Genomic DNA, 333,102 nt, shown 5'->3' with positions numbered 1-333,102 from the left:
GCCTCAAAGAGGCCGCCGATTCTGTTAAAAATAATATTAATATGAAGTTATAAAATTACAGTCTGTATAGAATGGGCAGGCGCATTCAGCTTGGCAGCCATTCCTTCTATCCACAGATTTGTTTCGATATCGTTGTCCGAATCATTCATAATTACGGTTACCAGTTGTCCGTTTTGGTTCATGAAAGCAGTAGAAGTCAGGGCTGCTCTGTTAGAAGAACTTCCGATTCTCTGGGCATTTGGTTTAATAAATTTTGATACATGTCCTACGTAGTAATATTCATAGGTATAATGTACCTCTCCTGTTTTGGTATCTGCAATAATGGGGGCAAAACAGAAGTTCCCTTTATGATTGGGGCCTCCTGTTTCATCCAGCAGGATATTCCAATCAGTCCACAATGCATTTCCTTTGTTGAAGTCGTTAAGCATATTTTTCCCGTACAGCTCACCTAAGCTTACATCATAGATCTGGTCCATTTTGAACTGTTCTTTACAGCCTTCTGTAAACGCCAGAAATTTATCTGGAAAAGCTCTGTGGGTTTCTGCTAAATTATCAAAAAGCTGGGTTTTATTATTCCATGTTTCATACCAGTGATATCCTATTCCATGGGCATATTTTGAAGTTTCAGGGTCACTCAGGGTGGTGGTTGCTCTTTGATAAATCAGGTCTCTGTTATGATCCCAGATCATTACTTTTTTATCTTTATATCCATTTTTCCAAAGTGTAGGCCCCAGATTGTTTTTCAGAAACTCACCTTCCTCCTCTGCAGTATAGATGCATGATTCCCAGCTTTGTGTTGCCATAGGCTCGTTCTGAACGGTTAATCCCCACACATTAATCCCTCTTTTTTCATATTCTCTGATGAATTGGATATAGTAATCTGCCCAGGTTTGGTAATATTGGTTTTCCAGCCTTCCGCCTTTGTATAAACTCTTATTAGACTTCATCCAGGCGGGTGGACTCCAGGGGGAAAAATAAAACGTAAAGTTATTTCCTATTGCATTTTTTGCTTCTTTAATCATAGGAATCTTATACTTTTCGTCGTGGGCGATATTGAAAGATTTCAGAGAAATATCATTATCCGCCACATAGGTATAAGAGTCGCTGGAAAAGTCACAGGAGTTCATATTGGTACGAACCACGGTATACCCCAGCCCATCTTTACCAAAATAAGCGTCTAAAATTTCTTTCTGCTTATTTTTAGGCATTTTATAGAAAGTTTCAGCCGAAGCATCGGTGATGGCCCCACCTATTCCTATTAATTTTTGGTATTTAAAGCCGGGAGCCACAAAAATACAGGCTTCTGTTTCCTTAGGCTGGCCAAATTTTTCAAACTTTACAGATCCTTTATCGGTCATTTTTTCATTGACCTTAGAATTGGTAAGAATTACTTTAGCTGTTTTTCCTTCATTTTTCTTCCAATAGTTTTGCGCATGAGCATTGAAAACAACACCTACAACAAAACAGCTTACAATTAGTTTTCTCATATTTTTTTCTGTTTTTGGACCTATCGTCCTCTTTTTCATTATTTATTTTGATAGACTCTTACATAGTCTATATAATACTTCTGTGGAAAAACAAGATCATCAATTCCCTCTTTTCCACCCCACATTCCTCCTACTGCAAGATTTAAAATGATGAAGTAAGGCTGGTCAAATGGCCATGCTCTATAGTTTTTTTCTTTATTCTCGTAGGTGAAAAATTTTTGTTCATCTATATAAACATCTATTTTTTCCGGCGTCCAGTCTGCTTTATAGACATGGAAGGCATCGCTTACATCCTTTATAAACAGGGTATCTGTTTTCTGTGTTCCCTGAATATGGTTGTACTTTTTAGTGTGAACAGAAGCATGTACATACCCCTGATTAAAACCCACGTGCTCCATGATATCCAGTTCGCCATCATCCGGCCATTTCTTCATATTTTCGCTCATCATCCAGATGGCAGGCCATGTTCCGCGGCCCTTGGGAAGTTTTGCCCTGACTTCTATTGTTCCATACTGAAAAGCAAATTTCCCTTTGGTTAAAAGTCTTGCAGAAGTATATTTATTGTTTTCCCAATTTTCTTTTTTAGCTTCAATGATGAGATTGCCTTTTTCCATTCTGGCATTCTCAAGTCTGTTTTTAGTATAAAACTGAGCTTCCTCATTTCCAAAACCGCCGCCTCCGGTATCGTAATTCCATTGTAATGAATCCGGAAGTCCTTTACCATTAAATTCATCATTCCATATGAGGTTTCTGCCAGAATCCGGTCTGTTTGAAGCACAATTGAGGACAGAAAGGAAGAAAGCTCCTCCTGCACATATTTTGATGATACTTTTAGCTTTGAGATTCATATGGGTTAGGTTTGTTTCGGTTAAAGCCATTTTCTGTCCTCTTAAACAGGCTAATGTTCACTTTTAGTGGGTTGAACTTATTTCACCCAATTAATTCTTTTTGTCTGAACATTTTGAGAATTGGTTCCGATCATGATATCAAATTCTCCACTTTCCCAGTCAAATTTCAGGTCTTCATCAAAAAACTTCAGCTCTTCGGGTGTCAGTTGAAAATCTACTTTTTTACTTTCTCCTTTTTTGATAAATATTTTTTGGAAGCCTTTCAGTTCCTTCACTGGCCTTACTACTTTTCCGAAAAGATCCCTGATGTAAAGCTGTACCACTTCTTCACCGTCATATTTCCCTGTATTGGAAACGGTAATGCTGATGTTCAGTGTCTGATTTCCTGTAAGGTTTGCTGAACTTAAAGCCATATCAGAGTATTTAAAATCGGTATAGCTCAGGCCATATCCAAACGGATATTTTGGGTCATTATCAAGATCTATATAAGCGGAGACATAGTTTCTGTCTGTATTATTTTTTGCGGGTCTTCCCGTATTAAAATGATTGTAGTACACAGGAATCTGACCTTCTGTTCTCGGAAAGCTCATCGGCAGTTTTCCTCCAGGATTTACAGTGCCAAACAGAACATCTGCAATAGAGTTTCCTGCTTCCGTTCCCAGCCACCATGTGTACATAATCGCTGGAATATTGTCTGATGCCCAGTTGAAAATCAGAGGTCTTCCGGCATTAATCATCAAGATGATAGGTTTTCCCGTTTTGGCAATTTCTTTCAATAGCTCTTCCTGAACGCCAGTAAACCCGATATTGCTTCTGCTTTTTGCTTCGCCGCTCATCGCATGGCCTTCCCCCAATGTCATAATCACAACATCAGATTTTTTTGCCGTTTCTACTGCTTCCGAAAACTGACTTTTATCCTGATCATCAACATTACAGCCTTTTGCATAGACTAAAGTGGAGTTTTTATCGAGTTGACTTTTAATTCCATCAAATTGTGAAACAATTCTTTGGTTATCATCTTTGAAAGCAATAGACCAAAATCCGTGATTGGCAACAGTCTCTTTAGCAAAAGGACCAATCAGAGCAACTGTTTTTACTGTTTTTGAAAGTGGAAGAATATTCCCCTTATTTTTAAGAAGAACAATACTCTTTGAACCAAATTCTCTTCCGAATTTTCTGTTCTCCTGATTATCGGTTTGTTCTTTCTGTCTCTTTTCATTGCTGAACCGGAAAGGATCATCGAAAAGGCCCATTTCAAATTTTTTAGTTAAAATTCTCCCTGTCGCATCATCTACCAGTTTTGGATCTACTTTTCCTTCTTTAACCAATTTTGGAAGTTCTGCCATGTATACACGGCTTTCCATATCCATATCACTTCCTCCCTGTATAGCTTTTTCTGCGGCTTCGTCAGTATCTCTGGCATAGCCGTGAGGAACCATCTCCCCGATACTTCCCCAATCTGAAACCACAAAACCTTTATAATTCCATTTTCCCTTTAAAAGGTCTCTCTGTATATATTTGTTAGCTGTAGCCGGAATTCCGTTAATGTCATTAAAGGAATTCATGAAAGTAGCTACTCCTGCTTCTGCAGCAGCTTTGAATGGTGGAAGATACGTTTCATTCAGCTGTCTGAGGCTCATATCTACGGAATTATAATCTCTCCCACCTACAGCTGCTCCGTATGCTGCGAAATGTTTTGCACAGGCCATCACTGCATCAAGACTTCCCAAACCTCTGCCCTGAAATCCTTTTATCCTTGCTAATCCTATTTTTGTCCCCAGGTAAGTATCTTCACCGGAACCTTCCATTACCCTTCCCCATCTCGGATCTCTGGCGATATCCACCATTGGCGCAAACGTCCAGTGAATACCATAAGCAGCCGCTTCCGTAGCAGCTATTCTTTCTGATTTTTCTATCATCCCCAGGTCCCAGCTTGCCGCCTGTCCCAGATTCACAGGAAAAGTAGTACGGTATCCATGGATAACGTCCTGCCCGAATAGTAAAGGAATTTTCAGTCTCGACTGCATCGCCAGTTTCTGAAATGCCCTGGTTTCTTCTGATCCTGCCACATTCAGCATAGAACCGACTTTACCTTTTTTAATTTCCTCTAAAACAGCTGCAGAATTAGACTGCTGAGGTCCTGTAGCATATTCAAAACCACTATACTGAACCATCTGCCCCACTTTTTCTTCAAGGGTCATTTTAGACAGCAGCTCTGCTACTTTCTGATCAATTGTTTTCTGCCCGTAAGTGCTCATACCCAATGTGGAAAATGCCAGTAAGAAATAAACTCTTTTCATGATATCAAAAATTAAAAAACAAAGGTTGCTGTAGAACGTCCTGAAATTGTTGCAGCAGCGGTTTTCCCGGCAAATTTAATATTAAAATTTTCATCTGCTTGGTTATCGTTCTGAACAATTAAAACTATTTTCCCAAATTGAGTCTTAAAAGCTACTGTGGAAAGTTTATCGGTCTGTGTGGAAGCGATACGCTGAGAACCTGCAGGAACAAATTTCGAAGCATGTGCAATAATATAGTAGGAAACATTTCTTGTAAAATTTTCACTGTCAGAAACGGTAATTGCTCCTTTACATTCTGTACATCCGCCATCTGTGTGAGGCTTATATTGAGGATCGTTTGCCAGGTTCCATTCCAAAGCTATTTTACTCCAGTTTCTCATAGAACCGATGATCACATTTTTTGTGTGCCAGTTCAGGTCTTCATTAAAAGTTCCTTTTGAACCTGTCCACTGTTCGGTAAAGTATAAGTTTTTGTCAGGAAAAGCATCGTGCACAGTACTTAAAGCAGAGATCTCCCCTTCATATAAATGAAAAGCAGACCCGTCAATATACTGATAAGCATCAGGATCTTTCAGAATATCAATAGCATACTCTGGTTTATTACAGTTGTGGTCGTACACTACAATTTTAGTATGGATTTGATTGGTTTTAAATTCCGGACCTAAATGATTTTTGATAAAATCTCTTTGCTGTTCGGAAGGCATATATAAACTGGGATTATTTCCCGGATGCAGAGGTTCATTTTGAGGTGTAACCGCATCAATATAAATCCCCTCTTTCTTCATTTCCTGAATATACTTTACAAAATACCGGGCATAAACACCATAGAATTCAGGCTTTAAGCTTCCTCCTTTTGATTTTCCATTATCCTTCATCCAAACCGGTGGAGACCATGGCGCTGCAATAATCTTAATTTTAGGATTAATTGCTAAAATTTCTTTCAACATGGTAATCAGAGCTTTATCCTTTGCCAGACTGAATTTCGAAAGACTAGCATCTGTCTGCCCTTCCGGAAGGTCATCGTAAGAAAATACTTCTCCATCAAGATCTGAAGCCCCTATGCTTAACCTTAAATAGCTTACAGAAATTGAATTTTTACCGTTTCCAAAAAGCTCATTGAGTAGAGCTTTTCTTTTTGAAGGTGACAGCCGGTTGATTACTTCCACACTTCCCCCGGTTAATGTGTATCCAAATCCATCAACATATTGAAACTTTTGAGAACTATCAATTTCAATATTCTGATCTTTATTGGAACCATTTCCAAATTTGAGAGGAGTCTGCAGCTGTAATTTTACACTTTCATCACCTTTTGTGAGCCAATACTGGACCTCATCGCCTTTACCCCCAGCAACCGATGTGCATGATAAAGGAAAAAGTACCACACCACAAAGTAGTGCGGTACCTCTAAAGAAACTATATAAGTTGTGAAACTTCATGTTTAGTAACCTGGGTTTTGCTTAATCAATGTGTTAAGAAGCTCGTTATAAGGAATAGGTAAAAGCTCATTCCTGTTAGCCTTGAAACCTCTTGATGCTAATTTGGACGGCGCATCACCCCATCTTACAAGATCAAACCACCGGTGTCCTTCCCCGGCAAGTTCTCTTCTCCGCTCATCTTTAACAGCCTGCAGAGAAACCGGAACTGATGGGAGCCCAACTCTGGTTCTTACAGCATCCAGCAACGCCTGGGCTCTTGCTCCTGAACCATTGAGCGCTTCTGCTTCCATAAGATAAGTGTCTGCAAGTCTTATTACGATGTAATTTCTGCTGTAATTAAGCTCCGGTGCTCCCGGAAGGTTAGATACTTCGTCTCTTGTAGGAAGATATTTATTCAGAAAATACCCGGTGTCATTATGAGCCGGCGAATATTTGATTTCACCATTAGCTGCCAGCTGTTTGGCATTTAATATCGTGGATTTTAGCCTTGGATCACCAGCCATAAAGTTGTAAAGGTCTTCTGTGGCAGTGTTAAATGCCCAGCCGGAAACAATATCCGGTGCTGAAGTTTTCAGCCTGTCATAACCTCTTGGCCCAATCATAATACAGATAGAGTTTCCCTCATCTTTTCCCTGCCCCCAGAAAGGCCAGTCGGAATTCCCTTTATTGGTGTGCATGACTTCAAGAATTGATTCTGTGGTAAATTTATTCCCAGCCTTCCACAGATCATCGTAGTTGGCTACTAATTTATACCCATATTGACTGGCCTGTCCCGGTGTTCCGTTTACTTCTGCAAATTGAGCGGCGGCCTGTGCTTTTTTATTGTTATACAGATATATCTTACCTAAAATAGCCCGCGCTGTTCCCTGGCTGATTCTTCCCACCTCAGCTTTGTTGGTAGGGGCTATGGATAACGGAAGGTCATTAAGAGAAGCCTCAATATCGGATTCAATTTGGGTGTAAACAGCCTGAGGATCTGCCTGAGGAATATTATAAAAATCGTCTGTAGCTGTGATAGGTTTTAGAATCAAAGGTATATTTCCGAACATCTTCAGAAGTTCAAAATAATACAATGCTCTTAGTGTTTTAGCTTCAGCAATGAACCTGTTTCTGGTCTGATCATTCATTTTAGCATCAGGGATACGCTGAATCAAAAGATTGGCTCTGGCAATTCCCTGGTAAAAATCATTCCAGTAGGTTTTAGGAACCGAAATCTGATCAATGGAAAAATTAGAAAAACTTTGTATCCCGGCCCCATCTGTAGGACTTCCGCCTCCGGAGTAAAAATCATCAGAACCTGCATTAAAGAAGGTTACTGTATTTTCAAAACCTCCGGAATATTTTCTGAGAAGATCATATACCGATACCAAAGCACTGAAAGACTGCTCTTCGTTCTGGAAATAGTTATTGGAGTCAAAGGCTCCTTTATTCTGTACATCCTCGATGAATTCATCACCACATGAAACGGAGCTGAATCCGATCCCTGATGTAAGAACGACTAATAATATTGTTTTATAGAATCTGTTTTTCATGTTGTTTTTTTTAGAATTGAATATTGGCTCCAAATAAGAATGTTCTGGCTTGCGGATAGTAAGCTCTATCGATACCGTAAGAATCATTTACTGCAATCTCAGGGTCATATCCTGTATACTTTGTAAATGTGAACAGGTTTTCCCCTGTTACGTAAAATCTGATTTTATTGGCTCCGAAGCGTTTGGAAACATCTCCCGGCAAGGTATATCCCAACTGTACCAGCTTAATCCTCATAAATCCTCCATCCTGAAGATAATAATCAGACATTTTAGTATAGTTTTTATTATCATCGTTGGCATCCAGTCTTGCCACAGTATTCGAAGTACCCGGGCCTGTCCATCTGTCAAGAATTGTAGTCTGATAATTGCTGTAGAAAAGATCCAGTCTTCTTAATCCCTGGAAAATTTTATTTCCTCCCTGTCCCTGGGCAAATATCATCAGGTCAACATTTTTATAGTTAAGATTCACGGTAAGCCCATATGTAAATTTGGGTACGGAACTTCCTAAATATTCATAGTCTTCATCACTGATTTTACCATCACCATTCACATCCGTTCTTCTAAAATCACCAGGTTTGGCACCTGGCTGGATAAGATCTCCATTGGCATTTCTATAGGAATCAATCTCTGCCTGAGTCTGGAAGATACCTGCATTTTTGTATCCAAAGAAAGAACCGTACGGCGATCCCACCTGGAATCTTGTAACAGGACCCATAGACTGGAATGAAGCAAAGTTTTCATAAATTTTATCATCTTCAAGCCTGGTTACCTCATTCTTTAAATAGGAGAAATTCCCATTAACAGAAATTCCGAAATCATTCCAGTTCTTTTTATATCCTAAAGCGATCTCTACCCCGTTGTTATCCATATCTCCAACATTCCTCCATGGTCTGTCCGGAGCTCCTACATATCCAGGAATGTCTACCTGACGAAGAATATCTGTTGTTTTCTTTTTAAACCAGTCTACAGTTAAAGTAAAGTCCTGTAATAATTTCAGATCTGCAGCAATATTCAGCTGTGAAGTTTCTTCCCAGCGAAGATCCGGGTTTTCTAATGTTGTCGGAGCATATCCGATCACGATATTATTGTCGCCATAGGTATAGTTACTTCCGGATTTAAGGAAGTTGGCAAATCTGAAGTTCTCAATAGCATCATTCCCTAAAACCCCATAGCCTCCTCTGAATTTTAACGTGTTTACGATTTTATTTTCAGGCCAGAAATTCTCATTAGAAACATTCCATCCTACTGAAAATGCAGGGAAATTTCCCCAATGCTGTCCTTTCGCAAATTTAGAAGAACCATCTCTACGGATTGTTCCCGTAAAAAGGTATTTGTCTTCGTAATCATAGATCACCCTTGCAAAATAAGATGCTTTATGCGTCTGAACTCCGTCATTGGCAACGGTAGAACGGTTCTCCTGAGGAACATCAAAGTTAAATGATGCATCTTCCCAGCTATTAACAGGAAGATTAATATAAGTGGTATTGTTTCCTGAGCCTATATTATAATAATACGCGCCCTGTCCTATCAATACACTTAAGTTATGTGTTCCCCATTTATTCTGATAGGTCAAAGTATTTTCAGTATTCCACTCCAGCTTTCTGTTACTTTCTCTTAAAAAGCTGTTAAAAACAGTATTTCTGGAGTTTGTATTCAGATAGTATTTTGGGGTGAACTGTTCTTTGCCCCAATAGGAAAGCTTTCCGTTTAAAGTTGTTTTGAATGTAAAATGATCCAGAAACTTCAGTTCTGCAAACACATTGGCTACAAAATCATCCGACCAGTTGTACTTTCCTAACTGGGTTTGTTTGAAGGCCAGCGGGTTGGTCATTTCATTTTCCACGATAGTAGATACACCGTATGGGTTTCCGAAAGCATCCCTGATCAGGTAAGGAGAAAGACTGGCATTGTTATACGGGCTTGTATTCAACAAAGCAGGATCTGTCACCACTACCGGCGTTATAGGATCCAGGTTGATTACGGAGCTCAAAGGACCTCCAAATTCATCATTGGCATTAATACCTTTGGTTTTTTGATGGGTATAAGATAAAGTCTGCCCAATGGTAAGGAAATCGAAAACCTTATGGGTAGAATTTAACCTTACATTCATTCTTTTATAGTTGGAAATATCTCTCAGGACAATTCCATCCTGCTCATAATACCCAAATGAGGAATAAAAAGTTGACTTATCATTTCCTCCGCTGATACTGAATTCATGAGACATTCTTTCAGCTGTATTAAAGGCTACATCCTGCCAGTCTGTTCCTGTTCCAAAAGATTGAGGGTTGGTAAAACGTGGATCCTTTCCAGCATTCGTCAGGGCTTCGTTGATGATGGTTCCATATTGGCTGGCGTTCAGAAGATCAAGCTTCTTGGCCGCTGATCCTACCCCATAAAAACCATTATAACTTAAGTTCATCTTACCCTTTCTTCCTTTTTTAGTAGTTACCAGGATAACTCCTTTCGCCGCAGAAACTCCATAGATCGCAGAGGATGCTCCATCTTTCAGAATTTCTATATTCTCTATATCCGACTGGTTAAGCCATGCAATATTATCTACCACGATACCATCCACTACCCATAAAGGATCATTACTTCCGGCTCCAAAGCTGGTAACACCACGAACTCTTACCGTAGCAGCAGATCCCGGCTGTCCGGAATTGGTAACTACAGAAACCCCGGCTGCCCTTCCCTGAAGAACCTGTTCAGGCTTACCCGAAGGAATATCTTCAATATCCTTGGCCCTAACACTGGATATGGCTCCTGTCACATTACTTTTCTTCTGGCTACCGTAACCAATCATTACAATCTCGTCTATTTTGTTTTCTTTAGAAAGCGTGTCCTTCACCTTAGTCTGGGCACTGAAGTTGGCCGTAAAATAGAGGACGGCAACCAATCCTAAGCTTCTTGATATTCTTACATTCATATACAGTTATTATTTTAATTCTCAAATTGAGACAATAAAAATATATTTTTTTTTTATTAATTAACATTACATTAATAAATATTTTAATTTTTCGTTTATTTTTAAGGGTTAGAAGCGTTATCTTCGCACTAATATTTCATAAAAAGCAATAAGAATCCAATAAAATCGGTCCCCAAAATGAACGTCAAGCTTTCCAATATTTCTCTTCCGTTAAAATTGACTTTTCTTATTTTTTCGATGGTATTGAACTGTATGGGGCTTATTATTCTTCAGCTTTCTGAGGCTAAAATTACCTATAGTGAACTGGGGCTTCTGGAGTCATTCAAGGACTTACCTATTGCATTTATTTCTCTGTTTGCTGTAAGTTTCATTAATAAAACAGGAACAAAAAAGGCGTTAATCCTGGCTTTGAGTATTGTAGGCGTATGTTCCTGCCTTCTTCCGTTCATTGAAGTATTCTGGTTTTATAAATTATGGTTTGCCATCATCGGGGCCTGTTTTGCCATTGGTAAAATTTGTGTTTTCGGAATTATCCGTAATAATATTTCTGATGAAAAATCACTGGCTAAAACCATGAATAATGTGGAGGCTTTTTTTATGATCGGAATATTTGTGGTCAATACAGGCTTTGGCTGGCTGATCTCAAGCTCCTATTCCCAATACTGGAAATTTGGTTTCTTACTTATAGCGTTAGCCTGTATCATCACCATTATTCTATTTGCAAAAGCCGATATTTCAGAAGCTAAGCAGCTGGAAAACAAAAGCATTGTCTCCGAATTATCGGGGCTGGCCACACCACAGGTTCTGCTGTTTCTGGGAGTGGTCTTCTTTATTGTATTTGTGGAACAGGGATTCAACTCATGGCTTCCGTCATTTTACAAAAACCACCTAAAGGTCAATTCATTTTTTGCCCTTCAGGCCACCTCTTTCCTGGCTCTTTTCTCTTATGCCGGAAGAACGGTAACCGCCAATATCATCAGAAGGTTTTCATTACCCGGTTATTATATTTCATGTATATTTTTAATCCTTGCCATTCTTATAGCCATTGTAGCCATACAGTATTTTGATGCGGAAAATTCAAAGGTACTATTGTTTTTGTTTCCGGTTATCGGGTTATTTTTATCACCCCTCTACCCTGTTATCAATTCTAAAATGATAGCCCAGACTGATAAGGAAAAAGTAAATCTCTTTACTTCACTTATTGTCATATTCTCTTCTTTGGGTAGCTCCGTCAGTTCAATTATTATGGCTGTCCTGTTTGGAAAACAACTCTTAAGCTTCTATCCTTTATACATATTATGCTCTGTAATTGTGCTTTTTACAATTAGTTTGTTTTATTTTAAAGTATCTAAAAAGAAAATATAGAAAATAATTTTATTTTTACTGTCATGAAAATCAAAGACACAAAAAATAAAGAAACCCTGCGGGAACTTATTGACACAAAAGATTTTGTAGCTCATATATCAGTAGACTGTACCATATTCGGATTTCATAATAATATTCTGAAAGTACTGCTCCTGAAATATCATGATCTTGATTTGTGGTCACTGCCTGGTGGTTTTGTATTCAATGATGAAGATCTTAGGGAAGCTGCCGAAAGAGTACTGTATGAAAGAACGCATTTAAAAGGGCTGTTCTTAAAGCAGTTTCATACTTTTGGTAGAATTGACCGTACAGAAAATAATGTCCATCAGATCCTGCTTCGGAATAAAGGAATTGAAGTACCCAAAGACCACTGGATTTTTCAAAGGTTTATTACGGTAGGATATTGCAGTCTTATTGATTTCTCAGTAGCCAATACTTTTCCGGATGCATTTAATGAAAGTTGTGAATGGTTTGAAGTCAGTAAATTACCGAAAATGGCTTTCGATCACGACAGGGTGATAGAAACCGGATTGGAATACCTCCGAATGAATATCAATACAGAAGCTGCTGCAAGTAATCTCCTTCCCGAAAAATTTACCATGAAAGATCTTCAGGCGCTCTATGAGACTATTTTAGGTCAGAAATTCAGAAGAAATAATTTCCAGCGGAAGATTTTAAGCTTAAATATTCTTGACAGGCTGGAGAAACTTTATGATGGCTCTGCTAATAAGGCTCCGTACCTGTATAAATTCAAAAATGAAGTCCACAATTCTACCAATCAGTATCCTATATCTAATGATGAGGAGGAATAAAAAGGTAAAATTATTTTATAAAATCAAAAAAGTAACACTATATCACTGAAAATCAGCATTAATCTAAGTTTTTAAAAAAATTTTTTTAACCACCCGAAAAATGCTATTTTTAACAAAATCAAAAAAATCATGTCATATTATCCTCTTACAAGCATTCCTGATTACTATGGAATTGATGCTTTACTTACTGAAGAACATAAACTGATCCGCCAATCTGTAAGAGACTGGGTTGAGAGTTATGTAATGCCGCAGATTGACCAGGCAGCTCAAAACCATACAGATCTTCCCGGCCTTATGAGGGAATTGGGGAAAATTGGTGCTTTAGGTCCTTATATCCCTGTTGAGTATGGCGGTTCAGGATTAGATCAGATTTCTTATGGTCTTATTATGCAGGAATTGGAAAGAGGAGATTCAGCGGTACGTTCTGCTGCTTCAGTACAGAGTTCCCTGGTGATGTTTCCAATAAACGAATTCGGTTCTGAGGAACAAAAAATGAAATATCTTCCAAAGCTTGCTTCCGGAGAAATGATAGGATCTTTCGGACTTACTGAGCCTAATCATGGTTCTGATCCAAGCTCTATGGAGACCTATTTTAAAGATATGGGAGACCACTACCTTTTAAATGGTGCTAAAATGTGGATCACCAATTCTCCTCTATGCGACATCGCAGTAGTATGGGGAAAAAATGAGGAAGGAAAAATACAGGGATTAATCGTTGAAAGAGGAATGGAAGGCTTCACGACTCCGGAGACTCATAATAAATGGAGCTTAAGGGCTTCAAAAACAGGTGAACTGGTATTTAATGATGTAAAAGTTCCGAAAGAAAACCTGCTTCCGGGAGTTACAGGATTAAAAGGACCTCTGTCTTGTCTTAATTCTGCAAGATATGGAATTTCATGGGGTGTCATTGGTGCTGCTATCGACTGTCACTGTACAGCAGTTCAGTATTCTAAAGAAAGAAAACAGTTTGGGAAACCCATTGGATCTTATCAGCTTCAACAGAAGAAATTAGCTGAATTCTTAACTGAGATTACAAAGGCACAGTTATTATGTCTTCAGTTAGGAAATCTTAAAAACGAACATAAAGCGACTCCTGCACAGATCTCTATGGCTAAACGTAACAACGTAAAAATGGCTATTGATATCGCAAGAGAATCAAGACAAATCCTTGGAGGGATGGGGATCATGGGTGAATTCCCAATGATGAGACACGCCGCCAATCTGGAATCTGTCATTACCTATGAAGGAACCCACGACGTTCATTTGTTAATCACCGGTTTAGATATTACGGGAATTAACGCTTTTTAAATAAAGGGCAAAATATAATCTGAGAGCCTGGCCAATTGGCCAGGCTCTTTGTATTACTCACTTTCAAGAGAAGTTATATTCAGTGAATAGTTATTGATGTCGTAATATTCTAATCGATTCTTTAAAAATATTACCTTAATACCCTAATAAATACATCAATATGAAAAAAATCACAACTCTTTTATTGGCGCTTACTGCTCCATTTTATTTTTCTCAGCAAAGAGGAGATCTTGTAAGTGCAGAAAAAAAACTGGATCTTACTCCACAGGGAGTTGCCAATTTTATTGCCAATAATCTTGGTGAGCAGAATGCCCCGGATTTTGTCAGCTATCTCAATGGCTTCAACGTGGGGGTAAAAGGATATAAAATAACCTATTATACAAAAAACGAAAAAGATGTCCTTGTAAAAGCAACAGGTCTTCTTATGTACCCGAATGTTAATTTCAAGCTTTCAACCGTTGTTTCTGAACATGGGACTACGGACAGCAGAAATAATGTTCCTTCTAATTTTAAAGGGGCCTTAACGGCAGGATTTGTTGTGGAACTCTCCTACGTCCTCAATGGCTATATTCTAATGGCCCCTGATTATGTAGGTATGGGAAGTGGAGACGGCGTACATCCTTATGTAGATTACCCTACTGAAGCAGGGGCAACCATAGATTTTATTACAGCTGCCAACAAAGTCCTTGCTCAGCTTGGCCTCAAACGTTATGATGAATATTTTCTGACAGGCTATTCTCAGGGAGCTCACGCAGCTATGTCGACATTAAAAAGCTTAAGTATTTCGAATCCGGGAAATATAAAATTTAAATATGCTTTTATGGGGGACGGGCCGTATGATATGTCCGGAACAACTTTACAAAAAGGGATTATAGAAAAGGATATTTATCCGTTCACAGCATTCATAGCCAATGTTGTCAATAGCTGTAACAATACCGGATATAAAATATATACGAACAATATTTCAGAAGTAATTTCTGCAGAGTATCTAGATAAATACAATTACCATGTTGTTCAGGATAACGGAGGCTTACTTTGGGGCCCTGTCATATGGAGAAAACTCTTCACTGATAGCTTTGTCAATAGTGCCACCAATGATCCCAACCATGTCCTGAGACAGTGCTTAAAGCCTAAAGATGTGTATGACTGGTACAATAAAACACCGATGACATTAGGCCACTCCACCATAGACCTCGCTATTCCACCGGAAAACACGTCAAAAACTATTGAAGTACAGAGAGGTTATTACCCATGGTGGGATCTGAACAAGTATAAACTGGATGCTATATATTGGGGACCTTTGGGACATGTAGGAGGAATAATTCCGTTCACGTTGGCTTCCAATGTAAAATTTAACACACTTAGAAGTGGCGGAGTTCTCAATGAATGGGCTTTCCTGACTTCAAAACAGGCCGGACCTTCTTCTTCCGGAAATCCTGCATTCTATTCATCACAGATAAAACCGGATCTTGGAAACAAACAATTGGTTGAAATTACAGATTTCAATAAGGAAAAGACAGCAGGCAGATCTGCTTCAGAAAAAAGCCTGACGACCTTAAAAGATGGCGTTTATTTATTGAAGGTATTGGAAAATAATGAGAATAAAATGATTCCGTTTGTCAAAAATACTCCTGCCATAATTGCAGAGAATGAGATTGTAAAGTCAGAAAACAATGCTGTTTTACAATTAAAAGTTGATCAGGAAGAACTTTCTGCTATCAATATTTTTGATGACAAAAAAAATCTGATTAAAACAATTTCTCAGGAACAATACCGTGAAGATGGTGGAATCAGTCTTCAGAACCTGGATCATCAAAACTATACCTTTGAAGTAGTAACTCCGTTTTATAATCTGCAGTTCAGCAAAGCAGTTGGAGAACGTCCATCAGAAAGCACTGCCGAGTTATTTACACAAAACCGCCAGATTATGGCAAGATCCCGGAACGACATTAAGATGATCAGCATATATTCTGTTTCCGGAGCATTAATTCTTCAGCAGGAAGTGAATAAGCCGCAGTTTGAATCGGCAAGTTTAGATCCGGGAATGTATGTAGTTCAACTCACTCTATCTAACGGAAAAATGATTAATAAAAAAATCAAATTATAACACACTTTAATCTATTTTATATCATTTCAAGTTAATTTTGTGCACTTCATTTTACGATGGATGAAGTGCATTTTTTATTGATTCTCTAAAATTTAAATCCGATGCTAAAATAGATCCTTGAAAAATCAAGCTGATTATTTCGGGAAATATTAATATTAATGGGACCTATAAGAGATTCATAACCTAAATTCAAAGCATATCCGAACATATCAAAGCTGTTAGTAAAAGGAGAAAGCTCATCACTGATCTTACCATAAGTAAAAGAAGGGGCAATATAAAACTTCTTCATTACTCTGTATTGTAGTGACAATCCTCCTTTAACTACAGAGTTGGTAGGTAATTCTTTCTGCCGGAGTCCATTGAATTCAGGATTCATCAGCTCAGTGTTATATTCACTACCTCCCAAATTGTATTTTTCATTAAGAAAAAGATAAGGAATCTGTTCTTCTCTTACAGAACCCAGGCTTGCTCCAAGAAAGAAATTGGCTTTCAGCGCCAGTCTTCTTGTAATAGGATAAGCAAAATTTTCATTCAGAGTAAATGAAACAAAGTTCTTAGGTTTAAAATAATATTCTGCTTCAGGATTTAATATGGCATACAGTGTAGGCTGTACACTGCTTAAATCATATAGCTTATAGCTGTCTCCATAATATAATCGGGCACTTACCTGAAGATGATTTCCTCTGGTAAAATAATATTTCTTATTAAGATTATTCTGTTCGAATTTCAAAAAAGTATTGAAATTGCTGTGGTTGTACAGTTTTTTGTTATAATTATCCGTTTTTGTCTGATCTACTTTATCCAGTAACGTATACATTCTTTCCAGATTGAATTCCGTTCCTAAAGAAAGAAAAGCATTGGGAGAAACATTATAATTCAGTGATATTTTCCCGGTGATATTTCTATACATATGGTTGGGAAAACTGGCATTGGCATCTTCATCAAACACATTAAGAAGTCTGAAGGTCAAGTCATTACTTTTAAGATGAACAATTTTTGCTTCTACATCAAACCACCATCGGTCTTTCTTACCTAGAAACTGCTGATAAGCCAGTTTTGCTTTAAAACGTTCTGAAACATCTACCGTTGCCAAAAATCTCGATCTGTTCATCAGGATATTTCTATAGGTATAATTAACAATAATCCCCACCGACTGTTCATTATCGTAGTGAAGAGCCAGCTTGAAAGCTCCTTTTTTGGCTTTCTTTACAAAAATATTCATTACAAGGCCGTCACCTTCTTTGGTATAAGTGTAATAAACCTTCACGTATTGCCGCATTCCAAATACCCTGTCTATGGCTTCATTAACCGTTTTTACATCATAATACTTCCCTTCTTCCAGGTTCATTTGGTTTTTAATAACCTCAATTTCAGTGGCGTCTGTAAGTGATGTTCCATCTTCCTCATTAAACGTGAATTTTGTAGTAGGAAGTTTTACTTCTTCAATCAGGGTATGTTCATATTTTATTCCAGCTTTTCGCTGAGCCTCGGCCAATGCTACAAACTCCGGAAGATGCTTTTTAGCTTCAATTTCACCAATCTTGATGATCCTTCTGAATTTGGCAAAATCTTTTGTGGTAATATCTCCTAAAGGGTCCACAAAATCTACCAGGATATTGGATAATGCTTTCTGATGTTTAAAATCTTCTACAGACCGGATTGCGTGGGTCTGATAAATCATCTTCATCGGATTCTCTATCTCTTTTTTGGTAAAGAGCCTGAATCCGGTATACCCTCCCATTACAAAATCAGCGCCCATCTCCCGAACTTCATTCGCAGGATAATTCCTGTCCAGACCGCCATCCACTAAAAGCTTCCCATCAATATACACCGGTGCAAAAGCTGCAGGGATTGCCAACGTAGCACGGATTGCCAATGGCAGGGATCCCTTTTTCTGCATAACCAAACCTCCATTTTCTATGTCTGAAGAAGTAAGCTGTACAGGAATCTGTAATTGACTGAAATCATTGATATGCTTTGCATTGAATGTAAGCGTATTAAGAACTTCTCCCATATATTGTCCTTCGATATAGGAACTGGGTAACGTGGGAAATCCTTTTACAACAGGAAATTCAAGGATGTATTTATCATACTCATCCTTTTCACTGATATTCACTTTATGGTATGGAATTTTATTGCTGAGAATTCTGTTCCAGTCAACTCTGTGAACGGTAGACTTTAGCTGATCTGCATTATACCCCATTGCATACAAACCTCCTAAAATACCTCCCATACTGGTACCCGTGATATAATCCACCTTAATTCCCAGTGAATCTACCATTTTAAGAATCCCGATATGAGCAAATCCTTTAGCCCCGCCGCCACTAAGAGCCAAACCAAACTTAGTATCCTTGGTGATGTGCTGTAGTGCAATACTCAGAGAGTCATTTTTTTGCTGGGACCTGGCTGTTAAGAAAAGAAATGTGCTTAAAAATATCAGGCTCTTTTTCATGTGTGCTCTTTATTTTTTCAGGTTAAATCAAATTAATCAGTTTATAAAAATATTTAGTTTAACCGAGCCGTAAATATACAACAAAAAAGCATTTTTCTTTATCTGCATCTGCGCAGTAAATAATAATTTTACTAAAAAACAACCTGATTTACAATAAGAAATAAGATTCTAATAAGCCTTTATACTTTCCACAAAAGGAATTTCCGGGTTTAGAATTTCAAGGATAAGGCTTTTAACAGATTTCATGGCATCATCAATATTCCCTTTCTCAAACTGTAAGGAAACAACCCCTTTTTTAGCTTCGGAAAAACTCCATATTCCTGTTTCTATCGGGAAACCCCAGAACTCCGGTAAATGCTGCACTACATAATGATAAATACAAAGCTGTAAAGCCTGTTTTCTTTCACTGTTGTGAAAATAGCCCTCTACATTCTCGCCGTCAATTTTTACAATGAGATTTTTAATCTTGGCTGTTTTGTAATCGATGATTCTTAAAGTTCCATTCAGCTTATCTATCCGGTCAATGAATCCCAAAAAGGAAATTTTATCGTTTCCTTCGAGATAAAAATCTATGTTTTCAAACCTTCTTTCTATATCGATAATTTCCAGTTTATCCCCTTGTTTTACCAGCTCAAGATCATGCCTCAGAATATTTTCAATCACTTTTTTAGCAATTGCCTTATGAATATAATTCATTCCTTTTTCATAGAATTCCGGCTGATGTTTAAGCTTTTCAATGGCGATATCTATATATTTATCAATAGCTTTAATTGAATTTTCTAAATCACTTTCTTTTAACACCTTACCCTTTATCTCTTCATATATTTCCTGAAGTGAATAATGCACAAGATTTCCATAATTTTTCACAGACAGTTCTTCTTCAATTTCATCTGTTTCCGAAGTATTTAAAATCTTTGATAAGTAGAAATCTATAGGATTATAAAGGTAGCTGGTAAGATGGGAAGCAGATACTTTTTCCTTCCATTTCTGAAGTCTCTCCTGAACAATCTCAGTCTTAGGAATTTCTATAGGTTTGGTGAGGATAGGTTCTGAAGAGTTTTCAATAATCAGATGTTCAATATGATGGGAGCTCTCCATTTCTATCTGCGTAATAAACCTGCTTTTTTCACCAGTATTCACTCCGGAGCTCAACGCATTGTACAGCAGATGTACATTGGTAGAATACTGAATCAAACGGTAAAAGTGATAGGCATAAATACTGTCATTTTCAAGGAACGTATGCAGGTCAAAGAATTTTCTGATATCAAAAGGAATATAAGTATTCTGCGAGTTTCCCAGAGGGAGTTTTCCTTCATTAACGGAAAGCATAATAACATTTTCAAAATTCAGGAGACGGGTCTCCAGCAGTCCCATAATCTGAAGCCCTCTTAAAGGTTCTCCCTGGAAATCGATACTTTCCGAGTTGATATACTGGTTGATCAGGATCTCCAGCGTATCCATTTTGATACTGATATTATAGGGAGTCAGCTGGTTTTTGATAATCCGGAAGGCATTTTCAAAATGAGAGACATTTTCATATTGAATATCATCAATTTCCAGCCATTTTACCTGCTGACAAAATGCAATAAGGATATCCAAGTATGTATTGGTATTCTCTGCCTTTTGAAGCAGTTCAAAATAAGAAAGCCCATTCAGAAGCTCCTGCAGGAGTTTTCTGGAAATATAAACAATATTCCTTTCTTCTATTTTTGCTTTAAAATCATTGATGATCTGCTCATCTTCTGCAGATTTTGGAAGCTCTTCCAAAATAGGAAAAACATCCCTGTAATAATAAGAAGATTTGTTTTTCTCCAATTGTTTCTGGAGATAGAAAAGACGTTTTACAGCATTGGAAAAAGACAGGTTTTTCAATGGGAAACCCATGGTAATATTTAAAGTCTCTATCCCATGCATCACATCAAGACTCGCCGGAAGAAGATTTTCATCAAGCAATACTACAGCTGTATTGGAATAGGTTTTATTATTGATCTCCTTGAATATTTCCGGTAATACTTTCGTCTGGGTAACATTTCCTGAAACTTCGTATACTTTGATGTTTTTAGGCTGATTAAAGTCATCTTCAATCCACTGAAAAGCACGGTTGTCATCAAACTCTTTCCATGTTTTATGGTTTCTGAGAAATTTTCCGGCTTCCTGTCTTTCATCATCAAAATAATAGCAGTCGGCCTGAAAGAAACACTGGGCTTTATTCCATTGCAGCAAGCTCCTCACCAGTTTCTCTTCCACCGGTGTGAAGGCATTAAAGCCACAAAAGACAAAATGTTCCGAAGTATTTTTAGCAAAAGAAACAATTTCAGCTTTAGCTGTTTCATGAATCATCCCGGAAGTTGCCCAATTTCTTTCTTTAAGCCTTTCCTTTAATGCCGGAAGAAATATGTTCATATTCTGCCAGAAGTTCAGGAATTTTTTTCTTGGCACGTCATCATCTTCTCCAAGATTCTGAGCCCATTCTTTAATCCTTTCCTCATCAAACATATATTCCAATACAGCCTGATCACTATCTGAAAATTTCAAAACATCATCCCAGTCCTTCTGCAACGTAGGAAACCATTTTAAAAATTCTGAAAAATCATCATTCGGAATAAGGTTCAGACTTCTGTAGACATCAAATGAAAAAAGCCAGAGCGGTATTCCCTGGATAGGCTGCTTATCTGCAATGGTATTGATCAGCTCTTCCACTGTAAAGAAATTGGGAAGAAATCCTGAGTAATTGCGCTCTTCTAAGATCTGCCTGATAAATACAATGGGACGCTTTCCGGGCAGAATAATATTAAACGCCGAAAGGTCCGGGCTTTGTGCCAGCAGTTCGTGAATGATCTTATTGAGGAATTTCAAGGGGCTTTATAGCTTTTTAAATGTTCTAATTCTTCAGCAATGACAGTATTATATTCTGCCTGCTTTTCTTTATTCATCCCATGACTGGTATCTTTATCATAGGAGATCTGAAAGTTTTTATAGTCGTTGGATATGCCTTTATAAATTGATGCAAACCATTGATCATAATCAGCAGAAGTATTGATTTTTTCAGCAACCATTTTTCGCATTCTTCTTACAAATAACTCTGCAATATCAAAATGTTTCTGCTCATGGACTAAGATATAATCATTAATCTTTTTCACATCCTTCCATGATTTATCTTCATTGAAAATCGTTTTAATCTCTATGGTAACAGGAGATTTAGGATTGGTAGATTTGATCACTGAGTATTCCCAGCCACAATGGGTATAGGCGGCTACATCCGGATTATTTCTTCTGTTGGCATTGCTTTTAAAATTATCCCAGTCCAGCTTTTGATCTTCCTTCCAGATGATCTTTTGTCCAAATGCAAGGTTTACAGCTAAAAAGAGGGATAAAACAATCAGCTTCATGCTTATTTCGCTACAATTGTTTTTGTAATCCAGTTCTTTCCGCCATTCCAGAATCTAAAAGTATAGGTTCCCTTTTGCTGTGGGCTAAATTTAATCTGATTGATTCCTACGTAAACGCTTTGTTCACAGGGGCCATTCGTCCTATATTTATAAGCAGTTACCGTTCTTTCCAGATCATCTTCATAAATATAATCATATCCGTAAAAACCATCACAATGAGAAGGGTAAGTAGAATACGTTTTTATATTCTGTATGCTAAATACATCCATTGTGTCTTTCATCACCTTTACACTGTCTATTTTGATCTTAGCAATAGATTCAACCGTCTGGTAATCATCATCATTACATGAGACTACAGCTAACCCCAGTAATAATGTCGAAAATCCAATGTTTAAAAACTTTTTCATAACCTTCAATTTTCTGATTATCAATAAATATTTAGCAAAAATTATTCCTTAATTATACAAATTTAGGAATTAAAGTTACCTTTTGATACATAAACTACTTTTTTTGTATCAAAAAATTCTTCATCAAAATAGTTTTTAAGATTATAGATCTCAGATTTAATCCCGGCAAGCTCCTCAGCGAGGTCTCCGCCCTTTAAATATAAAATTCCGTTATGCTTGGGATTTAACTGTTCTTTTTCAAATTTCCCTTTCAGCCATCTTAAAAATTCAGGCATCTGGGTTACCGCTCTGCTGACTACAAAATGGTATTTTTCTTTCAGCTTTTCCGCTCTTCCATGAATAGCCTTCACATTTTTCAAACCAACACCTTCTGCTACAGCATTGACAACGCTGATTTTCTTTCCGATAGAATCTATTAAAGTAAACTCTGCTTCAGGAAACATAATAGCTAAAGGAATTCCCGGAAAACCACCTCCGGTTCCAATATCCAATACTCTTGTTCCCGGTGCAAATTCCATTACTTTAGCAATTCCCAGCGAATGAAGGATATGTTTTTCATACAGCGATTCCATATCTTTTCTGGAAATTACATTGATCTTTTCATTCCACTCATTATAAAGCTCCTCCAATTGGGCAAACTGTTTTAACTGGGTTTCTGTAAGATCCGGGAAATATTTTAATAGTAACGTTGTAGACATGTGAATTATTATAATCTGCAAAAATAAGGTTTTATTATTTTTATTCAAACTTTAGCAGCATCTATATCAAAAAATAAAACGGTATGAATATGCTAAAGGAATTACTCTGCGAAAAACATCAATTCAAAATAGTTTGAAGCTCCCAAAACCTGATAAAAATCTTTAAACTGGGCCTGTTTTTATTTCCCGACAAAACCTTTTTATTATATATTTGTTAAAATTGAAAAAAAATATGGATAAACTTTCAGATAGAGTAAAAAGACTAGGATACTCACAGACTTTTGTAATGTCTAACAAAGCCAGAGAAATGAAGGCAAGCGGAGTTGATGTGATCAGCTTAACTCTTGGCGAGCCGGATTTCGATGTTCCGGACAATATAAAACAGGCTGCTTTTGATGCCATTAATGAGAACTACAGTCACTACTCTCCTGTTCCCGGATTCCTGGAATTACGTGAAGCAATTGCATATAAATTAAAAAGGGATAATCATTTAGAATATAAATCTACTCAAATCTGTGTCTCCAATGGTGCTAAACAGGCCATCATCAATGTTTTGGCAGCTATTATCAATGATGGGGATGAAGTACTGCTTCCTGCTCCTTATTGGGTAAGCTATGATGAGATGGTAAAAATGATGGGTGGAAATTCCGTAATGCTTCCAACTTCTTATGTAACAGACTTTAAAATTACGGCAGAACAGCTGGAAGAAGCCATCACAGAAAAAACAAAAGCTGTACTTTTCAGCTCGCCATGTAACCCCTCAGGAGGATATTATACGTATGACGAACTGAAGTCATTAGCAAAAGTGATCGCCAAATATCCTCAGATCACGGTCATCTCGGATGAAATCTATGAATACATCAATTATGAGACAAAAACCACTTCTATAGCCCAGTTTTCTGAAATATATGAACAAACTGCCGTTATCAACGGAATGTCTAAAGCATTTGCAATGACAGGATGGAGAATAGGATATTCTGCATGTCCTGAATGGCTGGCAAAAGCTTGTGAAAAGGTTCAGGGTCAAATGACCAGTGGAGCAAATACAGTAGCTCAGAGGGCTTCCATTACGGCATTAAAGACGGACCCATCCGAATACAGATACATGATCGATGCTTTCAAGCAGAGAAGAGATCTTATGTTTGATCTCATCAAGGAAATTCCAGGATTCAAAGTATTGCTGCCAAAAGCAGCATTCTATTTCTTCCCGGATATCTCTCATTATATTGGCAAAACATTAAACGGAACTGAAATTAAAAATTCAGATGATTTTGCCATGTTCCTTTTAGAAAATGCTCATGTAGGCTGTGTAGGTGGACTTTCTTTCGGAAGCCCGGAATGTATCAGATTTTCATACGCCGCTTCTGAAGAAGAACTTAGAGAAGCTATGAAGCGGATCAAGAATTTACTGGCTCCTTTCAATTAATAACCCAATTCCAATATATCAAATGAATCTGTTCAAAAAACTGACAATTGCCACAAGTATTGCTGCTGCAAGTTTCGCAGGCTACGCTTATGGGCAGGATTTCCAATGGAAAGAAGCAAAATCCAACGGCTACTCTTACAGGTATGTTACCAATGATCCTACTTCAGCAAGGTATTACACTTTGAAAAATGGCTTAACGGTCATTCTGAGTCCTACCCATAAAGATCCGAGGATTCAGACTTATATTGCCACGAAAGCAGGAAGTAAAACCGATCCTGCAGACCATACCGGACTGGCACACTATCTGGAGCATATGCTTTTCAAAGGAACTGATCAGTTTGGCTCTAAAGACTGGGCTAAAGAAAAACCTCTTTTGGATCAGATTGATGCTCTTTACGAGAAATACAACACTACAAAAGACGAAGCTAAAAGAAAAGAGATCTATAAAGAAATCGACAGGATTTCCGGAGAAGCCGCCAAATATGCCATTGCCAATGAATACGACAAAATGCTGGCTGGTATGGGAGCTGATGGAACGAATGCCTTTACTTCTTTTGAACAGACGGTGTACACTGAAGATATCCCGGCGAATGTTATTGATAAATTTCTGGCTGTACAGGCTGAAAGATTCAGGGAGCCGGTATTGAGGCTTTTTCATACAGAATTGGAAGCAGTTTACGAAGAGAAAAACAGATCGCTTGATGATGACGGAGACAAGGTTTTTGATACCATGTTTGCCAACCTTTTTCCTAATAACAATTATGGAAAGCAGACGACAATAGGAACTATTGAACATTTAAAAAACCCATCCCTTCAGGCCATCAGAGATTATTACAATAATTATTATGTTCCCAACAATATGGGGATTATCATGTCAGGAGACTTTAATCCGGATGAAGTCATTGCAAAAATAGACAAAGCCTTCTCCTACATGAAAACCAAAACAGTTCCTGAATATAAGATAGGACAGGAAAAACCAATTACAACCCCTGTTATCAAAGAAGTTGTGGGACCCAATCCTGAAAACGTAATGCTTGGTTTCAGATTTCCGGGAGCTTCTACCAAAGATGCCAGATTACTGAACCTTGTAGGAAATATGCTTACCAATGGCCAGGCAGGATTAATTGATCTTAATTTGGTAAAAAAACAAAGATTACTGGGTGCAGATGCTTTTCCTTATGCCTTAAAAGATTATTCTGTTCTATTGATACAAGGAAAACCTACGGAAGGACAGTCTTTGGACGAAGTAAAAAACTTGTTGCTTCAGGAAATAGACAAATTAAAAAAGGGAGAATTCTCTGATGACTTAATTCAGTCTATCGTTAACAATGAAAAGAAAAATATCATCCAGAAAGATGAAAAATACTCGTCGAGAGCAGGGATCCTGATGGATGAATTCACTTCTGATATAGATCATAAAGTTTCATTGGAATATGTAGATGAAATCTCCCATCTTACCAAAAAGGACATTATGGATTTCGCCTCCAAATATCTTCAAAACAATAATTATGTAGCTGTTTACAAGAAAAAAGGAGAAGATAAAACGATTGTAAAAGTTGATAAACCAACCATCACTCCTGTGTCAGTAAACAGAGAAGATCAGTCTCCTTTCCTTAAGAAGATTGATGAGATGCCGGAAAATGCGATTTCTCCGATATGGTTGAATTATGATAAAGATATCGCTAAAAATAAACTGGGAGCTATAGACGTTCTTTCTGTAAAAAATACAGATAACGCCCTTTTCAGGATGTATTATCATTTTGATTCCGGAAAATGGAACAACAAGATACTTCCCTTGGCAGCAGAATATCTTCAGTATTTAGGAACAAAAAATAAATCTTCTGAAGCCATCAGTAAAGAGTTTTATAAACTGGCTTCGAGTTTTGAGGTAACTGCCGGAAATGAGGAGACCTCTGTATCTCTGGAAGGTTTAAATGAAAACTTTGATCAAACCATTGCTTTATTTGAAGACCTGATCAACAATAGCCAGGCTGACCAGGAGGCTTTAGATGCCTATAAAATAAGACTTAAAAAAGCAAGGGCTAATGCTAAACAGAATAAAGCCACTATTATGAGCGGACTTAGAAGTTACGCCCAGTATGGTGCACAAAATCCTTTTAATAACGTTTTAACGGATGCAGAACTTGATGCCCTGAAAGCGGAAGACCTGATCAATGTACTTCACGACTTATTCAATTTTAAACATAAAGTACTTTATTATGGTCCAAAATCAGGGAATGAAGTAGTAGCATCCCTAGCTCCTGTTCACAAACTTCCTGCAACACTGAAAGAACTTCCTACATCCAAAACTTTCGTTCAGATCCCTACAGACAAGAATAAGGTATTGTTTGCCCATTATGACATGGTTCAGGCTGAAGTTTTCTGGATTAGAAACTCAGATCAGTACAATCCAACCATCACTCCAACCGTAAGTTTATTCAACACCTATTTTGGAGGCGGGATGGGTTCCATTGTATTTCAGACCATCAGAGAATCTAAGGCATTGGCCTACTCTACTTATTCTTATTTTGCACTTCCGGGTAAGAAAACAGATAAAGATATGATTATGGCTTATGTGGGAACTCAGGCTGACAAATTCAATGATTCCACCACTGCAATGAACGAGCTGCTTACCACACTGCCAAAATCCGGGCAATTGTTTGAAACGGCTAAAAGCGGATTGAAAAAATCTATTGCATCAGAAAGAATTACACAGGATGGTATTATTTTTTCTTATTTAAAATCTCAAAAGCTTGGAAACAAATTTGATATGAGAAAAAATGTTTACGAACAGGCTCCAAAACTGTCTTTTACAGATATCAATGCCTTTCATGATAAGGAAATGAAAAATAAAAACTACACTTACTGTCTTGTCGCTTCTCAAGATAAAGTAAATGAAGCCGATATGCAGAAATTAGGTGAGGTAAAGAAGCTTAATTTAACTGAAATATTTGGATATTAAAATAAACAAAAGTCCTGTTTTCAGGGCTTTTTTATTTAGGATGAATCAAAAACAATTATAGATTTTATTTATCGATAATAACTTGTTCGATAGATGAATCTTTTATATCTTTGCATAGAAATTAAATATAAAAACAGAAAATTATGTCTTTAGTAGGAAAAAAATTCCCAAATTTAACAATCGACGCAATGTCAGAAATGGGTGACGATCTTAGAATCAACATCCTTGATGAAGCAGTAAACAACCAACAGAAAGTTCTTTTATTCTGGTACCCGAAAGATTTCACTTTCGTTTGTCCTACAGAACTTCACGCTTTCCAGGAAGCTTTAGGTGAGTTCGAAAAAAGAAACACTAAAGTAATCGGAGCATCTTGTGATACTAACGAAGTACATTTCGCTTGGTTAAACACTCCAAAAGATAACGGAGGTATCGAAGGGGTTACTTACCCACTTTTAGCTGATACCCACAGACAATTAGCAAACACGTTAGGAATCGTAGATCAGGATTTCGAATATAACGAAGAAGGAGAAGAAGTTTTCACAGGTTCTAACGTAACATACAGAGCAACTTACCTTATCGACGAAACTGGAAAAATTTTCCACGAAGCGGTAAACGACATGCCTCTGGGAAGAAACGTAAAAGAATTCTTAAGATTAATTGACGCTTATACTCACGTTCAAAAACATGGTGAAGTATGTCCTGCAAACTGGGAAGAAGGTAAAGATGCTATGAAAGCAGACAGAACTTCTACAGCAGAATACTTAGCAAAAAATTAATATCTTAATTTAATATAACAATGTAACAGTCTAACAGTTATAACGATTTAAAAGTCATCTTTTTGAATGGTTAGATTGGTAAATTTTTAGATTGTTACATTGTTTATTTTTAAAAAATAAACTTATGTACACAGAATTAACCGAAGATACATTACAGAATATAGTGAATGACAACGAAAAAGTAGTTGTTCAATATGGCGCAACATGGTGCGGAAACTGCAGAATCATGAAGCCGAAATTCAAAAAATTAGCTTCCGAAAACGACAGTATTCCTTTCCTATATGTAGATGCTGAAAAACTTCCTGAGAGCAGAAAATTAGCAAAAGTGGATAACTTACCTACTTTCGCCATCTTTAAAAACGGTGAGTTGGTAAACCAGGTACAGTCTAACCAGGCAGAAAGTTTAATTAACCTTTTTAACGAATTATCATAATGAAATTACCCGTAATCAGACAGTTTTATCAGAATCAGACTCCTGAAAATCTTGAAAAAACATTGGAAGTTCTGGAAAGTTTCTGTGAATTCAGAGGAACAAGTGAAGAAGATCTAAATGTTGCCGGAGAGCTTATTACAAACATCTGTGGAGCTTTAGAAGTTCACTCTAATGTACAGAATGGAATGAGCGAAAAAGATGCTTTAAATTCTTTTGCACAAAAGGTTTTAGGATCTATCGACAAATAGTTCTTTAATAATTAAAAATTATAAAGACACCATATACCTGGGGGATTCCCATTACTATATTTTTTCCCTATTCTTTAATAACTACTTTATTTTTACTGGAATAATACTTCAAAAGGCCATCTGGTCACTCTGAAGCCAGAAGTTATATCCGTATCTGTTAAAGAATATCCAATTAAAATCCCGATGAAATGTCATCAGGATTTTTGTGTTCAAAGCTTTAGATATTCATATTACCTGTAAATAAACACTAACCTCACTTATATCTTTACACTAATACCACAAATACAAACTACATTAATAGTATCATCCGTGAAAATATCAGTGTTATTTGTGGTTAAAAATGGCTAATACTTCCATTCTATTATACATAAGCTCATCAGATTAATTTCAATTAATCAATCCTTTGCAACCTTATTTATCAAGCTTCTAATTTTTTTCTTTGCGTTAAAAAAATATTACTTTACTATCTAAAGACAAAGAGAATTGTAAACGGTTATATAAACATCTGCATAATCAGCACAATCTGCGAGATAAAATTTAAATAGGTTTTGGCTAAAAGCCAATGGATACAACCTAAAAAGCAAGCGGGCTAAAGCCCACTCCTATTGAATACCAAATGTTATCTATGATAAATATTAATTTTGACAGAAATAAAAAATCCTGATGAAAATATCACCAGGATTATATATAAATGATAAGCACAAAGCTTACCATTATTGAATTAGTTTCTTTTGCTCATTAGGATGCTTAAGATATACCAAAACAGAAGCATAATAGAAGCAAAAAGCTGTAATGCAGCTCCTACATACTGATTGGTTCCGTATGAATCTTTTAATTTACTGGTTTGGTATAAAATTGTTGCTGAGGCCAAAATAACCATTCCCACTGAGAACCATAATCCTAAGTTAAAACCGAATAGCATTCCGCCAACAATCAATCCGATTGAAATGAATCCTCCGATAACGATAATATTTCTTAAAAAAGAAAAATCTCTCTTAGAAGTAAATGCCACGGCAGAAATACCGGCAAACATGGCAATAGTTAAAGTAGCCGCCTGAAAGATCACATTCACTCCACCTGTCATATTCGTAGCAATATAAAGCATAGGCATAAAGATTACCGCTTCTAATAGGATATAAAACCCTAAACCGAGATATTGGGTAGACTTACTTTGTGAAAGTGACCATTTAGAAGCTAAAATTGAAGCCAGCCAAAAAACACCGATAATCAATAACCAGGCATATCTTTGTCCGAACATCATGGCAATAATTTCTACCGGCACCGTCTTCAACAAGATCGTTTCAACTCCAATAAACGCAAGAATTGATAAAGCAACATGCAAATAGGTTTTCTTGTAAAAACTCGCTTTCTCTACATCTGAGGAATGAGCGACTAAAACATCTGTCATCATAGTTAATATTTTTTTAATTAATCGAAAATAACTTTATTTATCTTTCTTTTCTGGCATAATTCCCAGAATTTTTCCATCCTCTTCAAATATGGCACTCACCACTTCTTTTGAAGATGAATCTCCTGTGTACTTGTATTTGATGTTAGGATGATTAGCACCATCCATCGTTACATAATACCCTACTTTTGAGACTTCAAGTTTTTTGTTAGAATCTATACCTTCTTTTACTTTTTTAAGAACATCGTCCGTCACAATTTCTTTTACTTTATCAGAAAGCAAGCCGTCAATAGTCTTATGATCAGAGGCTTGTAAAGCAGTCATAAACTTCAGGAAGTTATCATTATAGAGATTTACTTTCTCCTTACTTATGGTAGCCGGCTGTTCTTTCTTTTGATTGTTCTCAACTTCCAGTCCTACAACTTTTTGTGCAAATATCAGCTGTCCTCCAATGATGGCAAGTCCTAAAAATAATTTTTTCATATGATCCGTTTTGTTATTTTGGTGAAATAAGTGATGGAAGATACGAAAATCAGACCATTTCCAAAAATTTCATCGTGTCTACATTATCCGCATACGTATCAAGACCCGGATTCTGGGCCTCTCCGAAATGAATAGAGTCTAATCCTAATTCATCTTTAGCTACTATACATTGAATATTCTCTTCGTTTTCAGCTATAAAATTTTTAACATCCTCCAATGAACTGTATCTGCTGAAATTGATCACAGAAAGCGGGCTGAATAGTTTATCATCCTCTTTCAGCATCACAAAATTATTGTCCCAGAACTTATCCTGGTTCAGCAAGTATACAGCCCTGTTGTAATCATAATTATTGGCATATTTATGATGATTGATAATATCCTGAAACCCTACGAAACTCTCAAATAATCTGTCGATTACATAGTCCTGCGGGATAAAAAGCCGGGTTACATTCCTGCATCCCAGACCAAAATACTGGAAAATATCATTGGCTAAAAGCTGTAATTCCTCTTCAGTTTCATCACCTTTTAAAACAGCAACCGATGTTCTGTTTTTACGGATAATGCTCATATGATTTTTAAAATAATACTCCAGATATCTTGCGGTATTATTACTTCCGGTAGCAATGACCGCATCAAAATTCTCTAATCTTTCTACAAATTCAAACTGAACCTGATCTCCGGAAAATTCTTTCCATTTTTTTAACAGGAACGGAATCATATACTTATCTTTTGAAGACAGCTTAATTACAGGAATATGATTGCTTAGAACTACAGAAATTACATCATGAAATCCCACTAAAGGAATATTTCCGGCCAAAATTAAGCCTACTCTCTTTGAAATTTTAGAGATAGAATAGTTTTTTAGCCAACCTCTGATACTTTCTGCGGTAAGCAAATCTGCCCACTGCTGTAAAGCAAATTTCTGATTCTCAAGGGTAAACCATTGGTTCTCTATTTTTGTTTTCTGTAACAATAATTCAATATCTACATCATCCTGATTGTAGTCTTCTGTTTTTTTCGATAAAAACGCTTTTATATAATCACTTAATTTAATAAGTCCTAAAACTTGATTTTCGCTATTCATAATTACTGTAAAATTGGGGAATATTTTGTAATTTTGTGCAAATTTAAAAAAAATTAGCGATGGCTATTAAAATAACTGATGAATGCATTAACTGTGGGGCTTGTGAACCTGAATGCCCGAACAATGCAATATATGAAGGAGCTGTAGACTGGAAAGCTTCTGATGGTACTGCCCTGAATGGGACAATTACACTGCCATCAGGACTTACTGTAGATGCTGACGCGGCACAGGAACCTGTAAGTGATGATGTATATTTCATTGTAACAGATAAATGTACGGAATGTAAAGGCTTCCATGAAGAACCACAGTGTGCGGCTGTATGTCCGGTAGACTGTTGTGTTCCCGATGAAGATCATGTAGAATCTGAGGAAACCCTTCTTACTAAAAAAGCATTTTTACACGGCGAATAAAAAATTCCGTCTCATCATCTGTGAGGCGGTTTTTTTAACCATAAATTCAAAATCTAGTAAAAAAGAAAAAAATAAATCGCAGGGAGCCAGCTCCCTGTTACAACCAAAAAGTAAAAAAATATGAACAAAAAGCACAACTTCAGCGCAGGACCATGCATTTTACCTCAGGAAGTATTTGAAAAATCAGCTCAGGCTATTTTAGATTTTAATGGTATCGGGTTATCACTTCTTGAAATTTCACACAGAAGCAAGGATTTCGTAGCCGTAATGGACGAAGCACGTGCGATTGTAAAAAGGTTGATGAATCTTGGTGATGATTATGAAGTACTTTATTTGGGTGGTGGTGCCAGCTTGCAGTTTGCAATGGTTCCTTATAACCTTATGAAAGTAGGTGGCAAAGCCGCATACCTGGATACGGGTACCTGGGCTGCCGGAGCGATCAAAGAAGCAAAGAAATTAGGAAGTGTAGATGTTGTAGGCTCTTCAAAAGAAGAAAACTACTCTTTCATTCCTAAAAATTATACGGTAGGTTCAGATTACGATTATTTTCACTGTACTTCCAACAATACAATTTATGGAACTCAAATGAAATCTTTTCCTGAGGTAGACACGCTGATGGTATGTGATATGAGTTCTGATATTTTCTCAAGACAGCTTGATTTCTCAAAATTTGACTTAATCTATGCGGGAGCTCAGAAGAATATGGGACCTGCCGGAGTTACTTTAGTGGTTATAAAAAAAGAAATTCTTGGTAAAACAGGAAGAGAGAATATGTTGTCTATACTGGATTATTCCCAGCATATCAGCAAAGAATCTATGTACAATACACCTCCTGTATTCCCTGTATATGCGTCTTTATTGACTCTTCAACACCTTGAAAATAATGGCGGAATTGCTGCTGCAGAGCAAAGAAACGAGGCCAAAGCTAAGCTTTTATATAATGAAATTGACAGCAATCCACTGTTCAAAACATTCTGTGTAGAAGAAGACCGCTCATTAATGAATGTTTCTTTTAACATTACAGACGAAAGCAAAAAAGAAGAATTTGATAACGCATGGAAAGCTGCCGGTATCAGTGGACTTAACGGACACAGAAGCTTAGGCGGATACAGAGCAAGCTTGTACAATGCTTTGACAATTGAAAGCGTGCAGGTTTTAGTGGATGTAATGAAGTCGATAAAATAGCTTATATTAGGCGACCGAAAATAAAAAAATAATAGATGACTGATTTCAGAGGTTAGACCCTAAAAATCTCACTTCTTATTTCTCAAATTTAACATCTATAATAAAATAACGCATGAAAGTTTTAGCAAACGATGGAATTTCAAAATCAGGAGAACAGGCTTTAAAAGAAGCCGGAATTGAGATCCTGGACAATAGAGTGGCTCAAGATCACGTTATTAAATTTATCAATGATAATAACGTGGATGTCCTTTTGGTAAGAAGTGCAACAAAAGTAAGACAAGAACTGATTGATGCATGCCCCGGTCTTCAGATTATAGGAAGAGGCGGAATTGGGATGGATAACATTGATGTTGACTATGCTAAAAGTAAAGGAATTAAAATTATCAATACTCCTACAGCATCTTCAAAGTCTGTAGCAGAACTGGTTTTCGGACACTTTTTTTCATTAGCGAGATTTCTTCATGAATCCAACAGGCTGATGCCTCTGGAAGGAGACACTCACTTTAATGCCATGAAAAAATCATTCAGTAATGCCTATGAACTTTCAGGAAAGACATTAGGAGTTATTGGCTTTGGAAGTATTGGCCAGGAAGTGGTAAAAATGGGGATTGCATTAGGAATGAAAGTTCAGGTTCTTACAAAAAACCCGAGAACGGAAGTTCTTACCCTGAATTTCTTTGATGGGCAGGTTGTTCATTTTGAAATCACGTCTACCAATGATATGGATGCATTTCTTAAAGATGCAGACTTTATCAGTATCAATACTCCAAAAACAAATAAGTATATTATAGATACCCCTCAATTTGAAAAAATGAAAGACGGTGTTTATATTGTAAATACAGCAAGGGGCGGTGTTATCAATGAAGTGACATTAATAGACTTCATTGAGTCAGGTAAAGTGGCGGGAGCGGCATTGGATGTTTTTGAAAATGAACCCAGCCCGGAACTGCCATTGTTGATGAACCCATCATTATCCCTGTCTCCTCATGTAGGAGGTAATACAGTGGATGCGCAAGAGAAAATCGGAGTCGAACTTGCGGAACAAATTATTAAGTTACAAAAAGAAACTATAAGATAAATATGCCTGTTTTTAAACCTTTCCGTGGAATAAGACCTCATAAAGACTTGGAGAGTACTTTCCCTACACATCCACTGGATAATTTCACCCAGGAAGAGATTGCAGAGAAGGCTCAAGTTGAAAATACTTACATCAATATGATCAAACCTTATGTTGTAAGTAAATCCAAAGATATTGACCGGAACCTGAGGAAGATCCGTTCTACATTTGAAGAGCTTCTGGACGAAAAAAAATTAGTCCAGGACAGTTCAGCCTATTATCTTTATGAGCAGATATACCCCAATAAACAGGTTTTCAGAGGACTTTTGGGACTGGCCAGCATTGAAGATTTCTGGAATGGAAAAATCAAAAGACATGAAAGTACCATTCCTCAGAAAAAAGAAAAACTGGCACACTATCTTGAAAAAGTAAGCCTGCAGGCCGAGCCAGTACTGCTCACCTACCCTGCCAACTCTAAAATTGAGCTGTTGATGAACCATGAGGAAAAAAATGTTCCTATTTTTAATCATACTGATAACCTGGGTATAAGACATAAAATCTGGAGAATAGATAACCGTCTGAAACTTCAGCAGTTCAAAGAAGTAATAGATCAGATTGATTCATTTTATATTGCCGACGGACACCATAGAATTGGCTCTACAGCCATCAATGCAAAGCGTCACAAAGAGAAAAATAAAAGACATAACGGAACTGAGCTTTACAATTTTGTATACAGCTTTATCGTTTCCAACCAGTCTATTAAAATTCATGATTACAACAGAATTTTACATGATATGAACGGTCTCTCCAATGAGCAGTTTTTAAAAGAACTTGAGACTTATTTTCTTATTCATGAAAAAGGAGAAGCCTCGTATTTCCCGTCTCAGAAATTCCATATTTCAATGTATCTTGGTGGAAAGTTTTATTCCCTTCACGTAAAACACGACCTTCGTTCCAAAGAAATGTCTCTGGATAACCTTGACCACCATCTTTTAGATAAATATATTTTCAAAGATATCCTGAAAATTGAAGATCCTGACAGCTCAGATAAAATATCATATGTAAAAGGAACTTCTAATATTAACGGTATCAATATCTTAAAAGAAAAGATAGACAGTGGTGAAGGTGTAGTAGGCTTCGGAATCTACCCTGTAAGTTTTAACGATATGATTAAAATTTCAGACTTAAGATTAAGTATGCCTCCAAAATGTACATTCATTGAACCCAAATTGGTTACTGCTTTATTAATGTACGACATGAAATCTTAATAAATTCCCATTTTTTTCCTACTTTTAACATCGGAAAAGAAAGGTCAATAAAAAAATGAAAAAAATATTCATCATACTTCCACTCTTTTTGAGTGGATTTTTATTTTCTCAGAAAAAGCCGCAAAAACATCCGGCAAAAAAAGGCACCGTAGCCAAATTCAATTATCATGATGAATTTAAAAAGATATCAGACGAAATCTTAACCAATGGTGAAGCTTACTCTAATCTTGGAGAGCTTACAAAAGGCATCGGACCTCGCTTCAGCGCCACTCCGGGTTATGCAAAAGCATCGGAATGGGCTGAGAAAAAACTGAAAGATGCCGGTATACAAAATATATGGAAACAGGATGTAAAAGTTCCTGTTTGGATCAGGGGTAAAGAATATCTACAGATAAAATCAGGAAACGGAGAATGGAAAAACATCAGAATGCTCTCCTTTGGAAACTCTGAAGGAACAGGCGGAAAAGATCTTACAGCGGAGCTTTTACTGGTAAATGACATGGCGGAACTGAACGCTTTAACCTCTGTACAATTAAAAGATAAAATAGTTTTCGTCAATTCTCCTTTAGACCAGAAAGTAGTCAATACCGTTGACGCTTATCTTATCACGGCCAAATCTAAGCTGCTCTCAGCCTCTGTCATTGGCAAAAGAGGCGCTAAAGGTTTAATTATACGGTCACTCACTACAGCTTCGGACGATACCCCTCATGCTAAAATGATTTATTATGAACCAGATGACAGGGTGAGGATTCCTGCAATAACCATCGGAGTAAAATCGGCTGATGAACTTGAAAAATTATTGAAAAAGCAAAAAGTAACTGCTAAACTGAACCTGTCTGCCGAAACTAAAGGAGAAGCTGTTAACCAGAATATTATCGGCGAAATTCCAGGAAATAAAGACGCAAAAGTGATTGTTCTAGGAGCACAGCTTGATTCATGGGACTTTGCAGAAGGAGCCCACGATGACGGTTCCGGAGTTGTACAGTGTATTGAGGTTCTAAGAACGCTTAAAGCACTTGGCTTTACCAATAATCATACGATAAGAGTTGTATTGTACGCCAATAGTGAAAATGGCGGCCAGGGACGGGATATGTATGCCTCGTATGTAAAAAAGAAAGATGAGAAACATATTTTCGCTTTAGGAACAGATTCCGGAGGCTATTCGCCAAGAGGATTTTCTTTAGATATGCCTCCTCAGAGAAGAAGACAGATTTTTGAATGGAAAAACTACTTCCTTCCCTACGGAATTTATGATTTTGATCAAACGTATGCAATACAGGATATTGCCCCCTTAAAAAAACTGGATATCCCGCTGGCAGAACTGGTAGTAGACACACAACGTTATTTTGACTACCATCATTCCGTAGAAGATACTTTCGACAAGGTAAATAAAAGAGAGCTTCTCCTGGGAGCTGTTGCTATGACTCAACTTATTTTCATGATTGATAAAAACTGGTAACGTGAAAAAAATTATAAATCTATCATTATTCATTCTCGGCGTGGCTTTTTTATCTGCCCAGACCAAAGAGGATTCTATACAGTTTAACAGGATTTCCACAGAAATTCTGAATAATGGAAAAGGCTATAATGAATTGAGGGAGCTCACCAAAAATATCGGTAACCGTTTAAGCGGTTCTGAAGCTTATGAAGAATCTGTAAAATGGGCGGCACAAAAACTTAAAGAGGCCGGAGCTGATAAAGTTTGGCTTCAGGAAGTAATGATTCCTGTCTGGGAAAGAGGTAAAGAATCATTACACATCAAAACTTCAAATGGCAACTGGAAAAGCCTTAAAATGCTTTCTCTGGGTAACTCTGAGGGTACAGGAGGAAAAGATGTCTCAGGAGAAATTATCATGGTAAAGTCATTGGAAGAATATGACAAACTACCGGCTGAAAAAGTGAAAGATAAAATTGTTTTCTTTAATTATCCCTTCAATCAGGGGCATGTACAAACCTTTATTGCTTATCGGGAAGCAGGAGCTTACAGAAGGACAGCAGCCTCCTTAACCGCTAAAAAAGGCGGAAAATTTGCTGTTATACGTTCTCTTTCTTCAGCTTTTGATGATATTCCACACACCGGAAATATGCGTTATGATGATAGTATATCTAAAGTTCCTGCACTGACGATTGGAAATACCAGCGCAGACGAACTGGAAGTTTTATTAAAAAGTCAAAAGGTAACAGCAAAACTTAACTCGAACTGTGGAATGAAAGGTGAGAAACTCTCCCACTCCGTTATTGGTGAAATTACAGGAAAAAAAGATAAAAATGTTATTGTTGTTGGCGGACACCTGGATTCATGGGACGTAGGCGAAGGAGCCCATGATGACGGAGCAGGAATCGTTCAGAGTATAGAAGTGTTAAGAACCTTCAAAAAGTTAGGATTACAAAATAACCATACCATCAGAGCCGTTTGCTTCGCCAATGAAGAAAATGGGACAAAAGGCGGCAAACAATACGGAAAAAACGCTAAAGATCACAATGAAAAACACCTTTTCGCTATTGAATCTGATGCAGGAGGCTATTCTCCACGAGGTATTTCATTAGAAATGGATGATATCAAAAGAAACCAGGTCAAAAGCTGGGTAAACCTATTTTTGCCTTATGGAGTTTATAACTTTGAAGGAAAATATTCAGGTTCAGATATTGCTCCGCTTCATGAAATGGGCGTTCCCACTGCAGAATTAGTTCCTGATCCACAACGTTATTTCGATATCCATCACACTTCAGAAGATACTTTTGAAAAAGTAAACCGCAGAGAACTTCTTCTCGGTTCCACGGTGATGACACAACTTATTTATATGATTGATAAAAATTGGTAACTATGAAAAAGATATTAGGTACAACATTATTAGTTTTGGGAGTAGCTGTTTTTGGCCAAACCAAAGAAGACTCTATACAGTTTAACAAGATCTCTACTGAAATCTTAAACCATGGAAAAGGCTATAACGAATTGAGGGAACTCACCAAAAATATTGGCCATCGTTTAAGCGGTTCCGAAGCTTATGAAAAGTCTGTAAAATGGGCAGCACAAAAACTTAAAGATGCCGGAGCGGATAAAGTATGGCTTCAGGAAGTAATGATCCCTGTCTGGGAGAGAGGTAAAGAATCATTACAGATTAAAACTTCAAATGGCAACTGGAAAAATCTTAAAATGCTTTCTTTAGGAAATTCCGAAGGAACAGGAGGAAAAGATGTTTCAGGAGAAATCATCATGGTAAAATCCATTGAAGAATATAACAAATTGCCGGCAGAAAAAGTAAAGGATAAGATTGTTTTCTTCAACTATCCTTTCAGTCAGTCATTTATAGAAACATTCAAAGGATATAGTGATGCTGCCAAGTATAGGGTCACTGCTGCTGCATTAACCGCTAAAAAAGGCGGAAAATTTGCTATTATACGCTCTCTTTCTTCAGCCTTCGATGATGTTCCTCATACCGGAGCAATGCGCTATGAAGATAATGTTTCCAAAGTACCCGCTGTAGCTGTTGGAAATACAACGGCAGATGAGCTGGAAACTCTCCTGAAAAGCCAGAATATCACCGCTAAACTTAATTCCAACTGTGGGATGAAAGGTGAGAAACTCTCCCACTCTGTTATTGGTGAAATTACAGGTAAAAAAGACCAAAGCGTTATTGTCGTTGGCGGACACCTGGATTCTTGGGATGTAGGTGAAGGAGCACATGATGACGGAGCCGGAATTGTTCAGAGTATAGAAGTGTTGAGGACCTTCAAAAAACTGGGAATACAAAACAACCATACCATCAGAGTAGTATGTTTCGCCAATGAAGAAAACGGCGTAAAAGGAGGTGTTCAGTATGGTAAAGCAGTAAAGGAAAACAATGAAAAACATCTTTTTGCTATTGAATCTGATGCCGGTGGTTTTGCCCCAAGAGGAATTGCCCTGGACATGGATGATGCCAGAAGAAATCAAATCAAAAACTGGTCAAAACTCTTCCTTCCATACGGAGTCTATAACTTTAATGAAAGATTTTCCGGAACAGATTTATACCCTCTTCACGACATGGGAATCCCTGCTGCTGAGCTGATGCCTGATTCACAAAGATATTTCGATATCCATCATACAGAAGAAGATACCTTTGAAAAGGTGAACCGCAGAGAACTCCTGCTGGGAGCTACAGCCATGACACAGATGATCTACATGATCGATAGAAACTGGTAGTAAAAAAATTATAGCTAAACATAAAAGTTCATAGAAGCCTGAGAGATTAGGGCTTTTATGAACTTTTTTGTCTATCATCAATAGAAATAGACTTTAGCCTGTTTATCTTATAAAAATTCACCCAATGGTTCCAGCCAAAACATAATTCATATTCTATCTGTAAATTGTTATTTTGACCATATTAAATAACTATATTACACCATCTTACATTGGAATAATAGAATATTATATGGAAATAAGCAGATTCAAATCAGAAAAAATACATCAGAAATTTCTTATATTTTATAATGAAGCCATGAAGAAACTTCCTGTACCACAGAATATCTTCGATATCAATACTTCTTATGGAACAGTAAGGGTTTATCGGTTTGGAAACCGCGGAGGAATACCTATTCTTCTTTTTCCGGGGAGAGCAGCCTCAACGCCCATGTGGGAACCTAATATCGCAGGGCTACTCAAGACTTATGATGTTTATTCTATGGATCTTCTGGGTGAACCAGGTTTAAGTACTCAGACAAAACCTATTAAAGATAATAAACAACAGGCTATTTGGGTAGAAGACGTATTAATGGAATTAAAATTAACGAAAGTACATCTGCTGGGTGTTTCTTTTGGAGGGTGGTCCGTAGTAAATTATGCAGTCCATTATCAAAAATATATTGCATCAATCATCTTGTTGGACCCCGCGTTGGTTTTTGCTCCATTTTCTCTGAAAATTATTCTGTTTTCATTGATTACTATTCTTCCCTTTGTTCCTGAATCCTGGCGTAAGAAATCAATGAGCTGGATTTCCGGAGGAGCCGAGGTTGACCCGCAAAATTCTACCTCTCTCCTCATTTCGATCGGATTAAAAGACTTTATTATCAAAACGCCACCGCCTAAACAGTTTACTTCTGAACAGTTAAATTCTATTCAGGCGTCCATACTAGTCATTTTTGCAGGTAAAAGTATTGTACACGATTCAGCTAAAGCCTTAATCTATGCAAAAAGTCTTTCGAACCCTATTGAAGCTGAAATTTGGCCAGCAGCTTCACATGCAATTAATGGAGAGTTTCCCAATGAAATTAATGAACGGATTGGTAAATTTCTTTCAGGAATTTCATTTTAATCTTTAATTTATGTAGAAAAGTGTTCCAGAAATATCTTAATCTTCCTGATGATTCCCAGTTAATATCATATTGTACACCTTTTTTCGCAAGGAATGGCAGTGAAAATTTAGCATGAAACATTGGTTGGTTATTCTTAATTTTAGTACAATAGTCAGCTTCAAAATTTGACTTTCTATAATATTGTATTTCTATGATTGTCTCTTTTTTTAATGCCTTGAAAATATACAAATTGACGCCATACAGGTCATCATATTCATTATTTAAAACCTGTATTGCAGCATCTAATGTGAGTGGTATTTTTAAATTATTAAGTTTATTTCTATGAATTCTCAGTTCAGAAGAATTACTTCCCTTAAATTCATTAAAATCTGACAGAATAAAAATAATATTGGGAGAAATTTTATTCCAACAATGTATTTCTACCAATCGTAGCAGATTATCAAAAGAATGTTGAATATTATTTTTTAAATTATTTTGATGCATTTTCTTTCAATTTCTATCAAAAATCTAAAACTTGCTAAACCCCTTAGAACTTTGAGAGTATATTTAATTTTCTCACTACCATAAAATTCTTGCATAAAAATACATCATAATTCTACAATTATTCTCATCACTTCCACTGAATTTGCAATCAGGGGCAGCTTCATTTTTTATACTAAAAATTCTTAATTCAAAACAATTTCTCCTTGTTTAAGGAATTAAGCAGTGAAAATCACTGTAAAACAAACATATACAGCCCTAAAAAATAAAATGTTGGCAACTAAATATTCACTTTGGCATGAAATTAGCATGTCTTAAAACGAAAAAAAAATAAAAACACTGGATGAAAAAGGTCTTCTGTGGATATTCAGTTTTCCACCGATTCAAAATGTGACCCTTTTTTTTCTGCGATACCCTAAATGATATGGAAAATGTGATTGATTAACCTTGGTTCATTTTTCACAACACTATAATCCGTATCAGACTGGTATCATAACCCATGAATCATTAATGATTCAAAAATTTACTGATCAACCCTAAGCTATACGCTCCGGGCTCAGTCGTATAAATAAATGGCACGTCTTCATGAACCTTAGCCCAGTAAGAGAATGTATTCTTTTTACCATGTAAGACAGCTGCTTATCCATATAAATTAATGTATAACCCTTAAAATGGTAATAATGATGAGAGATTTTTTTGAAATGATTTTTAAGAGAAATGAAGATGCTGCAAAAATGCATATCTGGAGCTTGCTTTTGGTATTAAGTTTTGCCATCTTTTCTGTATTGGTATACACCTTAAAACCAAGCTTTAACAGCTTAATAATATATCTGACTGCATTCGCCGCTTACATCGGCTTTGGTCTTGTATTCATCAGTTCCCTGGCGGGGACAGGTATGAAAAAAAGATCCAGCAGAAACATATAATTTTTAATTCTTTTTTTTACTGAAAAACCGTCCTTTGGGACGGTTTTTGTTTTACAATCACTGATTAGTTATTCAATACCTTTCATCATCTCGGTAAGGATCTTTATTGTTTCTTCCTCAATCATTTTTTCAGATTTTGCAACCAGCTCTATCCTGAAAGGCTCACAACAGGCCTTTATTCCAAAGCCATCATCTGTTTTCACAAATTCAGGATGCAAACCATGTTCTTTACACACTTCTGCTTCAATTTCTTTTCGGATTAAAGCATAATCTAGATTAATCATATCTTTTTATTTTGTTTCATTGGTGATGGATAAAGATAGGAATAAATTGCTTGTATAGAAATCCGGATTTCTACGGTACTTTTACAAAAAATCAACTGGAAGAGCGGGGTGGTTTCTGTTTAAAATACTAACCCTTATTCGATTTAGCAATAATTACAAAAAGCCGCCCCTTGCGGAACGGCTTTCATATCTTAAAAATATTTCAATTATTTCACTTTTACAAGCTCTACATCGAAGACTAACCAAGCGTTTGGCGGAATAACTCCTCCTGCTCCTCTTTCTCCGTAAGCCATTGCCGGCGGGATCAATAAAGTAGCAGTTTCACCTTCTTTTAATAACAGGATACCTTCATCCCATCCTTTGATTACTCTTCCCATTCCAATTGGAATATCAATAGGCTCATTTCTTTTGAATGAAGAATCAAATTCTGTTCCGTCTACTAACTTCCCAGCATAGTGTACAGATACGTTATCACCAGATTTCGGAGCTTTACCGTCTGTTGTTTTTGTGATTTTGTAATAAAGACCAGATTCAGTTTTTTGCATACCTGCTTTCAGGTTTTCAATCATTTTCTCCTGGTTAGCTTTAAACTCTTCTTCCTTTTTCTTTCTTTCAGCTTCCTCCTTAGCGATAAAAGCTTTATTATTTTCTGCAATTTTAGCCTTCCCTTCGCTGAAAGTCTTAGCTGCATCGTAGTTTTTGTACTCATCACCTTTACCGAAAACAGAAACTTTTTCTAAAACGATATCTGTTTTAGGCTTATCCTGAGCTCCTTTTTCAACGTTAGCGATAGCATCAATTACGTCATTTCCTTTTACTACTTTACCGAAAATAGTATGTTTTCCGTCTAACCATGGTGTAGCCACTTCAGTAATGAAAAACTGAGAACCATTGGTATTAGGTCCTGAGTTTGCCATAGAAAGAATACCTTTCCCGGTATGTTTAAGGTCGTTTCTCTCATCCTCGAATTTATATCCAGGATCTCCCATTCCTGTTCCCTGAGCATCACCTCCCTGAATCATGAAATCTTTGATCACTCTGTGGAAAATTGTTCCATCATAATAAGGAACTCCTTTAGCCTTAGCCTTGTTATCGATTTTCCCTTCTGCAAGACCGATAAAGTTGGCCACAGTTACTGGTGCTTTCTTGTCTTCAAACTTTACAATCAGATTCCCTTTTGTAGTTTGAATGTTTGCATAAAGTCCGTCATTAAGACCTTCGTAAGTTTCTTTGTCTACGTTCATTTTTTTATAAATTGGAGTACAACTCATCAGCGAAATACTTGCCGCTGCCAGAATTATATTTTTGTTAAACAATTTCATGTATTATAAAGCTTTTAATTTTATGATTAATGGGATGTCGTTATCTATTTTTTTTTCGTCTCCAAATGTTCCATAAGCCAGTGAAGATGGTACCAGAAGCGTTACCTCTTCTCCATCATGTATAAACCGTAAAGCATTTTCCACAGCTTTCAGCTCATCAAAATGCCCAAATTTAGCATCTCTTCTTTCAAAAGACTGATCATAAATCTTGGTCTCATCAAAATCATACAGATCATAGGAATAAGAGATCATGGTATTATCTGCTCTCCTTTCTCTCTGATCATACCCTTCCGCTGTTACCCAATAATTAAGCTGTGTAGGATAATATTTTACCGGCTGGCTATTGGCCCACTGCTGGATGTGTCCTCTTTCTACAGTATTCAGATTTTTCATCCTTTCTTTAGAAACATCCAGATCTTTTTGGCTTAAAACACCACCTACCGGAGGGTGCGCGGGCTGTGCATTCCTATTGCAGCTCAACAGACTGATTAATGATATGAAGACTAATTTTCTCATAAACTTTTGCGAAAATACACATTTCGCGAATCAATTACAAAACTTATATCAGATTTCCGGGAACAATTTAAGGAACATAAAATACAATATTTTACTGTAACAAAAAATTGTTTCAAACTACTGGTTTTTAAGAATACTGAGAAAAACTTTATTCAAGGCTCTTTTATATTAAAAGTGACTGAATTTTTCTTACTGGTTACAAGCATCCTGGGGCTGAAGTCAATAAAAAAAGCCGGAAATATTCCGGCTCCTATATATTTTATATTCAGTTTAGATTAAACTGTTTCTAAAGCGTGGTCCACCACAACTCTCCATCCGAATGGATCTTCAGAAAGATTGTTCTGCAGATCTACCAAATCCTTCTTAAGAATAGCCGCAAAGCTTTCCTCATCAGATAATCTTGGAAGCTCAAGTTTTTCTCCCTGATATCCTAAAGCCTGGAATACTGTAGTTACTACAGCAGTTCCTACTCCCCATACTTCTTTTAAAGTACCGTTTTTCTGTGCTTCAACTACAGTTTTTACCGGAATTGGTTCAACTTTCACCTCAATACCTCTTTTCTTAGCCAATTGAAGGAAGCTGTCTCTTGTAACTCCGTCAAGAATTTTCTCTGAAGTCGGAGGCGTATAAATAGTATCGTTAATTCTTACAAACACATTCATAGTACCACTCTCTTCAAAATATTCGTGAGTAGCGTCATCCGTCCAGATGATTTGCTCATAGCCTTCTTCAATAGCCAGCTGAGTTGGGTAAAAAGAAGCGGCATAGTTTCCTGCTGCCTTCGCAGAACCCACACCACCGTTTGCTGCTCTTGAATAATGATCAGAGATCTTTACAGAAACAGGCTCTGAATAATAGCTCTTCGCTGGTGTTGCAACAATAGCGAACATATATTTGTTAGAAACTCTTGCTTTCAAAGCTTCTTCAGTAGCAAAAATCAACGGTCTGATATATAATGACATTCCTTCTCCTTGTGGAATCCATTCTCTATCGATATCTACCAATGCTTTTAAACCGTCTAAAAACATTTCCTCAGTCACTTCAGGCATAGCAAGACGCTTCGCTGACTTGTTGATACGTTCAAAATTCTTTTCTGGCCTGAAAAGGAAAACCTGCCCATCTTTGTCTTTATAAGCTTTCATGCCTTCAAAACAAGCTTGCCCATAGTTTACTCCCATCATAGCAGGCGTAAATGGTATCGGACCGTAAGGAACTAATTTCACATCACCCCATTTTCCATCTTCATACTCACATATAATCATATGATCAATGAAAGTACCACCAAATGAAAAATTATTTGGGTCAAATGTAGAAATTCTAGAGTTTTCAGTTTTTTGAATTATCATTTTTAAAATTTTTTACGATGTTCTACAAATTTAATATAATTTTCTAAATATAAAAATTTTAGAGTAAATTTGACAAAAAAATAGCTTGAAAAGAGAAATAAAGACCACTAACGATGGAAGCAAAACATTGTTTATCAACGACTTAAATGAAAACTATCATTCTCATCATGGCGCGTTGCAAGAAGCAGAACATGTGTTTATCAAAAATGGACTAAATTTAGTTAATGATTGCGAAATTAATATTTTAGAACTCGGTTTTGGAACAGGTTTGAATGTTTTAGTTACAATTAATGAATATTTAAAAACTGACAAAAATCATGTCATTAATTATTTTTCGCTTGAAAAATACCCCGTAAATGAATCTGAAGTTAACGATTTGGCATATTTTGAGCTTTTTGATAATCCTGAGTTCAAAAATATTTACCAGAAAATTCATCTGGCAGATTGGGAAAAGTCAGTTGAAATCATTAGTGGTTTCAACTTAAAAAAGATAGAATGTGACTTTTTTGACCTCAAGGACATAGAATTGCCAAAAATTAACCTGGTCTACTTCGACTGTTTCGGAGCAAGAGTACAGCCTGATCTTTGGGAAAAACCGTTATTTGAAATGGTTTCTGACAAAATGGCCATTAATGGATTATTAACAACCTACTCTTCTAAAGGAAGTGTAAGAAGAATTCTTCAAGAACTGAACTTTAAAGTAGAAAAAAAACAAGGCCCTCCTGGAAAAAGGGAGATGATTAATGCCATAAAGCTTTAATAGTTTAAAAGACATAATACGCCTTTGCTTTTCCTGATTTCACCATTCCTTCATGAAAATTTCTTACATTAGCTTTACAAAATATTATACCTATTATATATGATAGACAAGATCAACATTAGAGTGTATGGCTGTGCAGTAAAAGACAAGAAAGTTTTGACCTTATTTGAAGAATATGCAGGAGAATCTTTAGTGAAATTTCCGGGAGGAGGATTGGAATACGGTGAAGGGGTACTGGAATGTCTGCACCGTGAATTTGATGAAGAGCTTAATGTAAAAATAGATATTGCAGAACATTTCTACACACAGGAAAATTTCCTGGTTTCCCGCTTCAGAGAAAACGAACAGCTTCTTACCTTATATTATATCGTTAATATCACCAATGAAGAAGACTTCCTGATCATGGATCCATGCATCGAAAAAACAGAATGGATAGCTATCGACAGGCCCGACAATCCATTTCCACTTCCAATAGATAAAATTGTATTCGATAAATTAAAAGAAAAATTCCTGTAAGCTTTTACAGGAATTTACTTTTATATTGTTATTTTTTGACCTTAAACTGATTGGCTCCCGGATAAGGCTTTAAATAGCCGGAGTTCCAGTTGGACTGCAGTAATGACTCTATGAATTCATCACTCCTGTTTTTGTGAGGATCATACTGTTCTTTTAAATCAATATCAGCCATCTTTCCTTTTACATTCCACCAAAAGGCACTCCATCCTCCTCTAAGCTCTTTTATAATTTCATAAACATTTTTACCGGTAGCTCTGTTCATTAATTTTGCAAAAACCTGGCCTTCGGTTGTCGTAAGATCTCTTAATTGTTTTTCATATTGGTCAGCAAGCATATTCTGCCTTTCTCTTATAAATTTTCTTTTAGCCTTGCTATCCATATTATCCATATCTGCCTGCATATCCCGATACTGCTGCAAAGCAGTCACAAATAACGGATATACCCTGTATAGCTTTTTATTTAGAAAATAATAGTAATTTTTATCGAGCTGATTGTTGAATCGGGGTTTGTTTACCAGAACAAGTTCGTCCATCACTACTACAGGCTCTCCATTAATCTCGTAGATTTTAACCTTTTGTTGCTCGTCGTAATAATACTTATTACCGAATTCATCCACTTTCAGAGATTCAGCAGGGTATTGGTTAAGAGGTTTTGCCACAATAGAATCCGTCTGACCAAAAACACTGACTCCAAAAAAGAAAATAAAAAGGCAGATAATCTTCCTAAAATTCATTATTTTTACACTTATAAGAATAAAAATTAAACGCAAAAATCATTCCTTTTTATGAAATTTGAAAAGAAATCTTTAAAATTTTTAGAAAAATATTTAAATACTTCATCACCAACAGGTTATGAACACAAGGGACAGGAGGTCTGGATGGACTATATCAGACCGTATGTAGATAAAATTGAAGTGGATCATTATGGAACCTGCTATGGTATCATTAATCCTGAAGCTGATTTTAAAGTAGTAATTGAAGCCCACGCTGATGAGATTTCCTGGTACGTAAACTATATTACTGACGACGGATTGATCTACGTCATCCGAAACGGAGGCTCGGATCAGACTATTGCCCCTTCCAAAGTGGTTCATATCCACGGAGAAAACGGAATTGTAAAAGGAGTTTTCGGATGGCCGGCTATCCATACCAGAACTAATCAAAATGAACCTACGCCAAAAATTGAAAACATTTTCATCGATTGCGGAGCCACTTCCAAAAAAGAAGTGGAGGAAATGGGAATCTATGTAGGATGCATGATCACTTATCCGGATGAGTTCTTTGAAATGAATGACAGGTATTTTGTCTGCAGAGCTTTGGACAACAGAATCGGAGGTTTTATGATTGCTGAAGTGGCAAGGCTTTTAAAAGAGAATAAAAAATCAATTTCTTTTGGGCTGTATATCACCAATTCTGTTCAGGAAGAAGTAGGACTATACGGAGCTGATATGATTGCCGATACGATTAAGCCTAATATTGCGATTGTAACCGATGTTACCCATGATACAACCACTCCTATGATCGAAAAGAAAAAAGAAGGTGATCAGAAATGTGGTGACGGACCTGTAGTATTTTTCGCGCCAAGTGTTCACCATACGATCAGAGAATTAATTATTGATACGGCAAAAACAAAGAAAATACCTTTCCAGAGAGCTGCGGCAAGCAGAGCAACAGGAACAGATACAGATGCCTTTGCCCACTCTAACGGTGGGGTACCAAGTGCTTTAATTTCCCTACCTTTGCGTTATATGCATACCACGGTGGAAATGGTATCCAAAGAAGATGTAGGTAATGTAATCAAACTGATCTACGAAACCATTCTGAAGATTAAGCCGGAAATGAAACTAAAGTATCATTAATAGAATCAAGATGAAAGATACAAGATTCAAGACATTCAAAATATGAATAAAAAAGATATTCTCGTACATCTTAACCATTTATATCTCGACTCTTGATTCTTGACTCCAAATATCTAATTAAAAAGTAAAAATGAAAACGAAGCTTATTGCTCCTTCCCTTTTATCTGCAGACTTTGGGAATCTGCAAAGAGACATTGAAATGCTGAACGCCTCTCAGGCTGACTGGTTCCATATTGATGTCATGGATGGTAGATTTGTACCTAATATTTCATTCGGTTTTCCGGTAATGAAAACGGTTCAGCAGCATGCTAAAAAATTCGTGGATGTACATTTAATGATTGTAGAGCCCGAAAAATATGTTGATGAATTTATCAATCATGGTGCTGATCTGGTTTCTGTACATTACGAAGCGTGTACACACCTTCACAGAACGATTCATCATATTCAAAGTAAAGGGGCGAAAGCCGGGGTTGTTTTAAACCCTTCCACTCCTGTTCTAATGCTTGAAGATATTATTGCTGATGTAGATCTTGTTTTATTAATGAGTGTAAATCCCGGATTTGGAGGACAAAAATTCATTGAAAACACGTATAAAAAAATTGCAGAAACAAAAGATCTTATCTTAAGCAATAACTCTACAGCACTTATTGAAATAGACGGTGGCGTTAATCTTGATAATGCCTCTAAGCTTTTTGAAGCAGGAGCTGATGTGCTGGTAGCCGGAAATGCGGTATTCTCTGCGGAAAGCCCGGAAAGAACCATAGAGCTTTTAAAAATTTAAATTGTATTTTTAACCATACAGAAAAAGGCAGTTCTCAGGGACTGCCTTTCCTCATTTTTGGAACTTTGAGTAGATGTGGTTATTAGCTATTTTGAGTTTTCATCTTTACTTCTTCTTGATAACAACACAAATTTCTCAATAAAGATCCACACTTTCATCAGTAGAAATACTGAATTTTAACGTAAGCATTTCTACCTAATCCCATTGTTTTTTACACTTCTTTATTCCAAATACACGCACAAACTACCAAAGCAATACTGATTACCGAGAAAACAGTTCTTACGTTATTTAAGAGATTCCATCTGTTCTCAAAACTTTCCCGCATTTGCTTAATGGCACCGGTGGTAGCTCCCGAAATATCAAATTTATCAAGCATATCATTCATCGGAACATTTCCTGCTACTGTAACGCCAAAAACACCTATCAGATAAGCTAATGTTGCCAGCAAAAGGAAAATAAAAGCAGGCTGCTGCCCACGAAATACAAATGCAGATACAGGAAGAAGAACCGCTGTTCCCATAAAGCTCATAAAAAATACAGGATTAAGAATTTCCCGATTGATATTCTGCATTGCTTTCAGATATTCTCCATCAGATAATTTCCCCAGTCCCAATACTACAGAACAGGAATAGGCGTAGAAAAGTCCGGCAATTAAAGCCGTAAGCACAGCAGTAACAATTAATAATAGGGTTGCCATTTTCATATATTTTGATTTGTGGTTACTAGTCGGTATATTTTAATAGGGATTCCATTTTTTAATAATGTTCTGGGTAGTCAGAATCATTTCAAGGTCCCAGTTTTTCGTTTTAAAATAATGAAAATTCTGATTTTTAATCAACGTAGGATCAGCATGATCAAATAACAGCTTTGTAAGCCGGATCTGTTCCTCGTATAAAATGGAATTTTCCACAGGTTCTGAAAGGAGTCTCTCTCTTTTTACCCACTTTTCGTTTTTCCTCTTCATTCCACCAGAATCATTAAGAATTTTTTTAACCCTCATAAAATCATTAAAAAAACACTGCTTCTCCTCTTCTGTATGAATGGTATGTCCAAGTCTTTCAATGATAATATATTCCAGGTTATGACATTGTGACAGCACTGAAGGAAGCACCGCAAAGATCTCTTCCGGAATTACATCATCATGTGTATCTCTGCGGATCATTTTTTTTCCATAAACACTATCCTGCCAGCTTCCCCCTGAAAGATGAATCTCTTTGACTTTCTCCAAAGGATACAAACCCACAATATCCTGCATACTCACTTCAAAGTTGCAAGACTGACAATATATATTATGAAGATCAAGGATTAAAAAACCATCAATATCATCTATTAACTTATCAAGAAAAACACCCTGCTCTCTGACATCGTTAACGGAAAAAGAAAATGCCAGATTTTCTACTCCAATAGGAATATCTACAGCGTCCTGCAGTCTGTAAAGCCTGTCTTTTCCAATCTCAAGTGTTTTCGGATGCAAAGAAAGGGGCAATGGTACACCCTGATGATAATTTTCGGTGTTCATAAAACCGAAATGCTCTGTAATATGATTATAATTTCTCTTTTGAACTTCCTGCTTCAGTTTTTGAAGCCACATTTCCTGTCGCTCCGTCCACCTTGCATCGAATAAGGAGTAATAAACGCCATGCCCAAGCAAACGGTCATTTCCGGCGTAAAAGTCTAAAAGATCTTTAAGCCATGACGGCTCCTCAGCTTCAAAGAAGGTATCAAATGACCACTCAATCACATCTACAGCATTGTTCTGTAGCAAAGGTAAAATAGCAGAAACAAAATCTGCCTCTGCCATCATTGATAATCCTAATAGTGGTTTTTCCATATCCTATCCCATTCCACAGGCAGGACAACCATGAGGTAAACGAACCACAGTATCTTTCTTCGCAATAACTTTAGGTGTTCCCGGCTTTGGCTTTTCCGGAGTTTCTTTAATTACTGCTTTTTTAACTTTCTTTACAGGCTTTTTAGTGTTCGTAACAGACTTCGTTGTCTGTGCCGAAACTCCTACTGCTAATAAACTAGCCATTAATAGGGTTGGAATTTTCATTTTTTTCTTTTTAAGGAAGTTTACAATAAGTGTTCCATTTATTTTGCTTTAAAAATACAACAATTTATCATTGAATATTTTATTTTTTTCAGACAGCATCTCTTCTATTAAACGAATATTTGAAATGAATATTTGAGAAATAGATATTCTTTATTTATATTTATCATTAAAAATAAAAAATGAGAAACACGCTTATAAAAGCTGTTTTCCTTGGATTGGCAGTATCAGCACACAGCATCAATGCACAAATACAGTCCGTTGACAACAATAAGAAAATGGAATGGTTCAAGAATGCTAAACTGGGTGTTTTCATTCACTGGGGAGTTTATTCGGTTAACGGAATTTCTGAATCATGGTCATTCTTCAATAATTACATCAATTATGAGAATTATATGAAGCAGCTGGATGGGTTTTCAGCTTCAAAATACCAGCCGGAACAATGGGCTGAGCTTATCAAAGAATCGGGGGCAAAATATGCCGTGATTACGACAAAGCATCACGATGGAATAGCACTTTGGAATTCTAAGGCTGAAAAAGCGATCACTATTCCCGGTAATTCTTCAGCCCAAAAAGATGTTTTGAGCCCTTTCGTGGCCAGTCTTAAAAATTCAGGATTAAAAACAGGTCTTTATTTTTCACTTCCGGACTGGAGCCATCCGTATTATGACGTCAATACCCGGATTAAAAAACGATATGATATAAAAAATGATCCTAAGCGCTGGCAGAACTTCACCAAGTATTATCAGACCCAGCTTACTGAGCTTTCTTCACAATATAAACCTGATCTTTTATGGTTTGACGGAGATTGGGAGCATACCTCTGAAGAATGGAAAGCTCCCCAGACACTCGGGATTCTGAAACAGTACAATCCGGATATCATCATCAATTCAAGGCTTAATAATCATGGCGATTATGACACTCCGGAACAGGGAATTCCTGTTATTGCTCCACAAAATCCTTATTGGGAACTCTGTTATACGATGAATGATTCCTGGGGATATCAGCCTTATGACAATAACTACAAAACCCCCAATATGATTGTCCGTAGCCTGGCAGACGTCATCAGCATGGGAGGTAATCTATTGCTTGACATGGGCCCTAAAGCTGATGGAACAATCCCTGAGAAACAGGTGGAAATCTTAAAAAATCTTGGAAGATGGGTTTCTAAAAATAAAAAGGCCATTTACGAAACCCAACGGGGAATTCCTTTTGAAAATTATAAAGGAAAGTCTTCTCTGTCTGCTTCTAAAAAGTCTTTATTCCTCTATCTGGAAGAAGATAAAAACATGACTAAGATTTATGGTTTGGCAACAAAGCCCGCTTCTGCAAAAATTATAGGAGATAGTAAGGCTGTAGTGGAAATGAGCTATGATGACAAAAACACAGTAAGCCTTCACTTTTCAAATATGAAATTTGATAAAGACATTAGCGTTGTAGAACTCGTTTTTGATAATCCTCCTGTATTTCTTAAAGACTTTAAGAAAGAAAAGCAACCGCTCTCCCAACTTATTGACCAAAAAGACACTCAGTCGGCTATTTATGATATCACTGATGCTCTTCATGATGGTGATCATCTGTTCACCAATTCCGGACTGACCGGCGACGGGCTTGATATGCAGCTTGGCCAAAACACTCATACAAACCCTGAAACACTTCAATGGATCAGTAAGCATGCAGAAGCTCTTTTCGACACTGAAAAAGGATTGCCGGAAGGTCATTATCCGGGCATGAGCATCCTGTCTAAAGATAAACAGACCCTTTATCTTTTTGTAGAAGGTAAGCCAACCGGCCCTATTGCTTTAAAAGGAATAAAAAACAACATTGCCAGAATCAGAATTGTTGGAGAAGGCACTTTACTTGATCACAGTATTTACAACAAGCTTTACTGGAGTGACAGACCAGGTATTGTATATATTGATATTCCAAAGGAAAGGCTTGATAAAAACATGACCGTCATTGCGGTTTTACTTGACAAACCTATTGAGCTCTACAGAGAAAAGATTGGAGCAATTGAAAATAATCTTTAACCTTAATTTCAAAAAATTGGAATAGATTAAAAAAACAAAATCCGGAGAAAAAATTCTCCGGATTTTTTATTTTGTAAGGTAGTTTCTTAGAAAATCTCTCTTCCTGAAAAATGGAATTGAGCTTCGATAAGAGCGTTCTCGTCAGAATCTGATCCGTGAACAGCGTTTTCACCAATGCTTCTTGCAAACATTTTTCTGATTGTACCTTCTGCAGCTTCTGCTGGGTTTGTAGCACCAATCAATGTTCTGAAGTCTTCAACAGCGTTGTCTTTTTCTAAAACTGCAGCCACGATAGGACCTGAACTCATGAATTCTACCAATTCTCCATAAAATGGCCTTTCAGCATGTACTTCGTAGAATTTTTTAGCATCAGCTACTGTAAGCTGAGTTAATTTTAAAGCTTTGATTTTAAAACCTCCTTCTGCAATCTTACCTAATATAGCACCGATATGTCCGTCAGCAACTGCATCAGGCTTAATCATAGTGAATGTAATGTTAGACATAAATGTATATTTTTTTAATGCCGCAAAATTACAAAAAATATCTTTGATTTTTATTTTAATTTTTTTTTAACATAAAAATAACTTTTATTAAGAAATTGTGAACTAAACTTTGGCACAGTAATTGTTTATTCTATTGCGATTCTCATGTTTAATTTGAGTTTTCATGGTTATTAGTTTTTACCCAGCTTCGGCTGGGTTTTTTATTTGTAAAAAATCAACACTTTTATTGCTAATTTGATAAAATTAAAAACCATATAAAATCATATTAATACGTTATTGCTTCTATTTCAATCAATGAAATAATGATTTTTTTTTATTTTTTTTTAAATGACTCATTTTGGTGGCACAAATATTTCAAAAATATGACATTACGCCGGACATTTTGAATGTCAAAAAGTGGAGTTATTGTAAAAGTATTTATTTCCAGGACGGAAAAAATCGGCCGGATTATCTTTTTCGGAAAAAATTTTAATCAAAAATAAGACACCCGATACTATAAGATATTTTTTAATGTGATCCCCCTGAACTGTTTTTTCTATGTTCATAAACTATTTGCGAGTCAATTTATATAGATCCGATAGTATTGTAAAGATGAAACCAGGTGATTATTTTTGAGAAGCTTCTTCTGCCTCATCCATAAGCTTAATGTAGGTAGAATAACGGGAGTGTTGAATTTCTCCAGTCTCCAAAGCATCCAGAACTGCACATTTGGGCTCATTGATATGAAGGCAGTTATGGAATTTACATTCTTCTCTTTTCTTAAAGATTTCAGGAAAATAATGCTGTACTTCATCTTTTTCGATATCAATCATGGCAAACTCACGAACACCGGGTGTATCAATTACATTACCTCCAAAATCCCAAAAATGCATCTGGGCGAAGGTTGTCGTATGTTTTCCTTTGAGGTGAGTATCGGAAATTTCGGAAGTTTTCAAATTAAGCCCGGGCTGCAGTGCATTTACCAAAGTAGATTTTCCGCATCCTGAATGGCCGAAGAATACTGAGGTCTTATCTTTAAGGAGCTCCTGAAGCTGATCCAGGTTCAAACGGGAATAAGAAGAGATTTCTAATGTATCATACCCTATTTCCTGATAAAGAAATTCAATATCTTTTACAATTTCAATTTCCTCTTCATGCAGGACATCAATCTTATTGAATAAAAGTAAAGGGGTAATATTATAAGCTTCACAGCATGCTAAAAAACGATCCAAGAAACCAAGTGATGTTTCAGGGTGTTTCAAGGTAAAAATAAAACACGCCATATCAATATTGGAAGCGATGATATGAGCCTCTTTTGAAAGGTTTACTGATTTCCTGATCAGGTAATTTCTGCGGGGTTCTATTTTGGTAATCCACGCGATATCATCCTGCTCTAACTGAAATTCAACAAAATCTCCTACTGCAAGCGGATTGGTAAGCCTAGTTTTTATTAATTTAAACTTTCCCCGGATTCTGGCCTCGAAAATTTTATTTGTTTCCAGTTCCAAAACCTGGTACCAACTTCCTGTAGATTTAATGATTTTTCCTTTCATAGATAATGCTAGATGCAAATATAAGAAATTAAGAGATAGAAATTAGGGCTTAGAGTTTAGGAAATAATTTAAAACAAATGTTTCTACAGCTATCCCTAAGCTCTAAGCCCTTTATTTATGATCGTCAGAACTTATTTCACAGAGTTTATGAACTTTTCAGCTCAAATTACTCCATCTTAAGCCTTGTCATGTTAGGCTCTATCGATCATGATATTATTCTGTACCTCAATAGATTCTTCATGAATGGCCTTGAATACCTTTTCAATAAATTCATTAGACATTCCTGTTTCTTTAGCTTTTTGATTGGCGTATTCAGTAATTACTTTCCAACGCTCAGGCTGGAAGATTGCAATATCATTTTCCTTTTTAAGTTTTCCGATTTTTTCTGAGATTTTCATTCTTTGAGAAAGAAGTTCTATTAACTGGAAGTCAAGATCAGAAATTAAAGTTCTGTGTCTTCCCATTTCACCTTCAAATCCTGCCAGATTTGAGCTCCTTACTTTTAAGTTTCCGATAAGCTCTGCCAATACTTCAGGGGTAATCTGTTGCGCTGCATCACTCCATGCTTCATCAGGATTACAGTGGCTCTCAATGATAGCTCCCTGGTATCCTACGTTAAGCGCTTCCTGGGTGATATCAGCTAATCCTGTTCTGTTTCCACAGATATGGGAAGGGTCAATCAGCATTGGAATATCCGGGAACTGACTTTTGAAATCCAAAGCAATCTGCCAATTCGGGTTATTTCTGTATTTTGTTTTCTGGTATGTGGAAAATCCTCTGTGAATGACTCCAAGATTTTTAATATCCTGGCCTAAAAGTCTTTCTAAAGCGCCAATCCATAAAGCTAAATCAGGATTCACCGGATTTTTAACGAATACAGGTTTGTCTGTACCTCTTAAGGCCATCGCAATTTCCTGCACGGTAAAAGGGTTTACTGTAGAGCGTGCCCCAATCCAAAGAACATCTACATCTGCTTCTAAAGCGGCAAACACGTGATGTGCATTCGCAACTTCCGTAGCAGTTTTAAAACCGTATTCTTCTTTTACTTTTTTTAGCCAGTTTAAACCAATTACTCCTACCCCTTCAAAACCATTGGGTTTGGTACGGGGCTTCCAGATTCCTGCACGGAAAACAGATACCTGAGCATTTGATTCTTTAATTCTTTTAGCCGTTTCAAGCATTTGAGCTTCACTTTCTGCGCTACACGGTCCTGCAATCATTAGAGGCTGTGTAAGCCCACTGATCCACTCGCTTTTTAAATCTTTTAGGTTCATATTCTAAATTTATTGTTTTGTTATTTATTCTAAAGTTCACAGCACGGCCCTTTCATTATAAATTTACTTTATAATTCTTTTCAAAAAATGCCGTTCAAATTTTTTTTAAAGGAATCAGGAGAATAAAAGGGCTTCACTCCTCCTGTATTTTTTGGAAAGAAATTCAGTTAGTAGTACCAGTAAAATCGGTAATAGGTTCTGAAATTTCTATAATAAGAAGAAGAAAAGCTAAAATAACCGCTAAAATAATTAGCGGGTGTAAAATAAGACAGATATGTTGTCAATAAATTTTCCATTTTTGTTCTGGAAATGTCTTGTTTTATCGTTTCTTGTTAGTATTTGCTTTTGTCAAAAAATTATTTTTCACAAAATTATTTCACAAATATATAAAAATTATGTCAAATCAAACTTCATTAAATCATCAAGATCTTTTAAAAGCGGATTTTTTTCTATAAATTTTTCAAATATTTTTCTTTTGGTGACCACCTCAATCTTCAGATTTTCAACGTCCCGCTGGTATTCTATGACAATAGAATGATTGTGAACTTTGCTTCTGAAATGATTGAAAAATTCTCCACTTATTTTATCAAATTCCACTTTAGCAGAATCTGAAGGGTATAAAACTTTGATTTTATTTTCTTCTTCCTTGACCAGTTTAAAGGTTTTTACGGCATTAAAGATAAAACCGTCTTTTCTCTGCAGCTGTTTGAGCATAAGGGTCCATTCTGCTTGCAGGTCTGTCTCGGTAAAATGATTTTGCGGAAGTTTTTCAGTTTTCACGATTACGGTTTCTTCCACCACTTCTTTCTCTTCTTTATTCAGAAAAGAATTGATACTGAAGCCTGAAGAACCTCCTGGTCTCGATAAAGGTTTATTGGTTTTCTGAATAACAGTTTCCTGAACAGCATCAAGGTGTGGAACTGCGGGCTGTACGGGTAATTCTTTTTTCTCAGGAACCTTTACAGGTATTTTTACTTCCTGCTTCTCACTGAGAAATGGTGCCAGTATTAAGAACTTTTTTTTTTAGTATCACCTAAATTAGCTGTCAGAGAAGCCAGCTGCATTAATGCAATTTCAACCGTAAGTCTTGGGTTTTTAGAATTTTTATAATTGATATCTGCGTGGTTACAAATCTCAACAGCGTCAATCAATTGCTGGGCGTTCCATTTCTGGCTCTGTTCTACAAACTTGATCTTGGTCTTCTCTCCTACTTCAATGAGTTCTAAAGTGGCCGTATTCTGGGCCATCATAAGATCTCTGAAATGGTTTCCTAAGCCTGCAATAAAAATATGAGGATCAAAACCTTTTTTTACTATCTCATTAAAGGCGAATAGCGCTTCCGGGATTTTATTCTCTTTGGCCAGATCCGCGATATTCAGATACTGGTCATAATCTAAGATATTGAGAACTTCAGCAGCCTTGGCCAATGTAATATTCTTCTGAGAGAATGTGGAGAGCCTGTCAAAAATAGATAATGCATCTCTTAAAGCACCATCGGCCTTCTGGGCAATCATATAAAGAGCATCTTCCTCATACTGGATATTTTCTTTCTGAGCAATATTTCTTAGATGATTCTGGATATCTTCAATAACAATTCTCTTGAAGTCATAAATCTGACACCGCGATAAAATGGTAGGAATTATCTTGTGCTTTTCGGTAGTTGCCAAAATAAAAATAGCATGCGCCGGCGGTTCTTCAAGTGTTTTAAGGAAAGCATTAAAAGCAGCAGAAGACAGCATGTGTACCTCGTCAATGATATACACTTTATATTTTCCTACCTGAGGGGCAAAACGTACCTGATCAATAAGTTCTCTGATATCATCTACAGAGTTGTTGGATGCAGCATCCAGCTCATAGATATTGTAGGCAAAGCCATCTTCTGAGACTGAGCCGTCTTTTTCATTGATCTTTCTCGCCAGAATTCTGGCACAAGTAGTTTTACCCACACCACGAGGTCCACAAAAAAGTAGAGCCTGGGCCAACTGGCTCTCTTCAATTGCATGTTCTAAAGTATCCGTAATATGAGATTGCCCAACAACTGTATCAAACTCTTGGGGGCGATATTTTCTTGCAGATACTATAAAATTTTCCATTGGTCAAAAATAAGGAATATAGTTTTAATTTGAAAATTAAAAGTTTTCAAATTATCTACAAAATTTTATTTCTGATCAAATTGGAAAACTTTTAGTCATCATTTTTTGATTTTGTAAAAATGATCGATAATCTCAACAATCACTTTTTCAACTTCTCCTCTTCCTTCTTCAGTCCTCATATCAATACCGCAGAATTCGGTTCCGTTATAGGCAGGAAATAGGTTTAGGTAATAAACTCCTGCTACCACTAAAGCCAGCATTGCTCTTATGCTTGTTGCATTTTCTCCAAAATATGGGTCTGTTACATTTTCAAATAAATTAGCCCCTACTTCTTCTCTTTGCTTTAAGATATTTTTAAGGATAGGTTTACTTTCAGAAAGCTCCCAAAGAATAATCTTTTGAAGTTCCTTATTTTTCTTAAGGCTTTCAAACTGCGTAAGAATTCCCTGAGTTAAAGCTTCTTTACCTTTTCCAATCTGTACTTCTTCTTCTATATTCGGGCTAAACTTAGTCCAGTAATCCTGAGATTTTATATACTCGTCAATAAGCTTATCGGTACTTCCAAAGTACTCATAGATAAGTTTTTTATCAAATCCGGCTACTGCTGCAATTTTACTTACTTTCAGACCTGAATAGCCTTTTACTCTCAAAATTTTCCCAACTGCTGCAAGCAGTTTTTGTTTTGTTTTTTCTTTGTCCCTAATGGGGCCTTGCACTACTTTTCTAGGCATAACTTATTATTTTTTCGCAATATGCAATTTTTTATTAATATTATCAAAGACATTCAATGTTTTGTCAAGATGCTCTTTTTCGTGTCGCGCCGTTACAGTCATTCTGATACGGGCATCTTTTCTGGCTACAGCAGGATACATAATAGGGTTTGTATACACTCCTTCTTCAAGCAATATTCTGCCAATATCCCACATTTTACTCTGATCCCCTATTTTTACCGGAATAATGGCTGAGCAGGTGATTCCTGTATCCAACCCCAGATCATTAAGTCCATTTTTAAAATAATTAATATTATTCCACAGTTTATCCTTCCAGAATGGTTCTTCATCAATTAAATCAATTGCTTTCAAAATTCCGAAGGAAGAAGGGGGTGCTGTTACGGAGAAAATGTGCTGACGAGACTGGAACTTAAGGAATGATGTTATTTTTTTATTCGCAATAACATACCCTCCCAGGTTACCAAACGTTTTACTCGATGTTCCTGTTATAAAATCTACCTTATCCAATAAACCGTCATCTTCAAGGGCTCCTCTTCCGGTTTTTCCCATAACTCCGACACCATGTGCGTCATCTACCATGAGATAGGCATTATATTTTTTCACAAGATCATATATTTCTTTAGCACGTGAAGTATCTCCTTCCTGAGAGTATACTCCATCCACTATAACAAGCTTTGTACGGTACGTATTTTCAGATATCTTCAAAATATGTTCCAAAGCTTCTAAATTATTGTGGGGAAATGTTTTTTTATTTGTAAAAGCACATCCTTCATGCACACTGGCGTGTACACCCATATCTAAAATAGCAATATCTTCTTTCTGCATTAAAATCTGCAAAGTAGCACTGTTAGCAGCATAGCCTGTAGTAAACAATATTACTTCTTCTTCACTTCTTCCAAAAAAGCCGGCAATTTTTTTTTCTATAGCATTATGATAATCAAAATGTCCACCGATAAGGGGTGATGCTCCTGTTCCGGTTCCATATTTCTCAATTCCTTCAATAGCAGCCTGTTTTACTTTTGGATGCTGCGTAAATCCTAAATAATCACTGGAAACGAAACTTACATATTCCTTATTGTGATCTGCAATATCAATATTCAATGTTGCATTGGTTCCTGAGGTATTTTTCAGCCTGTAGTTCATATGCCCTCTGGATTTCATATGGTCCAGGAATTCGTAAAAATATTCCGCTCTTTGAGCAATATCGTAATCCGGAATATTTTCAAAATCTTTAAAAGTTGCCGTTGTAAAATCAATACTCATCCTTAATGTTGTTTGTGTGTTTGTGTTTGTGACTTAAAGAAGCAAATATATAATTATATAAGATTACACAGCTTCTGTATGGTATTAAAATATTATTAATACAGAGCAGTTTATTCTTATTTTCATAGAGGCAAAATTGCTTCTGTTTTCATGACACTTAGCATATTTTGTTCTAAATTAATTCAATAAATTTTTCTAATCTAAATTTAACAAAAAAAAGAGAATGATAAAGCAATATCAATAAATAAATAGCAAAAAAGATAGTTGTTATTTGCAACTATCTCATTTATACAACATTATTTTTTTATGTGATCTTCTGAGTATTTATTAAAATGTTATTTGTTATATAATTCCAATATATTTAACTCACATTATAGAGAAGTTAAGATACAAAAACACTTAAAAAACGGACCCTGTATTCAAACAAACTATTCTTTTTTATTAAATTCTCTAAAATTACCGGGGGTTTCACCTGTCATCTTTTTAAAGAATTTAGAAAAATTGGAGGGGTCATAAGTAAAAATACGGGCAATCTCTGCGACAGACTTCTTTGAGGTAGTCAACATAAGCTTGGCCTCATCAATAATTTTTTCATCATAAAAATAGCATGGATGTTTCCCTGTTTCTTTTTTAAGAGTATCCGTAAGGTGTGTATGTGAAATAGCAAGTTTTCCTGCAATTTTATTCAGCTCCATAAATTCAGGAACATTGCCGGAAATTACATCCCTGACATGTTTATCTAAAAAGTCAAAATACTGACTCGTAATTTCTTCACTTCTTTTCATCATTTGTTATTTTTAAATTAATTAAGATTATAAATTTAAAAATAAGAAATAAAACAATATGGTGAACTTTTCGGATTTTAAGAATATATATTTAATAAAAGCTGTCTTTAAAAGCTTGGGTAGAATTATTCACTTTTAGCTTTTCAAGGATATTCTGACGATGTCTGCTGACTGTATTTACACTAATGGAAAGTAAATCTGCAATTTGTTTACTGCCATATCCTTCTCCCACATATTTTAAAACTTCCAGTTCCCTGTGAGTCAGTATATTTTTATAATCCAGTTTGTCTTTTACAAGAATTTCCCCTTTTACAGTATTAACAATCATAAATTCAGGAATTAAAGACTGTTTCAAAGCAATATTATAAAGGCAAAGCGCAAATCTTAATTTCCCATTATCCGGTGAATATATATAAAACATACGGTGTTTTACGGCTTTGTATTTTTCATTTTTATCTTTCATTCTGATGTTTGACAAAACAGCATAGTCCGAACGAAATCCGGGTTCCATTGAATCAAGAAAATTAAAAAACCGAAGCTCATGGATATATTTTTTAAGCCTGTCATCAGGATGTATCTTCTTCAGCATCTCTTCTTCCCAAATGGAATCGATTTCCACAGACTCCGTAGTAAAATTTATTCCCAATTCTAAAGCGGCTTTTGATTTATAAATATAACTTTTATCAGCCTGCATATCGCTTAGCACCCCTATTGCGCCTTCCATCTGCGAATACATTTGTGTTCTTTGCTTATAGATCTCAATGTCCAGCAAACATTTCTTTGAGGTCTTATCCAGCAGCTTATCACTTAATTGTTCCCGGATCTTCATATGGTTATTTTTCAGTATTGATATGAAACTTCTTTACTTATACTTTTGCTAAAATAATAATTTACCCTTAGAACTTATCAAAAAGAAAATGAAGAGATTGATATTAGGTTTATGTGCGTTATTTCTGATCCAAAAGATTTCGGCTCAGACCTTAGAGAAAATGACCTGGTTTAATGAACCCGAAAAATGGGAGATCAAAAACAACAGCATATCTATGTTTGTTACGCCGCAAAGTGATTATTGGAGGGTTTCACATTATGGGTTTACAGTAGATGATGCTCCATTTTACTATAGCCTTTATGGAGGTGAATTTGAAGCCAAAGTAAAAATAACAGGTAATTATAAAGCAAGATTTGATCAAATGGGTCTTATGCTGCGGACCGATAAAGATCATTACATCAAAGCCGGTGTAGAGTTTGTGGACGGAAAATACAATCTAAGTACTGTTGTCACCCATGATAAAAGTGACTGGAGTGTCATTACTTTAGACAACATTCCTTCAGCAATTTGGATAAAAGCTGTAAGAAGACTGGATGCCGTTGAAATATTTTATTCTTTTGATGACAAAAACTATAGTATGATGCGGAATGCGCCACTTCAGGATAACACGCCTGTAATGGTAGGTTTAATGGCCGCCTGCCCCGATGGGGAGGGATTTACGGCTACATTTGAAAATTTCAGGGTCAAGCATCTGCCGGATCAACGGAGGCTGAAATGGCTTGAAAACAATAAATAACCGATTGAATTACACTTCAATATACAGTCAATTTTTGCCTCCCATTTTTGGGGGGCTTTTTTAAGTTTATATTTATCTCTGATGATTGTATCCAATGATAAAAAATTTAAACATTTTATATACAATAAAAGGGATAAACAGAAAACTGTTTATCCCTTTAGACATATTTATCAAGAGAATTTTTATCCTCCGAATTTTTCTGCATAATCAGCCTGAGAAGCTTTGATTACTTTTCTTGCATGTTCAACACCATATACTTCCTGGATTCTGCATTTTGCAGGCTCATCCGGTAAGTTCTTATATGTTAAAAAGTAGTGCATCAATCTTTTAACTTCAGCTTCCGGTAATTCAGAAATGTCTCTGAAGTGTCCGAATGCATGGTCATTAATCATTACAGCGACAATTTTATCATCTGCTTCTCCTCCATCGATCATTTTGAAACCACCGATTGGAATAGCTTCCATCAATAAACCTCCTGCATGGATATTATGAGAACTTAATACACAAATATCAAGTGGATCATGATCTCCCATTGTTACATCATCAGCTCCTGCTTCAATAGCAAGTTTCATTACCTCATTGTGGCAGTATGTTCTTGGTACAAAACCATACAATGCCGGAATAATATTAGAAAACTTCTGTGGTCTGTCTACTTTCAGGTATCCTGTTTCTTTATCTACTTCATATTTAATTGTATCTGAAGGAACAATTTCCACAAATACATTAACAACATTAGGTGCATCCTCTCCTGCAGAAATTCCGTGCCATGGATGTGCTTTAAAATTTGGAATCATTATTTATCTCTTATTTTTTAAGTTATTATTAAAATTTCTTTTCTCAAGTCTTCTATTGTAGCTGCAATATAGTCATTGTCCTCCATATAGTTCATGATAAAAATAGTCTTGAACTCATCAAGATCAGCATTTCCGTTCAATCCTTCATATGTTTTATGAAGCAGCTCTATTACGGCATTTTTAGAATCTACAATATTCTTCCACGAATTTTTCGAAAGATACAGCTGCTGTGAAGAATTGTATTCAAACTCTTCATTGATCGTTTTCTCTGTAAGGAAAAGGAATTCGTGAACAGCAAGCTCTTTATCAAATTTCTGAATAAGGTTGGAAGGTTTCAGTCTTTCAAGAAATAAGGTCATCCTTTCATAAGAATGTGTTTTATTTTCTGTATTCAATTTCACCGAAAGCAACTTGATCTCCTGATTTTTAAGGGTAATATACGAATGTACAAACTGTCTGAGCAATACCAGGAAAGGAATCGCAATAATCAATGCAAATGCATACGGTAGATATTCTGAAAAATTAGCCATAATTTTAGGTGGCAAAATTACTAATATTTTCTGAAATTATAGCTCAAATAAAGCAGGCCTTTGTGTAACTTCATGATAACACACACTGTTTTCATCAAAAAAATGATAAACAAGGCTTTTTCTGGTTCTGTTTTTATCCAAATGAGGTTAGCCGTATAGCTTTTTTTTCTTATTTTGAAAGCAGTTTTAACTTTTAGGGAAAAATGTACTGTTTTTTCTATCCTATTAAAAGAGCTTACCGTTTAATAGAAAATACACAAATTTCTTCAAAAGGTCTTTTTTTGAATTTTCAATGATTGCGTAAGGTTTTAATTCCGGTCGGAACCCTCTGAAAAACTCTTCAATATTAGGTAATTCCCCGCCTTCAAAATCAAATATATGAATTTCAATAGTTTCCCTGATTATGGTATCAATCAGCACTGAAGCCCCGGATATTTTTACATAATCTTTATCATTAAAAGTGCCTAAAAGTGCCACCATACTGCAATCAGAATACGTTGCGATCATATTGATTATTTTATGATGATAAAAAAAAGCTGAAAACTTCAGATAATTCAAATGATAGAAAGCTTCAAAAATCCTCATGAAATCCGGAAGATCATTTTCTTTACACAGCCCAATCATATTATTCTCTATAAAAAGCTTAGCCTCATCATAGCTAATTGTTTTTATTTCTGAATTCTTTACCACTTCATCATCCAATCTTAGTTTTCTTTTTCTTTTTGGGGAGTACCGTGCGTATACTTTTTCGTAAGAGTCCGGATAAAGTAAAAAATTCTTTCTCAATCTAAGCTTTCTTTGAATTTGATTGAAATCGTTCAACGGATATGCTCCTATTAAATAATTTTTCTCCAGATAATTCAAAAAAGCTTCGTTAAGCTGTACATCATCTTTGGCAGAAAAAACACCTAGCTGCTGACAAAGCTTAGGGTTAAGAACAATTTTAATTCCATATTTTTTCACAAAAGGAATAGGCATTACTGCCTCATAGTCATTATAGACTAAGATTTCCCATTGTTTTTCCGACGTGGTATCTAAAAAATCTTTTGTCGCAGAGTACTTCTTCTGTTCAGAATTTTCTAAACATCGGGAATATTTTACAAAATCAATTTCATTGTATCTTAATCTTCTAATCATAATAATCCTGTGTCCGAAAAACTAAAATATGAATCCTGAGTAATGATAACATGATCTAAAAGCTGAATACTTAAAGTCTTTCCAGCCTCTTTTATTTTTTGTGTGATATTCATATCTTCCCTACTTGGTTTTAGACTTCCTGAGGGATGGTTGTGTGCTATAATAATACCTGTAGAAAAATGATCCAGCGCTTTTTTAAAAAGAATTCTTACATCTACAATAGACTGGCTGATTCCTCCCTGTGTCATCTGGGATATATGAAGTACTTTATTACTGTTGTTCAGGAAAATAGCCCAAAATTCTTCAGTTCTCAGATCGGATAACTGATTTTTAAGCAATAAATAAGCATCATTGCTATTTCCGATAGTTGATCTTTCCGGAATTTCCTGCCCGGCTCTTCTTCTTCCTATTTCTAATGCTGTTGCTATAGAAATGGCTTTAGCTTCTCCTATTCCTTTAAATTTCATTAAATCCTTAATGGAAAGCAGACTTAGCTGATGCCAGTTATTATCTACCGAAGCTAAAATTTTTCTTCCTAATTCTACAGCACTTTCTTCTTTATTTCCACTTCCCATTATGATTGCCAGTAACTCTGAATCAGAAAGTGAGTTTTTACCTTTATGTAAAAACTTTTCTCTCGGTCTGTCATCTTCAGCAAGAAATTTTATAGGCATGGGAGGTAATTTTTATGGGTTATGATTTATAAATGATACACTAGTAAAATGCATATAAAATAATGGGCTGTTTTGATTGGTCAATATATTTTGCACTTTCATTAAAAGCATTTACAGAAAGCATGGGACATCCCAGACTTAAACATGCCGGATTCTGAGATTCTCTATCCGGCACACATCCGTAAGAATGGAGTACAATTGCCCTTTGCATGGCATTACTATTGGTTGTATCCAAACCTTTTAAACGGTATGCTTTTCCAAATTTCCCGACATAGCTCTCCCGAATTTCATATTTTCCTAATGAAGACTGGTAAGATCCCTCGGTATTACTGAACTGTAAAGCGCTCGAATGGGAAATAGCAGAACCTGAACCATGCGACACAATAGCTTTTTGTACTACCTTATCTTTTTTTAAATCATAGATAAAGTAACGATATTTTCCGGAATGTATTTTAAAATTGATAAAAACAGCCAGTTCCTGATTATAATTTTTTCCTTTGAGATAGCTTTTAATCTCAGAAATTTTAGACTGAGGAACTCCGGATATATTCAACTGCTGCGATTCAGCTTTTGAACAGGAGATCAATAGTATAAAAAGAAATATAAAGTGTTTCATCATTTGGCTGGCATCTGCTATTCTATAATCATTCCGTCTTTCATAACAAGTTTACGGTCTGTTATTTCAGCAAGATTCGGGTTATGGGTTACAATAACAAATGTCTGGTTATATTTATCTCTCAAATCAAAAAACAGCCTGTGAAGGTCATCTGCATTTTTTGAATCCAGGTTACCTGTTGGCTCATCTGCAAAAATAATTTTGGGTGAATTGATCAATGCTCTGGCCACAGCTACCCTTTGAGCTTCACCACCGGAAAGCTGATTGGGCTTGTGGTGCAGCCTCTGTTCTATCTTTAGGTCTTCAAATAAAGCATGCGCCTTATCAAGAGCTTCTTTTTCGTTAGCTCCGGCAATTTTGGTAGGAAGCAAAACATTTTCCAAAGCCGTAAACTCAGGAAGGAGCTGATGAAACTGAAATACAAAGCCAATATTCTGGTTTCTGAATTTAGAAAGCTGCTTATCATTCATATTGATAAATGATTCTCCTGCTATGGCAATTTCAGTATCATATTTAGATGAAGCAGTAGGATGATCCAACGTTCCTAAAATCTGCAACAATGTAGATTTACCGGCACCCGATTCCCCAACAATAGAGACTACTTCTCCCATTTTGATGTGAATATCAACTCCTTTCAACACTTCTAAATTCCCATAAGACTTATGGATATTTCTTGCTTTAATCATGATTCAAAAATAGTAACATATTGTTGATTTTACAACAAATTGTTACAACATTATTGGTAGTAAAACAAAAAAACCTCCAAAGCGGGAGGTTTTTGTATATACAGTTTAGAAATTACAGTAACAATGTTAATGGATTTTCTAAATATGTTCTTAATGTCTGTAAGAATTGAGCACCTGTAGCCCCATCCACTACTCTATGGTCACATGCCAATGATAGCTTCATTGTGTTTCCTACTACAATCTGACCGTCCTTAACAATTGGTTTTTCAATAATTGCGCCTACGGATAGAATAGCAGAGTTGGGTTGGTTGATAATACTTGTAAATGTTTCGATTCCGAACATTCCCAGGTTGGAAATAGAGAATGTAGATCCTTCCATTTCGTTCGCTTTAAGACCTTTATTCTTAGCTCTTGAAGCCATATCTTTTACAGATGCAGAAATCTGAGTATAGCTCATCTGATCTGTATTTTTCAATACAGGAACCACTAATCCGTCAGGAATCGCTACGGCTACCCCCACATTGATATTTCCTCTGTGGATGATCTTATCACCTGCCCAGCTTGAATTTACCTGAGGGTGTTTTCTTAAAGCAATCGCTGTTGCTTTAATGATCATATCATTGAATGAAATTTTAGTATCCGGTAAAGAATTGATCTCCTGTCTAGCTACAATAGCTTTATCCATATTGATCTCAACCATCAGATAATAATGAGGTGCAGAGAATTTACTTTCAGAAAGACGTTTCGCAATGATATTTCTTACCTGTGAGTTTGGAGTCTCCGTATCTTCTCCCTGAACGAAGTTTACTGCCACTTGAGCAGCAGCACTTGCAGCCGGAGCTGAAGCAGCTGGCTTCGCCTGAGATGGCTGATAGCTTTCAATATCTTTTTTAACGATTCTTCCATTTTCTCCAGAACCCTGAACGCTGTTGATATCAACACCTTTGTCCTGAGCCATTTTTTTAGCTAATGGAGAAATTGCAACTCTGTCGGAAGATGAAGAATCTGCAGCCGGAGCAGCTTTTTCTTCTGTTTTAGTTTCCGCTTTTTGTTCAGCAGGTTTTTCTGATGACTGAGCAGCAGCTTTTGGAGCTCCTACAGCTGAAACATCTGTTCCTGCAGGGCCAATCATTACTAATACGGAATCTACCGGAGCGGCACCACCTTCTTCTACACCCTGCTTCAATAATACTCCATTGAATTCAGATTCGAAATCCTGAACCGCTTTATCTGTTTCAATTTCAGCAAGAAGATCTCCTTCTTTTACTGTATCTCCTACATTTTTGTGCCACTTAGCTACTTTACCTTCTGTCATAGTATCAGAAAGTCTTGGCATTGTAATAATCTCTACTCCTGCCGGAACTTCTGCAGCAGGTTCAGCAGCAACCGGAGCTTCTGACTTAGGCTGTTCTTCTGATTTTTTTTCTTCAGAACCTGCACTGGAAGCAGCTGCTCCATCTGTTAATCCTGAAATATCTTCTCCTTCATTACCGATAATCGCCAAAACAGAGTCTACAGCAGCAGCATCTCCTTCTTGTACACCCACGTATAAAAGAGTTCCTTCTATTTCAGATTCGAAATCCTGAACTGCTTTATCAGTTTCAATTTCGGCTAAAATATCGCCTTCTTTTACTTTGTCGCCTACTTTTTTATGCCATTTTGCCACTTTACCTTCCGTCATAGTATCAGAAAGGCGGGGCATCGTAATTACTTCTGCCATAATTTTTTTATAATTTGAAAATTTAGCAATCTGAAAATTTGATTGGAGCCATGAGGATCTCTACTGTTTTTCAAATCTTCAGATTAACCTATTATCTTTTAGTTTTCTAATTTATCTAAGAACGGGTAATTCTCCTGAGCATATACATACTCATAGATTTTGTCTGCATCCGGATATGGAGAGTTTTCCATGAACTCAATACATTCGTCCACAAAATCTCTTGATTTGTTATCCATCACTTCCAATTCTTCTTCCGTAGCCCATCCGTTTGATAAAATTCTGTGTTTTACCAATTCGATAGGGTCATCATTTTTGTGTACAGCCACCTCTTCTTTTGATCTGTAAGGCTCCGCATCAGACATAGAGTGTCCTCTGTAACGGTAAGTTCTTGCTTCAATGAATGTTGGTCCGTCTCCTCTTCTTGCTCTTTCAATTGCTTCATAAGCAGCTTCAGCTACTTTTTCAGGATCCATTGCATCTACAGCAAGACAAGGCATTTCATATCCTAATCCTAGCTTGTAGATATCTTCGTGGTTGGCAGTTCTTTTTACAGAAGTTCCCATTGCATACTGGTTGTTTTCCACAACAAATACTACAGGAAGTTTCCAGTTCATTGCCATGTTAAATGTTTCATGTAATGAGCCTTGTCTTGCTGCCCCATCTCCAAAGAAACAGATATTTACAGCTTTTCTGTCAAAATATTTATCTGCAAAAGCAATACCAGCTCCTAAAGGAATCTGTCCTCCTACAATACCATGACCTCCATAGAAACGGTGTTCTTTACTGAAAATGTGCATAGAACCACCCATACCTCCGGAAGTACCTGTTGCTTTACCGCAAAGTTCCGCCATGATTCTCTTAGGATCTACTCCCATCGCCATTGGATGGATATGGCATCTGTAAGCAGTAATCATACTGTCTTTCGTTAAATCCATTGCATGCGTGAATCCGGCAGGGATTGCTTCCTGACCGTTGTACAAATGTAAAAAGCCTCTGATCTTTTGTTTTAGATAAAGAGAACGGCATTTGTCTTCAAACCTTCTCCACATTGTCATATCTTCATACCACTTCAGGTATACCTCTTTAGAAAATTCTTTCATGTGTTAGCTCTTGCTTTTTTATGATGAAATAGTTGAGCAAAATTATGAAAAAAACTTTGTTTTTATTGTATACATATCAATTGTTTTTTTGGTTATAGTATTATATTTGAATTTTAAACTTAAACATGGAAGAAAAGAACTCTTCATTGACGCACAAAATCTCAAAGATCATCTCTGATTTTTTCAATCCTTTGGTCTCACTTTTTATCTTTTTCATCTATATGAGTGTACAGTCATATACACTAAAAGATTCCTTATTATACTTCGTGCCTATCTTATTGATGATTATGCTACCTGTCATTATCTGGCTGGTATGGAATGTAAAAACGGGAAGGTACACCAATATGGATGTTTCGAACCGGGTACAGAGAAAAACATTATATATATTTATTGCGGTCTGCGTACTTGTCTATCTTCTTTTTAATTATCTCAGAAACGGATATATTGACTTCATCATGCTGTTTATCCTTATTCTTCTTTTCGCTTTGCAGATCAGTAACCTTTATATTAAAAGTTCCATGCATACAGCTTTCAATGTATTTGTAGCAGCTTTGTTTTTCTCATTAAACTGGAAGCTGGGGATTCTGTGGCTGGGGATTGCTGCTTTGGTGGGAATTACAAGAATCATTCTAAAAAGGCACACCATTAAAGAAGTATTTATGGGCGCAGGAATAGCATTTTTAATATCTTTTATCTATCTTTATTGCAATATACAATTTCAACATTAGAAGAATATATGAAAATAAATCATCTTACTGCCGCGGAGGAAAACTTTATGAAGCTGTTTTGGAAGTTGAATTCCTTTTATCTTAAGGATGTTATGGAACAGCATCCGGAACCCAAACCACACCAGAACACCGTTTCTACTTATTTAAAAATATTAGTTGAAAAAGGCTATTTGTCTACTGTAAAGGAAGGCAGGATTTTTAAATATTCAGTACTTGTTCCTTTTGAAGAATATAAAAAATTTCTGTTGAAAGAACTTTCCCATCACTTTTTTAATGATTCCGGAAAAGAGATTCTGGAATTTTTAATGAATGAAAAGCTAATCTCCCAGAATGATCTGAAAGGGTATTTCGATCTTAAAATTGAAATAAAACCTACCAAAGTAGAAGAGCCGAAATTTGAGGTCGCTGATGAAATTTTAAGTCCTAAAAAAGAGAAAAAAACAAAAGTAAAAGAAAAGGATAAAGAAAAAGACAAAAAGAAAAAGAAGAAAAAAATATAAATACTATGGCCTATGAAAACAAAATTTCTTGAGATAACAGGAAAAGCCAAAGAAGTTATATTGCGTTATCCGATGGTTCTCTTCATGGCTCTGTTAACTTCTGTTGGTGCTATTTATTTATATGAGACCACAAGGTCAAGAAATGATTCTTTCACATGCTATATGTTCACTATTTGTTCCGGTCTGGGAATATCATTGATGTTTGCATTGAAAATACTTTCCCAACGGATAGGAAAACGTTATCTACTAGAATTAGCAGGAGTTATTGGTCTGATAGGATTATTTTTTATACTACCTGGTAACAAGAAAGATTTTACTGAAGTCTATGGATACATCATTGCTGTAGCATTCATTCTTTCTCACCTGCTGGTTTCTTTTGTAGCCTTTTTAAATAAGGATAGGGAGCTTAATTTCTGGCAGTATAACAAAAACCTATTTGTTAATATCGTACTTACGGCTATATTCACAGGAGTCCTTACCGCCGGAGTAGAACTGGCTATTTTAGCCATTGACAAACTCTTTGATTTTCAGTTTAATGATAGAGTTTACTTTGATGTATTCTTTTTTCTGGCTATTGCCGGAAGCTGTCTCATTTTTCTGATTTTTAATGAAAGAGGTTTACCCGACCTTGAAAAAGACAGCAAATATCCTGTTGTTTTAAAATTCTTCACCCAGTTTATTCTGATTCCGCTTCTTTGTATCTATGCCGTTATTCTTTATTTTTATTCACTTAAAATACTGATCAACGGGGAGCTTCCAAGAGGTTGGGTTTCTTATCTGATTCTGGCTTACAGTATTGTAGGAATTCTTGCTTTACTGCTTGTACATCCATTAAAAGAAGATCATATAAGATCTTGGGTTAAGGTATTTTCAAGATTATTTTATTATACTGTTATCCCTCTGGTAATTCTGCTTTTTGTTGCTATTTTCACCAGACTTCTAGAATATGGGTATACAGAGCCAAGGTATTTTGTTTTACTCCTGGCTGTATGGCTGACAAGTTTAATTGTTTATTTCATTGTCATCAAAAAGCCGAGCATAAAATTTATTCCTGTAAGCTTATTTATATTTGGAGCCTTTTCACTGGTATTTCCTTATCTAAATGCTTTTAGCGTCGCAAAAAGAAGCCAGAAAAGTGAACTCATGAAGCTTTTAAATGAAAATAACTTACTCACAAATAATACAATAGATTTCAATAAAAAGATATCAGATGCTGTGATTGATAAAATGGCATCACAGTTTGAGTTTTTAATACAAAGAAAACAGGAAGGTTTTTTACTTAATCTTGTTGATCCTACAATGCGGGGCAAATTGTTGAAAGATTTTGAAGAACCTTATTACTGGGCAATCAATAACAGCCTGAGAAATTCTTTTACTTATGCCGACAAACATGCCACAGCACTTGCCTATGAGCAATTGACACTGGAGTCAGAAACAGAGGTAGTGAACATTGAAACCTATCGGTATTTAATAAAATTCCAAAGCTATGGCCAGGAATCAAAAGAAATCAGCGGAGATCTGTTTCTTATTGATAACAAGACTGAAAAGATCAAAGTAATCCTGAACTCAAAAGAAGAAGTAGATTTTACTCCGGCTATTGATAAGCTATTTAAAGATAATATCCGTACAGGTGAAACTATAAAATTAAAAGAAGTGGCTGTAGAAAGTGATCTGGGTAAATATCATGTTAAGATTATTTTCCCTACTGTCACAAAACAAAAAAGTGCGAGAAATATTTACTATAATGATGCTGTATTGCTGATCAAAGAAAAATAAAGACATAAAAAAAGCGGCTTAAAAGCCGCTTCATATTTTTTACCAACGTTTTCCACCGCCGTTTCCTCCGCGATCACCTCCGCCACGGTTATTTCCGTAGCTTCCGCTTCCACCACCTCTGTTGTTTCCATAACCACCACCTCTGTTGTTATCGAAACTTCTTCTTGGCTTCTCTTCTCTAGGTTTAGCTTCAGATACGTTAAGCTCTTTTCCGTTGAATTCTTTCTGATTAAGAGCTTCGATAGCCTGCTGTCCTTCTTCATCACCCATCTCTACAAAACCGAAACCTCTTGAACGACCAGTTTCTCTGTCTGTAACGATTTTAGCTGATGATACATCACCAAATTCTGCGAATAGATCATGCAACTCATACTCTTTAGTTGCGTAATTGATGTTTGAAACAAAAATGTTCATTTTAAATAAAATTAAAAAATTAATAAAAATTTGGTATATAAAAGAAAAGCAACATAAATTAATGAACAAATATTGATTCCAAATATAAACGAATGCAAGATACAATAAAAAATCTAAAATCAAAATATTTTTTACCTGCCTTCTTTTTTCAAATATCTTTTATAATTTATTTTAATTGAAAAGCAATAAATTATTATCGTTTTACGATATTTATTTATAAAAATACAAATATAAGTTAAAATTAGTTAACATAATAATTGATGCCAATAGGATTCATTTTTTGAGGGAATTAATTTTCATTTTCACTTAAATAAAACCATCTTCTCCGGCTAATTAGAGCAATAATAATCAATCTGAACATAATAATAGTAAAAACTAATATGTCATAACCCTATTTTCCAAGAACCAAAGTCTTTTTATATGTTAAAAATTATGAAAAATAAAGGCTATTAAGGATATTCTCAGCCTCAAAAATAAAAATGATTGAGAAAATGAATGGTCTTCTTTCGATCAATAAATATCATTCTTTTGAAAAGCCCGGTTTTAAACATTAAATTTGCAAAACAAATTATTAGAATTATGAACTACCATACCAGAAAATGGGTAAAACCTGAAGATTTGAATCCCAATCATTCTCTTTTCGGAGGAAGACTTTTACAGTGGATTGATGAAGAAGCTGCCTTATATGCAATTATTCAGTTGGAAAACACAAAAGTAGTCACAAAATTCATCTCCGAAATTAATTTTGTAAGCTCTGCAAAACAGGGAGATATCATAGAAATAGGCATAGAAGCTATCCACTTCGGTTCTTCTTCTGTCACTCTTAAATGTGATGTCCGAAACAAGATGACCCATCAAACAATTATTACGGTTGATAAAATTGTAATGGTGAATCTTGATCAGGATGGAAACCCTGCTCCTCACGGTAAAACTCAGATTGAATTTGTAAAAGACAGATTAAACAGCAGTTTATGATCATTTTCATAAAAAACATGGTCTGCAACAGATGTATTTCTGCGGTTGAAGATATCTTCAGCAAGGCTGATGTGAAAATAAGCTCCGTTATATTGGGCGAAGTGGAAACTGAAACTGAAATACCAGCTGACAAAATGAAGACCATTGAAAAAGAGCTGCTTGAAACCGGTTTTGAGAGAATTATGGATTCAGCTCATCAACTGATTGAAAAAATCAAAAATCTTATCATTGTAAAGGTCAGTGAACTTGACATTGCTGATAATTTTTTGCTTTCCGAATTTTTAAGTTCAAAGCTCCATAAAGATTACAGTGCTCTTTCCAAAACGTTTTCACAAAACGAAAACATTACCCTGGAGCAATTCTTTATTCTCCAAAAAATTGAAAAAGTAAAAGAACTCCTTTTATATAATGAATTCAATCTTACCGAGATTGCGGGAAAATTGGGCTATAAAAGCGTTCAGCACCTCTCTACCCAATTTCGGAACAGCACTGGTTTTACCCCCACTGAATTTAAAAAACTGAAAGATCATCACAGAAAACCTCTGGATAGTCTTTAGTAAGTTTGAGTGTGAGTGCTGGAAGGTTTTAGCATCATAAGAATATAAGCAGTATTCGAATAATTACATTTCATATTTATATGGATAAAGTTTTCCTATTTGTCTTTTTATAAGAAAACACATCCTTCCTCTTACTCTAATACTCTCTCACCCTAATTCTCTCCCACTCTAAAACCCTCTAACCAAATTTTATAACTATTATCCTTAAATTTATAACAGCATTATTCTTCCTTTTTGGAAATTTGTAATATAAATTTAAGAATCATGGAACAACAGTATAAAATACTCGGAATGACCTGTTCAGGCTGCCAGAAAAAGATTTCCAATCAACTGAACAGCATAGAGGGTGTGAAAGCCGATGTAAACCTGGAGAACAATACAGCAACAATCTCCTCTGATCACAGCGTTGAACTGTCTGTTTTGAATAATGCTTTAGCCGAAATAGGAAAATATAAACTTGAAGATCCAAATAATCCGGACAAGGCTTTTGTAAAGCCCCAGGATCGCATATCTCCATCTTCAGTATATTATTGCCCGATGGAATGTGAAGGCGATAAAGTATATTTCAAACAGGGGGAAAGGTGTCCTGTATGCAAGATGTATTTAGTTCCTATTGAAGAAAAACTGGCAAAAGATCCCAATCACAAGCCAACCTACTCCTCCACTCACCTTCCGGACAATTTCAAAACCAGCATTGGAAAACATTATTGTCCGATGTTCTGCGAAGGCGACAAAGTATATGATGAAAAAGGCGATTGTCCGGTATGCCATATGCATTTAGAAGAAATCACTGAGGATCTTGTAAAAAATGCAGATACCCACAGCCATCATCACTCCCACACTCATGATCACAGCGATCACCATGCAGCTCCTGCAGTGACGGATGAAATGGCAGGAAAATACTATTGCCCCATGTATTGTGAAGGTGATAAAACTTATGATTCTAACGTAGGTTGCCCTGTATGTGGAATGGATCTGGTAAAATATCCTGAGAAGAAAACAGCTAAATATACCTGTCCTATGCATCCTGAAATCATTCGTGATGAACCCGGAGACTGCCCTATTTGCGGAATGGACCTGGTAAGAATGCCAGACAGCGGAGATGATGAGGAAGATGAAACCTATACTCTGTTAAAAAGGAAATTTATTACTTCATTGGCATTTACCATCCCTGTTTTCATCCTTTCAATGGGTGGAATGTTTATTAATTTTCCTTTTTCCCATCAGGTTCAGGGATTTATTGAACTGGCTTTGACACTTCCCGTTATGTTTTATTCCGGGTGGTTCTTGCTGAAAAGAGGCTGGGTTTCTTTCAAAACATGGAACCTCAATATGTTCAGTCTTATTGCACTGGGAGTGGCAGCAGCATTTATATTCAGTATTACAGCATTAGCTTTCCCAGATATCATCCCGCATGAAATCCGTGGACATAATCATGAAATCCCATTATATTTCGAAGCTGTCTGTGTCATTTTAACATTGGTTATTTTAGGACAGTTGATGGAAGCAGCAGCTCATAAGAAAACAGGAAATGCCATTAAAGAATTAATGAACCTGTCACCGGATGAAGCTAACCTTATCATCAATGGTGAAGAGAAAAAAGTCTTGCTTTCTCAGGTAAAAATCGGAGACTTGCTAAAAGTAAAACCCGGCGAAAAAATTCCGGTTGACGGAAAAATTACAGAAGGGAGCTCTATTGTAGATGAAAGCATGATTACGGGAGAGCCTGTTCCTGTGGAAAAAAGTGTTGATGATAAAGTTTCTTCGGGAACCATCAATGGAAATCAGGTATTCATTATGAAAGCTGAAAAAGTGGGTGACGAAACTCTTCTTTCACAAATCATTAAAATGGTAAATGAAGCCAGCAGAAGCAAAGCACCTATCCAGAAGCTTACTGATAAAGTTTCAAAAGTATTTGTTCCTGTAGTGATTCTTATTGCTGTACTTACCTTTTTTCTATGGCAGTTTTTTGGTCCGGAAGGAAAAAGAAGTCTATTTGCTTTCGTAAATGCTGTGGCCGTTCTAATTGTAGCTTGTCCGTGTGCTCTTGGACTGGCAACCCCTATGTCTCTGATGGTAGGAATAGGGAAAGGAGCTAAGAGTGGCATCCTGATCAAAAATGCAGAAGCACTGGAACAAATGAATAAGGTAAATGTTCTGATCACTGATAAAACAGGAACTTTAACGGAAGGAAAACCTTCTTTGGAACATATTGAGACCGTAAACAGCGAAGACAAAAATCAAATCTTACAGTTGGCATTTTCGCTCAACCAAAATTCTGAACACCCTTTATCCAATGCGGTTATAAAAAGAGCAAAAGAAGAAAATATTGCTGCTGAAAAAGTAGATCAGTTTGAAAATATTTCGGGAAAAGGAGTGAAAGGGAATATCAATGGGAAGACAGCTTACCTTGGAAACGAGAACCTTCTCGCTTCACACCAGATTATGATTCCTGATAGTTTAAAACAAAAAGCAATAGAAGTACAGTCAAAAGCACATACCATTTCTTATATTGCACAGGATCAAAAAGTATTGGGCTTTATAAGCTTTACAGATAAAATAAAACTAAGCTCCAAAAAAGCAGTTGAAAGACTGATGAGTGAAGGAATTGATGTTATGATGATGACCGGAGATAATGAGCACACAGCCAAGGCAGTGGCTGATGAGCTGGGAATCAAACATTTTAAGGCCAACTGTCTTCCTGAGGATAAGCTGAATGAAGTAAAAAAACTGCAGCAAGAGGGAAAAATCGTTGCCATGACCGGTGACGGAATTAATGACTCTCCTGCCCTTGCCCAATCCAATGTAGGAATTGCTATGGGAACAGGAACGGACGTCGCTATAGAAAGTGCAGAAATTACACTGCTCAAAGGAGACATCCTGGGCGTAGCAAAAGCTAAGCTGCTAAGCGAAAAGCTCCTTAAAAACATTAAAGAAAATTTATTCTTTGCATTTATCTATAATGTATTGGGAGTTCCGGTAGCGGCAGGATTATTGTATCCATTCTTTGGAATTCTGTTATCACCTATGATTGCAGCTGCGGCCATGAGCATCAGTTCCTTATCTGTGATTCTGAATTCATTGAGGCTAAACTCCGTAGATCTGGATATAAAATAATATCATGAAAAAAGAAAATCTTTACATTGGATGCTCAGGATTTTATAATAACGACTGGAAAGGGTCGCTGTATCCTGAAAATGCACCAAGTAAAGATTTTCTTTCTTTATATGCCGGGGCTTTTAATGCTGTAGAGATCAACTCCACATTTTATAGGATTCCAACGGCTAAAACTCTTTTAAAATGGTATGAGGACGCCCCTGATCTGTTTAGGTTCTTTATTAAGATACCAAAAGCCATCACCCATCAGAAACGGCTTACAGAATCAAAAGAGGATATTGTCAACTTCTGTACTCATATTCAAAACAGCCTAAAGGATAAGCTTTCCGGTTTTTTATACCAGTTTCCTCCTTCTTTTAAAAATACCCCGGAAAATCTCGACCTGATCGTTAATAATCTTGATTTTAATTTCTTAAATGTTATTGAGTTTCGTCACGAATCATGGTGGCAGAAAGAAATATTTGATTTCTTACAAAATATCAATATTGTATTTTCAGGAGTAAGCTTCCCCGGAAATCTTCCTGAAGAGGTCATCATTAATCATCCTGAAATAATCTATTACAGATTACACGGAAAACCTGTTCTTTATAAGTCTGAGTACAGCAATGACTTTCTTGATCATCTTGCCGCCAGACTTAAGACGGCAAAACAAACAGCCTTTATATTCTTCAACAATACCTGGGGAACTTCCGCTATTAAAAATGCAATGTATTTAAAAGAGATTTTATAACAATACTTTTTAATTTTTTCACCGGTATAACGATATCAATTTGTTAAAGTTAAATAATTCCCCATAACAGGAAGAATTATTTAACTTCAATGAAAATAGAGAAACTCTATCGTTTTCGTATTTATAAATTTTAAAAACAAATAAAACAAAATCATAAACTTACAATCAATGGATTAATGGAAATATGCTTTAAAATAAAGTTCTTAAAATAACCTTAAAAAGAAAAAACACCTTGAATAATGGCATATAATTTGTTAACTTTTCAGTGTTATTTTTAACGATTTTTAACAATTTAATTTCCATTACCTTTATGAGAAAAATTTTTGCGGGAAAGTCAAAAAACACGACTTTTCTCGGGATGCTTGCATTGATGAGTGCAACTTCGTTTTTATTGAACAGCTGTAACTTCAAGAATGATGTGAATGAAAAGCTCAATTCACAAGAACATCCTACCGCGGAAATAGTCCCCACAATAGACGATGAAGATGTAGATTCTGATAAAAGAATTATCTACCTTACCTTTGATGACGGCCCGAACCAGGGCACAGAAAATCTCTTAAAAATCCTGAATAAAAGAAATGTATGTGCTACAGCTTTTCTTGTAGGAAAACATGCCTATGGAAGTAAAAAGCAAAAGGACGATTTTGAACTTTTAAAGCAAAATCCTCTGGTAGAGCTTGCCAATCACAGCTTCAGCCATGCCCACAACAAATACACAGATTTTTACAAGAATACACAGGCAGTGGTACATGATTTCGATATCGCCAAGGATAGCCTTAAACTTCAGGATAAAATTGCCAGAACTCCCGGGAGGAATATCTGGAGACTCAACAATATTAACGTAACTGATATTAAAAGTTCTACTCTAGCTGCAAACGGGCTTAAAAATGCCGGCTATAAAGTTATCGGATGGGACCTGGAATGGAGACCTTCTCAAAAAATGACTTTAAAAGGGAGCCATGAAGCCATGCTAAAAAAAGTAGACAGCATCTTCCTTAATGATCTTGAAAAAACTTCAAGACACCTTGTTTTTCTCACTCACGATCAATACCTTAGAGATACTGATTCTATCAACGAATTAGATCTGTTTATTGAAAAACTGCAGAAAAGCAACAAATTCGTTTTCAGAAAGATTTCACAATATCCGAAGATCAATGAAGTATTGAATTAATGTTTTTTACAGAAAGTATCATCTAAAATTAATCTATAGGCAGCAACTGTCAAGTAAATTTCGGAAATTTGCATTTATGAGCATTAAAGAAAATTATCAGATTATAAAAGACCGGCTTCCGGAAGGTGTACAGCTGGTTGCTGTTTCCAAAACACATCCTGTTTCAGCCATACAGGATGTTTATGATTTGGGGCAAAAAGTATTTGGAGAAAATAAAGTTCAGGAACTGATGGAAAAATCCCCTTTACTTCCTGATGATATTCAGTGGCATCTGATTGGGCATTTACAGACCAATAAAGTAAAATATATCGCTTCTTTTATAGACACTATACAAAGCGTGGATTCTGAAAAATTATTAGCCGAAATTGATAAAGAAGCCAGAAAAAATAACAGAATAATCAAAATTTTGCTGCAGGTAAAAATTGCCGCTGAAGACAGCAAATTCGGACTTGAAATTCATGAGGCTGAAAACCTGTTTAAAAAGTATATTGATGGCCATTTTTCTCATATTGAAATTACCGGTTTAATGGGTATGGCAACTTTTACTGATGATGAACAACAGGTGAGAAAAGAATTTTTAATCCTAAAGGGCCTTTTTGATGAATTAAATAAACTAAAAACATTAAAAACCTTATCAATGGGTATGAGTGATGATTTCCCGGTAGCTATTGAATGTGGTGCCAATTCAGTGAGGGTTGGATCGGCTATTTTTGGGAGAAGAGATTATTCAAAATAGAATTTTTAGGTACAGTTTTTGCTAATAATTGAAACAAAAAATTTAAATTTGCAACTATGCAAAAAATCCTTATAGTAGAAGACGAAAAAGCAATCTCGGGAGTACTTCACAGTATTCTTTCTGATGAACTTACCGAATACGAATTTGTTATCGCTGAAGATGGCCTTGAAGGCTACAAGCAGGTAGAAAAAGAAGATTTCGCTTTAGTGATTTCTGATATTAAGATGCCTAAGCTTTCAGGAACCGAACTTTTGAAACAGAGTCTCGCCTTAAAGCCTGAAACTACTTTTATCATGATCTCAGGTCACGCAGATATTGATTCTGCTGTTTCCTGCCTTAGAGAGGGTGCATACGACTTCATTTCCAAACCTATTGACATCAACAGACTGATCACCAGTGTAAAAAATGCGTTGGTAAAGGAAACCCTGAAGAAAGAAAATAAAAATCTTCAGACGGAGAACAAGACATTAAAGAGAAAAGTAAATAAAAAGTATCAGATGATCGGAACCTCTCCTGCTTTGCAGAAGATTCAGGATATGATCGAAAAAGTAGCCGTTTCTGATGCCAGAGTACTTATTACCGGACCTAATGGTGCCGGAAAAGAACTGGTAGCCCACGCTATTCACAACCAAAGTGAGCGTGCAAGAGGTCCAATGATTGAGGTAAACTGTGCTGCTATTCCTTCTGAGCTTATTGAATCTGAACTTTTCGGACACGTAAAAGGATCTTTTACCGGTGCTATTAAGGATAAGCAGGGAAAATTTGAACAGGCTAACGGAGGTACTATCTTTTTGGATGAGATTGGCGATATGAGCCTTATTGCTCAGGCGAAAGTACTGAGAGCTCTTCAGGAAAGCAAAGTTTCTCCTGTAGGAAGTGATAAGGAAATAAAAGTTGACGTAAGAGTAATTGCGGCAACCAATAAAAACATGCAGAAAGAAATTGAGGAAGGAAAGTTCAGAGAAGACCTTTACCACAGACTTTCTGTTATTGAAATTTACGTTCCACCATTGGACGAAAGAAAAGAAGACATCAAATTATTAGTTGATCATTTCTCCGGTATGATTGCCGATGAACACGGTACTGCTGTGAAAAAATTTGATGACAAAGCTGTTGAAGCGTTAAAAGCGCTTTCATGGACTGGAAATATCAGAGAGCTAAGGAATGTGGTGGAGAGGTTAATTATTCTTGGTGGAAACACTGTTTCTGAAAGTGACGTTGCAAGTTTTGTAAGGAAATAATTGAATTATTATTTACAATATATAAAAATTTGCAGTATCGGTACTGCAAATTTTTTTTTGACTTGAATATAAACTATATGAATCTTAAAATATTATGAATTTTTTAAACAAAAAATATACGAAAGAATGCCTGACTCTGGCTCTTCCTGTCATGCTGACCCAGGTAGGGCAAGTCTCAGTAAATTTATTTGACAATATCATTGTCGGACAACTTTTGGGAGCGGATGCACTAGCCTCTGTTTCATTAGGAAATGCCGTATTTTTCTCAATCTTTGTACTGGCACTTGGATTTTCATTTGCTATACCTCCATTGGTATCGGAAGCACATTCAAAACAGGATCATGCAACCATTAATTCTGTTTTCAGTCATGGATTTGTGATCAATATGTCCGTAGGAATTATCCTGATGGTGGTCTTACTTCTGGCAATGCCACTACTCTATCATTCCGGGCAGCCTGCAAAGATCATCCCAGATACTGTAGACTTCTTAAGTATTATGGTCATCAGTATGATCCCATTTATGGCTTTCCAGACTCTTCGTGAGGTTTCTGAAGGGCTGTCCTATACAATTGGGGTTACCAAGGCTACCATCATTGCCAATATCATCAATATTGCTTTGAACTATGTATTTATCAAGGGACTTTGGGGACTTCCTCCAATGGGCGTAAAAGGATCTGCTCTGGCAACACTGATTTCCAGAATCTTTATGGTTGTGTTTCTTTATTTTGTATTGGTTAAAGAAGAAAGAACCAGACGTTATATCAAAGATTTTTCTTTAAAAATCCAGGATTTCTCAAAGAAAATGTTCGATAAAATGATAAAACTAGGCTTGCCAACTGCTTTACAGATGTTCTTTGAAGTAACGGCTTTTGCCGGGGCAGCTTTCATCTGTGGACTTATTTCTGCTCATGATATTGCTTCACACCAGATTGCACTCAGCATGGCTTCATTTACCTTCAACTTATGTGTAGGTTTCAGTGTTGCTTCTACGGTAATGATCGGACGAAAACTTGGTGAACAGAACTTTGTGGAATTAAGAAAAGTGGGAATTAATAATTTAAAGATCGCTTTTATTTTTATGTGCATCTGCGGACTGGTCTTTATTTTAGGAAGAAATATACTGCCTACTTTCTTTACTAAAAAAGAAGAAGTGGAAGTGATTACCCTGGCCTCAAAGCTAATGATCATTGCCGCTTTATTCCAGCTTTCTGATGGAATACAGGTAACGGCACTGGGAATGCTGAGAGGGTTACAAGACGTTAAAATACCTTCTATTTACACCTTTATAGCGTATTGGGTCATTACTATTCCTTTAGGGTATTTCTTTTGTGTAACGTTAGAAATGGGAGCTTTCGGAATGTGGATTGCTCTGGGATTAGGCTTAACGGTATCTGCCGTCTTCCTAGTCAAACGATTTTTAAATATGTCTGCGAAAAGAGTTAAGCAGAATACCTAAATAAAACGTATTAATACATCAACGCAGGGCTTAAAGCTCTGCGTTTTTATTAGATTTTATTACATTTGCCTCCTAATTAATTATCATGAAAAAAATAGTATTCCTGCTTGCTTTATCCGCAGGATCTTTTTACCAGGGGCAAACCAATAGATTCACCTATGAACTTCAGTACCGGAAAGATGCTTCAGAAGAATACAGAAAAAATATGATGAATCTGGATATCAATCCAAAATCTGTTACATTTTATGATAAAACCTTTGCCGATTATGACTCTATAAATAAACAGGCTCATGAAGCCATTTCCCGCTACAGTACAAAAACCGACCAGGTCATCGAAAGAAAACCCGATTCTTTCAAAAACAAATGGTACAGAGACTTTTTTGATTATTTTGTTGTAGAAACAAATGATGAAATGAAATGGAAGCTGCTGCAGGAAACCCAGCAATACAACGGCTATACACTTCAGAAAGCTACCACAGATTTTGGAGGCAGAACCTGGAACGCCTGGTTCTCCAATGATGTGAATATCAAGGAGGGTCCTTATAAATTCCGTGGACTTCCGGGGTTGATCTTTATCCTGGAAGATACCGACAAAAATTTTGTATACAAGCTGATCAACAATAAGAAACTTGATACAGATTATGACACCAGAGAATTTGTGGAAACCCATTATGGAAAGCCTGCTATTCCTATAACGAACGAAAAGTTCAATACATATATTGCAGATATTTACCAAAATCCTACGAGAATGTTTTCAGAAAATATAAAAAACGGTCAGAAAGCAACCTTTAAAAATGAAAGTATAGAATCTATTGAAGAACTTAATAAGAAAAAAGAGATGCTTCAGAAAGGCATCAAAGGACGATATATCTATATTGAAAAGGATAAAGAACCGGTATTCAAAAGTAAATAATACTTTATCTAAAGAAGTAACTCCATTATAAAACAAAATCAGTTGTTTCTTACTAAAAAAAACAACTGATTTTACTTGATATACTTAAGGATTGTTTTCTCAAAGATTTTTGACTATTGTCAATATTTATCCAATCTTTTTCCCAAGAATCTTTAAACTTCTTTCGATTCCATCCAGAACGGCTACGTTGGGAAGGGTTCCCCAATCTTCAAATCCGAAGTGCCGGAATAGCTTTAGACTGGGTTCGTTATGAAGGAATATAAGCGCCACCAGATTATGAACTCCGAATTTTCCGGCATTATCAATACAATACTGAAGGATTGTTTTTCCATAGCCTTTCCCTCTGCAGCTTTCATCCAGATAAATGCTTACCTCTACCGTTCCGCTGTACGCAGCTCTTTCATGGAATGAACTGAAACTTACCCATCCTATGACCTGGTCTTCAGAATCTTCAACGATCCAAAGTGGTCTTGTTTCAGGGTTATGCTCCTCAAACCATTCTTGCTTACTTTCCACAGATACTTTTTCCATATCTGCAGTTACCATTTTTGAAGCAATTGTTGAATTGTAGATGGCTACAATTTTATTTAAATCAGCCCTCTCAGCATTTCTGAACTTTAATTTTTCCATGGATATCGATTCAACTTTTTCAACACAAAAATAATAAATTTTAAAAACACCCCTTAACAAATAGAGCATTTTTTATAAATTTTATGTTTAAATAGAACAAGCCCCTACTATTCAACATGGACCTCAAAATAATAAGCCTGTTTAAACTAATTAAAAATTGAGTCACAAAGCTGAGTGAAACGTTATAAACACTTTAGTTTATTTTAAGTGTAAACTGATTGAAAATAAAAAGTACACTTAAGCAAAAAATCTTTGATTTTTTTAAAACTTACGTGAGCATTAATGAGATTGTTTTCAAAACTTTATTAAGCTTAAGTGTCAAGAAACTTTGTGACTTTTGACTACGTTGAATCTTCGATTTGTGGTTAAAATAAAACGTGTAAACAAGTACAATATTTTTCAATAATAGAAATCCGTGAAAAAATCAAATATTTTCAGCCAGAATCTACCTATACAGCTTTAGGTTGTTTTATTTCAAATCTTTTAAAATCCTGTTTAAACTTCTCACCGTTATTCCCAGATAAGCTGCCGTGTCTTCTTTAGAAATTTGAATACCTTGTTTCTCCTGCATTTCCATGAGCTGGGTTAAAGTATGTTCTGTGGTATACAGCTGCTGATAAGACGCTCTGCTGGAAGTATTAATAATCCGTTCTGCGAAGGATTCCAACAGTAGGTTATTCAGACGGAGATCATTTTTAATCAAGGACCTGAAAAAAGGAATACCCACTGCATAAACCTCTACTTCTGATAGGGCTTCAACACTGCATAAACAATTGTTATTTTTGATCACCTCTACTTCCCCGATAATTTCTCCGCTTCCCAAAAATTCAACAATATACTCTTTCCCGTTTTCTTCCATTAAAAAACACTTGGCAACTCCTTTTTTAATCAGGATAACGCTGGAGAGCGACTCACCCTGTACCGTTATTTTTTTGCCTCTGGAAAAAGATTTTACGGCAATATGTTCCTTATTCTCCTGTTTTGTGTAAAGATCTTCGAGATAGTTTAAAAATGTATGATTCGTTCTTAACATGCTGATCCGGGACAAATGTCCTTGGTTGATTTATTTTTTATGTTGAATTTTGTCGACAGAAAATTACGAAACTAAAATGAATAATCATATAACAACCATTGCCTTTGATGCCGATGACACCCTATGGATCAATGAACCTTATTTTCAGGAAGCAGAAAAAGAATTCTGTATACTTCTTGAGGACTATTTGCCGCAGCATTCCGTATCTCAGGAACTGTTTAAAACCGAAATGCAAAACCTGCATTTATATGGATATGGGGTAAAGGGATTTATGCTGTGTATGATTGAAACGATAGGCAGAGTTTCAAACAACACCGCTTCCCTGCAATTAGTAAATAAGGCCATTGAGCTGGGTCAGGACCTTTTGCAAAAACCTATTGAACTTTTGGATGGAGTAACGGAAACTCTTGAAAGCTTAAAAGGAAAATACAGACTGGTTGTGGCTACAAAAGGAGATCTTTTGGATCAGGAGCGTAAACTGAAAAATTCAGGATTACAGGAGTTTTTTCATCATATTGAAATCATGAGTGACAAGAAAGAGAATGATTATAAAAAATTACTGAAGCACCTTGACTGCCAGCCGAAGAACTTTTTAATGCTTGGAAATTCTGTAAAATCAGATATTTTACCGGTACTTGAAATTGGAGGATCGGCAGCTCATATTCCTTACCATGTTACCTGGAGCCATGAACAGCATGATCTTCAGCTGGAGCATGAGCATTTTATGGAATTGAAAAGCATTGATGAAATACTTACATACCTGTAGAAAGGTAATCTTCAATCATTATAATGCTTAGTATACATACAAGAAGGCTGTTTTTCAACAGCCTTCTTTTTTTATTATTTCTTCAAACACTTTTCAAGGAACTGATCCTGCTCCCATAAAAGATGTAGGATATTTTCTTTCGCCTGGTATCCATGTGATTCTTTTGGAAGAAGAACCATTTTCACCGGTGCACCCAGATTTTTCAGAGCCTGGAAATATCTTTCTGTCTGTAATGTGAAAGTTCCAGGGTTATTGTCTGCGTCACCATGCACCAAAAGAAGGGGTGTTTTCATTTTATCTGCATTCATAAACGGAGACATGGTATTATAGATCTCCGGAATATCCCAGTAATTTCTCTGCTCACTCTGGAATCCGAAAGGGGTCAGCGTTCTGTTATACGCTCCACTTCTGGCAATACCACAGGCAAAGAGATTGGAATGTGTCAACAGGTTTGCCGTCATGAAAGCGCCATAAGAATGTCCTCCAACAGCCACTTTCTTTTTGTCGATATATCCCAACTGATCTACAACATTGATGGCCGCATCGGCATTGGCTACCAGCTGAGGAATGAAGGTATCATTAGGCTCGGTTTTTCCTTCACCAATGATTGGAAAAGCAGCATCATCCAAAACAGCATATCCTTTTGTTGTCCAGTATACGAAAGAACCGTAATACGGGAATGTAAATTCATTTGGATTCTGGGTATTTTGTCCTGCTGTATTTTTATCTTTATATTCTGTAGGATAAGCCCAAATTAACAGAGGGAGCTTTTCTTTCTTCGCTTTTCTATCGTAGTTTGCCGGTAAATAAAGTGTTCCAGTCAGAGTAACGCCATCATTTCTTTTGTAGGTAATTACTTCTTTATAAACATCTTTAATACTCTCAAAAGGATTGGCAAAATGAGTTACCGTTTCTGTTTTATTGGACTTAATATTCTTTTTAAAATAGTTCGGATAAAGACTTGGCGATTCCTGAGTGGTTAAAATCTCTCCTTTTGAAGGATTAAGAATATCAATAATACTCTCTTTCGCATTTTTAAGGTTGGAGGTATACAGTCTTTTTTTCTTCAGTGATTTCACATCCATTTCATCAATAAACGGATGTTGGCCATCTTTTGTAAATCCGTCACCAATAAGATAAGCTTTACCTCCTTTCAGATCAATAACAGATTTTCCATATTGGTTTTTTACTCTATTAAATTTCCCCGGATCACTGTAGACATCCTGATAATTTCTGTCTTCAATTATTTTGGATTCGTTATTATTAAAATCAACAAGGAAAGATTTTGTATTTCTGGTATCATACCAGCCTTCAGAAACTACGGCATAATGATCATTGGTCCAGTCTACATCTTCATACCTCTGTTTTGTTTTGAAGAATGATTTCGGAGCGGCAGTAAACGGAGCCTCCCACATAAAGATTTCATCTCTGTATTCCGAAGCTTTAGATTGGTCTCCTCCATCAAGTGCCTCAGCAAATACCAATGTCGAAGGGGCATCGCTTCTCCATGACAGGTCTCTTTTTCCTGTTCTTACTGATGAAAAGCCTTTCGGCATAATCTCATTCAGGGGAACTTCATTTACCACTTTTACAGCGCCTCCTTTTATATCGTAAACCGTTGTCGTTATAGGAAATCTGCTTAAAGGAACAATATATGAGAATGGTTTCTTAAGAACTGTTGCCATTAAATAATTTCCATCGGGAGAAAAGCTTAAGCCGGTATACATATCCTGATCTTTTACTTTTTTAAGGCCTCCGTTCAGATCAACACTGTATACTTCAGACGCTGTAAGAACCTCAAAATTCTTTTCATCCTGTGGATTCTTCAAAAGGTCCTGGTATGTTCTGTTCTGAGATACTTTTCCATCGGCTGTAGAAACAATAGGTCCTGTTGGAAGGTCTTTGCCTGAATCAATTAACACAGGCCTGTTTTGAGGAAGGGTTTTGATTAATAAGTTCTGTGAATCATTGTACCATACGTACGGTGATCCTAAGTTGGCATTCAAAATATCTCCGGTAATTTTCTTTGCAGTAGCCGTTTCCATGTCTACAATCCAAAGTTCCACTCCTTTAGCAGTTGTATTGGTAAAAGCCAGTTTTTTTTCATCCGGAGAGAATGAAGTATATGTAATTTTAGCATCTGCCGGTAAATTCTTTACCTGAACCTCATTCTTATCATTAATCTTCCTGATTTTAAGGTTATTCAGGTAATTGGCAGTGCTTGCAATATTGGTAACCGGATTAATCCTTAGTCCGCCCAGTTTCATTTCCTGCTGGCTAAGATCGCTTAGTGTCTTATACGTAGGACGGTACATAAAAACAACCCAGTCTTTTTTGCTGTTCATCAGAACACCGGGTGGCCTATCATAGTCTGCAAGCTTAAGAATTTCTGCAGAGGGTTTTTGATAGGTAATATTTTCCTGTGCATCATAAAAATTGAGAAATGCCAGAAGGCAAATAGTCAGTTTTATCTTCATAAAATCATTTTTTACGAATTTAGTGATTTTAAATAAATTTTTAAACACGAAGTCACAAGATCCTCCATAAATCCCATTATATCGGTACTGGACATAAAAAAAGAGCATTAAACAATGCTCTTTTATATCTTTTTTGAAACCGGCTTACCAATCTGAAGCTCGTTTTCTTTTTTCTATCATATGATCTACTGAAAACTTTCCTGCACCAAATGCTGCTAACAGAAGATACACAGAAAGATAAACAAGACTCAGCTCTCTCTTTTCAAAAGGATCTGCGCCATGAATAAAAAAGCCAGCAACAGCCATTGTAAAGATTAGAAATCCTAAAGAGACTCTTGTGAAAAGCCCTAATATCAGTAATATTGAACAAACAAATTCCGCAAATACCGTAAGAATCAGGGAAATCTGAGGCCCTAATCCTATAAAATCAAAAAACTCAATTTTACCGCCTTCCAATAACATCTGAAGCTTTGGAAATCCATGAGAAAGCATTGCAAAACCTACAAAAACTCTCACTGCAAATAAAACAATATCTTTAAGTATTGAGCTGAAATTTGAATTAGTATAGTTCATTTACTAAAAAATTTAGACTAAGGTAATAAAAATCTTTTAATACAACGGGATTACAGCGTTTTTTAGTCTATCTGTAACCAAAGTTTTTTAAATCTCTGTCATTCTTTCGCCAATCTTTTTTCACTTTTACGAATAAATTAAGGTGAATTTTCTTAGAAAAGAATTTTTCAAGGTCTAATCTTGCTTCAGTCCCCACTTTTTTAATAGCCTCACCTTTATGCCCAATAATAATTCCTTTTTGGGTATCCCTTTCTACATAAATAATAGAATCTATAAAAATAATTCCTTCTTTTTCCTTAAACTGTTCTGTAACCACTTCTACAGAGTAAGGAATTTCTTTATCATAATTCAAAAGAATTTTCTCACGAATAGCCTCATTTACGAAAAACCTTTCCGGCTTATCCGTATACTGGTCTTTATCATAATAAGGTGGATTTTCAGGTAGTAAAGACTTTAATTTAGGTAAAATAATCTCTGTATTGAAAGCATTCAGTGCAGAAATAGGTAGAATCTCCGCTTTCGGAATTTTATTGTGCCAGTCTTCTACTAATTTTTCAAGCCCTTCCTGTGTAGTCTGATCAACTTTATTCAGTAAAAGAAGGACAGGAACAGGAATTTTATTCAGTTTATCTATTAAAAACTCCGAAGGTTCTGCTTTATCGGTAACATCTACAATAAATAGGAAAACATCAGCATCCTGTAAAGAATCCTTTACAAAATCCATCATTTTTTCCTGAAGACCATATTTTGGATCCAATACTCCCGGAGTATCAGAAAATACAATCTGTAGATCCTCTTCATTATAAATCCCAAAAATTCGGTGACGCGTTGTCTGGGCTTTCTGCGTTACAATCGCTAACTTCTCCCCCATCAACTGGTTAAGAAGAGTCGATTTTCCGGCATTGGGCTTTCCAACTATATTTACAAATCCTGCTTTGTGCATAAAAATATTATTACGAACTGCAAAGTTAGTAAAAACAAAATTGGTCTTGGTGTGAATCTCTATATTTAAAAAGAAAAAAGAGAGTTATTGAGCGTTATACTGCATTACAAAAAAGAAATTTTAAAGGGAACCTGATAGGAAAGATTAAACGTTTATACTTACCTAAGTCTACGATCAATCATTAGAGCAGCCCATAGTATATAATTCAAAGGATAATACATCAAGAATTTTATCAACTTTTATCTTCTTTAAACCTAAAAAAATTATAAGATTATTTTGCATTACATTACTTAAAACCGATACTTTTGAATATTAGAATTCATATGTATGAATATAGACCAGATTCTTGATCAGATTTATCTCCTTCCTGAAGCCTCAAAAAAAAGTTTAAAAGAACATATTACCGAAGTTTCTCATCCTAAAGGTTTTTGCCTGATGGAGGCTGATAAAGTAATCCCTTACCTTTATTTTATCCGCAAAGGTATTGCCCGTGCCTATGCCAGTACTTCAGAAAATGACATTACCTTTTGGTTTGGAAGTGAAGGCCAGTGTATTCTTTCCATGAAAAGTTATGTAGAGGATAAGCCCGGTTATGAGAGTATTGAACTGCTGGAAGACTGCGAATTGTACCAGCTGGAAACGAAAAACCTAAAGAAACTGTTCAATGAGGATATTCATATTGCCAACTGGGGAAGAAAATTAGCGGAGGCCGAAATGATCAAATCTGAGGAACTGATCATCTCAAGACAGTTTAAAACATCTCTGGAACGTTATAAGGATCTTATGTTTTATCAGTCTGATTTGCTGAAAAGAGTTCAGCTGGGCTATATTGCATCTTACCTCGGAATCACCCAGGTGAGCCTGAGCCGGATACGGGCAGAGATTAAGTAGTTTGAACCGGATTATATAATTCCTTCTATTCCCAATCGCATTTTTTAACAATTGTAAAATTTTGTCTGCTTTAAAATTCTGAAATTTGCAGTAGAAAAATTAACAAAAATGAATTGGATCATATTGGTTATCGCAGGATTATTTGAAGTTGCTTTCGCTTCATGTTTAGGAAAGGCAAAAGAAACATCAGGAACGGAAATGTACCTTTGGTATACCGGCTTTCTGATCACGATGACTATAAGCATGCTTTTGCTGATCAAAGCAACTCAGACACTGCCTATAGGGACAGCGTATGCCGTGTGGACAGGAATTGGCGCTGTAGGAACAGCTTTAATGGGAATTTTCTTCTTTAAGGATCCTGTAAGCTTCTGGAGAGTGTTTTTTATCGTAACGCTTATCGGTTCTGTTGTAGGCCTGAAAGCTGTTTCTTCTTCACACTAAGATTCGACCTTAAAAAAGCATATAAACTTCTATCTATATTTAAAATGGAACCGTCTTCTGTATGAGGGCGGTTTCGCTTTTCTTACCCAAATTTTTTCAGTATTTTCTGCTTTCATTACTTTTGGTTTATCCTTAAAAAAAACCTGCCAAAAATAGGCAGGTCTTATTTATTTTTTGAAAACCAACGGTAAGATTTCGTTCTCTCTTAGTCCGTATTTTTTGATTTCTTCCTGTGGAAATTTCTGAGAATAAAAATTCACTTCTGTTTCGAAACCTGCTTTTTTCAAACGGTCAAAATAATCCATCCCATACCAGCGGACATGGTCATATTGTCCAAAATGTTTCTGACGTTCTTTCGGATCTTTAATGCTAAAATCTTCATAGGTTTTTTCCAATGAGTTTTTCATCGGGACCTGAAGTATTCCCCATCCCCCGGGTTTCATCACCCTGTACAGTTCACTCATTGCCTTGGCATCATCTTCAATATGTTCCAAAACATGATTACAGAAGATAATATCAAAACTTTCATCCTCAAAAGGTAAATCCAGGATATCTGCCTTTACATCTACAATCGGGGAATACAAATCTGCTGAGATATAATTCAGATTGCTCATTCTCTTAAATTTCCTCAGGAATTCCTGTTCAGGAGCAATATGCAGAACTTTATAGCTTTTAATAAAAAAATCAGTCTCATTCTGAAGATATAGCCACATCTGGCGGTGTCTTTCCAAACTCAGTGTTCCCGGAGAAAGGGCATTCTCTCTCTGCTTTCCATATCCGTAGGGCAGAAATTTCCGATAAGACCTTCCATCTATAGGATCAAAAAACTGATCTCCTTTAAAAAACTGATAAATAAGCGGCCTTGCCCAGATGCTCATTTTGATAAGCATCGGACGCGGAATTTTATTCAGTAAAAGTTTCGTTATTTTTTTCATTAAAAATCCAGCTGAAACTGCTTTTCTTCGTCGCTTTGAATTCCTAAAGCTTCGTAAATATATTGGAATGTAGAAAGCAACACAGGTTTACCGTTGATTACAGCCACATCATGTTCAAAGTGAGCAGATGGCAGATTATCTAAAGTAGTTACCGTCCATCCGTCATTATGGAATTTCACTTTTTCAGTTCCAAGGTTAATCATCGGCTCAATAGCAATAGCCAGTCCATCTTTAATCACTTTTCCGCTTCCCTGTCTTCCATAGTTTGGTACTTGTGGATCTTCATGCATTTTTCTCCCTAACCCATGCCCTACAAGCTCTTTTACCACTCCATATCCTTCTTTTTCACAATGAGCCTGAATAGCATGGGAAATATCACCGATTCTTTTTCCCCTTACACACTGTTCAATTCCTTTATAAAGAGATTCTTTACTCACCTGCAGTAGTTTTTTCACTTCAGGTTTTACTTCGCCAATTTCAAAGGTATAAGCATGGTCTCCTACAAAACCGTTCAGGATTGCTCCACAGTCTACGGAAAGTACATCGCCTTCTTTTACAATATCCTTGTTGGGGAAACCGTGAACTACCTGATCATTCGGAGAAATACACAGTGAGTTCGGAAAGCCTCCATATCCTAAAAACGCAGGCTCTCCTCCATGATCCTTAATAAAATCATGAGCCAGTTTATCCAAATATAAAGTATTTATTCCGGGTTTAATTTCTTTAGCCAACATTCCCAATGTTTTAGAAACCAATCGGGCGCTCTCCTTCATAAGACGCAGTTCGTCTATCGTTTTTAATTGAATCATTGTATTAATTTACCAATGTATTAATGTATCAGTGTAACAATATTGATTGATAAAGGTACACTGTTAAATTGTTATATTTTTATGTTACCAGAAAAGTCCTTTTTTCTTTTCTTTTTTTAGTTTTGAATAGGCAAGAACTTCTCTTCCTTCTACACGGAATTCTATTCTTTCCTGAATAATATTGTAAATTTCACCCCATCCAGGAAATCCCCCTAAATTCCGGTCATCAATAAACCAGTCTGCATCCAGTTTTCTGGATTGATTTTCAGAATCGAAAACTTCTCCTTCAAAGCTTGAATTTACGGCATAAAATTCTACGCCGTTTTTTTTGCAGAATTCTACTGCTTCATCTAATGTTTTTCCGTGTCTGTATGTCCAAAGGATAAGTCTGTATCCTTCTGCCTGAAGTTTTTTTAAGGTTTCAAAAGCAAAAATTTTTGCTTTTCCAATTGCCGGATATGCATCATCTACAATCGTTCCGTCAAAGTCAACGGCAATCTTTTTATTATTTAACATTTTGTTCTTTTTTTAGCTTGGCAAAGATAAGAAATAAAAAAGAGTGCCAAAAAGAAAGGCACTCAATACTTTTATAATTTAAAAAAATCTATACAGTTTAGCTCTTCACCCAGTTAAACTGAAACTGAAGATCCGGTGTAGAAACTCTGTCTGTGATCTTCTGAAGTCTTGCAGGAAGTTTCATTAAATATTCCTGAGCTTTTTCCGCTTTTTCTGTAAGCCCTTTTACGTGCTCAATTTTCCATTCATCCAACAGATCTTTCATGATATTGATATAATCATTACCTGTATATACCATACATCTTTGTGCAGCATCTGAAAAATGTCCCCAAAGTTCTCCTGCTTTCTGCCCTGACTGTCTCATCAGGTGAGCTGGCATTACAATTTTCTTACGCATCATATCTTCAAAGGCAAGAATCATTTCTGAAGGGTCTATTTCAAGGATTTTAGCTACGAAATGTTTGTATGCTTTAGCGTGTCTTGCTTCATCTGCAGCAATTACACCACACATTTTAGCCAGCTTTCCGTTTCCGGATTGTTTCGCCAAAGTACCTACTCTTCGGTGAGAAATATTAGTTGCTGTTTCCTGAAAACTTGTATAAATGAAGTTTCTGTATGGATCCATGCTCGTTCCTAAATCAAACCCGTCATTGATTAAATACTGAGTGGTAATTTCTACTTCTCTCATATTCACTCTGCCACACAGGTATAGGTATTTATTCAGTAAATCGCCGTGTCTGTTTTCTTCTGCTGTCCAGGCTCTCACCCAGTTCGCCCAGCCCAATTTTTTTTCCTGATCTACTCCATCTACACCCATTAACCAGGACTCATAAGAAGGAAGAGCCTCTTCCGTAATACAGTCTCCAATTAGAGTTACAAATAAGTCGTAAGGCATCTCACGGGCAAAAGTCTGAATTTCCTCTAAATCATGTTTAAAGTCATCGCTTGACGGATCTGGCAGGTAATCGGAAGGCTGCCAAATTTTTTCAATTGGCGTTAAAAATTTATCCAGAAAAGAACCTACTTCCTTTTCCAATATTCCCATTACTTCTTTCCTAACAAGCTTTTGATACATTTTACTATTCAGTTTTTAATTAACAAAGATATGATTTATTTATTATTTATGGCATAATAAAGTATGCAAGTCATACCTTATCTGATATATATCATAAAAAATGCCACTATATGATTATAACGGCATTTTTTTATGAATATTATTGAATTTTAACTAACTAAAATCTCTCCTGTCATAGCAGCCGGTATTTCCACGCCCATTATATTAAGGATGGTAGGCGCTACATCACCCAGTTTCCCAGGTTTTAAATTCCAGGTTTTATCTTTATCCATTAGGATGAAAGGAACGAGGTTGGTTGAATGCTGTGTGTTTGGAGTTCCATCCGGATTAATCATTACATCTGAGTTTCCGTGGTCAGCCAGTATAAAAACAGCATATCCGTTCTCATAAGCAGCTGTAGCCACTTTTTCAATGCACTGATCTACTACCTCAGCCGCTTTTACAGCCGCTTCAAAAACTCCTGTATGACCTACCATATCTGTATTGGCAAAATTCAGGCAGACGAAATCAGCCGTTCCATTTTCTAATTCCGGTACAATAGCACTGGTAATATCATAAGCTGACATCTCCGGCTTTAAATCATAGGTAGGAACATCTTTCGGGCTTGGACAAAGTAATCTTCTTTCTTCCTTAAACTCTTCCTCCCGTCCTCCCGAGAAGAAAAAGGTAACGTGAGGATATTTTTCCGTTTCGGCAATTCTGATCTGGGATTTTCCGTTTTTCTCAAGTATTTCCCCCATGGTTTCTGTTAACACATTTTCGTCAAAAACAACCTGAACATTCTGGAACGTTTTATCGTAATTCGTCAACGTAATATAATAAAGGTTGAGTTTACGCATAGAAAAATCCGGGAATTTTTTTTGTGAAAGAACTTCTGTAATTTCTCTTCCCCTGTCTGTACGGAAATTGAAACAGATCACCACATCATTATCTATAATCTTCGCTACCGGCACTACATTTCCTGTAGCGGTAGTATTCATGAGAATAATTGGTTTAAGGAACTCATCGGTTACATTATGATCATAAGAATCCTTAATAGCAGCCAGAGCATCTGTAGTCTGTAAGCCTATTCCTGCCACAAGAGCATCATACGCTAATTTTACACGCTCCCATCTCTTATCTCTATCCATGGCAAAATATCTTCCTACTACCGTTGCCAATTTTCCTGTAGTGGCTTCCATATGCTTCTGAAGCTCATCTATAAATCCTAGTCCTGAATGTGGATCACAGTCCCTACCGTCTGTAAAGGCATGAACAAAAACATTTTCGTTCAATCCGAATTCTTTGGCAGCAGATAATAATCCTTTTAAATGATTGATATGGGAGTGTACTCCTCCATTGGATACCAATCCCATAAAGTGTACTTTTTTATTTTCTCTTTTTGCATATTCAAAAGCATCCTGGATCACTTTTTCCTGTCCCAAGGTCCCGTTTTCAACGGCCATATTGAGTTTTACCAGGTTTTGATACACTACTCTTCCGGCACCCAGATTCATGTGGCCTACTTCAGAGTTTCCCATTTGTCCTGCAGGAAGTCCCACTGCTAAACCACTTGCTTCAAGTGTGGTGTGTGGAAATTTTTGGTAACAGCTGTCTATAAATGGTGTATTTGCTTTATCTATGGCAGAAACATTTGGGTTTGTTCCCAATCCCCATCCGTCAAGGATTGCCAGTATTGCTTTTTTCGACATTTCGTATAACTTTTGTACTACAAATTTACCTAATTTCCGATGAATAGAAGAATTTGAAGGCTCGAATTTTATTGATTATTGATCATCAGGATGATATCGCAGGTAATACGGAAATGATCAGATGAATTTCTATCGAATGAAAAAAGATCATTTTTATCATAAAATTTCAGCTTCAATTCCCTTCATAAATCAGTAAATCTTTTTAATTTTGCTTTATGGATTTACGAGATCAATTGAAGAACCTTTTTCCTGATCATGATGAGCAGGATTTTGAAATGCCTGAAGAACAGTTCAAGCAGAAAGAACCTTTGGTATGCAAATTTGAAAAAAAGGGAAGAAACGGAAAGCCTGTAACGATAGTTGAGGGTTGGGAAGGCAGCGAAGAAGACCTGAAGAAAATTTCAAAGAAAATAAAAACCACCTTAGGAATAGGCGGTTCTGAAAAGGATGGGACAATTATCATTCAGGGTGATAACCGTGATAAAATCATGAGTATCCTTAAAGATATGGGCTATAAAACCAAACGTGTTGGCGGATAGGTTTAGAAATAAACCTGAGCTTCCGGCAATAAAGTTTTTAATTTTTCAATTTTAGATTTCTCAATAGGATTTCCTATAAGAATTAATGTTTTAAGATTTTTTAAGTGTTGAATTTCTACAGGAATATCTTTCAGGTTATTGTTGGCCAGGTTCATGCTGACTATATTTTTTAATCCTTTTACTTTGGATGAAATTTCGGTAATATGATTATCACTTACATTCAGAAATTCGAGATTATGAGATTTATATAGATTTTCCGGTAGTTTTACAATGGCATTCTGCTGAAGTTCAAGGTATTTTATATTTTTAGGAAAAGACAGGTTTCCAAGATCATTGATCTGGTTGTCAGAAAGGTTTAAAAATTTCAGGTTTTTAATCTGGTCCAGACGGTCTCTAATAAAACTAATCTGATTCCCCTGGAGATTAATTTCTTCTAAAGTCGGAATTTCCATCAATGCTTCGGGAAAAACATTCAGGTTATTGGCATCCAGATGAATGGCTTTTAACTTTTGAAGTTTGGCTACATTAGGATTAATGCTTGTCAGGCTATTCAAATTTATAGAAAATGTAGTAAGCTTTGTAAGCTTCCCTATTTCGTCCGGAATATATTTAATACTGTTTTCATTAACATTTAAGATCTCCAGTTCTTTGAGCTCAAACAGCTCCTGATCCATTTTTTCAAATTTATTACCCATTATATTCAGAAAAAATATTGAATTCAGTCTGGTGATCTGGGGAGGCAGATTAAATAAGCCTTTTTCTCTGAAGCTCATACTGTAAACAGTTTTTTTGCTGTTTAAAGCATCTTCAATATTCGTGAAGGTAGGATATTTAACGGGGTCGATCTGGGCTTTTGCCAGAACAAGAGAGAAAATAGAAATAAACAGTATCGATTTTTTCATAGATAAAAATGTCCGCCGGCAATACTACCGGCAGACAAAAGTTTAATAATTTATTTCTTTAAAAGTTTTACTGTCTTCTGGAATCCTCCTTCTGCTTCAATATTTAAAATTAAAACACGGGATGCTTCCAGCTGTGATGTAAAGTCTAGATCCAATACTTTGCTTAAACCGTTAAACTTCTTTGTATAAACAATTTTTCCGTCCATACTGTAAGCGGTCACAACAATATCTTTCAATCCTTTTTCAGAGTTTATTTTAACAACTCCTGAAGTAGGGTTTGGAGCTACGTTTACTGTAGTTTCTGCAGTTTTATTCTCTATAGTTCCCAAAGACCCTTCTATTCCTAAGTTTTCTTTAAGTGCAATTACGATTGTTGCAGATTTTCCTTTATAGTTGATTGTATTTCCAGTCGCGTCAATATCTGTAGAAATAGTAGAATCCGGATGCTGGATAGAGAAGAATCCAAATTTGTGATCAGGCGTGAATGTAAGCCCTGTAGGTTCTGAACCAGACGGCATAGAAGCAAAGAGTTTTACTTTAGGATTAGCCTGCGTATGGTCAGGAGCAATAACCCAGATATAATTTTTCCCACCATCCTGAAGAACCCAAAGGTTTCCAAGCTCATCAAAGGTAAGGTTATCATTTCCGTCTCCCCACGCTTCAGACATTGTTCCCTGAGCTGTAGTGAAAGAATATGATGTAGAAGCTCCTCCCACAAATGTTTCCACCTGGGAAGCGGTAGCTCCATTATCCTGTAAACGGTATACTTTGTCTAATCCTTTTGCTGTAAAGTAGATCTTACCGTCTAATGGGCTGATATCTACATCTTCCACTCCATTGAACTTTGTTCCTCCATATGTTTGGGCAAGACTATTGGTATTGTTCTGGTCAGCCTTAGCTTTGTTTGGGATCTGAACCCATGTTGCTGTAGTGCCCACCGGGTCTCCCGATGTACTAAGTCCCTGATCTAGTTTCAATACGTAAAGATTTCCTGAAGCCAGATTATTCGGAGTATCCATTACATATTTGTATACCATGTGCGTTCCTCCATCTTCTCCGTAATAAGCAACAGTTCCGGCGGTATTGATCACAACATTTTCATGGTTCATGATTCCCATCTGCCAAAGTTTACCTTTAGTTCCGTCCTGATTTTTAGAAATCACCTGAGCTGTGGCAGGATCAATTTCAACAAGCCATCCGTAATCTTTATATCCGTCATTGTTCACATCACTGGAAGTAACAGATTCTTCAGCTGTAATCACTGTTCCCCATGGAGTAATTCCTCCTGAGCAGTTCCTGATTGTCTGTACCAGGCTAGGATCTGAAAAACTTACAGCTCTGGATTTTGTCAGCTGCCAAAGTTTGGTAGAGGCATTATAGTTGATTTCAGCCATGGTAACTCCTCCCGGATTGGTTTCATGGTTTACTGAAAGATATCCGTTTGTGCTGCTTCCGGTTTTCGGGACATAGGCCGTAAAGTCGTTCTGCCCTCCTACGAATCCTCCTCCTTCTGTATAATTATCTCCTTCTTTCAGGATAAGCTGGTACTTATGCGCTGTAGGAATAATAAGCTTGTTGGTCTGTGCTGTAGGAACAATAGAGGTAAAACAGCTGATATGGGTTCCATTACAAGTGGTAGCAGCAGGTATTGTCTTTAAATAAGCATCAATTCTAAGATCAGAACTTCCTGTACTTCTATTGTGTACCTCAACAGAAATTCTGTTCACTCCATTTACAAATTTCGACTTTGGAATAGAGAAAACATTGTATACACTTTCTGCAGCACCATCAACGGTTGTACTTGAAAGTGTATTAAAAGTAATCGCACCAGAAGGCATATTATCTCTTACGACTTCTTCACCATTAAGATATACTACAATCCCGTCATCTCTCATTATCCCCAGTTCCATATTATCTGAAAGTGTAGATAAATCAACCGTGAAATCCTTTGCAAAATAAGCTGTAATAAGTCCTGTAGCACCATTATGTATGGTAGTGGTTACAGGATCACCATACCCCAAGGGTCCATTTCCTGTGGCCCATGAAGAAATATCATATGTTTTAGTTTTCCACGCATCCGGCTGAGCCTGATCCAGGTCTTTGTAATTCCATGACGAATTTTTATTAAAAATAAAAGTCTGCGCCTGAATAGAGGTACCGGCAAGTAAAGCCAAGGCTCCGAGTGTGAGTAATTTTCTCTTCATTTTAATTTGATTTATTAGACCTTGCAAAACTATTTTTTTAGAGCTATCCTTCTGTTAATAGGACTTTAAATATAGATCAGGAAATATTAATTAATTTAGAACCTAATGTTAAGGGGATTAAATTATTGTTAATACTTACAGCTTTACGGACAAACTATGAGGGCTTATAAAGCTTAAACAGGTTAGTTCTGAACCTCTCATTGATTGGAATAAATATTTTATAAAGTATTTAAAATTCTTTCGTAATTTGCCGATAAACTATTCATAATTAAATATTTATATTAAAATTTAATTAAAAAACTATGAAATAACAAAAAAAATAATTTATTGTATTAATAATTTACAAATAGTTTAAAACATTCATTAAAACAACAAAACACAATGAAAAAAAAAATTATATTATTTTTAGCTTTATTCTCAATTGCAATTCTTCATGCGCAAACTAAATTATATATTTCTGTTAGTGGTAACGATACTCATTCCGGAACTTTAAAAAATCCATTCAGAACTCCTGAGCATGCCATACAAGAGGCCGGAAAAATGACAGGAAAAGAGGTTATCATTTATATGAGAGGAGGTATTTATTATTTACAAAAATCCCTCGTTTTACAGGATGGAAATTTGAAAACAAAGTCACTTCTTATCACCGCATATCCTGGTGAGCAAGCTGTTATAAGTGCCGGAAAATTGATAAAACCTGATTGGAAACCCTATAACGATAACATCTATGTTACCCAGGTACCCCAAAACAATACTTTTGAACGGTTGTTTATCAATGGACAGCTTCAGGTACTGGCCCGTTATCCCGATTATGATAGCACAGCCAGGGTTTTCAACGGAACCTCAGCCGATGCCATAGCTCCTGAACGTATCAGACAGTGGAAAAATCCGACAGGAGGTTATGTTCACGGGCTCCATGCCGGAGAATGGGGAGGTTTCCACTATCAAATAACAGGAACTGATGAAAAAGGGGAACTTAAACTAGAAGGAGGCTGGCAGAATAATCGTCCATCTGCATTGCACAAACAATTTCGCTTTGTGGAAAATATTTTTGAAGAACTCAATGCTCCGGGAGAATGGTTTCTCGATAAAGAAAGAAGCCTGCTTTATTACTTTCCAGCAAAAGGAACAGACCTGTCCAAAGCACAGGTAGAAGTTTCTCACTTAAAAAACAGCATTGAAATAAAAGGCACTGCAGGAGCTCCCCTATCCAACATAGAAATAAAAAACATAAGCTTTATGCATAATGAGCGAAGCTTTATGGATACTAAAGAACCTCTTTTAAGAAGTGACTGGACTATTTATAGAGGTGGGGCTGTTCTTCTTGAGAATACTCAGAAAATAAAAATAACAGATTGTACATTTACCGAGGTAGGAGGCAATGCCATTATGATAAGTGGGTACAATAGAAATAATCTGATCAGCGGAAACCTTATTTATGGTGCGGGAGCCAGTGGAATTGCGTTTGTAGGAAATTCCAGCGCGGTTCGCTCTCCCTCTTTCAGATATGAAGATTATATTCCTTATGAACAACTGGATAAGACTCCCGGACCAAAATCAAATCTTTATCCTCAACAATGTATTGCTGAAAACAATCTCATCCATGACATAGGAAGGATTGAAAAACAGTCTGCAGGTATCCAGATAGATATCGCTTCCAATATTACAGTAAAGCACAACACCATATACAATACACCAAGAGCTGGTATTAATATTGGTGATGGTGCTTTCGGAGGACATATTATAGAATTTAATGATGTATTCAATACCGTGCTGGAAACTGGCGATCATGGAGCTTTCAATTCATGGGGAAGAGACCGGTATTGGAGTCCTTCCAGAAAATATATGGACAGCATTGCCACCGCACACCCTGAATTAATCTTACTGGATGCTGAACAGACTACGATTATCAGAAACAACAGATTCCGTTGTGATCACGGATGGGATATTGATTTGGACGATGGCTCTTCCAATTACCACATCTATAATAATGTACTTTTGAATGGTGGACTTAAGCTGCGTGAGGGATTCAAACGAAAAGCAGAAAATAACATTATGATCAACAATAGTTTTCATCCGCATGTATGGTTTAAAGATAGTGGCGATACCTTCTCCCACAACATTGTAATGATTCCTTATGCTCCTATAGGGATTGATGGCTGGGGCAACAATATTGACTATAATCTTTTTTTTAATTCTTCTGCCATGCTAGCCGCTCAAAAGAGAAATACAGACCAACACAGTATTGCCGGAGATGCAAATTTTATCAATCCTCAAGCCGGAGATTACAGAGTCAATAAAAATTCACCGGCATTGCATATCGGGTTTAAAAATTTTCCAATGGATGAATTTGGGGTGCAGCTTCCCAGACTCAAAAAAATTGCTGCTAAACCACCATTTCCTATATTAACATACCATACTGATAACGAAAAAAATGCAGCATCAATCAGCTTTCTGAATGCATTAATAAAATCAGTAGAAAGTCATGAAGAGCGATCAGCCTATGGACTGCCCGATGAAAATGGTGGTATTATTATGAAACTTGAAACCAACAGCCCTTTGAAAAAAGCCGGCCTGCAGGAAAAAGATGTCATCAGAACTATGGATGGTACAGAAATCAAAAAAGCAGCTGATCTGCCTAATATCTATCAGCTTTCCCAATGGAAGGGAGAAGTAAAAGTAGAGGCTATTCGCAATCAACAGCCTATACAGGTAAAATTGCTGCTAAAATAAAAAAGAATAACAAAATTTTCGGCAGTTATATTGTATTTGACCTGAATTCAGGATAATTTGTTTCCGAAAGACTTTTGTACATCGATCTTTTTGTTAAACCTTATAGGTTTTTGAAACCTATAAGGTTGTGGGCTGGAGCTTATTTTTCCAAAGCCCATATTATTTCGCTTTACTCACGTCAGTAAGAGCATTCAGGAAAGCGATAATCTGCTTGATTTCTGTTGGGCTAAGATTCAGTTTATCGGGAGCTAATGTTTGATTTTTCATTTTTAACCCTAAGCCTTCTCCTCCACCTTCGTTATAAAAATCGAGAACTTCTTCCATTGTATTGAAAGCTCCATTATGGAAATAAGGTTTGGTAAGGGCAATATTTCTTACTGTAACAGTTTTGAATGAGTAATCATAAATCCATGATTTTTCTTTTTTCACCGGGCTTTTTCCTCTTCCAAGATCGGAATCGAGCTCTACAGGAAGCTGACTGACAGGTTTTGTTGTGATTCCTAATACTTCAGATTCATTTTCATTGAAAAGCGGTGGTACTAAACCTGAAAAATGAGGGGCAAAATGACAGGTCGCACAATTGGCTTTTCCCATAAATAAATTAAAGCCTTTTTTAACGTCTTCGGAAACCTCTTTTTCGTTTCTCATAAAACGGTCAAAGTCACTGTCAAAAGAATACAACGAAGCTACATAAGAGCTTAAGGCTTTTGAGAAGTTTTCCTTATTGATTTTACCGTCTTTAAAAGCATTACGGAATTTATTTTTATATTCAGGATCTGTTTTTAATTTGCTGATGATATTTTCATAGCTGGTATTAAACTCTTCTTCATTATAAATGACATGCTCAGCCTGCTGTTCAAGATAAAAAGCCCGAAGATCGTAGAAAAATCTTTTCGCAAAAACAGCATTATAAAGAGACGGTGAATTTCTTAAGACTGTTTTTCCTTCTATATTGCTTGGAGATTTTGCTGTAAGGTCTGTAAAAGCGTTTTCCTGAAGATGGCAGGTTGCACAGCTCATTTTCCCGTTACCACTAAGATTCTGATCGTAGAAAATGGATTTTCCGAGGTTTCTAAGAGAAGGGCTGTCTTCTGAAGATTTTAATAAAGTATAGAAATATGGATCTAAGAAATCACTGCTGAAAAGGTTTTTGTTATCTACATTCCAGCCTGAGAATTCTTTCAAATCGTCAGGTCTGCCGTCCCATCTTCCCAATTCTTCATATAATGGCTGTATATATTTTTTATAAAATTCTATCCTGTCAAAAGTTTCAAAATCTTTATGGGAAGACAGATAGCGGATTCCTTCAGTCAGAATCTGATTGGCTTTTCCAATATTGTAGTTTTTAAAATAAAGATCGTCACTGATATATTTTTTTATTCCCAGAAATGCAGAACGGGCTTCTTCAGACGTATTCAGAGAACCCGGAGTATCAAATCCTGTCACTCCCAAGGTGTAAATTCTGATCAGCTCTATACGTAAAGGCAACGTTTTATTATTTCCTCTGCTTAGTCCATTTTTTACGGTGCTCAGATAGAAATTTGAATAGCTCTTATATAAAAAATCAGTAATGGTTTTAATCTTTTCTTTTTCATTCGTGGCATCTTCGGAGAATATAAGTTCATCCAAAACCTGCAACCCTTCCGGTGGAAGTGTATAAGCTGATGTTCCGGCTGCTTCTATATGGAATAAAGGAGCTGCATTAAGGTGAGTTTTTGTAAATTCAGGATAATGATAGGCAATATAAAATTCTATTTCCTTGAATGAATTTCTGGTACTGCTAAGGGATTTTTGCAATTCTTCAAGGGAAATCTTATCTTCAGAAAACCGGTAAACATCTGATTTCAGCTGTTCCAGCTTACCCTTAAAGTCTGTTAATCCTTTATTGATAAATGTATTTTCGTTTTCCTTTCCTTTGTAAACCGGGTTAAAAGACATTACTGCAAATCCTATTAAAAGGATCACAACAAGCAATGGGTAAGATCTCATTAATTTTTAACGGCAAATCTATTAATCAAATATTATCTTAACTTTAATAGGAGATTAAAAAATGTTTATATTTATAGGTAACAGATTTTTTACTAATTTTAAACCCCGAAATCAAATTCATTATTCTAAGGAGAACGGTTCTTTCGAAAAAAACCGGTGAAAAATAATGGTGAAGGTTACTGGGAGAGGATTTTTTAATATAATTCAACAAATCAAAACTAAAAATAGTAATATGAAAACAAAGTTATTGTTTGCTTGCATGGCCAGCCTGCTTTCTCTTTCTGCTTTTTCGCAAAAGAAAAAACAACAGGAAATGGCTGTTTATGCAGAGAAGAAAGGTAACGACTATTACCTGGTCCGTTTAGAGCAGGGCAAAGATATTCCCAATGTCTATGTATACTCAAATGGAGTTACAAAGCCTTATAAAAATTATACTGAACTAAAAGATGTTGTAATGGAATTTCCCGGAATGATGGAAACCAACAACTCAACTAAGGAAGAGCTTGTTTCTGTTCTCAAAAAGGATAATCATTTCTATGAGATTACCTCACAACGGAAAGATCCTAAAAACTTTGAAAAAACAATTATTACGGTCTACGAAGTCGTTCAGGGACAAAAAAGAATCGTTGAAGAATACGATACGATCTTTGAACTTGCCGGATCTCCTTATAAAGACGCAATTTTCATTAATTAAAATACAAAAATATACATTATGCTCAATAAACTTGCTGCCTCAGAACTTGTTCTGAATGAAGACGGAAGTGTATACCACTTGAATCTTTTACCCGAAGATATCGCTGATAAAATTATCCTTGTGGGTGATCCTGACAGAGTGGCAAAGGTTTCAAAATATTTTGATACGGTAGAAATCAAAAAAAATAAAAGAGAATTTTATACGCATACAGGAACTCTTCGCGGAGAGAGGATCACAGTAATGTCCACAGGTATCGGAACTGAAAACATCGATATCGTAATGAACGAACTGGATGCTTTGGTGAACATCGATCTTAAAAATAAAGAGTTTAAAACTGAACATAAGGCCCTTGAATTATTCCGTATGGGAACTTGCGGAAGTGTAAACCCTGATGTACAGGTTGATAATATGCTGGTTACCCAAAATGTAGTGGGACTAGACGGATTGATGCATTTCTACCAGGATTACAATTTTGAGAACGAATTTTCAAAAAGCTTTCTGGAGAAATTCCCTTACGAAAAAATCAAACCGATGCTTTATTTCTCAGATTGGGCAGAAGAAATGGGAGACTATTATAAAGATGCCAAATACCACGGAAATACGGCTACATTCCCAGGGTTCTATGCTCCACAGGGAAGACAGCTTCGTTTAAAAGCAGTAGATGATCAATTCCTGGAAACTTTAAATGATCTTGGGATCACAAATTTCGAAATGGAAACTTCTGCTATCTATGCTCTTTCAAAATTATTAGGACATAAAGCCATTACTGTGAATAACGTAATTGCCAACAGAAGACGTGGAGAATTCTCTGCAGATCACCATGCTTCTGAGAAAAACCTGATTGAATGGGTATTGGAAAGAATCATTAAATAAGTAGTGCTTCCATTATAATAATTACATACAAAAAGCTATTCTCATTGAGGATAGCTTTTTTGTTTTTATCAGGTTTTGGCTAAAACCGATTGGGATTTATTGTTTTTTAAAAACCCATTTCTATTGAGTATACAGATACTCCTTATCTTAACATTAAGGCATTAAGAAAGTTTGTTTATTATGTACATTAAGAAATCAATAAATTTTTAATTAAGCAATGTTAAGTAGGGCTTCTAAAAAATCTTAGTTCATCTTCTTCAGGATTTTTTCAAAAGTATTGGTATTCCTGCTTGTAAACCGGTCTTTAAGGCTTTTCTTCCCTAAAATTTTCCCAAATGTAGAATCTAAGGTATTTCCTTTTGGAACCTGCCAGTAAAATAAACTGTTGATAATTTCTGCCTTTTCATTTTCCGCCTGGGAAGCTTTTTGAAATTCCTCCATCAAAATATCCTCAATTCCTGGAACTCCCACAAAGGCATAAATATGGAGATCATCACTCTTTTCGAAAGGGATACCATTCCAGAATAATTCTACTTCCTCTTTGGATTTAACAAATAAAAAAGCTTCATAAGAAAAATGCCCGGACATTGCTTTTTCCAGAACTATCTTTAATTCTTCAGCAGTTTTATCTGAAGAAAAAACGATATTTCCGGAAGCGAGTATGGAACTTACATCTTCCATTCCGGCCTCTTTAAAAACCTGGCATACGTCAGCCATTTTCATGTTTGTTCCTTTTACGTTGACACCACGGAGAAAAGCACAGTATTTCATAGGTTGGGTTTGAAGGTTTGAGAGTCGGAGGGTTTGAGAGTTTGGGAGTTTGAGTCCGTCTACCCTTTCAACTTCTTTATTCTATTTTAATGTATAGATTATAATCTGTTCCGGAAGGCTTCAGCTGATAGATTTTTTCCAGTATTTTGTGGTCGCTTTTCAGGTGATCTTTCACTCTGAATTCTTTCAGAAGCCTGTAATGGGTCTGATAATAAACAGCATTAGCATCATTGCCTTCATACAGATTTTTATAGGAAAGAAGATATTTTGGCTTTCTTGTTTTTACTGTATTGATCCAATAATTCGCTTTATCCTTTTTGATTTCTTCCTGAATCTGTTTATCTACCAGCCCTACTTCATCAATTGTTTTTAACTCCGAAAAGTAAGGAACATATCCCGCCGGTTCCAGCAAGATCCATTGATTTTTATCTTTTTCATATTGGTTTAAAAATACCCCTATTGTTCTGCGGTAATTCCATTCTCCATTTCCTGTCGCAATAGAATGAATAGTCTGAAAGGCAAGCATGGGAACAATATAAAATATAATCAATAAAGACAGCCACAGGTTTCTTTTCTCTTTCTGTTCTAAGATAAAAATAAGAACAGGCACGAAAAGCAGAAGCTGTGGAACCCAGTAATACCAATCGAATAAGCTTTTTTGAGAGATAAAAATAATCTGTTTTATCCATCCGAAAATAAAAATCATCCACAGGAAATAATTCCTGTTATTTCTTTGTCTGACCAGGTAAATGAAGCACAGAAGCTCAAAAATCAATACAACAACTGTTACAGGATTAAAATTCCCAGGTACTTTCAGCATTCCCCAGAAATTTCCAAAACTCGCAAAGAAATAATTAATGTGCTGCTGCAGTGTAAAACTTTGCTCATACAGTAATTTCTTTGCTGTGATGGTATTATTGACAAGCTCACCAAAGTAAAACCAGTTGAAGGCTACGGTAAATAAAACACCCCAAATCCCACCAAAGACATAAATCCATCTGATTTTTTTGTTCCAGAAAAGGTCAACCAAAAAAACAATTCCCAGGAAGATTACCGTGTCTATTCTTGTGAACATGATCAGAACCGGAAGTAAGGCCAGCACCCATTTTTTTCCTTTGTAAAAGCCATAATACAGCAATGACATCTCCAGAAAAAATAATAGTCCATATTCCATTCCAAGGATTGAAATTTTAATGGAAGGAGGAAGAATACCTATTAAAAAGATGAAAATAGCTTTATGCAAAGGATTTTTAAGAACCAAATGAGAAAGAAACAATGTCCCTATTGTAAAAAGAAGAGAATTGAAAATCAAAAGAGGTTCAATAAAGTTTTCTTTTCCAAAAACAAAGTTGAAAATATAGGATACAAAAACATACAGATGAGTGGTAGAAGCCGAGATTTTAGTATCTCCATTGAAACCGATCACTCCGTAATCCAGTAAATTCTGAGCGACCCTCCAGGTAATAAATGCATCTTCCTGGATATAGTGCGTTAATAAAAAAAGGAGTTTAAAAAGTACTGTAAAAATTACAGCATAGATGGGGAACCTGCTATTCTTTGTTTCGGACATTCTGTATTTTTAGTTTCACAAATATAGCCTTAAAATTCAGGATTCCCAATAATAAAAAAACGGAACCGAAGTTCCGTTTTTAAAGTATTTTATTGTGTTACCTTGATAATTGCAGTAGTAATCTGATTTTCTTTTTCTTTTGAATACGTAGAATCAAAAGGTTCCATGATATCAAATAAATACTGATAGAATGGTGTGATCTGCTGAACATTTTCAGATTCCTTCATTGCTTTGTCTTTACCCATCTGCTGAAGTTCTTTTACAAAAACATTGAATTTCTTATCAATCGGTTCAATGGATTTTACCAGATAAGCATATGCTTTTTCTTTCTGACCTATTCTTGTATAAGCATCTGTAACTGCAGAAACAATAAGAGAATATTCCATAGGTTTTGTTCTCATCTGTCTTCTCAGATAACTCTGATCCGCTTTAGAAAGGCTTAAATAATAATCATATTCTTCAAAGATTCCTTTCTTAAGTACTTCTGCCAGCTGAAGACCTTTCTGCTCCTGACCTGCAATAATGTATCCTGATACAATTGAACTTAATGAACGGGGATCATTATATTTCTCTGCAGGAATTTCTTTGGCTGCAAGATCCAGAATTTCCAATGCTTTTGCTTTCTGATTATTCAATGCAAGTGCTGAAGCGGCTCTGCTTGCTGACATTCTGTAGCTGATAATATTGGATGTAGCTGTCTCATCAAAGTGGGTATTTAAATTTTTGAAATTCCCCCATCTGAAGTTTTTCACTACATTATACAATGAGTTGGCATCTACTCTTCCCATATCTCCATCCGGAGTTTGAGGCGTATGAATTGGTATTAGCCTGTAGCTGAATCCGTCAAACTGAAGATATTCATTTAGGTAGAAAATATTTTCGCTGTCATAGATTCCTCCTGAGGAGAAATTGATCGGACGTTTCCAGTCGAAGTTTGCCAACAGGTCCAGCAGAATCAGGTTGTTCTTATAAAGCGTGTTTCCTTTGTAAGTGATCATAATCTGATTCGCTACATTCGGAAGATCTTCCGTGTTGATGATTCCTGCTTTCAAAGCATTTTCTTTATTGACAGGAAGGATAAATTTATTAACCGGAAGAATATTATATTTTTCATATTTCTCTTCTCCGAAATACATTTTTAAAAGCTGATCTTTTTCAGGAGACTTGAATTTAATGAACTCAATAGCCTGCTTCAATGTTAAAGAATCCTGAGTAAGATATTTTTTGAATGACTGGAATTCCGTTTCAGGAGCGCCCTGTTCTTTCAACATAGAGAAAACCCCTTCCCAATCTTCTTTCTTCATCATATAGATCTGGTCATTGACACCGTCTCTGTAATCATCATGTGTTAACTGACTTGGGATACCCATTGCATTATACGTTCTTCTTTTCACCTGATCTAAGTTCCATGGTGTTGAAGCAAGGGTAAAGTTAACTACTTTTACATCATCTCTGAATCTTTCAGTTTCCTGAATAGCCCAAACCGGGTAAGTATCATTATCTCCATATACGAACAGGATATCGTTCTTAGGCAGTGATTTTAATACAGAATAAGCATAGTCATACGCTGTATATCTATTGCTTCTGTCGTGAACATTATAGTTCTGGAAGCCCATCATAAATGGTACTCCCAATAAAACAACTCCTAAAGCAATATTAGCACCGTTAGATTTTATTTTGGATTGTAAGAACCAAAGAATAGCACCTGCTCCCAATCCTATCCAGATCGCGAAAGCATAGAAAGAACCTACCATGGCATAATCTCTTTCTCTAGGCTCAAAAGGTTTTACTCCTGTATAGAAAACAATTCCTACACTGGTTAAAATAAATAAAGATAATAAGGCATAAAATCTTCCGAAATCACGGTTCAGTTGGAAAAAGAATCCAATCAAACCTAAAATCAATGGAAGGAAGAAAAATGCTACGGTACTTTCATTTTTAAACTTAGCAGGCATTTTATCCTGATTTCCTACTAATGCATTATCGATAAAAGGAATACCTGAAATCCAGTTTCCTTTTGTACTTTCCATGTTTCCTTCAAGATCATTTTGTCTTCCTACAAAGTTCCACATCAGGTATCTTACAAAGTAATATCCGTTCTGGAAAGAAATGAAATAATCCATATTCTGGAGTAATGAAGGCTTTTGAACATTGATCAGGTTATATGGTTTTACTTTCAGATAATCTGCCGCAGTAATTGATTTATCTTCATATTTCGTTCTCATCTCATCGAAGATCTGCTTAGCCTGTGGGTTATCTGCAACATCTTCATTGCCATAATTGAATGTAAAATCAGGAGCTCCATACATGGCAATATAATTCGCCATTACATCTTTATCTTCACTGAACATTCTTGGCATTAAGCTTATCTGAGACTTATTGAATACATAATTGAAACGATCTCCGGTTTTTCTATACGTTCCGGTTTTTTCATCTTTTTCGTAGATTTCCCCGGTTTTCGTTGTTTTAAAACTTCCGTCTTCATTTTTCTCGATTCCGTTAGCATCAAGAAATGCCGTATAGTTTTGTCCGTAGATCGTTGGCCAGTCACCATACTGTTCTCTGTTGTAATAATCCAACATACCAATAGCTGTATCAGGATCATTAAGGTTCATAGGTGGATTGGCATTTGCTCTGATTGGGATAACCATCCAGCAAGAAAATCCTATCATCATGAAAACCACAGATAAAGCTGCCGTCTGGTATACATTTTTCTTGGCTCTTCTGGCATATTTAATAATAAAATAGCAGATCGCTACCATTAGGATAAATGCAACAATAGTTCCTGAGTGGAAAGGAAGTCCCAGCCCGTTTACGAAGAAAATCTCCAGTCTTCCGAACATGGTCATAATTAAAGGGAAAATAATTTTGAAGACAATAATCAAAATTCCCAGGGTAATAAGGTTTGCCCAGATAAAGTTTTTCCAGGTAAACTTATAATTTCTTGCATAGTATACAAGGCATACTGCAGGGATAGCCAGCATACACATCATGTGTACCCCAACAGAAAGACCTAAAATAAAGAAAATAAGGATGATCCATCTCTCACTGTCAGCAGCTTTATACTCATTCTCCCATTTTGTGATCAACCAGACCAAAAGTGCGATAAACATGGAAGCCATTGAGTATACTTCTCCTTCTACTGCAGAAAACCAAAAGGTATCTGAGAACGTAAAGCAGAGTGCTCCTATTGCTCCAGCAAATAAAATAGAGATTTCCTGATGTTTGGTAATCTCTTCAAAGTCTTTGTTTAAGAGTCTTCTTACAAAATGTGTAATGGTCCAAAACAAAAATAAAATAGTCAGTGCACTGAACAATGCAGACATCGCATTAATTACGATAGAATAATTTTCGCCTTTTCCTAATGCAAAAATGGCTGCCACGGCACCCACAATCTGGAATAAAGCTGCTCCCGGAGCATGCGTTACTTCAAGTTTTACTGCTGAAGAAATGTACTCTCCACAATCCCAAAAACTGAAATTGGGTTCTATCGTGGACAAGTACGTAAAAAACGCAATGACGAAAATCACCCATCCTAAAGCGGTGTTCCATTGCCTAAAAGTCCAATTTTTCATAGTATTAAATCAATTATGCGAAAATAAGGCTTTTATATTATTTTATATTGTTTTTAACAAAATTTAAAAATTTGGCGTAGAATTTGCGATCATACACCTGCTAAAACTGTAAATGAGAAAATAAGTTTTCTAAAATTGACTTCTAGAAATCAAACAAAAGTTTAGTAATTATTTATTTTTTTGTATTTTTGCAGTCAGATTTTTATTGAAAATAACAAGTAATGAGTAATGTTTACGATAATATTCTTGGCCTGATAGGACATACTCCTATGGTGAAGCTAAATACCGTCACAAAAGATATTCCAGCAACCGTTTATGCCAAGTTAGAATCATATAATCCTGGACATTCCACCAAAGATAGAATTGCACTACATATTATAGAAAATGCAGAGCAGAGAGGTTTATTAAAAGAAGATTCTGTAGTTGTAGAAACTACTTCCGGAAATACCGGATTTTCTATTGCAATGGTATGTATCATCAAAGGATATAAATGTATTCTCGCAGTAAGCGACAAAACGAAACCTGAAAAGATTGCTTATCTAAAAGCATTAGGAGCAACTGTATATATATGTCCGGCTAATGTAGCAGCGGATGATCCGAGATCATACTATGAAGTAGCTAAGAGAATCGCTCAGGAAACCCCTAATTCTATTTATATCAATCAGTACTTTAATGAACTGAATATTGATGCCCACTATCAGACTACGGGTCCTGAAATTTGGGAACAGACAGAAGGTAAGGTCACTCACCTTTTTGCATGTACAGGAACAGGTGGTACCCTGTCAGGTTCCGCTAAATTTTTGAAAGAGAAGAATCCGGATATTAAAATTATTGGGGTGGATGCAGATGGATCTATATTAAAAAGCTATCATGAGACGGGAGAAATCCATAAGGAAGATGTTCATCCTTATCAAATTGAAGGTATGGGAAAAAATTTAATTCCTTCTGCCCTTCTTTTTGATAAAGTAGATGAGTTTGTAAGAGTAAATGATGAAATGGCTGCATACAGAACCCGCGAAATTGCTTTAAAAGAGGCCATCATGGGAGGTTATACTACCGGAGCCGTAACGCAGGGGTTAATACAATATGCCCAATCTCACGAACTAACGAAGGATGATATCATTGTCTTGATTTATCCTGATCACGGTTCAAGATATATTACAAAGGTGTACAATGATAAATGGATGGCTGAGCAGGGATTTGTTAATAATTGTGTTCACAATTACGATGAAGTCTTCAAGACAGAGTTTATCAAATAATAATATATAATCACAATATAAATCAAGCCTTTTGCGTGTTCTACAACAAAGGCTTTTTTACTTAAAAATCACGATATAATGTTGGATATTTTTGAAAGAATAAAAGAAAATCCAGGACCTCTTGGACAATTTGCAGATTATGGTGAAGGCTATTTTATTTTCCCAAGATTGGAGGGCCCCATTGGTCCGAGAATGCAATTTCAGGGTAGAGAAGTAATTTTCTGGAGTGCCAATGACTATTTAGGTCTTTGTAACCATCCTGAAGTGAAGGAAGCGGATGCCAATGCAGCTGCAGAATATGGAATGTTTTATCCTATGGGAGCAAGGGCGATGTCCGGAGAGACAGATCAGCACCTTCAGCTGGAAAGAGAATTGGCAGATTTTGTACAAAAAGAATCAGCATATTTATTAAACTTCGGTTACCAGGGAATGGTATCTACCATTGATGCTTTGGTAAGCAGAAATGATGTCATTGTTTATGATATGGATTCTCATGCGTGCATCGTGGATGGAGTAAGACTTCATTCAGGTAAAAGATTTACCTACAGACATAACGATATAGAGAGCCTTGAAAAAAACCTTCAAAGAGCTACTAAAGTTGCTGAAGAAACCGGAGGTGGTATTTTAGTAATTACTGAAGGAGTTTTCGGGATGAGAGGACAGCAAGGAAAAATCAAAGAGATTTGTGATCTTAAATCAAAATATAAGTTCAGACTTTTAGTAGATGATGCCCACGGATTTGGAACGCTTGGTAAAACAGGTGCAGGAGTAGGCGAAGAGCAGGACTGTAATGATCAGATCGATGTATACTTCTCTACGTTCGCAAAATCAATGGCAGGTTTCGGAGCATTCCTTGCGGGTGATAAAGAAATCATCAGATATCTGAAATTTAACTTAAGGTCTCAAATTTTCGCTAAATCTCTTACCATGCCAATGGTAATCGGAGGTTTAAAAAGATTGGAACTATTGAGATCAAGACCAGAGATCAAAGCAAAACTTTGGGAGAATGTTGAAAAATTGCAGAGTGGTCTTAAAGAAAGAGGGTTTAATATCGGTGATACCAATACATGTGTAACTCCGGTTATGATGCAGGGAACTCCGGTAGAAGCAACTCTATTGGTTAAAGACTTAAGAGAAAATTACGGTATTTTTACATCTGTTGTTGTATATCCTGTAATTCCAAAAGGAATGATTCTTTTAAGATTAATTCCTACAGCATCTCATACCGATGCAGAGATTAATGAAACTCTCGCAGCGTTTGAAGCTATTCATGATAAATTAGTAAGTGGTTACTATAAAGAGCAGGAACAGCTCTTACTGCAGGAACAGGGATTAAGTTTTAAGCCGATTTAATCATAAACATACAAAAACCACTGATTGATTCAGTGGTTTTTTATTTAAAAACTATAAAAGCTATACAAACGAAATGAAGCTCAGAGGATATATGTTGGGAACGCTGTCTGCTGTTTCCTATGGATTGATTCCTATTTTTATTCTGCCCATCAAGCAGGCGCATTTTTCAGTAGATGTAACCTTATTTTACAGGTTTTTCTTTTCTGCTTTACTGGTAGGTGGATATCTCCTCTATTCTAAAGAGAGTTTCAAAATCAATAAGAAAGAATTGTTGATATTAGCTGTTCTGGGAATCTGCTATGCTTTGTCTTCGGAGTTTTTATTTTTAGGCTACGACTTTCTCACCCCAGGTATCGCTTCTACTGTTTTATTTATTTATCCTGTTATTGTAGCTTTGATTATGTTCTTTTTCTATAAGGAAAAGCTCAACAGGCTGTCTATAGTATCATTGCTATTTGCTTTTGCAGGCGTTATTGTTTTATGTTTAAAAGGAAACGGACTGGACATCAACTTTACAGGATTGGGAGTTGTCATGCTGAGTTCTCTTTTTTATGCATTATATATGGTTATTGTCAATAAATCAGATCTCAAGGTTTCCGGATTTAAGCTGTCTTTTTATTCCATGCTTATCACATCTCTGTTTTTTATGACAAAGACAGGTTTGGAGGGAGGATCTTTAACGATACCTTCCCTATCTCTATTTTTTAATTTTCTCATTTTTGCTTTTCTGACTACCGTTATTTCCAGCTTATGCCTGGTATACGCCATTAAATACATAGGATCCACTCCCACGGCAATACTTGGCGCTTTGGAACCTGTAGTTGCCGTAATGGTAAGTGTACTGATATTTCATGAAAAGTTCACAACTAATCTGTTCATCGGTATTACGCTGATTCTTTTAGCAGTTACCCTTAATGTGATTGCCGGCAACAGGAAGTCGAAAATTAATCAATGCACGGCCTAAAGTGGCTTGCTGATAATTACTTATGTCATTACAAAATTTTTATATTATATTTACTCAACAATTGATGGGTAATAACTATGCAAATTATTCAAAAGATCATTTTTTCTTTTATTACTAGAATATTCTTATGTTTAGTTTTATTTTTTTCGGAGCCGGTATCGTTGCAGTTTAGATTTCTATGTGTGATCATTTTCTGTATTCCCTGGATCAGGTTTTTTATGAATGACACAGATAGGAAAAATATCGATCAGTCAATTTATTATAAACTTCTATTTCTTACCACACCTGTTTTATATATTTTTATAGCCTGGAAAATCTTTGAACTGTATCATTTCAGTTTAATAACCCAGCTAGTTTTATTCTCTTTACCGGTAATAGCAGGGCTTTATATAAAATCGAAAGATAAAGATATGTCAAAGAACTCTCAAAGTATCTTACAGACTATGAGTTTCTATTCTATCCTCTTTTTCTTAGCACTTAATGTATCCTTTGACTTTTCCAAACCATTATCGAAAGTATACTTAATTACTGATAAAGCCATTTCTACAGAAGAAAAAACAGATTCGGATGGTTATTCTGAAATTACAAACTATCAGTTTATGACGATTCCGAAAGAAAAAATGAATCCGGTTCCATTTTGGAAAGATGTATCAGCAACGGAACATACAGACATTTATCCAACAACTGATCATCATAATCCCACCAAAACATTCCTCATTATTCAAAATATGAAATATGAAATTCTTGACAAAAAATTTAAAATTATCAGGGATAAAAATAGTGATGGATATTTGCGTTCCTACTATCTAAAAGAATATACAAAGCCTGATGTAATCAATGTAAGGCGCAAAACTTATAATCAATTTGGAAAAGGAGATTATCTCGATATTGAAACATATCCCGGATTATTTGGTATAGGATGGACCTATTATCACTGGAAACATAATCATTACTATCAATAAGGCTTTTGAAAACACTTTTATAATTTTCGTTAAATATCAGTAAAAATCTTTGCTCTTTTAGATTTAAAACTTATAACTTTGCAAAAATTTTCTGTTGAAAGATCTGCTTCTTATCACCCCACCTTTTACCCAACTCAATACTCCTTATCCCGCAACAGCTTATATCAAAGGATTTTTGAACACCAAAGATATTTCCAGCTATCAGCTTGATCTGGGTATTGATGTTATTTTAGAATTGTTCTCTAGAGATGGGCTTAAAAAGGTTTTTGATAAAAATATTGATCTTCAGATTTCTACTGAAAATACACAGAGAATATTTGCTTTAAGAGAAGAGTATTTAAAAACCATTGACCAAGTAATTTCTTTTTTACAGGGTAAAAATCCAACATTAGCCAGACAGATCTGCAGCATGAATTTTCTGCCCGAAGCTTCCCGCTTCAACCAACTGGATGATATGGATTTTGCTTTCGGAAATATGGGTTTACAGGATAAAGCCAAACATTTGGCCACCTTATACCTGGAAGATATCTCAGACTATATCATTGAAAATAATGATCCTGATTTCGGATTCAGCAGATATGCAGAACGCCTTGGGAAAAGTGCCAATTCTTTTGACGAGCTGTATTCAAAATTAGCCGGTCCACAAACATTTATTGATGATTTTACATTGAAAATTCTCCAGGATGAAATAGAAAATATACAGCCTAAACTGGTTTGTTTTTCAATTCCTTTTCCCGGAAATTTGTACTCGGCTTTTAAGTGTGCTCAGTTTATTAAAAAGAACTTTCCTCACATTAAAATAGCTATGGGAGGAGGTTTTCCCAATACAGAATTAAGAGAGGTTAAAGATCAGAGAGTTTTTGAATTCTTTGATTTTATCACCTTGGATGACGGTGAACTTCCTATTGAATTACTTTGTCAAAACGTATTGCATCCTGTAGAAGAATTTGAATATAAAAGAACTTTTTTAATTGAAAATCAGGAAGTTGCCTATAAAAACAATTCCAAAAGACACGATTATAAGCAGGCTGAAATTGGTACTCCGGACTATACAGATTTAAAATTAGACCAGTATATTTCCGTTATTGAAATTGCCAATCCCATGCACAGCTTATGGAGTGACGGCAGATGGAACAAACTGACCATGGCTCATGGATGTTATTGGGGTAAATGTACCTTCTGTGATATTTCCTTAGATTATATTAAAATCTATGAACCTATCTCTGCCAAAATTTTGGTAGACAGAATGGAAGAACTCATCAAAACAACCGGTGAAACAGGTTTTCATTTTGTAGATGAAGCAGCACCTCCAGCTTTGATGAGAGAAGTTGCACTGGAAATTCTCAGAAGAAATCTTGTCGTAACATGGTGGACCAATATCCGTTTTGAAAAAAGCTTTACCAGTGATTTATGCTATCTTTTAAAATTATCTGGATGCGTTGCCGTTTCAGGAGGTCTTGAAGTAGCCAGTGACCGGTTATTAAAATTAATTGATAAAGGAGTTTCTGTGGAGCAGGTGGCCAAAGTAACGAAAAATTTTACTGAAGCTGGAATTATGGTTCATGCCTATCTGATGTATGGCTACCCTACCCAAACTGTTCAGGAAACAATAGACTCACTGGAGATGATTCGTCAAATGTTTGAAATGGGAATTCTTCAAAGTGGATTCTGGCATCAGTTTGCCATGACTGCCCATTCACCTGTAGGAATCAATCCCGAAGATTTCGGAGTTATTCCGGTAAAACAGGAAATTCTATTCGCAAACAATGACATCGACTTTAAAGATAAAACAGGAATCGATCATAATAAATTCAGCTTTGGATTAAAAAAATCCCTCTTCAATTATATGCATGGAATTAATTTTGAAATTCCCCTTCAGGAATGGTTCGATTTTAAAATTCCAAGAACAACAATTCATCCTGATCATATTCATGACTGTCTTTTAGAAGATGATTCATTTGCTTTTAAAGGAAACTCAAAAATTGTGTTTTTAACTAAAAATGTAATCGCTGAGAATCGCGTAAAAACAAAAAAGAAACATTCTGGTACGTACACATTAATTACATTCCACTTAAAAACCAATATCGTGAAGATCGAGCTGGAGCAAGAGAAAGCTGATTGGTTACTGAATGTATTGCAGGAGAACTCTATAGAAAGTTCGAAAAAGATTACAGCTCAACAACTTAAGAATCAGTTTGAAGAAAATTTTGAGGATTTTGAGCTTTTCTGGTTCTCAAAACCAATGCAGCAATTAAAAGAAAACGGGGTCATTTTGAGTTTATAAAATTTCAGTTTTTTCTCAGGGATTTTGAAAAATTCCATAGATTTTTCAATTTAAGGTATAAAAATGATTTTTTTTAAAAGTGAAAACGGTACGGAAAAGTCTGCACCATTCTTTTATGCATTTATAGAATACTTCTCTATTAGGTTTTGGCTAAAGCCAATTAATTTTTAAAATTATTGATGAACGAATGGGCTAAAGCCCATTCCTATTGAATACAACTTTTGTAGATTTTGCAGATTTTTTTATTATATGATAAAAACATTTAGTTTGTCATTCCGGAGGAATCCAGATTGTATTTCTATATTAATAACGTTGAGATTCCTGCGGAATGACAAAGGTTGTGGTAGATTTTGGATGAAGTTTAATTTTTATTGAAGACAATACGCGCAGGCTTTGCGGATCAAGCAAATCCTTTTTTATTATATAAAAGCGCTCAGTTTGTCATTCCGGAGGAATCCAGATTGTATTTCTATATTAACAACGTTGAGATTCCTGCGGAATGACAAAGACTGTGGTAGATTTTGGATGAAGTTTAATTTTTATTGAAAGATCATATGCTCGCAGGCTTTGCGGATCAAGCAAATCCTTTTTATTATATGATAAAAGCGCTCAGTTTGTCATTCCGGAGGAATCCAGATTGTATTTTTATATTAACAACGTTGAGATTCCTGCGGAATGACAAAGACTGTGGTAGATTTTGGATGAAGTTTAATTTTTATTGAAGGCAATACGCTCGCAGGCTTTGCGGATCAAGCAAAGCTTTTTTATTATACGATAAAAGCGCTCAGTTTGTCATTCCGGAGGAATCCAGATTGTATTTTTATATTAACAACGTTGAGATTCCTGCGGAATGACAATGATTGTGGTAGATTTTGGATGAAGTTTAATTTTTATTGAAGACAATACGCGCGCAGGCTTTGCGGATCAATCAAATCCTTTATACGATAAAAGCGCTCAGTTTGTCATTCCGGAGGAATCCAGATTGTATTTCTATATTAACAACGTTGAGATTCCTGCGGAATGACAAAGACTGTGGTAGATTTTGGATGAAGTTTAATTTTTATTGAAGGTAATACGCTCACGGATTTTGCAAACCAAGCCTATCTTACGATAAGAACCTTTTCCATTGAAAGTTTTTAATTAGCTGTATCTTTTACAACAGGGCCAACGGATACTTTTTCCTGAGTTTTAATAAAATTGGGATCCATAATAGCCATGCGTTCTGCAAGTGCCTTATAAGTTGGAAATTTTAAGATAGAAGCTCTGCCCGACATTTCCTTATAAATTGTAAAAGACTTACCGCCAGCACTTTTCAATTGTTTTGTGGTTGTAATATACCGTCCGATATATTTACTTTTAGCATCATAAATCTCAATATCTATAAAAGTTTTATCCATGATCGTATCGTCTGAACCAAAACTTACAGGTAAATTGGTAAAATATCCCACCGGAACACCATTGCTTAGGATTTCGCCTACTTTATTGACCTCAATATTCAGTTTATCAATCTTTTTCCTGATGGTATAAGCTTCTTTTGTTTTACTGTCCAGCTTTCTTTTAGGCATGTTCGAAAACAGTTCATCAAGATTTTTTACATTGATTCCTTTATTATCAATTATTTTAAGCCCCTTCACAGAGGTGTAGACGGCAGATTTTTCTTCCCCGGAAAATGCCGACGGTGAAATATAATCCAGTTCTATTACTTTATCCCTGTTATACACCCTATTAATTTCTATGTAGCTGTCTCTCACCGAGTCAACGATACTTTTATCAATAAATTTTATCGTATATAGCGGTGTTTCCTTTAAATCCATAAAGGTATAATTATTGGATTTATTGGAGAGTTTTGCTACCGGAATTCCGTCTAAGTTAATAATTCCTCTTTTGGTTTTAATATTCTGGGCATTGAGGAAAACTCCCAGAAGCGTAAAGAATATAATGATACTTTTCTTCATAGAACCAGCCTTTTACATAAAATAAAAAAAGTGTAACACAAAGTTACACTTTCTTGAAAATATATTTAGCTTTTCATTTAATTATTCACAAAGGATAATTCCTTTATTATGATTAAATTCTACAACACCGCTTTTGATAGAATAAGAAAAAACAGAGTCTTTCTCATTTTCTTTAGTAAAGTTTTTAGCAAAAGCTTCATCAATTGAATTAGCAAAAAGCTTCACTTTACCACCGATTAAAGAAGAAACAATTCCTGCGTGGTTTTGCATGATGTGAAATTCACCATTTTTTCCAGGCAACAATACTGAGTTTACTTCTCCTTCAAAAACTACGTATTCTGGTGTTAAAATTTTTATATTCATTTAATTTAGATTAAAAGATTAAAAGATTGAAGATTAAAAGATTTTTGACAAACATTATATGTCTCTCATCTCATGTCTAAAAATCTTATGTCTAATTATTAAGCGTTTTCAGCTAACATTTTTTGTCCTGCTTCGATAGCTTCTTCGATGGTTCCTTTCAAGTTGAAAGCAGCTTCTGGTAAGTGATCTAATTCACCATCCATAATCATGTTGAAACCTTTGATTGTATCTTTGATATCTACCAATGATCCAGGAATACCTGTAAACTGTTCTGCTACGTGGAAAGGCTGAGATAGGAATCTCTGAACTTTTCTTGCACGGTAAACTACAGATTTATCTTCTTCAGAAAGTTCTTCCATACCAAGGATAGCAATGATATCCTGAAGCGCTTTGTATCTTTGAAGAATTTCTTTTACTCTTTGAGCACAGTCATAATGTTCGTGACCAATAACTTCCGGAGAAAGGATTCTTGAAGTAGAAGCTAGAGGATCTACCGCTGGGTAAATACCTAATGAAGCAATCTTTCTGTCAAGTACCGTTGTTGCATCCAAGTGAGCAAACGTAGTTGCAGGAGCCGGGTCAGTTAAGTCATCCGCAGGTACGTATACCGCCTGTACTGAAGTAATTGAACCATTTTTAGTGGAAGTAATTCTTTCCTGCATCGCTCCCATTTCAGAAGCAAGAGTTGGTTGGTAACCTACCGCTGATGGCATACGACCAAGAAGTGCAGATACCTCAGAACCAGCTTGTGTAAAACGGAAGATGTTATCTACGAAGAAAAGTACATCTCTACCTTGTCCGCTTTCTCCACCATCTCTATAATACTCAGCCAATGTAAGACCAGAAAGTGCTACTCTAGCTCTTGCACCTGGTGGCTCGTTCATTTGTCCGAAAACGAATGCCGCTTTAGATTCTTTCATAGCTTCTAAGTCTACTTTAGAAAGATCCCAACCTCCATTTTCCATAGAGTGCATGAAATCATCACCATACTTGATAATTCCTGATTCCAGCATCTCTCTTAAAAGGTCATTTCCTTCTCTCGTTCTTTCACCTACTCCGGCAAAAACTGAAAGACCTCCGTGTCCTTTTGCAATATTGTTAATCAACTCCTGGATCAATACTGTTTTACCTACACCGGCACCACCGAACAAACCAATTTTACCTCCTTTTGCGTAAGGCTCCACTAAGTCGATTACTTTAATACCTGTAAATAAAACTTCTGCAGAAGTTGAAAGTTGATCAAATTTTGGAGCTTCTCTGTGAATTGGAAGTCCTCCCTCTTTAGAAATATTCTGAAGTCCGTCGATAGCATCACCAACAACGTTGAATAGTCTTCCGTTTACAGCCTCTCCGATTGGCATAGTAATAGGATTTCCGTATCCAATTACTTCTTGCCCTCTCTTAAGACCATCAGTAGCGTCCATTGCGATACATCTTACTGTATCTTCGCCAATATGTTGTTCTACCTCTAAAACTACTTTTTCACCGTTTTCTTTTGTAATTTCTAACGCGTCATAGATGCTAGGAACAGATTCCACATCTGTGAAGACAACGTCGATTACCGGACCAATAATTTGAGAAATTTTACCTTTAATTTGGTTTGCCATTGCTAAATTTTTTCTTGGTGCAAATATAGTGATTCTTCATAAACCCACAATTGGTAAAAAAAAGATTTTTATCATGCTTTTTCAGTAATGTAGCAAGATAATATTTTCCCAATGCAACAATATTTATCATTGAAATAATTGATACACTGTTATATTGATACATTGGCACATTATTTCTATATTTGCAGTCAAAATTTTTCCGTTTTGAAAGTTTTCAAAAATTTTACAGATTATTCTTCTCAAAAGCCTTTAGCATTGTCTTTAGGTATGTTTGACGGGGTACATCTTGGGCATAAAAGCATTATTGATGAGTTGATAACAATAGGTACAGAAAACAATCTGGAGACAGCAATTCTTACTTTTTGGCCACATCCCAGGTTTATTTTTAACCCCAATGAAGATTTAAAACTTCTGAATACTTTGGAAGAAAAGAAGCAGCTTATTGAAAAATATGGTATTGCCCATTTATTTCTGAAAGAATTTGATGAAGAGTTCAGAAACCTAACAGGTGAAGAGTTTGTGCGTCAGATTTTAATTGATAAGCTCAATGTAAAGTACCTGATTATAGGCTATGACCATTCTTTTGGGAAGAATAAAAGCGGAAATTTTGAATTGCTTCAAAAACTATCCAAAGAACTGGATTTTGAGGTTGAGCAAATGGAAGCGATCAATATTCACGAAAATAATATCAGTTCAACTAAAGTACGTAATGCTCTTTTAACCGGAAATATTAAAGAAGCCAATGAAATGCTGGGATACTCCTACTCTGTTTCCGGAACTGTAGTTCATGGGAAAAAGATCGGAAGAACCATTGGTTATCCAACAGCCAATATCGATACAGAATCAATTAAGCTATTACCTAAAAAAGGAGCTTATATTGTTGAAGTTGAAGTAAAAGGAAATCAATATAAAGGGATGTTGAGCATTGGAACCAATCCTACAGTAAACGGAGACAAACTAACCGTTGAAGTATACATTCTCAATTTTGATGATGATATTTACGGTGAGAAAATTACCGTCAGATTCAGAGATTTCCTTCATGATGAGATCAAGTTTGAAGGACTGGAAAAACTTATTGAAAGACTGGATGAGGATAAAAGATTAACAGAAGAATTTAATTTTTAAATAAAAACTGTTTCACACATTATGCATGAAACAGCTCGTCAATAGATTTTATTTTAGTATTTTTAAATAGACCTTTTGTAGTTCACCATTCAATTTTACATTGGGGAATTCTTTATCATGGTCTATATAGATATCTCTTTTTTCACCTGCTTTGCCATTTCCGTCAGAATCCCATTCTATTGAGACATAATATTTCATACTTCCTGCAGCTTTGGGATCAATGCGGCTTGCAGCATCTTTAGGTACGGGCAGATCAATCGTAAAAGGAACTGATGTTTGCTCGTATTCTTTTTCTGTAATTAATGTAGCCGGAGCATCAGCTAACAGCGGATCATGACCATATAAACTCACCTTCAATTTTGGGTTTTTAATAGTAAAATTATCCGTACCTGTAAATTCTAGTTTTAAATTTTCCTGATTATCAGATGGATTTGATTCTTCAGATTTTGCCTCAGTATTCTCAGAAAGAGGTTTTTTATCACTCTTATTACAACTGAATAGTGTAACGGATAATACTCCTGCAGTCATTAGTAATGTAAGATTTTTTCTCATTTAAATTTATTTTGTGAATTATTTTTAACTATAGGAAACAGGCAACAAAACGCATGCCTTAAAAGCGCATAAAACACCCTATTTTTCATCTCATAAAGACTCATTAATTACATTCTGAGCCTTCTTTGTTAAAGATTTAAATACCAGTTCATAAGACTGATCGATCAGTTTCAGTATAAGATCTCTCTTTAATCCATCTACTAAAACAGAATTCCAGTGAGTTTTATTCATATGATAAGCCCCTGTAATCTGAGGATATTGCTCACGAAGCTCTGCACTCCATTCAGGATCTGTTTTTACATTAATGGACAACGGCTGTCTTTCGAGGCCCATCAGCAGAAACATTTTAGTATCTACTTTTAGCACAAGGGTTTCATTATCAAATGGAAAGCTTTCCGTAACAGCTTTTTTAGCAAGGCAATAATCTAAAATTTCGTTGGCATTCATGGGAGTTATAGGTATTGGATGTCGATGTCTAGCAAAGATCTTTTAATCTTTTAATCTTTTAATCTTTTAATCTTTTAATCTTTTAATCTTTTAATCTTTTAATCTTTTAATCTTTAATTCAAATTTAGTAAATTTAAGAAAGAAAATATCACTACATCAAACCCCATTGTTATGAAAGCTTTAGTAATCGGTGCTACAGGCGCTACAGGAAAGGATTTAGTCAATCAGTTACTTAATGATAAAGATTTTGAGGAAGTGGATATTTTTGTAAGAAAACCTGTTGATATTCAGAATGAGCGGCTAAAAGTTCATGTTGTTAACTTTGAAAAGCCTGAAGAGTGGCAGGATATGGTAAAAGGTGATGTAGCATTTTCCTGTCTGGGAACTACTTTAAAAGATGCCGGAAGCAAGGAAGCGCAGAAGAAAGTTGATTTTGATTATCAGTATAATTTTGCAAAAATAGCTAAAGCAAATGAAGTGGAAGATTATATTCTGGTCTCTGCTTATGGTGCCAGTCCAACATCTAAAATTTTCTATTCCAAAATGAAAGGTGAGCTTGAAGAAGCTGTAAAACAACTGCATTTCAATAAAATAACTATTTTTAAACCCGGTATGCTTGAAAGAAAAGATTCTGAAAGAACGGGAGAAGTTTTAGGAAGCCGTATTATCAAGTTCGCGAATAAACTTGGATTATTGGAAAGCCAGAAGCCCTTACCTACAAATATTTTAGCAAAAGCAATGATTAATTCTTCCAAAATAAAAAGCAACGGCTACTCCAGCATAAAGCTTGGGAATATTTTCTGCTTTGCAGAAAAGGTGGTAGAAAGTTAGCGGTTGATAACTGAGAGGTAAGGTTTATTTTAAAACATCCATTAAAAAAATTTGCCATACACCATCACAAGTTTGCAGGATCTGTTAGCTTATTATTAATAAATAAAAAAGTGGATCCCAACATCCACTTTTTTCAATATACAATTTATTTTTTTTTATTTCAGATACTTTGTAATAGCATCATCCGTAGGTTTTGTAGTACTTACAAAAGTGTCTATCAACTTTCCATTTTCATCAACTAAGAATTTTGTAAAGTTCCAAAGAATGCTTGTATTTTTCACTCCGTTTAATTCTTTCTCTGTTAAATATTTAAAGATAGGCGCCGTATCATCTCCTTTTACAGAAACTTTTGCTGCCAATGGGAAAGTTACTCCATAATTTTTCTGACAGAAAGCTCCTATTTCCGTATTAGTACCCGGCTCCTGACCTCCAAAATTATTGGCAGGAAAACCTACTATTACCAATTTATCTTTGTACTGCTCATATACTTTTTCCAGATCTGCATACTGTGGAGTAAAGCCACATTCTGAGGCTGTATTGACAATAAGGATTTTCTTGCCTTTAAAATCTGCAAAGTTGATTTCTTTGCCATCAAGGCTTTCTACTTTGAAGTCATATATTGTTTTTCCCATAAGTTCTTTGGTTTTAGCTTGAGACAGTTCGCTTTTTTGATTCGTGCAGCTTTGCAGAAATGCTATAAAAGAAAGCATTAGTAAAAAAATATTTTTCATTTTTTATAGATTTTTTTGCAGCTAAACTGCGTTAATTTAAAACTTAAAAATATTGGCAGGAAAGACTTTGTTGATATCAATTTTATTAAGTAACATCACATAATCTCCGTCTTTTTTAGAACTTGAAGATTCTATTCTGAATGGCATTGTAAGGTTTCCTACTCTTTTATAATCGGAATATACCATTGTTTCATCTTTTTTTACTTCTTTTAAAAGCATATAAGTTTTTGCATCAAAATAGTACATATTCTTATTGACATTCTTTGTAAGCTCAACTTTATGACAGTAGATCTCTCCTACTTTTTCTTTCCCCAGGTATTTAGCATCGAAACCTTTGCTTTCCCAATCAATGAAATCATTATCAAAACTTTCAGAAACATATTCAGGATATTCCTGAAGTTTATTGGTAGCATAGTTCATTGCATACCCTTTATTTCCGTCAAACCCTTCAATGGCAGTATCTTTTCCATTAATGGTAATCACTGTTTTGGTAAGGTTTGGGCGTTGTTGATAAATTTTTATCGCATATTCATCTTTAATTCCCAAAACTACTTTTCCCTGAAGCAACACTGAGTTTAAAAGTTTCCAATTGGTTAATCCTCCGGACAATTCAATGTTTTTATCTATAATTTCTTTTGCGGTCTGTGCAAAAGAAAAATGCGAGAATATCAGGGCAAATACAAAAAGTAATTTCTTCATTAATTTTATTTATAAATTCAAATATAAGGGGATTTGGCCGAAAAAACAAGAAGCCTAATAAAGCAGAGAAAGTGAATCAGCTCAGTGGTAATTCACTAACCTACCGGTTTTGTTTATTCATTTTCAAATGGCTCGATTCTCAAATTTTAAATTAATTTTCTCGCTTTTTCCAGATCTTCAGGAGTATCAATGCCTACTCCAATGAAGTTGGTTTCTATCATCTTGATCTTCATTCCGTATTCAAGATAACGGATACATTCAATTTTTTCTGATATTTCAAGAGGCTTCATCTCCAGTTTTGAAAACTGCAGCAACGCTTCTTTCCGAAATGCATACACTCCGATATGTTTAAAATAATCTACGTGATAAGAAATTTCTCTGTGAAAAGGAATTACAGAGCGGCTGAAATACAAAGCAAAACCCTTATTATCAGTAATTACTTTTACATTATTGGGATTTTCAATTTCCTCTTTTTCCAGTAATTTTATTTTTAAGGATGCTAATGAGATTTCATGTTGATTATCATTTTTAAAGACCTCGATCAATTGTTGTAAAGGTTCCAGTTTTAGGAAAGGTTCATCACCCTGGACATTGATTACAATATCGCAATCAATATTCTGTACTGCTTCTGCAATACGGTCACTTCCCGTCTCATGTGGCCCTGTCATCACAGCTTTTCCTCCATTTGTTACAATTTCATCAAGGATAGTTTCAGAATCCGTAGCAACAAATACCTCATCAAACAGACCTGTCTCCACAACATTCTGATAGGTTGTTGTAATAACGGTTTTCTCTCCTAAATTCTGCATTAATTTTCCCGGAAAGCGGCTTGCTTCATATCGGGCAGGAATGACAGCGATTATTTTCATTAAGTAAACAATTAAGTATTAGTAAGAAGTTACGATCTCCCTTCTCAAGGAGGAAGAATAATAGTTTATATTCTGATCAAAAATAATAAAAAACTTTCTTATGGCACTATTTTTATGCAATAACTCAGCTTTATTGAATCAAAAAGAAACTTTCACTCCTACTATATTATATTCCCATTGGCGGGATGCAAGAAAATCGAGTTTATATCTGGTCTGTTTAGCATGAGGGTCTGAAACAGTGAACCTGCTTCTTGAAATCGTTTTTCCTATGAAATACCCCATCAATAAGGCTAAAGGATAGTCTGAAGCCCAGTGAACCTTACTCTGCATCATTTGAAAACATAATGCTCCTGCTAATGTATAACCTACAGGCTTTATCCATTTTGCATCGGGATAATTGTCCGCAATAACCGTTAACCCGGCCATAAATGTCGTTAAATGCCCGGATGGCATTGCATCATAGCTTGAAGTATTTTTTCCAAATGCTGAAAAGCTTGGAAAAGGATTCCAGGCACCTCCTTTATTGCCATTTGCTTCTGCTATAAAGGGGCTTTCTCTTCCGGTAACTCTTTTGATCGTTTGGGTAAAGACTCCTGAGAGAATTAAACTTTCCATTAACCCGCTTGCCGTAGCCTGAGCCCGGTAATCATTTTTGATTACACCATAGACTCCAAAACCAATCCCGGCTAATACTACCGTAGACCCATTTCCTATCAGGTATAAGGTAGATCCAATATCTTTAGGAATTTTAAAAACACCCCCTACTTTGCTGTAGGTATTATCTTCACTCATCCCCCATTTCCCGGCAATTTCTCTCGAATTATCCGTTAATTTCTGATCCACAGGTATCAGAATCAGGGTTGCTGCAAGTGCCCCCCTAAATAATAGGCATGATCTTTTGCGACAAAGTCTTTATTGGTATTGATAAAGTTTCGGGGTAATTTGGTTACAAAATCCAGCAGTTTAGGCTTTGGATAGGTTCTGACAGAACCGTCTTTTAAAGTATACGTTTGAACTTTTAGCTGTTCTTCAGGTAATTCCTGAATTTTTAAAGTATCAACCTCTTGTGAGCACACCCATATTGACGCTGGTAATAGCAGAAATCTCAGTTTTTTCATCCTTGTTTTTTTCAGGCCTATTTTATTCTTATAAAGCCCCTCAAAGGTAATTCCAAGTTCATTCCATTCAACATGTTTATTCAATTTTTAATATTTATTTAATTTTTTTGCATAAAAATAATAATCGTTATTAGTTCATGTATTTAATCAAATAAATAATTCCGTACATCCAAAAGACGTACAGAAAAGAGTAGAAAAAACCGAATCCAAAACTTTTTAATATATCCCCTTTACATTTCCCTGAGTTCTTAAATACCTGACGTAAAGCACGAAAGAAAATCCAATATAACATAGCCGTAAAAAAAAGCAATGCAGACCAAAAGAAGAGTCCAACAAAATAGGAAAGAAATACAAGGACAATGGAAAATACAATCCATAAGACAATAGAAAGTATAGCTCCTCCTATTCCATCACCTACAGAAGGCGGATCAAATTCAAAACCGTCAAATGTCGGAGTCTTATCAGAGTATCGTTTTAATCTTTCTTTGTTTAAGATACTTCCAACATTGTCTTTTAATTTCAACCCATAATACAGCCCCAAGCTGATAAACAGGAAAAATGATCCTGCCAAAATTGAAGTTGAGAGTATAGAGTTTTGAAACAAAGAACGGTGAGAACTTTTTCCCGAAAACCAAACACATGCAATTACCAGACTGATAATAGTCAGTGTTGAATAAAACAAAATCTTACTTTCAAGAAAAGTTTTTCTGGGAAGCTTCATAGTAACTGCGTTGGTAAAAAAAACTTCAACTCTGCGCAGTGTGACATTGCTAATACTTAATACTAATTTTAACTATGCTACACTGACAGAGTCGAAGGAATTATTTTTTGAGTTATGAGTTATGAATTTTTACTTTTTGTTGTCAATATAATACTTCGTATTATTTTTAAAATTTCTGAAGCCTGGTTTCTTACATCTTCAAATTCTTCTTTAGAAATATACTCTGTAGTAAATAAGAGCTCCAGCCAATATATTGTTTCATCACATTCCTTTTGAGAAATGGAGAGTTTGTGAACAAAATCTCTTTTACTCTAACCATTCAAGGCCTCTCTGACATTTGCTCCGACAGAAGTTCCTGAGCGTAATATTTGTTTAGAAAGAACAAATTCTTTTTTATCCGCAACAAGCTTTTTATAAACTGCAATAATATTTACAGCCAGATCAAAGCTCTTTTTCCCAACAATACTTTCACTCATAACTCATAACTCATAACTCATAACTTAAAACTTATTTTAAAGCATTCAAAGCAGCCTCCAGTTTCGGAAGCATCACTTTAATTTCATCAATGGCAAGTCCTCCTACAGAAGCACGGAACCAAGGTTCAGATTTTTCTTCTCCGAAGGCTGAGAATGGCACCAAAGCAACTCCTGCATCATTGATTAAGTAGAATACAAGATCAGAAGAGTTTTCAATAACTTCTCCATCCGGTTTTGTTTTTCCGATATAATCTAATTTAATGGTAAGATAAAGTGCTCCCATCGGCTCAATACTGTCTACAGCCAGTCCTTTTCCTTTTAAATCCTGGATTCCCCCATGAAGAACTTTTAAGCTGTTTTCAAGCTTCCCTTTGAAATCTTCCACAAAAACATTTACATTTTCCGGGTTTTCATAGAATTTAGCGGTCGCTTCCTGTTCTGGTTTTGGTGCCCAGGCTCCCACGTGCGTAAGAAGCGCTTTCATTTTATCAATAATATGAGCTGGCCCAAATCCCCATCCCACACGTACTCCTGTTGCAGCCAGGCATTTGGAGATACCATCAATATAGATTGTATATTCTTTCAGTTCCGGGAAAAGAGAAACCGGATCTACGTGCTCAGCTCCAAAAGTAAGGTTAGAATAGATTTGGTCATACATCAGGTATAACGGTTTTTCATCTGCTCCTCTCTTTTTGTTTTCAGCAATCACCAATTCACAGATTTCTGAAAGCTGCTCTTTTGTAAACATCGTTCCTGTAGGGTTTAATGGCGAGCAAAGTGCCAGTAAAACGGCTCCATCCAAATGAGGTTTTAAATCCTCTGCAGTAGGCAGGAAATTGGTCTCAGGTTTTGTTTTCACTTCCACAGCATTGGCTGAAGTAAGGTATGCGTAATGGTTGTTGTTCCATGATGGAGTTGGATATACAATTTTATCACCTTCATCTACAATGGTTTTGTAAACAGCATAGATCAAAGGTCTTGAACCTGCTGTGATCAAAATATCATTGGGTGCATAATCCAGATTCCATCTTGTTTTTAAATCTTTGGATACTTCTTTTCTTAAAGATAAAAGTCCGTTTGCAGGTGGATAATTTGTCAGATTATTCTGATAGGCTTTCTGAATTTCTTCCTTCAGCAATGCTGGAATAGGATAGATATTAGAATTCAGGTCACCAATAGTAAGATTGGCAATTTCTGCTCCCTTTGCTTTTAGATCATTTACTTCGTTACCAATTTTTACAATTTCAGAACCGATCAGGTTCGCTGCTAATTTTGAAACTTTCACTTTATATTTATTTAAAATTTACTAATATTATCTTCTCAGATTAATTTTCTCTCCTATTTGATCCACAGGTATATGGGCATCAAAAGCGGCTATTAGTTCTTTAGTTTTTTTTGCGGTATTGGAATTTGGATATTTTTTGATAAGTGCATTATATGCTTCTCTTTTATCATCATAAATTTTTCCTTCCTCGCTATCATATATCCGGTCACTGTCCATTCCCAGAAGATAATCCAGCAAGTAGTTGTGATAATTATCTTTTGCTTTCTTTATCAGTGGGCTTTGGGAATATTTATTTATAAAATTCTCCCACTCGATCAATCGGCCTCCCAATTCTTCCCAGGTAATCAAAAGTCCACCGTTCACGGCATAATTTTCCTTATTATCTTTTGCCATCTGTGAGATGTAGGCGGCATAATCAGGTGTTACCTTATTCTTGAAAACAGACTCATAATATCCGGGCAATGAATGAATTTCCGTAAGTCCTTCTCCCATTTCCCTAAATTCAAGGCCTACCTTACTAAATTCGGCAGCCATTTTCTTTATATTATCCGGCAGATTATAGGTATCCGGTCCTGTATGATAATCAATATACTTGTCGAGTATCTCAGTTTGAGAATCATTAAAACATTCCGTGTATTTGTCTCTGATTTTCACATAATCTTCATACACTTTATTGTTCTGCTCCGGACTGTTTCCTGCAATTTCTTTGTCTATTTTAGTACGATACCATTGCAAAGCTGTAATATAATCCTCAGTCTTATTTTCTGAAGAACATGCTGTATCAATTGGTTTATACTGATCTTCCGGGGTTTCTTTTTTTGCAATTGAATCGTTTACCGGCTTTATGTCAGAAACTGCAGTCTCTTTTTTACAGGAAACTACAGCTGCCGACACTAAGCAAACTGCTATAATTTTTCTTATCATTTGCTGTCAATGGGATATTAATCCAGTTTTAAATCTGTTTTAACAGCTCCAATTTTGGCTTCTAATGATGTTAATTTGTCTCTGAAATCTGCTTCAGAAGTAACAGAATCTTTTACTGAAACATAAAACTTGATCTTCGGTTCTGTACCTGAAGGTCTTACGCAGACTTTTGTTCCATCCTGTGTGTAATAGATCAGTACATTAGACTTCGGAATATCATTCATAACCGTTTTTTCGTTCTTTAAAACATTAAAACTGGTCTGCTCCTTAAAGTCTTTTACCTCTTCCACTAATGAACCTGCCAATTCTTTTGGAGGGTTTTCACGGAAGTTTTTCATCATATTCTGAATCTCTTCAGCTCCTTCTTTTCCTTTTCTTACAATGTTTACCAACCCTTCATAGTACATTCCAAGATCCTGATAGATCTCAATCATATATTGGTACATTGTTTTTCCATTCGCTTTACACCATGCAGCAATTTCACAAGCCACAAGGATACTTCCGCAAGAGTCTTTATCACGTACAAAGTCTCCCGTCATAAAGCCAAAGCTTTCTTCCCCTCCGCATACAAATTTTTGTATTCCTTCAGCTTCACGGATCATTTTTCCAATCCATTTGAATCCTGTAAGGCCTGCTTTGCATTCTACACCAAACTTCTGAGCGATGTCAAAGAAGATATCTGAAGTCACAATGGTAGATCCAATGAACTCTTTTCCGGTAATTCTTCCCTGTTTTCTCCATTCATTTAAGATATAGTAAGTAAGGATCGTATTGGTTTGATTTCCGTTCAGTAACTGCATTTCACCGTCAAGGTTTCTAACGGCAATTCCAAGTCTGTCACCATCAGGGTCTGTTCCAATCACAATATCAGCGTTGGTAATTCTTGCAAGATCCATAGCCATTTCCAACGCAGCCGGCTCTTCCGGGTTTGGAGAATCCACTGTTGGGAAATTGGGGCTTGGGATCATCTGCTCTTTAACAAGATCTATTTTTTTAAATCCTGCTTTTTCCAAAGCTTTAGGAACCGTTGTATAAGTTGTTCCGTGGATAGAAGTGAAAACAATATTTAAATTTTCTTTTCCCACGTTCTGATAGGTAGAGTTTTCAATACATGCATCGATATACACATCATCCTGCTCCTCTCCGATCCATTCGATCAGATCATCATTTCCGTTGAATTTAATCTCTTCAAATTTTACAGAGTATACTTCATTGATAATAGCTTCGTCATGTGGCGGAACAATCTGTGCTCCGTCATTCCAGTATACTTTATACCCATTATATTCTGGTGGGTTATGAGATGCTGTCAACACAATTCCCCCATTACATTTTTTATCACGAACAGTAAAAGATAATTCCGGAGTAGGCCTGTGGTCTTTAAAAAGCAGGACTTTAATTCCATTGGCAGTCAAAACATCAGCAACCAGTTTTCCGAACTCTTTTGAATTGTGACGAACATCATAAGCAATCGCCACTTTAATTTCCTCTCCCTTGAACTGCTTCAGCATATAGTTGGCAAGCCCTTGTGTAGCCTGTCCCAATGTATATTTATTTAAGCGGTTGGTTCCTACTCCCATGATGCCACGCATCCCTCCTGTTCCAAATTCCAGCTCTCTGTAAAAAGAATCTTCAAGATCAGGCGAATTGCCTTCAATCAGTAATTGTACCGCATCTCTTGTTTCTTTGTCGAACGTATCATTTAACCAAAGTTGTGCTTTTTCTACTGTTGTCATATTTATGTCTAATTTTTTTAAGCTGGAAGTAGGAAGCTGGAGGCAGGAAGTTATATTGTGCCTCGCTTCAAAATTCTGGCTTTGTTTTTATTTATTTTATTTTTTATTCTTAAAACTTGGAAGAAAATGTTCAATTTGTAAAATATGGATTATGAAAACTAATATAACTCCTATCCTCTAAGCTTCCAACCTATTCTATTCTTTTATCTGATTCCTAAAAGCCACAATCTGATTCATCAAATTATAACTTTCATGATATAATTTATTAAATTCTTCTTCTGTAATATATTCTCTATTTTTTGCTTTATATAAACAGGTGACTGTTTCTGCTAAAGATCGAATTGAGTATCCTAAAAATTTTTTAAACTCTAATTTTGATTGCAAAATACTTCCCTCTGAAATATTCAGTGCAATCGAATCGGAAGCTCGTCTTATTTGTGAAGTTAAATTAAACATTTCATCCTTTGGAAATCTTTGAGAAATTTTAAAAATAAACTCTCCAAAATCCATAGATTTCTGCCAAATTATTAACTTTTCAAATTTAAAACTCATATTCCATTTAAAGCTGGAAGAGGGAAGCTGGAGGCAGGAAGTTATATTGTGCCTCGCTTCAAAATTCTGGCTTTGTTTTTATTTATTTTATTTTTTATGTCTGAAGGAAAAATTTTCAATTCGGAAAACAAGAAGTTAAAAAAAACATCATTACTCCCATCTTCCAGCTTCTGCCCTCCAGCTACAATTACTCTAATTTTTTATTCTCAACTTTTGTTGTCTTATCAATTTTAAAAGCTCTGATCGGATCATTGTAATAGACCAATTTTGCTGTATTCTGCACATGTCCTTTTAAAGAATCTTTTACATTTACTTCAGCATAATTTCCATTTTTAGAATCAATATTCAGATTGGTAATTTTCCAGTAAGGGGCAATTAAACTTGCTGTATCTGAAATTTTAATCACCGCTTCTTTGGTTAATCCTAAAAAGTTGGCTCTGCTTCTGTTATGCATTTCCACTTCAGCCCTTCTTGTATTAACAGATCCCATAAAGGAAGCATTGTTTTTCATGCTAAGTCTGAAATTATCCGTTTTTATTTCACTTGAAATATTCATTTCTACAGAGTCTGAAACAGCTACTTTTTCAAGATTGTATTTTGAATAAATGGTTACATTATAAAAATCTACGCCTTTTGTTCCTCTTTTCTCTTTGATACTAAGTGTTTTGTCGTTTACATCCACATCAAGATTATTGGCCACATTGGGATAGGTTTCTATTTCCACAAAATTTTTCGGGCCTCTGGCATAAAACACCCTGAATTTTCCTTCCAAATCCAGATTTACAAACTCTGAAACCTCCACATCTTTCTTCTCAATATTTCCTTTTGGAGAAACTTTCCCACAGGAAACCACTGCTACCAGCATCAATGTGTACAATACTTTCTTCATATTTATTTTTAAAATATTCTATATATTAATGGTAATGATCAGGCACGATCATTTCTTACTGAATTTCCTGAGGCTATTTTTCATACCGGTTCAGGAACTCGCAATAATATTATGTAACAAAAATAGGATTAAAATTTTTAAAAAACTTTGTCATTTGACAATAAAATACCTGATAATTTTCAATTTTTCCGACTTTTTTGGAGCCAACCTATTCTTTATACCTTTTTGTATTCAGTTTTTTATAAAACCAGGTTTTAGGATTTTTAGTCATTGAGAACAAAAGCAGATAATCACGGCTTATATAAGTAATCTTCATCTGCACTGTATCTTTTAAGTCATTATATTTCATTTTCAATATATTATTCTCCTTTTGATAGATTCCGCTATCATCCATTGAAGAAAAAGACCTGTCTTTGTGAAAAGTAAGAACCGCTGTTTTGTATTGGGAAATTTTTCCTTTTTGAATCAATGTACTTATCTGTTGTTTTTCTCCATCATATACATCAGCAAATTGCCATGAACCAATGAGTTGGTTAGACGAACAGGAAAATAGGAGAAAGAAAACGGAAAGAAGTCTCAACTTTGTCATTGTGATTATTAATTTCTGCAAAAATAAAAATACCTCAGAAAATTTCTAAGGTATTGTTTTGTTTATATTCAGATTATACTTAGCCTCCCCAGATTTCAACGATCTTCACTTTTTCCAGCTGAATCTTTTCACCATCACATTCCGCATAAAGCTTAATATCCTTATACATAAAGGTGGGTACCAAGACAATATCTATAGGCTTACCTGGATGTTTTTCTTTGAAATTTTCAAATATTCTCATCAGCTCTGTATCATCAAATCCAATTTCTGCACTATATTTCTGCATCATAAAAGTAACATTGTAAGGAATGGCATCTTTTTTATAAATCTCGGCTGCTTTTGCCCCTATTAAATATTCTGATTCGCCATTATAATTCAGGCGGTAGACCTGATCAAAAGTATCTTTTCCATCATATGGATGAAGCCTGAAACGGTAATTGTACTTCTCCCTGTATTTGTCCCATAAACCATACGGGATTCCGTTTTTTGCAATTTCAGTTTTCATGCTGTCAGGAACATTTATTGAATATTTCTTTTCAAAAAATTGTTCTTGAGTTTCATCATATTGTGGATGGGGTCTAAATTTATTTTTATCTACAGTGATTTCCTTAGCCTGCAAACGACAAACCTCTCTGCGGTGATGGTTCCCTGACAGCCACACGATCACAACACCACCAGGAGCTGCTCCAATCGTAATTCCGTCATAGGTACTCTCTTCCCAAGGAAAGTCACCATTGCCATCCGGATTTCCCTGTATCATAAAACCTTCCCTAAACAATTGAAGCATCTTCTCTTTGGGTAAATCAGCATCTACCCGCCAAAACTTTTTCTCTGCATAACTTACATAGGTAAGATCCATATGTGATGGAATTGTACTGCCTCCCTGACCTGCTTCAGCCCCATCATACTGCCAGCTCCCTGTCGTAACTCCTGCTTTAGGAACACCACAAATCAGCTCCTTTTTATCATCTGTTAATGTTCCGATATGTACCTCCACAGGATATTCCTTCGGTGCGGTCATCGTTACCCTATAAGAAAACTTTTCTTGTTGGCTGTTTTTCATGTTTAGCATATCATTTTTTTTGCATGCCTGCAGTAGGAATATACTGCAAAACATACAGAGCATATATATTTTCATTTATTTAATTTTCTTCCATTTTTTTTTCTTAACCCTGAGCTTATCTGATCATTCCTGAAATAAGAAAATTCATTAATATACCGTCCGCTTTCGTTTGCCATTTACAATATTAGGATAATTTTTCTGGGTAACAAGATCAGATCCCGACTGCCCATAAGTAGCATTCCAATGAAGGTAATGATTTCTCAGGAACTTGATTTCCCTGTTCTTTTTATCCGCTTCCGCATCATTACACTTTTGACCTTCCAGCTGGCGCTGCTGCCATTCCATAACCGCTCTTCTGTCACCTGTGGCATGTACAACCGGAGGCTCTTTATACGCTTCCGGCTCTATAAATACTAAGGGAGGCCCTCCGTTAAAGGTATAATTTTTCAGCTTCTCCTTAATCCCTTCTAAAAATGCAGTATTACCGGGAATCCAATTGTTTTGAAATCTATAATCATCAGTTACTCCATCTTCTTTAATAGGTATACGCTTTTTGGTGCAAAATTCCGTCATCAGATGCAATGGAATAAAGCTGTACTGGTTGCTGAGCTTTCTCTCCCCTTCCAGCCTGTAATTGTTAACATTAAGCCTGTAAAAAGGATCTTTCTTAATACTGAGCTCCCCCGGCAGAAACCACCCCTGCCTGATAAGTTCTTCAGAAAGAGGATATAGAGATTCCTTCACAATAGTTGCATCAATTCTCTTCGGATTATCTGTCCACCCTTCCACATAAGCACCCCCTACATCGCAATGCACCCCGGGATAATGCAGCTCAATTCCTCCTTTTTTACTGCTGTCAGGTGGCGTTTTGGCTACAGAAGAAATATCGACCAGGCTGAAATTAGCCCGGTGCTCATCTGCCGCGACCATATGTACTACATAATCTGCCCTGTTGACATCATTCAGCCCAAGATCTCCAGAGTCATTCGACTGGAATAATCCGTGATGGGGTACCGTATCATAAATCCCTACAAACCGGATCTGTACTTTTGCCTGTTCGTCCATCAATCCCGCTTCAGTGAGCAATTGTCCCAGATACCCAAAGGCAGGCATCATTCTATTGGCGTAAGAGTCTGCTACATTGTATCCAAATTTATCCTTAACAATAAAGCCCTCCTTCCAGGCTGTGGTATGTGCTCCGTAACTCCCCTGTGTCACTACATGTACAAAGTGCCTGGCTGCCGCAGCTCCCCGGCTAAAGCCAAAAACATCAAATGTCACAGTCCCTATCACCTGATTGTTTTTATTAATATTCTTTAAGATTGTTGTGGCAACGTCTCCGATCGATTTTCTTACCCGATCCATAATTCCGGCAGATCCCATTCCAAAAGCAGGTCCCATCATCAGGTCATCTCCTCTATAATCACCTATACCTAATACATCTCCATAGTGTTTAGGAGCTGTATTGGTTCCCATCCCTTCAGTATAAATTTTAAAAATGGTTTTTGAATCTATAATATAGTTCTTAAATATGATCGCAGGATTAGAAAGGTCATTTTCGAAACTGGTCTCTCCTTTGGATGGATCATCATCCACAGCTCCTCCTTTTTTCTTATAGATTTTTTTGGCTTCAATATCGCTTATTCCGGATGCTTCTGCTTTCTTTACTTCTTCCTCCGTTACCTTTTGCCTTAGCTCCGTATTGTACATATTATTCAATGTACCATCCAGAAAAACTCCAAATGTATAGTTAACAGCTCTTTTTTTAGTTTTTACTTTAACTTCATTTTTACCTACCACTACAGGATTATTCGTAGGTTTTGGCTGATCAATATGTGTTTTCAGTTCGTTTTCTACCACCAGCTGTGTTTTCTCTTCCGCCTGGTCTATATGGTTTTTATATTCTATTTTTATATAGTATTCATGTTCACTTTCGTTTACCCAATCAGAATCATTCAGCTTTTTTTGGTATAAACTCAGCTGGTTAAAATATAAATAGGCATATCCCCTTTCGTTTATGGCGCTGCTTGTATAAGTATCCATGGCACGGTCTCCGGTAGAATCATCTTCATAAACAGAAATTTTGAGGGTATCCCTTTTAGGAATATTGGCTGTTTTTATGCTAAGTTTTATTTTATCCAGATAACCTACTTTCCGTTTTCCAATGGCTCTTCCATTAAAATCCTGCCATTCTACAGATACTATTTTAGGGCGGTCTGCAAGAATGGTAAGATCAATAGAATAGGCATTCGGCCTGCCATTTTGTATAGCTACCGCAGTAAGCTTTACAGTTTTTCCAGCCAGGCTGATATTGAACTTAAAAACTCCGTTGGTATTTGTTGCCAACACTTTGCCACCATATTCTATTCTCCACTCTTTTGCATTTATTTTCTTGCCTTCTGAAGATAGCGAATAGGAGCAGCCTGTACCGGCAATTGGACGTGTATCTCCTGTAATAACCATAGTAATCCAGTTTTAATTAGTTTTCATCTTTGTTTTTATTTCTTGTTGAATACAATATACGTAAACAATGAACTTGTTCATCATTTACCTCTATTCTATACAATTATTTTTGATTCCTCACAGAATAAGCATCTTCATAAGAATTCACGGAGGTATTATCTTTCACAGAAGTAATTATTTTTTTAATTTTTTTATTGTCGTAATAATAGTTTCTTTTATAATTAAAAGCAGCATCCTCATACTTCCCCTGCACTTCAATTTCTTCTAATCCGTCTTTGCCTTTTTTTATTTTGGCTGATGTTATTGTTGAGCTTTCAGGTAAATAGGGAAGTCCATTATTTTTTGGGAAAATAAAATCACAGCCACTATATCCTTCTTTTGTTGATTTGCAATTTTCTTTAATTATACTTTCAATTTCCAAGTCTTTCTTTGTAAAATTAAAATTACTTACAGGAACTTCATCCATTGATAACAGATTTCCTGATACAATAATATCTGAAAGACTCGTATAGTAATTAATGTATCTAATGCTTCCTCCAGCTACTCTTTTTTTCTGTTTTTCATCATAGTTAAATTCTTTTACAATCAAATCGTCTTTATTACGGTTAAATATTATGGAATCATTCTTAAAAGAACTACCATACACTCTTGCATATTCAATGTGATCAGGATGAAAATAATACGTTGACAGGATCTCATTATTGCTTAAATGAATTACTCTATAATCATGTTTTTGAGATTTACAGCCGAGGTAAAAAAAGAACACGATAAAAAAATACAGACTATTTCTTTTTTTCATTAGGTTTCTTTTTTCTGTTTTTTAATTCTTTCCAAAAAATAGTTCCTAAATACACTGCTCTTGATTCCAGAGCAATAGTATCCTCAGTAGCGTATTTATTATTAGGATTTTTGCCCGGAGTATATTTTTCCTTGGGGGCATTAAAGGTAGCGCCTAATCTTTCTACACGCGTTTGCCATTTGGTATGATGTTCATCTGAGATTATCCATCCCATTGTATTCATATGAATTTCAAATTTTCCTGTTGAATATCTATCATCATCTGCTGAAAAAGCAGCCTGTTCTGCACCATCCCACATCGTAGCCCCATTACTGGGATCTTCATTTGTTGTCAATGAGCGGATGATTGCTGCCACCGCCAGCTGCATTTTTGTTTCATTTCTTTTTTCAATTTTTGTATTTCTGAATAAAACAGCCTGCTTACTATTTATTCCATAAGCAACCTTATTGATTTTATGCACAGAGGCTATTGCAAGCATTTCTGAAGCAAGCTCATCTTCAATACCAATATTACCTCTGTATGCTGAACTTTCGCCATATATAGTGGATGCTTTCTCTACAAACTTTTCATTTGAAATAAATGTCTCTTTCTCTTTTAATAAATTGGTTCCAACATTAATTCCTGACCATTTTTTATCTGCCTCCACCTTATCATATTCCTTCTGAGTAGTTAAATATATTTTAGTACTCTTTTCTAATCCGCCCAGGTACAGCCCTTCTTTAGTATAATAGATATATTCTGTATTATCCTCTTCCAAAGGCAGCAGCTGCGCTGCCACTTCCGGTCGTACATTATCTACATTTTGCTGATTGGGTTCTGCAGTTTGTCCATGAAATATAATTTCTATGCTGGGAGTTCCACTTACAGCGCAGGTAGCTTTACTGTCCTCAAGGAGAGCTTTTCCGCCATTATCTTCTATTGTGATATTTTCATAGTAGCCATCCCATTTTGTAACAGAAGGGGTGCAGGGATTATTATTCATTTTGGCACAGCTTCCGAAAGTATTTTTCTCAAAAGTTGCTCCAATGTCTACGTGGGTGGCCATTAATTTATCACTGCCGTCTTTATCGTTAATGTAGCGTTTACTCTGGGTTTTTACCATAAGCTTATCCGGGGCTGTTCCGAACTGGCACTTACAGATTGCTCCCTGGCAAACCAAATGTTTTTCACTCATCATTTTTTGTGTTTTAATGTTTTTTGTTCTGCTGTCTCTTTAATGCAGGGAAATATTAGCTTTATGAGGGATTTTTCTACCTTAATTTCTTTCACTATACTGCAAAGAATTCATTTTCAAAAACGGATTATTTTCTGTAAAAGTAATGTCTGACCAGCCAGCTGATTCAGATTTATGGTAGAATAGATTAAGCCTGCCAAAGGCTTCAGGGGACGAAAAGTGCCTGCATATTAATATTTTTTATGAGTTGGTAAATCAAAGATAAGCTTCCTGACGATATATTTCAATATAAATTTTAATTTCTTGATTATCATAGAATGTTGATAATGTTCCCGTTACCGAAAACACATTCCGGGATTCTTTATCCAGTTGGTAGTCAAGCTCTATTTTTCCTTTATCTTCATCCAGACTTATTTCGTCATAGCATTGATCTCCTTTAACCTGAATAACAATTCTTCCGCTGTCTGAAAAAGTTCTTTGCAATGAAAAAACAGTATCATAATAAACCATTTCCCCAAAAGAAGGAAAATAAAAATTCAAGCGTTCTTCTTTCTGATAATCAGGATATGAATCATAAAGAGGAATAAAGAATATGGGATAAAATACATTACGCTGTAAACTTCCCACCCCGTTCTCAATATTTTCGTAAAAATAGTCATATGTTGTAATAAGCCCTTCTGCTGTTTCCCCCACATAATACTGTTGAATTCTTGGACGGTATATTTCATTCCATCGGGTTTGTATATCTTCAGCATTTTCAATCCGATCTGGTTTTCCTTTCTTGTTCAAAGACATATGTATCGGGTATAATGCTTTTCCAGCAGTTTCCATGATTTTCTCAACCATCAGATCCACTTCGTTATTATTTACCTGTAATTTCTGCCGGAAAATGGAAACCTTACGATCGCCAAACCTTTGAATATCAATAAGATAATCTATATTTAATTCTTGTGATTGTTGTGTGATCAGAACGCCATATTTAAGCATTTCAGATGCCTCGGGAACATCAATACGGGAAACCGGGAGTTGTTTTTCCTTCCATTTCTTGTATTTTTCTTTGGGAATATAAATACTGTTAATGTACTTGGGAAGTCTTTCCGGAAGCAGCTCATGCAGTGCACAGTTCCGGTTGTGAAATGAGATCAGTTCATTTTTAGAAATATCATATTCTTTTGAGAGAGAGTCAATATCTACCAAGTCCCTGATCTCTATTTTAATGCCGTCCATTGTTTTTATAATTTTTTCATCATTACGAATATCAGAAAATAAATTAATGAAATCAAAAAAAATACTCCTGAAAAGCATATTGCTCTTCAGGAGTATTAATATATTGGTCGTTCTTGTTGAAATATTTTAAATCACATCATCAATATTATAATTCTTATGCTCACGGTTGGTTCTGATAATCATTTCTCCTAAGAACCCTGCAACAAACAGCAATGTTCCCATGATCATCATCGTTAACGCAATATAGAACCACGGATTATTGGTAATTAAATGCCCATAAATTCCTCTGGCCACATCAATAAGTTTTGAAACTCCCAGCCACAATGCTGAAAGAAAACCGAAAATGAACATTACCGTTCCTACGGCGCCAAAGAAATGCATAGGTCTTCCTCCAAAACGGCTTACAAACCAAAGGGTTACCAGATCCAGGAAACCTCTGATAAATCTTTCTGTACCAAATTTGGAAGTTCCGTAAGGTCTTGCCTGATGTTTTACTTCTTTTTCTGTAATTCTCCGGAATCCTGCATTGGCAGCCAATACCGGAATATAACGGTGCATATCTCCATATACGTCGATAGATTTTACCACCTGTCTTTTGTAGGCTTTCAAACCACAATTGAAATCATGAAGTTCAACTCCGGAAACTTTTCTTGCTGCTGCATTAAACAGTTTCGATGGGATATTTTTTGTCATCACATTATCAAAACGCTTCTTCTTCCACCCGGAAACAATGTCATAATTATCATTAATTATCATATTGTAGAGTTCCGGAATTTCTTCGGGAAAGTCCTGTAAATCTGCATCCATGGTGATCACCACATCTCCGTTTGTTCTTTCAAAGGCAGCATGAAGCGCCTGTGATTTTCCGTAATTTCTGGAAAATTTAATAGCGTGGATCTGAGGATACTGTACTTTTAAATTCTCAATAATGCTCCACGATAAATCCGTACTTCCATCATCTACAAACCAGATCTCATAAGATAGATTACCGGTTGTGCAGACCTTATCAATTCTTGAAAAAAGCTCTTCCAGAGAGTCTTCTTCGTTCAGTAACGGAATAACTATAGATAAATTCATTTAATTTTTAATAAAATTAGGCTTGATTTGTTTCTTCTGGCTGAATTGTTTTTGTTCTGAAAAACGCCCCGAAAAACACCGACAAAACTACGTAAAATATAAGAATTGCTGCAAAATATCCTGAAAAATGACTTGCGGTAAGCATATCTTTTCCTTTTACAGCCTCCGGGGTGAAGCTTTGTGACCTCTCTTTGTATTTCTGATCCAGCTCATCAATGTCCTTTTGATGTTTTAAAATCTTTCTCGCAGAAGTATATTCTGTATCCAATTCTGATTTTTGTCTTTGAACATATTGGTAATTTAACAGCTTTTTAGCATCCGTATCTGCAAAATTTAAGAAAGCATAAATACTGAAAATAGAAAGAATTCCTCCGATAAACATCGGAACAAATGCTCTCTTAAAAGCTTCTCTAAAACCCAGTTTATGGTTGTTCCAGTATGATTTTACAGACCAGAATGCTGTAGCAGCATAGATAACAGGCAACACGAAAGCATTGACTTTCAGTGAAGTATCAAAATAATTGATGCCTGAGAAAAATGAATACACTACAAAGAAAATGATCATTGTAGCAATAAAAAGTATAATTCCTAATGTTGATGGACTTTTCGTCATATTTAATTTTTTAAGAAAAAAGTTGAAAAATTATTCTCCTAGATTTCAGCTGTTTAGCGCTATCACTGCATTTTTTCAACAAATTTTCTTTGATAAAGTTTTGAAGTTTATAAATTATTCCTACCTTTGCAACGGCAAGTCCTAAACAACCAGCTCCTGAGAATCCTCCAGGGTGGGAACGCAGCAAAGGTAATTGGTCGTAGCGGTGTGATTTAGGTAGCTTGCCATTTTTTTTTGGTTTAAGTTGAGAGAGGTAATTTGATAATTATCTTTTTTTGTTTTTAATACCTTACGCATCATTTTCTAATTTCAGATTACCCTTATTTTTTAAAATTCGAACTCCTCTCCCAGTTTTGGTAAAACAAGTTCTACATTTCTGTCTGCAAAATGCTTTAATGCACTTTCATGATTAATTTCAATTGCAGGGAAAGTATCAAAGTGGCAACCGATTACTTTTGGTGTCTTTAATAATTCTGCTGCTGCAAAAGAAGCTTTTCTCGGACACATCGTGTAGTGGCTCCCAACAGGAAGGATAGAAAGATCAATATTTCCGTATAACCTTGGGAACAGCTCCATATCAGCCATTACTCCTGTATCACCAGCCAAATAAATGTTTTTACCTTCAGGAAGTCTGAAGATATATCCTACAGGCACGCCTCCATAGCTTCCATCCGGAAAAGAACTCGTATGATGAGCCGGAACCATGGAAATTTTAAGATCGTCGATTTTTGCCGACCCTCCTAAGTTGACATCGTCTGTATTTTTTGCTGATTTAAAGTACCCACATACTTCAGGAACTCCAATTATGGTAGCTTCCGGATAATGCTGCAACACTTCACCCACATCAGCAATATGATCACCATGAGCATGCGTCAACAGAATATAGTCGATTTTTTTGGCGGTAATGTCAAATCCTGACTCCGTTTTTTTGTAATTGTAAAAAGGGTCACTCAAAATTGTCTTATCCTTATAGGTGAACAAGAAGCAATTTTGCCCTAAGAATTGTATTTTCATTTTCAATTTAATTTTTAATTATTATTAAACATAAATGACTCAAATGATTTCACAAATAACTAATATAAATTTAGTGACATTTGTGAAAAGCATTCGTGCCATCTGTGTTCTTTAAATGTAAGAGCGATCTTCTTTATAAGATTTTCGCTTATTTTGACGGGAATTTATCTTCAATCAGCCTCAAGTTGATTCCATGCTCCAGATAAGCTTTACAGCCATCTAAAACCGTTGTAAAACCTCCAGTATTATCATTGATTATTTTTAAGAGATCTTCGCCGGTCTGGCTGAATCCATAACTTTTAATGACAACAAGGGTTCCTTTTTCCATTGCTCTGAATTCATAATCTACATGCGTTGAAGGCTCTCCCCACTCCGTTTTAATCAGTTGGTTGGGAATAATCTGATGAACTTTCACTTCGGATTTTACGCCGTACATTTCCCATTCCCAGGCTACGGTTTTACCTTCCTCTAATTTTCCGGTAGATTTTGTAAACCAAAAATGAGTGGTTACTTCAGGATTGATGAATGCTTCAAAAACATCTTCAATCGGCTTTCTGATAAGCATTTGTGCTTCAACAAAAATTGTAGAACTCATGATAATATATTTTTAGATTTAGTGAAATAAATTAAGTCCTGCTGCTGTAAGAATTGCCATAATAAACGTCATAATACCCACCTGCTTCAGATACTGATCTAATTCTTTAGGTTCTTTTACCGACATGATACTTCTCCTTAATTTCGCAAGTGGAAATAACAGGATCATTACAATAAATACGTAATAGTTCTGAGCCTGTATAAACCCGTTAACTCCTAAAAATATAAGAATCAATACTAAAGGAAGCTGTAACAGGACCATTTCATAGATCATTGCATTTTTAAACCCTATCCTTAAGGCAAAGCTATTTTTCCCTGATAGCTTATCACTTTCAATATCCCTCATATTGTTAAGGTTCAAAACAGCCATGCTCATCATCCCTACTGCCGTTCCCGGCAACAGCATATCCCAGCTGAAGGTTTTGGTAAACAGAAAATAGCTTCCGCATACAGAAACCAGTCCAAAAAAGATGAATACGAAGATGTCTCCCAACCCCATGTATCCGTAAGGTTTTTTACCTACTGTATATCCAATGGCAGCTAGAATACTTGCGACTCCCAATCCTATGAAGATATAGAATTCGTTCATATAGTCTGGGATGAAAGCTACATACAGCAAAGCGATTGTAGCAATGAAAGACAATGCTGCAAAAAGGATGACCGCATTTTTCATCTGCTTGGCCGTAATTTTCCCTGAGGCAACAGCTCTTGACTCTGCTTCATTGATTCTCCTGGCATCTGTTCCTTTTACTCCATCGCCATAATCATTGGCATAATTTGACAAAATCTGATATAAAAGTGTTACCAAAAGTGCCAGTGCAAAAATTTTCCAGTCCCAGATTCCTCCTTCTCTGTAAAGCCTCCATTTTGCAATAAAAGCTCCCATAATAATTCCGCTTAAAGAAAGCGGCAGTGTTCTTAGCCTTGCGGCTTTTATCCAATCAGTCATAATTTGTATAATGTAAAATGTATGATGTACAAAGTAAAAGTCTAATGTGTTGAATCATTAATACATTTTACGTTGTACTTTTTACAGTTTATGATATCCATTGATCTTCTCCGAAGTTCGGTTTTCTTTTTTCAAGGAAGGCATTTCTTCCTTCTTTGGCTTCTTCCGTCATATAGGCAAGACGCGTAGCTTCACCGGCAAAAACCTGCTGCCCCACCATACCATCGTCCGTAAGGTTCATTGCAAATTTCAGCATTCTGATAGAGGTTGGAGATTTTTCTAATATTTCCTGTGCCCATTCATAGGCAGTATCTTCTAATTCCGCATGGGGAACCACTTTATTGACCATTCCCATTTCAAGAGCTTCCTGAGCAGAGTAATTTCTTCCTAAGAAGAAGATTTCACGGGCTTTCTTCTGTCCAACCATTTTAGCAAGGTAAGCTGATCCGTACCCACCGTCAAAACTTGTTACGTCAGCATCTGTCTGCTTAAAAATAGCATGCTCTTCACTTGCTAAAGTTAAGTCGCATACTACATGAAGAGAGTGTCCTCCGCCAACAGCCCATCCCGGAACAACCGCGATAACTACTTTCGGCATAAAACGGATCAAACGCTGAACTTCAAGAATATTCAAACGGTGTCTTCCGTCTTCTCCCACATACCCCTGGTGTCCTCTTGCTTTTTGGTCTCCACCACTACAAAAAGCCCAGCCTCCATCTTTCGGACTTGGTCCTTCTCCTGAAAGCAATACCACCCCTATAGAAGGATCTTCATAGACATCATAAAAAGCATCGTATAATTCTGAAGTTGTTTTGGGTCTGAAAGCGTTACGTACTTCCGGTCTGTTAAAAGCAATCCTTGCTACTCCATTACATTTTTTATAGGTAATATCTTCGTATTCTTTGACGGTTTTCCACTCAATCATCTTGTAAAAATTTTTCCCAAAGATACGGAATTACAGAGAATTTTTGGAGTGAAATTTAGGGGTCTCTGCTACAAAAATAAGGATTCTTCAATCCCGGAAAAAAACAAAACCGGAACATTTCTGCTCCGGTTTTATTATTATTTTCTTAAAGCTATTATTTTGTTTTAGCACTAAGCTCAGTTTCTTTAGCTTTCATTTCTTTTACTTTATCTATATTTTTAGTTACAACATAGATTTCTTTAAGTGCAGAAACGGCATCCAGACTTTGAGGTGCAGCTTTGTACCATGCTTCAGCATAAGGTAAAGCTTTAGCAAATCTCTCTTTTCTTGCATCGATCAGTTTGGTAGCTTCATCCGGCTTGTCTTTTCTCAAAGCATTGATCTCTGTTACAATCTTAGAGTCGTCCCCAATAGTTGTATACACAAGATTTTGGTGTGCTTCTGCCATGGTAGGCTTAAGCTCTACTGCTTTTTTGAATGATTCAATAGCATCTGCTGTTGTGGCTGGATTTTTAGACTGCATTACTCCAAGGTTATACCAGTTTGTTGCATCAGTAGGGTTTTTAGCCAACTGTTCTTTTAGAGTTCCCATAAACTTTTCCGTGTTTCCAGACTGGAAATAAGCGGAGCTTTGAGATTCTTTAAGCTTAGCATTATTAGGGAATTTAGCCAATCCTTTTTCTATAATAACAAGAGCTTCATCAGTTTTCTTTGCATTAAGAAGCAATGAAGTTAAAGTTTCATACAGATCCGGTTCTATACTTTTAGACTGTTCAGTTTTAAAATCTGAATAATCAGTATTTTTTTTCATAAGCTCCCAGGTAGCCTTATCTAAATTAACAACCTGTCCGGATTTCTTATCTTTTGCAGTATAAGTAGTCTCCACTCCGGTAAATCCGGAATTGATAAGATCAGTATATATTTTAATTGCAGGATCTGTATTATTTGCCAATGCATGACTAAGCCCTGCATAATACATGTAGATCTTATTATCCTGACCATTAGCCTTCAATAAGTCATAAACTTCTACAAACTTAGGGGCTGCAACTGCATAATTTTTTGCATTATAGGCCTCCATAGCAGCTGTATTAGCTGCCTGAAGCTGAGCGTTTACATCTTTTTTCTGTCCAAAAGCAAAAGAAGATGCTACGATAGCTATACCTAAAATAAGTTTCTTCATAATAACTATTTTATATTAATTGTACAATTTATTCTTCAGAATCAGAATTCCCATTTTCCTCTGCCGGAGTTTCATTTTCAGCCTGAGGTACTTCATCATTTTCCTGGTTATCAGTTACAATTTCTACTCCTTCTGCTCCTTCTTCAATTTCTTCTTCTACATCTTTATCCATTTCTACTTTTGCAATTGCTGCAATTTCGTCATTCTTCTTAAGGTTAATTACTTTCACTCCCTGAGTATTTCTACCCATTATTCTCATTTCATCCATTCCCATTCTGATAGCAACTCCGGATTTATTGATGATCATCAATCCATCTTCATCTGTTACATTCTGAATAGCAATCAGGTGTCCTGTTTTTTCGGTAATGTTTAGGGTAATAACTCCTTTTCCTCCTCTGTTTGTAATTCTGTAGTCTTCTACTGCAGTTCTTTTTCCGTATCCTTTTTCAGATACTACAAGTACTGTTTCGTTCTCCACATCATTCACAACAATCATACCAATTGCCTCGTCTCCTTCTTCAAGAGCAATTCCTCTTACCCCAATGGATCCTCTACCCACTTCTCTTACTTTTTCTTCAGGGAAACGGATACACTTACCGTTTTTAGTAGCGATCATAATCTGGGAGGTACCATTTGTAAGGTAAGCTCCTAATAGCTGGTCATTATCTCTGATCTCAATAGCATTCACCCCATTTACCCTTGGTCTTGAATAGGCTTCAAGTGATGTTTTCTTAATGGTACCATTTTTAGTTACCATCACAACGCTCATTTGGTTTACATATTCAGAATCTTTAAGGTTATTGGTTCTGATATATGCTTTGATTTTATCATCCGGTTCAATGTTGATAAGGTTTTGTACCGCTCTTCCTTTTGAAGTTTTAGAACCTTCAGGAATTTCAAATACTCTTAACCAATAACATCTTCCTTTTTCTGTAAAGAATAGCATATACTGGTGGTTGGTAGCAGAAACAATATACTCCAGGAAGTCTTCATCCCTTGTAGTTGCCGCTCTGTTTCCTACACCTCCTCTACTTTGAATTTTATATTCTGAAAGTGAAGTTCTCTTAATATATCCTGCGTGAGAGATTGTAAGAACTACAGACTCATTTGGAATAATATCTTCAATAGACATTTCTCCTCCTGAATAATCAATCTCCGTTCTTCTTTCGTCACCATATTTTTCTTTGATTTCAAGCAATTCTTCTTTGATAATTTCGAATCTTCTTGGCTCATTCGCTAAGATATCTTCCAAATTCTGAATTTCTTTCATAATGGCATCATACTCATCACGGATTTTATCAAGCTCCATTCCTGTTAAACGGGCTAATCTAAGATCCAGAATTGCCTGAGCCTGAATTTCTGAAAGCTCAAATGCTTCGATCAAGCCTTCTTTTGCTCCCTGAGGATTGGCACTATGACGGATGATAGCAATTGCTCTGTCTAAGGAATCCTGAGTTCCTATCACCTTCATGAATCCTTCTAAGATATGAGCTCTTTCCTTCGCTTTTTTAAGCTCATACTGAGTTCTTCTTACAATTACTTCATGTCTGTGTTCCACGAAGTGATGGATGATATCTTTAAGATTCAGCTGTTCCGGTCTTCCGTGTACCAAGGCAATATTGTTAACACTGAAAGAAGTCTGAAGTGCTGTATATTTATACAATAAGTTCAGGACAACATTTGGAATAGCATCATTTTTCAATTCATAAACAACACGAAGTCCGTTTCTGTCTGATTCATCTCTGATCTCGTAGATCCCAGGGATTTTATCATCTTTAACAAGTTCTGCAGTTCTGGCAATCATTTCCGCCTTGTTCACCTGATAAGGAATCTCAGTTACAATAATTGCATTTCTGTTTCCAATTTCATCAAAGCTTACTTTAGCTCTCAAAACAACTCTACCTCTTCCTGTATGGAAAGCATCTCTTACCCCGTCATAACCATAGATAATTCCACCTGTAGGAAAATCCGGAGCAATGATATGCTGCATCAGCTCATCAATTGTTATTTCTCTGTTATCAATATAGGCACAGATGGCATCTATAGATTCTGATAAGTTATGAGGCGCCATATTGGTGGCCATACCTACTGCAATCCCTGAAGTTCCGTTTACCAAAAGGTTGGGAACTTTAGTTGGCATTACTGTTGGCTCCTGTAGACTGTCGTCAAAGTTATTCTGAAAATCAACTGTTTCTTTATCAAGGTCTGAAAGAATCTCATCAGAGATCTTCTTTAATCTTGCCTCAGTATAACGCATTGCTGCCGGTGGGTCACCATCCATTGAACCGAAGTTACCCTGCCCGTCCACTTGTGGATAACGCAAGCTCCAGTTCTGAGCCATTCTCACCATTGCATCGTACACAGAGGAGTCTCCGTGTGGGTGATATTTACCTAAAACATCCCCAACAATTCTTGCAGATTTTAAATATTTTCTATTAGAAAAAACCCCTAATCCATACATACCGTAAAGTACTCTTCTATGAACGGGTTTCAAACCGTCTCTTACATCCGGTAACGCTCTTGAGACGATAACAGACATCGAATAATCGATATAAGACGATTTCATTTCATCAACGATGTTGATAGGAATCAGTCTTTCTCCTTCTTTTTGCATAAACAAATTTTATTATAATGATAGCCAGACCTTTAGCTGTATGTCTGAAAATTATTTATTTCGAATTTTTATTAACGGGCTAATTTACGAAAAAATTGCCGATTTTTGTGGTAGAATTTATCCAAAAAATCTTAAAAATTCATAAAATATGAGCATATTAAGTATAACTTTCCACTGTACGAAAAATAATCTCGAGGAATGGGAAAATTATATTGATGAAACACTGGTGGTAATGACTGAAAACTTGATGGATGTGAACAAATATATCCTTTCTGAAGTACACAGTGATTATATTGAAGACGGGAAAAATTACAACCTTCTTTTGATCTTTGATAATGATGAACTCCGAAATGATTTTATTGAAAGTGAATTAAAAAATATAGCTGAGCGCGTTGAAACAAAATTCGGTCAGGAAGTTATCATCTTCAATACTTTTTTAAATCCTAAAAAATCCAGATTTTAATATCAATCAATAGAAAAGGACTATACTTATTTGTAGTCTGAACATAAAAAAAAGAGGTTATTATTTTAACCTCTTTTTCTTCACTATCTATGATGGCCATGACCGCGGCCTTTATGATGGTGACCTCGACCTCTATCTTCATAAATATATACTTTTTTTACCTGGCCGGGAGCATAATATCTTGCACTCCCTCCATACACTTTTTTCGCCTGCCCTGGTGGAAGCCTTCTTCCGTGATGCTCATGAACCACACAAGATGTTAGCATCAGCATAACCGCACCTGCTCCCATCACTTTAAACATACTTTTCATTATTTTCACTTTTTCAAACTTAGTTGCCAAAAGATAACAAGGTTAATGCCAAATTGTTCGAAATTCCAGATTCCGGATATAAAGTGTAAACCCTAAAATAGATAAAACGTTTTTATAGGTGCTCGTATTTCATTAAATTATTTCACTCCTTTTCTCAAACATGATCAAATCTTTCCATTCCCCGTTGAGTTTTCCTATCTTTTTACGAACCCCCACTATTCTGAAGCCATTTTTCTGATGGAATTTAATAGACATTTCATTTTCAGGGAAGATGTTGGTCTGTAAAGTCCAGAATCCGTGATCCTCGCTATCCAAAATCATCTTTTTAAGCAGTACTGATCCCAATCCTTTCCCCTGATAGTCTGTATCGAAATAAATACTCACTTCTGCAACTCCTTTGTAACATTCTCTTTTACTCACCAGCTTCAAGGCACACCATCCTACTATTTCATTATTCTCATTTTCCAATACCCAGCGACAGGCATTAAAGTATTCCATATCCCAGGCTTCCACAGTAGGAATTGCTGTTTCAAAAGTGGCTATACCACTGTCAACTCCCTGTCTGAAAATCTCAAGTACCCGGGCCCCATCATTGGGAAGCATCTCTCTTAGTTCGTAATTCATTCTGTTTAATGGTATTTTCTTTTATTTCTTCTTTTGATTCTTGTATAATGAGTCTGCTTGCTTTTCTCATCCTCAGAAACCACACTTATGTTTCCGTCAACTTCCAAGACAGACAGTTTTACCTTTTTTATTTGGTCAATGCCATGTTCCCTGATTGCTTCTTCCAGTTCACTTTCGGTAATTTTCACTCTATTTAAGGCTATATGATCTACAATCCCATCTTTGATAAGTACTACCGGATCATCTTCCATAAATGTTTCAAAGGAGCGGTTGGAAAACATAAGTCTTTTTAGCAAAAAATTAGCCACAAACAAAACCAGGGCTGCAATAAGTCCACCCTGAAGTGAAGTATCCGGTCCCACCATTGCATTCTGAACGGCATTGGAGATCAGCAGCAATAAAACAATATCCCCTGCATTAAGCTGAGATAATTGATTTTTCCCAAATAAACGGATGGCGATCACCATGAAAAGGTAAACGCAGAGAGAACGGACTACGACATTAAGAATAGGATCCACAGCTATTTTTTATCTATTCAAATGTATTAATTTTTATCATCCCTTATTATAATTGAATTGATTTTTTCTACCCTTAAAGAATAACGATCAGATTTCCATTTTTTTTAATGATGAATTATTTTAACCTATCTAAATGTTTTGATTCTAAAAAATAAGCCATTATAAGCAGTAAAAACATCGCACCATCTAATATGAACTGTACAGGCCACTGCCCATGATAAGAAAACTCCGGATCAAACAGGGCTGTTCCCGGAAATAAAATAGACATTGCCTGCGTTATCCAATAAAGACTGGCAAAGATGATTGAGAGTCTAAAAACGACCCATCTATCACCTTTCTGGACCCAAAGAAACCACAATGACAAGAGTCCAAGTACTGCACCGAAGAGCATAGTCTGTGCATTATGAAATTTTGCATGGGGAGGCCAGCGTGGATTGAAAATATGGGTATGATTCCAATCAGCAATATATGCTCCAAAAAGAGTGACTAAGGCAACCAATGTTACGAATACCTTCCCTGTTGTTATTGATTTCATTTTTAGTAAATTATTTTTGTGAGAGTTAAGCTATAAGATCTTTTTATTTGAAAAAAAGGCTGTTTGATAATTCACTTCAGCTTTTCATATGATAAAGTTACTTACTTTTGTATATGCTTTATGAGCTGATTACCAAAAGGTAATCTAAATAATAACTCAACTACAAAATCATGGAGTGATGAACAGTAAAAAAGAAACCCATAGGGATTGTGAAGCAGGAATGCTTTATTTACAGGATACACTGGAAGTAATCCATGGAAAATGGAAAACATTGGTCTTATTTTCTATCATGAATGGTAATAAACGTTTCAAAGAAATAAAAAACAGCATTCCTAAAATCAGTGGGAAAGTTTTGGCAAAGGAGCTAAGAGACCTGGAACAAAATAAACTTATCAACAGAACTATTCAGGATGATTTACTTACGGTCATTGAGTACATCCCTACCCGGCATACCACTACATTAAGATCTGTATTTATGTCGATGATCGATTGGGGGAAAATCCACAGAAAGAAAATCATTGAAGATTGGTAAGCTCTATTATTATCTTGCTGAGCAGCAATCTCAATCCATAAGATTAATAGAAAAACCGCTTATAAAAGCGGTTTTGATTTTTTTATGGACACTGAACGATTGGGATTTCACTGCAGAAAACTTTATCTGCCCATTCGCAATAGGTGCAATATTGTTTAGGTTCTCCTCCATACACTGATTTTAAATCTAATTTAGTCAGTTTCTTTAAATTTTTCATATCGTTTTAATTTTATGGTTAAACAAAATTAAACGAATCCTATTAATTATTATTATAATTTAATATTCAAAATTTTCATTATTTACACTTTTTAGATAAAATCCGTATAAGGATCTACTTCGCTTTATTTACAATAATAGACTCTTAAGACTATCTGTTATTGATTTCTACGGTTACAGGCATTACATAGGTATAGGCAACCATATTGTCACTTATTTTTTTGCGGTCTACTCTATAATCAAGTTCGCTTAAAACAGACTCGATTTCTTTGCTTACGCTTTTGCAATCGCCACTGGAATGGACATTTACAATTTTTCCGTTTTTAGCAATATCAAATTTCACTACTGAATTGACGGTTCCCTGTCTGTATTCAGGCTTGGTAAGATCAAAATTGGCGATCAGTTGAGACCTGATGTCATTAAAAGTTTCACTTTTATTCAATTGAATTTCCTGGATTGTATTATGATCTGTAGTTTGTGCCTGAGCAATATTCATTACCGCAGAAAATGCAACAACAAAAAGTAAAGCGGTCAATATTTGAATTTTATTTCTCATAACTATTTGGTTTTAAGATTATATTTGGATTTATTCTCTATCTCTTACTCAAAGTTATTAAAAATAATTCATATTAATTTTACATTCAGTTAACATTGAGTTAACATTAAAACATAAGTATCTGATTAACAATTGTATAAATTTATAAAATACGTGAAAATTTAATATTGGAAGGTAGATTACAATACTAAATCTTTACTATTTCACCTGTTTTTTAATCCGATCGGGTGCTTCAACTTGAAAATACCTGTATTTAAATAAAAAAAAGAATCTGCTTTCGCAAATTCTTTCCTATACTTATATTGATGTTCTGATTATTCCAGTTCCCTTTTCAAAAATTTTCCTGTCAGACTTTTCTTAGATTTTACAATTTCTTCAGGAGTTCCCTGGGCTACGATCTGTCCTCCATACTTTCCTCCTTCAGGGCCTACATCAATAATATGGTCTGCCAATTTAATTACATCCATATTATGTTCGATGATGATAAATGAGTTTCCTAATTCCACTAATTTATTAATGGCTTCCATCAGGATTTTCACGTCTTCAAAATGCAGTCCGGTAGTAGGTTCATCCAGGATATAAAGGGTATTTCCAGTTTGTCTTTTTGCCAGTTCCGTTGCCAACTTGATACGCTGTGCTTCTCCTCCGGAAAGGGTTGTTGACTGTTGTCCCAGAGTAATATATCCTAAACCTACATCCTGTAATGTTTTTACTTTTGCAAAAATCTTAGGAATAGGCTGGAAGAAATCTACCGCTTCATCAATCGTCATATCCAGTACATCGGAAATGGATTTTCCCTTGTAGCGGACTTCCAGCGTTTCTCTGTTGAAACGCTTTCCGTTACAGGTTTCACAGTGAACGTATACATCCGGAAGGAAGTTCATTTCAATGACTTTCAATCCTCCCCCCTGGCAGGTTTCACATCTTCCGCCTTTTACATTGAAAGAGAATCTTCCCGGCTTATATCCACGGATTTTACTCTCAGGTAATTCTGCAAAAAGATTTCTGATGTCTGTAAACATTCCTGTGTAGGTTGCAGGATTAGAACGTGGCGTTCTTCCAATGGGAGTCTGGTCTACATCCACAATTTTGTCAATATTATCCAGACCTTCAATTTTTTTATAAGGTAAAGGCTCCTGAACTGCTCTGTAGAAATGTTTATTAAGGATTGGGTATAATGTTCCGTTGATCAGTGAAGATTTTCCGCTTCCTGAAATTCCGGTTACCACAACCAGTTTTCCCAGAGGAATATCCAGTGTTACATTTTTAAGATTGTTTCCTGTAGCTCCTTTTAATAATATATTTTTTCCGCTTCCTGCTCTTCTTTCCTCAGGAATGGCAATTTTTCTTTTTCCATTGATATACTGAGCGGTTATGGTATCCGCTTTCAATAAATCTTTAGGTTTTCCCTGCCAAAGGATCTCTCCTCCGAATTTTCCGGCTCTGGGACCAATATCCAGCACCTCATCGGCTTCAAGAATCATATCTTTATCATGCTCAACCACCAATACAGAGTTTCCGATATCTCTAAGGTTCTTTAATGAGTGAATAAGCCTTTCATTATCTCTCTGGTGGAGACCGATACTTGGCTCATCCAGAATATACAACACATTAACCAATTGAGACCCAATCTGTGTTGCCAGACGTATTCTTTGAGATTCCCCTCCGGAAAGGGTTTTGGAACTTCTGCTCAAACTTAGATAATCCAAACCAACATCCAGCAGAAACTGAAGCCTGGTTTCAATTTCCTTTAAAATTTCGTGAGCGATAATTTTATTTTTTTCAGAGAATTTATCTTTAACGTCAATTAACCAATCTTTTAAATCAGCTAAACTTAACCCATTGACCTCAGCAATATTTTTACCATCTATTTTAAAGCTTAAGCTTGAAGGCTGAAGGCGGCTTCCATTACATTCAGGACAGGTTTCTTCTGTAGTAAAATGCCTTTCCAGCAAAATGGCCTCATAAGATTCTCTTTCCTCAATAATTTCCTCCATAAAAGGAATAAGACCATCAAAACTGATCTTTATTTTTTTGGTAATTCCTGCGTATTTAAGATCTTTATTAAATTCTTTGTGACAGCCGTTGTAAATATAATTCAAAGCTTCTTCTGGAATGTCCTGTAAAGGCGTTGTCAATCCCAGTCCGAAGATCTCAAGGATATTTTTAATCTGCGCCAGTATCCATTTGTTTGATTTGATATCTTCCAGAGGTAATAATGCACCCTGATTGATTGACAGTTTTGGATTTTCTGTAAAATAATCGGTGTTGATCTTTTTGATCATCCCAAGTCCTTTACAGTTTGGGCAGCTTCCTTTTGGGGAGTTGAATGAAAAAGTATTAGGCTCCGGCAATGCTAAGGAATGTCCTGTTTCAGCATCCATTAAATTTTTGGAAAAGTATTCAATAGCTGTACTTCCCAGCTTCTGGATTCCGATGATGCCCTCGCCCATTTCCATTGCGGTACGCAACGATTTTTCCATTCTGCTTTCTGAAGCACTTTCCCCGATGATCCAACGGTCGATAACGATATCAATATCATGGGTTTTATAACGGTCAAGCTTTAAATCATACTCAATATCCTGTAATTCTCCATCAATTCTAGCCTGTCCATAGCCCTTTTTTGCCATCTGTACGAAAAGTTCATGGTAATGTCCTTTTCTGGACCGTACTACGGGTGCCAGCAACATTATTTTCTCTCCTTTATAGTTTTCCTTGATGGTCTCAAGAATTTGATCTTCCGTATAGCTTACCAGCTTTTGCCCGGTAGACAAAGAGTAAGCATCAGAAACCCTTGCATATAAAAGACGTAGAAAATCATACAACTCTGTAACGGTTCCTACGGTAGAACGTGGGTTTTTATTGGTTGTTTTCTGCTCAATAGCAATGACAGGTGAAAGTCCTTCTATTTTATCTACATCCGGACGCTCCAACCCGCCTAAAAACTGACGTGCATAGGCAGAGAATGTCTCAATATAGCGACGCTGGCCTTCTGCAAAGATGGTATCAAAAGCCAGTGAAGATTTTCCACTCCCCGAAAGACCGGTAATTACTACCAGTTCATTTCTAGGAATTTTAACGTTAATATTCTTTAGATTGTGCTCACGTGCTCCGTAAACTTCTATATATTCTGTTGATTTGCTCATAATTCAGAGTGACTTTGCCTGAAAATCACAACGTGCAAAATTACGGAATTTTATGGAAATTTATTAACCGTAAAAGGTATAAAAGTTTAATCTTTATTAAATTGAGTGATACAGAAGTACTCAGAGAAATCTATAAAAGGTTTTGCTGATTTTTCAGAAAAATAAAAAAGACCAATACAGATTATATTGGTCCTTTATTGTGTATAGGGTATATTATTATTTTACAAATGAATTGTATGAACTTAATACCGATTCATACGATGAGTCGATCTGCTGAATGTTATTATCAGGAATTTTTCCGGCTTCCTTAGCATCCCTGATCAGTTTTCTGTAGGTATCTAAAAAGCTGGAAGCATTCTTGTTAAAAATTTCAAACTGAGATTTTTTATAAGCATACTGTGGATCTTTCACATCGAATACCAATTTTGAATTGGCTTCCACAGCTTTGGCGAATTCATTATACTTTTTCTGTGCCTCTGCTTCATTAAATTTTTCTGTATATTGTTTACCAAGCAGTTCCACCACAGAATCTAAAGAATTCATTACATTTTTGGAAGATAAGATATAGTTTTTCAACGGATGATCTTTAAGGATTACTTCTTCAGCGGCATCTGTTGCAGGCTTAATCTTCATTATAATATTCTCCCCAGCTAAATAGAGTGCATCGGCTTCAGTTTCAAGCTCTTTTCTTAAATTCTCCGCTTTGGCACCTTTATCATCTTTATAATCTTCAGAGTTCATATAAGATTTAAGCTCTTCAAATTTCTTCTCTATTTTTTCTTTTTTGGTTTTGTAAATATTAAAATCGGATTCAATTCCGGCTTTATCTTTTTCAAATCCGGAGGGAACCCCTTTAATTTTTGAAAAGCTGTAATCCATTGAATTTATTACAGGCATCATCATTACATTCCCGCCTTTTGATCTTACGACTGCTTCATCAGCATATTTTAAGATTCTCTCAACATGTTTCGAAGTGTTTTTATAAGAATCAATAAAATTATTGTTAAAATCAATAATAGTGTTTGCTTCCTGTTCTCCTCCCAAATTCAGAACTGCGTTCCCCAGTTTATCAGCTCCTTTTTTACAGCTTATATTCACTACTGCCAGGGACAAGGCCATAGCCATTATCATAATCTTTCTCATATTTTTGGTATTGTTTTAATTTTACATATCCTGAAATTCAACATCTTCATTGGTTATTTTCACCAGATATTCAATACCGTCTATTGCTTTGGCAATAATCTGATTTCTAAGAATATTGGACATATTTTCCCAATACGCTCTTCCATAGAAGGAATAGTTTTGGGGAACAATCTCCACTTCTACCGTTCTTACAAAACCTTCTTTAGGTCTGTTGCTTACCATGGTTCCCCTTCTTACTCTTACATCTCTCATTTCATCTTTCAGAATCATCCTGCAGTAATTCTTAACGTCTTCAAGTGAAATGATCTTATCTCTTGTTGTTAATGCATATTTATAAGCCTGGATGCTGTCTGTTCCTTTTTGCTCCTCTGCTCCTCCCAGGGTTTCAGCAAGCAAAACAATGGTCTGAGATTTCAGCTGGTTAGACAGCTCTGTTCCCGGACGCATATGATTGGCTAAAGTACAGTGGGTTACCCAGAAAGAAGCATATGTATGGTCTGTTTTCTCTACAGGCTCCATAATGACATAATTCAGTTCCTGTCTGATATTTCTCTTGGCATTATTCACTTTCTGTACCATAGATTTCATTTTGTCAGACATTTCGCTCAATACCCCTTTTACATTATCTCTGTTCAGAAGGGAAAAAGCAGCAATCTCATCCCGGGTCAGCTCCAGAACATTGGCAATCATATCCACAGCATTTCTACTGGTAAAACGTTCCATTCCTCCTTTCCTAACGGTATACAAACCTTTTTTAAGGTCATCAGCCGGTGTGAAAGGGATTTCTGTATATTTCCTTCCGTCTCCGTCCTGAACATCATCCACATATAGAAAATGTTCTCCTTCGTCAGTAACCAAAGGAATATTATTCCCCATGATATCTAAACTGTATTCTGTTTTCTTCCAACCTCTATTGTAGATAGGAAATGCATTTAATACAAATGAAAAGTTATCCAGGATTTCAGCAGAAAACTGGGGTGGAAATTCAAAAGTTAGCCATAGGAACTTTTTATTGTCCATATATTTCACAATCTCCTCTTTTCCGTGAAGGAATTCAAGATTTTGCGGAAGTTTTCCCGGCTCTGAAAATAAACTGTTGGAAATTCCTGTTACCTCAATAAATTTATGACGGTAAATACTTTTAATATCTTCAATCACTTTATTCCGGATAGACTGCTCTCTGAACATCTGTTCGTAACCGTCCGGCTGGTTTTCTGTAAGGTAGCTTAATCCCTCTCTTACAAATAGTGGATTTCCATTACTGGTAACGGTAATATAAGGTAATAATTTATAAACAAAATCCAAATGCTCAAAAGCAGGATTGGAGCAAAAGATACTTAAATATTTAGGGAAATTTTCGTTGGTATATTTACTGACATCAACTCCTACTGTAATTTTTCTATAATCTTCGGGTTTTCCCGGAAACCTAGCAATAGGAATTTTATTGAACCGGTCATCTATACTGTAGCAAGTATTGCCTACAAACATGATGGAAGTATGAACTTTATTGATCCTTACATTTCCTACGGGAGTGAAAGGAATATTCAACTGTTTGTCGGACTCTGATTTTATGGTGGAAGTCATCTGCTTACGGAAGAAAAACTCCGTATGCTCCAATAAAACTTCGGAAGACTCATAAGGCTGTGTAAAAGCTACAGAGTGAGCGGGAATAGGATGGGTATAAATAGATGGCGTAAGAAGTTTTGCCAGTTTTTCTAAAATACGGGCATTGACCGTCTGAATTTCGTTATTAGCCTTAAAGACCTCTGTACTGAATGCATCTATCAGTAGTTTTACAAAAGGATCTAAAGATTGCGGGCTCTTGAGTCCCCAAACTTTAGTGGCATTCTGAAGCATTCTGGCTTTTACAGATTCTTTGGAATATATATTCTGATCTAAATTCATAAATTTTTGGTGCTGTTAAAAAAAATATTTAATCAATAGACATCGGGCTTAGAAACAATTCTGTTGAAAAACTGAAACGTTCTCCCGTAGCTTCCATTTTTGCATTGACCGCAATTCTTACTTTCTTTTTGATTTCTGTGTGCTCTTTGGTATCGTAGCTGTGTTCTACAAACTGTATATTGGCATCAATCTGTGGCTGTACAATGCGGGGTTCGTATTCCTGAATCTGTCTTTTAAGACTTTTAACAAAAACATTTTCCCAGATCGCGCTGGTGACTCCGTTATCGAATTCCAGGTTCCAAACGTCGTTGCCATAATTTTCATCATATCTGTTCTCCCCTTTTTTAGTGGTAATCAGTAACATGATATTGTGGGCAATACTTTCCCCCATATCGCAGGTATCAATGCTTCCGCCTTCAGTCATTAAAGTTGAAGGTACAAAAGGCATTCTGTAATTTGGTGTATCCATAATCAACTTCTTATTTTTTACTTCATGGTTAGGTTTACTTAAAAACGAAATACCAAAATACACATTTTCACTAAATAAATGTTTAATAAATTAAAATATTATTCAAAAACAAAGGCTTCCAAATTGAATTGAAAGCCTTGCTGCTATTATATCTTATATGATATCAGTTTGTTTTTTTGCGGTTAATAAAATAATAGACCGGAAGTCCCAGCACAACCATAATCAACCCAGGCCATGTATATTGCTGTTTGTAAATTAAAAGCAGTATACAGAAGCCTGTTCCAATCACTAAATAAACAATTGGAGTAATTGGATAAAGCCAGGTTTTATAAGGTCTTTCAAGGCCAGGCTGTTTGATTCTTAAATAAATCACCCCGAAAACGGTAATCATATAAAATAAAACGATGACAAAAGAGATCATATCCAACAGGTTTCCATACTGCCCGCTCAAACAAAGAAGTGAAGCCCAGACTCCCTGCATCCATAATGCATTTTCAGGAACTTCATTTTTATTATTTTTTTCTGCTGATGTAAAGAACATTCCATCTTTTGCCATAGTCTGAAAAACCCTTGCTCCGGCTAAGATTAATCCGTTATTACATCCAAATGTGGAAATCATAACCAGTAAAGCGATAATCACTGTTCCTGCACTTCCAAAAATATTCTGTGATGCTGCTACCGCTACCCTGTCATTGGTCGCAAATGCAATTCCGTCTCTGTCTAATGCATTTAAATAGACAAAATTAACTGCAATATAGAGAAGCATCACCGCAGAAGTTCCATAAATCATAGATTTCACGACATTTCTCTTCGGGTTATCAATTTCTCCGGAAACAAATGTTACACTTTCCCAGGCTACAGAACTGAATACAGAACCTACCATAGCAGCAGCAATACCTCCCAATAACGTCATTCCACCAATAGGCTGCCAACCTTCTTTAAGGAAGTTGCCATTAAAGTCTTTCTTAAGATTGTTAAATGAATCCGTACCAAGGCTGAAGTTTTCAGCCATATGCGAAAAATCCACCAGTATAAAGCCTGCAGCAACCAAGCCCAGTAAAGCAATAATTTTAGAGCCTGTAAATATATTCTGAAGTACTTTTCCACTTTGCACCCCTCTTGTATTGATATAGGTAAGTAAGAGAATGACAGCAATAGCTAAAATCTGTATCCATGTAATTTTAAATTCTCCACTTTGAAAAATAGGTGCGGCATCATTAAGTGACGGAATAAGGTAGGCTGTAAATTTACCAAAAGCCATTGCCACCGCTGCAATAGTTCCGGTTTGTATTACCGTAAATAGTCCCCATCCATAAAGGAATCCCATCTTTTTACCGAAAATCTCCTTCAGATAGGTGTATTGACCTCCAGCTTTTGGAAACAGAGCGGAAAGCTCTCCATAGCTTATTGCAGCGGCAACGGTCATCACTCCTGTTATAATCCAGACAACAACCAGCCAGTATCCGGATCCCAGGTTACGCATCATATCAGCGCTTACAATGAAGATCCCACTTCCGATCATTGAGCCCATTACCAGCATAATGGCATCCCATAATTTCAATTTTTTTTGCATAGTCAAGTATAGGTGTCAAATATAAACAAATCTGTCTTTTATTCTGAATTTTATTACAAATTCGATAATACACCTGTTTTATATCAACTTTTAATTGATTTTTGATTCAATATTAATTAGTACTTTTGAAAAAAATAATAAAATGAAATTCAAGACCATCATATTTGCAGCTGCAATAAGTGCTTCTTCACTAGCTTTCGCACAGGAAGTGGGACCTCCGGCAGGTAATGCTATAGTAGGTGATACGTATGGAGCAAGTGTAGCTTCCGGAACTGAATCTAAGGCCATCACCGTGGATCAACTGGGTAAACAGCTTAAAAAAGATAACAAAAAGCTGGAGAATGTAGCTATTAAGGGTAAAGTAACCGATGTATGCGATAAAAAAGGATGCTGGCTTACTATTCAGACTGAAGACAATTCTAAATTTTTTGTGAAAATGAAAGATTATGCATTCTTTGTACCTACAGCTTTAAAAGGTAAAAATGTTGTATTGGAAGGAAATGCAGAAAGAAAAATAACTTCTGTAAATGAGCAGAAACATTATGCTGAAGATGCTAAAAAACCGCAGTCAGAAATTGATGCGATCACTCAGCCTAAAGAGGAGATTAGATTTGTAGCTAACGGAATTAAAGTCGTTAACTAAGACTCTGCTCTACTATATAAAAAATAAATACGGCAATCAAGAGATTGCCGTATTTTTTAATCTTCTATTGTAAAACTTGCTGCTGCATCCAGTTTGGGATATTTAGTTTCAGAAATAAATTTCTTTCCTGTACAGTCTATTTCCAGCCAGCCTTTTCGTTTTTTCACATCTCCTACTTCCATGACAAAAGGGATAAAGGAAATCTCATCTTTTCCATCTTCTTTTATTTCTCTGTACTGAACAGCAATGTCCAGGATACATTCATGCTCCGTATTCAGTCTTACGTTTCTGTAGACAATATCATAATGGGTTTCTTTATTTTCAGGAATTTCAAAGTAAGCCTCCCATCCGGTAGTTTCAGAATTGAGTTCACTTATTGCTTTCAGAGCATAGTAAAGGGCTACTGTATAATACTTCCTTGTGCCTTGCCTGGTATAATCATCTATGAAATGTCCTCCTTCAAATAAAATAGTCGGCATCCCTGCTTTTATAAAATTATCACCGGTTGAAGTAGGATAAAACTCATCAGAATACCTTCCAATCTGATTAGGGATCATTTCTTTTAAATGATGATAAACATTTCCAATCACTGCCATACATTTTTTCCTGTTTTCAGTTACGGTACGTTCTACATTTTCAGAAGGCGCTAAAAAAGAAAGTGTAGCAGGATGAATACCATCGGTAGTAAAAATCGTTCTCTGCTCATGAAGGTTCAAAGCATAGTCATATTTTTTTGAAGCTACAGCATTCTTAAGAAACTTAATCTCTCTACTGGCTTCATTGTGAAAATCTCTGTTCAGGTCAATATCTACAGCATTCAGCCTTGTCCACCTTTCTGAACCGTCGGGGTTAAGCATAAAAATAAAATCAAGTCTAATCTTACTGAATAAGTCTTCTTTCATTTCAGGAGCCTTATCTAAACTTACCAAAAGATCCAGCATCGCATGGGTAGCATTAGATTCGTTTCCGTGCATTTGCGACCACGCTAAAATATGAATATCACCTGTTCCGATGCTCAATTGATATATAGGTTTCTCTAAATATGATTTTCCGATCTCCAGAATATAATCGCCGAGATTCGTCTGTAGGTAAGAAAATAATTTTTCAGGGGAAATATAACGATTAGGAAAATTAGGGTGTTGAGAATAGATCTGTTCAAAATTCATTGTTGGAATAGTTTACAAAAATCAAATTTAGCCATTTTAAGGCATAAAAACCAGATTAACATCTGTAAACAATTGTAAAAACAGCAAAAATTTGAAAATTTTCTCATCTTATCGATTTGTTTACATAAGTGAAATAGTTCGATTTAAAGAGATCAAAGTCTATTAACAGATGTAACATTGTTAAACAGTATGAAAAGCCATATTGTCTGTTGGTAAAATTGTGGATTGCGAATAATTTAATTCAATATATTTAAATAGCTAAAATCCAATGTATTATAAAATTTATCTCAATGATATTTATAAAGTTACTTGAAGTGAATAAAAACCTGTTTTATAGCAAATAGGCATAATTTTATTAAACATGTCTAATGTGGATAAGTCCGTATTTTACATTACTATACATTTGTAAATTATCGAAATTCACTGAATTTTATCTGAAATGAAGTTCAATTTTTATTATTAAGAGTTTTATCCAATGAAATAAAATAGCTTTGGTGGACACGGAGATATTTAGCTCTAAAAAGTTTATAAAAGTGGTATTAATCCCCTATTTACATTATTAATTTACCATTGTATACAATAGAAAACATAGTTATAAAGCATTACAAGTCAGTATTTGCTCTATTATATATTCTTTGTAAGGATATAGTAGTTAACAATGTAAATAGTAGAAAATAGAAAATTATTTCCGATAAGTACTCTGAAAAAGTCTCATAATTTACATTTATAATCAAGTTTTATCGGAAAAAACGGTTAAAAATAGGAAATATCATGGAGCTTATTGTACTCTGTAAGTAATAAAATTATTAGCTTAATACAATTGTAATTAACATATATATTATTGTTTTTCTTATAGTTATGTGTAGTTTACATTTGTATTGAATAAGTTTTCATTGTAATTTACATTTGTAGTTTGTTTTTGTAAATTATATTATTTACATTTGTAACATAATTAAAAGCTTATTTTTATGAGTTTAAACGAGAGAATTTCAAAAGTTATAGAGTATTCTAATTTTACGCCTTCCGAGTTTGCCGATGAGATTGATGTACAGCGATCATCCATTTCACATATTACTTCAGGCAGAAATAAACCCTCTCTGGAGTTTATCATAAAAATAAAATCGCGCTTCCCGGAACTTCTTTGGGATTGGCTGGTTACGGGTGAGGGCGAAATGCTGAAATCTGAACTTCCGGAAATAACAGTAGATGAAGATGAGGCTCATGATGATGAAAAAGAAAAAGGAAGGCCAACACCTCTACCCGATCTTTTCACGATGATGAATACCGATGATGAATTTGGAGCTGACGAGATGGAAGCAGACGTTCCCGTAGAAGGTCCTGTAGAATCGGTTATACCGCCCCAAAGTAAAGCTCAGGAAAAAATATCGGATTCTCAGCGATTAGAAAATTCAGCGGATCAAATTATCAGCCAAGCTATTGGAAATCAAACGAATAAGATAAAACGTATTGTTTTGTTCTATGAAAATGGAAAATTCGAAAGTTTTGAGCCCTAAAAAACCTGACCAAAGAAAATTGGTCAGGCTAAAAAATATTTGAAGAAGAAAACTAAAGCTATTGCTTTATTTTATTTTTAAAACTTTATGAATCTGTAGTTGTAAATTTTCTATTTGGGTTAATCAGGATATAGCTTCAGGAATAAAACCCCAACATACTATTTAAAAAAACGAATGAAGATAATCCTGACTGGAGTAATGAATGTCAATTTTTTCATGCATCAGTTTTTTATTGTTAATCAAATATAATAATTTAAAATTAAATCAGCAATAAAAATAAAATTATTTTACGATATATATAACACAAATGAGAATTAGATTTAATATCCCTAATCTGCATTGTTTTTTTAACCTTAATAAATTGACTGTAAAGCTGTTATATTTATTGTATTCTTACCATAAAAAAAGCCCACATTTCTGTGAGCTTAATATGTACCGATAATAAGTGTTATTTTTTTCTTCTTTCCAGTTCACTTTTAATAAGTCCCAGTTCTCTTCCCGTCTGTCCGGCCACAGAAGTGTTCTCACGGGCTCTTCTTGTCAAATAGGGAACAACATCCTTTACAGGTCCGTATGGAAGATATTTAGCCACATTATAGCCCTTATCAGACAAATAGAAAGTGATATTATCACTCATCCCGTAAAGCTGCCCAAAATAAATGTGAGGATTGTCACTGCTTAAAGATTTGGCTTTCATCTTATCCATAATCAGTTCTGAAGAGATTTCGTTATGCGTTCCAAAGAAAGCAGAAACCTTATCCATGTGATTCATTACAAAATCAATTCCTGCATTATAGTTTTTATCTGAAGCTTCCTTGGTAGGCTGAATAGGATCTGCATATCCTTTTTCTGCTGCTCTGGCTCTTTCTTTCTCCATATAAGCACCACGAACAATCTTGTAACCTATGAAATAGTTCTTTTCTTTTGCTCTCTGAAGGTTTGCTTCCATGTATTCCAGTCTTCCTGTTCTGTACATCTGGATGGTATTCCAAACGATCGGTTTTTCCTGATTATACTTTTCCATCATTTCTTCACAAAGGTGATCTGCAGCATCCTGCATCCAGGTTTCTTCAGCATCCACCATTACTTTTTTATCATTTTCATGGCAAAGGCTGCATACCTCATCAAATCTCCTTACTACTCTTTCCCATTCTTCTTTCTGGCTTGTGGTAAGCTCTGCACCTTTTCCAACAGCTTCATACAAGTCAATTCTTCCGAAAGCAGTAGGCTTGAATACGATAAAAGGAATGGCCGGATTTCCCACTGAGAATCTAACAATGGCCTTAATTTCTTTGCAAACCGCATCAAAAGTTTCTTCATCTTCCTTACCTTCAATAGAGTAATCGAAAATACTTCCAACTCCTCTTTTGAAAAGCTGCTTTACAACTTTCATACTTTCTTCACGGGTTTCACCTCCACAAAATTGTGCAAACAGAGTGTTTTTTACAATTCCTGTTACGAAAGGAAAATTATTGTGTACTGTAAAATTAAGGACAGATGTTCCAAGGCTGGTAAGTGCAGGCTGTTCAATCATTTTAAACATCCAGTAAGCCTTTCTCAGTTGTGCATCAGATTTATCTGCAAATGCAACTTTAGTATCATTAAAAATGGGCATTCCTATTTATTAAATTTAGTTTTACAAAGGTAATAATAACCTTAGTTTATTTAAAGAATTTTTTTTATAATTTACTTTCAATTCCGTTCAAAAGCATTGCAATAATTCCTACAAAAACCCAAAAACGTAATATATTAATTGTAAAGAAGTTACTTCTTCTTGAAGAATTTAAAAGCAGATAAATACAAATGATCATTACAAGTAACCCGCTGGCAAAATAATAAGCCATAAAACCAGTTATCCCGGTTTTGGTAATAATCTTCATTGAAACAGCCATCGTGATCAGAAGCAGTGAGATAAGGATGGTTTTTGTATTTTTAGTCTTAAAATAGTTGGGAATTGTGACGTACCCGAATGCTTTGTCTACACTCCTGGTAAGGGTGTCTTTTACAATATCAATACAAAGAAGGATCAGGAAAAGAAACACAGCCATCAGAATTACTTTTCTGGAAAAAGTTGCATAATATACCATCATTCCAAAGAAAGGATATAAGGTAAGGCTTACAAAAGTGAGATTGTTGAGGATCAGTATTCTACTCAGTTTATGGCTGTAAAACCACATAAAAAACTGGTAAACAAGAAAAAAAAAGAAAACATTATGGGAAATCATCCAGGCTACTCCCAGGGAAATAATACTTAATAGCAGATACGCGTATAAAAAGTACTTCTGCTTAATAAAACTCTGAATTCTGGTTCTGAAAGGTTTTACGATATGGTCTTTCTCCAGATCATAAAACTGGTTGATAATTCCACCGGCTAAAATGGTAAGGACCGTACAGAAAATAATGCCATGAACTTTAAAATCGAATACAAAATTTCTGAATGTTTCATCCTGATTGAAGAGAAAAAAAGTGGAAACATAGAGTGCAAATGTCAGCAGGGCAGCTACAAAAAAGCGAGCTCCGAGCATAAAGCCCACGAATTGTGAAAATCTATAAAATAAAGATTTAGAGATATAATTTTCAGATTGGAAAGTTTCTTTTTCAGAATTCATTCCAACCTGTTTAAAATCTGTAAATCACCTCTTTCTGGAAACCATCAAGCATTTTTTCTGCTTTCTCATAGTCTTTGGTAAATCCTAAAATATAACCACCGCCGCCGCTTCCGCAGAGTTTAAGGTAATAGGCATTAGAATCCAGCCCTTTTTTCCAGATATTAAAAATACTTTCAGGAATCATAGGACGGAAATGTTCGTATGCCCAATGAGAAAGTTTCTTTAAATTTCTAAAGAACGGATTCATATCTTTTTTAAGGAAAGATTCTATACAAGCGTTATTGTAACGGATAAACTCTTCTTTTAATGTTTTACGGAAACCTTCCGTTTTCATTTTTTCAAAGAAAATCTGGATCATGGGCCCGGTTTCACCTGTTATTCCGGAATCAATAAGGAAAATAGCTCCCTTACCTTCTTCTCCGTCCGGAATTGATACCCTATCTAAATTTTCTTTATTTTCAATCAGAATAGGCAGATTCATATAGCAGATCAACGGGTCCATTCCTGAACTTTTACCATGGAAATAGCTTTCCATTTCTCCGAAAACAGCTTTTAATTTTTTAAGATTATCTTTCGAGATGCTATCAGCATTCAGCTTACTGATTGAATATTTTTCAAAAATAGCTGCTACCAGAGCTCCTGAACTTCCCACTCCATATCCCTGAGGAATATTGGAATCAAAGAAAAGTCCGTTTAAAATATCAGTCTTAAAGCTTTCGATATCTAATTTAAAGTCATCAGAAAGATTAAGCACGGTAAGGTAATCAGCATATTTTTGCAGATGTCTGTTTGACTTAAGCTCAAATTCAGAGCTCAAATCTGAAAATTTTAAAGTTCCTTTATAGAAGCTGTAAGGTACTACAAGCCCCTGGGAATCTTCAATCATTCCATATTCTCCAAACAGGATTATTTTTGCATAAAATAGAGGGTTCGTCATTTTGACAATAAATCTTTTTGCAAAGTTAAAATTATTCTGCTGAATATAAGCAAAACTTGGACCGAATTCAGATTTATTTAAGGCTGAAGGCTGGCTTTCCGTTTTCCATCATTCTCATAAAGAAAAGATGTTGTTATAAACACAGCAAAAAAGCCTGATCAGATCAGGCTTTTGCATCATATTTTTAAGTTTATTGTTTTATCAGTTTTTTATTCACCGTCTGCTTTTCAGTCTCAATACTGATTACGTAGTTTCCTGTCTGCATGGAAGAAAGATTGACTTCCGTTCTATTGCCCTTCAAAGAAGAAGCTGAAGTCACCAATCTTCCGGCTTCATCGAAAATTTTGTAAGATTTTAAATTTTCTTTTGATGAGACGATGATCATTGTTTTTGCCGGGTTTGGATAGATTGAGATGGTATTATCCTTCACCTCTATATCTTCCACGCCTAAAAATTTACATAGGAATCCGGCATTCCATCCATTACCTGTGCCCGATTCATTAGAGAAAAATTCAACTGTAATCGCACCGGTAGGATCTGTAGATACAAATGGTCCCGGAGGTAAAGTCCCTGTAAGGTTATTTCCGTTTGGAAATAGTGGAGAACCTGCTGAAGGTCCATTATACACATACATATAATCCTTAAAATTTTCCAAATTAAATTCGTTAAAAACCAAGGTTAGTTTGGAGTTGGACAGTGGATAAAAAGTTTTGGTAAGTTTTTCATTATTAGAATATCTTCCTGAAGCACCACCCGAATCTGTAAATCGTACCCCTGCACACCAGTCTCCGTCTGTTAAAAATGTTCTGTATTTTTGGTAGGCTGACGAACCTGAACATTCGCTTCCAATGGATAAATTATAATAGGTATTAGGATCCAGGTTGCTTAAATTAAAGCTATTGGAATTAACAGTTCCTGACTGCACAATAGTTCCGTCCATTTTGGAGAGCCTGTATTTCCATGTTGACGAAAATCCATCTATAATAAAGGCACTTGCTGAATTCTGTGTTGTGTCGGTAATACTTACATCCAACACAGTAATTTCACAGGAAGAGGTACAGTTGGTACCCAGACAAGCTTTTGAATTAATTGTATTCCTTATGAACTCAGCTGGCTGTGGTCCAAATCCATTGGCAAAATTGATTCCCACTCCGGCCATCAAGTGGCAGTAGCTCATTATAGTACCTCCTCCAGATCCCGGAATTGGCCCAGCACATGCATTTCCCTGATTTCCACTTTGAGTTCCACAGCCATCAATGGCTGTATTATTACCATTCCAAACGCAGGCATGGGTATGCTGAGATCCTAGTCCATGCCCCATTTCGTGGGTCGTTACGTTGACCGTCCAGGAATACATTGGAAACTGCTGATAATTGATTTGAACCGGTGCGTAACAATATTTCAAATCTGAACATAGAGAATTGATGTAGGCATATCCGGTAGCTGTAGGTGAGGTCACCAGCTGGGCAATATCACCATTAAAATAAGGCCTGCCATTTCTGAATACTCCCAAATCTGGATCATAATTGCCTGTATAAGGATCCGGCGTTGTCCATACATACATTTCACTTAAAGAGACTTTAATATCATCATTAAAATAAATGGTTTCAACACTATTATGAATAGCGGTCATCCAGTTAATGGTAGCGGTTATATTGGAACCATTACCCTGATAAGGTTTGTAGCCTACTTCATAAAATATTCTTACACAATTATCAGTCATCGTTCTTCTTGTAAGCTGTCCGGGATCAGGTGCTGTTTTTTGAATTTTGTTTTCCTTCAATTCATCTGCTCCACAGATAAAACTGTTTTGTATAGTCAGCTTAGATTCTGAATAACTTACGAAATCGCTTGAATTTTTCATCTTTCCCAGCACGATATTTCCCAACGCTGGTGTCGAGATAATTCCTACCACATCATTATCAAAGAAGCTGAAGGCTACAATAGACTGATCATCTCCTTTTACAATGCCGCGATAATAAATTCCCGGATGGTAAGGTACGAGTTCATCTTTTTTGGTTTTCACTTTAAAATCTGCGGTGAAAATCTGCTTTTTATACAGTTGCACGGTGATTTCTTTGTCTCCGTCAAAAGGAAAAGAGACCTCAAGGAATTCGGGACTTTCAGCAAGTAACCTCATTAGCTTGGGTACATTCAGGTTAAAAACCGTGGCGTCTGGTGCTATTTTCTTTAGATCAACCAGATTATCAAGGTTTTTCACATCAAATAGGCCATACCTTGGCGCACGGTAGTTTAATTTCTCATATTCATGGATTTTTCTGGCTACAGGTTTAATCTCCTGAGCAAAACTGAAAAAATTCCAAAACAACACAGTAAACATTAGAATTTTCTTAATCATTATTAATTTTTTGTTAAAAATATAAATAAATACACACATATCACTGCATATCCATACATAAAGAAGAATAAAAATCATCAATGTATAAAAAACCACAGTAGAAATAATTCCACTGTGGTTTGGCTATTATTTTATCATAGGAGAACCTATTATGTTATTGCTTTATAAGTTTTTTATTTATCGTTTGCTTTTCAGTCTCAATACTGATTATATAATTTCCTGTTAGTATGGAAGAAAGATTTATTTCTGTTTTATTCCCTTTCAGAGAAGATGCCGAGGTTACTACTCTTCCTGCTTCATCAAAAATTTTATAGGATTTTAAATTTTCTTTTGATGAAATGATGATCATTGTTTTGGCAGGGTTTGGATAGATTGAAATGGTATTATCTTTTACATCGATATCTTCCACTCCTAAAAATTTACACAGGAATCCTGCATTCCATCCATTAGCTGTACCAGTAGCATCAGAGAAGAATTCAACCGTAATCGCTCCGGTAGGATCTGTAGACACAAATGGTCCGGGAACAAGAGAACCTGTTAGGTTGTTGCCATTTGAAAATAAAGGAGAACCTGCCGAAGGTCCATTGTACACATACATATAGTCTTTAAAGCTTTCCAAATTAAATTCGCTAAAAACCAGGGTCAGTTTAGAATTGGACAGTGGGTAAAAAGTTTTGGTAAGCTTTTCATCATTAGAATACGTTCCTGAAGTACCTCCCGAATCAGTAAACCGTACTCCTGCACACCAGTCTCCATCTGTTAAAAATGTTCTGTGTTTTTGGAAGGCTGAGGACCCGGAACAGTCTGTTCCTATATATAAATTGTAATAGGTATTGGGAGCTAAACTGTTTAAATTAAAACTGTTTGAATTAGTGGTTCCTGACTGTACAATGGTTCCATCCATTTTAGATAGCCTATATTTCCATGATATGGAAGTACCATCTATAATAAAAATGCTCGCTGTGCTTTGCGTTATATCCGTAATACTAAGATCCAATATAGTGGTTTCACATGAAGAAGTACAGTTCGTACCCAAGCAAGCTTTTGAATTAATCGTATTCCTTATTAACTCGGCTGGCTGCTGCCCAAATCCGTTCGCAAAATTGATTCCGACACCGGACACTAAGTGGCAGTAGCTCATAATAGTACCTCCCCCAGGTCCCGGAAGTGATCCAGGACATACACTTCCCTGAGATCCAGATGCAGCTCCACAACCGTCAATAGCTGTATTATTACCATTCCATGCACAGGCATGGGTATGAGGAGATCCTAATCCATGTCCCATTTCGTGGGTGGTTACGAAGATCGTCCAGGAATACATTGGAAACTGGTCATAGTTTACCTGAACAGGAGAAAAGCAATATTTCAGATCAGTACACAATGAGTTGAGATAAGCTACTCCTGAGCTTGGGGGCGAAATGATTAAATTTGCAATATCCCCATTAAAAATCGGCCTGTTACTTTTGAACATTGCCAAGTTAGCATCACTCCCACCTGTATAAGGATCCGGCGTTGTCCATACATACATTTCACTTAAAGAGACTTTAATATCATCATTAAAATAAATGGTTTCAACACTGTTATGAATAGCAGTCATCCAGTTAATGGTAGCGTTTATATTGGAACCATTGCTTTGATAGGGTTTATAACCTACTTCGTAAAATACCCGTACACAATTATCTGTCATCGTCCTTCTTGTAAGCTGTCCGGGATCAGGTAGTGTTTTTTGAATTTTGTTTTCCTTCAATTCATCTGCTCCACAGATAAAACTGTTTTGTACAGTCAGCTTAGATTCTGAATAACTTACGAAATCGTTTGAATTCTTCATCTTTCCCAGGACGATGTTTCCCAACGTTGGTGTCGAAATAATTCCTACCACATCATTATCAAAAAAGCTGAAGGCTACAACAGACTGATCATCCCCTTTTACCATGCCACGATAATAAATCCCAGGATGATAAGGTACGAGTTCATCTTTTTTGGTTTTTACTTTAAAATCTGCTGTGAAAATCTGCTTTTTATACAGCTGAACGGTGATTTCTTTATTGCCATCAAAAGGAAAAGATACTTCAAGAAATTCAGGACTTTCAGCAAGTAATCTCATTAGCTTGGGTGTATCTAGGTTAAAAACCGTAGCATCCGGTGCTATTTTCCTTAGATCAATTAGATTATCGGGGTTTTTCACTTCAAATAAGCCATACCTGGGGGCATGGTAATTTAATTTTTCATATTCATGGATTTTTTTAGCTATAGGTTTAAGGTCCTGAGCAAAACTGAAAAAATTCCAAAACAACACAGTAAATACTAGAATTTTCTTAATCATTATTAATTTTTTGTTAAAAATATAAATAAATGTCCAGTTATCACAACAATTATAAATAATGAATAGCAGATATATAAAACCCATAGCAGAAATAATTCTACTATGGGTTATTTATTATTTAAATATTTCTAATTCTATATCATTATTATAGTCCGTTATATCATTGTTTTATCAGTTTCTTATTCACCGTCTGTTTTTCTGTTTCAATACTGATTACATAGTTTCCTGTCTGTATAGAAGAAAGATTGATTTCCGTTTTGTTGCCCTTCAAAGAAGAAACTGAAGTCACCAATCTTCCTGCTTCATCAAAGATTTTGTAAGATTTTAATGTTTCATCAGATGAGATGGTCACCATATTTTTTGCAGGATTCGGATAGATGTTTATTGAATTATTTTTGGTGTTAAGGTCTTCCACTCCTAAAACATTACAGGAAAAATTCACATTCCAGCCATTTGCGGTAACTCCTGCATCTGAAACAAATTTTACGGTTATAGCACCGGAAGGATCTGTTGATGTAAACGGACCGGGAACAATATTTCCTGTCAGATTATTTCCATTGGCAAATAATGGTGAAGTTGTAGAAGGTCCATTATATACATACATAAAATCATAATCCTCTTCAAGATCAAATGCTGTAAATGTCATGGTCATAGAAGAACCTGACGCAGGATAAAATGTCTTTACCAGTTCTTCATTATTTTTATAACTTCCGGCAGAACCGCCTGTATCTGTAAACAGTACTCCTCCACACCAATCTGCATCTGTAAGAACCAGACCAGATTTTTGATAATAGGTTTCATTAGCACATGGACCCACAGCGTCAACTTTGTAGTATGTTCCCGGCTGTAGATTTGCAATACTGAACGAAGGAGAATTTGTATTTCCTGTAGTCACATTAGTTCCGTCCAATTTAGAAACTTTATACTTCCATGATGAAGATATAGCATCCGTAATGAACATATTGGCAGAATTTTGTGTAGTAGAAGTGGGGGCTATAGAAGAAATACTTGGAACACATGATGTGGTACAATTGGTACCAAGACACGGCTTGGAGTCTATTGTACTTCTTATTAAAGCTGCCGGCTGAACACCAAAGCCATTACTGAAATTAATCCCAATATTTGACATCAGATGGCAGTAGCTCATAATGGTACCTGATGGAGGCAGAACATTACTGGTACACGTAAGTCCTTCGCTGTTTATAATAGAAGGCATTGCTGTGGGGCCACACCAGTCAATGGGAGTATTATTTCCATTCCACGCGCAGGCATGAGTATGTGGAGATCCTAGGCCGTGTCCCATTTCATGAGTCATTGCCTGGATAGTCCATGAATATACCGGTACATTGTTATAGGTCTGGGAAATCCCGGAATAAGCATGTGCGTAGGTTTTACACAGAGAATTAAGGTAGGCAATACTTGTGGTACTTGGCGTATTGATTAAATGGGCAAGATCTCCGTTAAAAGTTTGCCTGGCCGCTGAAAATTTATTTAAATTACTGCTTGGGCTTCCTGTATAAGGATCCTGGGTAGTCCAGATATAAATCTCACTCAGGGCTGTTTTTATATCATCATTGGTATAAAGTGTAGCAATATTATTATGAATTGCCGTAAGCCAGTTCGTAACAGTTGTGGTGTTGGAACCATTATTCTGATAGGGCTTAAAACATACTTCATAATAGACTCTTACACAGTTTTGAGTTAATGTTGTATTTTTATTGGCGTTCGGATCGTATGATATTTTTTGGTCATTATTTTCTTTCAATTCATCAACACCACAGATAAAAGGATTTACTCCTGTCAATTTAGAGTCTGAATAACTTACAAAATCTTCAGAATTTTTAGCTTTTCCAACAACTATATTTCCCAATTCCGGTGTAGAAGCTACTCCTACAATATCATTATTAAAAAAACTAAAGGCTACAATGGAATTATTATTTCCTTTCACTATTCCCTGATAATAAACCCCCGGCGTATAACTGACTGTTTTCCCAGTATTGGTAACCACTTTGAAACTGTTGGTAAAAATCTGATTTTTATACATTTCTACGGTAATCTGCCGTCCTCCGGCAAAAGGAAATGTAATTTCAATAAAATCGGGTTTTTCATTAACGAGTCTTTTCAGCTCGGAAGATTTTAGGGAAATAACGCTAATGTCTGTTGCAGATTTTCTGTATTCTGCCAGCTTATCAGTGCTGTTATTAACTTCAAACAAGTCATACGTTTTAGACTCTATCCTACCATTATGATATTCTGAAATTTTCTGGGCAACCGGTTTTAATTTCTGAGAAAACCCGAAAATAAAACATTGCATAAAGCAAATCAATAGAATTTTTTTCATGATTTTGATAATTTTATTCACTCAGCAAATAAACAAAAAAAATCAAAACATAGTGAAAAATAAATGCTAATTTCTAATAATATTCTAAAATATAGTATGCAGTAAATTAAATTATATAGAAAAAAGACGTTAAAATTAACGTCTTTTATGTTTTTATAAAGTATCTCTGTCTGTTCGCATTTTAACCTTCAGGAATCGTATCAATACGAGCCCTGCTCCAAAAAACACAGTCATTGATAGAGCAGCGATACGCATATTATTGAAATGCTCAATAAGAGTCGCAAAGATAAATGTACCGATAATAATCGCAATTTTCTCCAACACATCATAAAAGCTGAAATAAGTGGTATTCTCCATAGAGTCTACCGGAAGCAGTTTTGAGTAGGTAGATCTGGACATAGCCTGAAGACCACCCATTACCAATCCTACTACTGCGGCAACACCATAGAACTGATATTCCACTGTAGGATTTTCTTTATTTAGGAAATAGGCCCACAAACAGGCTACAATCCATAATACGATAGCAATGGAAATTACATTTTTATTACCAATTCTTTTGGATAGCCTTGAGAATATTACAGCTCCTATAATAGCTTCAATCTGAATCACCAACAGTGTACCGATCAATTTATCCTGTGCCAGGTTGATTTCACTTTTCCCAAATAAAGTTGCCATCAGGAAAATAGTCTGCATCCCTACGCTGTAAAAGAAGAAACTTGATAAAAAGAATTTAAGGTTTCTGTCTTTAAAAAGGACTCCCCCCACTTTAAACAATTCATGAAAACTTTCTTTGGCAATATCTTTATAAAAGCTCATATTGTCTTTTAATACCTCGAAAAAACCTCCCTGCTCTTCATGCTTTTTAAAGATATTTTTATAGTTTAACAAGACAAGGTCTTTAGGTAATTTATCTTTCACATCTCCAAATTGAGGAAGATGTTTGAACGTGTACTGAGAGAAACCAAACCACCATGCTCCGGTCAGCAAGAAGCTTATTCTAGTAAATAATAATTGTTGAGCTGCTCCTTTTGCAAAAACCTGGATCAGTATTAAACAAATTACCACCAAAACTACGGAACCAAGATACCCATACACATATCCTTTTGCAGAAAGGGCATCCTGTTTATCTTGTGTGGCAATATCCGGCAGAAATGAGTTATAGAAGACCAAACTTCCCCAGAACCCTATACTGGCGGTTATACTGAAAAGAAGGCCCAGAAATACGTTGTGCATTCCTGTAAACATAGCTAATCCCATACATGAGGTAGCCCCAAGATAGCAGAAGAACTGCAGGAATGATTTTTTATTTCCAATGGTATCTGCTAATGAAGATAAAAATGGAGAAAGCAATACCACTACAAAAAATGATATTGTTAAAGAGTATCCATACACAGCATCCGGTTGATATTCTTCTCCAAAAATTTTGATCATGTGCCTTACCGGAACATCAATCCATTTTTTTGTTTCCGTTACATATTCCTTCTTTTCATACGCAGTGGTAAGAATAGAATAATAGATAGGAAAAATAGTGGAGGTAATAACCAGAGAGTATACAGAATTCGCCCAGTCATATACTGCCCAGGCTTTCATAATCTTCGGATTATTTTTTATGTTTTTAGGCTGTCGATTCTCAGTTTCAGACATTTCAGTTAAATATTAGTAGCACAAAAATAGAAAAACCATTAAGAAATGAATAAGTTTTTAAAAAAATTATCCATTCCTTAATGGTAATGTATTATCAGACAGAATATTAGATATTCTCAATCACGATTGCAGAAGCACCACCACCACCATTACAGATAGCTGCGGCACCATATTTTGCATTATTTTGCTTCAATACGTTGATCAATGTAACGATAATTCTTGAACCAGAACTTCCCAGTGGGTGTCCCAGTGCAACAGCACCACCATTTACGTTTACTTTAGAAGCATCTAGTCCTAAAATTTTATTGTTAGCCAGCCCTACTACAGAGAAAGCTTCATTAAATTCGAAAAAATCAATATCTGAAACTTCCAATCCTGCTTTCTTAAGAGCAATAGGTAATGCTTTTGAAGGAGCTGTTGTAAAGTTTTCAGGCTCATGTGCTGCATCAGCATAAGAAACGATTTTTGCTAAAGGTGTAAGCCCTAGTTCTTCCATTTTCTCTTTAGAAACAAGAATTAAAGCTGAAGCACCATCATTTAATGTAGAAGCATTAGCAGCTGTTACCGTCCCATCTTCTTTCTTGAATACAGTAGGAAGCGTTGAAATTCTGTCGAAGTTTACCGCTTTATATTCTTCATCTTCTGCAAAGATGACAGGTTCTCCTTTTCTCTGAGGAATAGAAACCGGTACGATTTCGTCATTGAATTTTCCTTCGCTCCAGGCTTTAGCTGATCTTTTATAAGATTCCACCGCAAAATTATCCTGTTCTTCTCTTGTAATATTATAGTCAGCAGCGCATTTTTCTGCACATACTCCCATGTGTACTTTATTGTATACGTCTGTAAGGCCATCCAGAACCATACCATCGAGCATTTTGATATCACCCAGTTTTGCAGCGACTCTTGCATTATAGTAATGAGGTACTAAGGACATATTTTCCATACCACCTGCAACAATTACCTCTGCATCACCTGCTTTAATAGCCTGTGCAGCCATTGTTACAGCTTTCATTCCTGAAGCACAAACTTTATTTACAGTAGTAGAAGGTGTATGTACTGAAAGACCTGCTCCAATAGCTACCTGACGAGCCGGTGCCTGACCTTCTCCTGCCTGCAGTACATTCCCCATATAGATTTCCTGAACATTATCAGGATCAAGACCAATTTTATCTAATGCCCCTTTTACGGCAGCGACTCCCAGCTTTGTAGCCGGAATGGTTGATAAGCTTCCCATAAAACTCCCCATCGGAGTTCTTACTGCGGAAACAATGAATACTTCTTTCATGTGTATAATTTTATTTTGATTTTGCTTTTGCATATATCAGCTCTATCTGAGAGTTCCCGATACGTGTCTGTATTTGTAAATAGTTGTCCTGAGTCTTCGTAATGGTATTGCTGAAGACATCACCCACCTTTATGCGATCATTTAGAGCTGTTTTCTCTATGACTATGGCTTTATAACTACAGTCATTCAAAAAAACAAGCGATGATTTTATATAGTCTTTACCATTATTAAAATATTCCGTTTGAACATTATCTTTAATGGTCATATTCCAAATTCCGGCAGGATAATCTACGCGAACAAATCTTCCTTCTTTTATACTGGAACATTTGGCCGGGTTATCCGGTTTTTTCAGTTCAAACCTCTGAGCTTTAACCTGCGAAATACCCAGTAATACCATCATTACCGAAAAAAATTTTAAAAGTCTCATATCTGTGTTCTATTATTTACTTTTTTATTGCTTCCTCCGGCAATCATTAGTAAAGCTCCCAGAAACTCTACTACCCAGCCCCATTTCAGTTTTACTACTCCTGCAAAGGTTTCTCTCCATGATTTAAAAGGTAAAAAGCTGAAATAATCCAACGACTGCATTTTTACTGCTATCAATGTGAATATAAAAAATAGGATCAGCAGAATACCAAAAAATCTTACGATTTTCGTATTGTTATTTACGATTCCAAAGACGGCACATGCTGCCAAAAGCCAACATGTAATGGCTAAATAATGGTCAAGTTTCCAATAGTTCCAATTTCCGATAATAGGTACATGTACCAAAGGTAAAAAGCTTCCTATAACCACTAATAATAGTCCTAATAACTGAATGTTTTTCATATTTACTAAAGTGCCAAAATACGAAAAAAAACACATTTCCAAATGATGTATTTCAAAAACAGAACATTCATATAAAAATAATAATTAATAACAAATAATCCTTATCAAAAATATTGATTTCACAAATAAATAAGGCATATATTAACAAATACAAAAATTCAAATTATGATTTATCATCTGTTTTTTATGCCCCCATTTGCAATTTATGGAGACTAAACTTATTACCTAAAAGGTCCATAATAAAAAATTGCACATTCATGACAAAAGCGCAATTTTTTATTTTTATGATTAATTGAATTAATGCTTTATTGAAGACAGATCTTCCGGATTGTGCTTATGTCTAAACAGAATGGCAAAGAACACAGCAAGAACCAGGGAATAAATAGCAAAAGAAAGCCATATCTGCTGCCAGTCTTTCACCATGACCACTGAAGAAAGAGTTCCATCAGCATTCACTACCGCATTAAAACTTGTTTTTAAAATCTCTAAGAAAGTAGGATTATCTGCTGTTGTATCTAAGTACGCAGAAAGATCTGTAGCAGTGGTAAACTTATGGGTAAAGAACTTATCTATAGCCCATCCTGCAATATAGCTTCCAAAAACAGCTCCAAAACCATTGGTCATCATCATAAATAATCCCTGAGCTGAAGATCGGATATTCTTATCTGTAGTAGTCTCCACAAAAAGAGATCCTGAAATATTAAAGAAGTCAAAAGCCATTCCGTATACAATACAGGAAAGAATGATTAACGATAATCCATAACCATCCGGAACACCGTATGCAAAGAATCCAAATCTTAATACCCATGCCAGCATAGACATCAACATTACTTTCTTAATTCCAAATTTCTTCAGAAAGAAAGGTATTGCCAAAATAAACAGGGTTTCTGAAACCTGGGAAATAGACATAATAATGGTAGACCTTTGTACTACAAATGAATCTGCATATTTTGGAAAGTGGGCAAATTCACTTAAAAAGACATCTCCATATGCATTGGTCAACTGAAGCGCTGCTCCCAAAAGCATTGAAAATAAAAAGAACAATGCCATTTTATAGTTTCCAAACAGCTTAAATGCATTAAGCCCTAATTGCTCAGATAACGGAGCTGTTTTGTCTATTAATTTTTGTGGGGGACATTTTGGTAACGTAAGGGCATAGATTCCTAAGACGATTGCTATTGCTCCCCCGATATAAAACTGTCCTTCGGTTGCTTTATTCCCAGTAAGGTTTGTAATCCACATAGCCACAATAAAACCAATAGTTCCCCATACACGGATTGGTGGAAAATCTTTTACTACATCCAAATTATTGTTTTTAAGGATAGTGTAGGAAATAGAGTTGGCAAGGGCAATGGTAGGCATATAAAAACACATTGCCACGAGCATCACCGAAAAGAAAGAATTAGGGTCAGCAGAATGTGGCAAAATGAAAAGAATAGCCCCGTAAAGGATATGCAAAACTGAGAAAATACGCTCGGCGTTTACCCAACGGTCAGCAATAATCCCAGTAATGGTAGGCATAAATATGGAAGCAATTCCCATTGTTCCGAAGACAGCTCCAAACTGTGTTCCTTCCCAATGTTTTGTGCCAAACCAGAAGTTAGCCATCGTAATCAGCCATGCTCCCCAGACAAAAAACTGGAGAAAGCTGAGGATGGTCAGTCGTAATTTTAAATTCATAGTTTATATAAAGTATCTCTTTTAATCAATTTTCTTTTTCCTCCTCTTAATTTCTTCCTGAATCTCAAGAGCAGTATCATAATCTTCTTCTCTAACGGCATCCTCCAATAATTTCTGAAGCTCCTCCATAGAAAGAGATGTTAAATTGTCTTCATTCTGCACAGTTTCTGAAAAGCCCTGCTCTTCTTTTGCTACATCTTCCAGTTCCAGTAAAATTCCGGCTTCATTTAAGACCTGTTGGGTCGTAAAAATAGGCGCATCAAATCTTACTGCCATTGCAACAGCATCAGAAGTTCTGGCATCGAGGATTAATTCTTCCTCGGTAGTTTTACTTTTAAAGTTGATGTTTGAAAAGAAAACACCGTCTACAATTTGATAAATAATGACAGAAACCAATTCATAATTGGCAGAAACTATAAATTTTGTGAATAAGTCATGGGTAAGAGGACGTGGCGGATGAATATCTTTCTCCAGTCCTAAAGAAATGGACTGGGCTTCGAAATTTCCTATAACAACAGGTAATTTTATGTGTGTTTCTTCATGCTCCAATAACAATGCGTAAGCCCCCGATTGGGTCTGACTATACGATATTCCGCGAATAATTAGCTGCTTATAATCCATAGCTACAAATATAGATTAATTTTTTATTGTGATTTTACTTTTTCACACAAAAATAAAAGCCCGGAAGCCGAGCTTTTATTGTATTGTGTATGACAATCAATGGTCAATAGTCAGGTTTACTTTGCAAGTGAATTATTAACATTAACAAGCAGAGCTCACTGGTTTATTTTCCATTCATTTTTATCCTTTTATTGCTTTGATTTTCTCTGTTAATGCAGGGATAATCTGAAAAGCGTCTCCTACTACTCCATAGTCTGCAGACTTGAAGAAAGGTGCTTCAGCATCACTGTTGATGACAACAATAGTTTTTGAAGAGTTTACTCCCGCCAGGTGCTGGATAGCTCCCGAAATCCCTACGGCAATGTAAAGATTAGGTGCAATAGCTTTACCTGTTTGTCCTACGTGCTCTGTGTGAGGTCTCCATCCGATATCAGAAACAGGCTTAGAACATGCTGTAGCAGCTCCTAAAACATTAGCCAGTTCTTCAATCATTCCCCAGTTCTCAGGTCCTTTCATACCTCTTCCTGCAGAAACTACAACTTCAGCTTCTTTAAGGTCTAATTTTCCTGAACTCTGCTCGTGAGAGATCACTTTAGTATCTTCATTAGCTACTGAAAGGTTCTTCACTTCTTCTGAACCGGATACTGCATTTTCTTTTACTCCGAAAGCATTTTGGGAAACAGTAACAATAACTCCGTTTCCTTCAGCCTTTGCATGCATAAATCCTTTTCCTGAGAATGCTTTTCTTTTTACCTGGAAAGGTGAAAGGCTTTCAGGGGCTTCCAAAGCGTTAGTAAGTAAAGAATAGTTCTTCATTACTGCAAGCATTGGAGCAATTGAAGAAGCATCGGTAGTATGGGGGAAAACGATAATGTTTCCGTCTAATACTTCACTTACAGCCTGAGCATATGCTTTTGCTGAAAAGCTCTTAAGACCTTCGTCTTTGATATTGATTACATTAGATGCTCCATATTTGTATAATAAATCTGAAGAATCGGTAGGGTTCACGGTGATTGCTGTCACTGTATCGCCAGCTTTATCAGCAACAGCTTTAGCATAAGACACTGCTTCAAAAGCTGCTTTTTTGTAAACTCCGTTTATATTTTCTGCGTATACGAATACTGCCATTTTTTAAATAATTTAAAGATTAAAAAATTAAAGGATTAAAAGATTGGATTCAGAGATAAGATTGGGTATTTTCTTCTGATTTCCATATCCCAATTTTTAGATTACCTTAGCTTCTTCGTGAAGTAATCTTACCAATTCATCTAGATTGTCTGGAGAAACCATTTTTACAGCAGCTCTTGGAGGAACGCTATCATAAGATACTCCCTGAACTTTCACTTCAGAAGAAGTAGGTTCTACTACCTGTAAAGGTTTTGTTCTTGCAGACATAATTCCTCTCATATTTGGAATGATAAGGTCTTTTTCATCTACTAATCCTTTCTGACCTGCAATAATTGCCGGTAGTTTTACAGAAATAGTTTCTTTTCCACCTTCAATTTCTCTTATAGCAGTTGCTTCGCTTCCATTAACGTCTAATCCTACTGACGCGTTAACGAAAGGCTGGTTGAGCAATTGAGCAACCATTCCCGGAACTGAACCACCGTTATAGTCGATAGATTCTTTCCCGCAAAGGATAAGGTCATATCCTCCGTTTTGAGCTACAGCAGCGATTTCTTTCGCTGTAGAATAGCTATCTTTAGGATCAAGGTTTACTCTTACAGCATCATTTGCACCAATCGCCAGAGCTTTTCTGATTACCGGTTCTGTAGCAGCGTCTCCTACGTTAATTACAGTTACAGTAGCTCCTTGAGATTCCTGAAGCTTAACCGCTTTTGTTAACGCAAATTCATCTAAAGGGTTAATTACCCACTGAATTCCGTTTTTGTCGAAAGCAGATTTATCTGCTGTAAAGTTAATCTTCGAAGTAGTATCCGGAACACTACTAATACAAACTAATATTTTCATGTGTACTATTTTATTTTTTCCCTTTTATGCACAAAACCAGCAACGGTTTATGCAGAGATTTTGTTTGAATTAATTTTTGCTAATATAAATAAAAAATATATTATGCATGCATAATACTTACTAAATTATTATTCAATACATTAGAAGTATTTACTTTCCTGGTTTTGTTGCTCTAAACTCTATTTTACTAGGCAAAACCCTAGGATTCATCTTTAAAATATCCAATATAAGATTTCCCATATCTTCAGGCTGAATCTTCCAGCTGTCTTTTTCGGATGGTGTATTTCCATTAAAATGAGTGGCCACTGATCCGGGCATAATGACGGTAGATTTAATATTATATTTTCTTAAATCAATCATTGCTGCCTGGGTAAATCCTACGACTCCAAATTTGGAAGCATTATAGCCAGCTCCATTTTCAAAAAAGTTAGCTCCTGCCAAACTTGAAATGGTAATATAATAACCTTCTGTCTTTTTCAGTTCTTCAACAGAAGCTTTTAAGGTATAGAAAACACCGGTGAGATTGGTTTCTATCATATCATTCCATTCTTGAGCTGTCAGCTCATCTACAGGCTTAAAAATACCTAATCCGGCATTGGCAATAACAAAGTCCAGTCTTCCGAATTTTTCTAAAACATATTGTATAGCTTCCTGTTCGCTTTCAAAGCTCCTTACATCAGAAACAATCCCTAACACATTTTCAGAATACTGCTTAAGCTCTTCTTCAGCTTTCAGAACATCATCTCTTTTTCTTCCTGAAAATGCCACCGAGATACCATTTTCCAGCAATATTTTCGCAATCCCAAAGCCTATTCCTTTAGTTCCTCCTGTTATATAAGCTGTTTTATTTTCTGACATAGCATAAAAAATTTAATGCTCTAAAATAACAAAAACGCTCCAATTGGAGCGTTCACTGATACTAAGATTTATCAGGTATTATTTTTTTATAAATTTCTCTGTCGTTTTACCCTCTTTCGTTTCAATATTAATGATATAGCTTCCTGCATTCAGGTTTCTTACATTTACTTTATCTCCGTCTAGATCTGCAACTACTTTTCTTCCGCTGATATCATAAACTTCCACTTTGTTTACTTTTTCTTTAGATTTAATCGTAAGAACATCGGATACAGGATTAGGATATAGAGAGGTCTCAACCTTAGATATCTTATTTTCAGCAGTGCCTAGTGTTCCTGTTTGCGTAATTTTAATATTGTCTACTATCAAAAGGTTTTGATCATTAGTATTAAAATGTCTAACATAGAGTTTTACACTCTGGCCAGCCAGATTACTAGGAATCGTTGCCGTTTTAGCTATTGCTGTTCTACCCGCTGTTACAGTTCCTTCAATCAAAGGAGTTTCAGTACCTGTAAATGCTGTAGCACTACTTGGCAACACATAAGCTGCGTAATGTTCTGCAAAAGCCTGAGAATCAGAAGATCCTACTAGAAAACTCAATGATAAAGTCCCAGTTGCAGGAAGTGTTATTGCTGGTGAAATTAATAAATTATCAGGAGTCAATGCTCCCACAGGTGCTGGTAACCACGATGCTGAACCTGCAACATTCCCAGAAAATCCCCAGCCATCAGAAGTTGCACTTCCTGTATAAAGCCCCCAGTTCCTTGTATCCCCGTCTCTATCAATTACGGTCCATCCAGCAGCGGTATCAAACGTTTCTTGAAACACGACTGTCTGTGCATTTAATAAAGTTAAACCTAGAAATGCACTCAATAGTAAAATTTTTCTCATCATAATTTTTTATTTTACAACAAGTTTAAGTACACCTATATTCTATTCCAAATTTAAAATGAGAAAGTTTATAAAACAATCAATAAAAAACCAAAAACCATATCACTTACTTATTAAATTCCATAAAAAATAATAAATTAATTAATAAATTCACTTATGCCTTTTGAATAATTTGGTTTAACAAAAGAGTACTTATACTTTTCATAATTGATTTTCAACAAAAAAACGCCCCAATTGGAGCGTTTACTAATAGGAAGGTTTATCAGGTATTATTTTTTAATAAATTTCTGACTGGTTTTTCCTTCTTTTGTTTCTATGCTAAGAATATAATTTCCTGACGGCAAATTCTTTATATCAATCTTATTGCCGTCTAGCTTTACATTGATTACTTTTCCTGATATATCTAAAACAGAAACATTTTTAATATCCGAAGAAGTGATAATATTTAGAATATCCGAGGCAGGATTCGGGAATAACTTCACTTTTGTAATAAGCTCCTTCTTACCATCTGTTTTATCGGATTGTATATTCCTTAAATTCAGACGCATATTATCTTTTAGGTTTTGACTTTTTGCCTCAACCTCACCTCCCGAGCATCTGCAATCTTCTATTCCCGCTACATATTGAGCTCCGTTCTCTATATAAGTATTAGGAAGAAGATTAATACTATTCCCGGCCTTCATAGTAATATTCTGAGCTGAATTCACTTTATAATTGAGCTGTGTAGTAATGGTATTACTTGCATGATAGGTATAAGGTATATTATGCACCTCTGCAGTAGTTAAATCATATGACATAACACAAGTACCCGTTCTTTTTGAAAGTGTAGGAAGTAATTGAGGAAAGCTGTTGGAAGCTCCCACATAAATCATACCACTAGGATAATTCAGGACATTAAGATTAATTGAGCTTTGCCCATAAACATCGGGATTTACTATTTGGCTCAGGCTGCGTCCTGCATTATAGCCAACCATATGAAAATAAATATCTCCTTTTGAGTTCCTTTGGATAGTACTGGGATAACCTAAACCATTTGTTCCCCACATTCCGTTATAAATTGGCGTGTATAACACATTGGAATTCGTAGAATTGAGCAGGTCTACAGCATAGAAGGTAGTAGTATTCCCAACTCCATAATAACCACTCACGTACAGTATATTAGCATATTGATTGAATTCGGCATTAAAAGCATCTATTCCGGCAATAGACAAATTGTAATCTGTAGTTAACAATCCTGAAAAATTATCAAAAGAGCGCACCATTCCTTCGTTTTCTTTTGTACCGGGATTGGAATTGTTTATACATATAAAGTGTGAATAATTACATGAAGTCTTTATCTCAGGAGAGGCCTTCATAGAAATTCCGTCATAACCGGTAAAAAAACCTGAAGTACCTAAATCATTCACCACAGGTGTTGTACTTAATCCTGAGCTGCTTAGGCGATAGGCGTATAATTTCTTCCCATTAGTTACTAAAACCCAATAAGAATTACCATCTGCGTGTGGAACAACTGTTACTGCTCTCGCATCATTAATTTCATTTCCCTGGCCATCTAAAACAGGAACTTTTATAAGATTCTGCACGACATCACCCAAAGGCTGCCCATTTGATCCTAAACCACCTAAAGACATATCCACTACTGAATACCGGATTATACCAGTATACATCCAGGTTGCTGCAAAAATATAATATAAATTAGGATTTGTAGGATGCTTTACAGTAGCAAGCTGAGGCCCACTATGCTCAATAAGCCCATTAGGCATCATCTGATGCTCCCTGTTCCAGACCTCATTCCCATCACTATAAAACAACAAATTTCCGCTACTATCGCTTACTGTCGCCGATGAATTTAAATTACTCATGGCACTGCCATTTACAAACTGAGGAGTACTCCCTGAAAAATTAATTCCTACATAATATCCAAAATACCAATTGTTATTTTCTCCTTGAGCATATGCCAAAAGTGACACTGCCAAAGACATTGATAAAAAGAGCTTTTTCATAAATAATATTTAAATAGTTGATCTATTATTTACGTGCATTTTTCTCCAACATTTCAATTCGTCTATTCTGCTCATCCATGTACTTTTGCTGCTTCTCCATTTGGTTCTGCTGTTGCAATGTATACAAGGTCAGTTCTTCTACTTTTTTAAGAAGAAGAATATTCATTTCTTTAAGTTCTATACCATTTTTGATAGCTTCTTCCGTAGTGGGCACTTCCGGCAGATGTCCTTTATGATCAATATAGGCCTGCAATTCTTTTAAAGGCATCAGTTTATAATCTTTAGCAAAGACATAATCTGCCCAGCCGTTGTTAGCTGCAATTTCAACTTTTAATTTCTCAGTTTTAATCCCATCTTTTACAAACAAGCGATAGCTATCACAGTCTACACAGGTCAAAGTATTGGTTCCCATCCCTATTTTAGAGGTAGAAGAAACAAAGAAAACCTTGCTTTCGGAAGGAACATCATTTATTGGGTTTAAACCGGAGTGAGATGGATATATATAAAGTCCATTAGCGTTAGAACCCGCTAGACTTCTAAAATTCTGTATAGTAAAATAAGAATCATGGTTCACTCCTGATGAAAAATAACCAAATTTAATAGCTCCATCTATCATTCTTAAATTTCCTTTACCTAAAGTAAATTTATCATAAGATTGAGCTGTCCCTACACTTACAGAACCTCCTCTGTAAATAGGATCCGTAGTCGTGTTATTACCTGTCCATTGTTGAGAAAATAAAGAATTGGCACACAAAAGTGCACATAAAATTGCAGTTGTTTTTTTCATGTTATTAATTTTTTTCTTTAATTATAAAAATATATAGAATATTTTTAACACGCAACTCATAAAAATAAAAAATTTCTTCATATTATATAATAAAAAAATTGATATACTATGGAGTTATAATTTTCTCTATAAATGTGATAAAGCTTTAATCAGTGTATTCTCTCCATAAAACATGATTAAATTGTATAACAAAGGACAGTATAAGATATATCAAAAACGCTCCAATTGGAGCGTTTACTGATTCAAAGATTTATCAGGTATTATTTTTTTATAAATTTCTCAGTAAAGGTTTTACCTCCTGACTGTATGCTCATAAAGTAAATCCCTGGCGAAAGATGCTTTACATCTACTGTATTATTCTGTAATCCTATATCCATCTTTTTTCCGACAACATCGTAAACTTCCACTTTTTCCAATGTATTCACAGCGTTTATTTTTATAAAATCTGTTGCTGGATTAGGGTATAGTGATAATATATTATAATCCACTTTATTGTCATTGACCCCCAAAATGGTTTCAGAATTGATTTTAATCTGGTCAATATAAGCCGTTCCTAAAGCATTATCATGCACAAAACGCAGCTGATCTATATTCAGCGGACTTACGGCCAGCCCTGTATAAATTAAAGTATCATTGAGATAGTATCTGATATCTGAAGCCGTTCCTATAACTTTACATCTATACCAGGTGTTCGGAGACCAGGTTTCAGGAGTAGGAACAAGTTCCAAAGAGCCGGAAACCAGATTTAAAATCTTTATCACACCCGTTTTATCAAAATCAAGCCTCACCACTAATTGCTCTGCAATACTGTCAACACCCTGGAATCCAAAAACAGAACCGTCAAGCTGAGAGATATTGATATCAAATGAAACCGAAAAATTGTTATAAGGAAGGGGTACCGGTAAATTATAAAAAACTCCTATGACAGGCTCCGATTGGGTCCCATAGGTATTTTCTCTGACAATTTTAAGGGAAGCATTTCCATGACTGGCATGATCCTGACTGACAACCTGGTTCATAACATGGGCTGGATTTCCTCCTGTAGGAGTACTTATCCAATTATTCTGTCCATGGATATTTGCGGCTAAAAAACCTTCATTATCTTCAAAAGAAACAGTCTCCTGAGCGAAAGAAAATATTGAAAGTAAGACACATGCGATTGAGTAGTATTTTTTCATAGTAAAGTTTAAGTTTCGGAATAAAAATAAAAACTTCAAAGAATTAAAAAAATACCATTAATCAACCAGAAATCCGATTATTGTCACTAATTTACAACCCCTAAAAATCATAGCAGGATAAGGTGTTTACTGCGAAAGCTGTCTACACTTTTTACAATAAATAAAAAATAGTTAACCGGAGCAAAAAACGTTTTTGTTCCGGTTTAATTGAGGATTGCCCTTCAGATCTGTATGGGGAATTTTCTAAATCTGAATCCTCTTTTTTCAAGAGCTTATTTAGATATAAAAAAATCAAGCGCTCCTGTAAAGAAGCGCTTGAGATACTGATATAATAAGTCTCTTATTTTGAATAGTTTTCAAAGAACAATGGGATACTTTCAATTCCTTTATAGAAATTAAAGAGTCCATAATGTTCATTCGGAGAGTGAATGGCGTCAGAATCCAGTCCAAAGCCCATTAATACAGACTTGGCTCCCAGAACTTTCTCGAACATCGCTGTAATAGGAATACTTCCTCCACTTCTGTAAGGCAGTACTTCTTTACCAAATGCTGTTTCCATAGCCTGTTTAGCTGCTAAAAACTCTTTGGTATCACTTTGTAATACATAAGGCATTCCTCCATGGTGAGGAGTCACCTTAACTTTTACAGTTTCCGGCGCTATTTTTTCAAAATATGTTGTGAATTTCTCCGTAATTTCTTCCGGTGTCTGATAAGGTACCAAACGCATTGAAATTTTAGCAAAAGCTTTTGAAGGAATTACTGTTTTAGCACCTTCTCCGGTATATCCTCCCCAGATTCCATTACAGTCTAATGTAGGACGAATGGAAGCTCTTTCAAGGGTTGTATACCCCTTTTCACCTTCTACACCGCTTAATCCGATTGATTTCTTGAATTCTTCAGGATTATCTTTCAGCTTGTTCATTTCAGCTCTGTCCTCATCAGATACTACTTCTACATTATCGTAGAATCCATCAATGGTAATATGACCGTTTTCATCAATCAGATTAGCAATCATTCTGGAAAGCACGTGGATAGGATTAGGTACAGCACCACCGTAAAGCCCGGAGTGTAAGTCTCTGTTTGGCCCCTCCACTTCTACTTCTACATAGCTCAGCCCTCTTAATCCTGTGGTTACAGTTGGCTGTTCATTGCTGTAGATATGGGTATCTGAGATAAGGATACAGTCACACGTCAGTTTTTCCTTATTTTCATTAACGAAGTCTCCTAAGCTTACAGAACCTACTTCTTCTTCACCTTCTAAAATAAATTTAACGTTACATGGCAGAGTGTTTGTCTTCATCATAGCTTCAAAAGCTTTCAGATGCATAAAGAACTGTCCTTTATCGTCTGCAGCCCCTCTTGCGAAGATAGCGCCATCCGGGTGAAGTTCTGTTTTTTCAATATAAGGCTCGAAAGGTGGTTTTCTCCATAATTCCAACGGATCTGCCGGTTGTACATCGTAATGTCCGTAAACCAATACTGTTGGTAAATTTTTGTCTAGGATTTTTTCACCAAAAACAATAGGATATCCTTTTGTTTCACATATTTCAACGTTATCAGCTCCTGCATTTTTAAGGTGCATTGCACATACATCCGCACATTTCAATACATCATTTTTATAAGCCGGATCTGCAGAAATGGAAGGAATTCTCAGTAACTCAAATAATTCATCAACGAAACGTTGTTTGTTTTCGTTAATGTAATTTAATGTCTCTTGCATTGTAAAAATTTATTTTGTTAAAATTAAAAAAAATGCCTGTCAGAGCCAAGTAAAAGGAGATGATTTTCCCAACTAATTACTTATTGTCTGATAATTGAAGAGCCAGTCATTTATTTTAATAAAAAATGCCCTGCAGAAACAGGGCACTTGTACGTCTTATACTTATAATTAGTGTTCAGCTTTTGGAGCCTCAGCTGTTTTCGGAGCTTCAGCAGATTTTGCAGCAACGCTATCTGTTTTAGGAGCTTCAGGTTTTGCAGCAGCTTCTTCCTTGTGCCCTTCAGCAGCAGCCTCGTGACCATTTCCGTGAGCTTCTCCACCTTGTGCATCATCAGAATATCTCTCTACCCCTTCTTCCAGTTTTAAAGTACCCTTATTGCCCCCAGCCTGGATTTTTTTACAGCTTACAGCTACAGTTGCAATCGCTAAACATATAACTAATTTTCTCATGCTTAAATTTTTGATTGCCCAAAATTAAGAAATCTTGCTTTTTTCGGCAACATTTTTAGAGTGATTTTAATATTATTTTCCCTTTTTTGGATTGTGTAAAAATAATATAGTGCTTTCCACCATCTTTTAAGCCATATTTCTTTTTAATTTCATCAGGCTTTAAAGGGTAGTTTTTTGAAATAATATTAAACTGCGATTTCTTTTTAACACTCTTAGATTCAACTACTTCCATTTCTAAAATCCTTCCTGGAAAATTTTCTTTTTTTTCAGTTGAAGTATAAATATGGGTATTAGGATGAAGTTTTTTAAGTCCAAATTTTTCTGAGATCAAATTAAAGATTCCTGCTTTTAAAATGGAATTATTGGGAATATAAATAAACTTTTCGGGTTCAGAATATTCTGAACGGGCATTTTCTTCTTCCCGGAACATAAAATTAAAAGGTGATTCTCCACTTTCAAGATTTACACAACAGCATCTGATTTCGTTTACTTTTTCATTTGCCAGAAATATGACAATTTCCTTTACATCATTTTTCAAAGCAACAATATCAATTCTGAAAATATCCGGTACAACAGAAATAAGGTATTTCAGATCAATCAACGGCGAAAGTTTAATGATCACCTGGTTGGAAATCGATAATAATTTTTCCTGGATTTCAAGGATATTGGGAGAAAGGTCTTCCAAAAGAAAGACTTTATTCTTTTGATGGTCTCTTCTGGCCGGATCTAAGTAAATGGTATCAAAATGCTCCTTATTCTCAATTAAGAAATCTTCCAGTTTCTGATTGACAAACTTTCCTTTTTTGCCTATAACATTCCAGTTATGCTCCACAATTTTCAGAAGTTCAGCATTTTGTTCCACTAAGGTAATGTCATCAAAATTTTGAGATAAATAGTACGCATCGATTCCAAAGCCGCTGGTAAGATCTATAAACTTTTTCCCTTTTATAATTTCCGATTTATAAAGGGCTGTTTTTTCGGATGATGACTGCTCTAAACTGAGCTGTGGCGGAAAAATAATGCCTTCTTTTAAGAGAAAAGGAAACTTTTTCTCCGCCACCTGTCTTCCTTTGATCTGCTGTACGATTTCCTGCATAGAAACCTCGGGAAATGGAGCTTTTTTTAACAGCAATGCATGTAGATCTGTATGCAGATTGGCATTAATGTACTTTTGAACTTCTTGATTTAATAATTTATTTCCCACAGATTCCACAAATTTCACAGATGATATCTAATTAATATTTCCGTTTATTTTTCGAATGATACTTTTATCAATATAATCAGTATTGAAGTTCACCAATATACCTAATTTCAATTTTGTTAGCTTTAAGTAACAATTGCTTATGATGGACATTACTTATTTCCGGAATTGATTTTATCTCAATAATAACTTTATTTTCTACGATTATATCTGCAATAAAGCTTGAATCAATAGAAATACCTTTAAATTCTATAGGGACAGGAACCTGGGTTTGAATATTCAAACCATTATTTCGCAAATCAAAAGCTAACACCTTTTCATAAACTTTCTCCAATAAACCAGGTCCTAATTCATTGTATACAGAAAATATAGACTTTCTTATATAAAAGCTTATTTCATTTTCATTCATTTGCTATAATTATTTTTTTTAACTCAGAATCTGTGATATCTGAGTAATCTGTGGGAACAGTTTAAAGTTTATTCAAACATTTCTGCCCAACGGACTGCCTTTATTTCTTTCTCACTGTATAGCTCCTCAATGGACTTTTTAACGTCTAATTTGGGATATAAATTAACGCCAATCAGTTTTATTTTGCCTTCTTCAACCCATTGCTGCTCTTTAACTGCATGGTCATAGATCTTATTCTGAACCACTCCCTGTTTTAAAAGCTCCAGATAGCCTCCCGCATCCTCCATTTCAACAAAAAGATCCCAGGCTTTCTCTGCCAGTTGTCTGGTAATGTCTTCTATGTAATAACTTCCGTTGGAAGCATCTTCAAATACATTGATAATACTTTCATAGGCCAGAACGATTTGTTGTTTAAAAGAAATCTCTTCTGAATTTTCAGTGCTTTTTTCTACAAGGTAATTATTGGTAAAAACAGCATCTGCCCCACCAATCATCGCTGAAGCAAGCTCAAGCGTAGAACGGATCAGGTTATTTTCATTATCTGAAACGGCTTTATTTCTTAAAGAAGTCTCTGCAAAAATATAAGGAACTTCATCTAAGCCATATTCTTTGGAAAGTTGATTGAAAATAATTTTAAAAGCTCTCAGTTTAGCCATTTCAAAGAAGTAATTTCCTCCTACAGCCAATCTGAAAATCAGTTTCCCTACAATCTCAGGACCATAACTCTCAATAAGCTCTTTAGCCTTGGCCAGGGCAATACCAAGCTGTTGATAGATGGCTGCTCCGGCGTTCTGGTGTAGGGAGATATCAACACAGATGTTTCTTTTAAAATCTTTGGCCAACAGTTCTTTTGCCAGCTGATCATCAATAATTCCATCTTTTTCATTAAAAACATCAATCAGGGAAAAATATTGATCTTCTTCTTTTGGACTGATATGGCCGGCAAGTTCTTTATTATTAACAAAAATTGTTTTCTCTTCCAGATTTTCTACATTCCGGTCTAATAAAAATGCAAATACTTCGTCTTCCAGGCTTTCGTGGTAAGAAGCTACCAGATGGGTGCTTTCTTCAACTTTTGGCAGGTTTACCAGAGGATTCTGAACTTCTGTATAAAAGGGCTTCACTTCTATCCCTTCCAGATTCTCCTTTTCTAAAACAGGGTAAATATCCTCTGTTTTAAGTTGCTTTTTTACCAGGTTTTCCCAGTTTGGAAGTATATTATTTGACATTAGTTTTGTTTATTTGTGATGTGAACTGCCAATAGTGAACATTGCTTCGCTAGCGAATTTCAATTTAAAAAATCGAAAGCACAGCGAATTGAGTGTTGCTCTATCCTATTCAACTTTTATTATTTCTTGGCGACTTTTGTGCTATCAACAACCAAAATAAAGATCTCTTCATTCGGTTTTTTCATAAAATAATTTTCCCGTGCATATTTCTCCTTTTCCGACTTATTGTTCATCAGTTTTTTATAGAAAGCATCATTCTTTTCGTATTCTTTTTTATAATACTCCAGCTGATCTTCATATTTACTGATCTCACCATTCAGTTCGTTAATTACGAGAAATGAGGTTTTATCAAAGAAAACCATCCATACCAAAAACATACAGATTGTAATGGTATATTTATTCAGAATATACTTCTGGATCAGCTTCAATGTTTCCGATTTCGGCTGAATATCTTTGATAAGGTTGTTTTCTTCCATTTTTTTAATGTTTTCTCAACGAGTTTTTAATAACAGTAGTTAAAAAATCAATCGCTACGGAATTCTGTTTCATATTTGGGATAATAAGATCGGCATCATTCTTAGATGGCTCGATGAATTCCTGATGCATTGGTTTCAGGGTAGTCTGATAACGGTGTAATACTTCTCCAAGGTCTCTTCCCCTTTCCTGGGTATCTCTTCTGATCCTCCTGATTAATCTTTCATCAGAATCTGCATGAACAAATACCTTCAAATCAAATTCTTTCAACAATTCTTTGTTGGTAAGAACTAAAATTCCTTCTACTACCAATACGTTTTTAGGTTCTACAGTGACATGATCTCCTGTTCTGGAATGCGTTACAAAGCTGTAAATGGGCTGTTCAATAGACTCATTATTTTTTAAAGCTTTAACATGTTTTATCAACAGTTCAAAATCGATGGACTTCGGATGGTCATAATTGAGAGCCTCTCTTTCTGTCAAGGTTAGATTTTGGTTATCATGATAATAATTATCCTGAGAGAGGATATTCATTCCCTCAATATCAAGCTGTTGAAGTATTTTATCAACAACTGTAGTTTTGCCGGATCCCGTACCACCGGCAATTCCTATTACAAGCATTCCTTTTTGTTTCTTTATAGTTGGTACAAATATACTGTTTTAGATAAAATGTAGCAATGTAAGAATATTGAGAAATTAAAAGATTAAAGGATAAAAAATTGAAAAATTCTCCGGGAAGCCCGTTATCCTTGCTATGTAACGCTTATTCCTGGGGTTTCATCTCCGGATTTAATAAAAAAACCGGTAAATTGATTACCGGTTTTTATTTTTATACTATTTCGCTTGTTAATTCTCTTGAAATTAATTTTTCGTGCATAGGCTTCAAAATATCCATTGAGCCTGTTTTTACGGTGCATTTGCCCTTATAATGAACAAGCATTGTGCATTGCTCTGCCTGCTCCAGGGTATGCTTGCATACTTCAATAAGACTGTCTATCACATAATCAAATGTATGAATGTCATCATTATGCAGCACCAGTTTATACACATCGTCCGTATCATCCAGAACGAGAACTTCTTCTTCATATTGACGTTTTGGATTTTCATAGTCTTTTATGCTATTATAAAAATTCATTTTTAACCTATTTTTTAAACTTCTCCGATTTTATCTGCTAAATTATCTAAAGCATTGGGCTCCTGATATACCAACTCAACAAGTTCTACGCTCTTGTTATTCATTTTCAAAATTTTGAAATGGTAGTTTTCAAGGTCAAATTCCTGGTTCTCTTCGGGAATCTCTGCCAGTGCATTAAGAATAAATCCTGCTAATGAGTTATACTCGCTTTCTTCAGAAAGAGGAAGCTTTTTAGGAAGGAACTCATTGATTTCGTCTAAAGGCTGTGTAGCCTGTACCCAATAGGTATTATCTGCTATTTTATCAACAATTTTTTCTTCGTCATCTTCTTCATCCTGAATTTCCCCTACCAGCTCTTCCAGAATATCTTCAAGGGTAATAATCCCTTCTGTTCCTCCGAATTCATCGATAACAATGGCAAGGTGCTGTTTTTTCTGCTGGAAAATCTTCAACAGATCTGAAACTTTCTTACTTTCCACCACGAAAAATGCATCACGCATCAGATCCCTAAGGTCTTCATGGTCAAGATCTCCCTTTCTTTTAACAAATTCCCTGATAATTTCCTTGGTATAGAAAATTCCGATTACATTATCAATGGAGTCTATATATACAGGGATACGCGAATACCCACTATCCATGATCTTGTTGATCATTTCATTAATATCTTCTTCAAAATCAATTGAAGTAATATTCTGTCTCGGAACCATGATCTGCTTGGCAGAATGATCTGTGAAATCAAATGCGTTTTTAATGATCTCATAGTTTTCTTCTTCAATTTCTCCACTATCTGCACTTTGTTTTACCAAAAGCTGGAGTTCTTCTGTAGAGTGAATTTCCTGTTCAGAAGCAGGATGAATTTTTACGAGTCTTAAGAATGTATTCGACATAAGGTTCATCAACCAGATAAACGGTTTGAAAACCGTATAGAAAACTCTCAATGGAACGGCTGTTGCCATTGTTGTAGCTTCTGATTTTCTGATTGCAATTGACTTGGGTATAAGCTCACCGAAAACAATATGCATAATGGTAATAAACACAAAACTGATTACCAATGCCACTGAAGTGATGGTGGCCTGGCTCATATTGATGCTGAGTGAGTGAAAAATATTTTCAATGATATGATGCAATGCGCTTTCCCCTACCCATCCTAAAGCCAGGGACGCCAATGTAATACCTAATTGTGTGGCAGAAAGATATTCATCCAGATGTTTGATGATATGTTCCGCCTGCTTTGCCATAGAATTACCTTCTGCAGCTTTTATTTGGATTTGTGAGTAACGAACTTTAACAATTGAAAATTCTGCGGCTACGAAAAAGCCATTTAGTAATACGAGAAATAAGGCCAGCAAAAGCCTGACTATGTCCGAGTCCATTTAGAAAGTGTATAAATTTAATTGACTACAAAGATATACAAAATATAAATAACAAAAAAAAGCATCGATAGGATCGATGCTTAATATTATGTTAAAATAATTCTTTATGAATTTTTCAAAGCTTCTGCTCCTGAAACGATCTCCAGGATTTCGTTTGTAATTGCAGCCTGTCTTGCTTTGTTGTAGAAGATCTTAAGATCATTTCTCAAAGCTTCGGCATTATCTGTAGCTTTGTGCATTGCTGTCATTCTCGCTCCGTGTTCTGAAGCTACTGAATCCAAGATTGCTTTAAAAATCTGAGTTTTAATAGATTTCGGAATCAAATTATCAAGAATTTCAGCTCTGTTAGGTTCAAAGATATAATCTGTTTCTACTTCTCCTTCTATACTTTCAGGCATTGAGATAGGAAGAACCTTTTCTGTAGTCACTTCCTGAGTAGCGGCATTAACGAATTTGTTGTAAATAACATAGACTTCGTCAAATTTCCCTTCTCTGAAGCTGCTCATTACTCCTTCTGTAACATTAGCAACCACATCAAAATTCAGATTATCATAAACAGAACTTGCATTAGTATATATTGAGCGGTTTCTTCTTACAGCATCATATGCTTTTTTACCTACAGGAAGAACTTCAATCTCATACTGAGAATTGTTCTGAAACTGAAGGTTAAGCTCCTTAACAATAGAAGAGTTGAAAGCTCCCGCAAGACCTCTGTTTGAAGTAACAGCGATGAAAAGTATTCTTTTAACCTCTCTTTTCTGAGCATATACAGAAATCTGGTCAGGATCAGAGCTAGAATTTACATTCTGGATAAGTTCCTGTAATTTTTCAGAATATGGTCTTAACATAACGATTGCGTCCTGTGCTTTTTTAAGTTTCGCTGCGGAAACCATCTTCATAGCACGGGTAATTTGCATCGTAGATGAAATTGACGTAATTCTGCCTCGTATTTCTTTTAAGTTTGCCATTAATTTGAGTTAGTTGTTGGTTGTCAGTTGTCGGTTGATAGTTTTAGAAAACTCTATAAACTATCAACCAACAACCATCAACTAATTTTAGTTATATTTAGAAGCTAAATCGTTAGCTGCCTGCTTAAGAACGTTTGTAATATCGTTATCAATTTTCCCAGCTTTAATTGCAGCCATTGTATCAGGGTGCTTAGATCTTAGGAATTCGATATATTCAATTTGGAATTCTTTTACTTTTCTGATAGGAACGTTTCTTAATAAGTTCTCAGTTCCAGCATAGATCATAGCCACCTGGCTATCTACCGGAAGTGGAGAGTTTACCGGCTGCTTAAGGATCTCAACGTTTCTTTCCCCTTTAGAGATAACTGCTAAAGTAGAAGCATCAAGGTCAGAACCGAATTTAGCAAACGCTTCTAATTCTTTATATTGAGCCTGGTCTAACTTCAATGTACCAGAAACTTTTTTCATTGATTTGATCTGAGCATTACCTCCTACTCTCGATACAGAGATCCCTACGTTGATTGCAGGACGAACCCCAGAGTTGAACAGATCAGACTCCAAGAAGATCTGTCCGTCTGTAATAGAGATTACATTGGTAGGAATATATGCAGAAACGTCACCCGCTTGAGTTTCAATGATTGGAAGGGCAGTTAATGAACCTCCACCTTTCACGATTGGTCTAAGAGATTCTGGCAAGTCGTTCATTTGCTTAGCGATGTTGTCATCAGCAATTACTTTTGCCGCTCTTTCCAATAGTCTTGAGTGAAGATAGAAAACGTCTCCAGGGTAAGCTTCACGGCCCGGTGGTCTTCTTAAAAGTAGAGAAAGCTCACGGTATGCAACAGCTTGTTTAGATAAATCATCATAAACGATCAATGCAGGTCTACCAGTGTCTCTGAAGAATTCACCGATAGCAGCACCTGCCATTGCAGAATATACCTGCATTGGAACCGGGTCTGATGCGTTGGCAGCAACTACTACAGTATAAGCTAAAGCTCCTTTATCAGCAAGAGTTTTAACGATTTGTGCTACTGTAGATGCTTTCTGACCGATAGCAACATATATACAATATACTGGATTACCAGCTTCAAAAAATTCTTTCTGGTTGATGATCGTATCGATGGCAACAGTAGTTTTACCCGTCTGTCTGTCACCAATGATAAGCTCTCTCTGACCTCTTCCTACAGGAATCATAGAGTCAATCGCAACGATACCTGTCTGTAAAGGCTCAGTTACCGGCTGTCTGAAGATAACTCCAGGAGCTTTTCTTTCTAATGGCATTTCGTATAATTCCCCAGAAATAGGACCTTTACCATCGATAGGGTTACCAAGAGTATCTACTACTCTACCTAACATTCCTTCTCCTACTTTGATAGAAGAGATTCTGTTTGTTCTTTTTACTGTATCACCTTCTTTTACTAATTTACTTTCACCTAGTAAAGCAACACCTACGTTGTCTTCTTCAAGGTTAAGTACAATACCTTCTACATCACTAGAAAATTTCACCAACTCTCCGTATTGTACGTTTTCTAACCCGTATACACGAGCAATACCATCACCGATGGTTAAAACTGTACCTACTTCCTCAACGTTGGATTGAGTATCGAAGTTGGCCAATTGCTGTTTTAAGATCGCAGATACTTCTGCCGGATTTATTTCTGCCATTGTATGGTTGTTTTTCTTAATTTAATTGAAAATCTTTTTTAACTTGGTTCAGTTTAGCCTTTACAGACGCGTCTACCTGCTGGTCACCTACTCTTAGAATATATCCCCCAAGAATTTCAGGTTTTACATGTAAGTTGATATCAAAATTTGAATCTGCTTTTACCAGGTTGGTAGATCTTAAAATCTGATCAAGGTTCTCTTTAGAAAGCTGTGTCGCTGTAGTAAGAGTGATTCTCTGTACTCCGTTGATATCTTCTACTTTATTGATGAACTCCTGAGCGATATTTCTCAGTTGGTTTTCACGTCCGTGTTTGATCACTAGTCTGATCAGATTCAGTGAAGAAACTGAAAAATCTTTAAAAATCTGGTCTGCTACCTCTATTTTCTTTTTTGCATCAATGTAAGGGGTAAGGAAGAATTTGTTTAAATCCTGAGATTCAATCATGATCTTCACTACATCTTTCATTTCAGAAAATACAGTAGCCGTTTGGCCTGATTCATTGGTGAAGTCAAGCAAACCTTGTGCGTATCTTTTAGCTACTTTAGATGTAAGCATTATTAGTTAAGGTTAGATTTGTTTAAATAATTTTGAACTAATTCGTTTTGAGCTTCGCTGTTGTCTAATTTTTGTTTCAAGATAGACTCGGCAATGTTTACAGATAAAGTACCAATTTGATTTTTGATATCTGCCATAGCTGCGTTTTTCTCAGCGTTGATAGTCTGCTTAGCAGCTTCGATTAATTTATCTCCTTCAGATTTTGCAGCATCTTTAGCTTCTCCCACGATTCTGTCCTTAATCTCTCTAGCTTCTTTAAGGATAGCATCTCTTTCGATCTTAGCTTCACGAATGATTCTTTCGTTGTCTTCTTTTAAAGTCTCCATTTCTTTTCTAGCTAATTTAGCTTGATTAAGAGCGTCAACAATAGAAGTTTCTCTGTCATTGATAGATTTTAAAATAGGCTTCCAAGCGAATTTACCTAACAGAAATAATAATGCTAGAAAAATAACAGACTGGATAATAAATAATCCTGATGAAAACTGATGAATTAATTCCATTATATAAATGTATAAATAATTATTACTTTTTTAAAGAACCATTACCTGTAACCAACCGTTACAGATAATGGTTTGATTTTAATTAGTTTACTGCGAATAGAGCAGCAAACGCAACACCTTCTACAAGTGCAGCTGCGATAAGCATAGCTGTTTGGATTTTTCCAGATTGCTCAGGTTGTCTAGCGATAGCTTCAAGAGCAGCAGCTCCGATTTTACCAAGACCGATACCTACACCTAGTACTACGATACCAGCACCTACAATTTTAGGGATTTCCATAATATATAATTTTAAAAAATTTGTTTAACTATAATTTTAATTTCAATTAGTGAGCTGCATGGTGTTCGTGCTCATGCTCGTGCTCTTGTACTGCCATTCCGATAAATAAAGCTGACAACATCGTAAAGATATAAGCTTGCAGGAATGCTACTAATACTTCAAGTAAATAGATCACTAATGTTAAGAATGGGAATGCAACACCTGCTGCAAAATTCTTAAACACATAGATCAGCCCGATCAAACTCATTACTACAATGTGACCTGCAGTCATGTTTGCAAAAAGTCGGATCATCAATGCAAATGGTTTAGTAATTGTTCCTAACAATTCAATAGGAAGCATAATTAACTTCATTGGTACCGGTACTCCTGGCATCCAGAAGATATGTTTCCAGTAATCTTTATTTGCAGAGAATGTTGTGATCAGGTAAGTAAGGATAGCCAGGAAGAATGTCATGGTAATATTACCTGTAACATTGATTCCAAAAGGCATCAATCCTAAAACGTTAAGGAAAAGGATAAAGAAGAATACCGTTAATAAGTATCCCATAAATCTTTTATACTTGTGTCCGATATTTGGAATAGCTACTTCGTCTCTTACAAAGATGATCAAAGGCTCTAAGAATCTTGCTGCTCCGGTAGGAACTACAGATTTTTTATAAGATTTAGCCATTCCTGCAAATACTACCAACATACAGATTGACACTAATAAAAGGATAAGTACACTCTTTGTAATAGAAAGATCTAGGGGTCTTTCGTTAGTAGGGAAACCATCTTCACCAAGTGTTAAAGTTCCCGCTGCATCTGTTTTGAAAATTTTCTCGTGGTGCAGTTTATAATAAGAACCGTCTACTTCAGTGGTTTCACCATGCATAAAACCTTCTTTGCTGTTGCTCATAAAAGCATGGATTCCGTTATCATAGAAAATAACAGGAAGAGGGAAACCTATATGGTGACCATCTTTATCAACCATCAATGTAAAATCATGTGCATCTAACAAGTGATGATCGATGAACTCTTTGTTTTCTTTACTTGCTTTGTCTTTTTCTGAAAGCTCTTGGGTAGGAGCCGCCCCAGCAGCAACCTCACCGTGCTGTGCAGACACTAAGTTTAATACAAAAATACTGTAGAATAAAACTGCGAATTTCTTAAACATTGATAGGTTTTTTTCGTTGTGCAAAAATATGATATTTTTTCTAGTTTCAATAAATAATTTTACTGTTTTTTATCATGATTAATTAGCTTGATCGCATAGTACGTAAGCAGTGTTGTCAGGACAAAATATGGGATTATAAAATGAAATTTATAGCCTGGGATCATTTCAAAGTTCAGTTTTTTTCTGATTAGGTACATCAAACCGAATTTCAAAAGGATCAATCCGATTACTGATAATCCTAAAAACTCCGGTGCTACTCTATTAATTAAAATAAGAAGCGTTACCATCATCATAAACATAACACTTAAAAAAAGATAAAATTTTATAATAATAATTTCATCCAGATGAAAAACAAATTTCCAAAGGGAAAAATGTATCAGAAATGTCAGAAAGAACAGAACAACTGTTAAAATATTAGGATTAGATTTCATTTTATAATTTACTTTCACCTTGCCTTTATCCCAAGGTTTCTTTTAGCTGATCACAAAAATAGACTTTTTCTATCGTATTCTCATACGATTTGATATATATCATTTTTTCTCTATATATAATATTACGTGTATAGACTCTTTAGATATGCTAAAAATTCCTTATTTTTGCAAACCTATAATTTACAATACATATGTTTAATAGTTTACAGGATAAATTAGACAAGGCATTACATAATATTTCCGGACGTGGAAAAATTACCGAAATCAATGTAGCGGAAACCGTAAAGGAAATCCGTAGAGCATTGGTGGATGCTGACGTTAACTATAAAGTAGCAAAAGATCTTACTAAGAGAGTTCAGGATAAGGCATTAGGAGAAAATGTACTTACTTCTCTTACTCCGGGACAGTTGATGACCAAAATTGTTCATGATGAATTGGTAGATCTTATGGGAGGTTCTCAGGAAGGAATCAATCTTTCGGGAAAACCTGCTGTAATTCTTATTGCCGGTCTTCAGGGTTCCGGTAAGACTACGTTCTCAGGAAAGCTGGCTAATTATTTACAGACAAAAAGAAATAAAAAACCTTTATTGGTAGCTTGTGACGTTTACCGTCCTGCTGCTATTGATCAGCTAAAAGTCTTAGGAGGACAGATTAATGTTCCGGTTTTCACTGAAGAAGGTTCTACCAATCCGTCTACGATTGCTGAGAATGCAATCAATTTTGCAAAAGCCAACAACCACGATGTGGTCATTGTGGATACTGCAGGTCGTTTAGCGATTGATGAGCAGATGATGAACGAGATCAAATCTGTACATTATTTCATTAAGCCGCAGGAAACGCTTTTCGTAGTAGACTCTATGACAGGTCAGGATGCTGTAAACACAGCAAAAGCATTCAACGAAGCTTTAAATTTTGACGGAGTTGTGCTTACCAAATTAGATGGTGATACAAGAGGGGGTGCTGCATTAACCATCCGTTCTGTAGTAGAGAAGCCAATTAAATTTATTTCTACAGGAGAAAAAATGGAAGCTTTAGATCTTTTCTACCCTGAAAGGATGGCAGACAGAATCCTGGGAATGGGAGACGTTGTTTCCTTGGTAGAAAGAGCTCAGGAGCAGTTTGACGAAGAAGAAGCTAAGAAACTTCACAAAAAAATTGCTAAAAATGAGTTTGGTTTTGATGACTTCCTTAAACAAATCAACCAGATCAAGAAGATGGGTAATATGAAGGATTTGATGGGAATGATTCCTGGAGTTGGAAAAGCAATAAAAGATGTAGAAATCAGCGATGATGCCTTCAAGCATATTGAAGCTATCATCTATTCTATGACTCCTGACGAAAGAAGAAGACCTTCTATCATCAATACGCAAAGAAAGAGCAGAATTGCTAAAGGAGCAGGAAGAAAAATCGAAGATGTGAATCAGCTGATGAAACAATTCGATCAGATGGGTAAAATGATGAAGATGATGCAGGGCCCTCAAGGAAAGCAAATGATGCAGATGATGAGCAAAATGCCAAATATGCCGGGAATGGGTGGTATGCTTGGAAAGTAATTCAGACAACAACAATATTCATAAAAAACTCTCAGAATTTTTTCTGAGAGTTTTTGTTTTATTCAAAAATCTGATTATTTAAACTTATATCCTAATCCGATCTGGAAGAAATTCATCTTCAGCTTTTCATCATTAACAGGATTTTTAAGCATATTAGTAAGTCCGAAACTATAACGTGCATCTACAAATAAACCTTTATAAACGTTATAATCTGCTCCAAAGAACAAACCGAAATCCGTAGACTTCAAATTATCATTAAAAGCCCTTTCAAGGAACTCCTCTCCTTCTCTGATGGCTCTTGGATCTGCCATAGCTCCACTTACTTCTATTTTGGCTGTCGTATTTGTTTTAAAGCTTACATAGGGACCTGCATAGATTCCCAATTCTGGTGTTGCATAATATCTTGCGGATATAGGAATTAAAATCCTGTTAAAGTTAAGCTTTTCAGTTACTTTAATATTGGAAGGAAAACCTACTTCTGCTTTCCCACCCAAATTAGCGTATTCAACCTCTCCCTGAACAGCAAATTTTCCGTTGAATTTATGCTCCACCAAAGCTCCCACATAAAATCCGGATTTAGACTTTAAGCTTCCACTTACTCCTTCAAATTCAGGATCTTCATTGGAATTTAATTTTGATAATGCATAACCGGCTTTTACTCCGAATTTTGTTTGTGCATTCAACCCTGCAACCAGTGCAAGTGCTGATACTAAAAGAATTTTTTTCATGATTATTATATTTAATTTTTATTTGAAATAAAGCTTTAAAAATAAACTTTTCCAGCTTTACTTATATTGTTTTGTTTTTATTTTGCAAAAACATATTTAACCCCAAAAATCACGGAAGATAAATTCAGTCCGAATTTGTAATTATTCTTTCTTTCCACTCCTTCATAATCAGCTTTATATGTATTATATCCAAATTCTCCCAAAGTAGCCTCCATACTCCAGTTTTTATTTAGGAAATAATCTAAACCGGGCTTGATAGTAACCCCTATACGAGTGTAATTTCTGACAAACCGAAAAAAGCTACAGCTCCTGCCACTAATAGTTTTTTCATGATTATTATTTTTTAAGAGTAAAAAAGCCCCAAGAAATTCTCAGGGCTTCATTGCTATATGCTTTGTTTATTATTTTGCAAATACATACTTAACTCCGAAAGTTACAGAAGATAAATTCAATCCGAATTTATAATCGTTTACTCTCTTAGCTCCGTCAACATCTACTTTAGAAGTATTGTATCCGAATTCACCGATAGTAGCTTCGATAGACCAGTTTTTGTTTAAGAAATAATCTAAACCTGGCTTAACGTTAACTCCGATAGAAGTGAAGTTGTTTTTAGTAGAAGTAGATGAAGAAGTAGTAGTTCCTCCAACTGTAGTTGTAGAAGTAGCTTCATCTTTGTTTTGACCGAATACCATTGGTACTTCTAATTGACCGAAGATATATAATTTTTCACCAACAGTCCAGTATTTTCTTACGAATGGAGCTACAACAAATCCAGAAACAGTTTCTTTTGCATCTACAGTAGTTGCACCAATTGTAGAAACAGTTTTTGTGTTATCATTTTGGTAGCCTAAACCTAAACCTACTGCTAAGTTAGTATCTACGAAATAACCTACCGTTGGAAGAACTTTGTAGCTCTCAACTTTTGTATCTGTATTGTTATTTTCGTTTTGAGAATAACCTACTTGTCCTGATAAATATGCAGTTCCTTTAGCAATCTGAGCGTTTGATAAACCAAAAAGTGCAACAGCACCCGCTAATAATATTTTTTTCATTTTAAAAAATTTTAATACTTTCTGAGGGCAAATTTACAGTGACCTCCACGAATATTAAAATTTGTTAACGTGATTAATATCATTGTTAATTATTAACCTTTTGTAAACATAAATTATATCAGGTGAACAGCTTTGACTTTTTCACAATATTATGAATAAAAAAATTACAATTCTTCAATTAGAGTCCAGTATCTTTGTTCTTTTTAATTTGTTAATTTTGTCAAAAATACTACCCCACTAAGAATTTTTGTTAAAATTAATAACGTAAAATATTAACATATAATTAATTAACTCTTAAAAATTAAACAATTGTTTATAAATCTTTATAAAAACTCAACTCTTCTTTTTGAAAATTAGATTAAAAAATTCACAATAACCATCAGAAAGTAAGTTTAATAGAACTTTAAGAATATCCTAAATTATCAGAGTCTTCCGGAACATTAGAAACTTGCTTGATAATCAGAAATAAGAAACTCCGGCTTTTGGCCAGAGTTTAGTATACTATTTTTAAACCTTCTTATTTCAAAAAGAAGTTATATCCAAGGTTAACAGCCCCTACATTCCAGCTATAAGAACCCCAGCCTACTTTTCTACTGTTGCTTATTGACTGGTATCCCAGATACAATTCTCCTTTAGACATCTGGTATCCGAATTTCGGCTGTACATAGAAACCTCCGTCCATACCGTCTTTTGTAGAAATACCATATCCAAGGTCTAACCCTACAAAAATAGGAGCACCGGAAAATTTATACTTACCGGATACAGCTACCGGAATAAATCCGAAGTCATCAAAATTGTCTTTTCCAAAGAAATGGGAATATCCTGTTGTAACTCCCAGGTCAAGGCCTTTTGTAATATTCCACATATAAGCAGCATCTACACCTAATGTAAATGACGAAATATCACTTGCATCGGATACAGGAACACCAATATGTCCACCTAGTTTAAAACCTTCCTGTGCTTGAGCAGCACCTCCTAAAAGTGCAAAAGCACCAATTAATAATAGCTTTTTCATTTATTTGACTAGCGTTTGAATTATTGTGCAAAAATACTAATTATTTATGATAAAATTAAAATCTTAAGAATGATATCATTCAAATTAAAAAAGCAGAACAAATTTGTTCTGCTTTATATACTGATTAAGTTAAAATCTTAAATAATTAGTTTCCTCCGAATTTGAAGCCAACACCAACTTGTAAGAAGCTGTTCGTTAATTTTCCGTCTCCTGAATCTTTCGCCAGGTTAGAAACACCGTAGTTATATCTTGCATCAAAGAATAACCCGTTTTCCAAAGCATATTCTGCACCGATGAAAGGAGCGATATTCAAAGTATTTACCTGGTCTTTGATATCTACTTTATCTCCTAAACCAAATTCAGCAGCCAGTTCTCCTGGAATCTCCGCACCTCCTGTTACTTCATATTTTGCATTGGCAGTAAGGATAATACCAAAGCTGGCACCAGCAGAAACAGCTAAATTTTCAGTAATAAAATATTTAGCAGAAACAGGAATCAATAAAGTACCGAAAGTCGTTTTTGCTTTTACACGTACATTTCCGTCGAAATCTCCTTCGAATGCACCTGTCTCATCTACTTTACCTCCAAGTGGTGAGTACAAAACCTCCCCCTGAATACCGAATTTATCTCCGAATTTATGCTCAACCAAACCGCCTACATAGAATGTATGCATTGGATCTGAGCTCTCAGACTGGCCATCAGCCTTCATTTTCAATGTTGATAAAGAATATCCGGCTTTAGCACCGAATTTTGTTTCCTGAGCGTTTACATTTGCTCCCATGACAGCTACTGCTGCAATAAGTAAAAGTTTTTTCATTTTAATTAGTCTTTAATTTTAAGGACTGCAAAACTAATTATTTTTTTCTATTAAACAAATTTTATAGAATAAAACAAACGTTAATAGAAGGTTAATGGAAAAATTTTTACATGCAATTAATCATTTCTTAGTCTTTTTTCCTCATCGTTATATGCCAGGATAATTTTTCTAACCACAGGGTGTCTTACCACATCTTCTTCCGTAAGATGCACAAAACCAATTTCTTTCACCCCTTCTAAGATTCTCATCGCCTCTTTCAATCCGGACTGCTGATTTTTTGGAAGGTCAATCTGACTTGGATCTCCGGTAATGATAAACTTAGCATTCATTCCCATTCTGGTAAGAAACATTTTCATCTGGGCATGAGTGGTATTCTGCGCTTCATCAAGGATAACAAAAGCTTCATCAAGGGTACGCCCTCTCATAAAAGCCAAAGGAGCTACCTCAATTATCTTTTTTTCCATGAAACCTTCAAGTTTTTCATGGGGAATCATATCACGGAGTGCATCATATAAAGGCTGTAAATAAGGATCCAGCTTTTCTTTAAGGTCTCCCGGTAAAAATCCAAGGCTCTCCCCTGCTTCTACGGCAGGTCTTGTAAGAACAATTCTTTTCACCTCTTTATCTCTTAAAGCTCTTGCAGCCAATGCCACACTGGTATATGTTTTTCCGGTTCCCGCAGGACCAATTGCAAAAACCATATCTTTTTTCTCCGTTTCCTTGACCAGTTTTTTAAGATTGGTGGTTTTTGCCTTTATTATTTTTCCATTGACTCCTTTTACAATAATATCCTGATCAAAAATCAGTTGTTTTTCATTTTCATCTTTAATATTGAGGATATTTTCAACATCTTTAAGCTCTATTGAATTGTTTTTAGAAATAAAACGGACGATATCATCCAGTTTTTGCTTCAATATGTCTAAAACCTCCTGATTTCCCATCGCAAAGATAAAATGATCTCTTCCAGTAATTTTAAGAGTGGGGAAGCTTGATTTTATTAAGTTGAAATATTGGTTACTAACTCCATAGAAGATTTTCACATCAGTATCTTCCAAATCATAGGTTAATTCAAACATGCAGTATTTTTATTTTAGATTTTAAAATTAAAGCTTTTTTTCAAATTTATATCAAATTCTTTTCAACAATCTTTCGGGCATTCTTTTTATTTTAAATAACTTTGCAATACTTCACTATTCTAAAATTGCTCATGTCAATTATTACCCTTACTTCGGATTTCGGAAATTTAGATTACAGAGTTTCGGCTGTGAAAGGCAAGATTCTGTCTCTAAACCCTGAGGTTAATATTGTTGATATAACCCACGAAATCCAGGCATTCAATCTTATACAAACTTCATACATTGTAAGAAATGCCTATAAATATTTTCCAAAAGGAACTATACATATCCTTGCTGTAGACAGTTTTTTCAACAAATCAAGAAAAAACATTCTTTACAAAGCTGACGGCTCTTACTTTCTGGCAGCAGACAACGGTCTTTTGAGCCTCATATTTTTTGATATCAAACCTGAAGCAATCTATGAGATTACGCTGAATAACCGTTTTGATGATGTTATAGACTTCACCTCTACTGATATTTTTGTTCCTGCAGCCGTACATCTTGCTAATGGAGGATTGCCGGAAGTAATTGGAAGAAAAATAGAAACCACCAAACAGCTGATGTTCCCAAGACCTGTTCTTAATGAGTCTGAAGGAATGATCATTGGGGAAGTTACTTATATTGATAATTTCGGAAATATAATTTCAAATATCAGCAAAGATTTCTTTGAAAGTGCCGGCAAAGCCTATACAAGTTTTACGATAAAATTCAGAAATCTCACCCTGTCAAGAATATTTTCAAGCCATACGGAAGTGGTTTCCGACTGGGAAAGGGAGACAGAATTCCATGGGCAATCTGCTGCAATCTTCAATGACAGTCAGCTTTTGGAACTTACCATCTATAAAGGGAGCAAGAAAAACGGGGCCAAAAGCCTGTTTGGATTGAATGTAGGCGAGAATATCTATATTGAATTCTCCTAAAATTATATATTTCATAAAAAAACCGATTTTTTTTATATATTTGTCAAAATCTAAAAATCAAAAATGGCAGAATACAAATTATTGCTTCCTTCCATGGGAGAAGGGGTTATGGAAGCGACAATTATCACTTGGTTATTCAATGAAGGTGATAACGTAAAAGAAGATGACTCTGTAGTAGAAATTGCAACAGATAAAGTAGATTCAGACGTTCCGACACCAGTTTCGGGGAAAATCGTGAAAATTTTAAAGCAAAAAGATGAAGTTGCCAAAGTTGGTGAAGCCATTGCTATTTTAGAAATTGAAGGAGAAGGTACTGCATCGGAGGAAGTAAAAACGGAAACTCCGGCTGCTACTCCAGATACTGAAACATTAAAAACAATTGAAGAGCCGTTACAAACTGTAGCTGCTTCAAATGTAGAATTCTCAGGAGACCTTTATTTATCTCCACTTGTAAAATCAATTGCACAACAGGAAAACATTTCTGAAACCGAGCTGAAGTCTATCAAAGGAAGCGGTTTGGAAGGAAGAATTACCAAAGAAGATATATTGGCTTATGTTGCCAACAGAGGAAGCCAGCCGGCTCAGCAAGCAGCACCGGTACAGGCTGCTCCTGCTCAGAAACCAGCAGTATCTGCTCCGGCAGCTACAGTTCCGGTAAGTGCAGGTGATGAGATCATTCCAATGGACAGAATGAGAAAGATCATCGCTGAAAACATGGTGAAAGCAAAACATATTGCTCCACACGTTACTTCTTTCATAGAAACAGACGTTACCAACGTTGTAAAATGGAGAAACAAAAACAAAGCGATCTTCGAAAAACGTGAAGGTGAAAAACTGACTTTCATGCCTATTTTCGTAAAAGCGATTGTAAAAGCAATTCAGGACTTCCCAATGATCAATGTTTCTATCAGTGGAGACAATATCATCAAGAAGAAAAATATCAATATTGGTATGGCTACAGCCCTTCCGGATGGGAATCTTATTGTGCCTGTTATTAAAAATGCTGATCAATTATCTCTTTCTGGTCTTGCAAAAGCAATTAATGACCTGGCTTACAGAGCAAGAAACAAAAAATTAAGACCTGAAGATACACAAGGGGCAACCTATACAATCTCTAACGTAGGAAGCTTTGGAAACCTTATGGGAACTCCAATTATTCCTCAGCCTCAGGTTGCTATTTTAGCAATTGGAGCTATCGTTAAGAAACCAGCAGTTCTTGAAACAGCAGATGGAGATGTTATTGCGATCAGAAACTTAATGTTCATGTCTCATTCTTATGACCACAGAGTTGTAGACGGATCTTTAGGAGGAATGATGCTGAAGCATGTGCATGATTATCTTGAAAACTGGGATCTGAATACTGAGGTTTAAAAGCAGAAGATAGTTCCTTTGAAATTTACCAGAAAATAACAGTTTAACCAACACTCAAACAGATATTACATGAAAAACGCAACTTTAATTGCAATAATTTCACTAAGCCTCATTATTCTTATTGATCTTATTCAGTTTATTTCCAGTTTTTTTGAGTTCTACTCTATGGAACTGTTCCGCGTTTTTGGTGTTTTAAACCTTATCTGTTTTATCGGTATTCTGCAGTTTTTCGTTAAATTATACAATAAACAAAAGGAATGAATCGTGAACTCAGGGAACTTTTTGAAATAAAACAGGACGAAGAAAAAAACATTCAGCCTGCCGACCAAAACGTAAAGAATCATATCTTGATACGTCTTGCAGCGCTTATTTTTGGAAGTATTGTTTTTTTTATTGCAATGACTCAAGCTAAAGGCTGGGACGTTCTGGGTTATCTTTTCTTTATGATGATATTTCATGCTGTATGGCTTCTTTTCATCATTATTGAAATGGCTATTCTTCAGGGCAATGAAAAACTAAAACTGAGGAATGTTAATTTAACTTTCACTCTTATTCTCTTATTGATCTATGGAATAGGTGCTGCCGTCATCTTGGGCGGATCATAAAATAAACTACAGCAGGCTTTCATTTTTGGAAGCCTGTTTTGTATTGTAACGGTACCTGTTTTTATGACATCAGATTGAGAGATAAGCTCTAAGTTTATCAAGAACTAAAATCGGAATCTCACTTAGTAACGGGTGAAATTTTGTTTTTATAGGAAACCTGATTATGGTAACAGATTCATCGAACACAACTGTTGGGAATGAAAAAATTTAATTTCTAAAGTTTTCATGGATCAGTCTCAAAAGTTGTGGACTAAGCAAATTGGATCAAACTAAAACTTCTTGTTTGGATAACATTAAATATGTAATTTTTATATTTTGACTTGAAAATAGGATGGAAATAACCTTTTATTCACGCAAAGGAAAAATAATTCGGATGCTCTATTGTAAGAAAGCAAAGAAAGGCGACTTTGTCGCTGAATAAGCGATATAAAAAAGTTAGCTTCATCAAAATCGATTTCTAATCGATTCATTCTTGGCTCACTTAAAAATCAAGCGTAATAAAAATAGAACTTTGCGTCAAAGAGAAACTGTATTGATGTAGTTGATGTTACTCCCCAACTTTTGCACCTGATCCGTTTTCATTAAATATAATTTTCAAAATTTTACCGTAATTTCACCCCAGAAAATAGACAAATGCTGAAAATCCTTGCTTTTATACGGAGATCCGTTAAAAAATCTTTTGACAATATTCGAAATGAGCAGCTAAAATATAATCTGCTTCAAGCTATTCCCTTTTGGATAGGATCTGTTATTACCGGATTTTTTGCTGTATTGTATGCCAAAATATTTGCATGGGGTGAAAACCTGATGAATCTTATTTTTGACTGGCATGCATGGATGATCTTTATTATAGCACCTGTTGGATTTGTACTTTCCTGGTGGCTGGTAAAGGAATTTGCACCCAATGCTAAAGGAAGTGGTATTCCACAGGTAATGGCAGCTGTAGAACTTGCCAATCCGAAGGAACATAAAAAGATCAGAAGCCTTTTAAGTCTTAAAATTATTTTTTTCAAAATTCTATCTTCCGTCATTTTAGTAATTGGCGGAGGTGCTGTAGGACGTGAAGGTCCTACAATTCAAATTGCAGGTTCTGTTTTCAGAAAAGTAAATGAATACCTTCCTGAATGGTGGCCAAAGATCTCCAAAAAAAATATGATCATGACCGGAGCAGCTGCAGGACTTGCTGCCGCTTTTAATACTCCGTTGGGAGGAATTGTATTTGCAGTAGAAGAACTTTCAAAAACCCATATCAATTATTTTAAAACGGCTTTATTTACAGCCGTTATTATTGCCGGCCTTACCGCCCAGACATTGGCTGGATCTTATCTCTATTTAGGGTATCCTAAAACGCATGATGTTTCTTTGCTCATTATGTTCCCCATTGTACTTGTTGCAGGAACTGCAGGTATTCTGGCAAGCCAGCTTTCCGTTATCATGCTCAGAATCAATGGCTGGAAAAAGAAAAAACTGAAAACAGATAAAGCCACTGTTCTGTTCCTGATCATTTGCGCCCTGGTTATTGCCTCTATTGCTTACTTTATCAACAGGGAAATTCTGGGTTCCGGAAAAGAGATTATGGAGCGTGTTCTTTTCACCAAAGATAAACATGAAGACTGGTATGTGCCGATTTTAAGAATGCTTGGTCCAGCCCTGTCTTTTACATCAGGAGGTGCAGGCGGTATTTTCGCACCTGCTCTCACCGCAGGTGCAAGTATAGGTTCTGTAATCTCAGGAGCTATCCATCTCACCCCCAACGAAACCAATGTGGTGATTCTCGCCGGAATGGTTGCTTTCCTGACAGGGATTACAAGAGCTCCGTTTACTTCAGCGATTATTGTTCTGGAAATGACCGACAGGCATTCATTGATTTTTCATTTAATGCTTGCGGGAATGGTATCTTCTATTGCCTCTATTTTGGTAAGCAGACATTCGCTGTATGATATACTGAAGGTAAATTTTTTAACGGAAATCAGAGAAAAGGATTAGTTTGGGTTAGATTCTATTCCAATTTTCCGCACATTACAATTTTCAATTCCCAATTATTTCACCACTACTATTGTATATTATAAATATATTCTCTAATTTTGCACCTCGAAATAATTAACAAATTCATTTAACATTATGAACAATTACGAAACTGTTTTCATTTTAACTCCCGTTCTATCTGAGTCACAGGTAGAGGAAGCAGTGAACAAGTATGTAGATCTTATCAAAGAAAAGAACTGCGAAATCGTTGCTAAAGAAAACTGGGGATTAAAAAAATTAGCTTACCCTATCCAATTGAAAAAGAACGGGTTCTATACTTTAATCGAATTCAAAGGAGAAGGTACTGTAGTAGCTGATTTAGAATTAGCATTTAAGCGTGACGAGAGAGTAATCCGTTACCTTACTACAAAACTTGACAAACATGCTGTTGAGTACGCTGTAACTAGAAGAACTAAAGTAAAAGCAGCTAAAGCTTAATTATTAACCCTATTTTTTAAAAAGACAAGACATGGCAATAGATGAAATGGCTAAACAAGCCTCAGCTGGAGGAGAATCAGAAGTAAAATTCCTTACTCCGCTTGATATCAATACAAAATCTGAAAAGAAATATTGTAGATTCAAAAAATACGGAATTAAGCATGTTGATTACAAAGATGCTGATTTCTTATTACAGTTCGTTAACGAGCAAGGTAAAATTTTACCAAGAAGATACACTGGTACTTCTTTAAAATATCAAAGAAAAGTTTCTGCTGCTATTAAAAGAGCAAGACACTTATCTTTATTACCTTACGTAGCTGACTTATTAAAGTAAGATACAAAAGAAACAAGAAGAGAGAGAAAAGGCTTCGGTCATTTTCTCTTTTTTTAAGTTGCTGAATAAATAATTAATTCTAACGATTTTTAGATTAAAGGAAAGAAATAATTTCTAAGACATCAGTCTTTTTTCTTTTTTCTTTGTTCTTTTCTCTAAAACTAAAAAACGGACAACAACAATGGATATTATTCTAAAAAAAGACGTAGAAAACTTAGGACTTGAGTTTGATACAGTAAGTGTAAAACCTGGTTATGCCAGAAACTTCTTACTTCCTCAAGGAATTGCTCTTTTAGCTACTCCTAAAAACAAAGCAGCTCTAGAGGCTACTTTGGAAGCTAGAAAAGAAGAAGAAGCTAAATTAATTGCTGCTGCTAACGGTGTAGTAGATCAATTAAAGAAAACTTCTATTACTATTCCTGCAAAAGTAGGTTCTGGTGACAAATTATTCGGATCTATCAACAATGGAGATCTTTCTGCTGCTCTTGCTAAGGCTGGAGTTTCTGTAGAGAAGAAATACATCAAAATCCCAGGAAACACTATTAAAAGAACTGGTAAAGTTACGGCTAATATCAGACTACACAGAAATGTTGAATACAATTTTGAATTCGATATCGTTTCTGACGCTCCTCCTGCTCCAGCAGCTCCGGCTCCTGCAAAGAAGGAAGCTCCTAAAACTGAAGAAGAAGCTTAATAAGCTGTTTTCAAAATATACTGAACCACTTCACCTGAAGTGGTTTTTTTGTGCAATATATATTTCCTTATTGCTCTGCATATAATCTCTATGTATTCATATCCAAGATGCTTCCACTTTACGTTACTTACCCGTCACCTCTCAGTTTCTGCTGATATTCCGTAGGAGGTACCCCTATTATTTTTTTGAAGATATTGCTGAAAGAAGATAAGCTATTGTAGCCAACCATCATCGCTATTTCATACATATTGTATTTTCCTTCCAGCATAAGTTCAAGAGAGCGGGTGATCCTTAAAGCTCTTAAAAAACGGACATAATTCATCCCTAAAATCTCTTTAAATTTCCTGGAAAGGGTTCTTGTGCTCATTCCGAATTCTTTAGCTGTAAATTCAATAGTAAGGGGTTTTTCAAGATTGGCATGAATGTATTTTGCAATTTTCAGCAGTGTTTCATCTTTAGGAAAAGGATGCTGAACAGGGAAAGCCAGTTTTTCATCCATTTTTTCTAAAAAAACACCTTTTAAAGCTTTGAGAAAATTATATTTAGATCCGTTATTTTTTGTGATTTTCCCATCCCATTCTTTTGTATATAAAATCATTTCCCGAGCTAAGTTATTAACGGAATAGATATTAATTTCATTAAAACGGCCATTTTCATCCACCTCTTTTTTAAAATAAAAATTATAAAGATCCACTTTCGGACTGGTTGAAAAAATATAATGAGGTGTTCCTGCCGGAATCCACATAAAACACCTTGCCGGTAGATACCAGTGTTTCTGATCTGTAAAAACATGGACAATACCTCCTTCGGCATAGATCAACTGTGCTGAACTGTGATAGTGTATTTCTGTTGTGACATCTCCTGTGAGCACGTGATATATGTAAAATTCGGCATCTTCTTCTTCTACTGCCTTAAAATGGCTGTCATTCATGAGGTAAAGGTAAGAAGAAAAATTAAATTGGCGTAAATGAACAAATCTTTTTCTGTTTTCACAAATAGGGTCATATGCCTGTCGCCGTAACTTTGCCGCATCAAAATCATTTTAGCAAAAATCCTTTAAATAAATTATGAATATGATATTTAACGCATGTAAATATCAATGCATTGCGTTGTGCTTATTATTGACAAGCAATCTTTTACATACACAAGTGATCGATTACCGCCATCTCAGTTTGCAGGATGCTGTAGGCATTGGGCTGAAAAACAACAAGAACATTCTGATAAGTCATTTAAAACAGGAAATGTCTGTTACCAAAGAGAAAGATCTTAAAATGGAAAAGCTTCCGGACATTGAGTTTCACACCAGCTATAATCAGGTGACCAATCTTTTTCAGCATCAAAATGGCGTATTCAATGAAGCTACAAAATATGATGTTATCAACGGAATGTACGATTTTACTTTATCAGCTTCAATTCCTGTATATATGGGAGGGAGAATAAAAAATACTGAAAAGAAAGCAGCTATTGATACTGAAATTTCAGCTTTGAGAACACATCTGGATGAAAGACAGCTTACTATGGAGATTATTACCGCTTTTCTACAGATTCACCATTTAAAAGAACAGCAAAGTCTTATCAATGACAAAATGAAAGAGGATTCTGTAAATATCAAACAGGTAAAAGCATTAAAGGCCAATGGTGTAGTTACCGTAAATGAAGTCCTGAGAACTTCTTTACAACTATCTAACCATAAAATGAGCTGGACGGAACTTGATAATGATATTCAGATTGCAGAGCATAAGCTGAAAACCATACTTTCTCTTCCGGAAAACCAGGAAATGCATGTAGACACAAAGGACCTGATCTCAGATAAAGTAGCTATTCCCTATGTTGAAGAACTTACCGAAACTGCTTTGCATAAAAATGAGTCTGTAGACATTACACATAAGAATCTTTCTTTAAAAGAACTCGACCGGAAGATCACTAAAGCCAATTATTTACCTAAAATTACAGCAGGTGGAGAATATTTCTTAAAATATCCGAATATGATGTTTTTTCCTCCCGAGCCTTATGCCTACCGTTTGGGAATGATTGGAATGAACCTTACCTATCCTATTGAAAATCTGTATAAAAATAAATACAAAATGCAGGAAACCAAAGAGAATATTGACCTTGCCAAACTCCAGATTGAGGAAAACGACGAGAAGATCCGGCACAGTGTATATGAAGCCTATAAAAAGTTTGAAGAAACCGACCAGAAAGTAAAAATAGCTGAAGAGGCCATTGATCAGGCTAAAGAAAATTACCGTATTGTAAGAACAAAATATGCCAATAAATTAAGCCTGATCACAGAACTCATAGATGCCGACAACACCTATCTGGAAGCTGAATCTAATCTTATTTCTGTAAAAATTAACCGACAATTAAAATACTACCAACTCCAATATACGATTGGAAACTTATAAAAACTATGGCAAAGAAAGTACTGACACAAAAGGAAAAAAGAATCAACAGGACCATTACTCTGCTAGCCTGGATCCTGATCATCAGCGGAATTACAGGAATGGTAAGTTTTTATCTGTTTTCAAGGAAAAATGTAACCACCAATGATGCTCAAATCGAGCAATATATTACTCCTGTATCCAGTAAAGTTTCAGGATTTATAAAAATAATCAGGTTCAAGGAAAATCAATTTGTTCATAAGGGTGATACATTAATTATTATAGATAACAGGGAATTTGTAAACCAGGTAAAGGTAGCAGAAGCCAATCTCCATACCACTACTGAAAATATTGCAACCATTCAAAGTGGTGTAAATACTAAAGAAAGTGATACCAAAATCATAGATGCCAAAATAGCTTCAGCAAGAATTGATATCTGGAGAACCGAGCAAGATTATAAACGATATAAAAACCTGCTATCAGAAGATGCCGCTACAGAACAGGAATTTGAAAACGTAAAGGCTTCTTATGAGCAGGCTAAGGCCAATCTTATGGCATTGGATCAGCAGAAAAATGCTGTGAGGGCAGGAGCCAATGAACAACAGACCAAAGTTGCTCCAGCCAAAAGCCAGATCCAGCAGAGTTCTGCCAATCTGAACAACGCTAAGCTTTTTCTCTCCTACACGGTAATCACGGCACCTTATGACGGATGGGTAGGTAAAAAAACAATTCAGGAAGGTCAGCTGATCAAGGAGGGCCAGGCTTTGGTACAGATGGTAAGCAAGGAAAAGTGGATCATTGCCAACTATAAAGAAACCCAGCTTGGGCAAATTGACCAGAAACAGGAAGTGATCATTACGGCCGATGCCTATCCCGATATTGAATTCAAAGGAAGGGTTGTTTCTGTTTCACCGGCATCAGGATCTCAATTTTCCCTGGTAAAGCCCGACAATGCTACCGGAAACTTTGTGAAAATTGAACAGAGATTTCCCGTGAAAATTATTCTTAACAACAATAAAGACAATGAAAAGCTGCTTTCCGGAATGAATGTCCTGGTAAGTGCGAAGAAGATATAGTTTGAGAGTTTTTGTGTTTGAGAGTATTAGAGTATTAGAGTATTAGAGTATTAGAGTATTAGAGTATTAGAGTGTAAAATTATAATTCTTTTTATTTTCAGATCATCAAATTTTCAAATTTTCAAATTAATGTTAGATTTTTTTTAGCGAAAAGGCAAGACTGCAAAAATTACAGATCAGCTCATTTTTTTTGGCCTATTTGTCATTTTACCTTTTACTTTTACACCATTGCTCTTTTGTCTTTTCGCTTTTTATCCCAACTAAAAACAGGTTCATCTTTCTTAGTTTTTACTATACTATGCAACATAATACAGTTTATCAAAAATGGGTACCACAATGGCTGAAACTGCCACTCCTTGTACTGGCATTGTTTCCCCACCTGATGTTGTTATCACTGTTACATTCTAACAGCGCTTTCACATCTTCTTTTATGGATGTAGATTCAGACGACATCCAATACTTAATGATTTTGATGTATGGGACATTTGTGGTTACCCTTTTAGTTTTACAGCGATTTATGGCTTATTTCAGTGTGAAATATTATGTTCTGCTGATGTCTTCCATTTCTGTAATCATTCTTTACATTTTATCAGTCACCAATGATTATCATATCATTCTGGTGATACGGTTTCTGGAAGGAATTTTCGGACTATTGGAAGGAGCTATTTTCCTGCCGCTGATCATAGCAGAATTAAAAACAAAACATGCCAAAGTATTTGCTTACCTCTTTATGTATTCTATTATGCTGACAGGAGGAACGGTAACCACGACCTTATTAAAATCAAGCATTGAAAACTATAATTTTCAGCATATGGTTTTAATGATGGTTTATTTCCATGTTTTTGTTCTGATCATCGGAATTGCTATTTTCAACAAAAACCGCTTTTTCCCTAAAAAACCTTTATATCAGCTGGATATTCCAAGTTGGTTTTTGCTGTGGGTCTGTCTGCAATCCGGAGGCTATGCCATTATCTACGGAAAAAGACTGATGTGGTTTGAATCTGATACCATTATCATGTGTTTATTCATATTTCTAGTTTCCGGAGGGTTATTTATGTTGAAACAAAGAAATTCAAAAAGACCGCTCTTTCATTTTGAAGTCTTCAGTTCAAAAAATGTCATTGCAGGAATGATCCTGTTTTTCATTTTTTATTTGATCCGTTCAGGCTTAAATAATGTATACAGCATAATGGCAACGGTCTGGAAATGGCCCTGGGATTATATTGTCAATATCCAGTACTGGAATGTTGCAGGAACATTATTGGGTGCATTTTTATCAGGAATCTGCCTGATGCGCGGAGTATCGTCCCGAATCGTTTTCTTTACAGGATTTATGTTGTTGGCAGTGGATTGTGCATGGTTTACCTATACTTTTTATCCGGATACTAGCCTTGCCACTATCTGTCCGCCTTTATTTCTTCAGGGAGTTGCCCAGGGATTGCTGTTTACCCCTCTGGTTTTCTTTTTAATCTCCGGAATGCCGGAAGAATATGTAAACAATGCAACAGCTTTAGGTACAACAACGAGGTTCTGGACAACAGCTATAGGATATGCTTTAATGCAGAATCTAATGCTCTTTTTAACGTTAAAACATTCCGATACGCTCAGCTCTAACCTTACTGATACCAATCCTATCTTTTACAGCCAATGGAATCAGGTTTTCGGAACTCAAATTTCAAAACTTCCGGTCAATGAATCCCTATCGATAACTGCAGGAGCTTTTAAAGCAAAAATAACAGCCCAATCTATCCTTCTTTCCAATATGGAAATTTTTACCGGATTATTCTGGCTGGCTTTAATAACAGCCCTTCTTTTACTGCTTTACCACCCCGTAAAAATAGCTGTGAGAAATATTATGTAATGCTGTAAAAAAACAGAGCTTAGCCCACACTACTTTGGCCAGTTTATTGTTCATTGTTTCAACAACAATACTGAACAAATATCTACGTTTAAAATACAAAGCATAGTATGGAAATTGAAAAGATTTTATTAGGACAAAAGGATTTTTTTAAAACACAGCAAACCAAGAATATTGCCTTCCGGAAAATGTATCTTGAAAAGCTTCGGAATCTTATCATCACCCATGAAGATTTGCTATATGAAGCTATTCACAAAGATTTTGGAAAATCTAAATTTGATACATTTACTACAGAGCTCTCTTTTTTACTAAAGGATATTGACTATTATTTAAAAAACCTGAAGTCTCTTTCTAAACCTAAGAAAGCAGGCACCAATCTTGTCAATCAGCTTGGAAGCAGCAGGATCTATTCAGATCCATTGGGATGTATATTGGTTATAGGTGCCTGGAATTATCCTTATCAGCTGTCACTCTCCCCTCTTATTGCTGCTATTGCTGCCGGCAACTGTTGTATTTTAAAACCCAGTGAAATAGCAGAAAATACGATGAAGGCAATGGCTGCCATCATCAATGAAAACTTTCCTTCTGACTATCTGTATGTATATGAAGGGGGTATTGATGAAACAACAGCACTTTTACAGTTAAAGTTTGATAAAATATTTTTTACAGGAAGTACTCAAGTTGGAAAAATCATCTATAAAGCTGCTGCCGGGCATTTAACTCCTGTAGTCCTTGAATTGGGAGGAAAATCTCCGGTGATTGTAACCAAAGAGGCCAATCTTGAAGTGGCTGCCAAAAGAATTGTTTGGGGAAAGTTTCTGAATGCCGGACAAACCTGTGTAGCCCCGGATTATTTGCTTCTTGAAGAATCTGTACAGGAGCAGTTTCTGGAAATGCTCAGAAAATATATCAAAGAATTTAAGTACGAACCGGATTCAGAGCAGTATACAAGAATTATTAACCGAAGGAATTTTCAGCGACTGATCAAACTTATCAATCCGGAGAAAATATATTTCGGAGGTCATTTCGATGAAGAAAAACTGTATATAGAACCCACCATTCTGAATAATATAGACTGGAGCGACAATAGTATGCAGGAAGAAATTTTTGGCCCTATTCTTCCGGTTATCAGTTTTCAGAACTTTAACTCAGCTCTTAATGCTATTACCGAACTGGAAAAACCTCTTGCTGCCTATCTTTTTACCAATAATGCGGAAGAAAAAGAGCTGTTCACCAGGAAGCTTTCCTTTGGAGGCGGATGCATCAATGATACCGTGATGCATTTAAGTAATGACAACCTTCCGTTTGGAGGAGTGGGAAATTCAGGGATAGGAAATTATCACGGAAAGTTCGGTTTTGAAGCTTTTTCACATCAGAAATCTGTTTTGGAAAAAACAACCTGGGGCGAACCTAATATTAAATATCCACCCTATTCTGAGAAAAAATTAAGCTGGATTAAAAGATTAATGTAATTAATCCCAAAATGGAGAATTTTAAAAACAATATTGTAATTTCATAAATATCAAATTATTAAACAAATTACATTATGAAAAACATTAAAAAATTATCCCGTGAACAATTAAAAACTGTGTCTGGGGGAACCTCTTGTGCTGGAACTTGCTCTGACGGATCTTTTGTATCCATAAGTTCATGTACTTCGTGCATTAGTTATTCAGGTGGGGCTGCTTGTCATAATTCATATGAACAGAGTATATATGTAGAAAGTTGTTAAACTATAAGAGTTTAGTTTAATAGCAAAGCCGTTTCGCAATTTGTGAGTACGGCTTTGTTATGCTTTTTAATCTCATGTATTTATTTATGAGACCCCCTATTTATTAATAAACTATAGAACTTTCCCAGTTTCTAAAAATTCTTTCACTTTTGTTTTACTGTATCCCTTTCCATCTTCTAAAACTTCACTTTGCTGTACGTGAATTTTCTTACCATTTTTATCTAAAATGATAAAGAAAGGATAAAACTGTTGTTCTTTAATATTAATGTATTGAGCAAAAACTTTTTCATTTTTATTATCCGGAGAATAGTTCAGGTGATAATATAGATATTTTTTATCTACAATTTCTTTTAATTCAGGGGTAGTCTGTACAAAATTATTAAAACGGAGACACCAGATACACCAGTTTCCTCCTGCCTGAATTATAATATTTTTGCCTTCTTTCTTAGCTTGCGCCACCAGTTTATTAATATCTGCCTGAGCGTCAGCTTTAGGATTATAAGGCTTAGGAAGCTTTGCTTTCTCCTCAGCTGCCTTTTTCTTCGCTTCCAGTTCTTTTTGTTCTGTAGGAACTATAAGAGCTGTTTTCCGTTTACCTTTATCCGGTAAATTATTTACATCCTGTGAGAAAGCAAAAATACTTAATCCCAGAAAAGCCAATATTGCTATTTTTTTCATAACATAAAAATAAAAAAATAATATTATCCATCTGCAAAAATAGAACCATAATTTTATTATCACTAAATTTGCGTGTTTTATGAATTACCTGATCAAAATATTATATTTCATTTCCAAACTTCCGCTTAAAGTATTATACATTTTTTCGGACGTTATGTTCTTCTTAAACTATTATCTGGTAGGTTACAGAAAGAATGTGATTACTCAAAATCTAAAGAACTCTTTTCCGGATAAATCTGAAGAGGAGATTGGAAAAATACGCAAAATGTTTTACCGGAATTTCTCAGACTATCTTGTAGAGACCATAAAATCTTTCAGCATCTCTGAAACAGAGGCCAGGGTAAGAATGCAGCACATTAATCAGGATGTATTTCATGAAGTTCAGAAGGAGGGTAAAAATATCATTCTGCTGGCGGGACATGTTTTCAACTGGGAATGGATTAATGCATTGGCAAAGATTGTTCCCCAGGAACACTGTCATCCGGTTTACAGAAAAGTGAATAGTGACTTCTGGGAAAACCAGATGAGAAAAGTGCGTAACAAGTTCGGTAATGAGGCACTGGAAGCCAATGAAGTGATTCTTAATATTTTCAGAAATAAAAATGACGGGAACTCCATCTACATGTTTGTAGCAGATCAAACCCCTCATTCTTCCCATGTCAATTATGGATTGGAATTTCTGAATCAAAGGACTCCTGTTTTTGTAGGATATGACAAGCTGGCAACAAGAATGGATCTTGCTTTTATCTATTGCGAAATGAAGAAGGTAAAGCGAGGCTATTATCAGGTCAACTATCACAGAATATACCCGGATCATGAAAAGTTTGTAGAACACGAAGTGGTAAAAAAGTTCCATAAATTGTTGGAAAACACGTTACACAAACATCCGGATAATTATCTTTGGTCTCACAGAAAGTGGAAATACCAGGATTCTATCAAAACTTTTGATTCTGAAAAAAAATAGATATACATGCAGAAAAAACTGGCAGTTGCTATCTTAAACTGGAACGGCAAAAACTGGCTTGAAAAATTTCTACCGAATGTGGTTCAATTTTCTCAAAATGCAGATATTTACGTCATTGATAACCTTTCGACAGACGGTTCCGTAGAATTTCTAACTACTCATTTTCCAACAGTAAAGATCATTAAAAATCATAAAAATCATGGTTTTGCAGGAGGTTATAATGAGGGTTTAAAGGAAATAAAAAATGACTATTACTGTCTGCTCAACTCTGATGTAGAAGTTACTGAGAACTGGATAGAACCTGTATTGGAGATCCTGGAAAAGAATTCTGATATTTCAGCTGTTCAGCCTAAAATATTATCCTATAGTGACAAAAACTATTTTGAATTTGCCGGTGCCGGAGGTGGTCTGATTGATAATCTGGGTTATCCTTACTGCAGAGGAAGGGTATTTGATGATCTTGAAGAAGATAAGGGCCAATATGATGATGAAACAGAGATTTTCTGGGCTTCAGGATGCTGCTTTTTTATCCGCTCAAAAGATTTCTGGGAACAACATGGTTTTGATGAAAGATTTTTTGCCCATCAGGAAGAAATTGATTTATGCTGGAGACTCATTAACTCTGGAAAAAAGATCTTTTATACAGGAAAATCCAGGGTCTATCACATAGGTGGTGGAACACTTAATAAGCAGAGTGCTCAAAAGACTTACCTGAACATCAGAAATAATCTTTCAATGATGCTTAAAAACCTTCCTTTTCCGAGACTGATCTGGCTGATATTCTTCCGGCTTTGTCTGGATGGTGCTGCAGGAATTTATTTCGGATTAAAGCATGGATTTCCTCATCTGTGGGCAGTAATAAGGGCTCATTTTGGTTTTTACGGTCAGCTTCCGGGAACCTGGAAACTGCGCCAGAAACACCAGAAAGATAAGTTTTATCAATCAAAATGGCTAATCTTTACCCATTTTTTAGGTGGAAAGAATAGATAGCAGTTTGCAGATGGCCGGTTTAATTAAATACCAATATCTGTCATATTAAAGGTTACTATTATACTATCAAAAAAATTTATACCTTTTCACTCAATTCAAACCTTAAACTTAAAATATCAAATTATTTAAATGGATTTCTGTGCAATAGATTTTGAAACGGCAACTCATGAGAAAAGCTCAGCATGTGAGATGGGAATCTGCGTGGTACAGGATTCTAAAATTGTAGAAACGAGAACCTGGTTGATCAAACCTCCCAGTTTTCCCTATTTTAACAAATTCAATGTTGCTGTACATGGTATACAGCCCGAAGATGTAAAGGATGCTCCTACTTTTGATGAAATTTGGCATGAAGCCCAGGATTTAATGTACGGAACATTGATGATTGCCCATAATGCCAGTTTTGATGCTTCGGTTTTAAGAGGCTGTTTTGAACATTACGGGATGTTTCCTCCAAAATTAAACTATTTGTGCAGCATACAGCTGGCAAAAAAATCATGGAATTACCTTCCCAAATATGGGCTGAAACCTCTGGCAGAATACCATCAGATCAATTTTAATCACCACAGGGCTGGAGCTGATGCTGAAGTTTGTGCAAAAATATCCTTACTGGCATTTGAAAGATTAATTATCACCAGCAATGAGGAAATAGATGAATCTGTATTGAAAAAATATATCAAAAAACTATAGTTTTAAAAACTAAAACCTTTTAATTTTTTTTATTTTTCAATGATACCTTTACTGTATGCACAGACAAATCATATAAACTTACGGATAGTAAAGAGTATTTAAAAGTCTATATGCTGAAAGAAAATTCATCCTTCAAAACCCTTCTGATTCTAAAATCAATGTCTCTAACCTGCTAAAAGGGGGCTACTTTATAGAAGTAAAATCTCAAAGTGGTATTAACAGACATCAATTGATTAAAGAATAATTTTTAGTTACTTAAAACTTCAGAGAGCAGATTGAATTTTGGGATATCTATCTCAAAAATCTCCTGGGTCTCCAGATTTTTAACCTGGTATTTTCCGCTCATATTCCCGACACCGGACCGAAGCATTACATTTGAGAAATAAGCGAAATTTTCGCCATTTTCTATTTCCGGAGTTAATCCAATTACTCCGTCACCTATAATCTCAGTATATCCAAAACCTACATCAAAAATTAACCATTTTCTTTTAAGTACTTTGATAGGAAAGCTTCCGTCATTTTCTATCGTAATATTATACTTGAAAACATAACGGTTCTCGGATGGAAAACTGTTTTTACTATCATATTCAGGTATTACTGAAACTTTGATATTAGAAGTCATTTTTGAGAACATCATTGTAGTATTTTCTTAACAAATACAAAAATCTCGCCTTTTTTAAGGCGAGATCATATATTTCTATTATAATTTTATTATAACTTATAATCCAAGGCCCTTTCTTTCGTCACCTCCCATCAATACTGCAACAGGATTATCGATACCTTCTTTCACGGCTACAAGGAATCCTACAGATTCTTTTCCGTCAATAATTCTGTGGTCATAAGACATTGCTACATACATCATTGGTCTGATAACAACCTGTCCGTCAACAGCAACCGGTCTCTGGATAATGTTGTGCATTCCTAAGATTGCAGATTGAGGAGGGTTGATGATTGGTGTAGACAACATAGATCCAAATGTACCCCCATTAGTGATTGTAAATGTACCACCAGTCATTTCATCTACAGTAATTTTCCCGTCTCTTACTTTTGTAGCAAGATCTTTGATGTTAGCCTCAACTCCACTGAAAGTCATGTTTTCTGCATTTCTCAATACAGGAACCATTAATCCTTTAGGGCCAGAAACTGCAATTGAAATATCACAGAAATCATAGTTTATTTTGAAATCTCCATCAATAGATGCATTTACATCCGGATACATTTCCAATGCTCTTGTAACAGCTTTAGTGAAGAAAGACATAAAACCAAGTCCCACTCCGTGTTTTTGAGCAAATTCTTCTTTATATTGCTTTCTTAATCTGAAAATTTCAGACATGTCAACTTCGTTGAAAGTGGTTAACATCGCAGTTTCATTCTTTACAGAAACCAATCTTTGAGCGATTTTTCTTCTAAGAACAGAAAGCTTTGTTGTGGTTGTAGATCTTGCTCCAGTAGCAGTAAGAGGACTTCCTCCTAATGCAGGAACTGCAGCCAATTCAGCATCAGTTTTAGTGATTCTTCCGTCTCTTCCGCTTCCTGAAACCTGCCCTGCATTAATTCCTTTTTCGTCAAGGATTTTCTTAGCAGCCGGAGACGGAGCTCCTGTGGCATAAGTTTGTGGAGCAGCAACCGGAGCTGCTGGTTTTGGTGCTTCCTGTTTAGCCGGTTCAGCAGCTTTAGGAGCTTCTTCTTGCTTTGGAGCTTCAGCAGCAGGAGCATTTCCTTCTGGTCTTGCAGCATCCATATCAATTAAACAAACAACCTGACCTACTTGTACTACATCTCCTTCTTCTGCTTTTAAAGTGATGATACCACTTTGCTCTGCAGGTAATTCAAGAGTTGCCTTGTCTGAGTCTACTTCAGCGATAGGTTGATCTTTTTCTACATAATCACCATCTTTTACAAGCCAAGTTGCAATTTCAACTTCTGTAATGGATTCTCCCGGTGAAGGAACTTTCATTTCTAAAACTGACATATCGAGTATTTTTTATTTTTTAATGGATATTATTTTAATTAAGCTGTAACAGGTCTTTTTGCAGGAGCATCATCTCTATCAAAAACTCTGTTGATCACTGCATTTTGGTTTTTCTCAAACATTTTGTGGCTACCTGGGGCCGGAGCACCACTTGGTACAGGAGATACTACCTGAATTCCTGTATCTCTGAAGTTTCTCAGGATATAAGACCAAGCTCCCATATTTTCAGGTTCTTCCTGAGCCCAAACCAACTGTGTTTTATTGCTGTATTTGTTGAAGATCGCTTCGATAGCATCTGTCTGAAGCGGATATAGCTGTTCAAATCTTACTAATGCAATATTCTCACAGTTCAGTTCTTCTTTCTTCGCTAATAATTCGAAGTACAGTTTACCTGAGCAAAGAACTAATTTTTCTACTTTTTTAGGATCTGCTGTAGGATCGTCTAAGATTGGCTGGAATGAACCGTTTGCAAAATCTTCAAGAGGAGAAACCACTTTCGGGTGTCTCAATAAAGATTTAGGGCTCATTACGATCAATGGTTTTCTGAATGCCCACTTCAACTGTCTTCTCAATAAGTGGAAGTAGTTGGCTGGTGAAGTAATATTAGCAACTACCATATTTTCGTTAGCACAAAGTGTTAAGAATCTTTCCAGCCTTGCTGAAGAGTGCTCCGCACCTTGTCCTTCCGAACCGTGAGGTAATAACATGACCAATCCGTTTTGTAATTTCCATTTTTCTTCTGCTGCCGCAAGATACTGGTCAACGATAATCTGAGCTCCGTTTACGAAGTCACCAAACTGAGCTTCCCAGATGGTTAATGTATTAGGAGAAGCCATCGCATATCCGTAATCGAAACCTAAAACTCCATATTCTGAAAGGTGAGAATTGAATACATCAAATCTGCTTTCTGATACGTGTCTTAACGGGATATATTCTTCTTCTGTATCTTCGGTTTTTACTACAGCATGTCTGTGAGAGAATGTACCTCTTTCAACATCTTCTCCGGAGATTCTTACATTATGCCCTTCTACTAGAAGTGTAGCATATGCTAACCATTCTCCTACTGCCCAGTCTAAAGAGTTTCCTTCAATCGCTTTGATACGGTTTTCGAAAAGTCTTGTAATTTTATTGATGAATTTTTTATCTGCAGGAAGTGTTGACATTTTAAGAGCCAATTCTTTCAGCTTAGTGATATCATATTTGGTATCCACCGGCGTCTGAACTACACCTCTCTTTCCGATAGGATAGTTCATCCAGTCTTCCGCCATAAATAAATCCATAACGTTTTTCTCGATCTCTTTAGAAGCATCAAAATCTTTATCTAATAAAGCTTTGAAGTCTACCTCCATCTTTTTGATGATATCGTTAGAGATTACGCTGTCCTGGATTAATTTATCTTTATAAATTTCTCTTGGGTTCTGATGCTTGGAAATCGCTTTGTACAGATTAGGCTGTGTAAATCTTGGCTCATCCCCTTCGTTATGACCATATTTTCTATATCCTAAAAGGTCGATATACACATCTTTTCCAAATTTAGCTCTGAAATCAGCAGCAAAATGGATGGCATGAACTACCGCTTCAGCATCGTCAGCATTTACGTGCATTACAGGAGATTCTGTAACTTTTGCAATGTCTGTACAGTATGTTGAAGATCTGGCATCAAGGAAGTTTGTGGTGAAAGACACCTGGTTATTGACAACGATATGAACAGTTCCTCCTGTTTTATATCCTTCCAGTGTCATCATCTGCGCTACTTCATAAGCAATACCCTGGCCTGCAATAGCTCCGTCACCGTGAATGATGATTGGTAAAACTTTAGAATAGTCTTTGTATTTATCATCTACTTTTGCACGGCAGATTCCTTCTACAAGAGCCGCTACTGTTTCCAGGTGAGACGGGTTTGGAGTCAGGTTGATACACACTTCTTCTCCTGAAGCTGTTTTAATTTTTTTAGATGATCCTAAGTGATATTTAACGTCACCGGAGAATACATCTTCTTCAAATTCTTTTCCTTCAAATTCTGAGAAGATTTGTTTATAAGATTTTCCGAAAATATTAGACAAAACATTTAATCTTCCTCTGTGTGCCATTCCTAAGACTACCTCATCTACCCCTAATTGGGAAGATCTGGAGATCAGTTGGTCTAATGCAGGAATTAATGATTCTCCTCCTTCCAGTGAGAATCTTTTTTGTCCCACAAATTTTGTGTGAAGATAGTTTTCAAACGCAACCGCCTGATTCAATTTTAATAAGATTTCTGTTTTTTCATTCGCAGAAAGGCTTGGATGATTTTCATTAACCTGAAGCCATTTTTTAATAAAATCTTTTTCTTCAACATTGTTGATGTAGGTATATTCTACCCCGATAGAATCGCAGTAGATATTTTCCAAATGCTTGATCAAATCTGCTAAGGTAGCAGGTTCTTTCATTCCTGTTTCTACAGCACAGTTGAATTTTGTATTTAAATCCTCTTTAGTAAGACCGAAGTTTTCGATATCTAAAGTAGGAGTATAGTGTCTTCTTTCTCTTACAGGATTTGTTTTTGTGAACAAGTGCCCTCTTGTTCTGTAGGCCTCAATAAGGTTTACCACCTTAAATTCCTTTTTGATGTGCTCAGGAACCTCTCCATTTGATACTGCCTGAGAAATCTGTTGTACTGCAGGAGCAGCGTTGGCCGAAGCCTGAGTAAATTGGATGTTATCGTCATCACCGTAGTTCTCCAAAGCAAAATCGAAGCCTTGAAAGAAGGCTTTCCATGATGGTTCTAAAGAATCCGGGAATTTTAAGTACTGTTGGTATAAATCCTCAATTAACTGAGAATGAGCTGCGTTTAGGAATGAAAATCTGTCCATTATTACAGTTTATCTATTTATTAAAATTTATTTGTAGAATTAATCTTCAAATTTAATAAAAAAAACCGACTTAGAACAGTCTCAGACCGTTAAAAAAAATTAAGAAAACAAAAATCATTTATAGACTGATAATGAGAGCTTCATGTTTACCTCCTGTCCTTCCATCGGACGTTCAATGAAAGTCTGACGAATATCCCCAAAACGCATCTCATCCTTCTTTGCTTTCTGGATCAGCTGCTGAATGGCCTTAATTCTCCCTTCATAGCTCCCTTTGTAGTACATGACATAATTTTGTGACGGATTTACGGTTCTGAAGCTGAAATTATTGTCTGTTACTCCAATTTTTTTAGAAAGTGGGATCCCCAGAAAGTAAGAAACTTCTTTGTCTTTATAATTATCTGCATCTGTCATTAAGATAGGGTACCCGAATTCATCGTCTTTTTTCCCAAGATCCATGGTTACGAAATTATACATTTTGTTATAATTCATAACGATATTTCTGTAGAGTGCATCTTTTTTGTTGGAGGTGCTCACATTGATACCCAGCAGCAATTTATCTTCTTCATTTTCAACCATCAGACTGTCATATTTTATGGCAGCCATCTGATTGTCTTTTTCCACTTTATTTCCTAAAACATTCTTTAAATTCACCATACTTTTGGTGATGTTTTCAGCAAATCTGTCTTCCGTCCAAAAATTACCTACTCTTTTCCATACAGAAAGTTTGGGGGTATGCACGTACCATATGATTTTTGTTTTTTCAGCTGATACAGGTTTAAATTTAACATCTACCAAGGTTGGATTTTCATTTTCATCTTCAAAAAGCTGGTATCTCAAAGTCTTATTAGGATTTTCATACCTGATGAACATTTCTCCACTGGTATCATTCTTGAGATCTACATAGCTGATGGCACTTCCCTGTCCTTCATAAGGCATATAATAATCTATATCCATAGACTGTGAACTGGTGAAATAATTGTTCCACCGGGTAAAATGCTGAAGATTATTAAACTGTCCAAAAACCTTATCTACAGGATAATCAACTTCTTTTTCAATGGTGAAGTTTTTACTTTCATCCACGAAATAGTACATGGAGGCAGCATAAGCTCCCCCTAAAAGAACAATAATAAAAGCTAAGATCTTAAAAATACGCATCATGCAAAAGTAATACAAATAAAAAAAGTGACCAATATGCTGATCACTTTGAAAGGGTGAATTTGAAAAAAATTTTATCTTAAAAATTAAATATTTATTAAAATCTTCAATACGAACTTGTGATGAATATGATAAATACCAATCATTTAATAATCCCTTAGGTATTTTCTCCCTTCATGTAAATATTCTGCCTTTTTCCCTTCATCTTCTACTCTAAAAAGGGTTTTTACCTGTGTCCATCCTTTCCTATATATATTTCTTCCACATATAAAATGTAAATGAGGTTGTGAACTCCATCCTGTATTGCCGCTAAGACCGATTACCATACCTTTCTTTACTATATCGCCTGACTTTACCTTTGCCCCATTGAACTGTAAATGATAATAGCCGGCTATTGTATTATCATTATGGAGGATAGATATATAGTTACTGAATCTAATACAATCATTAGTGGCACAACCATGGTTATTATTCTGGACGACAGACATCACAATACCATCTCTTGCAGCCAGAACCTCTGTACCTTCAGGCATATCAAAATCTAAGGCCAAGCTGTTATAATGTGAAAAACTTCCGTAATATCCCTGAATGATTCTATAAACCTCACCTTTTTTATAGGGAAGGTCATAAATATAATTGGGGTTATAAGTTTGATCTTCTTGCCCAACAATCACCATTCCTCCACGCTTATTTTTTAGTGTAGCTTTTGCTACTTCATAGATTTTAGTACCAGTAAGCAATTCTTCTTTTATTTCACATTTATTTTTTCCAAGATTTTTTTTGAAAGGACACCTGTATATTTTACCCGCTTCAGAGTAATACATTACAGTATCTCTTTCCTCCCCATTGATTTCAAATAACTTAACTTTATTCTGCGAAAATAGGTGTACAGATAGAATAGTGGTAAAAAGAAATAAAAATTTATTCATTTTCAATAAATTCAAAATTTAATGTTTGTCTTGTTGACTACTTTATCAGGAAGTAAAAATCACATTAGAAATTGCAAAGGAAGGTTATTTAAAAGTAATAGAGTATCTCCATTTATAACTTCACTATATCACTAGCATTAAAATATCTATTTCATAATCTATAATTGAAAATAAATCTCATACAGAAGCTCCAATCTACTGCTTTGTAAGTACAATATCTTTAGGGAAATTTATTGGAAAGTCTCCATATTGATCTACATAAGCATTATGCTGACAGTTAGGATCAATAATACTTGGTAAATACTCAAAATGTAAAGTCATTTGATTTCCTGTAAAGCTTGTAATATCTAGAGTTCCTGTCTTTCTACACATATTTTTTGGATTAAAAAATAATCTTTTCCAATTTCCATTTTTCAGACTCGTTCCAATTCCTCTAAATTCAGGTGATTGAAGATCAAAATTTACAATTCTATCTATTTCTACATTACCATTATTTCCTATAACCTTCCTTTCACCAAAAATTTTATCTTCATAATATGATTGATTTCCTATATAATGATATTTCACTTTCCTTAAATCTAAAAGTAAAGTTTTTCCATTCCACACTCCTTTCCATAAACCTACATATTTGTCGAGTTCATTATTAGTATCTTTTAAATATGCATCATTGGGCAGGTTATCCAAACTAGTATTTAAAGGATATTCTTGTGCTCTACAAGAAATTGCAAGAACTAAAATTATTATTATTAATATTTGTTTCATAATATTTATTTTTAATTAGGACAAGGAGTCTCTTTTCTATTTCCATTTATTAAGTTTAATTCTGAATTTCCATTTTCTGTCGTTTTGTACAGTTTCAATCCAATCATATTCATTTTATTATCAATAAATTTTAAGAATTGCTTTTCAAGCTTTTCCATATTATAGCTTACATTTCCACTCACATTAGCTACAGATTTAGCTTCATCTAATAGCCTCATATATTTATCATTTAAATCATCTAATTCCCGTTGTGTATAATTTGGCAAAGAAGCTGTATATTCACCATCAAAAATAAAAGAATAATTTCCTTCACTAGTTACTAATGTAAAAGTAAGATTATTTAAAGGAATCTTAGGAGTATTTGTTGCTACGGAATTCCAGTTTTGAGCCCAGACAATCCATTGATTAAAAAATATAATATCTCCAGGTGAGAACATAGGATAAAGCCCATCATAGTGGGAATGCATCAATGTATTAGTATTTGAAAACACCTTCATATCAACCTCTTGCGTACCCGGCTTATTTTGTAACAACTGATTTTGCAGAGAGCCATCTGTATTTTTATCAATTCGATACCCGCTTTCATAGCTTTCTCCTGTCTTTCCTTTAAGACTTGCAATATTATTTTTAAAAGTTGAGTTATTGGTTTGTGCTTTCAGTTTCTCACAAGGATTTCGATTATTCTCATCTCCAATTATAACACCGGAACCATCGCCACAATCTGCTGAGAGTCTGGAGGCCCCTTTCGCGCGGTTCAAATATACAGTAGCACCTGTACAATTATTATAATAACCGTCTGTTAGCCATGGTTTTTCAGAATTCAACAAGACTTCCCAACATCCTGTTGTATCATGTATTGGATCAGTTCCTTGGCCACCTCCACCATAATATGGGCCATTCCCCCCGGGATTCGGATTATCAGAACCATTATAATCAGGATTAGTTCCACCACCCGGAGGGCAGTCTCCCTGTCCTTCTTCGTAATCAGATGAATGTATAGGATCTCCTCTTAGGCTGTAAGAGCTTACTGTTCCATTGAAATTCCAAAAGTCAAACGAAGTTCCTGGCTTAGTGGTATATTCTATAACTTCTGCTTTTACTATAGTACCATTTACTTCTTTTACTTCTAGGTTATAGATAGCATTATTTTCCAGTGCTGCGTTTATCTTCAATACATAATAAATTTCATTCCCTATTGTTTGCTGTACCACAAGAGAAGGATCTGTTTCTCCAAAAGCCGTTGTAGTTTTTCCTGAAATTGTATTATTGCCTGATAACGGAAGAACAAGATCTTTTCTTCCTGATTCTTTGTGAATGAAAGTTTCTACTTTAGGAACCTCTTTAAGATTCAAAATCCTAAATTTTGAAGCATTGGGAGCAAAAGTTTGGTTTTGTTCCGGCACATAATCATTCCTGCAGGAGCTAACTAAAAAGATAACAACCAGCAACACTAGCCGAATAGTAATTTTTTTCTTCATAAACGTGTTTTTTTAAGTGGTTAAATATATAAATTTTTTAATAATCACAGCGTAGTGATTATTTTTTCACAAAACTAAACTTCCATTGTGATATTTATTACCAAAATATTGCTATTTTTGAGCAAAATAATGCTAAAATGAGTATCGGAAGTAAAGTAAGAAAATACAGGGAAATTAAAGGCTGGTCACAGGAAGACCTTGCTTTCCGTCTGGACGTAGCCCAAACTACGATCTCCAGTATAGAGTCTGATAAAAGTATTCCTAATTCTATACTTTTGAACAAAATAGCCCAGGAGCTGGATGTAAATATTAATGATATTCTTGATGAAAGAAAAACAAATATCAACACTGTTGAAAAAAATGAGGGAGTTATAAATGTTGACACCAGTATAAACACCTTCAATATGCTTTCTGAGAAGCTGATTGAACTGTACGAAGTCCGCATAAAAGATCTGGAGGAGCAGGTTGCTTACTGGAAATCTAAAGCTAAAGAATAGTTTTATATAAAAACAAAAAAGTATCTCAATATGAGGTACTTTTTTTGTTTTAAAGTTAGGAAATCTTTATCCTATATGTGTTCCCGGTGGCAATACTGCTCCTTTTTTTACTACTACAATACCGTCCTGTACAGAATGGGTTTCATAATCACCATCCGGAAGATGTTTCCCTCCGATGATTTTCACATTGTCCCCGATATGGCAGTTTTTATCCAGGATTGCCTTTTCAATATAGCAATACTTCCCTATTCCCATATTCGGACGTCCTTTCCTGTCGTTTATTACAATTTCTTTGGTATTCTGATAGAAATCAGCTCCCATCACGTAAGAATTGACAATGGTACTTCCTTTGTCTATCCTTGTTCTGTTTCCAATGACAGAGTTTTCAATTTTGTCAGCCATGATGATACATCCATCTCCAAATACGGCTTTGCTTACGTAAGAACCATTAATTTTTGATGGCGGAAGCATCCTTGCTCTGGTGTATATAGGAGAAGATGAGAAAAGGTTGAACTGCGGAAAGTCCTGGCAAAGATCCAGATTAGCTTCGTAGAAAGATTCTATTGTTCCGATATCTGTCCAGTACCCTTCATATTGATAGCTCAGGGTTTTATATTTTCCTATTGAACTTGGAATGATATCTTTTCCGAAATCATCTCCTGCCCCTTCATCAAACATTTTTTTAAGAATGGTCTTGGTAAAAATATAAATTCCCATAGAAGCAAGGAATTCTTTTCCATTGTGCTTATTTTCGTCCGAAACTTCAGATTTCAGTCCATCCAGCATATCATAGTCCGGTTTTTCATAAAAGGAAGTAATATTTCCTTCGTCATCAGATTTTAAAATCCCAAAACCGGTTGCATCTTTGGCATTCACAGGAATGGTAGCAATGGTAAGGTCACCTCCGTTTTCGATATGAAAATTCAGCATTTCCCGGAAATCCATCTGGTAAAGCTGGTCTCCTGAAAGTATTAAGATATAGTCATAGTCATATTTTTCAAGATGCTTCATAGACTGGCGTACGGCGTCTGCTGTTCCCTGATACCAGCTTTCATTTTCCACATTTTGTTCGGCTGCCAGAATATCAACAAATCCCTTACTAAAAATATCAAAATGATAGGAATTCTTGATATGTGAATTTAAAGATGCTGAATTAAACTGAGTTAAAACCAGGATTTTATTCAGTCCCGAATTCAGGCAGTTTGAAATGGGAATATCTACAAGCCTGTATTTCCCGGCAATAGGAACTGCCGGTTTTGATCTTGTATACGTTAACGGGAATAATCTTGTCCCTCTGCCGCCTCCTAAAACGATGGAGATTACATTTCGATTCATAATTATCTTGCGTGTTTTTATTTTATTAAATATACAGTTTTATTTTTGGTGTCTATATGTAATGTACAACAATTAATTCTCTTATTGTCTTCAGTATATCCATATATGGCTGTCTCATATATTTCGGAATCCAGCTGTTTTACATCTTTATAAATTCCGTCAATTTCTATATTACCCTTTTTAAGCTGTGCTCTGAAGACTTTATTGGTAATTAAAATATCCATTATGTCAGCTTGCTTCATTGCTGCCACTTCGAGGTCTTTTTCATATCGTTCTCTCCAGCCTTTACCATATTTCTTTTCTATGGCTGCATATGTTTTTTTATTTTCGGCATCAGCTTTATCCATCAATTCTTTGGTAACTTCACAACCAGCAGCTTCTATATTCCTTATTTTCCATTTTTCTGAAATTATTTCCATAAGTGCCAGCCTTTCCAAATTTGGATAACCATAGCTTAGAATCGTATAATAAGAGCTGTCCCGGTAGGTATTATTTTCTTTTGAATAAGCGTTAGTATTTTTTATTTTACAGGAAGCAAGACTAATCAGAAACACAGAAAGAAAACCCTTATCATATCAGTTGTTATATAAAGCTATGTATTTTTCCGCAGATTTCTCCCATGAAAAGTCAAAATTCATGTTGGCGTGAATAAGATCTTTCATAGTACCTTTTTGATTATAGATTCCCATAGCCCTATTCATCGCATGTACAATATCATCTACCCCGGCATAGGTAAAATTGAGTCCCGCTCCTCCGGTAGAAATATCTTCCACAGTATCTCTGAGCCCTCCGGTATACCTTACTACAGGAACTGTTCCATATCTCATAGAGTACATTTGGTTCAGTCCACATGGCTCTACCCGCGACGGCATGAGTAAAAAGTCCGCCGATGCATAAATCTTATGGGAAAGATGTTCTTTATACCCCAGATCCAAAGCAAAATTGGTATAGGTGTATTCATACTCTTTCAGCTTATTTTCAATATAGGTATTTCCGGATCCAAGAATCATAATATTTAAAGCTCCATAGCTCTGTTTAATACTTTTCCAGACAACATCGGGCAGCAAATCTGCTCCTTTTTCCGTAGCAAACCTACCAATGAAAGCAAACAAAGGCAGCTCAGGTTTTAAGCCATATTCTTTACACAGTTTTTCTTTGCTTTTTTTCTTTTGGTCAACCGCATTTTTTATATTGAAGTTAAAATCCAGCATAGGATCTGTTTCAGGATTCCATACTTCGGTATCAATACCGTTAATAATTCCGTATGCTTTACCAAATTCCTGACGCACCAAACTTTCCAGTCCGCGGAAGCTGATAAAAAGTTCTTCCAGATATCCCTCGGAAACGGTAGTAAAAGCAGTGGAACATTTAATCATACTGGCCAGAGGATTGATCAGTCCGTTCCAATCCATCAGTCCCCATTTGTACATATCAAAAGAAGGTATATAATTGGCCATACTCCAGCTCATCATACCCTGATACTCTCCGTTATGAATAGTCCCTATGGTTTTTACTCCCTGTAAAAACTGAAATTCCGGGCAGTGTTCAATCATAAAAGGAACCAATCCGGTGTGATAATCATGACAGTGCAGAACATCCGGGCGGATCTTCATTGCACACATCCAATGCAATATTCCCTGCTGGAAGGCAAGAAACTGAAAACTCTCATCCTGATATCCATAAGGATTTTCTCTGTCCAGTAACCCGGGAATTTTCACCATATACAGCTCAAATCCCAGTACATTGGTTTTTTCCTTTAAAATCTGAACCTGCAGCATATTTTCTCCCTGATGGATAAATCCGTCAAAAACAATATCAAATTCATGATCATAGACAAAAGATTTATTATACCAGGGCATTACTACCTTAGCTTCTACGCCTTTTATTTTGTTCTGATATTTGGGCAGTGCCCCGACTACATCCGCCAGACCTCCTACTTTTGCTACAGGATAACATTCTGTACTTAAATGATAAACAACCATTTTTATCTTTTATGTTTAATTCTATGTAATTTATACTTTTTATCTTTTTTCTGCCTAAGGATAATTCCAGCCAACGGAGGAATTTTTAGCGTTAATGATTTTGGGTGTCCCATCCATTCCTCATCCTTTTCATCCAGAATTTCAGCCGCTACTCCACTTCCGCTATATTTTTCATCATCGGAGTTGAAAACAACTTCCCAATGCGTTGCTGTATGAATTCCTATTTTATAATCCAATACCTGTGGAGCAAGATTTAAAATAACCATACAAACATCATCTTTTCTTTTTCCTTTCCTTAGATATACATATACTGAATTTTCAAGATCATCTGCTTCTACCCATTCAAAACCACTTTTATCAAACTGATTTTCGTAAAAGGCAGATTCTTTAGTATATAAATGATTCAGCTCTTTTACAAGCTTCTGTAATCCTTGATGAACTGGATATTCCAGTAAATGCCAGTCCAGACTTTGGGTAAAATTCCATTCACCAGTCTGCCCGAATTCATCTCCCATGAAAAGCAGTTTTGCCCCCGGATGGGTAAACATATAGACATACAAGGTACGAAGATTCGCAAACTTCTGCCACTCATCTCCCCTCATTTTATAAATCAGGCTTGCCTTACCATGCACTACTTCATCATGTGACAGCGGCATCATATAATTTTCGTTAAACATATACACCGAAGCAAAGGTGAGCTTGTGATGATGAAATTTTCTGTTGACAAAATCTTCCTTGAAGTAATCCAGCGTATCATGCATCCATCCCATCATCCATTTCATTCCGAAACCTACACCACCATCATGAACAGGTTTAGTAAGCATAGGAAAATCTGAGCTTTCCTCAGCTATAGTCATAATATGGTCGCCAAATTCTTTATAAACAGCTGTGTTAAACTCCTGCAGAAAAGCTTTCGCTTCAAGATTAACATTCCCGCCATATATATTAGGTTCCCATTCTCCTTCGTTTCTTGAATAATCCAGATGAAGCATTGAGGTTACCGCATCTACACGTAATCCGTCCGCATGATAACGGTCCAGCCAGAACATGGCATTGGAAATAAGGAAAGATTTAACCTCATTTCTTCCGTAATTAAATATATAGGACTTCCAGTCGGGATGAAAACCTTTTCTCGGATCTTCATGCTCATACAGATAGGATCCATCAAAACGGTGAAGGCCGTTGGCATCCCCCGGAAAATGAGATGGCACCCAATCCAAGATAACCCCAATTCCATTTTGGTGAAGCTCATCAATAAGATACATAAGATCCTGTGGAGAGCCAAAACGGGAAGTTGCCGCATAGAAACCGGTAATCTGATATCCCCAGCTCGGATCGTACGGATACTCCATAACCGGCATAAATTCCACATGGGTAAAGCCCATTTCAAGAACGTAAGGAACAAGTTTTTTTGAAATATCCCGGTAATTTAAAAACCGGTCAGGATATTCTTCATTCCTTATCCATGACCCGAGATGGAGTTCATAAACAGATAAGGGAGCTTTCAGGCTGTTATTTTGCCAGCGGCTTTCCATCCATTCCTGGTCATTCCATTCATACCAGGTAGTAGATATAAGTGAAGCTGCCTGTTTATTCTGCTCCCAGCTTAACGCATAAGGATCACTCTTTTCTAAGATTTCACCTCTTGCTGTTTCAACAGCATATTTATAAAGGGTTCCCCAGGATAATCCTCCAATAAACCCTTCCCATATTCCCGATTCATCCCAGCGGGGATACAGGATATGGTCTTTGTGGTTCCAGTTATTAAAGTTTCCTATTACAGAAACCTTTTTAGCATTGGGAGCCCAGACTGAAAAATAAATTCCTTTCATTCCATCTTTTTCCGCAGCATGTGACCCAAACTTAGTATACAGCTTATAATGCCTACCTTCTTTAAAAAGATACACATCATGATCAGTAAAAAGTGTATAGGTTTTAACAGAATTCATCAAGGTCTGATTGTATTTAATATTTTCTCTGAAACTACAAAAAATCCCGGTAACAGCGGTTAATTATTAATCAAATTATTGGCATGTTAGGGTTCTTCATTCGCACATCTATCAAATATATCACTTTTCTATTCATTATTTTATGATTTTAAAACAATCTTTTTTATAAATTTAGAAACTAAATAATTATCAATTAAACACATATGATCAGATTGGAACTTTACACCGAAGAAAAAGATGACAGACCTGTATTCGTTACAGGAAATTTCAACAAATGGAATCCTAAGGACTACAACTACCAGCTTAAGCAGGTGGATCCTCATAATTATTTTATAGAACTTGACTCTCCTTCTCTTCCTGATGAAATTGAATATAAATTCACAAAAGGAGGATGGGAAAATGTAGAACTTGATAAATACGGGAATATCAGCCCTAACCGGAAAATAAAAAAAACAGATGGAAAGACTTCTGATATTGTAGAGAAATGGAGATTTAACTGGGGCCCGTTTAAAGAGGAATTTTTTCCAATAGCAGAAGTGATTTCCGAAGAATTCTATATTCCTCAGCTTGACCGCTACCGTAAGATTTGGGCTTTACTGCCTTTTGATTACCATACTTCCGATAAAAACTATCCGGTCCTGTATCTTCAGGATGCACAGAATCTATTCAATGAAGGAAGTGGATTCGGAAATTGGGAAATTGACAAAAAGTTATCTATCCTTGCAGAATATGGCCGGGGTGACGTTATTATCATCGCTATAGAGCATGGAAGTGAAGACAGAATTAAAGAATATATTTTTGACAATGACAATATTGCTAATGGCTCTGAAGGAAAAAAATACATCCGCTTTATTACAGATACTTTAAAACCTTTTGTAGACGAAAATTACCGCACAAAAAAAGACCGTGATAACACCGGTATTGGCGGCAGTTCGCTAGGAGCTCTTATCAGTATTTACAGTGGGTTCCTTTATCCGGAAGTCTATTCTAAACTGCTGATCTTCTCTCCTTCTCTTTGGGTAGAGCCTAATAACAATTTTCCCATGATGAATTTCAGAGTTCCGTTTACCACAAAAATATATCTGTACGGTGGTGGCCAGGAAGGTTCCAAAATGGTAAAAAGAATCCATATTTTTGAAGAATATTTAAGACGGTGGGAAAAAAAGAATCTTTTCGATTTTGAATTCAGAACGAATATTAACCCCGAAGGCACCCATAATGAGTTTTACTGGTCTCAGGAGTTTCCAAGAGCTATTGAGTGGCTGTTCTATGACAATACTGAGAACCCTGTAGAAGTAAAACCTCAGCAACAAAGCATTAAAAATTAAGTTTATGAAATTAATCCATAAAAAAAATAAGAATTACTCCCAGGTTTTTCAATTGTTCACGGAAGAAGAATGGGCAAAATCCAATACAAATTTCAATAAAAATATAAGCAACTTTTTTACCGGAAAGAAATACGAAACTTTTGTTCATGCGGATGAAAAAACCATTATTTATTTTATTGGTTTAGGTAAAACCTCTCTTCAGGATTTTGAAATACAGCAGGTAGGAAATACATTTTCTCAGGCACAAAAAGAAAAGCTGTTAGCTGTTCCCACTTTAGTAGTGGCAGATTTCATCAACAAGAAACAGTTTGAGGAATTTGTAAAAGGATTGTTAACAGGCACCTACAATTATCCTTTCGAAAAAACACATGCAATCTGGAATCCGGCATTTGAACTTCACTCTGAAAATATAAGCCAGAAAACATTGGATCTAATCAGTAAGAAAGCAGAAGCATTAAGCAACGGGCAGACCGCCTGCCAGGAATGGCTGAATAAACCTGCCAACCTGAAAAAGCCTGATATTTTCAGTGCATATCTGAAAAGCTTAGCTAAAAAACACGAGTTAAAATACACTGTTTTCAATAGAAAAAAGTGTGAAGAACTCGGTTTGGGTGCTTATCTGGCTGTCAATCAAGGGAGTGCTTATGATGCAGCTTTCACCATTTTAGAATATAAAACTACTGTTAAAAATGCTAAAACCTTCGGTTTAGTAGGAAAATGCGTATTGTTTGATACAGGAGGTATTTCCATCAAGGGTTCCGCCAATTTACACTATATGAAATCTGATATGGGTGGTGCTACAGCCGTTCTGGGTACACTGATCTATGCTGCAGAAATGAAGCTTCCCGTCAATATCATAGCTGTTCTTCCTATCACGGATAATGCCGTTTCTGAAAAGGCATTCATTCCAAGTGATGTAGTGACTGCATACAACGGAAAAACAATTGAAGTTATTGATACTGATGCAGAAGGCAGGATGATCCTTGCAGACGGACTCTCTTATCTGGCCAGGAACTATAAAACCGATTGTATGATTGATCTGGCAACACTCACGGGAAGTTCCGTAAGAATGTTCGGGGATACTTGCGGTGCTTTATTCTCCAATAATGAAGACCTGAAAAATCTTTTAATAAAAACAGGAGATCAGACTAATCAGAGACTGTGGAGTCTTCCGCTTTGGGACATTTGGAAAGATGACATCCAGTCTGATGTAGCAGACCTGAAAAACATCTCTCTGAAGCCGGTTGGAGATTGTATTATCGCTGCAAAATTCTTAGAGCAATTCACTGAAGGTCACCCTCGTTGGGCTCATTTAGATATCGCCGGAGTAGCCTTCGGAAATGTGAAGTATGCTAAGGAAAAAGCAGCCACCGGATTTGGGGTTCAATTACTGGCCGATTTAATCGAAAATTATCATTAAAAATTAGTTTTTTACAAAAAAACTCTGTATACTTGAGTAGAGATTTCTCGAAAGTTCAGCATATTTCAATTTTTGATATTAATCAAACAATAAAGAATTGCTTTTATTTTTGATAATTCACTAAACTTAAAAAAACATTATATGGAGGAGAAAACTATTGTATGTATTTCGTGCTATTACAAGGGTTACGATTTCATGGACGAAATGAAAGCACTCGGTAATAAAATAATCTTAGTTACATCAGAAAACCTTAAAGAAAAAAACTGGCCCTGGCATGCTATTGAGGAAACCTTCTATATGCCGGAATTAAAACCCTCAGTATGGAATCTTGAGCATTTAATTCAGGGTTTTTCACATCTGATGAAAACCCGAAAAGTAGATGCTGTAGTAGCTCTTGACGATTACGATGTGGAGAAAGCTGCTCTGATCAGGGAAACATTTCGTATTCCGGGAATGGGACAGACCACCCACCGGTATTTCAGGGATAAACTGGCTATGAGGCAGAAAGCAAAAGATTCAGGAATCAGCGTTCCTGAGTTTACCGCGGTATTCAATGATGATGAGGTGAATAGCTTTGCAGAAAGGGTTCCTGCCCCCTGGGTATTGAAACCACGGTCAGAAGCTTCAGCATCGGGAATTAAGAAGCTCACCTCCAAAGAGCAGCTTCATGAAGCTTTAGAACTTCTTGGGGAAGAGCGTCACCTTTTTTTACTGGAAAGCTTTAAGCCCGGAGATGTTTATCATGTAGACAGCCTTACTTTTAATAAAGAAATAGTATTTACCTCAGCTTCAAAATATTTGGCTCCTCCTATGCAGGTTTCTCATGAAGGAGGCGTGTTCAGGTCTAAAACCTTAGGAAGATATTCAGAAGAATTTAAAGCTCTTGAAGAGATCAATGCCAGAGTTCTCACCAATTTCGGACTGCTCAATGGGGCAACCCATACAGAGTTTATCCGGGGAAAAGAAAACGGAAAATGGTACTTCCTGGAAACATCTTCCAGGGTAGGTGGAGCACACATTCCCGATTTGGTGGAAGCATCAAGCAATATTAATATCTGGGGAGAGTGGGCCAAAATTGAGGATGCTCTTTTAAGGGGTAAATCTTATACCATTTCTCCTCCTACAGAGTATTATGCGGGATTAATCATTGCTTTGATTAAAGATAAGGAACCGGATTACAGTAATTTTGAATGTGAAGAGGTCGTGAAGTTTCTGCCGATAGATCATCACGTTGGAATTGTTTACAAATCCAAGGATTCTGCTATCATACAGGAAAAACTGGATAGTGCTGCCGATAAGATCCAGGCAGAAATGCTCAATATTTTACCGCCAAAAGTAAGAAGCTGAGCCATTAAAACATAATTATTAAAGAAAAATTTATCAATGCCTCATATAGAACATACGGAGTATTATTCAAATATACTGGGAATAAGCCTTAAAGTGGAAGTGACCGGACATTACGGACATCCTATCATTATGTTTCCAACTTCTCAGGGACAATATACCCAAAACCACGATTTTCATCTCAATGGAAGTATCAACTGGTTTGTAGAACAGGGAAAAGTAAAATTGTATAATATCCAGACCATCGACGGCTGGAGCTTTTATGATGAAAGTATTTCGCCACAGCAGAGAATAAGAAATTATGAACGCTATGTACAGTTCCTCATTAAAGAATTTGTTCCCTACATTCAGAAACTCCATAAAACCCATCGGGTAGCAGTAGCCGGAGCCAGCTTCGGAGGCTATCACGCGGCTAACTTTGCCTTTAGGTTTCCTGATGTAGTCTCTCATCTTTTCTGTCTTTCGGGAGCTTTCAGCATAAGAAATTTTATGGATGGGTATTCTGATGATTTGATTTACTTCAACTGCCCAAGGGAGTTTATAAAAAATGATGAGGCCTGGAAATATAAACATATGCATATTGTCCTCAGCACTTCCGATCAGGATATCTGTAAAGACAAGAATATTGAAATGGCAGAAATCCTAAGGGTAAAAGGCATAGACTTCTGGTATGATGAAAGAAAATGGATAGGACATGACTGGCCATTATGGAGAATGGTCTTTCCTACATTTATAAGTGCTTATTTCTCTTAAATAACGATTTATAAACTACAAAGCTGTAACATTTAAGTTTTTAAAAACTTTCACCCTTCCTGAATATCAAATTAAATACGTAGTAATTCACCTTCTCCGAGAGGTGTCAAATCAAAGATTTAACAGGTTCGTTTTAGGAATGATAAATAGTAAAAAATATATACCAATAAAAAAACAAAAATTATGACAAAAAAAGTAGGAATTCTATTCGGCATGGAAGATACATTCCCTTGGGCATTCATAGACAAGGTCAATGAACTGGGTGGCGGAGAGATTGTAGCTGAACCTGTAACCATTGATAAACTGGAGCAAGGAGCAGATTATGGGTATGCAGTGATTATCGACAGAATTTCACAAGATGTTCCTTTTTACAGAGCTTACCTGAAAAATGCCGCACTTAACGGAACGTACGTAATCAACAATCCGTTCTGGTGGAGTGCCGATGAAAAATTTTTCAACAATGCCCTGATGACCAAATTGGGAATTCCCCTTCCAAAGACTGTTTTGCTGCCTTCCCATGAAAGACCTTCCGATACTTCGGAAACCTCATTCAGAAACCTTAAGTTTCCTCATGACTGGGAATATATCTTCAATTATGTAGGCTTCCCAGCCTATATGAAACCTCACGATGGTGGCGGCTGGAAAAGTGTATACAGAGTTGAAAACCCTGATGACCTTTGGAATAAACTGGGTGAAACGGAACAGCTGGTAATGATGGTTCAGGAGGAAATCATTTTCGAAGATTATTACAGGGTATACTGTCTGGGAAGAAAATATGTTCACATCATGCCTTATGAGCCCAGAAATGCACCCCATTTGAGATATGCCACCACTCATCAGACTGAGGGTGAAGAGCTGAAAAAACTATTAAAAACCATTCACGATTATACCATCAAGATGAATGAAGCGCTAGGGTATGATTTCAACACAGTAGAGTTTGCGGTAAGAGACGGCATTCCTTATGCTATTGATTTCTGCAATCCGGCTCCGGATGCAGACAGAAATTCTGTAGGAGAAGAAAATTTTGCCTGGATTATAGAACATGCAGCAAAACTGGCTGTAGAAAAAGCTAAAGAATATGTTCCGGGGAAACCTAATATTACCTGGGGAACCTTTGTGAAGGATTCAATCAAATAACATTGAAAAAGAAATAAAAAAACACAAGAAAATGCATCAATTTACTATTGGAATCGAAGAAGAATATCAGATCATTGATGTTGAAAGCAGGGATCTTATTTCTCACGTTTCAAAAATCATTGAAGGTGGCAAAGCCGTTTTAAGTGAAAATTTAAAACACGAAATGCACGAATCCATGATCGAAATGGAAACGGGGATCTGTCAGAATATCCAGGAAGCGAGGGCCGAACTGACGAATTTAAGACGGCATTTGATCAATACCGCTCATGAACAGGGATTGCGGGTATCCGGAGGAGGCACACATCCTTTCTCACATTGGTCAGAAAACACCATCACGCAGGGAGAAAGGTATATCAAAATTGTTGATGATATGGGAGATGTTGCCCGTGAAAACCTTATTTTTGGCCTGCATGTACATATTGGAATTCCTAACCGTGAAGAAGGAGTAAGAATACAGAATGTCATGCGTTATTTTCTTCCCCATGTTTACGCTCTTTCTACCAATTCACCCTTCTGGATCGGACGAAACACAGGTTTTAAATCTTACAGACAGGAAATTTTTGTCAAGTTTCCAAGAACAGGTATTCCCAGTTATTTTAATTCTTTAGGAGAGTTTGACAGTTATGTAGATCTTCTGATCAAAACCGGAACCATTGATAATGCCAAGAAAATATGGTGGGACTTAAGGGTTCATCCATTTTACCCTACCATAGAATTCAGAATCTGTGATATGCCCTTAAGGATTGACGAAACAGTCTGCCTTGCTGCCATTATGCAGTGCCTTGTTGCTAAGATTTACAAGCTCCATCAGCTGAATTTAAGTTTCAGAAGCTATAGAAGGCTGCTTTTGAATGAAAATAAATGGAGGGCTTCCAAAAGTGGTATTGACGCACATCTGATTGATTTTGGAAAAGAAGAATCTGTTCCGTATCCTCATCTTTTAAAAGAACTTTTAGAATTTATAGATGATGTAGTAGATGATTTAGGATGCAGGAATGAAGTTGAATATGCCTGGACGATTCTGGAAAACGGAACCGGTGCAGACAGACAGCTTCAAATATTTAAGGAAACAGGAGATCTGACGAAAGTAGTAGATTATATGATCTCAGAAACAGAATATGGAATCACACACGGCCAGCCTGCTTCATAATATTTTTGGTAACTTTACAAAAAATATGATGTAATGAAAGATATTCGAATCGCTCTGCTGGATATGAATAACAACCATGTTAATCAAGGCTTTAGGAACATAAAAGAAATTTCTGAAGCATTCCAACAGAATTCTGAAGAAAATGTAGTTATTAAAACATTTGATATTAGGTTTAAAGATGAAATGCCGGAAATTGGAGATTTTGATATCTTCATTTCTTCGGGTGGTCCCGGTAATCCACACAGAGAAGGTCTTGAATGGGAAAACAGGTTTGCGCTATTTCTAGACGCCATTTTTGAACATAATCAGTATAATGAAGATAAAAAATACCTGTTCCTGATCTGTCATTCATTTCAGCTGGCAAGTATTCATTGGAATCTGGGCAATATCTGCAAAAGAAAGTCCTACTCTTTCGGAGTCATGCCTGTTCACAAAACAAAAGAAGGCAAAGAGGAGTTTTTATTTAAAAATCTTCAGGATCCTTTTTATGCAGTAGACTCCAGAGCTTACCAGTTTATTGAGCCAGATCATGAGCGTTTTGAAAAATTGGGTATGAAAATCGTTGCTATAGAAAAATCCCGTCCTCATATCAATTTAGAAAGGGCCATAATGGCTATCCGCTTTTCAGATGAAATATTCGGCACCCAGTTTCACCCTGAAGCCAGTCCTGAAGCTTTGATAGAAAATCTGAAAGATGATAAAAACAAAGAAGCCATGATCGAAAACTTCGGAATGGAAAAATATCTTGAAACAATAGATAGAATAGATGATGAAGATAAAATCATCCTAACCAGAAACCAGGTCCTTCCAAGATTCCTTCAGTTTGCAAAAAAAAACATTTTGAAAAAGGCTGAATCTTTAGCTTAAAAATAGTGAACAGCATGCATGTGAACTCACATTAAGTAGCTAACCATACATAAATCGGGCATACATGCTCGATTTTTTTAACATCACAAAAGAAAAAATATGATCCCAAAATACAGAAAACAGTTTAATCAGGAATATTCTCAAGAAAAATACCGGCAGCTCAAAGATATCTTAAAAGAAAAAGGCGGTGTAGAACCTGGCTTCAGGATTTCAGAAAGCCCGATTATTCTTTCCAAAGAATTTGAAACAAAACTTCTTGAGGCCACCGAAAGCATCATCAGCCAAATCAATGCACTTCCGGCGGAAACTCTGAGAAAAGCTATTCCTGAGAACTGCAGGGTTCCTAATGATACCAACAGGCCTCATTTTTTCACTATAGATTTTGGAGTGTGCAGAGGTGAAAATGGAAAAATAGTACCTCAGCTGATTGAGCTGCAGGCATTTCCTTCATTGTATGCTTTTCAGAAAACTTTTGAGGATGCATTTTGTGAAGTCTACCCTTTTCTTTCGGAGATCAGGAATCCAATGCCCCATGAAACCTTTAAAAACCTGCTGAAGGAATTGATTGTGGGCGATGAAAACCCGGAAAATGTAATCCTATTGGAAATTTTTCCCGAAAAACAGAAAACAGCAATAGATTTTGCTTTAACGGAAAAGTTACTGGGTATTAAAACCGTGTGCCTGACAAAAGTAAAGAAAGAAGGCAGAAAACTGTATTATGAAAATAATGGAAAACTGGTTCAGATCAAAAGAATCTATAATCGGGTTATTTTTGATGAGCTGGACAGAATTCCTAATCTTAATACAGAATTTGATTTCCGTGAAGAAGTGGATGTAAAATGGATCACACATCCCAACTGGTTCTTTAAAATATCAAAGTACCTTCTTCCACTGCTACAACATCCGTATGTTCCCAAAAGCTATTTTTTACATGAATTTCCCCAACATGAAAACCTTGAAGATTTTGTATTGAAGCCCTTATTTTCATTCGCGGGAAGTGGAGTGAATCTGAACCCAACAAAGGAGGTTACGGAGGCTATTGAAGATAAAGAAAACTATATTTTACAGAGAAAGGTTAGCTATGAACCTATTTTTGAAGATATCAACGGAGAATTTTCAAAAGCAGAGATCCGGTTATTGTATATTTGGAGAGAAAATGATGAACGCCCTATCCTGCTGGAAAATCTGGGAAGAATGACCAAAGCGGCAATGGTGAATGTAGACTTCAACAAGAAAGATGCTATTTGGATCGGAAGCTCTAATGCTTTTTTTGCCTTAGACTAATTTATTTTTTATCAATTTTGCAACTCAAAACTCAATCACCCCACCTTAGAATAACTCCACTCAATGAATGTAAAAACCTTTGAAGAGCTGATGTTTCAATCACTTGGATTGGTCTGTTCAGCTATTGAAGAAGATCCCGAATGCAAAGATTACTCAGGTTTTAATTGTACAGTGAATCATTTGAAAATAAAATTTCGTATTTCCAAAATAACCCCTACCAAAACAGGGCAGTTTGTAACCATCTGGAAAAGGAACGAAAAGGGAGAAACCACTCCTTTTGAGCTGAATGATAATTTTGATTTTTATATGGTTGCAGCTTTTAAAGACTCTCTTTCCGGAATATTTATTTTTCCAAAAAAAATTCTGTCAGAAAAAGGAATTCTATCTGATGGAAAAAAAACCGGTAAACGGGGAATCAGGGTATATCCTGATTGGGATATCACAGAAAGTAAACAGGCAAAAAAAACTCAGGAATGGCAGACTAAATATTTCATCGGATTTTCTGATGATAACAATAAAATGCTTCGGCAGACTAAGCTCCTGATGAATATTTAACTCAACCTTAGTGCGGGATAAGGCATTTCTGCTTTGTCCACTTATTTTAGGACGGAACATTATAAAAACAAAGCCTCCGAAAGATTCGAAGGCTTTATTAAAAACAGAATAGTAATTAAGCTTATTTAAAAACAAAATTCTATTTAAAAGTTATTATTATCTTCCAGTAATTCTCTTGCCTGATATTCCTGTACAAGGTCAATCGCATTAGAAATCACATCACTTAAAGCTGTAATAAACGTTCCTTCTTCAGCCATTCCCATGGCATGCTTCAACGCTTCAATTTCCTTAGGAATAATCTCATAACTTACATCTTTACCGGCTTCATTAATCCCGTCTATAATAAGTCCGTTAATCTCATCCTCCGTTCTTCCACGAAGATGTTTTTCATTACGGATAATAATATAATCGAACATTCTACCGGCAATCTTTCCACACTCCCTGATATCGTTATCCCTTCTGTCTCCAACCCCAGAAATAATTCCTATTTTCTTGGTAGATTCAACATTCTTCAGATAATCTTCAATAGCTTCGTAGCCTGAAGGGTTATGGGCAAAATCAATCAGAACTTTAAAGTTTTTGAATTTAAAAACATTCAACCTTCCCGGAGTAAGCTGTGCACTCGGAATAAATGTTCTTAAAGAATTGGAAATATCTTCAATTCCAAAACCGTGAAGATAACTCGCCAAACTTGCAGCCAATACATTTTCAATCATGAATCTGGCTTTTCCTTCCATGGTAATAGGAAAGTCTTTTGCTTTTCCTATCCTGATCTTCCAGTCGCCTTTTTTTATCGTCACAAAACCTTCTTCATATACACAGGTAATTCTCCCTTCCTTTGCAAACTTAACGATATGGGGATTGTTTTCGTTCATACTGAAAATAGCCACATTACAGTCCAGATCATTAACAATCTTCATGGAATATTCGTTATCAGCATTAAGGACGCTCCAGCCACTTTTCTTTACACTGTCCAGAACGACTCTTTTTACTTTGGTAAGATCTCTTAAATTATGAACATCATTCATTCCTAAGTGATCTTCCTCAATATTGGTCAACACTCCTATATCGCATTGTGAAAAACCTAATCCTGAACGCAGGATACCCCCTCTGGCAGTTTCAAGAACGGCAAATTCTACGGTAGGATCTTTCAAAATAAATTCTGCAGAAAGCGGCCCTGTAGTATCTCCTTTTGTAAGCATGGTATTCTGAATATAAATACCGTCTGAAGTAGTGAAACCTACCCTATGTCCATTGCTTTTAACAATATGCGAAATCAGCCTGGTCGTTGTTGTCTTTCCGTTGGTTCCTGTTACAGCAATAATCGGAATTGTAGAAGGTTTTCCCTGCGGATACAGCATATCCACTACCGGAGCCGCGACATTTCTTGGCAATCCCTCACTCGGAGCCAAATGCATTCTGAACCCGGGAGCTGCATTTACTTCTATAATTGCACCACCGCTCTCCTTTAAAGGCTGGGTCAGGTTTTCCGCCATAATATCAATACCACAGACATCTAAGCCTATGATTTTAGATATTCTTTCGGCCATTGTGATATTTTCCGGGTGCACCATATCGGTAACATCTATCGAAGTTCCTCCTGTTGACAGGTTTGCCGTAGATTTCAGATACACCACTTCTCCTCTTTGAGGTACTGTTTCAAGGGTATAATGAAGCTTTTCCAGCAATTCCAAAGTATCTTTATCTACTTCTATTTCAGTAAGGACGTTTTCATGGCCATATCCTCTTCTTGGATCTTTATTTTCTTTTTCAATAAGCTCATGAAGGTTCAGCTCACCATCTCCCACCACATGTGCAGGAACCCTTCTTGCTGCCGCAACCATTTTATTATCAATAACCAGCACCCTGAAATCATAGCCTGTAATATATTTTTCAACAATTACTTTTTTAGAATATTTCTGAGCATGCTCCAGTCCTATTTTAGCAGATTCCCAATCGTTTACGTTAATTGATGATCCTTTTCCGTGATTCCCATCCAGGGGTTTCAAAACGATAGGATAACCTATTTTTTTGATCACAGCATTTAAATCATCTTCCTCCACGACAAGATCTCCGATAGGAACAGGAATGGCAGCATCATGAAGCATTCTCTTAGTAAGCTCCTTATTACATGCTATATCTACAGCAATAGAACTTGTTTTCCCTGTAATAGTCGCCTGGAATCTCTGTTGATTCACCCCATATCCCAGCTGTACCAAAGAATTGGTTCCCAGTCTGATCCACGGGATTTTTCTGGAAGCTGCTTCTTCAACAATACTTCCGGTGGAAGGACCGAGACGAACACGCTCTCTGATCTCTTTCAGTTTATGAATACAGGCATTGATATCATATTCTTTCCCTTCTATTAGGGCTAAAGCAATTTTTACAGCTTCTTCAGCTGCATAAATTCCTGCATTCTCCTCAATGTAATTGAAAACCACATTATATACTCCCGGAGTTTTGGTTTCACGGGTCCTCCCAAAGCCAACATCCATCCCAGCCAGTGTTTGGATCTCCAAAGCAATATGCTCTATGACATGCCCCATCCAGGTTCCCGTTTCCACTCTATGGAAAAAACCTCCTTCCACTCCTTCCGAGCATCTGTGAGTCATCAACGATGGGATTAATTTTTCAATCCTTTCCCTGAATCCTTCTATTTTATTGGTAGGATAATTCTCCATTTCTTCGAGGTCTAACCTCATCTGTATCAGTTTCTTTCTTCTGATACTCCAGATATTAGGACCACGCAGTGCCTGAATCTTTTCGATTTTCATAGTCTATTGGCATTTTAACAGTTAACAATAACTCCTTTTATAGCCAAAGATAATGTAAAACCCTAAACGAAACTATAGCAGATTTAAAGATTTATTAAAAAAAAATTAATTTTTCTTCACATTTTTAAAACATTAAAAATCAACTAAAGATGGCACGAATTTCGCCAAATAATGTTATTTATTTTTTAATTTTGTACCATGACGAAACCTGTTGGAAAATTAATAGTTATCGGAGGCGCTGTAAACAAAGGAAGTTTTGCGGAAACCGATTATGATCAGAACATCGAGAAGAACCTTAATTTTTTTGAGCGAGGAATTTTAAGAAAGATTATTAATGAATCTAAACTGAAGGAAGATTCTGTTATCGAGGTTGTAACAACAGCCTCTCAAATTCCTCAGATCGTAGGAACAGAGTACAAAAAAGCATTTGAGTTTCTAGGTGCCAGAAACGTCAATATTCTGGATATTCATAACCGTGAAGAAGCGAATTCTGATGCCATGGTTGCAAGAGCCAATGCTGCAGATGTAATGATGTTTACCGGTGGAGACCAGTTGAGACTTACTTCTATTCTTGGAGGAACAAGATTTCACGATACTATTTTATTAAAATACCAGGAACAGGATTTCATTTATTCCGGAACTTCTGCAGGGGCAGCTGCTGCTTCTGAAAATATGATCTATCAGGGAAGCAGTTCTGAAGCCCTGTTAAAAGGAGAAATTAAAACAACACAAGGCTTGGGATTAATTGATAATGTTATCATTGACACTCATTTTGTACAGCGAGGCAGAATCGGGCGTCTTTTCCAGGCTGTGGTTAATAATCCGAGAACATTGGGAATCGGACTAGGTGAAGATACAGGACTTTTCATCCATAATGATGTAATGACTGCTGTAGGCTCAGGTCTTGTTATTTTAGTCGATGGCAGATTCATCAAAGACACCAACCTTACGAATATCAATTTAGGAGAACCTATCTCTATTGATAATTTAACGGTACATGTAATGTCTATGAACGATCATTATGATCTTACTACGAAAACACTGACTATTGAAAATTCTCAGTTTAACCCTATTCCACAAGATAAATAATCTAAAAATTATTCAAAAGTAATTCCTATTTTAGTTAAAAAATAAAGCTAAATGGCAGAAGGGAAAATTGAAAAATTTATAGATCTCCTTTTGGAGGGCTATGACGTTGCCAATAAACAGGAAATCATTTCAAACTGTTCTTTTGCTTATACAAACCCAGTTCAGTATATAGCCGATAATGATGCGGAATGGGTAATTGAAAGCGATGAAGACGGTGCTTTTGAGTTTTCAGTTACTAACGAACTGTTTTCTTTTCTGATCCGTGGTGACAAAATAGATGAAATACACGAGCTCATTGATGAAAGCCTTAACAATATCATTGGAGATTTTCCAATGGGAGTAAAATATGTATCAGATTATTTTGCGTGGCTGCAGCCCAGACTTGATCAGGAAAATCCTCCATTGGAAATTATTGAGCTCGCAGACAGTTATTCTGATGAATTACAGCTGATGATTGTAGAAAAACATAATGTAGAAAATATTTCAAAGCTTTGTCAGGAATTAAGGGTTCATTTTAGAAGAACTGCAATACCTTATTAATCTTTTCCAGACAAATAATAATTTAAAAAGTAAAAACTAAACTTTATTTATGAAGCTCATTATCCACGGTGGTTTTTTCTCTGAAAGCGATCAAAGCCATGAAGTAAAGACCGCAAAACAGGAATCTTTAAAAGAAATAGCCCAAAAAGCATTCGGGTATCTTCAGACGCATTCGGCTTTTGATACAGCAGCCTATGCCGTTTCTCTTCTGGAGGATGATCCTTTGTACAATGCGGGAATCGGTTCACAAATTCAGAGTGATGGTGTTATCCGTATGAGTGCAGCCATTATGAACGGGGATACCCAGAAATTAAGTGGCGTCATCAACCTTCAGGATGTAAAAAACCCCATACTCGTTGCCAAAGATTTGATTGGGGAAGATGACCGTGTTTTAGGAGGGAAAGGAGCAAAGATCTATGCTACAGAGCATGGTTTTGAACACTTTTCTACAGAAATTCCACAAAGAAGGAAAGAATATGAAGCCAAGCTCAGCAATGGTGGAAAAGGAACAGTAGGCTGTGTAGCCATTGATAAAGAAGGGAAATTAGCCGCCGCTACTTCCACAGGCGGAAAAGGTTTCGAAATTCCGGGAAGAATTTCAGATTCTGCCACTGTGGCCGGAAATTATGCCAATTCATTCTGTGCAGTAAGCTGTACGGGTGTGGGAGAAGATATTGTAAGTAATGCCACTGCCACAAAAATTGTAACAAGGGTTACTGACGGCATGAGCCTTGAAAAAGCCTTTCAAAAAACTTTTGATGAGCTTAAAACTATTGATGGATTTGCGGGAGCCATTGCTATAGACAACAATGGAAATATCTATCATCAGGATTCCTACCCTACTATGGTTTTTGCAAGTTTCGATGGTGAAGATTTTGAAGTCTTCTCTTAATTTTAACATTTTTTTATTATTGTATTTATTTTTTTGGCACGTATTTTACATACTTATTAATAACAAATTTTAATATTAATACTTTAAAAATAGAAATCATGGGAAACAAAACAAAAGGCATATTAGCTTTATTAGGATTAGGAGCTTTAGCTTACTGGAAATATAAGAATTCAACTCCTGAAGATCAACAAGCTGTAAAAGATAAAATCAATACAGCAAAAGATAATCTTAACAAATGGGGAAATGACCTTAAAAGTAAAGCCAATGACGTTGCTTCTCAGGTTCAGAGTAAAGTGGATGAAGCTAAAACAAAAGCTGAAGATACTTTAGGCTAAGAAAATAGAAAGTAGTTTTTTTAACATTCATATATAGAAAAAGCCATCGTAATTATTGCGATGGCTTTTTTGATTTCGTTGTCTATACTTTTCAACTTTAAAACCTTTCTGGATCTTGTGGTTTACAAGCTAAACCGCTTATTTTTTATTTCCGGTAAATGCATACACCAATGGTATTTTGTTTCCGAACTGGGGAATTCTCCATTTTCCTTTTTCAAATTCTTCTACATGCCTGAAACATGGATATGGTGACCAGTCAAATTCCTGAAATATTTTCAGTTCTATATCTTTTTTAATCAAATTATCCAGAACTTCTGCCAAGGAATGATTCCACATGACATATTCCTGTACAATAGGTGCCGACTGATCTGCATAGGTGCCTTCATAGGTTTCTACAATTGGTTTTTCATTGAAATAATTGTAGGCTACTTTTGTAAAGTCATCATCAAACATCCAAACTACTGGATGAAACTCAGCCATAATAAACCGACCGCCCGGCTTTAGAAAATGACTGACTACCCCGGCCCATTTTTCCAGATCAGGAAGCCATCCTATAGTCCCATAACTTGTATAAACGATATCAAATTGCCTATCCAAAACATCCGGTAAATTATAAACATCTGAGCAGATAAATTCCGTATCGGTTTCACATTGCTGAGCCAAATTGATTGCTGCTTCAATTGCTTTATCCGACAAATCAATTCCTGTCACTTTTGCCCCCATTCTTGAAAGCGAAATAGAATCCTGTCCAAAATGACACTGTAAGTGCAAAATACTCTTTCCTTGTATATCTCCCAGAAGCTCCAGTTCTATTGAATTGAGTGAACTTCTGCCATTTAAAAACTCATCTACAAAGTAAAAATCCGACTTCAAATGCGGATCTACTTTGGCATTCCATGAGTTTTTATTGATTTCTAAGTAATTTTCCATGATTGTTTTTCTTTAAGTAGTAAGCCCGGTTCGCTATTTTTCAAGCAATTTTTTCTTTTGCTCCAGAAATTCTTCTTCGCTTAAGACTCCGGATTCTTTTAATCTTCCTAATTGTTCGAGTTGGTCTAAAACACCAGGTTCAGATTTGTTCTGAAAAGTTTCTTCAGGACGAGACATGAACTCTCTTATTTTTTCACAAAACAGCTCAGCATGGTACTTTCCTACTCCATCAATCTCTACGATATCATCTGTAATCTGAATATCTATGGAAGCCAGTAAGAATGCTGTTTCATATTGTATGGAACTTATTTTGCTATAAGAAAAATCTTCTACTTTCAATCCGTACATGAATTCCTTATCCACAAAAATCAATCTTCTGTCTGTGGCTACTAAAATAATATGATGATTGTTTAATTTGTTTCTGCCTTCAACAAGATAGACAATTTTTTCATCTGCCAAAAGGATTTCCGGCAGTTCATGAATTTCTTTTCGGGCAAATATCGTAGGGCTGATATCCAGCTTTTTAAGCTCATCCCTTATTTCGTCAAGTCTTGATTTTTCACTCATATTATTAGTTTATGGATCTAAATTACTATTTCTTAGTCATAAAAAATTTAATTCAGTAAAAATATTAGTCTTCTGCGGGGATCACAACGGAAGTGTGCAGGCAGTACATCTTCCAGCCTAAGGTTTCATACAAGAGTTTTCCTTCTTCTGTAGCCACTAAAAGATTATTTGAAAATCCTTTTGATAAAGCTATCTTTTCAAGTTCTTTCAGTAAAAAAGTAGCGAGTCCTTTCCTTTGGTGATTTTTTTCGGTAATAATCCTGTCATAAACCGCAATATCATCTATAAGAGAGACACGGCCTATAGAAGCCTGCTCGCCATTTTCTGCTACAATGCTGACAACAAAAGTCGTATTGTACTCAGAAAACTACTAAGTAGTATCCTTTAGCAAGGCTAATTTCCGGGAAATTCATAGGGTGAAAACAGGTCATCATATATCCCTGTGGCTGTAGTTTCCATCTTTCAGGGATTTTCTCTATAAATTCATCAGGAGAACTGGATACTTTCAGGTAAATCCAGGGCTCATCAATTGAATGGGCAAGTTGGAAAAAATCATCATTAAGTTTAGGAAATACAAAACGTTCTTTTTGTTTTTCATCACCTACAATCACTTTGAATCCTGATTTATAGGGTACAGGAAAAGATACTTCTCTTGATAAACACCATCCTTTAAGCCAGCTTTCCACTATTTCTACTGATACTTTATCCTTCATGATTCAATGTTAAAAGTTTTATTTTAATTGCTCCAGCAGTTTCTTTTTCTGTTCTGCAAATTCTGCATCGGTTAAGATTCCGTTTTCTCTCAGTTTTCCTAATTTTTCAAGCTGATTAAGAACTTCTTCTGATGAAACTGAAACACCTTTTACAGTATCAATTTGTTTCAGAGACTGTTCCTTAGGATTATTATAAATAGCTTTTATCTTGTCGTAGAATTTCTCTGCATCATCTTTATCCATAAAACATTCAAACTCTACCACTCTCTCATCAAGATGTAATTTAATAATTGGCGATCTTGGATCTGTTACAAAACTTACAGCGTTGATAGTTTCGTTAGGATACTCATTGATTTTTGCTGCTCCGAACATGGCTTTTGATACAGAAATCAATCTCATGGGTGTTGCTACCAATATCCCGGCTGCCAATGTATTAACAAACTGAGCATCTGTAATCGCGATTATTTTTTCATCTTCAGAAATCAAGTAAGGAAGTTCTTTGATTTCTCCTTTGGTAAACATAGAGAGGTTAGCATTCAGCATTTCCAGCTCATGCTTTATTTTCTGATGTCTACGTTTATAAACCTCTTTTGAGATTTGACGGGACCCGGAATCTATAGCTGCAGGATGGTTCTGTTCTGTAACTGCCAATACCTGAGCCTTTTCTTTTTTCCCGGTATCCAGCATTTCATTAATATCATCAATGCTGAATGCATTAAGCTTGTAAAGCAATTCGTCATTGATATTGCTTGCGTTATTTAAACATTTATTGCATAAAACATTGCCATCCGAGAGTTTATTAGCCCCCAAAAGTGTATCCATGGATGTTAATTCTGTATTACACAATGCACAATTATTGCTCATTTCTTTTTCTTTTATAATTTATCAAGCAGTTTTTTCTTTTGTTCTGCAAACTCTTCATCTGTCAAAATTCCCCTTTCTCTGAGCTTACCCAATTTTTCCAGCTGTTCAAGAATAGCTCCGGAATCTCCCTTATCGGCAGAATGTACCAGATTTGGAATAGTTTGAGTAAATGCCTGTAATGACGCTGAATCCTGTCTGAATTTATTTTCAGTATAAGCCATACTTCTGCTTTGAACATCTGAAAATGCCCTTCCGTCACTTTTGTTGTGTAATTTAAATTCTGCAGAAGCCCCTTTAATATTTATTTTCAGAATAGAATACAGAAGATTTTCAGTATGTTCAATAGAAACAATCTCATGAAGAGGAAACTCATTCCTGACTACTCCACCCAAAATCTTTTTATCAATAAAAACAACTCTTCTTGGTGTTGCAAAAACAATTCCTTCGCGTTTATTTTGGAGGTATATACATTCTGCAATTGCCAGAAGATTTTCATTCTGATCCAGCACAGTATCCAATGCATTGACTTCTTCATTGGCCAAAACACTTAGCCTTGCATTAAGAGCCACTATCTGATCTTTGATTTGATCCAATCTGGTAGGGGCATCATATTTGTAATGGCTGCTTCCTGTATATTGGGATCCTCCCGGATTCTGGCTGCCCTCAATTTTACTTTTCAGAAACATTCCTGTAATTTCCGCAAAATAAAACTGATCAAGAGTATTAATAAGGTCTCTATTGATATTAATGGCTTTAGTAAAGCATCCTGCACACAAATAACCACCGTCTGCCAGTTTATTTTTACCTGCAGACATATCTGTTTCCGTAAGCGGCGTACCGCACAATGCGCAAATAGTATTCATTTGGTTTTTAGGTTTAAAAAGTTTTTTATGAATACAGGGGTATCATTTCACCCTGTTTTTATAACATCGACTCCAAATTACAAATTCTGAACCGATATTAAAGGTCAAAAGTATTTAAATCTTAGCATCCATCAAATAAATCAACCACAAAAGCAATTTTTGTGGTTGATTTGTTTTTAATATATGTCTAATATTATTATCCTAAAAACTCTTCTAAAGAAACCGTTTTCTGTTCCCCAGCTTCAAGGTTTTTGAAAGTAACAGTATTATTTTTAATCTCTTCTTCTCCAAGGAAAACAAGGTTTTTAATACCTTTCTTTTCAGCATAAGTAAACTGTTTGTTGAGTTTTGCATTTTCAGGATACAGCTCCGCTGAAATTCCTTTTGCTCTTAGCTGTATAATTAGTTTTAGAGCTTCTGTTACTTCTTCACCACCAAAATTGGCAAATAAATATTCTATTTTAGAAGAAGCTTCTTCAGGGAAAAGGTTCAGTTCTTCCATGACCAGATAGATTCTGTCCAACCCAAATGAAATCCCTATTCCCGGAATATTTTTAACTCCGAAAACTTCTGTAAGGTTGTCATATCTACCTCCTCCACCGATAGATCCCATAGCCACTTCATCCGCTTTCACTTCGAAGATAGCTCCGGTGTAATAGTCTAATCCTCTTGCCAATGTAATATTAAACACAAGGTTCTGCATATTAACACCAAGGTTCAGAGATTGGGTAAGAACATATTCCAACTCTTCCACCCCTTTCAGTCCTATTTCACTGCCTGCAAATTTCTCCTTAAGCTGAAGAAGGTTTTCCAGCGCATCATCAGACTGACTAAACAGGAAGTCCAGTTTATCAATAGAAGCCTGAGAAATTTCTCTTTCCAGCAATTCTGTAACCACCCCTTCTTTTCCAATTTTATCAAGCTTATCTAAAGCTACCGTAAAATCAATCAGTTTATCTGTAATCCCAGCATATTCAGCTAATCCCGAAAGAATCTTTCTATTGTTCATGTGAATAGTTACAGAAACTCCAAGATCAGCGAATGATTTTAAATACAGCTGAACCAGTTCCACTTCCTGCAATAAACTTTCACTTCCTACTACATCGGCATCACACTGGTAAAATTCTCTGAATCTTCCTTTCTGAGGTCTGTCTGCTCTCCAAACCGGCTGGATTTGAGAACGTTTGAACGGGAATGTCAGTTTCCCATGATTCATGGCTACAAATCTTGCAAAAGGTACGGTAAGGTCATAACGAAGGGCTTTATCAGTAAGATATTCCGAATTAAAGGGTTTATCCAATGCTTTTTGAAAATCATGAAGCATCAGCTCTTTTTTATCTTCTTTTGCTTCATTGATGCTTGAGTTTAAAATTTTAAAGATCAACCGATCACCTTCTTCTCCGTACTTTCCCGTTAAGGTAGAAAGATTTTCAAAACTTGGAGTTTCCAATGGCTGAAATCCGAATAATTCAAAATTATTCTGTAAAATACTGATGATATATTTTCTTCTGGACACTTCCTGTGCTGTAAAATCTCTTGTTCCTTTTGCTAAACTTGGCTTCATTTCTAGTATGTCATTTTGATAGTTGCAAAAATAAGGAATTACCAGGACTTTACACAGCATAAAAAAGCCAAAGAAGTAACCTTCCCCGGCTTTTGTTGTTATTTGACCATTTATGCTGAAAAATCAGACACTCTCAAGGATTTCCAGTATTTCTTCGCCATAATTTTCGATCTTATGTTTCCCGAATCCTTTAATCTCGAGCAGTTCCTCTTTTTTAGCCGGTTTATACTTGGCTACAGAAATTAATTCTTTGTTACTCGCTATAAAGTAAGTAGGCAGATTCTGTTCTCTGGCTTTCTCAGATCTCCAAAGTTTCAGAGCATTCAGAATTTGTTCTTCGTCAGTATTCAAAAAATCGTTTTCGGCAGAGTATTTCACCACTTTTGGTTCTTTCACCGTATTTTTCACCAATTTTAAGGCTTCAAAATACAATATAACAGACCAATAACATTCATCATTTACAAAAGCCGTTTCCACTTTTATAATTTCATTCACTTCCAGAAAATCATCAAGCATTTTCTGATCTTTGTAGAGAAATTCTTCAGGAAGTCTTATTTTAAAAACTTTTACTTTCATCATTTGCATTTTTAGAATTATTTACCTCCTAACAAAAGGATCTCATCTACACGAATCTCTGTAATGTACCTTTTTACGCCGTCTTTATCGTCATATGATCTGTACATCAATTTTCCTTCAATAGCTATTTCTTTTCCTTTGGGAACATATTTTTCCATAATTTCGGCTACTTTCCCAAATGCAATCAGATTGTGCCATTGTGTTTCTTCTACTTTCTCACCTTTGGCATTGGTGTAATGATCGCTGGTAGCTAAAGATACGCTGGCTTTTACGTTTCCATTGTCGAAGTTTACCATTTCAACTTCTTTACCTGTGTAACCAATAAGTGTTACTTTGTTTCTTAGTGACATAACTTTTATATTTTAAAGATTAATAAATTAGATAAGAGACGTTCACTGCTTTCTCAAATCTCTATTGCAAAGATTGCGATGTCACCACAAGCCAGTCGGTTATAAACTATTTAAATTCACTTGTAGTCGTTTGCTGTCGGATAAGTTATATCTTTTCGCATTCGATAATGCTTTTGGCTTCTGTTCCGATTGAAATAAGCTGATTACATTGCAATCCTGCTTTTTCAATCAGTTCTTTAAATTCACTCAATGTTCTTTCCCGACCGGTAATACAAGCCATCATCACAATATCAAGGAGTTTAGCCGGATGTGGTTTATTTTGAGAATCATCGGGAATGACCGCATCTATAATTAATAGTTTTGCTCCTTTAGGCATAGCTTCGTAACATATTTTTAAAATCTGTATACATTCATCATCGTTCCAATCGTGGATAATCCATTTCATGGTATAGAGGTCAGCCCCTGCCGGAACTTGATCAAAGAAGCTTCCTGTAGCTACAGAACACTTTGTTTTTAGGTTTTCGGGAATGAGCTGAGTGGTATTTTCGATTACATGTTCTTCATCAAAAATAATCCAGGAACTCCCGGGAGCGGCATTTAAGATTGCATACATCATTATCCCGTTTCCTCCTCCTATATCTACAATCTTTTTGTATGGACTAAAATCATAGGTCTTGATAATTCCTGAAAGCTCCATATTGGAAAGTCCTGTCATTCCTCTGCCAAAATTGGCGCCTAATTCCGGATATTCTCTATAATACTCCCAGAGATTCATTCCATGAACATGTTCAAAAGGAATCTTTCCGGTTTGGACACAATAAGTAAGTTCCATAAAACCTGGAAAATGTTCTCTTAAATTAGCCAGCACAAAATCTTTTACAGTCCCGGGAACTCCTGTTAGCAGAGTGGCTCCAAAATCATTTAATCGAAAGGTTTTATTTTCCAGCTCTTCAAAAATCCCAACACTGCTCAAAGCTCTCATAATCCGGTACAGCTGTTTTTCCTGTGAATTTGTTTCTTTTGCTAATGAAGAGATTGTTTGAGGACCAGCTTCCAGATGGTCTGCAATATTCAGTTCTGCGGCCGTCTTTATACAGCCGGTAATCCACATCCCTCCTAACATTTCAAACATCTTCTCAGTAAATTCTGGTTTAATAAATTGTTTTTTCATGGTGATTTTCTTTTGATTTAATTTAACATATTACTTTATGATTATATATAATTCAATAATACGTGAATTTAGTCATTTTCATTAAAATTTAATATGAAGTACTGGCAGTTCAGGGTTACAATCAGAAAAAGCTTAAATCAGCTTCCTTAAAGAAAACAATTAGCTTTCTCAATACTATCCATTTACAAACGGATAATTCCGTACCTTTGTCAAAATTCATTATGAAAAGGGATATCAATATTTTTGAGTTTCCTCTTAATTTAGGACTTACAAAAAAGGATCATGAGACTGAGCCCGGAGTCAGAAAACTTCCGGATTGGCTCAGAAAATTTGATTTTCATAAAAGAATTGGCCCTCAACATATTTTCAGACTGGAAGCTCCAGAATATGCCATGGATTTCGATGAAGACTCAGGGGTTAAAAATGCAGATGCTATTATTGAATATGCTAAAAAGCATGCTGACCTTATGCTGAAAAATTATGATAAAAGCATACTCAATATCATTCTTGGTGGAGATTGCAGTATTCTGATCGGAACCGCAGTTGCATTAAAAAAACTGGGAAACTTCGGACTTTTTTATCTTGATGGTCATACCGATTTTATCACGCCACAATTATCAGAAACCGGAGGTGTTGCAGGAATGGATCTTGCGATAGTTTCTGGGATTGGGCATGAAAAACTGACCAATATTGATGGTCTTAAGCCCTACTTCCTTGAAGAAAACATCTTTTGTAACGGTAATGCAGAAACAGATGACGAGGAATATGTCAGCCAGATCATCAATTCCAACATTCATTATTATGACCTTGAAAATCTCAGGAAAAACGGATTCAGAAAAACTGCTGAGGACTTTTTGAAAATGACAGCTGAAAAAAAGCTGGATGGTTTCTTTATCCATTTCGATGTGGATGTTTTAAAAGATGAAATCATGCCGGCAGTAGACAGCAGAATGGAAGATGGAATAAGCTATGATGATCTGCAGGAAATGCTGATTCCACTGATTCATCATCCTGATTGTTTTGGAATAGAGATCACCATTTTAGATCCCGATTATGATAAAGATGGGTTTTATACCCAGGTTTTTGTAGAAAAATTAATTCAAATTATAAAAAATAAAGAAGACTAAATGAAGAAGACCATAAAAAGAACGTTTAGAGTCTCAAAGTATGTGATCTATAAAGAAACGCTGGTTGATTACAAAGAGCATTTCTGGTCATTTTTGGGTGCCTTTTTTGGGATTGGGCTTATTGCATTCATCCAGTCCCATTCTTTAGCTGAGACAGAAAATATATTCCTTATAGGTTCTTTTGGAGCCTCCAGTGTTCTTATTTATGGAGCTATTCAGAGTCCTTTGGCTCAACCCAGAAATCTGATAGGCGGACATGTTTTATCAGCTCTTGTAGGTGTTACAGTGTATAAACTTGTTCCGGATATCATCTGGCTCTCTGCTCCATTGGCCGTAGCTTTTTCCATTGTCATTATGCAGTATACCAAAACTCTGCACCCACCAGGCGGCGCGACAGCCCTTATTGCTGTAAGTTCCACCGGGAAAATACCTGAATTAGGGTACTGGTACGTTATCTCTCCTGTTTTAACAGGATGTATTATCCTGCTGATTGTGGCATTATTCTTCAATAATATAACCCGCAACAGAAGCTATCCTTCCCACAGCAGATTTATAAGATTGTTAAAGAAAAGACATACCAAACACACAAAATAAATAGTATGAACTGCCTGGAATGTGGCGAAAAGATCATCGGAAGGTCTGACAAAAAGTTCTGTAATGATGCCTGCCGGAACGCCTATAATAATAAACAGAATAAAGATTCTACCAATCTGATGCGGAATGTAAACAACAAGCTCCGCAAGAATTATCGTATCCTTGTAGAAATAAATACTGATGGCAAAACTAAAGTAGCAAGATCTAAACTGGATGGCTTAGGTTTTGACTTCGATTATTTCACCAATATGAAAGTCTATAAAAACGGATCTGAATACAAATTTATTTATGATTACGGATACAGGCTTTTGGAAGATGATTTTATACTGATTGTAAGAAATCAGGCATAATCTTCCTACACCAACAAACGATATAAATATGAAAGAAATTGTTCTGATTACAGGAGCCAGCGGTATGATTGCCCGGGAACTCGCAAAAAAATTAGAAAATGAATATAGTCTAAGGTTTCTTACCCGAAAAAAGAAGCACGGTAATGAATATGAATGGGATGTCACAAAGAAGACAATAGATGAGTCTTCTTTGGAAAATGTCTCCCATATCATTCATCTGGCGGGTGCCAATATTTCAGAAAAGCGATGGACTGATGAAAGAAAAAAGGAATTAATCTCCAGTAGGGTGGATTCTGCGGCATTGCTTCAGAATACTTTAAAAAAGAAAGGGATCAAACTTAAATCCTTTATTTCAGCTTCAGGTATTAATTTCTATGGAACTCAAACGACTGAAAAAATATATACCGAAAAGGATCAGCCGGGAAATGATTTTTTAAGTGAGGTGGTTGTTTTATGGGAAAGAGCTGCCGATCATTTCGAAGAGCATAACCTTGCAGAAAGAGTAGTTAAAATCCGCACGGCTGTTGTACTTTCTGAAAAAGATGGGGCATTAAAAAAAATGGTTCCTCCTATTCAATATTGCATAGGATCTCCTTTGGGCAGTGGAAAACAATATATGCCGTGGATTCATATTGAAGATATCTGTTCAATGTATGAGTTTGCTTTAAGCCACTCCTCTGTTCACGGTGCTTATAATGCCGTTTCCCCACAGCATACCACCAATAGTGAACTGACCGGAAAGATCGCTGAAGTGCTCAAAAAACCCTTACTGATGCCTAATGTTCCTGCTTTTGTTTTAAAGCTTCTTTTTGGGGAACTCGCTACGGCTATATTGGAAGGATCAAGGGCTTCTTCACAGAAAATTCAGGATGCAGGATTTCAGTTTAAGTTCCCGGACCTTAAAGAAGCCCTGAAAGACTTATTAAAGTGAAATAAGCGATAACAATCTTTAGTAGTTCTATATGGAAAACCTTTTAATTCTAAAAAATATATCCAGACATATTTCACTTAGCGGACAGGAAATTTCCTATTTTATTTCCTTATTAAAAGAGAAAAAGGTTCAGAAAAAAGAACTGATTTTAAAACAGCAACAAGTCTGCAAAGAAATCAGTTTTGTTCAGTCCGGTGTTCTTAGAGCATTCTATATGGATGCTGCAGGAAAAGAATCTACCATTATGTTTGCTGTTTCTGATTGGTGGATTACCGACATGTTCTGTTTCATCAACCAACAACCCGCCATGCTGAACATTGAAGCTCTGGAAGACAGTGTTATTTTGCAGTTACAAAAAGACAGCCTCGATGAGCTGTACCTTAAAATACCGAAGTTTGAAAGATTCTTTAGAATTATGATGCAAAATGCCTATATAAGAGAGCAGCTCCGCATTATTGAGAACCTTTCTCTTTCAGCAGAAGAACGATATGACAGCTTTCTCCAAAAATATCCTCTGGCTGCCCAACGGGTTACTCAAAAAACAAATTGCTTCATATCTGGGCGTTACTCCAGAGTTTTTAAGTACCATAAAAATAAATAAACAGAAAAATAACATCTCTTAATCTACATTATTTTTTTTACCTTGTAAGTTCCGTTATTTTATGCAAAAAAATATGCTTATACTTATTGCAGGTCCCTATCGCAGTGGGACAAATGATGATCCGGAACTGATTCAGCAAAACCTCCATAACCTTGAAGCTGCAGCACTTCCTATTTTCAGAAAAGGACATATCCCTATCATTGGAGAATGGCTCGCATTGCCATTAATCAGTCTTGCGGGCTCTACCCAGATTGGGGATGAGGCATGGCAGGAGATACAATATCCGGCGGCTCACCGTATTTTAGAAAAATGTGATGCCATTTTTCGGATACAAGGAGCTTCAAAAGGAGCTGATAAAGATGTGAGAATTGCTAAAGAAAAAGGCCTTAAAATTTATTATAACACAGAAGAAATACCCAATGCAAAATCCTAATATTACTATTCTAAAAACAGAGATCCTGTCAGATAACTGGTATACTTTAAACAAAGTTACTTATACCATTCTAAAAAAGGACGGAACTACAGAAACCCAAAGCAGAGAAGCTTACGACAGAGGAAATGGGGCTGTCATCCTGCTTTACAATACATCTTCCCATACTGTTATTCTGACAAGACAGTTCCGTTTGCCTACCTATATTAACGGGAATTCAACAGGAATGCTTATTGAGGCCTGTGCCGGCCTTTTGGATAATGACAACCCCGAAGACTGTATCAAAAGGGAAACGGAAGAGGAAACAGGATATAAAATTTCTAAAGTTGAAAAAGTATTTCAGGCTTATATGTCGCCAGGTTCTGTAACAGAAATTCTTTATTTCTTCATCGCTGAATATTCTGATGAAATGAAAATCGCTGATGGCGGCGGTCTTGAAGAAGAGGGAGAAAACATTGAAGTATTGGAATTGTCTTTTGAAAAAGCTCTCAAAATGGTAGATTCAGGAGAAATCAATGATGCCAAAACAATGATGTTGCTCCAGCACTTACGGATTAAAAGTATTTTATAACAAAAATAATTACTGAGAATGATACTCCCAATCATCCTATTTTCAATGATAACCTGCACAACGATTAAGTATTAATGAACAAGGCTTTACGAATAACCATTTTTAAAATCCTGGCTCTGTTTTCAGTACTTATTTTCAGTATTCTCATGCTGAAAACAATTTCCCAGTATACGAGTTTTGAAAAAGACGTGGGCTTTCTTATGTTTAAGCAGCAGGTAGTCGGAAACCCATACTGGCTGGCTTTTTTTTACATCCATGTCTTTTCTGTTACGCTTTGTCTTTTAGCTGGCTTAACGCAGTTTTCCAGCCGTTTCCTGGCTGAGAACAGAAAACTCCATACAATCATAGGCAAGATGTATGTTTATAATATCCTTATCATCAATGTCCCAGCCTGTTTTATCCTCGGACTGTTCTCTAACGGAGGTTTAATCGGAATTGCAGGATTTCTGATACAGGATATTCTCTGGGCCTATTTTACCATAGCAGCAATTCTTTCGATCAAAAAAGGAAAGATAATCAGCCATCAAAACTATATGATTTTAAGTTATGCCGTTACTACAACGGCCCTTACTTTCAGAATCATTAAAAACCTTTTTTATAATGAAGAATATCATGATTATGAGCTTTTTTATGGGATCAATGTATGGTTGGCCCTATTCATCAATTTATTCATCGCATGCTTAGTTTTTAGAAAAAAAACTCCTTTATCGGCTAAGATTAAGATTCATAAAGAAAATAATGAAGGCAGTGAAAAGAATCAAAAGAAATGAACTGATAAATACCAAAGCATTTAAATAAAAGGCATATTTACTTTTTTGAGTCCATCTTTTAAAAAGACGCATCACCAGGTAAGAAATTCCCGCAAATATGGTAAGGGTAAGGATAAAAAAAAGATAGGGCAAGATCCAGTTCATTTGATTAATTAATTGATGTAAAACTATTATTTTAAAATTAAAAAACAATATCTATCTGTAAATAATATCAGGGATGTTAAAAAAGGAAATTATAGAAATAAAAAACATAGACCATCTCGTATTAACCGTTGCAGATATTGATAAAACGGTTGAATTCTACACTCAGGTTATCAGAACTTCATTGAGGTAAGCAATTATACAGATTCGGATTTCAAATAACTACAAGCATATTATTATAGTAAAATTTTCAACATAACATGCATAATTCATGCTGTTTTCAACATTAGGCATTTTGTATTATAAAGAAAAATATACTTGAAAATTATAATATTTTGGAAAAAAATAAATACAATTAAAAAAAACAGCTTAAATAAAAATTGATACAAAAAAATATTTATTTATTTGGTTATTATTTCACTATAAAGTTACTTATTTTCTTTGTCAATTGTTTTGAGTATAGTATATTTGTCAAACAAAACCAACAAATAATGAAACACAAAAAAAACAGTTCCCCCTATCTGGTTCCCAAACAGATGGAATATATTCTTTTATAAACAGACACTAACAACTTAAAGTAAGTTTAGTCTGTAATTATCCTTTATTTTTATTAGAAAATCATATATGACAAGGTGTGAGGATAGTTTGTTTTCATAAAACGAATACATCAGCCTCGCCCCCATCCATAATCATATTATAAGTATTTGAATCATTATAGAAAGATAAATACAGCCAACTTATAATTGTACAATCGGCATTAGTATAAAACTTATACTAATCAATTGCTTTTATGCTATAGTAAAGCATTCATTATAATAAATTAAAATATAAATTATGGAAAATCAAGAAAAATTATTCGAAAAAGTGTACGAGATTTTAGGTGATATTACGGAATGTAATCCGAAGGAAATTCAGCCGGATACCAATCTGCTACACGATATGGGAATGACTTCCCTCATGGGGCTTGAAGTGTTGGTAGAACTGGAAAGAAATTTTCAGGTCAGCCTTGATGAAGAGCTTTTGGCTAATATGACTACCCCAAAGGATATTGTTAAAGTTTTGGAAGAAGAATTAGCAAGCTAAAATCTTGACTTTTTATTTCTATTTTGTTTAAAATATGAACAGGTAGGGAATAAAATAATATATCAAAATCAACTTATTGTAACAAACCAACACAAAATATGATTGACAATATTGATGTCGATGATTTGGTGATTGGAGCGGGTCTCTGTGGTTTAACATACGGCTTAACAGCTGCCACAGAGGGACGCTCTGTCGTCATTAGCGAGGCACATCATAAAGTAGGCGGCTATGCTACCAATTTTTACAGAAACAAAAGAAAATTCATTTTTGACTGTAGCCAGCATAAAGTAAGCGGGCTCAGAGAGCATGTAGGCAACCTTTGGAATACTCTAAAAAGACTGGAACTTCATTCTCTGCTGGAAGAATTTCATCTGCATGAAGAAATCGGAACCGTAGTGTATAGAGGCAATTTTATCAGAATTCCTTCAGAACCGAATGAAATTAAAGAGACTCTTACAACATACTTTCCGGACGAAATCACCGGAATAGAAAGGCTTTTTAAAGACATAGAAACCCATGGATACCAACATTATATGTTTTTCAGAAGACTGATGAACGAGTATACCATCAACAAAGATATTTTAAGAGAAAGCAGGGGTCTCTCTAAAATAACAGCACGTCAATATTTTGAAACGATATTTAAAGGAAATGATATCATTGAAGTTCTCAGTCCTATTGCCATCTATTCGGGGTCTATTTCCAATGAAGTGAATGCTTTTTATTTTCTTCACTGTCTGTATGCTATGTTTTATGGAGGCCAGGCCTATGTAAAAGGGACAGGACAGCATCTCTCCGATGTATTGCTTAAAGAATTTGTCAATCGCGGGGGGATTCTGTTAAAAAAGAACCCGGTCTATGAAATGGAAGACCATAATGAATATATGCTCGTCAAAACCCGGAAAAATATGATCCGGGCAAAAAATGTAATTGCTACCTGCCCTCCGGAAGATGTGCTGAAAATGCTGAATAAACAGGAATATACAGACCGCTTCCAAAGTGTTATCAATAATTTTGAGGTGGGCTGGGGACATTTTTGTGTATACATTGTGATCTCGGTTCCTCCGGAAGAAGTTGACATATTTTCACCCGAATACCTTTTGGTTTCAGATTCAGGAGACGATTTTACGAAAGAAGACTTTGAAAATGACAGATATTATGATCTTTTTACCCTGAGCATAAGTAATTACCATAGGTTTGATCCTGCCGGCGGCTATGTCATCCAGCTTGTCATGCTGGATCATGGAGACCGATGGTTTCATCTTTCAGAGGAAGAATATACTGCCAGAAAACAAAAAATTCAGGATAAGTTTATAAAAAGAGCCCTTAAGACATTTCCAAAACTGGAAGGAAAACTGATCTATACAGAATCATCAACACCAAAAACAAATTACAAATTTACTCTTGCTACCAAAGGCTCTGCTTTTGCCTATAAAATGCTCCCCAGAACCAATTTAAACCTGCTTAGTGACTTCCCCAATGACAAAATTAAATTAGTCAGCACCTGGGCAGGAGGTCCGGGTTATGAAACCGCCATGTGCTTTGGCTTTACACAAGGTAAATTATTGAGTAAAAACACAAAATTATGAATCCGCTAAAGAAAAAAACACTCAGTCCAAAATTTTCAGATCTGCTGGAGAAGCTTAATAAAGCATCTGAGAAAAAGCAAATGAGCCTGCTTCTGGACCATCCTTGGGATGAACCCACAGATCAGGTATGGCTCAAAAAGAGAGAGAATATTTCTATCTATGGAACTCCGTATTATGATCTTGCATCAGAGGAAGAAAGAAGGCTTCTGTCTGTCTATGAAACGGGAGCCTGGTGGTATACATTTATTGTATTTGAAAACCTGGTTTCGGAATATTATATGAAAATTGTAAATCATGGTTCTCTGAAAAGATTTCCGGAGGTAGTACAATATATACATCATTTCTGTAAAGAAGAAATTGTACATGCCATGGTATTCCGAAAAGCAATGAATTATTTCAATATTGCTCCGTTTCCTGTTCCTTTAAACTTACGGGAAATATACAGCCATAATGCCTCCATGTCTGAATTTCCGCTGAAAGCCATCTATCTCACTATTTTAATAGAATGGCTGGCAGAAAACAATGCCATGGAAGACTGTAACAGCAAGGAAATTTCCAAGCTTTCCCGGGCAGTAGCTGTAGAACACCATAAAGAGGAAGCAAGACATATAGAATGGGGAAAAAATATGATCCGGGAATTTATAGATGTTGTTCCTGAGTTTTTAAACGAAGCCCGGGAAATTACAGCTCCCATGCTAAGAAGTATGCTGGACATGTCCATATCCAGTATAATGGTATACGCCAGAGTTGGTTTTAAAGATAAAGCATTTAAAAATTATAAAGAGCTTATCCCAACTGTTCTGAATGCTGAAAACAGAAAAAAAATCAATTCAAGAATCATGGCTCCCATGATGAGGTATTTCATAGAAATCGGGGTCTGCAACCACGAGAATAAAGAAGTATGGAAAGCGAATGGTTTTGAAAAAGATGTTGAAGATGCTATCGGGTTTTTTAAAAAGAAATCCGCTGATGAAAGCGATATAGACAATGTAATGGATAAAAATTATGATTAATTATCATCCTTTCATAAAAACTATTTTAACACTTATAATTAACATTAAATTTTTGATATGCACATTAACTTAGACGGCAGGCATTTCCTGGTGACCGGTGGTGGACGGGGAATCGGGAAAGCTATTGTCCGGCAATTACTTTCTTCAGAAGCTTCTGTATCGTTCACCTATAACCAAGGCCGGGAAACTGCAGAAAAATACTTACAGGAACTTTCTGTTGAATTTCCCGATAAGATAGCATTATACCATGCGGATATCCAAGATGAGGAACAGTCAAAGTCATTAATAGAAACTATAGAAAAATCCTCATTAGGACCTCTATATGGGCTCATCAATAATGCTGGAATTACTGCAGATGCACCATTTTTCAGTATGACCCATACTATGTGGAGAGACGTGATCAATACCAACTTAAATGGAACTTATTTTCTTTCCAAGGCGGTTATAAAATCATTTATCCGGAAGAAGAATTCAAAAATAATCAATATTTCATCTGTTTCCGGTGTGCGTGGTGCTGTAGGTCAGGCCAATTATGGAGCTTCCAAAGCAGCCATTATCTCCCTTACCAAAACACTTGCCTTAGAATTTGCCAGGTTTAATATGCAGGTGAATGCCGTAGCTCCCGGATTTATAGATACTGAAATGGTTGCCCAAATGAATGAACAGGATAAGAAAAAAATAGACCAGATGATCCCCATGAAAAGAATGGGAATTCCTCAGGAAGTTGCTGACCTGGTCACTTTTCTCTGTTCTGAAAAAAGCAATTATATGACCGGCCAGACATTCGTCATTGATGGTGGATTAACCTTATAAAATAAACACAAAACCAATATGAAAAGAGTTGTTATTACAGGAATGGGAGTTGTAAGCCCGCTAGCTTGTGAGAAAGATGATTTCTGGAAGAAAATACTCAATGGAGATACCGGAGTCAGTGATCTTACCAAGCTGGATTCCTCAAATTATAAAGGAATAACAAGAGCTGCAGAAGTGCATCTTGAAAAAGAATATCAAAATGTAGACGTCATTGAGCATTTCCGGCCTTATGGAAAGGCTGCTACTTATGCTGCCGCTGCTGTAGATATGGGATTAAAAGATGCAGGGCTGGAAAATAGGTTGAGCCAGAAAAATAACTATGGAATTATCCTGGGAACAACGAATGGCAATCAGGATATTGTAGAACGTATCGTAGACGAATGGGATCTTGGTATGGAGCATGAAGAACTCGATCCTAAGGCAGCCGAAACCCTGAATAGATTCAGACCTGTAGAACTGAGTGCCGGTATTGCAAAATATTATCGTCTGGGTGGAACCAATATGGTTATCCCTACGGCCTGTGCAGCCGGGAATTATGCTATAGGAACAGCTTATTCTATGATTCAGGAAGGCCGGTCTCCCCTTATCATTGCAGGAGGAGCAGATCCATTTACAAGATCATGTTATACTGTATTTTACAGATTAGGGGCAATGTCAAAAAATGATTGCAAACCTTTCGATCAGGATAGAACAGGAATGATTGTAGGAGAAGGTGCTGCCGTTTTAATTCTTGAAGAATTGGAGCATGCTCTGGCCAGAGGAGCAAGGATTTATGGAGAAATAAAAGGATATGGACTGGCTTGTGACGCCTATGATCCTACAGCACCGGATCCTGAAGGTTCAGGAGCTACATTATCTATGTCTAATGCTCTTGTTTCAGGTAATATTGACAGAAAAAATATTACCTACATAAGTGCTCATGGAACCGGAACAAAAGCCAATGATGCTCATGAGATAAAAGCAATGCGTAATGTTTTTGGGGAAGAAATAAATACTTTATATGTGAACGGAATAAAGTCTATGCTGGGACATTGTATGGGAGCAGCAAGTGCTCTTGAAGCGGTAAGTGCAGTTCTATCATTATATCACCAGCAAATTCCAAAAAATAGAAATACAGAAAAAATCGATGAATCTTTTAATATCAACTTTCAGATACAGCCACCTGCGGAAATAGAGCATCATGTAGAACATATTCTAAGTAATTCTTTTGCTTTTGGCGGTAACATCTGTAGTGTAATATTCAGTAAATATGATGCAAATTAATCCAAAAACCGATATTGTAATTTCTGCTATTGGCTTTAACAGCCCGTATGGAACAGAAATAAATGAATACCTTAACAATTTGGGAGATCAGCCCCTATCTTCTTCTATCATTGAAGATCATGATCCTCAGAAATTTTTAAGACCCAAAGGCCAGCGTTTTCTGAATAAAGCCACATTGATTTACTGTAATGCAGCATTTCAGTCTATTCATAACCGGGATTTAGGGAAGTACATACAAAGCAATCCGGAAAGGATTGGGCTCTATGACGGGACGGAACTGTCTAACCTTGAAGACTGTTTTATTTTCGATTTAACAGCTAAAAATCAGGGACCGGACAGAGTAAGCCCTATGAAGGCACCCAGTACAATAGCTAATGCAGCAGCCAGCCAGATGGCTATACAGACCGGAATAAAAGGACCCAACTTCAGTGTATGTGCAGGAATGGCAGGAAGTCTCCAGGCATTAGATATTGCTTACCTCCATCTGAAACTGGGAATTATAGATTATGGAGTAACGGCTTCTACGGAAGTGCGGAATTCCTATCAGAAACTAATACAAAAAAACCAGCGAGAGAAATCTCCGGAATTGGGTATCTCTATGATTCTGGAGCGCCAGGAGTCTTTAGAAAAAGATAACAGAAAGCCTTTAGCCCGGATTAAAATGCTGCATTCTGAAACCTATACCCAAGATGCTATTCCTTTTGAAACCTATTTATATGAAATGCTATTCCCCATTATAAAATTAAATGATACTGATACGATCATTATCTCCGGCGGAACTTCTACAATACATATCAATAGATTCGAAAGTTTATTTAAAGAAAACAGTCTTCCTGTAACAGTACTGTATCCTGAGGATAAATTCGGAGATCTGGATAATGCCGGTGGAATGTTAGGTATTGCCTATGCTATTTCAGTATTTAATGGGCAAAACGCTCACAGAACAGACAAAAAAAACATCCTTGTCTTGTCGGCAGATCCATCGGGGACCGTAATCTACACCATTATAGAAAAAAACAGCATATAGTATGAAAGCCATTTTAGAATCCTATCAAATCACCCAAATAGTAAAATACCGATACCCTTTTTTACTCATAGATAAAGTCACCGAATATGTAAAAGAGGAAAGGCTAAAAGCCGTTAAAGCTGTTTCTATGGGAGAACCTTATTTTGCAGGGCATTTTCCTGATTTTCCCATCATGCCAGGGGTCCTCATTACCGAAGCTCTTGCTCAGGCATCTTCATTAATGATGGTCCTGGATAGTCTGGACTGGCAAGCCGGCAGTAGAATTCCGGCTTCTGAACCGGCTTCAATGGGAGTATTGGGAAGTGTTCAGATCAGCTTTTTACAATCCGTACTTCCAGGAAATTTATTGGAACTGGAGGTCAGCATAGATTGGAAAAAGGGATCAGCCAGTTCTGTGAACGTTAAAGCATCCGTAGAAGGCTCTGTCTGTGCAAAAGGTAAAATCACGGTGATGTCTGTTGATAAAAGTAAAATCTCTTCTTAAGTATGAATACTCCTATTTTATTCTGTATTCCTTATGCAGGTGGGTCATCCATGTCATTTTCAAATATAACCAGCCTGATCAATATTGAAGGACTGGAGATTAAGTGCCTGGAACTTCCGGGAAGAGGTCTCCGACATAAAGAACCGCTACTCTCCTCTCTGGATGAGGCCGTGGATGATCTTTATGCCCATGTAAAAGATAGTCTGGGACCTCTGCAAAGACCAATTATCATCTGGGGCCACAGTATGGGTGCTATTTTAGCCCTATTGGTTTCGTCCAAATTAAATAAACATCAGTTCAATATGGTTGGGGTATTGGTTTCAGGAATGAAAGCGCCTACCCACCAGTCACCTCCTCACACCTTGTCAGAAAAGGCTAAGAATAAATTATTATCTGACCTTTTACCTATCAAGTACGAACAAAATAAAGAGGCTCCCCTTTTTCAAAAGATTTATAAAAAAAGAATGGACATTATGGAAAAAGATGTAGAAATATTGGAAAAGTACCAGAATGATAATTGGGCAGATATGTCTTTATCCAATACTATAGCCGTCATCATGGGTGAAGATGATGAGCTATATCCTACCCTGTCTTATTATGAAAACTGGAAACTTCATACCTCAGGCAACACTGAATTCTTTCCAATAAAGGGCAATCATTTTTTCCCGATGCAGCATCCGGAAGAAACCGCAGGATTACTTACTCAGATAGTAACACAACTATTGAATCAAAACCATCTATTAACTTAAAAAAAACAAAAAATGAAAAAATTATTATTCTTACCGGCAGTCGCCTTGCTCAGCCTAACGTATTCTTGTTCCAACGATAGTATGACAATGGAACCTATTTCTGAACCTAATGCTCAAGTATCAGCTTTATCAATGTCCAGAAATGCCTCATCGTTATCTGCTTATTTTGGGGATAATATAGACTTCAACAGTTTACCCAATTATGCCAATCAAAATATTCCAATGTATATATTCAGGAACAATATTCCGTTCATTAATCGTATTACAAATGAAGGGGCTACCTTGGGAAGGGTTTTATTTTATGATAAGAAGCTGTCCAGCAACAATACCGTCTCGTGTTCCAGCTGTCATAAACAGGAATTGGCATTTGGAGATAATAAAATAGCCAGCCAGGGAGTAAACGGAACAACGGGCAGGCATTCCATGAGGTTGATCAATGTGAGATTTGCAGAGGAAGCCAGATTATTCTGGGACAAAAGAGCAACCTCTCTGGATACCCAGACTACCATTCCTATCAAAGATCATTTGGAAATGGGTTATAGTGGTACGAACGGAGCCCCGTCGTTTAATAATCTTATTACAAAACTTCAGGGGTTGGATTATTATAAAGAACTGTTTACAAGAGCATATGGCAGCCCGGAAATCACTGAAGAAAAAATGCAGAAAGCGCTGGCCCAATTTGTCAGCAGTATCATCTCTTTTGATTCAAAATATGATGAAGGAAGAACTATGATTGCATCAGATTTTCTTGATTTCCCTAACTTCACCGCAGAAGAAAACCTTGGAAAAAAGCTGTTCATGGAATTTCCTGTTGCAGTGCGTGGAACCCGCGCAGGAGGTGGTTTAGGCTGTGCAAGCTGTCACCTGGCTCCGGAATTTGGAATGAGTGCGTTAAGTGGTAATAATGGCGTCATTGATAAAATAGGGAGCACTGATATAGATCTTACGGTTACCAATTCTCCTTCAATGCGGGATCTTGTCAATTCCAATGGGCAGCCTCATGCTCCTATGATGCATTCTGCCGTGTTTTCTACATTGGAGCAGGTAATAGATCATTATAATAATATTCCACAAGATCCCAGAAACAATAAACTGGATAACAACCTTCGGTTAAGAGGCTTAAATGCTACACCAGCAGAGAAAAAGGCGGTTATTGCCTTTATGAAAACCCTTACCGGAAAAAATGTTTACACAGATAAAAAATGGTCAAACCCATTTATTAATTAATTGAATATCATGCAGAAAGCCGGCAAAAGCCGGCTTTCTGCATGATATTCAATATTACTTTAATCAGTTAAAGCCGAATTTAGAAAACAGTCCCGGTTTTTTCCATGATGCCCTGTATTCATCAGCAATAGAATTATAATCTGGAAATGAACACACATAATCCAATAGAATGTGTGCTTCCTTAAGATTGCCGGATTGGTACAAAACTGCGGCCTTTGCCAGCTCTACTCCCTCCATTAGCTTGTCATATCCCCATTCTTCATCATGATAGATAATAGAAAACCTTTCAGCAAGTGATAAAGTATGGTCTTTATGATTTAGTTTACTATAAACTCTAACTCCGTAGCTAAGCCAAAGCACATAATCTTCAGGATCCATGATTTCGGCATTGAAAGCATCATGGTCACTAAAGACAGACGCTGCTTCCTGATATGCTCCATGAAAATAGTTGCTCTTTACCATCATATAGAGTGTTTTAGCCCTGTCGAAATCATCCAGCAGAAAATCTTTTTTGCTTTCCAAATATTTATGGGCAGTAATGGTAACCTTTCTGTAATCTTCGTGCTCATTATAGATCTGCATCAGAATATATTGTGGATGAGGTTCCCGGGGAAAGCGTTCGGCAAGTTTTTCATAATAAGATTGTCTGGTTATATGATCTTCGGTATCCAGACGCTGATACATTATTTCCTCCAAAACGTTTTTTCCTGCCTCCAGATCCCTGTAGTCGTAGTCATTAATTTCAGGATGTTCCATAGTGTGCTGATAAAAATAAGTAAGCATTTCCTCAGCATTCTTGTAAACATTATCGCATCCCAGCAGGCAATGAACCTCAATTTGGCGTGCTTTATAGTATAAATTTTTATAGAAATAGTCTTCGTCTTCATCATCATAGAGACTAAAATAGGCGTTCAGTGCTTCCGCAGTCTCTTCATCATTTTCACCTTCTAATAAAGCATCTATTCTTACAAGATGAAGTTCCCTGAACTCTGAATATGTAAGCCCTTCAGAAGCTTTGGCAGCAGAAGCATCATGATCTCCCTGCAATACATATTTGATGGCTAAGTTATTACAGCACATCGCTCTGGTATGCAGGTCATTGTAATAATCGCTTTCAAATTTTCCTTCTTTATAATATCTTCGGAAAGCTTTATCAGCCTGCTCATATACCATACGGCTCACATCTATCCATTGCAGCTTATCACTTTCATCCTCTATTTCTTCTATAAACTCATCGATACAAACCCCTTCGTTGTAAATGTCTGTGGGGAAATCGGAAAATGCAGGAATTTCAGCCGGTATCACTTTATAAAGATGATATTCCGATTCTGCTTTCCGTCTCCATGCCGTTACATTTGATGATAATATCACAGCCTTTTGCAGGAAGGGTATGGCTTCAGCATAGCGTTTATTTTCATAGAGATAGGTTCCGGCAAAATGGTAGCCTGAGAAAAGTTCCGGATGTGTAGTAATCACTTCAAGAGCATGCTCATAATAAAAATATTCAGAAACATTCAGCAGGTCAGCATAGTTTCTTTCAATGATCAGCTGATAATAGAAAATATCAGATGGGCTGTACCCCTTTTGAATCAATTCTGCAAAACGATGATGCCATTCTACGAGCTTTTCCTGTATATGTAAAGCACTGTTAGTCCCTTTAATAGCTTTCAGCATCATCTTCAATGAAAGATCCGGAGCATTATTTTCATAAGCTATATCCGCAAGGTTGATAAAATCATAATCATCTCTGCTTACAAAAGTGAGGTGTCCCTGCTCAATAAGACTTATTAATTCCTCTCCTGAGATCATTTTTTCGCGGTCCAGCAGATAGATTTTTTTGATCCAGAACAATGAGGTATTCTTATCCCTCAGCTCACGGTTGTCTGCAAATGCTCTTTGAAAGTAATATATTCCAGCTTCAAGACTGTTTAAAAGAGCTTCATTTTCACCCAGGGATTCATATATTTTCACTAAAAAGTCATAGCCGTAGGCTTCGTATCCTGCATGATCCAGTAAACGTTCCGCATATGCTATGAATTCGGCCTTATTGGCTTCAATAATATGTTTTTTCATCCTGCCTATCTGCATCAATGTATATTCGTTGCTTAAAGGATAATCCAGGATATTATAAAGTGCTTTAAGGTTGTTGGGATTTAGCTTTAGGATTTTGCGGAGATAAGGAATTACCTTATCATGTATAGCACTGTATACTTCTTCATGTCCTTCTTCATACACGCTGTCATGATGAGCCACTGCCATTAAAAATAATACCTCTTCATTGTCAGGATTGGATAATAAATATTTTTCGCCCTCAGCAATACACTGCTCCAGTTCTCCACGGTAAAACAGCTGTTCAAAATTGTTGTACATTATTAATATTTTGTTCTATAATTTGATAGTTATATTCTGTCTGCTTTAGAGGCTTCAGAATTTTTGATTTGGTTTGCAAAAATAAAAAACAAAATTAAAAATAGGGTAAAACACCCATAAAATCAGCAATAATATAACATTAAATATATATAGATTTGTCTGTATAAACTCAATATATCTGATAGAGAAAAGTTTAGCATCATCATTCTAAGTAGCAGATTAATAAAGAAAAAATTAAAATCTTATTAAATCAGAAAAATATCTACATAAAATTGCAGCTAATTCTTTAATTTTCAAATTTAAAGCCTTAATTTTGAGGCGAAATTCAGAAAATTCAGATTCTTCAACAACTATGCACATGAAAAAAATGATGATCGGGCTTTGTTCGGCCCTGTCTGTTATTGTTTTGGGACAAAAAAAGCCCTCAAATGTAAGTAATCTTACCCCTTACAGCTATCAGACATTCAATTGTGACAACAAAGGATATTTTGATGCTGCCAAATATGAGAAAGAAGAAATAGACGGCGTTAATAAACTACTATATAAATTCAATGGGGTCCATTTTGATACGAATCCTATTTTTAAACTTTCCAGCCTTGAAGAGATCCGCAAAAATAAAGAAGCTCATTTAGAAAACCTGGAAAAACAGTATCAGGAAAAAAAAGAAGAGCTGTATAGTCTTAAGGTGATCGATTTGCCTGTTTGGAAAAATCTGTATGAGAATGCTATTCAGACTTTTGAAAACGAGTATGAATTAAACAGGGAAGAGATTATGGCTTTCTCTGATCCTGCAACCCTCAAAAACAGCAAATTTTATAACACCTGTAGAGAGCCTATAGACGCGATATCTTCTCCCGACCGGGAAAAAATGTTTGAGGCATGGAAAAATTTCACGGAACTAAAAAGCAAAAATAATGCAGATCCAAAAGCTGTAATGGCGAGGTTTGATCTTAAAATGAATGATCCTCAAAAAGAAGATTACGCTTTGATTGATTTGATTGGCCTTAGTTTTCACAACTGTGCCAACAGCAGCTTCAGACAAAAACGTGAAGATGAAGGAACAGTTTACAAAGATTTTGATAAAATTTTTATGAAGCTGAAAAAAAATTGTGAAGAGTTGTAAGATGTATTTTTATTGAAAAGTTGAAGAATCTAAAAATATAGTGCAGCACCTGATTGGGTGCTGTTTTTTTTGTCATTCTGTCGTTTTTTCAATCAGCAGTAAAAATCAGGAGTTTAAACTTATAACTTTTTATCTTCACTTAGTTTCATCTTTTTGTATCTTCCATTCTTAATTAAAAAACATAAAAAATGAAAAACAAACAAAAAGCAATCGAACTTTTAAATGGTATTGAAACACGGGTACCTCTTGATCACATCAATGAAGAGAAATACATACAGCACAACCTGAATATAGGTGAAGGACATGCAGGCTTAGAAGCCCTGTTTTCCCAGCTTCCCATAGGTTCTACCAAAGTAAATATCATAAGAGCTTTTGAAGATGGTGATTATGCTTTCTGCCATGTAGATTACAACTTTTTCGGGCCAAAAATTGGATTTGATATTTTCCGTTTTGAAGAAGGAAAAGCTGTTGAACACTGGGATAATCTTCAGGAAATATCAGGTCCAAACCCAAGCGGCCACACCATGACGGATGGCACAACAACCATTACAGACTTAAACAAAACAGAAGCTAACAAAACATTGGTACGAAGCTTTGTAGAGGATATTCTGGTCAATGGAAAAATGGACAAGTTAACCCATTATATTGACGACAAAAATTATACCCAGCACAACCCGCAAATAGGCGATGGCCTGTCTGGTCTGGGGAAAGCTTTGGAATATATGGCTTCCCAGGGTATTACGATGCAATATGACACCATCCATTTAGTATTGGGTGAAGGCAATTTTGTACTCACCACCAGCGAAGGTAAGTTTGGTGGAAAACATACCTCTTTTTATGATTTATTCCGCATTGAAAACGAAAAAATTGTTGAGCATTGGGATACTATCGAAGAAATTCCGGCAAAGGAAAACTGGAAAAATAACAACGGGAAATTTTAACAGGTTACAGGTATTGGTACCCGTAATTTTCCACACACAAAGTAAGCAAAGGCTTTCAGTTCTTGCTGAACATTTTTTTATTATCAAAGAAATAAAGACATATGTAAAACTAAAGACTGCATCAGAAATACAGTCTTTAGTTAATTTATATCCGGAGCCCGGAAAAGATATTTTTAGTTTATAAGGTTACCACTATTTTACCCACTGCCCGCTTTGTTTCCATTTCCAAATGGGCTTTAGCCATTTCCTCAAAAGAAAAGATTCTATGGATATGAGGAATCAAAGACTTATTTTCAAGTAAATCTGCAATGGCCTGGATTGTTTCTTTTTTGGAAGCCACCATCATAAACTCAAGATTTACATTCTGTTTTTCCGCTTTATCCTTTATGTTTTGAGGAATTTCAGGCGAAGGCAATGTCACAATGATACCCCCGGGCCGCACTATATCTATTGATCTGAGCAGAGTATCTCCCTGAATAGTATCGATAACAATATCAATATCTCCGGCTATATCCAGGTTATCTTTTTGAGTATAATCAATATGCTCATCCGCCCCAATCGACAGCACAAATTCCCTATTATTTGCAGAGGAAGTTCCTATCACATAAGCTCCAAAATATTTAGCAATCTGTACCGCAAAATGGCCAACCCCTCCTGACGCAGCATGAATAAGAACCCTATCGTTTTTTTTTATTTCAGCAACATCCACTAAAGCCTGATAAGCTGTTACTGCCGCTAAAGCAGCCGCTGCAGCTTCTTCAAATGTATGATGTTCAGGAATCATAGTCAGATGGCTTTCGGGAGCCGCTGTATATTCTGCATAGGCTTTTCCGTTTCCGAAAAAGTTGACCATTCCAAAAACTCTGTCCCCAACTTTAAAAGCCATTACTTCCTCCCCTATTTCACTTACTTCACCGGCAATATCCCAGCCTAAGACCACCGGCCTCATATCGCCATATATCCAATTGAGAACATGATCATATGCCCTTGCATTTACATCAACAGGATTGATACTTATTGCTTTTATCTGCACCAATACTTCATTAGTTTTTATTTGCGGTTTTTCCGTATCAGTCAACTGCAGCTTATCGACACCTCCGGCTTCATTTAAAATAATTGTTTTCATTATATTTTTACTTTAAGTTTAAAACAAAAGTAAATTAATGCTATATTACAGACAAGTATGCACTTTTTTGTACTCTACATACTAAAAGTATACTATTACTGATTATCAAAGGAATAATTTTAATAAAATCATGAAAAAATATCTAAAAGACGAACCTTCCTGCCCTGTAGACTATTCATTTAAGAGAATTGGTGGAAAATATAAAGGCAGAATATTGTGGTATCTGCATGTAAAGACGATCATGCGTTATGGTGAATTACGAAAAACGATCTCCGATATTACCCCGAAAATGCTTACCCAGACTTTGCGTGAGCTGGAAGATGACAGCCTTATCAGCAGGAAAGTATACCATGAAGTTCCCCCAAAGGTAGAATATTCTTTAACCGAAGTAGGACAGCAGCTCATTCCTTTCATCGATTATTTGCGGATTTGGGGAAATGAACAAATGGAGAAACAAAAAGTAAAGCAAACAGTATAAATAAGATTAAAAAAGCGCCTCAGAAATCTGAGGCGCTCTTAGGTTAATTAAGGTTTGTTATTTAGTCTATGTGTTTAGGAGTAAATCCGTCTTCACTTAGTTCTTTATGTACATAGTCGGCTTTCATTTCAGCTTCGTAGTCTACTTTTTCATGTTTACCCATTCTTCTTAGAATTGAATCAAACAATGAATACACTACCGGTACAATGATCAGCGTCAGGAATAATGATGATGTCAAACCACCAATAATAACCCAGGCCAGTCCGTTGTTCATCTCTGCTCCTGCCCCTTTTGCAATCGCAATTGGGATCATACCGAAGATCATCGCAATCGTTGTCATCAAAATCGGACGAAGACGGGCATGGTTGGCCTGAATCAAAGCGTCATGCGTATTGGCACCTGCTTCTTTTCTCATATTCGCAAAGTCGACGATCATAATCGCGTTCTTCGCTACCAGACCAATCAACATGATCATTCCCAGCATCGTAAAGATGTTCAGTGAATTTCCGGTGATGGCAAGAATTACCATTACCCCGATCAATGCCAGAGGGATGGAGAACAATACTACAAACGGATAAACAAATGAATCATATAGTGAAACCATTACCAGGTACACCAATACAATAGCAGCCATCAATGCAATTCCCAGGGTACCGAAACCTTCGGTCTGGTTTTCCATATCCCCGCTCCAGATATAGCTTACTCCTGCAGGTTTGGTCTTTTCGTTATCCATGAACTGAGCAGCCCATTCGTTGGCAACATCTCCTACCGGACGACCTACTACTTTAGATTTTACCTTTACAGAAGGTGCTTTATCTCTACGTTCCAATAAGCTTGGCCCTGAACCCATTTTTACATCTGCAAACTGGCTAAGTCTGATCTGCTCACCCTGAGGATTGGTAAACATCAGGTTTCTTACATCATCAATCGACTGTCTGTTGGCATCACCAAAACGGATGTTGATATCATATTCATACTCTCCGGCTCTGAATTTTCCATCTGTATTTCCACTGAATGCAGTTTGCATCGTTTGACCTACACTGGAAAGATTTAAGCCTAAAGAAGCCATTTTATCTCTGTCGATATTTACCTGAACTTCCGGACTTCCAGAATCGGTTGATAATTCTGCATCTACAGAACCAGGAACTTTTTTAAGCAATTCAAGGATTCTGTTTGCTTCCTTATTGGCTGTTTCGTTATCCTGCGCTGTTACCACCATTTCAATTGGCGCATTATCTGCTCCCATTAATCCGATCGGTGCGGTTTTAAACTCAACTCCGGTGAATTTTTCTTCTAACGCTCTTTTTATTTTAGCAGACTTGATATCTGTACTTTCATTACGCTCAGATTTATCTACCAGGATCACCTGGATTTCTGACTGATACAAAGTTGCCTGCGCTCCACCAAAACCTGATGACTGCTGACCAACCGTTGTAATCATATCTACTACATCCTTATCATTTCTAAGGTATTTTTCAACCGCTAATGTCACCTGATTCGTTTTTTCAACAGAAGCATCTTTTGGTAATTCCATCTGAACAAGGAACTGCCCTCTGTCCATTTTAGGGAAGAATTCACCACCGATAAATCCAAAAGCAACCAACATAAATGAAGAGATCAGGATAATGAATGTTACAATCACAGTCATTACTCTTCTTAATGTTGATTTTAAAGCCCATTCCAAAATTCCTGTGATCCAGTGTGTGAATTTCTCCAATTGTTTTTCAAACCAAAGGATAAATTTCTCGAAAGGGTTTTTTCCTGTTAAATGTACTAACTTTCCGAATCTTGATGATAACCAAGGAATAATTGTAAATGATGCCAATAAAGAGAACATCGTTGCAATAACCACCGTAACACAGAACTGTGCCAGGATATCAGCTACCAACCCCGAACTCATTGCAATCGGTAAGAATACCACCACGATTACCAGGGTAATAGCCGTTACCGTAAATCCAATCTCTGAAGCACCGTCGTAGGCTGCACGAATTCTGCTTTTCCCCATCTCCATGTGACGGTAAACGTTCTCCAAAACCACAATGGCATCATCCACAAGAATACCTACTACCAATGAAAGTCCTAATAAACTCATCAGGTTTAAGGTATACCCCATCAGATACATCCCGATTACCGTTGCAATCAATGACATCGGAATAGAAACCATTACGATAAATGCGTTTCTGATGTTGTGAAGGAACAATAGCATTACCACTGCTACCAGGATAATCGCTAAGAATAAATCGAAGATTACGTGGTCTGCAGCTTCAAGTGTAAAGTCTGTGGTATCATCTACAATATTGATTTTAACTCCCTGAGCTTTATAATTGTCCTGAACCTGAGCAATTGTTTTCTGAATGGCTTCAGAAACCGAAACTGCATTGGCATCAGACTGTTTTTTTACCTGAAGTAAAATAGTCGCATTCTGGTTGTATCTTGCTACTTTTTCTACATCTTTCTGGGTATCAAAAACTGTGGCAATATCGGAAAGACGAACCTGTGCCCCGTTTTTATTGGAAACTACCAGATTGTTCATTTCCTGTACACTTCTATACTTTCCTGAAAGTCTGATGGTAGATCTTGAAGTTCTTGTTTTAAGCGCACCTGTAGGGAAATCTAAGTTTGAAGAAAGGATTGCCTGCTGTACATCTCCAATGGAAAGTCCGTAACCCTGCAATTTCTTTTCATCTAAACTTACCTGAATTTCTCTTTCCTGTCCACCTACAAGATCAACCTGAGCAACTCCGTTTACACGGGAAAAAATAGGCTCTATTTTTTTATCTAAAAGATCATAAAGGTCTTTATTATTCAGCTTATTACTGGAAATACTCAACGTCATGATCGGGAGATCATCCAATGAGAACTTCTGTAGTGAAGGTGGATCTGCATCATCAGGAAGGTCTGCCAGAATAGCATTTACTTTTCTCTGTGCATCATTCAAAGCATAATTTACATCAGCTCCTGTGTTCAGCTGAACCATAATTACTGATAAACTTTCGTAAGAAGATGATTCTACTTTTTTTACGTTTTCCAAAGAACCTACGGCATCTTCAATCTTACGTGTCACCGAAGTTTCCACCTCTGCAGGCGAAGCTCCCGGATACACCGTAGAAATGGTTACCATATTGGTTTCAAATTTCGGAATCAATTCATACCCCATCATGGAGTAGCTTAATAAACCTCCCAATGTAAGGATCGTAAACAATACGATGACAAGGGACGGCCTTTTAATGGATATTTCTGCTAACTTCATCTGCTCTTACTTTACGATATTGATTTTTGAACCGTTGTCAAGGTTGATCTGGCCGCTGGTAATTACCTGCTCACCGCCATTAAGACCGCTGATGATCTGAACTTTATCACCATATACTTTTCCTGTTTTTACAGTAATCATTTTAGCAGTTCCGTTCTGAACGATAAAAATCTGTCCTGAGCTTACCCCGTTCGCGAAAGCTTGAGCAGGAACCGTCAACATATTCTGAGTTTCAGCACCGTGATTGGTTTTGAACAAAGCGGTTGCGTACATCCCTGCTTTTAGGTTCCCTCTGTTCTGAACTTCAATTTCAACCGGGAAATTTAAAGAAGCATCACTTTTAGGAGCAATGAATGTAATTCTTCCGCTGAAAGAATCATCCGGTAAAACGTTGACCGTAATTGGAACTTCCTGACCTAACTGAATTCTTCCCACCTGGCTTTCGTCTACCAGTACAGAAAGTTTAAGACTGTTGATATTAACGATTTCAAACATGGAAGTCCCTACAGAAACCACTGTTCCGGGCTCAACCATTTTTTTATTGATCGTTCCGCTGATTCCTGCACGGATACTGGTATCATTTACCCTTACTCCCTGCGCTCTTACCGCTGCCTGTGCATTTTTCAGCTGTAATCTTGAATTATCAACCTGCTGCTTGGTAACACCTCCGGTTTTAAAGGCATTTTCGTAACGTTGGTTATCAATAATTGCATTTTGCAAATTATTTTGAGCCTGAGAAACATCTACTTCAATTGCATCTTTTTTGATCACTGCCAAAGTCTGTCCTGCAGAAACTCTTGATCCTTCTTTTACCAAAACGCTTACGATACGTCCAGCAATTTCAGAAGACTGATTCATTTCCTGCTTTGGAATGAAAGTTCCGTTAGCTGAGTAATCTGTGTCGATATTTTCTCTTGAAACCGTTACCACATTCACGTTGATTTTATCCACCTGCTTGGCAACTTCTTTTACTTCCTGTGTCTGTTTTTCTTTATTATCTGCAATCTTGTAAGCTGCCAGACCTATCAGGACAGCTGCTACGATGATATATATTAAGGTTTTTTTCATAGTTTATTACGGGTTTTGTAGTGTGTTTAATTCTCCTTTAGCCTTGATTAATTTTATTTCCGCCTGTTTGTAATCCAATAAAGCATTGGCATAGTTCTGTTTTGCCTGGGTAAGAGCATTTTCAGCATCTAAAACCTCTGTAAGCGTTGCCAGCCCATACTGATAGTTGGCCTGAGTATTTTTCTGAACTCTTTCTGCCAGCCCTACATTATCTTTCATACTTTCGATATTGATTAATGCATTTTCCATATTGGTAATTGCATTTTTATAATCTAAACTTAAGTTCAGTTGGGTATTTTGAATATCTAAATCCAGGTCCTGAATATCAATTTCTGCCTGATTGATCTTGGCTTTGGTAGCTCCTCCGGTGAAAATCGGAACATTAATATTCAAACCAATTGCTGAATAATCACTCCAAAGGACTCCATTATTAATCCCGTTTGTAAGAGGAAATTTTCTACCTTGTCCTCCCCAGCCGTAATTGGCAACCAAACTCACTGTCGGATATAAATAAGCTTCCGTAGCTTTTTTATTAAACTGCAGAAGTTCTCTGTTTTTATTTAAAACTTTGATTTCTGTACGGTCATCAAGGTTTACATTGCTTGCTATCAATTCAGGTTTGGGTTCGATTGTTTTTTCTTCAAGCTCGATATCTGTAGAAATAGGAACTCCCATATAAAATTTCAAAGCATTTTTTGAAAGCTCTACCGAGTTGATTAAGGTCTGCTTATTTGAACCAATATTGGTCAGCTGAACATTGGTACGGTCTAAGTCGATGGCTTTTGCCAATCCGTTATCAACCAAACTCTTGATGACATTCCTTGTTCTTTCCGTATTGGCGTAGCTGGCTTCAACCGTTTTAAGATTCTCTTCCTGAACAAAAACCTGATAATAGGCTGTGGCTACATTTTCAATAATCTGTTCGTTCGTTAACTGAGCATTCAGAACATAGAATTCTCTTGTAGATTTTGCCGCTTTAAGACCGGTAAAAACTCTCTGGTCAAATATGGCTTGCTGAAGCTGTACAGAAGCTGTTGAGCTCCATGGCTGTCCCAGCTGCGCTCTGATTCTTTCTCCTCCGAATTCAAGCAAAGATTCCTGAATAACAGGATTGTAAGTTAAGCCTGCTGTGGCACTGATCTGCGGTAAAGCTCCAGCTCTGGCCTCATCAATTTTATATTCAGCCTTTTTGATCTGCAATGCTGCTTTTTTGGCTTCTGCCTTATTTTGCAGTGCCTGCTTGATGGCTTCCTGTAAAGAAACCTGTTGCTGGGCAGATACGGATGAAAAGCCGAAAATCATAAATGCTGCAGCTATCCCAATTTTTAGCTTATTAGCAGTTATACGTTTTCTTTTCATAATTTTATACTTCGTTTATTTTTTTAATGTAATTTTTCTCACAAATGTTTTTATTCCTAAAGGACGAATCATTTCTTAAAATACTTTAACATTTTTTTAATTTTTGAAAAGCATATTGATAATGATCTCTTTTCTGTCGGAAATAATTTCATCATATTCTTCATCACTGATCATCAGATTCTCCATAAATAAAGGCCTTATGGCACTTGGAAATACAAGTAGTGAAACCATATTCAGAATAAACTGAACAGGAGCCATTTTTTCAATATTCCCCAGTTCCATTTCTTTTTCAATATCCTTGTAAAGCGCATCCAGGATATCTTCTTCAATTTCTCTTTGATGACAGGTTCCTTTATTGATCTGAGAAACAATATAAGTTTCCAGATAGGGATACTGTAGGCTTGTAGCAAGGCTGCTTTCTATAAACTCGCTCATTTTCTCTTTAAAGGGAAGGTCTGAGGTCTGAATAATTTTTGATTTCTCCTGTTCCACTTTCTGCGCTTCATCGAAAATAATCTGAATCAGATTATCTCTTGAGCGGAAATAGTAGTTAATCAGTGTTCTGTTCACTCCGGCTGCATCAGCAATTTCCTGCGTTGTAGCATCAAATTTTCCTTTCACAAAGAATAAATTCTTCGCCGTCTCCTTGATCAATTCCTGTGTTTGGTCTTTTTTTGCTTGATTTGACATTATTGTTAAACAATTTTGTGCAAATGTAAATCAAATTTTATTTTTGACAAAATTGTTAAACAAATTAATTAAACAAATTTGTTATGATTTGTGTCATATTTTTCATATAATTCAACAACTTGTGTTATTTAATATTTGATGAGAAGGGCATTTTTATATCTTTGCCGCAAAAAATTAATACCCTGATGCGAAAAATTTTATTGGTGTTCTCCGTTCTGAGTGGAGTTCTTCTATTTTCACAAAAAAAGATATCAGAAAACAATTCCTACTATTTTTACGAAAACAAAGGCCAGATCATAGATCAGGATGGAAAAGAAAATAATGATGTAAAATACCTGTTCCATTCTGATGGACTGAATGTACAGCTTCGTTCCGGTGGTTTTTCTTATGATATTTATGAAACCAAGAAAATAATAAATCCCAACTTTTCAAAAAAGACAGAGAATAAACTTCCAAGTCCCAGCCATTATAATATTGATGAATATATTTATGAGAAGTTGATACACAGAGTAGATATTGAACTTGTCAATTTTAATAAAGGAGCAACTATTATCACAGAAGGAAAATCTCCTGATTACGACAACTATTATAATCTTCCAAATCATCATAAAGGGGTCACAAATGTGTATCGTCATCAAAAGATCCATTATAAAAACATATATCCTCATATAGATTTGGTTTTCTTCAAACCTAAAGACAGTTTAAAACCGATTGAATATAATTTCGTTATCAATCCGGGTGGTAAAGTATCTGATATTAAAATGAAATTCCACGGTGCTCCCACGTCAATAAAAGACGGTAAACTTGCCATGAATGTGCGTTTTGGAGAAGTTCATGAAAATATTCCTAATAGCTGGATAGAAGGACTCAGAAGAGAAAATATTAATGTTTCATTTAAAGATTTAGGAGATCAGACTTTTGGATTTAATTCGCCTGTAGATTCTTCAAACAGAACTATTATAATTGACCCTGTCCCTACGAGAGTTTGGGGAAGTTATGCAGGTGGAGCAGGTGAAGATTATGGAAGAGCTAAAACTGACAGCCAAAACAATGTTTATGTTCATGGATCAACCAGCAGCAACACTAATTTTGCAACTTCCGGAACTTATCAACAGAATCTAGCAGGTGGTACTGATGCCTATCTTATGAAGCTAACTAAAACCGGACAAAAACTTTGGGGAACTTACTACGGTTTCGGAATGACTGATTATTTTATGGATGTTGACTTTGATGAAAATTTTAATATTTATGCAGGCGGAAGTGTTCAAAGAGGTTTATATAATGAAAATATTGTTTTAGTAAAATTCAATAATAATGGAAACTTGATTTTTCAAAAAGAATTTGTGTCAAGTAGAGAAGATAAACTTTATACTGTTGCTTATAATCAAAATCATGTATATATTGGGGGACATGCTTTTAGTTCAGACTTCCCTACTGTAAATGCCATACAGCCAACAAAAGCTACTCCATCAGGTATGTCGGATGGGATTTTAGCATCTTTAAATTCAACAAATGGAAATGTAGATTGGGCAACTTATTTTGGGGGATCAGATTCTTCAACTTCTATTTTTCAAATATTTTCTTCAGTAAATGATCTGGAAATTGTGGGAGCTACACAATCTGTAAACATTCCAATGATTAATCCTTTTCAAGCCGTAAAAGCGGGAGTTACTGATGGGATATATTTAAAACTTTCAAAATCTGGAAACACACTTATAAGGTCCAGTTATTATGGTGAAGTAGGACAAGATGTGATACGACAGGCCAGAATTATTAATAATACACTCATACTTGCCGGAGAATACACGATACCTTCTCCATCAGGCGGTATCATAAACAAACCGGGAGTCTGGAGAGTAAATCTAACAAGTAATATTATAACGAAAAGTTATTTCGATTTCAATCCAGGTGGTCAGTTATTTGCCTATACTGATGTCTCAGGAAATGTTTTCTTCATGGGACTTCATTTACAAAATTTTGGACAAGCAGATATTTCAACTCCCGGAGCTTATATGGGAATTCCTGCCATGTATATTGCTACCTTTTTAATTAAATACAATCAAAATGATATAAAAGAATGGGGAACGTATTATACAGGAAATGGGGCTACCCAGCTTGGCGAAATTACAAAAGATAATGAAGGTTCTATTTATCTAACAGGAATGTCTAGTGGAAATACCTCCGGCATTGCAACCCCAGGAACATTTCAGCAATCGCCTGGTGGTGGAAATGACATGTTTATAGCTAAATTTCAAGACTGTACCTCAGCTGCAGTAATCACGTCCAATTCTCCGGTATGTATTAATTCAACTCTCCAACTTAATGCAACGGGAGGCACCACATACAGCTGGACAGGGCCAAATGGCTTTTCTTCTACTTTGCAAAACCCTAGCATCAGCAATGCAACGGCAGCCAATTCCGGCACTTATATATGCCAGATTTCCGGATCTGGAGCCTGTGATGGAAGTTTTACCGTAAACGTTGTGGTAGGTGATCATGTCGCTCCGGTTCTGGATATTGCCAATCTAGCAGACGTTACCGGAGATTGTCATACAACAATTACCAACATCCCAACTGCTACGGACAACTGTGCCGGAGTGATTAGTGCAACCACCACAGATCCTTTGTCTTATTCAATCCCAGGAACCTATATTATTCATTGGATATACAATGACGGAAACGGAAATACAGCCACTCAGAATCAAAATGTGCTCATTACGTCTCCCGCTCTTCCCACTGCAATCAACTTAACACCCACCTTCTGTGCTACAAACAATCCAAAAATTTCAGATATCCAGATCACGGGTCAGAATATAAAATGGTATGATACTGCAGGAACTCTATTAGCGGCTACAACTCCTCTTGTTAATGGCCAGACTTATTATGCCACTCAAACTATTAACGGATGTGAAAGTAATAAAGTTACCATTCAGGTGACAGTCAATACTACTCCTAAACCAGCGGCCAATACTGACCAGGATTTCTGTGCTTCAGCCAATCCTACGATAGCTAACCTTACAGTAACCGGAACATCTCTGGTATTTTACAATGCTTCAGGAACGGTATTACCTACTACCACTCCTCTTGTACATGGACAAACTTATTATGTCACACAGACATTAAACAGCTGTGAATCTGAAAAACTGGCTATTTCTGTGACACTTTCTATCAACAACATTCCGGCCAAAGATTACGCGCCACTATTGTGTAATACTACAACGGGAAACACCATGACTGTAGATCTTCATTCTTTTGAAGGTAATATCATTAATAATCCAACCACCTATATATTTACTTATACAGATATGGCTGGAAATGTTATTACCAATCCTTCAGCTTATGTTGTAAACAACGGATCAACATTAATTCATGTAAAAGTTGCCACAGCTGACGGATGTTTTATAGTGGTAAGGCTCAATATTACAATTAATCCAAAACCTTTCATTAACCTTCCCGATCAGCTGGATTTCTGTGAAGGAAAATCTGTAACTTTAGATGCCGGACCCGGATTGCAATATCTATGGAATACCGGTGCTACCACACAGACCATTACTGTATCAACTCCGGGAACCTATTCTGTAAAGGTAACAAACAGTTTTGGCTGTGAGAATACCGATTCTGTACAGATCACCTATTCTGTGCTGGCTCAGATTGTATCTGTGAATATTGTTAACAATACAGCAACAGTCATTCTTTCTCAAACCGGAAATTATGAATACTCTTTAAACAATACTATATGGCAGGATTCCAATATTTTCACCAATTTAAATATAGGCGAATATACCGTGTATGTAAGAACAAAATCAGGTTGTATTATTGGTCAGAAAAACTTCTCAATATTTAATATTCCTAATGCCATCACGCCCAATGGTGACGGAACCAACGATACATGGAAAATAGCCGGACTAGAAAATTATCCGGGTACAGAAATCAATTTATACGACAGAAAAGGATTGATGATCTTTAAGGAGACCATCAGTAAAAAGCCTTTTCAATGGGATGGAAAATACAATTCCCAACCCATATCCACAGGAACCTATTGGTATACCATAAAAGTTTCCGATGGAAGAACCTACAGCGGATGGCTGCTGGTTAAAAACAGAGAATAACAAAAAAGAGCAGAAAATTCTGCTCTTTTATTTTTTTATAATAATTTGATCTTATCGTCTAAGATATCAATCATCTTATCCTTATAAAGTCCTCCAATTGCTTTCTTAAAGTTTTTCTTGCTCATCTGAAGTTCATCCTTGATCTCTTCAGGAGAAGACTTGTCTGACACATGTAGAAGCCCGTAGTTCTCTTCCAGTCTGTTCAGAATCTTTTGTCTGAATTCATCAATATTTTCAAAACCTTCAGGTTGCAGAGAAACATCAATCTTTCCATCTTCCCGAATCGCCTTAATATAACCTGTTTCTTCAGATAAAGGATAAAGCTTCTTAAAAACATCGGCAGCATAGATCAAACCTATATATTTTTTGTTGATTACCACATTCCAGCCAAGTTCACTTTCATTCATTATAAGCAGCTCTACACTATCCCCTTTCTTGAATGGCAAATCCTGATATTGAGGATTTCTCTTAAATTTCGTAGTTCCTGTAATCAGCTCCATATCTTCATCTACGTAGATATATACCAGATACCTTTTACCTTCTATTATTTTGGTTTTCTGCTGTTTGTACGGGATAAACAAATCTTTGATGATTCCCCAATCCATAAACGCTCCGGTTGGAAGGCTCTGTACGCAACTCATTACGGCAAACTCACCTACTTCAGCTAATGGAATTTCAGTAGTAGCTTTCAATTTATCATCATCCTGATAAACAAAAACCTCTACTTCGTCGTCTATTTCTTTTTCGTCATTTGTGAAAATTTTTGGCAAAAAAGCCTTTTCACCGGATTCATCTGCCAAGATCCATCCTGAGTTATTTTTTTCTGAAATTTTTAAAGTTTGAGTTTTTCCGAGTTGCATTTGAGATAAAATTAGCTGACAAAGGTACGGAAATTTGAAGATTTCCCCTATTTAATACTTTTAAGAATTATTTTATCTTTCAGAAGCCTTTAAAACCTGTACATTTGAATAAAAACTCCCAGAAAACATGAAAAAGTATTTCGCTGTGGCATTTTCTTATTTCCGTCATCACTACCCATGCCCAATTACTGGAAAAAACAGCCATTAATGTAGCTTATCGCTATACCGGGAGAAATGTTTTACAGGCCGGCTTGGAGTTCAGAACAGGGAATACTCACGGGAAATCTATTATTTTAGGGCCATCCTTTCTTTATAGTTCTATCAATCATACAGATAAATTTATACCGGAAGCTCATATTTATCTTTCTGACCAGGGAAAGTTATTTGGAATATCAGGAAATCCATATTCATTGGAGCCAAGAATCGGCATTTCATTATTCAATGCAATCTTTCTCAATACGGGTTACGCCTTTCCAATTCATAAAGAAAAATATTTTAAAGGAATAACCTTTGGGATACAGTTCAATATTGCTCCTAAACATACCCGGTTTTATGATCAAATAAGAATGATGTAATTGGTAAATAGGTTTGGACGAAAGCCCATTTATATTGAATAAAAAGCTGTTGGAGAACATTTTTTTATCCATTATAATGTGGCGCACATATCTTACGGTCCATGAGGCACACAAAAAAAGAAAGAGAAGCGGATGCTTCTCTTTCTTTTTTAATATTTTAAATGATTACATCTTTTAATCAAATATTACATATGGATTGATCTTTTCCCTGTAGCATCCAACGCTGCTTCTTTAATAGCTTCAGCATAAGTTGGGTGAGCGTGAGAACTTCTTGCAATATCTTCAGCACTTGCACGGAATTCCATAGCAATTACTGCTTCAGCAATAAGATCAGCAGCTCTTGCTCCAATGATGTGCATTCCTAAAACCTCATCAGTTTTCTCATCTGCAATAATCTTCACAAGACCATCGGTATCACCACTTGCACGGCTTCTTCCTAATGCTCTCATTGGGAAAGAACCTACTTTATAAGCAATTCCTTCTTCTTTCAGCTGCTCTTCAGTTTTACCCACTCCGGCAACTTCCGGCCAAGTATACACAACACCAGGGATCAGATTATAGTTGATGTGAGGTTTTTGACCTGCTAATATTTCCGCAACAAGAACTCCTTCTTCCTCCGCTTTATGAGCAAGCATTGCCCCTTTGATAACGTCACCGATCGCATAGATGTTGGCAACGTTTGTCTGTAAGTGATCATTTGTTTTTACCCTTCCTCTTTCATCAAGTTCTACTCCAGCTTTTTCAAGACCAAGACCATCTGTATAAGGTTTTCTTCCCACAGAAACTAAACAATAATCTCCTTCTACCACTACTTCTTCTCCTTTTTTATCTTTAGCTGTAACTTTTACAGTATCGCCGTTTCTTTCCACTGCAGAAACTGCTGTAGAAAGCATAAACTTCATTCCTTGCTTTTTAAGAACTTTCGTCAATTCTTTGCTTAAAGCACCGTCCATTCCAGGGATAATTTTATCCATGAATTCAACAACCGTTACCTGAGCTCCTAATCTTAAGTATACAGAACCTAATTCAAGACCAATAACGCCTCCTCCAATTACGACAAGGTGTTTAGGAATTTCTTTAAGGTTTAATGCTTCAGTAGATGTGATCACTCTTTCTTTATCAAGAGAGATAAAAGGAAGTGAAGACGGCTTAGAACCCGTTGCAATAATTGTATATTTAGATTCTATCGTTTCAGAAGAACCGTCGTTTTTAGTTATTTTAATCTGAGTAGCAGACTCAAAACTTCCCAATCCTTCAAAAACAGTGATTTTGTTTTTGTCCATCAAAAAGTTGATTCCTTTTGTCGTTTGATCTACCACTTCATTTTTACGCTCAATGATTCTTGCAATATCCGCCTGCGGCTCATTGATGATAATTCCGTGGCTTGCAAAATTGTGTTTTGCATTCTCGAAATGTTCAGAACTGTCAAGAAGTGCTTTTGACGGAATACATCCAACGTTAAGACAAGTTCCGCCTAAAGTTGAATATTTTTCAATAATTGCTGTTTTGAAACCTAACTGCGCTGCACGGATCGCAGCTACATAACCTCCAGGACCAGAACCTATTACGGTAACATCGAATTGACTCATGTTATATTATGAATTTGTTTATTATTATCTATCTTAATTCTCACAAATTTACATATAAATTACCAAGCACCAAAGTGAGTTTTATCAATTTTAAAAATGATAATTATAGGCTTTAGTTTTATGAAAAATGTTATTTTATGAGTTTTATATTTTCCTCACTCCCTTCCTTCAAATAAATTGCGGTAAAGACAAGTGGCTTTTCTGCTGATGCATTATCAAAATGAAGGATTTTTACATTTTTAGGCTCATAAAAAGCATCTCCTTCATGAAGTATCACTTTTTGCTGCCCCTCTATCTGAAAAACAGCCTCTCCTGAATTGATTATTCCTAAAACGGGACAGGGATGCAGATGTTCAGGAGCTCCTTGTCCTGCGGCCATTGTTATTTTCTGAATCTCTGTGGAATTAACTTTCTGATCAATAGCAGTTTTCAGCAATTCTTTTCTGGAAATTGTCTTCTGCTGGGCCATCATGACAACAGAGGTCAGTTACAAAATAAAACTTATCAATGGCTTCATAAATTTGATATTTAATTTTACTACTTCAGCATAAAATGTTACAGACTCACATTCAATTTTCCTTGTCCAAATGTACCGGTACTTTCAAAAAAAGAACCGCCATATACATACCAGTCAAGGCTTTCCAAAAATTCCACTGCATTTTCCGGAGTTATTTGAGGACGGTCTTTTTTTGAAACAATTCCTTTATACCATCTTCCGGATTTCGAAAAACTTTCATATTCAACAAAATAATGAATCCATATTCTTTGGCATAACTTACATTGTTGAATAGTTACTTCGCCATATCTTCCGTTGGTATGATCTATACCTAATTCCGAACTTCTATATTCTGTATAATTGTAGCCAGGTTTTTCACAGGCACATCCTAATTTTTGGATTTTATTCATGAATGAAAAATATTTTTTCTTATAAAATTTATAGTTCCAAAAGTAAGAAATTAACAATCCATAACGCAAATAATGTCATTAAGGTTTCATCAAATCCAGTAAAACCTTTTCATATTTATCCAGAATAATATTCTTTGAGAATCTTGATTTTATTGAGTTTCTGATGGCATCCCGATTGTAATTGCTTTGCATGATCCTTATAATCTGCTGAGCAAAGTTTTCATAGTTTTCTATATTAGAGATTTCTCCATTTACATTATGCTGAATGATTTCGTTGATTCCTCCGGGGCAGTTATTGGCTAAAGAGTAGGTTCCGCAAGCTCCTGCTTCCAATAAAACATTTGGAAATCCCTCATATCGTGATGAAAGAATAAATAAATCGGCATATTTTAAAAACTGGTAAGGGTTTTCCTGCCTGCCGTGAAAAATTACATTTTTTAATCCTAAAAACTCTTTCATCTGAAGCAAGACTTCTTTATCTTTTCCATCTCCTAAAATATGAAGCAGGATATGTTCATTTTTAAGCCGGGAGAACACTTTCAGAAGGTTGTCAAAACCTTTCCTTGCCGATAAATTACCGATAGCCACTACATTTTTGTAATTGTATTTAAAGCTTTCAGGTTTAAGGGAAACAGCCAATTTATCATCAATAAAATCGAAATCAACAGGATTGTTTATTTTAACAATTCTCTTCTTTTTGATATTAAAATTATCAATCAGGTCTTTCATCATATCATCACTTTGTGCAATGATCTTCTGATAGTTATTATAAAAATTATAGAAAAATTTTATTTCTTTTCTTGTCACATGCTGAGTAACCACATTCGTTTCCCTGGCAATGAATTTCGTCCTTGGAAAAAGCTTGATAAATAATGCCAAATAAGCATTCACTTCCCCAAAACCCGAAAAGACAATATCAGGCTTCCTCCTGTAAATTTCTCCCAAAATAGGTTTCAGAGAATGTCTGATCCTTTCCGTATTAATGTCGATGATTTCAACATCTTTTTTTAGAAAATTAAGATATCCGCCCTTCTTACGCAACAGCAAAATCTTAGGTTCAAACCGATCTCTGGAGAGATGATTCGCAATAGTGGTAACAATTCTTTCTGCGCCTCCGGTTTCTAAGTCCGGCAGAATAAATATAACAGAAATCTTTTTCATCACTGTAAAATTAGTAAAAAGTTTTGTTAACCTTCAAACCTAACTCTTCAAATAAAGGAATAATTTCGTCAATATGTTCAACACTTAGAAAAACATACTTGTCCTCATCAAAATTTATCCCTCTTCTTTTAAACAAAGAAAAAGGTTCGTCATTTTTTCCAAATATATTTTCCGGTTCTCCGAAGATAATATTTCCGAAAAATCGGTTATTCAGTTCAATATTTACCTGATCTATTTCTTCCAGTTTTTTGTATTTCCAGATATCTTTACTGGATTTTTCAGCTATAATTATTCTTTGATTGGTTATTAGATAATAATCATTTTTTAAATCAAAATACCTTAAAACCCATCTGAAAAAAGCGAAATATAATCCTGCTCCAAACATTATTATCGCAAAAATGAACAAAAATGAACTCATAGTTGTAAGCAATAAAATGGAAATGGCTAAATAAAAAAATGAAAAAACAATCCTAATTTTCTCCGTCATATTAAAAAAGAAACTCTTCGTTGGAAGAATTTCTTTTAAAATTATTTCGTTTGCGTTCAAAATCATCATTTTAATTTGCTACATCACTGATAAACTTAATTCTCAGCATTCTCACTTCTTCGTCAGAAAGTTCATCTCCAAATTCATCCAACAGCACCTTCATGCTGTCACTTTCAGAATCAGTCATGAAATCCATAAAGCCATCAACGATATCTTCATCAAAATTATCTTCAATATAGTAGTCAATATTCAATTTTGTTCCCTGATACACGATACTTTCCATTTCTTTTAATAATTCGTTCATGGAAAGATTTTTTGCTCTTGCAATATCTTCAAGGTCAATTTTCTTATCGGTACTCTGGATAATAAAAACTTTATGACTCGATTTATTGGCCACCTGCTTCAGGACCATATCCTGGGTACGCTCAATATTATGGTCTTCTACATATGTTTTTATAAAGTCGGCGAACTCTTTACCATATTTTTTGGCTTTTCCTTCTCCTACCCCATAGATCTTTGCTATTTCTTCTAACGAGATCGGATACTGAACAGTCATATCCTCCAAACTGGGATCCATAAATACGGTATAAGGAGGAATCCCATATTTCTTAGCAACTTTTTTTCTGAGCTCCTTTAATTGGCCAAAAAGGTTTTGATCCAGTCCGCCACCAGCCTGCTGCTGGATCTGATCACTTTCTGCTTTGGTCTGGCTAAGGTCAAATTCTCGGTCTTCAGCAATTAAGAATACATCTTTGGTTTTGCCAGCCACAACATCCCTTCCTTTAGCTCCCAATTTTAAAAACCCATAGGTTTCAATATCTTTCTGTAAAAAATTCTGAACAGTAGCCTGTCTCAGAATGGTCTTCCAATAATTGTCTTTTTCTTCTTTTCCAAAACCAAAATGTGAGCTTTGTTCCAGCTTGTAAGATTTTGTAACAGCAGTTTCTTTTCCCACGATTACGGAAATAAGATCTTTAGCTTTAAATTTTTCACCGGTATCACTGATCAGCGCCAGTACCCTTTCCAGATCATCTGTGGCATCTTTTAATTTTGGAGGATTCGATGAATTGTCACACATCTTCGCTCCGTCTCCGTTTACAGGATCAAAACTTTCTCCAAAATAATAAAGGATATATTGTCTTCTGCTCATAGAAGTTTCGGCATAGCCTACCACTTCATTTAAAAGCTGTAAGCCAATTTCCCTCTCGGAAACCGGTTTTTGTGCCAGAAATTTTTCTAATTTTTCAATATCTTTAGGATCGTAGAATGCCAGGCAATGTCCTTCACCACCGTCTCTTCCCGCTCTTCCGGTTTCCTGGTAATAGCTTTCCAGTGATTTTGGAAAATCATAGTGAATAACGAAACGTACATCCGGCTTATCTATTCCCATTCCAAAGGCAATGGTGGCCACAATAACGTCCACATCTTCCATCAGAAATTTATCCTGATTGGCAACCCTAATTTTCTGGTCAAGACCGGCATGGTAAGGAAGTGCATTGATCCCGTTAACTTGTAAAAGCTGGGCAAATTCTTCCACTTTTCTCCTGCTCAGACAGTATACGATTCCGGATTTTCCTTTGTGTTGATTGATAAATTTTACGATTTCCCTATCTACATTCACTTTTGGACATACCTCATAATATAAATTAGGACGGTTGAAACTTTCCTTAAAGACCAATGCATTGGTCATTCCTAATGTTTTTTGGATATCATCCTGAACTTTAGGAGTGGCAGTAGCTGTCAGTGCAATGACAGATACATCTGCGATCTTATCAATAATCTGTTTAAGATTTCTGTATTCAGGCCGGAAGTCATGTCCCCATTCTGAAATACAGTGCGCTTCGTCAATAGCAAAGAAAGAAATTTTCACTTCTTTCAGAAACTCCAGGTAATCTTCTTTGATCAATGATTCCGGAGCAACATACAAAAGTTTGGTTTTTCCGCTTTTAATATCGTCGAAAACCTGCTTTGTCTGTGTTTTGTTTAATGATGAATTCAATACATGGGCTACTCCATCTTCCGAGGAAAGGCCGTTCACTGCATCTACCTGATTCTTCATTAACGCGATCAGGGGCGAAACGACTATTGCCGTGCCTTCGGAAATAAGTGCCGGAAGCTGATAACATAATGATTTTCCACCACCTGTAGGCATTAAAACAAATATATCCTTCCCTTCCAATAGGTTTTCTATGATTTGCTCCTGCTGACCCTTAAATGTAGAAAACCCAAAATACTTTTTCAATTCGCCTGATAAATTGGCTTTTTTTGCGCTCATCTAATTTTCTATTGCTAAATTTGCATATAACCCAAAGTTATAAAATTTTTGCTTAAAATAAAAGCGAACGAATTTATAAAAATAAAATTTATATTAAATATTCTTTTTAAAATATAACATTTTTTAAGAACTTTTTTGTATACCATATCATCGTAAAATGGATAGAACCAACATTATATCAATCGCTAAAAGTACTTTAGAAATAGAGATTTCGGAACTTGAAAAATTAAAAAACAGAATTGATGACCAATTTGCCGAGGCCGTGGAAATTATTCATGCTGCAAAAGGGAAACTTATTGTAGTGGGAATAGGAAAATCTGCTCATGTGGGGAATAAAATTGTGGCTACCTTAAATTCTACAGGTACACCGTCACAGTTTCTTCATGCATCAGAAGCTATTCATGGGGATTTGGGAGTTATTCAGAAACAGGATGTTGTTTTATGTATTTCCAATTCCGGCAACTCTCCTGAAATTGCCAATCTTGTTCCTTACTTAAAAGACTATTCTTCGGCTTTGATCGGAATGACCGGCAACAAAAAAAGTAAACTTGCTGAGTTTTCTGAAATTGTTCTGGATACCCACGTTGATGTTGAAGCCTGTCCGAATAAGCTGGCTCCTACCAGCTCTACAACCATTCAGATGGCATTGGGAGATGCTCTGGCTGTAGCCTTAATGGAACTGAATGATTTCAAAGCCAATGACTTTGCCAAATTCCATCCGGGAGGCAGCTTAGGAAAAAATCTTACATCGAGAGTGGAGCAGTTTCTTTCTTCACAGAAACCTCAGGTTACAGAAGATGCCACCATAAGAGATGTTATTATTTCGATCAGTGGATCCAGTCATGGCATTACAGTAGTAACCCATGAAGATCAGATTATAGGAGTTGTTACCGATGGAGATTTGAGAAGAATGTTGCTGAAAGGAGAAGATATCAGTAAGGTTCTGGCTAAAGACATTATGTCTGCCCATCCAAAAACTATTGAAAAAGAAGCTCTTGCCAAACAGGCAATGAAGGTATTAAAAGAAAACAACATAGGCCAGCTTATTGTCACTGAAAACGGGAAATATTTCGGAATCATTGACCTTCATAAGTTGCTGGATGAAGGCATCAATTAAGATATTTATATGGAGGACTTTCTGAAAAAACATATCCAGGAGATTATCAATCTGACTGATGATGAGTTTGAAACGGTAGCATCACTTTTCAGAAAACAGAAATTCAGAAAAAGGCAGTTTTTAATACAGGAAAACCAGCTTGTAAAGGAAATATACCTGATTGAAAAAGGATTTCTTAAGAGCAGCTTCATAGACAGCACAGGAAAAGAACATATTCTTCAGTTTGCAGCACCCAATTGGTGGATTTCAGATTTTGCAGCCTTTTTTAAGCAGGGTCTGTCCTCGGTAGCTGTTGACTGCATTGAGAATGCTGAAGTTTACAGTATATCCTATGAGGACTTAGATCTTCTTTGTACAAAAATTCCAAAAACTGAGCATTTCTTCCGGGTAAAGTCCAATTTTGGATATATCGCTTTACAGCAGAGAATTCTTTCATTAATGAGTAAATCTGCCAAAGAGCGTTATGAAGATTTTTTGCAGCAGTATCCGGGCTTTATTGACCATATTCCCAAACAGCTTATTGCAAGCTATCTGGGAGTTTCAAGGGAAACATTAAGCAGACTATATTCTTAAGATGTGATCTGGGTCACATCTTTTTTTTGAGCTATGTCATGGAGATAATGATACTAAATTCTTCATCTTTTAATTTAATCTAAAAAAACAATGAGAAAGAAAGTATTAATCGTAGTGACAAGTGTAGAAAAATATCCTGATATGGATAGAGCAACCGGTTTGTGGCTGGGTGAAGCGGTCCATTTTTATGAAAAATTACTTGAAAAAGGATATGACATTGATTTTGTAAGCCCAAGAGGAGGATATACTCCACTGGAACCTATTTAATTACAAATGTTTGTACAGCCATCAGAATGGAAATTGTATGCGGATGAAATTTTCAGAAAAAAACTGGCCGATACTTTAAAACCCGAAGAGATCAACGCGGAAGAGTACAGTGTCATTTACTACACCGGAGGACATGGAGTTGTCTGGGATTTTCCTGATAATGAAATATTGCAGCAAATAGCTCAAAAAATTTATGAAAAGGGAGGTGTTATTTCATCGGTATGCCACGGGGCTGTAGGTCTCTTTAACATTAAACTCTCTAACGGAGAGCTTTTAATTAAGGGAAAAACACTAACAGGCTTTTCAAATTCGGAAGAAATAGCCTCTGAGCTGGCAGACCATATGCCTTACCTTACAGAAGATGTTTTAAAAAGCAAAGGGGCTCATTATGTAAAAGCTGACCAGGATTTTGTTTCTTTTGCAGTATCTGACGGAAAACTGGTAACAGGTCAGAATCCTCAATCCGGGGGTGCCGTAGCAGAAAAGGTATTGGAAATACTTGAAAAATAAACAATTTACTAAGAATAAAACATTTAAAACAGACTATATGGTTGTGTCTGTTTTTTTGTGATAAAACCTGCTTATTCAAGCATTAGTCTTACTCCCCTGCCTAAAACAACATCAAGTCTATAAGCACAATATTGAACAAAATCATGATCAATAAATTCTAAATACTGATTATTATTTCATAATTTCGCAGACTTAAACGGCATATCCGGACAGGTGAGCCGTTTGGATAGATTTTACTATATGGACAATAATAAAGACATGTCCTTTCTGGGGCATATTGGAGAATTAAGAGGACACCTGATCCGTTCAATTATTGCTATCGTAATTGCTGCTTTTGCAGTTGGTTTCAATATCAATTGGATTATGGACCATATCTTTTTTGGGCCAACAAGAAATGACTTTCCTACCTTCAGAGTGGTGAACCACTTTTCAAGAATGCTTTTAGGTGAAGACAGTATTCATCTTCCAAAAGATTTCCCTGTACGTGTACAGAGACTTTACCAACAGTTCAATGTGATGATGGCTGTTTCTGTTTTTGGAGGCATGGTGGCTGCTTTTCCTTATATTGTTTGGGAGCTATGGCGTTTTATAGGTCCTGCTTTACATCCCAGAGAGAGAAAAAATTCCATTTATATCATTAATGCGGTGTGGATTCTCTTTATGACAGGAATTCTATGCGGTTATTTTTTAATTCTTCCTTTTGCTGTCAACTTTGGGGTTATTTTTAAAATTTCGGATATTATTGTTCCACTGTATGACCTTAGTGATTATACTACTCTCTTTTTACAGGTAATTTTGGGAATGGGTATTATTTTTCTTTTCCCTATCCTTATTTACTTCCTTACCAGTATTGGCATTCTGACTCCACAATTTATGAAAACATATCGCCGTCATGCTATTGTTTTAATTATGGTCGTGGCTGCAATCATTACACCTGCAGATGTTTTAAGTATGCTTATGGCCGCTTTCCCACTGCTTATTTTATATGAATTCAGTATCATCATGTGTACTTTTACTTATAAAAAGGTGCAGAAAAGCAACGGAAATCTTCCGGCTGTTCAGAAATAATAATCAAATAATAATATACAATATAAGCACTGGTTTAGTAATTAAACCAGTGCTTTTGTATTATACCCTTAAGTACGACTTATTATTTTTCTTTAAATAAAGTTATTTATATTAAAAAATCAATCTAATTATCATTTATATAATTTTTAATTCATTTATGAAAAGAAATAACACGAAACAAACACATAATTCACGAATATTCACAATAAAATATTTAATTTTACAGAAAAGCATAAAATCAATTTATAAAAATATTATGAAAAAGAAAATTATTTTCGTTTTTGCATTAGCTATTGGTTTAACCAGCCTGCAAGCACAGCGCTGGGAGCCGGTATCTGAGAAGATTACTCCGATAAGGAAAGAGGTTAACATCATTCATGCTTACAAAGTTGATCTTGCATCACTTCGTGAACTTTTGAAAAATGCCCCTGAGGCTGGAAAGGGAGCTAACCCTGTAATTATTTCTCTCCCAACTACCGAGGGGAAAATTGAAAGATTCTCTGTATACAGTTCGCCGGTGGTTGAAAAATCGATGGCTGAAAGATACCAGCTTGGAGCATATTCAGGGGTGGGCATAGACCATCCCAATAAGCAGATCAGATTCAGTACGGCTCCTAATGATTTTCAATCCATGCTTTTTGACACTAAGACAGGGCAATATGAATTTATTGAGCCGGTAACTAAAGAAAAAGATATATACGGAGTCTTTTTCAAATCCGACAAAGCACAAGGAAGCAGTATTTTTGAATGTAAAGTATCCGAGCCTGAAAGCTCAAAAAAGGAAATGAAAAAACTGTTACAGTCAAAAAAAGGATTAAACGGAACAGGAATTAATAAGAATAACGATCAGAAATATCGCACTTATAGAATTGCTGTTTCCGTGAATGGTGAATACACCCAGCTGGCAGGAGGAGTTCCTGGTGCAGCAGCCCGCATCAACGCTACCATCAACAGGGTAAATGGCGTATATGAAAAAGACCTGGGGATTCATTTGATTGTACAGGATCTTCCGCAACTGATTTTTATAGATCCAGATACAGATCCTTATTCAGATGTAGCAAGTATGGATAACTGGAATCTGGAAGCCCAGCGAACATTTACCAATACCGCAGGTGTAGGTAATAATGCATATGATGTGGGGCATTTTTTCGGACACAGAGGTGGTGGTGGATCTGCAGGGGATATAGGAAATGTATGTAGAAACCCCAGTAATAACAATGATGATAGTTCAAAAGGGGCGGGAATTACTTCTCCCGCAGTAGATGATCAACCATTTGGGGACACTTTCGATATCGACTATGTAGCTCATGAGCTAGGGCACCAGTTTGGGGGACGTCATACGATGTCTGTAGTTCATGGCCAGACAGATATTCCAATAGAACCAGGATCAGGATCTACCATCATGGGATATGCCGGAATTACTCAGGCTAATGTGCAAATGCATTCTGATGCCTATTTCCATACCATCAATATTGAGCAGATACAGGCTTATGTAAACAGTAAAAATTGTGATATCGCTATTCCAGTGGCTAATACACCACCGGTAATACAGCCATCTCCTGATAAAGCTATCCCTAAGGGTACTGCTTTTGTGTTGACAGCAAGTGCCGCAGATGCCCAAAACGATCCTATGACCTATACATGGGAACAATATGATATTTCAGCTACTAAGTTTAATAATCTGGATGCTACCCGGACCAGTGGAGCTAACTTCCGATCACTGCCGCCTACAGCATCCCCAACACGTTATTTTCCTAAGCTTGAAACAGTTCTTAACGGAACACTTACGACTGTACAGGACTGGGAACTTCTACCCAATGTTCCCAGACAGCTAAAATTCAAGGTTACGGTAAGAGACAATAATCCTGATATTACCCAACAGCAGACCCAAAGCAGTCTGGTGAAATTAAATGTAGGAAACGAGGGACCATTTAAAGTAACTTCCGCTACAGTTTATAATAATCTGCCGGGTGCTATTACCTGGGACGTGGTCAATACCAACAATGCTCCATACAGTGTACAAAATGTTAAAATAGACTATACAACAGACAATGGAAGTACATGGACCGTTATCAGCCCATCTACTCCCAATGATGGGGCTGAACCTTTTTCATTCTCTTCACTGGCTGCCGGATCCAATGTAAAAATCAGGGTAAGCGCCATTGACAATGTTTTCTATGCTATTGGCAGTGCTACCGTTTCTGCATCCGCAGAAAACTGCTCTTCAGCGGTCCCCACAGGAATTGCGGTCTCGGGAATTACCAAAACTTCCGCCAGTATAAACTGGGCTGCATTGCAGGGCGCAACGTATTCTTTAATGTATAGAAAAACAGGAACTGCCACATGGACTACCGTTCCTGTACCAACAAATTCTTATAATCTCTCCGGATTAAACGAGGGTACTCAGTATGAAATTCAAGTGGCGAATGTCTGTGGATCTACCACTGGAAGCTATTCCGCATCTACTAATTTCACTACCCTTCCGTTTATCATGTGTTCTGCGACCGGAACAGATTCTTCAGATGAATTTATTTCTAACGTTACGGTAACACCTACAGGAATGAGCCCTATTTCCAATACCAGCACTGCTTCACCTTATACCAACTATACTACGGATCCTACAAAACTGATCACCCTTATTAAGGGATCTTCCGGTAATACGATCAGTGTACAAAAACAATGGTCAGGTAGTCAGTATAACGAAGGAGTAAGCGCATGGATCGATTTTAACAGGGATGGAATTTTTTCTGATTCTGAAATCATTTTCACAAGTGCTCCTAATAAAATCACTCCGGTTTCAGGAAACTTCTCAGTACCTGTAGATGCACATGTCGGAAGCAATATAATAATGAGGGTTGTGCTTGCCTACAATACACAACCTGCCAACGGATGCAACAGCCAACAATATGGTGAAATTGAGGATTATCCAGTACAAATTCAAGCAGAAAATCTTGCTACTAAAGACATCACAAAAGATAACAGCTCAATACAGATTTATCCTAATCCAGCCAGCGATGTATTAAATGTGACTAAAGTTTCGGCTAAAGCCCAATATATCATCACCAATATGGCCGGACAAACTGTCATGAACGGACAGATTACAGATCACAAAATTTCGGTATCAAAACTGATCACCGGAGCTTATGTGATTTCAATTGAGGATCAGGGAGCCACTTCAAACCTGAAATTCATAAAAAAATAAAATAAGCATTCTTCAAACCAAGCCCGGCAATCAATAAGCCGGGCTTTTTTATGTCTGAAGGATTGATCTTCCTGTAATATTGCACATTTTTACCTTTTCACAATTTTGCTGTTAATTAAATTTTCTATTTTTGAAAAGATTATTAATAAAGTTTAAAAATGAAGAAGTTATCATATACACTTTTATTTGCTTCAGGATTGGTTTTCGGACAATTCTTTGAAAAAGGCCAGGTTTATACCAAACAGGACACTTTAAAGGGTTCGGATACTCAATTCCGAAATTTTTGGGATGTCAAAAAATATGACCTTTCCGTAGAGCCTGATTTTGATCAGAAAAGTATCAAAGGAAATAATAAGATTAGTTTTGAAATCATTAAGGATGTTACCAATCCTGTATTTCAAATTGATCTGCAGCAACCTATGAAAGCTGATAAAGTGGAAGGAAACTTCTCTATTAAAAGTTATAAGCAAGACGGCGACTTTATTTTTATTACCGCCAATAAAAAGTTTAAAAAAGGAGAAAAATACAGTATTGATGTTACCTATTCCGGAAATCCTGTAATTGCTAAAAGAGCTCCCTGGGATGGTGGATGGGTATTTGCAAAAGATGAAAAAGGAAACCCCTGGATGACCGCTGCTGACGAAGGGATTGGAGCCTCCATCTGGCTTCCTACCAAAGATATATGGAGTGATGAGCCCGACAATGGTATTACCATGAAAATTCTCACCCCTAATGATCTTGTAGGGGTTGGGAACGGAAGGCTGATAGACAAAAAGACCAAAGGCAATACAACAACTTATACCTGGGAGGTGAAAAATCCTATCAACGCCTATTCTATCATTCCCAGTATCGGGAAGTATGTAAACTTCAAAGATACTTTTGATGGTGAAAAAGGAAAACTGGATCTGGATTACTGGGTACTCGACTATAATTTAGATAAAGCCAAAAAACAGTTTCAACAGGTAAAACCTATGCTTTCAGCATTTGAATACTGGTTTGGCCCCTATCCATTTTATGAAGACTCCTATAAATTGGTAGAATCTCCTCACCTGGGTATGGAACATCAAAGTAATGTAGCATACGGGAACGGATACCAGAACGGATACCTTGGAAGAGATTTATCAGGGACAGGAGTGGGTCTGAACTGGGATTTCATTATTATTCATGAAAGTGGCCACGAGTGGTTCGCGAATAATATTACAGCAAAAGATCAGGCTGACATGTGGATCCACGAAAGTTTCACTAACTATTCTGAAACTCTTTTCACTGAAAAATTTATGGACAAAAAATCTGCGGAGACATATGTTCAGGGAATCAGAAGTATTATTAACAATGACATCCCCATTATCGGCCACTATGGGGTAAGAAATGAAGGCAGTGGTGATATGTATCCCAAAGGCGCCAATATGCTTCATACGATGAGACAGGTGATCAATAATGACGAAAAATTCAGACAGATTTTAAGAGGGCTCAATAAAGATTTTTACCATCAGACCGTTACCACCAAACAGATTGAAGATTATCTGTCCTCAAAATCCGGAATCGATTTCTCCACTGTTTTTGATCAATATCTGAGAACTGTAAAAATCCCTACTCTTGAGTATTCCCAGAACGGCACAACGCTGAAGTTCCGGTATACAGATGTGGTTAAAAACCTGAAGCTCCCCATCAGAATTGACGGAGATCAGACGATTACCCCAACAGAAGACTGGCAGACGGTAACTCTTAAAAAAAATACTCCTGTTGAGTTTAACAAGAACTATTATATCAATTATAAAAATGTTCAGTAAGTAATAAAAAGGCAAATTCGCATATCAGCAAATTTGCCTTTTTATTTTTTAACTCTTGATGATTAATTTTAAGAAAAGTTTAATACCCTATCACGTAACAAAATGAGAAAAACAACAACTATTTAACTATAAAATTTAACGTAATGAGAAAAACAGCACTTAGCTTAGGCCTTTTTGCCGCTTTTTTAGCGAATGCCCAGTCTATAAAGACTACCATTGATCTCGTCAATGTAAAAGATGATAAAGTAGCCGTTACCATGGAATTTCCAAAAATGAAATCCGGTGATGTAAAATTTCATTTTCCAAAGACCGTTCCCGGTACGTATTCTGAAGATGATTACGGAAGATTTATAGAGGGTATCAAATTTTACGATAATAAAGGAAGGGAACTTACCTATTCTAAAGTGAATGATAATACCTATTCATTAAAGAACGCTCAAAATTTAAATAAAATCACGTATCTGGTCAATGACAGCTTTGATGATGAAATGGATACCTCAAAGCATAAAGCTGTATTTTCACCGTCAGGAACTGATATCGAACAGGGAAAAATCTTTATGGTCAATACGCATGGTTTTATTGGATATATTGATAATATGCAGGATGTTCCTTATCAGCTGGTGATCCAAAAGCCCACCGATTTTTATGGAACTACCGCTTTGGTAGATCAGGATAAGTCTGAAGCTACCGATACTTTTACGCTGGCCAATTATGCTAAAGTAACGGACTCTCCCCTTATGTATACCAAACCGGATTATATTACCTTCAATGCCGGTGGAATGGAGCTTGTATTGGGAGTATATTCCCCAACAGGAAAGTATAAAGCTGCCGATTTTAAGGAAAATCTGGAAAAAATGGTCATTGCCCAGAAGAAATTCCTGGGAGATATGAACACGAATAAAAAGTACGCCATCATGCTTTATCTTTCAGGAGGTGACGGACCGAAAATTAAAGGATTCGGAGCTCTGGAACACCATGAATCAACAAGTGTGGTACTTCCTGAAATGATGCCGAAAGATGCCATCGACAAAACTATTACCGATGTAGTTTCTCATGAGTTCTTCCATACCGTGAATCCTTTAAAAACCCATTCTGAGGAAATTCACTATTTCAATTATGCAGATCCTAAAATGTCTCAGCATCTGTGGATGTATGAAGGAGGTACGGAATATTTTGCCAATTTATTCCAGATCCAGGAAGGACTGATTACAAAAGATGAGTTTTTACAGAGAATTAACGAAAAAATCACCAATTCAAAGAATTATGATGATACCATGCCGTTTACGGTTATGAGTAAAAATGTACTGAAAGCGCCTTATAAGGATCAGTATAGAAATGTTTATGAGAAAGGAGCCCTCCTGGCCATGTGTCTGGATATTGAGCTGAGAAAGCTTTCCAATGGAGAGATGGGCTACCGTGATATGATCAGAAAATTATCTCAGAGATTCGGAGAGAATAAGCCTTTCAAAGATGATAAATTAATTGACGAACTGGTAACGGTAACCGGATATCCTCAGGTGAAAGATTTTTACAATAAATACATCGCAGGCAACCAGCCGACCCCTTACGCTGAATATCTAAGTCAGGTAGGTGTAGAATTACAGAAACAAGAGACCCCACCGATTTTCTGGTTCGTGAAAGATCCTAACCAGACGGGATATGATGAGAAAAACAATGCTTTTGTATTTGATGAAAGCTCCGCCCTATCTCCTTTTGCTAAAAGTATCGGATTCAAAATCACTGACCAGGTTCTTGCATTAGACGGAAAAACAATTAACGTTCAGAATATGCAGGATTTCATTAATTATGCTAAAACAATCAAGGAAGGACAAAATGTTACCGTGACTGTTTTACGAGGTAATGGAGAAAAGAAAGAGAAAGTAGAATTGAAAGGAAAAGCGATTCTTGATAAACTGACAATGGAAATGCTTAAATTCAAAGCCAACCCTAGTCCGGCAGAACTGAAACTGCAAAGCCAATGGCTAACAGGTAAAAAATAAATAGAAAAGCGAGGGATATTTCCTCGCTTTTTTTGTTATAAAGAATTTAAAAACTTAATCAATAATTAGGTCATAAGTTCATCTATTCCTTTCTCCCTAATGAACATAAGGGCATTTACTATTTCCGCACTTCTTACTTAAAAAAATAATTTATACCTAACTGGAAATTAGTATTTTTTGAAGTTTCTCCACCCCCATTTTTAACAATATCAGTTAAACCGGCAGTATAACGGGCACTAATGCCTAATTTGGAAGTAAATTTGTACCCTAAGCCGATCCCCAGTCCAAAATTAAAAGTTTTTAATGAATCTTTATTACTCGCCTCATAAGAATTACCATTAATATCTCCTTTAGCCTGGGCATTGACCAGAAATCCAAATTCAGGACCCGCTTCCAGATAAAACTCAGGAGTGGCATTGTACTGAACCATTACAGGAACATTGATATAACTAAGGGTCTGTTTCATATTCGTTATGGTATACCCAGCAAAATCATAGTCGTCCTTTGCCTTTGCTCCCTGTTGGCTGTACACAACCTCCGGCTGAATACTGAATGCCTCAGAAATTGGAACATTTACCAATGCTCCGGCATAAAATCCAACCTGTGATTGGGTGTCATCTCCTGTTATGCTTGAAAGGTTACCTCCGGCTTTAATACCAAATTTTGGTCCCTCTGTAGATTGAGCGAATGCCATAGTTCCTATAGCTATGCATAAGCTTAGTAATTGTTTTTTCATATCATATGTTTTTTTATAAATTGTATTTTAATAAAGTATCAGATCAAACATTCCCGGTGACATAATATTCTTTAGAGAATCATTATACTCCATACTTTTACTTCTAAAATGTATCTGCACGTTTTATCATTAATTTTTCGTCTTTCCTGAGAAACAATATCCAGATCCAGGCAACCAATCCCAATATAAAAGAAATAATAATATTCACATAAAATACTTCTTTTACGGTTTCATTTGTTTGAAACTCCAGAATTGCCTGCTTTAAAGTAGAACCCTCTTTCATTAATAAAGCAAATACTGTCATAACATTTGCCATAATGACGCTTGCAATGTTTGTCAGAAAAATGATATACTTTTTGAATGTACCTTCACGCCCTTTTAAAAAGCCATATCCTATAAAAGCAGAAAAAGCAATAATAAGGGCCATTGCGGAGGCAATTCTTCCTAAATATACGGCAGATAAAACCCAAAGTATAATTCCTGGAATTGAAAATATTACAGCACCTAAAAATCCTGTCAGATAATTTTTCTCCTTTGAAATTCTTAGTTTTTCAATTTCGTAGAATTTATTGTTTTTTTCGTGGAAACAAGTGTCACAAAGTAATATTCCATTATCATTTAAGTTGTAATAGTTGACTTTTTGATTTGTTCCACAGCTATGACATTTGTATTGCTCAGGTATATTGAGTTTTTTGAAAAGATCAACTAAAAAGTCAAACAAAGAATAAACAGTCTTAAGCTTAGTATAAATAAAGCTTTCTGCAAACCGAAAGAAAATATCGGTATCTCCAATTTCAAAACTTGTAAATTTTAACCTCTTTTTGTTAGTGACCAGTTCTGTATTGATCTGCAGCCTTTGTTCTTCTGTTAGGTTACCGCTTGTCACGGTTACAAATTTGTATTGAGGGTTGCTTATTAAACTTGCGTCTGAAACGTTGAAAAAGTACCCTTTGTAAAGTCCGAATACACCATCCTCTGTTTTATACCAACCAAGGTCTTCAGCTATTTTTTTTGCTTTTGGAAAAATCATTTGTGTTTATTTTGTTTTCGTTATTCTGGAAAAACTGGTGGCATGTTTTTATACTGCCTAAAATAATGATTATTTACAAATATTACGAAACCAATATATTGAAAATGTATTCTCTTCATATTTGTTTTTAGATCGTTGTTGAAAACAGGAGTACTTGTATCCATGATTCTCTACAGCACTTTATAATTAGTCACTATTTCTCACCCTTTTAAATATAAATTCTTTGTTAGTTTTAATTATTACTAGTGTATCACTATTTGCTCTCTTAATAATTTTAAAAGGAAGATTAACTTCTCTCCAATAAATTGAAAACTCATCATTAACCAAGCTTCCTGGTATTAAAAGTTTTCTTTCATTCAAATCTTTTGTGTAATAGATAAAATCATACTCTTTTTCTATATAACTTTTTTTATCAATACTAAAAACATAACCTATATTAAAACTTCCTTCTCCGTCAACATTTGTGTTAAATGGGTAATCATTAAAATCAAGAAGATCTTTACCATTTTTATCCTTACAACTTAAAGTAGTGAAAAAGGAAAATATTATCATTAAAACTGTACGATAATTCATACGCTATTGTAAGGTTAATATAATTATTCTACCCAATATATTTATACTAAAAGAAGAGGTCTTCAATTTTTCATTATTAATCAACAAATTTTGACATTAAAACTATTCTTTTATAAATTTCATAAGCTCTGGAGGTATTGGAGGAAATTTATTTTTATCTTTAATAAAAGTTCCTTTTTTCCCTTCCATAATAAATACACTGGTCTCTTGATAATCTACATTATAAAACCATATTTGATCTTTATTATCAATGTAAATAGCCCATTTCATGTTATTACTAATTGAAGTATTAATATTTCTCTGATATAATATATTATTATAATAATCACAAATTCCATAGACAATAGTATTATCTTTAAATTCTTTTACAATAATACTTATGTTCCTAAAGTAATATATACCTGGCGAATTTATAAATGTATTTGTCTTAACAAATGTTGCTCTATTCTTATCATTTCTAGTAACATTAGAATTTTTATTACAATTAATAAGAAGAAATAACGCTATAATTATCGTAATCTTTCCCATTCTTTACTTTTTATTATAATTGTTTGAGTCCATTTAATTGTTATCCAATAATCAGCAGGATGGGCAGCAGATCTTGTAATACCACTGAAAACCCGATCCATTAAAACATGATTATTATGGTTTATCTGATCAGTCCATTTCAAATTAAAATTAAAAACATACGAATCAGTTGACTTAACATAGTTTCCATTCATAAAATAACTAAAATACTGAGTTCCATGTAGCATACCATAACCAGTATTATATGTATTATCTATTTCGAAACCAAAATTTCCTGACGTTTCAGAATACTTGGCTTTTTTTTCGGAATACATCATATAACTTCTTGCCACTGCTCTTTTGACAAGTTCATCCCGTATAAATCCATTTTTACTCATATAGTCACTCCAACCTTTGTCGTACGCAAAATTTAATTTTTTTCCTGATCCTTCAAGCCAGTGATTAAGCAATTCTTCGCCTTTTTTATCAAAATACCAAGGAGCTGCTGGATTTTCCTGATATGGAGCATAAAAGTCATTGTAATCAGGAGAAACAATATATTTATATCCGGCATTAACTCCGGTAGAAATCATACTATTCCCCGATAAATTAAATGAATAATTTATTCCTGCGAATCCTGTTAATGCACTTTTAAAAATGTTTTGTCCATTGGCGAGTCCATTAAATATACTTCCAACAGCTCCCACTACGGAATTTTGAATAAATTTTGTTCCATATACACTAATATTGCTTATCCCTTGACCAAGAGCTGCTCCAGCGAATGCTCCTCCAATTACAGAGGTCCAGGTGTTTTGCCAATCCCATTTTACAGGATTCCAATTTCCATGATTGGCCTGAACTCCACTTAAATAGCTTCCTACTATAGCCCCAATAAGCCACCCTAAGAACTCTCCACTTGGGTCATTATACATGAGTGGATTGTTCATCACATACCCATACTTATTATAGTTTTGGGTATTCATAGGGTCCTGTATGTTTTCATCAGCATTTAAGAACCTTCTAAGTAGCGGGTCATATAACCTGCCATTCATGTGAATAATTCCTACCTCAGCAAAATGTTCATGACCGGTATAGCCCCTGTCTATTAATAACGCAGAATTATCAATGGTGTTTTTATCCATGATCACTGCTCCGTGATTTCCAAATGACAAGGCCACCAGACTGCCCCATGCATCATAATGCCTTTGCTCTAGCGGTTTGCCACTTGTTGGCTGTACACAACCTCCGGTTGAATACTGAATGCCTCAGAAATTGGAACATTTACCAATGCTCCGGCATAAAATCCAAACTTTGATTTGGTGTCATCTCCTGTTATGCTTGAAAAGTTACCTCCGGCTTTAATACCAAATTTTGGTCCCTCTGTAGATTGAGCGAATGCCATAGTTCCTATAGCTATACATAAGCTTAGTAATTGTTTTTTCATATCATATGTTTTTTTATAAATATAATTTTTATTTTTCCACCAATTCTGATAACCCATAAAATTTTATTGCTTTTTGCTTAATTGGATTTTTGCTCCAGTCATCCCATTTTCCAGTATAGGGATCATAGCCACATTTTAAAGGCTTTGAAATATCAAGACCTTCTTTGTTTGTGTGCGTCCTTTCTGTATATGCACGGCAGTCAGTACAGATATAACGAAACTCGCAATCTTTACAAATTTCTATTTTATCCTTAGTGAGATCCCAGTATTTTTTGAAACCATTTTGTATATAAATCTCTTCAAGACTAGAATGATGGATATTTCCAAACTTTTCCGGCATCAAAGGGCAGTTTTTTATATTACCCTCTATATCAATTCCAATTTTTTTGTGTAAACATGAATTATGATTGATAGCTTCAAGGATTTTTGGAAGATTAGTATTGAAATATTTTAGATCTACTTTTCCGCAAGCGGATATTTTGAAATTTTCATGGCTAAAGTTTATATTAAATCTAAATATTTCTTTGGTGTTAAAAGGGATCTTCTTACAGTTATAAAAAATTAAATTATAAATCCTTGAAGTTGATTGGTTGAGGATTTGAAAAAACTCTTTATCTAAGGCATTGTGAAAAGGAGAATATATTTCAATACCTTCTAAAACAGTGCCTTTAAATTTATTGTCAATACTCTGATATTCTTTAATAGAAAGTTCTTGAGTACAATAAATTACTACATGTTTTACTCCTAAGTTGTCTATAGAATTTTTTATTTTATCGAGAACAAGGACATTATCAATTTCTATGAAAATATTTGAAATCTTGTTTGCTTCGTGAAACTCATAGGACAATGGAAGAAAATTCCCATCCCAATCCTCATTAGTTATAAAACCATATTCCTTTTCAAGTAGAAAGTCTATATACTCATGGACAAGCTGTTTAGATTCTGCATCGTAATTTTCTAAGACATTTTCAATAGCCTCATTTTTGAGCTCCTCAATAATATCATAAAGCTCTAAAGGGTATAGATCAGAAAGATTTCTCTGAAGATCGGAAATGAGAATTCTGGTGGCACCTTTTGCAATAATAATATTACTGAATAAATTAAAATATTTCATAATAGCCTTATAAGTGATTTGTAAGGTTGCTCTCTGGTAAGAAAATCTGTTTGAAACTTGCTAGATGTAAGAAAATAAACACTTTTACGGCGCTTTTTTGTTTTTTTAATGATTTCTGCATAGGTAAAAGTAAGAGGTAATTTGTCAGTTTCTCTAAAATTATTCTTCATATAGATTATAGTATAATAGTTAGAATACGTTCAGGATGAATTAAATGTGACAGCCAAAATATCTACAAATAATTTGCGATCTCTCTTTCTAAGGAATAATTACAAATTAATGATATTCCTAAAAACTGTCCGATAGGATTAACTTCTAAGAAATAATATTCGCTTCCGCTTTTGATAAAATCTATTGAGCCACAGTTTAGATCTAGAGATTGCATCAGTAAATCTATTTTTTCCTCAATATTCTTTGGAAGTTTGTATCTAATATTCCTATTAGGTTTGTCTATGTTGTATTTTCTGAAATCTGTCTTAGTTTGCTCATCATTCTGTGAAATTATGGCAATAGACCATATTTTTCTGTTTAGATAAAAACTCCGGACTTCAAAATCTTTTTCTATTTTTTCCTGAAAAAAAGAAATGAAAAAAGGGTTATCTTCTCTTTCTTCAACAATAGAAGTATACATCAATAACTCTGAATTTTTATAAGATTCCACACCCGCAATTCCAGTGATAGACTTTGTAATGGTTTTTCCTATTACTACCTGATCTGTATTTTCTGCCAGAAAATAAGAAGGAATATCTAAACCAACCTCTTGTGCCAATTCCAAAACGTGAAGTTTATTGACATTGCTATTGCTTTTTTTATTAATGCATTTTTTCGATTCTAACTTTTTAACCACATAATCTTCCAGCCAATGCTGATGCTCATACATATAGGAATTGATAGAAGGGTTTTTATATTGTAGCCGCTTAAATTTCAGATCTCCCCTTCTAAACCAAACACTGGTTATATCATCAATGAAAAAACTGTTTCGGGAGCTTTCAATATAAATACATTTATCTTTTGCTTTAATTTCAAAAAATTCATCTTCATGTATTCGAATGAACTTTTTACCCATTGCCGAAAGCCATTTAATAACTTCATCGGTAGTGGTCTCTTTATTCCTTGATATAATTAGTATCATTTTCCTTGAGCTTTTTTAAAAAATCTTTCTTAATTATAGCGGCATGTTTTAAACTCGGAAGACCAATACTTTTTCTATGGCGATTTATTGAAGCAGAATCTATTTCTTTTAGAAAGCTTCTTCCCATACCATAATATGTACCTTTACCAGGTAAGAACTGATATCCGTCTACCATTATTGAATAATCAAGTGGAGGACAGTCTCCAGATTTTACATATTCTAATATTTTAGTTTCTAAATATGGATAAAGAGCTTTTGATTCAGACATATGACTGATTAATGTAAGCATGGGATAACTTCCTATTTTATCCTGTGAAGGAAATCCGAACTTTTTAAATGTCCATTTAAAAAGGGTTGCATTTTTTTCTACGTTTTTCCGGACTAATGCAGTATCGTCAGGTCTTCCCTGCTGATCTCTTATAAGTGCAGTTTTAAACGAATCAATTAATTGCCTGTTTAAGTCCTTTTTCCAGGTTGATATTTTCCGCTGAACTTCTGTACTATCTATGCCATATTTGTTGAAAAGGGGTAGATATTTTATATATTCCTTATCGTAAGGAGCGATTAGAGAAATTAATTGATATAGGCTCTCCTTTCCTCCAAAATCTTCATGATATTGTTCTGCAAGAGTAATATAAGTCTCATACTCTTTAATACGTTCCTGATTTTTTGGGATATATTTTTTAAAAAGAGATCGATATTCTTTTATGGCTAGTTTTGGTTTTTTGGCTAACCTATATATACTGTCAATCTCATTGACCTTATTATAATAAGGGATATAGTTTTTTTTGCACGAGAATAAAACAAAAAAAGATATTATTAAGATACTAATTAATATTTTCATTCTTATTGATTTTGTTAAGAAAATCTTTTTTATCAAATCAATTTTCAAAATGTGTTATAGAGTAAAAGTGAGGGAGAACCCTCACTTTTTTTAATCATCAACCAGCACATAACCAGCCTCTTGAAATGTATTCACCCGTTCCATTTGGCCCTGAATAAAAATCAGATTCACCACATCCATCAGAATTTACAAGATTGGATTTAACAGCATAGCCTCCATTTACTGATTTTAGCTCATTTCTTTTCAATTTTTTGTTTTCTAACGAAGAGAAATTCTTCATACCCGTTAACTTTTTCATTTTTTTGAATTTTTTAAATTAATATTTTGTCTGCCATATATCCCTGGCATGGGAAGGTGCTGATCAGCGTGCTTCAATATTTATCTCTATACTGTACACATATAAAAGTAAATTTTGTGTTTTTACCTGAAGCAAAGATGCATTTGCATTTTTGATAATACAAGAAAAGCATATCTGGATTTATAAATTCAGGGACAATAATATATTGAATTTATAAATTCAGCTAAAATACATATAATTCAAAATATTGATTTTCAATTTTTTAATACTAAATATTCATCTTACAGTGAAAAATAATTTGAAAAAGATGTATTTTTGTATATCGAAACACAATATGAAAAAAAAGATCCTTATTTGTTTGTTGGCCCTTTGTCAGAATTTATATTTTTCCCAAAATATAAAAGGATTTCGTATTCCAGACTCTTTAAAAAACAGAAGTTTTGAACAATTAGAAAATTCGTTCAATACAACACTCCATTCCAATAAAACTAAAGCTAAAGTTTATGCTAATACTATAATTCTAAAGGCTAAAAAAAATAAAAATAATGAGAAAATTGCTGATGGATATGAGTCTTTATATAAAATAAGCAGTGATGCGCAGACTCTTTTATTTGTAGACAGTATGATTACTGTATCCAAGAAAATGCAAAATCATAAATATTTATCAGAAGCTTATCGGTACAAAGGTGTTTATTATTATTACGCTGCTGATTATGCTAAATCATTAGATAATTACTTAATCGCCAGAGGTTATGCTAAAAGAGAAGGTGAAGTTTACAATAATATCAATTCCTGCATAGGTCTACTAAAGCTTGAATTGCAGGATTATCCCGAAGCTTTAAATTTATTATTAGGTTATAAAAATTATTTAGAAAAGAATAATCTCACAAGTCATATCAATTATGAGAAGTGCTTATATAATTTGGCATATGCATATCATGTAAGTAATCAATTAGATTCTTCAAATTACTATGCCCAACGTGGACTTGAAAAGAATTTGAAAAGCAAAGATCAGGATCTATATGCCTCCTTATCATTAGTTTCAGGTATTAACACTTTCAAGCAAGGAAACTATAAACTCGCTTTACCAATTCTGGATAGAGCTTCCTATCTTTTTACAAAAAACCTAGACAATATTCAAAATATAGCTCTAAGTGAATATTATATAGGAAAAATTTTATATAATATGAACAATAAAAAGTTTATAAATAGATTTGAAAAGGTAGACTCTATTATTACTACAAGTAAAAATGTTTCTTATGAGCTACGAAATACTTATCCATTTTTAATTGATTATTACAAAAAAACAGGAAATAAGGAAAAACAATTATTTTATATAGAGCATCTCTTGTTTGTAGATAGTATTTTAACTAAAAACTATAGCTTTTTATCAACAGAAATCAATAAAAAATATGATACACCTCTTCTGTTAAATGAAAAAGAGATTTTGATTGCAGACTTAAATTCTAAGAACTATACCTTATTTTGGCTATTGGGTGCAGGTGGTTTGCTTATAGCCAGTTTGTTTGTTTTACAAATAAGAAATAGGAAAAAAATAAAATTATATCAATCTAAAGCCAATTTGCTAACTGAAAAACCAGATATAAAAGAAGCTATTTCAGAAGTTGATGAGCCATATAACAAAGTACCTTATCCTTCACTAAAACAAAAGAATGAAAAATCTAAATTGTTGAATCTATCTGATAGTAAAATCAAACAGCTTAGAATACAGCTAGAAGAATTTGAGAGCAATAAACGCTTTTTAGATAAAACAATCAATCTAGATTTATTATCAAAAGAGCTTAATACAAACAGAGCTTATTTATCAAAACTGGTCAACGAATTGAAAGGGCAAAATTTTCCTCAGTATCTTAATGAATTAAGAATTAATTACATTATTGAAGAATTAAAGAAAAATAAAAATTTACAAAAATTTACGATAGCTGCTATTGCGGATGAAGCAGGATACAATAATGTGGAGTCTTTTACTAATGCATTTAAAAAAATTACAAATACGTTACCTTCCTATTTTATAAAAGCCTTAAAAGAAAAAGAAAAGTCATGATTTTCTTACTTATCATATAATCAATAAATTAAAATCTGTACGGAATTTATAAATTTCGGCAGATAATTCTTGAATAATTATATATTAATTTCGTTATTCGCAAGATAAATAAAGACAACAAATAAGATGAAACAGAAAAAACAAACTGAAAAAAAGCTATCACTGAAAAAACTACAAATGGTTAAGATTAATAATCCTCAAACAATAAAAGGAGGTAACGGTGTGAATGATTATAACGGAGATGACACAACAGGTACAGGTACAGGTAGAACAAGATAAATTTATATAATGACATATCGACCTATTTTCATATTTTTTGTTCACTTTGTTTTTGGTATGATGAATGCTCAAAAAACAAATTTAGCTCCTTCAAAATCTATAACGGAAGACTATTTTGGAATTAAGATTATAGATGAGTTTAGAAATTTAGAAAATTTAAAAGACCCTTCAGTTATTAATTGGATGCAATCTCAAACCAATTATTCAGATTCAGTCCTTTATAAAATTCCCAATAGAGAATATTATATTAATAAAAGAATCGAATTTGATCAGCGACAATCATTTTCAGTAGATAAAATTAATATTACGGAAAATAATTTTTGTTTTTATTTAAAAAAGAAACCTGATGAAAATACAGCAAAATTATATTACAGAAAGGGATTTAAAGGAATAGAAACAGAAATTTTCAATCCTGAAAATTACAATTTGAAGTCCCATAAAAAATACTTAATTAATTATATTAAACCTAATTATGATGGCTCTAAGGTAGTTATCGCCTTAACGGAAAGCGGAAAAGAAATTTCTGAAATGGTTATCTATGATTTAAAATCCCATAAAATACTTCCTGATCTTGTTACAAATTGCTGGCCAACGAACGGTGGTGGTATTTCTTGGCTTCCAGACAATAACAGCTTTGTCTATCTTCAATTTCCTATTACAGATCCAAATTCTAATCTGTTTATGAAAAATATGCAGGCTGTTGTTTATAAAATAGGACAAAATTCGAAAGAAATAAATGTCATATTATCAAAAAAGAACAATCCCAATTTAAAAATAAACTCTGAGGATTATCCTATAGTAAAACTTCCTACAAAAGAAAGTCGATACCTCTTTGGCTATAGAGCAGGAGCTACAAATTTTAATGATACATACTTCAAACCAGTTAGTCATATCAATGAAAAAAATCAATGGAAGCTACTGTTTCCTAAAGAAGAAAAAATTAACGGCTTTATTGTAGAAAATGATAGTATAATTTATATATCAGAGAAAAACGGAATTAATGCAGTTTATTGGACATCACTGAAAAGCCCGGATTTTAAAAATTCTAATATACTAATTCCTAGTATACCTAATGAAGTGATTAACGGACTTTATCAAATCAAAAATGGTTTTGTCTTTAGCAGTTCAAGAAATGGTGTGGAGGCTAAATTATACCTTTATCAAAATAGTAAAATCGAAAACCTGATATTACCATTTCCTTCAGGTGATATTACGGTAACTACTCAAAATAATTATTCCGATAACTTCTGGATAAATTGTACAGGATGGAAAAATAATGATGAGTATTTTAGATTTGACCAATTAACAAAAAAATTCATTCCTGAAAATCTGGCTCCGGTTGTAGAATATCCTGAATTCAAAGATATTATAGTAAAAGAAATAACTGTCAAGTCTCATGACGGACAAGATATTCCTCTTTCATTACTATACAGAAAAGACATTCAGAAAGATAAAAACAATCCTCTTTTGATTGATGCCTATGGAGCTTATGGAATCAATAATAGTCCTTTTTTAGATATGACATTTATGCTTTGGGCACTAAAAGGTGGAATTGTTGCAATTGCTCATGTAAGAGGGGGTGCAGAGAAGGGTGAATCATGGCATTTAGGAGGTTTTAAAGATACTAAACCAAATTCTTGGAAGGATTTGATATCCTGTGCTGAGTATATGATCCATGAAAATTATACATCTAAAGATAAAATAGCCATTTGGGGACAAAGTGCTGGAGGAATTACTATAGGAAGAGCTATGACTGAAAGACCTGATCTATTCAAAGTTGCCATTATAACGGCAGGAATATTAAATACCCTAAGAATTGAGGCAATGCCAAATGGATTAAATAGTGTAAAAGAATTCGGTTCTAAAGATATTGAATCTGAGTTCAAGGCTTTATATGAAATGGATGCTTACCAGCATATTAAAAAAGGCATTAAATATCCTGCGACCTTTATTACTACTGGAATCAATGATCCTCGAGTTGCTCCTTGGATGCCTGCTAAATTTGCAGCAAAATTACAAATGGATAATATATCTGATAATACTATATTACTTAAAGTAGACTATAAAGGCGGACACGGTGGACGTGACCAGCTTCTAAAACAAAAATATTCAAATTTAGCTGATGTTTTCTCTTTTGCTCTTTGGCAGCTTGGTCATCCGGATTACCAGCCGAAAGAAAACATAAAAAAGTAACACCTTATTTTCCTTTCTAATCTTTTGATGGATACGTTTTCCGTATTCATCTTATTTTCATGCAGGGAATTTCAGGAAGATATAAATTCGCACCATGATTTGGCATATGATTTATACATTCCCAAGATATTTTCTTACGTTTTTTTTATAGTTATTCTAAACGTACTACCCTTTCCTACTTCAGTCTGAGAGATTTTAATATCTCCGTTATGGTATTCATGGATAACTCTTTTTGCCAGCGACAATCCCAGTCCCCAACCTCTTTTTTTGGTAGAATAGCCCGGCTTAAAAGCATTTCTCGCCTGTTGTTTTGTCATTCCGCTTCCATTGTCTTTTACTTCCACAAGAATACTTTTATTTCTTTCAAAAACGGACATGGTAATAGATCCTTCCCCTTTCATCGCATCTACTGCATTTTTCACCAGATTTTCTATTACCCAGCTCATCAGAATTTTATTATGAGGAACCAGAACTGTATAATTTGGAAGCTGTAGGGTAAAATTAACTTTCCTGGAAATTCTGGTTTTTAAATAATCATAATTTACCTGAATTGTTTCATTGAAATTCATATCATTCAGCTCCGGCACAGAACCTATTTTTGAAAACCTTTCAGAGATCGTTCTCAGCCTTTCAATATCTTTTTCTATCTCATGTACCCCTTCTGAATCCGGATTTTCAAGCTTCATGATCTCCATCCATCCAATCATAGATGATAAGGGAGTTCCAATCTGGTGAGCTGTTTCTTTGGCCAATCCAGCCCAAAGGTATCCTTCGTCTGTTTTCTTTATCGTCCTGAAAAACCAGAAAGAGAAACCGAAATATAAGAGAATAAATAATCCTAAAATATAAGGCGAATAACGAAGGTTATTAAGCAGTCGTGAATTGTCATAATAGACAAACTGGTTATTTCCGTCAGGCACTTTAATTTCTATAGGATCATAGTTTTTCTCCATATTCCTGATGAGATCCTGCAGTTTCTCTGGATCTTTTATGGTATTTTCAGGGATATTCCTGTAATACCCCAAATCAAGGATGACCTTTTTATTTTTATCGGTTACAATAAACGGAATGGTATTATTGATATTCAGGATCTCCGGTAAAAGGTCCAAAACATCGGTATCAGGAGTTTTCACTTCCTGCTGGATCCGTATGGCTTTGGATAGAAGGCTGATCCTTTTAATTTCTTCTTTTCGGAGGAAATTGATTAGTGATGTAGATGCTATTACAATGCCTACCACTAAGGCAGTCATTACAACAAAAATAATCCAGTTATTCAGTCTGGTTAATATGGATTTTCTCAAAGTTTTTTATTTTAAAACATTCAGAATTTTCTGCAGCTCTGTACTTCCACTTCCCTGATAGTTGTTGATAATAATTGAAAATACGTATTTTTTTCCATCTTTAGCGGTGTGGTAACCTGCAAAGGATTTGGTATCTCTCATGGTTCCGCTTTTCATTTTCATTCCATTCTCCTGAACCGGAAATCCATCCTGATAAGCTTCAAACCAAGATTGCTTTTTAGCATATAACAACGCCTGTACCTCTGCTTTTGCCGCCACATAATTCTGAGGGGAAAGTCCACTGCCATCAGCAAAATTAATCATATTCGGATTAATTCCTTTTGACTTCCAGAATTCCTTCAGGTAGGCGACTCCACTTTTAAAGCTTGGGTTTCCTTTTTTCTCTTTTCCTAAGGTTTTAATTAAAGTTTCCCCATAAAGATTGACACTTTTTCTTAAAAACCAATACACAATTTTATCCAGCGTCGGAGACTGGTAAGTTAGGATAATATTATTTTTCGGAGCTTCCAAGGCCTTCTTTCCTTCTATTTCAAGTTGAGAATTAGTTATGGCTTTTCCTGAGATCTCAATTCCTGATTCTTTTAGCCATTGCTGTACTTCCGCAGCCAGTTGTAAAGGAGGATTGGGTGTAGAACCTGAAACGGTGACTGTTTTACCACCCGGAAGCATACCGTTGATTAAGGCAACATCAGAATGAGGAGCTGTAAAGATCAGGCTCTGATCTGAGCTTCCTCCTGTTTTTAGATCATTCAGCCATTTTACACCTTCCAGGGGATAGGAAAAGTTTTTAAAATCTGTGCCGTTGATGTTGATATCAAACTGATTTTCCCTCCAGTTGATCCCCCAGACTCCTGCACCATAATAATTTCCAAGGTCATCCCAGGGCCATCCTCCGGGAATGGTTTGATGGTCAAAATAAGAATCATCTATAATCAGATCACCGGATATTTTTGTAATTCCGGAATTTTTAATGGCTTCAATTAATTTTTTTTTAAAGCTTTCGGGTTTATAGGCATCATACCGCCAGCTTCCCAAAGTAGGATCACCATTGGAACTGATGAAAAGGTTTCCATTCAAATTCCCCCCGGATATACTTCCGGAATAACTGGAAGTAGTGGTATACGTATAATTTTTACCTAACGTTTCCAAAGCAGCTCCTGCTGTAAAAATCTTCTGTGTAGAAGCAGTTGAAAGACCCTTATTCCCCTGATATTCATATATAAAATTTCCATTATCATCTGAGACATAAAATGACAGAGCGGAAGCAATGGTTCCTGAAGAGTCCATAAGGTCTTTGGTTGCTTTATCTAATTTCTGGGCTATATTCTGAGCAGAAATAACCTGTACAGAAAGGGTGAGAACTGCAAGTGTTTTTCTCATTGCATTGTTGTTTTTACTCTAAACTTTATTAAGATGTCTCAATCACGGGGCTCAATCATACTATTGACTGGCTGAACCGGACTAAAAACATTTTTATTCATTCAAATTCTAATCAAATATACTTAAAATAAAAGCTTCTCATATTCTTTGAGATCATGGTGCCTAAAAAGGATCTGGTGGTCAGGTGACTTTTCAAATGACCGATCGTATTTAAAATATTTCTCATAATCATCTTCGTCTATAAAGATATCCATCTGGCAGGCTTTTATATAATTTGCCTTTTCTCCATAATCTTCAATAAAGACTTCAGATTCAGTCCATGGTTCCTGATGACAACGAAGGCAGGACCTTTTGTAAACAGCCTTATATCCGCATATTTCACAGTGCTGTAAATTTTCAAATAATTCTGAAACCGTATTTTGCCTATCCGGTGGAAACACCTGTAACGGAATAGTTTTCATAAGCAGATAATAATTG

At 35.9% G+C, this 333,102-nt stretch carries 305 protein-coding genes, 1 other RNA gene and 2 pseudogenes (1 of these 308 cut by a window edge); 117 read left to right on the top strand and 191 right to left on the bottom strand.

Annotated features, from left to right (window positions below):
• Positions 1-47: 47 nt before the first annotated feature.
• The 6 genes from LQV47_RS08030 to LQV47_RS08005 all read right to left on the bottom strand — a co-directional run bounded on the left by LQV47_RS08030 (position 48) and on the right by LQV47_RS08005 (position 10,529).
• A complete protein-coding gene (locus LQV47_RS08030) occupies positions 48-1,487 on the bottom strand; it encodes a glycoside hydrolase family 30 protein (RefSeq protein WP_230035650.1) in 1,440 nt (479 codons plus the stop codon).
• Between the two features lie 38 nt (positions 1,488-1,525).
• The gene (locus LQV47_RS08025; protein ID WP_230035649.1) at positions 1,526-2,335 is read right to left on the bottom strand and encodes a glycoside hydrolase family 16 protein; all 810 of its coding nucleotides are present in this window, start codon (positions 2,333-2,335) and stop codon (positions 1,526-1,528) included.
• Positions 2,336-2,412: 77 nt separating this feature from the next.
• Positions 2,413-4,635, bottom strand: a complete 2,223-nt coding sequence (locus tag LQV47_RS08020) for a glycoside hydrolase family 3 N-terminal domain-containing protein (protein ID WP_230035647.1) — start codon at positions 4,633-4,635, stop codon at positions 2,413-2,415.
• Positions 4,636-4,646: 11 nt separating this feature from the next.
• Positions 4,647-6,071, bottom strand: coding sequence for a glycoside hydrolase family 30 beta sandwich domain-containing protein (locus tag LQV47_RS08015; protein WP_230035645.1), 1,425 nt, complete (start codon positions 6,069-6,071; stop codon positions 4,647-4,649).
• Positions 6,072-6,073: 2 nt separating this feature from the next.
• Positions 6,074-7,603, bottom strand: coding sequence for a RagB/SusD family nutrient uptake outer membrane protein (locus LQV47_RS08010; protein ID WP_230035643.1), 1,530 nt, complete (start codon positions 7,601-7,603; stop codon positions 6,074-6,076).
• A gap of 10 nt (positions 7,604-7,613) precedes the next feature.
• The gene (locus LQV47_RS08005; RefSeq protein ID WP_230035641.1) at positions 7,614-10,529 is read right to left on the bottom strand and encodes a TonB-dependent receptor; all 2,916 of its coding nucleotides are present in this window, start codon (positions 10,527-10,529) and stop codon (positions 7,614-7,616) included.
• 177 nt (positions 10,530-10,706) lie between these two features.
• On the opposite strand from LQV47_RS08005, the gene LQV47_RS08000 reads away from it, so the two are divergent.
• The 4 genes from LQV47_RS08000 to LQV47_RS07985 all read left to right on the top strand — a co-directional run bounded on the left by LQV47_RS08000 (position 10,707) and on the right by LQV47_RS07985 (position 16,121).
• The gene (locus LQV47_RS08000) at positions 10,707-11,894 is read left to right on the top strand and encodes an MFS transporter (RefSeq protein WP_230035639.1); all 1,188 of its coding nucleotides are present in this window, start codon (positions 10,707-10,709) and stop codon (positions 11,892-11,894) included.
• Positions 11,895-11,917: 23 nt separating this feature from the next.
• A complete protein-coding gene (locus tag LQV47_RS07995; protein ID WP_230035637.1) occupies positions 11,918-12,706 on the top strand; it encodes an NUDIX domain-containing protein in 789 nt (262 codons plus the stop codon).
• 129 nt (positions 12,707-12,835) lie between these two features.
• Positions 12,836-14,014 (top strand): acyl-CoA dehydrogenase family protein, encoded by a 1,179-nt coding sequence (locus LQV47_RS07990; protein ID WP_230035635.1) that lies wholly within the window; start codon positions 12,836-12,838, stop codon positions 14,012-14,014.
• Positions 14,015-14,174: 160 nt separating this feature from the next.
• Positions 14,175-16,121, top strand: coding sequence for a T9SS type A sorting domain-containing protein (locus LQV47_RS07985; RefSeq protein ID WP_230035633.1), 1,947 nt, complete (start codon positions 14,175-14,177; stop codon positions 16,119-16,121).
• An 85-nt stretch (positions 16,122-16,206) separates the two neighbouring features.
• Here the strand turns inward: LQV47_RS07985 and LQV47_RS07980 are convergent, their stop codons facing one another.
• The 5 genes from LQV47_RS07980 to rsmG all read right to left on the bottom strand — a co-directional run bounded on the left by LQV47_RS07980 (position 16,207) and on the right by rsmG (position 23,067).
• On the bottom strand, positions 16,207-18,573 hold the full coding sequence (locus LQV47_RS07980) for a patatin-like phospholipase family protein (RefSeq protein ID WP_230035631.1): 2,367 nt from the start codon (positions 18,571-18,573) through the stop codon (positions 16,207-16,209).
• A 168-nt stretch (positions 18,574-18,741) separates the two neighbouring features.
• Positions 18,742-21,429 carry a PD-(D/E)XK nuclease family protein gene (locus LQV47_RS07975; protein WP_230035628.1) on the bottom strand — a complete coding sequence of 896 codons (2,688 nt, stop codon included), beginning with the start codon at positions 21,427-21,429 and terminating at the stop codon, positions 18,742-18,744.
• Positions 21,426-21,962 carry a DUF922 domain-containing protein gene (locus LQV47_RS07970; RefSeq protein ID WP_230035626.1) on the bottom strand — a complete coding sequence of 179 codons (537 nt, stop codon included), beginning with the start codon at positions 21,960-21,962 and terminating at the stop codon, positions 21,426-21,428. Before LQV47_RS07970 ends, LQV47_RS07975 begins: the two co-directional genes overlap by 4 nt.
• Positions 21,963-21,964: 2 nt before the next feature.
• Complete coding sequence (locus LQV47_RS07965; RefSeq protein WP_230035625.1) at positions 21,965-22,369, bottom strand: hypothetical protein; 405 nt, start codon at positions 22,367-22,369, stop codon at positions 21,965-21,967.
• 62 nt (positions 22,370-22,431) lie between these two features.
• Entirely contained in the window at positions 22,432-23,067 is a 636-nt protein-coding gene (rsmG, locus tag LQV47_RS07960) for a 16S rRNA (guanine(527)-N(7))-methyltransferase RsmG (RefSeq protein WP_230035622.1), read from the bottom strand.
• Between the two features lie 232 nt (positions 23,068-23,299).
• Between rsmG and LQV47_RS07955 the strand changes: the two genes are divergently transcribed.
• The 5 genes from LQV47_RS07955 (at position 23,300) to LQV47_RS07935 (ending at position 28,912) form a co-directional block, all read left to right on the top strand.
• Positions 23,300-24,493 carry a pyridoxal phosphate-dependent aminotransferase gene (locus LQV47_RS07955; protein WP_230035620.1) on the top strand — a complete coding sequence of 398 codons (1,194 nt, stop codon included), beginning with the start codon at positions 23,300-23,302 and terminating at the stop codon, positions 24,491-24,493.
• Between the two features lie 22 nt (positions 24,494-24,515).
• The gene (locus LQV47_RS07950) at positions 24,516-27,455 is read left to right on the top strand and encodes a M16 family metallopeptidase (RefSeq protein WP_230035618.1); all 2,940 of its coding nucleotides are present in this window, start codon (positions 24,516-24,518) and stop codon (positions 27,453-27,455) included.
• 143 nt (positions 27,456-27,598) lie between these two features.
• Positions 27,599-28,231, top strand: coding sequence for a peroxiredoxin (locus tag LQV47_RS07945; protein ID WP_047098363.1), 633 nt, complete (start codon positions 27,599-27,601; stop codon positions 28,229-28,231).
• Positions 28,232-28,355: 124 nt separating this feature from the next.
• Complete coding sequence (locus tag LQV47_RS07940; protein WP_230035616.1) at positions 28,356-28,664, top strand: thioredoxin family protein; 309 nt, start codon at positions 28,356-28,358, stop codon at positions 28,662-28,664.
• Entirely contained in the window at positions 28,664-28,912 is a 249-nt protein-coding gene (locus tag LQV47_RS07935; protein ID WP_047495508.1) for a hypothetical protein, read from the top strand. Before LQV47_RS07940 ends, LQV47_RS07935 begins: the two co-directional genes overlap by 1 nt.
• 721 nt (positions 28,913-29,633) lie before the next feature.
• Here LQV47_RS07935 and LQV47_RS07930 read toward each other — a convergent pair.
• From LQV47_RS07930 to LQV47_RS07920, 3 genes are read right to left on the bottom strand one after another with little or no spacing between them, the layout of a single operon-like run.
• Positions 29,634-30,323 carry a Bax inhibitor-1 family protein gene (locus tag LQV47_RS07930; protein ID WP_230035614.1) on the bottom strand — a complete coding sequence of 230 codons (690 nt, stop codon included), beginning with the start codon at positions 30,321-30,323 and terminating at the stop codon, positions 29,634-29,636.
• Between the two features lie 33 nt (positions 30,324-30,356).
• Complete coding sequence (locus LQV47_RS07925; RefSeq protein WP_230035612.1) at positions 30,357-30,803, bottom strand: peptidylprolyl isomerase; 447 nt, start codon at positions 30,801-30,803, stop codon at positions 30,357-30,359.
• Between the two features lie 49 nt (positions 30,804-30,852).
• Positions 30,853-31,887: an acyl-CoA reductase gene (locus LQV47_RS07920; RefSeq protein ID WP_230035610.1), complete on the bottom strand. Its 1,035-nt coding sequence runs from the start codon at positions 31,885-31,887 to the stop codon at positions 30,853-30,855.
• Positions 31,888-31,946: 59 nt separating this feature from the next.
• On the opposite strand from LQV47_RS07920, the gene LQV47_RS07915 reads away from it, so the two are divergent.
• The 8 genes from LQV47_RS07915 (at position 31,947) to LQV47_RS07880 (ending at position 41,098) form a co-directional block, all read left to right on the top strand.
• Positions 31,947-32,297 (top strand): 4Fe-4S dicluster domain-containing protein, encoded by a 351-nt coding sequence (locus LQV47_RS07915; protein WP_230035608.1) that lies wholly within the window; start codon positions 31,947-31,949, stop codon positions 32,295-32,297.
• A 120-nt stretch (positions 32,298-32,417) separates the two neighbouring features.
• Positions 32,418-33,482: a 3-phosphoserine/phosphohydroxythreonine transaminase gene (serC, locus tag LQV47_RS07910; protein ID WP_230035606.1), complete on the top strand. Its 1,065-nt coding sequence runs from the start codon at positions 32,418-32,420 to the stop codon at positions 33,480-33,482.
• Between the two features lie 112 nt (positions 33,483-33,594).
• Positions 33,595-34,560 (top strand): D-2-hydroxyacid dehydrogenase, encoded by a 966-nt coding sequence (locus tag LQV47_RS07905; protein WP_230035605.1) that lies wholly within the window; start codon positions 33,595-33,597, stop codon positions 34,558-34,560.
• Between the two features lie 2 nt (positions 34,561-34,562).
• Positions 34,563-35,807 (top strand): DUF1015 domain-containing protein, encoded by a 1,245-nt coding sequence (locus tag LQV47_RS07900; protein ID WP_230035604.1) that lies wholly within the window; start codon positions 34,563-34,565, stop codon positions 35,805-35,807.
• A gap of 55 nt (positions 35,808-35,862) precedes the next feature.
• A complete protein-coding gene (locus tag LQV47_RS07895) occupies positions 35,863-37,266 on the top strand; it encodes a M28 family peptidase (RefSeq protein WP_230035602.1) in 1,404 nt (467 codons plus the stop codon).
• 1 nt (position 37,267) lies between these two features.
• Positions 37,268-38,629, top strand: coding sequence for a M20/M25/M40 family metallo-hydrolase (locus tag LQV47_RS07890; RefSeq protein ID WP_230035600.1), 1,362 nt, complete (start codon positions 37,268-37,270; stop codon positions 38,627-38,629).
• 2 nt (positions 38,630-38,631) lie between these two features.
• Complete coding sequence (locus LQV47_RS07885; protein ID WP_230035598.1) at positions 38,632-39,990, top strand: M20/M25/M40 family metallo-hydrolase; 1,359 nt, start codon at positions 38,632-38,634, stop codon at positions 39,988-39,990.
• 229 nt (positions 39,991-40,219) lie between these two features.
• Positions 40,220-41,098: an alpha/beta hydrolase gene (locus LQV47_RS07880; protein ID WP_230035596.1), complete on the top strand. Its 879-nt coding sequence runs from the start codon at positions 40,220-40,222 to the stop codon at positions 41,096-41,098.
• On the opposite strand, the gene LQV47_RS07875 is transcribed toward LQV47_RS07880, so the two are convergent.
• On the bottom strand, positions 41,055-41,582 hold the full coding sequence (locus LQV47_RS07875) for a hypothetical protein (protein ID WP_230035593.1): 528 nt from the start codon (positions 41,580-41,582) through the stop codon (positions 41,055-41,057). The two genes, LQV47_RS07880 and LQV47_RS07875, sit on opposite strands and share 44 nt — an antisense overlap.
• A gap of 677 nt (positions 41,583-42,259) precedes the next feature.
• Here LQV47_RS07875 and LQV47_RS07870 point away from each other — a divergent pair.
• Positions 42,260-42,505: a hypothetical protein gene (locus LQV47_RS07870; protein WP_230035591.1), complete on the top strand. Its 246-nt coding sequence runs from the start codon at positions 42,260-42,262 to the stop codon at positions 42,503-42,505.
• 68 nt (positions 42,506-42,573) lie between these two features.
• Here the strand turns inward: LQV47_RS07870 and LQV47_RS07865 are convergent, their stop codons facing one another.
• From LQV47_RS07865 to LQV47_RS07850, 4 genes are all read right to left on the bottom strand, one after another.
• Positions 42,574-42,789, bottom strand: coding sequence for a hypothetical protein (locus LQV47_RS07865; RefSeq protein ID WP_230035589.1), 216 nt, complete (start codon positions 42,787-42,789; stop codon positions 42,574-42,576).
• A 206-nt stretch (positions 42,790-42,995) separates the two neighbouring features.
• On the bottom strand, positions 42,996-44,033 hold the full coding sequence (locus LQV47_RS07860; RefSeq protein ID WP_230035656.1) for a peptidylprolyl isomerase: 1,038 nt from the start codon (positions 44,031-44,033) through the stop codon (positions 42,996-42,998).
• A gap of 81 nt (positions 44,034-44,114) precedes the next feature.
• Positions 44,115-44,627, bottom strand: coding sequence for an FKBP-type peptidyl-prolyl cis-trans isomerase (locus tag LQV47_RS07855; protein WP_230035588.1), 513 nt, complete (start codon positions 44,625-44,627; stop codon positions 44,115-44,117).
• A gap of 275 nt (positions 44,628-44,902) precedes the next feature.
• Complete coding sequence (locus LQV47_RS07850; RefSeq protein WP_230035586.1) at positions 44,903-45,973, bottom strand: branched-chain amino acid aminotransferase; 1,071 nt, start codon at positions 45,971-45,973, stop codon at positions 44,903-44,905.
• Between the two features lie 85 nt (positions 45,974-46,058).
• Here LQV47_RS07850 and mnmD point away from each other — a divergent pair, with 85 nt between their 5' ends.
• Positions 46,059-46,733, top strand: coding sequence for a tRNA (5-methylaminomethyl-2-thiouridine)(34)-methyltransferase MnmD (gene mnmD, locus LQV47_RS07845; protein ID WP_230035584.1), 675 nt, complete (start codon positions 46,059-46,061; stop codon positions 46,731-46,733).
• A 99-nt stretch (positions 46,734-46,832) separates the two neighbouring features.
• Entirely contained in the window at positions 46,833-47,249 is a 417-nt protein-coding gene (locus LQV47_RS07840; RefSeq protein WP_230035582.1) for an NUDIX domain-containing protein, read from the top strand.
• A 28-nt stretch (positions 47,250-47,277) separates the two neighbouring features.
• Here the strand turns inward: LQV47_RS07840 and LQV47_RS07835 are convergent, their stop codons facing one another.
• On the bottom strand, positions 47,278-47,982 hold the full coding sequence (locus tag LQV47_RS07835; protein WP_230035580.1) for a DUF4294 domain-containing protein: 705 nt from the start codon (positions 47,980-47,982) through the stop codon (positions 47,278-47,280).
• A 51-nt stretch (positions 47,983-48,033) separates the two neighbouring features.
• On the opposite strand from LQV47_RS07835, the gene LQV47_RS07830 reads away from it, so the two are divergent.
• Positions 48,034-49,107: a M42 family peptidase gene (locus LQV47_RS07830; protein WP_230035578.1), complete on the top strand. Its 1,074-nt coding sequence runs from the start codon at positions 48,034-48,036 to the stop codon at positions 49,105-49,107.
• A 130-nt stretch (positions 49,108-49,237) separates the two neighbouring features.
• Complete coding sequence (rpe, locus tag LQV47_RS07825) at positions 49,238-49,888, top strand: ribulose-phosphate 3-epimerase (RefSeq protein WP_047495569.1); 651 nt, start codon at positions 49,238-49,240, stop codon at positions 49,886-49,888.
• 211 nt (positions 49,889-50,099) lie between these two features.
• On the opposite strand, the gene LQV47_RS07820 is transcribed toward rpe, so the two are convergent.
• The 3 genes from LQV47_RS07820 to LQV47_RS07810 are packed head-to-tail and all read right to left on the bottom strand — an operon-like array spanning position 50,100 to position 51,944.
• Positions 50,100-50,585, bottom strand: a complete 486-nt coding sequence (locus LQV47_RS07820) for an anthrone oxygenase family protein (protein ID WP_230035576.1) — start codon at positions 50,583-50,585, stop codon at positions 50,100-50,102.
• A 39-nt stretch (positions 50,586-50,624) separates the two neighbouring features.
• Entirely contained in the window at positions 50,625-51,719 is a 1,095-nt protein-coding gene (locus tag LQV47_RS07815; protein WP_230035574.1) for a DUF692 family multinuclear iron-containing protein, read from the bottom strand.
• Between the two features lie 3 nt (positions 51,720-51,722).
• A complete protein-coding gene (locus LQV47_RS07810) occupies positions 51,723-51,944 on the bottom strand; it encodes a hypothetical protein (protein ID WP_230035572.1) in 222 nt (73 codons plus the stop codon).
• A 179-nt stretch (positions 51,945-52,123) separates the two neighbouring features.
• Between LQV47_RS07810 and LQV47_RS07805 the strand changes: the two genes are divergently transcribed.
• Positions 52,124-53,971, top strand: a complete 1,848-nt coding sequence (locus LQV47_RS07805) for an alpha-L-fucosidase (protein WP_230035570.1) — start codon at positions 52,124-52,126, stop codon at positions 53,969-53,971.
• A gap of 86 nt (positions 53,972-54,057) precedes the next feature.
• Here LQV47_RS07805 and LQV47_RS07800 read toward each other — a convergent pair whose 3' ends face one another.
• The 9 genes from LQV47_RS07800 to LQV47_RS07760 form a co-directional block, all read right to left on the bottom strand.
• On the bottom strand, positions 54,058-54,474 hold the full coding sequence (locus LQV47_RS07800) for a nucleoside-diphosphate kinase (protein ID WP_034687444.1): 417 nt from the start codon (positions 54,472-54,474) through the stop codon (positions 54,058-54,060).
• Between the two features lie 605 nt (positions 54,475-55,079).
• Positions 55,080-56,006, bottom strand: coding sequence for a ribosome small subunit-dependent GTPase A (gene rsgA, locus LQV47_RS07795; protein WP_230035568.1), 927 nt, complete (start codon positions 56,004-56,006; stop codon positions 55,080-55,082).
• Positions 56,007-56,197: 191 nt separating this feature from the next.
• Complete coding sequence (locus LQV47_RS07790) at positions 56,198-57,280, bottom strand: chorismate mutase (RefSeq protein ID WP_047495586.1); 1,083 nt, start codon at positions 57,278-57,280, stop codon at positions 56,198-56,200.
• 393 nt (positions 57,281-57,673) lie between these two features.
• A complete protein-coding gene (locus tag LQV47_RS07785; RefSeq protein ID WP_230035566.1) occupies positions 57,674-58,060 on the bottom strand; it encodes a hypothetical protein in 387 nt (128 codons plus the stop codon).
• Positions 58,061-58,287: 227 nt separating this feature from the next.
• The gene (dnaX, locus tag LQV47_RS07780) at positions 58,288-59,373 is read right to left on the bottom strand and encodes a DNA polymerase III subunit gamma/tau (RefSeq protein ID WP_230035564.1); all 1,086 of its coding nucleotides are present in this window, start codon (positions 59,371-59,373) and stop codon (positions 58,288-58,290) included.
• Between the two features lie 98 nt (positions 59,374-59,471).
• Positions 59,472-60,104 carry a TetR/AcrR family transcriptional regulator gene (locus LQV47_RS07775; protein WP_230035562.1) on the bottom strand — a complete coding sequence of 211 codons (633 nt, stop codon included), beginning with the start codon at positions 60,102-60,104 and terminating at the stop codon, positions 59,472-59,474.
• Positions 60,105-60,110: 6 nt separating this feature from the next.
• A complete protein-coding gene (locus tag LQV47_RS07770; RefSeq protein ID WP_230035560.1) occupies positions 60,111-61,367 on the bottom strand; it encodes an aminotransferase class I/II-fold pyridoxal phosphate-dependent enzyme in 1,257 nt (418 codons plus the stop codon).
• A gap of 428 nt (positions 61,368-61,795) precedes the next feature.
• On the bottom strand, positions 61,796-62,155 hold the full coding sequence (locus LQV47_RS07765) for an AraC family transcriptional regulator (protein WP_230035559.1): 360 nt from the start codon (positions 62,153-62,155) through the stop codon (positions 61,796-61,798).
• Between the two features lie 88 nt (positions 62,156-62,243).
• Positions 62,244-62,981: a helix-turn-helix transcriptional regulator gene (locus LQV47_RS07760; RefSeq protein WP_230035557.1), complete on the bottom strand. Its 738-nt coding sequence runs from the start codon at positions 62,979-62,981 to the stop codon at positions 62,244-62,246.
• A gap of 88 nt (positions 62,982-63,069) precedes the next feature.
• Here LQV47_RS07760 and LQV47_RS07755 point away from each other — a divergent pair, with 88 nt between their 5' ends.
• Positions 63,070-63,717 (top strand): DUF1349 domain-containing protein, encoded by a 648-nt coding sequence (locus LQV47_RS07755; protein ID WP_230035555.1) that lies wholly within the window; start codon positions 63,070-63,072, stop codon positions 63,715-63,717.
• A gap of 182 nt (positions 63,718-63,899) precedes the next feature.
• Here the strand turns inward: LQV47_RS07755 and LQV47_RS07750 are convergent, their stop codons facing one another.
• From LQV47_RS07750 to pdhA, 8 genes are all read right to left on the bottom strand, one after another.
• Positions 63,900-64,511 carry an inorganic pyrophosphatase gene (locus LQV47_RS07750; protein ID WP_230035553.1) on the bottom strand — a complete coding sequence of 204 codons (612 nt, stop codon included), beginning with the start codon at positions 64,509-64,511 and terminating at the stop codon, positions 63,900-63,902.
• A gap of 17 nt (positions 64,512-64,528) precedes the next feature.
• Positions 64,529-65,041, bottom strand: coding sequence for a hypothetical protein (locus LQV47_RS07745; RefSeq protein ID WP_230035551.1), 513 nt, complete (start codon positions 65,039-65,041; stop codon positions 64,529-64,531).
• Positions 65,042-65,266: 225 nt separating this feature from the next.
• The gene (locus LQV47_RS07740) at positions 65,267-66,178 is read right to left on the bottom strand and encodes a hypothetical protein (protein WP_230035549.1); all 912 of its coding nucleotides are present in this window, start codon (positions 66,176-66,178) and stop codon (positions 65,267-65,269) included.
• The gene (radC, locus tag LQV47_RS07735; protein ID WP_230035547.1) at positions 66,175-66,852 is read right to left on the bottom strand and encodes a DNA repair protein RadC; all 678 of its coding nucleotides are present in this window, start codon (positions 66,850-66,852) and stop codon (positions 66,175-66,177) included. Before radC ends, LQV47_RS07740 begins: the two co-directional genes overlap by 4 nt.
• A 40-nt stretch (positions 66,853-66,892) precedes the next feature.
• Complete coding sequence (locus tag LQV47_RS07730; RefSeq protein ID WP_230035545.1) at positions 66,893-67,471, bottom strand: murein L,D-transpeptidase catalytic domain-containing protein; 579 nt, start codon at positions 67,469-67,471, stop codon at positions 66,893-66,895.
• Between the two features lie 14 nt (positions 67,472-67,485).
• Positions 67,486-68,154 carry an ABC transporter ATP-binding protein gene (locus LQV47_RS07725; RefSeq protein WP_047495625.1) on the bottom strand — a complete coding sequence of 223 codons (669 nt, stop codon included), beginning with the start codon at positions 68,152-68,154 and terminating at the stop codon, positions 67,486-67,488.
• Positions 68,155-68,266: 112 nt separating this feature from the next.
• Complete coding sequence (locus LQV47_RS07720; protein WP_230035543.1) at positions 68,267-69,874, bottom strand: 2-oxo acid dehydrogenase subunit E2; 1,608 nt, start codon at positions 69,872-69,874, stop codon at positions 68,267-68,269.
• Positions 69,875-69,972: 98 nt separating this feature from the next.
• Entirely contained in the window at positions 69,973-70,974 is a 1,002-nt protein-coding gene (gene pdhA / locus LQV47_RS07715) for a pyruvate dehydrogenase (acetyl-transferring) E1 component subunit alpha (protein ID WP_230035542.1), read from the bottom strand.
• Positions 70,975-71,099: 125 nt separating this feature from the next.
• On the opposite strand from pdhA, the gene LQV47_RS07710 reads away from it, so the two are divergent.
• Genes LQV47_RS07710 through LQV47_RS07700 form a run of 3 tightly spaced genes read left to right on the top strand, consistent with a single transcriptional unit; the run spans position 71,100 to position 73,978 of the window.
• A complete protein-coding gene (locus tag LQV47_RS07710; RefSeq protein ID WP_230035540.1) occupies positions 71,100-71,702 on the top strand; it encodes a phosphatase PAP2 family protein in 603 nt (200 codons plus the stop codon).
• Between the two features lie 8 nt (positions 71,703-71,710).
• Positions 71,711-72,202: a BlaI/MecI/CopY family transcriptional regulator gene (locus tag LQV47_RS07705; RefSeq protein WP_230035538.1), complete on the top strand. Its 492-nt coding sequence runs from the start codon at positions 71,711-71,713 to the stop codon at positions 72,200-72,202.
• Between the two features lie 12 nt (positions 72,203-72,214).
• The gene (locus tag LQV47_RS07700; RefSeq protein ID WP_230035536.1) at positions 72,215-73,978 is read left to right on the top strand and encodes a DUF4153 domain-containing protein; all 1,764 of its coding nucleotides are present in this window, start codon (positions 72,215-72,217) and stop codon (positions 73,976-73,978) included.
• A gap of 39 nt (positions 73,979-74,017) precedes the next feature.
• Here the strand turns inward: LQV47_RS07700 and LQV47_RS07695 are convergent, their stop codons facing one another.
• Entirely contained in the window at positions 74,018-74,392 is a 375-nt protein-coding gene (locus LQV47_RS07695) for an RNA-binding protein (RefSeq protein WP_209799804.1), read from the bottom strand.
• Positions 74,393-74,971: 579 nt separating this feature from the next.
• On the opposite strand from LQV47_RS07695, the gene LQV47_RS07690 reads away from it, so the two are divergent.
• The 9 genes from LQV47_RS07690 to LQV47_RS07650 all read left to right on the top strand — a co-directional run bounded on the left by LQV47_RS07690 (position 74,972) and on the right by LQV47_RS07650 (position 85,288).
• Complete coding sequence (locus tag LQV47_RS07690; RefSeq protein WP_230035534.1) at positions 74,972-75,367, top strand: hotdog domain-containing protein; 396 nt, start codon at positions 74,972-74,974, stop codon at positions 75,365-75,367.
• A complete protein-coding gene (locus tag LQV47_RS07685; protein WP_230035532.1) occupies positions 75,364-75,924 on the top strand; it encodes an AraC family transcriptional regulator in 561 nt (186 codons plus the stop codon). The genes LQV47_RS07690 and LQV47_RS07685 overlap by 4 nt, the downstream gene beginning before the upstream one ends.
• 264 nt (positions 75,925-76,188) lie before the next feature.
• A complete protein-coding gene (locus LQV47_RS07680) occupies positions 76,189-79,041 on the top strand; it encodes a heavy metal translocating P-type ATPase (protein ID WP_230035530.1) in 2,853 nt (950 codons plus the stop codon).
• Positions 79,042-79,045: 4 nt separating this feature from the next.
• Positions 79,046-79,771 (top strand): DUF72 domain-containing protein, encoded by a 726-nt coding sequence (locus tag LQV47_RS07675; protein WP_230035528.1) that lies wholly within the window; start codon positions 79,046-79,048, stop codon positions 79,769-79,771.
• A 310-nt stretch (positions 79,772-80,081) separates the two neighbouring features.
• Complete coding sequence (locus LQV47_RS07670; protein WP_230035527.1) at positions 80,082-80,942, top strand: polysaccharide deacetylase family protein; 861 nt, start codon at positions 80,082-80,084, stop codon at positions 80,940-80,942.
• A gap of 76 nt (positions 80,943-81,018) precedes the next feature.
• Complete coding sequence (locus LQV47_RS07665) at positions 81,019-81,678, top strand: YggS family pyridoxal phosphate-dependent enzyme (protein ID WP_230035525.1); 660 nt, start codon at positions 81,019-81,021, stop codon at positions 81,676-81,678.
• A 56-nt stretch (positions 81,679-81,734) separates the two neighbouring features.
• Positions 81,735-82,919 (top strand): sigma-54 dependent transcriptional regulator, encoded by a 1,185-nt coding sequence (locus LQV47_RS07660; RefSeq protein WP_230035523.1) that lies wholly within the window; start codon positions 81,735-81,737, stop codon positions 82,917-82,919.
• A gap of 94 nt (positions 82,920-83,013) precedes the next feature.
• Entirely contained in the window at positions 83,014-84,375 is a 1,362-nt protein-coding gene (locus LQV47_RS07655) for an MATE family efflux transporter (protein ID WP_230035521.1), read from the top strand.
• Positions 84,376-84,460: 85 nt separating this feature from the next.
• Positions 84,461-85,288, top strand: a complete 828-nt coding sequence (locus LQV47_RS07650) for a GLPGLI family protein (protein WP_230035519.1) — start codon at positions 84,461-84,463, stop codon at positions 85,286-85,288.
• A gap of 126 nt (positions 85,289-85,414) precedes the next feature.
• Here LQV47_RS07650 and LQV47_RS07645 read toward each other — a convergent pair whose 3' ends face one another.
• Together LQV47_RS07645 and LQV47_RS07640 are read right to left on the bottom strand one after the other, a co-directional pair.
• The gene (locus LQV47_RS07645) at positions 85,415-85,918 is read right to left on the bottom strand and encodes a GNAT family N-acetyltransferase (protein WP_230035518.1); all 504 of its coding nucleotides are present in this window, start codon (positions 85,916-85,918) and stop codon (positions 85,415-85,417) included.
• A 469-nt stretch (positions 85,919-86,387) separates the two neighbouring features.
• The gene (locus LQV47_RS07640; protein WP_230035516.1) at positions 86,388-86,951 is read right to left on the bottom strand and encodes a Crp/Fnr family transcriptional regulator; all 564 of its coding nucleotides are present in this window, start codon (positions 86,949-86,951) and stop codon (positions 86,388-86,390) included.
• A 76-nt stretch (positions 86,952-87,027) separates the two neighbouring features.
• Between LQV47_RS07640 and LQV47_RS07635 the strand changes: the two genes are divergently transcribed.
• Positions 87,028-87,717, top strand: a complete 690-nt coding sequence (locus LQV47_RS07635) for an HAD family hydrolase (RefSeq protein ID WP_230035514.1) — start codon at positions 87,028-87,030, stop codon at positions 87,715-87,717.
• Positions 87,718-87,791: 74 nt separating this feature from the next.
• On the opposite strand, the gene LQV47_RS07630 is transcribed toward LQV47_RS07635, so the two are convergent.
• From LQV47_RS07630 to era, 3 genes are all read right to left on the bottom strand, one after another.
• Positions 87,792-90,194, bottom strand: coding sequence for a prolyl oligopeptidase family serine peptidase (locus tag LQV47_RS07630; protein ID WP_230035512.1), 2,403 nt, complete (start codon positions 90,192-90,194; stop codon positions 87,792-87,794).
• A gap of 144 nt (positions 90,195-90,338) precedes the next feature.
• Positions 90,339-90,767 (bottom strand): DoxX family protein, encoded by a 429-nt coding sequence (locus LQV47_RS07625; RefSeq protein WP_230035510.1) that lies wholly within the window; start codon positions 90,765-90,767, stop codon positions 90,339-90,341.
• 67 nt (positions 90,768-90,834) lie between these two features.
• Positions 90,835-91,710, bottom strand: coding sequence for a GTPase Era (gene era, locus LQV47_RS07620; protein WP_230035508.1), 876 nt, complete (start codon positions 91,708-91,710; stop codon positions 90,835-90,837).
• A gap of 327 nt (positions 91,711-92,037) precedes the next feature.
• Between era and LQV47_RS07615 the strand changes: the two genes are divergently transcribed.
• On the top strand, positions 92,038-92,601 hold the full coding sequence (locus tag LQV47_RS07615; protein ID WP_230035506.1) for a Crp/Fnr family transcriptional regulator: 564 nt from the start codon (positions 92,038-92,040) through the stop codon (positions 92,599-92,601).
• A 108-nt stretch (positions 92,602-92,709) separates the two neighbouring features.
• Complete coding sequence (locus LQV47_RS07610) at positions 92,710-93,042, top strand: multidrug efflux SMR transporter (RefSeq protein ID WP_027375222.1); 333 nt, start codon at positions 92,710-92,712, stop codon at positions 93,040-93,042.
• 167 nt (positions 93,043-93,209) lie between these two features.
• Here the strand turns inward: LQV47_RS07610 and LQV47_RS07605 are convergent, their stop codons facing one another.
• From LQV47_RS07605 to gpmI, 5 genes are all read right to left on the bottom strand, one after another.
• Positions 93,210-93,977 carry a class I SAM-dependent methyltransferase gene (locus LQV47_RS07605; RefSeq protein ID WP_230035504.1) on the bottom strand — a complete coding sequence of 256 codons (768 nt, stop codon included), beginning with the start codon at positions 93,975-93,977 and terminating at the stop codon, positions 93,210-93,212.
• Positions 93,977-94,786 carry a type I methionyl aminopeptidase gene (gene map, locus LQV47_RS07600; protein ID WP_230035502.1) on the bottom strand — a complete coding sequence of 270 codons (810 nt, stop codon included), beginning with the start codon at positions 94,784-94,786 and terminating at the stop codon, positions 93,977-93,979. Before map ends, LQV47_RS07605 begins: the two co-directional genes overlap by 1 nt.
• A gap of 84 nt (positions 94,787-94,870) precedes the next feature.
• Entirely contained in the window at positions 94,871-95,302 is a 432-nt protein-coding gene (locus LQV47_RS07595; RefSeq protein ID WP_209799831.1) for a BT0820 family HAD-type phosphatase, read from the bottom strand.
• A gap of 97 nt (positions 95,303-95,399) precedes the next feature.
• Positions 95,400-96,377, bottom strand: a complete 978-nt coding sequence (locus tag LQV47_RS07590) for an acyl-ACP desaturase (protein ID WP_230035500.1) — start codon at positions 96,375-96,377, stop codon at positions 95,400-95,402.
• 149 nt (positions 96,378-96,526) lie between these two features.
• Positions 96,527-98,068 (bottom strand): 2,3-bisphosphoglycerate-independent phosphoglycerate mutase, encoded by a 1,542-nt coding sequence (gpmI, locus tag LQV47_RS07585; RefSeq protein WP_230035498.1) that lies wholly within the window; start codon positions 98,066-98,068, stop codon positions 96,527-96,529.
• A gap of 215 nt (positions 98,069-98,283) precedes the next feature.
• On the opposite strand from gpmI, the gene LQV47_RS07580 reads away from it, so the two are divergent.
• A complete protein-coding gene (locus LQV47_RS07580) occupies positions 98,284-98,607 on the top strand; it encodes a translation initiation factor (RefSeq protein WP_047495705.1) in 324 nt (107 codons plus the stop codon).
• Positions 98,608-98,609: 2 nt separating this feature from the next.
• On the opposite strand, the gene LQV47_RS07575 is transcribed toward LQV47_RS07580, so the two are convergent.
• Positions 98,610-99,509: a leucine-rich repeat domain-containing protein gene (locus LQV47_RS07575; RefSeq protein ID WP_230035497.1), complete on the bottom strand. Its 900-nt coding sequence runs from the start codon at positions 99,507-99,509 to the stop codon at positions 98,610-98,612.
• A 50-nt stretch (positions 99,510-99,559) separates the two neighbouring features.
• Complete coding sequence (locus LQV47_RS07570) at positions 99,560-101,713, bottom strand: alkaline phosphatase PhoX (RefSeq protein WP_230035495.1); 2,154 nt, start codon at positions 101,711-101,713, stop codon at positions 99,560-99,562.
• Positions 101,714-102,094: 381 nt separating this feature from the next.
• On the opposite strand from LQV47_RS07570, the gene LQV47_RS07565 reads away from it, so the two are divergent.
• Complete coding sequence (locus tag LQV47_RS07565; RefSeq protein WP_230035493.1) at positions 102,095-104,446, top strand: PDZ domain-containing protein; 2,352 nt, start codon at positions 102,095-102,097, stop codon at positions 104,444-104,446.
• Positions 104,447-104,605: 159 nt separating this feature from the next.
• Here LQV47_RS07565 and LQV47_RS07560 read toward each other — a convergent pair whose 3' ends face one another.
• Positions 104,606-106,435: a cytochrome c peroxidase gene (locus tag LQV47_RS07560; RefSeq protein ID WP_230035491.1), complete on the bottom strand. Its 1,830-nt coding sequence runs from the start codon at positions 106,433-106,435 to the stop codon at positions 104,606-104,608.
• A gap of 232 nt (positions 106,436-106,667) precedes the next feature.
• Here LQV47_RS07560 and LQV47_RS07555 point away from each other — a divergent pair, with 232 nt between their 5' ends.
• Positions 106,668-107,129, top strand: coding sequence for a hypothetical protein (locus LQV47_RS07555; protein WP_230035489.1), 462 nt, complete (start codon positions 106,668-106,670; stop codon positions 107,127-107,129).
• An 18-nt stretch (positions 107,130-107,147) separates the two neighbouring features.
• Entirely contained in the window at positions 107,148-108,002 is an 855-nt protein-coding gene (locus LQV47_RS07550) for a nucleoside phosphorylase (RefSeq protein WP_230035487.1), read from the top strand.
• A 243-nt stretch (positions 108,003-108,245) separates the two neighbouring features.
• Here LQV47_RS07550 and LQV47_RS07545 read toward each other — a convergent pair whose 3' ends face one another.
• The 3 genes from LQV47_RS07545 to LQV47_RS07535 all read right to left on the bottom strand — a co-directional run bounded on the left by LQV47_RS07545 (position 108,246) and on the right by LQV47_RS07535 (position 113,918).
• A complete protein-coding gene (locus tag LQV47_RS07545; protein ID WP_230035485.1) occupies positions 108,246-108,773 on the bottom strand; it encodes a DUF1697 domain-containing protein in 528 nt (175 codons plus the stop codon).
• Positions 108,774-108,849: 76 nt separating this feature from the next.
• The gene (locus LQV47_RS07540) at positions 108,850-110,343 is read right to left on the bottom strand and encodes a hypothetical protein (protein WP_230035483.1); all 1,494 of its coding nucleotides are present in this window, start codon (positions 110,341-110,343) and stop codon (positions 108,850-108,852) included.
• Positions 110,344-110,432: 89 nt separating this feature from the next.
• The gene (locus LQV47_RS07535; RefSeq protein ID WP_230035481.1) at positions 110,433-113,918 is read right to left on the bottom strand and encodes a DUF2723 domain-containing protein; all 3,486 of its coding nucleotides are present in this window, start codon (positions 113,916-113,918) and stop codon (positions 110,433-110,435) included.
• Positions 113,919-114,139: 221 nt separating this feature from the next.
• Between LQV47_RS07535 and LQV47_RS07530 the strand changes: the two genes are divergently transcribed.
• The 5 genes from LQV47_RS07530 to LQV47_RS07510 all read left to right on the top strand — a co-directional run bounded on the left by LQV47_RS07530 (position 114,140) and on the right by LQV47_RS07510 (position 120,740).
• Positions 114,140-115,177, top strand: coding sequence for a cysteine synthase family protein (locus LQV47_RS07530; RefSeq protein ID WP_230035479.1), 1,038 nt, complete (start codon positions 114,140-114,142; stop codon positions 115,175-115,177).
• Positions 115,178-115,258: 81 nt separating this feature from the next.
• Positions 115,259-116,530 (top strand): pyridoxal phosphate-dependent aminotransferase family protein, encoded by a 1,272-nt coding sequence (locus LQV47_RS07525; RefSeq protein ID WP_230035654.1) that lies wholly within the window; start codon positions 115,259-115,261, stop codon positions 116,528-116,530.
• Between the two features lie 73 nt (positions 116,531-116,603).
• Positions 116,604-117,494 (top strand): DMT family transporter, encoded by an 891-nt coding sequence (locus tag LQV47_RS07520; protein ID WP_230035477.1) that lies wholly within the window; start codon positions 116,604-116,606, stop codon positions 117,492-117,494.
• A 218-nt stretch (positions 117,495-117,712) separates the two neighbouring features.
• Positions 117,713-118,456 carry a hypothetical protein gene (locus tag LQV47_RS07515; protein WP_230035475.1) on the top strand — a complete coding sequence of 248 codons (744 nt, stop codon included), beginning with the start codon at positions 117,713-117,715 and terminating at the stop codon, positions 118,454-118,456.
• Between the two features lie 94 nt (positions 118,457-118,550).
• On the top strand, positions 118,551-120,740 hold the full coding sequence (locus LQV47_RS07510) for a radical SAM protein (RefSeq protein ID WP_230035473.1): 2,190 nt from the start codon (positions 118,551-118,553) through the stop codon (positions 120,738-120,740).
• A gap of 1,136 nt (positions 120,741-121,876) precedes the next feature.
• On the opposite strand, the gene LQV47_RS07505 is transcribed toward LQV47_RS07510, so the two are convergent.
• The 3 genes from LQV47_RS07505 to atpD all read right to left on the bottom strand — a co-directional run bounded on the left by LQV47_RS07505 (position 121,877) and on the right by atpD (position 124,665).
• On the bottom strand, positions 121,877-122,695 hold the full coding sequence (locus LQV47_RS07505) for a hypothetical protein (RefSeq protein ID WP_230035471.1): 819 nt from the start codon (positions 122,693-122,695) through the stop codon (positions 121,877-121,879).
• Between the two features lie 81 nt (positions 122,696-122,776).
• On the bottom strand, positions 122,777-123,058 hold the full coding sequence (locus LQV47_RS07500) for a F0F1 ATP synthase subunit epsilon (protein ID WP_230035469.1): 282 nt from the start codon (positions 123,056-123,058) through the stop codon (positions 122,777-122,779).
• A 98-nt stretch (positions 123,059-123,156) separates the two neighbouring features.
• Entirely contained in the window at positions 123,157-124,665 is a 1,509-nt protein-coding gene (gene atpD / locus LQV47_RS07495) for a F0F1 ATP synthase subunit beta (protein ID WP_230035467.1), read from the bottom strand.
• A 204-nt stretch (positions 124,666-124,869) separates the two neighbouring features.
• Here atpD and LQV47_RS07490 point away from each other — a divergent pair, with 204 nt between their 5' ends.
• On the top strand, positions 124,870-125,790 hold the full coding sequence (locus tag LQV47_RS07490; protein WP_230035465.1) for a bifunctional riboflavin kinase/FAD synthetase: 921 nt from the start codon (positions 124,870-124,872) through the stop codon (positions 125,788-125,790).
• Between the two features lie 48 nt (positions 125,791-125,838).
• Here the strand turns inward: LQV47_RS07490 and LQV47_RS07485 are convergent, their stop codons facing one another.
• Together LQV47_RS07485 and LQV47_RS07480 are read right to left on the bottom strand one after the other, a co-directional pair.
• Complete coding sequence (locus LQV47_RS07485; RefSeq protein ID WP_230035463.1) at positions 125,839-126,342, bottom strand: YbaY family lipoprotein; 504 nt, start codon at positions 126,340-126,342, stop codon at positions 125,839-125,841.
• A gap of 90 nt (positions 126,343-126,432) precedes the next feature.
• Positions 126,433-126,789, bottom strand: a complete 357-nt coding sequence (locus tag LQV47_RS07480; RefSeq protein ID WP_230035461.1) for an MmcQ/YjbR family DNA-binding protein — start codon at positions 126,787-126,789, stop codon at positions 126,433-126,435.
• A gap of 171 nt (positions 126,790-126,960) precedes the next feature.
• Here LQV47_RS07480 and LQV47_RS07475 point away from each other — a divergent pair, with 171 nt between their 5' ends.
• A complete protein-coding gene (locus LQV47_RS07475; RefSeq protein ID WP_230035459.1) occupies positions 126,961-127,620 on the top strand; it encodes an NAD(P)H-binding protein in 660 nt (219 codons plus the stop codon).
• A gap of 155 nt (positions 127,621-127,775) precedes the next feature.
• Here LQV47_RS07475 and LQV47_RS07470 read toward each other — a convergent pair whose 3' ends face one another.
• The 20 genes and pseudogenes from LQV47_RS07470 to LQV47_RS07375 all read right to left on the bottom strand — a co-directional run bounded on the left by LQV47_RS07470 (position 127,776) and on the right by LQV47_RS07375 (position 146,622).
• Positions 127,776-128,351: a glutathione peroxidase gene (locus LQV47_RS07470; RefSeq protein WP_230035457.1), complete on the bottom strand. Its 576-nt coding sequence runs from the start codon at positions 128,349-128,351 to the stop codon at positions 127,776-127,778.
• 36 nt (positions 128,352-128,387) lie between these two features.
• Positions 128,388-129,050 (bottom strand): outer membrane lipoprotein-sorting protein, encoded by a 663-nt coding sequence (locus LQV47_RS07465; protein WP_230035455.1) that lies wholly within the window; start codon positions 129,048-129,050, stop codon positions 128,388-128,390.
• A gap of 146 nt (positions 129,051-129,196) precedes the next feature.
• Positions 129,197-129,919: a 3-deoxy-manno-octulosonate cytidylyltransferase gene (gene kdsB, locus LQV47_RS07460; protein WP_230035453.1), complete on the bottom strand. Its 723-nt coding sequence runs from the start codon at positions 129,917-129,919 to the stop codon at positions 129,197-129,199.
• 138 nt (positions 129,920-130,057) lie between these two features.
• Positions 130,058-130,762: a phosphatase PAP2 family protein gene (locus LQV47_RS07455; protein ID WP_230035452.1), complete on the bottom strand. Its 705-nt coding sequence runs from the start codon at positions 130,760-130,762 to the stop codon at positions 130,058-130,060.
• A gap of 11 nt (positions 130,763-130,773) precedes the next feature.
• On the bottom strand, positions 130,774-131,121 hold the full coding sequence (locus LQV47_RS07450; RefSeq protein WP_230035450.1) for a hypothetical protein: 348 nt from the start codon (positions 131,119-131,121) through the stop codon (positions 130,774-130,776).
• 46 nt (positions 131,122-131,167) lie between these two features.
• Positions 131,168-131,758: a hypothetical protein gene (locus LQV47_RS07445; protein ID WP_230035448.1), complete on the bottom strand. Its 591-nt coding sequence runs from the start codon at positions 131,756-131,758 to the stop codon at positions 131,168-131,170.
• Positions 131,759-131,877: 119 nt separating this feature from the next.
• Positions 131,878-132,234, bottom strand: a pseudogene (locus LQV47_RS07440) (four helix bundle protein).
• Positions 132,235-132,265: 31 nt separating this feature from the next.
• Positions 132,266-133,519 (bottom strand): aminotransferase class I/II-fold pyridoxal phosphate-dependent enzyme, encoded by a 1,254-nt coding sequence (locus LQV47_RS07435; protein ID WP_230035446.1) that lies wholly within the window; start codon positions 133,517-133,519, stop codon positions 132,266-132,268.
• Positions 133,520-133,546: 27 nt separating this feature from the next.
• A complete protein-coding gene (locus tag LQV47_RS07430; protein ID WP_230035444.1) occupies positions 133,547-134,443 on the bottom strand; it encodes a hypothetical protein in 897 nt (298 codons plus the stop codon).
• 17 nt (positions 134,444-134,460) lie between these two features.
• On the bottom strand, positions 134,461-136,176 hold the full coding sequence (locus tag LQV47_RS07425) for a phospho-sugar mutase (protein WP_230035442.1): 1,716 nt from the start codon (positions 136,174-136,176) through the stop codon (positions 134,461-134,463).
• Between the two features lie 195 nt (positions 136,177-136,371).
• Positions 136,372-136,728, bottom strand: a complete 357-nt coding sequence (locus tag LQV47_RS07420; RefSeq protein WP_230035440.1) for a four helix bundle protein — start codon at positions 136,726-136,728, stop codon at positions 136,372-136,374.
• A gap of 187 nt (positions 136,729-136,915) precedes the next feature.
• On the bottom strand, positions 136,916-137,617 hold the full coding sequence (locus LQV47_RS07415) for a DUF2807 domain-containing protein (protein WP_230035438.1): 702 nt from the start codon (positions 137,615-137,617) through the stop codon (positions 136,916-136,918).
• Between the two features lie 208 nt (positions 137,618-137,825).
• Positions 137,826-138,206, bottom strand: coding sequence for a hypothetical protein (locus LQV47_RS07410; RefSeq protein WP_230035436.1), 381 nt, complete (start codon positions 138,204-138,206; stop codon positions 137,826-137,828).
• Between the two features lie 79 nt (positions 138,207-138,285).
• The gene (locus LQV47_RS07405; RefSeq protein ID WP_230035434.1) at positions 138,286-139,269 is read right to left on the bottom strand and encodes a DUF2931 family protein; all 984 of its coding nucleotides are present in this window, start codon (positions 139,267-139,269) and stop codon (positions 138,286-138,288) included.
• A gap of 147 nt (positions 139,270-139,416) precedes the next feature.
• Complete coding sequence (locus LQV47_RS07400; protein WP_230035432.1) at positions 139,417-141,732, bottom strand: DUF2235 domain-containing protein; 2,316 nt, start codon at positions 141,730-141,732, stop codon at positions 139,417-139,419.
• Between the two features lie 103 nt (positions 141,733-141,835).
• Positions 141,836-142,531 carry a hypothetical protein gene (locus tag LQV47_RS07395; protein WP_230035430.1) on the bottom strand — a complete coding sequence of 232 codons (696 nt, stop codon included), beginning with the start codon at positions 142,529-142,531 and terminating at the stop codon, positions 141,836-141,838.
• Complete coding sequence (locus LQV47_RS22550) at positions 142,515-143,708, bottom strand: DUF4280 domain-containing protein (protein WP_354960492.1); 1,194 nt, start codon at positions 143,706-143,708, stop codon at positions 142,515-142,517. Before LQV47_RS22550 ends, LQV47_RS07395 begins: the two co-directional genes overlap by 17 nt.
• 252 nt (positions 143,709-143,960) lie before the next feature.
• The gene (locus LQV47_RS07385; protein ID WP_230035428.1) at positions 143,961-144,932 is read right to left on the bottom strand and encodes a hypothetical protein; all 972 of its coding nucleotides are present in this window, start codon (positions 144,930-144,932) and stop codon (positions 143,961-143,963) included.
• Between the two features lie 126 nt (positions 144,933-145,058).
• Positions 145,059-146,009: a glycosyltransferase family 2 protein gene (locus LQV47_RS07380; protein WP_230035426.1), complete on the bottom strand. Its 951-nt coding sequence runs from the start codon at positions 146,007-146,009 to the stop codon at positions 145,059-145,061.
• 16 nt (positions 146,010-146,025) lie between these two features.
• Entirely contained in the window at positions 146,026-146,622 is a 597-nt protein-coding gene (locus LQV47_RS07375; protein WP_230035424.1) for a DUF4199 domain-containing protein, read from the bottom strand.
• A 132-nt stretch (positions 146,623-146,754) separates the two neighbouring features.
• Between LQV47_RS07375 and ffs the strand changes: the two genes are divergently transcribed.
• Positions 146,755-146,852, top strand: an RNA gene (gene ffs / locus LQV47_RS07370) — signal recognition particle sRNA small type.
• 97 nt (positions 146,853-146,949) lie between these two features.
• On the opposite strand, the gene LQV47_RS07365 is transcribed toward ffs, so the two are convergent.
• From LQV47_RS07365 to gyrA, 6 genes are all read right to left on the bottom strand, one after another.
• A complete protein-coding gene (locus tag LQV47_RS07365) occupies positions 146,950-147,636 on the bottom strand; it encodes a metal-dependent hydrolase (RefSeq protein ID WP_230035422.1) in 687 nt (228 codons plus the stop codon).
• A gap of 148 nt (positions 147,637-147,784) precedes the next feature.
• Positions 147,785-148,231 carry an SRPBCC family protein gene (locus LQV47_RS07360; RefSeq protein ID WP_230035420.1) on the bottom strand — a complete coding sequence of 149 codons (447 nt, stop codon included), beginning with the start codon at positions 148,229-148,231 and terminating at the stop codon, positions 147,785-147,787.
• Between the two features lie 18 nt (positions 148,232-148,249).
• Positions 148,250-149,179: a 1,4-dihydroxy-2-naphthoate octaprenyltransferase gene (menA, locus tag LQV47_RS07355; protein ID WP_230035418.1), complete on the bottom strand. Its 930-nt coding sequence runs from the start codon at positions 149,177-149,179 to the stop codon at positions 148,250-148,252.
• 88 nt (positions 149,180-149,267) lie between these two features.
• Positions 149,268-150,104 carry a 1,4-dihydroxy-2-naphthoyl-CoA synthase gene (locus LQV47_RS07350; protein WP_047495817.1) on the bottom strand — a complete coding sequence of 279 codons (837 nt, stop codon included), beginning with the start codon at positions 150,102-150,104 and terminating at the stop codon, positions 149,268-149,270.
• A gap of 154 nt (positions 150,105-150,258) precedes the next feature.
• Positions 150,259-151,284, bottom strand: a complete 1,026-nt coding sequence (locus LQV47_RS07345) for a hypothetical protein (RefSeq protein WP_230035416.1) — start codon at positions 151,282-151,284, stop codon at positions 150,259-150,261.
• A gap of 28 nt (positions 151,285-151,312) precedes the next feature.
• The gene (gene gyrA / locus LQV47_RS07340; protein WP_230035415.1) at positions 151,313-153,898 is read right to left on the bottom strand and encodes a DNA gyrase subunit A; all 2,586 of its coding nucleotides are present in this window, start codon (positions 153,896-153,898) and stop codon (positions 151,313-151,315) included.
• Between the two features lie 148 nt (positions 153,899-154,046).
• On the opposite strand from gyrA, the gene LQV47_RS07335 reads away from it, so the two are divergent.
• A complete protein-coding gene (locus tag LQV47_RS07335) occupies positions 154,047-154,361 on the top strand; it encodes a DUF4286 family protein (RefSeq protein ID WP_230035412.1) in 315 nt (104 codons plus the stop codon).
• Positions 154,362-154,444: 83 nt separating this feature from the next.
• On the opposite strand, the gene LQV47_RS07330 is transcribed toward LQV47_RS07335, so the two are convergent.
• The 4 genes from LQV47_RS07330 to LQV47_RS07315 all read right to left on the bottom strand — a co-directional run bounded on the left by LQV47_RS07330 (position 154,445) and on the right by LQV47_RS07315 (position 156,349).
• Positions 154,445-154,672 (bottom strand): hypothetical protein, encoded by a 228-nt coding sequence (locus LQV47_RS07330; protein ID WP_230035410.1) that lies wholly within the window; start codon positions 154,670-154,672, stop codon positions 154,445-154,447.
• A gap of 132 nt (positions 154,673-154,804) precedes the next feature.
• Positions 154,805-155,296, bottom strand: coding sequence for a GNAT family N-acetyltransferase (locus LQV47_RS07325; RefSeq protein WP_230035408.1), 492 nt, complete (start codon positions 155,294-155,296; stop codon positions 154,805-154,807).
• A gap of 5 nt (positions 155,297-155,301) precedes the next feature.
• Positions 155,302-155,814, bottom strand: coding sequence for a YetF domain-containing protein (locus LQV47_RS07320; RefSeq protein ID WP_230035406.1), 513 nt, complete (start codon positions 155,812-155,814; stop codon positions 155,302-155,304).
• Positions 155,815-155,929: 115 nt separating this feature from the next.
• Positions 155,930-156,349: a DUF6640 family protein gene (locus LQV47_RS07315; RefSeq protein ID WP_230035405.1), complete on the bottom strand. Its 420-nt coding sequence runs from the start codon at positions 156,347-156,349 to the stop codon at positions 155,930-155,932.
• A gap of 178 nt (positions 156,350-156,527) precedes the next feature.
• Here LQV47_RS07315 and LQV47_RS07310 point away from each other — a divergent pair, with 178 nt between their 5' ends.
• The gene (locus tag LQV47_RS07310) at positions 156,528-156,881 is read left to right on the top strand and encodes a helix-turn-helix domain-containing protein (RefSeq protein ID WP_230035403.1); all 354 of its coding nucleotides are present in this window, start codon (positions 156,528-156,530) and stop codon (positions 156,879-156,881) included.
• Between the two features lie 82 nt (positions 156,882-156,963).
• On the opposite strand, the gene LQV47_RS07305 is transcribed toward LQV47_RS07310, so the two are convergent.
• The 7 genes from LQV47_RS07305 to LQV47_RS07275 form a co-directional block, all read right to left on the bottom strand.
• Positions 156,964-157,098, bottom strand: a complete 135-nt coding sequence (locus LQV47_RS07305; RefSeq protein ID WP_230035401.1) for a protein with bacteriocin-type signal sequence — start codon at positions 157,096-157,098, stop codon at positions 156,964-156,966.
• A 150-nt stretch (positions 157,099-157,248) separates the two neighbouring features.
• Complete coding sequence (locus LQV47_RS07300; protein ID WP_230035399.1) at positions 157,249-157,653, bottom strand: hypothetical protein; 405 nt, start codon at positions 157,651-157,653, stop codon at positions 157,249-157,251.
• A 314-nt stretch (positions 157,654-157,967) separates the two neighbouring features.
• Positions 157,968-160,799 carry an excinuclease ABC subunit UvrA gene (gene uvrA / locus LQV47_RS07295; protein ID WP_230035379.1) on the bottom strand — a complete coding sequence of 944 codons (2,832 nt, stop codon included), beginning with the start codon at positions 160,797-160,799 and terminating at the stop codon, positions 157,968-157,970.
• A 216-nt stretch (positions 160,800-161,015) separates the two neighbouring features.
• The gene (locus LQV47_RS07290; RefSeq protein WP_230035377.1) at positions 161,016-161,942 is read right to left on the bottom strand and encodes a DUF3829 domain-containing protein; all 927 of its coding nucleotides are present in this window, start codon (positions 161,940-161,942) and stop codon (positions 161,016-161,018) included.
• Positions 161,943-161,963: 21 nt separating this feature from the next.
• Entirely contained in the window at positions 161,964-163,847 is a 1,884-nt protein-coding gene (locus tag LQV47_RS07285) for a type VI secretion system baseplate subunit TssF (RefSeq protein ID WP_230035375.1), read from the bottom strand.
• 28 nt (positions 163,848-163,875) lie between these two features.
• Positions 163,876-164,316 (bottom strand): GPW/gp25 family protein, encoded by a 441-nt coding sequence (locus LQV47_RS07280; RefSeq protein ID WP_230035374.1) that lies wholly within the window; start codon positions 164,314-164,316, stop codon positions 163,876-163,878.
• A 163-nt stretch (positions 164,317-164,479) separates the two neighbouring features.
• Complete coding sequence (locus LQV47_RS07275) at positions 164,480-165,889, bottom strand: amino acid permease (protein ID WP_230035372.1); 1,410 nt, start codon at positions 165,887-165,889, stop codon at positions 164,480-164,482.
• Between the two features lie 142 nt (positions 165,890-166,031).
• Here LQV47_RS07275 and LQV47_RS07270 point away from each other — a divergent pair, with 142 nt between their 5' ends.
• A complete protein-coding gene (locus LQV47_RS07270) occupies positions 166,032-166,532 on the top strand; it encodes a DUF4920 domain-containing protein (protein ID WP_230035370.1) in 501 nt (166 codons plus the stop codon).
• Between the two features lie 56 nt (positions 166,533-166,588).
• Here the strand turns inward: LQV47_RS07270 and LQV47_RS07265 are convergent, their stop codons facing one another.
• Positions 166,589-167,698, bottom strand: a complete 1,110-nt coding sequence (locus LQV47_RS07265) for a M14 family zinc carboxypeptidase (protein ID WP_230035368.1) — start codon at positions 167,696-167,698, stop codon at positions 166,589-166,591.
• A gap of 968 nt (positions 167,699-168,666) precedes the next feature.
• On the opposite strand from LQV47_RS07265, the gene LQV47_RS07260 reads away from it, so the two are divergent.
• Positions 168,667-169,212, top strand: a complete 546-nt coding sequence (locus LQV47_RS07260; RefSeq protein WP_230035366.1) for a helix-turn-helix transcriptional regulator — start codon at positions 168,667-168,669, stop codon at positions 169,210-169,212.
• A 448-nt stretch (positions 169,213-169,660) separates the two neighbouring features.
• Here LQV47_RS07260 and LQV47_RS07255 read toward each other — a convergent pair whose 3' ends face one another.
• The 35 genes from LQV47_RS07255 to atpB form a co-directional block, all read right to left on the bottom strand.
• Complete coding sequence (locus tag LQV47_RS07255) at positions 169,661-170,827, bottom strand: proline dehydrogenase family protein (RefSeq protein ID WP_230035364.1); 1,167 nt, start codon at positions 170,825-170,827, stop codon at positions 169,661-169,663.
• 64 nt (positions 170,828-170,891) lie between these two features.
• Positions 170,892-171,821, bottom strand: a complete 930-nt coding sequence (locus LQV47_RS07250; protein ID WP_230035362.1) for a UbiA family prenyltransferase — start codon at positions 171,819-171,821, stop codon at positions 170,892-170,894.
• A 10-nt stretch (positions 171,822-171,831) separates the two neighbouring features.
• The gene (locus tag LQV47_RS07245) at positions 171,832-172,758 is read right to left on the bottom strand and encodes a mevalonate kinase (RefSeq protein WP_230035360.1); all 927 of its coding nucleotides are present in this window, start codon (positions 172,756-172,758) and stop codon (positions 171,832-171,834) included.
• A gap of 190 nt (positions 172,759-172,948) precedes the next feature.
• Positions 172,949-175,117 carry a T9SS type A sorting domain-containing protein gene (locus LQV47_RS07240; protein WP_230035358.1) on the bottom strand — a complete coding sequence of 723 codons (2,169 nt, stop codon included), beginning with the start codon at positions 175,115-175,117 and terminating at the stop codon, positions 172,949-172,951.
• Positions 175,118-175,271: 154 nt separating this feature from the next.
• A complete protein-coding gene (locus LQV47_RS07235; protein ID WP_230035349.1) occupies positions 175,272-177,440 on the bottom strand; it encodes a T9SS type A sorting domain-containing protein in 2,169 nt (722 codons plus the stop codon).
• A gap of 160 nt (positions 177,441-177,600) precedes the next feature.
• A complete protein-coding gene (locus LQV47_RS07230) occupies positions 177,601-179,781 on the bottom strand; it encodes a T9SS type A sorting domain-containing protein (RefSeq protein ID WP_230035341.1) in 2,181 nt (726 codons plus the stop codon).
• Between the two features lie 153 nt (positions 179,782-179,934).
• A complete protein-coding gene (locus LQV47_RS07225) occupies positions 179,935-181,425 on the bottom strand; it encodes an MFS transporter (protein WP_230035338.1) in 1,491 nt (496 codons plus the stop codon).
• A gap of 106 nt (positions 181,426-181,531) precedes the next feature.
• The gene (locus tag LQV47_RS07220) at positions 181,532-182,710 is read right to left on the bottom strand and encodes a thiolase family protein (protein WP_230035336.1); all 1,179 of its coding nucleotides are present in this window, start codon (positions 182,708-182,710) and stop codon (positions 181,532-181,534) included.
• Positions 182,711-182,720: 10 nt separating this feature from the next.
• Entirely contained in the window at positions 182,721-183,110 is a 390-nt protein-coding gene (locus LQV47_RS07215) for a hypothetical protein (RefSeq protein WP_230035334.1), read from the bottom strand.
• A gap of 23 nt (positions 183,111-183,133) precedes the next feature.
• Complete coding sequence (locus LQV47_RS07210) at positions 183,134-183,538, bottom strand: hypothetical protein (protein ID WP_230035333.1); 405 nt, start codon at positions 183,536-183,538, stop codon at positions 183,134-183,136.
• A gap of 297 nt (positions 183,539-183,835) precedes the next feature.
• Positions 183,836-185,218, bottom strand: coding sequence for a nucleoside permease (locus tag LQV47_RS07205; RefSeq protein WP_230035331.1), 1,383 nt, complete (start codon positions 185,216-185,218; stop codon positions 183,836-183,838).
• Between the two features lie 21 nt (positions 185,219-185,239).
• Positions 185,240-185,839, bottom strand: coding sequence for a bifunctional nuclease family protein (locus tag LQV47_RS07200; protein WP_230035329.1), 600 nt, complete (start codon positions 185,837-185,839; stop codon positions 185,240-185,242).
• A gap of 180 nt (positions 185,840-186,019) precedes the next feature.
• The gene (locus LQV47_RS07195; protein ID WP_230035327.1) at positions 186,020-186,967 is read right to left on the bottom strand and encodes an electron transfer flavoprotein subunit alpha/FixB family protein; all 948 of its coding nucleotides are present in this window, start codon (positions 186,965-186,967) and stop codon (positions 186,020-186,022) included.
• Positions 186,968-187,063: 96 nt separating this feature from the next.
• A complete protein-coding gene (locus LQV47_RS07190) occupies positions 187,064-187,810 on the bottom strand; it encodes an electron transfer flavoprotein subunit beta/FixA family protein (protein ID WP_047494853.1) in 747 nt (248 codons plus the stop codon).
• A 150-nt stretch (positions 187,811-187,960) separates the two neighbouring features.
• On the bottom strand, positions 187,961-188,668 hold the full coding sequence (locus LQV47_RS07185) for an SDR family oxidoreductase (RefSeq protein WP_230035326.1): 708 nt from the start codon (positions 188,666-188,668) through the stop codon (positions 187,961-187,963).
• A gap of 78 nt (positions 188,669-188,746) precedes the next feature.
• Positions 188,747-189,538, bottom strand: a complete 792-nt coding sequence (locus tag LQV47_RS07180; RefSeq protein WP_230035324.1) for a T9SS type A sorting domain-containing protein — start codon at positions 189,536-189,538, stop codon at positions 188,747-188,749.
• Between the two features lie 287 nt (positions 189,539-189,825).
• Positions 189,826-191,559 (bottom strand): T9SS type A sorting domain-containing protein, encoded by a 1,734-nt coding sequence (locus LQV47_RS07175; RefSeq protein WP_230035322.1) that lies wholly within the window; start codon positions 191,557-191,559, stop codon positions 189,826-189,828.
• A gap of 25 nt (positions 191,560-191,584) precedes the next feature.
• On the bottom strand, positions 191,585-192,346 hold the full coding sequence (locus tag LQV47_RS07170; protein ID WP_230035320.1) for a hypothetical protein: 762 nt from the start codon (positions 192,344-192,346) through the stop codon (positions 191,585-191,587).
• Between the two features lie 260 nt (positions 192,347-192,606).
• Complete coding sequence (locus LQV47_RS07165; protein ID WP_230035318.1) at positions 192,607-193,524, bottom strand: T9SS type A sorting domain-containing protein; 918 nt, start codon at positions 193,522-193,524, stop codon at positions 192,607-192,609.
• A 340-nt stretch (positions 193,525-193,864) separates the two neighbouring features.
• Positions 193,865-195,244: a dipeptidase gene (locus LQV47_RS07160; RefSeq protein WP_230035316.1), complete on the bottom strand. Its 1,380-nt coding sequence runs from the start codon at positions 195,242-195,244 to the stop codon at positions 193,865-193,867.
• 168 nt (positions 195,245-195,412) lie between these two features.
• Positions 195,413-195,694 carry a hypothetical protein gene (locus LQV47_RS07155; protein WP_230035314.1) on the bottom strand — a complete coding sequence of 94 codons (282 nt, stop codon included), beginning with the start codon at positions 195,692-195,694 and terminating at the stop codon, positions 195,413-195,415.
• Positions 195,695-195,749: 55 nt separating this feature from the next.
• Complete coding sequence (locus tag LQV47_RS07150; RefSeq protein WP_230035306.1) at positions 195,750-196,898, bottom strand: class I SAM-dependent methyltransferase; 1,149 nt, start codon at positions 196,896-196,898, stop codon at positions 195,750-195,752.
• A 27-nt stretch (positions 196,899-196,925) separates the two neighbouring features.
• Positions 196,926-196,991, bottom strand: coding sequence for a hypothetical protein (locus LQV47_RS22545; protein WP_354960538.1), 66 nt, complete (start codon positions 196,989-196,991; stop codon positions 196,926-196,928).
• Positions 196,975-197,304 carry a GxxExxY protein gene (locus LQV47_RS07145; RefSeq protein ID WP_354960476.1) on the bottom strand — a complete coding sequence of 110 codons (330 nt, stop codon included), beginning with the start codon at positions 197,302-197,304 and terminating at the stop codon, positions 196,975-196,977. The genes LQV47_RS22545 and LQV47_RS07145 overlap by 17 nt, the downstream gene beginning before the upstream one ends.
• 68 nt (positions 197,305-197,372) lie before the next feature.
• Complete coding sequence (locus LQV47_RS07140) at positions 197,373-198,533, bottom strand: methylmalonyl-CoA mutase family protein (protein WP_230035304.1); 1,161 nt, start codon at positions 198,531-198,533, stop codon at positions 197,373-197,375.
• A gap of 119 nt (positions 198,534-198,652) precedes the next feature.
• Positions 198,653-199,009 carry a septum formation initiator family protein gene (locus tag LQV47_RS07135; RefSeq protein ID WP_230035303.1) on the bottom strand — a complete coding sequence of 119 codons (357 nt, stop codon included), beginning with the start codon at positions 199,007-199,009 and terminating at the stop codon, positions 198,653-198,655.
• 4 nt (positions 199,010-199,013) lie between these two features.
• A complete protein-coding gene (gene udk, locus LQV47_RS07130) occupies positions 199,014-199,628 on the bottom strand; it encodes a uridine kinase (RefSeq protein ID WP_047494887.1) in 615 nt (204 codons plus the stop codon).
• A 208-nt stretch (positions 199,629-199,836) separates the two neighbouring features.
• Positions 199,837-200,142, bottom strand: a complete 306-nt coding sequence (locus tag LQV47_RS07125; RefSeq protein ID WP_052188768.1) for an ATP-dependent Clp protease adaptor ClpS — start codon at positions 200,140-200,142, stop codon at positions 199,837-199,839.
• Between the two features lie 14 nt (positions 200,143-200,156).
• Positions 200,157-201,515: a hemolysin family protein gene (locus LQV47_RS07120; protein WP_230035301.1), complete on the bottom strand. Its 1,359-nt coding sequence runs from the start codon at positions 201,513-201,515 to the stop codon at positions 200,157-200,159.
• Between the two features lie 104 nt (positions 201,516-201,619).
• Positions 201,620-202,483 carry an ATP synthase F1 subunit gamma gene (gene atpG, locus LQV47_RS07115; RefSeq protein ID WP_230035299.1) on the bottom strand — a complete coding sequence of 288 codons (864 nt, stop codon included), beginning with the start codon at positions 202,481-202,483 and terminating at the stop codon, positions 201,620-201,622.
• Between the two features lie 87 nt (positions 202,484-202,570).
• Positions 202,571-204,148, bottom strand: a complete 1,578-nt coding sequence (atpA, locus tag LQV47_RS07110; RefSeq protein WP_230035297.1) for a F0F1 ATP synthase subunit alpha — start codon at positions 204,146-204,148, stop codon at positions 202,571-202,573.
• A 16-nt stretch (positions 204,149-204,164) separates the two neighbouring features.
• Positions 204,165-204,704, bottom strand: a complete 540-nt coding sequence (gene atpH, locus LQV47_RS07105; RefSeq protein ID WP_230035295.1) for an ATP synthase F1 subunit delta — start codon at positions 204,702-204,704, stop codon at positions 204,165-204,167.
• Between the two features lie 2 nt (positions 204,705-204,706).
• Positions 204,707-205,204, bottom strand: coding sequence for a F0F1 ATP synthase subunit B (locus tag LQV47_RS07100; RefSeq protein WP_209799946.1), 498 nt, complete (start codon positions 205,202-205,204; stop codon positions 204,707-204,709).
• Between the two features lie 82 nt (positions 205,205-205,286).
• On the bottom strand, positions 205,287-205,481 hold the full coding sequence (gene atpE, locus LQV47_RS07095; RefSeq protein WP_002979108.1) for an ATP synthase F0 subunit C: 195 nt from the start codon (positions 205,479-205,481) through the stop codon (positions 205,287-205,289).
• Between the two features lie 46 nt (positions 205,482-205,527).
• On the bottom strand, positions 205,528-206,634 hold the full coding sequence (gene atpB, locus LQV47_RS07090) for a F0F1 ATP synthase subunit A (RefSeq protein WP_084083886.1): 1,107 nt from the start codon (positions 206,632-206,634) through the stop codon (positions 205,528-205,530).
• 622 nt (positions 206,635-207,256) lie between these two features.
• On the opposite strand from atpB, the gene ffh reads away from it, so the two are divergent.
• Entirely contained in the window at positions 207,257-208,618 is a 1,362-nt protein-coding gene (gene ffh / locus LQV47_RS07085) for a signal recognition particle protein (RefSeq protein WP_230035293.1), read from the top strand.
• Between the two features lie 74 nt (positions 208,619-208,692).
• On the opposite strand, the gene LQV47_RS07080 is transcribed toward ffh, so the two are convergent.
• The 6 genes from LQV47_RS07080 to LQV47_RS07055 form a co-directional block, all read right to left on the bottom strand.
• The gene (locus LQV47_RS07080; protein ID WP_230035291.1) at positions 208,693-209,346 is read right to left on the bottom strand and encodes a porin family protein; all 654 of its coding nucleotides are present in this window, start codon (positions 209,344-209,346) and stop codon (positions 208,693-208,695) included.
• 77 nt (positions 209,347-209,423) lie between these two features.
• Entirely contained in the window at positions 209,424-209,561 is a 138-nt protein-coding gene (locus tag LQV47_RS07075) for a hypothetical protein (RefSeq protein WP_230035289.1), read from the bottom strand.
• 186 nt (positions 209,562-209,747) lie between these two features.
• On the bottom strand, positions 209,748-210,398 hold the full coding sequence (locus LQV47_RS07070; protein WP_230035287.1) for an outer membrane beta-barrel protein: 651 nt from the start codon (positions 210,396-210,398) through the stop codon (positions 209,748-209,750).
• Between the two features lie 517 nt (positions 210,399-210,915).
• Entirely contained in the window at positions 210,916-211,413 is a 498-nt protein-coding gene (locus tag LQV47_RS07065; protein ID WP_230035285.1) for a hypothetical protein, read from the bottom strand.
• 145 nt (positions 211,414-211,558) lie between these two features.
• Positions 211,559-212,230 (bottom strand): porin family protein, encoded by a 672-nt coding sequence (locus LQV47_RS07060; RefSeq protein WP_230035283.1) that lies wholly within the window; start codon positions 212,228-212,230, stop codon positions 211,559-211,561.
• A gap of 116 nt (positions 212,231-212,346) precedes the next feature.
• On the bottom strand, positions 212,347-213,306 hold the full coding sequence (locus LQV47_RS07055) for a PhoH family protein (RefSeq protein ID WP_230035281.1): 960 nt from the start codon (positions 213,304-213,306) through the stop codon (positions 212,347-212,349).
• A gap of 131 nt (positions 213,307-213,437) precedes the next feature.
• Here LQV47_RS07055 and LQV47_RS07050 point away from each other — a divergent pair, with 131 nt between their 5' ends.
• The 7 genes from LQV47_RS07050 (at position 213,438) to rplI (ending at position 219,732) form a co-directional block, all read left to right on the top strand.
• Entirely contained in the window at positions 213,438-214,265 is an 828-nt protein-coding gene (locus tag LQV47_RS07050) for an SAM-dependent chlorinase/fluorinase (protein ID WP_230035279.1), read from the top strand.
• A gap of 63 nt (positions 214,266-214,328) precedes the next feature.
• Positions 214,329-215,636, top strand: a complete 1,308-nt coding sequence (locus tag LQV47_RS07045; RefSeq protein WP_230035277.1) for a dihydrolipoamide acetyltransferase family protein — start codon at positions 214,329-214,331, stop codon at positions 215,634-215,636.
• A 257-nt stretch (positions 215,637-215,893) separates the two neighbouring features.
• Entirely contained in the window at positions 215,894-216,241 is a 348-nt protein-coding gene (locus LQV47_RS07040) for a hypothetical protein (protein WP_230035275.1), read from the top strand.
• Positions 216,242-216,874: 633 nt separating this feature from the next.
• Positions 216,875-218,227: a chloride channel protein gene (locus LQV47_RS07035; RefSeq protein ID WP_230035273.1), complete on the top strand. Its 1,353-nt coding sequence runs from the start codon at positions 216,875-216,877 to the stop codon at positions 218,225-218,227.
• Between the two features lie 135 nt (positions 218,228-218,362).
• Complete coding sequence (gene rpsF / locus LQV47_RS07030; protein WP_047429790.1) at positions 218,363-218,704, top strand: 30S ribosomal protein S6; 342 nt, start codon at positions 218,363-218,365, stop codon at positions 218,702-218,704.
• A gap of 31 nt (positions 218,705-218,735) precedes the next feature.
• Positions 218,736-219,038, top strand: a complete 303-nt coding sequence (rpsR, locus tag LQV47_RS07025; RefSeq protein WP_034706728.1) for a 30S ribosomal protein S18 — start codon at positions 218,736-218,738, stop codon at positions 219,036-219,038.
• Between the two features lie 181 nt (positions 219,039-219,219).
• Positions 219,220-219,732, top strand: a complete 513-nt coding sequence (rplI, locus tag LQV47_RS07020) for a 50S ribosomal protein L9 (protein ID WP_230035271.1) — start codon at positions 219,220-219,222, stop codon at positions 219,730-219,732.
• Positions 219,733-219,859: 127 nt separating this feature from the next.
• Here rplI and LQV47_RS07015 read toward each other — a convergent pair whose 3' ends face one another.
• Positions 219,860-220,663 (bottom strand): AraC family transcriptional regulator, encoded by an 804-nt coding sequence (locus LQV47_RS07015; protein WP_230035269.1) that lies wholly within the window; start codon positions 220,661-220,663, stop codon positions 219,860-219,862.
• A 136-nt stretch (positions 220,664-220,799) separates the two neighbouring features.
• Between LQV47_RS07015 and LQV47_RS07010 the strand changes: the two genes are divergently transcribed.
• The 4 genes from LQV47_RS07010 (at position 220,800) to LQV47_RS06995 (ending at position 226,519) form a co-directional block, all read left to right on the top strand.
• Positions 220,800-222,137 (top strand): TolC family protein, encoded by a 1,338-nt coding sequence (locus LQV47_RS07010; protein WP_230035267.1) that lies wholly within the window; start codon positions 220,800-220,802, stop codon positions 222,135-222,137.
• A 5-nt stretch (positions 222,138-222,142) separates the two neighbouring features.
• Positions 222,143-223,189 carry an HlyD family secretion protein gene (locus LQV47_RS07005; protein WP_230035264.1) on the top strand — a complete coding sequence of 349 codons (1,047 nt, stop codon included), beginning with the start codon at positions 222,143-222,145 and terminating at the stop codon, positions 223,187-223,189.
• Between the two features lie 298 nt (positions 223,190-223,487).
• Positions 223,488-225,050: a hypothetical protein gene (locus LQV47_RS07000; RefSeq protein WP_230035262.1), complete on the top strand. Its 1,563-nt coding sequence runs from the start codon at positions 223,488-223,490 to the stop codon at positions 225,048-225,050.
• A gap of 107 nt (positions 225,051-225,157) precedes the next feature.
• Positions 225,158-226,519: an aldehyde dehydrogenase gene (locus LQV47_RS06995; protein ID WP_230035260.1), complete on the top strand. Its 1,362-nt coding sequence runs from the start codon at positions 225,158-225,160 to the stop codon at positions 226,517-226,519.
• A gap of 371 nt (positions 226,520-226,890) precedes the next feature.
• On the opposite strand, the gene LQV47_RS06990 is transcribed toward LQV47_RS06995, so the two are convergent.
• Entirely contained in the window at positions 226,891-227,457 is a 567-nt protein-coding gene (locus tag LQV47_RS06990) for a thioredoxin family protein (protein ID WP_230035258.1), read from the bottom strand.
• Between the two features lie 79 nt (positions 227,458-227,536).
• Between LQV47_RS06990 and LQV47_RS06985 the strand changes: the two genes are divergently transcribed.
• The 3 genes from LQV47_RS06985 (at position 227,537) to LQV47_RS06975 (ending at position 230,098) form a co-directional block, all read left to right on the top strand.
• On the top strand, positions 227,537-228,421 hold the full coding sequence (locus LQV47_RS06985) for a lysophospholipid acyltransferase family protein (RefSeq protein ID WP_230035256.1): 885 nt from the start codon (positions 227,537-227,539) through the stop codon (positions 228,419-228,421).
• A gap of 6 nt (positions 228,422-228,427) precedes the next feature.
• Complete coding sequence (locus tag LQV47_RS06980; protein WP_230035255.1) at positions 228,428-229,411, top strand: glycosyltransferase family 2 protein; 984 nt, start codon at positions 228,428-228,430, stop codon at positions 229,409-229,411.
• A 129-nt stretch (positions 229,412-229,540) separates the two neighbouring features.
• Positions 229,541-230,098 (top strand): 3'-5' exonuclease, encoded by a 558-nt coding sequence (locus tag LQV47_RS06975; RefSeq protein ID WP_230035253.1) that lies wholly within the window; start codon positions 229,541-229,543, stop codon positions 230,096-230,098.
• A gap of 247 nt (positions 230,099-230,345) precedes the next feature.
• Here LQV47_RS06975 and apaG read toward each other — a convergent pair whose 3' ends face one another.
• From apaG to LQV47_RS06940, 7 genes are all read right to left on the bottom strand, one after another.
• Positions 230,346-230,720, bottom strand: coding sequence for a Co2+/Mg2+ efflux protein ApaG (apaG, locus tag LQV47_RS06970; RefSeq protein WP_230035247.1), 375 nt, complete (start codon positions 230,718-230,720; stop codon positions 230,346-230,348).
• 96 nt (positions 230,721-230,816) lie between these two features.
• Positions 230,817-232,070 (bottom strand): 2-oxoglutarate dehydrogenase complex dihydrolipoyllysine-residue succinyltransferase, encoded by a 1,254-nt coding sequence (odhB, locus tag LQV47_RS06965; protein WP_047490993.1) that lies wholly within the window; start codon positions 232,068-232,070, stop codon positions 230,817-230,819.
• A 38-nt stretch (positions 232,071-232,108) separates the two neighbouring features.
• On the bottom strand, positions 232,109-234,922 hold the full coding sequence (locus LQV47_RS06960) for a 2-oxoglutarate dehydrogenase E1 component (RefSeq protein WP_230035246.1): 2,814 nt from the start codon (positions 234,920-234,922) through the stop codon (positions 232,109-232,111).
• Between the two features lie 114 nt (positions 234,923-235,036).
• A complete protein-coding gene (locus tag LQV47_RS06955) occupies positions 235,037-236,080 on the bottom strand; it encodes an SRPBCC family protein (RefSeq protein ID WP_230035245.1) in 1,044 nt (347 codons plus the stop codon).
• A 143-nt stretch (positions 236,081-236,223) separates the two neighbouring features.
• Entirely contained in the window at positions 236,224-237,006 is a 783-nt protein-coding gene (locus tag LQV47_RS06950; RefSeq protein WP_230035244.1) for a M23 family metallopeptidase, read from the bottom strand.
• A gap of 195 nt (positions 237,007-237,201) precedes the next feature.
• Positions 237,202-237,768, bottom strand: coding sequence for a DUF6705 family protein (locus LQV47_RS06945; protein WP_230035243.1), 567 nt, complete (start codon positions 237,766-237,768; stop codon positions 237,202-237,204).
• Between the two features lie 11 nt (positions 237,769-237,779).
• A complete protein-coding gene (locus LQV47_RS06940) occupies positions 237,780-239,246 on the bottom strand; it encodes a hypothetical protein (protein ID WP_230035242.1) in 1,467 nt (488 codons plus the stop codon).
• 137 nt (positions 239,247-239,383) lie between these two features.
• Here LQV47_RS06940 and LQV47_RS06935 point away from each other — a divergent pair, with 137 nt between their 5' ends.
• Complete coding sequence (locus tag LQV47_RS06935; RefSeq protein WP_230035241.1) at positions 239,384-239,743, top strand: helix-turn-helix transcriptional regulator; 360 nt, start codon at positions 239,384-239,386, stop codon at positions 239,741-239,743.
• Between the two features lie 66 nt (positions 239,744-239,809).
• Here the strand turns inward: LQV47_RS06935 and LQV47_RS06930 are convergent, their stop codons facing one another.
• The 4 genes from LQV47_RS06930 to glgB form a co-directional block, all read right to left on the bottom strand.
• Entirely contained in the window at positions 239,810-241,078 is a 1,269-nt protein-coding gene (locus LQV47_RS06930; protein ID WP_230035240.1) for a glucose-1-phosphate adenylyltransferase, read from the bottom strand.
• Between the two features lie 17 nt (positions 241,079-241,095).
• The gene (locus LQV47_RS06925) at positions 241,096-241,497 is read right to left on the bottom strand and encodes a hypothetical protein (RefSeq protein WP_230035239.1); all 402 of its coding nucleotides are present in this window, start codon (positions 241,495-241,497) and stop codon (positions 241,096-241,098) included.
• A 156-nt stretch (positions 241,498-241,653) separates the two neighbouring features.
• A complete protein-coding gene (locus LQV47_RS06920; protein ID WP_230035238.1) occupies positions 241,654-243,060 on the bottom strand; it encodes a glycogen/starch synthase in 1,407 nt (468 codons plus the stop codon).
• Between the two features lie 2 nt (positions 243,061-243,062).
• On the bottom strand, positions 243,063-245,009 hold the full coding sequence (gene glgB, locus LQV47_RS06915; RefSeq protein WP_230035237.1) for a 1,4-alpha-glucan branching protein GlgB: 1,947 nt from the start codon (positions 245,007-245,009) through the stop codon (positions 243,063-243,065).
• A 203-nt stretch (positions 245,010-245,212) separates the two neighbouring features.
• On the opposite strand from glgB, the gene LQV47_RS06910 reads away from it, so the two are divergent.
• From LQV47_RS06910 to LQV47_RS06870, 9 genes are all read left to right on the top strand, one after another.
• Positions 245,213-246,337, top strand: coding sequence for an alpha/beta hydrolase-fold protein (locus tag LQV47_RS06910; RefSeq protein ID WP_230035236.1), 1,125 nt, complete (start codon positions 245,213-245,215; stop codon positions 246,335-246,337).
• Positions 246,338-246,341: 4 nt separating this feature from the next.
• Positions 246,342-247,757, top strand: coding sequence for a leucyl aminopeptidase family protein (locus LQV47_RS06905; protein WP_230035235.1), 1,416 nt, complete (start codon positions 246,342-246,344; stop codon positions 247,755-247,757).
• Between the two features lie 141 nt (positions 247,758-247,898).
• On the top strand, positions 247,899-249,104 hold the full coding sequence (locus tag LQV47_RS06900) for an ATP-grasp domain-containing protein (protein ID WP_230035234.1): 1,206 nt from the start codon (positions 247,899-247,901) through the stop codon (positions 249,102-249,104).
• Between the two features lie 36 nt (positions 249,105-249,140).
• Positions 249,141-249,854 carry an alpha/beta hydrolase-fold protein gene (locus LQV47_RS06895; protein ID WP_230035233.1) on the top strand — a complete coding sequence of 238 codons (714 nt, stop codon included), beginning with the start codon at positions 249,141-249,143 and terminating at the stop codon, positions 249,852-249,854.
• A 183-nt stretch (positions 249,855-250,037) separates the two neighbouring features.
• Positions 250,038-250,991 carry a hypothetical protein gene (locus tag LQV47_RS06890; RefSeq protein WP_230035232.1) on the top strand — a complete coding sequence of 318 codons (954 nt, stop codon included), beginning with the start codon at positions 250,038-250,040 and terminating at the stop codon, positions 250,989-250,991.
• A gap of 31 nt (positions 250,992-251,022) precedes the next feature.
• Positions 251,023-252,141 (top strand): carboxylate-amine ligase, encoded by a 1,119-nt coding sequence (locus tag LQV47_RS06885; protein WP_230035230.1) that lies wholly within the window; start codon positions 251,023-251,025, stop codon positions 252,139-252,141.
• Positions 252,142-252,174: 33 nt separating this feature from the next.
• On the top strand, positions 252,175-253,008 hold the full coding sequence (locus LQV47_RS06880; RefSeq protein ID WP_230035228.1) for a GMP synthase: 834 nt from the start codon (positions 252,175-252,177) through the stop codon (positions 253,006-253,008).
• A 99-nt stretch (positions 253,009-253,107) separates the two neighbouring features.
• Entirely contained in the window at positions 253,108-254,292 is a 1,185-nt protein-coding gene (locus LQV47_RS06875; protein WP_230035226.1) for a hypothetical protein, read from the top strand.
• 63 nt (positions 254,293-254,355) lie between these two features.
• On the top strand, positions 254,356-254,847 hold the full coding sequence (locus tag LQV47_RS06870) for a MepB family protein (RefSeq protein WP_230035224.1): 492 nt from the start codon (positions 254,356-254,358) through the stop codon (positions 254,845-254,847).
• Positions 254,848-254,990: 143 nt separating this feature from the next.
• On the opposite strand, the gene cphA is transcribed toward LQV47_RS06870, so the two are convergent.
• Complete coding sequence (cphA, locus tag LQV47_RS06865) at positions 254,991-257,621, bottom strand: cyanophycin synthetase (RefSeq protein WP_230035222.1); 2,631 nt, start codon at positions 257,619-257,621, stop codon at positions 254,991-254,993.
• 198 nt (positions 257,622-257,819) lie between these two features.
• Here cphA and LQV47_RS06860 point away from each other — a divergent pair, with 198 nt between their 5' ends.
• The 4 genes from LQV47_RS06860 (at position 257,820) to LQV47_RS06845 (ending at position 260,477) form a co-directional block, all read left to right on the top strand.
• Positions 257,820-258,710 (top strand): cyanophycinase, encoded by an 891-nt coding sequence (locus LQV47_RS06860; RefSeq protein ID WP_230035220.1) that lies wholly within the window; start codon positions 257,820-257,822, stop codon positions 258,708-258,710.
• A gap of 51 nt (positions 258,711-258,761) precedes the next feature.
• Positions 258,762-259,250 (top strand): hypothetical protein, encoded by a 489-nt coding sequence (locus tag LQV47_RS06855; RefSeq protein WP_230035218.1) that lies wholly within the window; start codon positions 258,762-258,764, stop codon positions 259,248-259,250.
• 49 nt (positions 259,251-259,299) lie between these two features.
• On the top strand, positions 259,300-260,142 hold the full coding sequence (locus tag LQV47_RS06850) for an isoaspartyl peptidase/L-asparaginase (RefSeq protein ID WP_230035216.1): 843 nt from the start codon (positions 259,300-259,302) through the stop codon (positions 260,140-260,142).
• A 98-nt stretch (positions 260,143-260,240) separates the two neighbouring features.
• The gene (locus LQV47_RS06845) at positions 260,241-260,477 is read left to right on the top strand and encodes a YtxH domain-containing protein (protein ID WP_230035214.1); all 237 of its coding nucleotides are present in this window, start codon (positions 260,241-260,243) and stop codon (positions 260,475-260,477) included.
• Between the two features lie 138 nt (positions 260,478-260,615).
• Here LQV47_RS06845 and LQV47_RS06840 read toward each other — a convergent pair whose 3' ends face one another.
• The 10 genes from LQV47_RS06840 to LQV47_RS06795 form a co-directional block, all read right to left on the bottom strand.
• A complete protein-coding gene (locus LQV47_RS06840; protein ID WP_230035212.1) occupies positions 260,616-261,407 on the bottom strand; it encodes a class I SAM-dependent methyltransferase in 792 nt (263 codons plus the stop codon).
• Between the two features lie 33 nt (positions 261,408-261,440).
• Complete coding sequence (locus LQV47_RS06835) at positions 261,441-261,974, bottom strand: PH domain-containing protein (protein WP_230035211.1); 534 nt, start codon at positions 261,972-261,974, stop codon at positions 261,441-261,443.
• Positions 261,975-262,038: 64 nt separating this feature from the next.
• The gene (locus LQV47_RS06830) at positions 262,039-262,278 is read right to left on the bottom strand and encodes a GNAT family N-acetyltransferase (protein ID WP_290368640.1); all 240 of its coding nucleotides are present in this window, start codon (positions 262,276-262,278) and stop codon (positions 262,039-262,041) included.
• A 55-nt stretch (positions 262,279-262,333) separates the two neighbouring features.
• The gene (locus tag LQV47_RS06825) at positions 262,334-262,687 is read right to left on the bottom strand and encodes a hypothetical protein (protein WP_230035210.1); all 354 of its coding nucleotides are present in this window, start codon (positions 262,685-262,687) and stop codon (positions 262,334-262,336) included.
• A gap of 18 nt (positions 262,688-262,705) precedes the next feature.
• Positions 262,706-263,551 carry a PH domain-containing protein gene (locus LQV47_RS06820; protein WP_230035209.1) on the bottom strand — a complete coding sequence of 282 codons (846 nt, stop codon included), beginning with the start codon at positions 263,549-263,551 and terminating at the stop codon, positions 262,706-262,708.
• Between the two features lie 11 nt (positions 263,552-263,562).
• Positions 263,563-264,414, bottom strand: coding sequence for a PH domain-containing protein (locus LQV47_RS06815; RefSeq protein WP_230035208.1), 852 nt, complete (start codon positions 264,412-264,414; stop codon positions 263,563-263,565).
• 196 nt (positions 264,415-264,610) lie between these two features.
• On the bottom strand, positions 264,611-265,978 hold the full coding sequence (gene hisS / locus LQV47_RS06810; protein WP_230035207.1) for a histidine--tRNA ligase: 1,368 nt from the start codon (positions 265,976-265,978) through the stop codon (positions 264,611-264,613).
• Positions 265,979-266,101: 123 nt separating this feature from the next.
• On the bottom strand, positions 266,102-266,557 hold the full coding sequence (locus LQV47_RS06805; protein WP_230035206.1) for an HRDC domain-containing protein: 456 nt from the start codon (positions 266,555-266,557) through the stop codon (positions 266,102-266,104).
• Positions 266,558-266,571: 14 nt separating this feature from the next.
• Entirely contained in the window at positions 266,572-266,904 is a 333-nt protein-coding gene (ssb, locus tag LQV47_RS06800) for a single-stranded DNA-binding protein (protein WP_047491066.1), read from the bottom strand.
• A gap of 145 nt (positions 266,905-267,049) precedes the next feature.
• The gene (locus LQV47_RS06795) at positions 267,050-268,075 is read right to left on the bottom strand and encodes a methyltransferase (RefSeq protein WP_230035196.1); all 1,026 of its coding nucleotides are present in this window, start codon (positions 268,073-268,075) and stop codon (positions 267,050-267,052) included.
• A 221-nt stretch (positions 268,076-268,296) separates the two neighbouring features.
• On the opposite strand from LQV47_RS06795, the gene LQV47_RS06790 reads away from it, so the two are divergent.
• The 18 genes from LQV47_RS06790 (at position 268,297) to LQV47_RS06710 (ending at position 282,835) form a co-directional block, all read left to right on the top strand.
• Positions 268,297-269,202, top strand: a complete 906-nt coding sequence (locus LQV47_RS06790) for an arginase family protein (RefSeq protein WP_230035194.1) — start codon at positions 268,297-268,299, stop codon at positions 269,200-269,202.
• The gene (locus tag LQV47_RS06785; RefSeq protein WP_230035192.1) at positions 269,203-269,796 is read left to right on the top strand and encodes an HPP family protein; all 594 of its coding nucleotides are present in this window, start codon (positions 269,203-269,205) and stop codon (positions 269,794-269,796) included.
• A gap of 5 nt (positions 269,797-269,801) precedes the next feature.
• The gene (locus tag LQV47_RS06780; RefSeq protein ID WP_230035190.1) at positions 269,802-270,146 is read left to right on the top strand and encodes a hypothetical protein; all 345 of its coding nucleotides are present in this window, start codon (positions 269,802-269,804) and stop codon (positions 270,144-270,146) included.
• A 28-nt stretch (positions 270,147-270,174) separates the two neighbouring features.
• Positions 270,175-271,077: a TIGR01777 family oxidoreductase gene (locus tag LQV47_RS06775; protein ID WP_230035189.1), complete on the top strand. Its 903-nt coding sequence runs from the start codon at positions 270,175-270,177 to the stop codon at positions 271,075-271,077.
• Between the two features lie 31 nt (positions 271,078-271,108).
• Positions 271,109-271,678 carry a Crp/Fnr family transcriptional regulator gene (locus LQV47_RS06770; protein WP_230035187.1) on the top strand — a complete coding sequence of 190 codons (570 nt, stop codon included), beginning with the start codon at positions 271,109-271,111 and terminating at the stop codon, positions 271,676-271,678.
• A gap of 73 nt (positions 271,679-271,751) precedes the next feature.
• Positions 271,752-272,111, top strand: a complete 360-nt coding sequence (locus tag LQV47_RS06765; protein ID WP_230035185.1) for a DUF4406 domain-containing protein — start codon at positions 271,752-271,754, stop codon at positions 272,109-272,111.
• The gene (gene nudK, locus LQV47_RS06760; protein ID WP_230035183.1) at positions 272,098-272,679 is read left to right on the top strand and encodes a GDP-mannose pyrophosphatase NudK; all 582 of its coding nucleotides are present in this window, start codon (positions 272,098-272,100) and stop codon (positions 272,677-272,679) included. The genes LQV47_RS06765 and nudK overlap by 14 nt, the downstream gene beginning before the upstream one ends.
• A 74-nt stretch (positions 272,680-272,753) precedes the next feature.
• Complete coding sequence (locus LQV47_RS06755) at positions 272,754-273,449, top strand: DUF2306 domain-containing protein (RefSeq protein ID WP_230035181.1); 696 nt, start codon at positions 272,754-272,756, stop codon at positions 273,447-273,449.
• A 217-nt stretch (positions 273,450-273,666) separates the two neighbouring features.
• Positions 273,667-273,783 carry a VOC family protein gene (locus LQV47_RS22540; protein ID WP_354960446.1) on the top strand — a complete coding sequence of 39 codons (117 nt, stop codon included), beginning with the start codon at positions 273,667-273,669 and terminating at the stop codon, positions 273,781-273,783.
• 641 nt (positions 273,784-274,424) lie between these two features.
• Complete coding sequence (locus tag LQV47_RS06750) at positions 274,425-274,673, top strand: acyl carrier protein (RefSeq protein ID WP_230035179.1); 249 nt, start codon at positions 274,425-274,427, stop codon at positions 274,671-274,673.
• Positions 274,674-274,771: 98 nt separating this feature from the next.
• Positions 274,772-276,259, top strand: a complete 1,488-nt coding sequence (locus LQV47_RS06745) for an FAD-dependent oxidoreductase (RefSeq protein WP_230035177.1) — start codon at positions 274,772-274,774, stop codon at positions 276,257-276,259.
• On the top strand, positions 276,256-277,272 hold the full coding sequence (locus LQV47_RS06740; RefSeq protein ID WP_230035175.1) for a diiron oxygenase: 1,017 nt from the start codon (positions 276,256-276,258) through the stop codon (positions 277,270-277,272). Before LQV47_RS06745 ends, LQV47_RS06740 begins: the two co-directional genes overlap by 4 nt.
• Positions 277,273-277,329: 57 nt before the next feature.
• A complete protein-coding gene (gene fabG / locus LQV47_RS06735) occupies positions 277,330-278,085 on the top strand; it encodes a 3-oxoacyl-ACP reductase FabG (protein WP_230035173.1) in 756 nt (251 codons plus the stop codon).
• A gap of 18 nt (positions 278,086-278,103) precedes the next feature.
• On the top strand, positions 278,104-279,348 hold the full coding sequence (locus LQV47_RS06730) for a beta-ketoacyl-[acyl-carrier-protein] synthase family protein (protein ID WP_230035171.1): 1,245 nt from the start codon (positions 278,104-278,106) through the stop codon (positions 279,346-279,348).
• Complete coding sequence (locus LQV47_RS06725; RefSeq protein ID WP_230035169.1) at positions 279,335-280,375, top strand: beta-ketoacyl synthase N-terminal-like domain-containing protein; 1,041 nt, start codon at positions 279,335-279,337, stop codon at positions 280,373-280,375. The genes LQV47_RS06730 and LQV47_RS06725 overlap by 14 nt, the downstream gene beginning before the upstream one ends.
• Before the next feature lies 1 nt (position 280,376).
• Positions 280,377-280,859 (top strand): 3-hydroxyacyl-ACP dehydratase FabZ, encoded by a 483-nt coding sequence (gene fabZ, locus LQV47_RS06720; RefSeq protein ID WP_230035167.1) that lies wholly within the window; start codon positions 280,377-280,379, stop codon positions 280,857-280,859.
• A gap of 2 nt (positions 280,860-280,861) precedes the next feature.
• A complete protein-coding gene (locus tag LQV47_RS06715) occupies positions 280,862-281,608 on the top strand; it encodes an alpha/beta fold hydrolase (protein WP_230035165.1) in 747 nt (248 codons plus the stop codon).
• A gap of 12 nt (positions 281,609-281,620) precedes the next feature.
• On the top strand, positions 281,621-282,835 hold the full coding sequence (locus tag LQV47_RS06710; RefSeq protein WP_230035163.1) for a cytochrome c peroxidase: 1,215 nt from the start codon (positions 281,621-281,623) through the stop codon (positions 282,833-282,835).
• A 63-nt stretch (positions 282,836-282,898) separates the two neighbouring features.
• Here LQV47_RS06710 and LQV47_RS06705 read toward each other — a convergent pair whose 3' ends face one another.
• Complete coding sequence (locus tag LQV47_RS06705; protein ID WP_230035161.1) at positions 282,899-285,205, bottom strand: hypothetical protein; 2,307 nt, start codon at positions 285,203-285,205, stop codon at positions 282,899-282,901.
• Positions 285,206-285,563: 358 nt separating this feature from the next.
• Here LQV47_RS06705 and LQV47_RS06700 point away from each other — a divergent pair, with 358 nt between their 5' ends.
• On the top strand, positions 285,564-286,328 hold the full coding sequence (locus LQV47_RS06700; protein WP_230035159.1) for a hypothetical protein: 765 nt from the start codon (positions 285,564-285,566) through the stop codon (positions 286,326-286,328).
• 188 nt (positions 286,329-286,516) lie between these two features.
• Positions 286,517-287,269: a nuclear transport factor 2 family protein gene (locus tag LQV47_RS06695; RefSeq protein WP_230035157.1), complete on the top strand. Its 753-nt coding sequence runs from the start codon at positions 286,517-286,519 to the stop codon at positions 287,267-287,269.
• Between the two features lie 178 nt (positions 287,270-287,447).
• Here LQV47_RS06695 and LQV47_RS06690 read toward each other — a convergent pair whose 3' ends face one another.
• Positions 287,448-288,395, bottom strand: coding sequence for an NADP-dependent oxidoreductase (locus LQV47_RS06690; RefSeq protein ID WP_230035155.1), 948 nt, complete (start codon positions 288,393-288,395; stop codon positions 287,448-287,450).
• A 130-nt stretch (positions 288,396-288,525) separates the two neighbouring features.
• Between LQV47_RS06690 and LQV47_RS06685 the strand changes: the two genes are divergently transcribed.
• Positions 288,526-288,873: a helix-turn-helix domain-containing protein gene (locus LQV47_RS06685; RefSeq protein WP_230035153.1), complete on the top strand. Its 348-nt coding sequence runs from the start codon at positions 288,526-288,528 to the stop codon at positions 288,871-288,873.
• Positions 288,874-288,934: 61 nt separating this feature from the next.
• Here LQV47_RS06685 and LQV47_RS06680 read toward each other — a convergent pair whose 3' ends face one another.
• The 4 genes from LQV47_RS06680 to LQV47_RS06665 form a co-directional block, all read right to left on the bottom strand.
• Entirely contained in the window at positions 288,935-292,123 is a 3,189-nt protein-coding gene (locus LQV47_RS06680; protein ID WP_230035152.1) for an efflux RND transporter permease subunit, read from the bottom strand.
• A gap of 6 nt (positions 292,124-292,129) precedes the next feature.
• Complete coding sequence (locus tag LQV47_RS06675) at positions 292,130-293,191, bottom strand: efflux RND transporter periplasmic adaptor subunit (RefSeq protein WP_230035150.1); 1,062 nt, start codon at positions 293,189-293,191, stop codon at positions 292,130-292,132.
• Positions 293,192-293,197: 6 nt separating this feature from the next.
• Positions 293,198-294,550, bottom strand: coding sequence for a TolC family protein (locus LQV47_RS06670; RefSeq protein ID WP_230035147.1), 1,353 nt, complete (start codon positions 294,548-294,550; stop codon positions 293,198-293,200).
• 96 nt (positions 294,551-294,646) lie between these two features.
• A complete protein-coding gene (locus tag LQV47_RS06665; RefSeq protein WP_230035145.1) occupies positions 294,647-295,240 on the bottom strand; it encodes a TetR/AcrR family transcriptional regulator in 594 nt (197 codons plus the stop codon).
• Between the two features lie 185 nt (positions 295,241-295,425).
• Between LQV47_RS06665 and LQV47_RS06660 the strand changes: the two genes are divergently transcribed.
• Positions 295,426-299,349 carry a T9SS type B sorting domain-containing protein gene (locus tag LQV47_RS06660; protein WP_230035143.1) on the top strand — a complete coding sequence of 1,308 codons (3,924 nt, stop codon included), beginning with the start codon at positions 295,426-295,428 and terminating at the stop codon, positions 299,347-299,349.
• 35 nt (positions 299,350-299,384) lie between these two features.
• Here LQV47_RS06660 and LQV47_RS06655 read toward each other — a convergent pair whose 3' ends face one another.
• Complete coding sequence (locus LQV47_RS06655) at positions 299,385-300,209, bottom strand: S1-like domain-containing RNA-binding protein (protein ID WP_230035134.1); 825 nt, start codon at positions 300,207-300,209, stop codon at positions 299,385-299,387.
• 251 nt (positions 300,210-300,460) lie between these two features.
• On the opposite strand from LQV47_RS06655, the gene LQV47_RS06650 reads away from it, so the two are divergent.
• A complete protein-coding gene (locus tag LQV47_RS06650; protein ID WP_230035132.1) occupies positions 300,461-300,784 on the top strand; it encodes a hypothetical protein in 324 nt (107 codons plus the stop codon).
• A gap of 185 nt (positions 300,785-300,969) precedes the next feature.
• On the opposite strand, the gene lpdA is transcribed toward LQV47_RS06650, so the two are convergent.
• From lpdA to recQ, 6 genes are all read right to left on the bottom strand, one after another.
• The gene (lpdA, locus tag LQV47_RS06645; RefSeq protein ID WP_230035130.1) at positions 300,970-302,373 is read right to left on the bottom strand and encodes a dihydrolipoyl dehydrogenase; all 1,404 of its coding nucleotides are present in this window, start codon (positions 302,371-302,373) and stop codon (positions 300,970-300,972) included.
• A 130-nt stretch (positions 302,374-302,503) separates the two neighbouring features.
• The gene (locus tag LQV47_RS06640; RefSeq protein ID WP_230035128.1) at positions 302,504-302,845 is read right to left on the bottom strand and encodes a cupin domain-containing protein; all 342 of its coding nucleotides are present in this window, start codon (positions 302,843-302,845) and stop codon (positions 302,504-302,506) included.
• Between the two features lie 83 nt (positions 302,846-302,928).
• A complete protein-coding gene (locus tag LQV47_RS06635) occupies positions 302,929-303,279 on the bottom strand; it encodes a hypothetical protein (RefSeq protein ID WP_230035126.1) in 351 nt (116 codons plus the stop codon).
• Positions 303,280-303,357: 78 nt separating this feature from the next.
• The gene (locus LQV47_RS06630) at positions 303,358-304,440 is read right to left on the bottom strand and encodes a glycosyltransferase (RefSeq protein ID WP_230035125.1); all 1,083 of its coding nucleotides are present in this window, start codon (positions 304,438-304,440) and stop codon (positions 303,358-303,360) included.
• Positions 304,441-304,450: 10 nt separating this feature from the next.
• On the bottom strand, positions 304,451-304,858 hold the full coding sequence (locus LQV47_RS06625) for a hypothetical protein (protein WP_230035123.1): 408 nt from the start codon (positions 304,856-304,858) through the stop codon (positions 304,451-304,453).
• 139 nt (positions 304,859-304,997) lie between these two features.
• A complete protein-coding gene (recQ, locus tag LQV47_RS06620; RefSeq protein ID WP_230035121.1) occupies positions 304,998-307,202 on the bottom strand; it encodes a DNA helicase RecQ in 2,205 nt (734 codons plus the stop codon).
• A 157-nt stretch (positions 307,203-307,359) separates the two neighbouring features.
• Here recQ and LQV47_RS06615 point away from each other — a divergent pair, with 157 nt between their 5' ends.
• The 8 genes from LQV47_RS06615 (at position 307,360) to LQV47_RS06580 (ending at position 317,729) form a co-directional block, all read left to right on the top strand.
• Positions 307,360-308,319, top strand: a complete 960-nt coding sequence (locus LQV47_RS06615) for a KpsF/GutQ family sugar-phosphate isomerase (RefSeq protein ID WP_230035119.1) — start codon at positions 307,360-307,362, stop codon at positions 308,317-308,319.
• Between the two features lie 9 nt (positions 308,320-308,328).
• On the top strand, positions 308,329-308,892 hold the full coding sequence (locus LQV47_RS06610) for a Crp/Fnr family transcriptional regulator (RefSeq protein ID WP_230035117.1): 564 nt from the start codon (positions 308,329-308,331) through the stop codon (positions 308,890-308,892).
• Between the two features lie 90 nt (positions 308,893-308,982).
• Positions 308,983-309,159 (top strand): hypothetical protein, encoded by a 177-nt coding sequence (locus LQV47_RS06605; protein WP_230035115.1) that lies wholly within the window; start codon positions 308,983-308,985, stop codon positions 309,157-309,159.
• A 6-nt stretch (positions 309,160-309,165) separates the two neighbouring features.
• The gene (locus LQV47_RS06600; RefSeq protein WP_230035113.1) at positions 309,166-309,669 is read left to right on the top strand and encodes a type 1 glutamine amidotransferase domain-containing protein; all 504 of its coding nucleotides are present in this window, start codon (positions 309,166-309,168) and stop codon (positions 309,667-309,669) included.
• Between the two features lie 240 nt (positions 309,670-309,909).
• Positions 309,910-310,737 carry a twin-arginine translocase subunit TatC gene (gene tatC / locus LQV47_RS06595; protein ID WP_230035111.1) on the top strand — a complete coding sequence of 276 codons (828 nt, stop codon included), beginning with the start codon at positions 309,910-309,912 and terminating at the stop codon, positions 310,735-310,737.
• Positions 310,738-310,993: 256 nt separating this feature from the next.
• Positions 310,994-313,939, top strand: a complete 2,946-nt coding sequence (locus LQV47_RS06590; RefSeq protein ID WP_230035109.1) for a reprolysin-like metallopeptidase — start codon at positions 310,994-310,996, stop codon at positions 313,937-313,939.
• A gap of 158 nt (positions 313,940-314,097) precedes the next feature.
• Positions 314,098-315,729: a M1 family metallopeptidase gene (locus LQV47_RS06585; RefSeq protein WP_230035107.1), complete on the top strand. Its 1,632-nt coding sequence runs from the start codon at positions 314,098-314,100 to the stop codon at positions 315,727-315,729.
• A 143-nt stretch (positions 315,730-315,872) separates the two neighbouring features.
• Positions 315,873-317,729, top strand: a complete 1,857-nt coding sequence (locus LQV47_RS06580; protein ID WP_230035105.1) for a PDZ domain-containing protein — start codon at positions 315,873-315,875, stop codon at positions 317,727-317,729.
• A 133-nt stretch (positions 317,730-317,862) separates the two neighbouring features.
• Here the strand turns inward: LQV47_RS06580 and LQV47_RS06575 are convergent, their stop codons facing one another.
• From LQV47_RS06575 to LQV47_RS06530, 10 genes and pseudogenes are all read right to left on the bottom strand, one after another.
• Positions 317,863-318,465, bottom strand: coding sequence for a porin family protein (locus LQV47_RS06575; protein WP_230035103.1), 603 nt, complete (start codon positions 318,463-318,465; stop codon positions 317,863-317,865).
• A 103-nt stretch (positions 318,466-318,568) separates the two neighbouring features.
• The gene (locus LQV47_RS06570) at positions 318,569-319,495 is read right to left on the bottom strand and encodes a hypothetical protein (RefSeq protein ID WP_230035101.1); all 927 of its coding nucleotides are present in this window, start codon (positions 319,493-319,495) and stop codon (positions 318,569-318,571) included.
• Between the two features lie 186 nt (positions 319,496-319,681).
• Positions 319,682-320,068, bottom strand: a complete 387-nt coding sequence (locus tag LQV47_RS06565) for a hypothetical protein (protein WP_230035099.1) — start codon at positions 320,066-320,068, stop codon at positions 319,682-319,684.
• Between the two features lie 102 nt (positions 320,069-320,170).
• On the bottom strand, positions 320,171-320,596 hold the full coding sequence (locus LQV47_RS06560) for a hypothetical protein (protein ID WP_230035097.1): 426 nt from the start codon (positions 320,594-320,596) through the stop codon (positions 320,171-320,173).
• A gap of 830 nt (positions 320,597-321,426) precedes the next feature.
• Positions 321,427-321,801: pseudogene (locus tag LQV47_RS06555) on the bottom strand (RHS repeat-associated core domain-containing protein); the annotation flags it as partial.
• Positions 321,786-322,019, bottom strand: a complete 234-nt coding sequence (locus LQV47_RS06550; RefSeq protein WP_230035095.1) for a PorT family protein — start codon at positions 322,017-322,019, stop codon at positions 321,786-321,788. The pseudogene LQV47_RS06555 and the gene LQV47_RS06550, both read right to left, overlap by 16 nt.
• Before the next feature lie 28 nt (positions 322,020-322,047).
• Positions 322,048-323,133, bottom strand: a complete 1,086-nt coding sequence (gene gwsS / locus LQV47_RS06545) for a grasp-with-spasm system SPASM domain peptide maturase (protein WP_230035093.1) — start codon at positions 323,131-323,133, stop codon at positions 322,048-322,050.
• Positions 323,134-323,365: 232 nt separating this feature from the next.
• Positions 323,366-324,265, bottom strand: coding sequence for a grasp-with-spasm system ATP-grasp peptide maturase (gene gwsG, locus LQV47_RS06540; RefSeq protein ID WP_230035091.1), 900 nt, complete (start codon positions 324,263-324,265; stop codon positions 323,366-323,368).
• On the bottom strand, positions 324,240-325,109 hold the full coding sequence (locus tag LQV47_RS06535) for a hypothetical protein (RefSeq protein WP_230035089.1): 870 nt from the start codon (positions 325,107-325,109) through the stop codon (positions 324,240-324,242). Before LQV47_RS06535 ends, gwsG begins: the two co-directional genes overlap by 26 nt.
• Positions 325,110-325,206: 97 nt before the next feature.
• A complete protein-coding gene (locus tag LQV47_RS06530) occupies positions 325,207-325,407 on the bottom strand; it encodes a TIGR04139 family peptide modification target (protein WP_230035087.1) in 201 nt (66 codons plus the stop codon).
• A gap of 334 nt (positions 325,408-325,741) precedes the next feature.
• On the opposite strand from LQV47_RS06530, the gene LQV47_RS06525 reads away from it, so the two are divergent.
• Together LQV47_RS06525 and LQV47_RS06520 are read left to right on the top strand one after the other, a co-directional pair.
• A complete protein-coding gene (locus LQV47_RS06525; RefSeq protein WP_230035085.1) occupies positions 325,742-327,472 on the top strand; it encodes an AraC family transcriptional regulator in 1,731 nt (576 codons plus the stop codon).
• 288 nt (positions 327,473-327,760) lie between these two features.
• The gene (locus LQV47_RS06520; protein WP_230035083.1) at positions 327,761-329,944 is read left to right on the top strand and encodes a prolyl oligopeptidase family serine peptidase; all 2,184 of its coding nucleotides are present in this window, start codon (positions 327,761-327,763) and stop codon (positions 329,942-329,944) included.
• 134 nt (positions 329,945-330,078) lie between these two features.
• Here the strand turns inward: LQV47_RS06520 and LQV47_RS06515 are convergent, their stop codons facing one another.
• The 3 genes from LQV47_RS06515 to LQV47_RS06505 form a co-directional block, all read right to left on the bottom strand.
• The gene (locus tag LQV47_RS06515; RefSeq protein ID WP_230035081.1) at positions 330,079-331,245 is read right to left on the bottom strand and encodes a HAMP domain-containing sensor histidine kinase; all 1,167 of its coding nucleotides are present in this window, start codon (positions 331,243-331,245) and stop codon (positions 330,079-330,081) included.
• Between the two features lie 6 nt (positions 331,246-331,251).
• Positions 331,252-332,625, bottom strand: coding sequence for a D-alanyl-D-alanine carboxypeptidase/D-alanyl-D-alanine-endopeptidase (gene dacB / locus LQV47_RS06510; RefSeq protein ID WP_230035079.1), 1,374 nt, complete (start codon positions 332,623-332,625; stop codon positions 331,252-331,254).
• Between the two features lie 122 nt (positions 332,626-332,747).
• On the bottom strand, positions 332,748-333,102 hold the 3' portion of the coding sequence (locus LQV47_RS06505; protein ID WP_230035077.1) for a hypothetical protein. The gene runs 509 nt beyond the window's last position; 355 of the gene's 864 nt are visible here — the last part of the coding sequence; its start codon lies beyond the right edge, outside the window; it ends in the stop codon at positions 332,748-332,750.

The organism is Chryseobacterium sp. Bi04, from assembly GCF_918698085.1.
In the GTDB taxonomy this organism is placed as follows: Bacteria; Bacteroidota; Bacteroidia; order Flavobacteriales; family Weeksellaceae; genus Chryseobacterium.
The sequence above is the reverse complement of the archived record's forward strand: the minus strand, read 5'-3'. Positions and strand labels throughout refer to the sequence as shown.

Bases quoted from the DNA above. Each gene is read 5' to 3' on its own strand.
- LQV47_RS08030 (WP_230035650.1), bottom strand. From the start codon at position 1,487: ATGAGAAAACTAATTGTAAGCTGTTTTGTTGTAGGTGTTGTTTTCAAT.
- LQV47_RS08025 (WP_230035649.1), bottom strand. From the start codon at position 2,335: ATGAATCTCAAAGCTAAAAGTATCATCAAAATATGTGCAGGAGGAGCT.
- LQV47_RS08020 (WP_230035647.1), bottom strand. From the start codon at position 4,635: ATGAAAAGAGTTTATTTCTTACTGGCATTTTCCACATTGGGTATGAGC.
- LQV47_RS08015 (WP_230035645.1), bottom strand. From the start codon at position 6,071: ATGAAGTTTCACAACTTATATAGTTTCTTTAGAGGTACCGCACTACTT.
- LQV47_RS08010 (WP_230035643.1), bottom strand. From the start codon at position 7,603: ATGAAAAACAGATTCTATAAAACAATATTATTAGTCGTTCTTACATCA.
- LQV47_RS08005 (WP_230035641.1), bottom strand. From the start codon at position 10,529: ATGAATGTAAGAATATCAAGAAGCTTAGGATTGGTTGCCGTCCTCTAT.
- LQV47_RS08000 (WP_230035639.1), top strand. From the start codon at position 10,707: ATGAACGTCAAGCTTTCCAATATTTCTCTTCCGTTAAAATTGACTTTT.
- LQV47_RS07995 (WP_230035637.1), top strand. From the start codon at position 11,918: ATGAAAATCAAAGACACAAAAAATAAAGAAACCCTGCGGGAACTTATT.
- LQV47_RS07990 (WP_230035635.1), top strand. From the start codon at position 12,836: ATGTCATATTATCCTCTTACAAGCATTCCTGATTACTATGGAATTGAT.
- LQV47_RS07985 (WP_230035633.1), top strand. From the start codon at position 14,175: ATGAAAAAAATCACAACTCTTTTATTGGCGCTTACTGCTCCATTTTAT.
- LQV47_RS07980 (WP_230035631.1), bottom strand. From the start codon at position 18,573: ATGAAAAAGAGCCTGATATTTTTAAGCACATTTCTTTTCTTAACAGCC.
- LQV47_RS07970 (WP_230035626.1), bottom strand. From the start codon at position 21,962: ATGAAGCTGATTGTTTTATCCCTCTTTTTAGCTGTAAACCTTGCATTT.
- LQV47_RS07965 (WP_230035625.1), bottom strand. From the start codon at position 22,369: ATGAAAAAGTTTTTAAACATTGGATTTTCGACATTATTACTGGGGTTA.
- rsmG (WP_230035622.1), bottom strand. From the start codon at position 23,067: ATGTCTACAACGTTACTATTAAAATATTTCCCGGATCTTACAGAAACC.
- LQV47_RS07955 (WP_230035620.1), top strand. From the start codon at position 23,300: ATGGATAAACTTTCAGATAGAGTAAAAAGACTAGGATACTCACAGACT.
- LQV47_RS07950 (WP_230035618.1), top strand. From the start codon at position 24,516: ATGAATCTGTTCAAAAAACTGACAATTGCCACAAGTATTGCTGCTGCA.
- LQV47_RS07945 (WP_047098363.1), top strand. From the start codon at position 27,599: ATGTCTTTAGTAGGAAAAAAATTCCCAAATTTAACAATCGACGCAATG.
- LQV47_RS07940 (WP_230035616.1), top strand. From the start codon at position 28,356: ATGTACACAGAATTAACCGAAGATACATTACAGAATATAGTGAATGAC.
- LQV47_RS07935 (WP_047495508.1), top strand. From the start codon at position 28,664: ATGAAATTACCCGTAATCAGACAGTTTTATCAGAATCAGACTCCTGAA.
- LQV47_RS07930 (WP_230035614.1), bottom strand. From the start codon at position 30,323: ATGATGACAGATGTTTTAGTCGCTCATTCCTCAGATGTAGAGAAAGCG.
- LQV47_RS07925 (WP_230035612.1), bottom strand. From the start codon at position 30,803: ATGAAAAAATTATTTTTAGGACTTGCCATCATTGGAGGACAGCTGATA.
- LQV47_RS07920 (WP_230035610.1), bottom strand. From the start codon at position 31,887: ATGAATAGCGAAAATCAAGTTTTAGGACTTATTAAATTAAGTGATTAT.
- LQV47_RS07915 (WP_230035608.1), top strand. From the start codon at position 31,947: ATGGCTATTAAAATAACTGATGAATGCATTAACTGTGGGGCTTGTGAA.
- serC (WP_230035606.1), top strand. From the start codon at position 32,418: ATGAACAAAAAGCACAACTTCAGCGCAGGACCATGCATTTTACCTCAG.
- LQV47_RS07905 (WP_230035605.1), top strand. From the start codon at position 33,595: ATGAAAGTTTTAGCAAACGATGGAATTTCAAAATCAGGAGAACAGGCT.
- LQV47_RS07900 (WP_230035604.1), top strand. From the start codon at position 34,563: ATGCCTGTTTTTAAACCTTTCCGTGGAATAAGACCTCATAAAGACTTG.
- LQV47_RS07895 (WP_230035602.1), top strand. From the start codon at position 35,863: ATGAAAAAAATATTCATCATACTTCCACTCTTTTTGAGTGGATTTTTA.
- LQV47_RS07885 (WP_230035598.1), top strand. From the start codon at position 38,632: ATGAAAAAGATATTAGGTACAACATTATTAGTTTTGGGAGTAGCTGTT.
- LQV47_RS07880 (WP_230035596.1), top strand. From the start codon at position 40,220: ATGGAAATAAGCAGATTCAAATCAGAAAAAATACATCAGAAATTTCTT.
- LQV47_RS07875 (WP_230035593.1), bottom strand. From the start codon at position 41,582: ATGCATCAAAATAATTTAAAAAATAATATTCAACATTCTTTTGATAAT.
- LQV47_RS07870 (WP_230035591.1), top strand. From the start codon at position 42,260: ATGATGAGAGATTTTTTTGAAATGATTTTTAAGAGAAATGAAGATGCT.
- LQV47_RS07865 (WP_230035589.1), bottom strand. From the start codon at position 42,789: ATGATTAATCTAGATTATGCTTTAATCCGAAAAGAAATTGAAGCAGAA.
- LQV47_RS07860 (WP_230035656.1), bottom strand. From the start codon at position 44,033: ATGAACGTAGACAAAGAAACTTACGAAGGTCTTAATGACGGACTTTAT.
- LQV47_RS07855 (WP_230035588.1), bottom strand. From the start codon at position 44,627: ATGAGAAAATTAGTCTTCATATCATTAATCAGTCTGTTGAGCTGCAAT.
- LQV47_RS07850 (WP_230035586.1), bottom strand. From the start codon at position 45,973: ATGATAATTCAAAAAACTGAAAACTCTAGAATTTCTACATTTGACCCA.
- LQV47_RS07840 (WP_230035582.1), top strand. From the start codon at position 46,833: ATGATAGACAAGATCAACATTAGAGTGTATGGCTGTGCAGTAAAAGAC.
- LQV47_RS07835 (WP_230035580.1), bottom strand. From the start codon at position 47,982: ATGAATTTTAGGAAGATTATCTGCCTTTTTATTTTCTTTTTTGGAGTC.
- LQV47_RS07830 (WP_230035578.1), top strand. From the start codon at position 48,034: ATGAAATTTGAAAAGAAATCTTTAAAATTTTTAGAAAAATATTTAAAT.
- rpe (WP_047495569.1), top strand. From the start codon at position 49,238: ATGAAAACGAAGCTTATTGCTCCTTCCCTTTTATCTGCAGACTTTGGG.
- LQV47_RS07820 (WP_230035576.1), bottom strand. From the start codon at position 50,585: ATGGCAACCCTATTATTAATTGTTACTGCTGTGCTTACGGCTTTAATT.
- LQV47_RS07815 (WP_230035574.1), bottom strand. From the start codon at position 51,719: ATGGAAAAACCACTATTAGGATTATCAATGATGGCAGAGGCAGATTTT.
- LQV47_RS07810 (WP_230035572.1), bottom strand. From the start codon at position 51,944: ATGAAAATTCCAACCCTATTAATGGCTAGTTTATTAGCAGTAGGAGTT.
- LQV47_RS07805 (WP_230035570.1), top strand. From the start codon at position 52,124: ATGAGAAACACGCTTATAAAAGCTGTTTTCCTTGGATTGGCAGTATCA.
- LQV47_RS07800 (WP_034687444.1), bottom strand. From the start codon at position 54,474: ATGTCTAACATTACATTCACTATGATTAAGCCTGATGCAGTTGCTGAC.
- rsgA (WP_230035568.1), bottom strand. From the start codon at position 56,006: ATGAAAGGAAAAATCATTAAATCTACAGGAAGTTGGTACCAGGTTTTG.
- LQV47_RS07790 (WP_047495586.1), bottom strand. From the start codon at position 57,280: ATGAACCTAAAAGATTTAAAAAGCGAGTGGATCAGTGGGCTTACACAG.
- dnaX (WP_230035564.1), bottom strand. From the start codon at position 59,373: ATGGAAAATTTTATAGTATCTGCAAGAAAATATCGCCCCCAAGAGTTT.
- LQV47_RS07775 (WP_230035562.1), bottom strand. From the start codon at position 60,104: ATGCCTAGAAAAGTAGTGCAAGGCCCCATTAGGGACAAAGAAAAAACA.
- LQV47_RS07770 (WP_230035560.1), bottom strand. From the start codon at position 61,367: ATGAGTATTGATTTTACAACGGCAACTTTTAAAGATTTTGAAAATATT.
- LQV47_RS07765 (WP_230035559.1), bottom strand. From the start codon at position 62,155: ATGATGAAAAGAAGTGAAGAAATTACGAGTCAGTATTTTGACTTTTTA.
- LQV47_RS07760 (WP_230035557.1), bottom strand. From the start codon at position 62,981: ATGAAGATCCGGGAACAATTAAGTGATAAGCTGCTGGATAAGACCTCA.
- LQV47_RS07755 (WP_230035555.1), top strand. From the start codon at position 63,070: ATGAAGAGATTGATATTAGGTTTATGTGCGTTATTTCTGATCCAAAAG.
- LQV47_RS07750 (WP_230035553.1), bottom strand. From the start codon at position 64,511: ATGATTCCAAATTTTAAAGCACATCCATGGCACGGAATTTCTGCAGGA.
- LQV47_RS07745 (WP_230035551.1), bottom strand. From the start codon at position 65,041: ATGGCTAATTTTTCAGAATATCTACCGTATGCATTTGCATTGATTATT.
- LQV47_RS07740 (WP_230035549.1), bottom strand. From the start codon at position 66,178: ATGATTAGAAGATTAAGATACAATGAAATTGATTTTGTAAAATATTCC.
- radC (WP_230035547.1), bottom strand. From the start codon at position 66,852: ATGCCTATAAAATTTCTTGCTGAAGATGACAGACCGAGAGAAAAGTTT.
- LQV47_RS07730 (WP_230035545.1), bottom strand. From the start codon at position 67,471: ATGATGAAACACTTTATATTTCTTTTTATACTATTGATCTCCTGTTCA.
- LQV47_RS07725 (WP_047495625.1), bottom strand. From the start codon at position 68,154: ATGATTAAAGCAAGAAATATCCATAAGTCTTATGGGAATTTAGAAGTG.
- LQV47_RS07720 (WP_230035543.1), bottom strand. From the start codon at position 69,874: ATGGCAGAAGTAATTACGATGCCCCGCCTTTCTGATACTATGACGGAA.
- pdhA (WP_230035542.1), bottom strand. From the start codon at position 70,974: ATGAAAGAATTTTCTAAAGAGGTATACCTGAAGTGGTATGAAGATATG.
- LQV47_RS07710 (WP_230035540.1), top strand. From the start codon at position 71,100: ATGGAAGAAAAGAACTCTTCATTGACGCACAAAATCTCAAAGATCATC.
- LQV47_RS07705 (WP_230035538.1), top strand. From the start codon at position 71,711: ATGAAAATAAATCATCTTACTGCCGCGGAGGAAAACTTTATGAAGCTG.
- LQV47_RS07700 (WP_230035536.1), top strand. From the start codon at position 72,215: ATGAAAACAAAATTTCTTGAGATAACAGGAAAAGCCAAAGAAGTTATA.
- LQV47_RS07695 (WP_209799804.1), bottom strand. From the start codon at position 74,392: ATGAACATTTTTGTTTCAAACATCAATTACGCAACTAAAGAGTATGAG.
- LQV47_RS07690 (WP_230035534.1), top strand. From the start codon at position 74,972: ATGAACTACCATACCAGAAAATGGGTAAAACCTGAAGATTTGAATCCC.
- LQV47_RS07685 (WP_230035532.1), top strand. From the start codon at position 75,364: ATGATCATTTTCATAAAAAACATGGTCTGCAACAGATGTATTTCTGCG.
- LQV47_RS07680 (WP_230035530.1), top strand. From the start codon at position 76,189: ATGGAACAACAGTATAAAATACTCGGAATGACCTGTTCAGGCTGCCAG.
- LQV47_RS07675 (WP_230035528.1), top strand. From the start codon at position 79,046: ATGAAAAAAGAAAATCTTTACATTGGATGCTCAGGATTTTATAATAAC.
- LQV47_RS07670 (WP_230035527.1), top strand. From the start codon at position 80,082: ATGAGAAAAATTTTTGCGGGAAAGTCAAAAAACACGACTTTTCTCGGG.
- LQV47_RS07665 (WP_230035525.1), top strand. From the start codon at position 81,019: ATGAGCATTAAAGAAAATTATCAGATTATAAAAGACCGGCTTCCGGAA.
- LQV47_RS07660 (WP_230035523.1), top strand. From the start codon at position 81,735: ATGCAAAAAATCCTTATAGTAGAAGACGAAAAAGCAATCTCGGGAGTA.
- LQV47_RS07655 (WP_230035521.1), top strand. From the start codon at position 83,014: ATGAATTTTTTAAACAAAAAATATACGAAAGAATGCCTGACTCTGGCT.
- LQV47_RS07650 (WP_230035519.1), top strand. From the start codon at position 84,461: ATGAAAAAAATAGTATTCCTGCTTGCTTTATCCGCAGGATCTTTTTAC.
- LQV47_RS07645 (WP_230035518.1), bottom strand. From the start codon at position 85,918: ATGGAAAAATTAAAGTTCAGAAATGCTGAGAGGGCTGATTTAAATAAA.
- LQV47_RS07640 (WP_230035516.1), bottom strand. From the start codon at position 86,951: ATGTTAAGAACGAATCATACATTTTTAAACTATCTCGAAGATCTTTAC.
- LQV47_RS07635 (WP_230035514.1), top strand. From the start codon at position 87,028: ATGAATAATCATATAACAACCATTGCCTTTGATGCCGATGACACCCTA.
- LQV47_RS07630 (WP_230035512.1), bottom strand. From the start codon at position 90,194: ATGAAGATAAAACTGACTATTTGCCTTCTGGCATTTCTCAATTTTTAT.
- LQV47_RS07625 (WP_230035510.1), bottom strand. From the start codon at position 90,767: ATGAACTATACTAATTCAAATTTCAGCTCAATACTTAAAGATATTGTT.
- era (WP_230035508.1), bottom strand. From the start codon at position 91,710: ATGCACAAAGCAGGATTTGTAAATATAGTTGGAAAGCCCAATGCCGGA.
- LQV47_RS07615 (WP_230035506.1), top strand. From the start codon at position 92,038: ATGAATATAGACCAGATTCTTGATCAGATTTATCTCCTTCCTGAAGCC.
- LQV47_RS07610 (WP_027375222.1), top strand. From the start codon at position 92,710: ATGAATTGGATCATATTGGTTATCGCAGGATTATTTGAAGTTGCTTTC.
- LQV47_RS07605 (WP_230035504.1), bottom strand. From the start codon at position 93,977: ATGAAAAAAATAACGAAACTTTTACTGAATAAAATTCCGCGTCCGATG.
- map (WP_230035502.1), bottom strand. From the start codon at position 94,786: ATGATTCAATTAAAAACGATAGACGAACTGCGTCTTATGAAGGAGAGC.
- LQV47_RS07595 (WP_209799831.1), bottom strand. From the start codon at position 95,302: ATGTTAAATAATAAAAAGATTGCCGTTGACTTTGACGGAACGATTGTA.
- LQV47_RS07590 (WP_230035500.1), bottom strand. From the start codon at position 96,377: ATGTATCAAAAGCTTGTTAGGAAAGAAGTAATGGGAATATTGGAAAAG.
- gpmI (WP_230035498.1), bottom strand. From the start codon at position 98,068: ATGTCGAAAAAAGCAATACTGGCAATCCTTGACGGATGGGGATTGGGA.
- LQV47_RS07580 (WP_047495705.1), top strand. From the start codon at position 98,284: ATGGATTTACGAGATCAATTGAAGAACCTTTTTCCTGATCATGATGAG.
- LQV47_RS07575 (WP_230035497.1), bottom strand. From the start codon at position 99,509: ATGAAAAAATCGATACTGTTTATTTCTATTTTCTCTCTTGTTCTGGCA.
- LQV47_RS07570 (WP_230035495.1), bottom strand. From the start codon at position 101,713: ATGAAGAGAAAATTACTCACACTCGGAGCCTTGGCTTTACTTGCCGGT.
- LQV47_RS07565 (WP_230035493.1), top strand. From the start codon at position 102,095: ATGAAAAAAAAAATTATATTATTTTTAGCTTTATTCTCAATTGCAATT.
- LQV47_RS07560 (WP_230035491.1), bottom strand. From the start codon at position 106,435: ATGAGATCTTACCCATTGCTTGTTGTGATCCTTTTAATAGGATTTGCA.
- LQV47_RS07555 (WP_230035489.1), top strand. From the start codon at position 106,668: ATGAAAACAAAGTTATTGTTTGCTTGCATGGCCAGCCTGCTTTCTCTT.
- LQV47_RS07550 (WP_230035487.1), top strand. From the start codon at position 107,148: ATGCTCAATAAACTTGCTGCCTCAGAACTTGTTCTGAATGAAGACGGA.
- LQV47_RS07545 (WP_230035485.1), bottom strand. From the start codon at position 108,773: ATGAAATACTGTGCTTTTCTCCGTGGTGTCAACGTAAAAGGAACAAAC.
- LQV47_RS07540 (WP_230035483.1), bottom strand. From the start codon at position 110,343: ATGTCCGAAACAAAGAATAGCAGGTTCCCCATCTATGCTGTAATTTTT.
- LQV47_RS07535 (WP_230035481.1), bottom strand. From the start codon at position 113,918: ATGAAAAATTGGACTTTTAGGCAATGGAACACCGCTTTAGGATGGGTG.
- LQV47_RS07530 (WP_230035479.1), top strand. From the start codon at position 114,140: ATGAGTAATGTTTACGATAATATTCTTGGCCTGATAGGACATACTCCT.
- LQV47_RS07520 (WP_230035477.1), top strand. From the start codon at position 116,604: ATGAAGCTCAGAGGATATATGTTGGGAACGCTGTCTGCTGTTTCCTAT.
- LQV47_RS07515 (WP_230035475.1), top strand. From the start codon at position 117,713: ATGAATGACACAGATAGGAAAAATATCGATCAGTCAATTTATTATAAA.
- LQV47_RS07505 (WP_230035471.1), bottom strand. From the start codon at position 122,695: ATGAAGAAAAGTATCATTATATTCTTTACGCTTCTGGGAGTTTTCCTC.
- LQV47_RS07500 (WP_230035469.1), bottom strand. From the start codon at position 123,058: ATGAATATAAAAATTTTAACACCAGAATACGTAGTTTTTGAAGGAGAA.
- atpD (WP_230035467.1), bottom strand. From the start codon at position 124,665: ATGGCAAACCAAATTAAAGGTAAAATTTCTCAAATTATTGGTCCGGTA.
- LQV47_RS07485 (WP_230035463.1), bottom strand. From the start codon at position 126,342: ATGAGAAAAAATCTTACATTACTAATGACTGCAGGAGTATTATCCGTT.
- LQV47_RS07480 (WP_230035461.1), bottom strand. From the start codon at position 126,789: ATGAATGCCAACGAAATTTTAGATTATTGCCTTGCTAAAAAAGCTGTT.
- LQV47_RS07475 (WP_230035459.1), top strand. From the start codon at position 126,961: ATGAAAGCTTTAGTAATCGGTGCTACAGGCGCTACAGGAAAGGATTTA.
- LQV47_RS07470 (WP_230035457.1), bottom strand. From the start codon at position 128,351: ATGAAAAATATTTTTTTACTAATGCTTTCTTTTATAGCATTTCTGCAA.
- LQV47_RS07465 (WP_230035455.1), bottom strand. From the start codon at position 129,050: ATGAAGAAATTACTTTTTGTATTTGCCCTGATATTCTCGCATTTTTCT.
- kdsB (WP_230035453.1), bottom strand. From the start codon at position 129,919: ATGAAAATAATCGCTGTCATTCCTGCCCGATATGAAGCAAGCCGCTTT.
- LQV47_RS07445 (WP_230035448.1), bottom strand. From the start codon at position 131,758: ATGAAGCTTCCCAGAAAAACTTTTCTTGAAAGTAAGATTTTGTTTTAT.
- LQV47_RS07430 (WP_230035444.1), bottom strand. From the start codon at position 134,443: ATGATAAGAAAAATTATAGCAGTTTGCTTAGTGTCGGCAGCTGTAGTT.
- LQV47_RS07425 (WP_230035442.1), bottom strand. From the start codon at position 136,176: ATGACAACAGTAGAAAAAGCACAACTTTGGTTAAATGATACGTTCGAC.
- LQV47_RS07420 (WP_230035440.1), bottom strand. From the start codon at position 136,728: ATGAGTTTTAAATTTGAAAAGTTAATAATTTGGCAGAAATCTATGGAT.
- LQV47_RS07415 (WP_230035438.1), bottom strand. From the start codon at position 137,617: ATGAAGAAAGTATTGTACACATTGATGCTGGTAGCAGTGGTTTCCTGT.
- LQV47_RS07410 (WP_230035436.1), bottom strand. From the start codon at position 138,206: ATGACAAAGTTGAGACTTCTTTCCGTTTTCTTTCTCCTATTTTCCTGT.
- LQV47_RS07405 (WP_230035434.1), bottom strand. From the start codon at position 139,269: ATGAAAAACAGCCAACAAGAAAAGTTTTCTTATAGGGTAACGATGACC.
- LQV47_RS07400 (WP_230035432.1), bottom strand. From the start codon at position 141,732: ATGGTTATTACAGGAGATACACGTCCAATTGCCGGTACAGGCTGCTCC.
- LQV47_RS07395 (WP_230035430.1), bottom strand. From the start codon at position 142,531: ATGAAAAAAAGAAATAGTCTGTATTTTTTTATCGTGTTCTTTTTTTAC.
- LQV47_RS22550 (WP_354960492.1), bottom strand. From the start codon at position 143,708: ATGATGAGTGAAAAACATTTGGTTTGCCAGGGAGCAATCTGTAAGTGC.
- LQV47_RS07385 (WP_230035428.1), bottom strand. From the start codon at position 144,932: ATGGACGGCATTAAAATAGAGATCAGGGACTTGGTAGATATTGACTCT.
- LQV47_RS07380 (WP_230035426.1), bottom strand. From the start codon at position 146,009: ATGAATTTATCTATAGTTATTCCGTTACTGAACGAAGAAGACTCTCTG.
- LQV47_RS07375 (WP_230035424.1), bottom strand. From the start codon at position 146,622: ATGACGAAAAGTCCATCAACATTAGGAATTATACTTTTTATTGCTACA.
- LQV47_RS07365 (WP_230035422.1), bottom strand. From the start codon at position 147,636: ATGAAAATACAATTCTTAGGGCAAAATTGCTTCTTGTTCACCTATAAG.
- LQV47_RS07360 (WP_230035420.1), bottom strand. From the start codon at position 148,231: ATGAGTTCTACAATTTTTGTTGAAGCACAAATGCTTATCAGAAAGCCG.
- menA (WP_230035418.1), bottom strand. From the start codon at position 149,179: ATGACTGATTGGATAAAAGCCGCAAGGCTAAGAACACTGCCGCTTTCT.
- LQV47_RS07350 (WP_047495817.1), bottom strand. From the start codon at position 150,104: ATGATTGAGTGGAAAACCGTCAAAGAATACGAAGATATTACCTATAAA.
- LQV47_RS07345 (WP_230035416.1), bottom strand. From the start codon at position 151,284: ATGAAGAAACTTATTTTAGGTATAGCTATCGTAGCATCTTCTTTTGCT.
- gyrA (WP_230035415.1), bottom strand. From the start codon at position 153,898: ATGCAAAAAGAAGGAGAAAGACTGATTCCTATCAACATCGTTGATGAA.
- LQV47_RS07335 (WP_230035412.1), top strand. From the start codon at position 154,047: ATGAGCATATTAAGTATAACTTTCCACTGTACGAAAAATAATCTCGAG.
- LQV47_RS07330 (WP_230035410.1), bottom strand. From the start codon at position 154,672: ATGAAAAGTATGTTTAAAGTGATGGGAGCAGGTGCGGTTATGCTGATG.
- LQV47_RS07325 (WP_230035408.1), bottom strand. From the start codon at position 155,296: ATGAATTACGAACTAAGAGAGATGCTTCCCAATGATGGGGCCCGGGTA.
- LQV47_RS07315 (WP_230035405.1), bottom strand. From the start codon at position 156,349: ATGAAATCAATAACAACAGGGAAGGTATTCGTAACATTGGTTGCCTTA.
- LQV47_RS07310 (WP_230035403.1), top strand. From the start codon at position 156,528: ATGAACAGTAAAAAAGAAACCCATAGGGATTGTGAAGCAGGAATGCTT.
- LQV47_RS07305 (WP_230035401.1), bottom strand. From the start codon at position 157,098: ATGAAAAATTTAAAGAAACTGACTAAATTAGATTTAAAATCAGTGTAT.
- LQV47_RS07300 (WP_230035399.1), bottom strand. From the start codon at position 157,653: ATGAGAAATAAAATTCAAATATTGACCGCTTTACTTTTTGTTGTTGCA.
- uvrA (WP_230035379.1), bottom strand. From the start codon at position 160,799: ATGAGCAAATCAACAGAATATATAGAAGTTTACGGAGCACGTGAGCAC.
- LQV47_RS07290 (WP_230035377.1), bottom strand. From the start codon at position 161,942: ATGAGAAAGATTATGATAATGGCTATGGCCTTGTCCCTGGCAGTAGTG.
- LQV47_RS07285 (WP_230035375.1), bottom strand. From the start codon at position 163,847: ATGAATTTAGATCAGAATATATATTCCAAAGAATCTGTAAAAGCCAGA.
- LQV47_RS07280 (WP_230035374.1), bottom strand. From the start codon at position 164,316: ATGGATACACCAAATTACAGAATGCCTTTTGTACCTTCAACTTTAATG.
- LQV47_RS07275 (WP_230035372.1), bottom strand. From the start codon at position 165,889: ATGCAAAAAAAATTGAAATTATGGGATGCCATTATGCTGGTAATGGGC.
- LQV47_RS07270 (WP_230035370.1), top strand. From the start codon at position 166,032: ATGAAATTCAAGACCATCATATTTGCAGCTGCAATAAGTGCTTCTTCA.
- LQV47_RS07265 (WP_230035368.1), bottom strand. From the start codon at position 167,698: ATGAATTTTGAACAGATCTATTCTCAACACCCTAATTTTCCTAATCGT.
- LQV47_RS07260 (WP_230035366.1), top strand. From the start codon at position 168,667: ATGAGTTTAAACGAGAGAATTTCAAAAGTTATAGAGTATTCTAATTTT.
- LQV47_RS07255 (WP_230035364.1), bottom strand. From the start codon at position 170,827: ATGCCCATTTTTAATGATACTAAAGTTGCATTTGCAGATAAATCTGAT.
- LQV47_RS07250 (WP_230035362.1), bottom strand. From the start codon at position 171,821: ATGAATTCTGAAAAAGAAACTTTCCAATCTGAAAATTATATCTCTAAA.
- LQV47_RS07245 (WP_230035360.1), bottom strand. From the start codon at position 172,758: ATGACGAACCCTCTATTTTATGCAAAAATAATCCTGTTTGGAGAATAT.
- LQV47_RS07240 (WP_230035358.1), bottom strand. From the start codon at position 175,117: ATGATTAAGAAAATTCTAATGTTTACTGTGTTGTTTTGGAATTTTTTC.
- LQV47_RS07235 (WP_230035349.1), bottom strand. From the start codon at position 177,440: ATGATTAAGAAAATTCTAGTATTTACTGTGTTGTTTTGGAATTTTTTC.
- LQV47_RS07230 (WP_230035341.1), bottom strand. From the start codon at position 179,781: ATGAAAAAAATTCTATTGATTTGCTTTATGCAATGTTTTATTTTCGGG.
- LQV47_RS07225 (WP_230035338.1), bottom strand. From the start codon at position 181,425: ATGTCTGAAACTGAGAATCGACAGCCTAAAAACATAAAAAATAATCCG.
- LQV47_RS07220 (WP_230035336.1), bottom strand. From the start codon at position 182,710: ATGAAAGAAGTATTCATTGTTTCCGCAGTAAGAACTCCGATGGGGAGT.
- LQV47_RS07215 (WP_230035334.1), bottom strand. From the start codon at position 183,110: ATGATGGTATTACTGGGTATTTCGCAGGTTAAAGCTCAGAGGTTTGAA.
- LQV47_RS07210 (WP_230035333.1), bottom strand. From the start codon at position 183,538: ATGAAAAACATTCAGTTATTAGGACTATTATTAGTGGTTATAGGAAGC.
- LQV47_RS07205 (WP_230035331.1), bottom strand. From the start codon at position 185,218: ATGAATTTAAAATTACGACTGACCATCCTCAGCTTTCTCCAGTTTTTT.
- LQV47_RS07200 (WP_230035329.1), bottom strand. From the start codon at position 185,839: ATGGATTATAAGCAGCTAATTATTCGCGGAATATCGTATAGTCAGACC.
- LQV47_RS07195 (WP_230035327.1), bottom strand. From the start codon at position 186,967: ATGGCAGTATTCGTATACGCAGAAAATATAAACGGAGTTTACAAAAAA.
- LQV47_RS07190 (WP_047494853.1), bottom strand. From the start codon at position 187,810: ATGAAAATATTAGTTTGTATTAGTAGTGTTCCGGATACTACTTCGAAG.
- LQV47_RS07185 (WP_230035326.1), bottom strand. From the start codon at position 188,668: ATGTCAGAAAATAAAACAGCTTATATAACAGGAGGAACTAAAGGAATA.
- LQV47_RS07175 (WP_230035322.1), bottom strand. From the start codon at position 191,559: ATGAAAAAGCTCTTTTTATCAATGTCTTTGGCAGTGTCACTTTTGGCA.
- LQV47_RS07170 (WP_230035320.1), bottom strand. From the start codon at position 192,346: ATGAAAAAAACAACTGCAATTTTATGTGCACTTTTGTGTGCCAATTCT.
- LQV47_RS07165 (WP_230035318.1), bottom strand. From the start codon at position 193,524: ATGAAAAAATACTACTCAATCGCATGTGTCTTACTTTCAATATTTTCT.
- LQV47_RS07160 (WP_230035316.1), bottom strand. From the start codon at position 195,244: ATGCAAGAGACATTAAATTACATTAACGAAAACAAACAACGTTTCGTT.
- LQV47_RS07155 (WP_230035314.1), bottom strand. From the start codon at position 195,694: ATGAGAAAATTAGTTATATGTTTAGCGATTGCAACTGTAGCTGTAAGC.
- LQV47_RS07145 (WP_354960476.1), bottom strand. From the start codon at position 197,304: ATGAATGAAAATGAAATAAGCTTTTATATAAGAAAGTCTATATTTTCT.
- LQV47_RS07140 (WP_230035304.1), bottom strand. From the start codon at position 198,533: ATGTCAAATAATATACTTCCAAACTGGGAAAACCTGGTAAAAAAGCAA.
- LQV47_RS07135 (WP_230035303.1), bottom strand. From the start codon at position 199,009: ATGGAAGAAAACAACCTTATCAAAGATATTCAGCCGAAATCGGAAACA.
- udk (WP_047494887.1), bottom strand. From the start codon at position 199,628: ATGCTTGTAATAGGAATTGCCGGTGGTACGGGATCCGGCAAAACTACA.
- LQV47_RS07125 (WP_052188768.1), bottom strand. From the start codon at position 200,142: ATGAATTTTTATAATAGCATAAAAGACTATGAAAATCCAAAACGTCAA.
- LQV47_RS07120 (WP_230035301.1), bottom strand. From the start codon at position 201,515: ATGGACTCGGACATAGTCAGGCTTTTGCTGGCCTTATTTCTCGTATTA.
- atpG (WP_230035299.1), bottom strand. From the start codon at position 202,483: ATGGCAAACTTAAAAGAAATACGAGGCAGAATTACGTCAATTTCATCT.
- atpA (WP_230035297.1), bottom strand. From the start codon at position 204,148: ATGGCAGAAATAAATCCGGCAGAAGTATCTGCGATCTTAAAACAGCAA.
- atpH (WP_230035295.1), bottom strand. From the start codon at position 204,704: ATGCTTACATCTAAAGTAGCTAAAAGATACGCACAAGGTTTGCTTGAC.
- LQV47_RS07100 (WP_209799946.1), bottom strand. From the start codon at position 205,204: ATGGAATTAATTCATCAGTTTTCATCAGGATTATTTATTATCCAGTCT.
- atpE (WP_002979108.1), bottom strand. From the start codon at position 205,481: ATGGAAATCCCTAAAATTGTAGGTGCTGGTATCGTAGTACTAGGTGTA.
- atpB (WP_084083886.1), bottom strand. From the start codon at position 206,634: ATGTTTAAGAAATTCGCAGTTTTATTCTACAGTATTTTTGTATTAAAC.
- ffh (WP_230035293.1), top strand. From the start codon at position 207,257: ATGTTTAATAGTTTACAGGATAAATTAGACAAGGCATTACATAATATT.
- LQV47_RS07080 (WP_230035291.1), bottom strand. From the start codon at position 209,346: ATGAAAAAAATTCTTTTAGTATCAGCACTTGCACTGGTTGCAGGGTTG.
- LQV47_RS07075 (WP_230035289.1), bottom strand. From the start codon at position 209,561: ATGGAGGCTACTTTGGGAGAATTTGGATATAATACATATAAAGCTGAT.
- LQV47_RS07070 (WP_230035287.1), bottom strand. From the start codon at position 210,398: ATGAAAAAAATATTATTAGCGGGTGCTGTTGCACTTTTTGGTTTATCA.
- LQV47_RS07065 (WP_230035285.1), bottom strand. From the start codon at position 211,413: ATGAAAAAGCTATTATTAATTGGTGCTTTTGCACTTTTAGGAGGTGCT.
- LQV47_RS07060 (WP_230035283.1), bottom strand. From the start codon at position 212,230: ATGAAAAAACTTTTACTTATTGCAGCAGTAGCTGTCATGGGAGCAAAT.
- LQV47_RS07055 (WP_230035281.1), bottom strand. From the start codon at position 213,306: ATGTTTGAATTAACCTATGATTTGGAAGATACTGATGTGAAAATCTTC.
- LQV47_RS07050 (WP_230035279.1), top strand. From the start codon at position 213,438: ATGTCAATTATTACCCTTACTTCGGATTTCGGAAATTTAGATTACAGA.
- LQV47_RS07045 (WP_230035277.1), top strand. From the start codon at position 214,329: ATGGCAGAATACAAATTATTGCTTCCTTCCATGGGAGAAGGGGTTATG.
- LQV47_RS07040 (WP_230035275.1), top strand. From the start codon at position 215,894: ATGAATCGTGAACTCAGGGAACTTTTTGAAATAAAACAGGACGAAGAA.
- LQV47_RS07035 (WP_230035273.1), top strand. From the start codon at position 216,875: ATGCTGAAAATCCTTGCTTTTATACGGAGATCCGTTAAAAAATCTTTT.
- rpsF (WP_047429790.1), top strand. From the start codon at position 218,363: ATGAACAATTACGAAACTGTTTTCATTTTAACTCCCGTTCTATCTGAG.
- rpsR (WP_034706728.1), top strand. From the start codon at position 218,736: ATGGCAATAGATGAAATGGCTAAACAAGCCTCAGCTGGAGGAGAATCA.
- rplI (WP_230035271.1), top strand. From the start codon at position 219,220: ATGGATATTATTCTAAAAAAAGACGTAGAAAACTTAGGACTTGAGTTT.
- LQV47_RS07015 (WP_230035269.1), bottom strand. From the start codon at position 220,663: ATGAATGACAGCCATTTTAAGGCAGTAGAAGAAGAAGATGCCGAATTT.
- LQV47_RS07010 (WP_230035267.1), top strand. From the start codon at position 220,800: ATGAATATGATATTTAACGCATGTAAATATCAATGCATTGCGTTGTGC.
- LQV47_RS07005 (WP_230035264.1), top strand. From the start codon at position 222,143: ATGGCAAAGAAAGTACTGACACAAAAGGAAAAAAGAATCAACAGGACC.
- LQV47_RS07000 (WP_230035262.1), top strand. From the start codon at position 223,488: ATGCAACATAATACAGTTTATCAAAAATGGGTACCACAATGGCTGAAA.
- LQV47_RS06995 (WP_230035260.1), top strand. From the start codon at position 225,158: ATGGAAATTGAAAAGATTTTATTAGGACAAAAGGATTTTTTTAAAACA.
- LQV47_RS06990 (WP_230035258.1), bottom strand. From the start codon at position 227,457: ATGAAAAAAATAGCAATATTGGCTTTTCTGGGATTAAGTATTTTTGCT.
- LQV47_RS06985 (WP_230035256.1), top strand. From the start codon at position 227,537: ATGAATTACCTGATCAAAATATTATATTTCATTTCCAAACTTCCGCTT.
- LQV47_RS06980 (WP_230035255.1), top strand. From the start codon at position 228,428: ATGCAGAAAAAACTGGCAGTTGCTATCTTAAACTGGAACGGCAAAAAC.
- LQV47_RS06975 (WP_230035253.1), top strand. From the start codon at position 229,541: ATGGATTTCTGTGCAATAGATTTTGAAACGGCAACTCATGAGAAAAGC.
- apaG (WP_230035247.1), bottom strand. From the start codon at position 230,720: ATGACTTCTAATATCAAAGTTTCAGTAATACCTGAATATGATAGTAAA.
- odhB (WP_047490993.1), bottom strand. From the start codon at position 232,070: ATGTCAGTTTTAGAAATGAAAGTTCCTTCACCGGGAGAATCCATTACA.
- LQV47_RS06960 (WP_230035246.1), bottom strand. From the start codon at position 234,922: ATGGACAGATTTTCATTCCTAAACGCAGCTCATTCTCAGTTAATTGAG.
- LQV47_RS06955 (WP_230035245.1), bottom strand. From the start codon at position 236,080: ATGATGCGTATTTTTAAGATCTTAGCTTTTATTATTGTTCTTTTAGGG.
- LQV47_RS06950 (WP_230035244.1), bottom strand. From the start codon at position 237,006: ATGAATAAATTTTTATTTCTTTTTACCACTATTCTATCTGTACACCTA.
- LQV47_RS06945 (WP_230035243.1), bottom strand. From the start codon at position 237,768: ATGAAACAAATATTAATAATAATAATTTTAGTTCTTGCAATTTCTTGT.
- LQV47_RS06940 (WP_230035242.1), bottom strand. From the start codon at position 239,246: ATGAAGAAAAAAATTACTATTCGGCTAGTGTTGCTGGTTGTTATCTTT.
- LQV47_RS06935 (WP_230035241.1), top strand. From the start codon at position 239,384: ATGAGTATCGGAAGTAAAGTAAGAAAATACAGGGAAATTAAAGGCTGG.
- LQV47_RS06930 (WP_230035240.1), bottom strand. From the start codon at position 241,078: ATGAATCGAAATGTAATCTCCATCGTTTTAGGAGGCGGCAGAGGGACA.
- LQV47_RS06925 (WP_230035239.1), bottom strand. From the start codon at position 241,497: ATGGAAATAATTTCAGAAAAATGGAAAATAAGGAATATAGAAGCTGCT.
- LQV47_RS06920 (WP_230035238.1), bottom strand. From the start codon at position 243,060: ATGGTTGTTTATCATTTAAGTACAGAATGTTATCCTGTAGCAAAAGTA.
- glgB (WP_230035237.1), bottom strand. From the start codon at position 245,009: ATGAATTCTGTTAAAACCTATACACTTTTTACTGATCATGATGTGTAT.
- LQV47_RS06910 (WP_230035236.1), top strand. From the start codon at position 245,213: ATGATCAGATTGGAACTTTACACCGAAGAAAAAGATGACAGACCTGTA.
- LQV47_RS06905 (WP_230035235.1), top strand. From the start codon at position 246,342: ATGAAATTAATCCATAAAAAAAATAAGAATTACTCCCAGGTTTTTCAA.
- LQV47_RS06900 (WP_230035234.1), top strand. From the start codon at position 247,899: ATGGAGGAGAAAACTATTGTATGTATTTCGTGCTATTACAAGGGTTAC.
- LQV47_RS06895 (WP_230035233.1), top strand. From the start codon at position 249,141: ATGCCTCATATAGAACATACGGAGTATTATTCAAATATACTGGGAATA.
- LQV47_RS06890 (WP_230035232.1), top strand. From the start codon at position 250,038: ATGACAAAAAAAGTAGGAATTCTATTCGGCATGGAAGATACATTCCCT.
- LQV47_RS06885 (WP_230035230.1), top strand. From the start codon at position 251,023: ATGCATCAATTTACTATTGGAATCGAAGAAGAATATCAGATCATTGAT.
- LQV47_RS06880 (WP_230035228.1), top strand. From the start codon at position 252,175: ATGAAAGATATTCGAATCGCTCTGCTGGATATGAATAACAACCATGTT.
- LQV47_RS06875 (WP_230035226.1), top strand. From the start codon at position 253,108: ATGATCCCAAAATACAGAAAACAGTTTAATCAGGAATATTCTCAAGAA.
- LQV47_RS06870 (WP_230035224.1), top strand. From the start codon at position 254,356: ATGAATGTAAAAACCTTTGAAGAGCTGATGTTTCAATCACTTGGATTG.
- cphA (WP_230035222.1), bottom strand. From the start codon at position 257,621: ATGAAAATCGAAAAGATTCAGGCACTGCGTGGTCCTAATATCTGGAGT.
- LQV47_RS06860 (WP_230035220.1), top strand. From the start codon at position 257,820: ATGACGAAACCTGTTGGAAAATTAATAGTTATCGGAGGCGCTGTAAAC.
- LQV47_RS06855 (WP_230035218.1), top strand. From the start codon at position 258,762: ATGGCAGAAGGGAAAATTGAAAAATTTATAGATCTCCTTTTGGAGGGC.
- LQV47_RS06850 (WP_230035216.1), top strand. From the start codon at position 259,300: ATGAAGCTCATTATCCACGGTGGTTTTTTCTCTGAAAGCGATCAAAGC.
- LQV47_RS06845 (WP_230035214.1), top strand. From the start codon at position 260,241: ATGGGAAACAAAACAAAAGGCATATTAGCTTTATTAGGATTAGGAGCT.
- LQV47_RS06840 (WP_230035212.1), bottom strand. From the start codon at position 261,407: ATGGAAAATTACTTAGAAATCAATAAAAACTCATGGAATGCCAAAGTA.
- LQV47_RS06835 (WP_230035211.1), bottom strand. From the start codon at position 261,974: ATGAGTGAAAAATCAAGACTTGACGAAATAAGGGATGAGCTTAAAAAG.
- LQV47_RS06825 (WP_230035210.1), bottom strand. From the start codon at position 262,687: ATGAAGGATAAAGTATCAGTAGAAATAGTGGAAAGCTGGCTTAAAGGA.
- LQV47_RS06820 (WP_230035209.1), bottom strand. From the start codon at position 263,551: ATGAGCAATAATTGTGCATTGTGTAATACAGAATTAACATCCATGGAT.
- LQV47_RS06815 (WP_230035208.1), bottom strand. From the start codon at position 264,414: ATGAATACTATTTGCGCATTGTGCGGTACGCCGCTTACGGAAACAGAT.
- hisS (WP_230035207.1), bottom strand. From the start codon at position 265,978: ATGAAGCCAAGTTTAGCAAAAGGAACAAGAGATTTTACAGCACAGGAA.
- LQV47_RS06805 (WP_230035206.1), bottom strand. From the start codon at position 266,557: ATGATGAAAGTAAAAGTTTTTAAAATAAGACTTCCTGAAGAATTTCTC.
- ssb (WP_047491066.1), bottom strand. From the start codon at position 266,904: ATGTCACTAAGAAACAAAGTAACACTTATTGGTTACACAGGTAAAGAA.
- LQV47_RS06795 (WP_230035196.1), bottom strand. From the start codon at position 268,075: ATGAAAAAACAATTTATTAAACCAGAATTTACTGAGAAGATGTTTGAA.
- LQV47_RS06790 (WP_230035194.1), top strand. From the start codon at position 268,297: ATGAAAAGGGATATCAATATTTTTGAGTTTCCTCTTAATTTAGGACTT.
- LQV47_RS06785 (WP_230035192.1), top strand. From the start codon at position 269,203: ATGAAGAAGACCATAAAAAGAACGTTTAGAGTCTCAAAGTATGTGATC.
- LQV47_RS06780 (WP_230035190.1), top strand. From the start codon at position 269,802: ATGAACTGCCTGGAATGTGGCGAAAAGATCATCGGAAGGTCTGACAAA.
- LQV47_RS06775 (WP_230035189.1), top strand. From the start codon at position 270,175: ATGAAAGAAATTGTTCTGATTACAGGAGCCAGCGGTATGATTGCCCGG.
- LQV47_RS06770 (WP_230035187.1), top strand. From the start codon at position 271,109: ATGGAAAACCTTTTAATTCTAAAAAATATATCCAGACATATTTCACTT.
- LQV47_RS06765 (WP_230035185.1), top strand. From the start codon at position 271,752: ATGCTTATACTTATTGCAGGTCCCTATCGCAGTGGGACAAATGATGAT.
- nudK (WP_230035183.1), top strand. From the start codon at position 272,098: ATGCAAAATCCTAATATTACTATTCTAAAAACAGAGATCCTGTCAGAT.
- LQV47_RS06755 (WP_230035181.1), top strand. From the start codon at position 272,754: ATGAACAAGGCTTTACGAATAACCATTTTTAAAATCCTGGCTCTGTTT.
- LQV47_RS22540 (WP_354960446.1), top strand. From the start codon at position 273,667: ATGTTAAAAAAGGAAATTATAGAAATAAAAAACATAGACCATCTCGTA.
- LQV47_RS06750 (WP_230035179.1), top strand. From the start codon at position 274,425: ATGGAAAATCAAGAAAAATTATTCGAAAAAGTGTACGAGATTTTAGGT.
- LQV47_RS06745 (WP_230035177.1), top strand. From the start codon at position 274,772: ATGATTGACAATATTGATGTCGATGATTTGGTGATTGGAGCGGGTCTC.
- LQV47_RS06740 (WP_230035175.1), top strand. From the start codon at position 276,256: ATGAATCCGCTAAAGAAAAAAACACTCAGTCCAAAATTTTCAGATCTG.
- fabG (WP_230035173.1), top strand. From the start codon at position 277,330: ATGCACATTAACTTAGACGGCAGGCATTTCCTGGTGACCGGTGGTGGA.
- LQV47_RS06730 (WP_230035171.1), top strand. From the start codon at position 278,104: ATGAAAAGAGTTGTTATTACAGGAATGGGAGTTGTAAGCCCGCTAGCT.
- LQV47_RS06725 (WP_230035169.1), top strand. From the start codon at position 279,335: ATGATGCAAATTAATCCAAAAACCGATATTGTAATTTCTGCTATTGGC.
- fabZ (WP_230035167.1), top strand. From the start codon at position 280,377: ATGAAAGCCATTTTAGAATCCTATCAAATCACCCAAATAGTAAAATAC.
- LQV47_RS06715 (WP_230035165.1), top strand. From the start codon at position 280,862: ATGAATACTCCTATTTTATTCTGTATTCCTTATGCAGGTGGGTCATCC.
- LQV47_RS06710 (WP_230035163.1), top strand. From the start codon at position 281,621: ATGAAAAAATTATTATTCTTACCGGCAGTCGCCTTGCTCAGCCTAACG.
- LQV47_RS06705 (WP_230035161.1), bottom strand. From the start codon at position 285,205: ATGTACAACAATTTTGAACAGCTGTTTTACCGTGGAGAACTGGAGCAG.
- LQV47_RS06700 (WP_230035159.1), top strand. From the start codon at position 285,564: ATGAAAAAAATGATGATCGGGCTTTGTTCGGCCCTGTCTGTTATTGTT.
- LQV47_RS06695 (WP_230035157.1), top strand. From the start codon at position 286,517: ATGAAAAACAAACAAAAAGCAATCGAACTTTTAAATGGTATTGAAACA.
- LQV47_RS06690 (WP_230035155.1), bottom strand. From the start codon at position 288,395: ATGAAAACAATTATTTTAAATGAAGCCGGAGGTGTCGATAAGCTGCAG.
- LQV47_RS06685 (WP_230035153.1), top strand. From the start codon at position 288,526: ATGAAAAAATATCTAAAAGACGAACCTTCCTGCCCTGTAGACTATTCA.
- LQV47_RS06680 (WP_230035152.1), bottom strand. From the start codon at position 292,123: ATGAAGTTAGCAGAAATATCCATTAAAAGGCCGTCCCTTGTCATCGTA.
- LQV47_RS06675 (WP_230035150.1), bottom strand. From the start codon at position 293,191: ATGAAAAAAACCTTAATATATATCATCGTAGCAGCTGTCCTGATAGGT.
- LQV47_RS06670 (WP_230035147.1), bottom strand. From the start codon at position 294,550: ATGAAAAGAAAACGTATAACTGCTAATAAGCTAAAAATTGGGATAGCT.
- LQV47_RS06665 (WP_230035145.1), bottom strand. From the start codon at position 295,240: ATGTCAAATCAAGCAAAAAAAGACCAAACACAGGAATTGATCAAGGAG.
- LQV47_RS06660 (WP_230035143.1), top strand. From the start codon at position 295,426: ATGCGAAAAATTTTATTGGTGTTCTCCGTTCTGAGTGGAGTTCTTCTA.
- LQV47_RS06655 (WP_230035134.1), bottom strand. From the start codon at position 300,209: ATGCAACTCGGAAAAACTCAAACTTTAAAAATTTCAGAAAAAAATAAC.
- lpdA (WP_230035130.1), bottom strand. From the start codon at position 302,373: ATGAGTCAATTCGATGTTACCGTAATAGGTTCTGGTCCTGGAGGTTAT.
- LQV47_RS06640 (WP_230035128.1), bottom strand. From the start codon at position 302,845: ATGATGGCCCAGCAGAAGACAATTTCCAGAAAAGAATTGCTGAAAACT.
- LQV47_RS06635 (WP_230035126.1), bottom strand. From the start codon at position 303,279: ATGAATAAAATCCAAAAATTAGGATGTGCCTGTGAAAAACCTGGCTAC.
- LQV47_RS06630 (WP_230035125.1), bottom strand. From the start codon at position 304,440: ATGAAAAAGATTTCTGTTATATTTATTCTGCCGGACTTAGAAACCGGA.
- LQV47_RS06625 (WP_230035123.1), bottom strand. From the start codon at position 304,858: ATGAGTTCATTTTTGTTCATTTTTGCGATAATAATGTTTGGAGCAGGA.
- recQ (WP_230035121.1), bottom strand. From the start codon at position 307,202: ATGAGCGCAAAAAAAGCCAATTTATCAGGCGAATTGAAAAAGTATTTT.
- LQV47_RS06615 (WP_230035119.1), top strand. From the start codon at position 307,360: ATGGATAGAACCAACATTATATCAATCGCTAAAAGTACTTTAGAAATA.
- LQV47_RS06610 (WP_230035117.1), top strand. From the start codon at position 308,329: ATGGAGGACTTTCTGAAAAAACATATCCAGGAGATTATCAATCTGACT.
- LQV47_RS06605 (WP_230035115.1), top strand. From the start codon at position 308,983: ATGAGAAAGAAAGTATTAATCGTAGTGACAAGTGTAGAAAAATATCCT.
- LQV47_RS06600 (WP_230035113.1), top strand. From the start codon at position 309,166: ATGTTTGTACAGCCATCAGAATGGAAATTGTATGCGGATGAAATTTTC.
- tatC (WP_230035111.1), top strand. From the start codon at position 309,910: ATGGACAATAATAAAGACATGTCCTTTCTGGGGCATATTGGAGAATTA.
- LQV47_RS06590 (WP_230035109.1), top strand. From the start codon at position 310,994: ATGAAAAAGAAAATTATTTTCGTTTTTGCATTAGCTATTGGTTTAACC.
- LQV47_RS06585 (WP_230035107.1), top strand. From the start codon at position 314,098: ATGAAGAAGTTATCATATACACTTTTATTTGCTTCAGGATTGGTTTTC.
- LQV47_RS06580 (WP_230035105.1), top strand. From the start codon at position 315,873: ATGAGAAAAACAGCACTTAGCTTAGGCCTTTTTGCCGCTTTTTTAGCG.
- LQV47_RS06575 (WP_230035103.1), bottom strand. From the start codon at position 318,465: ATGAAAAAACAATTACTAAGCTTATGCATAGCTATAGGAACTATGGCA.
- LQV47_RS06570 (WP_230035101.1), bottom strand. From the start codon at position 319,495: ATGATTTTTCCAAAAGCAAAAAAAATAGCTGAAGACCTTGGTTGGTAT.
- LQV47_RS06565 (WP_230035099.1), bottom strand. From the start codon at position 320,068: ATGAATTATCGTACAGTTTTAATGATAATATTTTCCTTTTTCACTACT.
- LQV47_RS06560 (WP_230035097.1), bottom strand. From the start codon at position 320,596: ATGGGAAAGATTACGATAATTATAGCGTTATTTCTTCTTATTAATTGT.
- LQV47_RS06550 (WP_230035095.1), bottom strand. From the start codon at position 322,019: ATGAAAAAACAATTACTAAGCTTATGTATAGCTATAGGAACTATGGCA.
- gwsS (WP_230035093.1), bottom strand. From the start codon at position 323,133: ATGAAATATTTTAATTTATTCAGTAATATTATTATTGCAAAAGGTGCC.
- gwsG (WP_230035091.1), bottom strand. From the start codon at position 324,265: ATGATACTAATTATATCAAGGAATAAAGAGACCACTACCGATGAAGTT.
- LQV47_RS06535 (WP_230035089.1), bottom strand. From the start codon at position 325,109: ATGAAAATATTAATTAGTATCTTAATAATATCTTTTTTTGTTTTATTC.
- LQV47_RS06530 (WP_230035087.1), bottom strand. From the start codon at position 325,407: ATGAAAAAGTTAACGGGTATGAAGAATTTCTCTTCGTTAGAAAACAAA.
- LQV47_RS06525 (WP_230035085.1), top strand. From the start codon at position 325,742: ATGAAAAAAAAGATCCTTATTTGTTTGTTGGCCCTTTGTCAGAATTTA.
- LQV47_RS06520 (WP_230035083.1), top strand. From the start codon at position 327,761: ATGACATATCGACCTATTTTCATATTTTTTGTTCACTTTGTTTTTGGT.
- dacB (WP_230035079.1), bottom strand. From the start codon at position 332,625: ATGAGAAAAACACTTGCAGTTCTCACCCTTTCTGTACAGGTTATTTCT.